We start from the raw sequence: 461,373 nt of genomic DNA on the forward strand, positions 1-461,373 counted from the left end.
TGCGGCAATTGAGCATTTTCAGGGCGTGATGCCTTAGCATCTTAGCGCCCTGCTATTATAGTTGAACAGAGGGAGCAAGCTGCCTGATGACTGCCGAAGACGCTATTTTTCTTGGCGCGAGCCGCAAGCCTGACGACTCCTACCAGCAGCCGGAATATCTAGCGCTGAAATACGGCAACCGGCACGGTCTCGTCACCGGCGCGACCGGCACGGGTAAAACGGTCACGCTGCAGGTTCTGGCCGAAAGCTTTTCGGCGGCTGGCGTTCCCGTTTTCTGCGCCGACATCAAGGGCGACCTTTCCGGCATTGGCGCCATCGGCGTTCAAAATGACGGCCTCATCAAGCGTGCGGCGGAAGTGAAGCTCGACCCGTACGAAATGCGCGCCGCGCCTGTGATCTTCTGGGATATTTTCGGGGAACAGGGCCATCCCGTCCGCGCTACCATTTCAGAGATGGGGCCGCTGCTCCTGTCGCGCCTGATGAGCCTGACCGATGCGCAGGAAGGCGTGCTGAACATTGCCTTCCGCCTGGCGGATGAAGAAGGCTTGCTGCTTCTGGACCTGAAGGATTTGCAGGCCATTCTCGCTGAAATGGCGGAGCGCTCGGCAGAGCTTTCCGGCAAGTACGGCAATGTGAACAAGGCTTCGGTGGGCGCGATCCAGCGTTCGCTTCTGGTCCTCGATCAGCAGGGCGGCTCGAAATTCTTCGGGGAACCGGCGCTCAAGATTTCGGACCTTATGCGCACCACGACCGACGGGCGTGGCGTGGTGAGCGTGCTCGCCGCCGACAAGCTGATGATGAGCCCGCGGCTCTATTCCACCTTCCTGCTCTGGCTGATGTCGGAACTGTTCGAGGAACTGCCGGAAGTCGGCGATCCCGACAAGCCGCGGCTCGTCTTCTTCTTCGACGAAGCCCACCTTCTCTTCGATGAAGCGCCGAAGGCACTTGTCGACCGTGTCGAACAGGTGGTGCGCCTGATCCGCTCCAAGGGCGTCGGCGTTTATTTCGTGACGCAGAACCCGCTCGACGTGCCGGAAACGGTTCTGGCACAGCTTGGTAATCGCGTGCAGCACGCGCTTCGAGCCTATACGCCGCGCGAAACCAATGCCGTGAAGACCGCAGCCGATACGTTCCGTCCGAACCCGGATTTCAACACGTTCCAGGCGATCACCAATCTCGCCACCGGTGAAGCGCTGGTTTCCACGCTTCAGGCAAAAGGCGTGCCTTCCATCGTGCAGCGCACGCTGATGCGTCCGCCTTCATCGCGCATCGGACCGCTGACACCGGAAGAACGCGCCAGGATCATCGCGGCAAGCCCGGTTGCCGGGCAATATGATCAGGTTGTAGACCGTGATTCCGCTTTTGAAATGCTGGCCCGCAAGGCGCAGAATGCAGCAGCAGCCCAGCAAAAGACCAAGGAAGAGGAAGAAGGCGGCGGCGGCATTCTTGGCGATCTCGTCGGCACCGCACTCGGCACTGGCCGTCGCGCCGGCCGCCAGACGGTTGCGGAAGCCGCGATGAAATCCGTCGTCCGCTCGGTCGGCAATTCGCTTGGCCGCGCACTGGTGCGCGGCATTCTCGGCGGCTTCAAACGATAGAAAGCGCTGGAGCATTTCCTGTTTTAGCTGAACCAGCGGAAATGCTCTAACCGTTTGTTTTCAAGCATGTCTCCCGAAATCGGCACCCGCGTTCGGGAGACATGCTTGAGAATCACGCCTTCGCCGGTTTGGCGAGAGCGTAGGCTACGAGGGCATTGGCGTGACCGTGTCCCATCTCGAATTCCGACTTCAGCCAGTTGACGATTTCCATATGTTTGTCGCCCTTTCGCTGCTCAATCAGCGAAAGCCAATGCTGGACAGGCTGTCCGTACTTTTTCTCGATGGACGGGAAATAGGACGCAGGCCCCTTCACGGCTTCCTTGGCAGTTTTTTCCTCGGACATGACTTCCCTCCCCTTGTTCCGACGATTTGTCCGCGCGGAAAGTGACTTATTTTCAAGGCGGCGGCAAGTTGGCGCGACACAATAGAAAAAGCCCCGGACAGTTGGCTGACCGGGGCTTTGCAATCTGCCGTTTCGGCACTCGCTATTACATCACCAGAATTGGTGACTTCGCCGGAACGCGATCATAGAGATCGATGATGTCCTGGTTCAGGAAGCGTACGCAGCCCGAAGAGACCGCCTTGCCGATGGACCACCATTCCGGATTACCGTGCAGGCGGTACAGCGTGTCTTTGCCGTCCTGGAAAATATAGAGTGCGCGGGCGCCGAGCGGGTTCTTGAGGCCCGGAGCCATGCCGCCGTTCTTGGCGCTGTACTGCACCAGTTCCGGCTGGCGGGCGACCATTTCATCCGGCGGGGTCCAGCGCGGCCACTGGCGCTTGTACTGGATCACAGCACGGCCAGACCATGCGAAGCCTTCGCGACCGATGCCGACGCCGTAGCGCATCGCCTGTCCATTTTCGAGGACGAGATAGCAGAAGCGGTTAGCCGTATCGATGACGATCGTACCGGGCAGTTCGCCGGTTGGATCCTGCACAACCTGACGCAGGAAGCGCTTGTCCATCTTCTGGATCGGAATTGCCGGAAGCTGGAAGCCGCCATCCTCGACGGCGGCGTACATCTGCGCCCATCCGCCATAGGAAGAGTCGACATTGGCCTGCGGGGTGCGGTTGATCGGGTTGCCCGACTGATCCACATCAATGATTGGAACATTCTGCCCCAACTGAGCGCAACCGGCCAGACCGGCGGCCGCTGTTGCTGTCATTGCCGTCAGAAAGGAACGGCGGGTAAGGGTCGTTTGCATATGAAAACCAGTTTGGTGACGGGAGGAGTTACAGATACACATTCAGGGTTAACGAATTGCGACCCGGCCAATTGTGGCAGATGCGCGGTGAGCTGTCGAAACGGCCTCAAACGGCTGTCTCCGGTGTTCGGTTGCACGGAAAACGCCCGAGAAATGTGGCGTACGCCCGTTCGTAATGCGGCCTAAACGTGGCGAAAGCCCACCAGCGCGGCTCGTGTTGCAGCCGCGACACAATTTTGGGTGCAGGAGCCTGCTTTCCATAAACCGGGAAAGTTCAAATTTTAGTGATTACTCAATCAAGCAATTGGAGACTTGGCAGAATCAATGCCGGAGCGAACTGCTTATATTCGTCGGGCTGGTTGCTCCGATTGATCCAGACCCCGCGCATACCGAACCGTACCGCACCTGCCACATCCCAGCGGTTCGAGGACTGGAACGAGATTGCGGAAGGATAAAGCCGCCACTGTAGGGTGACGAGTTCATAGACAGCGGGGGCGGTCTTGTACTTCCTGACTTCATCGACCGAAATCACATCATCGAGCAGGACGTCAAGCGCTGCCGAACGAACGGCGGATTCCAGCATCGCGGGTGAGCCGTTGGAAAGAATTGCAAGCCGTGCGCCCTTTTCCTTCAGGCTTTTGAGGGCCGCTGGCACTTCCGGATAGCAATCGAGCTTCCAATAGGCGTCGAGCAGGTCATTGCGCAGCGCCGGATCGACAGAAGGGTAGCGTGCGAATGCGAAATCGAGCGAATCCTCGGTCAGCTTCCAGAAATCGCTATAGGCGCCCATCAGGCTCAGCACCCAGGAATATTCGAGCTGCTTTGCGCGCCACAGTTCGGAAAATGCCCGTCCGTCCGGACCGGCTTTGTCTGCATGTCGCCGCACCGCCGAATGGACATCGAATAATGTGCCATAAGCGTCGAAGACATAAGAACTGTGGGACACCGTTTCCTCCTGTAAGGGTCCGCCACGCATCGCGAAGCATAAAATCTAGAATTGCGCCATCCTACTGTGATTTCAATAATAATTCATTGTCTTGAAGCTGAATTGCTCATTCGCGCCATTGCCGCCCGCACCGATGCGGCCTATGTAGATTCCGCACGCAAGTTTTGAGGCAGCATCTGCTCGGCCCGCCGTAAGCTGCCCACGTAAGTTGCCATGTAAGCAGAAAGAAAAGAGGAGAGTTTCCAATGGCTTTCGAACTGCCCGCCCTGCCGTATGACTATGATGCCCTTGCACCTTTCATGTCGCGCGAGACGCTTGAACTTCATCACGACAAGCACCATCAGGCCTATGTCACCAATGGCAACAAGCTGCTTGAAGGCTCCGGCCTCGAAGGCAAGAGCCTGGAAGAGATCGTCAAGGAAAGCTACGGCAAGAACCAAGGCCTCTTCAACAATGCCGGCCAGCACTACAACCACATCCTGTTCTGGAAGTGGATGAAGAAGAACGGCGGCGGCAAGAAGCTGCCGGGCAAGCTTGAAAAGGCAATCGAGTCCGATCTTGGCGGCTACGACAAGTTCCGTGCGGATTTCATCGCTGCCGGTGTCGGCCAGTTCGGTTCGGGCTGGGCCTGGCTGTCGGTCAAGGACGGCAAGCTTGAAATCTCCAAGACCCCGAACGGCGAAAACCCGCTGGTTCATGGCGCAACGCCGATCCTCGGCGTCGACGTGTGGGAACATTCCTACTATGTCGATTATCGCAATCTGCGTCCGAAGTACCTCGAAGCCTTTGTCGACAGCCTCATCAATTGGGAATTCGTCGAAGAGCTGTACGAAAAGGCCTGATGCCTTTCATGCAGGAATAAAGAAAAACCCCGGTTTTGCCGGGGTTTTTTTGTTGCTGCTATTCCTTGATTACCTGCACACCTACATGTTGCGCGCGCCCTGCTCCCCATCCGGCGATAGCAGCGCCCAACCCCAACACGGCGAAGAAGAGGCCACAGGCGGTAAAGCTGCCCGTCGCGCTGTGGATCAACCCCACGATCAGCGGGCCGATTGCGGCAAGCGTATAGCCCACGCACTGCGCCATGCCGGACAGATGCGCCGCCGTGTGCGAATCCGGCGCCCGCAGCACGATCACCATCATGGCGGCGGCGATGAGACCGCCCTGCCCGATGCCCTGAATGACCGCCAGTCCCCAATAGGTCCATAGCGGCAAATAGAGAAAGCCGATCAACGGCAAGGCTGCACAGGCGCAGAGAATGACATTGAGCAGGCTCTGGTTCTTCTGGCGCGTGGCAATGGAAGGCACTGCGAGACAGGTAATGACCTGCGCCAATATCGAAAAGGAAACCAGACCGCCTGCCGCTACCGGGCTGAGGCCCTGTTCGCGCAGGATAGGCGCCAGCCATCCGAAAACGATATAGGCAGTGGAGGATTGCAGCCCCATAAACAGGGTTACCTGCCAGGCCAGCTTGTCCTTCCACAAGCCGATCACCTTGAAACCCGAATGGGCGACATTGTGTTTCGCACGCATGGCCTGCGGCAGCCACAACAGTAGAACGACTGCCGCCGGAACAGCCCAGAATGCCAGAGCGAGGTTCCAGGAACCGCCGAGCATCCCCTTGATGGGAATGGTGAACCCGGCTGCGGAGGCAGCGCCGCCGCATAGCGCCATCGTATAAAGACCTGTCATGATGGCCGCAGTTTTTGGAAAGTCGCGCTTGACGACGCCCGGAAGCAGGACATTGCCTGTCGCAATGGCGGCACCGGCCAATGCTGCACCAATATAAAGCGAATAGAACGAACCGAAGCCGCGAATGGCGGTGCCGACAGTCAGCACGACCAGCACGAAAAGCAGGACACGTTCGGCGCCGAAACGCTGCGCCAGCCGTGGTGCAAACGGCGCAAAGACACCAAGGCAGACAACCGGCAAAGTGGTCAGAATACCGGCCGCAATGGACGACATGCCGGTGGCATCGATGATTTCCGGCAAAAGCACGGAAACGCTGGAAAATACCGGTCGCAGATTGGCGGCGATCAGCACGAGGCTCAGACCCAGCAAAATGCGCATCGCCTTGCTTGGCGGTTGCTGGACTGGCGGCGGCGGAACACTGTCTGCCTCGGCATCGACCAACGCCTCCGGCTGCAATAGCGCCTCGCTTTCTGCCACGTCCGGCAGGGCTGTGTTCATGTGGCTCATGATGCGAGCAACCTTTCAAGTTCTTCAATCAGGGGCGCCATGAAGCGGCGAACCGTTGCACCGGCCTTGTCAGGATCGCCCGAGGCGATGGCTTCGACGATCTGGCGGTGCGCTTCATGATCTGGCTCAGGCAGTTCGCCGTCGAGCGTGGCTTCTATGGATTCGCGGATGGAGGCGGAGAAAAAGGCATAAACCTCGATCAGTGCGCTGTTGCCCGAGGCCGCAACAATGGCCTCATGAAAGGCAAAGTCTCGGGCCACGAAAGTTGCCCGGTCGAGTTCATCGCGATTGCCGCGCTGTGCCAGCATTTTCTCCAGATGGACAATCCCCTTGGACGTGATGCGCAAGGCGGCGAGCCGTGCCGCCTCTGTTTCCAGAACTGCCCGGGTCTCGAAGCGGTCGCGCAGGCTGGTATGGCGGATGCGGTCGAGGCTGCGCGCCGTGTCGGCTGTGGAGCGGACATAGGTTCCCGAACCCTGCCGGGTTTCCAGCATTCCCTGTGCCACCAGCGCCCGCACAGCTTCCCGTACCGTGCCGCGACTGACATCAAGTGTTGCAGAAAGTGCTGCTTCATTTGGCAACTGGTCGCCTATCGTCCAGCGTCCAGACGTGATTTCTCCGCGCAATGCCTGCGTGGCCGAATCCGTCAATGTCTTGCGGGATATTGCCTTCATACCTTCACCAAAGTCATCTGATGACTTGATGAATTAGACCTGCGTAATGAAGCTGTCAACCGTCGTGAAGAAAGCTGATTGCGGGCTGATGCGGCGGATTTGATAATCCTGTTGTCACACTGGTATCCACTGCCGCATTCCGTTAACAATTTTCGCGCAAAGTGCCCCATAATCCAGCCGCTCGAGATTTCGGGCCAGACTTCAGGTGCCAGTATGATCACACTTTACAACCTTTCCGGAGACCACCTCGAACAAGTGGAAGTCGAGCCCGGTACTCCGTTGCCCGAGAATGTGATCTGGATCGATCTGTTTGCTCCCGGCGTCAACGAAGACAGTATTGTCGAGGCATGGATGGGCATTTCAATCCCGACCCGCGAAGACATGACGGAGATCGAGGAATCGAGCCGCTTCTATATGGAAACCGGCGCACAATATCTCACCGTGCCGATCCTGCACGCAGTCGATCTCGACCACCGCGAGCTTGCTCCGGTCACCTTCATTCTGCACGGCTCGCGGCTGATAACCGTGCGCTATGCCAATCCGAAATCGTTCAGCACCTATATCCTCCGTTCGACCAAGCCGGGCAACGGGCTGATATCAGCCAAGTGCTCGGGCCTGTCGATCATGCTTGGCATCACCGAAGCCACCACGAACCGGCTTGCCGATATTCTGGAAGGCGTGGCGGGCAAAATCGATGCGGCCTCGCACTCCATCTATCGCCGCCAGCCGAAAGCCCGCCCGATGACGACGGAGGATTTCCGGCACATATTGACCCAGATCGGTGGACAGGGAACCTTCCTCTCGCGAATGCGCGAAAGTCTGGCGGGTATCAGCCGCATGCTGGTCTATCTGTCGGCCATCAACAATCCGGCAGCCGGCAAGAAGGAAACGCGTAGCTGGATCAAGTCGCTGGAGCGCGACACGCAATCCCTGACCGCCTATGTGGATTTTCTGTCCAACAAGGTTACGTTTCTGCTCGATACGATCGTCGGGCTGATTTCGGTTGAACAGAACGCCATCATCAAGATTTTCTCTGTGGCGGCGGTTGGTTTCATGCCGCCCACGCTCGTGGCTTCCATCTATGGCATGAACTTCTCCTTCATGCCGGAATTGCAATCGCCATGGGGCTATCCGATGGCGCTTGGTTTGATGGTCGCTTCTGCCCTGCTGCCGCTCTATTACTTCCGCCGCAAGGGCTGGCTGTAGCTTGTGGTGACAACACAGGCTCACCATGTTATATCATGCGTTATAACATAGGAGAAAAGCCATGAACGTAACCCTGCGCAAAATCGGCAATTCCGACGGTGTGATCTTGCCCAAGGAAGTGCTCGAACGGCTTAACCTACAGACAGGAGACAAGCTCCAGATTATCGAAACGCAGAACGGCGTAACGCTGGAGCCCATAGACGATACTTTCGAGCAGCAGATGGAAGCAGCGCGGAAAGTGATGGACAAGTACAAGGTCGCCTTGCAGAAGCTCGCCGAATGAACTGGCGTTTTCTTTCGCGACGCGTCGTTGAGGCAATCCACGTCGAACAATTGCAGCGCCACGGCGGCGCTCAAGGGCTTCGTGATGAGAATGCTCTTGAGTCTGCCTTGGCTCGCGCGCAGAACAAACAGGTTTATGGCCAGCCGGATCATGCGGAAATCGCAGCAGCCTATGTTTTCGGAATAGGCCGCAACCATGCTTTTGTGGATGGAAACAAGCGCACCGCTATCGTTACTGCTGTTACGTTTCTGCTCGTCAACGGCTATGCACTGACCGCAGACGATGGATTGCTTTACAGTTTCACGATGGGCATTGCTTCTGGCGAAATCGATGAAACCGGCGCCGCAGCGTTTTTCCGTGACCACACGGTCGTGCTGGAAGAAGACTAGACAACCTTCAGCGATACGATTTCCCATTCGACATTATTGATTTTCACGACATCGCCGACCGGCTTGCCGAATAACAGAATAGCAACGGGCGCCACATGGGAAATCTTGCCGTTTGATGGGTCGGCCTCGTCCTCGCCCACGATGGTCCAGCGACGGACCTTGCCGTCGTCCAGATTTTCCAGTTCCACCGTCATGCCGAAACGCACGACATCACTGTCGGAAGCGGGAACCGAAAGCTCGGCATTTTCGCGCCGCGCCCTCCAGTAGCGCAGATCACGCGAGATACGCGCAATCGCCGAACGCTCGCCCGCGATATTAGCATCTGCCAGCTCGCGCTGCAGCCGGGCGATTTCGTCCTCGATCATCTTCAGGCCCGTCGGCGTGACGAGATTGCGATGCGGACTGACCGGGCGCTCGCCAAGATCGGTCGGCGCGTCATCCTGTTCCTTGGTGAATGCTCTGCTCATCAGTTGAATGTAGGCAGTTGGCACATCCCCGGCAAGCCTCCTTGCCAGATAAGCCACTCACTGTTGCGACGGTAAATGCATGATTTGCATATCTGGTTTTTATTGATTGATGAGTCAATCAACGTTAAACTGATAGACAATTAGCCTGAGAACGGACCACGATTATGCCCAAGATCGGGATGGAACCCTTGCGGCGGCGCGAGCTGATCGACGCCGCCATTCGTACAATCGGCCAGCGCGGTTCGCTGGATGTGACCGTCGCGCAGATCGCGCATGAGGCGGGCGTTTCGCCTGCGCTCGCGCATCATTATTTCGGCGGCAAGGACAAGCTCATCCTGGCCACGATGCGCCATCTGCTGCGCGAACTGGGACAGGATCTCAACGCCGCCATCGGGCAAGCGGAGACGCCGCAGGAACGTATCGCGGCCATCATAGCGGTCAATTTTTCCGCATCGCAGTTCACGCAGGAAACCATTGCCGCCTGGCTCACCTTCTATGTGCACGCGCAGCAGTCGGAGGATACGCGTCGGCTCCTGCGCATCTATGCGCGCCGCCTGCATTCGAACCTCGTTTTCGCGCTTGAACACCTGACCACGCGCGAACGGGCAAGCCGCATTGCCGAGGGCGCGGGTGCCATGATCGATGGCCTCTACATCCGTCATGCGCTCGGTGCGGATGCGCCCAATGCAGCCTCGGCGATTGCGCTGGTGGAGGATTACATCGCGGTTCAGCTTTTGGGCCAGTTTGCGGGGGAGAAATGAGTATGGAAGCGGATTTCGTCATCATCGGCTCTGGCTCCGCCGGATCGGCCATGGCGTATCGCCTGTCGGAAGACGGTCGCTATTCGGTGATCGTCATCGAATATGGCGTGCCTGATGTTGGCCCCCTGATCCAGATGCCGGCTGCCCTCTCCTTCCCCATGAATATGGAAACCTATGACTGGGGCTTTTCCACCGAACCGGAACCGCATATTGGCGGGCGCAGCCTTGTGACGCCGCGCGGCAAGGTGCTGGGCGGCTCATCTTCGATCAATGGCATGGTCTATGTGCGCGGCCATGCCCGCGACTACGACCACTGGTCGGAAAGCGGTGCGCGCGGCTGGGCCTATGCCGATGTGCTGCCCTATTTCAAGCGGATGGAAAATTCGAGCGGTGGTCAGGAAGGCTGGCGCGGCACCAGCGGCCCACTTTATATCCAGCGCGGCAAACGCGACAATCCGCTGTTCCATGCCTTTGTCGAGGCAGGCCATGAAGCGGGCTTTGAAGTCACCGAAGACTATAATGGCGAGAAACAGGAGGGCTTCGGCCCGATGGAGCAGACGATCCATAATGGTCGTCGCTGGTCTGCTGCCAATGCCTATCTGAAACCGGCCCTCAAGCGCCCGAATGTCAAGCTGGTCAAGGGTCTCGCGCGCAAGATCGTGCTTGAGGGCAAGCGCGCGGTTGGCGTTGAGATCGAGGCAGGCCGCAGCTTCTCGACCATCCGTGCGCGGCGTGAAGTCATCATTGCCGCCTCATCGATCAATTCGCCGAAGCTCCTGATGCTCTCGGGCATCGGCCCTGCCGCACAATTGAAAGAACACGGAATTGAAGTGGTCGCCGACCGTCCCGGCGTCGGGCAGAACCTGCAGGACCATCTGGAAGTCTATATCCAGCAGGAATGCACGCAGCCGATCACGCTCTACTCCAAACTGAACCTGTTTTCGAAAGCGAAGATCGGTGCGGAATGGCTGTTCTTCAAGACCGGCGACGGCGCAACCAACCATTTCGAATCTGCGGCTTTCGTGCGCTCGAAGGCTGGCGTGGAATATCCCGATATCCAGTATCACTTCCTGCCAGTCGCGATCCGCTATGACGGCAAGGCGGCAGCACAATCGCACGGTTTTCAGGCTCATGTCGGGCCGATGCGGTCAAAATCGCGTGGCAGCGTGACGCTTCGCTCGGCCAATCCGCGCGAAAAGCCTGTCATCAAGTTCAATTATATGTCGCATGAAGACGACTGGGCCGACTTCCGCCATTGCGTGCGACTGACCCGCGAAATCTTCGGACAGGCCGCGTTCAATCCTTATCGGGGAGCAGAAATCCAGCCGGGCGCACATGTTCAGAGCGACGATGAAATCGATAATTTCATCAAGGAACACGTCGAAAGCGCATTCCATCCATGCGGCACGTGCAAGATGGGTGCGGTTGACGATCCAACGGCAGTGGTCGATGCTGAATGCCGCGTGATCGGTGTCGAAGGCTTGCGCGTTGCGGATTCATCCATCTTCCCGCGCATCACCAACGGCAATCTCAACGGCCCGTCGATCATGGTCGGCGAAAAGGCCTCCGATCATATTCTTGGTCGTACGCCGCTCGCGCGCTCCAATCAGGAGCCGTGGATCAATCCGCGGTGGCAAGTATCTGATCGTTAGGGGAGTAAGGGAATAGGGGAATAAGGCAGTATGTCAGGTCGTGCTTTTTGCGCTCAAACATACTCCCTTGTTCCCTTACTCCCCTATTCCCTTCATTCCGAAGTAGGAACACACAATGAAAGCACAACCCAAAGCCTCACATTTCATCGGCGGCGCATTCGTTGAAGACAAGACAGGCAAGCCTTTGCCGGTCATCTATCCGGCAACCGGCGAGGAAATTGCCAAGCTCTATTCGGCGACACCCAATGTGATCGAGGCGGCTTATGCCGCAGCGCTGAAAGCGCAAGGTGAATGGGCAGCGCTGAAACCTGTCGAGCGCGGGCGCATCCTGCGCCGCACGGCAGAAATCCTGCGCGAGAAGAACAAGAAGCTGTCGAAGCTCGAAACGCTTGATACCGGCAAGGCGCTTCAGGAAACGCTGGTGGCGGATGCGGCTTCGGCCGCTGATGCACTGGAATTTTTCGGCGGCATCATTTCCGGCTTCAACGGTGAATTCGTGGAACTTGGCGGCTCGTTCGCCTATACGCGCCGCGAAGCACTCGGCATTTGCGTCGGTATCGGCGCATGGAACTATCCGATCCAGATTGCCGCGTGGAAATCCGCGCCTGCACTCGCGATGGGGAATGCCTTCATCTTCAAGCCGTCCGAAAACACGCCGCTTTCAGCGCTTGCATTGGCGGAAGCATACAAGGAAGCGGGGCTTCCCGATGGCTTGTTCAATGTCGTGCAGGGCTTCGGCGATGTCGGTGCCGCGCTCGTCAATCATCGCCTGACGGCCAAGGTCTCGCTGACGGGTTCCGTACCAACAGGCAAGCGCATCATGGCGCAGGCGGGTGAACACTTGAAGCACATCACCATGGAGCTTGGTGGCAAGTCGCCGATCATCGTGTTCGATGACGCTGACCTCGAAAGCGCTATCGGTGGCGCAATGCTCGGCAACTTCTATTCGACCGGGCAGGTTTGCTCGAACGGCACCCGCGTTTTCGTTCACAAGAAGATGCACGACCATTTTGTCGAACGGCTGGTCGAACGCACACGCAAGATTCGCATTGGCGATCCGCTGGATGAAGCAACTCAGATGGGGCCACTAGTAAACGGCGCACAGCGCGACAAGGTTCTGTCCTATATCGAAAAGGGCAAGGCAGAAGGGGCGAAGCTTGCTTGCGGTGGTGGTGTGCCGAAACTGCAGGGTTTCGACAAAGGCTTCTTCATCGAACCGACCGTCTTCACTGATGTGACCGACGAAATGACCATCGCTCGCGAAGAAATCTTCGGACCAGTGATGAGTGTTCTGGAGTTCTCCGACGAGGACGAAGTGATCACACGCGCCAACGATACCGAGTTCGGCCTCGCGGCGGGTGTGTTCACTGCCGATATCGCACGCGGCCATCGCGTAATCGGCCAGATCAAGGCCGGGACGTGCTGGATCAATGCTTATAACCTGACGCCAGTTGAAGTTCCCTTCGGTGGCTACAAACAATCTGGCATCGGGCGCGAAAACGGCATCGCCGCACTCGCTCATTACAGCCAGATCAAGACTGTCTACGTCGAGATGGGCAAGGTCGACAGCCCTTACTGACCACTGTAATCGGCCCGCGGAACTTCATTCGGTTCTGCGGCCGTCGGTGTGCAGTCATAGCGGTAAAGTTGGGGCGACGGCGTTGCCTGCGGATAGACGATGGCACGTTGCGACCGTTGGCTGGCTGGAACCGATGGTGAATTCCATAACGGCATAGCCCAGGACGGCCTTGTCAGCGTATCGGAAAAACCGGTCCCTTGAATAGGAATACGTCGACACTCGGTTCCGAGAGTACCGTTTAATCCGGCTGAGGTCGCAACACTGGTGCAGCTGATCAGGGCAAGCACCAAAGCGGTAAAAAACAGTCTCATATCGAAACACTTTCAAAACAACACTGCCAAATGCCCAAAGGTCGATCAGGCTCACGACTATAAAGCGCCTCCCCAACCCGGCTCCATTTGTACCGACAAGGCCATTCGGGACATCTTCAAACCTGAAACCAAAGATAGAAGATTTATCCAGGCGTTCAACAGCGCCCCCCTGTACGAGACGTTCAAACTTCTGCGAACAAGCAGAAGTTCTATTCTGGCATTCTATCGAGAATAGTTCCTGTTCGGCATCAGACAACATATGGTGATAGTTCCAACAGGGTTGAGTTTATCAGTCAAAATCGGGAGGTTTCAGCTATATTAGAGATTAATAATATATGCTTTGGGTGGCTAGCTAAAATCAAAGCCCCATGCAGAAGAATTTATTTGTTCAAGTACAAGAATGCATAAAATATGCACCTAAACAAAAAATATTGATAATAATACATGCTATCAATATTTCGCACATCGTGCGATTTCATATCAACAACCTGCCTTGGACTGAATGACTTGTGATGGCTAATGAGATTTCAATCTCGACCGACATGGTCGACGACAAGCTTCGCAATGATTTTTGGCGATCTGCAATCAAACCCATATATGAAATCGTGGCAGAGAACAGGAAGTACCAGTTTTCTGGAACAATTGCTGCTCGCGCACTCGGCACTTTCCATGTAGGAACGACTTCCTTCAACACCCAGAACTACTCACGCACACGCAAACTCATCGCACAGGGTGGGCTTGATCACTACGTTCTGCAACTTATTACGGCAGGCAGTTTACGCGGCGATTTCAACGGGGTCGATGTCGTGGCAAAGCCTGGAGATATTATTATCATCGATCTGACACAGACCGTAGAAAGCCAGGCATCCGCCGGCTCACGCATCACTGTGACAATCCCCCGCAATGAACTGGAGGGGATAGTAGGCTGGCGCAATTTACACGGCCTTGTCTTGTCAGTGAATGCTCCCCTGACGCGTCTGCTTTTTGAATATCTCCATAGTCTGCAATCATTGATTGGCAAACTGGACAAGGCCGAAGAAAAATCAGCGCAGGAAGCAATGCTGACACTGCTTGGCGCAGGCATCAAAGGCGTTGCCAGAGAAGAAATGCAGAGCCTTCCCGTCAATCTTCCCATGCGCAAGACTATCCTCGCCTATATCGACCATAACCTGTTCAATCCTCTGCTGGGGCCAAATCTTATCGTCCAGAATCTTCGCGTCTCCCGCTCACGTCTTTACCGGACATTTGATACAGAGGGTGGTGTTGCCACAATCATTCGTGAGAAGCGGCTCGATCATGCCTATCGCATTCTGGTCGGCGAGCGCGAGCGTAGCAGACACGTGACATTCAAGGAAATCGCTTATCGCTGCGGATTTCATGACGGCGCACAGTTTACCAGGGCATTCAAGATTCGTTTTGGCATTTCCCCAAAGGAAGCTCGTGAGACAAAAGCCCCGCTGCTATCGTCAGATATAGGCAACTTCGATTATACGATACACCTTGCCGAAGAAGCCGCCAAACTCGGCGTTGTCAAACCCTAGCCCGTCAACCGGAAGAAAGACGGTCCAGAAAGTCATCGCACCAGTGATTGACGTCGTGGGTGATCAGAAAAGCCATCATGCTTTCAAACCGCTCCTTACGTTCCTCAAGTGGCATAGCAAGTGCGCGCGCCATAGCATAAGCCATCGCCTCGGTATCATAGGGGTTGACCAGAAGCGCGCCGTCCAGTTCCTGCGCGGCACCGGCAAAGCGGGACAGGACTAGCACGCCCGGATTCTCGGGATCCTGTGTGGCGACATATTCCTTGGCGACAAGATTCATGCCATCGCGCAACGGTGTAACCAGTCCCACAGCGGCAAGCCGATATAACCCTGCCAGCACTTCCCGGTTCAAAGAGCGATTGATGTAACGTATTGGCGTCCAGTCGACGGTAGCGTTCGCACCATTCACTCGCCCGGCAAGTTCCGCCACCGCGCGTTGCATGTCCTTGTATTCTGGGACTTCCGAGCGGGATTTCGGCGTGACCTGCAGGAAAGTGACCTTGCCACGATTGCCGGGATCAACCTTCAAGAAATGCTCGAAAGCTTCCATTCGGTTGGTGATGCCCTTGGAATAGTCCAGCCGATCGACACCGATGATAAGATCGCGGTCCAGCATGCTGTCGCTCATGCGCTTTACCGTCGGGTGGCGTTGCGCCTTTTTGGCTATCTCGGCGAATGCGGCTGTCTCGATACCGATGCCGAAGCGCTCGGCACGGAACTGATGTCCGAAAGCCTCGAACAGACCGTCATCATCGAGACGCTTGCCGATTTTCTCCCGCCGCAGACAGCCGATGAAATTATCGACGTCGTTCTCGGTCTGGAAGCCCACCACATCATAGGAAGCAAGGCCACGCATGATCGTTTCATGCACGGGCAGCGTGAATAGAATATCAGCGGGAGGCCAGGGAATATGCAGGAAAAAGCCGATGCGATTGGTGACACCGAGATTGCGTAGTTCGGCGGCCAGTGGAATGAGATGGTAATCGTGAATCCATATCACATCCTCCGGCTCGATCATCGGTAGAAGATGCTTCGCAAACAAGCGATTGACCCGGAAATATCCCGCCATGTCCTTGCGCGTGTAATCGATCAAATCGAGACGATAATGACAGAGCGGCCAGAGCATGCGGTTGGCGAAGCCAGCATAATATTCATCGATATCCTTCTTGTGGAGATCGAGCAGCGCGTAGCGAATGGAGCCCACATCGCGGATCGCCAGTTCCTGTGTTTGGCGATTGGGAAGTGTCTTTCCGGACCAACCGAGCCAAATACCGCCGCGTTCGCTGAGCGCCGCCTGCAACGCAACTGCCAAGCCGCCCGCAGGCGCCTTGCCCTGCTCATCAGGCAACGGAACACGATTGGAGACCACGATCAGTCGGCCCATACGTCAAGTCCTTTCAGTATTATTCTCATTCACGATCCCAGAAAGCCAAAGCCACAGCTCACCCGGGCTTGCCAGTCTGGCTGCGCCCGGATGGTCGATCGCACGGCCGATCACGACGGCTGTACCGCCAAGTTTGCGCGCCGCGCCAAGCATCGGTAAATCTGTCAGGTCGTCGCCGAATGCGATCGGCACCCTCCCCGCAAATGGCTCTTCTTCCATGAAGCGGCGCAAGGCAGCACCCTTGTCGCTGATTGCCGGGCGCAGCTCGAAAACCATCTTGCCTGATTGCACGATCCAGTCCGGCCCGGCGAGCTTCAGTGCCTTCCCGACGAGATCATGTGCCAGATCGGCTTTTTCTGGCGCGGAGCGATAATGAAGGGCAACCGCACTACCCTTGTCTTCGGCGAGAAAGCCGCTGACGCGAAGTGCAGCCTGTCGTAGAAAATCCTTCGCAATCAAAAAATGTTCGCCGGGCTCGATCAGCTCAACCAACCCGGATGCGTGCCGGAATTCGGCACCATGCAATGCGGCTATGGGGCCGCGATAATCGGGAAAGCGTTCTTCGATGAACGCAATTGCCCGGCCCGTGACCAGCGCCATTGCACCGGACAGCCGGTCGGAAATGAGCGAAAGCGATTTTTGCAGGCCAACTGGAACGATAACGCCATCGGGATTGGCCGCGATATCGAGCAGTGTTCCGTCCACATCGAAAAAAAGGGCGTTTTTTTGAAAGTCAATGACCGGCATACCGATCTGATCGGTTGCCGGGTCCTGTTCCTTGCTGGGCATGTTAAGGCAAACATCCGCGACGGCGAATGGTTCCCGAATAAATTCTACCCGCTCCTATTCCCTACCGGTCAGGCGGCCCTACGTGCGCCCATAGACATCATCGAAACGCACAATGTCGTCTTCGCCCAGATATTCGCCGCTTTGCACCTCGATAAGCACAAGTGGCAGGATGCCCGGATTTTCCAGCCGGTGGCGGAAGCCGCAGGGGATATAGGTCGACTGGTTGGTCGTGAGCAGAATCTCGCGGTCGCCATTGGTGACCTTTGCGGTGCCGGAAACGACGATCCAGTGTTCGGAACGGTGGTGATGCGCCTGCAAGCTCAGGCGACGCCCCGGCTTCACTTCGATCCGCTTGATCTTGAATCCGTCGCCTTCCTCGAGAACCGTATAAGTGCCCCATGGACGATGCGCAGTGCGGTGAAGCTTGGCCGCTTCATGACCGCTTGCCCGCAGCTTGTTGAAGACCTTTCGCACTTCCTGCGCCTTGTCTCGATGCGCCACAAGCAAAGCATCCGGTGTGTCCACGACAAGCAGATCGTGAACGCCGACAAGGCTGACCAGCCGGGTTTCGGATAAAACAAAGCTGTCGGTCGTGTCTTCGATAACCGTCTCACCGCGCAGACGGTTGCCGTCGTCATCCGGCGCGATAAGATCGGCCATCGCCGCCCAGGACCCGATATCAGACCAGCCGCAAGACACCGGAATGCAGGCAATATTTTCGGCCTTTTCCATGATCGCGTAATCGATGGAAATCGCAGGGGCCGTCGCAAAATCATCCTTTGCGATTTCGATGGTCCTGGTCTCACCGTTGACGCCGCGTCGGGCATGTTCAAGCGAAGCCTGCACGGCATTGAAGATTTCCGGCGCAAAATGCTGCATTGCTGCAAGCATGGTTCCGGCCGTGAAACAGAACATGCCGGAGTTCCAGAAATATCGACCGCTCTCGACATAGGTCTGCGCGGTCTCGGCATCAGGCTTTTCAACAAAACGCAGCACATCCGTACCTTCGGCTTCGATATAGCCAAAGCCTGTTTCCGGATGATCGGGCACAATACCGAAAGTGACAATGCGCCCCGTTTCAGCAAGCTGGCGGGCCTTTGTCACAGCCTCGGCAAAAGCAGCCTCATCCTCGATCAGGTGGTCGGCGGGCATGACAAGCAATGTCGCGTCCGGGCCGTAAGTCGCCGCAGCATGCAGAGCCGCAACCGCCACAGCAGGTGCCGTATCGCGTCCGAGCGGCTCCAGCAGAAACGCATTATCGACCTTGGGCGCCTTGGCATCGGCATAGGCATCGAGCGTCAGAAACAGGAAATCGCGGTTGGTCACGGTGAGGATATGGTCCACACCGTCGAGCAGAGCCGCACGCTTGTAGGTCTTGCCGATCAAGATGCTGCCATCGGGCAGTTCGATGAAGGGCTTCGGATGCGCATCGCGCGAAAGCGGCCACAATCTGGAACCGGAACCGCCGCTGATAATGACAGGAATAAAGCTCATTGCTCAGTTGTCCTTCGTTGCGTTGCGGGCGATAGCAAGTCCCGTTTCCAGACGCGTCTCGGCTTGGCTCTCGTCTGAAGCTTCCACATAGCATCGCAGTTCCGGTGCATTGCCGGAAGCGCGATAATGAATTGCATTACCGGAACGGAAGAAGAGTTTCACGCCGTCTATCGTTTCGGAGCGGACAATCGGATCGTCCATCTGAAACAGTGCACTTCGCGTCGCCTCATTCTTCAACAAGGACAAAAACGCGAGGCTCTTTTCCTGCGGGACGTTCTGCAGCCTGTCGCTCAGCGCAATACGGAAATGGAAGCGGGCTGCGATTTCGGACAATGGCTTGCCAAGCTCCTTGACGGAACCAAGACTGCTGAGAATTGGCAGCAACGCATCGCGGGTCGAAAGCGCAGTCAATGTGCGATTGTCCCGGCTGATATCCGTACCCAGCAACACACCGCCATTGGCCTCAAAGCCGACCACCGCCGATATGCCCGAGGCGATGGCCTGCGCCATGCCTTCGATGACATAGGGCGACCCCACCCGTGTTCTGATGACGCGCTCGAAATTTTCTTCAAGAGCGGAGTTGGACGTCACCGGCGTCACAATCGTTTTGACGCCAAGCCAGTCGGCAGTGATCGCTCCCACCAGATCGCCCCGAACGAAACGGCCCTTATCATCCGCGATCAACGGGCGGTCGGCATCACCATCCGTGGAAACAATGGCGTCAAAGCAGCTTTCCTTCGCCCACTGGTCGAGAAGTTCGATATCCTCGGAGCGCAAAGCTTCCGTGTCGACAGGCACAAATACATCGGATCGACCGAGCGGTACGGCTTCTGCGCCAAGCTCGGTGAGGATACGGATAATGAGATCACGCGCCACAGACGAATGCTGATAGACCCCGACGCGCAAGCCGCGAAGGCTCTCAAGTCCGACAAAATCAACATAACGCTTCACATAGCGGTCGATTGCATCACTGCTAAGGGGCACATCATGCAGATGACGAAAGGCATGATTTTCTGGCAGAGCGGCATAGATCGCGCTGATGGCGCTCTCGTCATTCTTGTCGATTTCTCCGTCATTGCGATAGAACTTAAGCCCGTTGCGGTCGTCCGGAATATGGCTGCCCGTAACCATGATGCATGGCGCTTGCTGCGAAATCGCAAAGTGGCTCAAAGCCGGGGTTGGCAGAACACCGCAATCGACCGGCTGAAACCCCGCATCCTCGATTGCCGCCATGCAAAGTGCTGCAATAGCCGGACTGGATGGGCGAAGGTCTTGACCAACGAAAACCTTGTGGCCCTTCTGCAGCTTTCCAGCTTTCAACAGCATTTTAACGAAAGCAAGAGAATAGGCATAAGCGGGCAAACCATTCAGTTCGTCCGCCAGTCCCCTAAGACCGCTTGTGCCAAATTTAAGGGATGTGCCGCTCATGCTTTCCACTCATTCTTTTCGAACATCAAAAAAGCAACGCCCGCAAGCGCCCCCAGCTCAAAGGTTTTGTCATCTTATAACGTGAGCCTGAAAACTATCATCCCCACAATAGTGCAATCATATGCACCTTATTGCTGGTCATAATCCGTATATACAGGCAATTTCAAATCCTTAACGTCGTCTGCGTTAACAATTGCTGTTGAGCATGGCACGATGCTCTAATGGCAATGAAATTACAATGTTCTCAAATACTGAAACGGGCCGCGGAATTTTTGCCTGCCGGGACGGCTGGATTCCCAGCCACGTCAAATTCCTCAATGATTTCAATAAATCATTTTTCGCATTCGCCAAATGTGTCATAGGTTTGTGCTACAGTTGACGCACGGCGTCAAGAGACGGAAATTATTTGCGTCAGATACGAAAAAAGCGGCACCGCCCATTGAGCGATGCCGCATCAGAGATATTCGCACTTGAATGCTAAACCAGCCTGGCTACGACATCGCGTAATGACGATTGCCAATGCGGTGCCGACCAGTTGAACATCTTTTGGAATTTGGCAGTCGACAGGCGTGAGTTTGCAGGACGGACCGCTTTGGTTGGATAATCCGCTGTCGCAATATCCGTAACAGTCGCGGTCGATCCGCCAAGCTTGGCGCTTTCACTGAATATGGCGCGTGCAAAGCCGCTCCAGTTTGTATCGCCCGTACCAGCCAGATGGTAAACACCATAAGCGGAAAAGTCTGACATTGCGGCCAAATGATCCGCCACCTGGATAATCGCGTCAGCAATATCGAGTGCGCTGGTCGGATTGCCCCATTGATCAGAAACGACCGAGAGAGTGTCGCGCGTCTCCGCGAGCTTCAACATCGTCTTGACGAAATTTTTGCCAAAGGGGCTATAGACCCACGCCGTCCGCAAAATGATGTGGCGTGGATTGGCCTGCGCAACCAGACGCTCACCTTCAAGCTTGGAGCTTCCATAGACGCTGCGAGGCCCGGTGACGTCCGATTCAACATAGGGTTCGTCGGCGTTACCCGCAAAAACATAATCCGTCGACAGATGGATGGCAGGAACCTTGCAAGCCTTTGCTGCTTCGGCAACTGCTTGCGCACCTGTTGCATTCACTGAAAAGGCCAGTTCTCGCTCGTCCTCAGCCAGATCCACCGCCGTATAAGCGGCGGCGGAAATGACGAAGTCGGGCTTAATCGCCTCAATGGCATTGTGCACGGTTTCTGGCTTTGCCAGATCCAGTTCCGGGCGACCCAGTGCGATCACTTGCAGGTCAGGACGTTGAGAAGCTTTCTCGATAAGGCTCTGGACAACCTGCCCCTCCCGCCCGGTCACAAGAAGTTTCATGCTTTGGCCTCTTTTGCCACCGCACCGCCGAGTCGCTCGCCAGCATAGGTCCCGCTGCGGATCGGCTCCCACCACCAAGTATTGTCGAGATACCACTGAATGGTTTTTTCCAATCCGGTCTCGAAGGTTTCCTGTGGCTTCCAGCCCAATTCACGCTCGATCTTCGAAGCGTCAATCGCATAGCGACGATCATGTCCCGGTCGGTCCGTTACGAATGTGATCAGGTCGGCATAGCTCTTGCCATTTGCGCGGGGCCGTTTCCTATCGAGAATAGCGCAGATCGTTTCCACAACATTGAGATTGGTACGTTCTGCACGCCCACCTATATTGTAGCTTTCACCCAGCTTGCCCCTGGTCGCGACCAGTGCCAGAGCACGCGCATGGTCCTCGACATAAAGCCAGTCACGCACATTCGCCCCTGCCCCGTAAACCGGCAGCGGCTTTTCATCGAGCGCATTGAGAACAACAAGCGGGATCAGTTTTTCAGGGAAATGGAACGGCCCATAATTGTTCGAACAATTCGAAAGCACGACCGGCAGACCATATGTTTCATGCCACGCACGGACCAAATGGTCGGACGCTGCTTTCGAAGCCGAGTATGGAGAAGAAGGCTGATAAGGTGTTTCTTCCGTGAAAATACCGCTATCGAATGGCAAATCGCCAAATACTTCGTCGGTCGAAATATGATGGAACCGGAAAGTCGATTTGCGTGGTTCAGGCAATTCCCGCCAGTAAGCGAGTGCCGCGTTGAGCAAACGGAACGTTCCGACGATATTCGTTTCGATGAATGCACCCGGACCATCGATTGAACGGTCGACGTGGCTTTCCGCCGCCAGATGCATGATGACGTCGACTTCGTGGGCGCGCAAAGCCTCCAGAACGCTCATGTCGTCACAAATATCAGCCTGAAGAAAGCCGTAATTCGGATGGTTTTCAATCTGGCGGAGAGACGCCAGGTTGCCCGCATAGGTGAGTTTATCGAGATTGATGACATTGACCTTGGGATCAGCGGCCAGATGGCGACATACCGCCGAACCAATGAAGCCCGCTCCGCCCGTAACAAGAATATTCATTTCATTTCCTCAAGCAAAAACTTCTGCGTCAGCAAAAAGCGGAGCCTTCTGATCCTTATCGGAAAGCTGAACACCTGAAGACGGAAGCGGCCAATTGATACCAATTGCCGGATCATCAAATCGGATCGAGCGGTCGTGCTCAGGAGAATAATAATCCGTCACCTTGTAGATAACTTCGGTATTCTCCACGAGCGTCATGAAGCCATGCGCAAAACCTTTCGGCACCAGAATCTGATTCCATTTTTCAGCCGTGACTTCCAACGAAACCCACTTGCCAAAAGTTGGCGAGCTTTTGCGAATATCGACTGCTACGTCCAGAATCGCACCGCGAATGACACGAACCAGTTTGTCCTGCGCAAATGGCGGCAACTGGTAATGAAGCCCGCGCAAAACGCCCTTTGCTGCCGAATAGGAATGATTGTCCTGAACGAAATTGAGATCGATACCGGCTTCCGCAAATGATTTCGCATTATAGGTCTCGGAGAAGAAACCGCGATCATCACCGAATTTACTTGGGCTGATTTCAAAAACACCGTCTAAACCTAAGGAACGGACTTCCATCAATCTTTTCCTAATTCATCAACACGTCGACGCAGGTAAGCTGCATATTCAGTCTTGCCGAGTTTAGCTGCACGCTCCAATACGGCTTCACTGCTCAACCAACCTTTATCCAGTCCAATTTCCTCTGGGCAGGCGATCTTGATGCCCTGTCGCTTTTCAATTGTCCGAACAAATGACGACGCTTCGTGAAGGCTGTCGTGTGTACCGGTATCCAGCCAAGCATATCCGCGGCCGAAGCGCTGAACGTTTAACTCACCACGCTCGAGATAGACATTATTAACTGTGGTAATTTCAAGCTCACCACGGGCGGACGGCTCAATCGAACGTGCAATATCGACAACCTGGTTGTCGTAAAAATATAGGCCCGTGACAGCCCAATGCGACTTCGGCTTTTCCGGCTTCTCTTCAATCGAGATTGCCTGTCCCGTCTTGCTATCGAATTCCACGACGCCATAGCGTTGCGGATCATCCACACGATAAGCGAAAACAGTACCGCCTTCCATCGGCTGAGAAGAGAGTTGGGACAGCTTCGAAAGACCGTCGCCAAAATAAATGTTGTCGCCGAGAATCATGGCCACACTATCGTTGCCAATAAACTCTCTGCCGATGATGAAAGCTTCGGCCAAACCGTTGGGATGAGCTTGCTCAGCATAGGAGAAATTGACACCGAACTCGCGGCCATCACCGAGCAATTTTTGGAAAAGAGGTAAGTCATGTGGTGTGGAAATGATCAGGATATCCTGGATAGCCGCGAGCATGAGAACACTCAGCGGATAATAAATCATGGGCTTATCGTAAATGGGGAGAATTTGCTTGGAAACAGCCATGGTCAGAGGATAGAGTCTGGTGCCGCTACCACCTGCAAGTATGATGCCTTTCATATGATTTCGCTTCCCTGCATCTCACTTCTTTCACTCTTTCAGACGAATACCTCTGCATTAACATTATAGCTCCGATTTGGCGATAAGCGAAAACAATCAGATATTCACAAAGAAAAACGGCATATAAATTTCAACTTATGAAAACCTCTGTCCATCCAAGCGCCCAGATTGCACATCCGACAAGGCAAAAAATAAATGAATCATTCCGTCTCAATCCAGGATCGACCATTGTTGACAATTGCCATTGTGACGTTCCAACCCGATTTTGTTGAATTGAGCCAAACTCTCGACAGTCTTTCGATAGCACTTAAGCAGATTGAGCAAAGCAATTTTTTATTAACAATCGTTGATAATTCAGCTGATAATTCTGTTTCAACATTTCTGGAAAAAAATTATCAACATCTGCCTATTCGTTTGCTTCAGGGGCACGGAAATATTGGATTCGGCCGAGCGCACAATCTCGCATTAGACGAATTGGGAGAATTTCATCTTATCCTCAATCCGGACGTTCAATTACACTCTGAAGCGCTCATAAACGCCATCACGTTCATGAAAAGCAATCCGCAATGTGGATTAATTAGCCCTTATGCTGAATGGCCGAACGGGGAGCGGCAGTACCTTTGCAAAAGATATCCTGCAATATTGGACCTTTTCCTAAGAGGCTTCGCTCCCAAAACAATCCGCAAGTTATTTAAGAAGCGTTTGCACCGTTACGAAATGCGAGCAGAAACACAAAATCACGTTTATTGGAATCCGCCGATAGTTAGCGGCTGCCTAATGTTTTGTAGAAGCGAAGTTTTATTAAAAGTGAGAGGGTTCTCCGAAACATATTTTCTGTATTTTGAAGATTTTGATCTATCTTTAAGAATAGGCCTCTTCTCTAGTATTGCCTACGTGCCATCCGTTCGCTTAATTCATTCCGGTGGAAACACATCGAAAAAAGGGTTTTGGCATATACGAACTTTCATACAATCTGCTATAAGTTTCTACTTAAGCCATGGATTAAAGATAAAATAGAATTTTAAGCGTTACGTTTAGAACCGATAGCGCTTGCAGAAAATCAGTCTACTTAGATTAACTCAGTACCAATTAAACAGATGCATCTCGCCGGCCAAAGTAGAGGAAATTTGGTATTCTAGAGCATTCGCCGTAATCTTCTCACAACTCGACCACAAAAGCGAATAGGCTTTGTGAGGAACCAGCTTTTCGATTTATAGACCTCCATAAGCTTGTCCCGGTAAAAATTCTTTTCATTAATGAGTGATGGAGAATGTTGATCCGATGCTGAAAAAAGTGTAATCGACTTGAAACAAACTTAGCGAGACCGAGTTGGTCAACGAAGGAGGATACTGCAGCTTCAAGCGAAACCTTCTGTCGAAGTTGTTGCGCATTGCTCCTCATCTGCCCCATATCACTTTCCAATAAGCCTTGGTAGAAAGCGATACCTGGATAATCATTTGGCAAAACAATAATGTCCTGTCCATTTGTGACGATTCCTTCCAACCCTAGCTCTTGTGCTACAATTGGGATACATCCAGAGAAAGCCGCTTCCAAGGGTAAGAGGCCTAAGCCTTCCATATGACTACAATCCAGATAATAACTAACCTGACTGAAAAGCTTTGAAAGCTGAGCAGGTGTCAAATTGCCATGGGATTTTGCTTTTTTGCAAATATCCCATCCTTCAGTTTCGCCAAAAAGATGTATCTCAAAACCTGCCCTCTCGGCCATAGCGAGGTTCGCCATAAGTCTCCCGGTTCCTTTTAGATCATCTAATCGGACACATGCAGCAAGCGTTCTGGGATTGCGCTTTGCGCGGTTCGATCCATAAAAGGTTAACTTAGAGGGACCCAGAGGAATGTGTATCGACTTTGCTTCAAAACTAGCCAGGTACTCAACCAAATATCTGGACACAGCAACATTAATATCATAATTACGGTATCTCTGAGCCATAGTTAAAGCATGGCGGCCTTTGGCAAATGCAGCCTCTGGCCCTTGCACAAAACAGCAAAGCTTAGCTCCGTAATGAGCGGCGAATGCCTCGGCATAATCGTGGCTGACATGGCTAGTTACGAATACGTAACGAACCTTTGAAATTTGGTTCAATACATCTTGCTTATCTAGGAACGGTACGTTTTGAAGTTGACTATGCACATATGATATGTCGCAGCGACCATAAGTGTAGACTGATGTAGCTATGCCACGTTGATTTAATTCATCAACAAAATTCATAACAACCGAAATGCCGCCACTATTGGCATGAACAGCAGGAAGGACAAAGAGAACTTCAATATCTCGGGCGTATGTGTGACGATGTTGCACCGTCGAAGGAATAGCATGTCTGCTGGTCGCTTCAAGCTTTGCAATTGACTTTATCATGGTTTGGTATTGTTTCCGCCAGCGCCGATAGAAAATTTTTCTATTTGTATCGTTAATCGACTTCAAATCATTTTCGATACTGAAGCTTGGGCTATGATTACTGTGAAAAACAAATAGATTATCGATGATGACGTTCCGATAACCTTTATCCAAGCTTCTAAAATGTAGATCCGTATCTTCCCAATAGCCGCTTCCATAAGTCGGATCGAGCAAATTTTCCTCTTTGAACGAGTTTTTCCGTATGCATAAAAAAAACCCAACCACAGGCGCACATGGGGGATAAATCGGTGGGATCGTTGCAATGCAACGATCCACGTCTAACCAGTGTTGCCCCGGAGCAGGCTTAATAACTAGGTTGGTAGCATTAGTCGTATATGGGCATGCCAAAGCCACAGTTGGATCACTTCCAAATGCATCAACCACGCGCTCTGCCCAGAAAGGGGGGAGAATGGTATCTGAGTTCAAAAGAACCACTATGTCCCCTTTAGCTTTACGATAAAGATCATTCACATTGCCCAAAAAGCCAAAGTTTTTTTCACGTCGTATGTGGTTAAAAATAGGATCTTTAACAGCAAACGTAGTTATAATAGCTTTCGTCGTTTCATCTGAGCAGTCGTCTCCAATAATAATTTCATCTACAAGCGTACGATTTGTATTTTCATGTAGTGACTTTAATAGAAAATCGACGGCTTTTGGAGCATTGTAAACAGGTATCAAGACTGTGATCTTTACCATTTTCGAGCTTTCGGTCAGTAAAATTAGTTATGCATAATGGAGTTGCCCCTAACCTCGCGGTCCAAACTCGGGGGGCGAGGCGTCTCAAGAGCCGATAAACTCAACTCTCTCAAAATTTATTTCCTTACAGGCAGATGGATTTGCCAAATCAAACCTAACGCCGCGTAATCGAGACAAGCCCGAGAATACTAAGTGATTTTGAAGAGGTATCAAATTAATTCCTTCAACAAGCCCGTGGGTGATTTTTTGCTTCTCCACCGCCCCTATCTGGTCATCTCCCCACCAGAATAACTGCAATTCCGGCGCCGCTGTCAACCCTAAGCATGAGAATTCAAATTTCAGCCAATGCGCATCTCTATAATTTAAATTTAGAGATGCGACATCATATATGAAAAAAGGATCTATGCCATTGACTTCGTATGCAACTTCACCCTTTATTAGATCGTTTTTAGATAGAGGATCGCCAGCGCCGATTCTTTGTCCATCAAGCGAATTATATAAGGCATAGTCCACATTAATTTGCACGAGCTTGCCATAATTAAAGACTACTAGACAGCAGAGAAATGCAGCAACAGAAAGCCAGATAGCTCTACGCTTAGTAATTTCTGTATTAATTCCCGGATTATCCACAAAAAATATAAGGTATGACATAGTCGTCGCGATAACACTCCAGTATACATATCTAAAATCCGCCATTGGCGTTGTGGGTATATATCCAAACATATAGAATATTGAAGATAATAACAAAAACCGAACCATAATAATTGTTTTTGTTTTAACAAAAATGAATGATAAAATTATGAGGAGAAGAGAAGCTAGAAGCCACCAGTAAGGTTTGAAAAAGAATGGAGTTGCCTCCGCTGAGCTCTTTACGAATTGCTCCACAGCCAATGTAAGTCCATTCGGATCCTGCTTAATTCCATAGGAGTTCTCGTCTACTCCAGGATGCCAAATATAATATGGAGCATCTGAAGGTGTCCTGAGCAAATAAGAAAACGCTGCCATCCTAAATTGGAAATATCCCACTGGATTCTGAATAATACTTTCTAACCAAATACGCTTCAAATCAGCGTTTAAGAGATTAGATTGCTTGTAACTTGGTTGATTAGAAAGACAGAAAACTCTCCCTACCAATTTATTCTGCCCAATATCAGCACTAGAACACAATCTAATTTCTTCAATACTAATCCCTGGTAGGATGCTTTTATTATTCTTGATAGAAAGATAGGACAAATCATCCACCATTACATAGTTTGACGGCTTTGTTCTTTCCGCGTGAAGTATCTTATAATTAAATATTCCTCCCATAAATAAACACACAGAAATTGCAACACAAGAAATAAGCATTGCCTTTAGTGTAGAAGGTTTTTGTAGCCACCTGAAACTCAAGAAAAATAATATAGGGAGCACCGCAAAAATTGCGTTATAGCGAAGATTGATGGTATAAAAGATAAGAATAAAGGCGAAAAAAAGCTTCCCAAGAGTTGGTGAACGAAGAGCTAATCCCGACAAAGCAAGCAGCGAAAATGCTAATCCCACATCTTTCCAAAGAACCCCAGCGAAATTAAGTATCCAAGGAAAAAACGGAATTAGGAATACCAGCCATGAGAAGGATCGCTCCTTATAACTGATCCACCATATATAGACTGATATGCAAACCAAGATTATATGTAGAGCAAGCATCCCACTCGGCCCAGGAAAAACGCCCCCCGCTACAGACCAGACCCATGACATTATTGGGGGATGCCAGTCACTAAAAATCAGAGTTTTAGACATGCTAAACTGAGCAATAGAGTCATGGGACATAAATCCAGGGTAAAAAGTAAACCACAATACTATGCTAATAATAATTATTACTAAAATAGCTCGATATTTTTCTTTTTCGATCATCTGCATTACAATCAGCTTATTATTTTCTTGGATTAAAAAGTGATAAACAAGCCGCAAATAGTATAAATAACACTTCAATATTACCTTTTACACTTGTTATTTTTGTCGGAACTTCGCCGTAGGGATACTGGCGCGTTGTTGCTATCTCTTTACATACGTATCCGAGCTTGGGTGCTCGATATGATAAGTAGGCCAGAAGCTCATAAGTGGAAAAAATATCCCTAAATGGGGCAATCTTGGAATCCAGCAGCATTCGGCGACTGTAAGCTCTAAATCCTTGTGTGGTGTCTGTCCATTTAAACCCGGATGCCAGACTTAAGCACGGGGCATGGATATACCGGATCGCAAAGTCTCGTGACTTTGGCGTATTCACAGCTACACCGCCAGGTAGGAAACGCGATGCTTGAACAAAATCAATCCCGTCCTCTAGCGACTCAATAAATCGCGGTATCGCTACAGGGTCGTCCTTGTCATTCCCATCGATAGTGATGATGCCCTCGTATCCTTGATCGAGCGCAAAGGCATAAGCACATCTAAGTTGAGCGCTCAGTTTTCCCGGGCCTTTTTTAATCAGAAGCCCTCTGACGCCTACGTGCTTCAGCCCATCCGTCTCTAAGGAGCCATCTGTGCTGCCACCGTCGACAATGATGACATCTGCAATCGCAGAAATGCGGTTATTCTCCATCCGTTTGAGCAAGCTCTTTATACGCGCCCCTTCGTTAATCACGGGGATCACCACGCAATAAGGACGTTGCCTGCCCAACCAAAGTGCTATTCCCATAGCAGGTACTTGCCACTTTGCACGGTATTCTGAAGAAATATCGTTTGTCGCGTTCATTTGTTTATACAACCCGAGTTGTGATAAGCGCTACGCCCGCAATCACGAACAAGATGCCAGCACCTGTTGTCCAGTGAAATGGCTCACGGAATATCAATACAGAAGAAAGTGCGACTGTCGCTACCGCCCCGGATGTCAGTACCGGGTGGGCAACATTCAATGGCAACCTCGCCAGTGCAGCGGCGTACAGCAGAAATGCCCCTCCATATAAGCCTAAGCCTAGCCAGAAAGGCCAGTTACTCAGGGCTGCCAATGGATCCGTCAAAGATGGGAATTTTCTTGGGGGTATCATGGCCATTTTGACGAGTACGCTTGCAGAAGCGTTTGCGGCGATACCAAGCACCAAAATCCACCATTTCATCAAGCCACCCCTTGTGCGGTCCGATAGCATTGAATAGCGCAAATCAGAGCCCTTTCTATCGAGTGGAGGTGCGGCTCCTCTTTTGTGGCGATCATCTCTATCGTAACAATGTGGTCTGGAAGATGTTTCTGCAAACTCTTGTGTATCAACTGATGATCCGCTCCACCATCGCCTAAGGGTACCAAATCCGGCTCGCTCGCATGGACATGCCCAATTAAACTTGAACTACTCTCTAGAACAGCTTCAGAAGATTCCCCATTGATCTTTAAGGCTCCTGTGTCAAACTGCATCTGGATTGCACCGTGCCCGACAGCTGTGACGATATGGGCTGTCTCTTCACTAGTCATCATGAAGTTCGCTCCATATCGGGCTGGATTGGGCTCCAGACACACGACGACGCCATGTTCCTGAGCAGCATCGCCAAGACGTCGAAAAAAACTAACCGCCGACTCAAATGCCTGTGCGTCGCTCAAGCCAGTGCGGTCACGATTTTTGGGTGAGCCAAATACCAATCGGGTCGCACCAAGGCCCGCGCCAATGCGGCACATCGCACGCAAATGATCCAGCATCGCTTGCTGGCTATTGTCCTCACCAAATACATTCAAGCCTACCGTGCCAAACAGCAAGGCTTGCATGCCAGTGATCTCGATGCCGTGGTCCGCCCACCACCGCCTGACGTTTACGATGTCATCATCTTCAGCGTTGGCAGGGTGAGGAAAATACTTACCGGGCGCTATATCAATGGCATCTATACCGAATTTGTCTAATAGCTTTGCGACAGCAAGATCTTCTGAAATGTCCCAGGCAATGTTTGATATCGCTAGCCTCACGATACCACTCCACCTTCATTCCTAAGAGTAATTGGTTCGGACTGAGCGTAAGCTCGAATAGCCTGTATCGTTTCACGAGTACTGTACTGATGCCGACCAAGGGAACCGAATAATTGGGCATGCCGCGTTTGCATGTCGTAGTGAGCAGGCGTATTCGAAAGTGATTGTGTGAACAGCTTTCCAAAGCCCTGCAAAGAAACATCTGCAACGCTAATCGGTTCGGCCGTGAAGTGCACCAGTGATAGACCAACATCCAGCGCTTTTTGAAGATCGTACCAAAGATTGACCATCGGGTAAAACTGGAAAACGCCTCGGCTTTCAATTGCGTGAAGATTATTGTTGTTAAGAAAGTCAAAAATCACGTTCTTGCGTAATCCGGGGCCCACCAAGCCAGGCAAACGAACCACTAGGTGGTGTGGAAAAGTCTGCTCTACAAATTTCTCTAGCAGGCGACGATGGAGTCCGTAGGGATGCAAGCCTGCTTCTTCAACTGGCGTAAACTCATCAACGTCAATCGGCTCTTTAAATACATCGACAGTGCTGATCAATATGAATGATTTGCATTTGATGGTCCGAAGATGAGTGATTAGTGATTCAATTTTTTTTCGATCATCTACGGGCTCGCGATTAGCAATCCACTTCTGCGCGGGTGCACCCGCACAGACTACCACATCGAATTCGCGTTTCTCAATTTCGTGGATATTGGTCGAACGGTAAAGTGCCGAAAAATGTGCCTGCTTAAGAAGCGTGCTTCCGACAAAACCAGAAAACCCAATCAGCGCATTATCCATTATCACTCCAGCGAACTTTTGAACTCTTCAGTTTCGAGTTTTTCAAGGACATCGTAAATATTGTCTATCTTTCCACCCAGCACCGAATAGCAGCCAGGCAGCTCCGCATGTCTTTCGAAGAGTATCGGACGGCCGTCATCCCCTTCGTTCTTGACCAAAACGGTTTTAACCTCGAATAAAGATTCAACATATTTTGCATTCAGTACGGAAGGCAAGTACCTACCTACGTCCCGGACCATCCGGTCCACTCGCGTAGCCCGGTCGTATTCCTTGAGTTTCTTGTAGGGGTCAATCCCCTGTTCATCCTTCCAGCTAAAATGTGGTGTGTAACGAACGTGCGAAAGGGTGTGCAGACCACGAGCCGGAAACGGCATTATGGAGAAAAATGGTCCGTCCATAACCGTAACTCCAATTTCCCTGAACGCGTCCGGCGCTTGCATAAGAGCCATTTCAGTCACCTCTTGCTTGATATCCGTTTGGGTACCTGGGAAATCGCCCGAGAACTGATTCAGTCCGCTATAGGTGCAATTGAAGACGTATCGACTGGTTATGGACGATGTATCCCCTGACTTCAGTCGGATCGCAACGATCAAGTTTTTGTCGGCTGGCGGACGGGAAATCGCTAACGCACGGGTTGAATAATGGACCTTTACACCCGCATCCTTAAGCTCGCTAACTGCCCACTTGGCGAGCCGCGTGGAATCAAAGGCATATTCCTCAACGAGAAAAACCTCTTCAATTAATCGCGGTTCAAACAGCTGTTTTAAACCAGTTTCAGCGGGTTTGATCGTTGCACCGATTTCGTGGCAAAAGCGCTCAAATTGCTTTGCTGTTACTTTGGAATTGCGTCTTGCAATAGCATAGAGCTTTACGAAATCCTGTTTAACGGCTTGCGGCCAGTCGCGTATAAAACGAGGTAAATTCACCTGGCTCCGAAAAGCCGTCGTAAAGCTTCTCGGATAATGATATCCGTTATGTACACGTGCTTGGTTATTGTAAGAAGCACGGAGCAGAAGTTCCGGTTCTCGCTCTAGCAGAATTACATTGCGCAACCCACGGGACTTGGCAAGGTAAATCGCAATTGTAGCCCCATAAAAGCCACCGCCAATAATGACTGCATCTGCAGTGCAGCGTTGCGGAGTCATGCAACACCCTGACCCGAATTGCGGGAGAGTTTCGTTGCCGAAGATGAGACATCCTCAATATTCAGCTTCTCTCGTCGGGCCATGCGGACGCTCGTGAACTCTTGACCAACATGATATAGAGGCCCCTCATTACTTAGGCTAGTCATATGTAATATATATTCGCCAAGCACTAAAAGCACTAATGAGATCAAGAAAAACATGCCTGATTGCTGCAAGGACATACTCACCCAGCCGGGTGCAACATCAGCCTTAAAAAGACCAATTGCAACGACATAAGACGAATAAAGCAAGTTGGCGGCCGCCCCGAACAAGGACAGTGATGTTACAAGTCGCATTGGGGCCTGTGTCGTTGAGACAAGGAGCCGCATACCTCGATCAATGCTTTCCCCTAATTTTTTGGTGTTCGTAGCAAGTGGTTGAGCGCTATATTCCATGTTGATACGCACAAAACCACCCGTCGCAGGCAAGTGGCGGTAAGTCATGGCTGGCTGGGGGTGCTGAAGAATAAAGTTCACGACCCGCTTACTCAGCAGCCTGTATTGAGGTGCTTCTTTGGCTAAATGTATTCCGTTGAACGATTTGTAAAGGAAATTGAAGGCTGCATAGGCCGCGCGGTAAGCGAAACTTTGGCGTGGTTTATGTTGGTTATTGGCAAAAACAACGTCAGCCCCTGTAACTGCTTTATCAAGCATTTCGGGCAAAAATCCGATATCGTCGAGTAGAGGATCAACTACTGCGACGAAATCACCAAGCGCATTCTCCAGCCCCACCCACGAAGCTGTATCGCCGTCAACCTCCTTAATAAGAGCATAAACCTGCAAATTTGGATAACCCGATTGTCCTGTCAGCTTTTTCAGAGCATTTACACTATTATCATCGGATGCGTTATCCACAATGATCAACTCGTAGTCGGTGACGAGAGACGACAATTTTGCCGAGGCACCCTGTATAATGGTCTCTAGCTGCTGGCCTTGATTGCGCATGACATACACAACAGACAAAAATACCGGGAAAAATGCCATTCTTTTGGTCCCTATAACACGCATTATTGCGATGTGGTTGCATATCAACACAAAATATAATTATTTTAAATGATGTGGGGGCGTACTGGCCTGTCTCCATTTAGGAGATTAGACATGCATGGAGCGGTGGAACCGCTACCATTTCAATGTCCTTCTGCCGCTCATGAATCATATTCTATAAAGAATCAATTTTCAGGAGGGCGCCCTCGCAGAAACATACAGTTCAATACTAAATCTTCCACAGCATTTCAAAATAGAGTGTCTTTATAATTCATAATAATCATCCATCATTAACTGATATCTATGGGGAACATAATTAATGCGCGCATCCTTACATTCCGAAAGCATATCATAAAGCTTCTTGCAAAGCGCTTCTGGGTCAAGCATGAGCCGGATATCGATTGTACTTCCGAATGAATAATACCTTATTCGTTCAGCAACAGCCCCAAAATTAAACCCCACGGGATAAAGATTTCGATAGAGGGCTTCTGATAATGTATAGCTATGAGTTTCCGGACATACACTCGACATCCAAACGATATCCGGACTTTCGGCAGCGATTAAATTATCTAACTCTTCGTCTTTGTATGGGCCTGTAACTTTCACGTTCCCAACCGTCTCAAGTTCATGGTCTATGTCCGTGTAACCTATCACTACGAACTCCATATTGAGGCTTTCTCGGCGAGCGACTCGCGCAACGTCTAAAAGAAGCTTTGATCCTTTATGCGGCCCTATTGCCCCCAAAATCGCAATTTTATTTGTAGTCAAATTAGTATTTAATATCGATCTAGATTTGGAATTTCGCGTAGGCAGGTGGGGTTCAGGATGAGGCCTTACAATAAATGAAATGGCTCCAAAATATCTTTTCATACGATTTCCAACATCACTATTCGGAACCCAAACACGGCGCGCCGCCGATAGAAATCGTTCGTATCGATCCCGCCATGCCCACACAGTAGCGCTACCGAGGGAATTGAGATACCCACGACGACTGCAACACGATTCACAGGCCCCGATTGTTGGCTCACCGCAATATTGCCCGTGATCATCAATCAAATGGACACGGGGGCAAATCGTGAAATAATCATGCACCGTAAAATCATAACCGACACCAGATAGTTGACATGATTTAAGTAAATAGTCGGATAATTCCGGTATTGTATCAACCAAGCTATGAACATGCACCAAGTCGACTGACGCAGTTCGAAGAAAATTTGCAAATTCGCTCACGTCGCCGTCAATTTTAAATGGACCAATATTGGGAAATTCTAAATCATCGACGCTCAGAAAATTAGTTCCGTATGGACGAAGTATAATCACCGTGGATTCGCCTGCGTCCTCCAGATGTTTTTTTAAGTCTTGTATATGCCGTTCTATTCCTCCCCCTCTATTGTGACTAACGAACAATACCAGCTTACCGCGTCTATATTTTTTCAAACGCTCAAGATCAATATTTCTCCTAAACTGTTTCAATTTATCACTACCGATAAATTCTGAAACTTGCGAGTTGTACTCTGGATGCTTTAGCTCAATTGCCGCCGTAGCACTTTTTACCAATACTTCTTTATCCGCTCCGAAAGAAGTCGATCCATAATGACGGACATAGGTATCTGCTAATATTATGTTGCGGTATCCGTGAGCAATTGCTCTTTGAGAGAAGTCATTTTCTTCACCATATCCACGACCGAATGTTTCCTCGTCAAAATACCCAATCGCTGACAAACATTCTCGTTTAATAAACATACAGAATCCAACTGCGGTAGGAGCCTCAACTCCGCAACCAGAATTAAGTTTGCTTGCAATTTTGTCTATTGTTTTTCCGTCGACTTCGAGTTCGAAATCATTGTCTTTTACGAATCCGGGGTAGCTGCAAATTTCCGCATTATTTGATAACGGAGTAACTGTTCCAATAATGGAATCCGTATATGCAAAACTATAAATGCGATCAAGCCAGTTACCGTAAACTTCGGTGTCTGAATTCAGCAGCACTACGTCTCTGTCAATATGCAACCTCATGCCGCGATTAACAGTTCCAACAAAACCTAGATTTTTCTCATTTGTATACAGCTCTATCAGATCGAGCGCGGCGATCTTCTCCAATTGCTCAACCAATTCATTCTGCGGAGACTTATCGTTAATTACGATTATCCGGAAAGGAATATTCTGTTGATGTTCACATACGCTATAGATGCATCGCGTCGTCTCTTCCAATCCCTTATACACTGGAATTATCACGTCAATTTTTGGCTGCTGTCGGTCAATGACCTGAGTTCTCTTGACAAGATTCAACCAATCGTCGTCACTCGGTTGAATTGGCATAACTCGCTTTTTGTCACGCATAAAATCTGCCTATTTACGAGCTAGTGCTCTATTGAAAGTGCGCAAAGGGGCTGTCAGCTTCCAAGATTTTGATTGATAAACGCGGTTCAACTGCGCGATCACTTCGTTAACATCACGTCTTTGAGCTGCTTCCATATTTATATTTTCAGCTTCGAAAGCAGCGGCTCTTTGTTCGAGTAAAGCCATACGATAATGCAAACGTAGCGTTTCATCTTGCAACTTAGCCAGTTCAACATTGGCTTTATCTAATAAAGATCGTAGAATATTTATGTTGCGATCATATGGCGTATGATCACCATATCTCGGACATTGTAAGATTAGCTCAGCTAATTGATCGGCGGAATAAATCTTCGTTCCTAGTTTGTCGAGTTCCAGTTCACCAACTCGCGTCGAATGGACTGCGATGATGGCCATTTCGGCTGCGTGGCCGAAAGGATTATTCATATTTCTCATTAGATTATTAGGATTAAACGCAGACGAAACGATAAGCCATTGCTCATAATTCAAAGAAGAAAGCTTAGATGAAATTGCCAAGCCTTCCGATATATCATTTACTTCAAGAACTATGATAGGTCGAAAGTTCTCAATTATTTCAATAGCACCGTCCAAGACTTTGTCCGACATGCCTTCGACGTCAATCTTGATCAGGTCACAGCGGGTTACCTGCATATCATCAAGCCTAACACATGACACCTGCCGCATATTAGTAGCTTTGACAGAGGTCAGACTTACGGCTCCGGCATTGATGTGGGCATCATAATCGGGCTCTTTAAAATAAAGAACTTCTTCTTTATCAGAAACCGCCATTTCGACTAGTAAAACATTATTCACATCATTGTCTAATAAGGATTTCTCTAGAATCTTCGCAAGATAGTTCTGGGCTTCAAAAGCGATGACCTTGCCAGTCTCACCTACTTTTCTTGAGAACGCCAGCGTATAGCTGCCAACATTCGCGCCGACGTCGATGACGTGATCACCAAAACGCATCAGAGTTAGAATTTTATCCAGCTCTACCTGACCCCATTCCCCATAATTTTGAAGAGAATAACCGATAGGATCGTCATTAATGAGGAAGTTGATTTTGCCATATCTTCCTTGAACGGAAGTCAGAATATTTTTTTCATTATTGATATGGTGCGCCATATTATTTTCCCACTAAGTAGAACCTTATCGTAGTGTACTTAAAGCCTTCTATATATTATCGCAATCCATATCTTCCAACCAGTGCACCTGCGGTAATCCCCACCAATAAACGGCCTCTACAGTAAAATTTTCTCAGGCTTTATGATCGAGGATATTTTGACGAAACGCCACGAATAGACCCGATAACTCTCCTCGGCAATCCCCTTTTAATCGGGCTAATAATTTAATGTGTTAAGAATACTATACCTTAGGATACGCACGCTGCCATTCTCGAACCAAGGCTTCTATCTTCCGCTGCGCTTCCGCAATCATGGGGGTGTAACGTTCGTTTTCAAAGCCCCATAGCGTGGATGCAGCTTCCTCCTTATGACCAACTATAAATGGCACAGCCACAACAATCTGAAGTCCATCTTGGCACTCCAAATATCTGTCAATCGTGTTGGTAACAGCATTGGTGTTAAGAGGGTCCCATTGCGACAATAGTTTCAACGCGCTTTCATTATATATATTGAATACGGTGCTGGTCATCTTATTAATAGTAACGTAAGTGCGTCCACCAACGTGATCGACAGAAAGAACCTTCGCATCGGGATGAACATCAGCCATCAGACCTGAAAATATATCCCAATCTGATTTGCGCTCATCGAGATATGCATTAACTTCAGAAAGGAGGCCACTGAAATTCTCGGGCAACTCTACATCATCTTCAATGACAGTCAGCCGGGGTACCTCGTTCACGCGCGCATATCGAGATAATGCATTAAAACTGCCTCCACAGCCAATCCAACCTACATTGTGACGAATTCCGTCAAATAACTCACAACCATCCGGCAGCGTTTGAGCTATTATCCTGCGCCGTTCAATCGTTTCGGGCAGCGAAAGAGCGAAAAAATTACTCTTTCGAGCAATATAAATCGGACGGTCCAGAATAACATTAGCTGGAAGGACCCCAATTGCCGTCAGAAAGCGGTCCATCATGAAATTGAAACGTGCAGCACTGACAGAAGTGGCGGTTTCAATGGCTTTATTTGCCATTTCTAGATTTTGGAGCATCTCTGACGCACAGACCATCATATCATCGATAGACCCTTCACCGAAGAATTTCACAGCACCTTCTAGTTCAGGATACTCGTCCTGATCAGATGTCCCCTCGGAAAGAACCGGCACTCCCAAAGAGATACACTCGCATATACGAGGCATTTCTAATAAAGCACCCTCATAGTAATGAATATTGATAACAATTTTTGATTCTTTGATAACACCATAAAGCTCATCGCCGAATAGATCGTTACATATTCTAACGCTATATTTTTCCTGTAGTTTCTCAAGGAACCTTCGCCGTCTAGGGCTGCTTAAACTATCGCCATAAAACAAAAAGTCATATTTTTTGGGCCTTGGACTACCTACAACAGCCTCATTCAGCGAAGCACCAATAGGCACATAATGTACATTTGGATATTTCAGGCCGTTTTTTGCTAAGAAATCGATGTTCGCTAAAGAGTATTCGATTACTCCTAAAGAATCCTTCAGAACTTTCATATATTGTGGAGTAAACCATCTTGAACTCACCGACTGTTCAAGCTGAAATATCACACGTTTATTTGCTGACGGAAGGCGCTTGAACATCTGTGCACATAGGACTATATAAAAATCATGATCAAAACTCTTTAAAGAGCCCGTTATGATTTCGCTTTCGATTCCGTGGCTTGTTAGACGTTCAGATACTGCCCGAGCGATGAAAAGGGTATGAGGTGTGCAGAGAATCCCCCAAACAATACCGTTTCGGTTCGTGAGCCGTTTGCGCAATTTTACATAATGATGTTCACGTCCGTACCATTTCAGGCGTTTGAACAGCCCTGAAATATCCCCGCGAGCAAGATAGCGTAGCGCGTTAGTCAACTGCCTAAAGCGGCTGGGAAGTCTTGGCATAGCTGTTCAATACCTCACAACAGTAGCGAAAAATTCGCTCGCTGGAAAGAGTCCCAAAACCAACGGTTAGCCCCCCACACTATTCATTCCACTGACCTTCATGTTATACATGACAGGTTTATTCCATCATTCGCCAAAATAACTTGCCAACACCTCATCAGGAGATCCGTCCATTTTGACTTGCCCATGTTCGAGCCAGATTATCCTATTGCAGTTCTTTTTCATTAAATCTTTTGAATGGCTTGCGAGAACAAGTATTTTTGTTGAATCGACCAGATCGCGCATACGTGCGTTTGCACGTTCTTTGAAATCTTCATCCCCTGTCGAAAGCCATTCGTCCATGATCAGAATTTCGGGTCGAATCGCCGTTGAGGTCGCGAATGCCAACCTTAATTGCATACCAGATGAATAAGTGCGGAATGGGACATCCAAAAATTCACCTAGTCCGGAAAATTCTGCTATTTGGTCGAACTTTTCGGCAATTTCTTCGGGTGACATTCCCATCATCGCAGAGCGCAGACGAATATTCTCCCGGCCCGTAGCATCTGGATCTATTCCCAGATTGATATTGATCAAGGATACGCAATGGCCATTAATTACAGAACTTCCATTTGTTGGCGTATAAATACCCGATAAGACACGCAGTAGCGTGGTTTTTCCTGATCCGTTGTGACCAATCAGTCCGATTCGATCACCATCTCTAAACGTCATAGATACATCATCAAGGCCGCGTACAATCACTAGGCGATCACTTCGCCTCTCGATTTTTCCGCCTGTAGCGATACTAAGAACCCTGTTTTTTAATGAACGGCTGGTCGAATTATAGATAGGAAATTCGACACTCACATTCTGAAGCTGAATTAAACTCATTTTCTACAACCAATACGCTACGCGCCAGCGATATCGTCCAAAGAATAAGATGGCGACGACCCAACCAATTATCGCGCAAGCAAAACCGAAGGTCCAGTCAAGTAGGGACGGTGATGCGCCAAATAACGGAGCTCGTACAAGCTCGATGAAGTGATAAAATGGGTTCAACTCGATAAATGCCTTAGAAACGTGGTCAGGTAGTATCTTAACCATCCACATAATGGGAGTGGCGTAAAACAACACCTGCAAAATGTTCGTAACCACTTGCGTCATATCGCGGAATCTAGCGCAAAGAACCGCAAGAATGAGCATCATCCACGATAAATTGAGACATAGGAGGATAAAACCAGGAACCGCCCAAAGCGCATTCGGACTGACCATTCTACCTAAAATAATAAGAAGGATCGGAAAAATAACAATATTATGGGCGAATATTATTATATTTCTCCATAGAGCGCGCATGACATGCGTAAACAATGGCATTCGAACTTGCAAAATTATGCCGTCTGAAGATGTAAATGTTGTGCATCCCTCATTCAGACAAGTCGAGATAAAACCCCATGTAATAACGCCTGCACAAAGATACGGCAGGAACTCGCGCATTTCGCTTTGAAAAAGCGTCCCAAATATCAAACCCAGCGCGCCGATAAACACAGCCATATTCAAGGTCAACCAGAAGGCCCCGACTCTGGATCGTCTATAACGCTGTGCGACGTCTTGCCACCCGAAAATTAACGCCAAGCGATATTTCGATAGGGCCTCCGAAATGTCCCCTATGGCGACCTTAGCTCCTTTGGTTGGCTCTGCCGTTACAACCTCATGAGGCACTTCTGCTCTAGATATCTCGATACTCATGATTTTTTCCGGGCCAATCTGCTATTTGTCACGACAGCCATCTTCTCGAATAAATTTAGTCAATCCGCCGTAGCGTAATTGACGAAATGTAACTGTTAAGTCAACTCTGTCGTTGCTCGCGAATGCGGCACATTTAGGACCCATTCGATATCATCGAAGTCCGCAGCGGAGCCGAAACCAGGTAGAAACCTACTTCTCTAAACAGGTCAAATTTCCCGAACCCTCTTTCTCAAAGCATCTACGCTCGGCTACTGCATTGTACATCATGCATCATTTCCTATGGTGGGAGCGCATAAAGCAACGGATTATATCGCTTCCTCTCAGTTCAAAATTACTTTTTCTCTCGCAACCGGCAGGTGCACAGGTGTGATTGAAACAATTTGCAGCAGTTTGCAACATATCGAAACAATCATCCAGTGCGGAATTGTAGCCGATGAAAAACTGTGACGGCAAACCCGGGGCGGCTCAAAAGCATAAGTTTATTCAAATTTTCGGTGATATGAAAATAGGCGAAAATTATTGTTGAGCATATCATTCACGAACAATTTTCAATGTTCGATAACCAGTAGCAATGCCGGGCGACGCTTCGGCCTTGCTATGTCGCCCGCTTCCTTTTCGCGGCCCATACGCGTGATGGCTGAACACCGGCAATGGTTCTGTCACCTTGAGCTGTCATTTACTCTGTATCGATCACCCAGTCCCACCGAAAGCCGTTTCTGCCCTGCTCCCATTTGTAGCCGTAAGGATTGCAGACAATGCGGCTTTGACCGATCTGAACGTCAAAGGCATGATGCGTATGGCCACAGACCCACAAATCCGGAGCCTTTTCAGAATGAAGGATGTCATTGAAGGCCTCTGCGCCACAGGCGAACAGGTAATTTGCGTCTTGACCCGCATAGGCTGGCGGCGTGCAATCTGGATGCGGCATGTGATGGGTCAACACCACGGTGGGGCCGTCAAACGGTTCTGCCAGTTTCTGACGAATGTAGGCCGCATCTGCGCGATGCAGCTCCAGCATATCCTCCGGCGTGAACCGTTTGCCATCTTGCATGCAGATGGCATGGAAATCGTTGAGCATCTGACGCGCCATCCACATTCGCTGCGGCAAATCAGACTTCGCGGTGAGTTTCATCAGGAAATCGACCCACAGGCTTGCGCCAATGAAGCGCGTATTGCCGATAATCACCTCATCCGCATCAAGGCAATAAAACCGCTGCGGCCAATCCAATGAACGCGCCTCGATTGCCTTGATCGTCTGCCTGTCGCTCTCCAGCGAACGGTCCCGATCACCTATAAGCCACTTGTTCTGATAAAATTCGTGATTGCCAGGCACATACAGGATTGGCTTCTTGTAGCGCCTGATCAGGAATTCTAGCGTCAAATGGATATCTGGCGCCGCATTGAGATCGCCGGCAATCATGATCACATCACAGTCCGACGCTTCTTCCCGTGTTGGATAGGCAACATCCTGCAGTTCATTATGCACGTCAGACCAGATCCAGAGTTTCATGCCGTTCTCCCTCTATTCCCACCCGTATTTCCAGAGCCGTTTTCATGTCAGGTTTTCCATGGCAGGCAACCGCATCTCTGGCAGAGGTGCACAGACCTCCACACCGCCTGCCATGCCGATGGATGTGCGTAGCCTGATAAGTTTCATCCCTTCTCACTGGCCGATGTCTTTTTGGCCAAGGCGGTAAAAGCGGCTGAATGTGCGCGCATAATTTCGGTCAAGATCGAGAAGCCAGAGTTCTGACGTGATGCCGTTGGGCACGATGGGACCGAGCCGGGGATGCTCGAACAGCACGCCTTCCAGACACGCTACGCGCCGTGCGCTAAGTTTCCAGCTGGTGATCGCCGGTGAATTTGTCAGTATCCGCTCATTCGGATAATTACCCTCAAATATCCGCTCGAGATCGGTGACCAGAGATTTCAGCATCCTGATTTCGAGTTCGAGCTGTTCGCGATTGTATTTTCCGTTCTTGATTGTAACTGTCATGTCGTGTCCTGATGAATGAAGAGAATGAGGGGTCGTTCGGGCGCGCAACAACGCGCCCGGGAATAGGCGTTTCCTGAAGTTCAACGCCTCTGATCCTTTTAGAAAGAAAAAGTTGGACAGTTCAGCGGGAAGCAAATGCCAACTGACTATTCGCCGTGCAGTAGATCCTCTATTGTCGACACCCCGCTATTTTCACGATGACATCCGCTCTCACCGGTTGGCCGTTGGCCAATAATTGAAAAGGCTGATGTCCGTGTTCGAGGGTGCCGTAGCAATTGTCCTGTGCCACGGTAACGAATAACGGAGAAGTCCGTGATCGCTGGTTCCTTCAATTTTACGCGGATCCAGCGCCCGCATTGCCCCATCTGCTCAATGCGACGCATCACCTGGCGTCAGGATTTGAACTTGCGGTGCTGACCTGTAGTCGAGAGCCCTGAGGGCAATCTGCATGATTTCCTGCTCCATCAACCGCATCTGTTCACCTTGCGTATCTGCAAAAGTGTCACCAATCTGGATGAGAAGGTCTCCCCAGAGAGCCTCCTGCAACTCCACGACCTTGTCTGCAATCCCAGCTTTGCCGAGTAATTGATCAAGATCAAATATCGACCAGACCCCGGTTTCTTCATCACTGTCATCGAGCAGCGGATCAATCAGCGCGAATTCGCAATGCTCAATGTCGATGTCATAATAATATTGCTGTGCCAGACGGGCCCATGCCGACGGCAGGGTCGCGATTTCATTGCGCCATTGATTTAACGCGTCTTTATGCATACCGATGCCATAGACCATACTGATTAACCGCAACGCTTTCTTTTCAGCATCGTAATGCACCAGATCAAAAGCGTACGGAACGTTGTTGGGCAATGCCGAAATTGCCGTCGCAAGGATAGCTTCACTCGGTGCAGATTTCCGGTCAGCCGAACTGACGACGCGATTAAGAATATCGCGTGTTATCGGCATCACACGTGTCGGTGCTGTATCACCTGAAACCTTTACCCGTGCTGATGCTTCTTCAATGAGCGCGAAAAATTTCTCACCCTCATTCCAGATCGCCCATCGCAGCAATGCATCACGAACGGCACGTTTCTGGCTGGCCCGATCTTCAGCATGGACAATACTGTTAAACAGCCATGCCAGATTTTGCGACGCATGCAATTCTCGTCCGACATTGCGAACCGGTACTTTGTGTTCGATTAAATCGATGTAACCAACGACAGTTTCTGCAGACATGAGTCCTCCTTGTCCGAAGCGGTGTAATCGCCGGAGCCAAATGAGTATGAACGGTCGGTCGCGCCTTGCCCTTGCAAGCGGCACCAATTTTTCTGAAGACAGCAAAGACCGTGACGTTGCGCGCGAACGCACACGACCAGAGTGCCAAAGTGAGGAATTGGGAGTTCGGGCTTTTAAAAAGCGCCGAACGCATCAGAAGCGGAAATTATTTCCGCTGCGGAGCCGCAAGGCCGATAAGATTATCAGGCCACAGATCTTTTAATCCAGGATAAATGTCGATAATAACCAGCATAGCTTGGCTCCTGTGTTGGCAGGCTAAGTTAGTCTCCATTCTGGTGTTCCCGCACCGGGATGGAGGCGTCTGATCAATCAGACAATGAAACTATTGCAGGATCTCAAACGCGCTGCAAGGATCTGAAACGAAAAAATATCCCAATTGAGTATTTTTATCTAAGTCCCGGATATCACCGGCTTTTTTGGATTAACTCCAATCGCTTCAAACCCCAGTAGCCGTAAGGCTTCTGCTGTAATCGGCCACTGATCCGGGCGGTTGAAAGCAAGGCAAAAAGTTATCCACAGACGGGGCCCTCAGGCCCCATTTTAACAACAGGCCAGAGTGCTCATTCAGTGAAGCACCCTTGCCGGATGCCTCGCCAGGAACAAAGCATGGATTTGAAAAACTTCGATGCCTGACATGTTCCGGCCTTACTTCGAATGGCGTTTGCGGCCGAATCGGAAAAATCGGCTCGGGTAACGCTCTTCTCGAATTTTGAATCGGATTACTGCAAATTATTTCGATTTGAAACGCGTTGCCGACAAATCGAAATGACGTGCCTGCACATTGTGCGCGCCGACCGGCCTGCCATTTCAAACTCGAGATTGCCGATTCATCTGCAAACGGCGTTTCACGAAGTAATGGGGGGAGAACAGACAAAAAGAACAAACGCCGTTTATGAAACAAACCAGTTGAAATCAGGTAGCCACAGTTTTGGAAGCCATCTTCATTGTTCGGGGTCGTCGGCATCTCCATGAGGCATCAGATGCACTTTACGTCGGAAATCCCAGCCCCTTTTGGTGTATTTGTCAATCAGATCATCAATGACATCCAATGAAGCATCTTTATCGAAACCCTGATCTGACAGCCCATCAAGCAGCATATCAATCAGCTTCTCGATCCCGTCTTGGTTGCCAGACTTCATCGCTTTGGCAATCATGAAATGCAAGAACACCCGAGCAACGTCGTCGCGCGTCGGTTTACGCTCTGCTCTCAAACGATCCCGATATTCCTTTTGCCGCTCTCGCTGTTTGCGCAAGCGTTCAGCCTGCTGCTTGCTCGCTGCCATTTCACCCCCAGTTGCCCACTAACAATCAAATTATGAGCCCGAAATCTGTCGGCGCAAAGCGTTTTTCGTTCCCCCGCCCGCCCACAAACGGCGTTTGCGCGTGAATCAGAAATCTCGGGTTCAGCAACGATTGTCCGTAACTCTGTAACGCTCTTCCCAGGTTTTGAATCGGATTACTGCAAATTATTGCAATTTGAAATGCGTTGCTGGCAAATCGAAACGACTTGTCGACACATTGCGGCATCCGACCCGCAACTTCAAATGAAGTACCGGGAAATTCTTACAATCCATATCGCGTACTGGGCCCATAATGCAAACGTCGTTTGTATTATGGAATATACTTCCCAAACTTATGTCCGAAACACAGTAAGCGGCTAGGCTACCCCACGTATCATTAGTCGGTGTGATGGGCGATTTTCCGTATGAATCACACGGAGCGTCCTATGAATGACGATATGAATCACTCCCAGATATTTGAGATTTTGACAGCGGAACCCGTACGCCGTCGCCGCAAGCCGCGTGACTGGTCAGATGACGAGAAGGCACGGCTTGTGGCCGCGTCCTTGCAACCTGGAGCCAACGTTTCGGCGATTGCTCGGTCTGAAGGACTGGATCCCTCGCAGCTTTATGGCTGGCGTCGTAAAGCGCTTGCGTCTGGTGCTGTCTCGCCAGTAACGGCGGGAACGCAAAGCCCGGTCAGCTTTGCGCGTGTTGAAACAGCTGATCACGGTTCTGTCGATATTGTTGTTGCCGACATGGTGGTGCGCGTCGGTTCAGCCTTCGATCCGGATCATCTGATGAAAGTCCTAAGGGCGGTTCGCAAGGCATGATCTCCGGCGGCGTGGTGGTTTATGTGTCCTGTCAGCCCGTTGACTTCCGCAAGGGAGCCGCGTCCCTTATGGCAGTTGTCCGTGATGGCGGTCTCGACCCGTTCAATGGCGCACTTTACGTCTTCCGGTCAAAACGTGCCGACCGGGTCCGGATTGTGTGGTGGGATGGCAGTGGCGTTTGCCTTTATTCGAAAACGCTTGAGGACCGTGGCTTTTGCTGGCCGGGCCTGTCAGTTGCGAGGATACGTCTGGATCATTCCCAGCTCATGGCTTTGTTGGCTGGAAGGGACTGGAAAAAGATCCGCCCGAACAGGACAAGACGCCCTTTGCTGACAGGATGACAACGCCTGCGGCAAGATGATTCATGATGCTGTAATGGTTGGGAAAACGGCCGCTTTTATGCTCTACTCAGCCTCATGGATTTACCGCTTCACGATCTGCCGGACGATGTTGACGCACTGAAAGCCATGGTGCTCGCAATGGCTCGTGAGCAGGCTGCGAAAGAAGTCCGGTTGAAGGCTGCAGAGGCTAAGATCGCCCGGCTGGAAGCGGTAGAAAAGAGCGCCAACGAGCGGATTGCCAATCTGACATCCATCATGAAGGTTTTGCAGCGCACCCAGCATGGTCCCCGTTCCGAACGGTTGCGCCTTGATGTCAGCGATGAACAGGTATCGTTTGCTTTCGAGGAAGTGGAAACCGGTCTTGCGGCAATCCGTAGCGAGCTTGACGATGCGGCCAAGGGCAAGCCGAAACGGGCACCTCGTCCGCGCAAGGGCTTTGCCGCTCATCTCGAACGTATTGAGGAAGTCATCGAACCGGATATCCCGGCTGGTTGCGAGGGTCTGGAAAAGGTTCTGATTGGCGAGGATCGCTCGGAACGGCTGGATGTCGTGCCCCCGAAGTTCCGGGTTATCGTGATGCGTCGCCCCAAATACGCATTCCGGAACCATGATGGTGTGGTTCAGGCGCTTGCGCCTGCCCATATCATCGAGGGCGGTCTGCCGACAGAGCGCCTGCTCGCCTATATAGCCGTTTCCAAGTATGCCGATGGCCTTCCACTTTACCGTCAGGAGGCAATCTATTTGCGCGATGGCGTCGAGATCAGCCGCAGTGTCCGACATCAGCGCCTTTGAGACAAAACTGGTTTAATTAAGAAGAGAGGATTTTCGGCTCATCATAGCTTATTCGAAGGAAGCGAAGATGAGACAGAAAACGATGCCGCAGACATCTGCCGCGGAGAAGACGATCAAGGATATACGTCGCGCGACGCGTAAACATTATTCGGCAGAGGATAAAATCCGCATTATTCTGGAAGGCCTGCGTGGCGAAGACAGTATTGCTGCGATTTGCCGTCGTGAGGGGATCGCCGAGAGCCTGTATTATAGCTGGTCGAAGGAATTTCTCGAAGCTGGCAAAAAACGCCTTGCTGGTGATACGGCCCGTTCTGCTACCAGTGACGAAGTAAAAGCGCTGCGTCGTGAAAGCCGTGACCTTAAGGAAGCATTGGCCGACGTCACGCTGGAAAACCGCCTGCTTAAAAAAAGCATGATCGGGGATGGGGGCGACGACGAATGAGATATCCCGCCACCGAAAAGCTTGAGATCATCCGGCTTGTGGAGCGGTAATCCCCCCGTTTTTAACGGGGCTCGTCAGTAGAATTCACGCGGCCATTTTCAGTTTCTGTGCGGGCGTTACGCCGCCGATGCCCATATTGGGACGTTCGTTGTTGTAGGTCCATAGCCACTGCGTGGCAAATTCCTGCGCCTCCTCAATGCTTTCGATGATGTATTGGTCGAGCCACTCATTCCGAACGGTGCGATTGTAGCGCTCGACATACGCATTCTGTTGTGGCTTGCCGGGTTGGATATGGCTCAAGGCGATGCCTTGGTTGGCAGCCCACTCCATCAGTTTGCCACTGACGTATTCCGGCCCATTATCAACACGAATTGCGAATGGTTTGCCGCGCCATTCGATGATCTGGTTGAGGCTGCGGATGACGCGTTCAGCAGGCAGCGAGAAGTCTACTTCAATGCCCAAACCTTCGCGGTTGAAGTCGTCCAGGACGTTCAGCAGCCGGAATTGCCTTCCATCCTCCAGCCGGTCGGCCATGAAATCCATGGACCAGACCATATTCGGCGCATCTGGCACGGTCAGAGCATCGGGCTTGTCCCGCTTCAACCGCTTGCGCGGCTTGATCCTGAGGTTCAATTCAAGCTCACGATAGATGCGGTAAACGCGTTTATGGTTCCAGTGATGCCCCCGGACATTGCGCAGATAAAGGAAACACAGACCGAAGCCCCAGGTCTTCTTTGCCTGCGTCAGTCCGATCAGGAGATCGGCAATCTGCTCGTTCTCGTCGTTCAGCCTGGCGCTGTAACGATAACATGTCTCACTGACCTCGAAGGTGCGGCAGGCAAGCGCAACGCTCACCCCACGCAACGCCACTGCTTTCCCGGCCATCTCCCGGCGTTGAGATGGCCGCGTCACTTTTTTCCAAGAGCCTCTTTGAGCAGTTCCGCCTGCATGCTCATCTCCGCATACATCTTCTTCAGGCGACGGTTCTCGTCCTCCAGAGCCTTCATCTGGCTGATCATCGAGGCATCCATGCCACCGTATTTGGATCGCCATTTGTAGAATGACGCAGTGCTCATTCCATGTTCCCGGCATAACTCGGGTACAGGAACGCCGCCTTCCGCCTGGCGAAGGATGGCAAGGATTTGCGGTTCGCTGAATCTGCTCGTCTTCATCAAAATCTCCTCGATCATATAGCCCGAAGGTTATCGGCTGGGGCTGGTTCTATCTATCGACCATCCTAGACGATTATTCCCGTTGCCCAGACCTGGTTGGGCCGGGTGACCGCCAGCTTGCGCAGAAGGTAGGGATAGATTTTGTGACCTGGTGCAGGTTTCGAGGTATTCGGGCGACGATAGATCGCCTCAATACCCATCTTCTTCATCAGCGTTGCGATATGAAGTCGCCCGGTTTCCAGCCCTTCTCCTCTCAAAAGCCCTTGCAACATCCGACTTCCAGCAAAAGGGTAGTCGAGATGCAGTTCGTCGATCCGCCGCATCAAAGCCAGATCGCTGTCCGGCACTGATCGTGGAGAATAGTAGACGCTGCTACGGCTGAAGCCGAGAAGCCGGGCCTGCCTTGCAACCGACAGCTTGTGCGCGCGGTCAATCATTTTTTTCCGCTCAGCAATCCCGCCTTGCCGAGCGCACCGGACAAAAAATCGTTCTCCAGCGTCAGTTCGCCGATTTTGGCATGAAGCGTTTTGACATCAACGATTGGCCCTGCCGGTTCCGCCTTGTTCTCATCGCCGAAAACGCCGGTCGCGCCCTCAAGGAGCTGGTCTTTCCACTGCTTGATCTGGTTGGCATGCACGTCGAACTGCTGGGACAATTCCACCAGTGTCTGCTCGCCTCGAATGGCGGCAAGCGCCACCTTTGCCTTGAAAGCAGAGCTGTGGTTCCGGCGTGGTCGTCTCGTCATGGTATCTCCTGTTCCGGCATCTAAGCCGAAGTCAGGCAGAAATTCCACTTATCTCCGTTGTCCAGATTTCCCGAACCACCTCTCTACCGATGACCAGAAAATGGACATGCAAATTAATGCCCTGAGAAGAGCGGGATGCACGCATATATATACAGATCAGGGGATTTCCGGTGCTGTATCAGAAAGACCCGCCTTACAGCAGCCGCTAAAAAGTTTGACCGATGGTAACATGCTGATCGTGTGGAGACTTGATCGACTCGGGCGATCACTCATCCACCTCGTTGAACTTGTAAACTCTCTGGGAAGCCGCGGCGTTGAATTTCGCTCACTTACTGAAAGCATCGATACCAGCTCCTCGGGCGGGAGACTTGTGTTTCATATAATGGCAGCTCTCGCAGAGTTTGAACGCACATTAATAAGCGAGCGCACGCGCGCTGGTATGGAAGCAGCGAGACTTAAAGGAATACATGTCGGTCGCCCGCGCAAGATCAAAAAACAGACGAGAATATGATAATTGAACCTTGAAATGAGATTAGCTGATCATTGAACTGGAGCGGTATAGGCAACCTGGGACACAGAGTGGTGCGTCCCGTTCGGGTGTTTCGCTTTTGATCGGCAGCGCCGCGGTCCCGGGGAGCCATGCCAAGGCTCCCCTTCAGCAATACCTTTAAGATCGCACCCGTTTTCTCGGCTTTCTCGTTGTAAACCATGGCGCAGGCTCTTTCGCCTCAACATATGGCAGCAAACATAAGGGCTGTGGTTGCAGATGGCCCGTAATGGCCGGATAAACGTCAATCGCTTTTTTCATTACCGTCAAGCTGGCAATATCCGTATAACGTGTCTCTCCCTCCGTTCGGCCCAGATGCCCGGTAATGTCTTCCATGATCGACATTTCTATCCCCTTCTGTTTCAGCGTGTTGCTGAAACCATGGCGCAAGGCATGGATTGCGCGGCTCCAAAGCTGATCACCAAGCCCCGTTTCCGCTTTGAGCAAAGGAACAAAGCTCTTATAGAAACGATCACCGGTATCGTTTTTGCGTCTTGGAGCGACCAATTCTGGAAATAAACATCTGTGTCCGAGTTCCTTCAAACGCTTTGCGTAGTCAATAAAACCCAGTCGGATAAGCTCATCTGGCAAGGGGAGATCGCGGACTGACTGGAGGTTCTTCAATCCTCGGAGCTCATTTTTCCGAATTTTGATGGACCAGATACCTTCATCCCCTGCGTAAACCACATCATCAACCATGAGGCCCGTAAATTCGGCGCGCCTTGCGCCCAGATATGCAAAAAGCATTGGCACATAATAAAGGGACGAATGATATACGGTCTGCCCGAATTCCCGCATTTCCTGCGGCATCGGCCCGGCACAACCGGTGAATACCGGAAGCTGGAAGATCGGTTCAACCTGCTCAGGGCCGGGTTTAGCAGTCAACGCCCGAACGGATGCGAGGCTGCGTTTCTTCGGCTTGATCCCTTTGAACGTAAATGCCCGCAACATGAAACCTGACGCGACAAGATGGTTCAGGAACTGTTCGAGATTACCAAGGTGGCGCCTGATTGTTCCACTCGACAAGCCAACCTTGGGTGCCGGAAGATTGAGCTTTTCGGCGCGAATTATCGCCTGTTGGGTTGCCTCGCGCAATTGCACTGTTGTCATCGCCACGTAACGGGAACTGCTTCCCCATCTGACAAGTATGTTATTGAAATGCTGGCGCAATGCCGCCAAGTGGGTCTGGTTAATGCCGCTGCTCGTGAGAACATTGTGCTCGTCCAGAATACCGCAGAAAATGTGGACAACTGTCTTGACGTCCTTTGCCGTATCTTCGTTCCAGTTCTCACGGTTGTTGGCAATCAGAAGGTCGCACTGCTTCATGAATTGCTTCACTGGCAAGTCCTGCCCAGTAAGCCCCAGCATGTCAGCTGCCGATACAGGAACAGTATTTTCCACAACTGGCTGCGGCTGCGGCTGCGGCTGCGGCTGCGGCTGCGGCTGCGGAATGATATCCGGCGCACGCTCCACCTCTACAACCGAAACAATTGGCTCGGGGTGAACGAGTATCTGTTCAGTCTGTTTGTCAGGATAATCGATGAGATAGCGATCATCGGTATTGAGCAGAACGTCAGCACGCGCTTTGAAATACTCCGCCTTGGCCTTTTCGAGATTAAGAATTGAATAAGGCAGGCGGTGCTCTTGCATGAGAGCGCGCATTTCGTCGACGAAGCGCGAACTTTCTGCGTCTTCGCGTTCACCACGATAGGATGTCGCGATGCCTTGGTGGAGGCTCTCTGGCACCTTCGCCTGCTCAAGAAAGCGCCACCCCTGGCAACCTTCCTCTTCAAACAGGATCCGGCGGGTACCGAATTTTTCCAGAAGCCTATAAGCCCACCCGACTTCCAGATCGGCAGTCAGATTATCGATCTGATGGAACCCCGTCGGCGTACGCTGGCCTGCAAATTGCAGGTTCTCCATATGATCATTCATCCGCGCAATTTCGGATTGGAACAATCCTTCGAGAGCTTCTTTCGACATCAATACACTTCGCGGGTTTTCAGCAATTTCATAAAGCAGAAGATTGAGCTTGCGGGCCATGCGGCCTGCTTGCCGATGATCAGATTGTTTGAGACTGAAAGCAAGATGACGCGAGCCAATAGCGCGTCCCAAATGCATCGGAAGACGGGGACGCCAATAAAAAATATTTCCGCGCCGCTGAAGATTCTGAACCTGATGTCTGACTGCCATAATAAGCTCGCCGTTTGGAGCTGATGAGACAAACCGACCAAGGCGAATCGGCATGTGTCATAGCCCTGTGTCACAGTTTTGTGCACAGTCGGCAAAATGGAAAAAAGCGTGAGGATTCCCAGCTGGGAAACATTAAGTAAAATCAATAACTTATTGATTTTACGCATGATTCATGGCTGGGGCGCCTGGATTCGAACCAGGGAATGGCGGTACCAAAAACCGCTGCCTTACCGCTTGGCTACGCCCCAACAAATCTAACCGAAGCATTCGGTTGCGCGGCCTTATAGCCGCTTCGAAACCCGAGCGCAATCGCCTAATCGCGAAATCCCTTTCAGGATTACAGGCCCTGTGAACAACGTTTTCAACCACATATCATCGCTCCTCGTTCCCTAAAACAAAACCGCTGATTTGCGTCCGGCTTCAAAGCTGCTACATCCTACGGAAGAGTGCATTTTCGGTATTCACTATGCTGTTTTTGTTGATTTCGTTTCTCGTCAGCGCTGCATTGTGCGGCATCGGTCTCTATCTGTTAAACTGGCTCTTGCCCGAGCGCTTTCTCGCGGCTCGCATGAGTTCGCGTTCAAACCATACGACGGTAGCACGGCAGATCGGCGGATTGGCACTTATTCCCGCAATCATCGCAACGCTGTTGATCTTTGCGCCGGATATGGAAATCAACGCATTTCTGGCGCTTTGCCTTTCCGGGGCCTCGCTGTTGCTCTGGATCGTCGGCGGACTGGATGACCAATATGAGCTTTCAGAGATCATCAGACTGGGATCCCAGTTCATTGCCGCCGGACTGGTTGTCTACGGCCTGGGTCCGGATTTCCGGTTGCTGCCGGACCTCCTACCCTACTGGCTAGAGGCAATGCTCATTGTCTTTGCACTGATGGTCGCGATCAATGTTACCAATTTCATGGATGGTCTCGATCTCATGACCGCAGCTGGTATAGGGATTCCACTGGCTGGCGTCGGAATTCTGGCCGCTCTCGGACTGGCCGGACTGGAAAGTGGCGGCATCGGCATCATCACGGCGGGTGGGGTTCTGGGGTTCGCTCTGTTCAACCGTCCGCCTGCAACGATTTTTCTGGGCGACTCTGGAAGTCTGCCACTTGGCCTGATCACAGGAACAGCGCTAATCCTGCTCGCACGGGAAACGCATATCGCCGTCGCGCTGATCCTGCCGCTCTATTATATTCTCGACGCTGGCACGACCATCGTGATGCGGTTAAGCCAGGGCGAGAACATCCTGAAAGCGCATTCCAAACATGCCTATCAGACGGCGAAGCGCTCAGGCTGGAGCGTGCTCAAGGTCGTCGGCCACGTAGCGCTTCTGAACATGATCCTCATTGCCTGTGCCATAGCGTTGCTAGCTCTCGATCACACAATCACCCAGATCGCGTTCCTGCTTGTGGCCATTGTCGCGACACTGGTTCTGCTGCTGGATTTTCGCGGGCGCTTCAGGAAGCTATAACGTCGAACAGCACCTTGCGAACGGCATCGATATCGCCGCTTTCCATGGCAACACGCAGGGCCGTAAGACTTGCCGGAACATCCACCGCAGCCTTTTTGCCCTGCGGGGCGCGCATGATCTTGGGATGGCGGGTCGGCTTCGCCTGTGAAGGATCGTAGAAGAGCTCTTCATACATCTTCTCGCCTTCACGAATCCCTGTCGTCTCAATTGCAATATCGCCGTGCGGATTCTCGTTGTTTCGAACGGTCAGCCCTGCCAGCAGGATCATGTTCTCGGCCAGATCGCGGATCTTCACCGGTTCGCCCATTTCGAGCAGAACTGTATCGCCCGACGCGGCGATGCCACCAGATTGCACGATAAGCTCGGCAGCTTCCTTGATCGACATGAAGTAGCGGGTCATGTCCTCATGCGTCAGCGTAATCGGACCACCACCGGCAATCTGCTCACGGAAAAGCGGGACAACAGAACCGTTCGACCCCAGCACATTGCCAAAACGGACAGAATAGAACGCCTTCTTCTTTCCCGATTGCTCGGCCATCAAACCGCAATAATAGACAACCAGCTCAGCCCAGCGTTTGGTTGCGCCCATCACATTCGTCGGTCGCACTGCCTTGTCGGACGAGATGAGGACCATGCGCTCAACATCGGTATTGAGAGCCGCCTGCGCCACTTCCAGCGTGCCGAACACATTGTTGAATATACCGACCAGCGGGTTTTTCTCGACAAGCGGCACATGCTTGTATGCTGCACAATGATAGACCGTATCGACATTGTTGTCGCGAATGGCTTTCTCGACGCAGTCCCGGTTGCTGACCGTCCCAAGGATCGGCACAATCTCGCAACTGGCGATCTGCCTGAGCTGCCTCTCAATATTGTAAAGTGCGAATTCACTCGACTCGAACACAACGATGCAGGCCGGGTTCCATTGTGAAATGGTACGGCAAAGCTGGCTGCCAATCGAGCCTCCCGCTCCCGTCACCATAATGCGCCGGCCTTCGACCACTTCTCGCAACAAGGCCGCATCAGGCGGCACGGGCGAACGCCCGAGCAGATCATCGATCTCGACATTGCGTAGCGAGCTGACCAGATATTTCCCAGCCGTCAGATCGGCGATCGGCGGAAGAATACGCGTATTGACCGGAAGGCGCCCCAAAAGCCGCGCGAAATCCTGACGCTGTTTCTGTTCTAGCGACGGTTCAGATACCACGACCTGCTTGATACCGTAATTTTCGATCAAGGTGGAAATGTCTTCCACGCCATAGACCCGCAGCCCGATAATATCCATGCCATTAAGCTGGCCATCGGGATCGACGAAGCCGACGACCAGTGTATCGCTATGACTGCGGAGCGCCGTTGCCAGCTGGCGGGCAGGCTCGCCCACGCCGATAATCAGTGCTGAACTCGTATAGCGTTTGTCCGACTCGGAACTACGCAAAAGCCATTTTGCACCGAAACGGCTGGCCGCGATGAATACAGTGCTCAAAAGCCAGTAAAGCAGAGGAACAGAGCGTGGCAGACCGGCACTGCCGTAGAGCTCCATCAGGAACACCAGAGCAACCCAGAACAACGAGGCGATAGCAGTTGCCTGAAAGATCGGCCAGATCGCGCGTTCAGCCAGATAACGGATGATGGCGCGGTAGAGTCCGAAGCGAATGAAAACCGGAATTGCCAGAACGGGCGCGATGAAAATAAGAAACGTCTGCCCTTCGTTCGGCACGAAAACGAAGCCGAGACGGATGACAAAGGCCAGATAAGCACTCAACAACAGCAGGACACAGTCGCTCAGCATCAGAATGATCTGTTTGCTGGCGCGAGGCAAAAGCGCCAATCTCTGCCATGGATATTTCAAACTCATACGCGTGTTATCCCGCTCTCCGCCGGAGAGAAATACCGGAACGATTCCAGAGCCATAAGGCTATTTATACTACTAATGGGGATTAAAGCTTAGTCAATCCCTTCGCGGCGTGCTGCACGCCGTAGCTGCGAAGCATTCTAATTTCTCGCCACCGTTAACATGAGTCCTCCGACAGAACTATATCAATTGCTGCTTCGGGCGCTTAACAAACATCTTTTGGCGAAATTACGGCTCGTAGACTGTCCCCGGCAACTGTAAGCGGCCAATCCGCCGCATTTGTTGTCAGGCAATTATGGTGTTGGTACGGACGCCATGCCAGGTCTCGATCGTGTAGGAGGGCACTTTAGGCCCTCCCCCCACACCACCGTACGTACGGTTCCGTATACGGCGGTTCATGAAGCGTAGTGTAGGCGTCGATGTTCCTTCAGGAACGAGATCAGCCCGAGCTTGGTGAAGTAGGCATTGGGTAAGGCTTCGTGCATGTGCGGGGTTCTTGCATTCCACCATGGTCCCCGGCCATTGCTGGCACTTATCCATGCACGCTCCTTCTTGATGCCCCGTTGCATCAGGTTTCTTGCGCACGCGGCTGGTTTCGCCCATTGCCGCCACAGGGTCGCCCGCAGTTTGCGGTGAACCCATCCATCCAGTTCCTCAAACGTCCCCTTCACATCGGCCAGCTTGAAGTAGGCTGTCCAACCGCGCAGGATCGGCACAAGTTCCTTGATGATGACGTCAATGGCCCGGCCACGCCCAGCCCGGAACTGGGCTTTCAGTTTACCACGAAGACGTTTCACACTTTGTACCGCCACCTTAAGGCGGGGCATACGGTGAGCCGTCATTGAGTAGCCCAGAAAGACCCGGTTACATGGACGATCAACAGCGCTCTTGGTGGCGTTGACCTTCAGCTTCAGCCTCTTTTCAAGGAAGGTGGTGAGCGAAGCCATCACCCGTTGACCGGCACGCATTGACCGCACATAGATATTACAGTCGTCGGCGTAGCGGCAGAAGCGATGTCCGCGCTGTTCCAGTTCCTTGTCCAGATCGTCGAGCAAGACGTTTGATAATAGCGGAGACAGCGGACCGCCCTGCGGCGTTCCCTCGCTTCGCATTGTCGTCATCCCGCCCATCATCAACCCGGCTTGCAGATAGCGGCGGATCAACCGCAGCACCCGTTTGTCGTAAACCTTGCGCGCCACTCGTGCCATCAGCATATCGTGGTTTACCCGGTCGAAGAACTTCTCCAGGTCAAGATCGACCACAACGCGGTAACCGTCGGCCACATGGGACCGCGCGGCAAGGATCGCATCATGGGCACTCCGCTCCGGCCGAAAGCCGAAAGAGGAATTGGAGAAGTCTGGGTCGAAGATCGGCATCAGCACCTGATGTATCGCCTGCTGGATGAGCCGGTCGAGAACCGTGGGAATGCCAAGAAGGCGGTTCCCGCCACCGGGCTTGGGGATTTCAACCCCGCGCACCGGCGCTGGCTCATACCGCCCCGCCAAAAGGTCTTCCCTAATGCGCGGCCAATGCGATACCAGATGCTGCTTCAGGTCGCCAACGCTCATCTTGTCGATGCCCGCCGCTCCCTTGTTCGACACCACCCGGTGTAAGGCCGCCATCATGTTTTCGCGACTGATGATCATTTCCATCAGTTGCATCGCTGCCTTCGGTTGTGAGGTGGACGGTCCTGCCGTGACGTTTGATGCGCCCAAGGCATCCTCTCGCGGCTTCCGGCCACTACCTTCCGCATGGGCATGGGGAATTTCGGCCCCATTGTCTGCATCTGCTGTCGTCATCGAAAGACCGTTCTCCATCCGACACTTCATGTTCAACCCTTCACCAGATGGTCCCGGCTACTACGGCATCTGCTGACTTCTGCCGCCCTGTCCCGTCGCTTCTCAGCCGCGGTAGCACACCGTTGCCGGTGGCGAGGCAACAGACCTCCCGAGGTAAGACGCGTGACCTTCATGCCATATACCTGTCGCATCTACAGCCGCATCATCCAGGTGAATATCGGGCTTTGGGTAAATGGGCCCCCTTGCCCTGATGCGACTGCCTCTTATGCGCTTCCTGTTCGTCAGGCCGGCACTTTGCTTACAGCTTCCTTCAGACCCCGCCTCACGACGACGCCCTTGCTGTTCGGCTAACGGTTCCCATCACCAGGGCCCGTAGAGGACTTTCACCTCCAAGTCATCGACCGGATACCATCCCGGTCAAACGGTGATTGCGCACCACGCGCCATGCTCGGCGCACCCATCAGAATAGGCCATTTCGGGGCCTGATGGGGCATCGCTGACGAGGACCAGCGCGCCTGTGCCGTGAATTGCGGGAAAGGGCAGCATCGAGACGGTATAGGATGCGGCACGTATAGGACCATCAACAACAAGCCTCGTCTGCGTCCAGATCGAACCGACTGCAACATTGCCGGTGACGTGATCGATCCGGATTGCCTCTCGCCATTGTCCGGTATCGCTGCTTACCTTGACGCTGAAATCATTGCTGCCGTTCAGCCACATCTCGGCGAAGCCGGTCCAGTTGGTCTGATACAGAAGGCTTGCCGTATCGCTCGCCGCCTGCTCGTTCACCTTCACCTGATGCCCTGCACCGGCATGGTTGAACAGGCTCGCACCCGACGAATTAGCAAGCCGGTTAACCGCATCGGCAGTGGCAAGAACACCGAACATCGACAGGAACAAGTTTTCCCGAACCGACGAAACGCCCTTCCAGAGTATACCGTCGAAAACCAGCAACAAAGCTTCGTCTTCGACATAGGCCTGCCAGCCGATAGCAGGCGTCACGAAGAGCCACCCGCCATCAATGAAAGAGGCAATTGCGCCGCCTTTTCCTGCCCATGCCCTGGCAGCCGCCGAAGCCACGAGATAGCGATCTCCGCTGGCGGGTGTTTCGGGCGCTTCAGCTCGATTCCGTGAATTGACGCTCAGATGCACAACAGCATCGAACAACCGCAAGGCCTCATTGTGGGTGACATGTTTCTACGCCTGACTGGGCAGAATATAGGTCATTTTCAGATTTGGGGTTTGGTCCATGAACAGCTCCTCGCCGTGGATAATGCGAGGAGTCTAGTTCGTCTGCCCGAAAAGAGGATAAGTCCGGATCAGCTTCCGCGATAGGTGGAATAGGACCACGGGCTGACAAGCAGCGGCACATGATAGTTTCCATCAACATCGGCGATTGCGAAGCGGATCGGAATTAGGTCAAGAAACGGCGGATTGGCTTGGTCCGCACCGCGTCCCTCAAAATATTCGGCAACATGGAACTGCAACTCGTAAGTGCCGGTGCGCAATTCATCACCGGAAAGCAAAGGCGCGTCCGTGCGTCCTTCGAGATTGGTCACCGTCCGCTTGATGAGTTCGGAAACGCCGTTTGTGGCAATACGATAAAGCTCGATGCGCATCGCCGCCGCTGGACTGCCGTGGGCAGTGTCGAGAACATGTGTGGAAAGTTTACCCATAATATCCCTCGATAAAGCTCAGGCAGGTTGCGTCGTTTCAATGCGGTAGGCGGTATCGGAGAAGAAAAACTCTTCCAGATTGTCTTCCTTGCCCGCCCGGTCGACGATCAGAAAATCGGATTTCTGCTCAAGCGCCAGTAGCGGGTGGTGCCACACATTGCGCAGATAATTGACGCCCTGATCACCGCGCGCAAGGAAAACACGCGGACGTGCAGGCTTGCCTCCGTCATCCTCGGCGACGATCACAAGGAACGGCCTGCCGTTCAATGGTACAAATGCCTGCGAGCCGAAAGGATGACGTTCCATCATGACGATGTCGATTGGCGCTTCGAACGATTGCCCGCGGAAAATATTGACAAGAACCCTTGCTTCGGTACCAGCGGCTTCGACACGCGCGAGATCGTGGTATCGCTCGGTCGTTCCGTTATTGATCAGACGAAGCTCAGCTCCTTCTGTCTCGATAACATCACCAAATGGCGCAAAAGCGTCTTTTGTCAGCGGCTCGACCACCAAAGTTTCGACGTGCAAATCATCCTCCCCGTAAAAGCAGATTTCTTATAACGACAAAGCTTGTTGAAGAGGTCTCTGTCAATTGCGAAGCAGTTTCAACCGAAACAAGAAAAAGCCGGGCCAACGACCCGGCTTTCAACATGCAGAACCGATAAAAATTCAGCGCTTCAAAAGTGACATCACCGCAGGGACTCCGCATGCGGCAAGTGCGAGTTTCACGAGATCGCCGACGATAAAGGCACCGAACCCGAAGGCAATCGCCTTTTCCAGACCGAAAAGATAAGCCATCCAGCCAGCACCCATCAAAAGAATGACGGCTTCTGCGAGCAGCATTGCACCGCCGAGAGCGAGAGGGTTACGCGCCAGTCCCTTATCGGCAGCACGTCCGACGATCCAGGCAGCGGCAAGGTAGGAGAGCAGATAACCACCTGTCGGACCAACCATATAGGCAAGACCGATGCCCTTCTCCGGCGTTCCGGTGAAAACCGGCATGCCAAGCGCACCTTCGAGCAGATAAAGAGCGACAGTCGCCACGGCGAGCCGCGAACCGTAAAGCGCTGAAATTGCAAAGAGAGCGAAGGTCTGCATCGTCACATTGACGTAAACCAGATCGACTTTGATCTTGGCAGAAATGGTGAGAACAGCCGTTCCGATCACCGCAAGCCCGACAAACCAAAAAGCACGGGCCAGTTGTCTTGTCGGCAGATATTCTGCGGCGAGAGAGGCGGGGGCGACGCGAGACTTTGCTCTATGAGGCATATCCAACTCCACTTTTGACGCGGCGACAGACACCGGGATGCGAAATTCTCCGGAAACTGCCCGCTGACGCGATTGTCAGCCCGCGTGACTGTTCACGTTTGCAACCCGACTATATAAGGCCTATGCCGTTTCATCAATCAAACCAAAGAAGAATGGAAGCCGCTTCAATGGCGCTTGTTTTCGACAGCAGTTTCACGCCCCAATATGGGAAGCCGGTTGAACTGAGTAAAGGCATTTTGCGCCTCACCGTCAATAATCCGAGCGCTTTCACCTTTCACGGCACCAACAGCTATCTTATCGGCACGGATACGCTGGCGATCATCGATCCCGGCCCTGAAGATGAGGCGCATTACAACGCCTTGATCGCAGCCATTGCCGGTCGTCCGGTCAGCCATATCTTCGTCAGCCACACCCATCGCGATCATTCACCTTTGGCCCAGCGTCTGAAGGAAAGCCTTGGCGCTCGCACCGTTGCGGAGGGACCGCATCGCCCTGCCCGCCCCTATTATGGGGGCGAAACAAACATGCTTGAGGCAAGCGCCGATACGGAGTTCGTTCCGGATATTGCACTGACCGACGGAAGCATGATCGAAGGTGATGGCTGGGCTCTGGAAGGAATTCATACTCCCGGACATGCCGCCAATCACATGGCGTTCGGCCTGAAAGGAACCGGCATTCTTTTCCCCGCAGACCATGTCATGGCCTGGGCGACGTCCATCGTCGCACCGCCGGACGGCTCGATGAATGACTACATGGTCTCGCTCGAAAAACTGCTGGCACGCGACGACAAGGTCTATCTGCCGGGGCATGGCGGCGCCGTGACCAAGCCTGCCGCCTTCGTTCGTGGCCTGCGTGCCCATCGCAAGATGCGCGAACGTGCCATTTTAGAGCGTGTTCTACAGGGGGACCGGACAATCGGCGACATGGTGAAAGTGATTTATCGCGAGACTGATCCGCGATTGCACGGTGCGGCTGCACTGTCCGTGCTCGCACATCTGGAAGATCTGGTCGGGCGTGGAGAAGTCACGACAGATGGCCATCCGTCGATGGGCAGTATCTATCTTCCCGGCTGATTATTCCACGTCCGCTGGAGCCTTGTTAACCTCGCCTTCCAGCGCCTCCAGAAAATCAGTAATGAAACCGGCATTCTGCCCCATATCCCGCTTGCCATAGCGTGACAGCGAGCGCACATCAACATAGGTGGTTTCGCCTTCGTCGAGCAAGCGGATGACGATATCGCTTTTCAGACCCAGTATGAAACTATGCGCGGTCACGGCAAATCGCGTCGCGTTCTGTTCCGGCGAAGACGCATTGCGCGCGATCTCCTGCCACCCGAAAGTCCTCAGAACCGTCTCGACCCCCTGCGCAACGCGGTCCGGTGCGGCTTCATAGCGGCGTCCGACCACATCGGGATAGGCGGTCAACTGGGTCAGCGCATCGCCACTCACTGCCACTGTCAGCGGATTCATCCATTGCAGGCGTGGCGGCATATTGGACGGGAATTGCGGCGGCGTCTCGAAATCCGTGGAGATGTCGTAGAGGGGTGGAGAGAGATACCACAGTGCCGTGACCAGTCCGACTGGAAGCAGCACGGCAAAAGCGAATATGCCGCCCCAGAAGGAGCGTGCGCCGCCCTTGTCGCCATTGACCCAGAGATTGCGAAAACCTTTAGCCGAGCAAAGAAGGGCCAGAGCGGCAAGACCAGTGCTCAATCCGGCAAGCAGTACCAGATCCGGTGTCTCCAGTGTCCAGAAGCGATGCAGAAGAAACGCCATCGCAAGCAGCACGAGCGCAAAAACACCAAGCCGAAGCGCCCACACTGCAGAGCGCGACCGACGCCGCTGGTAGCGAAGTTTTCTCATGCAGTCTCCGAGAACATTTCCAGCTTATACTGAATCATTGGAGCCGCTCTGTCTCTCTGTTTTCACGCAGTATGAATAGCAGAGAGATTTTCGCTCGGCAAAACTTCGGCGTAGAAATTCAAATGCCCCACCTGGCTTGGACATGGCGGGGCACTTTTCTCGGCGATGTCATTTAAGGCCTGTGGGGATTCATCGTAAATTTATGACGGCCGCAGCGAGGTAGATGATAGCAGCGAAGCTACGGTCTGTTTTGCAGGCACGCATGGCGATGCGTTTGAATTCTTTGAGTTTGCAGAAGAAGTTTTCAATCAAGTGCCGCCATTTATACATTTCGGTGTCAAGCGGGATGGGGATGGCGCGGCGCGGGTGCTGGGAAATGACGATCCTGGCACCACGTTCATTAAGATCGGCGATGATGTCGTTGCTGTCGAAAGCTTTGTCTGCGAGCAACGCCCCAAATTCGACACCTTCGATCAACGGTGCAACACCGACGCTATCGAAACGATTGCCTGGCATCAGGCGGAAGCGCACAAGGTTGCCCAAGGCGTCGGTGAGTGCCAATATCTTGGTCGTCAAGCCGCCTTTGGAGCGGCCAATGGCCTGGCTCGAAGTCCCCCTTTTGCGCCCTGTCCATGACGATGAACCTTGACGATGGTGGCATCGATCATGGCGTACTCCATGTCAGGCTCCTGCGTCAAAGCATCGAAAATCCGCTTGAAAACATCCGCTTCGCGCCAATCACGAAATCGCCGGAACGCTGTGCTCCAGTTACCAAAATGGGATGGCAGGTCGCGCCATGGACTGCCTGTTCGGACAATCCACAGCACCGCCTCCATGAATAGTCGATTGTTCCTGCCGCTGCGTCCGGGATCCGTGATCTTGCCCAGGCAGTGCGGCTCCATCTTCGCCCATTGGGCGTCCGTCAGTACAAAGCGATCCATCCACAGTATGAGACCCCATGTCCCTGGTCTGCATAGTGGCTCGTCTCGCAATATGTTGGCAACGAGGGTTAGCTTTGCAGCCAGAGCCTCAAACATAGGAGACGAGCCGTGGTCGATGATACTGCACTTTACGTTGGTTTGGATGTGAGCAAGGAAAAAATTGCCGTTGGCCTTGCTGAAGCGGGCCGCAAGGGGGAGGTACGCTACTATGGCGAGATCGCCAACCGCGCTGATGCGGTGCGCAAATTTGTCGACAAGCTGGCTGGGCGTCACGGGCGCCTGTGCTTTTGCTACGAGGCCGGCCCGACGGGTTATGGATTGTATCGCCAGCTTTCAGGTCTCGGCCACGAATGCCTTGTCGTCGCACCGTCGCTCATTCCAACGCGTCCGGGGCTTCAGATCAAAACGGATCGCCGCGATGCGGTGGCGTTAGCTGCTTTGTTGCGCGCCGGTGAGCTGTCATCCATCTGGGTTCCCGACGAGACGCATGAGGCCATGCGCGATCTTTGCCGGGCGAGGGAAACGGCGGTCTCTGATTTGCGACGGGCACGCCAGCATCTCTTGTCATTTTTGCTCCGCCACGGCCGGGTCTTCGAGGGCCGGTCTCATTGGACAAAAGCACATCGAAACTGGCTGGCGACCCAGCGGTTCGATCACCGGGCGCAGCAAATCGCCATGGAAGAATATATTCGTGCCATCGAGCAAATCGAGGAACGGCGTGAACGGTTGACCCAACAGATGCTGGCGTTCTTGCCGGACTGGTCACTCAACCCGGTGGTGGAAGCGATCCAGGCCTTGCGCGGTGTCGCACAGATCTCAGCGCTGACCCTGGTCTCGGAGATCGGTGACTTTCGGCGCTTTAGCAACCCACGTCAGTTCATGGCCTGGCTGGGACTGGTTCCCAAGGAGCATTCCACAGGCGCAAGCGTGATGCGTGGGTCCATTACCAAGGCGGGTAACACCCGCGCACGACGGATGCTGGTCGAAGGCGCATGGACCTATAGATTACCCGCGCGTGTCGGCCTGGAAATTCTGAAGCGAAGCGAGGGGTTGCCTGAAAATATCAGGGCAATCGCCTGGAAGGCGCAAGTGCGACTATGCCAGCGATACCGGCGTATGCAAGCCAGTGGTCGCCCCACCAATATCGTCATCGTTGCCATCGCACGTGAGCTTGCTGCTTTCGTCTGGGCGATCGCAACGACCATTCCTATCACGTCAACAAAAGCCGCCTGACAAAGAACGGCTCAACACGAAGAAGGAGAAAAGTTTACTTCCATCACACTGCCTATTGTTGGGCGCGGCGGCCGGTCAGGGCAACCCTCGTTGTGATTCTGCGAGCCTGAAAAATGGCAACACGCGTTAACGTGAGACAGAGGAAGGCCCGAGACGAACCACGGTCCTGCGGTATCCAACCCGCGCATCAGAGTCTGATCAACCGTCGTCTCAATGCCGCCGCGTCCTGCAATAGGCAGCATATAATACTCTCTGCGCTGAAAAAGCGAAGCGAAAACCTATGCCGTAACCCTTGAAAACGGACATGAGAATCACATCTGCGGATAAATGGGAATCCTAAATCCCCACAGACCTTAGAGCGGCTCCGGTCAAAACTGAGTTGCCGGAACCGCTCTAACTATTTGTTTCGTCCCATTGTCCCACGCAAAACCGCTTCGCACTTTTGCTGGAAATGCTCTAGTAACGCGCATCTTTCGGCTTCTTCATATTGGGCCAGTCCTTCACCTTGCCTGCGAAGTCTGGACGCGGCATGTGGGTGAAATATTCCGACACATCAATGGCTTCCTGATCGGTCAGAACACCGCCCTGCCCGATGGGCAGATTGTAGTTCTGGGCTGGCGGCATCGCATATTTGACGAACTGCGCCGCCTTGTAAGTCCGGGCCAGTCCGGCCCCGATGTTGAAGCTTTCATCCCCCCAGAGCGGCGGGAAGATATAGTCACCGGCCTGGTCCTTCATGCCTTCGCCACCCGCACCATGACAGGTCGAGCATTGTGCGGCATAGATTCTGGCGCCGTTGACTGGATCGGGAACAAGGCTTTCATCGATGGGACCGGCATTGCGGATCGCCACTTTGGTGCCCTTTTTCACATCCTGCCGAAGCCAGTCCATATAGGCGACCATCGCCTTCATGTCGGCCCCGTCAGGCGGCAGCGGCTTGCCGTTCATCGAACGCTGGAAGCAGCCATTGATGCGCATCACCAGATCGACTTCCTTGCCAGCACGGGGCATGACGGCGGGATAGAAATTGCTGCTGTTGATATAGGAAGCAACATTATCCATCTTGCCCTGCCCCATGTGGCAGGAGTTGCAATTCAGGCCGTTGCCGACATTGTCGGGCAGAAGCCGCGCGGTTTCGTTGAGCAACCGCTTGCCGTGCATGATTTCAGGCGCGTTCGGCTGCTTGAGAATGTCACGGTCCGGCGGGATGACATAGGTTCCGACCTGATTTTTATCCTTGTCCAGAACCGCATAGGCTTTGGGAGCCGGGGCATCCAGCGAAGGCCGCAGGTGATTGAAGAGGAATGCGCCACCCGTTACTGCCACGGCAAAACTGGCACCAAGAACGACAATCGTACTGTTTTTCATTGCTTGTTCTCCGGAACGTAATGGACGGGCTTGTGAGCGATTTCACGCCGCATACGCGCGATATCCTGCTCCGTTATGGCAGCGCCGTGGTTGCCCCAGCCGTTGCGAATGAAGTTCAGGATTTCGGCGACCTGCCAGTTCGGAAGATTGGCAAAGCCCGGCATGGTGAAAGCCATCTTGTCCGCTGGCGTGTCAGGCGTCCTGCCCCCGGTCAGAGTGACCTGAATGAGCGAGCTTGGATCATCGGCAAAGACAATCGAATTGCCAGCAAGCGCCGGATAGATGCGCGGTGCGCCCTTACCGTCCATACGATGGCAGACCGAACATTGCTCGACATAGGACAAAGCGCCCGGTGCACTGAAATCTCCCGCCTTGAGGACCGCCGTCGTCACATCTTCCTTCGGTTGCCATTCACGTTCGCGTCCTTCGCTTGGTGGCAGCGACTTCAAATAACGGGCAATCGCACGCAAATCATCTTCTGCAAGGTATTGGGTCGAATGCTGCACGACATCGGCCATTGAGCCGAACGCCGCCGTGCGATCGGTGCGCCCGGTCTTGAGGAAGGTGACGATCTCGTCTTCGGCCCACGTCGAAAGGCCTGTATCCTGATCGCGCAGGTTTTTCGCATACCAGCCTTCCAGAACTGAGCCGGACAGGAACTTGCCCTTCGGATCGTTCTTCACCGCTTTTTCTTCATAGGCGAGACCACGTGGCGTATGGCACGCGCCGCAATGACCGAGCCCCTCGACCAGATAAGCACCGCGTGCGATCATCGGATCAGTGTCCGCTGCAATTTCGAACGGACGCGAATTTCCAAAGAAAAGCTGCCAGTAGGCGAGTGGCCAGCGCATATTGGTTGGCCACGGCAAGGTGCTGGGCTGGTTTTCCTGTTGTACCGGCTCCACCTTCGACATGAAGAACGCATAAAGCGCCTTCATGTCCTCGTCATTAACGACCGTATAGGAAACAAAGGGCATTGCCGGATAAAGATGGACATTATCCTGACGCACTCCCTGCCGTACGGCGCGCTCGAAGTCGGCATAGCTGTAGCCGCCGATACCGGTTTTACTGTCTGGCGTGATGTTTGTGGAATAAATCGTGCCAAGCGGCGTCTGCATGCCAAGCCCGCCCGCAAACGCCTTACCTCCCGGAGCCGTATGGCACGCAGCGCAGTCGCCCGCATGGGCGACATACTCGCCTTTTTCGATCAAAGCCTTGTCGGTGACATCGACGGCGGCTTCGTGTTTCGCCGTCAGCCAATGGGGTGTTGAAAGCGCAAAGAGCCAAGCTGCGGCTAGCGCACCCGCGCCGCCGACCGCCGCTTTCCAGATCAGTTTCATGTGCCCTCCGACACCAATTCACTTGTGATGAGGGGAACGTCGAAGATTCGGGATGAAAGAGCATTGACCGCGATCAAAACCTGTCGAGGGAATATTTAGCGATCTACAAAAGCAACAGCTAATGCACGTTTGGCGTGCTTGATAGATTAGGCAAATCGCATTAGGGGCAGCACCCTCCAGGGGCGCAATTCAATCTGATTACGGCAGATTGGCGCTCCAATTGTTTGTTCAGCACGCATCTGATCCGAAAACCGTTTTGCACTTTTCGGGATGCGTTCTTAGCCTGCAAAGATCACCAGCTTTAAGAATAAGTGAAAAAAAGCTAGGTAAATCAAATAAAAAGGCATTGCAGCAACCGCTAACAGAAGGCATGATTGCGTATGTGGGGGCTTATATTGCAATCGTCGGAGAGGACGGAATGGATCGCGCCCTTCAAAATGGCAACCAGGCATCGGACGGCACAACCGCAGATGATGCGATGACGCTTGAAGCCGTCGAACTGGAGTTTGCGCTTGGAGCCATCGACGTCCTTATCGAAGGTTTTGATTCCGCGCTCGCCAAGGCCGCAGAACGCGTTGGCGGCGAAGTTCTGTTCAATATGCCTGCTCTCGACACCAGCGAAGCACAACGCATCGGTGCAATTGCCATTGCCGGGCAACCGGAAGATCAGGTTATCTTCGTCACATTGCGCAACGACGGCACGACGTTGTCCGTTGAACCGCCAACCGGCGAAAATGCCGTTTTTGAAAGCCTTGGCCGCAACTACGCCGCCGTCATGAAAAGTCTTTCCCCGAAGGAAAAAGTCAACGGCGCCTGAATGGGATTATTTCGGCGCTACGGGCTTTGGAACGCCCGCATGAAGATTGTGCGGAGCAACTGGGTTGAGTGTCATAGTCGTCTCGACATCCTTGAGCCGCACGAATTTCATCCCCTTCGCTTTTAAGGCCAGGACGCCTTTGGCCACCCCTTCACCCGCCGACCGCGTTGGTTGGTTGATATGCGAGATGATGACGTCGCCGTCACGCGCAGCAGCGATGCGGCGCTCAACCGTCGGCGCCAGCAACGAAGCGCCCTGATCGCCATTCAGCGAATAGCCACCGATCTTGTAGCCCATGCTTGTTGCCAGTTTGATGGCATCGGTCGAATAACGGGCAGTCGCATCGCGATACCAGACGGGCTTCGACACTCCGGCATCAGTGATCGCCGTCGCGCCAGCATCGATTTCCAGATGAACCGCCTCAAGTGATCCTGCTGTCTTGATGCCATACATTTTCGGCTCGTTGGTAATGGCTGGAACATGCATTGCGCCATGGTTCTCGATATCGAACAGATCGACATTGGCCTTCAAAACAGCCATGGCGACCGGGTTCTGCTTTATCCATCGCCCCGTCACGAAGATCGTCGCTGGAATACGATTCTGCACCAGCATGTCCAGAATGCGATGGTCAGTCTTGCCCATGCAGGCATCAAGCGTCAGTGCCACCTGAGGCGATGCAGCACCACCCCGCGCGATATGCAGTTGCGGCTCAACGATCTTGATCGTGTCGTGCGCAGCCTTATTCTCCGCGCGCTCCTGCGGCGAGATATCGTATGCGCTGGCAATGCCAGTCGTGGCGAGAATGACGGCTCCTGCCGAAGCAATAAAACGAAGCATGACAATATCTTCTGAAAATGGCTTAACCACCGGAGATTATTCCGGCAGCTAAGCCAAATTGTGACGTGCTGTCAAACCTTGCGTATGGCCGACTGCGCAGCGGCAAGACGGGCAATCGGCACGCGGAACGGCGAACAGGAAACATAGTCGAGACCTGTCTTTTCGCAAAAGGTAATCGACGCCGGATCACCACCATGCTCGCCGCAGATGCCGAGCTTCAGTTTTTCGCGGGTCTTTCGTCCGCGTTCAGCGGCAATTTCCACCAGTTCACCAACGCCTTCGAGATCGAGCGACACGAACGGGTCCTGTTCGATCACACCACGCTTCTGATAGGAAGTCAGGAACGAGGACGCATCGTCGCGTGAAATGCCGAATGTCGTTTGCGTCAAATCGTTGGTGCCAAACGAGAAGAACTCAGCCGTTTCGGCGATTTCGGCAGCGCGCAAGGCTGCACGCGGCAGTTCGATCATCGTGCCGACCATATAGTCGATCTTGACGCCCGCCTCGGCCATGACTTCCTTGGCAACGGCGTCGATGCGCGCCTTGACGAAATCGAGTTCGGCTTTCAGACCAACCAGCGGCACCATTACTTCCGGCACCACGTGTTCGCCGGTTTTCTTGCCTGCTTCAACGGCAGCTTCAAAAATCGCCCGTGCCTGCATTTCCGCGATTTCCGGATAGGATACAGCCAGACGGCAGCCGCGATGGCCCAGCATCGGGTTGAATTCATGCAGGGCATCCGCGCGTTCGCGCAGCTTTGCCGCATCGACACCCATCGACCGGGCAACCTCTGCGACTTCCTCGTCCGTATGCGGCAGGAACTCGTGCAATGGCGGATCAAGCAGACGGATCGTAACCGGGAGCCCCTTCATGATCTCGAAAAGTTCGACGAAATCCGAACGTTGCATCGGCAAAAGCTTTGCGAGAGCGGTGCGGCGGCCTTCTTCATTGTCGGAAAGGATCATTTCGCGCATGGCGACAATGCGGCTTCCGTCGAAGAACATGTGTTCAGTACGGCAGAGCCCTATGCCTTCAGCACCAAACGAACGCGCCGTGCGGGCATCCGCCGGGGTTTCTGCATTGGCGCGAACCTTCATCCGACGGGTCCGGTCAGCCCATTCCATCAGCTTGCCGAAATCGCCGGAAAGCTCGGGCTGCAGCATGGCCACAGCGCCTTTCAGGACCTGCCCGGTGCCGCCATCGACGGTAACGACATCGCCCTTCTTGAAGGTCTGGCCTGCTGCCAGCATGACGCCATTGCGATAATCGACGCGAAGCGACCCCGCACCAGAAACGCATGGCTTGCCCATACCGCGTGCGACAACAGCTGCGTGACTGGTCATGCCGCCGCGTGTCGTCAGAATGCCTTCTGCCGCGTGCATGCCGTGAATATCTTCCGGGCTGGTCTCGATGCGAACGAGAATGACCTTACGGCCCTCCGACTTTGCCTGTTCGGCTTCTTCCGAAGAGAAGACGATTTCGCCAGTTGCAGCGCCCGGTGATGCCGGGAGGCCCTGACCAATGATCTGGCGCTCCGCACGCGGGTCAATGGTCGGGTGCAGAAGCTGGTCAAGCGCTGCCGGATCGACGCGCAGAACCGCTTCTTCCTCGGAAATGAGGCCTTCGCCTGCCATTTCTACGGCCATCTTCAATGCCGCCTTTGCGGTGCGCTTGCCTGAACGGGTCTGAAGCATCCACAATTTGCCGCGTTCAATGGTGAATTCGAGGTCCTGCATGTCGCGATAATGCTGTTCCAGCCGATCAGCGACCTTGAGGAATTCGGCGAAAGCTTCCGGCATTACCTTTTCAAGCGATGGCTTGTCGGAACCGGCCGCAATGCGCGCTTCTTCGGTGATGTTCTGCGGCGTGCGGATACCGGCAACGACATCTTCACCCTGCGCATTGACGAGAAACTCGCCGTAAAGCTTCTTCTCGCCTGTCGAAGGATTGCGTGTAAACGCAACGCCAGTCGCAGAGGTCTCACCCATATTGCCAAACACCATCGCCTGCACATTAACCGCCGTGCCCCAGGCCGCCGGGATATTATGCAGCCGCCGATAGGTGATGGCGCGCGCATTCATCCAGCTTGAGAAGACGGCGCCGATGGCGCCCCAGAGCTGTTCGCGCGGGTCCTGCGGGAAAGGCTGACCGAGTTCTTCCTCGACCTTTGCCTTGTAAGACCCGATGACATCCTTCCAGTCTTCCGCCGTCAGCGCCGTATCGACATCGACCCCGAGATCGGCCTTCTTGTCTTCAAGAATTTCTTCGAAGAAGCCATGATCGACGCCCAGAACGACATCCGAATACATCTGGATGAAGCGGCGATAGCTGTCATAGGCAAAGCGCTCCTCCCCAGCTTCACGACCAATGGCCTGTACAGTCTGGTCATTGAGACCAAGGTTCAGCACCGTATCCATCATGCCCGGCATGGACGCACGCGCCCCCGAACGCACGGACACCAGAAGCGGCTTTTCGGCATCGCCGAAATTGCGCCCCGTCACTTTCGCGATATGGTCCAGAGCCGCCCGAACCTGTTCGTTCAATTCGGATGGATAGGTGCGGTCATGATCGTAATAATAGGTGCAGACTTCGGTCGTGATGGTAAAGCCTGGAGGTACCGGAAGGCCAAGGCTGCTCATTTCAGCCAGGTTCGCTCCCTTGCCGCCGAGAAGATTGCGGTCACTCGCCGCGCCTTCTGCCTTGCCGTCGCCGAACGTGTACACCCACTTCGCCATCATGGCCTCCTTACTGCAGGATAGGTTCATGAAAGGCTTGCAACAATTACAAGCACTCCCGGAACCAGCTCCTCGTTGCTTATGCGATCGGAAAGGTTGCTGCCAACCAAAAAAACCCAACCGCGACAATAGAATCGATTAAACGCGATATCAGCACGGTAAAGGTTCAAATTGGGGCGACGAGAAAGCAGAATTAATCATTATTACGCCTCCAATTGTGCTCAATCGTTCGCACAGCCAGAGAAGTAAATTTCAGCAGCGCGGAACGTTCCATCGGTGCGTTTACATTGCACAACAACGTCAACCGAAATCTCCAGCATACGTCGGATGTCAGCGCGTTCGAGTGCACTTCCCCCTTCCGATTCCTTGACTAGTAAAGTCAGTTGCTCGAAAGCAAGTCTGGCAGAATCTGCATGAACTGTTGTGATGGATCCTGGATGGCCCGAGTTGATATTGCGAATATAATAAAACGCGCTTCCATCCCTGAGTTCCTGCAGCAATATACGATCGGGACGCATTCGCAGACACGATTCGAGTAATTCCTTCGGACCTGCATTCGATAACCCCTGCGAGCCCTTTGAATAAAACAGACGCACCTGATTTGGTTGGGAAATTACAAGTTCCGGGCTGTCTTCAATCGAAATAACACGCTCGTGTTGTGGAATATGCTTGATAAGAGCCTTTGAAAGAGTGGTTTTTGCGGACCCTGTCGCACCAGAAATAATGATATTTTTCCGCGCGATAACAGCTTGACGAAGAAACTCCTTGAATTGCCCTTTTTTGTAGAGTTCTTGTAAACGTTCTTGCTCTTTTGAAAGGGCACGAAAGCTTGTTTGCGGATGAGAGAAAAAGCCATTGGCGTCCAGATCATCAAGCGTAAAATCGAGCGATGATGGTTTGCGGATCGTGATGCTGACCGTTCCCTTCGTGGTGGCAGGTGGAATGACAATTTGAATTCGCTCGCCAGCTGGAAGAGTTGCCGAAAGTATCGGTCGCATTTCATTGATGGTTTGATGGGAAAAGCTCGCCACCGCCCGGGAAAGGCGCATGAGTTTTTCAAAGGATAGCCCAGGAAGATCGTGTATCTGCCAACCACCCGGCCCTTCCGTCAGCACCTGACCCGGATGATTGACAATGATCTCATATAACGAGCAATCATCCAGAAAGACCGCGAGAGGCTTTAGAAGTTCACGAACGACGGTACTGTCCTGGGCTTCAGCCATTTGTCCACCTATTTTGTCACAAGCGTCGATGGCGGGTGGAAATCACCCAAAGTTGCCCGATCGAGAATGCGATTTCTAGGTTCGGTTACACGAAGCTGGTAAACGCCTGCAAAATCGAGATCGCGAGCGACAAAGATGGAGACCAATTCCCCCTGATGCTTGTTGAGTGTCGGGGCAATATTAATTGATTGCTCCACTGCAATGGCAGCAGCCTGTTTGCCGGCATCTGCGGTATTCTGTGCATGAAAATTGCCGTCTTGCAGACGACTGCTCGCGTAACTTGTCGCATCGCCGACGACGGAAAGGAGAAGCGCACTGCCAAAGCGCTCCCACCAATGCGTATCGACCTGACCACCAACGCCAGCGCGGCCAAACGCATCGGTTGCTGGCGAGGCAAGCATGACGATCACACCTTGAGGCGTTTTCGCCCTGTTCCAAAGCACAAACAGTCGTTTTTGACCCCGTTGGAGACCGCCACGATATTCCCCGACAAGCTGGGTTCCCTTTTCCATCAGCACCACGCGGCCATTATCGGATAAAACATCGCGGTTGATCACGCAGCTTGCAAACCCCGGCTGATCAGAGGCAAGTGCAGTTTCGAGCACACAAGGGATCGAACTACCCATGGCGATGATGAAATCGCGATTTCCGAGCATACCGGCGCGCGATCCCTCAAGTCGGGTCGGTCGCAGCAGATTTTCGAACCGTTGTTCGTCAGCATTTTGCTGGTTCTGGCCAATAAAATTGCCATCGATTGGCACAAAATTCCCATCTGGTACCGCATTACTGCCGTTCCCGCCTTCGCCTCGTGAGGCCGAATTTTTCTGTCCCCCGCTATAAGCCATAACGGGCGCACGACGGGCGGCATCAAGCAATTCGTCCACTTGGGGCATGGGGTCTTCAAGGACCGGTGTTGGCAGTTTTACCACCGGCTTTTCTTCAACCGGCTCTGTCTTTTCTCTTGCCGCCTCAAAGGGTGTCGTTTGGCGGATCACGACGCGCTCGGTCTGGATATTGTTGTCCTTTGTTTTGTTTCCAGATGTCGACCACAGAGCAAAGCCAATAAACAACACAATGGCGAGTGCAACCGCACCGCGCTTGAGAACTGGATTATTGTCGATGCGTGTAGCTGTAGCCGTTTCGGCGCGTTCGCCTGGGATCTGATGTTCCTCAATCTCGGCCATCTTAATCACTTCTTCCTCTGCCCCACCAGATCCGGTCTCACGATGCGCTCAACTGAAGGAGACGTCGTGTTTGTGGCAGGGTTGATGCCAATCCGGTCATAGGCTTCGTTGAATACGCACAGCACATCTTTGCCTCGTCGCAGAATGAATTTACGGCTTAACGCATGGACCATGACCAGATTGCCATCGACAGTTTTGGGCACGAGGCTCTCCGACCCGTCGGAGTTTTCCATATAGATCGCAGGCATTTCCTGATTGCCCGCAAAGGAGAATGTTGTGATTTTACCGTTGTCGTAGACGCTTTGTGGCTCCAGTGCCTCTGCCCCTTGTGCAGAGTACCGCCAATTGCGCGGACCATATGCCTCGTGAAGCGACAGCACATCGTCAGCATCTTTGGCTTTGGCTTTGCGCGCCTGGGCCGCAGCTTGCTGGCGACGCTGTTCGGCTTCCTCCTGCGGATATCTGAATTTCACATAAAAGTAAGTATTCTCTCCGACTTCTACCGAACCCTCCCGCACCTTAAGTTCCATCTGGTAACTGCGCGTAGACCCGTCCCGACGTGTCGTTACAACAGAGATATTGGTAACCGGTTGGTTTTCTCGTGGTTTTAAAAACAAGATATTACCGGCTGGTGCGACTTCCCAGGCAACGCTGTTGCCAAGGGCCACATGTGCAATTTCCTCATCCCGAGCAAACTCGACTTGAACCGAGGAGCGCAAGGACCCGATGATCCTTGTGATATTGTAAGGCTGATAACTGACAAAACGGACCCGACTGTCCTGCGATGCTGTTGTCGGTATCTCCAGCGCGAGGACATTGGGCACAGATGATGCCAGAAAAAATGTGACAATGATTGGAAAACGCATCAATCGATTGCCTCCGGATCTGCCCGATATTCGCTAACAGCGAAACCAAGCGGGTTCACCAGTCGGTCTGTCGATGACATCGGAGCGTTGGCGTAGGAATAGGTGAGGGTCGCAACAAAATGTGTTGTCCGGACTTCTTCACCGCGGGTTACGCTACGCATGTAGCGTACCGATGCAACGTTCTGATTAATGAGCGCGATGGAGACGATGTTAATCCGCACCGTGCAGAACGGCCATAGACATTTTGTGGTGATTGCGGATTGCTGCCACGATAAGTAGCTGCGAACCGCGCCTGTTCGGCTTGCGTAGAGAGAAGCGCAATTGTTCGAAAATTCTCCTGGGCTTCGCTCCAGACATAGCCTTCGCGTCCACGAACATATTTTGCCGCAAAATATTTGGTCACGGCTTCGTCGTAAGTGCCAGCGGTCGCCGATAGCGCTGAAACGACATCAACGATCCCGGTAGAATTGTCGACACGAACCACGAAAGGTTCGACAGTTTTCAGCGGCGCAAGGCTCGCAACGGCGATGATTGATATGCCGGCAACAATAGCGGACGCAATTGCGATCGACCACGCCAAGCGATTTGATCGCTCGACCTGAATCATGCGGTCTTGATCAAAGCGACGCGCTTTCTCGAAATAGCTTTTGAGATTGTCTGTCGTAACCATCAATCCTCGCAATCGCCAAAAGAAGCTTCAATATCGAAATGATCAAAAGCCCTGGATGGTTTGCGTTCATCAACAAAGCGCGTGATGGATTCCGCTTTGGACTTCGGCAGTGCACTCGATTTTTCCCATTGCCACATTGCGCGATTCAGTGGTCTTCGCGCATTTCCATCACATTTTGGCAAGGAATTTGTCAGCGACGAACAACTGGCAAGTGCGACCGCGAACCCGAGAACCAAGGTCGGCTTGATCACTGATAAATACCTGTTTTTTATCGCCGCAGACGAGGTCATACGCAGATCTCCTTCGCTCAGAATGCTCTTCTCATCATGCGGGTGCCGCGAGCCATGAACCCCACGCTCCGCGATGTTGCCTTGGCAAGCAATCCTTCATGCGCATCGCGTGAAGCTGTATAGCCGTAAGCCAGAGACGCTCCGCCGGACGCTAGGGCCGAAGCGATGCCTGGAAGCTGATAAAAGACATAAAGAGCGGCAATGCCGACGGCACAAAGCGCGATGGGGCGCATCAAGACATCGGAATAGCCCTCGATTGCTGTAAAAGTTGTGTCGAGACATGCAATCAGCAGCGCTCCAACAGCGACGACAAGAACCTGAAGAATGACAAAATTTGCCACTTGTCCGATCCATGCCTCTGTGAAGCGTCGCGTCGACTGGAACATGGCAAATGCGATGAAGATTGGGCCGATCGCCAGCACGATGGCTAGTGCCAATCGCGCATAAAGTGAAACGACATAGCCTATTCCCGCGACAAGAAAGCTGACGCCAATCACCAATAATCCGCCAACACCAGTTACAATATCGATGGGCCAGGAGGATCGTGACCAGATGTCGGTTGCTGAGTTCTGTCCTTTATCCAGCAGACTATCGAAGGTCGATGCGCTCGGCGCGGCACCGGAATTAAGTGCTTGCGAAATCTCGCGCGGCAGCTGTTCGAAAAAAATATTGGTGACATAGGTCTGGTATTCGCTGGCGTTCTTGACCAGCGTCACGATGATCGCAAGCTTGATTGCGCGAAAAGCAAAATCCAGGATGGGTTCATGCACCGAACCGCGCAAGATAAGATAACCAAACAGGATAACGTAAAGGGTCACGGCAACGGTAAGCGGGCCTGAAAGCCATTCGGCAATATTCGACGTCCCATCGGATATGAACATCTCCAACGGCCGCTTGAATTGTCCATCAATAAACTCGAAAACGTGATACACGGTGCTAGCCTCCAAGCGCCTTGCGTATATTCTGGAAACGCAACTTGCTATTGGCCGCTTCGGCATTCATGCAATTGACCGTATTGCGCAACTTACCTGGATTGTTGCGACACTTGTCGAGAATGCGCGACAGCATTCTGTGATCGGCCAGCAAGTCTTCGACCGTGTAGGTCGCTTCTGCTTTCTCTGTGCATGCGGACAGGAGGACGAACGCTGTCAGGATCAGGAAATTTTTCATTTCAGCGCCCCCTTCATTGCATCCATGCGACGGCGCCAATCTTCTGCCTTGCGCTGATCATCAACCTGCGTTTGCGCCTGCTGAACCATGCGCAAGCCTTCCATACGCAGCACATCGGTTTGCACAAAGGCTTGCTCGGCTAGGAGCCTTGCTTGCAAATCGGCAATTTCCTTGGCTTCACTTGCCGTGGAAACTTTCTGACGGAGTTCATCAATTCCTTCGATGCGTTTTGTTGCGGCGTCGTAAATTTTCTGACCGATCCCCATCTGGCCGGCATTTTTGTTCTGCACACGGGACAGTTCATTTGCGTAAAAATCGTCAGCAGAGGTTTTGTAGGTCGTATTTTTGTCGAGGAATTTTGTTGCAGCATCGTTCAACGCTCCGCTGCCATTGCCTTCGAATAATCCTTCTACGGCAGCAAATTCCGGCGGAAGGGCTTTTCGGATCGCTGGATCATTGAGAACCTGTGCGACATCCGCCATGTCTGTCAGCTTGTTGAAAGAGGTATAAAGCTCTTCGGCCTTCTCAATTTGCTGATGAAGAACATCGAGCTGCGATTTCAACTGCGCGATGCTTTCCAGATGTTTGGCTATCGCTGTTTGATCAATGACAGGAATGCCCTGCCCCATCGCAGCTCCTGTCGACAAGGTCAGCACTGTAGCCATCATTGCGCAAAAGCGTCTGTAGGAAGCCATCAACTTGCACTCCTTCTTTTCTGAAAAACTGGAAGCCAGTCCGCAGGATCGTTTCCGATTTCAGCGCGGATCGTATCGACAAGCTCGACATTTCCGGTACGACCGGAAAGAACAGCCAGTTCATCATCAAGGCCGTTCAGGTCGAGCTCTGCAACGACGCTGTTGTGCCCCTGTTTCAACAAGAATTGCCGGCTTTCGACTGATAGTTCGCGCGCAATCAGTTCGTATTCACGTTCGGTAAGCTTGAACCCATCGACATAGTCAGCGTGATTACCGCGCGAATTCGGGAGGAAAATCTGCGTCGGACATTGCTCGATTATCGTATGTGCAATTGGAGAGATAATCGCATCGCGCGGGCTTTGTGTTGCAAACAGCATCAGACCATTTTGCTTGCGGATGGTTTTGAGCTTGTTTTGCGCCAGATCGCGAAAGCCATCGTCCTGCAGCGCTTTCCAGAACTCATCGATAACGATGAGTATGCGCCTTCCATCAATCAGCTGTTCGACACGATGAAACAGATAAGCCATAAGGGGCGTACGGATTTCTTCATGGTCGAGAAACTCCGTCATGTCGTAACCGACGAACTTCCCGCCCCTTCCTGCCCTCATCGGGGCAAATTCGTTGAGGCCAATATCGTCGTCGTCATTGTCGAAGACCCAGCCAAGCGGCCCTTCGCGTTCCCAACGGCAAAGCCTAGCAGCGATCCCTTCAGGATCGGTATTGTTCAAGAATGTGCGTAGTGCACCAATCGTTCGGCGCTCTCTAGGCAGATCTGATAGGCCATCGATCGCAACAGCGATGTCACGCAGTTCGGTTACGGTCAAATCTCGAACATTGGAGCGAACAAGTTTGCCAACCCACACAGCAAGGAACACTTTATTTTCAGGTGTGAGCTTGAGCGCCTTTAAAGGAGCACATCCGGTCGGACTACCATTTTTGAGCGGAAGATATGTTCCGCCGGCGGCCCGCACATAAAGGTCGGCTCCACGATCCTTGTCGAAGAACACAACATGAGGATCGTGTTTTTCGAGTTGAGAAAGCATGAAGTTGATGATGACCGTCTTACCGGTCCCCGATGGTCCGCACATGAAGGTGTTGCCGAGATCGCCGTAATGAAAATTGAAATAAAACGGCGACCCGGAAGCCGTCTTCAATAGCGCGACAGCTGGCCCCCATTCGTTATTGTCCTTCTGACCGGTCGGATACGAATGATAGGGTGAAAGCGCTGCAAAATTACGCGATGTAATCGCCCCGGACCGTGCACGGTAGCGGAAATTCCCAGGAAGCTGTGCCCACCAGGCGGCCTCTAATCCAAGATCTTCGCGTGCAACGACGGCCCCACCACTCGTAAGACTTGCCCGCGCCTTGGCGAGGTTGTCGGCGAGATCTTTGACGGAGGAAGCAAAGACGGCAAGCGAAAGATGATGCCCGCCCAGAACAAATCGGTTTGATTCAAGGTCGTCCATCGCTTGCTCGAGATCACCAATCTGGGATGCTGCTTTGTCACCACTGCTAAGCATCTGATTTTGCTTACGGCCCAGGATCGATCGAGCGTCTGATTTTGAGGTGAATGCAAAGGATTGCGTCAGGATAAATTCAAATGGACTCGAGAGCACCCCATCGAGCATGCCTGTTCTGGTGCGAGCTGGATATTCTTTGAAACTTAGTATACCGGCATAGCGGCTTTCAGCCTCGTGCCGGATCTCGACAGTTTCTCGCCCAATGATAACGCGGTCAGAGTAAATAGCGGAAGAAACTGGTCCTTCCGTCAACGGAACGGGCTCGCGCCTACCACCAACCAGTTGGTGCAAAACTTCGCTCAGTTGTGAATACACAAGCCCGCCTCGCTCATAAAGCGAAAGCACGCGCGGGTGAAACCGCTCCAGGCCTGCAGTTACATCGTGAGCGCGACGAACATCCCACCTTTTCTTTTGTGAATGATGCCGCGAGATAAGCTCCTTCATTGATAGGAGCGGACCGGGATGATTGGAGATCGCGCTGATGCCATGCTTGAAGACATGGATGAAGCCAGGCATGAGGGAAAGTATCGTCGGATCGAGGTGATTACCGGCCGGCGGCAGCGGCGGAATTGGACTGACGAGGAGAAGGCGCGGATCCTTGCGGAAAGCGCGGAACCTGATGTTAACATCTCGGCCGTTGCCCGGCGCTGGGGCGTCAATCGCGGCTTGCTGAACGTCTGGCGCCGGGACGCTGGGCTGACCTCTCAACGATCTGCGAGGTCCAGTGCGCAGCAGGCGATGTTCGTGCCGGTGACGGTAGTTGGCGATCGAACGCCGGCTCCAGGCTCGCCGTCAGATGTCGCCCACTTTGCCGCGGGTCGAATTGAGATCGAGATTGCTGGCGCGCGCATGACGGTTATCGGCCCGGTAGCACCTGAACTGGCGCAAGCGATGGTGGCGGCCTTGCGAGGTCGCCGGTGATCGGAGTTTCGCCGAGTGGCGTGAAGATCATGGTGGCTACGCAACCGGTCGACTTCCGGCGCGGCATGAATGGCCTTGTGGCTTTGGTGGCGTCAGCGCTCGCGGCCGATCCCTATTGTGGCGACGTGTTCGTTTTCCGCGCCAAGCGTCTGGATCGACTTCGCTGCATTTACTGGGATGGGTCAGGCATGATCCTGGCGACAAAGTGGTTGGAGAGCGGAAAGTTTGTTTGGCCCCCGATCCGCGATGGTGCGATGCAGATGAGTGCCCAGGAGTTCTCGCTTTTGCTAGCTGGCATTGACTGGACGCGGGTCAAGCGAAACGCGGTGAGACGACCCTCAAAAGTAGGCTGATCCTATTGGTTTTGCTTGAAGATTCAGGCTAATATGATAGGGTCGGTCATGCTGCTTCGACCCGATCCCTTGCCCCAGGATGCTGCGCAATTGACCCGGATCATTCTCTTACTCGACGAAGAGAATGCCGATCTCAAAGCGCGTATTGCCTTCCTTGAGCGCCAGCTCTTCGGGACGAAATCGGAGAAGATGACGATCATCGATCCAGCCCAGGCAACGCTCGACCTGGGCGATCTAAGCGATATTCCCGTTGCAGCCAATGACGATGCCGCACCGGCCGGTGAAGACAAAACACAGGCACGGCGATCGTCTGCCCGCAATATCGGCCGCTTGCCCAAGCATCTTCCGCGCTATGAAGAGATCATTGAGCCGGAGAGCAAGATTTGCCCCTGCTGTTCGTTCGAACTGCATTGCATCGGCACGGACGTCAGCGAGGCGCTCGACATCGTACCTGCTGTTGTCCGGGTCAAACGGACGATCCGGCCGCGCTATGCATGCCGGGCCTGTGAGAGTGCCATCGTGCAAGCACCTGCACCGGCGCGCGTGATGGACGGTGGCATGGTGACCACGGCGTTTGCCGCGCATGTCGCTGTTTCGAAGTTTGCCTGGCATCTCCCGCTCAATCGACAGGCGCAAATGCTGGCCTCCTGCGGTGTCATCATCGATCGCGGTACGCTTGGCGCCTGGGTGATGCGGGTCGCCTGGTGGCTGGAGCTTCTCTATGACGCGCTTACCGCCTTTATCCGCTCGCAGCCGAGAGTGTTCTGTGACGAGACGCCGTTGCCGCGGCTCGAGCCGGGGCGCAAACGAACCAAGGTCTGCCAGTTATGGGCGCAGGCGGTTGACGACCGTCCCTGGAATGGTCCGGCACCGCCGGCCGTGGCCTATATCTTTGCCGAAAGCCGCAGCGCCCGCGAGATCGAGGGGCAATTGTCGTCGTTTACCGGCGTGCTTCAAGTCGATGGATACCAAGCCTATAAAACCATGGTCAAACGTCGGGGCAAGAGCAATGTCGCACCCATGCGGCTGGCCTTCTGCCTTGCTCATGCGCGGCGCAAGTTCGTCGATGTCGTCAAGCTGACGGGTTCTTCGGAGGCTTTGTCGATCCTTGCCAGGATTGCGGAAGTCTATCGGATCGAAGCAAAACTGCGCGGCGAAAGCGCCGATACCCGGCTCGTCGTGAGACGTCGCGAGGCTGCTCCAGTCATGAGAGAGCTGAAAGTCCACCTCACCGAACTGCGCGACGAGGTGTCGGCGAAATCGGCGCTTGGCAAGGCCGTCAGCTACACGCTCAACCATTGGAGCGGGTTGACAGCCTGCCTTGATGATGGCCGGGTCGAGATCGATTCCAATGTGGTCGAGCGTTCAATGAAATCCGTGGCCCTGACGAGGAAGAATTCGCTGTTCGTGGGCAACGAGCGGGGTGGAAAGACTTTCGCTGTCCTCGCATCGCTCGTCAACACCTGTAAACTGAATGGTGTGGACCCCGAGGTCTGGCTTGCCGATGTGCTGGAGCGCATCATCTCCGGCAAAGTGAAAGCCAACGAAATGGAAAGTCTCCTGCCGTGGGCCTGGAAGGCTGAGCGTGAAGCGATGACGCAGCAGGAGCGACGGGCGGCATGATGCACAACAGCCAGGGGACGACGGATCGACCGAAGCTTGATGACGCGGCGTTCGAAGCCTTTATCAGGGGACGCCGTCCGGCATCGCCAATCTGGTCAATGAGCGGTCTCGATGGTTATCTTACGGCTCTGATCATTGGCCCAAAGTTCATCGACCCACGCAAATGGATCCCGGAACTGACTGGCCCGGACGCCCTGAACCTGCCGATGGAAACAACCGAACATCGGGCCGTGCAGACGATCGTTGCGGAATATAACCGTATCTCGGGGAGCCTCTCTGAAACCCCGAAAGACTACCGGCCCAGGTTCACCAGGATCGATGATCAAACCTTTGATCCGTTCGATTGGGACCTCTGCTTTTTGCTGGCAACAGGATACGCGCCGAGACTTTGGCAGCCGGTTCTTCGCGGTCATGCCGTCACCGGCGATATCATTGCGCCAATTCGCAAGCTCGGCGAGACAAAACGCAAAGCCACCCGCCAGGATGCCGCTGACGTCGCTGAAGCACTCGTCAATATCCGAACCTATTTTATGCCGAAGCGGGCAAAGCAAAAGTTTTGACTGCCAGCCGGAAACCCATTCCGTCAATCACGAAAGACGTGGGCTATTCGTTGCGCTCACGTTACATCAATTACCTTGTCCTGGAGATCTTTAAATGCCTCCTCATCAAGTTCGACATTTTGCGCTCGTCTTAGCTTTGAAAAAAATCGTGTCGTTTTATCTGCACCGTAACGGGCCGGAGACCAGAGCAGCGTGAGATAAAGGTCGTTACAAAAGAGGCTTTCGCCAGCCATCTTGAGGCGATATTTTTCGTTAAGGGCGTTCGAAAACGCTGCCGAAAATTCTCCGTCCGGATAACTGTCGTTCCGCCGCCTGATAACATGCGTCCATAAGGCAAGCCGCTCATCGGCGATGTTGCGATAAAGGGTGTTGAGGTCACGGTGTAATCCATTCAAATCGAGCACATCTGCCGTTTCGAATGACACTCCTTCCAGTGCGATCATCACCATCAGCGTTCCGGCGTTAAGAGCAATCGTCGTCTCATCGACATGACGGACGTAAGGAATGTTGTCCGACATCAGCGCCTTTGAGACAAAACTGGTTTAATTAAGAAGAGAGGATTTTTGGCTCATCATAGCTTTATCAAAGGACGCAAAGATGAGACAGAAACCCGTTCCCCAAACGTCTTCTGCGGAGAGGACGATCAAAGATATCCGTCGTGCCACGCGTAAACATTATTCGGCCGAGGATAAAATCCGTATTGTTCTGGAAGGTCTGCGCGGGGAAGACAGCATTGCTGCGATCTGCCGCCGTGAGGGGATCGCCGAGAGCCTTTATTATAGCTGGTCGAAAGAATTCCTCGAGGCAGGCAAGAAGCGTCTTGCAGGCGACACCGCCCGTTCTGCCACCAGCGACGAAGTAAAAGCGCTGCGTCGTGAAAGCCGTGACCTGAAGGAGGCGCTGGCCGACGTCACCCTGGAAAACCGCCTGCTCAAAAAAAGCATGATCGGGGATGGGGGCGACGACGAATGAGATATCCCGCCTCCGAAAAGCATGAGATCATCCGGCTTGTCGAGCAGTCGCATTTGTCAGCCAGGCAGACGCTGGAAAAGCTGGGCATTCCAAGGCCGACCTTCTATCGATGGTATGATCGCTTCCAGACCTACGGTGTCGAGGGGCTGGAAGACCGGACGTCCGCACCTTCGCGGGTGTGGAATCGTATCCCTGACGATATCCGGGATCGCATCATCGCACTGGCGCTCGATCATGCCGACCTGTCACCGCGTGAACTGGCGGTGAAGTTCACTGATACGGAAAGTTATTTTGTATCAGAGGCTTCGGTCTATCGCTTACTCAAGGCTCACGACCTGATCACGTCGCCAGCCTATATTGTCATCAAGGCCAATGACGAGTTCAAGGACAAGACCACGAGGCCGAACGAGATGTGGCAAACCGACTTCACCTACCTGAAGGTCATCGGCTGGGGATGGTTTTACCTATCGACCATCCTCGATGACTACTCCCGCTACATCATCGCCTGGAAGCTGTGCACCAGCATGAAGGTGGATGACGTCACCGATACACTCGATCTTGCATTGGCCGCCTCAGGCTGTGACAAGGTCAAGGTTGAGCACCGGCCGCGTCTGCTGTCGGACAACGTCCTAAGTGCGGAAGAAAATGGGCTTGGCAGACAAAGTTTCTCTGCTCGTCAGCATGCTCACGCTGCATGACGCTCGTCAAGTCACATCGTCGAACCAGGCGGCTTCCACTGGCATGGGAAAAGGTCTCGTCCATAGCAAACACAGGGTCCATCATTTTGGCCCTCACCGTCCTTAACACGAGCTTCTGATCCAGGTGGAAGACCCAAGCATTGTCTACAGGATCATCCGAAGGATGCCCTCACGGCTCTAACTGACAGAGGTTCTTCCACCTGGTACCCGCCCTTCAACGAAGGGCCGGTAGTCTGAACCGCTTTTGACGACGGCGTGTACGACACGCGCCATCTTGGCGGTAATAGCGGTCATTGCCTTGCGGCGCAGATCGGGATTGTCACGATCTCTCGCGATGTAACGTTCGAATTTATGTCGGAAGCCGTTCTCACGCTGGCGGATGGCAACTTGCCCAGCAATCCACAGGGTCCGCCGCAGCCGCGCGTTGCCGAATTTGGAAAGCCGGGTCTGGCCGCGATACTGGCCCGATTGCTGTGTCGACAGATCCAGCCCGCAGAATTTGAGAAACTGACGGTGATGATGAAAGCGGCGTAGGTCCCCAGCCTCCGCAATGATTGTTAGCGCGTTGATCGGACCGATCCCGGGAATCTGCCGCAGTATCTGATAATCACGGCTGTGTCGCAGCAGCTCATCGGCCTGTGCTTCGATCTCGTTGCGTTGGCGGATCAAGCTGCGAGCTTCGGCGACAACCATCCGAAACATGCGAATTGCAGGCGCATCCAGCGGCAATGGCAAGCCAATAGAGGTGCGGGCAGTCTCATAAATATCCATTAAAATCTGTGACTTGCTGACTTTCCTGCCGACAACATCCCATGCCGCTTCGACGAACTTCTCCTTCGTCAGTATCGTGATGCTCGATGGTGTGGGGAAGGCATCGAGGAACGCGAAGAACCAGTCGCTGCGACTGTTACCCCGGAAACGCTCGATCTCTGGAAAATACAGCGGCAGGTAATGCGTCAGGATGCGATGTTGTATCTCGGTCTTTGCGTTAGCAATGGCTTCGTGTGTCTTCGACAATTCCTGAACGTCGTTGATGCCAGCGCGCAAGGGATCGTGATAGACCTGCGTCGAATGAATCCTCAACATGTGCAGGATCACCTGCGCATCCTTAGGATCGTTTTTATCCCAACTGTTGTGCAAGGCTTCTCGCGTGCGGGCAAGCGCCAGCGACGACACCAACCGCGTTTCGAAGCCGGCTTCCACCAACCTCCAAGCGATCGGACGATGATAGTTACCCGTTGCCTCAAAGGCGCAGACCACCGGTCGGTCATATGATTGCAAAATCTCGATCAGATGGTCATGTTCTGCACGCGTATTGAGAACAGACAACCGACGGCGGCGTTTATGACCGGGTGCTTCGATCAACACTTCATTGCGAACCTTGGCGATGTCGATGGCTACCAACACGGCATCGGCAGGTATAGAATTCTGACTGGTCATGGTCGGTCTCTCCGGAATGAGTTGCGAACACTCACATTCTAGAGGTACTTCGACTGGCCATGGCCACCTCGGACGATGCGCGCTTGCAGCAAAAAAGCTGCGCGCATCGCTCCCTCGGTGGCTCCAATTCTTCCTTCCGTAGGTGCTACGGTTCGTGTTACGTCGCCTCCGATCTCGGCGAATGGCTGGAGAAATACAAGATCGACCAGGTTCACGGCGCTCCCGGCCACCCGCAGACGCAAGGGAAAATCGAACGCTGGCACCAGACGCTGAAGAACCGCATCCTGCTTGAAAACTACTTCTTCAAGGAGGACCTCGAAGCCCAGATTGCAGCCTTCGTTGAGCATTACAATCATCGCCGTTACCATGAGAGCCTCGACAATCTCACTCCCGCCGACGTCTACTTCGGACGCGGACAGACCATCCTGCTCGAACGCGAAAGGATCAAACGAGACACGATCAAAAAACGCCGCTTGAACCACCAAGCCAAAGCCGCTTAAATCAAACCCCAAACCGAGCCGGAAACTCCAATCTTCAAAAGCACAAATAGTCTCAAATCATTCGACGACGGACAGACCTGTATATCGCTCAGCATGCCGAGCACACGCATATTATCCCCACAGTAGCGACAGAGATCGGCAGGAGGATGGTTTCGGCAGGGCGAGCCGAGGAAGCTTTGAGAACCCTTGACAACGCACAAATCGGTGAGCGGTATCAAGTTCCCTACGATTGGCAGGCGACACGAGCCGACGCTCTTGAAATGCTCGGTCGTGGTGAAGAAGCACAACAGTTTCGCTGGCAGTGCTTTGAACAGTCTCTCAATGACGGCATGCTGAAGGAATTTGTGCGCCGATTACCGGATTTTGACGATGTGGAGGCTGAGGAAAAGGCATTTGCATACGCTCAGACCCATCCCGATGTCCAGCAGGCATTGATACTCTTTTTGAACTATCCTTCTCCTGCCGAAGCAGCCAAATTGGTAACGCACCGAGCCGCCGGACTAGATGGCGATCGTTACGAACTGCTTTCTCCTGCAGCAGAAGTGCTAAGCGCGAAATATCCACTGGCAGCGACCCTCCTTCTGCGTGCCATGATCGATTTTACGCTCAATTATGCTCGCTCCAGTCGTTACAAGCACGCCGCGCGACATCTCATGGAATGTGCGTCTCTGGCACATCAGATAGAAGAGTTTGCAGAGTTCAAAACGCATGATGACTACGTTGCGAATTTGAAAAAGGTGCATGGCCGAAAACATGGCTTTTGGAGCCTGATGCGATAGTTATTTTTCCCCTTGATGTCCAAAAATCGCTCGCATTTGGCAATTTCCAAGCTGGATTGAAAATTTCCGCTGATTGGAGAAAAGCGGCCAGCATTAAGGAGAGCTATTTATCGCTAAAGATGATAGCGTCCAACGGTGCAGTTTGGAACGTAGATGATCTGGCTACTCGCCTGAAACACCTAATGCATCAAGCGCAATCTGGCGAGCACGGCGCGCGGTTTCCTCGTCGCAAATGAGTACATTGCCGGTGCCGGAGAGCAGCGCGGCAGCAAGCGCTTCTGCCTTGTTAAGCCCGCCCGACGCGAACACCACAGTCGGCACGCTTTTTAGGGTCTCGAATGACGGCGCTATGGCGCGCCGGTTGATCGGATGGTCGATGGGCTTACCATTCCGGTCAATAAACTGCGCGACGATATCGCCGCAGGCACCAGCTGCAATCAGTTCATCCAACGAAACGTCACTCGGCAATCCGTAGCGGATTAGCAGCGAACGCATCGTCAAGTCGCCGATACTGACAAGGATGATGTCGTTCTTCCTGATCCGCTCAAAAGCGCTTTCGAACACGTCCTGACTGACGATGGCGTCGCGAGATTGGGGGCTGCCAGCGTAAATCGGCGCGGCGAGGTAAGCGCATTGCGCATTGAGCTGGCGCGCCAGATCACTCGCAATATCGAATGTATTGATCTCGATGCCATGCGTGAGACCGCCGAGGACGGAACTGACGGAAACATCGGGCCGTTTCAGCTTAGGCATGTGACGCACCATCTCACGCAATGTCGCGCCCCACCCCACACCGATCCCCGATATGTCGGTGGTGTTCAGCTGGTCTAAGAGATAATGGGCGGTCGCCTGTCCCACCAGCACAGGCACCAGCTCAGGATTGTCGGGCGTCGGCACGATACTGGCGTGCCGCAACGAAAAATCGGCGACGAGCTGTCGCTCCAATTCTACGCATGACACCAGTCGAGAGTTCAACGTGATCGTCACCAGCGCCGACCGGCGCGCCTCGGCGATAATCTTATTGATGCGCAGGCGATTGGTGGAGAAGGCCTGCGCGATTTCTCCTTGTGTCCGACCTTCCATGAAATATTGCCAGACGACGCGCATCTGCATCTGTTCTTCGGCGAGCGCAGCTGGACCGTTCAACAACGGTTTTCCGTTCATCATCAGAACCTCATTTGCCAACCGGGCCCGCCCGGCGGACCCTCTGCCTGTCTGCCTTGGTGTAGCAGCGCTTCTCCCGCACGGAAAGATACCGGCACTCCGAATTTACGGCACAAATCGCTGATTCTACTGTTTCAATATCTAATGTATTTACATCTGTAATTATCTATTGACAACTGTTTCGACCTACCTAGACTGAATGTCGTCAAAGTTGAAGCATTACCGGGAGGAAAGAGCGATGCCGCCGGAAATCAAAAGGGCAAAACGACACCGACCTATCCCGTACGATATGCGGGCTGGCTTTCCTGCCGTCCATCCAATGCCCTGCGTGCAGGGATGATTGCCATGACCGACATAACATCAGCAGGCTTGGATGCTCTTGAAAATATTGCTCTCATCATTTTTGACTGTGACGGGGTGCTGATTGACAGCGAGCCTATCGCCAGCCGGACACTTGCCGAAATGCTGCGCAATGCCGGCATGTCCATCACGGACGAGGAGGCGCATGTCAGGTTCACCGGCCATTCAGAACCGTCTATCCGCAGGATCTGTGCGGAAGAACTGGGCATGATCGACATCGATGCCCATTTCTCCGCCTGGCACACGCGTCTTTATGAGGAATTTGGGTGTTCGCTCACATCGATGCCGGGCATTGATGCGGTGGTCAAAAGCGTGAGGCGGCCCAAATGCGTTGCCTCAAACAGTTCCATCGAGCGCCTCAAAAGCAGTTTGGGCAAGCTTGATTTGTGGGAGCATTTCCATCCCGCAGTGTTCAGCGCCCAGATGGTGGCAAGACCCAAGCCTGCCCCAGACCTTCTTTTGCATTGCGCTGAACAATTCCACGTCAAGCCGGAGCATTGCGTGATGATCGACGACAGTTCGCACGGCGTCCTCGCCGCCAATGCAGCAGGCATGACTGCAATCGGATTTGTCGATCCAGCAGATCCGCGTCCCGACCGGGCTTCGCTTCTCAAGGCCAGCGGCGCTGCTTTCGTTGTCAACGGAGCAGCAGAATTACCGGCTGCGATAACCGCTGCCAATATCCTCATCGGTGAACATGACTGACCGACTGACCGGAACGTTACATTTGCAAGTCCACACCAACAGTTGTAAACCTTTTTCGATGCGGCGAATTGATCTGATCAGTTTGCAATCAGGGGAATGAAGGAATGGTCCGCGTCATACAGATTTCAGACACGCATCTTGGACGCCACAAGGCGCATTTCGTGGAAAATTGGCAGCCTTTGAAAAACTGGCTCGCCAGTGAAAATCCCAATCTCATCATTCATTCCGGCGATATCAGCGTGGACGGCGCGGATGTCGAGGACGATTTTACCTTCTGCCGCGAAGTGATGGTCGGCCTGCCCGCCCCGATGCTGGTTGTTCCTGGAAACCACGATGTCGGCGAACCGCAAAGCGCACATCAGCCGACCAATGAACATCGTTTGGAACGCTGGAACCGACAGTATGGCGCAGATTTCTGGGCAAAGGATGTGGGAAAGTGGCGCCTTCTCGGGTTCGATTCCATGATCCTGAGTTCCGGTCTTGCGGCGGAAGAAGCGCAGTTTCACTGGCTGGAACGACAAATGCAGAGCGCGGACGGCCGCCGCATCGCATGGTTTACCCACCAACCTCTGTTTATCAATGGCTGGGACGATATCGACAACGGTTATTGGTCAGTAAGGCCGGAACCACGCACCCGGCTGCAGCGCCTCACGCAGCGCTTCGGTGTCGATCTTATCGCCAGTGGTCATCTTCATCTGTCACACGATTTCGTTCTCGACGGCATCCAGTTCGTCTGGTGTCCGTCAGCCGCCTTCGCGGTTGGTCCAGACATGCAGCCGCCTTTGGGCGGCGAAAAGCAGCTTGGCGCCGTACGATACGATTTCTCGGATTCAGGTTTCAGCTTTAAGCGTGTACATCTGCCGGAACTGAAGATGATGTGGATCGATGACGTTGTGCATGAGGTTTACCCCCAGCGATAGTTGGAGCGGGCGACGAATGCTGGAGGAGAGTTTTTGTCCCAGGTCGATATCCAAAACATCAGTAAATCGTTCGGAAGCCTCAAGGTACTGGACGACATTAATATTTCGATCCGCGACGGGGAATTTCTTACCCTCGTTGGACCTTCGGGCTGCGGCAAGTCGACACTCGTGCGCATCATCGCCGGCCTGGAAAGCCAGTCGGCAGGTACGATCAGCGTGGACGGCGCATCGGTGAACCACCTGCGCCCGCATGAGCGCAAGCTGTCGATGGTGTTTCAAAGTTACGCGCTTTATCCGCATATGACGGCTTTCGACAACATCGCTGTTCCCCTCACAGTAGAAAAACTCAGCCTGTTGGAGCGCATCCCGCTGATCAAACATCTCTCGCCACGCCGCAAAAGGCTAACACAAGAGATTGCACAACAGGTCGAAGCCGTGGCCGGCCAATTGAAGATTGAGGCGCTGCTTGGCCGCAAACCTGCGCAGCTTTCTGGCGGGCAGCGCCAGCGCGTGGCGCTCGGCCGGGCGATGGTCCGCCAGCCGCGCGCCTTCTTGATGGACGAACCGCTATCCAATCTGGACGCGAAACTGCGCGTCCACATGCGCACAGAACTGACCGAACTGCACAAGCGCATGGGCGCGACCTTCATCTATGTCACGCACGACCAGATCGAAGCCATGACCATGTCGGACCGTGTCGCAATGATGGACGGCGGCAAGGTGCAGCAGCTCGGGACGCCGACGGAACTTTATGAGCATCCGACCAATCTGGAAGTGGCCCGCTTCATCGGTAGCCCAACAATCAATACTATGCCCGCATCGATTGGACCGGCCGGTCGGGTGGAAATACAAGGCAGGCCACTTGGCATCGCCGTCAACCTGCCGCAGGGCGAGAGTGTGACCATCGGCATCAGGCCGGAGGCGCTCGACCTTCTTTCGCTTAAGCAGACGGCCACAGGTCAACCAATCATCGACGCACGCCTGCGCCGCACGGAAAATCTCGGCGCCGAATTTCTCCATCACCTCGACCTGACCGGCACGGAAGCGACCAGTTTCATCATGCGCACGACTTCGCCGCATGAAGACATCCACGAAGGCGATGCTGTGCGACTGACCTTCGACCCCACGCTTTGCCATATTTTCGGCCCCGACGGACGGCGGGCGGAAAAAACGCATGTGCTCTTGTCAGGCGACGATTCCGGGAGGGCAAAACATGGCTCAACCCGTTGAACCGGCTCTTGGACAAAGGCTCGGGCGGCGAGAATTCGTTGAGAAGCTGACAGGGCTTGGCCTGGCGGCACCCGCATTCATACTGCTCCTGTTGCTCCATATCGTGCCGCTGATTGTCTTAGTGGTGCTCAGTCTCACCGATTATCAGCTTGGCGACCTGACGCTGTCATTTGCCGGCCTCAAGAATTTTTCCAATGCCTTGCACGACGAAACCTTCCGTCGATCGCTCTTCAACACGTTCATCTACGTGGCCTTCGTGGTTCCCGGATCAGTGGGGCTCGGCCTCCTGTTCGCCCTTCTCATCCATGGCCGAACGCGTAGCCGCGCAATCTATGAGGTCATCTTCTTCCTGCCGGTCACGGCAACGCTTATTGCCATGGCGTCGGTATGGAAATTCCTGCTTCATCCAAGCCTTGGACCAATCAACGCGATTATTGTTGCCCTGGGCTTCCAGCCGGTCAATTTCCTCAGCGACCCTGCCTATGCGCTGCCGACGTTGGCGGTCATTGGAATCTGGCAACTTGTCGGGTTCAACATGGTGCTGTTTTTGGCCGGTCTCTCGGCGATCCCCAAAGACCTCTATGAAGCCGCTGATATTGATGGTGCAGCTGGCGTGATCGACCGCTTCCTGACCGTGACCTGGCCGATGCTTGGGCCGACGACCATGTTCGTCCTCATCACTACATCCATCACCGCCTTCAAGGTCTTTGACACGGTAGTCGCGATCACGCGGGGCGGCCCACAAGATTCCACCAATGTGATTCTCTATGCGATCTATCTGGAAGGCTTCCAGTATTTTTCGACCGCCTATGCCGCAGCGCTGACGCTGGTGTTTTTGGCATTCATCCTGATCTTTTCGGGCATCCAGACCTTTTTCATCGACAGGAGGGTGCACTATTGACACCGCTATCGGACGAACAGCCACAAATCGCCAGCCCGCCTGCACGCAGCTTCTCGGAGCTGAAACGGGGACTTGGCTTCATCGCGGTCCACGCCATCTTGATCTTAGGTGCAATCTTCATCGTCATGCCCTTCGTCTGGATGCTCGTCACATCAATCAAACCGCCAAATGAGATATTCAGCGCTCAGCTGCGGCTATGGCCAACGCAGTTTTATGGCGTGGAAAATTACAGCTTCGCGCTTGAAAGCGCACCTTTGCTGCGCTTTGCGCTGAACGGCGTCATTGTGTGCAGCGGTATCCTTCTGGTCCAGTTGATCGTCGCGATCCCGTGTGCCTACGCACTGGCCAAGCTGAAATTTACCGGCCGCAACCTTTTCTTCGTTCTGATCCTGCTGGCACTGGCGATCCCCATCCAGGTGCCAGCGCTTCCCCTCTATATCGCTCTGGCCTGGGCTGGTCAGCTCAATAGCTATTTTTCGATGATGCTGCCGTTTTTCCTGTCAGCCTTCGCAATATTCCTGTTCCGGCAGTTTTTTAGGAGTTTCCCCGACGATATCATCAATGCCGCACGACTTGACGGCATGGGCGAGCTTGAAATCATCTGGCGCATCGTCACGCCGAGTGCCATGCCGGCAATCGCCGCTTTCGCGGTGTTCTCGATTGTCGCGCACTGGAACGACCTTTATTGGCCGCTCATCGTCATTTCCGACAACCAGCTCGCACCGCCGCCGCTTGGCATGCTGCTCTTCGCTGACGCGGAAACTGGCTCGAATTATGGAGCGCTGACGGCGGCCGCCACCATGCTCACCGCCCCGCTCGTGATCTGCTTCCTGATTGCGCGCAAGCGCTTCATTCAGGGCATCACCATGACCGGTGTCAAATAAGAAGCCTCAATATATAAACGTCTGAATCCAGGGAGGAACATATGAAACACATAGCAAAATTCATCGCAGCCGGAACCTTTACGCTTTGTATGGCGGGAACGGCACCCGCCGCCGAGGTGACACTGGACGTGCTCTACGCACAATCCGGCTTCGCGAAGTTCCATGACCCAATTTCGCAAGCCTTCATGAAGGAACACCCGGATATCACGATAAAATTCCGGGCTCCTGCCAAGGACTACGACGAAGGCCATCTCCTGATGCAGCGGCTGGCCGTGACCAATCAGTTGCCCGACATCTATTTCCCAGGCTACCATCTTATGCCCGAGCTTGCGCGCACTTTGTCCAAGCGCAACCAGATCGTAGACCTCAAGCCGTTTCTGGATGCCGAACCACAAAACTGGATAACGGAGAATTATTCACAGTCCATGCTCGATATTGGCGTTGTAGATGGCGTGAAATACGGTATGGCCTTCAACGCGTCGCTTCCAATTCTTTACATCAATGAAAGCGCCGTCGAGAAAGCAGGTTTGGACCCCAAGGAGGTACCTGCGACTTGGGACGATCTTCTGGCGCGCGCCAAGAAAATCCATGACGCAGACCCGAAGATGACGGGTATCGGTTATACAATCTACGATTGGCCCGACGATTGGCTCTGGCAGACCATTTTGCGGCAGGAAGGAACGCAGCTCGTCGAGCCTGAAACCGGAAAGGCCGGCTTCAACAATGAAAAGGGTCTGGCAGCTCTCAAAATTCTCCGTCGTATCGTGACTGAGGGCGGTGAGAATTTGCTGGAATTTGAACAGGCGCGCCAGCAATTCGCAGCCGGACAAACCGCCTATTTCATCGACACACCCGCCCGCCTTGCACAGATTATCGGCCTTGTAGGAGACCGCTTCAAACTGAACACGATAAGAGTACCGATTGACGATAAGGAGAATGGCGGCCTCCCAACGGGCGGCGCAGCAGGCATCATTCTTTCACAAGATAAGGCCGTGCAGAAAGCTGCATGGGAATATCTGAAATTCGCTACCGGCCCGAAAGGACAGAGTATCGTGGTAGAAACGACAGGGTATCTGCCGACGAACAAACTGGCTGACGGCGCTGATTATCTTGCGCCTTTTTACCAAAAGGAACCGCGCTTCAAAACAGTGGCATCCCAAATCGAGCTGGCGCGCCCGTGGGAGGGCTATCCGACCGGATCGTCGGTGCGCATCTGGCGTGCGGAACGCGACATCATTGCCAAGGTTATGCGGGGCGACCTTACCCCTGAAGATGCCCTTCCCATGCTCGTGAAGACGGTCGATGAAATGACTAAGTAAGTTCTCATCATTAACAGCTAACTTTGCCCTGTAGCCCTTAGCAGCGCATAGATTGTATCGCCAGCCTGTCATCGGTCTTCATATGACCGTTGGCAGGCAAATTCCAAAACGGCACAGCAACCCCCATAACAAACGACCGTTGGTCCTTGGTTGGCACGCTTTTGCGTTGAAATGCGGTGAATGATGCAATGAGCTCGCCGTATAGTGCCGGATGAGCTCATTGAGAGGCATTGATGTGGACGGCATATGCCCATGGCATCAGGGCGTCGATGTCTTTGGCCAGATGACCGTTGGCGAGGCTGATGAAGAGATCGCGCAGATAGGCGGGAGGATTGCAAGTCCTGCCATCAGCCGCGTCGGCAAGAGTGGTAGGCCACCGCCATCCTTGTAACCTTCCCCGAAGCGCTGTTCCAGAAACGCCAAGCAACGACGCTGTTCTGCGCCGCACCGACATCGCCCTCGCGCGCGCGCCATTTCCCAACATTCAGGCTCAGATTGCCGAGCTGATGATGCCTCCGGCCCGTGCCGTCGCGACGGATAAACGTTTTCGTCAGCAATGGCAGGCAGCCCGGTGGATATAAGTGGCGCTAGGACGTTACACGATCCAGTGATTTACGCGACCGAAATTGTCGCCCATACTGTTAGCTCTGAAGATTTATGATCGTCATCCCGCTTCGCGCAGCCGTTCAGCCGTCTGCAAGTCCACAGAAACGAGCTGACTCACGCCCTGTTCACCCATCGTCACGCCGAAGAGACGGTTCATGCGTGCCATAGTGATCGGATTATGCGTGATGACCACGAAGCGCGTTTCGGTCGAAGCCGCCATTTCATCCATCAGATTGCAGTAACGCTCCACATTGTGGTCATCCAGCGGTGCATCCACTTCATCGAGTACGCAGATCGGCGCCGGATTGGTGAGGAACACAGCAAAGATGAGCGCCATGGCTGTCAGCGCCTGCTCACCGCCGGAAAGGAGCGTCATGGTCTGCGGCTTCTTGCCGGGCGGACGGGCGAGGATTTCCAGACCGGCTTCCAGCGGATCGTCGCTTTCGATCAGTTGCAGTTCCGCCGTGCCGCCGCCAAACAGATGTGTGAACAGGCGCTGGAACTGTACATTCACCACGTCGAACGCAGCCAGTAGACGTTCGCGTCCCTCGCGATTGAGGCTCTGGATCGCCTGACGCAATTTCTTGATCGCCTCGATCACATCTTCACGCTCGGAGACGATGGTATCCAGGCGTCCGGACAGTTCTTCCTGTTCCTCATCGGCGCGCAGATTAACCGCCCCGAGCCGCTCCCGCTCAATCTTCAACCGCTCCAACTGGCGTTCCAATTGATCGGGATCGGGCAAAGCTTCATCCGGCCTTAAACCCGTCTGGCGAATAGCCTCGTGCGGTGGGCAGTTCAGCGCTTCGGCGATCCGGGCTTCGGCATCCTTGCGCCGCTCTTCCGCCGCCGCAAGACGTTCTTCGGCACGCGCACGCTGTTCACGACTTGCCGCGAGTTGCTGGATGGCAAGGGTCGCCGTCTTGTCGAGTTCCGCCTGCGCAGCCTCAGCCTCGGCCAGAATATCGCCAGCCTGTTTTCGAAGGGCATCAGCCTGCGAAAGCTCGTTCAAAAGCGCCCGGCGGCGGTTCTCGATTTCGTCAGGCGCTTCCGCAAGCGTCTCGGCCTCATCCGCCGTTTCCTCACGGCGATCATTCAAAGCAGCTATATGTCGGTCAGCATTTTCGGCCCGGGATTTCCAGTTGCGACGCTCCAGCGCAATCATTTCCAGCCGCCGTTTGCGAGCATCAGCCTCGCGCCGCAGCCCCTCATAGGCGGCGCGCGCTTCTGCCAAAGCCGTGCGGTCCGACATGACTTCGCTGCTCAATGCGGCAAGGCGTTCGCCAATCGCATCGATATCCGGCATTTCGCCAAGCCGCTCTTCGGCTTCCGTGACACGGATCTGCGCTTCTTCGAGATTTTCTTCCAGATGCGCCTTGCTGTCTTCCAGACCGGCACGGCGTGTTGCCAATTGGCCTGCTGCACGCTCCGCAGCCGCGAGAGCCTCACGCGCTTCATCAAGCTTGCGCTGGTTGGCACGCCATTGATCGCGCGCGACACGTTCCTGTTCGACGGCCTTGCGGACGCCTGCTTCGGTTCGCTGCACATCCTGCTCAGCCTGCTCGGCACGTTTGCGCGCGGCAATCGCTTCCTGTTCGAGTTCCACCAACCGGTTTTTTTGTGCCAGTCGCTGAGCTGTCGGGGTCGGCGCATCAGCGCTTGCCGTATAGCCATCCCAGCGCCAGAGCGCTCCGGTCTTGCTGACGAGCCGCTGGCCGGGCCGCAACATGGCCTGCAGGCGCTTGCCTTCACTTTCCGAGACAACGCCGACCTGTGCCAGCCTACGGCGTAATTGCTGCGGCCCTTCTACCAGCCGATCCAAGGGTGTCACGCCGTCGGGCAGAGCGGGATCGGCATTGGCTGCGGGATTGTAAGCCCAGTAGACCGGTGCATGTTCATCGCTTGCCGCATCAAGATCTTCGCCGAGTGCCGCACCAAGTGCTACTTCATAGCCTTTCTCAACACGCAGTTCTTCCACCACTGGCGGGAATTGCCCCGTTTCACCAGCATTCAGAATGCGGGCCAACGTCTGCGCTTCCGTTTCGATGCGATTCAGTTCGGTACGCGCCTCGCTCAAAGGTTGGCGGCTGGCGGCTTCCGCTTCGCGCGCGCTTGCAACGAGCTCTTCCGCGCTTGCGACCAGTTCCTCAGCGGATGCCAGTGCTTCCGCACAGCGATCGACTACGATGCGCTTTTCCGCCGGATCGAACAGGCCACCGATCTGTTCCGCGACAGCAGCGATGTCGCGCTCGATCGCTTCCATCTGGACAGAAAGACGGTCACGACGATCACGTGTTTCCTTCAATACACGTTCGATCTGCACACGCTCTGCGGCAGCTTCGGCACGTTCGGCCGTCACGCGGGACAAAGCGCTCTCGCTGTCCTGCAATTGAACTTCCGCTTCCTCAAACAGTGCATGCAGTTCCTGATCGCGCTCGCCGGATTCTTCAGCGGAAGCGATCAGTTCCTGTTCTTCGTCATCGAGACGCGCCAGAATGTCGGCGTTCTCACGCATCATTTCTTCTTCGCGCGCGATGTCGGCGGAAAGCTGCTCAAGACGCTTTATCAACTCTGCCCGACGGGCACGAAGACGTTCGCCTTCCTCATCAAGCTGCGTTCTGGCAATGGAAAGGCGCTGCAATGCAGCCGCGGCTTTCGCTTCAGCCTCACGCAGTTCGGGCAGTTTGTGTGCGCCGACCGCCTGTACTTTCGCCGCGTTCATCTGGGCTTGCGCCATGTCACCGACAGCCGAGGTTGCCTGCGCCAGGGCGCTTTGCGCCTCGCCTTCCTGCATCTTTGCCTGCGACCAGCGCAAATGCAGAAGTGCGGCTTCCGCCCGGCGAATATCTGCGGAAAGTGCCTTGAAGCGGTTTGCCTGACGCGCCTGACGTTTCAGACTTTCGATCTGGCTTCCAAGCTCGCCAACCACATCGTCCAAACGCTCGAGATTGGTTTCAGCAGCACGCAAGCGCAGCTCGGCCTCATGACGGCGCGTATGCAGGCCGGAGATGCCAGCCGCTTCTTCCAGAAGCGCACGACGGGCTTGCGGCTTTGCCTGAATAAGCTCGCCAATGCGCCCCTGCCCGACCATGGAGGGCGAACGTGCGCCGGTGGACTGGTCCGCAAAGAGAAGCTGCACATCCTTGGCACGCGCTTCCTTGCCATTGATGCGATAGACCGACCCGGATTCCCGTTCGATACGGCGAGAGACCTGCAATTCGTCCGCATCATTGTAAGCGGCAGGCGCAGTGCGGTCGGAATTGTCAAGAAAAAGCGTGACTTCCGCAGTATTGCGCGCGGGCCGCGTGGCCGAGCCGGAAAAGATCACATCGTCCATGCCGGAGGCGCGCATGTTCTTGTATGAGTTTTCACCCATCACCCAGCGCAACGCTTCGACCAGATTGGATTTGCCGCAGCCATTTGGGCCGACAACGCCGGTCAGCCCGCCTTCGATGACGAACTCCATGGGCTCGACGAAGGATTTGAAACCAACAAGGCGCAGCTTGGAGAAGCGCATCAGAATGCCCCTCCTGCAGCGAGAGCGGTGCCTGTTAAAACTGGGTACTGGAACCGCTCCAGCTCATTGTTTGTACGCATTATCCCACGCAAAACCGCTTCGCAATTTTGCTGGAAATGCCCTATCTCAAAAACGCAAAAAGCGGGCGCAGAGAAGCGCCCGCTTTTCGATCTGAAAAACGGATCAGAGAAGCTTGTCGATGATTGCCGACATTTCGTCAACCGAAAGCGCTCCAGCGTATTTTTGTCCGTTAATGAAGAAAGTCGGCGTTGCATTCACACCGAAATCCTTCGACCCACGCTCCATCGTTGCTCTCACATCATCGAGAACTTGCTGGTTCGTCAAGCAAGCCTTGAAGGACTCCTGTGTAAAACCGGCAAGTTTTGCAATTTGCAGGAGAGCTGCCTCACCGTCTTCGGCGGTTGCCCACTGCTGCTGCTGCTTGAAGAAAACGTCGACCATCGGGAAATAACGGTCTTCCGGTGCGCAGCGCGCCAGCATGAAAGCGGCAGTCGCGCGCGGATCGAACGGGAACTCACGGAAGATGAGCCGTGCTTTGCCCGTATCGATATATTTTTCCTTGATTTTCGGGAATGTGTTGATCGTAAAATCTGCGCAATGTGGGCAGGTCAGCGATGCATATTCAACGATGGTGACCGGCGCGTCAGCCTTGCCATAGACCATATCCTTGAGCTTGCCGGGTTCGGCAATCTTGGCCGCATCAACGGTGCCTTCAGGATCGCGCTGCTGCGCATTCGCGCCACCGGCAAACGCCAGCCCGGCAGCCGCTGCTCCGGCAAGAGAAATAACGTGTCTGCGATTAAACGCTGCAGGCATCCGAATCATCCAGTCCTGTTTCAATAGTTGACTTCGACATACAATCTAAAGCGGCAGATCGCACTTCGCTAGACCCGCAGCGTTCACATGAAAGTCAGCGCCTTGCGTTTTTTGTCTTCATATTTGCGACAATCAATTGGGGTGCCAAGTTCAAACTGCTGAAAGCTTGCATCAATTTTATGGCAGCAGGCCGAATTCAGCTGTCCTTACCGTCTTTTCGACCGATTGTCCGCTTCTCTGCGAGAATGTTCTTGCCAAGACGTGCCAGTGCTGCGCGAAGCGCGTCATCTTCGATACCGTCCGTGGCCTTGTCGATGCGGCGTTCTTCGGCAGGCCCAAGCGGCGCCAGCCTCTTTATCCGACGCTTGGCTGGAATGACTGGTGGCTTCTGTTCGATGCGAATGCGCCCGACTGCCGAGAAGCCGAGAAAGCCATTAATACGACTGATAATTTCCCCTGTTTCATGCTGGACTTGCAAGGCAGCGAAGCCTTCGCAGGCGATAATCAGCGTTGCTGGTGAAAACGGATCGTCCTCATGCAGACGGCGCGGCCAGATAATGCGCAGCGGACGTGACGTTGCACCGATGGCAGGCCCGACAATATCTTCCCACGACTGAAGCAAGGCGAGATTGATACCGGCACGCTTTTGCAGCATCGGGTCCACCAGACCCGAAGCCATGTCTGCCAGCGGCCTGAAGCCGCGTCTGGATGTTGGTTCGCTCATCGCGCTCCATTATAGCCGCGAAACCACTCGACAAACAAAGGAATCCCCTGATCGAGTGTCGTTTTCGGGCTAAAGCCAAGATCGCCAGCAGCAAGCGTGATGTCGGCATAGGTGCGCGGCACGTCGGCGGCTGGCATAGATTCCAGCTTACGGATTGCCTCCTTGCCCGTCGCTTTCTCGATTGCAGCAATGAAATCGTTCAGCATTACGGGCCGGTTGTTGCCAAGATTATAAACAGGTGCGGTATCTTCCGGCTTGTCGAGTATGCGCCGTACCGCACCGACTACACCGCTGACGATATCGTCCACGAAGGTGAAGTCCCGCTGCATCTCACCATTATTGAACACCCGGATCGGCTCACCCTTGAGGATCGCGGACGTGAACAGCCATGGCGCCATGTCAGGCCGCCCGTAAGGACCGTAGACGGTAAAGAAGCGCAAGCCCGCAGAGTGGAGCTTGTGCACGTGACGGTAGGAGTAGGCCAGTAGTTCGCCCGAACGCTTTGTCGCGGCATAGATCGAGACGGGATGATCGACAGGATCGCTTTCGGAGAAAGGCACCTTTTCATTCGCGCCATAGACCGACGATGAGCTGGCATAAACGACAGGCGGTCGCTTATCCAGTCTCAGCGCGGTTTCGAAGACCGTGACCTGTCCCTGCACATTAGCGGAGATATAGACGGTGGGGTTCTCAATGGAGTATCGCACACCCGCCTGTGCTGCCAGATGCACGATGATATCTGCATCCCGATCAGCGCCGATCGCCGCATTGAACGCTTCTGCATCGGAAATATCCGCCTTCGCAAACCTGAAACCATCCCTCATATGAAGTTTGGAGAGCCGGGTTTCTTTCAGGGCAACCGGATAATAGTCGTTCACATTGTCTATGCCAATGACCTGCCAGCCTTCATCCAGCAGTCGTTGCGCCGTGTGGAACCCGATAAACCCGGCTGCGCCCGTTACAATGGCTTTCATGCGGCTGATTTCTTTCCAAAAATATACGAGGTGAGACCTGCGCGGCGCGCGGCCATCATTCGCCGCGATGCAGCCGCATTAAGTGCTGCAAGGAAGAACATAGTCGAGGCGATGGTTACCTCGTGCAAAAGCGGATTGTGCAACATGCCGTAGCTGCCGCACACCACCGCGAAGTAAATCAATGCTCGTCGCATCGCCCAGCTATCGGCTGTACGCCACAGATAGACGAAGATCGAGATAAATGCACAAGCCATAAAGATGAGGCCGATAATCCCGTCGTTCAGTAACTCATCAAGAATCGTGTTATGGACATGACGGAAGCCTTCCAACATTGGAGCCTTGTCACCAGCCTCAGTCTTCACGAAATCCATCTTCGAATAGGAGCCTACTCCTGTGAAAGGGTGAGTTTTGATGACATGGGACGCGCTCGTCCACATGACCTCACGGATATCGGCAGACACTTTATCGTCCCAGTTGGAACTGTTGCCGCTGTCATAGTATTCCACCATACCCGCGAACCGTTTGGAGATAATATCGCCAACCGGTCCGACAACGACGAGAGCCGCTATTGCTGCGAACAGTATCGCATAAGCCGCTCCCTGTTGCCTGATGCTGAAACGCCTTAGGAAAATAAGAATTTCTATGGCCGCAAATATCGGCAAGACCACAATGACTGCTCGTGTTTCAGAAGTTAAAACCGCAGTGAACCCCAACACCAGCCAATGTGGGCCGTTCGGCAAATATCGGGAGGCGTTGCGCAGGGGGACTGCAGCCGAGATCGCCGCCACTGCTGCAACGAATGCAAAGACTGCCTGATTGCCGCCGACACCAATACGGCCGCCATTGGTCACAGCAAGATAAAGTGCGATGACCACGGCAAGCAACGTTCCAACCCGCGCGCCGAGAACATAAGCTCGCAACGGATCGCGAACGAGCACCATCCCCGAACCAGCAAAAGCGAAAATGGCAATTAGCAGAGTATAGCCGATCTGCCGGTTATCGTGGAAGGGCTCGCCTCGAAACAGGATCAAGCCCAGCGACCATACAGCATATAAGACTATGAAAAGATAGAACTTTTTGGCGAACATACGTGTCGTCGCGTGACGTCCGCAGGCAAGATAAATGCCGATGCATGAAAAGACGAAAAGTATCAGCGGTCCAAAACCGATGCGAATGGGCATCGCGGCCGACGCTATCCCGAGCACCCAGGAATCTATCCGGCGCCGCAGGAGAAAAGACTTTTTAAAATAACTCAATCTCTGCCCTCTCTTAAGCCCTTCTTATCAAGAGCGTAGGCGATTCGTCGGACATAATCAGTTACTCGAAACACAAGGGTAGTTATCCTTTTGTATACGGGTAAACGCTTCTTGGCGTAGGCAGAACGCCCCTGAGCGATCGTAGAGATCGCAATATCCGAAAATTCGACGACCGGCTTGTCGGTCGTAAAAACCTGATATGCACCAGCCCACCCACGTTCCAATGCAACATCATAAGGCAGTCGCATGGGCCGGAGCGCCTTCAGCATTTTCGACGCGCCTTCCCTGGTTACGACATATGCTGCTGAACTGCCCAGCGGGCCATGCAGACAGCGACCTATGGAAAACTGATCGTCGGCTTTTTGAAACGGGCGAAAGGCAGACGTCCTGTGATTCACGAGTTTAACCGCATCCCAACCCGTCACCTTTGTCAAATACGTCAGGAACGGTTGAAAAGCAGGAGTGAAAACTACGTCATCTTCCACAATGACCGCAAAAGATTCAGGTGCTGCGGCTATCATTTCCAGCACTTGGATATGGCTGAAATAACAACCGATTTCCGCGGGCAGTACAGTTTTACCGTGCCAACGGCGAAAGCCTGCATCATCGAAATCCGTCAGTTCTTCCGGAGACAGCAGTTTTCCCTCAACGGCTTCCACGCGCCTCAGATCGATCGAAAGCGCATCCGCATTGGACTTCAGCCTGTCCCAGCGATCCCGTGACCGCGCAAGATTGATGACATAGACAGGTATAGAATGGTCCACTTATTCTCTTTCCAACCTAGCACATCAGAAGGCCCACAATGAGACTTCTATGCGCTAGGATTTATTATGCACAGCGTTGTTTCTATCAATTGTAAAAATAAGGCATTAATCAGAATGCTGCCCAACTGTTAACCGATGTCCTTCTCATGCTGAATTCTACCAATTCCGATCAATCCACAAAGCTCTTGCGCTGGTATGACCGGCACCATCGCATTCTGCCGTGGCGCGTGAGCCCGTCCGAACAGACCTCCGGCGTCAAGCCCGATCCCTATCGCGTCTGGCTCTCCGAGATTATGCTTCAGCAGACGACGGTGGAAGCGGTCAAGTCCTACTTCATGAAATTCGTAAAACGCTGGCCCACCGTCCAGGCCATGGCAAAGGCGAGTGAAGACGATGTTCTGCGTGCATGGGCCGGGCTCGGTTATTATTCGCGTGCACGTAACTTGAAAAAATGTGCCGACGCCGTGGCCTTACGGCACAACGGCAAGTTTCCGGACAATGCCATTGCACTGAAGGAACTGCCGGGCATCGGCGATTACACTTCGGCGGCGATCGCCGCAATCGCGTTTGGCGAGGCGACTGCCGTGGTCGACGGCAATGTGGAGCGTGTAATTTCGCGGCTCTACACAATCGACACGCCCCTGCCCGCTGCAAAAGCTGAAATCCGCGCACTCATGGGTCAAATGACGCCCATCGACAGACCGGGAGACTTTGCTCAGGCCATGATGGATCTGGGCGCAACCATATGCACGCCACGACGGCCAGCCTGTGCGATCTGCCCGCTCAACGATGATTGCTTGGCTCTCAAATCACGCGATCCGGAGGAGTTTCCGGTAAAGGCCCCCAAAGCAGAAAAGCCAATTCGCACCGGGGCGGCATTCATCGCCATTGCGGAGGATGGTTCAATTCTCCTGCGCAAGCGGAAAGGTGAAGGCCTGCTTGCCGGAATGACCGAAGTTCCGGGCAGCCACTGGACGGCGCGTATCGACGGAGATGCAACAATCGCTGCAGCACCGTTCGCGGCACAATGGAACGCTTCCGGTTCAATCACGCATGTTTTTACACATTTCGAACTGAGATTGTCGGTCTATCGCTCCGAGAATGTCAGCAAGAGTGCGTCTACGGATGGATGGTGGTCACAGCCAGACGACCTTTCCGATGAGGCGCTGCCCACCGTCATGAAAAAGGCGATCATCGCCGCCATACCAGAAGCATTCAAACGAGGGAGGAGAAACCATTGAACAGTCCCGTCAAGCATGTCGTCTTCGATATTGGCCGAGTTCTGATCCACTATGATCCTGAACTTGCTTATCTCGATGTCATTCCCGATGCTTCGGAACGGCGGTGGTTTCTGGAAAACATCTGCACCAGCGCATGGAATATCGAACAGGATCGCGGCAGAAGCTGGCAGGAAGCAGAATCACTTCTGATCGATACATATCCCGAGAAACGCGATCATATTCGTGCGTTCCGGCAAAACTGGAACCGCATGGTTCCCCATGCGTACGAGGACAGCGTCGAAATTCTGCGCGGTCTGATCAGCCATGGCAATGACGTCACCATGCTGACGAATTTTGCTTTAGACACTTTCCGAGAAGCACAGATTCGCTTTCCCTTTCTGGCCGAAAGTCGGGGCGTCACCGTATCGGGCGACATTCATATGCTGAAACCCGACCGCGAAATCTACGATCATCACGTTGCATCGTTCGACCTTGATCCCGCGGCAACGCTTTTCATCGATGACACAATGCACAATGTGGATGGCGCCAGACAGGCTGGCTGGCAGGCTGTGCATTTTACGGATGCGGGCAAGTTGGGCGCTGATTTGAAAGCCCTGGGTCTCGCCTTCTAAAGCGTGTCGCATTTATTCAGCCTCATATCCTGATGCCTTGAAGAAGTTTAGGCATTCGGTGACGGAGAAGAGGCTGATGATGTCACCGAGAGCATAGGAGATGGCATCGAAGCTTCGTGCGGCTCGCTTTCGCAGGAGTGCCTTAAGTTTTGAGAAGGCCATTTCGATGGGATTCAGGTCTGGCGAATAGGACGGCAGGAATAGAAGCCATGCGCCTTCCGCCTTGACCAACGTCACGCCCTTTCGCTATGGCGGCGGTAGAGCGGATCACGGCCTTTTATGCCTAATCATAGACTGGCCTGTCGTCGTCTTTCGTTTCTCGCGAAATCTGTCGATCACCTTTTTAGTAAGCCTTCGACAAAATCGGACCCGAGTGCCTCTCTTAACGCTTCAACTCCGTTTTTGGGTAGTCTAGATAGGCCGCTGACAATACCCTCTTTCCATGCATCACCGCGCTCCCATGCTTCCTCCCAAGCATCGCTTAGTTCAATGCCGTGGCGCGTTTGCACGAGGGCTTCGAAGAGCAAAGCGGCTTGCGTTAGATCTTTGTCAGCTTTCAAACGCCCCAACGTGTCAGTGAGTCTTCGCGACGACACAATCAGCTTGTGTACGGCATACCTCTCGGGAGCAGGAACGAGAACGTTTATGCCTTCGCGGAAAAGTAGCACTGTGCGGATAGGCTCGTAGATCAGGTAATCAAGGAACCGCAGATTCTCCGCCGACGCGCCGCCGAGGGCGGGCATGGGCGACGGCTTGCCAGTGTATTCTTCTGATCCCCGATTTCCGGTCAAGAACTCCACCCGATAGCCCTTGGCGTTCACGAAGGCGACCACCTTAGCCTTATCGGCCTGGTGCGGAATCGCGCGGAATTCAGGGTCGACTGACTGGAGGATTTCGAGGATTGGCGGGAGACTATCTTGGACACCAGCCGATATTGCGAAGTCCTGAGCGAAGTCTGCGTCGCCTGTCTGCAGCGCGGCAGAGGGCAGCCGGACACCGAGCATTCCAGCATAGGTGCTGAATGCCACCGACCCAATCAAGATGGCGCGCAGCCGGAACAACCCAGCATCGGCCAAGGCTTTCGTGACGTCACCAGCGAAGGGATCAGGACCGGGAAGGCCGGCGCGTCGCAGCGTGCTAACCATGCGTCTACGCTCTCGGATGTTGTCCTTGATCTCTTTGTGGGCTCTTACCCGCTTAGCGATGGCTTCGTCGCTCGCGGGGCCGACGTAGCTTCGTTTGTCTTTGCCCTCGGGGGTGGGGAGATCGAAATACCAATAATCGCGATCTTTGACAGTTACGGTCACAAACCATCCTTCTAAAGGAAAGTCTGCTACGAATTGTGCATCCATTGTCCGCTGCGCCAACTCCGCGAACATCGTTCTATAGCTGATGTCGATCTCTTTCATCCTTGGCCTTTTCGAATGAGTTGGTCGTACCGGCGGCGAGTTGAACTATGTCGTTATAAGTTCCTGCCAAAAACCTTATAGCCAATCTTACCGTTAGCAGCGTTATAAGTTTCCGCCAAAACCTTATAACAAGTTGACCGCGAATAAAAGCACAGGAAACGGGCGCAAGATATGGTGCTTGCCTGTATCAGGGCTGTCACAGGCAAAACAGGCTAAAGCGTGTCGCATTTATTCAGCCTCATATCCTGCTGCCTTGAAGAAGTTTAGGCATTCGGTGACGGAGAAGAGGCTGATGATGCCACCGAGAGCATTGGAGATGGCATCGAAGCTTCGCGCGGCGCGCTTTGGCAGGAGTGCCTTGAGTTTTGAGAAGGCCATTTCGATGGGATTCAGGTCTGGCGAATAGGACGGCAGGAATAGAAGCCATGCGCCTTCCGCCTTGACCAACTGTTCCGCCCTTTCGCTTTTGTGGAAGCCGACATTATCGAGGATCACGACGTCACCGGGCGACAGTGTCGGCACAAGCGGTGTCTCACAATCCATTTTTCGAAGATGCGGCTGTTCATCGGAGCGTCGACGATCCATGGCGCGGTCAGGCCATGGCAGCACAGTCCGGCAATGAAGGTCTGCGTCTTCCAGTTCCCGAACGGAGCATAGTCGGCAAAGCGACTTCCTTTGGCCGACCATCCGGTGCGTTTTGTCAGGCGCGTATTCGTGGAGGTCTCGTCGATAAAGATGAGCCGCGCCAAGGCTTTGTTGAAGAACCGCTTTCGACGGTTGATCCGCAGGTCACGCGCCTTGGCGATCTCAAGCCTGCGCTGCTCGCTTGCCTTGGGGCATTTTTATTGCTCAGCCCGAGCCGGTGCAGAAATCGCCCTACCATGGCACGTTGGACTTCAATGCCGCGCTCCGCGAACGCAACCCACAGTTCGTCCAAAGTCGTTACTCTACGGACAGACATCCGCTCGCGGACCCAATCCCCATGAGCCAAGAGATTCGCACCACCAGGCGGGTGGTCCTGCTTGGCGGCGATCAGAGAACCGGATTACTGATGCAGGATCACCATGTTGTTGACGAACCGAGGCGAACCCCGGAAATGCCGAACGGCTTCACGGTTGCCATGCCCCTCATTCACAAGCGCAACAACACGCTCACGCAACTCTATCGGATGCGGCTAGCCCATGGTGCATCTCCTTCCATGGGCAAAGTGAAGCATACTTCAAGCCAAACTGGAATCATGAATCCGGTTAACGGCGACACGCTTTAGAGCATCCCTGAAATCGGGAACCGGCTTCGGGGTAAAGACATGCGTAAAAACAAACGAATAGAGCATCTCCTACGATTCAATCAAAACAGGAAATGCTCCGTGCCTAAAATAGCGAAGGCGCCCGAAGCCGATGCTTCGAGCGCCTCACTATCAGACTATGCTGGAGGCCGTCCGATATCTAATCGTTTGCGCATCTTATCCGAAAACCGCTTCGCACTTTTCGGGACGCGCTTTAAGCGCCTGCAACTGCCATCTGGTCGCGAATGACCTTACGCAAGGCGTCAATTGGCTTCAGCGCGCCGTTTTCCTCGTAGTGCCAGAAAGTCCATCCATTGCAGGCATCAAAGCCCTGAACCTTTGCACCGATACGATGGATCGAACCCGCTTCACCGTTGGCAGCCAGCGTACCATCCGCGCGAACAATGGCAGCAAAACGGCGACGTTCATCACAAAGCACCGTGCCGGGACGAAGAAGCCCCGCTTCGAGGACGCTAGTGAACGCGACACGCGGTTCGGCCCGTTTGCCCGTCATCACCGTCAGTTCGGCTTTGCCGAGCGGTTCAACAGCGTCAATACGGGCCATCGCTGCATCGATATAGCTCTGTTCGCGCTCGATACCGACGAAGTGGCGTCCGAGGCGCTTGGCAACCGCACCCGTCGTTCCAGAACCGAAGAACGGATCAAGAATGACGTCGCCAGGCTTGCTGGATGCCATCATGATGCGGGCAAGCAATGCTTCCGGCTTCTGGGTTGGATGAACCTTGTCGCCATTTTCGTCTTTCAGGCGTTCAGAACCGGTGCAGATCGGGAACAGCCAGTCCGAGCGCATCTGTACGTCGTCATTGGCGGCCTTCATCGCTTCATAATTGAAAGTGTAACCTTTGCCCTTCTGATCGCGCGAAGCCCAGATTAGCGTTTCATGAGCGTTCTGGAAACGACGGCCGCGGAAATTCGGCATCGGGTTCGTCTTGCGCCAGATGACATCGTTCAGGAGCCAGAAGCCGAGATCCTGCAACTGCGAGCCAACCCGGAAGATATTGTGGTAGGAGCCGATGACCCAGATGGTGCCATTCGGCTTCAGGACACGACGGCAGGCCATAAGCCATGCACGCGTGAAGGCATCATAGGCCTGAAAGCTCTCGAACTGATCCCAGTGATCGTCAACTGCGCTGACCATCGAATGGTCGGGGCGATGCAAATCGCCGCCAAGCTGGAGATTATAGGGAGGATCGGCAAAAATAACGTCCACGGAATGATCCGGCAGGCGTTCCAGAGCCGCGACGCAATCACCTTTGATGATGGAATCAAGCCAGGCGGTACGCGGAGCCTCAATGGGCAACTCATGTGCAAGACGTACAAGAGACATGGGATACTCGATTACCTGTGGACGCAAAAAACTTGTCCTTATGGTTACCGGGTAGGGTAAATATGCAGTTAACGCCAAGTGATTGAAATCGTAAATCTTTTCTTAAGCGAGGTGGAAAGTCCGCAGTTCCGGGCTTTTCATGGTCAATTGACCCTCGACATTTTGCCGCCTGTCATCTTAACGCCGCGATCGCTATGCAATTGTAACTTTAACTTCTTGCCCTTGATAAGGCTTGGTTATCCCTTTTTGCCTATAATCGGCAGTCAACTTCTGAATTTGCGTGGCGGGCATGCGCGCCGCCCCGCTTGTCCGGTGTATTTTATGATGAATATCGCTGAACTGCGGCATAACCGGTATTTGCGGGTTCTCTTTGTACCCTTTCGCATGCGTGCACTGGTTCGCGGCAGCGAAATAGGCCTCGTTATCGCCGGCACCGTCATCGGCATCATTTCAGGGCTGATGGTTGCCGCGATTGGCAGCATTTCCCAATGGATGCATCAGGCAATCTTCGCTCTTGAACCCGGTGAGAAACTGAGCTCGGCGGCATCATTGCAACCCAGCGCTTATATCGCGCCGCTCGCGGGCGGCATCTTGATGGGGATCGTGATCTGGGTTCTCGCGCGCTGGCGCAAGCGGCCCATCGTCGACCCTATCGAAGCAAATGCACTTCATGGTGGACGCCTATCGCTGACGGACAGTTTCATTCTCGTCGGACAGAACCTGATTTCGAACGGTTTCGGCGCATCGGTCGGGCTTGAAGCCGCTTATACGCAGCTTGCGAGCGGTTTCGCATCCCGTATCGGTCGGGCACTCAAGCTTCGTCGCGCCGATTTGCGAACGCTGGTCGGCTGCGGCGCTGCGGCAGCTATTGCCAGCGCCTTCAATGCGCCGCTGACTGGCGCATTCTATGCATTCGAACTCATCATCGGTGTCTATTCGATTGCCACGCTGGCGCCTGTCGTCGTGGCGGCGATCGTTGGCGCGCTGGTGACGCAGGCAATTGGCGGAGCGCCCTTTGTCATCGATATCGGTCAGATCAACGACATCACGCCGCGCGACTACGTGCCAGCGCTCGTTCTCGGCTTCTTTTCGGCAGGTATTGCCATCCTCATCATGCGTGGAGTCACTTTTGTTGAAACGACCGCCCGACGCAGCATAGTGCCCAATGTTTTGGCGCCAGCAATCGGTGGTGCCGTTGTCGGTATGATCGCGTTCTTTTCTCCGCAAGTTCTGGCATCGGGCCACGGAGCGTTACACCTCGATCTGAATGCAAACATTACAATACCGGCATTGTTGCTGCTGATCTTCACCAAGTCTCTCGCTTCCGCTGTCTCCATCGGTGCGGGCTTTCGTGGGGGCTTGTTCTTCGCATCGCTGTTTCTGGGTGCACTGACGGGCAAGCTGTTTGCAGCCGTGGCCGGAGCCGTTCTACCTGCCGGTCTGGCACTTGCACCTGAAGTATATGCAGTTATCGGCATGAGCTCACTTGCCGTCGCCGTCGTTGGCGGTCCGATGACCATGACCTTCCTTGCACTGGAACTTACCGGCGATTTTCCAATCGCAATGCTGGTCCTCGGCGCTGTCGTCTCGTCCTCGCTGATGGTGCGGAAGACCTTCGGTTACTCCTTCGCAACATGGCGCTTTCACCTGCGTGGCGAGGCCATCCGGTCCGCGCACGACATTGGCTGGATACGCAATCTGACCGTAAACCGGATGATGCGTCACGATGTGCGAACCGTGCTGATCGATACCGATATAGAAACCTTCCGGCACGATTTCCCTCTCGGCTCGACCCAGCGCGTCATCGCGGTCGATGCCGATGGACGCTATGTCGGCATGATCCCGGTTCCGGAGGTCTATGCCGACAGCTTCGACACATCCGACGGCGAACACAGCATCAGCGAGCTTCTCAAATATCAGGACGAGTTCCTGTTGCCCCAGATGAATGCCAAGGAAGCCGTCGCCCGTTTCGACCGGGCAGAAAGCGAAGCGCTGGCCGTGGTAAACAATGCGCAGGAGCGCAAGGTACTTGGCCTTCTCAGTGAAGCACACACGCTACGTCGCTACAGCGAAGAACTGGACCGGCGGCGGCGCGAAGTTTCCGGGGAGGTCTGAATTCGCACCAACCCCGATTTGACGGCTTCGCCATAAAGGTGTAGCTCAATCGCGGTGTTTCCGGCTGCTGCCGGTGCCCACTCCTCCCAATAAAAAGGCTATGATCATGGCGGCACCGTCCCTCATCATTTTCGATTGCGATGGCGTTTTGGTGGATTCCGAAATTATCGCGGCAGAAGTCGAATCCGCCCTCCTCACCGAAGCCGGTTATCAGATCGCGGCTGATGAAATGGCCGAGCGTTTTGCCGGTCTGACGTGGCAGGATATTCTTCTGACGGTAGAGCGCGAAGCCGGAATTCCGCTTTCAGCATCACTTCTCGACAAATCCGAAAAAATTCTGGACGAGAAGCTTGAGAACGAAGTTCAGGCGGTTGAGGATATCGTGGAAGTGGTCTCGGCACTTAAACTGCCGAAGTGCATCTGCTCCAATTCGACCAGCCATCGGTTGGAAAGCATGCTGAAACGTGTCGGCCTTTACGAACTGTTTGCGCCGAACATCTTTTCGGCCAAGGAAGTCGGCGCCAAAAAGACCAAGCCTGCGCCGGACGTGTTCCTTTATGCGGCCGAGCAATTCGGAGTCGATCCGAAAGATGTAATCGTGATTGAAGATTCCGCGCATGGCATTCAGGGCGCTCGCGCCGCTGGCATGCGTGTGATCGGCTTTACGGGCGGCGCTCACACCTATCCCGGCCATGCCGACAAGCTGACCGATGCCGGTGCGGAGACCGTTATCCATCGCCACAGGGATTTGCCGAGAGTTATCGAGGCCCTGTCCGTCTGGACCGACGCCTGAGTGAATTGATCCGACGCCTGGCTATTGTCAGGCGGCGGATTGCTTGTTGCGCCCCTTGGGCGGGGCATTGAGAATTGCCAGCAGCTCTTCGGCTTCACTCTCAGAGAGGCCGATCAACATACGGGTTCCCATGATGACGGGCTCGCCAGTGGACGTATCGAAGATCGCCCAGGTGTCCGTCGGTTCAAGAATGCGTTCATATTTCTGTTTCATGAGAACACACTAGCGTAAATCTGTTGCCATTCATTTCACGCAGGCAGTCGCATTTAATTCGAATTTTATCGATCTGCATTTATTCACAAGCATTGGCGCAATCAAACTTTTCAACGACGGCTTTGCTGCGCTTCTGCCTTGTTCTCCGCAAACGGATCGTTACCGGCGCCATACATCTTCGTGCGCGCGGCTGAACCACTCAGTTCATCTGACGGCATACAGTCGTTTAATCTAAAAAAGAACATTAATTTCAATATGATCAACACATAACAATATTATCAATCGAAACTGTTGCAACGTTGATTAAATTTGCATAATCTGCGCCTGCAACAGTTTGTTGTAAATTATGTCGGTTATGTTGATATGATTGATTTTATAGAACTAAATAATGATCAGAGGCGTGAAAAGGTTAATTCCGATCAACGCTATGAAGCCTTTCAGCAAGCATCTGCAACGGTCAAAAGCTTCCGTGGTTCATTAGTTTGGCATACTGTTGGCGGAACCGAGCATTTGATGCGCAGCTATTATAATTCTGCCGGAGTCAGACGCCAAAAGGTGGAAGGTCGCCGCTCACCAGAAACTGAGGCGATAAAAGTCAAATGGGATGCAGCTCGTCAAGCCGCTCAAGAGGTCTTGAGCGCGCGCAAATCCCAAATGGAACGCCAGACAGCTGTTAATCGCGCACTACGGCTTGGCCGCGTACCTCATCTTACGGCACGGATTATTCGAGCCGTCGACAATGCTGGCTTGCTTGGTGCCGGGATTCGGATCGTTGGTACTAACGCGATATTTGCTTACGAAGCAATCGCCGGTGTGTTTGTAGATCCAGGCATCACCGCCACTGAAGATATTGATCTGCTCATGGATGCGCGCCGTTCTCTCAAAATGGTCGTAGATGACGACATAAAGAATAACTCACTTCTCGGCCTTCTGAAGAAAGTCGATAAATCTTTTGAACGTACTCGTTCCAGCTATCGCGCCGCGAACCGAGAGGGATATTTGGTTGACTTAATCAAACCTCCGGCCAAACCCATTTGGAGGGAAAACCGTGAAAGCATTGGCAACGGTGAAGATGAACTTGTTGCCGCTGCGATCGAAGGGCTTGATTGGCTCGAAAATTCGCCACCCTTCGAGGCAATTGCGATTGATGAAAAGGGCGAGCCTTTGCGTATAGTCGCTCCGGACCCACGTATTTTTGCCGCTCATAAATTCTGGATCTCCCAAAGGGGAGATCGTGAACCAGTTAAGCGTCAACGTGATCGTGCGCAGGCAGAAACCGTCGCCCAATTGACGACCACGTACTTTAAACATCTTCCATATGAGGCGTCCGAGCTACGTGCGCTGCCACGAACCGTTTTCGAGAATGCAGCATCCTTGTTCATCGATGCATAACCGCAAATTTATTCGACAACCAGGATCAAGAAAATCATGTCTGTTATATTGATACCGTAAAAGGTTTCGTTTCCCACAGTCTCTAATGACCATGGCAGTCAACGTGCCAAGCATGCACTCCGTAAGTTTTTGTCGGGCCACTGAGCAAAACGTCAAGTCGACTGTTATTAAATGGGAAGGCCAAAATTAAATAATGCGCGGAAATATCTTTCCGCGCATTATAACTAAAAGAACGATTTCATGATCAAGCGCCTGACGGCAAATCATTATTTCGTGTCGTAAGGACCTTCGTCGAAGCCTACGAAAATCTGGATATTGTTCTTTTCCGTCATCGGCACGGTGATTGCCTTGTCATTGAAGACGAACTGTGTAGCGGTATCTCCATTGGCTATCGTAACCGCCTGCTTGTGCAGCTTGGAATAGATAACCTGATCGCCCTGGCGGACGGCAACGCGGATTGGCATGGTGATGGTGCCGCTCTTGTATTTTGGTCCGGGTACGACCTTGCCGGCAGCGGCAACGTCAATCGTCATAGTCCCGGCGCCATACTGGCAGGCACGGGTCGTATCGGTCAGAGCGGCCTGATAGATCACACGTGCGGGATCCTTATCACCACCTTTTTCATATGTACTGAAGAAGGCCGTACCGTCACGCAGCGAAACCGAGGGACAGAAAGCGCGCAACTCGGATTCCTTGATGCGCTGGTCGCTGGTAGAGGCGGGCGTGGTCAACGAAGAACCTGAGCCTCCGTCGGCGGCCTTATCAGTGCCACTGGTTGTGCAGCCTGCGAGGGCTGCGAGCAAAACCGTTGCAAAGACTGGAAACAACGATGAACGATTCTGTGGTGCTGTTTGCATAAACCGGGCTTCCCTGCACTGATCGACCTGTCTTCTACATCACGCATGTGTGTAGCGCGATGACGTTTTCCCGTTTTTTGCTCCGGAGAGCAACCCCATACACGTCAACATGCTTTAAAACCTTGCGGCTTTTTTAGGGAGGCTCTATTGCATTACCCGGCTCAAAACCGCGCCGATCTGAAATGAAGGCCCAAGAAATGAAATATGTAAGCACGCGTGGGGAAGCGCCGGTCCTGGGGTTCAGCGATGCATTGCTCGCCGGTCTCGCCCGGGATGGCGGTCTCTATCTGCCGCAGGATTATCCCCAATTTTCGCCAGAACAGATCCGCGCGTTACGCGGAAAATCCTATGTGGATATTGCGCTGGCCGTGCTCACACCATTTGTCGACGGGGAAATTCCGCATTCGGATTTCCGTCGCATGGTACATGAAGCCTACGGTACTTTCCGCCACGACGCGGTCTGTCCGCTGGTGCAGACTGGCGCAAATGAATTCGTGGTTGAACTCTTCCATGGTCCGACGCTCGCCTTCAAGGACGTCGCCATGCAGCTTCTCGCCCGCATGATGGATTATGTGCTGGCGCAGCGCGGCGAACGTGCAACTATCGTCGGCGCCACATCGGGCGATACGGGCGGCGCAGCGATTGAAGCCTTCGGCGGTCGCGACAATACCGATATCTTTATCCTGTTCCCGAACGGTCGCGTATCGCCGGTGCAGCAGCGCCAGATGACATCGTCCGGCTTCTCCAACGTTCATGCGCTTTCCATCGAAGGTAATTTCGACGATTGCCAGAATCTTGTGAAAGGCATGTTCAACGACCTTCAGTTCCGTGATGCGCTGTCGCTTTCGGGTGTAAACTCGATCAACTGGGCGCGCATCATGCCGCAGGTCGTCTATTACTTTACGGCGGCGCTGAGCCTTGGCGCGCCGGATCGCGCTGTATCTTTCACCGTACCAACGGGCAATTTCGGCGATATTTTCGCAGGCTACGTCGCCAAGCGCATGGGTCTCCCCATCGACCAGCTGATTATCGCCACCAATGATAACGACATTCTCTCACGCACGCTGGAAACCGGCGCGTATGAAATGCGCGGCGTTGCACAGACGACATCGCCTTCGATGGACATCCAGATTTCCTCGAACTTCGAGCGCCTCCTGTTCGAAGCACATGGACGCGATGCAGCAGCACTGCGCGGCCTGATGGACAGCCTGAAGCAGTCGGGAGGCTTTTCGATCTCCGAAAAGCCTCTTTCGGCGATCCGTAGCGAATTCTCGGCAAGCCGTTCGACGGTCGACGAGACCGCAGAGACGATCAAATCCGTGCTTGAGGCGGACGGCTATCTGCTTGATCCGCATTCGGCAATCGGCGTGAAGGTCGCTCGCGAAAATGTGTCCGATGCTGCACCGATGGTTGTTCTTGCAACCGCGCATCCGGCCAAATTCCCCGATGCCGTAAAGGCTGCCAGTGGTGTCGAGCCGCAGCTTCCAGCATGGCTTTCGGACTTGATGCAACGAAAAGAAAGCTTCACAGTTCTTCACAACGACCTGAAAATCGTGGAAGAATACGTTCGCCGCCATTCGAGAGCTTAAAAAGACCGGCTCCGAGACGAGAACCAGAGCGGGAATGCAGGGAGCAGTTTGCTTATGGGTGTTGAAGTAACGCGTCTTTCCAATGGATTGACGATAGCCACCGATACAATGTCCCACGTGGAAAGCGTGGCGCTTGGAATCTGGGTCAAGGCCGGTGCGCGAAACGAAGCTGCCGACAGGCATGGCATTGCTCATCTTCTCGAGCATATGGCATTCAAGGGAACCGAAAACCGCACTGCCTGGCAAATAGCATCAGATATTGAAAATGTCGGCGGCGAGATAAATGCTGCCACCAGCGTCGAGACCACATCCTATTATGCGCGTGTTCTGCGCAATGACGTGCCGCTGGCTATCGACATTCTCTCTGATATCCTGACCGCATCCAAATTCGATGAAGCTGAACTGGAACGCGAGAAACAGGTCATCATGCAGGAAATCGGCGCGGCGCACGACACGCCCGACGATATCGTTTTCGACCGTTTCACGGAAACAGCCTATCGCCACCAGCCGATCGGGCGCGCCATTCTCGGCGAACCTGAGACGGTGATGTCTTTCACCTCCGCCGATCTGCGCCAGTATATGGATGAACAATACAGCGCCGACCGCATGGTCGTGACGGCTGCGGGCGGTGTCGATCACGATGCGTTCGTGAAGGAAGTCGAAAAACGCCTCGGCGGTTTCCGCGCCCACAATACAGCGCCGACCCTTGATCTTGCTCACTATGTTGGCGGTGATTTCCGTGAAAATCGCGAACTCATGGATGCACAGGTTCTGATCGGCTTCGAAGGCCGTGCCTACCATGTCCGCGATTTCTATGCCTCGCAGCTCCTGTCGATGGTGCTCGGCGGCGGCATGTCTTCGCGTCTTTTCCAGGAGGTGCGCGAGAAGCGCGGTCTCTGCTATTCGGTTTATGCCTTCCATTGGGGCTTTTCAGATACTGGCTTGTTCGGCATTCATGCCGCAACGGGTCGCGATGAGCTGGTCGAACTGGTTCCCGTCCTGATCGATGAACTGCATAAGGCGGCCGACTCCATAAGCCTGGAAGAAGTGGACCGCGCACGCGCTCAGTATCGTGCAAGCCTTCTCATGTCACAGGAAAGCGCTGCAAGTCGCGCAGGACAGATGGCACGCCAGTTCCTTCTCTATGGTCGTCCTGTCGAGAACAGCGAGTTGATGGACCGCCTCTCTCTGATTACGCCTGAACGGCTGACCGATCTGGCCGGGCGCCTGTTCCTTGACAGCAAGCCCACTATCGCCGGTGTCGGCCCTATTGGACGCCTGATGAGCTTCGACGGGCTATCGGACGCCCTGTCGACCAGCGCACATGCGAGGAAAATCGCTGTATAATTAAGGCAATAGGGCATTAGGGGAGTAGGGCAGTATGTTTAGCTCGGCGAATACGTCCACCCTTCCCTACTGCCTTACTGACTTACTGCCATATTGCCTTATCCCGTCATGATCGGCCTGCCCTTCCGTAGAAGCAATCCGACCGTTCTGCGTGGGCAGCGCATTTATCTGCGCGAGCCGATGATGAGTGATTTTGCGAGTTGGGCCAGCCTGCGGGAACAAAGCCGTGCCTTTCTTGCGCCTTGGGAGCCGACCTGGCCCGACGACGACCTCACCAAGAGCGCCTTTCGTCATCGAATGCGACGTTTTCAGGATGAAATCTCCGCTGGGACTGGCTACCCGTTTTTCGTGTTCCGCAATAGCGACAACAAGCTCGTCGGCGGCATTACGCTCGGCAATATCCGGCGTGGCGTCGGCCAGAACGGCATGATCGGTTACTGGAGTGGTGCCCCATATGCCGGCAAAGGCTATATGACCGAAGCCCTATCGCTGGTTATCCCCTTCGCATTCGACCAACTCCGGTTGCACCGGATTGAAGCAGCCTGTATCCCTCATAACGAGCGTTCGATACGGCTTCTCGAAAAAGCCGGATTTGAGAGAGAAGGACTGCTGCGTTCCTATCTCAAGATAAACGGCTTCTGGCAGGATCACCTGCTTTTTGCCCTTATAGAAAGCGACAAACGTATGACGGATAGCCGCATGATCAATGGCAAGGTTGGACGCTCGTGACGGGTTTTGCGGATAAATGGTTTGTTGCTGGTGCGCAGTTTCTTGCGCTCATGATTTTTCTGACCGTTTCGGTCATTCAGGCATCGGCCATTGAACCGATCAAGATTTCCAAGGAAGATACTGCCCTCGACCTGTCTCGCGCAGTCGAACTTCTGCGCAACAAGGGCGAGAGCGTGCAGGTGTCGACCGCACCAGGGCCCGATGGCATTGTCCGCCGCATCGAAGTGCAGGCCGATCAGAACAGCAAGGCATCCGGCGACTGGGCCGCTTTCTCGATTGCAAATCCCACCGACGAGCAGATCGACCGTCTGATTGTCGCTCCACATTTCCGTCTTGTCGGCTCCGGCGTCATCTGGCCTGATCTTGGTTCGCCGCGCATTGCATCGATCACGCCGAGCGAGGGCTTCGCGCTCGACCGCCAGCCAAGTGCCGATGCAGACGTTTTCCGCATTACGCTCAACCCGGGCAGCGTTGTCACCTTCGTGGCCGAACTGTCTTCGCACAACCTGCCCCAGCTTTATCTGTGGGAGCCGGAAGCCTATAAGGATGCTGTTAATTCCTACACGCTCTATCGCGGCATTCTGCTGGGTATTTCCGGCCTGCTGGCGTTGTTTCTGACTATCCTTTTCGTCGTCAAGGGCACTTCGCTGTTTCCTGCTACTGCCGCACTTGCGTGGGCGGTTCTGGCCTATATCTGCGTCGATTTCGGCTTCTGGAACAAGCTGATGGAGATTACGCCGGGCAATGAGCAAATCTGGCGCGCGGGCACCGAAGTGGCACTTGCCGCCTCGCTTGTGATTTTCCTGTTCACCTATCTCAATCTCAACCGCTGGCACGATCATTTCAGCTATGGCGCGGTGACATGGGTGCTGGGTCTACTGGCACTTGCAGGGGTTGCCGTCTTCGATCCGCCCGTAGCTTCCGGTATTGCGCGTATTTCGCTGGCGCTTACCGTTGTGTCCGGTGTCGCCATTATCGGCTATCTGGCGGTCAAAGGGTATGATCGCGCCGTCATGCTGATACCAGCCTGGCTCCTTACCCTCATATGGTTGCTGGGTGCCTGGATGACGGTTTCAGGCAGGCTCGATAATGATATCGTGCAGCCTGCCCTTGGCGGCGGTCTTGTCCTGATCGTTCTTCTGATCGGCTTTACCGTCATGCAGCACGCCTTTGCTGGCGGAGCGCTGCAACAGGGCCTTCTGTCCGACATGGAGCGACAAGCTCTCGCCGTCATCGGTGCAGGGGACATTGTTTGGGATTGGGACGTACCGCGTGATCGTGTTGTGACCACACCGGACATCGCCAATTATCTTGGCAATACGGCCAACAGCCTGCAAGGCCCGGTGCGCAACTGGCTTCCCGCCATGCATGCCGATGACCGCGACCGCTTCCGCTCGACACTTGATGCCATTCTGGAAAACCGGCGCGGGCGCATCGGCCAGATTTTCCGGCTCCGTGCCAATGACGGCCACTATCACTGGTATGCGCTGCGGGCGCGCCCCGTCATCGGTTCGGATGGCGAAGTGGTGCGTTGCGTTGGTACGCTGGTCAATGTGACGGAACAGAAAAAGGCCGAAGAACGCTTGTTGCACGATGCAGTGCACGACAATCTGACCGGCCTTCCGAACCGTGAATTGTTCCTCGACCGTCTCAGCAATGTCATGAATATGGCCCGCGGGGAAAGCAACCTGCACCCGACGGTATTCATCATCGACATAGACCGCTTCAAACAGGTCAATGACAGCCTTGGCATGTCGGCAGGCGATACGATCCTCCTTACGATTTCACGCCGTCTGGCGCGCCTCATGAAGCCGCAGGATACACTCTCACGTCTGTCTTCCGACCAGTTCGGGCTGCTGCTCGCGTCTGAAAGCGATCCGGGACGCATCGCCTCATTCGCCGAAGCTCTGCGTCAGGCCGTGCGCGCACCGATTGCCTATGCAAAGCGCGAAATCGTTCTGACGTCATCCGTCGGCCTGATTACCTGGACGAAAACGGCGACAACCGCTGAAGATTTCGTGAAGGACGCCGAGCTTGCCATGTATCAGGCCAAGCGTTTTGGCGGCGATCGCATTGAACCATTCCGTCCGGCATTCAGAGCCATTGGTAGCGACAAGCTCCAGCTTGAGTCCGATCTGCGTCGTGCGCTTGAACGGGACGAAATCAGCCTCGTCTACCAACCCATCGTCAAGCTTGATGAAGGTACGATTGCCGGTTTCGAAGCGCTCATGCGCTGGGAACATCCGCGGCGCGGCGCAATTTCGCCTTCGGAGTTTATTCCAATTGCGGAAAATTCCGGTCTTATCATTCAACTTGGTCTGTTTGCGATGCAAAGGGCTGCGGAAGACCTGTTCGCGTGGCAGGAACTGTTCCCAAAACTTGAGCTTTTCGTTTCAGTCAATCTTTCATCCACGCAACTCATCCGTCAGGACCTCATCAATGATGTCCGTTCAGTGCTCTCCCGTATTCATCTCAATCCGGGCAGCCTCAAGCTTGAACTGACGGAATCCGTTCTCATGGAAAATCCGGAACAATCCACGCATGTCCTGGCCCGGCTTAAAGCGATGGGCATAGGCTTGTCGCTTGACGATTTCGGGACGGGCTATTCCTCACTGGCATATCTCACGCGCTTCCCGTTCGACATCATCAAGATCGACCGGTCGTTCGTGAAGGGCGACCAGCCGCAGAAAGCCACCTTGCTGCGCTCGATTGTGAGCATGGCGCATGATCTGGGCCTTGCTGTCGTGACCGAAGGTGTGGAGAGCGAAAGCGATGCGCTTCAGCTTCGCCAGATGGGTTGTGAATATGTGCAGAGCTTTATGTTCGGCCAGCCGACGAGCCGGGACGAAGCAACCCGCATGATCCGCGAACAATTGGATGCTGCGGCGGCTTGATTAGGGCAGTAGGGCAGTAGGGCAGTAGGGCAGTAGGGCAGTAGGGCAGTGAAGTATGTTCGGAGCGGACATTCGCAATCAAAACATATTCCCCTATTTCCCCTACATCAAGCATGCCCCGCATCAGAGACAAGCCTGGACATATCGATGCCCATATGGAGCATCAGGCGCGAATATTTGCCCTCGATATCGCTATCGAACAGCATATCGAGTGGTGCGTCGCAGGTCAGCCAGCCATTCTCTGCAAGTTCCGCTTCGATCTGGCCCGGCGCCCAACCGGAATAACCAAGGGCCATCAAGGCTCGTGACGGTCCCCTGCCCCCATAAATGGCACGCAGAATATCGACCGTTGCGGTGAGGCAGACATCCTCTGAAACCGGCATGGTGGAATCGACCATATAATCGTCGGTATGCAGCACAAACCCGCGGGTACGGTCGACGGGGCCGCCATTGCGCACCATCATATGTTGCGCACGGTCCGGCAGAATAATCAGTTCATCCTCATCAATAACCCCGATCTGACGCAGGAGGTCAGGAAATTCGACCGGCTGAAGCTGATTGATGATGAAACCCATCGCGCCTTCATCAGAGTGTGCGCAGATATAAACCACCGACCGGGCAAAACGCTCGTCGCTCATTCCGGGCATGGCAAGCAGGAATTGCCCGTTTAGAAACCCCTGCTCTTTATTCGGCGTCTTGAGAATGGTCATGAATATGAAGGTAGCAAGACTGCGTAAAATAACAATGGTCATTTATTTCGAGCCTCGCATTCGAAGCGAAACCCAGCTCGCACAACCGGACGGAACACCGCCATACAAGCAACGAGTTTGTGCCCAACGATCCCGATAATATTGGACTTGAAGCGACCATCTTTTCGTTCCATCTTTTGCCCATGGACATCCGAACTTTAGCCATCGCCCCGCTTTTGTTGGCCTCACTGGCACTACCAGCATTGGCCTCGACCTCCGAGTGGACCGAGACGCCCGGCGGGCGTGTGCGTGTCATTATTGAAGACAACGGCCCGAACGATGCGGCCAGTGGCGAACGGCGCGGTGCCTTGCAGATCGAGTTGCAGCCCGGCTGGAAAACCTATTGGCGTAATCCCGGCGATGCAGGCGTTCCACCGCAGATCAATATCGAGGGAAATGCAAAAGCACAGATCGATTTCCCGGCACCCGTCCGGTTTGGCGGCGATGATGAAGGCGGCATCGGATATAAACATCCCGTTTCGCTGCCAATCGTGTTTCACTTGGCGTCCGCCGACACACGGCTAAAGGGCCATGTTTTTCTCGGGGTCTGCGAGAAAATCTGCGTTCCGGTGCAGGCAAATTTTGACTTCCCCCTCAACGAAGACGGACAACAGGCTTCGCCACAAGCGATAGCTGCGCGAACGATCATTGAGACCGCTTTCGACCGGCTCCCGACACCGGCAACTTCGACATTCGGCATAAGCAATGTGAAACGGGAAGGAGACAAGGCCGTCTTCGACCTCACTGTTCCCGATTCTGTGACCCCTGCGGAACTGTTCGTTGCCAGCGACAAGATCAGGCTTTCCGACGTCGTTGCAGTTGAAAGCGGCCAGACCGGGCATCGTTTTTCCGTCCAGATGCATGGAAAGGCCGACAAACCGGTTATCGACTATACCATCGTGCAAAATGGAAAAGCCGTATCCGGTCAGGTGACCCTGGATTAGCCCCTTCCTGCTTTTATCCGTGTTTTGAAATTGTCCGACGACCTGTTATCGGTTTAACTGTGTCGCCCGTGCTTCGCGGTGCGATTAGCGTTTGACAATAGGCAGCGGAGCAGACGGCCCCCTGCCCCGAGGAGAAATTAGATGACGATCAAAGTTGGCGACAAGCTGCCTGCAGCGACTTTCAAGGTGAAGACCGCAGACGGCGTCAAGGAAATGACGACCGACGAAGTCTTCAAGGGCAAGAAGGTCGTTCTCTTTGCCGTTCCAGGCGCCTTTACGCCGACCTGCAGCCTCAATCACCTGCCGGGCTATCTCGATAATCGCGACGCGATCCTCGCCAAGGGTGTCGACCAGATTGCTGTGGTTGCGGTAAACGACGCCTTCGTCATGGGCGCATGGGCGCAGAGCACGGGCGGCGAAGGCAAGATCCTCTATCTGGCTGATGGTTCAGCAGCTTTCACCAAGGCTGCAGGCCTTGAGCTCGACGCCACTGCTGGCGGCCTCGGCATTCGTTCCAAGCGTTATTCGGCAATTGTGGACGACGGTGTCGTCAAGACTCTCAACATCGAAGAACAGGCCGGACAGGCGGTTACATCGGCTGCGTCGGGTATTCTCGAACAGCTTTGATCTAGAGCATTTCCAGCAAAAGTGCGAAGCGCCTTCGCGGGGAAACTAGCCCACTGGACTGATTTCTTACCCCGCTTCGATGCGTAGGATATGCGTAGAAACAAATGGTTAGAGCGTTTCCAACAATTTCATTGAAACGGGAAGCGCTCTAACAAAAAGGGCGGCAATGCCGCCCTTTTCCATGCGAGCTTATTGCACTTTCAATGATTTATGGCCGCCATATTTGAACGGTTCCATGCCCTCCCGGGCAAGTTCATCGGCGCGTTCATTTTCCGGGTGTCCGGCGTGGCCCTTGACCCAATGCCAGTTGACCTTGTGCGGTTTGCGCGCTTCATCGAGCGCCTGCCACAGTTCGGCATTCTTGACCGGCTTCTTGGCAGCGGTCTTCCAACCGTTGCGCTTCCAGCCATCGATCCAGCCGGAAATGCCATCACGCACATAGACTGAGTCCGTATAGAGATCGACTTCGCACGGTTCTTTGAGTGCCGAAAGCGCAGAGATAGCCGCCATCAACTCCATGCGGTTGTTGGTCGTGTCGGCTTCGCCGCCCTTCAGTTCCTTGACATTGCCGTTCCAGCGCAGAATTGCGCCCCAGCCACCGGGACCAGGATTGCCGGAGCAGGCACCATCCGTAAAAGCCTCAATCCGCTTCACGCAGCCGCTCCCTGCTGCTCCAGCCCATATTCGGCAGCAGTTTCAATCTGGCGATGGAAACGCATCTTGCGCACATATTCCATTGGGTCTTTCTTGACCACGAAACTGCCTTCCGGGACGTTGAGCCAGTCGTAAAGCCGGGTAAGCATGAAACGGATGGCAGCCCCACGCGCCAGAACCGGCAGCGCATCGGCCTCAGCCGCAGACAGCGGACGAACCGAGGTGTAGCCGCGCAGAAGCGCCGCTCCCTTGGTGCGATTGTAGGAGAAATCCTTCTCAAAGCACCATGCGTTCAGGCAGACGGCGACATCGTAGGCAAGAATGTCCGTGCAGGCGAAATAGAAATCGATAAAGCCCGAAAGCCTGTAGCCGAGGAAGAAGACATTATCCGGAAAGAGATCGGCATGGATCACGCCCTGCGGCAGATCGGCGGGCCAGTTCTTTTCAAGAAAGGCAAGGTCGGCTTCCGCCTCGCGGACGAGACCCGGCTCCACCGTATCCGCGCGTGCACGCGACAGGTTCCACAGCGGGCGCCAGTCAGAAAGCGTCAGGCCATTGCGGCGGCGCAGCGAAAAATCAGCGCCCGCCAGATGCATATGTGCCAGCCCCTCACCGACAGCTTCGCAATGCTCCGCCGTCGGGCGGCGCATCCACATGCCCTCAAGGAAAGTGACGATTGCGGCGGGCCGTCCGGCAAGTTCACCGATTGTCGTACCGTCGCGACGAACCACCGGCTGCGGGCATTCAAGGCCACGGCTGGCCAGATGCTGCATCAGGCCGAGAAAAAACGGCAGGTCTTCGCGATTGGTGCGCTTCTCATAAAGCGTCAGGATGAAGGAACCTGAAGAGGTGTGCAGAAGATAGTTGGAGTTCTCCACTCCTTCCGCGATGCCTTTGTAAGATGTCAGTGTGCCGATATCGTACTGCTGCAGGAAAACGCCAAGTTCGATTTCATTGATATCCGTATAGACGGCCATGCCGCTTATTTCCCTTGTATGATCTTGGGCATCAATTTCGGAATACCGACCACCCGGTGTTCCCCGTTGACGAATGCCATATCCTGCACCGTCAGTTCCACATCGCGAATCTCGCGATTCACAAGGAAGTTCTCGGTTTCGACCGTCGTTTCGGCCAGCTCGATCTTCACGTTGAAGCGTGCCTTGAAGGCATCGATGATTTCATCAACGATGATTTCAGGTGCCGACGCCCCAGCCGACAGGCCTACTACCGATATATCCTCTATGCGATCCCATTCGATATCAGCCGCGCGCTGAACCAGCATCGACATTCGCGCGCCAGCCTTCTCCGCCACTTCGACCAGACGCTTGGAATTGGAAGAATTCGGTGCACCGACGATCAGGAACAGATCACATCCTGGAGCGGCAGATCGCACCGCATCTTGCCGATTGGTCGTGGCATAGCAGATCGATTCCGCAGCCGGAGCCGAAAGGTTCGGAAAGCGCGCCTGCAATTCCTCAATGATACCGGCCGTGTCATCCACCGAAAGCGTCGTCTGCGTCACGAAGCCGAGGTTGTTCTCATCATCGAAATGGCAGTTACGCGCATCCTCAACGGTTTCGATCAGCGTCACCGCGCCATCCGGTAATTGCCCCATGGTGCCGATCACTTCAGGATGGCCGGAATGACCTATCAGAATAACATGGCGACCGAGGCGCTGATGACGCATGGCCTGCTTGTGCACCTTGGAAACAAGGGGGCAGGTTGCATCGAGATAAAACAGATTCTTGGCTTCCGCATCCGCAGGCACGGACTTCGGCACACCGTGCGCAGAAAACACGACTGGCTGATCGCGGTGCGCTGCGGGGATCTCGTCCAGTTCTTCGACAAAAATCGCGCCACGGGACTGCAAACCCTCGACCACATAGCGGTTGTGCACGATCTCATGGCGAACATAGACCGGCGCGCCGTATTTCTTCAGCGCCAGCACGACAATCTGGATCGCCCGGTCCACTCCGGCACAAAAGCCGCGCGGGCCGCAAAGGCGGATTTCCAGTGTTGGTCGCTGATCGGTCATGAAGCGTGCTCGCAAGGTTTGGCGTGGCTTTAAACTCAAGCGCTTTGCGCTTTCAGTTTTTGTTCTCACGCATGTCTTTTTTCCCAAAACCGAGGCCCAGTTTTGGAAGACATGCTTTAATCTCGGAGTTGGGCTGCAACGAGACCGTTGTCAAGCCCTCACCCCTTTCGATAGCGCCACAACCACGTCCCGACAACCCCTATCAGGGCCAGAGCGAGGCCATACCATGTCGCCGCGTATTGCAGATGGTTGTTGGGAAAATCGATAATCGTCACACCACCGATAGGTAAACCGCCCGGATTGGGCTTGTTGTCGGAATCAATGAAGAACGGCACGAGCTCATCCAGATTTGGCAGATCGGCGCTTTCCGCCATCGCCGTCCAGTCCTTCCAGTAGAAGATGTTCTTGGCAACATCATTCTCGGGAAGGAAGAAACCCGGCTTCGCCGACAAGGGATCGCGCGCCAGCCCAGTCACGCTCACCGGACCGTCTATCTGCCCTTCGGCGCGCGTTGACGGGTCCTTCTTCTCGTAAGGAACGAAGCCGCGATTAACCAGCACGAAACGCCCGTCCTCAAGCATCAATGGGGTATAGACATTATATCCGGCTGCTCCCTCATAGGTGGCCAGAAAATGCCGTTCGCCCTGATGCATAAAAGTGCCCGACACTGTCACCGGACGATATTCGACCGACCCCTCCTCCTTGTAGATTTTCTCCATTTCGGAAAGCGGCAGCGGCGGCTCGTGAATGCGCTGTTCGGTCGATGCGATCAGCGCTTCCTTCCATTGCAGGCGTTCCACCTGCCAGGTGCCGAGCGCCAGCAGAATGACGAGCGCTATGGCAGAAGCGATCAACACACCCCAGGGAAAACGACGCGACTGCTGTGCTGCCGTCATTGGCCGTCATCCTGTCGATTGTCCAGACGCCCCTGCGCGGCCTTATGACGATATTGCATGTTGATAAGGATACCCTTGGCCCATCGCATGGCCACAAGACTGAGAATGATCGCTAGCGGCACCCAAAGAATGAAATGCACCCAGAGCGGGGGCCCGAAATTCACTTCCATCCAGAGCGCAAGACCGACAACAATGAAACCGATAATCAAAATGACGAACGCCGCGGGACCATCGCCGGAATCGGCAAAAGAATAATCCAGTCCGCAGGCTTTGCAGCGCGGAGCGACTTTCAGGAAACCGTCGAACAGCTTACCCTCACCGCAACGCGGGCAATGTCCAGCAATACCGCTCTTTATTGGATCGACGGGAGGGTAAATATTATGATCCGGCATTGCACGTCCCTTTTCATCATCTCTTCACAAACAAAAGGCGGCCATGTTGCCAGGGCCGCCTCGAAACTTGTGACTGCTAGCTATCAGCCACCGTGCATCGGTGCGCCCCAACCACCCCATACATAGATGGCGAAGAAGAGGAACAGCCAAACCACGTCAACGAAGTGCCAATACCAGGCAGCGGCTTCGAAACCGAAATGCTGCTTTGGCGTGAAGTCACCGCCGATGGCGCGGATAAGGCAGACCAGCAGGAAGATCGTGCCGATGATGACGTGGAAACCGTGGAAACCAGTCGCCATGAAGAAGGTTGCGCCGTAGATCGAGTCCTTGAAGGCAAACGGTGCGTGAATGTACTCATAGGCCTGCACGAAGGAGAACAGGACGCCGAGAGCGACGGTGATCGCCAGACCGGTGATCATGCCCTTGCGATCATTGTGCAACAGCGCATGGTGCGCCCAGGTCAGCGTCGTGCCCGACAGAAGCAGGATCACGGTATTGTAGAGCGGCAGGTGCAGAGGATCGAGCACCTCAATGCCCTTTGGAGGCCAGACACCGCCCGTGAATGTGGCGCGCGCTACCTGATGCACTTCATTCGGGAAAAGGCTTGCGTCAAAAAACGCCCAGAACCAAGCCACGAAGAACATGACTTCCGAGGCGATGAACATGATCATGCCGTAGCGCAGATGCAGCGACACGACGCGGGTATGGTGACCCTCATGCCCTTCCTTGATCGTATCTGACCACCAGCCATACATGCAGTAGAGCACGATCGCGAGGCCGATGAAGAAAATCCAGGGCGTCACAACGTTGAGACCGAAGAACGGCAGCTCACCGGCATTGATGTAACGCATCCAGGCAATACCACCAACGGCAAGCACGAATGCACCCACCGAGCTCAGAAACGGCCAAGGACTGGGCGCGATGATATGATAGTCGTGATTTTTCTGATGAACGTCGGCCATGTCTCTCCCCGTAAATCCCCTTAGGGGCTCCTCTCTCGTACCTTCCTGCTTAAACCGCTAATACGGTTTCTAGCAAGTCTGTCTGTAACAAGCGGTATTTCTTATCAGAATAAAACCGCCTCATTGTTTTGTCTTTGCGGCATTATGCGCCGTTAGGCATCAGCTTCCGTTTGTCGATGTCTCCGCCTTGGCATTTGCAACAGGCTTCGGCTTCTCAATCGGAAAGAACGTGTAGGACAGCGTGATCGTCTTGACGTCCTTCAGATCTGGATCGTTGACGATCTCCGGATCGACAAAGAACACCACCGGCATTTCCATGTCCTCGCCTGGTTTCAAGGTCGTATCGGTGAAGCAGAAGCATTCAACCTTGTTAAAATAAGCCCCAGCCCGGCCCGGCGCGACGTTGAAGCTTGCGCGGCCATAGGTCGGCTGATCGAATAGGTTGCGTGCTTCATATTTAATCATCGTCGTTTCGCCGATACGAACCGTGACCTCACGCTGCACGGGCTTGAAATCCCATGGTAGCCCGTTGGCCGTATTCGCGTCGAAACGCACCTTGATCGTCTTGTCGAGAATCGTATCGGAATATTGTTCGACACGCTGTGTCGTGCCGCCATAGCCTGTTACCTGACAGAAAATACGGTATAGCGGCACAGAGGCATAGGCCGCACCGATCATGCAGACGAAGAAAGACAAGCAAGCGAAAGCAATCGTTGCGTTGGAACGTTGTTGCTTTTTCAGCTTTTGAGTCTTTTCCTGCTGATCCGCCATTCTTTCCTCCCAGATAAAATTTAGAGCGGCCGTACCAGAATGTTAGCGCCCAGCTTGGCAATCGTGCCGACGTAGACGAGCAGCACGAACAGAGCCAGCGCTATCGCCAGTCCCCAGGAACGATTGCGCTGCGCCCGCTTTTGCCGTTCCGTCGGAACGATCAGTTCCAGCTCGCTTTCCACTGGCTTCTGTACGGTTTTATCCATTAGAACACTCCAAAGGCGGCAAACGCCTTCATTACCAGTGCCTCGACAAGCAGTACTGCAAACAGACCCGACAGGTAGAGCAGCGAGAAGCGAAACAGCTTGCGGGCAGCAGCCAGCATTGCAGGCTGCGATCCGGCAGCCCACATTCGCCATGCGTAATAAACGAAAGTCAGTCCGAGCAGCGTCGAAACCGCGCCATAGACAGGGCCCGCGAAGCCGAGCACCCAAGGCAGAACACCGACCGGTGCCATGAGGATCGCATAGAACAACGCCTGACGCCGGGTCGAAAGTTCACCCTTGACGTTCGGCATCATCGGAATGCGCGCCGCTTCATAATCATTGGCTGAAAAGAGCGACAATGCCCAGAAATGCGGCGGCGTCCACAGGAAGATAATCATGAACAGGACGACGCTATCCCATGTGATTTCGCCGGTCGCTGCTGCCCAACCGATCATCGGAGGGAATGCACCAGCCGCGCCGCCGATAACGATATTCTGCGGCGTCGAACGCTTCAGCCACATCGTATAGACGACAGCGTAGAAGAAAATCGTAAAGGCAAGTAGCGCTGCCGCCAGCCAGTTAACCATCAGACCAAGTGTAACAACCGAGAAGGCCGACAGTGTCAAACCGAAAGCCAGAACCTGATTGGGTGCAATGACGCCAGCCGGGATAGGCCGGTTTCGCGTGCGCTTCATAACGGCATCAATATCGGCGTCGTACCACATGTTCAGCGCGCCGGACGCACCCGCACCTACCGCGATGCACAGGATGCTGATAGCAGCGAGTACAGGATTCATATGTCCCGGCGCGACCACGAGACCGACCAGCCCGGTGAAGACCACAAGGGACATCACGCGGGGTTTCAAAAGAACAAGGTAATCCCGCGCGGTCGCTTCAGAGAGAACGAGCGCATCATCGGTACCTGCGTTTTTTTCCACCAGAGACATTTTAACTTCAAAAACCTCAAGTTCATCGGTCCGAACACCACGCCCCTACAGCGCGGATCGGCACAATCACAACAACGTCCTCCCGGAAACCGTTCTGTTCCCGCCGGAAATGCCGCGCTTGATGGCCGACTTTTCGTCTACCGGCGACGGGCGGAACAGAATGCCGCCCGCCATAGCACATTTTGTAAAGAAGGGCGAAGTCTTTTCCGGACTCCGCCCATCGCACAATTACTTGATGCGTGGCAGCTGTTCCCACTGGTGGAACGGCGGCGGCGATGAGAGCTGCCATTCCAGCGTGGTTGCGCCTTCACCCCACGGGTTTGCACCGGCTTCACGCTTCTTCGCGAATGCCTCGAAGACATTGTAGAGGAAGATCAAGACAGCAAAGCCCGAAATGTAGGAGCCGTAGGACGACACCATGTTCCAGCCTGCATAGGCATCCGGATAGTCGATGTAACGGCGCGGCATGCCAGCAAGACCAAGGAAGTGCTGCGGGAAGAAAACCAGGTTCACGCCAACGAAGGTTACCCAGAAGTGCAGCTTCGCCGTGAACTCATTGTACATGTAGCCGCTCATCTTCGGGAACCAATAGTACCAGCCCGCGAAGATCGCAAACACCGCCCCCAGCGACAGAACGTAATGGAAGTGCGCCACAACGTAGTAGGTGTCGTGCAGTGCACGGTCGAGACCGGCATTGGCAAGCTGCACGCCCGTCACGCCACCAACCGTAAACAGGAAGATGAAGCCGATTGCCCACAACATCGGTGCGCGGAAGGTGATCGAACCACCCCACATCGTCGCGATCCACGAGAAGATCTTGATCCCTGTGGGAACCGCGATGACCATCGTCGCGAACACGAAGTAACGCTGCGTATCGAGCGACAGGCCGACCGTATACATGTGGTGAGCCCAGACGACGAAGCCGACGACACCAATCGCGACCATAGCGTAAGCCATGCCGAGGTAACCAAAGATCGGCTTGCGCGAGAAGGTCGATACGATGTGGCTGACAATGCCGAAGCCCGGCAGGATCAGAATGTACACTTCCGGGTGCCCGAAGAACCAGAAAAGATGCTGGTAAAGGATCGGATCACCACCGCCATCCGGGGTGAAGAAAGTCGTTCCGAAGTTACGATCGGTCAGCAGCATGGTGATGCCGCCTGCCAGAACCGGCAGCGAAAGCAGAAGCAAGAACGCTGTCACCAGCACAGCCCAGGCAAAGAGCGGCATCTTGTGCAGCGTCATGCCCGGCGCGCGCATGTTCAGGATCGTCGTAATGAAATTGATCGCGCCGAGGATCGACGACGCACCCGAAATGTGGATTGCCAGAATGGCAAAGTCCACAGCTGGTCCGGGCTGACCTGAGGTCGACAGAGGCGGATACAGCGTCCAACCGCCGCCAGGCCCCCAGCCACCGGGCGCCGAAGGCATGAACAGCGAGATCATCAGCAGCAACAGTGCAGGCGGCAGAAGCCAGAACGAAATATTGTTCATGCGCGGGAAAGCCATGTCCGGCGCGCCGATCATCAGCGGCACCATCCAGTTGGCAAAGCCACCGATCAGCGCCGGCATGACCATGAAAAAGATCATGACCAGAGCGTGCGCGGAGGTGAACACATTGAACATCTGCTTGCCGGCATCAAGCGCAGCATCGCCCTCAACACCGTAGACCATGGACGCCAGCCCATGGAAAATCTGAATGCCCGGCTCCTGGAGTTCGGCGCGCATCGCGATGGACAGTGCGCCGCCGATGATACCGGCGATGATTGCAAAAATCAGGTACAGGGTACCGATGTCTTTATGATTGGTCGAGTATACCCAACGAACCCAGCCGTGCGGCTTGTGGTCGTCGTGGGCACCATGCTCGTGAGCTGCTGTGCCAGCCATGGAATTCGCTCCCGTTTTTCAACAGTCTTGGCGTTTGGGATCAGAGACCCGCCGCAGCCACCTTATCGTTTGCGCCACTTTCAACAGCGGCCTGAAGTGCTTTGTTCGCGCCGTTCAGATCCGATCCCGCAGCGGCGATCCAGGTCTGATACTGCTCCTTCGAGACAACGCGCACGGCGATCGGCATGAAGCCATGATCCTTGCCGCAAAGCTCAGAGCACTGACCGTAATAAAGGCCTTCCTTGTCCGCCTTGAACCAGGCTTCGTTGATGCGACCCGGAACGGCATCCATCTTCACGCCGAAAGCCGGGATCGTCCACGAATGGATCACATCGGCAGCGGTGACGAGGAGGCGGACCGTTTCACCAACCGGAACCACGACTTCATTGTCGACGGCGAGAAGACGCGGATAACGCGCACGGTCCTCTTTTCCGGCAGCAGCGCGATCACTGTCCTTCAGCAGAAGGGCATCAAAGCTGACCGGATTATCGATCTGATATTCGTAACCCCAGTACCACTGGTAGCCCGTTGCCTTGACCGTCAGCGTCGGATCCTCAGGCGAATATTGCGCCGTCAGAAGCTGGAAAGACGGCACCGCCAGGAACAGAAGAATGATCACAGGCCCGATGGTCCAGATCACTTCAATAGCGGTATTATGGCTGGTTTTGGATGGTTCCGGGTTTGCACTCGCGCGAAAGCGAAACACGACCCAGAGCAACAAAAACAGAACCAGCAAGGTAATTGGAATGATGAACCAGAGCGTATAACGCTCAAACCAATGAATCTGCTCGGCAATTCCAGTCGCTGCGTCCTGAAATCTCCATTCCCAGGGACGGGGCTGATCCGCAAAAGCGGCACCAGTCGTCCACAGCACTGCAAGAGCACCGCCGAAGGCGCCCTTCGTTGTGGCAACAATCTTATCCACCAGAACTCTCTCCCTTTTCGCCCTTTCGAGCTGGACGCCGGACGCTAAAGACGGCCGCATCCCCCGTCGGCGTTCAAACCACACCTTAGCGCACACCGCAAGGAAGGCGAATATGTTCCTGTGCGGCATTTTTGCGCGCAGCCCGCATAGTGGAGGATAGACGTCTGCGTTGATTCAATGTGCGAGGGCCGCTGGTTCTCACCGTGAAAACTTGGGAAAACCGCACGAAACCCATAATGAAGCCATGATTTGACAAGACGTTTCTTTTAACGTGCCGCGTGACAATCGATGCAACAGACGGTATCACCGTTGCTATGATGGCCAAGACCGTTAAACGCCAATCACGGCGCTTTTCATGGCCAATGCAGCGCGTTAACGTCCCGGTGATTCGATCTGGAGATTTCATGACTTTTCGCATGCTTGCCCGCCGCACGATCAGCCAGCGCCTCGCAACTCTAGCAACAGGCGTCAGCTTGACGCTTGCCGTTGCAACGCTTCCTTCGGTTGCTCAGGACACACCGGCACAGTTACAAACCCCGCAAGAAGCTCCCGCGGCCCAGTCGCAGGCAGCTCCGCCCAGCCCTCAGCAGAGCGGCAAACTCAAGTCGCAGCACGGTGCGTGGTCAGTTCTCTGTGATACGCCCGCTGGCGCCAAAACGGAACAGTGTGCGCTGATCCAGAACGTGGTCGCAGCAAAGCGCCCTGAACTGGGCCTTTCAGTTGTCGTTCTCAAAACGGCAGACAACAAAGCCCGCATTCTCCGCGTGTTGGCCCCGCTCGGCGTTTTGCTGCCTAACGGACTTGGCCTCAATGTCGACGGCAAGGATATCGGTCGCGCCTATTTCGTCCGCTGCTTCGAAGACGGCTGCTACGCCGAGGTGATCCTTGAGGATGATCTCCTCAAGACATTGCGTTCCGGCAAGGCAGCTACCTTCATCGTCTTCCAGACACCGGAAGAAGGCGTAGGCATCCCGGTTGATCTGAAGGGGTTTGGTGAAGGCTTCGACGCCCTCCCCTAAGAACTATCGATATTCCGGCGCTGGCGGGCTGCAAACCGCATCCCGCTGCGCTTCCAGTGCTCATGTATCCTTAAAGTACACTCCGCTTCGATTCTCGCGGCCCACAGTTTTCGCCGTGCCATCACCAGAATCTCAACAGTTCTTCATCGCGTGGTTGTTCTTAACCGGTTTAAGGCTTACATCCTGCAGCAAACACATGCTGCAGGATGTATTTTTATGAAAAGCCTGATCGACAGTTTCGACGCTAGCCGCGACGATATCGAACGCCTTGTCGCCCAAAGCCTGAAAGGCAGCGACGATGGCGAGCTCTTCGTGGAATATCGCGAAGCGGAAGCGCTTGTTTTCGACAACGGCCGCCTCAAGACCGGCTCATTCAATCAGGACCAAGGCTTTGGCCTGCGCTCGGTCGCAGGCGAAGCCATCGGTTATGCTCATGCTGGCGATCTTTCGCTTGCTGCGTTGAAACGCGCATCTGACGCTGTTTCCGCAACCTTAAAGGGCTATGGTGGAAACTACGCGGCGGTGCCTGCCGGCACCAACCGACACCTTTACACGGATGAGAACCCCATCGGTTCACCGTCATTCGACGCGAAAGTGCAGCTTTTGCAGCAGGTTGATGCCTATCTGCGCGCCAAGAACCCGAAAGTACGTCAGGTTTCCGTTTCACTCGCAGGCTCGTGGCAGCAGGTCGAAATTCTGCGTGCCGACGGTAATTTCGTGCGCGATATACGGCCCATGGTACGCCTGAGCGTTTCTGTCGTGGCTGGCGATGGCGACCGCCAGGAATCGGGTTCGCATACTGTTGGCGGACGCAAGGGGTTCGGCGAATTCATCACCGCCGAAAGCTGGCAGCACGCAGCAGATGAGGCATTGCGTCAGGCGCTCGTCAATCTTGAAGCTATCCCTGCCCCGGCAGGTACATTCGATATCGTTCTCGCCAATGGCTGGCCGGGCGTCATGCTACATGAAGCTGTAGGGCACGGGCTGGAAGGCGACTTCAATCGCAAAAAAACATCGGCCTTTGCGGGTCTGCTTGGGCAGAAAGTTGCTTCCAAGGGTGTGACAGTCGTCGATGACGGCACTATCGCGGAGCGACGCGGTTCTCTCACAATTGACGATGAAGGCACGCCGACCAATCGCACCGTGCTGATCGAAGACGGCAAACTCGTCAATTATATGCAGGATCGCCAGAATGCGCGCCTGATGGGCATGGAAGCGACCGGCAATGGACGCCGAGAATCCTATGCTCACGCGCCCATGCCGCGCATGACGAACACCTACATGCTTTCCGGCGACAAGACGCCGGAGGAAATCATCGCCTCCATGAAGAAGGGTATCTATGCCGTTTCATTTGGCGGTGGTCAGGTGGATATCACATCCGGCAAGTTCGTGTTCGGCTGTACGGAAGCCTACATGATCGAGGACGGTAAGGTCGGCGCGCCCATTAAAGGCGCAATGCTGATCGGCAACGGTCCGGATGCCATGCAGCGGATTTCGATGATCGGCAACGACATGAAGCTTGATACCGGCAGCGGCAATTGCGGCAAGGGTGGCCAGTGGGTTCCCGTCGGCGTCGGCCAGCCACATCTGCGCATGGATCAGGTAACGGTAGGCGGCACGGCTGTATAAGAGCTATTCCGCTTATCAGCGTCATCTAACTTGCAGACACAGGGAGTAAAGTGCAGGTTACGGACTATGGCCTGCACAGCGATATTCGATGCCAGGCCGATCTGGAGAGAGGAATGCCTGAATCGCCTTACGACTGGACGGGCAAGCAAACGGAGAAGCGCGACCGGCAGAAGCGTATGCTGGTCGTGACAGCCATTACGATGGGCGCACTCATTCTTGTCCTCGGCATGGTGGACGGCCTGCTGATCCTGTTAGGCTGACATGCTGCCCACCTACGAAATCGACTGTGCTGGTGTTGAAAATCCCGATGAGCTCTGGCAGCGCTATCTTTCGGCCGTTCCCGCCCAAGACCCGGAGTCCTTCGGCTATACACTCGACTCATTCTGGGACGCTGTGCAATGGCAAGGTCCGGGCTGGCCTGGTGAATGCGAACTGGTGTTCAGGAATACCGAATCTCTAGGCAAGCTGACAACACGTGGCGGGAAGCCGTTTCTCGATGCCTTTCGGCAATTGGTTGCCGACACGGATCGTGTGGCAATCAAGCTGGAGTGAACGGATTTACTCTGCCGTTCCGGTGTTCTTATCGTAATCAGCGGAAGCTTTCACAAGCGCATCGATATCATCCGCGCAAAGATACGCTGTCATCGCATCAAATTTCTTGTCTTCCCACTTGTAAATTCCGAGCCTCAAAAGCGTATCGACCGTAGCTGCCGGAAAACGGGAGCGAATTGGGGCTGCAGGATTGCCAGCCACGATAGTGTAAGCTGCAACGTCTTTGGTGACGATGGCACCTGACGCAATAATTGCGCCTTCCCCAATAGTGACCCCGGGCATAATCATGGAGCGCATTCCAAGCCATGCCCCATCCCCGATAATGGTGTCACCCTTTCCCTTGTAGGCATCGAGAATGACATCTGGAAAAGGATAGAGGCTGAACCAGTCCGTGCGATGCGTGTGGTTCCCACCCATCAGAATGACCGCCTCTGCGCCTATACAAACGTAGTCGCCAATATAGAGCTGATCGACAGACCATTGGGATTCCCAGGCCTTCAGACTGTATTCGTCGCCATAAAGATAACGAACCACGCTCTCTTCAAACGAACCCGTCCAGGCATTGCTGTAATAGCTATGCTTGCCACGCACATGAATATTCGGGTTCTTTACCGTCTCGTGAAGCAGTTCCACGATCGACCAATGCTTGCTTTTTGCACTTGCAAACGACACGGTTAAGGCAACTTTCCAGAATTTATATTGCCGGATCTTCTTCCAGCAAACCTGTTACAAAATCGAACAGGCCCGGGCGACGATCACGGCGAAGACGTTCAGCCTCGATGATCGATTTGATCGCGGCAAAGGAGCGATCAAGATCTTCATTGATGACAATATAATCGTACTTCACCCATTTCTGGATTTCAAAGCGGGCATTCTGCAGGCGGGTCTCAATGACGTCTGCTGTATCTTCCGCACGACGGTTCAGGCGCAGTTGCAGTTCGCGCATCGTTGGTGGCAGGATAAAAATCGAAACCACATCAGCTGGCATCTTCGCTTGCAATTGGTCTGCGCCCTGCCAGTCTATGTCAAAGAGCATGTCCTGACCGTCAGCCAGCGCGATTTCAGCCGTTTCGCGCAGTGTGCCATAAAAATTGCCGTGGACCTCAGCCCATTCAATCAGCTCGTCATTGTCACGCAGGCGTTCAAATTCACGGATCGTCTTGAAATGATAATGGACGCCTTCGATCTCGCTCGGGCGGCGCTGACGCGTCGTCACACTGATCGACAGCGAGAGGTTCATCTTCTTGTCTTCCAGCAACAGCCGGGCAATAGTGGACTTACCGGCGCCGGATGGCGACGAGATCACTACCATTAAGCCTCTACGTGCGACGCCATTTTCAACCGAAGAGATGGCCATGATACCTGTTACTCCAGATTTTGTACTTGTTCGCGAAACTGATCCACGACTGCCTTCAGTTCCAAACCGATGGCTGTGATCGACGCTGCATTCGATTTAGAACACAGTGTATTAGCTTCACGATTAAATTCCTGTGAAAGAAAATCGAGCTTGCGCCCGACGGGACCACCGCCCTCCAGAAGCTTGCGGGCGGAAGTCACATGGGTCTCCAGCCGGTCAAGCTCTTCCTGAATGTCGGCCTTGGTCGCAAGAAACGCCGCCTCCTGATAGAGTCGCGCTTCATCAAGTTCGCGGGCGGCATCCATCAGCAGCGCCACCTGTCCGGCGAGGCGGGTTTTGATCGCGTCCGTGCCACGTGATGGGTCGCGACGTGCATTCGCGGTCAGGCACTCTATACTGTCAACATGAGCGGAAAGAATGGTGAAGAGAGCTTTTCCCTCCTGCATGCGCGCATCGGCAATTGCCTTGAGTGTCCCCTCAAAGCCGGAAACGATGGCAGCTTCCAGTTCACCGCGTTCGTCTTCGTCATCAGCCATCTGCGCCGGATCGATGATACCACGCAATGAAAGAATGCCGTCTACGCTGGCGGGGGCCAGTCCGTGCTTCGCCTGCAAATCCGCACCAAGCCTCAGAACCTCCGCGAGCATAGCCTGATTGATACTGAAACCGGCCTGCACCTCGCTCCGCTCGACGCTGAGGCTGGCTTGAAAATTACCGCGCGAGAAATGACGCGCCAGCATGGAGCGTACGGGATGTTCGGCAGCTTCCAGTCCTTGCGGCAGACGCAGCCGTAGGTCGAGCCCCTTGCCATTGACGGAACGCACTTCCCAGACGATGCGCGCTTCTCCGCCTTCCATGGCATGTTGCACGGCATGGCGTGCAAATCCGGTCATGCTTTGGAGTGCCATGCGTTCCGTCCCCTCAACTCACGCCCGCGACAGTGCGGACTTACTCTAAAAATCAAGCCGAAGCCGGTGGTAAACACCGGCTTCGGTTACACATCCTCACATTCACTCAAGGTCATAGCGAAGCGCTATTGGCCTGCACTCTGACCCGAACTCTGGTCTGTATTGCTGCCACTGTTGTTCTGCTGTTCGATATTCTTCTGCTGTTCCACAGAGCGCCACTTGCGGACATTGGCGTTGTGCTCCTGCAGCGTCTTCGAGAACACGTGACCGCCCGTGCCATCGGCTACGAAGTAAAGGTCTTCCGTATCCAGAGGATTAGCGACGGCTTCCAGCGCAGCCTTGCCCGGATTGGCAATCGGCGTCGGCGGAAGGCCATTGATCACATAGGTATTGTAAGGGGTCGGCTTTTCGATATCCGACTTGAAGATCGGTCGGTCAGAAGGTTTGCCAGCCCCGCCGAACAGGCCATAAATAATGGTCGGATCAGACTGGATGCGCATGCCCTTCTTCAAACGATTGACGAAGACCGAGGCAACATGAGGACGTTCCGATGCGATGCCGGTTTCCTTTTCCACGATCGAAGCCAGCGTCACGAATTCGTTCTTGTCCTTGACCGGCAGGTCGGAGTTACGCTTTGCCCAGGCCTCATCCACGAGCTTTTTCTGGGACGCAACCATACGATCGATGATTTCCGAACGGGTCGTGCCACGCGTGAAATTCAGCGTATCAGTGAAGAGCGAGCCTTCGGGCGGCATGTCCTTCGGCATGTCGCCAACCAGCGTCGGATCGGCCGAGATACGGTCGAAAATCTGCTTGACCGTCAGACCTTCCGGAATGGTCAGCGGATACATGATGGATTTGCCACTGATGAGGATATTCATCACATCACGCATCGAAGCGCCCGCCGGAATGGCGTATTCGCCAGCCTTCAGATCATTTTCATGACCGAGCGTCCGCATACCGTAGCGGAAAATACGCGCATCACTGACGATCTCACGGTTTTCCAGACTATTGGAAACTTCGGCAATACCAGCGCCGCGCTTGACGAGAAACGTTGTTTCAGCCGTGAGCGGACCTTGCCCGTCAAACTGCATCTTGCCGAAATAAAACAGGGCGGACGCGCCGAGCAGAACAAGCACGACCAGCGACAGCATGAAATTCATGAAGACGACAATCTGGCTGCGCGCATGGCGCGAACGTTTGCGCGGTGGCGGCGTTCCCGGCTCAGGACGCAAAGCTTCAGACGCGGATTTCGGCACGAACGGCTTCGACGTCGCGTTCGTTTCCTGCGTCGCGCCCTTGGGCTGCTCGTCTGCAGGGGATGTTCCGGATGGCGCCTCTGAATTCACTCAATCACCTCGGTCCAGAGTATTTCGCTGATTCAAACCAAACCACGAGAAAGGCTCTGTCTATCTATTTTGGCGAACCTCTCGACACATTGTGCCGAATGCCCGCCCAGAACGGCTTTTTGCACTTATTTTTCGTCAGAGTGGATGAAACTCTTCGGAGTCGTGACCACACTAACCGCAGTTCGCGATTTTAAACATCGCATGGGGTTATATTTTGGCAAAAACGCGGAGAAATCCCCGCGTTTTTTAATTCGATATTCTATTTTCAGCGACACCGATCAGGAGTATCGGCGCAGGACCAGCGAAGCGTTGGTTCCGCCAAATCCGAAGGAGTTCGACAGAGCCACATCGATCTTGCGTTCACGTGCCTTGTGCGGAACCAGATCAATCTTCGTCGAGACAGCCGGATTGTCAAGATTGAGCGTTGCCGGCGCTATATTGTCTCGGATGGCAAGCGTCGAGAAAATCGCCTCAGCTGCACCAGCCGCACCCAGCAGATGGCCGATAGCCGACTTGGTCGAGGACATCGAAATCTTCGACGCAGCATCGCCGACCACGCGCTCGACAGCGCCGAGTTCGATAGTGTCAGCCATGGTAGACGTGCCATGGGCGTTGATGTAGTCGATCTGGTCCGGCGTGATTTCAGCGCGCTTCAGGGCAGCGACCATACAACGCTCGGCGCCCTCGCCGCTCTCAGTCGGAGCAGTGATGTGATAGGCATCGCCCGATAGACCATAGCCGATGACTTCCGCATAGATTTTCGCGCCGCGCGCCAGTGCATGCTCCAGCTCTTCGAGAACCACAACGCCCGCACCTTCACCCATCACGAAGCCGTCACGGTCTTCGTCATAAGGACGGGAAGCTGCGGTCGGGTCGTCGTTACGCTTGGTGGACAATGCCTTGCAGGCCGCAAAGCCTGCAAGCGAAATGCGGCTGACCGGCGATTCCGTTCCACCGGCAACCATGACATCCGCATCGCCGAAAGCGATCAGACGGGCAGCGTCGCCGATAGCGTGCGTGCCGGTCGCGCAAGCGGTCACGACCGAATGGTTTGGACCGCGAAGCCCGTGCTTGATGGAAACGTGGCCGGAAGCCAGATTGATCAGGCGGCCAGGAATGAAGAACGGCGAGATACGGCGTGGGCCCTTGTCGCGCAACGTGTAGCCTGCCTCGACAATGCCTTCGATACCGCCAATGCCGGAACCGATGAGAACACCGGTACGGATCTGATCTTCGTCGCTTTCAGGATGCCAGTCGGCATCCTCCAGCGCTTGATCGGCAGCGCCGACAGCATAAACGATGAAGGGGTCAACCTTGCGTTGTTCCTTGGGCTCCATATGGAGGTCGGCGTTGAAGGTGCCATTGGTGCCGTCGCCAACCGGAATGCGGCAGGCAATCTGGCAGGCCAGATCATCAACTTCAAATTCCGTGATGCGGCGAGCACCGCTTTCACCGGCAATAAGACGCTTCCAGGTCTCTTCGACACCGCTGGCAAGCGGCGACACCAGACCAAGACCGGTGATGACGACACGCCTCATATCCACCCCTTAAAACTTTGTTATGTCACGAACACCGCCCCGCAGGCTTTAACCGGCAGAACATATGTCCGGGCCTGACTGAAAGGGATGGTGCTCCAATTGTTAAAACCGGAGCCTGCCACGTCAAACATGATCTCCGATCAGTGTTCTGGCAGATTCACAAACAGGCCGTTGAACGACCGTTGTACAAATTCGTCCCAATCGCGGATGCGAAAGAGACGATTAAAGACAAGCAGGGCCGGGATTCGCGAGAACCCCAGCCCAATGCCAAGTTCAGATTAGGCGGAAGCCTTGTCGATGAACTTCACAGCGTCGCCGACCGTAAGGATCGTTTCGGCAGCGTCGTCAGGAATTTCAACGCCGAATTCTTCTTCGAAAGCCATGACCAGCTCGACCGTGTCGAGGCTGTCTGCGCCGAGGTCATCGATGAAGCTTGCGCCTTCCGTGACCTTGTCGGCATCTACGCCCAGATGTTCAACAACGATTTTCTTGACGCGCTCTGCGGTATCGCTCATGTCGGAACCTCGACCTGTGTGTTTGTTGCTCTGCCTTGGTTAGCGGCATGCAGGATTGTAATCAAGTTATAAGATGTCTGCCAAGTTTCGAGCGAAGCCGCCCGGACAGTCATCCTGTGGATATTCCTTTCGGAACAGGATCGCGGCACTTCTACTCAGAATGCCGCAATTCTCGATGGGCGCATTACCATGCTTCTTGAGCAAGGCAAAGCGCCTTTTCCTTCTCCATCCCCCGTATTAAGGCATTTTATACCATAATAGAGGGAAGAAGGAGACTTAGATCATGGCCATGCCGCCATTGATGTGCAGGGTCTGACCCGTCACATAGGCTGCCTCGTCGCTTGCCAGATAGACAACTGCCGCAGCAATATCGCCACCAACGCCCATGCGCTTCATGGGGATATTGCTCATGATCGCTTCCTTCTGCTTTTCGTTCAGCTTGTCGGTCATGGCCGATTCGATGAAGCCCGGAGCGATGCAGTTAACCGTTACATTGCGGCTGGCGATTTCCTGCGCCAATGACTTGGAAAAGCCGATGAGGCCAGCTTTCGAAGCGCAATAGTTCGCCTGACCCGGATTGCCGGTCACGCCAACAATCGACGTAATATTGATGATACGGCCATTGCGGCGGCGCATCATCGGATGGGTCAACTCACGCGTCAGATTGAAAACGGACGTAAGATTAACATTGAGAACCGCATCCCAGTCTTCGTCGCTCATGCGCACAAACAGGCCATCGCGCGTGATGCCAGCATTGTTGACCAGAATGTCAACGCCGCCCATTTCCTCTTCCGCCTTCTGACCCAGGGCCTTGACGGCTTCGCGGTCAGAAAGATTGGCCGGAAAGATGAAGGTGCGGTCGCCAAGTTCAGCGGCAAGCTCTTTCAGCTTTTCTTCGCGTGTGCCGTGCAGGCCGACGATTGCACCCTGCGCATGAAGGGCGCGGGCAATCGCTTCGCCAAGACCGCCGGTTGCGCCGGTTACCAGAGCCTTGCGGCCAGTCAGATCAAACATGTCGGATCCTTTTAGCTTCTCGATTTCCATCGCATGATCTTATCCGAAAAGTCTGCAACTTTTCGGGATCAGGCGCTGAGAGCAGCAAGCGCTGCTTCAATTTCTTCGGCAGAACCAACCACAGCACCGGATACATCCTTCGAGATGCGGCGTGCCAGACCAGTCAGAACCTTGCCAGAACCTACTTCATAAAGCGTGGTGACGCCATTGGCTGCAAACCATTCGACCGTTTCACGCCAGCGCACCTGACCTGTAACCTGCTCGACGAGAAGATCAGCAATCTCGTTGGCATCGGTGACCGGCGCTGCGCGCACATTGGCGATAAGCGGCACGATCGGATTGTGCTTTTCAACCGACGCAAGCGCTTCGCGCATCGCGTCAGCGGCAGGGCCCATCAGAGTTGAATGGAAGGGAGCGGATACGGGCAGCATGATGGCACGCTTGGCGCCCTTTTCGGAAGCAAGCGAAGCTGCCAGTTCGACCGCAGCCTTGGAACCGGAAATGACGAGCTGTCCACCGCCATTGTCATTGGCGATCTGGACCGAACCGGATGCTTCGGCTTCAGCACAGACTGCTTCTACATCGCCATGCTGCAGGCCGATGATCGCTGCCATTGCTCCTTCACCGACAGGGACAGCCTTCTGCATCGCATTACCGCGAATGCGCAGGAGGCGCGCCGTATCGGCAAGCGAGAAAGTTCCGGCTGCGCAAAGCGCCGAATATTCACCAAGCGAATGCCCGGCAACATAAGAAACCTTGTCTTTCAGCGAAAAGCCGCGCGCTTCCATGACGCGCAGCACAGCCATCGAAACGGCCATCAGCGCAGGCTGGGCATTGGCGGTCAGCGTCAATACGTCTTCCGGTCCTTCAAACATGGTAGCGGAAAGCTTTTCGCCTAATGCCGCGTCCACTTCATCGAAAACGGCGCGCGCTTCAGCGAACTGCTCGGCCAGAGCCTTGCCCATGCCCACCGCCTGGCTGCCTTGTCCGGGGAAAGTAAATGCTACCGCCATTGATGCCTCATTCTGGTTTTAAGCATATGATAATGTCGAAACCGATGTCCGTTTTCGCCGACATGCCCGCAATTAAATGCACAATTTGGCGGGATGTGCCTCAGTGAGGGCAGCAAAGTCAAGTATTTCCCGGTTTTTGTGCGGTTTGCGCCTTGCAAAGCCGGGGAAAAACACGTAATAGCCGCCCGTTCATTGCTCGGCACCAGCTGGGGGCTGAACGGAGGGCCGGTTGTTTGTGCAGTTAAATTCACGAACATCCGTAGAAGTCATAAGCGCTTCTGCCTCCCGTGTCTCCGCTCTCGATCGTCTCAGTGAGCGTCCTTTCTTCACCGGTTTTCCGGCAAAAGAGAAGTCGCAGAGGCTTAGCCGTTGGTGTCGGCATGTTGTAACAGAAGAAAGGCAAAGCCAATGGCTCTTTATGAACATGTGCTTCTTGCCCGCCAGGACATTTCCCAGCAGCAGGTCGACGCTCTCGTCGAACAGTACAAGGGTGTCCTCGAAGCTAATGGCGGCAAGGTCGGTAAGGTCGAAAGCTGGGGTCTGCGTCCCCTCACCTACCGTATCAAGAAGAATCGCAAGGCGTATTACACGCTCGTAAACATTGACGCTCCGGCTGCAGCCGTTGCCGAAATGGAACGCCAGATGCGCATCAACGAAGACGTTCTTCGTTTCCTCACCGTTCGCGTTGAAGAACACGAAGAAGGCCAGTCGGCCATGCTCACCCGCCGTGACGACCGTCGCGAACGCGATGGTGATGATCGTCCGCGTCGTCGTGAAGGCGGTTTCGACCGTGGTGATCGCGGTGACCGTGGTGATCGCGGCCCACGTCGCCCGCGCGACAACGAAGCTGGTGAAGGAGCATAATCATGGTTGATATCAATCAGATCCCGACCCGTCGTCCTTTCCATCGCCGTCGCAAGACGTGCCCGTTCTCCGGCGCAAACGCACCGAAGATCGACTACAAGGACATCAAGCTTCTGCAGCGTTACATTTCCGAACGCGGCAAGATCGTTCCTTCCCGTATTACGGCTGTCAGCCAGAAGAAGCAGCGTGAACTCGCCAAGGCGATCAAGCGCGCTCGTTTCCTCGGCCTGCTGCCTTACGTTGTGAAGTAAGAACTAGATTCGGGAGGCGCGTTCTCAGAGATCGCCTCCCGCGTCCCTTTCCTCCATTGCGATGGGCGCAACGGAGCGTAATAAAAACCCAAGTTGGGGCAACTGCCTCTAACTGCACGAACCGGCAAGACCGGAGCAGGACAGCGAAACTGATGAAATTCAATGGAACCATTATCGGTATCGGCATATTGGCGGGGCTTGCCTCGGCCTTGATGTCGTCCGGCGTCATCGCCCAGGGCGGCGCGGTGGCGGCTATGGCCATGGTTCTCTACTTCCTGACACCACTGCCCATCTTCGTTGTTGCCCTTGGCTGGGGTTCGAGCGCCGGTATCGTTGCCGCCGCCACAGCCACGGTTGCCGTCGGCGTTGTCGCCGTCCCGCTTGCAGCACTCCTGATGGCATTGACGAGCTTCATTCCTGCAGCAACCGGCGCTTATCTGTCCGGCCTCGCGCGGCCGGCCGAGGAAGTGGGCGGACCGAAAGATATTCTCGTCTGGTATCCGCTGTCGGACATCGTGTTCCGGCTTGCCATGATGGTGGCGCTCAGCTTCATCGTCATCGGTGCGATTCTGGGCTTTGGCCCGGACATGGCGCGCGAACTTGCAAATACGCTTATCGACCGGGTTGCTGAAGCCGATCCGCAGTTCACCGCCAGCGACGACATTCGCAACAATGTAACGTCGCTGCTGATGGTCGTCCTGCCCGCGATCCAGCCAGCAACCTGCCTCGCAATTCTCGTCGGCAATCTTTATCTGGCACAGCGCCTGATCTCCATGTCTGGTCGTCTGCGCCGTCCGCGTGACGACTGGCCCGCAACGCTGCGCATGCCGCGCCCGGCCCTGCTCGTCTTCGCGGTCGCTCTTGCGGTTGCATTTCTTCCCGGCGGCGCCGGATTGATCGCAACCGTTGTTGCCGGTGCGCTCAGCGCTGGTTTCATGATGTCAGGTCTTGCCATCATGCATTTTCGCACACGTGGCAAAGTGTGGCGCCCGGTGGCGCTGTGGCTTGCCTACTTTGCGATCATACTCTTCGCATTCCTGCTTTTCATCTTCATGGTTCTCGGACTTTTCGACACTTCGCGCGGTGCGCCAGTCTCGAAAATGCCGGGCACTGACAGTCAGTAACCGAATCAGAAACTCGAAAGGAAACTCCAATGGACGTTATTCTTCTGGAACGTATCGGCCGCCTCGGCCAGATGGGCGAAACCGTCAAGGTCAAGGACGGCTATGCCCGTAACTTCCTACTCCCGCAGGGCAAGGCTCTTCGTGCCAACGAAGCCAACAAGAAGAAGTTCGAAGGCCAGCGCGCTCAGCTCGAAGCCCAGAACCTGGAACGCAAGAACGAAGCCGAAGCAGTTGCAACCAAGCTCAACGGCGAATCGTTCATCGTTGTGCGTTCGGCTGGTGAAACCGGCCAGCTCTACGGTTCCGTTTCGACCCGTGACATCGCCGACATCATCTCGGCTAACGGCTTCAGCCTGCACCGCAACCAGGTTGAACTGAACCATCCGATCAAGACAATCGGCCTGCACGAAGTTTCGATTTTGCTGCATCCGGAAGTTCAGGTTCAGGTTACGGTCAATATCGCACGTTCGACTGAAGAAGCCGAACGTCAGGCAAAGGGTGAAGACCTGACCTCGATCGAAGCTATTTACGGCATCGAAGAACAGCCTCTGTCGGAAGAAGTTTTCGACGAAGAAGACGAAGCTGAAGATCAGGCTTAATTTAGCCCCCTATTATCCATGGGAATGGCCAGTCAGATGGCATGCATTCCCATCGTGGTAAACTTTATATGATCGTGCCCGGCGGCCTTCGCCGGGCATTTTCTCTTTTCAGATCGGTAAAACTCCCTATTCTGCATATTAGTATTGGATTGGAGAGGGTGCTGACGGAAACGTCTGCGTTGCTTGGGCATTACTCCCGAGGCCGATTGACCGAGGGGATATTGCCTGAAAATCTGATGACAGTGCGGCTCTGATACTTATGCACCGCCGCCTGCCATGCAAACGCATGGACGTGCGCCTGCTTCGATCCCCAAGAGGAGATGGGGCCGATGTATGGAATGATGCGTACTGTTCTTTCGCATATGATTAAAACCGGTGACCTGACGGTTACCGATTCTAGTGGTGGGCGTTCGCAGTATGGCGACAAGACGGGCGTGCCGGTTCATATACATTTCAAGACAAAACATGCAGAGCGCGCCGTAGCACTCGACCCGGAACTGAAACTCGCAGAGTGCTTCATGGACGGCGAGATCGACTTTCTGGAAGGCGATATTTACGCGCTGCTGCGGATCGTGTTTGAAAATACCGGGCCGACAGCTGCCACAGAACCATGGATGAAGGCTCTGGCCAAACTGCGTATTCTGTTTCGCCGTTTCCAGCAGATGAACACGATTTCGCGTTCTTCCAACAACATCAAAAGTCACTATGATCTTTCGGGCGAGCTTTATGACCTGTTTCTCGATCCCGACAAGCAATATTCCTGTGCCTATTTCGATCCACCGAATGCCACGCTGGCCGAGGCACAGCTTGCCAAAAAACGCCATATCGCCGCGAAGATGCTGGTGAAGGAAGGCGACAAGGTGCTCGATATCGGCTGTGGCTGGGGCGGCATGGGGCTATATCTCGCCCGCCATCTCAAGGCCAATGTCACCGGCGTAACCTTGTCCGAAGAACAGCACGCCATTGCCAATCAGCGCGCTCAGGATGAAGGACTGGCCGACCGTGCGAAGTTCGAACTGACCGACTATCGCAACATCGACGACAAGTTTGACCGGCTGGTGTCGGTTGGCATGTTCGAACATGTTGGTGTTGGCCATTTCGCTGAATATTTCCAGCACGTCGCTCGCCTGATGAAGCCGGATGGCGTTTTCCTTCTACATGCCATCGGACGAGCAGATGGTCCGGGAGCGACCAATCCGTTCATTCGCAAATACATCTTCCCAGGTGGTTATATTCCCGCACTTTCAGAGGTTCTACCGCATATTGAAAAGGCCGGGCTCTATGTCACCGACGTAGAAATTCTCAGGCTGCACTATGCGGAAACGCTGAAGGCGTGGCGAGAGGCCTTCATGGCCAATCGCGACAAGGCCAAAGCGCTTTATGACGAGCGTTTCTGCCGCATGTGGGAGTTTTATCTGGCGGCATCGGAAAGCGCGTTCCGCTGGCAGAACATGATGGTGTTCCACATTCAGATCGCCCACAGGCAGGAATCCGTTCCGCTGACCCGCAACTATATCGAGGCTGAAGAAAAACGCCTCAAGCGCCTCGACAGCGCGCCGAAAGGTGCCAATAGCGAGGTTCGAGCCGTCAAGAAAAGCATGAACGCCTGACAGCAACCTTGTCGATTCGAGATGTCAGTCCGCGTCAACAGCGGACTGACAAAACCATGATCCGAACTGTGGATCAGTGTGAATCATGGTATAGCTTGTCTCTTCCAGCAGGAATCACTCGAAGTCGCGTTGCGTTTGGCATCGCTTGAGGGCTAGCTGGTTGCATCAGGGACAGGATTGAGAATCATGGCGGAAGCGGCGGTACGCAAACTCGACGATGTGCGGGACCAAAAAGACGCGCTTTATCGGGAAGCACCCCATAATATTGAAGCGGAACAGGCGCTGCTGGGCGCGATCCTGATCAACAACGATGCCTTTTACCGGGTATCGGACTTCCTCAAGGCAACCCATTTCTTCGAGCCTCTGCACCGTCGCATCTATGAGATCACGACCGATCTCATTCGCGTGGGCAAGATGGCAAATCCTGTGACGATGAAAACCTTCCTGCCGACCGAAGGCAAGGTGGGCGATCTCACGATCTTCCAGTATGTAACCCGTCTCGCAACCGAAGCCGTCACCATCATCAATGCCGAGGATTATGGCCGCGCGATTTACGATCTGGCGACACGCCGCGCGCTAATCGGCATCGGCGAAGACATGGTGAACGTCGCCTATGACGCGCCTGTCGACATGGCACCACAGGAACAGATCGAAGACGCTGAACGCCGCCTGTTCGAACTAGCGGAAACAGGTCGCTATGACGGCGGTTTCCTGCCCTTCAAGGACGCCGTCACCACGGCTGTGGACATGGCCAACGCCGCCTTTATGCGTGACGGCCACCTTTCCGGTGTCTCTACCGGCATCCATACGCTCGATGGCAAGATGGGTGGCTTGCAGCCTTCCGATTTGATTATCCTTGCGGGTCGTCCGGGTATGGGTAAGACCTCGCTTGCAACCAATATTGCGTTCAACATCGCCAATTCTTATGAAGGCGAACAACAGGCCGATGGCTCGATGAAGGCCGTCAATGGCGGCGTTGTCGGCTTCTTCTCGCTCGAAATGTCGGCGGAACAGCTCGCAACCCGTATCATTTCCGAGCAGACGGAAGTGTCGTCCTCGAAAATCCGCCGTGGTGATATCACCGAGACCGATTTCGAGAAGCTCGTCGCCTGCTCGCAGGTGATGCAGAAAATCCCGCTCTATATCGACCAGACCGGTGGCATCTCGATTGCGCAGCTCGCCGCCCGCGCTCGTCGCCTCAAGCGCCAGCGCGGCCTCGACGTTCTGGTGATCGACTACGTACAGCTGATGACCGGCTCGTCGAAGGCCTCGGCACAGAACCGCGTGCAGGAAATCACCGAGATCACCACCGGCCTCAAGGCCCTTGGCAAGGAACTGAATGTTCCAATCATTGCGCTTTCACAGCTCTCCCGTCAGGTGGAAAGCCGCGACGACAAGCGCCCACAGCTCTCCGACCTTCGTGAATCGGGCTCCATCGAGCAGGACGCCGACGTGGTGCTCTTCGTGTTCCGCGAGGAATATTACGTCAAGAACCTCGAACCGCGGGATGAATTCGACCCGAAATATGAAGAATGGAAGCAGCACTTTGAAAAAGTGCGCGGCACTGCTGACGTCATCATCGCCAAGCAGCGCCACGGGCCGACCGGAACGGTCAAGCTCGCCTTCCAGTCCGAATTCACGCGATTTGCAGATCTGGCCGAGGGTTCCTATCTTCCCGAACAGTATGAATAATATCTCTTCGAAAAGGGCGCGTCTCTGATGGCCAAGGCGCGCATTCAGTTCATCTGCCAGAATTGCGGCACAGTGCATACGCGCTGGGCGGGCAAGTGCGATTCCTGCGGCGAGTGGAACACGCTCGTCGAGGAAGGCACCAATAGCGGCATCGGCTCCGGCCCCGGCGCCATGTTGTCCAAGCGCAAAGGTCGCGCTGTAGCCCTCACCTCCCTGTCCGGCGACATTGAAGATGCGCCGCGGATCATTTCCGGTATCAGCGAACTTGATCGTGTGACCGGCGGCGGCTTTGTGCGCGGTTCAGCCCTTCTGATCGGCGGCGATCCCGGCATCGGAAAATCTACACTTTTGACACAGGCTGCAGCTGCCCTTTCCAATCGCGGCCATCGCATTGTTTATGTTTCGGGCGAAGAAGCGGTTGCCCAGATTCGCCTGCGCGCGCAGCGTCTGGGCGTGGCATCGTCGGCGGTGGAACTTGCCGCCGAAACCAACGTCGAAGACATCATCGCTACCATTTCCGATAACAAGCGACCCGACCTCGTCATCATCGATTCGATCCAGACGCTCTGGACCGATATGGCAGATTCTGCTCCTGGCACGGTCACGCAGGTGCGTTCGTCGGCGCAAGCCATGATCCGCTATGCCAAGCAGACTGGTTCCGCAGTCGTGCTGGTGGGACATGTCACCAAAGATGGCCAGATTGCCGGTCCGCGCGTGGTCGAACATATGGTCGATGGCGTTCTCTATTTCGAAGGCGAAGGCGGGCATCACTACCGCATCCTGCGCACGGTGAAGAACCGTTTCGGCCCCACCGACGAGATCGGTGTTTTCGAGATGTCCGATGGTGGCCTGCGCGAGGTTTCCAACCCGTCAGAGCTTTTCCTTGGTGAACGCAACGCCAAGGCTCCAGGTGCCGCTGTCTTTGCTGGCATGGAAGGCACACGTCCCGTGCTGGTGGAGATACAGGCGCTTGTCGCCCCCTCCTCGCTTGGCACCCCGCGTCGTGCGGTCGTCGGCTGGGACGGCGGACGACTTGCCATGATTCTCGCCGTTCTCGAATCACATTGCGGCGTTCGTTTCGGGCAGCACGACGTCTATCTGAATGTTGCGGGCGGTTATCGTATCAGCGAGCCTGCCGCCGATATAGCTGTGGCTGCTGCACTGGTTTCATCCATGGCCGGTATTGCCCTTCCGCCAGATTGTGTTTATTTCGGCGAAATCAGCCTTTCCGGTGCTGTTCGCGCGGTAACGCATGCAGTACAGAGGCTCAAGGAAGCCGAGAAGCTCGGTTTCCGGCAGGCAGAGGTGCCCGGCGGCAGCGGCGAACTTTGGAAAGATCGCAACTTCCCCCTCATGGAAACCTCGGCTCTGCCCGACCTTGTTGCCCGTATTGCGGCTTCAGGCTCCGGAAAGAAGCAATAAATCTGGAGTTTTATGACTGGAAGAATCTGTCAACCTTCCGGTGATAAGCTCCAGCATCTTTGACTGCCCTGCGTATTAAAGTGATTGCGCATAATAACTGAGGACAGGCAGAATGCCGATAACCATGCTTGATGGAATTCTACTCGGGATAACGCTGGTTTCAGCCGTTCTGGCGATGGTGCGCGGTTTTTCCCGCGAGGTGCTGTCGCTGGTATCTTGGGCGGCGGCAGCCGCTGCAGCCTATCTCTTCTACCAGCCGGTTCTGCCTTTTGTGCAGCCCTATATCAACAACGAAACCATCGCGAAGATTGCCGCCGCTGGCGCAGTTTTCCTCGTTGTGCTGATCGTCGTTTCTCTGATCACCATGAAGATCGCCGATTTCATCATCGATAGCCGTATCGGTGCGCTCGACCGCACGCTCGGCTTTCTGTTTGGCGGCGTGCGCGGCGTGCTTCTCGTTGTCGTTGCCATGCTGTTCTTCAACTGGCTCGTCCCGACAAACCAGCCAGCCTGGGTGACGAATGCGAAATCAAAGCCAATGCTCGATTCTTTCGGCCAGCAACTGATCGATCTTCTGCCGGCCAACCCCGACCAGATGATCGATAAGTTCAAGCCGCAGCAGAATGCTCCGGCTTCTGGTGAGCAGGAAGAAGCGCCGGTTCCGGACGATACGCCTGCACAGCAATAAGTTGCTCCGATATATCGAGAAGCCGTCAGCCCCGCTGGCGGCTTTTTCAATTCTGGAGGCAAAAGCCGACTGATATGAAATGGCCCAAATAACGCTCACACATTGTCATTTCGGTTCCGCGATCATATTTCAGGCGGGAATTTGCGAGATTATTCGCGGCCATCGTGCGATACTAATATTCATGAGACTATATCGACGCAGCGGTGAACTCTTCGCTTTTAACAAAAAGCCATCTTGTGATAGAGAGGCGCTTTAGTTGCCTCTGCAATCGAAAGGCCTTGCGGCAATGACCAGCCATTCTTCTGAAAATGCCTCCTTTATGCTGGATGAAGACACCCTGCATGAAGAATGCGGCGTATTTGGCATACTTGGCCACGAAGACGCAGCCGCGCTGACCGCATTGGGGCTGCATGCCCTCCAGCATCGCGGGCAGGAAGCCGCCGGTATCGTTTCCTATCACAATCGCCGCTTTCATTCCGAACGCCATATGGGTCTCGTCGGCGATCATTTCACCGATGCAGCGACGCTGAATCGTTTGCCCGGCGACCGTGCCATCGGCCATGTGCGCTACTCCACCACCGGCGAGACGATCCTGCGCAACGTGCAGCCACTGTTCGCGGAACTGGAAGTAGGCGGCATTGCCATTGCCCATAACGGCAACTTCACCAACGGCATTACGCTGCGCAAGCAGCTGATTGCTTCCGGCGCGATCTTTCAGGCGACCTCCGATACGGAAGTCGTGCTGCATATGATTGCCCGTTCGCGCCACTCATCTTCCTCAGACCGTTTCGTCGATGCCATCCGGCAGGTCGAGGGCGGCTACGCCATGCTGGCGCTGACCCGTACCAAGCTGATTGCCGCGCGTGATCCTATCGGCATCCGCCCGCTCGTCATGGGCGAGCTCGACGGCAAGCCTATCTTCTGCTCGGAGACCTGTGCCCTCGACATTATCGGCGCGAAATATGTTCGCGACGTCGAAAATGGCGAAGTGGTCATCTGCGAGATTCAGAAGGACGGCTCCATCACCATCGAATCCATCAAGGCTGAAAATCCGCAGCCGGAACGGCTCTGCTTGTTTGAGTATGTCTATTTTGCCCGTCCTGACTCCGTGGTCGGCGGTCGCAGCGTCTATGTCGCGCGCAAAAATATGGGCGTGGAGCTTGCCAAGGAAGCCGGTATTGAAGCCGATGTTGTCGTGCCGGTGCCAGATGGCGGCACGCCTGCTGCCCTCGGCTTCGCGCAGGCAAGCGGCATTCCATTTGAATACGGCATCATCCGCAATCACTATGTAGGCCGCACCTTCATCGAGCCGACGCAGCAAATTCGCGCGCTTGGCGTCAAGCTGAAACATTCGGCCAATCGCGCCATGATCGAAGGCAAGCGGGTCGTGCTGGTGGATGATTCCATTGTACGGGGCACCACATCCGTCAAGATCGTCCAGATGATCCGCGATGCGGGCGCAAAGGAAGTGCATATCCGCGTGGCAAGTCCAATGATCTACCACCCGGATTTCTACGGTATCGACACCCCCCATGCCGATAAGCTGCTGGCTAACCAGCACAAGGACCTGGAATCCATGTGCCGTTACATCGGCGCGGATTCCCTGGCATTTCTTTCCATCGACGGGCTCTACAAGGCTGTCGGCGGAAAGCCTCGTGATCCGAAGGCGCCAGCTTTCACCGATCACTACTTCACGGGCGAATATCCGACCCGCCTCCTCGATCAGGAAGGCGAGAGCAACGTGCATACGCTGTCGCTGCTCGCAAGCAACGGCTGATCGCCCAATTCTTCACGCAGGCGGCCCAAAAGGCCGCCTGTTTCATGTTCTTGCATCATATGGGGACTAGATGAGCATCGACCTTACGGGCCGCATCGCACTGGTAACAGGCGCATCGCGCGGTATTGGGTATTTTCTTTCGCTTGAACTGGCAAAACGCGGCGCGCATGTGATTGCGGTTGCCCGCACCGTCGGCGGGCTTGAAGAGCTGGACGACGACATCCGCAAATTGGGAGGTAGCGCAACGCTGGTGCCTCTCGATATTACCGACATGGAAGCGATTGATCGCCTTGGCGGCTCCATTCATGAGCGCTGGGGCAAGCTCGATATCATGGTTGCCAATGCGGGTGTCCTCGGCACGATCTCGCCGATCGGCCATGTCGAGGCCAAGACGTTCGAGAAGCTCATGAACGTCAATGTCACCAGCGTATGGCGTCTTATTCGGTCCACCGATCCGCTGCTACGGGCTTCCGACGCCGGACGTGCCATTCTGCTCTCTTCCGGTGTGGCACATACCTGCCGCGCCTTCTGGGGGCCGTATGCTGCCTCGAAAGCTGCTGTCGAAGTCATGGCGCGCAGCTGGGCCGAAGAAACGAAGCAGATGAAGCTCAAGATCAACTCCGTCAATCCGGGTGCCACCCGTACGGCAATGCGTGCGCAGGCGATGCCCGGTGAAGACCCTGAAACGCTGCCAACACCGCAGTCGGTCGCTGAAAAGATCGTCAAGCTCGCCGATCCGAATCTTGAAGTTAGCGGCAAGCTTTTCGACGTGCGACAGGATCGGTTCCTCGACTATCACCTGCCGAGCTGATTTCTTTCTTCCGGCCTTGCCTATATGCAAGGCCGGTTCTATTTGCTTGTTTATTGATGTTCCCGCCTAGCCGCCTGATGGCTCCTTTTTCAGCGGGTTCCCCCACTTTCAGATCCCTTCGTCGTGCACCGACCGTTTTGGCGCGCGTTCCCTTTGCTATTGGAGGACCTATGATCAAAGATCACCAGTGTTTCATCATCATCAGCGGCGGGCCTGGATCAGGCAAAAGCACACTGATTGATGCACTCGAAAGGCAGGGCTTTTCCCGCACTGTGGAAGCCGGACGCGCTATTATTCAGGACCAGGTCGCTATTGGCGGCAAGGCCCTGCCCTGGAGTGATCGCGCGCTTTTTGCAGAGTTAATGCTGTGCTGGGAAATGCGCTCGCATGCAATGGCGAAACAACAGAGCGGGACGGTCTTCTTCGACCGCGGCGTGCCCGACGTAATCGGCTATCTGATGCTGTGTAACCTGCCCATTCCAAAGCATATGGAAGAGGCCGCACGGCAGTTTCCGTACAACAGAACAGTTTTTCTGGCTCCGCCATGGGCAGAAATCTTCGGTCAGGATACTGAGCGGAAGCAGGATTTCGAAGAGGCCACACGTACTTTCCACGCGATGGATAAAACCTACAGACGGCTTGGATATGAAATCGCGCTCCTGCCGAAATCATCGGTCGAAGAGCGCGTCAGTTTCATCAAGCAGGCATTGCCATCAGTTTTCCTCTGACGGCCTATCCTCTTCGGTGGCGGCCTCTTCCTCGGCCTTTCGATCAGCAGCCTCGCGCTTGTTCCAGGCAGCCAGGCTGAACGGAAGGAATGCCAGATAAGCGAGCGCCGTGAGGCTCAGGGTCTGCCAGGTGAAGCTCATCAGGAAAGCGACGTAAACCACCACGAACAGGATGAGCGGCATGACGATATCGCGCCGGACAAGGCTTCCAGCGGATTTGCCATTATAGACTGGCAGACGGCTTACCAACAGGAACGCGATTGCCACGGTATAGACCGCCACGCCAAAAGCGAGCCCTCGTGTTGGCGTCAATCCGAGAAAACCAAGATAGACCGGCAACAGGACAAGCATGGCACCTGCCGGTGCCGGCACGCCGATGAAGTAGTTGCTTTGCCATGCCGGGCGGTTCGGATCTTCCAGCATGACATTGAAACGTGCAAGTCGCAGGCAGCAGGCAATGGCATAAAGGAGTGCGGCGATCCAGCCGAATGAGCGCGCCTGATCGAGCATGAAGGCATAAAGCACCAAGGCCGGCGCCACACCGAAATTGACGATATCGGCAAGCGAATCCATCTGGGCGCCGAATTTCGACGATCCCTTCATCATGCGGGCCACGCGCCCATCAATACCGTCCAGAAAGGCAGCCACGAGCACCATTACGACGGCAAGCTCGAAGCGGTTCTCGAAGGCAAGACGAATGCCGGTAAGACCGGCACAAATGGCAAGAACCGTTATGACGTTGGGAACGACAATACGCAGAGGTATCTGCGACAGCTTCGGGCCGCGCGATGAATCCACGCGGCCATTGGGCTCAAAAGGCGGAAAAGGTGTTTCCATCGGCTCAGCCGATCCGCACCACAGGCTCGCCGCGCACGCTGCCATAATCGGCCAGCACGGTTTCACCGGCGATTGCCGTCTGGCCAACAGCAACACGAACGGTCGCATCGGCCGGAAGATAGACATCGACGCGCGATCCGAAGCGAATCAGGCCAAACCGTTCGCCCACAGACAGATCATCATCCTCGTTTGACCAGCAGACGATACGACGGGCAACCAGACCAGCAATCTGAACAACGCCGATCTTGCCGTGCGGGCTTTCAATCAGGACGCTGTTGCGTTCGTTTTCCGTGCTGGCCTTGTCGAGTTCTGCATTAAGGAACTTCCCCGGACGATGCACGACCTTTTCGATCTTGCCACGCACCGGAGAGCGGTTGATGTGAACCGAGAACACATTCATGAAAACCGAAACGCGCATGAGCGGTTCGGCACCCAGGTCCAGTTCGGCCGGCGGCACAGCCGGGCCGACGAAGGAAACCTTGCCGTCAGCAGGGCTAATGACCAGATCGTCGTCCATCGGCGTCACACGCTCCGGATCGCGATAGAAATAGATGCACCAGACGGTCAGCACCATCCCGATCCAGAACAGCGGGTTCCACAGCCAGCCCAGAATGAGCGAAACCACGAAAAAGCCCGCGATAAACGGATAGCCTTCCCGATGGATCGGCACGAAAGTATTGCGGATGGTGTCAGTAAGGCTCATCGCTCTTCCTTTGAGTTTGGCCGTTATTTACCTCATCCTGTTCAGAATCGAAATCCATTTCGCAAATTATTCACGGCTGTTAGGGCACGTGATCGTGCCCTAATATAAGTAACTGCCGACAAACGAGCTATTCCGCCGCCGGAACGCCGCGTTTGACGACACCCAGCTCGTCGCTTTCCCGAACCTGGCGCAGACGCTCTTCTGCCTCGTCGGCCTCGCGCTGGCGAGCCCACATGGACGCATAAAGCCCCTTATGCTTGAGAAGCATGCGATGCGTGCCACGTTCGGCAATCAGGCCGTCTTTCAGAACGATGATCTCATCGGCACCGATCACGGTCGACAGACGGTGCGCGATGACGAGCGTGGTGCGGCCTCGGCTGACAATGTCGAGCGCAGACTGGATTTCCTGCTCCGTTGCCGTATCGAGCGCGGAAGTCGCTTCATCGAGTATCAGGATTGGGGGGGCCTTCAGGATCGTACGCGCAATGGCTACACGCTGCTTCTCACCGCCCGAAAGCTTGAGGCCGCGTTCGCCAACCATAGATTGATAGCCTTCCGGCAGGTGCTTGATGAAGCCGGAAATCTGCGCCAGTTCTGCCGCCTTTTCCACCTCTTCAGCCGTGGCATCAGGACGGCCATAGCGAATGTTGTAAGCAATCGTATCGTTGAACAGTACGGTGTCCTGCGGCACCATGCCGATGACCTTGCGCAGGCTTTCCTGCGTAACGTCGCGGACGTCCTGCCCGTCGACGGAAACCGATCCGGACTGCACATCATAGAAGCGAAACAGCAGTCGCGAGATCGTGGATTTACCCGCGCCCGAAGGTCCGACAATCGCTACTGTCTTTCCTGCCGGAACTTCAAAACTGATGCCCTTGAGGATCGGGCGGTTCGCATCATAAGCGAAATGCACATCATCAAAACGGATCGCACCGTGATCGATTTTCAATGCTGGTGCATTGGGCTTATCGACGACTTCCTGCTGCACATCGAGGAGATCGAACATCTGCTCGATATCGGTCAAACCCTGACGGATTTCGCGATAGATGAAACCGATGAAATTGAGCGGAATGGAAAGCTGCATCAGCATGGCATTGATGAAAACGAAATCGCCGATGGATTGCGTCCCGGCCCGAACTTCCAGCGCCGACATGACCATGACCACCGCCATGCCAACGCCAAAGATGACGGCCTGACCGAAGTTCAGCCAGCCGAGCGACGTCCAGGTCTGGGTTGCGGCCTTTTCATAGCGCGCCATCGAGGCGTCGAAGCGCTTTGCTTCCATGTTCTCGTTGCCGAAATACTTGACCGTTTCGAAGTTGAGCAGCGAGTCGATCGCCTTGGTGTTGGCATCCGTATCGGAGTCGTTCATTTCGCGGCGGATATTGATGCGCCAGTCGCTCGCCTTGATCGTAAACCAAGTGTAGAGCCAGACCGTCGCAGCGACCACGAGCAGATAGGAAATGCCGTAAGCGACGGCAAAAATCACCGCCGTCAGTGCAAATTCAAGAATGGTAGGCAGCGTATTGAGGATCGTGAAACGGACAATCGTTTCGATGCCCTTTGTGCCGCGCTCAATGACCCGCGAAAGCCCACCCGTACGCCGTTCAAGATGGAACCTGAGCGAAAGCTGGTGCATGTGCACGAAGGTTCTGTAGGCCAACTGACGCACCGCGTATTGGCCGACGCTCGCAAACAATGCATCGCGGAGCTGGTTGAGACCGGCCTGTACGATCTTGGCACCGTTATAAGCCAGCACCAGCATCACCGCGCCGACCAGAAACAACGGGATATAATCCGGCGGATTCAACTGACCGGTCAAAGCATTCGTCACCCATTTGAAGAAATAGGGTACGAGGATGAGTACGATCTTGGAAATCACCAGATAGAACGTGGCCCAGACGACACGCATGCGCAGATCGGGCCTGTCGGAAGGCCACATATAGGGCCAGAGATTTCGCAGTGTCTTGAACGTCTCGCCGGAGTCGGCGGAAACCGTTTTGGGGGAACTCATGGTGCGTTCTTTCAAGTCGGTGGGCTGAAGCGATTTCGTACGAGATGAAACTCCGTCATCGCTTTATCTGTTTGTATCGACGCATCACTTCGAAAAGCCACTTCGGGCTTTTCGGGATGCTCCATCTTTTGTTTTACGCGCATCTGGTTCCGAAAACCGGTTCTCACTTTTCGGGATGCGCTCTAGCCGCAGCATCTGCTCTTGAAGGAAGCAAAATGCGTGCGGACAGCGCTTAGTTGCTGCCAGTTGACGCTGTAACGCGAAGACTGACGCTCAGGCCGATAATCGATAAGACCGGCCTGTACGAGGACCTTGAGATGTTGGGAAACTGTCGATTGTGCAAGGTCGAGCTTGCCGACAATATCCTTACAGCAGCAGGCGTCCTCCATCATCAACTGGCGGATAATTCGAATGCGGACAGGATGGCCCAGCGCGGCGCAAATGCGCGCTGCCGCTTCATCGTCAATACCGAGCTGCGCCAGATCGGCGACGGCTTCGGTCGAGCTTTTGTCCAGAACTATCTTCATCGTATATCGACGATATACGATTATACTCTGAAGTTCAAGATTTGGAGACGTTCATTCCAGAAAAGACCGCCAAACGGAAACACACTGTCGTGACTGGCGCATATTACTGAAACGCGCCTCCCTATGTTGAGAGCCACGTTTCAGTGCCGGCAACTCCCCGTCAGTTAGCGCTATCTTCCAACTGGCGCTTGACCTCGCCCTCACCCAGAGGTTCCTTCGGCATGTTGAATACCTGACCTGGCCAGATGAGATCCGGATTGCGAATCTGATCACGATTGGCGAGATAGATCGTCGTATATCGTGTGCCCTTGCCATAGGCGCGCTTGGATATCGTCCAGAGATTATCTCCGCGACGAATGATGACCGAACCTTCGACTTTCTGCAGCGGTGCTGCCGACGAAGCGGCTTCACCGCCATTCGTGCCCGATGGAGCTGCCGTCTGACCGTCAGTATCCGAAGCAACAGCCGAGATATTCTCGCCCGCTTCGCGACGGAACGGGACGCGGGCTGTCGCCAGAACCTGATTGGCATTATCGAGCAGATCGGCGCGAATGATATAGTCTCCGACGCTGAGCGGCTGCTTGCTCTGCACGAGGAAACGGCCATCAGGTGAAATGAGGCTAGCACCAAGTAACGTATCATTGGCGTGGACGATCACACGATTGCCACCCTTGGCTTTACCCGCCACAAAAACCGACTGGCCCTCAATTTCCACCGCTTCGATTGCAATCGGCAAGTCCTGCGCAGGCTTGGCTTCCGGCTTGTCGGCCTTGGCTGCCGCTTCGGGGGCAGCGTCTGTATTCTCCTGTGGTGCAGGAGCTGTCTCCGGCTTGGTGATCAGGCGGCTCGCCTGCCCCGGCTCCTCAACCAGCGCCAGCACCTGCCCCGACTTGGTTTCAGGCACCGACACGATGGCCGTCTGCGCGGAGGTAGCTACATTGTTGTCCGCACCAGTAGCACGCAAGACGAGCTGATGATCACCCGCCTTTAAAGGCTCATCCAGAACAATGGCGAAATCGCCATTGGGTCCCGCCTTGGCCTTGCCCACAACGGTTGCGCCTGCAACAATCTCCACATCGGCATTGGGCAGCGCCTTGCCTGCGACCACGACCGAACCGTCAGGCTCGACGCGAAGAAGATCGAAAACCGGCGTCTTGCTGGCCTGCTCTGCGGGAGCGGCATCAGCCTGCTTGGTATGCTCTTCCGATTGCGCGCCTTGCGGCTTCGCATCGTTTGCTGAAACGTCACCTGCAGGTTTGGTAGTCTCGGATGGCGTTGTTTGTGGCTGCGCTGGCGCATTGCTCGACGCCGGGGTCGACGCTGGCGCAGTTGCATTGGGTTGCGGCGCCTCAACGCGGGATCGCGTCGCATTCCAATAAAGGCCGAGCCCGGCGACAATTGCGACGAGCCCGATACCGAGCAACCCTAAACTGTTTTTTTGCATTTCGCTTCGAAACCCACGCCAGAGACTTTAATGACGGGTTTATAGCTTTTGGCTTCCCCCCACAAGAAATCTGCACCGAAACAGCAAAAGGTACGAGGCTTTTTATTAGCTAGATTACTGTTCTACACAGTTTGTCGGCTTTGATTGGTCTGGATCGTCCATAAGGTTATAGAGATCGGCCGTTTCGCCCTTGGTCCACCAGATATAGACGCCACCGGCATATTTGGCTCCAGACCCTGAAATGACGTTGGAAGCGACGATAGTCTCGTCTTCGAGCTCCAGCTCAGCAAGTGAAATATCACCGGCATTGTAGTAGGTTACCGAGACATTCTTCTCGCCACATTTATACAGAACGGAGTTGGTCGTTACTTCGGTATCGTCCGGCAGTTTGATGTTGATCTCGCCAGCCGATGCGGATGATGCGGCAAAGGTGAGCCCGAGAAACACAACCCAGTTCTTCATATCCAATCCACTTCTCAATCTGGAGTACATACGGATTGAGATATAACAATCGCTGTGAATGTCCACCCGGAACCTGACGTAAACGTCTCACTGACGGCAATCTTCACTGCAAAATGAAATCGCAGACGCTTGACGCTGAAAGGTCAAAAGCGCACAAGAAAATCATGTCTGAGATTCGATCCATCTGTGTTTATTGCGGCTCGTCTACGGGCCTGAATCCCATCTATCGTGAAGCCGGCGTTACGCTTGGCCGGTCCATCGCCGAACACGGTTTGCGCCTCGTCTATGGCGGCGGCACGCGCGGCATCATGGGCGCCGTGGCACAGGGCGTGATGGAAGCTGGCGGCGAAGTCACCGGCATCATCCCGACCTTCCTGCTCGACAAGGAAGCAAGCCTTGAAAAAGCCGAACAGCTGACCGAGCTCATCGTCGTCGGCGACATGCACGAGCGAAAGCATCTCATGTTCCAGAAGTCGGATGCGTTCGTCACGCTCCCTGGCGGCATTGGCACGGTTGAGGAAATCGTGGAAATGATGACCTGGGCGCAGCTCGGCAAGCATCGCAAGCCGATGGTGTTCGCTAACATCAATAATTTCTGGCAGCCGATGCTCTCGCTTCTGGAGCACATGACGGCGGAAGGTTTCCTACACACCGCGCACCAAGTGAAGCCGCTCGTCATCGACAAGGCGGATGACATCGTCCCCGCCATCATCGCCGCCAACGGAAAGGCGCATGAAGGCGACCAGAAGATCATCGAAAAGATGTGAGTTTAGGGCAGTAGGGCAGTAGGGCAGTAGGGCAGTAGGGCAGTAGGGCAGTAGGAAGTTACAGCCGTCGCGGCCATCTACAACCCAAACATACTGCCTTATTCACTTACTGCCCTATTGCCTCACCTCTTCACCAGTGTCGCCACGGCCTCAACATGTGGCGACCAGAGGAACTGGTCAATCGGCGTGACACGTGTAACGCGATAGCCGCCCTTCACCAGAATGGCGAGGTCGCGGGCGAGCGTCACCGGATTGCACGAAACCGCGACAACCTTCTCCACCTTGGATTTTGCAAGTTCAAGCGCCTGTTCTTCCGCACCTGCACGCGGAGGATCGAAAACCACGGCGTTATACGGCAGCAATTCCTTCGGCATCAGCGGACGGCGGAAAAGGTCGCGACGTTCAACTGAAACAGGCTTCAATCCCTGAACATGGCGCACGCCACGGTCGAGAGCCGCAAGGGCCAGCGCGTCGTTTTCAACGGCATGAACCGCGCTCTTTTCTGCAATCCGCAGCGCGAATGTGCCGACACCGCAGAACAGGTCCGCGACACGCTTGGCTTTGCCCACATGGTCCAGCACGAGCTGCACCATTGCTTCCTCGGCATCCACCGTCGCCTGCAAGAAACAACCGGGCGGAACAGGAACCGGCACCTTGCCGAAATGAATGAGCGGCTTCTTCGGCTCGACAATGATCTCGCCTTCATGCGAAAGGCGCGCAAAGCCCTTCTTCATGACAAGCGCCGTCAGTGCGCGCCGTTGCTCGTCGCTCAGCTGGCCGCAACCGCTTGCAGCAAGATCGAGACCGGATTCCGTTTGTGTTGCTGCCAGCTTGAACGGCTTTGAGCCGGGCGCAATCAAGGCCCCGACTTCACGCAGATCATCAAGCCGCGCAATGATCTCCGGAACGGTTACCGCACATTCGACGATATCAATGATTTCATGGCTGAGGTGACGGTTGAAGCCGAGCAACACGCCCTTCTCCGTCTTGCGTGCCGCAAAAACAGCACGGCGGCGCGTGCGCGGCTGGCAAGCAACCAGAGGCGCAACCTCCGCCTCAATTCCCCTGCCCTTGAGCGCGGAGACGACCAGTTCGCGCTTCCACAGACGGTAGGGTTCATCCTGCCAATGCTGAAGCGCGCAGCCACCGCAATCCTCGAAATGCTGGCAGGCCGGGGCCTGACGCTCGGGCGATGTTTCGAGAAGCGCCATAACCGTCGCGCGGTTCCTGTCGCGCGCAACATTGACCACTTCGCCCGGCAGCGTGAAAGGCACATAAATCTGGCCATCAGGAAGGTTGGCGACGCCATCGCCGCCCGCACCGATCGAGCGGATTGTAATCTGGGTCGTCATCGATCTTTCTTTCCTGCCAGGAGATATTCACGATTACCATCGCCGCCTTCGATAGGCGACGGGCAAAGACCGAGCGCGCGCCAGCCAGCTTGCGTCTCCAGCCATGATTTCAGTTCTTCCGCAATGCGTTCGCCATCTCTCGGATCACGCAGAATGCCGCCCTTGCCAATGGCCTCGCGGCCCGCTTCAAATTGCGGTTTTACAAGAAGCGCGCAGATAGCACCTTTTTGCGCAAAGGCCAATGCCAGAGGCAATGCGAGTTTCAGCGAAATGAAACTCACATCCGAAACCACACAATCGACATTGCGTCCATCGAGATGGGAAAGCTCCAGAGCGCGGGCGTTGAGCCCTTCCTTGTTGGTGACGCGATGATCGGCGCGCAGGGTCTCATGCAGTTGGTCGTGGCCGACATCAATGGCAAGAACATGGTTCGCGCCGCGCTCCAGCAGAACTTGCGTAAAACCGCCAGTCGAAGCGCCGATGTCGAGCGCCGTACGCCCTTTCACATCAAGGTCGAAATGGTCGAGCGCCGCGATAAGCTTCAAGGCAGCGCGGGAAACATAGGCGCTTGCGGGATCATCCACGGCGATCTTTGCGGTGCGCAGAACCGTCTGGCCCGGCTTGGTGACAGGCTTGCCGTCAACCTTGACCGTGCCGCGCTGGATCGCATCGCGCGCCCGCGAACGCGTTGCAAACAACCCAAGCTCCACCATTAGCTGATCGAGCCGCAGGTTCTTGTCGCTCGTTTCCCCACCCATCGGTCAGGCGCTAAATGGCGCTGCAACAGCCTCGCGGCCAAGAGCGGCAAACACCGCATGCACGATGCCTGTCCGGTCAAGACCGGCCTCGGCATACATCGCATCCGGCTTGCCGTGGTCCTGATAGCTATCCGGCAATGTCAAAGCCCGCACCTTGAGGCCACGATCAAGAAGGCCGTCGGTGGCAAGGAATTGCAGCACATGGGAAGCGAAGCCGCCGACAGCGCCCTCTTCCACCATAACCAGCACTTCATGCTCACGCGCCAGGCGGCGGATCAGATCGTGATCGAGCGGCTTGGCGAAGCGTGCATCGGCAACCGTGGTCGAAAGACCGGCGGCCCCCAGCTCATCGGCTGCGGCAAGGCAATCCTGCAAACGCGTTCCGAAGGATAGGAGCGCAACCTTCGTACCTTCGCGCACGATGCGGCCCTTGCCAATTTCGAGCGCTTGACCACGCTCCGGCAGGTCAACACCCACACCGTCACCACGCGGATAGCGGAAAGAAATCGGGCCTTCGTCATATTCGGCAGCCGTGTGTACCATATGGCGCAGTTCGGCTTCATCCGACGCAGCCATCACCACAAAACCGGGAAGAGCTGCGAGAAAGCCTGTATCGAAGGAGCCTGCATGGGTCGGGCCATCGGCACCAACCAGACCGGCGCGATCAATGGGGAAGCGCACGGGCAGGTTCTGGATCGACACGTCATGCACAACCTGATCGTAACCACGCTGCAGGAAGGTGGAATAGATCGCGCAAAACGGCTTGAAACCTTCGCTGGCGAGGCCGGCGGCGAAGGTTACCGCATGTTGCTCGGCAATACCGACATCGAATGTGCGTTGCGGAAACACTTCGCCAAAAAGATCAAGCCCCGTTCCCGATGGCATGGCGGCGGTGATCGCCACGATCTTGTCGTCATGGCGTGCTTCCTCGATCAGGCTGGTGCCGAAAATCTTGGTGTAGCTCGGTGCGTTTGCAGGCGGCTTCGACTGCTTGCCCGTAATAACGTCGAATTTGTTGACGCCGTGATATTTATCGGCAGCAGCTTCGGCAGGCGCATAACCCTTGCCCTTCTGCGTCACCACATGAATGAGCACCGGGCCTTCCTGCGTATCACGTACGTTTTTCAGGATGGGCAGCAGATGATCCAGATTATGCCCGTCGATGGGACCGACATAATAGAAGCCCAGTTCCTCGAACAATGTGCCGCCCGTGAAGAAGGCACGCGCATATTCTTCCGATTTGCGGGCCTTGTCTTGCAGGAACTTCGGCAGTTTCTTGGCGACCTGCTTGGCGGCTTCGCGAACGCTGCGATAGGTCTTGCCGGAGACGAGACGCGCCAGATAGGCACTCATGGCACCGGTTGGCGGTGCAATCGACATGTCGTTATCGTTGAGGATAACGATCAGGCGCGCGTCGAGCGCCCCGGCATTGTTCATCGCCTCATAGGCCATGCCAGCAGACATCGAACCATCGCCGATGACTGCAATCACATTGCGCTTTTCGCCGGAAAGATCGGATGCGACCGCCATGCCGAGGCCGGCCGAAATCGATGTCGACGAATGCGCCGCTCCGAAAGGATCGTATTCGCTCTCTGTGCGCTTGGTGAAGCCCGAAAGACCGCCGGTCTGGCGCAATGTGCGGATACGGTCGCGGCGCCCCGTCAGAATCTTGTGCGGATAGGCCTGATGGCCGACGTCCCAGATGATACGGTCATGCGGCGTGTCGAAGACGTGGTGCAATGCTACTGTCAGCTCCACTACCCCCAGTCCCGCGCCCAGATGCCCGCCAGTGGTAGAAACCACATCAATCAACTCTGCGCGCAATTCCTGCGCGAGTTGTGGCAAGTCGGATTCCGGCAATGCACGCAGGGCTTCCGGGGTCGGCGCCTTGTCAAGCAATGGGGTCATAGGTCGGGACATTAAAACAACCTGTTTCTGGTTAGGCTTTGTTGTCGGTATAGCAGCAACGCGACGGGATCAAGCAGGGCGGGACATCGTGTCCTATAGCCGGGCTCAAATACCCTCATTCAGGCAAAGGTATGAAATCCTTCTCGTCACCGGGCACGATGTCAAAACGCCCACTGCGCCATTCTTCCTTGGCCTGCTCGATCCTCTCCCGTGAAGAGGATACGAAGTTCCACCATACATAGCGCTTCGAACCAAGAGTTGCACCGCCAAAAAGCATAATATGTGCGCCTTCCGGTCCGGCCTGCACGACAATGTCGTCGCCGGGGCGAAAAGCCAGCAAGCGATCCGGTGGAAACACTTCACCGCCAATGCCGACATTGCCCTGCAGCGTATAGATGGCGCGCTCTTCGGCCACAGGCGGGATTGGAAATTGCCCGTTCGGCTCTATTCGAATATCCGCATAAAGCGTATCGGCGTGCTGGATCACCGGAGACTTCAGTCCCAGCATGGAACCCATGATCAGCCGGCCGGAGAAACCACGATCCTCCATCACCGGCAGGTCGGGCGCATTGGTGTGAAAAAACTCAGGATTGATCTCTTCCAGCGCATCGGGCAGCGCCAGCCAGGTCTGGATACCGGAAATCGATAATGGTCCGTTACGCTCTTCTTCAGGAGATCGTTCGGAATGCACAATGCCGCGGCCCGCAGTCATCAGGTTCACGTCACCGGGACGGATAACCATTTCAGTGCCAAGGCTGTCTCTGTGACGAATATGCCCGTCAAACAGATAGGTCACCGTGGATAGGCCGATATGCGGATGCGGGCGCACATCCAGCGCATCGCCGTCCCGCAAAACAGCCGGTCCCATGCGATCGAAGAAAATGAACGGGCCCACCAGACGGCGACGTACCGTCGGCAAGGCTCGCCGCACTTCCAGCCCGCCAATGTCACTCGTGCGGGGAATGACCAGCGTTTCGATGCTGTCAACCGAGGTCTTGTCGCCAAGAACCGGATCAGGACACGGAAAGAAACTCATGAAACGCAACTCCAGCCGTTGATCTACGGTGCTTATATAAGCGGTGGTTTCACTTTATCGAAACTATCCCCAAAACAAAACCGCACCGACGAGCGGTGCGGTTCGATCATGATATAAATACAGTCAGCGTCTCTGCAGCAGCTTCGAAAGCGAGCTCGCGTCTGGCACCTGTCCGTTGGTCGTCAGCTTATCCACCAATCCTGGCAGCACCTGAGACAGCTGATCCAGAAGCTCCTGCTGGTCGATACCGGCATGCTGTGCGATTTCACTCAAGGTTTTCTGACCGATTGCGTCGCCAAGCTGGCCCGGCTCGATTGGGTGGTTGGAACCCTGGCCGACCCAGGAATCCACCTTTTCACCCAAACCAGCCTGTTTCAGCTGATCGAGGAGACCGCCAAGACCGCCACCGAGAGAACCCGGAGCCGAGGGAGCAGCAGAAGCATTACCTGCAGCCGCACCACCGAGCAGTCCGCCAAGACCGCCAAGGATGCCGCCAAGCAGTCCGCCGCCTGCCTGCGATTGATCCGGCACTGGCGCGGGCTGCGCCTGAGTGGTCTCCGCCTCGTCGCTATTCCCCTTCAGCATCTTGCCGATCAGCAGGGCGCCGAGCGCAATCAGAACCGGTTTCGCGAGGCTTCCGCCGGGAATGGGCGAATTGCCTGAGTTGTCGTCATAACTTCCCATCACACGATACTCCCTGTTATCCGATGCCAACTGTGCATTCGGTAAGTTAAAGTTAAATGGGTTTCCCAATTTGACAAGCATTATACCTTGCAAATTTTGTAGCAGTGTGAAAATTTCCTAAGTGCGTGATGCAAAAGTGTATTTACGCATCGGGAGATATTAGATGTCTGTTATAAGCTGGATAATACTAGGCTTGATTGCCGGCTTCATCGGCAGCAAGATTGTCAATAAAAGTGGCCAGGGCATGTTCCTGGATATTGCTCTCGGCATTGTCGGCGCCATCATCGGCGGCGTCATCTTCACCTTTTTCGGCGCACAGGGCGTCACCGGCCTCAACATTTACAGCCTGATCGTTTCCATCATCGGCGCGGTCGTAGTGCTATGGATCTACCATGCCATTTCGGGCAAACGTTCCATTGGCTGATGTGCTAGCATGAAATTCAGGCTCCGGCTCGTCCGGAGCCTTTTTAATTCCGCTTGCCGAAAGACCTGTCAATTAATGAGCTTTCTGGAACCCTATATCGCCGCTTATGGTGCGCTGGCGCTTTTCTTCGTCGTATATTTTGAATCTTTCGGCGCACCCTTGCCGGGCGAAAGCGCCCTCGTAGCAAGCTCGCTGCTTGCCCTTCATGGAGCGCTGAACATTGAGGCTGTGCTGCTCGCGGTCTTTGTTGGCGCGGTGCTAGGCGATTGTACGGGCTATCTGATCGGGCGGTTTGGTGGACGCCGACTGATCCTGCGATATGGACATCTCGTCAAGCTGACGCCGGAACGGCTGGAGCAGTTCGAGAAACTTTTCGATAGCAAGGGAATTTATGTGGTTGCAACGGCACGCTTCGTCGTGTTGCTGCGGCAGCTTAACGGTATCGTTGCAGGTTCAATGAAAATGAACCCGCTACACTTTCTGGCAGCCAACATTGTCGGCGCTGCAGGATGGACGCTTGCCTGGGGACTTGGCCCCTACATGCTGAGCGGCGTTCTGGCGCCTTACGTCGCCCAGCTCAAAACATTATTCTGACCGGATGTACCCGGTTGGTTTATTCGGGATCCAGCGGCTCGGTTCCGACCGGCTGACCGTCGCGGCCAATGCGAATCTTCTCCACCTTGTCCTCGGCAGACTTCAGAAGCGTATCGCAATGCTTCTTGAGGGCTTCGCCGCGCTCATAGATGCGAATGGATTCTTCCAGCGGCACATCGCCCCGCTCCAGATCGTCGACGATCTTCTCAAGCTGCTTCAACGCATCCTCGAAGCTCATTACCGCAATGTCGGCGTTGGACGGTTCGGTTACCATGATTCATCCTTTCAACAGCCGCGTAATATGCGTAGACGCGGACTGCGACAAGCCCTCTAGATCATATCCACCTTCAAGCACACTCACTAGCCGGTGATCGCAGAACCTTTCTGCCCGTTCCATGAGTTTGCCTGTCGCCCAGTCAAAATCCGCTTCGTCGAGATTGAGCTCGGCCAGCGGGTCACGAAAGTGAGCGTCGAAGCCCGCCGAAATAAGGATCAAATCTGGCCGGAAATTGTCCAAAGCGGGCAATACACGACTATTAAATGCCTCGCGGAACTCGCGACTTCCCGTATCAGGCGAAAGCGGCGCATTGAAAATGTTGCCGACGCCGGTTTCATCCTTCGCACCTGTGCCTGGATACAAGGGAAATTGATGCGTCGAACAGAACAGGACGCTTGGATCGTCCTTGAAAATATCCTGCGTCCCGTTGCCGTGATGGACATCCCAATCGACGATAGCGACACGCTCCGCGCCGTGACGCTGTTGCGCATGGCGGGCAGCAATTGCAATATTGTTGAAAAGGCAAAAGCCCATCGCGTTGGAACGCTCGGCATGATGTCCCGGCGGCCGGGCAGCAACGAACACATTGTTCGCAGCGCCGGAAAATACATCGTCAACCGCCGCCGTCGCAGCACCGATGGCCGTCAGTGCGGCATCCATGCTTTTCGGGCTGACATAGGTGTCGCCGTCGAGCTTCACGACAGGCGCTGGTACTTCCTCGTCCGAACCTGGCTCCGGTATGCCGGCACGTATGGCTTCCAGATGTTTTTCCGGATGCGCGAGCAACACTGATGCCTCATCGCCGCGCGGGGCCTCTACCCGGTCGAGCCTATAGAAATCCGGCCCCTCCAGTTCGCTCATCAACGCCCGGATGCGATCCGGCCGCTCGGGATGGCCGGGCGGAGTCAGGTGTTCAAGATAGATCGGATGCCAGTAAAGCCGTGTGGTCATAGATTCACTATAGCATCTCACCGGCACATGGCCATGACGACCATGCGCCAGCTCCGTCTGAATTGAGATTAGATGATTTCCGTTCGCGCGATGTGGATGCCGAAACCTTCAAGGCCGACATAGTGACGCTCACGCGATGCCAGAAGCACGATCGACGTGATGCCGAGATCCTTCAATATCTGCGCTCCGAGGCCGATCTGGCGCCATTCTTCCTCGCGGGCAACCGCTTCGGCATGGCTTTCATGGTCGCTCTGGATCACATCGCGCGCGCGTGTGTCGTGATGATCCGCGCGTACGCCGACAGAGCCTTCGCGCAGATAAACCAGCACGCCCCGACCTTCCTTGCCCATCTTTTCCATGATGGCATCAAGATTGCTGCCACCCTTACCAAAGACGTCGTTCAGCACATCTTCGCGATGCAGGCGGACCGGCACTTCCTCGCCGTCACGAATATCGCCGAATACGACAGCCACGTGCTGCATGGGCTCCCATGGCAGTTCGTAAGTATAGGCATGGGCCGCACCTGCACAGGTCTTGACCGGCGCGTCGCCAACGCGCTTGACCAAAGTTTCCTTGCGCTGGCGATAGGCTATGAGGTCAGCGACCGTGACCCGATGCAGCGTGTGCTTTTCGGCAAAGGCCTTCACGTCCGGGCCACGCATGACGGAACCGTCATCATTGACCAGCTCGCAGATAACGCCGATAGGCGGCAGGTTTGCGAGCTTGCAGAGATCGACAGCAGCTTCCGTATGGCCGGAACGCATCAAGACGCCGCCTTCGCGGGCAACCAGCGGGAAAATATGGCCGGGACGCACAAAGTCCGAAGCGCCAGCATTGGGGTTCGCCAGATTGCGCACGGTCAATGTGCGATCTTCCGCCGAAATGCCGGTCGTCGTGCCATGGCGATAATCAACCGTTACAGTGAATGCCGTCGTGTGAGCGGATTCGTTTTCGGCAACCATCGGTGCGAGGTTGAGGCGCTTGGCTTCGTCGCGGGTCATCGGGGTACAGACGATACCGGATGTGTGGCGTACGATGAAGGCCATCTTTTCCGGCGTGCAATGCACGGCGGCAACGATCAGGTCGCCTTCGTTCTCGCGTCCGTCATCATCCATGACCACGACAATCTCGCCGCGTTCGAAAGCGCGAAGCGCATCAACGACCTGTTTTTGATTATAGCTCATTTCGACCTCTATATGTCAGGCAACCAACGGCCCTATCGTCGGTCAGATATGGCCAATCCGGCCCAATTCAATCAAACGCGGCCAGTTTGGCCCCAAGTTAGTCAGACGCGACCGGTCTGGCCGCGGTGTCGCAGATAATGATCGGCAATCGCGCAAGCTACCATCGCCTCACCGATCGGAACGGCGCGAATACCCACACATGGATCGTGACGGCCCTTGGTCATCACATCCACTTCCTTGCCGTCCTTGTCGATGGAGCGACGCGGTGTCAGGATCGATGAGGTCGGCTTGACGGCAAAGCGCGCCACAACCGGCGCACCGGTTGCAATACCGCCCAGGATGCCGCCGGCATGATTGGACAGGAACAGGGGCTTGCCGTCATTGCCCATGCGCATTTCGTCCGCGTTCTCTTCGCCGGTGAGACGGGCAGCTTCGAAACCGTTGCCGATTTCCACGCCCTTTACAGCATTGATCGACATCAGCAGGCTTGCAATATCCTGATCGAGCTTGCCGTAGATCGGCGCTCCGATACCAGCAGGCACACCTTCAGCAACGATCTCGATGACCGCGCCAACCGACGACCCGCTCTTACGAATCCCATCAAGATAGTCTGCAAACAGCTCGACCGAACCCGCATCCGGCGAAAAGAACGGATTGTTGTCCACTTCCGACCAGTTCCAGCGGCGGCGGTCAATACCGTGCACGCCCATGGCGACCAGCGCGCCCTTGACCTCAAGCCCCGGCACGATCTTGCGTGCAATGGCACCGGCGGCAACACGGGCCGCTGTTTCGCGCGCCGACGAACGTCCGCCGCCGCGATAGTCACGAATCCCATATTTGACATCATAGGTATAATCGGCATGCCCCGGACGATATTGGCGGGCAATCTCGCCATAATCCTTCGAGCGCTGATCGGTGTTCTCGATCATCATCGAAATCGGCGTACCGGTCGTCGTCATGGTTACGCCGTCGTCGTCCAGAAGAAAACCGGAAAGCACACGCACCTGATCCGGCTCACGGCGCTGCGTCGTATATTTGGACTGGCCGGGTTTGCGCTTGTCGAGATAGGCCTGAATTTCGGCTTCAGTGAACGTGATGCCGGGCGGGCAGCCGTCAACAACGCAACCGAGCGCCAGACCGTGGCTTTCGCCCCAGGTGGTTACGCGGAACAGATGACCGAAACTATTGTGAGACATGCGCGACGCCTGAATAAATTGTCCTTGTCCGGAGCAGGTCAAGGAGAGAGCAGCTACTTTACGGCCCGGTTTTATTTAGCTTTTTGACGCTGGTCAAATCAAGCTCCCCCGTGACGTAAAATTTCCTTCTGAAGATCGATATCCGGCATTTTTTTTGACACATTCCGCACGCTAAACTGTGGGTATACGGCGCAAGGCGCTGATAATCGCAATCACGACAATCGTGTCGAATCGGTCAGGCGACAACCCAACCCGAGGCACAACCAAAGGAACGGAAAGTCATGCATTATCTGGTCGGATTAATTCTCATAGTGGCGTCGCTCTTCTCAACGGTAGCCATGGCAGACGATGCCGAAGGCAAGATCACCGGTATCAACAAGGATAGCGAAACCATAACGCTGGATGACGGCCAGACATACAAGCTGCCCGGCGAGTTCGATTACAGCGCGATCAACAAGGGCATGAAAGTCCTCATCATCTATGACATGGTCGACAGCACGCGCTTCATCACCGACATTCAGGAAGCGCCGTAAGCCCGGAACCGCCCCTACAGAAGAATGAGCGGCTCATAAGCCGCTCTTTTCATTTGGACTGGAACCAGCCGCTTCTGACAACACGCGCCCACTCGGCACGACCGTTGTTCTCTGCCATCTGGATCATCCGTGCAGTATCGTAGGGAACATTGCGCAGGGTTATCTGCCAGCCGGCCCCGGTCTGTTCGACGACAGCATAGGACGCATTGGGATTGCCGGTCTGGACAATATGCGGAACCGGGTGATCGTCGTCGTAACCGGGACAACCCACGCTTCCCGGATTGACCAGCACTCGCCCGTCCCCAAGACGAACGACCCGCGGCGTATGCGTATGGCCGCAAATGATAAGAGACGCCGCTATATCTTCGGCCTCCGCCTCGATCTCGACCCGAGACCGCAGAACAACATCACCATTCGCGATAACTTTCTCCATCCAGTAGGTGGTATCGCTCGATGGGGTTCCGTGGCAGATGAATATACGTCCATCGGCCAGAGAGCGCGATGCAGGCATTGCGCGCAGCCATTCGATGTGCCGGTCATCAAGCTGTTCGCGCGCGACCCGATCCGACGGTCCCATCTCCGCGAGCGACTTTTCCACAAGCCAGCGATCATGATTGCCGCGAATGCAGATCATTTCCCGCGCCATCAGCATATCTGCGGTCTCACGCGCGGCTAAGGGGCCACTCAGATGATCGCCGAGATTGATGATCGTCTCGATTTGCAATGCATCGATATCGGCCAGCACCGCAGCCAGCGCATCACTGTTACCGTGAATATCCGATATGACCGCGAAACGTTCGAAGGGCATGTAACGCCTCCATAGCTGGCAAAGTTCTGTTCGCAATCACTATAGACTGATTTGCAGGATCAAACCCACTCCAGCTTGCCGTTTGCGAACTTCAGGATCTTGTCCTGTGGGATGGAAAGATTGGCAGCGGCATGGCCGTCCATATCGCCATAAAGATAAAACAGCGTGCGGATGCAGCCGCCATGCGTCACGCAGACTGTCGGCCATTCCACGGCTTCTACCCAACGCCCGATACGGCGCGACAGGCCCATATAGCTTTCGGCAGTCGTGCCCGGCGGCACGAAATTCCACTTGTCGCGGGCGCGCGCTTCCAGAAGATCCTCGCGCTCTTTGGCGATGTCTTCCATCATGAAGCCCTGCCAGTCGCCGAAATTGACTTCCATCAGCTGCGGATCGGTGCGGTATTCGTACGGGTCGAGCCCCATGCGCAGGCGGATGCGCTCCATCGTTTCACGCGTGCGACGAAGCGGACTTGCCACGAAATCAAAGCCCGCGCCGTTGCCGATCAGCGATTTCAGCATGTCACCATTGCGGTCGGCCTGGCTGCGCCCATTATCGTTGATGTCGATATCAAGCTGCCCCTGAATACGCTGCGAGACATTCCAGTCCGTCTCGCCGTGACGCGAAAAGTAGATGATTTCCCGAGCCACAGCCCTACCTCTATCTGCCGTCAATGAATAATCTGGATAGCTTCCCCGCATCGGAAAAGACAAAGAAAAATCCCGAAAAGCCGGTCAACTTTTCGGGATTTTGTTTTCGATGCTTCAGTCTTTCACGACCGAAATGTCTGGAGCGTCAACCGCTTTCATGCCGATGACATGATAGCCGCTATCCGCGTGGTGGACTTCGCCGGTCACCGAACGGGACAAGTCGGAAAGGAAATAGAGGCCGACATCGCCCACTTCCTCGATGGTGACGGTACGACGCAGCGGCGCATTGTATTCGTTCCACTTGAGGATGTAGCGGAAGTCGCCAATGCCTGAAGCGGCAAGCGTCTTGATCGGGCCAGCCGAGATTGCGTTGACACGAATGTTCTGGGGCCCGAGATCGACAGCCAGATATTTCACGCTTGCTTCGAGAGCGGCCTTAGCCACGCCCATGACGTTATAATTCGGCATGACCTTTTCGGCGCCGTAATAGGTCAGCGTCAGGATCGATCCGCCATCCGCCATCAGCTTTTCCGCCCGGCGCGCAACCGCCGTCAGCGAATAGACTGAGATCAGCATCGTGTTGGTGAAATTGGCTTCCGACGTATCGAGATAGCGGCCCGTCAATTCGTCCTTGTCGGAAAAACCGATAGCATGCACTAGGAAGTCGAGCTTGCCCCACTTCTTTTCAAGCGTCTCGAAAACAGCATCGATACTGGCGGCGTCCGCTACATCGCAATGTCCGGCAACAAACGCGCCAAGCTCTTCTGCCAGCGGTTCGACACGCTTCTTCAATGCATCGCCCTGATAGGTAAATGCGAGCTCCGCGCCTGCATCGCGAGCGGCCTTTGCAATACCCCATGCGATGGAGCGGTTGTTGGCGACGCCCAGAATCAATCCACGCTTGCCCTGCAACAAACCTGACTGTGCGGTCATTAGGGGTCCTCATTGAAAACAATTAACTTGTTGCCCTATCGCACAGGCTCGGCTCTCCTTCAAGCAATTGCAGTGAAAAAGCCGGGCATTGTCACTTTACTGCCGCAGAGAGACAACACCCGGCTTCAAACGATTGAAGTGGAACTTAAGCGACTTTGCGCTTTTGCAGGAATTCTTCCAGTTCCTTGTCACCGCCTTCCGGCAGCATGATCCGCACATGCACGTAGAGATCGCCACGTCCGCCGGCTTTCAACGGAAGGCCTTTTTCTTTCAGGCGCAGCACGCGGTCGGAGCTTGACCAGGCCGGTATTTTAACCGCGATCCGTCCGTCGAGCGTTTCGACTTCCTGCTTGCCGCCAAGCACGGCGTCGGCAAGTTCGATCGGCAGGTCTACATGGACATCACGCCCTTCCAGACGAAATCGCGGATGTGCCTTGAAGTGGATCGTGACGAGAGCATCACCGGCGGTTCCACCCATCAACGGCTCGCCCTGCCCTTTCAGGCGAATGGTCTGCCCATCTTCCACGAATTTCGGCAATTTGATCTTCAGATGCTTGCCATTCGGAAAGATCGCCTCGACCTTCTCCGCACCGGCCGCTTGTTCCAGCGTGATATTAATGGACGCGGACAGGTCGGCTCCCTTCGCCGGGCCGCGCTGACGCGCGCCACCCGCACGCGCACCGCCGCCGAATGCACCTCCGAAAAGATCATTCAGAATGTCTTCCGCGCCGCCATAGCCGCCGCCTTGCTGAAAACCGCCTGGACCGGATCGAAACTCGAAATGACTGTTGCCGTCGCCGCCCTGCCGGAACCCGGCGAACGGGTCGCCATGAGCGCCGCCGAAGCCTTGTCCGCCGGTAAAACCTTGAAAGGTAGGCTTGCCTTCGGCATCGATCTCGCCGCGGTCGAATTGTCCGCGCTTGTCCTTGTCGCCCAGAACTTCATAGGCCTGGTTCAGTTCTGCAAAGTGCTCCTGCGCCTTCGGATCGTCCTTGTTCTGATCCGGATGGTGCTTTTTGGCCAGTTTGCGGAAAGCCGATTTTATTTCCTCGGGCTTCGCCGTTTTGGCGACGCCCAACACGCTATAGGGATCGCGCATATAGTTCCTCTTTCAGGAAAATGACTGTGAGATAAGTAAGACTCGTTGCCCATAATATGCGCATGTGACCGGAAAAGTTCCAGTCAAACCAGAGTTTTCTTTTCAGCGCATTTTGGATCAGGCACTCAGATTGGAGCGAAAGAAGTCACCGTCCATTGGCCGCCACGCTGCATGCAGGTTTCGCCGCGGTAGATGGAAACACCGTCAAAAGCTTCCCGCGAGGTTTCGAACTCGCGGCAAAGCTGATTGTTCTTGCTGTTCTCGGCAATCGTCGTGATCGTGCCCTGGCTGCCTGTCTCAGGGTTGGCCCATGGTACAGGCTTTTTGCCCCATTCCATGAAATTGAGAGCGGAAACAACGTTCTTTATAGCGGATTGATCGGAAAGCTTGCCGGTATCGGTTTCCACCGGCTGAGGCTGCATTACTGATCCGGTGATCGTGGAAGAATCGGGAGCAGCTTTTTCGATGCTCACACCACCCATGGCGCAACCGGCAAGCGAGAAGACGCAGATGCCAATCGCCACCTTGTGCAGCGCATTTGCGCCACAGCTCAGGCTCCAGAGATTGTCTTTATGGCGAAGCGTCTCGACAGCCAACGCTATTCCCTTATTTCTACACGCTAAAGATGCAGGGATTATGGGTGAACTTGAGTTAACAAGCGGTGTGCCGGAAAGGTAAACAAATCGGAATCAGAGCACAACGCCCAACTCCGTACTTTATTCAGCCGTCAAACGATGTTTCCGGTTTTCTGCATCCTGATCGACAGAGCCCACTCAATCGGTGACCAGCTGCCGTTCAAGGAGAGGTGAACGCGACGCATTCACCGTTTTGGTGCGGGTCGCATAGCCGTTCCGGCCTGCCTGTTTCACCTTGTAGAGCGCAAGATCGGCGCGGGCAAAAACGTCGAGGTCACTCGTTTCATTATCGCGCTCCTCGCTGGCGATACCTATGCTCACCGTTATGACGAGTTTCTGTCCATTGAACACAAGTGGCGCATCATTAATCGCCCTGACGACATCGCGAGCGATTTCCGTCGCTTCCTGCTCGTCCATCTTTGTCAGCAGAATGGAAAACTCATCCCCGCCAAGGCGCGCCAGCACACCGCGCCGGTTGAGGACATCGACCGCCACATCGGAAAAATGCACGAGCGCCTGATCGCCCAGCGCATGGCCATAGGTGTCGTTCCATTGCTTGAAATCGTCTATGTCGATCAGCATGACGCTATAGGCTGTACCGTCTTCGCTGAATGCAAGTTCCGCCCGCGTCAGCCTTTTCATGAAATGGCGACGGTTTGGAAGCCCGGTCAGTTCGTCGGTTTCCGCCACCTTGGCCATATCGCCATGCAGGCGGTTCATTGCCATGACAATGAAGCCGAAATTCCAGATCATGCCGCTATAGATCACACAGACCAGCGCATAACTTTCGATGGAAAAATAAAGCGACTGGTCGAATTCTCCCGCCCATGCGGCAATGTTCAGCGACGTCTCGATAGCATGTCCGACTATACCCAGCAGAAATGCCATGATGGCAATCTGGCCGCCAAGGCCGATATTCTTCTGCCGGGCCAGATAAACAACAGTCATGACCATAGGCACTGACTGCCCCACCGCATAGGCTATGTTGCGTCCCTGCCAACTCGAATGAAAAGCCGCCATGACGGCGAAGCTTGCAAGCGATATGCCCAAGGCCAGCCGCCAGCCGCCTTTCTGGCCATGGAAATAACGTGCACCGACATATGCCAGGCAGAATCCGTAAATGATGATGGTGTTGCCGGTGACCGCAGGCCAGAATGCGCCCTCATTACCTTGCAGCGAAAGAACGAAGCCTCCGACCAGCAGAAGCGTCGTCGAAAGAAGCCAGATTCTGGCGGGCCGGAACTTGCGATAGGAGAAGGCGATAGCGGTCCAGATGATGCAGACCGTCAGCGAATTTAAGAGAATCACAATATAAAGCGTCAGAAAATCGAGTTTTGGCATAGCCCCTACCTTGACCGGCGCCCTACAAGAAGTTGCCCGTCAAGTAAAGCTATGTCGAGCCCTGCGACGACACATCCCGGCAAGACCATGGACAAAATGCCGGTTATCGAAGAAGCTCCCTCCCGACCCGCCCCATTTGGGGTTTCTTTGGCGGGGACTCCCCTGCAGGACGATCCGCAAAATTGCGACAGGCTGTTGAATTATCCAAAATGACAAACGCAAGCGACGACTTCACCGAATCCTCCCAACCATTCAAACTCTTTGCCGATTGGCTGGTCGACGCCAAAGAAAGCGAACCGAACGATCCCAACGCGGTCGCACTGGCAACCGTCGATCCCGATGGCTTGCCCAATGTGCGCATGGTGCTGCTGAAGGATTTCGACGAACAGGGGTTCGTTTTCTACACCAATTATGAAAGCACCAAGGGCAAGGAAATCCTGTCAGCGGAAAAGGCCGCGATGTGCTTCCATTGGAAGACGCTGCGCCGTCAGGTGCGCGTGCGCGGCGTGGTGGAGAAAGTAAGCAATGCCGAGGCCGATGCCTATTACGCCTCGCGCCCGCGCGGCAGCCGCATCGGCGCATGGGCATCCAAGCAGTCACGTCCGCTGGAAAGCCGCTTCGCGCTGGAAAAGGCCGTTGCGGAATATACCGCAAAATATGCCATCGGCGACATTCCACGCCCGTCCTACTGGTCGGGTTTCCGTATTCGCCCAGTCTCGATCGAATTCTGGCATGACAGGGCCTTCCGCCTGCATGACCGCGTGCTGTTCACACGTCCCTCGCCGGAAGGCGACTGGAACAAGGAACGGCTCTATCCGTAATCCGATAAAAAGAAGGCCACCGTTTCTGGTGGCCTTCTTATTTATACCAGCGGCTTGACCGCTACCCACAGGCTCCCGACAACAAGCCCAAGGAAAATCAGCCAGCCTACGATATTGTTGGATTTGAACAGTTTCAGGCACTGGTCGGGATTGTCGATATCCAAGACGATGATCTGGCGGTAGAGGTGCACGCCCGCTGCGAGCAATCCGGCCAGTGCTGGCATTGGCACCTCAGCCACGGCGAAGGCCGCCGCAAAAAAGCCGATAGCGCCACCATAGAGGATCATCAACGCCGTCTTGGTATGCTTGCCGAACAGACGCGCCGTCGAGCGCACACCCACCAGCGCATCGTCTTCCTTGTCCTGATGCGCATAGATCGTGTCATAGCCGATCGTCCAGAGGATCGCACCGATATAGAGCAGTACCGGTGCAAGGCTGAGCGAGCCTTCCACCGCAGCCCAGCCCATGAGTGCGCCCCATGAGAAAGCAAGACCAAGCACGAATTGCGGCCAGTTGGTAATGCGCTTCATGAAAGGATAGGCAGCAACAATCAGAAGCGAGAAAATGCCCAGCCCGATGGAAAACCAGTTGAACTGCAGCACCACAACGAGACCGACCAGCGCCTGCAAAACCAGAAAAATCTTGGCTTGACCACGTGTCACCTGCCCCGACGGCAGTGGCCTTGAACGCGTGCGATCCACCTTGTCGTCAATATCCTGATCGACAAGATCGTTATAGGTGCAGCCGGAGCCACGCATGGCAATGGCGCCGACCAGAAACAGAACGAGATGCCAGATCGAAGGCATGACGGCCCAGGCGCCATCGCCCGGCTTGGCGCCCGCACCCGCCACCAGAGCTGCCGACCACCAGCACGGCCAGAGCAGAAGCTGCCAGCCAATCGGACGATCCCACCGGGCGAGCTGTGCATAGGGCCAGAGCCAATGCGGCAGCAGCTTATAGACCCAATGGCCCGATGGAGCATCCTTTACACGCCCTTGCGCATTGCGTGACTGAATCGATCCGTGTAGTTCGGGCTGTGACATGGCGAAATCCTTGATATATGCAGCCACCACTATAACCCCGACGAAGACGGAGCAAGCAATGAGAGTTCTTTTAATCGGTTCTGGCGGTCGTGAACATGCTCTGGCCTGGAAACTGTCCGCTTCTCCGTCACTGACAAAACTCTATTGCGCGCCTGGCAATCCGGGCATCGCGGAAGCCGCCGAGCTGGTCGATATCGATGTCAGCGACCACAAGGCCGTCATTGCCTTCGCCAAGGATAAGGCCATCGATCTGGTCATAGTCGGACCGGAAGCGCCGCTGGTTGCAGGACTTGCCGACGATCTGCGCGCCGAAAACATCCGCGTCTTTGGCCCCTCCAAGGCGGCAGCCCAGCTGGAAGGCTCCAAGGGTTTCACCAAGGATCTCTGCGCCCGCTTCGATATTCCGACCGGGGCCTATGGCCGTTTCAACAATGCGCCGAAAGCCAAGGCCTATATCCGCCAGCAGGGCGCGCCCATCGTGGTGAAGGCTGACGGTCTGGCCGCAGGCAAGGGCGTGGTTGTTGCGATGACGCTCGATGAAGCGCTCGACGCCGTAGACGCCTGTTTCGAGGGCGCTTTCGGTTCCGCGGGGGCCGAAGTGGTGGTCGAAGAATTTCTGGACGGCGAAGAAGCAAGCTTCTTCTGCATCTGCGATGGCAAGACCGCCTTGCCGCTCGGCTCGGCGCAGGACCACAAGCGCGTCGGCGACGGCGACACCGGCCCGAATACGGGCGGCATGGGCGCCTATGCCCCTGCTCCGGTCATGACGCCGGAAATTGTCGAACGAACGATGCGCGAAGTGATCGAACCGACCATGCGCGGCATGGCGGAAATCGGCGCACCATTTTCCGGCATTCTGTTTCTCGGCCTGATGATCGGCAAGGACGGCCCGAAGCTCATCGAATACAATACCCGTTTCGGTGATCCGGAATGCCAGGTGCTGATGATGCGCCTCAACAGCGACCTGCTCGCGCTCATCAATGCCGCCGTGGACGGCAAGCTCGATGAAGTCTCGCTCGATTGGAAAGACCAGCCCGCGCTGACGGTGGTGATGGCTGCGGAAGGCTATCCGTCCAATGTGAAGAAGGGCAGCGTCATCCGCGATCTCGACAAGCTCGAAGGCATCGATGGCGTCAAGCTCTTCCATGCGGGAACGGCGGAGAAGGACGGCAGCATCGTTGCCAGCGGAGGCCGCGTGCTCAACATCACCGCCATTGCCGATACGGTCGCCGAGGCACAGGCCCGCGCTTATGAAGCCGTGAAGCTCATCGACTGGCCGGAAGGTTTCTACCGCTCCGATATCGGTTGGCGTGCCGTGGAACGGGAAAACCAAGCCGACAAGAAATAGCCTCGACAGCAATCTGCCGCGGCCAAGTTTCGGTCCTTACAGGCGGATGATGCCTAATGGATTGAATTTGACGATTGATACCCGTTCGATATTAATCCCGTTTCAAACGTCAAATTCGAAAAATCCACTAGATTCATAAAGTTACTAGTAGTCTTTTTGCTTCCGACATTTGCTCAGCGCTCATATCCGAGGATGCAAATGTCGGAATCAGACCACTAGTTTGTTTACCTCCATACAAATGGCTGTGAAGCCGCTGCATAATATTGACGTTTACGTAATAAGCCGATAGCTCTTGTATTGAACAGCCAAAATGGCTCCTGCCGGATTGCATGAAGCACCGGCGCAGGGCGGGCTTCCGAGGAGAAGTCCGCGAAACATACTCGGAGGAAAGATGTATCGCGCGCCGGTTTCTGAAATTTCCCATACGCTGATGAAAGTTGCAGGGCTGGAGAAAGCCCTCGACGACAACCGTTTCCCTGAATTTTCCGCCGATCTTGCCGCCGCCATTCTGGAAGAAGCCGGCAAGTTTGCCTCCGAGCGCGTCGAACCTTTGCGCATCACCGGCGACAAGCACGGCGCGACCGTCAAGGACGGCGTCGTCACGACCGCGCCGGGTTGGAAAGAGCTATATCGCGACTGGATCGAAGGCGGCTGGAACTCGCTGACCGGTACGCCGGACTATGGCGGTCAGGGCCTGCCCACAATGATGTCGGTGGCAGTGAGCGAAATGTGGAACTCCGGCACGCTGGCTTTCGCCATCGCCCCGACGCTGACGATGGGTGCCGTCGAAGCGGTCGAAAAGCACGCCTCCAAGGAATTGAAGGACATCTATCTCGAAAAGCTCATCAGCGGCGAGTGGATGGGCACGATGAACCTGACTGAACCGCACGCCGGTTCCGATCTTGGTGTACTGCGTACCCGTGCGGAACGCGTCGGTGACGGCAGCTACCGCATCTTCGGCCAGAAGATTTTCATCACCTATGGCGAGCATGACCTGACCGACAATATCGTGCATCTGGTACTGGCCCGCCTGCCCGATGCCCCTGCCGGGACAAAGGGTATTTCGCTTTTCCTTGTACCGAAGTTCCTCGTGAACGATGACGGCTCGCTCGGTCGCAGGAACGATCTGTTCTGCTCGGGCCTTGAACACAAGATGGGCATCCACGCCTCGCCTACCTGCACCATGATCTATGGCGATGGTTTCGTGAAAGGTGAGGAACAGGGGGCAGTCGGCTACCTGATCGGCGAGGAAAATCGTGGGTTAGCCTGCATGTTCACCATGATGAACAACGCCCGCCTGCTCGTCGGCATTCAGGGCGTCGGCGTTGCCGAAGCCGCCTATCAGCAGGCTCTCGCCTATGCGAAGGAACGCAAGCAGGGCCGCGCCATCGGTGCTGCCCCGAAAGACGGCATGAGTCCGATCATCGAACACCCGGACGTGCAGCGCATGTTGCTGACGATGAAGGCGCTGACGCAGGTTGCCCGTTCGATCACCTATTCCTGCGCTCATGCCATCGACATGAGTCATGCGACGAACGGTGCGGACCAGCAGTTTTGGTCGGATCGTGCCGGTTTGCTGACACCGCTTGCCAAAAGCTTCGCGACCGATGCAGGTGTGGACGTCGCTTCGCTCGGCATCCAGATTCACGGCGGCATGGGCTTCATCGAAGAGACAGGTGCAGCGCAATTGCTGCGCGATGCCCGCATCACCCCGATCTACGAAGGCACCAACGGCATTCAGGCCATCGACCTTGTGGCGCGCAAGCTGCCCCTCGGGAACGGTGAACATATCAAGGGTTTCCTTGCAGAATTACAGGAAGACGCCGACAAGGCCACCGCATCCAATCGCCCGGAACTCGGCGAAACCGGCGCGCGCCTTTCCAAGGCTATTACGGAGGCTCGCGAAGCCACGGACTGGCTGCAAAAGGCGGTTACAGAAGGGCAGCTTGAAGCGGCACTTGCCGGAGCCACGCCTTATCAGCGGCTTTTGTCGCTGGTTTCCGGCGGCGCTTATCTCGCGCGCGCAGCGCTTGCCGACGACGATAGCGGACGCGCGGTGCTGAGCCGCTTCTTCGCGGAAAACATGCTCGCCGAAGTATCCTCTCTGAAGGACACCGTCATCACCGGCGCCGCCAGTCTTGCCGCCGCCAAATCTGCGCTGGAGGCGTGAGCATGAGCGAACATATCCTGATCGAACGCAAAGGCGCGATCCAGATCATCCGCTTCAACCGGGCCGACAAGAAGAACGCCATCACCCGCGCCATGTATTCCACCATGGCAAAGGCGCTCGCGGACGGCGATGCCGATGACGCGGTGCGTGTGCATGTGTTTCTTGGGAGTCCGGGTGCATTCTCATCCGGCAATGACATGCAGGATTTCATGGCTGCTGCGTCGGGTGGCGATCTCGGCAACGACATTCTGGATTTTCTTGAGGCTCTTTCCAGCGCAAAGAAGCCAATCGTTTCCGGCGTCGACGGCCTTGCCATCGGCATCGGCACGACCATCCACCTGCATTGCGATCTGACATTTGCAACCTCGCGCGCATTGTTCCGCACACCGTTCGTCGATCTCGGCCTTGTGCCGGAAGCAGCTTCCAGCCTGCTGGCCCCACCGTTGATGGGGCATCAGAAAGCATTTGCCCTACTGGCGCTCGGTCATGGATTTACCGCGGAAGCCGCGCAGGAAGCCGGTATCGTCTATCAGATCGTTGCCGAGGATGCGCTTGAGACAGAAGTGATGAAGGCAGCGGAGGAAATCGCTGCCAAGCCGCCGCAGGCCATGCAGATCGCTCGCGCCCTGATGCGCATGCCGGCTGAAAAAGTTTCCGAACGTATTGCACGTGAGGCCAGACATTTTGCTGAACGGCTTACCTCGGATGAAGCTCGCGAGGCCGTCATGGCATTTCTCAGCCGAAAAAAATAAACCCGAACGTCTTCCTTTCCGGGCGCATCTTTTCCGAAAACCGGTTTCCACTTTTCGGGATGCGCCCCAAGACGTTCGGGGCTTTTTGGAGGTCAGCCAAGTTTTTTTGAAGGGATCGCCTTTTATCGGGCGAGCCTTTCTGATTCAATTACGAGCAATAATTTCCTTGCCGGAGATCACCAGACGGACGCCAAGCGTACCTGTCTTGCGGCGAGCGAGAAAACGCGGACGACGACGACGCGGCTCTTGTCCCTGACGACGAGCCTGCGGCTGGCTGGTGCGGACCGCACCTGTACTTTCGTAAAGCGGGCGGGCGACACCGTCTTCCTCAACCAGCATCATCGGCAGGTTGAAGCTCGCGGCCCAGGCGCGCCAGTCGGCGGCAACATCGGTCAGATCATGTGCGACAAGCAGGGGAACGGAAAGCTGCGGATCTTCATGCATCAGCTCCAGCGTCACCGTTATTTCGCCGAACTCATCTTCCACCGCGCGGGCGGCAACGCCGACAAATGCGTTGGCCGGAAGCGCTATGGACATCGGCAGGCCGCTTGAAGGCAGAACCTGCCGGATCACCGCGCCGCGCTCGTTGATGGTGAAGGTGACGTCGCTGCTTCCGTCGTGGCTCGCATAGCTCACAACCTGCGGAAAATGAAACGGATCGAGCCGCAATTCCCGTCCTGCCCAATCGGGCTTCAGTCCCTTGCTCATCATTTTCGACGCCTCTGTCTCTCTGTCTTTTATTTTTAGGAGCCGGTTATTCCGACTTCCCTTTGTCGAGCTTTTTGCTCTTCGTTGAGATGGAGAATAGGCGCGGTTTATTACCGATGAGCTTAATGAGTTAAGTTAACTTTTTCCTGCCTTTTCCTTTGGTTAGCAGATTGCAACCAGGTGTAAGAATTCGGAAATTCTTCTGAAGAAGTGTTTACTAAAACAAACGGGCGGTTAATACCGCCCGCCTTACTCGATTAAATAGTGATACTTTATAGAACCTTGCCGGGGTTCATGATGCCTGCCGGATCGAAAGCTGACTTGATGCGGCGCATCAGGTCAAGCGCGACATCCTGCTTGAAGAAAGCCAGTTCTTCGCGCTTGAGCTGACCAATGCCGTGTTCTGCCGAAATCGAACCCGTATAGCTCGCGACGATCGTGTGGATACGGTGGTTCAGCTCGTGCCATCGCGCAAGAAAGGCTTCCTTGTCAGCGCCTACCGGCTGCGAAACGTTGTAATGCAGGTTGCCGTCCCCGATATGGCCGAAGCAGACGATGCGCGCACCGGGGATCATTTCCAGCGTCGCGGCATTTGCTTCGTGGATGAAAGCGGGGATGGAAGCAACCGGCACGGAAATATCGTGCTTGATCGAGCCGCCCTCCGGCTTCTGTGCCCAGGACATTTCCTCACGCATTTTCCAGAAGGACTGCGCCTGCGCAACGCTTTCGCCGATGGCCGCATCCTGAATAATATCGCTCTCGAAGGCTTCGGTCAGGATCGTTTCCAGCGTCGTGCGCGCATCTTCTTCTGAGCGGGTAGAAGAAATATCGATCAGCACGTACCAGTCATGCGGGCTTTCGAGCGGATCGCGCACGCCATCGACATGGCGCACCGTAAACTCCACGCCCACGCGCGGCATCAATTCGAAGCCGGTCAGCGACGGGCCTGCATGTTCCGTTGCAAGCTGGAACAGGCGCAGCACGTCGTCTGGATTGCGCAGACCTGCATAGGCTACACCCTTGCCCTTCGGCTGCGGGAAGATTTTCAATACTGCAGCCGTGATGACACCGAGCGTGCCTTCCGAACCGACGAAAAGGTCTTTCAGGTCGTAACCGGTATTGTCCTTCTTCACATAGCGTAGATCGTTGAGAATCTCGCCCGTTGGCAGCACGACTTCGAGGCCAAGGCAAAGCTCGCGCATATTGCCATAGGCAAGCACTGCCGTACCACCAGCGTTGGAACCGAGATTACCGCCGATCTGGCACGAGCCTTCTGCACCCAGTGACAGCGGAAAAAGGCGGCCGGCTTTTTCAGCAGCTTCCTGAAGGTTCTTCAGAATGACACCCGCTTCAAGCGTTACCAGATTACCGACCGTATCGAGATTACGGATGCGGTTCATGCGACCCAGCGACAAAATGATGGCCGCGCCGCTTTCGTCGGGCTGCTGCCCGCCGACGAGGCCCGTATTGCCACCCTGCGGCACCACCGGCGTTTTCGTCTCGCTGGCAAGTTTCATGATGGCCGCGACTTCTTCTGTCGAACCCGGACGAAGAACAAGCGGCGTGCGACCATGATAGAGATCGCGCTGCTCGATGAGATAAGCGGCGAGATCTTCCGGCGCGGTGAGCGCATTCTTTTCGCCCACGATGGCGGAGAAACGTTCGATCAGAGCGGTGTCCAGCATAGTCTGTCTCTTACATAGGAGGATGTTAGCGCGGGGCCGCCGCGCGTTTCAAACGGTCGTTGATGGCCTCGCCGAGGCCCTCGAAAGGAATAGGTTCGACAGCAATGGTAGCGGTGCCTGTTGCATCGAGCCTGCGCATGAAGTCGAACAGATTGGCCGCTGCTTCGCGCAAATTACCATCAGCGCTCAGGTTCATGATCACCTTTGCCGCATCCGAACCGGCCACGCGCTGTGGGCCAAAGGCAAGCAGGGCTTCGCCCGGCTGCACCGAGCCGACATCAAGCCGCATCGCAGCATCAGGCGCATAATGCGACGCCATCATGCCCGGCGCCTGAATTGCCGACGTGTGGTCGGCGCGCACGAGCTTCTCGCCGATGACGGCCTCGATTTCTTCCGCAGCCAGTCCGCCCGGACGGAGCAGATGCACTTTATCGCCGTCAACCTTGACGATGGTGGATTCAACTCCGACGCCGCAAGGTCCGGCATCGAGGATCAGATCAAGCTTGTCGCCAAGATCATCTGCAACGGCACGAGCGCTCGTTGGGCTGATGCGGCCTGACGTGTTGGCGCTTGGCGCTGCTACCGGACTATCAAGCTCCTCGATGATATCGCGCACACGGCCAAGCGGCATGCGGATGGCAAGGGTCGAAAGCCCAGCGGTTACAAGCGGATGGATGCGACGATCTGTATCCTGCTGCGCCTTGAGTGGCAGCACGATGGTCAGCGGGCCGGGCCAGAATATTTCCGCCAGCTTGCGCGACAAAGCATCGAAAGTGACATAGCGCTCCGCCATGGCGATGCCGCTCACATGCGCAATCAGTGGATTGAACTGAGGCCGCCCCTTGGCCGCGAAAATACCCGCCACGCCCTCGCCGTTGGAAGCGTCGGCAGCAAGCCCATAAACGGTTTCGGTCGGAATGGCGACAAGACCGCCGCGCCGCAGCACTTCCACTGCGCGCTGGACTGCCTCATCATCGAATTTGACACTATCGGACACTGGTTTTCCGCCTCTCGGGCGTCCCAAGTTAAGCCCGTTCTGCCTACACAAGCTCAAGCGCCTGTGCAAGCAAGCTTGGACCATATCCGGGCACAATCGCGGCAAGCCGATCATGATTGCGCATGAAAAATTGCGTTTTGTTAGGTTTTTCAGGGCATGATGATATTATTCATGCGTGAGGTGAATAATGTTATCGCGATTTATCGCTATTTCGCTGACGGCCATCGGACTGCCCGCAATTGCTTCCGCAAACGGGGGTGAGCGCGCGCCATCGACCTATCAGGTCGGTTCCATCGATTATATCGGCTATGACAAGATCGGCGCCAACGGCCTGCCGGTCTGCGGTCCCTGCGCGCAAAAGCAGGCAGCCGAACTAGACGTCCAGCAGGCAATTGAGGCCCGCCGCAAGCGCGCCCGTGCCTATATGGCGCGTATGCAGGGTCAGCCAGTCCCGGACGATCTGCTTGAGCCAGCCGCTGCGCCAGCAGAAGACTTTGACCCCACAAAGCCGGTGCGCGTCGTTGGCGATGCCTGGGCCGGAGCATCGGACGAAATCGACCTCAGTTCGCTCGAACTCAGACCCAGTTTGAAATAAACAAAAATGGCGCCAGCTCTTCGTCCCTCATCATGAGGAGGCCCGCAGGGCCGTCTCGAAGGATCGAGAAGCCAAAATTGAAAGGCGCGACAAGCGCTGTGCGTTTTCCCTCAGCCCTTCGAGACGCCTCCCCTCGACAAGCTCGGGGAGCCTCCTCAGGATGAGGGAAAAAGGAACCGCATGCGGCTGATTATCAGCCAGCGATCTTGGAGAAATCCGCCACCTTGCCAGTTGCCGCACGAATCTGGTCGAGCAATGCCAGACGATTGGCACGGACATTCTCGTCCTCGTCGTTCACCAGCACCTTTTCGAAGAACGTATCGACCGGACCGCGCAGCTTGGCGAGCGCCAGCATCGCACCGTTGAAATCTTCACGGGCAATTGCAGCCTCGGCATCTTGCGAAGCCAGAGTTACGGCTTCAAACAATGCCTTCTCTTCCGCTTCGCGGAGAAGAGACGCGCTCACGCTTTCCGCAACCTTCGTACCCTTCTTCTCTTCAGCAGCGAGAATATTGGCGGCACGCTTGGTGCCAGCCAGAAGGTTTTTGCCGTCTTCCTCATTGATGAAGACGATCAGCGCTTCCAGACGACGCGCGACCAAAACCAGATTGTCGGCTTCCGGTGAAAGCACGGCGTCGATAGCGTCGTAGCGTGCGCCTTCTTCCTTCAAATGCACCTTGAAACGGTCATGAAGGAAGGACAGGAGATCGGCCAATACTGGCTCGGACGATGCTTCCGCCTCAGCGCGAACCTGCTTTTCATAGCTGGCCAATGCATTGTCGACATCCTGCTCGCCGTCAACATCACCGGAGTTTTCCCCGGCAAGCTTGGCTTCAAACTCGCGCAGCTTGCGCTGGACCTGACCTTCTTTCAGCGCGGCAAAGGCCGAACGGAAGAGCGGAAGCAGCGGGAACTTCCATTCCTGCGACAGCAGGAGACGGATCACGCCCAACGCTGCACGGCGCAGCGCAAACGGGTCCTTCGAGCCGGTTGGCTTTTCGTCGATCGCCCAGAAGCCGACCAGCGTGTCGAGCTTGTCGGCAAGCGCAACGGCAACCGAAACGGGGTTCTTCGGCACCACATCGGACGGACCTTGCGGCTTGTAATGTTCTTCAATTGCAGCAGCGACGGCTTCGTCTTCTCCCTGAAGCAACGCATATTTGCGGCCCATCGCACCCTGAAGCTCGGGGAACTCGCCCACAACTTCCGTGGTGAGATCAGCCTTTGCCAGAACTGCCGCGCGCGCAGCAAGCTTCGGATCGGCACCCACCAGCGGCGCAATCTGCGCAGCCAGTTCGCGAATGCGCTCAACGCGCGCACCTTGCGTGCCAAGCTTCGCATGGAAGGTCACATTCAGTGCATCCAGACGCGCCATGCGCTGATCGAGCGGCTTCTTCAGATCAAGACCGAACTTTTCCGCCGAAGCGGCCAGCTTGTCGAGGTCGGGCAGATCGTGCTGGTCGGTGTGCCAGAAATAGAGCGCATCCGACAGGCGTGCGCGCACGACCTTGCCGTTGCCATAGGCGATTTCCGTGCCGCCATCGCGGGCCGCAATGTTCGACACCAGAATAAACTTGTTGGAAAGCGCTTGCGCTTCACCCTGCTTGCGGGTGACGAAGCACTTCTGGTTGGCGCGGATGGTGAGGCGGATGACTTCCGGCGGAATGGCCAGGAATTCTTCCTCGAACTCGCCCATCAGCACAACCGGCCATTCGACCAGACCGGACACCTCTTCCAGAAGCCCATCGTCTTCGACCAGCTCAAGGCCGGAAGCGAAGGCGAGATTGTGCGCGTCTTGCGAAATGATTTCCTTGCGGCGTTCGGCGTCGAGAACCACGAAAGCCTTTTCGAGCTTTTCGACATAATCCTCGAAGCGGCGTACCTTGATTGCCTGACCGTCGCTCAGGAAACGATGGCCATAGGTGAGATTGCCCGACTTGATGCCATCGACATCGAAATCGATAACCACGGTTTCCTCGGTTTCGGGACCGAAGGTGCAGAGGATCGACTGTAGCGGACGTACCCAACGAAGCGAACCCGGCTTGGCAGAAGCCGCACCCCAGCGCATGGATTTCGGCCATGGGAAATTGCGGATCGTCTGCGGCACCAGTTCGGCGACGATCTCTTCCGCTGCGCGGCCCGGCTTCGTCAGATGGGCGACGTAGAAATCGCCCTTCTTCGGATCGGAATGCACATGGGCTTGAGCAACATCCGTCAGACCGGCCTTGCGCAGAAAGCCATGAATGGCCTGTTCCGGTGCTGTAACCGACGGACCCTTAATGTCTTCGTGCACGTCCTTGGAACGCACGGTGAGGCCGCGAATATCGAGCGTCAGACGACGCGGCGTCCAGTAGGCGGTCGCAGCTTCATAAGTAAGGCCAGCTTCCACCAGACCATCGGTAATCATCTTCTTCAGATCACCGGCAGCCTTGCGCTGCATGCGAGCTGGAATTTCCTCGGAAAAGAGTTCGAGCAACAAATCAGGCATGTTCTTTACTCGCCCTCACGCTTGAAATTGAAACCACCGGCATCCGTCAAAAGGAATGCCTCGCCGCACTGACGCGCAAGATTGCGCACGCGCAGAATATAGCTCTGACGCTCGGTAACCGAGATCACGCCGCGCGCATCCATCAGATTGAACACGTGGGATGCCTTGATGCACTGGTCATAGGCCGGGAAAACGCTCTTATGCATTTGATGATTGGCGTCAGGAGCAGGCGCGCCAGCCTTCAGAATAGCCTCGCACTCGCGCTCGGCATCGATGAAATGCTGATGCAAAGCCTCGGTATTGGCCATTTCAAAGTTGTAGCGGGAATACTCCTGCTCAGCCTGCAGGAACACCTCGCCATAGGTGACCTTCTCGTCGCCTTCGAGGCCGTTGAAGTTAAGGTCGTAGACATTGTCCACACCCTGCACATACATGGCGAGGCGTTCGAGACCATAGGTCAGTTCGCCGGAAACCGGTGAGCATTCGATGCCGCAGACCTGCTGGAAATAGGTGAACTGCGACACTTCCATGCCGTCGCACCAGCATTCCCAGCCGAGGCCCCATGCGCCGAGCGTCGGGCTTTCCCAGTCATCTTCCACAAAGCGCACGTCATGCAGGGTCGGATCGAGACCGATGGCGCGCAGCGAACCAAGATAGAGATCCTGAAGGTTCGGCGGCGATGGCTTGATGATCACCTGATACTGGTAATAGTGCTGGAGACGGTTCGGGTTTTCACCGTAACGCCCATCCTTCGGACGGCGCGAAGGCTGCACGTAAGCCGCTTTCCACGGCTTCGGCCCCAGCGAGCGCAGCGTCGTTGCCGGGTGGAACGTACCGGCACCCACTTCCATGTCATAGGGCTGCAAAATGGCGCAACCGTGCTCCGCCCAATAGTTATGGAGCGTCAGGATCAGACCCTGAAAGGAACGGGTGGGATGCATATGTGCTGGCAACGTACTGGACACGGGGTCGGGCCTTGTAATTGAAATGATGGCCCGGTCTAATTTGTCCGTAACGCAGGGTCAAGCACGGGCTGCCAGTTTCGGTGTCACACCACCTTGAAACCCGCAGCCTGAAGCTCTTATACCAAGGCGCCAAGATGCTGACGCATCACGCCTTGAAAAGTTCAACCGCCACTCAGGCTCAATCAAAAACCCATGACTATACTCATGGGTTTTTGATATTAGTCAGTTGTCGGCTTTTCTGGGGTCTTGTCGGACGGTGCATCAGGCGCATTCGACGGCGCCGGAGCTTCCGGCTTTGCCTCAGCGGGCTTTTTCTCATCAGGCTTTGCTGCATCGGCAGAAGACTGGCCCGGAATATCCGGCAAGCCCTTCTTCAGCTTTTCCTCGATCTTGACCAGATCTTCCGGCTCAGGCTTGCCAGCGATGGCATGGTTCCACTGGAAGGTGGCTTCCAGAAGGCGCCCGACACGCCAATAGGCATCGCCCATATGGTCGTTGATGGTCGGGTCTTCCGGACGAAGCTTGACCGCCTTTTCCAGTTCAACCACCGCCTCGTCATACCGGCCCAGCATGTAATAGGCCCAGCCCAGCGAGTCGACGATATAGCCGTCCTGCGGACGCAACTCGACCGCCTTCTTGATCATGCCCAGTGCTTCATCGAGATTTTCACCCCGGTCAACCCAGGAATAGCCAAGATAGTTCAGCACCTGCGGCTGGTCGGGATAAAGCTCCAGCGCCTTGCGGAAATTGGGCTCGGCCTTGTCCCATTGCTTCAGGCGTTCGTAGGCAATGCCGCGCTGGTAGAAAACCGGCCAGTCCTTGCGTTCCGGCGTCTTGATCTGCTCCACCGCAGCATCATAAATCTTCGCCGCATCGGCGAAATTCTTGTCCTGCGCATAGACACCACCGAGCGCCAGATAAGTGCGCATGTCGGTCCTGTCACGATCGAGCAGAATTTTTAGCTGCTTGACGGCTTCGGCAGACTGGCTGTTTTCCGCCAGATTGAGCGCACGCTGCATTTCAGCATCGCGGCGGTAAGGCGATTTCTCCGGCACACGGCCATAATAGTCGATGGCCTTTTCCGGCTGGCGCAATTTGGCGGAAATATCGCCCAACTGATAAAGCGTTGCGTCATTGTCCGGACGCAGCGGCAGTGACATCTGCAGGTAAAGCTTGGCAAAGGCTTCTGCGCCGCTGCGATTGATCGCCGTGCCAAGCGTATAGAGCGCTTCGGCAGTGCCTTCCTGAGCGGTTTTGATGAGGCGGCCATATTTCTCGCCCGCCTCGATCTTTTCGCGCATTTCGGTGATCGTCATGCGACCGTTCAGAAGTTCGGCTGCATCGTTCAACGTCTTGATCGCACCTTCCTTGTCTCCCTGACGAAGCTTGAAGGAGGCGTAGGCCATCACGATGCGTTCATAGGTGTCGGGGGCAGCGCTTCCGCCCGGCCGGTCATCGATAGCCTGCTGGTAGAAATCACGCGCTTCCTGCTTCTGGCCGGCAAGATCGGCTATCAGTGCGGAATTATAGGTGCGGAACAGGCCGTACCATTCCGGTCCCTGCATTTTCTGGATGTCGGCAAGCGCCTGTTTGGGATTGCCCTGCCCGACCTTTACCCATGCGCTCATGAAGCCGGTCGCGAGGCGATCCATATCGGATTGCAGCGACAGCATCAGAAGCGGCCCGACCTTGCGATATTGCTTGCGGTCGATGGCGTCGATGGCCAACGCCACACGCGAAAAACGCTCGATATCAGGGACGTTCTTCAGTTCTTCCGCCAGAGGCAGCGCATCCTTGAAGCGGCCTTCCGTCAGCAGAACCAACAGCAGATCCTGCTTGATCTGCGCATTGCCCGGATCGAACGCCATGGCCTGACGATAGAAATCGACGGCGGTAGCGAGATTATTGTCGGATTCGGCAGTACGTCCGGCAAGATAGGCTCCGGCAAACGAACCGGCGCGGACAGGAGGCGGTGTGGGATCGGTTGTCGCCTTGGCCAAAGCACCACTTGTCGGGATCGCGATCCCCGCCAGAAGCGAGAGCAGCAAACCATAAAGCGGGCGGTATTTCGATCCTTGCCGCATAAAGCCCTATCCTCTTCTCAAATCCCTGTGACAGATACCGGCAAGCAAACCCCAACTGGCTCAAAAGCCGGGCACGCTGTCTCTTTGCCGGAAAAGGCACCCCAAGCATGGCCTTTTTGGGATGGCGGGGCAAGAAAAGCATCCGTGATGGGATGCTTTTCCCGTGTATCGCTGGCCCGCAAGAAATGCTGGCCGGAGTTTGCAACTGTTGCCGGTTAGTTCACGCGGCTGATGCAGAAATCGATGACTTCGATCAGCGCGTCCTTCTGAGGCGTTGCTTTCAAAGGTGCCAGAGCATCGCGGGCAATCTCGCCAAAATGCCGCGCGCGCTGCACCGTGTCGGCAATCGCGCCGTGCTTCGTCATCAGGCCGATGGCTTTTTGAAGTGAGGCGTCATCGCTCGCACCGTCCTCGATCGCGTGCTTCCAGAAAGCGCGTTCATCGTCAGTGCCGCGACGATAGCTCAGAATCACCGGAAGCGTAATCTTGCCTTCGCGGAAATCGTCACCGGTATTCTTGCCGAGATCTGCTGCCGAGCCGCCATAATCAAGTGCGTCATCGACAAGCTGGAAGGCAAGGCCGAGATTGAGGCCGTAATCGCGCAGCGCAGCGCGGTCCGAACGCTGTGCGCCGGCAATGATCGGGCCGACTTCGCCGGCAGCCGAGAACAGCGCCGCAGTCTTGGCCTTGATGACCGCCAGATATTCATCTTCGGTGGTTTCCATGTTCTTGGCAGCGGCAAGCTGCATCACTTCGCCTTCGGCGATCACCGACGCCGAGGTGGCGAGAACATCGAGCGCGTCGAGCGAACCGACATCCACCATCATCTTGAAGGCTTGCCCCAGAAGGAAGTCGCCGACGAGAACGCTGGCCTGATTGCCCCAGATCATGCGCGCCGTGCTTTTTCCACGACGCAGATCGCTTTCATCGACCACATCGTCATGCAGCAATGTGGCCGTATGCATGAATTCCACAGCGGTCGCGAGGCGCACATGGCCGTCGCCTTCGTAGCCGAACATGCGGGCTGCCGCGAGCGTCATCATGGGACGCAGGCGCTTGCCGCCGGACGAAATCAGATGATTGGCGACTTCCGGTATCATTTCCACATCGGACCCGGCCCGGGAAAGGATCATCTCGTTCACCCGCGCCATGTCGGCCTTTGTCAGATCGACAAGCGGTTGAACCGATCCTTCCTGTTTCTTTTTACCGTCCAGATTCAGAACCACACCCAATGCCATTTCTCCTAGCTGCCCGGCCACATTATTGAAACGGGCCGGATTGCTCAAGACGCAACTGCCCCCAAAGCGCCCTCAAAGCGTTACTATTCCAACGCCTGTTCACCATTGAAGGAAGCTGTTGTCAATGCGGTGCATTCGCTACAAACTGTTCAAATGATCGAACTTATCCGTACGAATGATTCCGTTCTGCTGTCCTTTGCCGAGGCCTTGATGAAAGAGGCCGGGATCGCTTATTTCATTGCCGACACGAATATGAGCATCATCGAAGGCTCTTTGGGCGTGTTGCCGCGCCGCCTTCTGGTCAGCGAAGAACAAGTCGAAGAAGCACGGCAGATTCTGATCGATGCCGAGATTGAACACGAACTGCGCGATCAATGAATTCGGAAACAAGTTCGGAAAGCGAAGATGAAGCCGGAGAAACACTCGATGTGTTTCATCGTGGGGCATTTCATCTCGTCCAGCCCGCATTGAAAGGCCATCGTTCCGGTGTGGATGCGATGATTCTGGCAAGTGCCGTTCCAAACGGCTTTGCCGGACGCGTTGTTGATCTTGGCAGCGGCGCAGGAGCTGCCGGACTTGCAGTCGCCTCCCGATGCCCGGACACCAATATCACCCTTGTCGAGCGTTCAGCCTTCATGGCTGGCTTTGCCCGTAAAAGCATTGCGCATCCGCTGAATGCCACTCTGGCAAGCCGTATCAGCGTGATCGAAGCCGACGTCGTCCTGAGAGGCAAGGCACGCCTCGCCGCTGGCCTTGTCGATAACAGTTTCGACTTCGCTATCATGAATCCCCCCTTCAACGAAGCGCGTGATCGCAGCACACCTGATCCGTTGAAGGCGGAAGCGCATGTCATGCCCGAAGGCATGTTCGAACAATGGGTGCGCACTGCGGCCGCCATTGTGAAGCCCGGCGGCGGCATTGCCATCATTGCCCGGCCCGGCTCCATTTCTCCCATCCTCGAGGCTCTGTCGGGGCGGTTTGGCGGCCTGAAGATCATACCTGTCCAGCCGCGCCCCGATGCGGCGGCGATCCGCATCGTCGTGACAGGCACACGCGCAAGCCGCGCCGGTCTTTCGCTCATGCCAGCGCTCGTTCTCCATGGCAGTGAGGGGCATGGTTTCACCCCGCGCGCCGACGGCATCAATAACGGGCTCGACGCCCTTATTTAATATTTAGGCTGTGTCAGCACGACCAGATTGCGGTCCGGATCGCGCAATCTCAGGATCGTCGTATAGTCGGCGTTCTCGACACTTCCGGGGCGAATCCCGTCGAAGGAAAGGCGCGCATGTTCGGCCCGCACGTTGCGGACGATGAGCGTCAGCGTGCCGTGCCCGGCTTCCGTCGGGTTCTGGTAGAGCTGGAACCCCGCACTCGAACCGTGATGCCATTCAGCCAGCCCTTGCATCGGTCGCGCATCGGGGCCGCGATCAAAGATTGTGGCGAACCATTCCGTGCTGCGTTCGAGGTCGGAACAATTGAGCTGGGCAAAAATAGCTGTGAGCACCATCGCGGGTCTCCTCCCGGATCGGATAACACGGCAGCATTTCAGAAGTTCCGATGGTCCAGACCTGCTGATTTCATCATCATGCCGATTTTCGGCTTCGCCAATGCCGGTGGAAACCAAGAGCGGCGCACTGGCTAGTTCGGGCCTGTCGGCCTTGCAGCTATATTTTGCTGCGGCTGGTCACAAAGCCGAAAAACGACTGACAGAACCGACACGCCACCCGGAGAACAAAATTTCCGGGTGGTTTTCTTTGTGTTTCCCATATTGCTTCCTACATTTGCTGAAATTATTTCAGTCAGCAGGAGTTCGCCTTGCCCGGTTTATTGACGCGCCTTGTTCCGCGCCGCTTCCGCCCGGTTTCCATCGAGATACCTGTCGTGCGACTGCATGGCGCCATCATGTCCGGCGGATCTGCATTCCGTCCGATGCTTTCACTGGCGTCGGCAGCAGCAGTGCTTGAAAAAGCGTTCACCGACAAGGAAGCGCCGGCCGTTGCCATTTCGCTCAATTCGCCCGGCGGTTCGCCGGTTCAGTCCCGTCTGATCTACCGGCGTATCCGCGATCTCGCCGCCGAACATCAGAAGAAGGTCTTCATCTTCGTCGAAGATGTCGCCGCCTCGGGCGGCTATATGATTGCGCTGGCCGGTGACGAAATCATCGCCGATCCGTCATCCATCGTGGGCTCTATCGGCGTTGTGTCGGCCTCGTTCGGCTTCCCCGAACTTCTGAAGAAGATCGGCGTGGAGCGCCGCGTCTATACGGCGGGTTCCAACAAGGTGACGCTTGACCCGTTCCAGCCGGAGAAGAAGGCCGACATCGAGCGGCTGAAATCTCTGCAGCTTGAAATCCACGAAACCTTCATCGACATGGTGAAGGAGCGACGCGGAACGAAGCTTGCAGAGGACAAGGACCTGTTTACGGGGCTGTTCTGGACCGGCATCAAGGGACAACAGCTTGGCCTGATCGACGGGCTTGGCGACATGCGCAGCTTCCTGCGCAAAACCTATGGCGACAAGGTCAAGCTCAAGCTCGTGGAACAAAAGCGCGGCCTTCTGGGACGCAAGATGCCCGGCGTCGATATGGCGTTCGGTAATCTTGAACCGGCTTCCATTGCCGCGCATCTCGGCGACGGCCTGCTTTCGGTAGCCGAAGAAAAGGCGCTTTGGGGCCGTTACGGTCTTTGAAAAGACAATGCCAGCGAAAATCGGCGTCGATTTTCGCACCAATGCTTTGAATTTCTTCGTTTCACCATGATATGGTGTCAGAAAGTGGGGCGGGCCGCTTCCCGCCCCTTCATGAACATCCGGCATTTCGGCCGTTGCGATCCGGCAATCCGAACTGCAACCCTTAAGGACTTGAGGCCATGCCCCAGCTCATTTTTCTGCTGCTGATCATCGCCGCCGCCTGGTACGGCTACCGCTCGTTCAAGCGTGAAGCCTCGCGCGTGTCCCAGCGTGTGCGTCAGGCAGAGAAGGAAGCGCAGAACCGGGCGCATGGCACGTTGGTGCAGGACCCCAAAACCGGCGAATATTACGTCAAGAAGGACTGACCTTTCCATCAGAAGCAGTTGCCGAAGAAGCGGCGCGGTGGCTTGCCGCAGCCGAACCGCCATGGTTTCTTTAGAGCGGTTCCTATTTTAACAGAATCGTCGGAACCGCTCTAACTATTTGTTTCATCGCATTTTCCTGTGCAAAACCGTTTCACACTTTTGCTGGAAATGCTCTATTCCCGGTCCATAACCAGAAATGACCATTTCCCCGAAAACCGAAAAAACCGCCAATGCCGGATTTCCCGGTGCCGTGACGCGACTGGCCCCGGCCAAGATCAATCTCGCGCTGCATGTGACGGGGCGTCGTGACGATGGCTACCATCTGCTCGATATGCTGGTCGTCTTTGCACGTTTTGGCGACATCGTTCGTGTTGAACTTGCTGAAAAGGACAGCTTTACCGTCAGCGGGCCTTTTGCAAAGGGCATACCGCTCGATGGCGGCAATCTGGTTCTCAAGGCTCGCGATACCTTGCGCGAGTATGCGCAAAGGGCAGTGCCGCCCGTCGCCATTCATCTGGAGAAGAACCTTCCGATTGCGTCGGGCATTGGCGGCGGATCGAGCGATGCCGCAGCAACGCTGCTCGCACTTGATGCGTTGTGGGGCCTTGATCTCGGTTCCGAACAGCTCGCCACGATGGGGCTTGCTCTTGGTGCCGACCTGCCCATGTGCCTGCATGGCGCATCAAAGGGTACACCATTGGCTGCACGCGGCATCGGTGAGGACTTGACTCCTATTGCCGGATTTCCGGCCTTGCCCATGCTGCTCGTCAATGACGGAACGGCCGTTGCAACGCCCGATGTTTTTCGCGCACTCGACAAACGCGATCATCCGGCGCTGAACCTTGCTTCCCATGCCGATATCGCACCCCTTTGCGCCTATCTGCAAACAACCCGCAACGATCTTCTCGCCCCGGCGTTGAAACTTGCCCCCCGGATCGCTGACAAGCTTGAGATGCTTCGCGCAAGCGGAGCGCTCTACGCACAGATGTCAGGTTCCGGTGCCACTTGCTATGCAGTCTTTGAAAACATGGCAGCCGCCGAACAGGCAGAGGCGCGTCTTTCAGCAGAAAGACCGGATTGGTTCGTAATCGCGACCCAAAGCGTCCCTTCTCGAAAATAGTTTCTGAACGGATACCCCTCCGAAAGCCCGCAAATCGCCCTATTGTTCACTCACATTGGACAATATATTGGGACAGACTGTTCGCGCTTTTTGAACAAAAGGCCTCATACAACAGTTTCGTGAAGACTGATATACAACACAACTTATTGATTATATTTATTTATTTCTGATAGATTATCTACATTCTAAAAAATTGGCTGCACGAATGTGTGATTAAGAAAACATTTTCGTGACTGGAACTTTTACCCACTGTCACCCATTTGAGGTGCATCGGAACGACGAACAAAACGCCGCTCCACTTTCCAAGGAGATAGGAAAATGAAAAAGATTGTTCTTGCTGCTGCCGCCCTCGCTCTTAGCGCCGGCGCTGCCTTTGCTGAAAACCCACGCGTTGGCGAACCTGCCGATCTTTATGCAAACGACCGCACCCCGGTTGCTTCCCAGAAGGTCGACTACACTGCTCCCGCTTCGATCAGCCAGTCCTCGTTCCAGGACGGTTCGGCTCATCGCTTCGGTGACGCATCGCCTTCGAGCTACCAGAACTAAGCTTTCTTTAAAGACTTAGAATACAGGGCGTCGTCAAAAGCCTCCCAGCCGATGACGCCCCGATGAATTTCCAAGCTGGATATTCCTCCCAATCATTCAGCTTCCCCCAGTTATCTCCCCGATGGATGGCATGGTGCCACCCGGGAGCCCCGGAAAGGCTTCTATGCCATCCGAAGGAGCGATCATAAGGATTAAAAAAATGAAGAAGTTTGCTCTTGCTGCCGTTGCCGTTGCTCTTAGCGCCGGTGCTGCTTTCGCCGAAAACCCACATGTCGGCGAACCTGCCGATCTTTATGCAAACGATCGTACGCCAGTTGCAACGCAGAGCCAGAAGCTTGATTATACTGCTCCTGCCTCGATCAAGGCTCCGGTCTATCAGGATGGTTCGGCTCACCGCTTCGGCGATGCTTCGCCTTCCTCTTATCAGAACTAATCCAGTCGGCATGTCTGACGAAAAAGGCGAAGCTTTCAGCTTCGCCTTTTTGTTTTGTTCAGTCGTCTTCGGGCGGCAAAATAAGATGCTTGAGACGAGTTGGTCGCAAGCGCTGTGGAAGCTGATCCAATGCCACGCCGTCGAGCAGCAGCGGCCTTAGAATGTCCAACCGAACCAGAAGCCCGGCATCCAGTGTCGCCTTGTGTCCGAAGATTTTACGCACGGCACCAAAGCCGCCGTCTTCCGGCAGTGAAAAGCGCGCGGCACTGCCATCATTCTCGATGTGGCGGCGGAGAATTTCCTCCCAGCCGTCCTGCGGTATAGCTCCAGGATTCAAAAGTAGGACCCACGGCGTGCGGATTTCATCCAGCGCTGTCTCAATATCCATTTCGGCGTAAAAGGAGCAGCCCGCGCCCAGCGCAACGAGAGCGGTTTCATCCGACGATCCTCTGTCGATAACCGTGACACGGCGCAGCAAACCCTCCACGACAGCCGGTACCAATGCCGAAAGCGTGTGGGCCAGCGCTCGTTCTGAATTCAGAGTTTCGATGACGACGGACAACATGCGCGCTTCATATATCAAGAACGCATGAACGGAAAGCTGTCACGCATATGTTCTTGATTTGTTCTTATTCTTGCGATAGGAATAGATTCATCAGAACAGAGTCGCATGGCAGCACGGCACACGCAACAGAACGGTTTTTAGAGCGCATCCCGAAAAGTGTGAAACGGTTTTCGGAAAAGATGCGCGTAAAAACAAATGATTAGAGCGCCGATCTGATTCAATCAGATCGAAACGCGCTCTAAGCTGTTCTCCGGTTTGTTTTCGTCGTGATTGCACAACGCCCGATGTTTCCATTCAGGGAGACGAAGATGGAAGTGATCCAGCAGGCAGATATCATCAAGCAGGCCGACAGGGCTGCCTTCGGTAGCGGACGCGCGGATCACGCCAATGCGATGATCGGCGAGGCTGGCCTGCGCATCGATCACGCTCGCAGGCGCGGGCGCGGCGCAGGCATCAATCCGACCGGACGCTTTGAGCCGACGACGCGGCATGATTTCGATGACGGCTGGACCACGCTTGAGGAACTGCCGCCGTTCAAGACAGACGTGCAGATCGAAAAGCCGCGCACGATCATCACACGCAATGATTCACCCGACATCAATTTCGATCGCTCGATCAATCCCTATCGCGGTTGCGAGCATGGCTGCATCTATTGCTTTGCCCGTCCGACCCATAGTTACATGGGACTTTCTGCCGGCCTCGATTTCGAATCCCGTCTGTTCGCGAAGCCGGATGCCGCGCGCCTTCTGGAGCGCGAACTGGCCAAGGCCAATTATCAGCCGAAAACCATCGCCATTGGCACCAACACTGATCCCTATCAGCCGGTCGAGAAGAAATGGCGCATCATGCGCGAAATTCTCGAAGTGCTGGAGGCCGCCAATCATCCGGTCGGCATCGTGACGAAGTCTGCCCTGGTCGTGCGCGACATTGATATTCTGAGCCGCATGGCCGAGAAAGGACTGGCCAAGGTTGCCTTGTCGGTCACGACGCTCGATGCTCACCTGTCCCGCACGATGGAACCGCGCGCTTCTACGCCGACACTGCGGCTTCAGGCCATCCGCAAGCTGGCCGATGCGGGCATCCCTGCTTCCGTCATGATGGGACCGGTCATTCCGGGGATCAACGATCACGAGATCGAGCGCATTCTGGATGCCGCCTATGCACAAGGCGCGCGCGAAGCGGGTTATGTTTTGCTGCGCCTGCCGCTCGAAGTAGCGCCTTTGTTCAAGGACTGGCTGCTGCGCAATTATCCGGATCGTTATCGTCATGTCATGTCGCTGGTGCGCTCCATGCGTGACGGCAAGGATTATGATGCTGAATGGGGCAAGCGCATGCGCGGCACAGGCCCCTATGCATGGCAGATCGGTCGCCGTTTCGAGATTACCGCACGCAAGCTCGGCTTCAATGCGCGACGGTTGCAGTTGCGCACCGACCTGTTCGAACCGGTCGAAAAGGGAGGCAAGCAGCTTTCGCTGTTTTAGGAAAGACGCGCAGCGAAAGGTAAGCCTAACCTTGGGCTGGGGCCGGTTTTCAAACTGCATACCCTATCAGTCGTCAATTCAATTTCCGTCTGACTTGTCCTTCAGACGGAGGGGCTGCCTGCTTTCACGCCACCGTCCTCGAGCAGGGCCCTTGCGGAGAATCGGAAGCAATGCGAGCATTGCCGCCAAATGAAACGCTCGGCTTCTGATTCTCCGCTCCTCTTTGATATCCCACTTGCGCCTGACTTTTCCGAAGAGAAAAGGCTGCTTTCGCGTGGACTGAAACACATCGTCGGCATCGATGAGGCCGGACGCGGACCTTTGGCCGGTCCGGTGGTTGCCGCTGCGGTTATTCTTGATATCGATGACCTTCCGGATGGTCTGGACGATTCCAAGCGTCTCACGGCTGCAAAGCGTGAAGCGCTTTACGAAACCATCCTGGCGAAGGCCGTCACCGTTTCGGTGGCAAGCCTCAGCGCGCGCAGTATCGATGCAAGCGATATCAGGAAGGCCGCGCTTGAAGCCATGCGTCGCGCTTCTGTTGGCCTGACCTTGCAGCCATGCCACGCGCTGATCGACGGACGTGATGTTCCGCCGAGGCTTCCCTGCCCAGGTTCGGCGCTGGTCAAGGGCGATCAGCGCTCCGTCTCCATCGCCGCCGCCTCCATCGTCGCCAAGGTAACACGCGACCGGATGATGATCCGTGCCGGTGCCGTTCATCCGCCCTACGGGTTGGAGATTCACGCAGGTTATGCAACCGTGAAGCATCGCACCGCCATCGAAACGGCTGGTCCCGTTCCCGGCATCCACCGCTACACTTTCGCGCCCATCAAAGGCCGCTATAGCGCTTAAACAGTGGCCAACTTGGCCGCGAAGCCGAAAAGCAGGGCTGCAAAACCCCAGCGCTGGACCGTTTGTATAGCAGGATAACGTTTGAACAGGTTGCCAAGCGACGAGCCTGTAAAGGCATAGATCGTGTCGAACGACAGCCCCACCATAGTCATGACAGCCCCCAGAAGTGCAAACTGGAGCGTAATACTGCCATTTTCAGGATGAACGAACTGCGGCAGCAGAACCGAACAGAAAAGCAGCGCTTTCGGGTTGAGCAAATTGGTGAGAAGACCTTTCCGGGCCGACGCCATATAGGATCGTCGCTCCCGCGCACCGCCGACCGTATCCACTGTCGGCAACGGATGGCGCAGGATGCCAATGGCAAGCCAGACCAGATAAAAGGCACTTATGATCCGAACGAACTGAAACGCGACTGGAAATGCATGTAAAAGCGCAGCGAGACCAAGTGCGGCAAGTGCCACATGGCAGGCACGCGCGATTGCAAGCCCTGCTGCCGCTGCAAGCGCATGTGTCCTGCCCTGTGCTGCACCTGTCTGGAGGAGCAGAAGCATATCCGGTCCCGGAATAAGAAATGCAGCAGCCAATGCGCCTGCATATAACCACATCTCGCCCATCGATATCGTCCACCAGAGCATTTCCAGCAAAAGTGCGCAGCAGTTTTGCGTAGGATAATGCGAACAAAGAAAGTAACAGCCTGTCCGTTATCCGAAGCAGCGGCGTGTCGAAACTATGCGGAGATCCATGCGCATGTCCTTGCGATTTGTGGCGCAATGTTTCTGGCTTGTGGTATATTCCACCAATATAGTAACTCTGATTGTCGGATCATGCCAAAATTGAAACTGGACGCTATCGACCGCAAGATACTGACCGCACTTCAGGAAGATGCGCGGCTCTCCAATGTACAACTGGCAGAGAAAGTCGGCCTGTCGCCCTCTCCATGCCTGCGGCGCGTCAAGATGCTCGAAAAGGCAGGCGCTATTCAAGGTTACCATGCAGCACTGGATCGCAATGAGGTCGGGCTTGGATTGACCGTTTTCGTCGGCATCCGGGTGGAGCGCCATCACGAAGAAACTGCGACTGCGTTTCGCACCTCCGTGCAGAATCTGCCGGAGGTCTTTTCATGCCATCTCGTGTCGGGAGAATCCGATTTTCTGTTGCAGGTGGTGGTCGCTGATCTCGCGGCCTATGAACGCTTTCTATCCGGCACGCTGTTGCGGCTTCCCGGCGTGATCGACATTCGGAGCAATTTCGCCATCCAGACGGTCAAATCGCAAGGAGAGCTGCCGCTTGCGCATCTGGCAGACCTCAAGGACTGACCTCACTTTGCACCGTCTGAGGGCCATCATGCCGGATATTGTCAATGCAGTTCTCATCGGCCCCAGGGGCATTCTTCTTGGGCGCCGCAGCCCGGATCGTCGCGCCTATCCAAACCGGTGGAGTTTTCCGGGTGGTCATGTTGAAGCGGGCGAGAGCTTTGAAAGCGCGCTCCAACGGGAAATCCACGAGGAGCTCGGATTAACGCTTCGCGCATTTTCGTTTCTCGCCACCATAAAAGCGGTAGATCCGGTCGCGTCATTCCACCTCTTTACCGTTAACGGCTGGGACGGCCATCCCACCATTCGCGACCGGGAGCACACGGAACTGCGATGGTTTACGCCAGCGGAAGCCTGTGCACTGGATGACCTTGCTTTGGAGGAATACCGACCATTGTTTGACAAACTGGATGGCATTGCAGCCATCCTCTGATCGGACTGTACTGAAATCGATTTCTCGATCCAAGCCAACAAAAAACGCCGCCCTTTTGAGGCGGCGTTTCTCTGAAACTATGTGAGGCGGGATTAGTTCAGGTTCGACTTGACCTGCGACAGAGCATCCTTGAACAGGTTGCCTGCGACCTTCGTGTCTACCTTGTCCGCAACGATCTTGCCGGCTGCGGCGACTGCGAGGTCAACTGCCGAAGCACGAACTGCGTTGATGGCATCGACTTCAGCCGTTGCGATCTTCTGTTCGGCCAGCTTGTTGCGGCGTGCAACATATTCTTCCGTCGCGCGCTTGGCATCTTCGAGAAGTGCCTTGGCTTCACGTTCGGCAGAAGCAACGATGTCGCTTGCTTCCTTTTCGGCTTCCTTGCGCTTGCGATGATACTCGGCCAGCAGTTGCTGGGCTTCTTCGCGAAGCGTGCGTGCTTCTTCCAGTTCGTTCTTGATACGATCAGCACGCTCGTCGAGCGAACGACCGACCATGCCCGGAACCTTCAGGTAAGCCAGGATTGCCAGGAAGATAATGAGGCCAATCAGTGCCCAGAATGTAGCGTCCATTGTCCTCTCCTCAGGCGTTCGAAGCCTTGACGGCTGCTGTTACCGAAGCTTTGTCGGCCTTGGTGCCCAGAAGCTGTTCGACGATCTCTGCCGTGGTTTCCTCGGCAATGTTGCCGACGTCGCTCATGGCCTTGGTCTTGATCGCGGCGATACGTTCTTCGGCTTCCTTGAGCTTGCCTTCAAGTGCTGCTTCAGCTGCAGCGCGTTCTGCGTCAGCTTCGCCCTTGCCCTTTTCACGAGCGGCTTCGGCGATCGAAGCAGCCTTGGTGCGGGCCTGGGTCAGTTCCTGCTCATAGGCAGCAATAGCGTTGTCGGCGTCCTGCTTGAGGCGGGCTGCCTGCTCGAGATCCTGAGCGATACGATCGCGACGGGTTTCGATCACGCCACCGATGCGCGGCAGAACCACGCGCGACATGAACAGATAGAAAAGCCCGAAGGTGATCGCGAGCCACAGGAGCTGCGAAGCATAATGGGTGGAATCAAACGGCGGGAATACGCCGCTGCCGTGTCCGGCATCGTTGGCGACCCCGGTCTCGGTGTGCACAGCATCGGCTGCGCCGTGCTCGCCAGCAGCAGGTGCCGGCTGCGATTCGGTGGCGGTTTGGGCAAACGCCGTGGACACGAACATCCAGATTTCCCCTTTAATCCAGCACGATCTGATCCAGATGGAGAAGGATCATGCCTTACTCAGACGTCATATGCAAAGGCCAGCCGCGCTGCATTTCAAGATACAGATCGCGGCAGGCCAGTTCCTTGCGACCGTTGATTAGACGGCGAAGAGGAGCAGAAGCGCGATGAGCAGCGAGAAGATGCCCAGAGCTTCCGTAACGGCGAAACCGAACACCAGACGGCCGAACTGGCTGTCAGCAGCGGACGGGTTGCGCAGAGCGCCGGAGAGGTATTGGCCAAAGATATTGCCGAGGCCGAGAGCCGTACCGGCCATACCGAAACAGGCGAGACCGGCGCCGATGTACTTTGCTGCTTCCGCTTCCATGTTAAGCTCCTTCTGGATTGAATATAAGCGCGGATTTCAGTTCTGGCGGTCGCCCGCCGGCTTGAACTCAGTGTCCCGGATGTACTGCGTCGTTGATGTACATGCAGGTGAGAACGGTAAACACGTAGGCCTGCAGGAAGGCTACGAGGAATTCGAGTGCGGTGATCGCAACCGTCATGATGAGCGGCAGAACCGCGCCGCCGATGCCGATGGGCCCAAGTGCGGCCAGCGAAACGACGAAGCCTGCGAAGACTTTCAGCGTGATGTGGCCAGCAAGCATGTTCGCAAAGAGACGAACCGAGAGGCTGATCGGACGCGACAGGAACGAGATGATTTCAATGGCGACAACCAGCGGCACGATAATGCCCGGAACGCCGCTCGGCACGAACAGCTTGAGGAAGCCGAAACCGTGCTTGAAGAAACCGTAGATAATGACCGTGGCGATAACCAGCACGGCGAGCGCGAAGGTTACGATGATCTGGCTGGTAACCGTATAGAAATACGGAAAAAGACCGAGGAAGTTGGCAACCAGCACGAACATGAACAGCGAGAAGACGAAGGGGAAGAACTTCATGCCCTTCGACCCTGCTGAATCTCTCAGACTGGTGGCCACGAACTCGTAAGCCATTTCCGAAACTGACTGCAGACGGGTCGGGATGAGACCACGGCCCGAAGAAGTCAGATAGAGGAAACCCGAAGCGAGCACGACGGTTGCGACCATGAAGGCCGAAACATTCGTGAACGAAAGGTCCACACCGCCTACGTCGATGGGAATCCACCGGGAAACCTGGAACTGATGGATCGGATCGTTCGCCACCTTAACCTCGTCTGTCTTCCCTGCCCGAAGGCAATTTGGCCTGCCCGAAGGCGATTTGGTCTGCCCGAAGGCGTTTCAGTCTCGGGCGCAAGGCCCGTTTGATCACTTACACTTGAACGAACTTTACCGTGAAGCCCTTCAAGTCCTATTTCTTGTCGCTCTTTTCCACGCTAGATTTAATGTTGCCCTGTTCGGCAACATATCCAGCGGAACGAAGCACGTTGAGGACGCCCGCACCGAAGCCCAGAAGGAGAAATACGATCAATCCCCAGGGCGACGTACCGGCGACACGATCAATGAACCAGCCAATCAGCGCTCCGACCACAACCCCTGCGATGAACTCGCTGGAAATCTTCATGGCCTGCGCGACCGAACTTGCAGTCGCCGATCGTTCCTCCTCGGAAGCCGGTTGCTTGAGTACACCCTTCTTGGCCAGTTCGGCCTCCAGGCGATTCAAACGCTGATCCAGCTCCCCGGAACCGGGTTCGTTCTTCGCATCCTTGATGGCACCGGATGGCTTTCCGGGTTCGGTCCCGCGCGCCATTGGCAGCTCCTTTTTTCAAGAAATACGAGGATTTCAATCCCATTTCCAAGTTGCGCGCAACATATTGACACGCCGTCCGCTAGTCAAGGCGGTGCAGGCATTGGTCCAGAAGGTTTTTTATCCAACAAACTCAAATAGTTAGATATTAGTGCGACTCATTTTCCGACCAAAGGATCAGATTGGTCACATTATTGGCTAAAAAAACGGAATCGATTTTGAACGGTCACACCCTGTTCGGGTGAGGATGAAAGCCGGCCTTATGCGCCTGCTTGGCCTTTTAGTCCGCTAACAAAAACGTGAGTTGAAACCGGTCGACCCTGCTATTGCGTGAGAACACAGCAATCAGCTCCACCCGCCGCCATAGGTGCGGTAGAAAACGTGGAGACCGATCTTCGTGACCTTCTTCATGGTCGGAGCCCAGAACGGGCGAACATAGGTCGCATGGTAATGCGTGGCGGAACCGACTTCCGGCAGCCAAATCTGACCAGCGGAAACCGTCTTCGCGACCTGCTGCGCCATGCGCCATTGCGGCATTTCGGTCACGCGGTGCTTCTGGCCATCGCAGGCAAAGGAAAACTGGCAGGCATTGAGCCAGTCACGATTCTGGTAGACCACGCCGCAGATCGAACCCGGATAGGCGGGGTTGCGCACGCGGTTGAGGACAACCTGAGCGACAGCAACCTGCCCCTTTACCGTTTCGCCGCGCGCTTCATAATAGACGGCCTCCGCAAGACACTTCTGCTCGCTCTGGCTGAAAGCGGAAGGCGGCAACGGTGTTGCTGCCCATTCATGGTCCTTCTCGCCGATCGGCGGCACGAAGCGGCCTTCGTCCGGCTGGGGCTTCAAAATGCTCTCGAAAGGCGATGTCTTGCCATAGTCCGGCGTCGCAGGCGCATAACCAAGGGCCAGCGCATCCGGCTGGTCATTGGTAATGAGCTTGGCAAGCTGGGTCGGCATTTCGGAGCGTGGCTTTGGCGGCTTGACCGCGTGGAATGCCATTGTGATGGCGACTTCCTTGCCTTCGAGCTTGCTGGAGAAGGCCATTTTCGCGTCCGTCTTTTCCGGCGGACGCGTGATCATGCTGATCTTCTCGAACATGCTGCCGGCAGTGAAGGCCTTGGCGGGTGCCTTGGGCTTGACTGAGACGAGACGGCCTGTCTTGTCGGCACGATTGATGCGGTTTTCATCCGGGTTCGGATCATCCGGACCGAGCTTGGCCGTCTTTTTGCCTCCGGACAGCGCGACACGACCGATGCCCGGCACTTCAATACCGTTTGTCGCTATGCTGCCCGTTACGGTCGTCGCATCCACGAACGGCATTTCAGCCTGATGCACAGAGCCGACCGGCGCCTTGGCAACGAAGGCGGTCCAGCGATGCGACCCCAGATCCGCCGACGGCACCAGGCTTGCCATATCCTGAAAGGCGATCGCATTGGAGTTGAAGAGATATGTCATGGCTGCCAGAACCAGCGGCACCAGGCGATGCGGCTTATGAACTGTCTGGCGTGGCTTTGCCCTTACCGCGTAATAGCGGCCCTCTTCCGGGCAATAGCCCGTGACAGGGTAATGCCACACCGGCTCGGCAACGGCCTTCCTTCGACCAAACAGCGCTCGTAAAGATACAAGACGCACCGCACACTCCACTCACACTGACTAAACTGATGCGGCGATAACGGAGTATTAACCTTGTCCATCGGGTGGAGGACGCGCTTGCAGCTCTGGCTAATACAGTCATTATCAGCAGCGCGTTAACCATGAACGAATATGGTTAATGCAGGGTTTAAGCTCATTCGGCTTCACGAATGCCGGATAGCTATGGAGAGGGAGTTGCGTCATGGATAAGGTCACAGGTGGATGCCTGTGCGGCAGTGTCCGCTTTGAAGCGTCGGGGCGGCCATATCGGGTCGGCATCTGCCATTGCCTCGATTGTCGCAAGCATCATGGAGCCCTGTTTCACGCTTCGGCGATATTCCCTGAAACTGCGGTTACGGTTGAGGGGGAAACCCGCGACTATGCGGGACGTCATTTTTGTCCTCGTTGTGGCTCTCCTGTTTTCGGACGCAGCGCGGATGAAATCGAGGTCAATCTCGGCTCGCTCGATACGCCGGATCAGTTCAAACCGACATATGAACTCTGGATGATCCGTCGCGAATCCTGGTTGCCGCCCTTCCCCGGCATGAAAGGCTACGGGCGTGACCGCGATGGGTCGAACCGTTTTGAGGATTAGAGCGCATCCCGAAAAGGGTGAAACGGTTTTCGGAAAAGATGCGCGGTTCAAAACAAAGGATTAGAGCGCCTTTTCTTTCGTGACAGCCGTTCTATTTGCGATAATGATATTGGTCTTCAAAGCTTCTGGGAGGGAACTTATGCGGGGATTGAAGCTCGGGATTATCGGAGTGGTTTTCAGTTCTTTTGCGGCTATTGCCACGGCGCAGGCCGATGACTGCCAGAACGCCAGTTCGCAGGCCGCACTCAATGAATGTTTTGGCAATGCCTACAAGAAATCTGATGCCGAGTTGAACAAGCTCTTCAAGACCTTGCAGCGCCGCGCCGACGATGCCGACCTGAAGAAAAAGCTGGTGCAGTCGCAACGGGCGTGGATCGCCTTCCGCGATGCCGAATGCGACATGCAGACTTTCGGCGGCGGCAGTATAGTGGGCACATCCTATCCTATCTGCCTGTCCGGCCTAACAACACAGCGCATCAATGATCTCAAGGGTTATCTCAAATGCGACGAAGGGGACAGCAACTGCCCCTTCCCTGCTGCGAGTAACTAGACCTGCTCTATAATTATCAGGCTCGGCTCTCATAGGCGGCATCGAAGAATGCCTTCTCCAGTTCGACCGCTCGCCGGAAGAACTGCTGGCATTGTTCCGTCGTTGCCGGGCCGACCCTGTCGAGTTCCGAGCGCAGGAAACCAACGAACTCCACAAAATATGGATTGTCGTGCAGCACGATCCATTCCGCGAAAATGAAATCGTCGGGCAGAGGCTTTGGCGCTTTTTCAGCCCAGTCAAGATAAAGCCATTCGGCAACCGTCAGCACCGACAGGCAGGCCGCATAGGAGCCGGATCGCGCAGCCTCCAACATCAGCTCCTTGAATGCGGCGGTTGGCGCTGCATCGGGCGTATCGAAACGCTCGGCGTCGGAAACTGCGAGTTTTGCAAAAGCCCGTTCGAAATAGGAATTCTCGTCGCTGCTGATCATGCCTATGAAACGGCCCAATGTCAGCTTGGCTTCCATCCGGTCGCAATTGACGAGCGTTCCGCCCAGCAGTGACAGAAAGCAGTCGATAAAGCGATGATCCTGCACCAGATAGCGCGTCATGACATCGGGCGCGACCGTACCCGCATGGATTTCACTGACAAGGCGATGGCCGACGGCTTGCGACCAGAATGGTTCGGCGCTCTGACGAAGATTATCAGTAAAACGTCCGGCTTTGGCATCACTTGGCATGGAAAGACCGACTCCTTGCTATTTTCACGGCCGGACCTTATCGGGGCTATCCAGCATCGGCAATGCGCATGTCAAAATCCCCTTATGCATCGGCGGCAGATTGGTTATGCTGCTGAAATGAGGTGACATTTTTCTGAGGGGAACGATGAACACACACTTTTCGCCAGCCCGCGCCGCTCTGCTGCTTTCTGTTGCGATGGCTCTTCCTGCAGGGAGCGCCTTTGCCAAACCTGCCTGTGACGGCGTGACGACGACACTGACCAAGCAACAGAAATCCGACTACAGGTCTCTCATCGCGCAAAGCCTCGGCAAGAAAGTCAAACCGGCTTCCGTCAACATTGAGAGCTTCATGCAATATGGCAACTGGTCCGTCGTCTATGCGGATGTCCCGGTGGCCGATCCCGGCTATTTCTTTTTCGACCTTTCCGGCAAATCACCCAAACTGAAGGACGTCTGGGGCGGGATGGCTGAAAGAAGCGAGATACCCGATCTGGTCAAATGGGCGGAAAAGCTCGGCGCCAACAAGCAAATTGCCGCCTGTTTTGCCGATACGGCAACCGCTTCTTAAGTTCGAGAAACCTACACTCGACTTTCACTGACTTAATTGACGCCAGTGTCCGTAAGATGATTGACGGAGCAACGCACATTTGCCACCGACTCATCACGCAATTTTTGAATCCAAGGTATAATTATAATGCAGTTTACCAAGGCATTTATAGTTGGCCTTGCAGGCGCCATCAGCGGCCTCCTTGCATGCAATACCGCCACAGCAGAACTCATGAACCTGCGCGTGAGTAGCACATCCATGATGCCCGTCTTTGGGCCAGGCGATGTCGTCGCGGCAACCAGCTATAGACCACAGGAAAAGATCGAGCGCGGCGATCTCGTCGTCTATACTGTTGACTACCTTTCGAAGGAATTGTTCGGCGATGTACCGGTCAAAGCTGAATTCCTCGGGCGAGTGATCGGACTGCCCGGTGAAACGGTCAAAATCGAGAACGGAATACCGCTCATCAACGGAAAAGCGCTCGAAACAACGGAGATCACATCAACAATTGATGATGGTTGCCCGGAAGAAACCGTGTCGAGTTCTTATTATAAGTGCCGTTTCGTGCGCGAGACGACACCGGAAGGCAAGAGCTATGTTCTTCTGGATACCGTCGATCATGGCGTTATTGACAACGTCGAGGAGAAGGCACTTGCTCGCGACCAATATTATATCATGGGAGACAATCGCGATAATGCGAACGATAGCCGAGGAAAGTATGTCGGCCTCGTATCGAAAGACCGGATCAAGGGCAAGATTCGTATGGTGTCTGCGTCAGTCCGCAAGCCGGACCGGCAGTGGCGATTGGAAGGTTTTCCAGGCTTGGAGTGAACCATTCTCCAACCACACTTAATCCTGCTTCACAGACCAGCGGTCGATATCAGCGCTCTGTCCGATCAATGCGAGACCGTTGGCGATGGAATCGAACTGGTTCGAGCTTGTTACGACGGCATCGGGGAAGCGGTTTTCAAACACGGTGCGGATAACCGGCACGAAAGATGTGCCGCCGGTGAGGAAAACACGGTCGATAGACGACGTTTCCAGCTCCGCTTTATCCACCGCCTGCTGCACCGACTGCTCGATCTGGTGCACATCGTCCGCGATCCAGTTTTCGAAATCATTGCGTGTGATGTCGGAACGGATTTCGAAGTCGTCGGCCTTGAAGTGCAGTTCCGACATGCGCTGTGAGGAGAGACGCACCTTGAGGTCCGAAACGGCGCGGTAGATTTCATAGCCGTAATCGTTCTCGATCAAGTTGATGAAATGTTCGAGCGGCTTCGGATCGACCGCTTGCCGGGCCAGTTCGTCCAGATCGCGAATGGTCGCCGGAGAGTTCATCAGGAACAGCGTGTTCCAGCGCGCAAAATTTGCATAATAATGGTTCGGTATGGTCAGCCTTTTGCCGAAAGACTGGTATTCGGTACCCTTTCCGAGAAGCGGCGAAACGGCATTGTCGATGATGCGATAGTCGAACGTATCGCCCGCAATGCCAAGACCCGTCTGGCTGAGCGGTGTGAAGCTGAGGCCATGCTTGCCCACTTCGAAGCGCACGATGGAAAAGTCGCTCGTACCGCCGCCGAAGTCGGCCACCAGAACGGTGGATGCAGCTTTCAGTTCCTGTGCATAGAAATAAGCGGCAGCAACCGGCTCATAGACGTAGTGAATATCGGTGAAGCCGAACGCCCGGAATGCCTTTTCATAGCGCTGCATGGCCAGTGCTTCATCCGGTGAAGCGCCTGCAAAGATCACCGGCCTGCCGATGACCACGCGATTGCCCTTTGGCGGCAGACGGTCGCCCAGCCGCGCGGCAACCGTTTCGAGGAAAGTCGTCAGAATATCCTCGAATTTGAACCGCTTGCCGAAAACCGGCGTATCGGTGAAGGATTTCGATGCCGCGAACGTCTTGAACGATTGCAACATGCGCGTGGAATGCGGCGCGTTGACGAATGCGTCCATCGCCCAAGGCCCGCTTTCAACGGTGCGCTCCCCGGTTTCGCGATCCTGCCAGAAGCAAAGGATCGAGCGATAACCGGTAATGTCGATCCCATCCTTCGGCACACTCAAAACCGCTGTCGTGCCGTCAGGCGCTGCAACAGAAATAACCGTATTGGTCGTGCCAAAATCGATGCCCAATGTCACGCCGTCAAAACGGCTCTGAACAGCCTTCGTCATCACTGCACCTTTTTGGAGAAAACCGGAGAGCGGGCGAATTAGCAGTCGCCGAAGGCAAGCTCAACCCGAAAGTACCAAATTAAGTGCTGGTTGTGATCACGATCGCGATCATCGGCGCCCAGATGAGAAAAATTTTGGGTCGCGCAAATGTTAATGAAGGTCTTTAAAGTTTACATGAATTTTGTTTTCGGCCTGTTAGGTTTCTGCGCCGCATCTGGAGTGGTTCGTCTTTCACTCACATCCCCTGAACTGCTCCGCTTATTTGTTTTCACCGTCTTCGCAATGCCGGATGTTTTGCATTCGGTTTCGCTATGTTCAAGTTCACCCAACAGATGAAAGCGATACTCATGGCGTTTCTCTCACGTACGGTTCTTGCCACGCTCCTCCTTTCGGCCGGTGCGCTTCCCCACGCTGCAAATGCTCAGGAGACGGCCAGCCAGCCGATAGCCAGCGGCTATCACAGCAGCGGCCAGGCCACCGCAGAAGTGAGCGGTGTCGTGGCCGACGGCGACAAGCTGACGGTCAAGGTTCGCTTCATCAACGCCAGGGAAGGCGGAAGTGTTTCCACGACGCTTTACACCGCGCTGTCGGACGAGGACTACGAGAATGACTACTATCTCCTCGCGGGCGACAAGAAATACCTTCTGCTGAAAGATTCCGAAGGCAAGCCGCTCGCTCCAGCGTCGGTTTCCCTGTTCGGTACGGGCCATGTCGTCGGTGTATGGCACGGCGTCTTCCCTGCTCCACCGAAGGGCCAGAAGGTGACGCTCTATATCAAGGGCGTCGAGCCGCTTGGACCGTTCGCCGTTCCCGCCGAATAGGGGCTGGCCATGACCAGTAAGATCATAGGCAGCATCGCTTTAGGGCTTGCCGTGCTCTGCCTGCCGTCCATTGCGGCAGCGCAGAATACAAGCACCGACAACAGCGCTTATATTCGCGACCTCGTGCCCGAAATCCGTGATCTGGTTTCGGCATCGGGCAGCACTGATGGCAAGGCGCGTGGCCTGTCCGGTGCGGCACAGGAGATTGTCGAGAAGAGTGGCAATATCACCATGCGCGAAACCGATGACAGCATCGTCCTTTCCGTGACGAGCGATATTCTGTTCGATTTCGACAGCGCCAAACTGACTGGCAAGGCCAAGGCAACGCTGACCGATATTGCCAGAATACTGGAAAGCATGCCGGATTCCGCCGTCCGCGTGGTGGGCCATACGGATTCCAAGGGGTCCGACAACTACAACGACAAACTGTCGAAAAACCGTGCCAATGCGGTCGCGAAGTTTCTCATGAACAATGGTGTTCAATCGGCACGGCTGAAACCGGAAGGGCACGGCGAAAGCGAACCTGTCGCGCCCAACGAAATCAAGGGCAAGGACAATCCCGACGGGCGGGCGCAGAACCGGCGTGTCGAATTTGTAATGCCGAAAGCCTAGGGGGCTGGCCCCATACCGAACGCAACTTCCGGCATCACGCCGGAAGTCTGCAATTTCTGCCCCAGATATATTAGTAATATCTTATTTTCATGAGGCGTTGACGCCCTAGTTCACGATTGCCGGCCCCGGCATCAACCACAATTAGGAAACCGTCTCATGAGCACAAAACCAACGATCGTCCTCGCGCATGGTTTTTGGGGAGGAGCTGCCCATTGGAGCAAGACCATCCTCGCACTTTCCCGAATGGGACATGACAAGATAAGAGCCGTGGAGATGCCCCTGACGTCGCTTGCCGACGATGCTGAACGTTTGCGCAAGATGACAGCACAACAGGACGGCCCTGTCATTCTGGTTGGCCATTCCTATGGCGGTGCGGTCATTACACAGGCAGGCGATCTGCCCAATGTGGTGGGTCTGGTTTACATCGCAGCCTTTGCACCTGATGCGGGCGAAAGCCCCGGCGGCATCAGCCAAGAACATCCGCCTGCGGCAATCGCCAACCTCGCGCCCGACAGCGACGGCTATCTCTGGATCAAATACGATAAGTTTCGCGAGAGTTTCTGCCAGGATCTGAGCGCCGACGAAGCTCTGGTCATGGCAACCACGCAGAAAGCTCCCATCGCCAATACATTCGGTGACGCGATCACAGCACCAGCCTGGAAGAAGAAGCCAACCTGGTATCAGATATCAACTCAGGACCATATGATCGCGCCGGAGAACCAGAAGCGGATGGCTGAGCGCATGAACCCGCGCAAGACCATCACACTGGATGCAAGTCATGCCTCGCTTGCATCAAGACCCGACGAGGTCGCGGGATTGATCGTCGAGGCCGCAAACAGCGTCTCGTGATCACCGAAAAGAGAAAGCCCGGAGCAATCCGGGCTTTCTCTGTGTCAGCTTATTTCTTTTTCTTCGCTCGGCCTGCGAACGGATTGTCCGAGGTGCGCAAAGAAAGCCTTATCGGCACGCCCGGCATGTCGAAGGTTTCACGCAGACCGTTGATGAGATAGCGCACATAGGATTGCGGCATCGCATCGGGGCGCGAGCAGGACACGACAAAGCCCGGCGGACGGGTCTTCACCTGCGTCATATACTTGACCTTGAGGCGGCGCCCAGAAACTGCCGGTGGCGGCTGGTGCGCGATGACGCCTGCCAGCCAGCGGTTGAGACGCCCGGTCGAAACGCGGCGGTTCCAGATTTCGTGGGTCTTGACGACATTCTCCATGAGCTTGTCGATACCCTGACCACGCTCACCGGAAATCGGCACGGCGCGAAGCCCGCGCACCTGTGGCAGCAGGCGGGCCGTCTTTTCGTAAAGATCGGCAAGAACCATCTGGCGGTCCTCGATCAGATCCCATTTGTTGAACGCGATGATCGGCGCACGGCCTTCACGGATGATGAGATCGGCAATCTGCAGATCCTGTTTTTCAAACGGGATCGTCGCATCGAGCACGATGATGACGACTTCCGCAAAACGGATCGCACGCAGGCCGTCAGCAACCGAGAGCTTTTCGAGCTTTTCCTGCACGCGCGACTTGCGGCGCAGACCAGCGGTATCGAACAGCTTGATCTTGCGGCCACGCCATTCCCAATCCACCGAGATCGAGTCACGGGTAATGCCTGCTTCCGGTCCCGTCAGCAGGCGGTCTTCACCGAGCATCGTATTGATGAGCGTCGACTTGCCAGCATTGGGTCGGCCAACAATGGCGATCCGTAGCGGCTTGGTCGCATCATAGGCCGGGATTTCTTCTTCGTCCGGGTCTTCGACGTCGTCGCCGATCAGTTCACCGACAGCCTTCGGCGTGAAAACCTCGTCTGCGGCTTCCTCTTCCTTCTCATCGGCAAAGACGCGCTCTTCGCCCAGGAGTTCGACAATGGCGTCGCGCAAATCGGGCATGCCCTGACCGTGTTCGGCAGAGATCGGGCACGGTTCGCCAAGGCCAAGCTGGAAAGCGTCATACATGCCGGACTGTGCGCCGCGCGCTTCCGCCTTGTTGGCGACCAGCACAACCGGCTTGCCGGAACGGCGCACCACTTCCGCAAAGGTGCTGTCAGTCGGCGTCAGGCCATTCTTGGCATCGACCACGAAAAGGATCACGTCGGCTTCCTGAATGGCAGCCTCGGTTTGCGCGCGCATGCGCGCTTCCAGGCTGTCATTGGCAGCTTCTTCAAGACCTGCCGTGTCGATGACCTGAAACTTCAAATCGTAGAGCTTGGCATCGTGGATGCGCCGGTCACGCGTGACGCCCGGCAGGTCATCGACCAGCGCCAGCTTGCGGCCGACAAGGCGATTGAACAGCGTGGACTTGCCGACATTGGGACGCCCGACGATGGCGACTGTGAAACCCATGGGAGAAGATAACTCCAGAAACCAGAGCGGTTCCGCTTTCAACCGAAACGTGGAACCGCTCTATTTATTTATCTTGACGCGCATCTTGCCCGAAAACCGCTTCGCACTTTTCGGGATGCGCTTTGATTTTCCCGCGCATCTTATCCGAAAACCGCTTCGCACTTTTCGGGATGCGCTTGTTTTATTATGTGCTTTGCGCGTCAGGCACCTTGACGCCTGCGCTGCGCATCAGATCGAGCATCGTATTGGAACGCTGGCGAATGTTGGCCGGAGCAAGATTGTCATTGGCGATCTGCTGGAACAGCTTGACCGCATCATCGAACCGCTCAGCCTTCCAAGCAGCAAGTCCCAACGCTTCACGCGCACTTGAACGCATCGGATTGCCGTCTGCGGAAAGCGTTTCGACGCGCTTGGCGACATCGTCATAGGAACCGCTGTCGACCAGCAGATAGCCGGCACGCAGGCGAGCCACGTCGCGAAGCGGTGCAGGCACGGCGTTGTCGGCGGCGACGTCATCGAAAGCCTTCACGGCACCGGCGGCATCGCCCTTGTCCGCGAGAACCGATGCGGCGCGAAGACGTGCCAGAACCGGATAGGAGCCGTAGCCGGTCTTCTCCAAATCGTCGAGCGCGGTCAGCGCTTCGTCGTTCTTGCCTTCCGAGGCGAGGTCCAGTGCGGCAAGGAACTTGTCACCGGAAGCGGAAGCCTTGCTGTCGACCCAGTGCTGATAGCCGACCCAGCCAGCCGTTCCCAGAACAACGGCCACAGCAGCGCCGATCAATGCCGGACCGAAATTCCGCCAGATCTGCTTTGCCCGTTCCGAACGGATTTCCTCGTTTACCTCGCGAATGAAACTGTCGTCTGCCATGGACCTGCCACTAAAGCCAAATTGATGTTCGTATTTGTTCGTTCTGGCGCTTTTAGTCGCATTTCGCGCCATATGTAAGACCCGTCTGCGAAATAAGCCGAAACACGTGTCACAAAGTGCATTTCGGTCCGACAATAGCCTTATTCAAGAACTAGTGGAACTGTTCCTCCCCCGCTTCGTTTCGTGATTCATGCGCTTTCTGTCCCCCCGCCCCCTTCTTCTCTCCGCCTTGGTTCTGGCCACCTGCACTGCACAGGCAGAACCAATGTCCGCAAAGCCGCAATATGTGCTGATTTCCTTCGATGGTGCACATGACAATGCGCTCTGGACCCGCTCGCGCGAGCTGGCGAAGAAGAACAACGCCCATTTCACCTATTTCCTCTCCTGCGTCTTCCTGATGACCAAGCAGGACCGGCGCGATTACAAGCCGCCTCACAAGCGGGCGGGTTCGTCCAATGTTGGCTTTGCGCTGAGCCGCAACGAAGTCGTCGCCCGCCTTGGCAATATCTGGCAGGCGCATCTGGAAGGAAACGAGATCGCAAGCCATGGCTGCGGCCATTTTGACGGCACCGACTGGTCTACCGCCGACTGGGATAAGGAAATCAAGGAGTTCCGCCGCATTACCGCAGACGCCTACAAGAATAACGGCATCGACGGTGAGCCTGAAGGCTGGCGCGATATGGCGCTGAAGGGCATCGACGGTTTCCGCGCGCCCTATCTTGCCGCATCGAAGCCGGTGCAGGATGCGCTCAAGGCAAACGGGTTCCGCTATCAGGCGTCCTCCATCACGCGCGGCCCCGAAGAGCCGACCCTTGCCGGTCAGTTTGCTTCTTTCGGATTGCCTCTTGTTCCGGAAGGCCCGTCACAGCGTCCTATCGTGGCGATGGACTATAATCTCTATGTCCGCCACTCGAAGGGCAAGGAAGCGCCACAGCAATCCGCCGCTTTCGAGGAACGGGCCTATAAGGCTTTCCGGACGGCATTCGACAAGCAATATGCGGGCGAACGTAACCCGCTTCAACTCGGCTTCCATTTCGTGCTGATGAATGACGGCGCCTATTGGCGCGCCATGGAACGGCTCGTAACGGAAGTTTGCACCAAGCCCGACGTCAAATGCACCACCTACAGCGATTATCTGGACAGTCTCGACAGGGACACTGTCCATAAGGACCAGAGCAGATCCTGACCTTATGTCGAAGGGGTTGATTCCAGATTTGCCTGATCGAGCGACGGCAGCGGCTCGTCGCGGATAACCGCCTCAAAGGCCCTCAGACGCTTGTAGATCGACAGCAACTCAATGATCGTGGTCCATGAATTGACGAGATACTGGAACGATCCCTGCACCTGCGAGAAGACATTGCTGATCTGGTTCATCAGACCGAGCGTCAGCTTGCCCGCCACGATCGACGGGACCAGGATCAGGGTCGGGAAAATATTGTCGGCCTGAATGTAGAAAATGCGGGCCACGTTGAAATAGACATAGTGGAAATAGAGCCGGAAATAATTGTGCCGGACATTGCGGAACAGTTCGCCGAGCGTGATCGGCTCCGCGCGATCCGCATGATCCTCACCATAGACCAGCTCCTTGCGGTAGGCCGCCTCGACACGCTGATTGTTGAATTCCAATCCCGGCAGTTTGATACCGACCAGCGCCAGAAATCCGGTGCCGAAAGCTGCCCAGAAAATCGCCGCCACGACCAGCGCGTGCGGCACCATGCCAACCACCGGCAGCTCGCTGACCTTCTCCGAGAAGCTGAACAGGACCGGCAGAAAGGCGATCAGCGTCATCACCGATTTGACGAGGCTGACACCAAGCTGTTCCAGCGTCGTGGAAAAGCGCATCGTGTCTTCCTGCACGCGCTGGGCTGCACCTTCGATGGAACGCAGTTTCGGCCAGTGGCTGACATAGTATTCGTTCATCGCCGAACGCCAGCGGAAGATATAGTGGCTGACGAAGAACAGGCTCAGAACGCCGACCGTCACGCCGATAAAGGCAATCTCGGCGAAGGTGACCATGCCCCAGTAGAAATCGGAGGCGCTGACGGCTCCGGGCGATGTCAGTGCCTTTTGGACCAGATCGTAGAACGGTCCGTACCAGGCGTTGACCGCCACGCTGACCTGCACGCCGAAATAGGTGGTGAACAGGATCAGGGCTGATCCAAGTATCGACCAGCGCTGCCATGGGTGCGATGAAAACCACGCCCAGAACAGGTAGAAGGCGAACGTCACCACCGCGAAATAGACATAGAACCAGAGAAACGGCGCCGACCAGAAAAGGCTCGCACCAATAATCGGCGCGGCATCATGTGCTAAAGGTGGCAGACCGAATATGGCGCCCAGCCCTTCGCCACCGTTATACCAGCCAGCGATTGCCAGCAGGCTCCAGATGAGTGCGGACCAGAAGAAGATTTTCGGGCGAGGGAAGAATGACACAAACACGGAATTTCAGTCCAACTTCGTGAGGATTTTCCTCATAAGAAGCCTGTCTTCGTGCCTTTACCAGTTAAATTCCTGTAAGGTTTCAACCTTGCGATCTTGTCGCACGCCCTGCCATGATGCCAAGCACTGCGACGACCACCAGCGAAAGCGCTGCGGCCAGACTTGCCGAAGTGAACGAACCGGAGCGCTGCGCCATGAAGCCCGCAACCAGCGGGCCGACAATCTGGCCGATGCTGAAACAGACCGTCATCCGCGCCAAAGCGCGTTTTGGCGAAGCCGGTGCAAGCGTGCGGGCGATCTGCAATCCGAACGCCGTCAACGCCATGAAAGTGATGCCCAGAAGCGCACCCCCCACCAAGGGCCCCAGCGGCGGCGCCAGAACCACGCTCGCGGCAACGCCGACGGCCTCCAGAATGGCCGTCAGGGCAAATGCGTTGAAGAGGCCGAACTTCTTCGCAGCCGGTGCCCACAGCCAGATCGAGGGCGCGGCCGTCAGGCCGGTCACCACCCACACGGCCGCTTCCATCAGTGGGCCGCCATCGGTTGCGCGCACGATTGCAATGAGGAAGGTGGCCGTGATCACATAGCCAAAGCCGAAAATTCCATAGGCCAGCGCCAGCGCGTTGAAGGCGAAGCTCTTGGGAAGCGGCGGTTCACGCGTGCCGCTGTTGCCACCGACCGGCCCTTCCCTGACGAAAGCCGCAACCAGAACAACCATGACGATGGTCAGAACTGCAGCACCGATCCAGTCGGCCCGCCAGTCAAGTCCGGCAAAACGGATCAGCGCCACCAGAACGGCAGAAAGTGCAATGCCGCTGCCGACGCCGCCGAAATGCAGGGCTCCAAGCCCGGCTCTTTCCGCCGCCGTGACATGGCTCAGCACGATTGCCGTGCAAAGGATCATCGTCACCGCACTGATGAAACCTGCAGCAAAACGGATGATGGAGAACAGCCAGACACCGTCAAAAAGCGCCATGGCAGCGCATAGCAATCCGCTGATGATCAGGCCTACAATGACGCTTGCCCGTTCGATGCCCGCAGACCATCCATAACCGGCAACAATCGCTCCCAGCAAGTAGCCGATATAGTTTGCCGATGCGATGAAACCTGCATCGGCGGCCGTGAAGCCGACATCAGCCATCATTCCCGGCAGGATCGGCGTGTAGATGAAACGCCCGATCCCCATGGCAGCAGCCATGGCCAGAAAACCGCCGAAAGCATAACGGACGGCAGTGCGGTGTTGTGAAGATACAGGCTTGGTCATTTCCAGGGAGGTCTCGGTCATTGGCGGGAAAATATACCTCAATCATCCGGGGACAATTGAATTTTTCTGATCGGACCGATCACACGGATTGAGGCTGAAACTGTCCCTCAGCACGTTAGAGCCGTCTCGATCTGATTGAATCAGATCGGCGCGTCTCAACTGTTTGTTTTAACGCGCATCTGATCCGAAAACCGTTTCACACTTTTCGGGATGCGCTCTAACACTAACCACAGAGTTGGGTTTGAACTCCGCCAAAGCAGACCTACAATAGATTTGCTACACTTTCTTGATGGAGGATCAGGATGAATAGAACAGGACTATCCGTTTGTCTGTTGACCGCCGTTACGATCACCGCCACAGGGGCAGTTCAGGCGCAGGAACTGAAGACGATGGACGATGTCGGCAGCGCGCTGAACGCCTGCTGGTCTCCGCCTTCAGGCAGTAAAAATTCCGCCGTTACTCTCAGTTTCAGCTTCAAGCGAGACGGAAGCCTGATAGGACCGCCGCGTGCCAGCGCGATCAACGTTCAGGGCGATGACAAGGCCAAAAAGGCATTCGTAAACGCTGCAATCGAAGCGGTCGAAAAATGCACGCCGCTGAACCTTGCGCCCTCACTCGCGCAGGGTATCGGCGGGAATGTCTTCACCATGCAGTTTCATTCATCTGATTAAACAAGACGTCGGCCTTCAAATAAGGTCTTGCGAATCACATAAGCGCGTGCTTATGTGATGACATGAATGAGAACGATATATTCAACGATGTATTCAGGGCACTTGCCGACCCGACCCGCCGGATGATTTTCGAGAAGCTGGCATCGGGCAGCATGAATGCCAGTGCGCTACGCGAAGGCATGGAGATCAGCCAGCCTGCCATGTCACAGCATCTGGCGGTGTTGCGCGGTGCAGGACTGGTGCGTGAGGAACGTGAGGGACGCTTCGTCAATTACGAGGTCGACCCGCACGGACTGACGCTCATCGCGAACTGGCTTGCGAAATATCGCGCCTACTGGCCGGAACGTATCGACGCTCTCAAAACCTTGCTGAAGGATATGGACCAATGACCGACCGGCAGGAAGAACCACGCGAAAATGGCATCAAGCTTGAATATGAGCTGGATGCCACGCCGCAGAAAGTTTGGCGCGCAATCAGCATTCCGGAGTTTCGCGAAAACTGGCTTCCATCCGAGGCTTTGGCCGATCCGGAGCCTGCATCCTGCAAGCCCGGTGAGGAAATAAGCTACCGGATGCGGGAAAGCGAACCGCCCTTTCTGGAAAGTATGGTCACGTTCCGCATTGTACCGGGCATTTCCGGCGGCACCTTTCTGCGCGTCATCCATGAGCTGAACGACACGCGTCTGAAGCGCACTACGGCAGTTGCCGCCAACAACAACCGGGCGCCGATGATGCGCGCAGCCTGACCGCCTAAAGCGTTTTCAGAAAACAGGGCCGCTGGAACCGCTCTATCTATTTGTTTTTACGCATGTCTTTATCCCGAAACCGGTTCCGACTTTCGGGAGACATGCTCTAACACACCAAATTTCTGGAAGAGAGGAGTTCGCCGATGCGCGAAACGATGCAACTCGTCCCTATGGTCGTGGAACAGTCGAGCCGTGGCGAAAGATCATTCGATATCTATTCACGCCTGCTGCGCGAACGGATCATCTTTCTCAATGGCGAAGTGAACGACACCGTGTCCGCACTTATCTGCGCGCAATTGCTGTTTCTGGAAGCGGAAAATTCCAAACAGCCGATCAATCTCTATATCAATTCGCCGGGCGGCGTTGTGACCAGCGGCCTCGCGATCTATGACACGATGCGCTATGTCCGTGCGCCCGTGCACACGCTTTGCATGGGGACGGCCCGCTCGATGGGCTCCTTCCTGCTGATGGCCGGTGAGCCCGGTCATCGCGCTGCCCTTCCCAACGCAAACCTGCTTGTTCACCAGCCTTCCGGCGGATTTCAGGGGCAGGCATCGGACATCTTCATCCATGCAGAGGAAGCGCAACGAACCAAGCGGCTGATGACGCGTCTTTATGCCGAACATTGCGGTCGCACCTATGAAGAGGTGGAACGCGCGCTCGACCGCGATAATTTCATGACTGCTGAAGCAGGCCTCGAATGGGGCTTGATCGACCGCATTCTGGAACGGCGGGAAGTCTCTCCGGCGTGATCTAAAACCGTTAAAGAGACTATCTAGTTCTTCGCAAAAGGTACCCTCGTGAAACCTCCGAGAATAGCTGGGATCACAGCCTCCCAAATGAATTGAAAACTAGCTAAGCAGCTGTTACTCCGTAGTTAGTTTTTTGGGGGGCTTAGTATGAAAAATTTGATTCTTTTAACCGCGTGTGCCGTAGCGCTTTCCGCATGTGCAACTACCAATGAAATGCCGCTCGCACCCAACGTGGTGCGCCTGGATACACAAGCATCTGGCGCACTATTTGCTGGCTCAGCGGGGCGCATTACAATGAAACGTGCAGCTCAAGCAACGCTGAATAGAGGTTACACTCATTTCCGCCTTGAGCAGGCCAGCACCTCGCAAGGCAGACAGTTAGTTGGCGTTAATAGCTGGAACAACGGTACGTTTTCCGCAAACACATATGGGAGTTCCACATATGGAAGCTATAATAGTTCAGGATCAGCAATGCCTGTATATGCCCCTACGGCAAATGTCGGTGTCACAGTAATCATGTTTCGAAAAGGCGATGCAGGTGCAAGAGGCGCCTGGGATGCGGCAGAAGTATTGAAAAAAGAGGGAAACGTCTAAAAGGAAAACACTCCCGATGGACGGCGTTGTTGATCACCAGCTGCGCACATCTGAAAGTTATATTATAAATCGATGGTGACGAGCGGCGATCTGTCAATACCTGACGAAGCGACAAAGGCTCTGACCGTTTTGCGGGAAAGTCTGGGGCAATCTTTGCAGGCCGTGTATCTGCACGGCTCTGCCGTAAATGGCGGACTTCGCCCCAATAGCGACGTCGATCTGCTGGTGGTCAGCAACCAGCCTCTCACATTGGAAACCGGCGCGCGTCTCGTCGGCAAGCTTATGCAGATATCAGGTCGGCATCCGGCCAAACCCGGCACGCCCAGATGTCTGGAAGTGATGATTTTTCTAGGACAGGATCTCACCGCACTCAGCTATCCCGCGCGCTGTGCATTCATCTATGGAGAATGGTTGCGCGACGAGTTCGAGGCCGGAACCGTGCCGCAACCGCACACTGATCCAGAATACACATTGGTGCTCGCGCAAGCCGGTCAGGAGGCCGTAAGCCTCGTGGGCCCGGCGCGGGAACACCTTCTGCCACCGGTGCCGCTTGACGATGTGCGACGGGCAATTGCTGACGCCTTGCCCGGCCTGCTTGGCAATCTTCAGGGTGACGAGCGCAATGTGCTGCTGACGCTTGCGCGCATGTGGTACACGCTCGAAACTGGAAATTTTACCCCGAAAGATGCAGCTGCCGCATGGGCCCTGTCGCTGGTTTCATCCGAAACCGCCTCTGCCCTTGCGCTTGGGCAGGCGGCCTATCGTGGTGCAGTTTTTGACGACTGGCAGAACCACCCCAAGCTTGCCCGACGAGCGGCGGATGAACTGGCGCATCACGTGCGGTCGCTTCTCTGAAAATCGTCAAGCTGCGGCTTCGTCCTGCTTTTGCTGCCGTTTGGGCACGGGAAGACTGTCCGGAATATCGGAATGCAGGAAATGCAAAAGCGTGTCCTGAACCGACGATAGCCGGTGCGCGCAATCACGCCAGCCGAAGGGAATATCCTTTGGCATGGGAGGAATCCGGCTTGGCTCCTGCCCTTCCTCAAGCTCGCAATTGGCAATGACCACCTGCAAGGCTTCCGTCAGCCAGAGCGGCGGCGGCGCCTCCTTCTTTCGCAGTGCATTGCCCAGCGCCTCCCCGAACAGCAGCGCCGATGCGTAAAGACGGATGCCGCGCCGGTCGTACCGGCCCGCCATTTCCGTAACCTCACGCGCCACCAGCCGCCCGCGCAGCGACCAGCGGGCATTGCTGCGCGCCAATGCGATACCGTCGCCAAGCGCGATCACCGCCCGGTGGGCGGATGTGAACTGATTGATCGCGCTTTGTGCCCGCACGGGATCCTGTTTTTCGAGTGCTACAGCCGATTGCTTGAGCCCGTTTGCGAGACGGTCGAGCAAGCCGCGAACAGCCCTGTCGATCAGAAGTACCGGGCTTGGCGTCATCAATATCTGGCTGAACAGCAAGCCCACACCGGCACCGACCAGAACGTCGATCAACCGCGTCACACCTGCAACCTGCGGCCCCATGGCGAGAACCAGAATCGCCGAAACGCCCGACTGGATAGCAATTGCCGGAGCCATGCCGAAAGAGGTCGCCAGAACCATGGCAACGAAGGTCACTATGCTTGTGTGGAAGACCGGGACGGTTTCCGGCAAGAGCAGAGAAAGCTCGCCGACCAGAACACCGGTCGTGACGCCGACCATCACCCCTATCGCCTGCTTGCCATGGTTGGGCAGGTTCGGTGCCAGGCAGATCACGGCCGTGACCATGGCAAAGACGGGTTTTGGCTGCCCCAGAGCCAGTTGGCAGATCAACCATGCGACACCGCCTGCGAAGGAAGCGATGAGGGAATCGCGCCAGCTCGCAGACCATTGCTGGACAACCTTATTTGCGCGCTGCCGCATCGATTTCTCCATCAGCTTATCGGCAGCTATCTATGGCAGCGTTTTCCCGCCTCAAGGCTTGAAGAAGTTTTCGTACTGGTCCGGCTTGAAACCGACCGTCAGTTTTCCATCCTTGTCGAGAACCGGACGCTTGACCATGGAAGGCTGTGCCAGCATCAGCGCCCGCGCCTTGGCGGCATCGACATTCTGGCGTTCTTCCTCGGGCAGTTTGCGAAACGTCGTTCCGGCCCGGTTGAGCAACTGTTCCCACGCAATATCTTTCAGGAAGCGGTCCAGCGTTTCGCCGTCGAGCCCTTCCTTCTTGTAATCGTGAAACGCATAGTCGATGCCATGGCCTTCAAGCCAGGTGCGCGCCTTCTTCATGGTGTCGCAGTTCTTGATACCGTAGATGGTCACGCTCATATCCGACTCCTTTGATCGATTAGAGCGTGATGTTTTCAAGTTGAACCATTATCCCGCTCTAAACTTTTGTTCGAGCATGATTTTATCCGAAAACCGGTTCCCACTTTTCGGAATCATGTTCTAGCCGCGATCAAAGGCTATCGAAACACCGGTTTCAACCTTTAAAACGTGTTGCATCTCACTATACTCAGGGAACACGCTTTAAGCTTTTGTTTTCACGCATGTCTTTATCCCATCGTAGCGGGATCAGAAATCAGTCCAGTGGACTGATTTCCCCGCGAAGGCGGTTCCCACTTTTGGGAGACATGCTTTATCTGGAATCGTGAAAGATTATGCCCAGCGTATGCCGCTGGCCGGAACGGATACGGCTGACACCATGCCGCATCTTGACGCGATAATCGCCGCGCGTGCCCTGCATTGGACGGTCATTGACCGCGAAAACCACGCCGTCGCCTTGCCGGAGCGGCACGACTTCCGCCCGGCTCTGCATCCGGGGACGTTGTTCGGTCAAAACGAATTCCCCGCCTGTAAAATCCTTCTCCGGCTCGGAAAGCAAAATCGCCACCTGCAAGGGAAATGCGATATCGCCGTAAATATCCTGATGCAGGCAATTATAGTCACCCTCGACATATTGCAGGATGAGCGGTGTCGGACGGGTCTGCCCTGCTGCGTGGCACCGGTCCAGAAATTCGTCATGGGTCGGGGGGAAGCGGACATCCGATCCCAGTCTCTCACTCCATCGATTGGCGATGGGCGCAAGCTGCGGATAGAGCTTCTGGCGCAGATTCCAAATTAAGGCAGGAATGGGATTTGCGTAATATTTGTATTCTCCGCGCCCAAAACCGTGTTTTCGCATCGAAATAACGGTTCGAAATGCGGCCAAATTGTAGTAACCGGCGGCTAATTCGTGGCACTCTTGTGGCGAAATGATGTTTTTGAGGATTGTGGCGCCGAACTCATCCAGTTCGGCGCCGATTTCTTGCCAGTCGTAGGCAGGGATATTTCCCGCCTGTAAGGGTTCATTTTTGTTCATGTCTGGCTCTCCCGCTTCAGGAGATCGCGTTTGCGCTCGACGCCCCAGCGATAGCCGGAGATGCCACCATCATTGCGCACGACCCGATGGCACGGAACCGCGACAGCGATCTTGTTGGCCGCACAGGCCTGTGCCACTGCACGCACCGATTTCGGCGCGCCGATACGTTCGGCAATTTCAGTGTAACTCACTGTTTTTCCTGCCGGAATTTCGCGCAAAGCCTGCCAGACGCGTTGCTGGAATGCGGTTCCTTGCAGATCGAGCGGCAGGTCGAGACCGATGCGCGGCGCTTCTACGAAACCGACAACTTCGGCCACCATGTCCTCGAACTCACGGTCTGCACCGATGAGATTGGCCTGCGGAAACCGCTTTTCCAGATCGCGGATCAGTTCTTCCGGGTCATCGCCCATCAGAATAGCGCAGACACCCTTGTCGCTTGCAGCCACCAGCACCGCCCCGAGCGTCGACTGGCCGATGGCGAAGCGAATCTCCGCATTCTTGCCGCCCTGCTTGTAAGCCTTTGGAGTCATTCCCAAAATCCTGTCCGAAGCCTCATAAAAGCGGCTGCTGGAATTGTAACCGGCATCATAGATGGCTTCGGTTACGCGGATTTCCGGTGCATCAAGCGCCTCCCGCATCTTCTTCGCACGATGCGCATCGGCATAGGCTTTCGGGGTCAGCCCTGTTAACTCCTTGAATACACGATGAAAATGGGCCGGGCTCGCCTTCACGAAAGCCGCTATTTCTTCAAGCGAAGGCACCTCTTCCGCCGTCTCTATAAAGCGGCAGGCGCTAGCGACCATATCGGCATAACGGGTGCTGTTCTGCGTCGCCAATGTCTCGGAGAGATGCGGCTTGCAGCGCATGCATGGCCGGAAACCGGCGCGTTCCGCATCCTCGCAACCCTCGAAGAATTGCACGTTTTCGCGCTTTCCACGCCGCGAGGGGCATGATGGACGACAATAGACGCCTGTCGTGCGCACCGCATAGACAAATGCACCGTCCGACGCCTTATCGCGGTCGAGTACCTTCTGCCAGCGATTTTCGTCAGGGTCGTGGGTCTTCATGGTCATAAGGTTCATGTCCGTATTCCTTCAATATGAGCATGAAGGAAGGCTAATGCCACCGCCTCGAAGCTACACTCCGCTGCTTGCTTTCAAATTCGAAACAGTGCCGTTGCACAGTCTGTTCACAAATAAGGATCATGCAAGCTTTCAGCTTTTATACCATGATATGAAAGGTAAACAGGGAGAAGACCATGACGACAATCGGCTTCATCATCGACGGTAAGGAAATTGCATCCGCATCGGGCAAGACCTTCGAGCGTAAGGACCCGGTCACCGGAAAAGTCGCCACCACCGCGCCAGCGGCCAACATCGCCGATGTCGATGCGGTTGCACTATCTGCCGCGAAAGCCTTTGAAAGCTGGTCTGAAACGGGACCGAACGAGCGTCGTTCTCTGCTGAACAAGGCGGCTGACCTGATGGAAAGCCGGGCCGATGAATTCACCCGTCTCATGCTCGAAGAGACCGGTGCAACGGCCCCATGGTCGGGCTTCAACGTCCACCTTGGCGCCGGAGTGCTGCGCGAAGCCGCAGCGCTCACCACGCAGATCACCGGCGAGATCATCCCTTCTGACAAACCCGGCATCGTTTCCATGGCCGTGCGCCAGCCGGTTGGCGTGGTGCTTGGCATGGCGCCATGGAATGCACCGATCATTCTCGGCGTGCGCGCTATTGCAGCAGCACTTGCTTGCGGCAACACGGTTATCCTGCGTTCGTCCGAATCCTGCCCCGGCGTTCATCACCTGATCGTCAGGACACTCAACGATGCAGGTTTTCCGGCGGGCGTGGTCAATGTCATCTCCAACGCGCCGGAGGACGCGCCGGAAATCGTCGCGGCCCTTGTTGCCCATCCGTCCATCCGCCGCATCAATTTCACCGGCTCCACCCATGTTGGCAAGATCATCGCCAAACAGGCCGCAGAACATCTGAAGCCTGTGCTGCTGGAACTGGGCGGCAAGGCGCCCTTCATCGTGCTGGAAGATGCCGATCTCGACCAGGCAGTCGATGCCGCGGCTTTTGGCGCTTTCATGAATCAGGGCCAGATCTGCATGTCTACGGAGCGCTTCATCGTGCATGAGAAGGTGGCTGATGCCTTTGCAGAAAAGCTTGCCGCCAAGGCAAAATCCCTGCCTGCCGGTGATCCGCGCGGCAATGTCGTTTTGGGTTCGCTGGTCGACCTCAAATCGGCTGAGCGTATGGACGCGCTCATCAAGGATGCGGTGGCGAAAGGTGGCAAGGTTCTGGCAGGTGGCAAGCGCGAAGGTTCAATCGTCGAGGCGACGATCATCGATCACGTGACGTCGGATATGGATATCTATAAGCAGGAATCCTTCGGGCCAGTAAAACCCGTCATCCGCGTCAAGGATGCCGACGAGGCAATCCGCGTGGCAAACGACACCGAATATGGCCTCTCGTTGGCGATCTTCAGTCAGGATGTGAAACGGGCGCTGGCGCTTTCGAAAAAGCTTGAAACCGGCATCTGTCATATCAACGGCCCGACGGTTGCTGACGAAGCGCAAATGCCTTTCGGCGGCGTGAAATCTTCCGGCTATGGCCGTTTCGGCGGAAAGGCCGTCATCAACGAATTTACCGATCTGCGCTGGATCACCATCGAAGGCCCGCAGCATTATCCGTTTTGAATCAGAAAGGGCGGAGTTTTACTCCGCCCTTTCATTACTGGTATCAGCTCAAGACTTTCGCGCTTCCTTGATCGCTTCGATCAGTTCCGGCTCCTTCATGACGCCGCCATAAAGCTTGGTACCGATGACGAAGGAGGGTGTGCCGCCGAAATTGAAGGCTTCACCCTGATCCATATTGCGTTCCAGAATGGCATTGATGCGCTTTGAATCGGCTTTATAGGCTGCATTGAGCTTTGCCGGATCGAGCCCGCCCTTCTTCAGTGCCGCATCCACCTGTTCCGGCGTGAGACGACCCGGCGTTGCCATCAACGCTTCCATGGCCTTCACATAATTGCCGGACTTTTCTGCAGCCAGGACGAGACGTGCGGCATAAGCCGACGTGTCGCCGAAGATGATCCAGTCCTTCATAACAAGGCGAACATTGCCGTCATTCTTGACCACGCGCATCAGCTCGCCATGCCCCTTCTTGCAGTAAGGGCATTGGTAATCGAAATACTCCACGATGGTCACATTGCCGTTCGGGTTGCCCAGAACCGGAATTTCCTTGTCGTAAAGCACTTCCGCAACCGTCGGCACGCGCTGCGCAAGGCTGTCGCCGCCTGAGATCGCAATCGTTGCGGCACCGGCTGCCGTTGCGGCCAGTATCTGACGACGGTTCATCATGAGCTTGCTCCTTTGCCCGACTGGGATTTATCCAACACGACGACACGCGCACCGGCGGTAGCGCGCTTGTAGAGATCGAGGATGTCCTGATTGTAGAGACGTATGCAGCCAGACGACGCAGCCTTGCCGACGGACCAGGGCTCGTTGGTGCCGTGAATGCGGTAAAGCGTATCCTTGCCATCGCGATAGAGATAGAGCGCGCGGGCACCGAGCGGATTACGGATGCCGCCCTCAAGGCCTTTCGCGTATTTTGCGTAATGGTCCGGATTGCGCTTGATCATGTTGGCGGTCGGCGTCCAGCGCGGCCACTGCGATTTGTAGGCAACCTTGGCATCCCCTGAGAAGGTCAGTCCGGCGCGACCGACCCCCACCGAATAGCGGATCGCCTTGCCGCCCGGCTGCACGAGGTAGAGATAGCGCGCATAGGGATCGACCACGATGGTCCCGACCGGTTCCGTCGTGACATAATCGACTTCCCGGCGCAGGTTACGATCCGCAATCTTGCTGACATCAAGTGCGGGAATGAGATTGCCGCGGTCGTTCACCGCGCCATACATGGTCTCATATTCACTCTTTACCGTCTGCACTTCTGGTGCCGGTTCGCCAACCTGTTCTCTGGCTGGTTCAACGGCAACAGGCTCTGGCGTGAAGGCAACAGCCTGCGGCATGGTGACGGCAATCGGCCGATCCGCGGATGCCGTCGTGCATGCTGCGGCAACAAAAGGCAGACAGGCCACAAGCGCGATCCGCATCAGGGATGCCCGCGCACCCCGCTTTTCATCAGATACAGTCAATTTCAAAGCCCCCGGCCGTTTCAATACATTGATCATTGTTTCCGGCCGTCGCTCACAAGGCCGACCGAACGTTCGATAGAGGCGGTTGTGACATCGCCCACCAGTCTTGTCCCCTCCGGTTCCTTGCTGATGCGATCAAAGAAGATCATCGTCGGTGGCCCCGCCACACCAAGCTTTGCCATAAGATCGGCATTGCCGCTGGTGAGCTGCGAAATATCCGCCTTGATGAGCTGATAGCCACCCAGCGCCTTCTTCACGCTTGCGTCGGGTAAAACCCGGCGCTCAACGGTGGAACAGCTTACGCACCAGTCCGCCGTGAAATAGATAAGCGTCGGCTTGTCGCCGCGCGCTTCAACAAGTTTCTCCTGAAGGGAAGAAACAGTCTCGACCGGCGCAAATTGCAGCGCGGCCAGATTCTGGTTGCCGCCACGGTTAGCGAATGCGGCCAGCGGTTGCAACGGGTCTTTTCCGCCCGAAGCCACGCCAAGCATCAAAATGACACCGTAAACGAAAGCTGCCGTGCCGATTGTTCGCGCGACAACGCTGCGCCCCGGAACCTTGAGAAACGCGAAACTTGCAGCCCCGAAAAGCAGGAGCGCCCATAGCACCATGTCCACGCCGGGCGGCAGAAGCGGAGCGGCCATGAAGATTGCGGTCGCCAGAAAACCGAAGCCGAAAATCTGCTTCACCGTTTCCATCCATGCGCCTGCACGCGGAAACGTACCCGCGCCAAGCGTGGCGAAAGCAATGAGCGGCAATCCCTTGCCGATGCCAAGCGCAAAGAGCGCGGAAGCGCCCAGCGCGACATTGGCCGTCTGCGCGATATAGAGCAGCGCGCCTGCGAGAGGTGCCGTCACGCAAGGGCCGACGATCAGCACGGACGAGAAGCCGAGAATGGCAGCTGATCGCTTGGAACCTGTCCGCTGCTGGCCATGGGGACCAGTCCGCGAGGAAACCGCGCTGACCCATGAATTTGGAAGCTGGATCTGGAACAGGCCGAACATGGAGAGCGCCAGAAGCGTGAATATTCCGGCCAGTACGAGCGCGGTCCATTTCGATTGCAGCACCATCTGCAGGTTCTGCCCCGACCAGCCTGCAATTGCGCCCACCACGGCAAAACCCAGTGCCAGACTGACAACATAGACGGCTGAAAGCACAAAGCCGCGCTTTGCCGTCAGTTTCTCACCTTCGCGTGCCAGTGTTCCGGCAAGGATGGGATAGATTGGAAAAACGCAAGGCGTGAAAGCAAGCAGAACGCCGAAAGCCAGAAATGCCGCGATGACCAGCCCGGTGCCGCCCTGATCGAGCAGTCCTTCGACCATGCCCTTTTCGGGTGCCAGAGCGAACGCCGTATTCTGCTCCACGGGTTGTACGTCAGCCGGTGCAAATACCGATGCCTGCGTCAGCGCCTTGGCCTTCTGCCCCATTTCGCTCGATATGGCGAGCGTGACCGGATCGACGGTTCTGGTTTCCGGACGGTAGCAGATGCCGTCCTCCTGACAGCCCTGATAGGTCAGCGCCAGCGGCTGCGCATCTGCTTTTACGCTTGCCGTGGCATGGGTATAATAGACTTCAAGCCGCCCGAAATTCGGATCGTCCTTGGGCATGCCGGGTTGCGTGTCGACAGCAAGCGCATTTCCCTGCCCGTCCTTCGCTTCTATGTGATCGCGATAAAGATAGTAACCATCCGCGATCTGCCAGTTGAGCACGAGACGGCCATCCGTATCCTTCAGCACACTCAGGCGGAAAGCCTGATCGACCGGCAGCGGGTTCGCTGCCAATGCCGGGCCGAGCGCAAGAAACAAACTGATGATTAAGCCGACAAGGCTCGCAAAGAAACGCATTACGATTTTCCGCATAAATTCGATTCGGGGCAAATTTATCATGTTGCAAGAAGCGAATGTCCCCGCCACCTTAAGGCAGCCTTAAGCTGGCGCGGTGAAAAGCCCGCGTGCTTCTAATTGTCAATAAAGGCGGAAACAGGAACTCATGCGCATACTCGTGGTAGAAGACGACACGATCCTCCTCGACGGACTAACCGTAGGGTTGGGGCTTGCCGGTTTCACTGTGGATGCCGTGTCCAATTGCGGTGATGCGGAAGCAGCCCTTGCCGCCCAGAATTACAACGCCGTGGTACTTGATCTCATGCTGCCCGATGGTTCGGGTCTCGACATCCTCAAGACGATGCGGCGCGGTCGCGACGAGACCCCTGTGCTGCTGCTGACTGCCCGTGATCAGGTGCCCGAGCGCATTGCCGGCCTTGATGCAGGTGCCGATGATTATGTCGGCAAGCCCTTCGATCTGCACGAGCTTGCAGCCCGCGTGCGTGCCGTCGCCCGACGCGGTGCCGGGCGTGCAAATGCCCTGCTTGAATGGCGTGGCGTCGAACTGGACCCGGCGGAAATGTCGGTGCGCTTCAATGGAGAACCCGTCAGGCTGACGCGACGCGAATTCTCGATCCTGCGCGCCTTGATGGAACGGCCGACCGCCACCTTCTCCAAATCCTCGCTGGAAGAAGCGCTTTATGGCTGGCAGGAGGAAGTGGAAAGCAACGCGGTGGAAGTGCATATCCACCACCTGCGCTCGAAACTCGGTTCCGATTATATCGAAACGGTGCGCGGTGTCGGCTACCGTCTGGCGGGGGCAAACGCATGAATTCCATTCGCAGCCGCCTCACCGGTATCCTCATCGGCGTTACCTGTATTGTCTGGCTTTTCGCAGTGGTGTGGATTCACATCAGCACCCAGTCACAGCTTGAAAAAGTGCTCGATGCGCGCCTGATGGAGGCCGCACGCATGGTCAATTCGCTTCTGACCGAGCATCGCGTTGAGGTGGGGCCGGAAGGAGATGGCGGGCAATTGTCGCTGAAGCCGATGCCGGATTTTCCGCTCTATGACCGGCAGTTGTTCTGCCAGATATGGGCGCTTGACGGCAGGCTGGTCGGACGCTCCGAAAGCGCGCCGGGCGTGCGGCTCACCAATGTCGCGAACGGGTTTTCCGATACGGAAGTCGCGGGCGACCGCTGGCGTGTGTTCGCGGTGGAGAATACCCAGCTCGGCCTGCGTGTCATGGTCGGCGACAGCCTGAGCGTTCGCGAAAGGCTGGTGCAGAATGTGGTGACGGGTCTTGTTCTGCCAGCCCTGCTGATGCTGCCTGTTCTGGCGCTCATGATCTGGCTGTGCGTGCGGCGCGGCCTCGATCCGCTGAGCCGTCTTGCCTCCGTGCTTTCCAAGCGGCAGGCGGAGGATTTGCGGCCACTGCCCGAACAGAACCTGCCCAAGGAGATCGCGCCTGCCGTCACCGCGCTGAACGGGCTTTTCCATCGTGTCGAGGAGGCGCGCGAACGCGAGCGCAACTTTGCGATCTTTGCCGCGCATGAACTGAAGACGCCGCTCGCCGGACTGAAGACGCAGGCGCAAATTGCCGAAGGCGCAAAGGACGAGAAAATGCGCGCCAATGCGGTGCGCCAGATCGCGGCGGGTGTTGACCGCACCAGCCGCCTCGTCAACCAGCTTCTCGATCTCGCCGCGCTCGAGACCGGCGACGAGCCTGAAACGCCGACTTTTGAACCGGCATGCCAGCTTCTGGTCGCGGTTTCCACCGATATGCGGATGCTTGCAGCCCAGCGCGGAGTTTCCATCGAACTGCCGGAAACCATGCCTATGGTGCAACTGCCCTTCCCGCATCTCTTCACGCTTGCGGCACGCAATCTGATCGAAAATGCCGTCAATCACTCGCCCAGGGATGGCACCGTACGCTGCCGGACAGAAGCCGAAGCGGGCAAGGTCAGGCTCATCGTCGAAGATGACGGCCCCGGCATTCCCGAAAGCGAAATGCCGCACGTGACCGAGCGTTTCTTTCGCGGCACACATCGCAACGAAACCGGCAGCGGCCTTGGCCTCGCAATCGTGAAAATGGCAGCTGAGCGGATGAGCGGCGAGCTGCATCTATCCAATCGTCCGCAAGGCGGACTAAGCGCCTCGATTGTCGTGCCGGGCATGATTATCGGATAACATAATACCGCGTCTCGCATTATCGCCGTTGACTTACGACCCTCTTGCTTTAATTTGCAACTGCAAATCATTTGCAATATAAAATGATAATGGCTTTTCTTTCGAGACGTAACTGGTTCGAGCCCTATGACCTTCGCCGTGACAGGCTTTTCATCCGTCTGAAACCGCGGCGGCTTCGACTGTCTATAGCAAAGCATGGTTTTGACGCGAGCTATCCCACCAGACAGGACCACTGAGGCCGAGCATGCTGTTCAAACCGGACCCTGCAGGACAAGGCAAAAGTTCCCGAGAGCAGCTTGTTCAAAAGGTCAGATCGATCCTCAAGCAAGCAGGCCTTCGCCCGACGCGCCAGCGCCTGGCATTGGGTCAATTGCTGTTTTGGGACGAACATAGGCATGTGACGCCGGACCTGCTTTATGAAGAGGCACGGCTGGCGGGAGAACTGCTCTCGGTGGCAACTGTCTACAATACGCTGAACCAGTTTGCCGAAGCGGGCCTGGTCCGCAAGATATCCCTTAATGGCGAACGGACCTATTTCGACACCGATACCGGCGATCACACGCATTTCTATATCGCTGCAGAAGACCGCGTCATCGATATTCCGTCTGAATCGATAAGCATCGGCCCACTTCCCGCACCGCCTGCTGGATACACGATCAGGAAGGTCGACATCATGATCCAGCTTGAGCGGGTTGACGACGAATCCTGAGCGCCGATCTCCCCTATTTTCGGGCCTTTTAGCAGCTGTCTTTGATTTAGATCAATGACACTTGCATCCAGAGCGCAGATAGGGAACCTATCGCTATTGCTGCCTCATCCGAGGTGGCTCTTGTCATGCGCTGCGAGGGGATTTCATGAACTACGCCGCTGGAACAGTCCTTTCCGGTCTGGGAGCACTTTTTGCCGTGCTTCTGGCCGGATTTTCCCATGATGAGCTGTTCAGAACCCATATGTGGATTCTGTTCGCTACACTGGCCATCTTCACCATTCTTCTGATGCGAAATGCCGATTACGGCCTGACGCCGAAAAAGGTCGATCAATCCACTTATATGGATGGTCCGATCCGCTACGGTGTCATCGCAACGGTTTTCTGGGGGGTGACCGGTTTTCTGGTCGGTGTGGTTATCGCCGCGCAGCTCGCCTTTCCCGATCTCAATCTGGAACCCTATCTGAATTTCGGCCGCCTGCGTCCGCTGCACACCTCTGCGGTGATCTTCGCATTCGGCGGCAATGCGCTTATTGCATCGTCATTCTATGTCGTGCAGCGCACCTGCCGCGCCCGTCTCATCGGCGGCGACCTCGCATGGTTCGTGTTCTGGGGCTATCAGCTCTTCATCGTCATGGCTGCAACCGGCTATCTGCTCGGCATCACCCAGAGCCGTGAATATGCCGAACCGGAATGGTATGTCGACATCTGGCTCACCATCGTCTGGGTCGCCTATCTGGTCGTCTTCCTCGGCACGATCCTGAAGCGCAAAGAGCCGCATATCTATGTGGCGAACTGGTTCTACCTGTCCTTCATCATCACCATCGCCATGTTGCACATCATCAACAATCTGGCGATCCCGGTCTCTTTCCTCGGCGTGAAGAGCTATTCGGCTTTCTCCGGCGTTCAGGATGCGGTGACGCAGTGGTGGTATGGCCATAACGCCGTTGCCTTCTTCCTGACGGTGCCGTTCCTGGCCATGATGTACTATTTCGTACCGAAGCAGGCAGAGCGTCCGATCTATTCCTACCGCCTGTCGATCGTGCACTTCTGGTCGATCATCTTCCTCTATATCTGGGCCGGTCCGCACCATCTGCATTACACCGCTGTTCCCGATTGGGCGCAGACGCTCGGCATGGTCTTCTCGATCATGCTCTGGATGCCATCCTGGGGTGGCATGATCAACGGTCTGATGACGCTTTCGGGCGCATGGGACAAGGTTCGCACCGATCCGATCATCCGACTGATGGTTGCAGCTATCGCCTTCTACGGCATGGCGACCTTCGAAGGCCCGATGCTTTCGATCAAGGCCGTCAACTCGCTGTCGCACTATACGGACTGGACCATCGGTCACGTTCATGCGGGCGCGCTTGGCTGGAACGGCATGATCTCGTTTGCCGCCGTCTATTACCTTGCACCGAAGCTGTGGAACCGCCAGCGGCTCTATTCGATCCGCATGGTCAACTGGCACTTCTGGCTGGCGACGCTCGGCATCGTTCTCTACGCGGCTGCCATGTGGGTTGCCGGTATCCAGCAGGGCCTGATGTGGCGCGAATACGACGATCAGGGCTTCCTCGTCTATTCCTTCGCGGAAACCGTGCTCGCCATGTTCCCATACTACGTCATCCGTACGCTTGGCGGCGTGCTCTACCTCGCCGGTGGCTTCGTGATGGCCTGGAACGTCTATCAGACCATTCGCGGCAATCTGCGCAACGAAGCCCCGATGGGCGGTGCGCAGCCTGCAACTGGCACCGCCATGCAGCCTGCCGAATAAGGAGCGTGTGATTTATGTCGATACTAAAGAACCACTCCAAGCTGGAGAAAAACGCAACGCTGCTGCTGATTGCATCGCTCGCCGTGGTCACGGTCGGCGGCATCGTTGAAATCGCACCGCTCTTCTATCTCGAGAACACCATCGAGAAAGTGGAGGGCATGCGCCCCTACTCGCCGCTGGAGCTTGCGGGCCGCGACGTCTATGTGCGTGAAGGCTGCTACCTTTGCCACAGCCAGATGATCCGCCCGTTCCGCGACGAGGTGGAACGCTACGGTCACTACAGCCTTGCCGCAGAATCCATGTACGATCATTCGTTCCAATGGGGTTCCAAGCGCACGGGGCCTGACCTTGCGCGCGTCGGTGGCCGTTATTCGAACGAATGGCACGTGCAGCACCTTGTCCGCCCGCGCGACGTGGTGCCGGAATCGGTCATGCCGAGCTATGCCTTCCTGAAGGACCGCCCGCTGGATGCCTCCAATATTGCTGGCAATCTGAAGGCCAATGTGGCGGTCGGCGTGCCCTACAGCCAGGAAATGATCGACAGTGCGCTGGACGATCTCAAGGCGCAGGCCACGCCCGATGCCGATACTTCCGGTGTTGAGGCCCGCTATCCCAAGGCCAAGATCGGTGATTTCGACGGCAACCCGCAGATGATCTCGGAGATGGACGCACTCATCGCCTATCTTCAGATGCTCGGCACGCTGGTCGACTTCTCGACCTACGACCAGTCCCCCAAAGCGAGATAAAGCGGAGATTTAGCGATGGATTACAATACCATGCGCACTTTCGCCGATAGCTGGGGTCTGCTCGGCATGGCGCTCTTTTTCCTCTTCGTCGTCTTCTACGCCTTCCGGCCAGGCAGCAAGCAGATAGCCGACCACGCGAAGGACATTCCTTTCAAGGATGACGCAAATGACTGACAAGCAAATCGACGATGTCACCGGTGTAGCGACGACCGGCCACGAATGGGACGGCATCAAGGAACTCGACAATCCGATGCCCCGCTGGTGGCTGTGGACATTCTACGCCACCATTTTCTGGGCGATTGCCTATGTCATCGCCTATCCGGCCTGGCCGCTGATTTCCAGCTCCACCGGCGGCATGCTCGGCTGGTCGAGCCGTGGCGCTTTCTGGGAAGAAACCGCGAGGATCGATAGTGAGCGCCAGGGCATTATCGACCAGATCAAGGCCAAGGACGTGCACGAGATTCTGGCGGATGAAAACCTGCGCCAATATGCGATTGCCGGTGGCGCTGCTGCCTTCCGCGTCAACTGCGTGCAGTGCCACGGTTCTGGCGCACAGGGCGCACCCGGCTATCCAAACCTCAACGATGACGACTGGTTGTGGGGCGGCTCCATCGACGACATCCTGACGACCATCCGTCATGGCGTGCGCTCGAAGGACGATGCCGACACCCGCGTTTCCGAAATGCCGGCTTTTGTCGACGTGCTGGAACCACAGCAGATCCGCGATGTCGCAGCCTATGTGGTGAGCCTCTCCGGCACGCCGCACAATCCGAAAATGGTGCCGGAAGGCAAGAAGGTGTTCGCCGAAAACTGTGCTGTCTGCCATGGCGCGGATGCCAAGGGCCTGCGTGAGTTCGGTGCGCCGAACCTGACAGACGCCATCTGGTTCTACGGTTCCGGCGAAGACGCCATCGTGCGTCAGGTGTCGCATCCCAAGCATGGCGTCATGCCCGCATGGGAAACACGCCTCGGCGATGCGACCGTCAAGCAGCTTGCCATCTTCGTCCATTCGCTGGGCGGAGGCGAGTAGCCAGGCCACAAGGCCTAGCTACAGGGCAGTAAGGCAATAGGGGAGTAAGGCAGTAGGGAAAATAAGGAATTAGGGACTGTATTGATCGCGGCCATCACATACTGCCCTATTGCCTTACTGCCCTACTGCCCTGCTCCAAAGGAGCGAAAAATGTCAGACGATGTCGAACGCATTGACGTTCAGGCAGTCAATTCCCCCAAGACCCGCCAATCGCTTTATGCGGCGCGGGTGAAGATTTTTCCGAAGCGCGTGCAGGGCGAGTTCCGGCGCTTCAAATGGATTGTCATGCTCATTACGCTGGGCATCTACTATCTGACGCCCTGGCTGCGCTGGAATCGCGGCCCCTATGCACCCGATCAGGCGGTGCTGATCGATCTTGCCAACCGCCGCTTCTATTTCTTCTTCGTCGAAATCTGGCCGCAGGAATTCTACTACGTCGCGGGCCTGCTCATCATGGCGGGCCTTGGTCTGTTTCTCGTCACCTCCGTCGCGGGCCGCGCCTGGTGCGGCTATACCTGCCCACAGACCGTCTGGGTCGATCTCTATCTGGTTGTCGAACGCGCTATAGAAGGCGATCGCAACGCGCGCATGAAGCTCGACAAGGGTCCATGGACCTTCGACAAGATCTGGAAGCGGGTTGCCAAACACTCGATCTGGATCGTCATCGGTGTCCTGACCGGAGGCGCATGGATTTTCTATTTCGCCGACGCGCCGAAGCTGCTCATGGATTTCGTGACCGGTCAGGCCGCACCCGTCGCCTATTTCACCGTCGCCATCCTTACCGCCACCACCTATATTTTCGGCGGACTGATGCGCGAGCAGGTCTGCACCTATATGTGCCCGTGGCCGCGTATTCAGGCCGCGATGCTGGACGAAAATTCGCTCACAGTCACCTATAATGACTGGCGCGGCGAGCCACGCTCACGCCATTCCAAGAAGGCGATTGCCGCAGGCGAAACCGTGGGCGATTGCGTGGATTGCAATGCCTGTGTCGCCGCGTGCCCGATGGGGATCGACATTCGCGACGGGCAGCAATTGGAATGCATCACCTGTGCGCTGTGCATAGACGCCTGCAATTCCGTGATGGACAAGATCGACAAGCCGCGCGGCCTCATCTCCTATGCGACACTGGCCGACTACGACTTCAACATGGCGCTTGCAACCAATAACGGTACCGCTCCCATCGACCCCGCACGCGTCTATAAGGCGCCGAACACTTTCTCCGACAAGGTGCAGAACCTGTCGTGGAAGAAGGTGTTGCGTCCGCGCAGCATGTTCTACTTCGCGGTCTGGGCGCTGATCGGCCTCACCCTCGTCATCTCGCTTTCAACCCGCCAGCGCATCGGCATCAACGTGCTGCACGATCGCACGCCGCAATATGTGCTTCTGTCGGACGGCTCGATCCGCAACGGTTATACGGTCAAGCTGCTCAACATGATCCCGACGCCGCGCACCTTCCGCCTTTCCATCGAAGGCCTGCCGGGCGCAACGCTGACCGTTCAGGATGAGACAGCGGATACAGACGGCAATTACGACGTGCCGGTGGAACCGGACCGTCTGAAGACGTTGCGCGTCTTCGTCACCATGCCGCATGATGCGATAACCGATCATCGCAAGGACTATGAAATCGAAGTGCGCGACGCAAACGGCGCGGAACACGCACGCTACAAGGCAACGTTCATGGCACCGGAGGGCAGATAATGTCGATCAAGTCGAAAACCTCAGGCACGTTTACCGGCTGGCATATGCTGGGCATCATGGTCGCTTTCTTCGGTGTCATTATCGCCGTCAATCTGACCATGGCTTACAATGCCATCCATAGCTGGAGCGGGCTGGTTGTGCAGAACACCTATGTCGCCAGCCAGGAGTTCAACGACAAAGCCCAGACCGGCAAGGAGCAGGCCGCCCTGCAATGGCAGTCAAAGCCTGCTTTTGAAAAAGGCATCTTCACCTGGCAACTGGCCGACCGTGACGGCAAGGCCGTCGCCATGACCGGCGGTACGGTGGAGTTCAAACGCCCGGTCGGCGATGAACACGACACCAAGGTCACACTGACGGTTCGTGAGCCTGGCATACTGACCGCCCCGCTGGAACTTGGCGAGGGTGCATGGATCATGGAAGTGAATGCCGATGCCGGCCTTGAAGACCCATACCGCCACATCATCCGTGTTCTGGTGAAGGACGGGAGGATATTATGAGCTGCTGCGTCGAGAATGCACAGATAGCGACCGTCGTTCAGGCCGTTTCGGCAGATGAAATGCAGGTCGCAAGCCGTGCGCTTGGAGACGGCTTTCGCCAGCTCGACCTGTCGGTTCCCGGCGTTCATTGTGGTCTGTGCATCAAGAATATCGAGGAGACGCTCGGCAAGATCACAGGTGTTGCCTATGTCCGCGTCAACCTGACAGCGCGCCGCGTGACTGTGCGCTGGAAAGATGGCGAGACGCCGCCCGATGTTGTCGATCCGCTGCGCAGGCTCGGTTATGAAGCACATATCTTCGACATGGCGCAGGATAAGGACCCGACCTTCACGCGGCTTCTGATCGCGCTTGGCGTCGCGGCCTTTGCTTCCAGCAATGTGATGCTTTTGTCCGTTGCCGTCTGGTCGGGTGCGGACGCTGCGACCCGCGACATGTTTCACTGGATTTCCGGCCTCATCGCCCTGCCGACGCTGATCTATTCCGGCCGGATTTTCTATGTTTCAGCCTGGAATGCGCTGCGCGCACGGCGCGTGAATATGGATGTGCCGATTGCACTCGCCATCACGCTTGCCTTCGGCATGAGCGTTTATGAAACCCTGCATCATGGCCAGCACGCCTATTTCGATGCATCGGTGACATTGCTGTTCTTCCTGCTGATCGGTCGCACGCTCGACTACATGATGCGCGCCCGTGCACGCTCGGCCGTGCGCGGACTGGCACAGCTCGGCAGCCGCGGCGCCGTGGTGATCGGCGAGAATGATGAACGCAATTACCTGCCGGTCAACGAAATCCGCCCCGGAATGCGCATCATTCTTGCGGCAGGTGAACGAGTACCTGTCGATGCGAAAGTAGAAGAAGGCCGTTCGGAACTTGATTGCGCCATTGCATCAGGTGAAAGCGATGCGGTTCCCGTCGGCCCCGGCTCGGATATTCGCGCGGGCACGCTCAATCTCTCCACTCCGCTTATCATCCGCGCGACGGCGGAAGCCAAGGATTCCTTCCTCGCTGAAATGGTGCGACTGATGGATGTCGCCGAAGGTGGACGCGCCTATTACCGTCGTCTTGCCGACCGCGCTTCCGAACTCTATGTGCCGATGGTCCACACCATCGCCTTTGCGGCCTTTGTCGGCTGGATGGTCTACACGGGCGGCGACTGGTATCGCTCGATCTATATCGCGATCTGCACCCTCATCATCACCTGCCCTTGCGCGCTTGCCCTTGCAGTGCCGATTGTGCAGGTGGTTGCGGCCAGACGCCTGTTTGAAAATGGCATCATGATCAAAGATGGCTCCGCCATGGAGCGTATGGCCGAGATCGACACCGCCATTTTCGACAAGACCGGCACTCTGACGCTCGGTCAGCCGAGACTGATCAATGCCGATGCGATTAATCCCCGCAATCTGGAGGTCGCAGCCGAGCTGTCGCTTTATTCGCGCCATCCGCTGTCGCGGGCGCTTGCGCTGTTCTCAGGTGCAAAACCGATGACGGCCTTTACCCATATCGCGGAAGTACCGGGCGCCGGCATCGAAGCAGAACTGAACGGTTCCATCTATCGGCTTGGCAAACGGGATTGGGCGGACAATAACGCTGCCATGCCTCATGCTGATGGCCCTGAAACCTGTCTTTCCATTGATGGCAAGCTGGTTGAAATCTTCCGCTTTGAGGACCAGCCACGCGAAGACGCTGCCGGAGCCATCGCCACACTGAAGCGCAACGGCCTGAAGCTTGGCATCATTTCCGGTGACAGGCTGCCCGCCGTGCAAAAGCTTGCGGGCTATCTCGGCGTCGATAATTTTAAAGCCGAAGTGCTGCCTGCCGACAAGTCGGAGCTGGTGCAGAAGCTGTCGAACGAAGGCAGCAAGGTTTTGATGGTCGGCGACGGATTGAACGATGCTCCGGCCCTTGTCGCCGCCCATGTTTCCATGGCCCCCGCGACGGCAGCCGATATTGGCCGCAATGCTGCGGATTTCGTCTTCCTGCGTGAAAGCCTGTCGGCAGTGCCGCTAGCCTTTGCCGTATCGAAGGAAGCGGGACACTTGATTAGCCAAAACTTTGCGCTTTCCATCGGCTATAATATCATAGCCGTCCCGATTGCGATTTTCGGCTATGTCACCCCGCTGGTGGCGGCACTTTCAATGTCACTGTCGTCCATCGTGGTGGTCAGCAATGCATTGCGGTTGCGGGCCGGAAAACAAAAGCAACAGACGCAAAAGACTATCGCGCCTGTTGCTATCATCAAGGAAGCGCATAAATGAGCGGACTTCTCTTTCTCATTCCCATCGCGCTGTTTCTAGGCTTGCTCGGCCTTGTCGCCTTTCTCTGGTCGTTGAAAAACGGCCAGTACGACGATCTGGACGGAGCGGCGAACCGCATTCTCCTTGATGACGAAACTAGCCCGTTATCAAAATCGCGCGTAGATCATTAACATTCGTGCCGGTAGGCCCCGGTATGAACAGATCACCAACGGCGTCGAATGCCGTCCAGGCATCATTGGCGTTGAGCCGCGCCGCGCCATCCTCGCCCGCTTTTTGCAGACGCGAAACAGTGGAACCATCGGCATAAGCGCCCGCATTGTCTTCCGAACCGTCGATGCCGTCCGTGTCGGCGGCCAGTGCATGAATATTGTCATAGCCATCAATATCAAGCGCGAAAGACAGCAGGAATTCGCTGTTGCGCCCGCCTTTACCGCCCTTGCCGCGAATGGTGACGGTCGTTTCACCGCCTGACAGAATGACGACCGGCTTCTTGAACGGGCGGTCACGGTCGGCCACTTCGCGGGCTATCGCCGCATGAACATGCGCCACTTCCCGCGCCTCACCTTCCATCGCATCGGACAGGATCACAGCTTCGACGCCGTGACGCGCAGCTTCCTTCACCGCCGCTTCCAGCGAAACGGCAGCCGACGCAATGACGCGCACTTCATTGCCTGCAAAAACCTTGTCATCCGGCTTCGGCGCATGAGCCTTCTCGCTCTTGATGTGGGCAAGCACCGCTTCTGGCAGATCGAGCCGATAGCGTTCGATGATCTTCAAAGCCTCATCGCGGTTTGTCTCGTCCGGCACAGTTGGGCCGGAAGCCACGAAGGCCGGATTGTCGCCCGGAATGTCCGAGACGACCAGCGAGAAAACCTTTGCCGGATGCGCCGCTGCTGCCAGTCTGCCGCCCTTGATCATCGACAGATGCTTGCGGACCGCATTCATGGCCGAAATCGGCGCGCCGGATGCGAGCAACACCTTGTTGACGGCGATTTCGTCCTCAAGCGTCAGCCCTTCCGGCGGCGACGGCAGCAAGGCAGACCCACCACCGGAAACAAGCGCCACCACGAGATCATCTTCCGTCAGGTTCGACACGGCATCGAACAGCCGCTTCGAGGCGGCGAGCCCCGCTTCATCGGGAACCGGATGTGCGGCCTCTATGATCTCGATACGCTCGCAGGGCGCGCCATAGCCGTAACGTGTGACCACGACCCCTTCCAGCGGAGCATCGTGTTTTTCGGCCCAGGCGCGCTCGAAAGCCGCCGCCATCTGCGCCGAACCCTTGCCCGCACCGATGACAATCGTGCGCCCCTTCGGCCTGGCCGGAAGATTGGCACGGATCACAAGTTCAGGATCGGCGGCCGCAACAGCGGCATCAAAAAGGCTGGTCAGAAATTTCTTCGGATCGGCGATGGCTGTCATGAGATTCCCGGCCTTGATTATCGTTTGACGGCACTATTTCGTGCCACGCATATAAAATCAATGGAGCCGGCCACTTCCTCCAAGCAGCCAGCTCCACCCTCTCCCTCCAGAGAAATCAAATCCCTGAGTTAGGCTACCTCGTGGTTTGCCATGCGTTCAAGTGCACGCACGAGACCGGAGTGGTCGAGACCATCGTCGCCATGCGCCGCGCAGGAGTTGAACAGTTCCTGTGCCATGGCCGTGTTCGGCAGCGAAATACCGAGCGCCTTTGCGCCTTGCAGTGCAAGGTTCAAATCCTTCTGGTGCAGCGAGATGCGGAAGCCCGGATCGAAGGTTCGCTTGATCATGCGTTCGCCATGCACTTCGAGAATGCGGGACGATGCAAAACCGCCCATCAGGGCTTCGCGCACCTTTGCCGGGTCCGCGCCCGCCTTGGAAGCGAAAACCAGCGCTTCGGCAACAGCCTCGATGTTGAGCGCGACGATGATCTGGTTTGCAACCTTGGTGGTCTGGCCATCGCCGCAATCACCGACGAGCGTGATGTTCTTGCCCATGAGCTTCAGGAGCGGCAGAGCGCGGTCGAACGATTCCTGCGAGCCGCCAGCCATAATGGAAAGGCTGGCATTCTTTGCACCGACTTCGCCGCCGGAAACCGGCGCATCAACATATTCACCGCCGGTTGCGCGGACCTTTTTCGCGAATTCCTTCGTCTCGATGGGGGAAATCGAGCTCATGTCGATGAGCAGCTTGCCTTTGCCAAGTCCACCGATCGCTCCACCCTCGCCGAAGATGACTTCGGCCACCTGCGGCGTGTCCGGAAGCATGAGGATGATGATGTCGCACTCTTCGGCAACAGCCTTCGGCGTTTCCAGAATTTGCAGACCGTTATCGATCAGCTCCTGACGCGGTGGAGGATTGAACCGGGAGGTGAAAAGCTGATGTCCCGCATCCTGCAAATGACGCGCCATCGGCGTGCCCATGATCCCCAGTCCGATGAAGCCTATCTTGGCCATGTCGTTTACTCCCTAATAGCGCTTTTCGATCTGACTTTATCAGATCGGCGCTCCAATCATTTGCTTGCGCGCATCTTGTCCGAAAACCGCTTCACACTTTTCGGGATGCGCTCCAATCTATGCAGTCAGCCGTTCGGCTTCGTAGTTTTTGAACCAGCCCAGACCTTCCTCCGTGGTGGTCTTCGGCTTGTATTCACAGCCGATCCAGCCCTTGTATCCGGCATTTTTCAGTGCTTCGAACACGTTCGGATAATTGATCTCACCAGTGCCCGGCTCATTGCGACCCGGATTGTCGGCAAGCTGAATATGGGCAATCAGCGGCTTGTAACGTTCATAAGTCGCAACCAGTTCGCCGCGTGTCCGCTGCTGATGGTAGAGGTCGTACTGGATGAACAGATTGTTGCTGCCCACTTCATCGATGATCGAAACCGCCTGCTCTACCGTGTTGAGGTAGAAGCCCGGAATGTCATAGTGGTTGATCGGCTCGATCAGCAGGCGAATGCCGTGCTTGCCCAGTTCCTTTGCGGCCAGACGCAGATTGCTGACGAAAGTGGCACGCAAGACGTCCGGATCGACACCCTGCGGGGCAATGCCGGAAAGGCAATTGACCTGCGAACAGTTGAGCGTCGTGGCATAGTTGATGGCATCAGCCACACCGCGCCGGAAATCATCGATGCGATCCGGCAGAACCGCAATACCGCGCTCGCCACCAGCCCAGTTGCCCGCAGGCAGATTGTGCAGGACCTGCGCGAGGTTATGCTTGGTCAGCGCCGCCTTCAGCTCATGCCGGTTGAACTCGTAAGGGAAGAGATACTCCACCCCGGTGAACCCGGCCTTCGCGGCCAGCGCAAAGCGATCCATGAAAGGCACTTCATTGAAGAGCATTGTGAGATTGGCTGCAAATCTAGGCATTTTCGCCTCCTTTAAATTTTAATCCAAAAAAGCTGCGATAGCGGTAGGCGCATCTTCGCCACGTTCGGCCAGTTCCTCGAATTCGACAACCTGATCGATGTCGACACCCATGGAGATATTGGTAACGCGTTCCAGGATGAATTCCAGAACCACCGGCACCTGATGTTCCGCCATCAGCGCTTTTGCCTGTTCAAAGCTTTCGGCAAACTGGTTGGGGCTGCGAACCCGGATCGCCTTGCAGCCGAGACCCTCTGCGACGGCGACGTGATCGACGCCGTAACCCTTTTCTGCATCGCCATCGGCATTGATGTTGTCGAAGGCGAGGCTCACCTCGAAATCCATGTTGAAGCCGCGCTGCGCCTGTCGGATGAGGCCGAGATAGGAATTGTTCACGACCACATGAATATAGGGCAGCTTGTGCTGTGCGCCGACCGCCAGTTCCTCGATCATGAACTGGAAATCATAGTCGCCGGAAAGCGCAACAATCGGACGATCAGGATCGGCAGCACGGACACCGAGCGCTGCTGGTAACGTCCAGCCGAGCGGACCAGCCTGACCGCAATTGATCCAGTTGCGCGGACGATAGACATGCAGGAATTGCGCGCCCGCAATCTGGCTGAGGCCGATGGTCGTGACATAGCAGGTATCGCGGCCGAACGCCTTGTTCATCTCCTCATAGACCCGCTGCGGCTTGAGCGGCGTCTGGTCGAAATGCGTCTTGCGCAGCATGGTGCGCTTGCGCTCGCCGCATTCCCTGGCCCAGTCGGACCAGTCGCGCAGCTTACCGGCAGACTTCCATTCGGTCGCAACGTCCAGCAGCAGCTTCAGCGCCTTGCCTGCGTCTGAGACGATACCGAAATCCGGTGCAAAGACACGACCGATCTGTGTTGGCTCAATGTCGATATGGATGAATTTGCGATCTTTCTTGTAGGTATCGACATTACCCGTATGACGGTTCGCCCAGCGGTTGCCGATACCGATAACGACATCGGAAGCCAGCAGATTGGCATTGCCATAGCGGTGCGAGGTCTGCAGACCGCACATGCCCGCCATCAGGCGATGGTCGTCAGGAATGACACCCCAGCCCATCAGGGTCGGGATGACCGGAATGCCAGTGATTTCGGCGAACTCGACCAGAAGATCGGAGGCATCGGCATTGATGATGCCGCCGCCTGCGACGATCAGCGGACGTTCCGCCTCGTTCAGCATGGCGAGCGCCTTTTCGGCCTGCACCCGCGTGGCCGCCGGCTTGTAGGCTTCCATGGGCTGATAGGTGTCGATGTCGAATTCGATTTCCGCAAGCTGGACATCGATTGGCAGGTCGATCAGAACCGGACCGGGACGGCCCGACTTCATGATATGGAACGCCTTCTGGAAGACATAAGGAACCAGTGCGGGTTCCATGACCGTGACCGCCCACTTGGTGACGGGCGCTGCGATCTTGGCGATATCGACCGCCTGAAAGTCTTCCTTGTCCAGACGTGCACGTGGCGCCTGGCCCGTGATGCAGAGGATCGGGATCGAGTCGGCAGAAGCCGAATAAAGGCCCGTAATCATATCCGTTCCAGCGGGGCCGGAGGTGCCGATGCACAGACCGATATTGCCATGCTTGGCGCGGGTATAGCCTTCGGCCATATGCGACGCACCCTCGACGTGACGCGCCAGTATGTGGCGGATCGAGCCGCGCGCTTTCATCGCCGAATAAAATGGATTGATCGCCGCGCCCGGTACACCGAAAGCACAATTGATCCCTTCTTTTTCCAGCACAAGCACGGCTGCATCGACTGCACGCATTCTGGCCATGACGGCTCCCTCCTCAAGCAGCGTCCGTTCCGCTGGAACGGCTATTGCCGCTTTGTTTCTTTTTCTCACGCATTTCCAGACGCAAAAGGCTTACGCACTTTTGCTGGAAATGATTTGTGGAATTCATCTCCATTTACAAATGCTAATATCAAAAAATGGAAATGCATACCATTATATGGAAATAAAGATTTTCAACGTAATGGAGATAATCCGCCGCTCCCTTTCCGAGTAGCAATCGATGCGATAGTGATAATTCCTGAGTTTAGACGGGATTCGGAGACGGTGATGGAACAGGCAAAGGTAAAGCGGGGCCGCAAGGCGGCGGAGAACGCCGCGCCCTCGTCTGTGCAGGTTCTGGACCGAAGCCTGAAGCTGCTGGCGCTGATTGCCGAGAATGACGGCTCGACACTGACCGACCTTGCCGATGAGAGCGGCATGGCGCCCTCAACCGTGCACCGCCTTCTGTCGTCGCTGGCCAATCATGGTATGGTTTCCCACGATCTGGAAAGCGGAGACTGGACCATCGGCGTCAAGGCTTTCGAAATCAGCAATGCCTTTCGCCGCTTCCGCAAGCTCGGCATTCTGGCGCGGCCCTATCTCAAGACATTGATGGAAACGAGCGGCGAGACCGCCAATATCGGCGTCGAGGATGGCGGCGATGTCGTGTTCATCTCGCAGATCGAAAGCCATGCGCCGATGCGAGCCTTTTTCCGGCCCGGACGGCGCGGGCCGATCCATGCATCCGGCATCGGCAAGGCCATATTGTCCACCTGGTCGGACAAGGAAATTGCGCACGTTCTTTCGGGTCGTACGCTTGAACATTTTACGCAGCGCACACTCGACAACCTGCCTGCGCTACTGAAAGATATTCAGGCGACCCGCACGCGCGGCTGGTCTGTCGACGATGAGGAGCATACGCTTGGCATGTGCTGCATTGCCGCTCCCATCTTCAATGAGTATGGCGAGGCGATTGCCGGTATTTCCGTTTCTGGCCCTGCCGTGCGTCTGCCGAAAAAGAAGCTCGAGGAATTCGGGCCGCTCATCCGCTCCACCGCTGATGAGCTGACCCGCGCCATGGGCGGCAAACGCCCGGAAGAGTTTTAACAAAAAGACCCGCAGCGGATCGCTCCGCCACGGGTCATCCTCCTCCAAGGATTGGGGTATCAGGCCAGTTCGGCCTTGAGCGGCTTGCCAGCCGCATAGGTTTCGACGATGGCGCGGTCATCGCCTAGCGTCTGCAACAGGAACAGTTCCTGCTCCAGCGTCGCGCCAGCCGCCATGCGAAGTCGCATTGGCGATGTTGCGGACGAATCCAGCACCACGATATCGGCTTCCGTGCCCTCATCGAGCGTACCGATCTTGTCTTCCATGGAGAGCGCGCGGGCATTGCCAAGCGTCATCATGTAAAATGACTGGAACGGGTTCAGACGCTGTTCACGCAGTTGCAGGACTTTGTAGCCCTCGTCCATGGTGCGCAGCATGGAGAAACTCGTGCCGCCGCCAACGTCGGTTGCCACCGCCATGCGCACGCCTGACGCTTTCAGTCGGTCGCGGTCGAAAAGCCCGGAACCAAGGAACAGGTTCGAGGTCGGGCAGAAAACGGCAATCGAACCCGTTTCCGCCATGACGCGCACTTCGCGCTCTTCCAGATGGATCGAGTGGCCGAGCAGGGTCTTGTCACCCAACAGGCCGTAATGCTCGTAAATGCCGAGATAATCAGGCGCATCGGGATAGAGCGACTTGGTGAAAGAGATTTCGTCGTGATTTTCGGAAAGATGCGTCTGGATGTAGCTGCCGGGATGCTCACGAACAAGCGCCTGGCTTGCTTCGAGCTGCTCCGGCGTCGACGTAATGGCAAAGCGTGGCGTGATTACATAATCGAGGCGGCCCTTGCCCTGCCAGCGCGCAATCAGTGCCTTCGTATCGTCATATCCGGACTGTGCCGTGTCGCAGAGTGCAGGCGGCGCATTGCGATCCATCATCACCTTGCCGCCAAGCATGCGCATGTTACGATGCTGTGAAGCACGGAAATAGGCATCGACGCTCTGCGGATGCACGGAGCAATAAGCAACCGCCGTGGTGGTGCCGTGGCGGATCAGCTCGTCAAGAAAGCGCTCCGCGATGAATTCGGCATGCTGCTCGTCGGCAAATTTCTGCTCCGCGACGAATGTATAGGTGTTGAGCCACTCCAGGAGATTGGCGGCATAGGAAGCAACCACCTGCGTCTGCGGATAATGGATATGCGTATCGATGAAACCGGGCAGGATCAGGTGCGGGCGATGGTCGACGACGTTGACGTCGCTGCCTACCTCGGCACTGACTTCGGCATAGTCTCCGAGACGCAATATGCGGCCATCTTCGACCAGCACGGCACCGTCTTCAATGTAGCGATAAGCGGCATTGTCATCGAGGCTCTGCGGTTCGTCACGAAAGGTCAGCACGCGGCCGCGGATCAGAAGCTTGGTCATCAAATTGGTCCTTATTTCGGGCCTTGCGTGGCAGACTGGTACCAGGAGGCAAGAAGCTGGCGCTCTTCCTCGCTCACGCCGGTGACATTGGCGGGCGGCATGGCATGCGAGCGGCCTGCCTGCAGATAGATTTCACGCGCATGGGCCGCGATATCGCGGTCGGTGTCCAGCACGACACCCTTGGGCGGTGCAATGATGCCTTCCCAGCCTGGCTCCTTGGCGTGACACATGGCGCAGCGCCCGAGAACGGTATCCCGCACTTTTTCAAAGTGCGGGTCCGAGATAAAAGATTGCTGCAATGCCGAGACCTTCTGTTCTTCCGGCTCACCGGTCAGAACTTTCGGCACTGTCGACAGCCAGATGATGATGATGAACAGGATCACCGTGACCAGCCAGGTCCAGGTCGGACTGCCCTTGCGGGCGTGCTGCGTGTTGAACCAGTGGCGGATCGTGACGCCCATCAGGAACACCAGCGAGGCGATGATCCAGTTGAATTGCGTCCCGAAAGCCAGCGGATAGTGGTTCGACAGCATCAGGAACAGAACAGGCAGCGTCAGATAGTTGTTATGCGTCGAGCGCTGCTTGGCGATCTTGCCGTACTTCGGGTCCGGCTTGCGGCCTGCGATCAGATCCGCCACCACGATCTTCTGGTTCGGAATGATGACCATGAACACATTGGCAGACATAACCGTCGCGGTGAAAGCGCCAAGATGCAGGAAGGCTGCGCGTCCGGTGAACAGATGCGTATAGCCCCAGGCAACAAACACAAGCACGACATAGAGCATCACCATCAGCAGCGTATCGCTTTTGCCGAGCATGAGCTTGCAGATCGTGTTGTAGGCAATCCAGCCAAAGGCCAGCGAAGCGATCGAAATGCCGATGGCGACGGGGCGCGAGACATCGAGAACATTCGGATCGATCAGGTAAAGATCAGCTCCGGCGTAATAAACGATGCAGAGCAGCGTGAAACCCGACAGCCAGGTGGCGTAGGATTCCCATTTGAACCAGGTCAGGTGTTCCGGCATTTCGGCAGGCGCAACCAGATATTTCTGGATGTGATAGAAGCCACCACCATGGACCTGCCATTCCTCACCATGCGCACCTTCCGGCAAGCCGGGACGCTGGCGCAAACCCAGATCAAGCGCAATGAAGTAAAAGGACGAGCCGATCCACGCAATCGCGGTAATCACATGCAGCCACCGCGCTGCGAAGCCCAGCCAGTCCCAGGCTACAGCGAAATCATACATCAGGTACTCCCATTTCTCGGCTCATTTCTTGACCCAATTTTGGGCCCCATTGTTCGTTGTTGCATTATGTGCCAAAGGAATCAGGTTCAGGGAACGTCACATCACGACCAGCACTTTCAAAAAAATCTAGACAATCGTGGAGGGGACGTATGTCATATCTTGATAATCTGCGCGTTTTTGTGCGCGTTGTCGAATTGGGAAATCTATCTGCGGCGGGTCGCGACCAGCGCGCATCGCCAGCGGTTGCAAGCAATCGAATCAAGGAGTTGGAGAAGCACCTGGGGGTCAGGCTCTTCAACCGGACGACGCGCAAGCTCACGCCGACAGAACACGGTCGCGTATTCTACGACGGAGCATTGAAAATCCTCGAAGCCGTGGATGAAGCGGAAGCGGCTGTGGCGGAATTGGCGAAGAATCCGAAGGGATCGATTCGCATCACAGCCCCACTTGGCTTCGGAAGACGGCTGATTGCATCAGGGATTCCGGAGTTTCACGACAAATATCCAGACATCGAAGTGCGGCTTCGCTTGTCCGATCATGAAGTCGACATCATGAGCGAAGGCGTCGACGTTGCTTTCAAGCTCGGTGTTCTGGAGAATTCGAACCTGCGCATGCGTGGCATCATGAATTGCGAGCGCGTGATCTGTGCTGCGCCTGAATATCTGGAAAAACATGGGGTTCCGCAGTCGCCGGACGAATTGCTTGGCGACAAGCATGATTGCCTTCTGCTGCGTTTTCCGGGCTCGAAGGAATATTACTGGTCGCTGCAGACGGCGGAAGGCTTGCGCAAGTTCGAAGTTACCGGGCCATATGACTCGGATGACGGCGACGTATTGACGCAATGGGCGCTCGGTGGACGCGGCATCATCAACAAGCCGCTGTTCGAAGTGAAGGAATATATCCGCGACGGACGGCTGGTCCCCATCCTCGAAAGCACGCCACCTGCGCCGATCCAGCTTGCTGCGATTTACCCGCACAAGCGCTTTCAGGATCCAAAGGTGCGTCTGATCATCGATTTCATGACGGAACGGTGCCAGCGATTGATCCGCGAGGCTTTGGTTTAGGGCGGCTAAAACCGCTCTAAACCTTTGTTTTCAATTATTGTATTGCGCGAAACGGTTTCGCGCCTTTGCTGAAAATACTCAAAGAAAAACCCGCCTGATCAGGCGGGTTGCGAGACACGTACGGAAGTCAGAACTGCCGTCAGAACTTCGGCTGCGGCCAATGCCGCAATGACTTCCGGTCTCTTGTCCTTCACAACTGCCCCACCAACGGGACAGATCAGATTTTTAAAAAGATTGTCGTTACCGACTTCCCGTTTCAACCAATTTTTGAAAGTCGCTTTTTTGGTCTTCGAGCCGATCATGCCGACATAGACGGCATCGCGCCGCTGCAAAGCCTCCGTGACGATGAGAAAATCCAGCGCATGGTCATGGGTGAGGACGATGAAAGCGCTGCCCGGCGGCGCGGAGCGCACCACCTGCTCGGGCATCGCCGAAAGACAGGTTTCTACACCCGGCACATCGCAGGCCATCAGCTCTGCTTCCCGCGTATCCACCAGAACAACCCGGACAGGCGTAAACGAAAGCGCATTCGCCAGCGCATCGCCAACATGGCCCGCGCCGAAGACATAGACGTGCGGGCGCGTGGCTATTTCCGCATCGACCTTGCTGACAAGCTCGTCGGTGAGCCCACGGCTGACACGCCTGAAGCTCAGGCCCACCCGTCCGCCGCAGCACTGGCCGATTTCAGGGCCGAGTGGCACATCCATCGGTGTGTCCCTGCCACCGAGCAGTATTTTCCGGGCATGGTCGATCGCCATATATTCGAGCTGACCGCCGCCGATGGTCCTGAAGATCATATCGCGGGCAACCAGCATCCATGCCCCGGCATCGCGGGGCGCAGAGCCTTTCACATCGGTGACTTCAACCAGCACACTGTCGGGACGCCGGTTGAGAAAAGCCCGGATATCGTCGCGTGCACCCGGCATCGTCCTAGCCCTTTTGCTTGCGGAGCCGTTCGATGGCCATCAGCACACGTTCCGGTGTTGCAGGCGCATCGAGACGCGGGCAGACCTTGTGATCGGCCACGCTGGCGACGGCATCGGCCAGGGCATGCAGCACCGACAGCCCAAGCGGCAGCGGCGGTTCGCCGACAGCCTTGGAACGATGGATCGTCGGCTCATAAGCCTCGGACCAGTCGGTCAGCGCGACATTGAAGATCTTGGGCCGGTCAGACGCCAACGGAATCTTGTAGGTGGAAGGCGCATGGGTGCGAAGCCGCCCCTTGTCGTCCCACACAAGCTCCTCGGTCGTCAGCCAGCCCATACCCTGCACGAAGCCGCCTTCAACCTGACCGATATCGATGGCGCGGTTCAGGGAACGCCCGGTATCATGCAGAATATCGGTGCGCTCCACCACATATTCGCCAGTCAGAGTATCGACGGAAACTTCGGAACAGGCTGCTCCGTAAGCATAGTAATAGAAGGCATGGCCCCGGCCCTTGGCACGGTCCCAGTGGATTTTCGGCGTCTTGTAGTGACCTGCCGCCGATAGCTGCACGCGGCCGATAAAGGCCTGCTTTACGAGATCGTTGAAGCTGATTTCCTGATTGCCGATGCGAACCCGGTTGGGAAGAAACACGACCTGATCTTCCGGCACCTGATATTGCTGTGCCGCAAAATGGATGAGACGCTTCTTGATCTGGCGAGCAGCATCCTGTGCAGCCATCCCGTTGAGATCGGCACCGGAAGAAGCTGCCGTCGGCGCCGTGTTCGGCACCTTGGCGGTCGTCGTCGCGGTGATCTTCACGCGGTCGATGTCGATCTGGAATTCCTCGGCCACGACCTGCGCCACTTTCATATGGAGCCCCTGCCCCATTTCCGTGCCGCCATGGTTCATATGCACCGAGCCGTCATTATAGACATGCACCAGAGCGCCAGCCTGGTTGGACTCCGTCTTGGTGAAGGAAATGCCGAATTTCACCGGCGTCAACGCCATGCCGCGTTTCACATAACGGCTTTTCGCGTTGAATTCGCGGATTGCTTCGCGGCGCTTTGCGTAATCGGAACTTTCCTCAAGTTCCGCAACGATGCGCTGAATAATGCAATCTTCGACCTTCTGATGATAGGGGGTGACGTTGCGCGTCCCATCCTTACCCATCTCGTCGTAGAAATTGCGCTTGCGGATTTCGAGCGGATCCTTGCCGACAGCGAAAGCCACTTCATCGATGACGCGTTCAGCACCAACCATGCCCTGCGGGCCGCCAAAACCGCGAAATGCCGTATTCGACACGGTGTTCGTGTAAAGCGGTGCCGACTGCGCATGAACTGCCGGGAAGAAATAGGCATTATCGCAGTGAAACAATGCGCGGTCGCCGACCGGCCCGGAAAGGTCTGCCGAGAAACCGGCATTGAGGGCAAACAGATAATCGATGCCCAGAATATTGCCGTCATCGTCGAAGCCGACTTCATAGTCGATGACAAAGCCGTGGCGCTTGCCGGTTGAGGTCATGTCCTCGTCGCGGTCGAGCCTGATCTTCATGGCGCGCTTGTGCTTTTTGGCCGCAATGGCTGCAATGGCCGCCCATTGGTTGGCCTGTGTTTCCTTGCCGCCGAAGCCACCACCCATCCGGCGCACTTCCACCGTCACGGAATGGCTCGGCACGCCCAGCGCATGGGCAACCAGATGCTGCGTTTCGCTCGGTCCTTGCGTGGAGCAATAGACGGTGACGTCTTCATCCTCGCCGGGAATAGCAAGCGAAACCTGGCCTTCCAGATAGAAATGATCCTGCCCGCCAAGATACATGCGGTTCTTGATACGGTGCGGCGCGGCGTCTATGGCCGCACGTGCATCGCCGCGCTTCAGCGTCAATGGCGTGGTGACAAGCCGGTCCTTCAGACCGTCCAGCGCATCGATGGAATAAATGCCCGCTGCTTCCTCATATTCGATCTTCGCCAGACGGGCAGCGCGGCGCGCCTGATCGCGGGTTTTCGCGATAACCGCAAAGATCGGCTGGCCATGGAACTCGACCTTGTCGACGGCAAAGATCGGGTCGTCATGCATGCCCGATGGCGAAACATCGTTTTCGCCAGGCACGTCCTTGTAGGTCAGCACGTCGACCACACCGGGAGCGGCGCGCACTGCCGACAAATCAATCGACTTGAATGATCCATGTGCGACGGAGGAATAGCCGACCCCGATATGCAACGTGCCTTCGGGCTCCGGTATATCGTCAATATAGACAGCCGTTCCCGTCACATGCTTGTGCGCGGAATCGTGCTTCTGGTCGGTCGCGACGCCGCCGACAATGCGGGCAGCTTTCAATGCGTTTGCAGGATGCTTGTTCATGATTGCCTCCTCACGCCGCCGCGATTTCAGCCGCACGCAGCGGCGTGTAACTGCCTTCCGTTTCGGCGAAGAAACGCCGCAACAGATTGCGCGCCGCGAGCAACCGGTAATCCGCTGTCGCGCGCATATCGCTCAAGGGCGTATAGTCCTGTGAATAGACTTCCAATGCCGCTTCAACCGTAGCCTCGGTCCAGGGCTTGGCCGTCAGTTCGGCTTCCACCGCGCTGGCGCGCTTCGGCGTTGCGGCCATGCCGCCATAGGCGATGCGAATTGTTTCCACATTGCCGGCTGCGTCGAGCGTCAGATAGAAGCTACCCAGCGTCGCCGTAATGTCTTCCTCGTAACGCTTCGACACTTTGTAAATGGCAAAATGGCTACCTTCGCGCGGCACCGGCACATGCACGGCCTCGACAAACTCGCCGGGCTGGCGATCCTGCTTGCCATAAGCGATAAAGAACTCTTCCAGAGGTATGGTGCGGCGCTCCGCCCCTTTGCGAAGCGTCAGCTTTGCATTGAGCGCGATCAGCGGCGGCGGCGTGTCGCCAATTGGCGAACCATTGGCGATATTGCCGCCGATGGTTCCCATATTACGCACCTGCTCGCCGCCGATACGGTTGATGAGGCTCCCGAGCTGCGGGATGCTTCTGGCGAGAAATCCGAACGCTTCTGTGTAGGTCACACCTGCGCCGATGGTAACGACACCGTTTTCCTCGCGGATGGAACGCAGCTCCTCCAGATGACCGATGAAGACGACCGGGGAAATATCGCGCATCATCTTGGTGACCCACAGGCCCACATCGGTGGAACCAGCAACGATGGTTGCCTTCGGCTCCGCCGCCAAAATGGTGGCGAAATCATCGATATCACCGGGCACAATCAGGCGATCCTTGCCTTCGCCCACTTCCACCCGCACGCCGTCATGCATGGCGGTCAGCTGTTCAAGAACATGGGCGCGCTCGGCTGCAAGCGGGTCTTCCATGACCGTACCATAGTCGGAAATGATGCGGGCGGCGCGCATGATCGCCTCATAGCCCGTGCAGCGGCAAAGATTGCCCTGCAAGGCTTTCTCAATCTGCGTATCGGCAGGCTTCGGTTCGCGCATCCACAAGGCGTAGAGCGACATGACAAAGCCCGGCGTGCAGAAGCCGCATTGCGAGCCATGGAACTCGATCATCGCCTTTTGCACCGGATGCAGATCGCCGTCGGCCCCGCGCAGATGCTCGATGGTCACCACATGGCAGCCATCCAGCGAACCCATGAAGCGGATGCAGGCATTGACGCTCTCGTAAACGAGCTTGCCGTTGGAAATCTTGCCGACCAGCACCGTGCATGCGCCGCAATCGCCTTCGCCGCAACCTTCCTTGGTGCCGCGCAGTTTGGCGGACAGCCGCAGATAGTCGAGCAGCGTTTCGGTCGGGGAAACACGGTCGAGTTCGATCTTTTCACCGTTCAGAAGAAAGCGGATCGTATGTCGCACGGACTGGTGCACTGACTGGTTCATGGCGCTTAGCTCCCGCGATAGGTGGAATAGGAAAACGGCGAAACGAGAAGCGGTACATGATAATGCGCTTTTTCATCGGAAATGCCAAAGCGCAGTGGGACAACATCGAGGAACGGAATGGCATCATCGGTCTTGCCGAAATACTCGCCGACGTGGAACAGAAGCTCGTAGGAGCCGGTCCGCAGATTCTCGCCCGACAGCAACGGCTCGCTGCAACGGCCATCGTCATTGGTGCGAATTTCCCGGATCGGTTCGGCCTGCTGATTCTCGACGCGACGCAATTCGATGCGCAGATTTGCAGCCGGTTTGCCGCTTACCGTGTCGAGGACATGCGTCGTCAACCGGCCATTACCGCTCTTTTCCTGACCCATTTGCACTCCTGCAGCTTGCTGATTCTCTAATCAAGTAGACTGGAAAATGTTACAAGCTTTTGATTTCCGGTGGTTTATTTCGGCCCAACGTCGCCATTGGCTGTGGGGGCCGCAAACCACACCATGTTCCCAGCATTCAGTATTTCGCGATCCTTCTCATTGTGAAAGATGGTTATCGTTGGATGTCTTTCAAATTTTTGAAGGGGAATAATAGCGATAAATCTTTATTATCATGGGTAAAACGAACGAAAACGAGGGAAGACCCGCAATGAAATATCCGCGCAATCTCGTCGGCTATGGACGCAACACGCCAGATCCGCGCTGGCCGGGCGGAGCCAATATCGCTGTTCAGTTCGTCGTGAACTACGAGGAAGGCGGCGAATGCTGCATTCTTGACGGTGATCCGTCCTCCGAATGTCTCCTTTCCGAGATTGTCGGCGCGCAGCCCTGGAAGGGCCAACGCAACCTCAATATGGAATCCATCTATGAATATGGCGCACGCTCCGGCTTCTGGCGCCTGTGGCGCGCCTTCACCCGCCGTAACATGCCCGTCACCGTCTATGGCGTAACGCTTGCCATGGCGCGCAACCCGGAAGCCGTTGCAGCGATGAAGGAAGCCGACTGGGAAATCGCCAGCCACGGATTGCGCTGGTGGGAATATAAGGACGTTCCCGAAGAGATCGAACGCGAGCACATCCGCGATGCGGTTCGCCTCCATACCGAACTTACCGGCTCGCGCCCGCTCGGCATCTATCAGGGCAAGCCTTCCGACAACACGCTGAAACTGGTGATGGAAGAAGGCGGCTTTCTCTATTCCGCCGACTCCTATGCCGATGAGCTGCCTTACTGGGTTGAAGGTCCGAAGGGACCGCACCTGATCGTACCCTATACGCTGGATGCAAACGACATGCGCTTTGCGACTCCGCAGGGCTTCAATTCCGGCGATCAGTTCTACACCTACCTGAAGGATACCTTCGACGTACTCTACCGCGAAGGCGCGGAAGGTTCGCCGAAGATGATGTCCATCGGCCTGCATTGCCGCCTTGTTGGTCGTCCGGGCCGTGTGGCCGCGCTTGAGCGGTTCCTCGACTATGTGCAAAGCCATGAAAGGGTCTGGGTCGCCAAACGTATCGACATTGCCCGCCACTGGCATGAAAACTATAAGCCGGTCGCTGCCGATGTCATGCCTTCGAAAGCAGGCAAGGATGAGTTCGTCGCGCGTTATGGCGGCATTTTCGAGCATTCGCCGTGGATCGCCGAGCGTGCATATGATGCCGGTTTCACCCCGGAAGAAGACACTGCATCCGGCCTAGCTTCCGCGATGACGAAGGCATTTCGCGCGGCCTCGGCGGATGAACGGCTTGCGGTCTTGAAGGCGCATCCGGATCTCGCCGGCAAGCTTGCGCAGGCCAAGCGGCTGACCGCGGAATCGACCGCCGAACAGGCCGGGGCCGGTCTCGATGCACTGACTGATGCGGAAAAGCAGGCTTTCACCGAACTGAACGACGCCTATACCGCGAAGTTCGGCTTTCCGTTCATCATTGCCGTGAAGGGTCGCAACAAGAAGGAAATCCTCGACGCTTTCCGGCGCCGGGTTTCCAACGACCGCGACACGGAATTTGAAACGGCCTGTGCTCAGGTGGAGCGCATCGCCCTCCTGCGCCTCAAGGATATTCTGCCGGAAGCGCTTTACTGATCCCCAGCGTCTGGAAGGTCGGCTTCCGGGCGCTCTCATTTGATGATTTCACGGTACCTGTTTCGCCGTGATTGCTCAGGTTCTCACATAAGGAATTCCCCATATGGGCAACGACAAGAACAATCGCACCTATTATGCACCGACTGGCGGACTGCCGCCGCAGACCCAACTCCTCACCGATCGTGCCATGTTCACCGAAGCCTATGCAGTGATCCCAAAGGGCACGTTCAGCGATATCGTAACGAGCTTCCTTCCCTTCTGGGACAAGACGCGGCTTTGGGTGATTGCGCGCCCCCTTTCTGGCTTTGCAGAGACCTTCTCGCAATACATCATGGAAGTGCAGCCAGGTGGCGGCAGCGACCGTGCCGAGCTGGATGAAAGCGCGCAAGGTGTGCTGTTCGTTGTTGAGGGTGAGATTGCCGTCACCGTGGCAGGCAAGACACACACGCTGACCGAAGGCGGCTATGCCTATCTGCCACCGAAGAGCGGCTGGACGCTCCGCAACAATGGCGCGGCAACAGCGCGGTTCCATTGGGTGCGCAAGGCATATGAATATGTCGACGGGCTTGATGTTCCCGACCCCCTATTCCTCAACGAAAAGGATATCGCGCCCAACCCGATGCCGGACACCAACGGCGCCTGGGCAACGACCCGCTTTGTCGATCCGAACGATCTGCGCCATGACATGCATGTCACCATCGTGACCCTGGAGCCGGGCGGCGTCATTCCATTTGCGGAAACCCACGTCATGGAACACGGGCTTTACGTGCTGGAAGGCAAGGCAGTTTATCGGCTCAATCAGGACTGGGTGGAAGTGGAAGCAGGCGATTTCATGTGGCTGCGCGCCTTCTGTCCGCAGGCCTGTTATGCTGGTGGTCCCGGCAAGTTCCGATACCTGCTCTACAAGGATGTCAACCGTCATATGAAGCTCTCCCGATAGGAGAGCAAACTGATCGAAGATCAGATCATATCGTCAAATGTACTCAGATAATGATAAAGGCCGGATCAATCCGGCCTTTATCATTTCTGGCCAGATGATCGGCCTAAGGCGCTCCGGTTAAAAACGGAACCGCTCTATCTCATTGCTTTTTTGCATGTCTTAATCCCAAAATCGTTTCAAACTTTTCGGGGCGTGCTCTAAAAACAAAAACGGCGAGCCGAAGCTCGCCGTACCATTCTTCCGACTGGAGATCAGATTTATAAACAACGCAGTCCTTCTACGCTATCGAATGGTTCTTTAAAAATAGTACAGATATAACGGAATGCAAATTACAATTTTGTTATATCAATAACAGATAAACTAAAATGCATTTTATTCTTTAATCATATTTCTTCGGTTCAATATCGCACACGAATAGTAAACCTTAAGCCTAACTATCAAGCAGTATATCGGGATGAACTGTTTGTTTTAATTTTCAGGCAAAACCGGGAGGCCGGAACCGGCCTCCCAGATCGGCATTAGTGCGGGTTCCAGATGCAATTAGAACGAGCGCTGGAAACGGATCATGCCCTGAACGGCATCCTTGCCGTTAAGATAGGACTTGCTGTCGCTCCACTTGGTATAGGAGACTTCCGGCGTAACCGTGAAACCCGGAACCATTTCGTAGGCCACGTTGGCAGTGGCTGCGAAAGTGCTGGTGCCATCATAGGCGACCTGCGCATTAATGACGGCCTTGTCGGTAGCCTTGAATGCCGCACCGCCCCAGACAGCCCAATCGCCACCCCAGGTGCCGTAGAAGCTGCTGATCGCGCGAACGGGACCAATCACGTCGCCATTGCCATTGGTCGCGTTGATGTACTGGTCCTTGTTGGACTTGTAACCGCCCATGGCCCAGACCGAGAAGCGGTCCGTAACGTTCACGTCGGCGCGAACCTTGCCGGCCCATTCTTCGTTGCGAGCGTCATATGCTGCAACACCTGCAATCTTGCCCCAGCCACCTTCATACTTCAGGCCACCGACAACATGCGGCGTGTAATCCTTGATGACGCCATCATAGCCGTACTTGCCGTCCGTATCGACATTGTTGCCCTGTTCGAGCGACAGAATGGCGGAGAAGCCATTGCCACCGGTAAAGGTATAGCTGATCAGGCCCGTGCGATAGCCGCCAGCGAGGATGACGTCATCGTTGATGACATCACCGAGGTAGCCCGGAAAGGTGACAAAGGCCGATTCATCAAGACCGACACGCAGGCCGCCAAGCTGGATATAGGCAAAGCGCAGCGAACCGGAGGAACCCTCAACACCATTGCCCCAATCGTAACGGGTTTCGGCAAAGGTCTTCAAAGTGCCAAGTTCGGTTTCCGAAGCAGTAGAGAGACGCAGCGTAAAACGAGCCTTGTTATCCCAAGAATTGCGGCGCGTATCAACGCTACCGTTGCGATCAACGAAGCCACGGCCGTAGACATTGTCGCCGCCCGTAGCGTCGTAACGAACATAGCCGGATACACGCAGGCAGGTTTCGGTGCCTGGAATATAGAAATATCCCGCACCATAGGCGTCGCAGACGCGAACATATTCAACAGATTCCGGTTCCGGCGTCACGACGGTGTCCGCAGCATATGCGCCCGTGGTTGCAACCAGTGCCGCAGCCGAACCGAACAACAAGCTCTTGATCTTCATTTCATTGCCTCCAGAAATTTTCAGACGAGGCCTCTTAGAATGGATCAACCAAATACATCAATTCCAATTTTAAGCATAAATCAGACACAGATTGGCCACTGTGCCAATTAAGACACTAATTATAAATTGCTTTACTTTATAGCTATTTATTTATTATTTAATATCACCAACAATAATTACCATATTACTTATCATTAGCAATTACATGATTGCTTCTGTGGCAACGCTAATACAATGAAACCAAAAGAAAACGGGGCTGAAACAGCCCCGCTCACTTCGTAACCTATTGTGATATCGGCGTTATTTTCCTGCGGCCTGTTGCGCATAGACATAGCTGTCATAGGTATACTCGGCGACCCGGAACCATTCGAAGCCCTCGTCGCGGAACTTTTTCCAGCTCGGATAGATTTTCGCCCAGGCCGGATTCTTCTCGTTGTATTCCGCATAGAGTTCGAATGCGACCTTGTAGGCGGCGTCCAGAACGTCTCGCGGCAAGGGCTGCAACTTGACCCCTTTCGACACGAGAGAACGAATCGCCGCGGTGTTCTTCACATCGTAAAGTGCGATCATGTTCTGAGTCGCGGCTTCAGCCGCTGTATTCAGCGCCACCTTGTAGGCTTCCGGCAGGCTTTCATATTGCTGCTTGTTGATGAAGAAGTGCACCGAGGCGCCACCTTCCCAGAAAGCCGGATAATAATAATAAGGCGCGATCTGGTAGAAGCCGAGCTTCTCGTCGTCATACGGACCGACCCATTCAGCCGCATCAATTGTGCCGCGCTCCAGCGACGGATAGATGTCACCGCCGGGAAGCTGCTGCGGGACGACTCCGAGACGCGACATGACTTCACCAGCCACGCCCGCAATGCGCATCTTCAGGCCCTTCAGATCCGCGAGACTCTTGATTTCCTTGCGATACCAGCCGCCCATCTGGGCTGCCGTGTTGCCGCCGACAATGCCGACAATGCCGTAATCGGCGAGGAACGCATTATAAAGCTCGTTGCCGCCGCCATGATAAAGCCAGGCGTTCTGCAGACGGGTGTTCATGCCGAAAGGAATTGCCGTGCCGATGGCGAAGGCTGGATTCTTGCCGGTGAAGTAATAGCCGCATGTATGCGCCATTTCGACCGTATTCGCCTGCACGGCATCGATCGCCTGTGGGCCGGGCACGATTTCACCGGCCTGGAATACCTGTATCTGGAACTTGCCCTCCGTCATCTTTGATACGGCGTCTGCCATGAAGACCGCGCCGCCATAGATGGTGTCCAGATTGTTCGGGAAGCCCGAGGTTAGACGCCAGCGGAGCGTCGGCAATTCCTGCGCGATTGCCGGAGTTGCAAGAGCAGCTCCGCTTGTCGCTGCGGCAGCGCCGATTGCAGCACCCTTCGTCAGAAATGTGCGACGGCTCAAATCCTGTTTCATGTGTCTCCTCCTAAGATGTTCTGGTTTTATCGAAACCTACGCAATGCTCGTTTTCCCCTCATTGCGCAGGCTTTTGCTGTTGATCCTTGTCCTGTCCGAAGCTCGGTTGCGGTGAGCCGAATGACGGCGCAGGCAGAGGCTCAGTAGACGGCGACGGCGCACCGAAAGGTGCTGGTGCCGCACCAAACGGATTTCCACCGCCCGCATCGGGCATCGGCACATTGATCTGGATCGATGCCGGGTCAGCCTGCGGATGGCCGCTCTTGTAGAGAGTGACGATTCCCGGAAAGCTGATAATGATACCGACCATGACAAGCTGGATTATCAGGAACGGGATCGAACCCATGTAGATCTGTCCGGACGTTACCGGCTGGATGGTCGCGCCAGTCACCTTGTCCTTGTAGGGTCGGGACGGAGCAACCGAACGCAGATAAAACAGCGAGAAGCCGAATGGCGGATGCATGAACGATGTCTGCATGTTGACTGCCAGCATGACGCCGAACCAGACCAGATCGATGCCCAGACTGTCGGCTACCGGCGCCAGAAGCGGGATGATGATGAAGGCAAGCTCGAAATAGTCGAGGAAGAAGGCCAGAAAGAACACCAGAATATTGGCGACGATCAGGAAGCCCACTTCACCGCCGGGAATCGACGTCATCAGGTGCTCGACCCAGACGTGACCGTTGACGCCATAGAACGTGAGTGAGAAAACGCGCGCGCCGAGCAGAATAAAGATAACAAAAGACGAGAGCTTTGCCGTGGCGTAGAGCGCCGAGGTCAGTATCGTCATGTTGAGACGGCGGTTGATGATGGCGAGAAGCAACGCACCGACCGCGCCCATGGCTCCACCTTCCGTGGGGGTCGCAACACCGATGAAGATCGTTCCCAAAACAAGGAAGATCAGTACGAGCGGCGGCACAAGCGAAATCACCACTTTCTGCGCCAGTTTCCAGCCCTTTAATGTACGAGCCTGAGGCGGTAGTGCCGGGACCGTATCAGGCCGGAAAATCGACATGCCAATGATGAAAGCGCAGTAGAAGCCGACAAGCAGCAGGCCGGGGACCAGCGCGCCCTTGTACATATCGCCAACCGAACGGCCGAGCTGGTCGGCTAGAACGATCAGAACAAGGCTCGGTGGAATGATTTGCGCCAGCGTGCCTGAGGCGGCAATCGTGCCGCTCGCCACTTTGCGATCATAGCCGTAGCGCAGCATGATCGGGAGCGAAATCAGCCCCATTGAAATCACCGAAGCGGCAACGACGCCGGTGGTTGCAGCCAGAAGTGCGCCGACGATAATCACCGCAAAAGCAAGCCCTCCACGCACCGGTCCGAAAAGCTGCCCGATCGTATCGAGCAGTTCTTCTGCCATGCCGCTTCGCTCCAGTATCAGCCCCATGAACGTAAAGAACGGAATGGCAAGCAATGTCTCGTTCGACATCTGCCCAAAGATGCGGTCCGGTATCGCTCCGAACAGATTGACCGGCAAAAGCCCCATTTCGATGCCGACGAAACCGAAGGCAAAACCGACAAAGGCCAGTGCGAAAGCCACAGGGTAGCCGAGCAACAACACGACCACCAGCGACAGAAACATCAACGGCGCGAGATTTTCCGCAATAAAAGCAATCATATCCATTCCCCTCAGAGCGCCTGGGCTTCTGCATCTTCAAGGGCGACCGTGTCCGGTATCCGCCCTTGAAGGATGGCGATGCGCTTGATGAGTTCGGAAATGCCCTGCAATGCGAGCAAGCCGAAGCCGATGGGGATCAGCATCCAGACCGGCCATAAAACCAGTCCGCCCGTATTGTTGGAGGTTTCACCGCTGGCAATCTTGGCTGCCACGATGGGCCAGGAGAGGTAAATCGTGATGAGGCAGAAAGGCAGGAGAAAAAAGATCGTGCCGAAAATCTCGACCAGAAGCTGGGTTCGCCGTGAATAGCGGCTGTAGAGCAGATCGACCTTCACATGCTCGCTATGCAGAAGCGTGTATCCGGCTGCGATCAGGAAGACCGCCGAGAACAGATACCACTGCGCTTCCAGCCATGCGTTCGAACTGAGATTGAACAGCTTGCGCGAGACTGCGTTGATCGCACTGATGAGCACCGCCACCAGGATCAGCCACGACACGGATTTTCCGATAAAATTATTGGCCGCGTCGATAGCACGCGACAACGCCAGCAAGACTGACATCGCTCCTCCCCTCCTTTTCCGCCTCCTCAAGCGGTTTTGGAGCGGATGATAGGACCGGCGATTCGACGTCGCAAGTTGACGAAAGTTCTAAGAAACAAAGCTCTACCCATTAGTGGGTAAGGCGCTATGCGGGGTTGGGAAGAATACAGGTTACTGCGAAGACAGGCGCAGCCGGTTCTCGATGGCATAGCGTGTAAGCCCAGCTGTGCTGCCAATTCCAAGCTTCTTCTTGATGTTCTTGCGGTGAGTTTCAACGGTCGCTTCCGAAATGCCGAGATTCATCGCAATCTCCCGATTGCTTCCGCCTTCAGCCACCAGCACGAGCACATCATTTTCACGCAAAGACAAGCCTTCCGACTTCCTGTCGCCGCTGTCGAGCAGTGCTTCCGAAACACCGGATGAGAAATATGTCCCCCCCGAAGCGACCGCATGAATGGCGGCGACGATTTCAGTCGTCGACACATCCTTCAGCACGTAGCCGGAAGCCCCGCGCATGATGGAGGTAGAGATATATTCGCGGCTATCATGCATGGACAGCATGAGGATGCGAATGCCAGGCAATTGCTTCTTGAACAGCTCGATAGCGTCGATACCATTGAGAAGCGGCATGTTGATATCCATCAAAACCACGTCGGGATTGACGGAAAGCGCCAGTTCCAGTGCAGCTCGCGCATTGGAAGCCGCTCCTGTAATATCGATATCGTCATAGGTTTCGAGCACAGCGCGCAGACCATCCAGCACCAGCGGATGATTATCCACGAGCAATACGCGAATCTTGCATTGGTTCGTCATGCGACTTCCGGTTCCCGCCTTCTTTCTGTTGCCGATTTCGGCAAACGCGCGGTGAGTTGCGTACCATCTGCGCTGGTTTCAACCAAGAGCACGCCGCCGAAATGTGCCATTCGCTCCTGCATATTGCGCAAGCCCAATCCCGACAACTGATCCTTCAGATCACGCGCGGTGAAACCATTGCCGTCGTCGGCAACGGTCATTGTAACCTTGCCATTTGAACCCCAAAGCCGGATTCCTACATGACTGGCGCCAGAATGGCGTTCGACATTGGTGAGTGCTTCCTGCACCACGCGATAAAGCGCCGTACTTGCTTCCGGCTTTAACGTCTCGTTCAGTCCGCTTGCTTCCAGCTGCGTTTCAATACCGGTTCGCTCCGAAAAATGCTCGCACAGGGCTTTGAGAGCTACCGTCAGCCCAAGATCGTCCAGAATGCGCGGGCGCAAATCATGTGAAAGCCGCCGAACCTCCTTGATCGCACCATTAAGCGCATCCGATGCTTTCTCGATAGCAAGCGGCGCACCTCCGCTGCCCATTCTCACCTGACGGCTTGCAAGATCGATGGCATAGCGAACACCGACGAGATTTTGGGAAATACCGTCGTGAAGCTCGCGCGCCAGACGCGCTCGTTCTTCTTCCTGCGTGTCGATGATGCGCTGCGCCAACTCCTTCAGCTTGTTGTCGGCCATGCGTCGCTCGCGCAGATTGAGCAGCATGCAGGTTGCGAAAACGAGCATCACGGCAGGCACGGCGATCAGACTGACAATGAGGAAGGTCGTGCGGATATTGGCGCGAAAATCCGCATTGGCGGCAGCCGTCTGCACATAGACATCATCGAGATAGACGCCCGTTCCGAGCATCCATTTCCATTTATCCAGACCAACGGCAAAAGAGAGCTTGTCGGCCATTTCGCCGCTGGATGGCTTTTCCCATTTATACTGGTGCAATCCTCCGCCTTCCTTCGCCTTGCCGATCAGGTTGGCAATAACGCGATCCCCATCGGGATCGACAAGGTTGAGCCAGTTATGGCCGGGCCGAAAGGTCTGGCGCGGATGGACGACATTGTTGCCATCGTAATCATAGACGAAGAAATAACCGTCACGACCGTAATCGAGCGAGGTCAGAATCTCCCGTACCTTTTCCATGGCAGCGGTATCGTCGGGACCAGCCTCATCGTAAATCTGCTGTATGGAGGAAAGCGCCAGATTGGTGAGATTGAGCAGCTCGGTTTCCTTGGCCTTGAGCATGTTCTTCTCGAAGGTCGCGATGCTGCTCTGCACGAGATTTGCAGATTGCCAGGTGATAAAGGCCGTGACCGTCAGAATAGCCACGATGAGCGGCACAATCGCCAGTGCAACGATCTGATAGCGCAGCGTCACGTTTTCTCCTCCCGGTCGGCAATCCGACTTGTCATCTAGGGTCAGGACTTACTAATTTGGTAACAATGGCATCTGAAATGACCAAATATACAAGGAGAGGCGCGAAGAACGGGGGAGCCCCCGGTCGAGCGGTTCGACGCGGCAGATCGCCAACATCCGCCTTGGCATTTCGGTGTCCGAAGGATGTGGTCCATCCGCTTGGCTACCGCGTCAAAAAGGCTTGAAAATGAACCACATTTCCTTCGCCTTTTCTCCTCGTATCCAAACGGATGGCCTCACACCATGTCACCAAATTTGTAAGTCCTGACCCTAGTGACTTTAAAGTTCCCGCATCCCAAGGAAAAGGGGACAATGAACAAAACCTTGCCCATAGAAAAAGAGGCCTGCACAACCAATAATATATTCATATCTATTTATATAACTAAAATATAAACAATAAATCCTAGTTGAAGACACGAATATTTTATGCTCCATAATGTTTTCTTGGACACCGCGTCCGAGTATACGGTTCTGGGACTCATTAATTTCAGAGAGAATCTATTTATGAAAAGCTATCGCGCAATCGGTCTTGCATTCACGTTCGCTGCCATTTCGGGCGCACCAGCGCTGGCCGCTCCCCTTCCCGGTGGAGCAAGCACCCTTCAGGAGACCTATCAGGACTGGACTGTTTCCTGTCAAAACCAGAAGGAAACAAGCATCTGTGTCATGCGTCAGGACCAGAGCAGCACGCAGACCGGCCAGCGCGTGCTCACTGCAGAATTGCATAACACTGCCGGTAAGGTCGAAGGCGTTCTGTTGATGCCATTCGGTCTCGACCTGGCAAAAGGCGCTTCACTCAAGATCGATGATGTTGCCGGACCTAATCTCGCTTTCTCGACCTGCCTACCACAGGGTTGCCTGGCGCCAGTAAGCTTTGAAGCAAAGCAGGTTGCAGCGCTCAAGGCTGGCACGAATATCAACGTCACCACGACGGCCTTGAGCCCAAGCCAACCTGTCGCCTTCAAGGTTTCGCTCAAAGGCTTCGGCGCAGCGCTTGATCGCATCACCGCTCTGACGAAGTGAATCTCGGCACTATGATCAAAAGCCATACGACGTGACGTCGTATGGCTTTTTTATCAGGCGGGATGCGCCGAGACATGGGCAAGATGCCTGCGCCACCGCAATGTCATCAACACCGCGACAATGCCGAGACCGGCAGCAAGGCCGAGCCAGATACCCACGCCGCCGAGCTCGAACTTGAATGCAAGCAAGGCACCCAGTGGCAGCCCCACCCCCCAATAGCCGAACAGCGCCAGAAACATCGGTACGCGCGTATCACGCAAACCGCGCAGCATGCCTGCGGCAACGGCTTGCGCGCCGTCAACGATCTGGAAGAGTGCTGCCAGCGCAAGGAAAGTCACGGCCAGTTCCATCACCGGCAGATTCTGCGGATCGTGCAGATCGAGGAAAACGCCGATGAACACGCGCGGAATGAGGATCATGAGCAGTCCCGTGACAGACATGAAACCAACGCCAAGGGCATAGGCGCTCCAGCCCGCATAGGCAATTGCCTTGGGATGGCCTGCACCATAGGCCCTGCCCACGCGCACCGTTGCAACCTGTCCGAAACCGAGTGGCACCATGAAGCTGAGCGATGCGATCTGGATCGCCACCGCGTGAGCCGCCATCGCCGTTGGTCCGATGCGGCCCATCATGACAACGGCAGCATAGAAGATGGAGGTTTCGAACACGAATGTCAGCGCCATCGGAATGCCGATGCGCCACAGTTCGAGCAGGCGAGCCCAGTCGGGACGCCAGAAGCGACCGAACAGGTGATAGCGGCGGAAACGGCGATGACGCAGTGTGATGAATGCAAGTCCAAGGAACATCATCGTGCTTGACGCTGTGGTGGCGATACCGGCGCCGTGCAGTTCCATGCGCGGAAAGCCGAAATGGCCGAAAATCAGCGTCCAACCGGCAAGCGCATTGAAGCCGATGGCAAGCGCTGCGATCAACAGCGTCCACATCGGCTTTTCCATGGCCGCAAAGAATGAGCGCAGAACGATATAACCGAGATAAGGCAGAAGCGCCCATTGCAGCGTGTGCATGAAATCGGTCGAACGGGCAGCAATGTCCGGACGCTGGCCGAGAAACAGGAAAATCTCCTCGCAATGCCATAGCACGATCCAGACCGGAATCGCGATCATGATTGCGGTCCAGAAACCCTGACGCACAGTACGGCGCACATCGCGCACCGAATGGCGGTTCTTGCCAAGCGCGATGGCGATCATCGGCATCACGGCCGAGACAAGCCCCATCGAGAAGATCATCAGCGTGTGATAGAAGCTCGTCGTCAGCAGGGCCGAGGCAAGCGTATCCGCGCCAAGACGGCCGATGAAGATAACGTCTGTCGCGGTCAATGCTGCCTGCGAAAGATTGGTGAAGATCAGCGGCCAGCCGAGCGTCAGCGCGGCGGCCATCTCCCTGCCCCAACGCTGCATGCCGGATTCATGGGGCTGCTGAAAACCCGCATTGATTGTCCTGTCCATAGTCCGCTCCCCGAAACATCCGGGGCCGTCAATCCGCCGGATGCTCCATTTTGATTGAGGCCACGCCCCGGAACATCAGAGACCATGTCAATCTGAGAAGAGGCGCAGAAATACGATCATCGACCGTCCCATGCAGGCTAAGGGTGTCATCGCTCATAGAGCGAACACACCCCATTTTTCGGGTTGCTCAATTTCTATTGGGAACGTTGTGTATGTTCCAGAAACTGATCCGGAGCCAAGCGGGCTGCGCATCGATTTGCACAAAATTAGAGCAACATGGATATCAGACTTGCTCAAAGAAGCAACACATCTCGAAATGGATTTTTCGCCTCCGGACACATAGAGGAATGAAATCCTCATTCTGACACGAAAGCGCAATTGCCCGTCCGATAAAGGATTGACGCTTGTGGCCTAACCGATAGGAATGATTGTATTAATTGCAGGAGGCGTCATGCGCAGTACCAAAGTCATCCATATAGTCGGCTGTCATGCGGAGGGCGAAGTCGGCGATGTCATCGTCGGTGGGGTGGCGCCGCCTCCCGGCAATACGGTGTGGGAGCAATCGCGCTTCATCGCCAATGACGAGACCTTACGCAATTTCGTCCTGAACGAGCCTCGCGGCGGCGTATTCCGCCACGTCAACCTGCTGGTGCCACCGAAAGACCCGCGCGCGCAGATGGGTTTCATCATCATGGAGCCCGCCGATACGCCGCCGATGTCGGGCTCCAACTCGATCTGCGTCTCCACGGTTCTACTAGATAGCGGCATCGTTCCCATGCAGGAGCCGGTGACGCGCATGGTGCTGGAAGCCCCCGGCGGTATCATCGAAGTGGAAGCGGAATGCCGCAACGGCAAGGCCGAGCGTATCAGTGTCCGCAACGTGCCGTCCTTTGCCGATCGTCTGGATGCATCATTGGAAGTTGAAGGACTTGGCACTGTTACCGTCGATACGGCCTATGGCGGCGACAGTTTCGTGATTGTCGATGCAGCTTCTATCGGAATGAAGATCGAGCCGGGCCAGGCGCGGGAACTCGCCGAGATCGGCGTGAAGATCACCAAAGCCGCCAATGAACAGCTTGGTTTCCGCCATCCTGAAAAAGACTGGAACCACATTTCCTTCTGTCAGATCACCGAGCCGGTGACGCGCGAGGGCGATGTGCTGACCGGCGTGAACACCGTTGCCATTCGCCCGGCCAAACTCGACCGGTCCCCGACCGGCACTGGCTGTTCGGCGCGCATGGCCGTGCTTCATGCAAAAGGCCAGATGAAGGTCGGAGAGAAATTCATCGGGAAGTCGGTACTAGGCACGGAGTTTCATTGTCGGTTGGACAAGGCGCTGGAACTCGGCGGCAAACCTGCCATCAGCCCGATCATTTCCGGTCGCGCATGGGTGACAGGGACTTCGCAGCTCATGCTTGATCCGAGCGATCCGTTTCCGGATGGGTATCGGCTTTCGGATACGTGGCCAAATATGCCTGAATAAGCCGAATCAGGGCGCAATAAAAAACCCCGCCAAAGCGGGGTTTTCCAATAGTATAAAGCGGTATCCTTACGCGAAATCCAATGCACGGTCGCCGTCTTCGTCCTTGATGCGCGATGGCAAGCCAATCTGATTCAGGATGTGAAGGAAAGGCTTTGGATTAAGCTCTTCCACATTGACCATCTTCTTCACATCCCATTCGCCCGAGGCAATCAGGATTGCGGCTGCAACCGGCGGAACGCCAGCGGTGTAGGAAATGCCCTGCGAACCCACTTCGTTATAGGCGTCCTTGTGGTCGGCAACATTATAGATGAAGACTTCCTTCTCCTTGCCGTCCTTGGTGCCCTTCACGAAATCGCCAATACAGGTCTTGCCGGTGTAATCCGGTGCCAGCGACGACGGATCAGGCAGAACAGCCTTGACCACCTTGAGCGGCACGACTTCCAGACCTTCAGCGGTCTTGACTGGCTGTTCCGACAGAAGGCCGAGATTGTTCAGCACCGTGAAGACATTGATGTAGTGATCGCCAAAGCCCATCCAGAAACGCACATCGGCATTAGGGTAATTCTTGGACAGCGAATGCACTTCGTCGTGGCCAGTCATATAGGCCTTGCTCGGGCCGACAACGGGCAGATCGAACGTCTGGCCGACTTCGAACATCTTGTTCGACTGCCATTCACCCTTCTGCCAGGAATAAACCGTGCCGGTGAATTCGCGGAAGTTGATTTCAGGGTCGAAGTTGGTCGAGAACCAGCGGCCATGCGAACCGGCGTTGATGTCAACGATGTCGATGGACTTCACTTCATCGAGATAGTCATCTGCCGCAAGGCGTGCATAGGCATTGACCACGCCCGGATCAAAGCCGATGCCGAGAATGGCGGTGATGCCCTTCTCCTCGCATTCCTGCAGGTGCTTCCATTCGTAGTTGCCATACCATGGTGGGGTTTCGCAAATCTTCTTCGGGTCTTCATGGATCGCGGTGTCCATGTAAGCCACGCCCGTATCGATACAGGCACGCAGAACCGACATATTGAGGAAGGCCGAGCCGACATTGATGACGATCTGAACGCCGGTCTTCTGGATCAGAGCCTTGGTAGCTTCAATATCCAGCGCGTCCAAAGCATGCGCTTCCAGTTTCACCTCGGTCTTGAGGCTCTTCTTTTCATGCACGCTATCGATAATCTTGCGGCATTTCTCAACCGTGCGGGACGCAATATGGATATCGCCCAATATGTCAGAGTTTTGCGCACATTTATGTGCAACAACCTGTGCCACGCCCCCGGCGCCGATAATGAGAACGTTCTTCTTCATTTTCTGTCGATGCTTCCTCTTCCAGCGGTTCCCCGCCATCTGTTAACTGTCCCGACTGCCTTCTCATTCGGAACATGTGGGTTCGTTGCGGTTTGAAATCGCAACAGGATCTTTACGAAAGCGACCCTTCAAAATCCGCGTAATCAAATTCGCGGACAAGTTTGACCGTGCCATCCAGTTCACGCACGGCAATGGCTGGCATTTTCACACCATTGAACCAGTTCTTCTTGACCATCGTATAACCGGCCGCATCTTCAAACGAGAGGCGGTCGCCGATGGAGAGCTCCTTGTCGAAAGTGAATTCGCCGAAAATATCACCGGCAAGGCAGGACTTGCCGCACACCATATAGCTATGCTCGCCGTTGTTCGGAGCCATCTTCGCCTTTTCACGATAGATGAGTAGATCGAGCATATGCGCTTCGATTGAGCTATCGACGATGGCAAGATTCTTGCCGTTGAACAGCGTGTCGAGAACCGTCACTTCCAACGTCGTGGTCTTGGTGATCGAGGCTTCGCCCGGCTCCAGATAGACCTGCACGCCGAATGTTTCCGAGAAGGACTTGAGGCGCGCGCAGAACGCATCGACCGGATAGTTGTCACCAGTGAAGTGGATACCGCCGCCAAGGCTGACCCATTCAACGCGGTGCAGAAGCGAGCCGAACTTTTCTTCGATATCGGTCAGCATCTTGTCGAAAAGACCGAAATCGGAATTTTCGCAATTGTTATGGATCATGAAGCCGGTCACGCGGTCCATGACCTTCTCGACCTTCGCCACATCCCATTCGCCAAGGCGGCTGAACGGACGCGCCGGATCGGCCAGATCGAAGCTCGAGGACGAGACACCCGGATTGAGGCGCAGGCCACGCTTGATATGTGCTGCCTTGTCGGCAAAGCGCTCAAGCTGACCGATCGAATTGAAGATGATCTTGTCGGCGTGGCTGATGACCTCGTCGATCTCGTTATCGGCATAGGCCACGCTATAGGCATGGGTTTCGCCGCCGAATCTTTCACGGCCGAGACGCACTTCGTTGAGCGAAGACGATGTCGTGCCATCCATATATTCGCTCATCAGATCAAATACCGACCAGGTGGCAAAGCATTTCAGCGCCAACAGCGCCTTGGCGCCGGATTTCTCGCGCACATAGGCAACCTTTTCCATGTTGCGCTTCAGCTTGGTCTTGTCGATCAGATAGTAAGGCGTCTGGATCATGAGCGTTCCGGGTCGTCCAAGGGGAAATCTGGCCTTGCCAGCAAGGCTGGTTTGCCAAGTTGAGGAAACACATAAGTAGTTTCCCAAATTATTCGAAGGCTTATAGGAAGCTTGTGACAGAAACACAAATCCGCCACAGCATTATCGGGAAAAAATTTCCCCACAAGCTATCGCGGATTACTTCTCCACTTCCTGCCCACCTTCAGCGGGTGAGCCTCATATAGGCCTTTTTGCGAGGATTTGAACCCCTTCCCCCTCGCTCCCGCTTGCACTGTCGTTTTCATTGAAAGTCTTTGCCCGGACAAATGGCTTCCACCCCACAAGACGGCTTGCTACAGATTCTCGAGTATCGTCAGTTTAATTAAACAAGCATTCACTTGACAAATTATGGGTGCGGGCGTAGCCATTATTTCATGTTCGGGGCGACCTTATTCAGAGCCTGAATCAAAAAGCGGCAAGCCGTGGCGAAAATGGTGATTTTTGGAACAGGCTCTCAGGCATTCGCCCGCACAAGGATAGTCAAAGGAAAATGAAATGCAGGATCACAAGCCGACCGCCGGTTGGGGAGATCTGTTCGCAGGTAGAAACGCTATCGTATCGCTGACGCTTGTTGGCGGCGTGGCGCTTCACGCTATCAACGTATTCATCGCTACAACCATTCTGCCCACGGTCGTCGCCGATATTGGCGGCATGGATTATTATGCCTGGAACACGGCGCTGTTCGTGACGGCATCCATTCTCGGCTCGGCGCTTGTGCCGCGTCTGCTTTCCCAGGCAGGCCCGCGCAGCGCCTATCTGATCGCTGCCGTCATCTTTGCTGCTGGAACCCTGACTTGCGGCCTCGCTCCATCCATGCCCGTCATGCTGGCGGGGCGCGCCATACAGGGTCTTGGAGGCGGCATGATGCTGGCGCTCTCCTATTCCATGATCCGCATCGTTTTCGACGAAGCGCTGTGGCCACGTGCCATCGGTCTCGTTTCCGGCATGTGGGGCGTGGCTACGCTTGTCGGTCCAGCCATCGGCGGCGTCTTTGCAGAGCTTGGCATCTGGCGCGCTGCCTTCTGGTCGCTTGCGCCGGTGATTGCCGTCTTCACCATCATGGCCATGACGGTGCTGCCGCGTGAATCCGGCTCCGCCGCCAGCAATGACCGGCTTGCTTGGCCGCAGCTCATCCTTTTGACCGCTGCAGTCCTTGCCGTTTCTGCCGGAAGCATTTCATCGGAGCTGGCGCTGAATACCGGCGGCGTTGTGCTCGCGATTGTCCTGCTGCTTCTCCTCGCTGCCGTGGAAAAGAAAGCCAGCCGTCGTATCCTCCCGAAAGGCTCGTTCAGCATTCGGAAACTCGGCGCACTCTATCTCACCCTTGCCTTCCTCAGCGCATCCGTCACCAGTTCCGAAGTCTTCGTGCCGCTGTTCTTTCAGGTGCTGCACAATCAATCGCCGCTTGTTGCAGGCTATCTGGCAGCGATTATGGGTGGCAGCTGGACACTTGGTTCCATCGGATCGTCAGGAATTGCCGCCGGGCGCACCGATCGTGTCATTCTGGCTGCCCCCGTCATGGGCGTGGCGGGCATGGTAACGCTGGCCGTCCTCATTCCGACTGGCAGCGATGGACATTGGTACGATCTGCTGCCGATCTGTATCGCACTGGCGGTCATCGGTTTCGGCGTCGGCCTGACATGGCCGCATCTGCTGACCCGCATTTTCAAACGTGCCGACGCAGAGGATCAGAACCTGGCATCCGCCTCAGTGACCATGGTGCAGCTTTTTACGACCGCCCTTGGTGCAGCACTTGCCGGAATGGTTGCCAATATGGCTGGCCTCACCAATCCCGGTGGCTTTACCGGCACCGCACATGCCGCACTTTGGCTCTTCTCCGGCTTTGCCATTCTGTCTGCACTGGCGTTCGTGTCAGCACTTGCTCTCGTCCGCAGCGCGAGGCAATCGCAACCGGCACAATGCTGAAAGAATGGTTAGGGCTGAAAGGATGGTTAGGCGGTTGGCGCAATAACGTAAGCACAGCGCCGTGCACCGGCCAGAATATGCTCGGTGCGGTTTACCGAAACATCAGGGCCAAGAACGGCCCTGAATACCTGAAGCTCCGACCTGCAAAAGCCCTGACAAGCATCGGCAGCGGCACAGATCGGACAATGGTTTTCTATGAGCAGCCAGGAACCGTCTTCCCGTTTTTCGGTATCAGCCATGTAGCCTTCGGCGGAACGGATGTCGGCAAGTTCCTTCACGCGCTGGTCGAGCGACAAATCCTTCAGGCGCGTCTGGTACTGACGGCGCGTCTCGGTCTCGCGATGGGCGATCAGCGTGTCCAGTGCATCGTCTCCAAGAATGGTACGCACCGAATGAAGAAGCTGAACAGTCAGATCAGCATGCGTATCGGGAAAACGTTTGTTACCGGCTTCGGTCAGATCCCAGAACAATGAAGGCCGGCCGACGCCTTGCGACACGGAATGCGAGGAAACAAGCCCCTCCTCCGCAAGACGCACGAGCTGCTGGCGAACGGCCTCGCCTGTGGTTCCCAAATGTTCCCCGATGGTCGCGGCGGTCTGCGCTCCCCGCATCTTGAGGGAGAGCATGACCCTCTTCGCAGGAGAACGTGCCCCCAATTCATCGGTATTTAGAAAGTCATTCCTTGACATATGTGCCGTTTTCTATTTAAAGAAGGATTATCTTGTTAAATAGGTGATTAGGCCTGTCGAAGCAAGATAATTCTGAATTTTCAGTATTCAAACCGGCTTTCGTCAAAGCCAGAGTCGACACCGGATTCGATCCTCAGGATGCCGAACGGTGATTATGCTCAAGCGATCAGGAGTTTTAAAATGAGCTTCACTTTGCCACCACTTCCCTTTGCAACCAACGCACTTGAAGGCGTCGGAATGGGCACGGAAACGCTTGAGCTGCATCACGGCAAGCACCATCAGGCCTATGTGACTGCGCTCAACGGTTTCGTTGAAAAGAATGACGCGCTTAAGGGCAAATCGCTCGAAGAAATCGTCCTCTTCGCCAAGGACAAGGCCGATCTCGCTCCGGTGTTCAACAATGCCGGCCAGCATTGGAACCACAATCTGTTCTGGCAGAACCTGTCGGCAACCGGTGGACGCCTGCCGGGCGCTCTGGAAAAGAAGATTGTCGAGGATTTCGGCAGCATCGACCAGTTCAAGGAAGCCTTCAAAACCGCAGCTGTCGGCCAGTTCGGCTCGGGCTGGGCATGGCTGGTTCTGGCCAATGACGGCAAGCTCAAGGTCACCAAGACGCCGAATGGCTCCAATCCGCTGGCAACCGGCGAAGGCAAGGCGCTATTAGGGCTTGATGTCTGGGAGCATAGCTATTATCTCGATTTCCGTAATCGTCGGCCTGACTATGTAACGAATTTCCTCGACAAGCTGGCCAATTACGAATTCGCGGAAGCCACCCTGAAGGCAGCATGACGCGCTTACATTGATTGTGATCAAGGCGTTTTGCCTGCAGCTGATGCAGTCTCCACGAAGCTGCAAGACTGCGGGCAAAATGCAGCAATGACCGATAAGACCGAACCGACCAATCCAAATCCCTGGACGCCGTCCTCCCAAGCGGTGCAGGAGCAAGACAGAGACAGTTCCGAAAATGAGCAGTAACTTCAATCAGGAAACCGTCACCGACATCCATCACTGGACCGACACGCTGTTTTCCTTCCGCACGACGCGCGACCCCGGTTTTCGCTTCCAGAGCGGCCAGTTCATCATGATGGGTATGGAAGTGAACGGCAAGCCGCTCACACGCGCCTATTCCATTGCCTCGAGCCTCTATGAAGACGGGCTGGAATTCTTCTCGATCAAAGTGCCGAACGGTCCGCTGACTTCAAAGCTTCAGCACCTGAAAGTTGGCGACCAGATCATCCTGTCCAAGAAGCCGGTCGGTACGCTGCTCTATGACAATCTGAAGCCGGGAAAAAATCTCTGGCTGCTCTCGACCGGCACCGGTCTCGCGCCATTTCTGTCGATCATCCGCGATCTGGAAGCCTATGAACGTTTTGAGAAGATCATTCTCGTTCATGGCGTGCGTCAGGTGGCAGAGCTTGCCTATACCGATTTCATCGCCAATGAATTGCCGCAGGACGAGTTCCTTGGTGAGATGGTCAAGAACCAACTCATCTACTATCCAACCGTTACGCGTGAGCCTTACAAAAATCGCGGTCGTCTGACCGACCTTATTCGTTCGGGGCAGCTCTTTACCGATGTCGGTCTGCCGGAGTTTAACCACGACGACGACCGCATGATGCTCTGCGGCAGCCCTGAAATGCTGGCCGAAACAAAGCAGATTCTGGAAGAGCGCGGCTTTAAGGAAGGCAGCCAGAGCGAAGCCGGACATTACGTTATCGAAAAGGCTTTCGTTGAAAAGTAGGCCCGACTAAAGAGGCTGGAAAACCAATAAAGGGAGGCATCCAGCCTCCCTTTTTCTTTGAGCGTGACTGCTAAGCGCTCACCGCCTGCAGGAAAAATGCTTTAACACCGGCAACCATCTCGGCTCGGTCCATCATATCCGGGTTGGAGATGGTCTCATCGACCGCACCGTGCAGCGCATTGAACAGAAGCACTGCAGTCAGACGCGTATCGGCGATTTTCCATGCGCCTGCAGCATTACCATCGGTCAACAACGCATCAAGCTGGACGACCGCCGGATTTTCCTGCTTCATGCGGCGCATGGGCGGATGAAAATCGTGAAACACCATGTCGTGCAGCTTGTAATTGTCAAGATAACCGGCAATTCCGGCTTCGGCCCAGACAGCCAGTTTTGTCTGCCAGTCGTCTGCTGGAAGTAGATCTAGCTGGCGCTCCAGCCCTTCACAGAATCCATTGATGAAGCGCTCCCGCAAGTTCAGCAGGATGTCGTCCTTGCTGCGAAAATGCAGATAGAATGTACCTTTGGCAACGTCCGCCAAGCGCACGATTTCATCCACGCTTGTCGCCGCGAAGCCCTTTTCGAGGAAGAGGGCTTCAGCTGCGGCCATCAGCTCGTCACGACGTATTTCCGCTGGTTTGGTACGAGGCCTGGGCTTGATGGCGGTGGACGGCAAATCGATCTCCGAAATTTCAGGATACTTCCAATCTATCCCGGATCGCTGCCCGGTCAAAATCAAGCTGATTTGGCCGAACGACACGGTCTTCGAGCCAATGCAGTGCCGCATCGACATTGGAAAATGTGCCCGCCGGAACGCGAAACAGCTTTTCGGCATCCATGCGGCTTGCCTGTTCATATACCGATTCCGGCACGATGTTCACCATGCCCATCACCTGTTCGCGAATGCGCTGCGCATTCTGCTGGAGCCATTGCTTGACTTCGCGCGCCGAACCTTCGGGATGTGCCAGAGCATCCTCATCTAGAAAACGGCGGATCGTGATAAAGGGCTTTCCCGCATCAAGCCACCGGTTCCAGACATCAAAGAATTCACGCGTTTCTTCCAAGGTCGATGCGCCCGTCGACAGGGTGACGACGTAAGGCCAGTTTTCCTTATGGTGAAGCATCACGCTTCCCTCCTGCTCGATATCTATCAAACTCGCTGCTGCGATGTTTTGAGCCGTGACGGCAATCCGGCAACCGGCACGCACACAAGCAAGCCGCTGAATCACCGCACGACTCATGACTGACTATCAGTCATTTGTGTTGTGACACGAAAATATGAATGAATCAATCATGTTTTTATGGAATACTTTGCGGCAGTTTGGAGGAAACCGTCACCTCAAATGCGCAAGACCCAACACCGTGAGTTGGGTTGGGCTTGATAGCAGAACGCATTTGGAATTTGGTGGCGCGGGAGAGACTACCTTCCACGCTACTCAAGGCATAAAGCCTCAGTTATTCAGTTCAAAATCGAGCCCGATATCGAGATTGGGGGCGCTGTGCGTGGTCCAGCCGACTGAAATCAGATCGACGCCACTAGCCGCAACGGCCGCCACCGTTTCAGGCGTAATACCGCCCGAGGCCTCTGAAATGGCGCGACCATCGATGATCGATACTGCCTCACTCAATTGCGCAGGCGACATGTTATCGAGCAATACGGCGTCCACGCCGATGGCCATCGCTTCCTCGAGTTGTTGCAGTGTATCGACTTCCACCTCGATCTTGACCATATGACCAGCCCCCGCCTTGGCGCGCTCGATGGCCTCGCGCACGCCGCCAGCGACCGCGATGTGATTGTCCTTGATCAGCACCGCATCATAAAGCGCGAAACGGTGGTTCATGCCGCCGCCTGCCCTCACTGCATATTTCTGCAAGGCGCGCAGCCCCGGTGTCGTCTTGCGCGTGCAGACGATGGAGGCCCCGGTGCCCGCAACCGCTTTCACCAGACCCGCCGTTGCCGTGGCAATGCCGGAAAGGTGGCCGAGGAAATTCAGCGCCGTCCGCTCCCCCGCCAGGATCGAGCGCGACGAGCCGGAAACGCGGGCAACATCCGCCCCTTTCTCAAGAGACTGACCGTCCCGCGCCAGACGTTCGAATGTGACGTCCGGATCGACCAGACGAAACGCCATTTCGGCCACATCCAGCCCGGCGATGACGCCCGGCTGGCGCAGGCTGAACAGCATGGCCGAGCGGTGATCCTCCGGCACCACCGCATTGCTAGTAATATCACCAGCAAGCCCCAGATCTTCCAGAAGTGCGGCGCGCACCAGCGGTTCGACGACAAGCGGAGACAAGCGCGGCAGGTTCATCATGCAGTCCTTGTAACAGGGTGAGGCGCGGCGATTTCGCGTGCCAGTGCGAAAGCTGCCGAAAAAGTGAAAAAGCTGCGGACTGGAGCCGCATCTTTGGCGGGATAGTCGGTGCGGGCATGGCTGCCGCGCGACTCGCACCGGTCAAATGCCGCAACCGCAGCAACCAACGCCACGGCTGCGGCATCGTCGGTCTCCGCGAGGGGGAGAAGGGTGGTGATTGCAGAACGCAAACCTTCTTCATCACGCAGCAGGCCAAGATGGCGGGAAACAATGTGCCGCACGGGTTCAGCGTCCGCGCTCTGCGGCAGGCTGACAGGCACGGGATGCCGCACGGCGACCGCCTCTGCACAGCCAATCGCGCGGGCGGCGCGCAGCCCCATGGCGGCGGCTTCAAGCAGTGAATTGCTGGCAAGCCGGTTGGCGCCATGCAGGCCGGTGCAGGCGGCCTCCCCCACCGCCCAGAGACCGGGCAAGCTGGTGCGACCGTCAGCGTCGGTCTTGACGCCGCCCATGTGATAATGCGTGGCGGGTCTGACCGGGATGGGGTCGCTGGACGGATCGATGCCATGTTGTTTGCAAAGCGCATCGATACCGGGAAACCGGGTTGCAAAACGCGCGCCCAGAGCTGTACGCGCATCGAGATAGACCTTGCGCCCTTGCGCGATCTCGCTGCCGATGGCGCGCGCCACTACATCGCGGGGCGCAAGCTCGCGGCCCGGAATATCCGCCATGAAGCGCTCGCCGCGATGATTGACGAGGATGGCGCCCTCCCCGCGCACCGCCTCGCTGATCAGCGGCAGACGCGGCGCAGAAACCGCAAGCGCGGTCGGGTGGAATTGCACGAATTCCATATCCGCAAGCACAGCGCCTGCGCGACCTGCCAATGCGGCCCCTTGGCCGAGATTGCCGAGCGGCGTGGTCGTTGCGTTATAAAGTCCACCGATCCCGCCCGTCGCCAGCACCACGGCGCGCGCTGCAACCGGACCGACATTTTCAAGACAAGCGCCGGCGACACGGCCATCCTGCCGGATGAGCCGCGAGGCGCGGGTATTTTCCATGACGTTGATCGAAGGCGTCGCCAGCACTTTCGCAATCAAGGCGCGCATGATGCCCGCGCCGGTCCCATCGCCATCCACATGCACAATGCGATAGCGACTATGGGCGGCTTCCAGCCCGAGCGAAAATGAACCGTCCGCCTTGCGGTCGAAACGCACGCCATGCGCCTCCAGCGCCGCAACGACGTCCGCGCCTGCCGCGATAATTTCTGACGCCACGCCTGCGTCACACAGGCCGTCGCCCGCCGCGATCGTATCGGCCAGATGCAGTGCCAAGCTGTCGTCAGTGCCAACGCTTGCGGCAATACCGCCTTGCGCCAAAGTGCTGGAACCAGACAGGCCGAGGCTTCCCGCTGTCACCAGCAGGACCGGCTGCGGCGACAGCGTCAGCGCCGTCATCAGACCGGCAAGGCCGCTGCCAATGACGAGGACCGGAGCCGCGCTCATACCGCTAGCATCCGCTCGACGGCGCGCCGGGCAGGCTCCATCAAGGCGGCATCGACGATCACTTCATGACGGTTGTTTTCCAGTGCATCGCGAATATTGGCGAGCGTGATCCGCTTCATATGCGGGCAGAGATTGCACGGGCGGATGAACTCGACATCCGGGTGATCGACGGCGACATTGTCGCTCATCGAGCATTCGGTCAAAAGCACGACACGCTGCGGCTTCTTCTCGCCGACATAGTCCGACATGACCGCTGTGGAACCGGCAAAATCGGCGACCGCCACCACTTCCGGCGGGCATTCGGGATGGGCCAGAACCACGACGCCGGGATGGCTTTCACGCAATTCACGGATATCGTCGGGCGTGAACCGCTCATGCACCTCGCAATGGCCATGCCAGGCGAGAATTTCGACATTGGTTTCGCGCGCCACATTCTGCGCCAAAAACTCGTCGGGGATCATCAGCACGCGTGGCACGCCAAGCGACTCCACCACTTTCTTGGCATTCCCGGATGTGCAGCAAATATCCGATGCGGCCTTCACGGCTGCCGAGGTGTTGACATAGGTGATGATCGGCACGCCCGGATGCGTCTGCCGTAACAGCGCTACATCTTCCGGCGTGATGCTGTCGGCAAGTGAACAGCCCGCGCCCATATCGGGGATCAGCACCGTCTTGCCGGGATTAAGCAGCTTGGCCGTTTCGGCCATGAAATGCACACCCGCCAGCACGATCACATCGGCCTCCACTTCCGCAGCCTTGCGCGCCAGCGCCAGACTGTCGCCGACAATATCGGCCACGCAATGGAAGATTTCGGGCGTCTGGTAATTATGCGCAAGGATCACCGTATTACGCTTTTTCTTCAATTCGAGAATGGCTGCGACATCGTCTTCGAAGCCCAGCCACTCCGCCTTCGGCAGCACCTTGGCCACGCGGTCATAAAGTTGCGAAACGGAAACATGATCGTTCATGGTTGGGCCTCCCGAGCCTACCCATTATACTCAATATGAGTATTTCATGTTTATGAACTTATACTCGATTCGAGTATATTGTCAATCTCGGGAGATTGGCAGCTTGGCTCCGGCCAGATGGCGCTCGGAAAGGGCGCGTTCCTCGACAATCGAGTAACGGAAACGGAACAGTTTTGCCGGGCGACCGCCGGTTTCGCTGTCGCTTTCGCCGGTTTCCTCGACCAGATCCTGCTGCTCGATCAGGCGGCGGAAATTCTGCTTGTGCAGGCGCAGGCCCGCCAGCGCTTCGACAGTCCGTTGGAGTTGCAGAAGCGTAAAACTGTCCGGCATCAATTCGAACACCACCGGGCGATATTTGATCTTGGCGCGCAGTCGCGCAATGGCGGTGGCAAGGATGCGGCGATGATCGGCAAACATGGAGCGACCGTTCTCGTCTTCCTTCATCCCAGCTTCCGCCACCAGACCGGCTTCGAACAGCAGTTCATAGCGTTGCAGCACGAGGTCTTCGTTCCAGCGCCCGCCCCACTCGCCATTTTCAAAGCCGAAGGTGAAGGCGATGCGCCGCATGCGCTGCGCGGTCAGTTCCGGCGTTTCGGCCCGATAGGCCCAGACAAGGAGTGCGTTGTTGAGATGCTCCATGATGGCCGGTTCGCCCTGACGGTGATCTTCCCATGGCAGATAATCATACCAGCCGCGCCAGCCCGCCTGCCCCGCCGCCGCATCGCTCTCACGCACAAGGCCGAGATAGCTGATCGAGATGATGCGTTCGCCCTGTGCGTGACGGTCACGGTCGGCAAAAGTGTAGAGCTGCTCCAGATAACCGACCGGATGTGCGGTTTCCGACTGCACCCACGCGCGCAGACCGGATTGCAACGAACGGTGTTCGCTTTCGAACGGACCCGACGGTAGCGCCTGCACTGATGTTTCCTTGGGCCGCACGGTCATGACGCGCGGCTGCTCGCCGGTTACGGCGGCCAGCACTGCAATCAGTTCGGTATGGGCAATATCGTTGGTCACGGCAACTCCGGAAAACACTTCCGACATTGAACGCGATTGACGAATAATTACAAGGCGCTACCGCCATACGGCACAAGTTTTGCAGTCTAAGCTTTCGGTTTGGCCCCGAAAACATGCTCCGGCCCCGGGAATGTGCGCGCACGCACCTCTTCGGCATAGGCTTTGGCCGCATCCGAAACCTGCGGCGCCAGTTGTGCAAAGCGCTTCACGAAGCGCGGCGTAAAGTCCTGAAACAGTCCCAGCATGTCGTCGGAAACCAGTATCTGTCCGTCACAGGCAGCCGACGCGCCGATGCCCACCGTCGGGACGGAGAGCGATGCGGTGATCTCGCGGGCCAGCGGCTCGACCGTGCCTTCGATAACTAGCGCAAAGGCACCGGCATCGGCTATGGCCCGCGCGTCACGACGAATGCGATCGGCTTCCTCGTCGCCGCGCCCGAGCGAGCGGAAACCGCCAACCGTATTGACCTGCTGCGGCATCAAACCGACGTGGCCAAACACCGGAATGCCACGCTTGACGAGGAATGCGACCGTTTCGGCCATTTCCTCGCCGCCTTCAAGCTTGACGCCGTCGCAGCCGGCTTCCTGCATCACGCGGGCGGCATTGCGGAACGCCTGTTCCTTAGATTCCTGATAGGAACCGAACGGCATATCGACGATGACACAAACCGTCTCGGCGCCGCGCATCACCGCCTGCCCATGGGCGATCATCATGTCGAGCGTTACGGCGAGCGTAGAATCCATGCCGTAGAGCACCATGCCGAGCGAGTCGCCCACCAGCAGCAGATCACAATGCGGATCGAGCAGACGCGCAATCGGTGTCGTATAAGCGGTGAGGCTGACAATCGGGCGCTCGCCCTTCAGGGCTGAAATGGCCTTGGGCGTCAGTCGCTTCTGTTTGACGGGTGCGCTCATGTCAGGCCGCCTGTTCCTGTGCGACATGCGCAATGACGCGATTGTCGAGAAGCCGCGTTGTGCCAAGCCGCACGAACAGCGCAATCAGCACGGGCCGCCCCTGCACCGCCGTCACGCGTTCCAGCGTTTCGGGGTCGCGCAGCGCCACAACTTCGGGCGTCGCCAGCGGTTCTGTGGCGATAAACGCGTGAATTGCCGCTTCCAGCGCATCGGGGTCGTCCACACCGGCCCGATAAAGCCGTTCGGCCTCATCAAGCGCTTTCGGCACGATGATGGCAGCAGCGCGCTGTTCCGGGGTCAGATAGACATTGCGTGACGAGCAGGCAAGACCGTCATCCTCCCGCACCGTCTCCACGCCGACGACCCGCACCGGAATGGCCATATCCTCCACCATGCGGCGGATGATGACGAGTTGCTGAAAATCCTTTTCGCCGAAATAGGCGGCATCGGGGCCGACGATATTGAAGAGCTTGCTGACCACCGTCGCGACCCCGGCGAAATGGCCCGGACGCGCCTCCCCTTCCATCTGATTGCCGAGCGTCGGCACATCCACCACCGTCTGCATCGGGCGCGGATACATGTCGCTGACGGCTGGTGCGAAAAGGTAATCGACCTCTGCCCCCCGCAACAGAGCCGCATCGCGCTCCAGATCGCGCGGATATTTGTCGAGATCTTCATTCGCGCCAAATTGCAGCGGATTGACGAAGATCGACACGATGGTCACGTCATTGTCGGCGCGGGAACGATGTACAAGTTCCAGATGGCCTTTGTGAAGATAGCCCATGGTCGGCACGAAGCCGATGCACTTGCCCGCACGACGCGCAGGCACCAGAACCTGCCGCAATTCCTCGATGGTGCGGATAATCTGCATACGCGTTCCTCCTCGCGGGCCGATCTTCTGATGGCCGCGAGTCCTACAGCGTCAGCTCAAATATGACAACTCCTAGCACTTACTGGGTCGGGATCGTCACCGCGCCAACGGTATTACCGACAGCGCGACCGAAACGATCGATTTGCTCATCATAGGTTTTGCGTGTGTTCGGGTCGAATACGGCAATCGGCGCTGTTACCACCAGCGAGGCGGCCGTACCGACACCCTGTGCCGTACCAATCGCTACCGCACCCAGACGATCTCCAAGACCGACCTGCGAATCCGTGATCGTCTGACCAGCAACGAGACGCTGACCGATAAGCTGCACGACCTCCGGACTGGAGGCGAATTTGCCATGGTTGAGCCTATCGCCCGACTTGAGCTTGGTGAGATCGATGACGGTAATGCCTGCTTTTTCAAGCTCGGAGCGATACGGCTCGATTGACGGATCGATCTGGCCGAGGCGGTCAATATTGCCGGAAATACGCCGTGACAACGCAAGCGCCTTGTCATCCCGCGACGTAAACAATGTGAAGCGCGGATGCGGCTTGCCCATCGCGAGAAACTGCTTCGAGAAAACATCGACGTCGAGATCGGGCGATGCCAGAATAACATCCGTAATCTTGGTATTCACGCGACCGTCGCGAATCGCCATCTGACGCAGAGCCTCGACCGTCAGCCAACTGCCCATCGAGTGGGCCATGACCGTGATGTCTTTAACCTCTGGCTCGCGTGCGATGGCGCGCAAGATCTGCTCCAGCGCATCGCGGGAATAGTTGGTGCTTTCCTTGTCGTAATTATAGTCGAACACGCTGGCACGCGATGGCCAGGTGAAGATCACCGGCGCAACATCGGCTCCGGAATCATGCACGATCTGGGCAAAGCGATAGACGGAATCCTCGAACGTATTGTTGAAGCCATGCACGAAAACCATCACGCGGCGGCTCTTGGTCAGATGCGGGCGAACCCAGCCTGCCATTTCCACATCGGTTTTGAGCGGCGTCACGCTGACGGTGGTGAAATCCTTCTGCGGATTAGGCGGCAGCTTCTTCGGCCACTGCACCTCACCCGCCTTGCGGTTTTTTTCCGGCGGAATGGATACAACAATCTCGTTGAGCGACACGAGCTTGTCGCGCTCGCCGGAGAAAAGAATGCCCGGTTTGTCGGATGGACGGCGCGTGGTTGCCACGACAAGGTCAACCTTGGTGGTACCGGGAGAAGCGGCATTGCCGACAGGCACAAGCACGCCTTCAGGCCGGCTGGCGCAACCGGCAAGCAGAGACAAAAGCACAAGCAATGCAGGGGCAGTCCGAGAAAAAACGCGCCGCAAAACCAAACTCCCCTCAAAGCTACGCCAACAGGTCTCTTACACCCGGATTTTGAGGGTTAATATATTCTTTACATGAAACGTTCTGCCAAGCCCCAATTATCCACCATTGTCGGAACGCAACGCGATTGCGGCTTATGGGTTACACACTGTTCAACAGGTGATACTTTCCTACCTATCAGCCCAGACCGATATATCCGCCAACAGCAACTCCGTTTCTGAAGGAGGCACATTATGGCTTTGGAACTGACAGGGCTGCACCATCTGACAGCCATCACCGCCGACGCGCCCGGCAACCGGCGCTTCTATACCGACACGCTCGGGCTTCGGCTCGTCAAGAAAACCGTCAATCAGGACGACACCAGCGCCTACCATCTGTTTTACGCAGACGGGCTGGCTTCGCCCGGCACGGACATCACCTTTTTCGATTGGCCGGTACAGCGCGAACAGCGCGGCACCAACAGCGTCGCCCGCACCGGCTTGCGTGTGAACGGTGTTGAAAGCCTGGAATGGTGGCGAAAGCACCTGAACGATAAAGGCGTCCAGACAGGCGATATTTTCGAAGTTGCCGGGCGGGCCGTTCTCGACTGCGAGGACCCCGAAGGGCAGCGCCTGCGCCTGACCGATGACGGCGGAGCGGGTGAAGCCCATAGCTGGGACCGGAGTCCTGTGCCTGCGGAAAAACAGATCAGGGGCCTCGGACCGATCACGCTCAGTGTTCCCGAACTGGCGCCCACCCAGATCATTCTGGAAAAGGTCATGAATATGCGCCAGACCGGCGATTACGTTTCGCCTGACGGTGAAGGTCACGTCCATGTCTTCTCCATGGGTCCGGGCGGTGCTGCAGCCGAACTGCATGTCGCAGTACAGCCTAACCTGCCCACTGCATGGCAGGGTGCGGGCGCTGTGCACCATGTGGCATTCCGCACGCCGGATCAGGAAAGCATGCAGGAATGGGTCGACCGCCTGCGGTCTGTGCGCATGCCGTCAAGCGGCGAAGTCGAACGCTACTATTTCCGCTCACTCTACTTCCGCGAGCCGAACGGCATCCTGTTCGAGATCGCGACCGATGGTCCCGGCTTTGCAGTCGACGAGCCACTTGAAAGCCTTGGCGAAAGCCTGTCGCTTCCGCCTTTCCTCGAAGGAAAGCGCGAAGCGATCGAGCGAAACCTGAAACCGCTTGATTAATTTAAAAAAGGGCTGCGGAATTCTCCGCAGCCCTTTTACTTATATCTTGTCACGAAGCCAGTCGCTTGCGATGCGGATATCTTCATCTATGAGAGCATGCCCGGCCTCGACCGTGCTGATCGTGAGAGCGGCCCCGTCTTCTCTCAGGACTTTTTCCAGCGTCCTGTTCCTATCGCCAAAAGGATCGGAAGCGCCGTTCATCAAAAGCACTGAAGCGTCCGACAAATCCGCGCCATCGGGCTGCTCCTCCAGAACCTCCTGACCGCGCAGAAGAACCGCCGTGCAAACCACATGCGGATGCAAACGCATGAAAGCGGCCAGCAGATTTGCGCCGTTGGAGTTCCCGATAAAGGCCGTCCGATTAAGATCGATACCATAAGCGGTGGCGGCACCTTCAACGAAAGCCTCGAATGCCTGCGCTTCAAACTGAATATCGGCCTGATCGAACTTTTTCAGGTCGAAGCGACGGAACCAGCGCTGGATACCTTCTTCCGTGCTGCGTCCACGCACGCCCAGAAGGGTTGCGCGTGGCGCGGCCTTGCGGGCGAAAGGCATCAGGTCGTTTTCATTCCCGCCGGTACCATGCAAAAGCACCAGCGTACTGCCATCCGGCTCTTCCGGCTGGTGTATCCGGTGAACGAAAGGCAGGTCGCGATAGATGATGCGCTCCTCGCCCGGCAGTGCGAATTGCGGCATCCGTGCCCGGATAGCATCCGCCTTTTCTTCATTGCCCGGCGGCACAAACAGGAACTGGCCCAGTTTTTCAACCGGCTCGTCTATTGTGAAGCCCGGTGCATCGGTTGCAAATTCGAACAGCGTTCCGCCCGGTTCACGGACGTAGAGCGACGTGAAATATTTGCGGTCGTGCACATTGACGGCACTCGAGTTGAGCTTCGAAAGCTCCTTCTCCGCCGTTTCCACTTCGCCGGTATCGGCAGCACGGAAAGCGACATGGTCGGCAATGCCGGTGCCGGGGATACCTGGCCAGAAGCCGCCCGCATCGCGCACGTCGATAGCATCGCCGGAATCTGACAGAAGACGATCTATCGTGCCTTCTTTCGCCGAGGGCTTGAAACCGAAATAGCGTCCGATGAAACCCGCAGTCTGTTCCGGCGCTTCGGACAGAATGGTCGCGGCACGCAAACGCCTAACGGCGAAAGCTGCCGGAATGCCCTCGCTTTCCCACGCATCATTGGCGGCAAGATCGCAACCGACCAACTTGACGATCACACCGTCGGGATCGCGCAGGCGCAGAACGGGCTCGCCGAACTCCTGAACCGGTCCCTCGGAAGGCACGTGATAACGCAAGGCGCGCTCGAGCCAGAAACCGATGGCAGTACGATCAATGGCAAGTGCGATTTCGCTAATCTGACCATGGCCGACACGGCCCTTGGAGCCATCCTCCCATACCAGAAATGTAATCAAGGAGCCGGGCGTGCCCGAGCGATCACCATAGAACAGATGCAACTGCTCGGCATCTTCAAACCCGCCTGTCTGCTTGACGATACGCAAGCCCAGAAAGCCGACGTAGAAATCGACATTCGCCTGCACTTTCCGGGTGATGAGGGTGATGTGGTGGATGCCGCTTGTCATGGACGCTGTCTCCCCGTTTCAGAACTTGCTTCAGAAATAGAGCAGATGACGGAGCTTGCCTATGGGACCGCGCGGTTACGCATTGTCAACGTATGGAGACGAAAGCGAAGCAGGATTGCAGGGAGCTGAAAAAAGAAAAAGGCCGCGCGGGAGGAGGATGCGCGGCCTGATCTTGAATACGGCTTGGGAGGAGGAGTGCCGTATTCCTTATCGAGTTCTGGGAGGAGGAGTGAACTCGATGAAGGGATATTTACCTGCTCCCCTTCCCTGCAGCAACGGCCATTAATGCATATCAGTTATGCAAAGACGTTGACGCTCGAGAAAAAGGCAGATTCGCTCATACAGAAAACGCCCGGAAACCGGGCGATTCTTAAAGAATCGTCTGTAAAATTAGGCTCTTACAAAAAGTGGGCAATCAAAGGGGCGGCAAGCACATTCACCAGACCGACAAGCACCATGACCAGTCCTGCAATGGAACCTTCCTCACTGCCGATCTGGTGAGCCTTGGCCACACCGGCTCCGTGTGCGCCCATGCCGAAAAGGGCTCCGCGTGCCAGTGCCGAACGGATCGGCAACCAGTTGAGCATGACCTCACCGAGAGCTGCACCGAATACACCAGTCAGCACCACGAAGATTGCAGTCAGGTCAGGCGTGCCGCCGATGTCGCCGGAAACAGTCATCGCAAATGGTGTGCTCATCGAACGTGGCATCAAGCTGAGGCTGATTGCTTCATTGAGACCCAGCAGATGCGCCAGACCCCATGCCGAAGCCATGGCAGACGAACTTCCGACGACCACACCCGCCAGCAACACCGGCCAGTAGCGGCGGATCGTTGCGCGCTGCTGATAAATCGGGATCGCAAAAGCAACCGTTGCAGGCCCAAGCAGCGCGACCAGCCAATGGGTGGCGCTGAAATAGCCGCGATAATTCTGATTGAGCCCAATGACCAGCGCCATCAGCAACAATGGCGTAACGGCGAGCGGCGTCAGCCACCACATGGGAAAGCGGCGGTAGACGCGCTTGGCGGCAAGATAAAGCAGGATCGTTGCGGCAGACCAGAAAAGTGTCGCTACAAGCGGGTTACTTAGCGACATAACGCAAACTCCAGCGGTAGCAAAGATCAACCGTCAATGCAGTGACACTCATGACCGTCAACGTACCCAGCAAAATCACAGCCATGATTTTCAGGCCTAGCAGACCGATCAGCTCCTGATGTTCGAGAACGGCAAGCACCGCGGGAACGAAGAAAAGTAGCATCTCTGCCAGAAACCATTCTGCGCCGCGTTTCATGCTGAACAGGCTGACACGACCGCTCAGAAGCAAGGCCAGCACCAGCCCCATGCCGACAATGCCGCCCGGAAGTGGCAAGCCGACCAGTCGGACGAAAAGCTCACCAGCCAGCCAGAAGCCAACCAGCGTCGCGATCTGCATCAGACGGCTGTGATGCAGTGCGTAACGAAACCGGATCAAAAGGCTGTGGGCGTTCATGTGCTTTTCCAATGGGGACTGATGCATTTTCATCGATGGATATAGGCCTTTGCGCCATATTCTAGAAATGAATTGATTTCATTGCAGCTATTCGATAATAGAATGGCTCATGAACTTGCGCAGCTTCCAGGCTTTTGTCGAAGTGGTGCGGCAGGGCGGTTTTTCCGCCGCCGCAAAAACCATCAACGCGACCCAGTCCACCGTCAGCAAGGCGGTCAGACAGCTTGAAGACGAATTGGGGTTGGTTCTGCTGGATCGTGAAATCTCGCCCTCTCGCCTCACGACAGCAGGCGAGATTGTCTTCCGTCGCGCGATTGCCATGCTGGCGGAAAAAGACGACATGCTGGCGGAGTTGGGCGAGTTGCGCGGCCTCAAGCGCGGCCTCCTGAAACTCGGCCTGCCACCCATTGGCTCCAGTGTGCTTTTCGCTCCCGTCTTTGCGGCCTATACGAAGCTCTATCCGGAAATCGACATTCAGCTGGTTGAGCATGGCAGCAGAAGGCTGGAAGAATTGCTGCTTGCCGGAGATGTAGAACTCGCGGCGTCGCTTCTGCCCGTCGAAGACAGCTTCGAATGGCAGGACGTGCGATGCGAACCGGTTGTGGCCCTGCTTCCGACAAACCACGCGCTTGCACATGGCGACGGCGTTTCGCTGCAGGATATTGCCAGCTTGCCGTTCATCCTTTTCGAGAGCGGCTTTGCCCTCAATCATATCATCCTTGATGCATGTCGTTCGCATGGATTCTCTCCAAACGTTGCGGTCCGCTCCAGTCAGATCGACTTCATCGTTGAACTTGTAGCGGCAGGCATGGGTATCGGCTTCCTGCCGAAAATGATCGCGGAACAGCGGTATCACCCGGGCGTGCGCATCCACGGGATCAAAGGTGCCAATGTGAACTGGCATTTGGCACTGATCTGGCGAAAAGGGGCATTCCTGTCTCACGCGGCTCGTGCATGGCTCGAGCTGAGCAAAGCCGGAACCGGCACCACTTCATCTTGAAACGCCCGCCATATCGCCTATTTCAAATAGATATACCGACTGGATAAGTGCCCTTGGCACCTCTTCAGCCATAGGCCCGTGTGTAGACGCTGCTCTACCCACCCGTTTCAAAGCGCGCGACGCCTGAAACCGCCGACGGATTTCTGCTCTGCGCGTTATCAGAAGGAGGCTATGATGGAAGGTCAGGTTATATTCTATAAGGACGACAGAATCCTCTACCGACACCATATCGACGTGCAGGAAGACGATTTTTCAAAGGGCGTCAACGATGCGCTCATTGCCTTTCAACGCAACTATGCAGGCTTCGATCTCGCAAGCGATAACATCCACATCCGCTTCAAGAAGCCGGGTGACGTGTGAGTTTTCGAAGAATTTGCAGATTGAAGCAGGGCCGATTGCCGAGATGGTAAACCGGCTCTGATTTGTTGCGTCAGGCAAAAGCGGCTTCGCGTGCGACGCGATGAATATCGGTGCGTGAAAGGCCTAGATCGGAAAGCTCGCGATCTGTGCAGCCGCTCAATTCGCGAATATTTTCGCGATACTGCATCCAGCGATGGAAATGGGTGCGAAGATTCATGGTGGTATCCCCTTTTTTATCTTCCTCCCAACAATGAGCTTCCGTCTTTCTCCACCTTTTGAGAAGTGCATATCCTGCATGGCTGCCGTGATTGCAGCGAAATCCTAGCGCTTTACCCGGATTTCCGATGTCGCCGAGAAAATAGTCTCCCAATATTGTAATCATTATGTAATTCTAATTTAGTTATATCTTCTATGTCGAAGCTGGCACCGATTCATTCAAGAGCGCATTTCGATCTGATTGAATCAGATCGGCGCTCTAATGGTTTGTTTTAACGCGCATCTTGTCCGAAACCGTTTCACACTTTTCGGGATGCGCTTTAATTAAAGTTGGAGTGCATGAAAAAGACATTGTTCATCGTCGGCAACGCGCCTTTACCGCGCGATCTTTCTGCCGAAGTAGATGCAGCGGATTTTGTCGTCCGTTTCAATGAGCCCAAACAATCTATCGGCATGAGCGGCACCCGGACGGACCTCCTGATGCTGGCGACGTCCAGCAAGCCCATGCAGCGACGGCTGCGCGATCCGGGCTTCGTACAAACACCGACGTTCAAGGCGGCCAAGGAAGTGATGCTTGCTTATCATCCAAGCATCATCCGCAAATATCACCCCGGTCCCAATTTCCTCTCTCGCCTCAAGGGAAGGCGCGGAGACTGGACCATGCAAACCATCGAAGTCGTTGGTTCCGCAGGCAAGGAAATCCGGATCATGCCACCCCAATTCTATCTGGCCGGGTGCAAAGAGCTGGGCGTAACCGACGAGAATATAAGCAAAGCCTTTCCAAGCACTGGCTTTTTTGGCATCTGGTACATGCTCGGAAAATGTCCGGAGGAAAGCTGGGACGTGAAAATCTGCGGCTTCACCTGGGAAGGCTGGAAACGCCACACCTGGGGAGATGAGCGCAGTTGGGTTGAGCAGAAGGTCAAATCCGGACGCATCAGCCTCATCCAGTAATCGCGCACATAATTATAATTTCCGGCAGAAAACGTGGGGACGATCACGACACAATCTCTTTGAAGGAGCATATGAATGAGTGAACCGTTACGCATTTTCATCGGGTGGGATTCTCGCGAACCCATCGCATATGAAGTCGCCAAGGCATCAGCACTGAAATATTCCTCTATCCCGCTGGAGATCGTACCGATCAAGTTGCAGGACCTTGTCGATGAAGGGGTCTACACACGGGACGTCGATCCGCTGGCATCGACAGAGTTTACCTATTCGCGTTTTTTCACGCCATGGCTTGCGGGCTATAAGGGATGGGCGCTTTTCTGCGATTGCGACTTCCTTTTCCTTGGCGATATTGCTGGTCTCCAATCTTACAATGATCCTTCGAAGGCCGTTTATTGCGTTCAGCACGATTATCAACCCAAAGACAGCGTGAAAATGGATGGCAAGGTACAGACCAGCTATCCGCGCAAGAACTGGTCCTCCTGCATGTTGTTCAACTGCGAACATCCCTCGACACGCCAGTTGACGCCGGAGTTGGTCAACAGCGAAACCGGCGCTTATCTGCACCGTATGCAATGGGCTGCCGATGATGAAATCGGCGCATTGCCAACGGACTACAACTGGCTGGAAGGCTGGAACGAGAAGCCGGAAACCGGGCTGCCGAAAGTCGTGCATTACACGCGCGGCGGCCCGTGGTTCAAGGATTGGCAGAACGTCGACTATGCCGATTTGTGGCGGGCAGAAGCCGATAGTGTCGAGCCGGGCTGGAAGCCGGTCTGATTTGCAAAATACCTTGAGCTTTTGGCGCGCTGCAAGGTAGATAGGGACCATGAACGAAACGCGTCCCGACATCACTCCGAATGACGGCCCACAGAGGGCCGTCAAGGCTTTCATCATCCATCTGGAGCGCGCCACCGACCGACAGCCGCAAGTCGAAGAACTTATTCGAAAGCTGCCGGTAAAGACGGATGTGGTGAACGCCGTTGACGGGCGCACGCTCGATGCGCAAACGATCAGCCGTGTCTATCGGCGATCTGCGCACAAGCCCCACTATCCATTCCAGCTCAGCACGAACGAAATCGCGTGTTTTCTTTCACATCGAAAGGCCTGGCAGGCGATCATTGATCAGGGACTGGATGCCGGTCTCGTCCTCGAAGACGACGTGGAACTGACGCCGGAATTTGCCGCAGCCTATTCCGCCGCATGTCAGGTTCTCAAGATCGATAGTTTCATCCGCTTTCCGTTTCGTGAGCGGGAAAGCGGGCGTGCAATACTGACAACGGAAACTTCGCGGATCATCGAGCCAGTGCCGGTGGGTCTTGGCATGGTTGCACAGCTTATCGGGCGTGAAGCCGCGCAGCGATTGCTATCGGCCACAGAAATTTTCGACCGCCCGGTCGATACCACAGCTCAGATGAACTGGGTCACCGGGCTAAAACCGCTGTCAGTCCTTCCGGGCGGAGTGAAGGAAATCTCGGTGCGCCTTGGCGGCAGCACCATCCAGAAATCGCGCTCCCTGCCGGACAAGCTGAAGCGTGAAATTCTGCGCCCGCTTTATCGCTGGAAGATAAAATCGCGCTCGCGCGCAGATCTCTGAGGTTTCCCGTGCCCGTTCCGATTCTGCTTTACCACCAGATTGACGTACCCCCCGCGCACCGCGCGCCCTATCGCAGCATGACCGTGCATCCAGATCGCTTTCGCCAGCAGATGTCCTGGCTGAAGCGGTTGGGTTATCGCGGCCTGTCGGTGCGTGATGCAATGCCGTACATCTACGGCGGGAAGCAGGGCAAAGTCGCCGTCATCACCTTTGACGACGGTTTTGAGAATGTTTTCCACAACGCCCTGCCCGTGCTGCAGGAATTCGGTTTCACGGCCACAAACTATTTCGTCGCCAACCAGATCGGCGGCTTCAATCTGTGGGATCAGAAGATCGGCGTTGCGCGCGCCAACTGCATGGGTGTTGCCGAATTGCGCGAATGGGCGGATCTTGGTCACGAGGTCGGCTCCCATACGCTCGACCACATCTTCCTGCCGGAAGCAAACGAGCAGGAAGCCATATCGCAAATACAGCAATCGCGCATAAAGATCGAAGACCTGCTCGGCAGTGAAGTCACATCTTTCGCCTATCCTTATGGCGGAGAAAATGCAGCAACACGCAAAATTGTCGAAGCGGCAGGATATACAAACGCGACAACGACCGAAAAGCGCCGCGCACGATCAACTGACGATCCGTTCGGCATCCCACGCCTCACAATCAGGCGCAATGACATATTGCTGCAGTTTCTGCGCAAGACATTTACGCGCTAACTCGGCACTTCGGCCTGCTTCCAAGCTTGATGTCGCCCAAATCGGCCATGAAGCCGCGCTGAACCAGACAATCGGCACCTGTGTATGGGACCGAGCCTTCATAGACGAGCGAGAGGTCATCCGTGAAACGCTCGCTTTCGATGATTGCTCTGTAATGTTCAGCACCGCCCGCATGGCTCTTTTCCGATGCAATACGCTTGAACTCGCTGAGAGAAAGCGACGAAAAGCGGTAATGAAGAAGAGCCCCCGTTGCCGGAAGGAAGTTCCGGAAACACGGCCCCGGCCCGTGAATGCTGCCCCGGCGGTAATCCGTTTTTTTGTCGACCCATATCAGCGGGAATTTTGAAAGCCGCATACTCCTTCCGAATAGGCGTAAACGCGGTCCACCACGCACAGCGACCCCAAATTTCTCTGGTGTCGCGGTATAGCCGTCACCGTCAAAATGTGAGGAAACTTCGAACGGATATTTGGTTCCGTCGTCGACGAAGATCCCGTCTCGCAACAAACCGCCGGGATACATGTCGATCATCGGGGCGAGACACCGACGGATTCCGTTTTGCTCCAGCTCGGTGATAAATGAACGGATATTCCGCTGCTCCATTCTGGGAAATACGAAGAACTCGTCCGCATCAACCGAAAGATACCAGCGTCCCCGCCCGTAGAGATTGAACAGAGCGTCGCGCCATGCACGCCCACGGTCGGCCTGTGCATATCGTACACTCGAAGAGAACAAATCAACGTCGCTCGAACTGGACAAGATTTCGGTCGTGCCATCGTCAGACCGGTCATCCAGCACGATGAAACGAGTAACCCCCATCTCGCGATAGTAACGCAGGAATGATTTCATGTAGGGTGCAGCATTACGAACCACGCAGACAAGCGGCAGGTCGTCTGGATGCAAAGCCTCGAAACTTCCAGACCTGGCAATCAAGTTTGCCTTGTTCTTGCGGTTCGGAACCGAAAGCTGCACATGCTGCCATCGCAACCGCAGATGCCGCATCGGTGAAGCACGCCAATATGCTGTCCAATCCCCTGTCGTCGAGGCAGGGTAGTTCATCATCGTGTGCGTTGGTTTCATAAAGGTGCCGGGCCTTCAAAGAATGTTAAAAACCCCGCCCGTAGTTCCTAGCGCCGCATTGGAGCAACTCTGTGTCAAAGCCGATCACTCTGCGCGATATTCCGTCATGGTTCGTGATGGAAAATTGGTCGCCACTATTTTGGGTGTCGAGCCTATTTGCTTGATTTCAATCAATGCTGCTTCACTCAAACGTGGCAAATTGCCCATCAATGCGCCATGGACGGCAAGTGCCAAAAGCGCTAGTTAGGGCACAGACTAAGGAGCGCATTATGGACTATCGCCGTTTTTTCGAAGAAGCGATCGACCAGTTGCACGCCGAGAAGCGTTACCGCGTTTTTGCAGATCTTGAACGCATTGTCGGACGTTTCCCCCGAGCTATCTGGCGCAACAATGGCACTGCCCGTGAAATCACCGTCTGGTGTTCCAACGACTATCTCGGCATGGGGCACCACGCCGATGTCATCAAGGCTATGTGCGATACGGCTGGCAATGCCGGCTCAGGTTCCGGCGGTACGCGCAATATCTCCGGCAATAACCATCCGCTCGTCGAACTGGAAAACGAACTCGCCGATTTGCACGGCAAGGAAGCCGGTCTCGTTTTCACATCGGGCTTCGTTTCCAACGAAGCTTCGATTTCCACGATTGCGCGGTTACTGCCAAACTGTCTTATCCTTTCCGACGAACTGAATCATGCTTCGATGATCGAAGGCGTGCGTCGTTCGGGTGCGGAGAAGAAGATTTTCCGTCACAATGACGTCGAACATCTGGAACAGCTTTTGAAGGCCGCCGATCCGGCGCGCGCAAAGCTGATCGTTTTCGAATCCGTCTATTCAATGGATGGTGATATCGCACCAATCGAGAAAATTGCCGACCTGGCCGACAAATATAATGCCATGACCTATATCGACGAAGTTCATGCTGTTGGCATGTATGGCGCGCGTGGCGGCGGCATTACCGAACGCGATGGCTTGGCGCATCGTATCGATATCATCGAAGGCACGCTGGCCAAGGCTTTTGGTGCTCTCGGCGGCTACATCACCGGTTCGCGCGCAATTGTCGATGCCGTACGGTCCTATGCACCGGGCTTCATCTTTACGACTTCCTTGCCACCGGCAGTGGCTGCATCCGCGACGGCAGCCATCCGGCACCTCAAGACTTCGCAGGTGGAACGCGACGGCCAGCAGCGTCAGGCCCAGCGCGCCAAGGATGTGCTTTCTGCAGCTGGTTTTCCTGTCATGCCGTCGGAAACGCATATTGTGCCTATTCTGGTCGGCGATCCAGAACTTTGCAAGAAAGCCAGTGACCGTTTGCTGGAAGTGCATGGCATCTATATCCAGCCGATCAATTACCCGACCGTACCGCGTGGCACGGAAAGGCTGCGCATCACACCATCGCCTCTGCATGACGACGCTTTGATTGACGGCCTCAAGGATGCCTTGCTGGAGGTTTGGAATACGCTGGGCATTCCTTACGCCGAACCGACGGTTTCGCAGCCAGCCAGCTCCGAGCGGATCATTCCGCTGATGGTCTCCAAAGCTGGCGGCTGACAATTTCTAGAATTTTCAAATAATAAGGCCGCTTGAAGCGGCCTTTTTTGTCAGAGCTTTTCAATCCAGCTCACGAGCCGCCTTGCGGCTTCGTCCACCTGCTCCGGATCGCGGCAGAAACAAAGGCGGAAGAAGCCTTCGCCCCCGAGGCCAAAAGCACTGCCAGGCGCCAGCCCTACATTCGCATTATCCACCATATCAATGGCTGCCTTGACAGAATCCCTGACACCATCCACGCCGAAGAAAAGATAAAACGCCCCTTGTGGAGGCGTCAGGCGAACTTTACCGGTCGATAACAGCGCCGCGCACAGGTTGTCGCGCGTAGAGCGTGCCCGTTCAACCTGCATCGAAATAAAGGTGTCGCCTTCATCGAGAGCCGTAACGGCACCACGCTGCATGAATTGTGCGACGCCGGAATTCGAATATTGGATCAGATTCTCGATGACCGGCCCCAGCGACGGGTGCACTGTCATCCAGCCGACGCGCCAGCCCGTCATCGCCCAGTTCTTGGAGAACGAGTTGACGAAGATGATGCGATCATCCCGCTCCATAATATCCATGAAGGACGGAGCGCGACCGCCACCATAATAGAAATGGGTATAAATCTCGTCGGCGATGATCCAGAGACCATGCTTGCGCGCAAGATCAAGGATGAATTGCAATGTCTCACGGTCCGCCGTCCAGCCAGTGGGATTGGACGGCGTATTGATGAAGAGCGCTTTTGTGCGCGGCGTGATGGCGGCTGCGATCTTCTCGGGATCAAGCATCCAGCCATTGGCACCGAATTCCAGCTCGACCGGAACCGGAACAGCGCCTGCCAGCCCCGCTGCGCCAACAAAATTGGGCCAGGCCGGGGAAAGATAAATCGCTTCTTCATCCGATCCAACGGTTGCGGTCAGCGCCATTTCGATGGCGTGCATACCGGAACCGGTGACATAGAAGTTCTCCGGTTTCAGGGGCAGCGGGAAATGACGTGCGTGATAGCGAGTCAGCGCCTCCCGCAGTTCCGGGATGCCAGCCTGCCAAGTATAGAAGGTCTCGCCGTCAGAAATACCTTTTTGAGCCGCAGCGCGGATGAAATCGGGCGTCGAAAGATCGCCCTCGCCGACCCAAAGCGGAATAAGCCCTTCGCGCGCGCGCCCGTGATTGGCAACCGCCACAATCCCGCTTTCCGGTGATTGAGCTGCTTCCCGACGAAGATTGGCTATGAGCGTCATGATTTCCCCGCGTTGAACTTCGATTTTGATTTCGTGCTTATCAAGGCCAGCCAGCGAAATCACGCGGCTTTTTGTGATGGTCCGATCAAGCGTACTTATGGATCAAAAGAAAACGGGGCCATAAGGCCCCGTTTTCACTTACCCGTTCTGAATCAATCAGGCTTTCTGCTTTGCCAGAAGATCGCGGATTTCGGTCAACAGGACCTCTTCGCGCGGTGCTTCAGGTTCTGGCTTTGCTTCTTCCTTCTTCTTCATGCGGTTCATCGCTTTCACCACAAGGAACAACACCCAGGCGATGATCAGGAAGTTGATGAGAAGCGTGATGAAGTTACCGTAAGCAATCGTCGCACCGGCGTCACGGGCAGCTGCCAGTGTGGTCTTGGGCTCACCTGCCAGCTGAATGAACATATTCGAAAAATCGATACCGCCAGTGATCAGGCCGATGATCGGCATGATGATGTCGTTGACGATGGAATTGACGAGGCCGCCGAACGCCCCGCCAATGATGACACCGATGGCCAGATCGACCATGTTGCCCTTCAGGGCGAATTCCTTGAATTCTTTTAGCATAAGCCTGTCTCCCTCACGAACGCGGACCGTTGGGGCCGTCCTGCTGCGGTGGCGTTCGCCAAATCAACCCGGGCACCAGATAAACTGGCAGTGGATGGCAAACCGACTTTCCGAATACGAAACTGAAAAACGTTTTGCCATTTCAAATGCTACCCTGAAAAGTGACGTGCACTTTTTCAGGATCACACTTCTAGTGTGTAGGCGAAAATTACCAAAGAAAAGATGAAGCAGCGAAAATGCACTGTTTTTCATCAACAGAGCGGCTCCAGTTCCACTGGAATCGCTGGAGATGCTCTATCAATTTATTCCCACACGCATCTTATCCAAAAACCACTTCGCACTTTTTGGGATGCGCTTTAATCTTGCACGAACCTGCCGAAAGTGCTTGCGTCAAATCATAATCGAGGAGTGAGGGAATAAGCCGCTTATGCAGGGCTGGGGTATCATTGGCGCCGCCTTTTTATATTTGCTGCTGCTCTTTGCGGTAGCCAGCATCGGCGACCGGCGCACCTCGCGCTGGAACAGTGCCCCACGCCCCTATATCTATGCGCTCAGCCTGGCTGTTTATTGCACGTCATGGACCTTCTTCGGCTCGGTCGGCCTGTCGGCTCAGCGCGGCCTCGAATTCCTCGGGATCTATATCGGCCCCATTCTCGTCTTTACGCTCGGCAACCGGTTGCTGCGGCATATCGTGCGGCTGGCGAAGTCCGAACATATCACCTCAATCGCCGATTTTCTCGCTGCCCGCTACGGCAAAAGCTTTGGTGTAGCATCTCTCGCGACCTGCATCGCAGCCGTCGGCTCAATCCCCTATATCGCTCTCCAGCTCAAGGCCGTTTCCGGAAGTGTCGGGCTGGTCATGGAGCATTATGGATCGGCAGTCGATCCGTCAGTGTTCATATTCGGCGATATTTCGCTGCCCGTTGCCGCTGTGCTCGCTGTCTTTGCAATCCTCTTCGGTACGCGCCATACCGACGCCACGGAGCACCAGAACGGCCTCATCCTGGCTGTGGCTCTGGAATCGGTCATCAAGCTTTGCGCCTTCCTGACCGTTGGTTTTGCCTGCACCTTCTTTCTGTTCGGCGCTCCATCGCAGCTCATCAATCAGATTTCCCAATCACCGGAAGCGCTGGAAGCGTTCCACTACCAGACATCCATCGGCACCTGGATCGTGCAAAGCGCACTGAGTGCCGCCGCCATCATCATGCTGCCGCGACAGTTCCATGTGACGGTGGTGGAAAGCCGGAGTGAAAAAGAACTGCGAACAGCCTCCTGGCTCTTCCCGCTTTATCTGGTCCTCATCAATATCTTCGTATTTCCCATCGCCCTGATTGGTGTGATGACGCTCGGAGCCAATGTCAGCGGAGATTTATACGTTCTGGCACTGCCGCTGGCAGCGGGTGCCCATTGGCTCGCACTGGTGGCGTTTCTCGGCGGATTGTCGGCAGCAACCGCGATGGTCATCGTCGCCTGTGTTGCGCTTTCGATCATGATTTCCAACCATCTCGTGCTGCCGCTTTTTATCCGACGACTGGCAAAGCAACAGGCTGCAGAACAACGCGACCTCACCAAGGTCATTCTAAACACGCGCCGCCTCACCATTATCGGCATTCTGGCGCTGGCATTCGCCTATTATCGCTTTACCTCCAACAACATCCATCTGGCTTCGATCGGCTTCGTGTCCTTTGCCGCAATTGCGCAATTCGTTCCCGCCTTCATCGGCGGTTTGTTCTGGCGCAATGCAAATGGACGCGGTGCAATGCTGGGGCTATCAGCCGGATTCCTTGTCTGGGCTTACACACTATTGCTGCCAACGATGGCGCCGGAAAATGCCGCCATCCTACGCGACGGTTTTCTTGGCTTTACGGCGCTGCGGCCAGAAGCGCTTTTCGGAACCAATGCGCTCCCGTTGACCAATGGGGTGCTGTGGAGCCTTGCGGCCAACACGCTGTTCTACATCCTCGGTTCCCTTTCACGCGCCTCGACACCGCTCGAACGCATTCAGGCCAGTATCTTCCTGCCGCGTTATTTCATCGGCACACCGACACTCAAGCGCTTCCGTACCACCGTCACGGTCGCGGAACTGAAAGCCACCATGGCGCGCTATCTCGGCGCTGAACGCGTCGAACGCGCCTTTCTTCGCTTTGAAGGCAGAGAACAGCGGCGTCTCGATCCAGGCATGACCGTCGACACGCCACTGATCCGCTATGCGGAGCAGCTTCTCGGCACGGCTGTCGGTTCTGCGTCGGCCCGCCTTGTCCTATCATTGTTGTTGCAGAAGAATGAGGCGTCCGGGCGCGATGCACGACAGCTGCTCGATGACGCTTCGACCGCCTTGCAGCAAAACCGCAATCTGCTGCAGACAGCCCTCGATCAGATGGAACAGGGTATTACCGTTTTCGACAAGGATCTGAGACTGACATTCTGGAACCGGCAGTTCCGCAAGCTTTTCGATCTTCCCGATGAAGTGATGCAGGTCGGGATACCCATTTCGGAAATCGTGGAACAACTGCACCGCCGCGGCGATATATCGTTCAACGCCCAGAACGGGGTTATCCGCTCGCTCGCTGCTGTGCGCCAGCCATGGCGCATCAACATGAAATCGACCGGCAAAGTACTGGAAATTCAATCCAATCCGATGCCGGACGGTGGCATTGTCGCGACATATACCGATATCACGGCGGCAGTCGAAGCCGATGTCACACGCCAGAAAGCAGCAGAAATGCTGGAGCAGCGGGTTGCGGATCGCACGGCAGAACTGACACGCGTCAACCAGCAGCTCGCCAAGGCGCAAGCCGCTGCGGAAGAAGCCAATCAGGGAAAGACGCGATTTCTGGCAGCTGCCGGTCACGACATTCTGCAACCGCTCAATGCGGCACGCTTGTACAGCACCGCGCTCGCTGAAAAACTCGGACGCTCGGAAACCAGCGAATTCGCGCGCAATATCGATTCCTCGCTGGAAGCCGTGGAAGCCATCCTGGGTATGGTGCTGGATATTTCCCGGCTGGACACCGGATCGCTCAAGCCCGACGTCTCAGTGTTCCGCCTCGACAAGCTGATGAGCCAGATTGCTACCGACTTTACGCCTCTTGCAGCCGCCAAAGGGCTAAAGTTACGCGTTGTGCCGTCAAGCATCGTCGTCAAAACGGACCGCAACATGCTGCGGCGCCTGATCCAGAATCTTGTTTCCAATTCGATCAAGTATAGCCGCAAGGGCGGTATTTTGCTCGGCGTCCGGCGTCGCGGCTCCTTTGTAGAGTTGCAGGTATTCGATACCGGCATAGGCATCCCTCCGCAAAAGCTGAAACTTGTCTTCCGGGAGTTCACACGACTGGATGAGGGGATGCGGGAAGCAGAAGGCCTTGGCCTTGGCCTTTCCATCGTCGACCGTATCGCAAGGCTGCTGTCGCTGCCGCTATCTCTGTCCTCTACGCCCGATAAGGGAACCATGTTCACCCTGCGCATTCCAATTTCGCAGGAAAAAGTGCCCGCCGATGAAGTGAAAAACCGTCGCGGCTTGCAACGGGCGCTGGAACTGACCGGGCTTGACGTCCTCTGCATCGACAATGATGCCAGCATTCTATCGGGTATGGAAACGCTGCTTCGTGGGTGGGGTTGCCGCGTCACGACGCTACGCAGCGGAACAGAATTGAAAAACTATTGTGCCGACCACGCCGCTCCCGACGTGATCGTCGCAGACTATCATCTGTTACATGAAAACGGGCTGGATATGATCGGCTTTGCGCGCGAAACCTTTCAGGTCGAGATACCCGCCATTCTCCTGACAGCCGATCGCTCAAAGGAAGTCCGTCAGCGCGCTGAGGACGAAAATGTCACGGTTTTACACAAGCCGCTTAGACCCGCTGCATTGCGTTCCCTATTATCGCATTTTCATCATGCCCGGCAAGACAACGCATCTGCACAGAATGCCGCTCAGTAACAGAGCAACCTTCAGTCCGTGCTCAGTGCATCATTGCCGATGCGTGACAGGAGAATGACTGCCTGCGTACGGCTGTCGACTCCGAGTTTCTGCAGCACTGCCGAAACATGCGCCTTGACGGTGGCTTCCGATACGCCAAGCTCATAAGCGATCTGCTTGTTCAACAGCCCCTCGGCAAGCATTGTCAGTACGCGTGTCTGCTGTGGCGTCAATGTACGCAGTCGCGCAATGAGAGCCTCAATTTCAGGGTCGTTCGGATGATCCAGCTCGATGTCCGCCGGCATCCAGATATCACCTGCCAAAACGGTCCGCACGGCCTCGCCAATGGTTTCCATGCTGGCGGATTTGGAGATAAAGCCGGAAGCGCCGAGTTCCACTGCATGGCGGATGGTTGCTGCATCGTCTGTCGCCGAGACGATGATAACGGGAAGTGCTGGCTGCAAGGCTTTCAACGTCACCAGACCGGAGAGCCCAGTTCCGCCCGGCATCGTTAAATCCAACAATAGAAGATCGATATCCTCTCGCTCCCCAACCAGTTTCTTGACGGCGTCAAAATCGCCGACTTCGATGATTTCCACACTCTGCGACTGTCCCGAAAGGACCTGCCTGAGTGCTCCCCGGAAAAGCGGGTGATCGTCAGCGATGATGAAGTGCATGAGCCTCGCGCGCCATTGTTTCAGGTCTCCTCCCCTCGCGGTGCGGACTATTCAGTCAACCACTCCGTTTTATGCCGTTTTTTGGCTCGGGCAACCAAAATTCACGTTGCTAACCTCTTTTCACGATACGCATTGCCGCCATCTGGCCGCATTGTATGTTAGGCTGGGCGTTGAAAATAACATAAGAGCGGCCCGACCATCCAAATGGAAGGGAACCAAAAAGGCATTTCATGACGCGCAATACGCTTTATCCAGAAATCCAACCGTTCAAGGAGGAGATGCTTCAGGTTTCTCCACTGCATCGAATCCATGTCGAGCAATGCGGTAATCCGGACGGCAAACCGGTCGTCATGATCCATGGCGGTCCGGGTGGAGGCATCACGCCCACCATGCGCCGCCTGCACGATCCCGAGCGATATCGCATCATCCTGTTCGACCAGCGTGGCTGCGGTCGTTCGACCCCACATGCAGAACTGCGTGAAAACACGACATGGGACCTTGTGGCGGATATGGAGCATATCCGCGCGCATCTTGGCATCGAGAAGTGGCAGGTCTTTGGTGGCTCCTGGGGATCAACCCTCGGCCTTGCCTATGCGCAATCCCATCCGGATCGCGTGGCTGAGCTTGTTCTGCGCGGCATCTTCATGATCCGTCGTTTTGAAGTCGACTGGATGTATTCCAACGGCGCAAGCATTCTCTTTCCGGACCATTTCGAGGACTATCAGGAACATATACCGGAAGCCGAGCGCAGCGACATGATCGCCGCCTATTACAAGCGCCTGACTGATCGCGACCCGCAGGTGCAGCTTGAAGCAGCGCGACGCTGGGCGCGTTGGGAAGGCTCGGTCATTTCACTTCTGCCCGACCCGGACCGCGTCGATGCCTTCGGTGAAGACCAGTACGCCATCGCCTTTGCGCGTATTGAATGCCATTATTTCCAGAACCGAGGTTTTCTCGATTCCGATGATCAGCTTCTGCGCAATGTGGATCGCATCCGGCATATTCCGGGCGTGATCGTGCATGGCCGCTATGATGTCTGCACGCCGTTTATCAATGCCTGGCAATTGAAGAAGATGTGGCCCGAAGCCGATCTCAAGATCGTGGAAGATGCCGGACACACTATTACGGAACCCGGCATCACCCATGAACTGATAGAGGCGACAAAGCGTTTCAGCCAATAATCAAAAGGCGCCTTATGGCGCCTTTTTCTTTATCCTCAGGTTCGACCGCCGGGCGTGGCGCGCCCACTCGGGCTTTCGGGCTCGCTGTCGAAGCTTTTCGCAATATCCATGAAGCGGCGCATGAAGCGCTCCATATAGCTCATGGACTGCTCGAATTCCTGCTCGGTCGGAAGGCCCGAAGCGGCACTTCCGCCTTTCCCCTCAAGAGCCGAAACCTTATCTTCAAGCTTTTCTACACGATCCTGCAGATCGGCAATGTCGTTCTCATAAGCCTCCCGATCCTCTGTCGCCATCTTGCAGACGAGCTGCCCCTGCTGCTCCGTACAGGTCGAGAGTGCCCCGGTTCGAGTGTCCAGACGGACATAGCCTGTTTCCGTGCCTTCGAGCCGATAACGCCCGTTTTCCTGCGCAAGCGCATTGGCCGGAGCGAGCGCTGAACCGAGAAGAGCAACAGCAGCCAGATTACGAACCATCAGTGTCTTTCTGTTCAACATAATGCAATTCCCTTCAGCTTCTCTTTCAGATGTCCCCATCATATGGGACGTTTACGACGAAAATCGAACATGCGGGACTTTGATTTCCGAAGAATTTCGGTCTAGAGAGCAGCCATGACCAATAAGATCATCTATAAGATCGCTCCGCGCGACCTTTGGGCACAAGCAGAACAGGCTGGTAGTTTTACCGGGGCTCCCGTTGATATTGCCGATGGCTATATCCATTTCTCTACTGCAACACAGGTGCGGGAAACGGCAGCCAAGCATTTTGCGGACCAGCAGGATTTGCTTCTGATCAGTGTGAATACTTCCGCGCTTGGCGCAACATTGAAGTTTGAAGTTTCCCGCGGCGGAGCCCTATTCCCTCATCTTTACGGCGAGCTGCCGCTTGCAGCGGTTTTAAAGGTTGACCCCTTGCCACTGGGTGATGACGGTCTTCACATTTTTCCGGAGCTGGAAGATTAATGAGCGGGCTTTTTGAAACTCTCGGGCGACGCGCCCTTTTTGCCTTCGATGCGGAACAGGCGCATGGCCTTTCCATCGCAGGCCTGAAGACAGGCCTTGTTACCTGCGGCGCGCCAAGCGATCTGGCTCTTTCCGTCAAAGTTGCGGGACTACAGTTTCCAAATCCGCTCGGCATGGCAGCGGGTTATGACAAGAATGCCGAAGTGCCCGATGCGCTGTTGAAATTGGGCTTCGGCTTCACCGAAATTGGCACCATCACGCCACGCCCGCAAAGCGGCAATCCGCGCCCACGCATTTTCCGCCTTGTGGAAGATAGAGCGGTTATCAATCGCCTCGGCTTCAACAATGAAGGCCATGATGCGGCGTTTAAACGCCTGTCGCAACGTGCAGGCAAGAGCGGGATCGTGGGTGTCAATATTGGCGCCAACAAGGACGCCGAAGACCGCATTGCTGATTATGTCGCCGGTATTCGCCGCTTCTATCAACTGGCGCGTTATTTCACGGTCAACATCTCTTCGCCCAACACGCCAGGTCTGCGCAATCTTCAGGCTCGCGACAGCTTGCGCGAATTGTTGAGCCGTGTATTGGAAGCCCGAAACGAAGAAGGCAAGATGTGCACGCTGAAGCGTCCTGTTTTCCTCAAGATCGCACCCGATCTGGCAGACGAAGAACTGGACGATATCGCGGCTGAGGCAACCGAACAGAAGCTCGACGGCATCATCGTTTCCAATACGACGCTTTCACGCGCCGGATTGAAAAGCGCAGAAAACCGCGATGAAACAGGTGGGCTTTCCGGCGCACCGCTTTTCGACCGCTCCACAATCGTCCTTGCCCGCATGCGCGAGCGCATCGGCCCTGACATGCCGCTGATCGGGGTTGGCGGCGTGGATAGCGCCGAGACGGCACTGACGAAGATCAAGGCGGGCGCCGATCTCGTCCAGCTTTATACGGGCTTGATCTATCGCGGGCCGAACCTGCCCGCCGAAATCGTGCGCGGCCTGTCTGCCGCCGTAAAACGCGAGGGCGTTACCAACATCGCGGCACTGCGCGACCGGGACACCAAGGACTGGGCCCGGCGCGAACTGACTGCATAAGGATCAATGCATGTCTTTATCCCAAACTGGTTTCCACCTTTGGGAAACATGCTTTGATCACGCGACGAATTCTGTACGATAGCGTCGTGGCAGGATCGCCAGAAGCGTAACGCCACGAATTGACAGAAACAGATTGAGAGCCAGCCAAAGCCCGTGATTACCCATCACGGGCTTTGCTGCATAAAGAACCACCAGAAAGAATGCGAGCGACAGGAACATCATGTTGCGCATGTCGCGCGACCACGTGGCGCCGATATAAACCCCGTCCATATGGAAGGCCAACAAGCCCGTAATGCCTGTCAGCGCTGCCCATGGCAAATATTTCAGGGCCTCGGCATGAACGTCTTCGGCCTTGGACAGAAGCCCGATGATCGCATCGCCGAACACCAGCAGGAAAAAGGCAATGATGCTCGCCATGACCAGCCCCCATACGAAAGTGAGCTTGGCGCCACGCACAAAGGCCGGGCTGTAACGCGCCCCGATCGACCGGCCGACAATCTGTTCGGCAGCCGCCGCCATGCCATCCAGAAAGAAACCGGCAACGAGGAAGAAGTTCAACAAGACCGCATTGGCTGCAAGCGTGACCGGGCCGAGGTCGGACCCGGCCCGCGTAAAGAACGCGAAGGCCGTGAGAAGCAGGAATGAACGGATCATGATGTCGCGATTGACCGCAAACATCCGCAAAATCCCCTCTTTCTGAAAGATACGCGCCCGGTTCGGACGTAGCGATGCATCCTTGCGGAAATGCCGCAGCACAATGAACATGCCGACAAGCGCAGCAACGGTTTCACCGGTTACCGTGGCCCATGCAACACCAGTCACACCCCAACCCAATTCCAGCCCAAGGATGATGCAGAGCACGATATTGATGCCATTGAGCAGCACCTGAAGAGCAAGGCCAACAATGCCCTGTCCGCGACCTAGAACGAGCCCAAGGATCGAATAATTGATCAGCGCAACCGGCGCCGACAACATGCGGATCGACACATAGGTCGCCATAGCTTCCTGCGTGGCAGAGGTTGGGTGCATGAAGGTGGATGAGACCGCAATGATGATCGGCAGACACAAGATCATCAGACTGCCGGCCACGACCGCAATGATGATTGCGCGCCAGAAGATGGCCTGTTCTTCTACCGCATCTTCCGCACCTACGGCCTGCGCGACAAGTCCAGTTGTGCCGGACCGCAAGAAATTGAACAGCGATAGCAGGAAGTCAAATACGAGTGCGCCAATCGCCAGACCGCCGATCAGCTCGGCTTGACCCATCTGGCCAACAACGCCCATGTCCACGAGCCCCAGAAGTGGGGTCGTGATCGCGGCAAGCGTCATTGGAATGGCGATCAGCATCACCATCCGGTGTGTTACGTCGAACGGCCTTGTTACGCCACCAACACGTTGTAGCGACTGATCCATTATGCTTGTCCCGAATGCATTCCCTCTGATCAAGATCATCTACTCTGGAATCAATTGGAACTACAGATAATTCGGCCACCGCATTGTCGCAGCTCCTGACAGCGAACCGTCAGGAGATATGAGACCGTTACAGTCCGAGCATCATGGCCCAGTATATATAAGTAGGCTTGTTTTCGGGCGTAGCCCAGGCAAGGCCATAATGCTCAAAAGTCGGATCAAGCATGTTCTTGCGATGGCCGGGAGATTTCATCCATGCATCGAAGACGGCTTGCGTATCGCGCTGTCCTGATGCCACGTTTTCGGCTGCCGGTCCGCGAATACCCGCCTGACGCAATCGCGCAACGAAACCATTCCCCCAACCAACACTGTGGCCGATCTTGGCATAACTCGCCATACGTCTGGCCTGATACAGCGCGGCCTGCTCAAGCTTGGAATCCGTCGCCATCAAAGGCAGACCGTTCGCCTTGCGAATAGCGTTGAAAATCGGGGTGGGATCATTGTCTCCGGCAGCCAGCGCCATGTTCAATGGCACTGCCGATACCGCCAGCGCTCCACCGGCCAGGACCAGAAAACCACGTCGGCTGAGTGTAAATCCTTGTTTTTGCTGCATTGCCTGTCTGAGCTATCCAATTACCGAATTGAGTTCATTTCCGGTAGCTGAGGATACGGAGCAAAATAAAGGCAGGAATAACGACTGCTGCACCGAGAATGAAATAATCGACAAAGCCAGCAATCGCCGAAAAGCCCATATTCCAAAGGCGCAGGAAGAAATCGCGAATGCCATAGAAAATATCATAGGGCGTCCAGTGAAACGCACTCATGACCACGCCGACGACCAGCGAGATTAGCACCAGCTTGATCAGGATACGGGCGGGCGTATCGCCAAGAAAACGGTTCACACCATCGGACATGCAAATCTCCTGAGTGGTTATTGGTCAAAGCGACAGATTCATCGCGCAAGAAATAGGCTGTCCGTGCAACCTTCGCAAGTTCCACACGTGTTTATCGCTGTTTGCGGTAATCGCGCGGCGCTTTCTGCTTTTGCCGTGAAAATGAGCGGTTCATGCTGCGCGTATCCGTGAAGCCGCTTGCAACAGCCACTTCCAGCAGTGACAGACCCGTTTCGGACAAAAGTTCCTTGGCCTTTTTCACCCGAAGCTCTTCGCGAACCTCGAACGCCGTTCGCTCAAGAGCGAGTTTGAAACCACGTTCCATCTGGCGGACGGAAATTCCCAGTCGCCGTGCGACGTCAATCATCGGCACCGGGTCTTCCAGCGTTTCCTCAAAAATACGGATCGCCTTGCGGATCATTGGCGAGCGCACACCGTTGAAGCTCAGAGCGGGCTGCTCTGAACGAACAAGCTCGTAAGGGATCATGAGGATGGATGCACTCTTGCGCGCCAGTTCCTCGGAAATTTCGTTCTGTATGATTGAAAGTGCCAGCGACGCCGTACCAAGCCCACCAGCACAGGTGAAATGTCTTCCGCTACGATGAAACAGGCTGGTCGTATCGGCGGAATAACCGTCGAAAAGCTCCAGAAAATCGTCGCGATGGAACCAGCTGACGCAGCAATTGCGATCCGGCAGCAGATCGGCCTCCGCCAGCAGAAAGGCGGCCGTACAAAGACCTACCACGGTCTTGCCGCGCCGGTCCGCACGCTTGATGAGATCGATCAGTGCCTGCTGCCTTGGCCGATACTGTGCAAGCAGCCCGCCGACAACCGCAACATAATCACAATCATCGAGCTCTCCCATGGGTGCAGTCGGCTCGATCACCATGCCGGAGCTGGAGGTTACGGGGTCTCCTGATAGCGTACAGATTTTCCATGCGCAGCGTATCTGGCGGCTCTTGTCGCGATCATCGGCAGCAAGGCGAAAAGGATCGAGGAAAAGGCTAAGCGCACTCAGCGTAAAACCCGGCAATGCAACAATGCCGACCGATAGCCTGCGCTGCGAAGCATCCGTTGCTGCCTGAAGCTTCCTGTCCTGATCCCGTTCGATTCCAGTCGTCACTTAGGTCGCTCTCCTCCACCCATAATTATATCTGCTTGGAGGAGGCTGATATAGTCAACGAAAATGCTTGGAAAGCTTCAACTGCTGCGCTTGATAGTTGGAGCCGAGGTCGACACCGTAAAGCGCAGATGGGCGGTGCAACATGTGTTCGTAAACCAGACGCCCGACGATCTGCCCGTGCTCCAGAATGAACGGAACTTCATGGCTGCGAACCTCCAGAACGGCGCGGCTGCCGGTTCCACCCGCAGCACTATGCCCGAAGCCCGGATCGAAGAAGCCTGCATAGTGAACTCGGAATTCGCCAACCAGCGGATCGAACGGCGTCATTTCCGCTGCATAGAGCGGTGGAACATGCACGGCCTCGCGCGAAACGAGGATATAGAATTCATCCGGATCAAGTACGAGTTCGCGCGCGCCGCGATCGTAGATCGGTTCCCAAAAATCGAGAGCGTCATGGGCTGCGCGCTTGTCCACATCGACAACAGCCGTATGGTGCTTGCCGCGATAGCCGATCAGCCGGTCAGGACCGCCGGAAAGATCAACCGACAGGGCAATGCCGCCGCCGGAGATATTTGGCATCTCAGCAGCAACCAGCGTTTCGGCATTATGCAGTGCGGCGAGTTCAGCTTCATCAAGCTGGGCACGCCCTTTACGGAAACGTATCTGCGACAGGCGCGATCCCGTGCGAACGACAATCGGAAATGTGCGCGGGCTGACTTCCAGATAAAGCGGACCACTATATCCGGCAGGCACCTTGTCAAATTCCTGCGCCCCGTCGGCAATAACACGGGTGAAGATATCCAGGCGACCCGTTGAACTTTTCGGATTTGCCGATGCCGAGAGGTCTTGTGACAGTGCCAAGCTTTCGAGGAGCGGAACAATATAGACGCAGCCAGTTTCAAGAACAGCACCAGCGGTCAAGTCGATCTCGTGCAGCTTCAGTCGTTCCAGCTTATCGATGACTGGTGTGCCGGGCCCCGGCATGAAGGAGGCGCGGACACGATAAGCTTTTGCACCAAGCCTCAGATCAAGGCTTGCAGGCTGTATCTGATCGGGATCGAGCGGGCGTGGCGACGCCAGCAAACCGCCTTCAAACAGTGCGGAAATATCCGCATCCGCCAGAATTCCAGCATCTTTCTGCATCATCAACCCCACACTCCGTAGCCTAAAGCATGTCGTGCTTTATCGTATTCAAGCGACACGCTTTAATCTCTTGTTTTCACGCATGTCTTTACCCCGAAACCGGTTCTCACTTTCGGGAGACATGCTCTAAGCATTGCTTGACAAAGACCATTGACCGCTCGCGGCGTCAATGCCAAGCCTCGGAACGGCTTGAAACCAGGTTTTCCGCAGGAATCCAAGCACGGATGCAGTGCGAGAGATGCGGTTTTCCTGAAATGGGGCTGTTTCGGCATTGACGGCTCTACACAACAGGCATAATGAAAAACTGTTCCGTGGTGATTTGGCCGGCCGGCTTGCAGCCACGTTAAAGAATTCGCTAAAAAAGGCCGCGGTTCGTTACCGGCCTTTTGCGTTTTCGCAAGGCCGGTTTTTTATTGGCCGCCGAGGCTCGACTACCCAGCCCCGGCCGACCAGCTTTCGACAGGTTGGAAAAATGACGACTGAGAATACCCGCAAGTTTCGCCCTGCAACCGAACTCGTGCACGCCGGATCGCTGCGTTCCGGATTTGCCGAAATGTCGGAAGCCATGTTTCTGACGCAGGGCTTTCTTTATCCCAATGCCGAAGCCGCCGAAGCGCGTTTCAAGGGTGAGGACCCGGGTTTCATCTATTCGCGTTATGCCAATCCGACCACCGACATGTTCGAAAAGCGCATGTGCGCGCTGGAAGGCGCTGAAGAAGCCCGTGCAACCGCATCCGGCATGGCGGCGGTCGCAGCCGCCATCTTGTGTCAGGTGCAGGCGGGCGATCACGTGATTTCTGCCCGCGCCGTCTTTGGCTCATGTCGCTACATCGTTGAGACGATCTTGCCTAAATATGGCGTCGAAATCTCGATCATCGACGGCTCCGATATTGAAAACTGGAAAGCAGCTGTTCGCCCGAACACCAAGGTCATGTTCCTTGAAAGCCCATCCAATCCGACGCTCGAAATCATCGACATTGCTGCCGTCGCGCAGGTCGCCAATGAAGCGGGCGCCAAGCTGATCGTTGACAATGTTTTCGCCACACCGCTTTTCCAGAAGCCACTGGAGCTCGGTGCGCATATCGTTGTTTATTCTGCAACAAAACACATTGACGGTCAGGGACGCTGCCTTGGCGGCATAGTTCTCTCCGACCGTGAATGGGTTGAAAACACCTTGCAGGATTATTTCCGTCACACAGGTCCGGGCCTTAGCCCATTCAATGCGTGGATCATGCTGAAGGGCCTCGAAACATTGGCGGTGCGTGTACGCCAGCAGACGCTATCGGCGACTGCGGTTGCCGACTTCCTCGCAGGCAAACCGGGCGTGAAGCGCGTGATCTATCCGGGACGGGCCGACCACCCGCAGGCCGATATCATCGCCAAACAGATGACAGGCGGTTCGACTCTCATTGCCCTGGAGCTGGAAGGTGGCAAGGAGGCAGCGTTCAAGTTCCAGAACGCATTGCAGGTCTTCAGCATCTCCAACAATCTGGGTGACGCAAAAAGCCTTATTACTCACCCGGCAACCACGACGCACAAGAACCTTAGCGACGAGGCGAAAGCTGAGCTCGGTATTTCGGACGGCCTCCTGCGAATCTCGCTAGGCCTTGAGGATACCGATGATCTCGTGGAAGACGTGGAAGCAGCCCTCAAGATCTCTCGCTAAGCTGCTATATCTCGATACTGTGGCTTTTAGGCTGCAAACAAAAGCACAAACAATGCAATTGCCGGAACATTTCGGCAATTGCCGCATATTTACCGCTCCGAATTGTTGACCTCTACCGCAACTTTAGCGATAGGTGGGCGAATAGCGGCGTCCTAGAACCGGCGAACCGTTGAGTAGATCAGCATTATTGCAATACGGCTTAGCCATATTGCAGGGTGCAAGGCCGATGCGAATGTAGGGCGGGTGCGCATGTATAGAGCGGTGACGCGGGGGATCGAAGTTTCTGTCGAGCCTTTCTATCTGGAAGACCAGTCCGAGCCCGACGAGAACCGTTATGTCTGGGGTTATCGCATCACGATTGCCAATAATTCCACGGAAACCGTGCAACTTCGCTCGCGTTATTGGCAGATTACCGATGCGAATGGGTATGTCGAGGAAGTGCGTGGGCCGGGCGTGGTCGGCGAGCAGCCAACTCTCGAACCAGGCGACTCTTTTCAATATTCATCGGGCTGCCCGTTGACCACCACTTCGGGGGTCATGGTAGGGCGCTATCAGATGCAGGGGAACGGCGGCAGCTTGTTCGAGGTTGATATTCCGGCCTTCTCGCTTGACATGCCGGACCTGCGACCTACACTGAATTGAGGAATTCCTCACCTTATTCCCCAACGGATTGCATATGAGCAGAACATACAGAAACATTCTGTTCATTGGCATTTTTTGTCTATACTGGATCACGCTCGATCCTTTCATTGATTTGCGCAATCCCGATGTTCTTCTCGCCCAGGAAGCGGGAAATGCGATGCAACAGCTACTTTCGCTGGTTGTCACCGCGCTTAGCTTCGCAGTTCTCTGGCAGAACCGCGATCTGGTCGGCAAAGTGCTGTTTCCCTACTTTGCCATACTGCTGGGATGGCAGTTCATAACGGTAATCCTTTCTACCCAACCTGATCTCTCGTTTCGTCGCTATGTTTTCAGTGTCACGGTCGTCATTACCGCTTTAGCCTGGCTCCTTCTGCCGGAGAACGAAAACCATTTCATCCGGCTCATCAAGCCGCTTTCACTGTTCGTGTTGGGACTGGCCTATTTCGGCGTTATCTTCTTGCCAGCCGTTTCCATTCACAATCTGGCGGAGGTGTTGGAGCTGACGAATGCTGGCTCTTGGCGCGGACATTTCGCACATAAGAACATCGCCGGACCAGCAATGGTGGTGCTGAGCTGCTACGGCATGTATCTTTGGCGGTCAAAAGCCCGGCTCAGCGGGACAATAATCACCATAGCCGCGCTTTTTTTTCTTTACAAAACCAATAACAAGACCTCTATCGGCCTGGTTGTGCTGGCCTTCACCCTCGCATATTGCCTGTTGCGAACGCGAAGCCTCGCCGTGAAAGCGCTGATGGTTTATGTCCCTCTTCTGATCATGGCTTATCTGACGTTGGGAACAGTCCTTTTTCCTTCAGCCAAAAGCCTCGTCGAAAGCTTTGCTTCCGATCCCACCTTCACCGGCCGTACCGAGATATGGAAATTCACCATCAGGCAACTTACGGACCACCCATTGGTAGGCTATGGCTATGATGCTTTCTGGGGCACCTCGCGGCTGGTGAATGGCGGATACGACGTTGAAACATGGGCGGCCCGCGCGGGCCACGCACACAATGCCTATCTCAACATAGCGATTACGACGGGTGTCATTGGCTTGGCTGCACTGATCTGGTGGATTGGAGTCCGTCCACTGCTCGACTTCCACCGCGCGCAACGATCAGGAAATTCCCTTAGCCTAGCGCTCATGTATCTTCAGATTTGGTTGTTCATAATGTTCTACGCCAATCTGGAGACCCCGTTCTTCGTCGCGCGTGGACCAGTCTGGTTCAGCGTGCTTACAGCGGTCATGGGTTTGCGGCTGCATGCCTGCACCGCGCAAAAGAAGCAGCAGTCCCAAATCCCTTCTAAAAGTGGCTTGCCCATCCGGGCCATAAGCTAAGTCGTCAGTACGGCGGACGCAACATCGATCAAATCTCCAAGCAAAGCCGGATCCAAGAGCGCCTCACCTTATTTTCAACCAGGCTGCATATCGACCTTTTTCCGCTGCGACCTCCTAGATCCCAGGCGTGTAAATGGTTTTTCAATCACGAGATAAGAGATCCTCGCCGCCACGAGGCTGCCAATGACAATCGCCGTGGCAGCCAATGGAAAGGCCTTCTCACTCAGACCGAGGCGATTGAAGACGGCCCAGCCTGCGCCAACGAGAAACATATGTGTCAAGTACAGCGAATAGGAGCTGTCACCAATCAGCAGCAGCAGATTTCGGGGTGAAAGATCGTGCAACCAGCGCTCAACGCAAAGCGCTGTTATCACCAACAGCACGGACGCGATCAGGTAAGCAAGGAATTCGATGAAAAGCGGCCCTTGCGTGAAATCGACAGTGAACAGCGTGGCGATTCCCAAAAGCATCGCGAACACCAGCACTGGCAAGCTATGGACGGAAAGGCGGGCCCAAACCCCTCTTCTTTGCAGTTCGGCGATCCACATTCCTGCTATGAACGGCATCAGGTTGAAATTTAAATAAAAAGCCGTAACGCTCCCGTGACGCGGGACGAAGAACGCGCCTAAAACGAGCCCGCCAAGTACACTGCTCATCAATATGGTGCGCTGCAATCCGTTGCGGCACCACCAGAACAGCGAGAAGAGAACATAGAAGAAGATTTCGTAATTGAGCGACCAACCCGGCTTGAGTAGAGGCCGCCAGTCATCGGGAATGCCGGGAACCGCCATAGGCAGGAAGGCCATCGACTTTAGCAGATATTCGGGCGTAAATACGGTTGTCTTGAAAAGGCTCGGCAGAACAATAGCGCAGACAGCTAGGAACAGTGTGCAGATCCAGTAAAGCGGCACCACCCGCATGATGCGCCGCCGCATGAAGTTTCCCGGCGTGAAACCGCCGGAATGAATATAGGCAATGATAAAGCCGCTGATGACGAAGAATATCGACACGCCAAACGCACCGAAAACGCCAAGAATACGCGGAGGATCGGTTAACGTATGCTGCAAGGTATGATCGATCACGACCAGGAGAGCTGCCAGGCCACGTAAAATCTGTATGGAGTTGAAGTTTTCATTCTGTGTGCCTAGCCCCGACAATCCACCACCCCATTGCCACAATCCCCAGGCAGCAGAGCTAGCATACTTCCAGGAAAAATACATGGCAATAATCCGCAGTGGGAATGTGACAATCCAGCAGCTTTGGGTCAAGAATATAGCGAATGTAGTTCGGTCACAGACTCACATGGATGACATCTCTATTGGCTGACGAGTATGACGTATAGAGAGCGAGCGCCAAAACCGGCGCTCGTTTTCAACATCTACAGACGTTCGAGCAGGAAATAGGTCGTTGGTCCAGGCGGCACGGGCAATGAGGAAACATTGCTCCAAAGCTCCACACCTATTGGAGAAGTACCATCTCCCGACACGACTTGCGGCTGTACGCCCCCGTCGAGATTGATAGGAGAAATTCTCCATGGGCGATCGGTTGACAATGAGAATTGCACCCATTCGACTTTGATCTCGACAGGCAACGCCCCATAATTAGAGACAATCTTCTGCTCCGTATCGGAAAAAGTCATACCGGTATTACGAGCATTCGTGGCCATGATAATTAAAAGCTTGCTGCTTTGCGCCACTGTTTGCCCATCAAGCGACGAGACCGCGAACAGGCTTGCACCGGAAGCATTCCAAACAGTCATCTGACCGAGTGAAATGGCCTGGGTAACCGATGCAAACGCTACGGCCTCCGTGTGCGGCGTAACAACCCTCATCTGTTTCGCCGCTATGTCGAGCATGATTTCTCCAGTATCACTGGCATAGATGCCCGACGCCGCGTCGCTAAGATTATCAACCGCCAGCACGCCACTGTTACGTAGGAACGTGATTGCCGCCGCTTGGGAGTTTATCTGACGGGGCGAGCCAACCAATACCGCTCCGGGTGCTTGTGCAGCATCTCCTTGTGCGAAACCTGTCATCAAAGACATGATGGTAACGGCGTCCGGTTCCTGTGTGTCCAACCCAACAAGATTGCTGACATCCTGTACTTGCGCTACGATCTGATGAGCGGCCTTTGCGACATCCCCGCGCCGGAACAGCAGTGCTGCCAAAGTTTCGCCAGCACGAGCAATGGGATCAAGTGCCGTTCTATAGGGGCGGATATACTGTTCGTTAAAATCGCTTCCACCATAGCCAAGAACCAGCGCTCCATTGCTATGGCGGCAAAGCACATCCCATCCTTGAAACGCGGCATAAGATGGCATCGCCAGACCGGCCTCATATCGAAACCGATTCCAGAACAAGTGGTCGTATTCTGTCATGACAAACGGCTTGCCGAAATGCCGCGCCGAGGCCGCAAGGCGGAAGTATTCCACCGCATTGGCGAGCGAGCTGTTCTGCTCGATCTGGCCACCCGGCGACATATCACCAATCCAGTCGTGATAGGTGTTCATCGCAACTCCTGCCTGATTGCTGCGCGTCAAAGCAGGTTGGATGCCCGTCCAATTGTTATACGGTGCCACTACGCCTTTGAAACCCATAGCCCGGATACAGTCGCTCATCCTCTCCATGGTTCGTGTTTCGATATCCACGAGAAAGCGGGCGAAATCTCGCAGCCGCGCCGTGCCGGCATAGCGATTTGCCGGCAAGATGACGGTGCTGTTCTCCAAATTCTCGTTCAATGCCAGTTCGCTCCCCCATGCATTAGCGAGAGCAGCTGTCGTACTGTAGCGTTCGCGAAGCCATTGGTTGAAAGGTACTCGCAGTTCGGTCAATCCCTGCAGGTCGCCGTTGGCGTAAATCCACGAGTTGAACGACAATCCATTTTCATTAAACGGCACGACAACCGCCATTGCCGGGTCTTCGAAAGGCACAAGCCCGGTGTAAGGATTGACTGTACCGAATATATCGACTTGAAAGCGCAGCCAGTGGCCGAAGGCCGCATTTTCAACATGCGTCTTCAACTTCAGCCTGCCTTCCGTTCCCCAGCGGTCCGTTACGCCGCCCAACGCACCGCCATTGGATGTAAGGCCATCTACGATCCAGTAGATGCCGTTCTGCTTCAAAGCGGCCATGTAGTAGCGGAATCGATCAAGAATATCCTGCCGGTATTCGAAATCTTGAAGCTGGCCCTCCATCAACGCAATGTCGAGGAAATGGAACCGAACACAGTTATATCCATGGCGGCGCAACTGAACGGCCATCTTATCCGCTGTCGCGTTGTCGGGAATATTGCCGATAGTGCCGCACAACAGCCGATAAGGAGCCGATGGGTTACCCTGCAACGCGATGTGACCATCTGGATTGAGGATGAGCCGTCGCTCCTCGGTGATCGCCGGATTCAATAGAAACGTTGAGAAATCGAGTGGGCTGCCCGCCTCGATCTCGAGATTCTGCTGGGTAACTGGTAACCAAATATCAGGCATATCATATCTCCACAATTAACCAGTGAAGATTAACAGCCCATCTCGCTATGGGGATAAATTCCTAATATAAAAAACTTACCCGTCCATTAGTTACCGAACTCCGCCGGATCAAACTCGTAGTGTTTCGAGCAGAATTCACAGGTCACGGAAATCTTGCCGTTATCCGCGCTTTCCGCAATTTCCTCGGCTGTGAAACCTGACAAAACACCAGAAATTTTTTCCCGCGAGCAGGAGCACTCGTCCAACACGGGCACTGAGTCAAACACACGCACGCCGCGTTCATGGAACAGACGGTAAAGCAATCGCTCTGAGCCGACTTGTGGGTCCGTCAGTTCCGAACTTTCGATTGTGCCGACCAGCGAGCGGGCTTCGTCCCACGCATCGTCTTCCGGATGAAAGACGGCTTCAGCTTCATCCTCCTCGCCTCCCGGCAGATCGGGAATGCGTGCGCGCAGTTCGGATTCCGGGAGAAACTGAATGATCAGTCCGCCAGCACGCCACTGTTCGACAGGCTTTCCGTCGGCGCCTCGCTCGACAAGTTTGGCGACACTCAGTTTCAGATCAGTCGGAATCTGTTCCGACTGACGGAAATAGGTGGTAGCAATTTCTTCCAGTGTCGAACCGTCCAGCGCAACGATGCCCTGATAGCGCTGGGTATAGGCCCCCTGATCAACCGTGAAGGCAAGCGTGCCTCGGCCGAGCAAATCTTCGGGATTCGTCTTGTGAGCGGCGATCGCCTCCTTCAACCGCTCCTCGTCGAAACGTGCGTAAGCGCGTACCGAATGCGGCGTGCGGAAATCGACCACCAGCATATCGACCGGACCATCGGACTGCGTCTGGAAGATAAACTTGCCTTCGAATTTGAGCGACGTGCCCAGCAATACGGTCAGAACCGTTGCTTCCGCCAGCAGGCGGGCCACTTCTTCCGGGTAGTTATGGCGTTTCAGGATACCGTCGATACTCGCGCCAAGCTGAACCGCACGACCACGCACGTCGAGACCCTCCACCTGAAAGGGCACAACAGCGTCATCGCCTGCGAAGTCGAAATCGCCCAGATTGACCTGAATGTTTTCGACGTCCATATGCTCATTGCTGGTCTTATCAGCCAAATTATGCTCCTTGCAGGCACCAGGCCAGAATGGCTTTCTGGGCATGGAGCCTGTTTTCCGCTTCATCGAATACGACCGATTGCGGTCCATCGATCACTTCATCCGTCACTTCCTCGCCGCGATGGGCAGGCAGGCAGTGCATGAAAAGCGCCTTCGGATCAGCCTTCGCCATCAGTCGCGCATTGACCTGATAGGGCATGAAAACGTTGTGGCCGCGAGCATGATCTTCCTGCCCCATCGAAACCCACGTATCGGTCACGATGCAATCCACACCGTCGGCCGCTCTTTCCGGATCGATGGTAGACATGATGCTCGCGCCGTTGGCTTTCGCCCAATCGACATATTGCGACTTGGGTTCGCTGCCTTCCGGCGTTGCGATATTGACGTTGAAATCAAAACGCGCCGCAGCTTCAACCAGCGAGTGGAGGACGTTGTTGCCGTCCCCCATCCAGGCAAAGGTCTTGCCTTTGATCGGGCCGCGATGTTCCTCATATGTAAGAACGTCAGCCATGATTTGACAAGGGTGCGTATCGTCCGTCAGCGCATTGATAACCGGAACGGTCGCATATTCGGCAAGTTCCAGCATGCGTTCATGCGAGGTAGTGCGGATCATGATCGCATCGACATAGCGCGACAGAACCTTTGCCGTGTCGGCGATGGTTTCGCTGCGTCCGAGCTGCATTTCCGAACCGGTCAGCATGATCGTCTCGCCGCCGAGCTGGCGCATGCCCACATCGAACGACACGCGTGTACGCGTGGACGGCTTTTCGAAGATCATCGCAAGCACCTTGCCTGCGAAAGGTCGTTCGATTTCTCCCGCCTTCAGGCGCGCCTTGCGCGCCTTGGCGTCTTCCATGATTGCGCGAAGCTCCGACGCAGGAACAGCGGAGAGGTCGATAAAGTGTTTGATCCCGTTATCGCTAGCCATGATATCACGCCGTCTTGCTGATCGGATTTGCAGTTGCGAGCCGTTCGACGGCCGCTTCGATGCGCTTCAGCGCTTCGCGTGCTTCCTCTTGCGTCGTCACCAGCGGCGGAAGCAGACGAACGACATTGTCGCCAGCGCCTACGCTCAGGAAATGCTCGTCGCGAAGAGCCTGAATGAGGCTGGCATTCGGCACCACGCATTTGATACCAATCAGAAGGCCGCGACCACGGATTTCAGAAACGATATTCGGGAAGCGATCAACGATGGAGGCCAGTCCCTGCTTCATGACAAGAGCGGTTGCTTGGACATTTTCGAGAAAGCCGTCAGCCAGAACAACATCAAGCACGGCATTGCCGACAGCCATGGCCAGCGGATTGCCGCCATAGGTCGTGCCGTGAACGCCTGCAGTCATGCCCTTGGCAGCTTCGGCGGTCGCAAGGCAGGCACCCATCGGGAAACCACCGCCAATGCCCTTGGCCACAGCCATGATGTCAGGCTTGATACCGGCCCATTCATGCGCAAAAAGCTTGCCCGTGCGGCCAACGCCGGTCTGCACTTCGTCCAGGATCAGCAAGAGGCCTTTTTCGTCGCAGACCTGGCGCAGCATGCGCATGAATTCTTCAGGGAAGCCGCGCAGACCGCCTTCGCCCTGCACCGGTTCGAGCAGGATTGCTGCCGTCTCGTCGGTAATGGCGGCACGCAATGCTGCTTCATCGCCGAACGGCACCTGATCAAAACCATCGACTTTCGGGCCAAAACCTTCGAGATACTTGGCCTGACCGCCGGCGGCAATTGTGGCCAATGTGCGACCATGGAAGGCGCCTTCAAAGGTCACAATGCGGAAACGTTCCGGATGACCGCTTACATATTGATAGCGCCGCGCGGTCTTGATCGCGCATTCAAGGGCCTCAGCACCGGAGTTTGTGAAGAAGACCTTGTCGGCGAAAGTGCTTTCGACAAGCCGCCGTCCGAGCTTCTCCTGCGCGGGAATTTCGTAGACATTTGACAGATGCCACAGCTTTTCAGCCTGGGACTTTAGCGCCTCCACCAAATGCGGATGCGAATGACCAAGCGAGTTCACTGCAATACCAGCTGCAAAATCGAGATAGCGGTCGCCGTCTTCGGTAATAAGCCAGATGCCCTCACCTCGCTCGAAGCGCAGAGCCGCACGATTATATGTGTCGTAAAGCGGTTGCACGGTCGTAGCGTCGGTCATAGCGTCAGGCCTCCAAAGCCCTTTTAGCAGCTTGCCCGGCAGCACCGGCAAAGCTGTGTTTCCCATAAACAGTCCTCAAGCGCCCGAAACGGTTCCCACCCTTCAAAAAGCGCCGATACTCCATCCCCAGCTGCCATAAAATATAATGAGACATGAGAGGAATGGCCCGAATAACTCATGCTTCTCGCCTGAGCATTCGGCAGAAATAAAAAACCGCCCCCAGGGCGGCATATTTATCTCGCGCGTATATTGGCGTTCATAGAAAAAATGTCAATCAAAGCAAACAAGGTTTGACGGCCATCTTTCAGCATGAGTTCATGCATTTTCGGCCTCTTCTAACATTCGCCTGTCGAAGGCGACTTTACGCGCGCATCCACACTCTATAAAGAATGGCCTCTCCTCGACTGAGGCTACCAGACGGCAGGTCCGCTCGAAAAGTTCGCAATGTTCCATCCTGAAACAATCCGGGTTTTCAGTTCAGAAGCAATTGCATGCAAAATATCGGCACCGATCAAAGAAAAACCGTCTTTAGCACCCAAGTTGGGGAAAACCATAAAAATGGAATCTGCCTGACAAGGCTATCCCTTGTCATGGAGTCGTTGAATATTGTAGTTTCTATTTAGAGATTAAAGCTACATTTCGTGCGGCGGACCTAGTCACCCGGATAGATATGGTGTTTGAGCTTGGAGAAATCCGAGAACACTGGCGGATTCCGGATAACGAAAATGATTGGAGCCCAGGGCGATGAACTGGACAGACGAACGCGTCGAACTACTGAAGAAACTGTGGAGCGAGGGCTTGAGCGCGAGCCAGATCGCAGCGCAGCTTGGCGGCGTGAGCCGTAATGCAGTGATCGGCAAAGTGCACCGTTTGAAGCTTTCTGGCCGTGGCAAGACCACGACCGCTGCTCCGCGCAGCAAGAAGGTCAATACGGTTGCGGCAGCGCCGCGTCCTGCAGCACAGCATTCAACCGGCGTGCATACGACGACGATGCGCACGGCGACAGTCACCAAGACGGTTGGCGCCACGGCCCTTCAGATGGACTACGCCGTAGACGTCGTCGCGGAAACCGTGGTGAAGCCCGCTTCTGATGTGGTGGTGCCGATTTCGCGTCGTCTTTCGCTGCTGCAACTGAGCGAGCGCACCTGCAAATGGCCGATCGGCGATCCGCTGAACGAAGATTTCCATTTCTGCGGACATGAATCGGGTGAATCCAGCCCATATTGCAAGTATCATTCGCGCATGGCCTTTCAGCCGACCGCGGAACGCCGCCGGGCTCGTTGATACACGCATAAGATTTGAGACAAATGGCTCCGGAGCGCAAAACTCCGGGGCCGTTTTTGTTAATAGACAGCAATCATTTCAAAATGGATGTGTAAGCGCCCAGCGTGCGGTCGGCGATCCCGCTCCAGCTATAATCCCGCGCAATCCAGTCAATCATTTCCTGCGACTGCTCGTTCGTCAGCGGCTGATCGATCTTCTGCCGCAGCGCATCCTTCAATGCATCGACATCGCCAAGCGGAAAATAACTCTCCTTCGCAAGCCCCACTTCAACATTGGCGGTGATATCGCTTGCGAGCACGTTCAAGCCATAACCCATCGCCTCCAGAAGCGCGATCGGCATGCCTTCATGGCTGGATGGCAGGACGAACAATGAGGCCTGACTGAACAAGGCTGACAGTTCCTCCCCCTGAAGCGCGCCGGTCAGAACGACACCCGGCACAGCTTCAGCTCTTGCGCGAACCATTTCGGCATATTCAGCCGTGTACTCCGCCGACCCGATAAGAGCCAGTTTCAAAGAAGAGTCGGACAGCTTCGCGAAAGCCTCGATGAGATCAAGCTGGCGTTTTTCCGGAACAATTCGCGCGACGAGAGCGATATACCGCTCCGGGGACAGGCCATGCTTCTCCAGCCACGCCTTGTCGCGGCAGGCAGGACGAAGCGTGACGCCATTCGGGATGAAAGTGATCGGCACATTGTAATGCTGTTGCATCGTTTGCGCGATGTCGTTGGACACTGCGATACGCGCATTTGCAAAGCGCATTCCGCACCATTCGCCAAGCTTCAGCATCGTACGCGCCAGACGCCCCCACTTCTGACGATTATAGTCAAAACCGTGATGGGTCACGACCGTACGCAACCCCAGCAGGCGCGCCAGCGGAACGGCGAGAGCCGGACCGATTGCATGAATATGCAGGACGTCCGGACGTTTGAAACCCGCCCGCAACACGCCCAATATCGTATGGACAATCGCCTCGAATTTCATGGAAGTCGGAGCCCAGATCGGTGTTACCCGCACCCCTTCCCAGACATAACGCTGTTTCTTTTCCAGATAGGGACGGCGCCCGATGACCTCGACGTCCCATCCCTTCAGCACGTAGAGCCGAGCGAGCTCCTCGACGTGTTTTTCCACCCCGCCCTGTACGTTTGGAACGCCACGCAAGCCGAGCATCATGACGCGAGGTCGTTTGTCGTTTCGGACCATCAAAGCGCCCCCAACTCGGCATAAAGTTCCAATGTCCGGTTCCTGTATGCCTGCGGTGAGAATTCGTTACCGGCCCAGACCCGCCCTACATTTCCCATCTTGCGCCGGGACTGCGGAGATAATCCCGCGAAATCGCCAAGAACGCGGGCGAGATCATCAATATCACCTGCACGCGAAACCATTCCGGTTTCGCCTTCGATAATCATTTCTGGAATTCCACCGATGTCCGCGCCAATCACCGGCACCCCAAGCGCATAGGCTTCCAGAATGCTGATCGGGGCATTTTCATACCATTCAGACGGCAAAACGAGGGCTTTTGCTTCGCCGATAAGGCGATGCAACCGCTCGCCCGAGACATAGCCTGCGAATGTAACGTCGCCCCCCGTCTCAATTGCGAGAGCCTTCAATGATTGCTCTTCAGGGCCGGTACCTGCAATGACGAGTTTTTGACCCGCAATGGCCGCTGCGCGAATGAGGGTACCGATCCCCTTTTCGGGTGCCAGTCTTCCGACATAGGCGAAATAATCGCCTTCGTCCGGATAGGGCTTCAGGTCGTCCGTATGGGCGAAATTGGGAATGTAGACCAGTTTCTCCTCCGGCCAGCCCCATTCAGCAAGTTTCGCAATATAAAAGCGGCTCGGCACGACAATACGGTCAAGCGTATTGCGGTAAAGGCCAAGCATGCGATGAATTGCCGTCTCGACGAAAACCAGCCCGCTCAGCGCCGTGGAATCCTTGATGCATTTGTGAAGTGCCACATTATAGATGCGCCCGCCCTTGCAGCGCTCGCAAATCTGGTTGTGTGACAACATCTTATAGGCCGGACAGGCCAGTTTCAGATCATGTGCCGTCATCACCGTCGGCACACCGGCTTGCTTCAGAACCGGGAAAATCGACGGCGATAAATGATGATAGATATTATGCGCATGTGCCACGTTCGGGCGAAAGCGTTCGATCAGTGCCTTGATGCGGTCACGCGCTTCCCATGAATAGATGATCTTGCCCGCCTGCACGACTTTAGTGAGCGGGCTGCTTTCCCGGCCATACTCAATTTCCGAAACGAAATAGGAAGACCAGTCGGATGCAAAATTATCTGGATGCTGCATTGCGAAAGGGGCTGTTTGCCAGCCGATCTCAGAAAACAGTTTTATATGGTCGAGAAAAACAGTTTCGGCGCCACCGCGCCGATAAAAGTAATTGTTGATCGCCAGCAAGCGATGTTCTTTATCATTTATATGCGTCAAGCAGCACCTCGTTGTGCGCCAAGGCGCACCAAGGCCTCGCGAACAGAAAGAACAGTCGCCCCGCTTTTCACCGCATGAGATACGAGGCGTTCAAATGTCTCAGGCTTACACCCGAATTCGGTCGGCGTATCGCTAACATCGTGGGTGTAGAAAACCAGCCAGCCGGGATTGGCATTCAGATCATCGATCCAGCGGGTCTGGCGTGCAGCATTGTCATCCGGCTGCCTGATTTCAACGGCCTGCAAAAAGGCAAGGTCGATCATGCCGCGATTGATGCGGTTGCCGCCCCCGCGACATGTTGCGAAACGATCAGCAAAAAGCCGACGCGACATCATGGAAGATGCGCAATATGGATAGGCAAAATTGCGCGGTCCGGCACGATCAGGCTCGAATGTATCGAGATAGGCAGTGTTGCGATCAAGGTCGGACACTATTTCCTGGGCACCGAAGTAAGGAACCTTGAGATGGTTATAAGTATGGCACCCCAATTCGTGCCCACGCTCGACCAGCTTCCTGCACCCTTCCTGCGTGATCAGGTTCCTTTTGGCTTCTTTCGTGCCAACCAGATTACCGGCAATATAAAAGGTGCCGTGGGCCCCGTACTTGTCGAGAATAGTAGCCCCGGCGCTTTCCGCCGTGTCAGGCACATCATCGAATGTGAAAGTGATGATCCGCTCGTTCATCGGCAAGCAGAACGGGCGCAACGGAAACCGACGACTGATACTATCGTTCAGTCGAATGGCATACCATTCCAGGCGACTGCGCGCCCTGTCGAGACTATCCATTTCCACCAATGCCCCAGCCCCCAAAAGCCGTTTCAGTCAAGCCTTGCCTTTGCCTGCAAACGCGATCCGAAGACAGCCATCTTTATACAGAACCACAATGCCCCACCATCCTGAAAGAACGTACTTTCCATACAAGACATATATAATCCGTAAAGCCAAAGGTGAATGTAAAGGAGCGTTAATATAGGGTCGTCATCTGTGCTTTCCGCTTCCTTAATATATCGATACGGAAAGGCCGTTACCCAGATAAGTGTCAGAATTAAACCGATAACACCAGCATTGATCATTATATCCCGAAAAGAACTATGCGCATTGAAGGCGGCAGCGTTCTTGTGTGCATATTGACATCAGCACCCTGATGAATCGCGTGTTATGGCATAAGGAGCCAGAACAAACCCATGCCGTTTAGAACGGCAGTTGCAAAAAGCCGCTCCGACCGCCGATGAGACCCGCGGCGGTATCACCTTACGGTAATGAACCGATAGTTCAGCTAAGTCAGGCTAGACCCTCACGGTTTCGGCGCCATGCGCCAAGATAACCCAAACCAAGTGCGAGAACTACACCAAGCCCCATCCCGGCAATACCGCCCGCAGCCCCCAACACCAGGGTCTTGGGTGGCCAGCTGCGACCAATCGGAGGAATGGCAGTCGAAATGATCCGAATGTTGGTGGCATCAAGCTGCTGGCGCTGACTGGTCTCCGAAGAGCGGGTCAGGAATGTGTTGTAGATCGCTACTTTCGCGGCCATGTCACGTTCAAGGTCCGAAAGCTGAACTTGTGCATCATTGTCGAGCGCGACAGCGGAACGGGCGGAAGCAGCCTGTGCATTGAGAGCCGCAACGACAGCATTTGCCTGATCGAGATCAACCTTGGCCGATTGCAGGATACGTGCCCGCTCCTGCGCCATCTGCTGTTCCAGACCGGCAAGCTGACGTTCCGTATTTATCAGTTCCGGATAACGCGGCCCATACGTCATGGCCAGAGCATCGTAGCGCTGCTTCAGTGATGCATATTGTCCGCGCAAATTCGTCATCGTGGACGACTGTAAAGTACTTGCCGGACTGACGGCACTGCCGGTGTCCCTCGTCAGTTCTTCATAACGCGTGCTTGCTTCGGCAAGCCGCGCCTTGGCATCGACCAGTTTGGAATTGATCTGCGTCATCGACTGGGTGCTGACGAGTTCACCACCAGCGGTCTGCAGACCATGTGCCCTACGGAACGCTGCAACCTTTTCTTCCGCTTCAGTTGCTGCCTTCTGCAGCGAGGCCAAACGTTCGGACAGAGCCGAAGCAGCGCGCCCTGCACCGTCGGCATCCGCCTGTGCAATTTCTTCCTGAAAGGCATTGGCCAGAGAATCCGCAACTTTTACCGATTTCTCAGGATTATCGGTCCAGACCGCAATCGTAACCAGATAGGATCGTTCAGGACGCGCAACCGTAATCCGCTGCGACAATGCGCGAACCGCAGTCAACGTATCGTCTTTCGGCCCCACCGGTTTGCTGAGCCCCAACATAGCCCGAAGATCAAAAGCCGGTGGCGGCGGAACAAACTCCTCATCCTCATTCAGCTTCAAATCAGTCACAACCCGCCGCAGGACGTTGCCGGAAGTCAGGATGCGCATCTTGCTTTCGATGTCGAGAATCTGGCTGTCGGCCTGGAGGCTCTGGGCATAGACATCGTTGGGCAGCAACTGAAGCCCGGATGGTGGAACCAGCAAATCGGTATAGGCTGTATAGCGCGGCTTTGCCGTCATGCCGTAAGCAAGCCCCGCCAAACCGCCAATTATCGCCAGCGCTGCGATCAAAATCCAACCTGTGCGCATCCAGGCAAACGCCTCGAACAGGTCAAGTTCGGGCAGCATCAGCCCCTTGTTTGCGGTGGCGCTTGTTTCAGTGATCTTTTCTTCGTGAACGATATGCGTTTCGCTGCGAACGGCACGCAGCCGGTCATCGACGGGAACCAGATTTTCACTGGCGGTCTCCGTTACCCGTGCTTTCGAAGCGAGGTCGCGTAAGGTGTACATTAGTCGCCCCTAAAGTTCACTCAATAGCGCAAACATGGCGCTACTGTTTTCCTTAGACTTAAAGATTAAAAAATTCGGTTAATGAAAGGCAATCATCTGCAATGAGTGTCACTAAAATGCAAATGATGGTCATTTACTCATGCAGTTTCTGATAAATTTCACTCGACATGCTTGGCACCTCATGTTCTTCGGGACTAAGAGAAAATGAAGCATGTGCCTCACCACTGGAAACTTTACGGAAAATAACCCGGTTCTCTGCCATAACCTACTCTTGAAATTCCAAGCGTCTTTCATCCTCCCAGAAGCACGCTGGTCCGAGCAGCCCGAAAATTCGGTATGAAAATTTGAAACGCCATTGGTCGACATTACTGTCCTACGCAGCTTCGAGCGGCAGTCTTTTTGCGGCAAACATCGCGCAACTTTTTACATTCGCTATTCTGGCGCGTTATCTAGGCTCTCATGAGTTCGGCTTGTTCGTGACAGTCATGGCGGTAACCAGCATTGCTACCTTCATCTGTGGCCTCGGGGGAGCGGAATGCCTCGTCCGTCGCGTGGCACAGGATCGGGCGATTTATCCGGCAATGCTCGGCCACAATCTCATTCTTATCGCAATAACCGGCGTCATCCTCGTCGCCGCCGGAATGGTAATATTACCGTTCTGGCTGAACAGTTCTCCTGAATTTGCCGACAATCTGGTTGGGCTATTCCTGCTGCTCGTCACGAATATTGTACTGGTGCGTCTCATCCTGCTGGTCGAGCAGATTTATATCGCACATACCGACTTCGTATCCGCCAATCTTTCCGTCGTCGGGTTTGCCATTGCGCGCACCATCGCCGCAGCAATCGCGTGCCTTGTATTCGGCGTCTCAACCGTTGTCGGATGGGCTTATTGGCAGTTTGGGGTCCATGTACTGGTCGCCGTGATTTACGCCTTGTTTCTACGCAGGCTTGGCCGACCGTACTATACCATTGTGCGCGACGAGCTGCGACTTGGCGTGATGTTCGCATCGCAGTTTATCTTCAAGGCAGTGCGCCAGAATGCCGACCTACTACTGCTCGGGACCTTGATGCCGCCAAGCGTCGTCGGCAGCTACGGTGTTACCCGCCGCATTATCGACAGCAGCACATTGACAGTCGAGGCGATGAACCGTCTCGTCTACCCGCATCTGGCTCGTGCCAGCGCAAACGGCATCCATCATGCGCTACCGATTACAATGCGTCTGCTCGGTGCTGCTTTCGCCATCGGCATATTCACTTCGCTCGCCGTCTTTATCATTGCGCCCTACCTGCCCTATCTGTTCGGCAGCGAATACGACACACTGGTTTCCTTCTGCCGCACGCTTTGCTGGATTACCGTGTTTGTTGCCCTGTGGTCGATAGCGGTCGATCTTCTGGGTGCGGCGAGTCAGCACAGTTATCGCACGGCAGTCCTGAACACCGGCAATATTCTCGGCGCACCGCTTCTGGCGCTGGCTACCTGGTACGCGCCGATTACAGGAACTTTCGCAGCCATTTACGTAATTGAAATCAGTATTGTGTTGGCATCATGGGGATGCGTTATCTACCTCGTTCGCCGGAGTCGTGACGCAGAAGAGAAAAAAGGCGGTTTCAAGCAAGCGGGGGCTTAGACGACGCATATCTCTACGCCAGCAAGTGACATCAAGTCGCGACGTGTTCGCGCGATGCATATTGATGATATTCCTGCGGTCCGCGCGCTGTTCCAGCGAGTTTTTCGTCCACACTCAAAGTCATGCGACAAGACTTTCGATCAGTATTTTCAGAAGTTCTTTTTTGAAAACCCCTATTACGACCTGCGATTGGCGGCGTGGTCCATGAGGACGAGCACGGTGAGATCGATAGCGCGATCTCGGTCCTGCCCATTCCGTATAGGGGCAATGGCCAATCGGTAATGGGGCGATTGCTTTGCGCTTTCATGATGAAGCCGGAAATGTCGCCGCGCGGTGCGGCCGAATTGACGCTCACTTTGCGTCCAAGTGAAAAGATACGCAACTTCACCGACAGTGTTGCTCCCGTAAGCCTGAACCATTCCGAAGCAATCGAGGGGATTACACTCGGCACACACGGGCTTGGATGGACACGCGTTTTCCGAGCTGCCAGCTATGTGGCGAGTTACATTGCCGAACGGCGTCCAATCCTCGGTGGATGGATAACCAATTCAGTGGGCGGGTTGCTCAACCCGCTTTTTCCGATTCCCGCGATCAAGAGAGCCACCAAGCCCCAGGCAAATGTGAAGGAAATTGCGCAAGACGAAGCCATATTTCTTGTTCCCGGTTACCTTCAAAGCTATTTGGCACATCCAGCCTGGACAGAAAGCGATATCAACTGGTTGTTCCTGATGGCGTCGGACAATCAGGCTGCGGGCACCTTGCGATTCTGTGCAATCGCTGGCGAAAGCTGGAGCAGACTGTCCACGGACTTCTATTGAGCTGCAATCTTCCGTTCAAGAAGGAAGAACGTCGTCGGCCCCGCTTTGCCAGCTCCATTATCCAGCCGGAAAGCAATGGGGCCAGACCCGGCAGCAATCTTTTCATGAATCTTTCCATCAAGACCGACAGGCGAAAGTGTCCATGAAACTGTGTCTTGTGCCAGATTCACGTCCACTCGATTGCGTAGCAAAGTGACCGGCAGCCGCCCCCAATCCTCTATGATTTTCTCTGCCTTGTCGCGGAAATGCATATCGCTATTGCGAGCGTCGCTCGCAAAAATTATCAGCAGCTTTTCGCTATCCTTCAGCGGTTTCTCGTCTATTGCCGAAACAGCGAACAGCCCCCGCTCCTCGGCATTTCCGAGGGACAGCTCACTCAAAGTCAGGTGATCTTTCAGTTCGGCAAAAGCAACGGCCTCGGTCTTCGGCGTAATGACCTGCATCCGCAGTTTGTTGCGGTCGAGCCGGATTTGACCCGTAGTACTTTCAAACAAGCCCTGCGAAGGGTTGGTTATGTTGTCATCTGCAAGAAGTCCTGCCGCTTTCAGACGTTGCAGCACGTTATCGAGTGATACATTTCGATAATCGACCGCAACTTTTTTTTGCAAGCCCTGCGGCCAAGCCAGTTCTTTCGTGGCAAGACCTACCCCGCCAACAAGTGCCAGCCGCATGAGCCGGGCCGGTTCTCGAAACTCAAGCGATTCACCAAGGCTTGCCTCGCCCTGCATCATGAACGGTAGATTGAAATCTGCAGTTTCCACGTCGCCCCGGCGAAAGAGAAATGACGCCAGCGTTTCGCCCGCCCGCGCGACAGGATCGACAGCAAAAGTGTAGGGAACGATACGCTGACGGAATGGCGCGGCCTCATCAAACGCAAGCGTTAACGGTCCCTGCCCATGACGGCAAATGCCGTCCCAGCCCTGCAATGCGGCATAGGCCGGAAACACCAGACCCGCCTCATATCGATAACGGTTCCAGAACAGATGCTCATATTCGGTCACAAGAAACGGTCGACCGAGCCAGCGCCCGGCAGCGATGTCACTGACATAGGAAGCAGCGTCGCCAATCGAACTCGTATGCCTGATTTCCGTTCCGGGGTTGAGAGTTCCGATCCAGTCCTGATAGGTGTTGGCGACCACAGCTTTCTGGTTTTGTCGTGAAAGAGCAGTTTGAACGGTGAACCAGTTGTTATAGGGGGCGACCAGACCGCGATAGCCAAGATCGCGTAGCGCCTGTTCCATCCGTTGCGCCAGCAAACGTTCGCTCTCTACGACGAAGGCCTGAAAATCTCTCAGCCGTCTCCCTCCACCACTACGGCTTACGGGCAGCTGGACGGTCTGTTGTTCCAGACTTTCGTCAGAAGCCAACCCGCCCCAGACTCGGGACAAGGTGGCACTATCCGCATAGCGCTTTTTCAGAAATGCATTGAACACGGGACGATAGCCCGGCCAAAATGTTGTACCATCGTCGTGCTCGTGCACAAAGCTTGTAAACTCGATGCCATTTTCGTTGAACGGAATGACCAGTGCGAGGGCGGGATCCTGTAAAGGTGCAAGGCCTGTATAGGGATTGACTGTGGCGTAGACCTCTTTCTGGAAGCGCAACCAGTGATCGAATGCTGCATCGTCTACATAGGTTCGGCGCTTCAGATTGCCTTCCGGACCCCAGCGGTCAATGTCCCTTCCGCCCAAAGCGCCACTTTCGGAGGTAAGTTCGTCAATGATCCAGTAAATGCCTTCGCGTTTGAGCGCCGCCATAAGGTAGCGCATCCGGTCGAGAGCTTCAGGTCGGAAATCAAAATCGCCTGCCTGCTCAAGCATCAGATCGGCATCGACGAAATGGAAACGAGCTATATTGTAGCCATGCAGACGAAGCTGTCGCACATATCGATCAATGAAGGCATGATCTACCACGCCGGATGATGGAGGCCCCCAGGCAATCGCCGCACATTGCAGTCGCATCGCCTGGTCAGGCGTGTCTGCCTGTGCGAAACGCCCGTCGGCATTTGCGATCAAACGATTTTTCTCTTCAATCGGGATGTTTGTCAGAAATCCCGAAAAATCGAGTGGGCTTCCCGAGGAAATTTCGAGGTTGTTTTCTTTGACCGGAAGCCATTCCTCGGCGACAGCACCGGACATTGCGAGGGCCAAAAGTGAAACGGATACGGCCAGTCGCAGTGTTCTCATCAAGGCTCTCTTATAACCTTGCTTTCAATCCAGTCTGTAGGCTTGCGCCGCGGCTGAAAAAAGCCGAGCGGTAGTGCTGCTGCGTGGAATATCCATGCCACCACCGCATAGACACCAAGCTCTATACTGCGCGACCGGACCGACATTGCCACAAATGGCACCACGGCAATTACCGCGGCTGTCAGGATTGCCAACGGCCATCCCGGCAGAAAAACAAGAGCTGCTATGATTGCCAGCCACCAAAGATAGACTGCACCCCAAAGCCGTAGTTCCGGCAGTTCACGGAACAGATTTTTCTGATGCGGCTGCCCCATTGCAGCGCGCAACACCTCACCGGTTCCACGCAAATATTTGCTTTTCCAGCGGCGAACCAGAAGCTTATAGGCGTTCATTGTATAGCCAAAATGCTGCACAAAAGGCCGATCCAGGCGATAGAGCTTCCAGCCATTGCTGCGCAGGCGGACACCCGCATCAAACTCTTCATGGCCATGAAGATTGCGGTCTGAAAAATATCCCGACTGCTCAATCGCGCTGCGCCTGTAAAGTCCGCCGCCATTCATGCGGTCGATATCACCTGTTCGCGCTTCCGGCGAATGCCGCTTTGCACGACGCTGGAACTCAAGGCTTTCCAGAATCTGGTCCACGACATGACCAGTCACGCCGCCGACATCCGGGTGCTTGTCGAGATAATCGAGCGCTGTCGGCAGGAAATCTGGCTCAAGTATCATGTCGCCATCGATCAGGCAGATATAGGGCTGTGTTGAATACTGAAAGCCCAGTTGCGGGCCGAGACCGCAACTGGCTTGCGCGGGAGGCTCGATCTGCACGACCTTGATCGGATAGGATCGCGCAATTTCAATCGTGCGATCTTTAGACCCGCTATCCGCTACGATAACTTCTACCTTTCCGCCAGGCAAAGCCCTCAAGGCGCTCTCCACAGCCTCGGCGATACGCTTATCCTCGTTTAAAGTCTTGATGATAATCGAAACAGACATCGTTGCCCTATTTGCGAGAAAGCACGTGCGAAGCAATCAACCGGCAGGAGCCGGTCAAGTCAGCATTTCATAGTTTTCTTAGGTTTCAAATCTACTAAACACTTCAACTATAAAATGAGATTCGGTGCACTTACATAATCGAAATTCCCCAAATTGGAGATTCTGAAAGACTTTTATGCTGACCAATGATTTTGACATTCAAGTTTTTAGCAGTACGGAACAGCTAGCCGCCGACTGGCCGGATGCCGATGACAGAACCAGCACCGCATTCTTTGTCTTTCAGTCCAAATCATTCCTAAAAGCTTGGGAAGCAACCTACGGACAGAAATCCGGCGTGCAGCTATGCCTGACCGAGGTTCGCCAGTCCGATGGCACTCCACTTCTCTTTCTGCCGCTCTCTATTACACGTATCTACGGTTCCAGGGTGCTTTCATTCATCGATGACGGCGTGAGTGATTATAACGCGCCCATCATATTTCCAGCAGCAGCAAAGCTTTCTCATGATGCCGCGATGCGCGTCCTCGAAGCTGTTATCGCAAAAGTTCCTTTTCATGATGTCATTACGCTCCGCAAGATGCCCGAACGCGTTGAAGGCTCGGTAAATCCGCTCTGGCTGTTAACAAATCTGTCTTCAGAAGCATCAACACATGCAGTTTCTCTGACACGTCCAATCGAGGAGATCGAACTGTCCATTAAGAGCATAAAGAACATCAAAAAGCGCGGACGGACTCTTCAACACCTGGACGGGTTTCGTTTTTATCTCGCTCAAACCGAAGCTGAACGGCAGTCTGTCCTCGAAACTATGTTACGCCAGAAGCAGCGCCGCTTCGAAGATACGGAGGTTCCCGGCTTCGATGCTCATCCGGAAAAGCGGCGCTTTTTTGAACAAGCGACTGAACAATTAGCTCGATGCAATGCTCTTCATTTTTCGGCAATTGCGGTAGGTGAGACGATACTGGCCACGATGTGGAGCATCGTCCGCAATGGCCATTATTGTGCAATGATTACAACGTTCGAAAACGGCGACTGGAGCAAGCTTTCACCAGGGAAAGTTCTGATGTTGCGCCTGTTATCCGAGCTGAAAGCGCAGGATTACACCTGCTTCGATCTTGGCTATGGCGACGAGCCTTGGAAAACCGAGCTCTGCGACCAGACAACGCTCCTGCGCGACTATATTCGCCCGGTCACACTCCGAGGACGCATATCTCTTATCCTCGCCCATGCGCTGGAAAGAATGCGTGCGACTCCGTTCTATAAAAAGCTGCGTCCATTGAAATGGCAACTGCTGCGCAAATTTCGATAAGGTTTACGCCACTCGCTTCGGCAGCCGCACTGTGAAGGTCGATCCTTCGCCCAATTGTGAGCGAACAACCAGCCGACCACGATGGCGCGCGAGAATATGTTTGACAATGGCAAGCCCGAGGCCCGTACCCTTTTGAGCCCGGCTCGTTTCCACGTCGATCCGGTAGAAACGTTCCGTCAGGCGTGGCAAATGTTCAGCGGCGATACCTGGACCAAAATCCTGAATTGACGCAACAACTTCCGGCGAACTGCCACTGTCGTCCTCATTGAGCTTGATGATGACCTGCTTGCCCGCCTGCCCGTATTTGCAAGCATTCTCAACGAGGTTCTGAAACACTTGAATGAGCTCATCACGCGCGCCCGTAACAGTCACGGGATGATCCGGCAATTGACGCACGATACTGATATCCAGAGCAGCTGCCAGCGGCGTCAGCGTATCGGCGACGTGGTTGAGAATGGAAGTCACGTCAATGCATTCATTGACTGTCAGATGCGCCCGCATTTCGAGACGCGACAGCGACAAAAGATCATCGATCAGGCGCGACATACGTTCGGCCTGCTTCTGCATAATATCCAGAAAGCGGTCGCGCGCAGCCGCGTCGTTTCGAGCTGGCCCTTGCAACGTCTCGATAAACCCGCGTAGCGAGGCCAGCGGCGTGCGCAATTCGTGGCTTGCATTTGCGATGAAGTCCGAACGCATGCGATCAATGCGACGCGTCTCGCTTTGGTCGCGAAACAGAAGAACAAAAAGCTCAGATGTCCCATCCTTGCCCGGCAAAGCCTTGACCATTGCCTTGAACCAGCGATCAATCGGGACGCGCTCAAAATATTCAATGCTTCGCGCTTCGCCGTCTGCAATCACTCCTTGGATGAGCGCGTGCATTTCCGGGGCGCGAAACCGCAGATAGAGCGCGGTGCCAGTTTCCAGTGACTGGAACGCTTCGAGAGCCGCGGAATTGGTGAATAATACGGTACCGCTATGATCGAAGACGACCATCGGGTCGGTTAAGAGATCAGCCAGACGTTCGCCGGAGACTCCCGCCATTTCGTTAGGTGTTATATTCTTTACCGGCAGCTCGTCCGGTTCTGTGCTTGCAACTTCGCTTGCGAGCCACACAGCACCGAGCACGACAACGGCCAACAGACCGGCGCGAAACCAGAATGGCAGATCAAGAGCCAGCACACAGACGGCAAGAACCATGCTGGCGATCAAAACGCCCTTGACCCGGAGAAGCGGTTCGAAAATCGACTTCTCGGCCGGTGGTTCTGGATCGATGTGGTTGCCTGCCTCGCTCATGCTGCTTCCTTCTGCCGTTGTGGCATCGACTTTAACCGGAAATGTTCGAACGTCCTTTACGCGGCTTCCAAACAGCCCATATCATGCTTTGATATAAACGAAAGGGGATTGCCGTGGGTGACAGTTCGAAGACAGCTAACAAAAAGAAAGACAAAAAAGACGAGACAAAATCTGGCGACAAGCCAATCAAGCTAAAAGTTGACGGGGTGGCGCGTTCGTTTGACATAAGCGATCCGAAACTACCAAAATGGATCGACGACAATGCACTCCAGTCGGGTGGATATCCGTATCCATCCAAGATGAAGTCGGAAGAATACGAAGAGACGTTGGAGCGGCTTCAGATCGAGCTGGTCAAACTGCAATATTGGCTTCAGGATACGGGGGGACGTGTTGTCAGCGTTTTCGAAGGTCGCGACGCTGCTGGTAAGGGTGGAACCATCTTTACAATCCGCGAATTCATGAACCCTAGAACAGCACGTAATGTTGCCCTGCCGAAGCCTACCGAAACGGAACAAGGACAATGGTATTTCCAGCGCTATGTTGCGCATTTCCCAACTGCAGGCGAATTCGTCACGTTTGATCGCTCATGGTACAATCGTGCGGGTGTTGAACGTGTGATGGGTTTCTGCACTCCAACGCAACTAGAGACGTTTCTGACGGAAACACCCGATTTCGAGCGCATGATCGTTACAGACGGCATTCATCTGTTCAAGTTCTGGCTGGATATCGGTCAGGAGATGCAGCTCAAGCGTTTTCACGAGCGTCGCCATAGTCCGCTCAAAAACTGGAAATTCTCCCCAATGGATGTAGCAGGTATTTCTCGCTGGAATGACTATTCTGAAGCCCTGCACACAATGCTTGAACGGACCGATACAGGTTACGCTCCTTGGACAATCATCCGATCGAATGACAAAAGACGCGCCAGACTTGCTGCAATCCGGCGCGTCCTGTTGACATTACCTTATGAGGGAAGAGATCTCGAGGCCATTGGAGCTGAGGATCAATCTATCATAGGGCGAGGCGCGACGCTCCTCACTGAATCGTCGGAAGTGACGTAGAACAAGCTTGGCTGGTGCGGTGTCTTTTCCCACAGATGAGGCACATGCACCAGTTGCCATAGCGCACGCCATGCGGAGATTGAAATCAACACCCAGTAAATTGGGATTGAGAATAGATAAGCATATCCTCCCAATTCTGTTGGCTCCATTGTTCTGGCGCCCAAAAGGTAAAAGCTCAGATAGGCGAACAGAATGTTCGTCACATCAATCCCCAACAGCCAGATGCCCTGCGTCGTCAAAGGCCCGAATAACATACTGAGAAGCAGAATTGCGAACATGGCCAGCATGAGGGGATGCAGAAGCGCCGAACTGATTATGCCTAAAGTATAAATCTGATTGACGGTAAATCTGAACCAGCCGAGCTCGCGCCATGTGCTATGCGGCTGACGTCCATGGACAAGCCATGTCTGCATCCAGCCTTTGAGCCAACGGGTTCGCTGTTTGCGCCAGACGTCGTAGTTCACCGGTGCGTCCTCAATTGTTCCACGCGTTATAACGCCAATGCGATAACCGAACCGAGCGAGCCTTACGCCCAGATCAGCGTCCTCAGTAACATTATAGGCATCCCAGCCACCGACATCCTCCAGACAAGATCGCCGAAAATGATTGGACGTACCGCCCAGCGGAATAACAAGTCCTCGAAAAGCGAGCCACGGCAAGAGCCCCCGGAAAAGCGCTGCATACTCAAAGGCAAACATTCGTGTCAGCAGATTGTGGCGGAAGTTACCGATAATGAGAGGCGCCTGTACACAGGCCAGCTTGTCGCCTTCTGCCTGAAAAGTCTGCCACGCCTCAAGCAACTGATCGGGATGTGGTCGATCCTCTGCATCGAAGACCGCGACAATCTCACCCCGCGCAAACTGCAATGCGTAATTGAGCGCTTTTGGCTTCGTCTTAGGGCCGCCGGACGGCACGAGGACCAATTCAAAGTTTAACGGAAGCTGCTCACGACGTATTGCCGATATTGTATCGAAGTCGTCCTTTTCGCAGACAAGCTTGATATCGAGTTTACTGGCTGGCCAGTTCAATCGCTTCAAGCTCGAAACAAGCTGACCAACCACATCCTGTTCGCGATAGAGCGGGACCAGGACAGAATAATTCGGTAAATCGCGTGGCCTGCATTTCTTGATTTCAATAAACTTCAATCGTTGTCCGGAGACGGCCGCGAACAATCGGATCATCACGCATCCAAAGAAGAATATCGACAGCGCTACATGGAGCACCAACAAAGTCGTCCCCGGCCAATTGAACAGGCAAGCGAAGAATACATAAATTGCCATCGCAATGATGAATGCCTGCGGCGTATCGAGAACGCGTGCAGCTGAAAGCGACTGCGGTGTCATTCCATGGGCCCGTGCGATCAGATCCTTCTGATGGCGTTGCCGCATGATTTGCTTCAAGAGGGTCGGCGTGCAGATACGTATTCTGCTCTTCAATGTCGGCGTCGCCAGAATATGATCTCGAAGAGTTCCAATGCGATTTTCTGACGGAGCGATGTAGAGATAACTCCCTCCGTCCGAACCGAGCAGCATGACTTGCCCCACATCAACGAAAGCCGATGGTTTCTCCTCGCCCGATACGAAGATGCGCGAGGGTAAAGCCTCGCTTGTGAACTCCACCCCTAAAAAGTCAGCAATAGCTGCATAAACGACTGTTTCCGAAACATCACCTCGCTGTACCAGTTCCACGCAAAACGATGTTCCATGGTGAATAGCCGCACTATAAGCCCCCAGCAACGCATCTCTGGGCACGCCACATTGTTCCAATCTGGCTGATATGGCGCTGCATACCTCCAGATCGAACGTACTCGATACACTACTCATAGCACCCCCGCACTATTGAATATTCATAATTTATGTTTTAGGAATTTACACATATTCTAATTTTACCAATCGTTTTATTAGATGTTTGCTTTGGTAAAACTTGCAATCTAAAGGTATTATACTGCGAAGGAATTGCAACCTTTATTTTCATAGCACCTTGGTTGAATATTGTTCATCGCTCGACTTTTCAGTTAACGCTAAATTATAGGGAAAAGGAGAAAAGCGGGGCATGAGACGCAACCTTTCCAGACTGTTGATCGTGCTGGCATTCACATGTGGCACTCATGGCGCCTGGGCTTCAGACGCACAGCCGGAGGCTCCTTCCTTCATCAATCAGAAGGAACGCCTGCCATTGCCGTCCTTGCAAGCGTTCAACCGGCTGAGGTTCATCACAACAGTCGATTTCCCACCTTTCAATATGCTGGGCGATCAGGGACATCTTGCGGGCTATAATGTCGACCTTGCTAAGGCACTTTGCCACCAGCTGGGCGTCGATGACATATGTCAGATCGAGGCTGTGCCATGGAACGAGCTTGAAGCGCGACTGCTTGGCGGACAAGCAGAAGCCATCATAGCAGGGTGGAAGCCGACCGAAGCAAACCGCGGGCAATTTGCCTTCTCACGGTCTTATATGCGACTGCCTGCGCGATTTGCGACCACCAATGCTAACGCATTTAACGACAACGCAGTTACAGCCACGAAGGGCAAGACCGTTGGCGTAGTTGCAGGCGCCGCGCATGAGCAGCTTCTGAAAAGCTATTTCCCTCACGCGATCGCCAAACCGTACCCTAATGATTCACTGATGCTCGCCGATCTCAAAAGTGGCAAGATAAGCGCTGTATTTCATGACGGCATGTCACTTTCCATGTGGTTGAACAGCCCAGAAGGTCATGGATGCTGCACATTTGCAGCCGGCCCCTATCTTGCACCGCAATATCTTGGCAGTGGCCTCAGCATCGCTGTAGCACAGCAGAACGCTCCTCTCGTCAATGCCTTCAACAATGCCCTTCAGGCCCTGCAGGAGAAAGGCACGTTAACAGAGCTCTATCTGCGCTATTTTCCGAACAGCTTTTACTGAGCCAAGCATCAGACGATTCCGGCTGACAAAATCGGGACAGCCGTTGCGTGCCATTTTGACGCAGAGAAGACCGCTTACCAAACGAATTTTCAGATATTTTTGAAATTTCCGACATATCGATACTTACAGTACAGAAGTAAAATTATTTCTTATCAAAGAAATAACTCAGCTATACGGAAAAAAATTAAAATATCATGCACTGATCAACATGAATTGCGCCGCTTCTAACATAAAATCATCAATAAATACATCCATTTATTTTGACTTGAACAAACCGTCCGCTCATCAATAATTAAATTCAGGGAGAAGGAGGATTTATACAATGTTTGATGGCGTACCCGCTCAATGGCACAAGGCTCCGGAGCAAACAAAGCGCTCGCCTAATGAAGCTGCCTACGTGTTTCTCGGCATCATGCTTGCGGCACTCAGTGTACCCGCAACTTTTCTAGGGTGGGCAATCGTTCAGAGTATCGCATCGCTGTTCTAGAGATTGTGAGGCTTCTTTCTCAAAAGCTTGTCGCGAAGAGTTCCAGCCTTTCCAAGGAATGCAAGTATAGGCCGATGCAAAAAGCCCCGCCTTTCGGCGGGGCTTTTGTTTGACATTCGAGACTGACTAGATCTGATTATCGATCTGCCCGTTCGGACCAGTCGTTTCGTTCACATCCTCATCCTCCGGCTTCTTCGGAGGCTTACGCGCTATCAGACTGTAGAACATCGGAATGAAGAAGGTTGCGATGAATGTTGCCGCCAACATGCCGCCGATGACGCCCGTACCGATCGAGTGACGACTTGCCGAACCGGCGCCGGTACTAACCGCCAGCGGCACGACGCCGAGAATGAAGGCCAGCGAAGTCATCACAATCGGACGGAAGCGCAGACGAGCTGCCGACGCTGCCGCCTCAATGGCGGACTTGCCCGTCTCTCGTTCAAGCACCGCGAATTCCACGATCAGAATCGCGTTCTTCGCCGCCAGACCTATGAGTGTCACCAGACCAATCTGGAAATACACGTCATTGGTCAACCCGCGCAGATCGGTCGCCAACAGCGCACCGAAGATAGCAAACGGCACTGCGGTGATGACGGCGAGCGGCAGGCTCCAGCGTTCATACTGTGCAGCAAGGATCAGGAACACCATGACGAGACCAAAGATCATGGCCTGTGTGCCTGTGCCGCTGGTGGTCACTTCCTGATAGGCCGAGCCGGTCCATGCAATCTGATAGCCTTGCGGAAGAACTTCCGCTGCCACTTCCTGCATTGCCTTGATCGCATCACCGGATGTGAAACCCGGTGCCGGATTACCGGTAATCTTCGCTGCATTGAAAGCATTGAAGCGTTCCAGCTGATCCGGACCGACGATGCGCTTGACTGTCACAAGAGCATCGAGGGGGATCATGCTGCCCGAATTGGCCCGCACGAAAACATGCTTGAGATCGCTTGGATCGCGACGGAACTCGGCTTCCGACTGCAGGTTGACCTGATAGTTGCGGCCAAACAGCGTAAAGTCGTTGACGTAGAGGCTGCCGAACGTCGCCTGCATTGCAGTGAATACAGAGTTGATCGGCACACCCATAGCCTTCGCCTTTTCGCGATCAAGCTGGATGTCATACTGCGGAACGTTCGGATCAAACGTCGTACGGACGCCCTGCAACTCCGGTCGCTTGGCCGCAGCTTCGGTAATGAGCTTGGTCGCACGCGTTAGCGATTCCACACCACCGCCTGTACGATCCTGAACATAGAGTTCAAAGCCGCCGGTCGTGCTGAGGCCCATGATCGGAGGTGGGTTGAACGCCAGAACAAGCCCGTCCTTGATACCCGAATTCATCGCCATAATCGCGCCGGGAAGATTGCGCGCGTCAGTCTCAGGTGTCGTACGCTCCTTCCAGTCCTTGAGCATGATGAACATCGTGCCCGCACTGGTTTTCAGACCACCCGACAGAAGGTCGAAACCGGACACCGCGAAGACGCTTTCCACAGCTGGACTCTTCCGGATATTCGCACTCGCCTGATCGAGAACTGCAGTTGTACGCTCCAAAGAGGCCGCAGGAGGAAGTACCGCAACGCTGAACAGGAAGCCTTGATCCTCATCCGGCAGCAGCGATCCCGGAACTCTTTCGAAAAGATAGTACGTCGCGCCGAGAAGACCTGCGAACAGGATGAGGCCGATTGCTGCACGCTTCAAAAAGAAGCGAACACCGCTGGAGTAACCATCTGTTACCCGCTCGAAGAAGCGGTTGAAAATACGGAACGGCAACATCGGCTCGTGATGACCCGGCTTGAGGATCAACGCACAGAGCGCCGGTGTCAGCGTCAGAGCCACAAGACCCGACAACGTCACCGAGATCGCGATGGTGACGGCGAACTGCTTGTACATTTCGCCGACAAGACCGCCCATGAAGGCGACCGGAATGAACACGGCGCAGAGCACGAGAACAATCGCGATAACCGGCCCCGTTACTTCGCCCATGGCCTTGATGGCGGCCTTGCGCGGCGAAAGTTTCTCGGTCGTCATGATACGTTCGACGTTCTCCAGAACCACGATGGCATCGTCGACCACGATGCCGATTGCCAGCACCAGACCGAATAGCGTCAGGAGGTTGATGGAGAAGCCGAGCACATACATGCCCGCGAATGTGCCAATGATCGAGATCGGCACTGCGATGATCGGAATGAGCGTCGCGCGCCAGTTCTGCAAGAAGATGAATACCACCAGCACGACGAGAATGATCGCCTCGATGAAGGTGTGAACCACTTCCTCAATGGAGACCTTGATGAACTTCGTCGTATCAAACGGGATCGAGTAATCGATGCCCGCCGGGAAGCTCGCCTTCAGCTCATTCATACGGTTCTGAATGAGTTCCATCGTATTGAGCGCGTTCGCACCCGGCTGCAGATATATTGCAATCGGGACAGCAGACGTGCCGTTAAGATTACTATCGACGAGATAGCTTTCTGTTCCCAGTTCGACGCGCGCAACGTCCTTCAGACGGAGAGTCGCAGCGTTGGGGCTTGAACGCAGGATAATGTTTTCAAATGCCGCAGCATCCGGCAGACGTCCCTGCGTGGTCGCCGTATAGGTGAACGGCCCGGCTTGCGGGTCTGGCTGATCGCCGAAGCGGCCCGCAGCAAACTGCGCATTCTGTTCCTGAATAGCCGTCGAGACATCGCTCGGGGTCAGATTATACTGCGCCAGCTTATCTGGACGCAACCAGATGCGCATCGAATAATCGATATTGCCAAGCAGCTGCACATCGCCGACGCCCTGCAAACGTTTGAGGTCATCGACCACGTTTAGAAGCGCGTAGTTACCGACATAGGTGCGGTCATAACGATCGCTGTCGGAAAACATGGCGACCATGCCCAGAATCGTGGTGGAACGTTTGTCCACCGTGACACCCAGACGCTGCACTTCCTGCGGAAGGGACGAGGTCGCACGCTGCACCCGGTTGTTGACATTGATGGTGGCCTGATCCGGGTCGGTGCCCAGAGCAAAGGTTACCGTCAACTGCATGGTGCCGCTACCAAGGCTCGAGGACTGCATATAAAGCATGTTCTCGACGCCGTTGATCTGCTGTTCCAACGGTGCAGCAACAGTTTGCGCCACCGTTTCGGCACTTGCGCCGGGATAGGTCGCACTGACGACGACTTGTGGCGGCGTCAGTTCAGGATACTGGGCAATAGGCAGGATCCGAATACAGATCAGGCCAGCCAGCACGAGCACAATGGAGATGACCGCCGCGAAAACGGGGCGGTCGACGAAGAATCTATTCATTGCTTGCCTGCCGCCTGTTCTTTGCCAGCATCAGCACCAGCCTTATCGGGCGACGTCTGATTGCTTGCTTCAGTAGCTGCGTCGACCGGATTCACGGGCTTACCCGGAGCTGCTTTGATAAGGCCCTCTGTGATGACCCGATCGCCTGCGTTGAGTCCTTCAGAAACCAGCCAAGCATCGCTCAGCTCACGCGCAACCGTGATAGGCCGCACCTCGACAACATTGTCCTTGTTGACCACGTAGACGAACTGCGTCTGCGGGCCCTGCAGCAACGCAGCCTTCGGAATCGTGATGCCGTTCTTGACCTGAATGCCGAGAATCACTGCTCGGACGAACTGGCCCGGGATCAAACGGCGATTAGGGTTCTCAACGACCGCACGGGCACCAAGCGTGCCCGTTTCCGTATCGAGCGACGACGAGGTGAAGTCGATCGTACCTTCATGGTCATAAGCCTGCCCGTCGCCGAACAGGACTTTAATCTTGAGCCGATCGGCATCTTCACCCGTGGCGCCGCGCTCAGCGCGCAAACGGTCAATTTCGGCTGCTTCCGTGTCCGTAAAGGAGAAATTCACATAGACCGGATCGAGCTGCGTGATCGAGGTCAGGAGGCTGGAAGATGCGTCTGTGCCGATAAGGCTACCCTCGTTCACTTGCTCAAGGCTCGTGATACCGCTGATGGGCGCGGTGACCTTGGTATAACTCAGGTTAAGCTCTGCTGTACGCAATTGCGCCTTGGCTGCTGCAACCGACGCCTTGTTCAGGTCGCGCGTCGCAAAAGCAGAGTCGCGCACGGCTGTACTCTGGACCTTCTGCTGGACCAATTGTTCGGCGCGTTCAGCATCGCGAATGGATTGCTGATACTGCGCTTCGGCCTGCGCTACCTGTGCCTGAGCCTTTTCAAGTTCCGCCTCGTAGGGTGCCGGGTCTATCTCGAACAACACGTCGCCAGCCTTAACTTCCGTGCCCTCGATGAAATTGCGGTGCAGCAGTATCCCGCCCACACGCGCACGCACCTGAACATCGCGATAGGCACTGATACGCGCCGCATATTCATAGGTAACTGGTACATCATGCGGCTCGACCACGGTAACGGTTACCTGTGGCGGTGGCGGCGTTGCACCCCCGGGTGCTTGCGCCAGAACGGGTTGCCCCGCAAAGACAAGAAATGCGGCCCCTGCCGCAAAAAGCCGAATGGAACGGTTAAGAGTCATGATGGGAGTGCCCTTGCTGTCGCGCGGTGCTGCCAATTTAACATACACGAGTGTTTGTAAACACGAACTACCGTGTTATAGTCAATCACCTAATATTACAGATCACGAATGAGTTATCCAGATTCAGTGGCAAATTAAGGCCCTTAGCCCGCATTCACCCGAGAGAAAATCATGCGAAGAACGAAAGCCGAGGCCGCGGAAACCCGGGAAGCCATTCTGGTGGCCGCCGAGCAGGTTTTCCTCGAGCGCGGTGTCAACCAATCTACACTGATGGAAATCGCCTGTCATGCTGGAGTGACGCGAGGCGCGATTTATTTCCACTTTCGCGACAAAGTTGAGATCCTTCGCACTATTATAGCCAGTGTCCGGTTTCCGCAGGAAGAAATCATGTTGCAGGCTGCCGTCGTCAATCATCCCAATCCAATGCATGTTCTGGAACAATCCATTATCCAGGCGCTGCAGCTTTTCTCGAACGACGAGCGCCAGCAGAATATTTTCATTATCATTAATCAGCGATGCGAGTTTGTCGGTGAGATGGCTCCGCTTGAGGACCGTCTCAGGGAAGCTCGCGCCAATGTTCTCTCATTGTTCGCAGGCTTGCTCGACGTGGCTGCCAGACGTGGGGAGCTTTCGAAGGATTGGACTGCAGACACTGCAGCCCCGATCCTACTTTCCATGTTGAGCGGACTTCTCAACGAGTGGTTGCGCGGCGACAGAAACTATGACCTCGTAACTTATGGCGGCAGAGCAATTTCGGTACTCGTCCGATCCCTGAAAAATCAGGTATCTGAAGCCCGTTAAATGCCTAGCAGTCACAATTGAGATATCGCCCCGGGGCGAACCTGCTATTTCCCCCAGTCGCAAGTTTCAACCTATTGTGATTGCCAAACTACAAAATTGGGAAAGACGCTCGACTCTTTTATAATTTACGCTTACGTCAATGTAACTCTTGCGAAGAGAATGAAACTCGACCACATTTAAAAATGAGGAGGCTGTCCGTGGGGCGGGCGGCTTGGGAGACGGCGGGCGCACAGGCTGCCCAAATTTGGACGGAGCAATCCGGGGAGAAGAAATGGCGAAAAAAACGACTGGGCAAAGCGCATCCGTAGTTGAAACCGTCGCGGCACAATCAGCGAGCAAGAGCGCGCCGACGCAAGAAAAAATCTGGTTCAAATCATATCCGGCGGGCGTTCCACACGAGATCGACCTGAGCAAAACCTCGTCCATTGGCGATATGATTCTGGCGTCCTGCCGACAGTTCCCCGATCATCCTGCCTTCACCTGCATGGGGAAGGACCTTTCTTTCAAGGAGCTGGATGAATATTCGCGCGCGCTTGCGGCATTTCTGCAATCGCGTGGCCTTGTTAAAGGCGACCGCGTTGCCGTGATGATGCCGAACATCCTGCATTATCCAATTGCATTTACCGCCGTTCTGCGTGCCGGTTTCGTGGTGGTGAACGTCAATCCGCTTTATACGCCGCGCGAACTGGAGCATCAGCTGAACGATTCCGGTGCGAAGGCATTGATTGTTCTGGAAAACTTCGCATCGACGGTGGAGAAGACCCTCGCTTCCGTCAATGTCCCCAACATCATCGTCGCTTCGATGGGCGACATGCATGGTTTCAAAGGCCATATTATCAATCTCGTAGTGCGCCGTGTGAAGAAAATGGTACCGGTGTGGAATATCCCGGGACATGTCCGTTTCAAGGACGCACTTTCGCAAGGTCGCGCCCAATCCTTCGACCCAATTCCGGTGCAGGGGTCTGATCTTGCCTTCCTGCAGTATACTGGCGGCACTACGGGTATCTCGAAGGGTGCCATGCTTACGCACAGCAACATTCTCGCCAATGTCGAACAGATGCACGTCTGGATGGAGGTTGCATTCCGAAACAAAGGCAAGCCGAAAGCGCTGAATTTCGTATGCGCCCTCCCGCTTTACCACATTTTCGCGCTCACCGTGAATGCCATGATTGGCATCAAGCTCGGCGCACGAAATATCCTTATCCCCAACCCTCGCGACATACCCGGCTTCGTGAAGGAGTTGAAGAAATACCCGTTCCACATTTTTCCAGGCCTCAACACCTTGTTCAATGGCCTCATGAACAATCCCGATTTTCAGACACTGGATTTTAAGCCCCTCATTCTGACGCTTGGTGGCGGCATGGCTGTTCAGCGTCCCGTTGCTGAGCGCTGGCAGAAAATGACCGGTTGCCACATCACAGAGGGCTATGGTCTTTCCGAAACGTCGCCTGTTGCCTGCGCCAACGCGCTTGATGCAACTGAATTCTCCGGAACGATCGGCCTACCAATGCCGTCGACCGATGTGGCGATCCGCGATGATGATGGGAATGACCTCGCGCTCGGTGAAGTCGGGGAAATCTGCGTGCGCGGACCGCAGGTTATGAAGGGATATTGGGAGCGTCCCGACGAAACCAACCGCGCGATCATGCCCGATGGTTTCTTCCGCACGGGCGACATGGGCTTCATGGACGAGCGCGGCTATACCAAGATCGTCGACCGCAAGAAGGACATGATCCTTGTTTCCGGCTTCAATGTCTATCCAAACGAAATCGAAGAAGTTGCCGCCGGTCATCCCGGCATCGTGGAATCGGCTGCCGTTGGTATACCGAACGAACATTCGGGCGAAGTCGTGAAGTTGTTCGTCGTACGCAGCGACCTCAACCTGACCGAAGACGAAGTCAAAGCCTATTGCGCCGAACGCCTCACGAACTACAAGCGTCCGCGCCAAGTCGAGTTCCGCGAAAGCCTGCCGAAAAGCAACGTCGGCAAGATTTTGCGCCGCGAACTTCGCGATTGAGAATCGTCGACATTCGGAAACAAAGGCGGCCGGACATTTTATCCGGCCGCAATCGTTTCAGGTTGAATCATGCAGAGGGCGGTGCCAAAGGCTGAACGATTTCCCGAAAAGGTGCCAGCGCTTCGCATCGAGCCGCCAGACCCGTCAATGCCTGATATTTCTGTTCATTAAAAAGATTGGGATGCGCCTCGCGCAGAAAGCGAAGCGCACAAGCCGCCGCGATATCGGCATGCCCAATATCGTCTCCAAACCAGTATGATGATTTCCGTTCCGCAAGATCACTTTCCAGAACACCCAGCACCCGCGCGATCTGCGTCTCACACCGCTCAACCCAGACGTTTGATCTTTCGCTTCGCAGCAAACCTTCATAGAGGAGGCTTACAGCCTTATCGGCAAGACCGGTCGAAAGCGCGCATATCTTCAATGTCTGACGGCGTTCGGCACCTTTGGGCGCGATCAACGGAGGTTTGCCAACTGCGATCTCATCGAGATAGTCGAGTATCGCCGCACTTTCGATCACGACGTCGCCATCATCCAGCACAAGCGTCGGCACGCGGCTCAGCGGATTGAACTCCGCAAGCCTGTCACGGTCACCAAACGTCGACCATGGTTTGTGTTCGAATGGCAGGCCGTAAAGCCGCATGGCGATGGCAACACGCCGCACAAAGGGGGAATCATACTGGCCGATCAGGATCATGGACGTAGCTCGGGAACGTTAAACGTACCGCCATGCTACTCCACGCCAATTTCACCGCAAGAGTTGTGAGAATGAATTGTCGTGATGTTTCCATTCAATTCGCTGCATGGAAGCCATGCACTCATCTCTTCAGCAGTTCAGGCAGTCCGGCCACACTGTCCAACACCACATCGGCATGGGGCTCCAGCGCCTCACGAGGAGAATTGCCAGATAGAACACCGACTGCAAGCCCTGCCCCGGCAGCATGGGCTGTTTCCAGATCATGCAGATTATCCCCGACCATGGCGATCTCGTTAGGCACCAATCCCAGCTTTTCTGCAAAATAGAGCAGCGGATCGGGATAGGGCTTTGGGCGCGCCGCCGTGTTATAACCGATTACGACGTCGAAGAGCCCATGGATACCCAGAGCTTTGGCGGTTGCATGCGCACCGGCTTCGGAATCATTGGTAGCAATGCCTAGACGGAAGCCCATTGTGCGAAGCACTTCCAACGTTTCGCGAACAGCTTCAATAGCAACGGCTGAACGCGCACCTTCGGTGACGCAATAAGCATCATATTCTTCGACCAATTTGCGCAACTGCTCGGACGCGACATCTGGATGCCAAAGCGAAACGATATCTTCGACTGTACCGGCGGCGATAACCGAATTGGCCCGGAAACGCTCGGTCAGCCAGTCGTAGCCTCCCGCGTCAAGCAATGCACGAGCCCTAATCTCGTCACCTTTTGCGGCGCGCTGCGCAAGCTGCCACGAGATTGAAAACCAGGTACGGTCGAAATCGATCAATGTGCCGTCCTTGTCGAACAGGACGGCACGTATCGACTTTATACGGTCGGCGGAAAGCTTGTCGCTCATGCTTCCAGCGCACCGGCACGTTTCTTGACAGCTGAAGGCTTCGCGCCAAGCAGTTTGAGAAGATCATCCCCACGACGAACATAACGCAGCGAGCGACGGGTCAGGATGCGCCCGTCCTGCGGGGCGGTCAGCGTGATGTCGCCTTCCGGTTCACCCGGCTTCGTAACCACTGTAACCAGCTTCGTGCCCGCCTTTACTTCATCGCCAGGCGCTACATGAAACAACACCATGCCGCCTTCCGGTGCGCGCAGCATCTCAACATGCGAAAGCGGTGTAACGAGACCCTTATATTCCGTCTCTAGCTTCACATTGTCGTCGCGGACAACACCCCGATGCACGAGAAATTTGTACAGACCTTCAGCGTCGCCTTTGCCCATATCGGCGTAAACATCACTCAAGCCGCGAAATTCAACAGTTGTAACCGCCCGGCGCTTCATGTTGCGCTTGTCCGCCGGCAATTGCAGGACAGGATGGGCGCAGGCTTCTTCAAAAGCTGCATCAGCGGTCGTGTCCCATGCGAGGATTGCTGTCGAGTTCAACGCGATAGCCAGATCCTTCATATCCTCGGCAAACTCTTCCGCGATATAAACGTAATTTTCGCTCTCGTCGTCGCAATGCAGGTCAAGCACGATGTCATTTGGCAGAGCCAGCTTCAAAAGCGTCGCCTTCAAGCGCTGTGCCAGTGAGATCGGCGCATCCGGCTCCGGCAGTTCAGACGTATCAAAATCCGGCAGTAGCGGGAAAGCGCGATTGAAATTGGTCAGCGAAAACGTCTCGAAACGACCGAGATGCTGATGTGCCTGCCACTGATTGGAACCGATTGGATTGGCTTGCGGAACAACGGTGATATTGCCAAGAACGCGCCCTTCATCGGCGGCCTTCTTCAACATCGGAACCAGGAAATGAAGAGCCGCCTGCCCCGGAAGTTCTGCACCGTGAAGCGAAGATTGCAAATAGGCGGACGGCGCATCGCTGTCCTTGCCTGCAAAGCGCAGTACGCGCAACTCGATGGCATTTCCCGGTACATCGCCGGCAAATTTTACGATCTCGGTTTTCATTTCATTTCCCATTTTATTTCTCATGAAGAGAGCCGGGTTACAAACCCGGCTCTCTTTTATTTCTAGCTGTGCGGAGAATGCCGTCAAGCTTTCCGTCGCGCATGCAGATGCGCGACAAGCCCTTGTGTGGATGCGTCGCGGCCGTCGCTGCTTTCCTCGCCCGAAACCACCGGCAGAAGTTCGGTGGCAAGTTCCTTGCCAAGCTCGACGCCCCATTGATCGAAAGCATTGATGCCGAAAATCTGTGCTTCGACGAACACGCGGTGCTCATACAGCGCTACCAGACGTCCGAGAGCGAACGGATCGAGCTTGTCATGAACCAGCGTCAACGAAGGACGGTTGCCCGAGAAAACACGATGCGGCGCAATGCGTTCGACTTCGCTTTCCGGAAGGTTCTTCGCTTTCAACTGCGCCCGCGCTTCATCAAGGGTACGCCCCTTCATCAAGGCCTCGGACTGTGCAAGGCAATTCGCCAGCAGCATTTCATGCTGATGGTCGAGGTGCTTTTCATGGCCCTTTGTCGCAACGATGAATTCGAGCGGAATGGTGTCAGTGCCCTGATGCAGAAGCTGGAAGAAAGCGTGCTGGCCGTTCGTACCAGGCTCACCCCACACAACCGGGCCGGTGGGACCGGAAACCGGCTTGCCATCGACCGTGACGCTCTTGCCATTCGATTCCATATCCAGCTGCTGCAGATAGGCCGGGAGACGGGCAAGACGCTGGTCGTAGGGAATGATCGCCCGGCTGCCATAACCACAGATCGCACGATGCCAGTACCCGATAAGGCCCAGCCAGACGGCTAAGTTCTTTTCCAGCGGCGCATCTCGGAAATGCACATCCATCGAATGCGCACCTGCCAGAAACTTGCGGAAATCATCCGGTCCAATCGCAATCATCACGGGCAGGCCGATAGCTGACCATACGGAATAACGTCCGCCGACCCAGTCCCAGAAACCGAAGACCCGGTCTTCAGCAATACCGAAGGCAGCGACCTTGTCCAGTGCGGTGGAGACAGCCGCGAAATGGGCGCCCACAGCCGCTTCTCCAAGCGCATCCGCCACCCATTTGCGCGCAGTCTGCGCGTTGGTCATTGTTTCGATGGTCGTGAATGTCTTGGAAGCAATGATGACAAGCGTCGTCGCCGGATCGAGGATGCCAAGCGTATCTGCAATGTGTGCGCCGTCGATATTGGAAACAAAATGCGCACGAGGGCCATCATGATATGGTGAAAGGGCCAGAGTTGCCATGACAGGTCCGAGGTCGGACCCGCCAATGCCAATATTGACGATATCGGTGATCTTCTTTCCGGTCGCTCCCTTGATGGCACCCGACCGAATACCATCCGCAAATGCCGCCATACGGTCGAGCACTTCCTTCACGTCCGGCAGAACATTGTGCCCGTCAACGAGCACTTCCTTCGAGGAAGTATCGCGCAGCGCGACATGGAGAACGGCACGGTCCTCCGTGTTGTTGATGTGCTCACCCGCAAACATCGCCGCACGACGGCCTTCAACATCGGCGGCAACGGCCAGTTCCTTGAGGAGACCGATCGTTTCGTCGTTGACCCGACATTTGGACCAGTCGAACAGAAGGTCATCCAGGGATAGCGAATACCGCTCGAACCGGCCCGGGTCTGATTTGAACGCCGCGCGCATATCGTGCGGAGCCGAATCTGCCCAGTGCTTTTTAAGCTTTGCGACCGTTGCTTCAAGCTTCGTCGCGTCTCTTGCCATGATGCTACTCCCGAATCAAATCGATTTAATTGCGGACATTAAGCGCTTTAGAGAAGATTTGCGGCAAATAAATTACCGAACTTCCAATTTGGACAGAGTGTCATATACACCATATTGATCAATTTAGGGTGATCCACCTCGGAGTGAAGCATGGACCTGACCGGAGAAGAGCGGATTGCAGCGCCACGGCAAGCAGTTTGGGATGCGTTAAACGACATCGAAACGCTGAAATCCTGCATTCCCGGTTGCGAAGATATCGAGCGTATTTCGGAAACAGAGATACGCGCCGCCCTCAAAGTGAGCTTCGGGATTCTGAAGGTTCGCTTTCACGGCATTCTGGAATTGTCGAATATGAAACCGCCGGTCTCCTATACGATCTCCGGCCATGGTGAAGGCTCGATAGCCGGCTTCGCGCATGGTGCGACGGATGTGCGCCTCGACGAAGATGGTGACGACACGATTTTATCCTACGCCATACGTGGCGATGCCGGTGGCAAGGTGGCACAGATCGGCACGAAATTGCTCGGTTCTGTCGCGCGAAAGATCGCGGACCGCTTCTTTGCCAATATCGCAGAAGCGGCATCGAACGCCGCCGTAAAAACGACCTGATCCGACTTCACTCTTATAAAGCTGCAACGGCGTTCCTTAACAATCCGGTATGCGATAATTCGCAATACTTCTTGAAAGCCTGCTGGCATGAAACCCAGAGATATCGCGACCTATATTTTTCTCGCCGTAGCATGGGGACTATCGTTCCTCGTAGTGCTGCGCGTGGTCGAAGCCTTCGGCTGGGTTGGCGCGGTCACTTTCCGCTCCTTCATTGCCGCCGGAACGCTTTTTGCAATCGCGAAACTTTCCAGACGCAGACTTGATTTTCATGCCGGGTGGAAACCTTTCGCAGTCGTCGGTGCAACCACGGTTGCGGGACAACTGATCGGCCTTTCCTATGGTACACCGCTGATCGGCACGGCAATGGCCGCGATCTGCGTTGCATCCATTCCGCTTTTCTCGATGGTCATCAGCCAGCTCTGGGGGCTTGAACGCATCACCTCGCGCGGCCTTATCGGCCTGCTGCTTGGCGTGACCGGCATCATGCTTCTGGTTGGCTTCCCGGCCGTTGCTGTCACGCCTGCCTTCATCATGGGCTGTGTTGCTGTGCTTTTCTCCTGTTTTTCAGCGGCTTTCGGCAGCAATTATGCCAGCCGCCGCCTGTCAGGCACCGGCTCATGGGAAACCACCATTGGCGCATTCGTCTTTGGCGGCATTCTGAGCTTGCCATTGATTGTTGCCGTCCCCGTGCCAGCCATGCCGGGGCCGGTTGACTTTGCATATCTGCTGATTTCGGCATGTGTGATGAGCGCGCTTACCTATGTGCTCTATTTCAAACTGGTTGGAAATGTCGGCCCGACCAAAGCCATCAGCGTTGAATTCGTCGTGACAGTCATCGCGGTTCTCGTCGGTGCGGTGTTCCTCAAAGAACAGCTTTCCTTGATCCAGTTTGTCGGCGCTGCTGTCATCATTACGGGCTGCGCTCTGGTGCTAAGCTCGCGCCCGACACTGCCTAAAGAAACTGAAACTTTCCTGGCCACCGAAGCGTCGCCGGACGGTCTCAAGTCCGATCCGCTTTGATTTCGCATTTTAGCTGAATGTTAAAGGCCCGCGCTCACACAGTCGGGCCTTTTCTGCATTTGTAGTGCGGAATCCTCATAAATTGACCAGATGATAAAAAATTTGACCTTCCGTGAAAATCTGTCATCCTATCATTAACGGGCATCATATGACGACAAAGATCGCAGCCCGGAATAGTTGAGGTGCGCAAAGGGAACCCGCGCCAAAACGCAAGCAAAAATGGGAGATGCGATCCATGCGATCAGCAGAGAATTCGCCTATTGATGCAGTCGATAATCCGGGACACACAAACGGGCCTGACATCCGTGGGGCGCGGCTTGAAAAGGCCGACTACGCGCATGTTTTCGACGATCTGCATCCGCCGCTTACCAAGCATGAAGCCATTGTGGAATCGGATCGCTGCTATTTCTGCTACGACGCTCCGTGCATGAATGCCTGCCCGACCAGCATCGACATTCCGTTGTTCATTCGGCAGATCAATGCTGGCAATCCGGTAGGCGCCGCAAAGACCATTCTTTCGGAAAACATTCTTGGCGGCATGTGCGCCCGTGTTTGCCCGACAGAAACGCTCTGCGAAGAAGTGTGCGTTCGCGAAACTTCGGAAGGCAAGCCGGTCAAAATTGGCGAATTGCAGCGCTATGCCACCGATGTTTTGATGGAAACCGGCAATCATCCATTCAAGCGCGCGCCTGAAACCGGCAAACACATCGCCGTTGTGGGTGCGGGTCCGGCGGGTATCTCGGCGGCCCATCGCCTTGCCATGCATGGCCATAAGGTGACTGTTTTCGAAGCCCGCGCCAAGGGTGGTGGCCTCAATGAGTATGGTATCGCTGCCTATAAGACGGTCGATAATTTCGCACAGCGCGAACTCGAATTCGTGCTCAAAATCGGCGCGATCAATATCGAATATAATCAGACCCTCGGTCAGGATATCACCATTGAAGCGCTGAAAGCTGGCTATGATGCGGTTTTCCTCGGCATGGGTACGCCGGGCGTGAATGATCTCGGACTTGTGGGCGAAGATGCGCCCAATATAATCGATGCTGTTGATTACATCGCCAATCTGCGACAGGCAAAAGACCTCTCGTCCCTGCCCGTTGGCCGCAATGTTGTGGTTATCGGTGGCGGCATGACCGCAGTGGACGTTGCCATCCAGACCAAGAAGCTCGGCGCTGAAAACGTGACAATCGTTTATCGTCGCGGCCAGGAAAACATGAATGCCAGCGCCTATGAGCAGGAACTGGCACAGATTCATGGTGTGGTGATCCGTCACTGGTTGCAGCCGCATGCACTTGAGCGGAGCGAAGACGGCACGGTCAATGCCATAGTCTTTGAATATACCAATGCCGATAGCGGCAAGCTTTCCGGTACCGGCGAATATCTCATTCTTGAAGCCGATCAGGTTTTCAAGGCAATTGGCCAGAAGTTCGAACCGGAGCCGCTAGCGGGTTCAGGCATCGGACTTTCGAAAGGACGCATCAGCGTCGATGAAGATCGTCGCACATCCGTTGAGGGCATATGGGCCGGGGGCGACTGTGTTGCAGGTGGTCAGGATCTGACCGTCGCATCAGTGGAAGACGGCAAGGTTGCCGCCGAATCCATCCATGCGACGCTGATAAAACGTCCCGAAGCGATTGAAGGCTTTGCCGATGCGGTGCTGTCGGGCGGCGCGCTTCATGCGCCTGCAACATCTGCTTCCCGTGACCGCAGTGTCCATTTGGGCCAAGAACAGGGCTGAGGAGAGTAAACATGGCTGATCTTTCAACGAACTTCCTCGGCATCAAGTCCCCAAACCCGTTCTGGCTGGCTTCAGCCCCGCCGACCGACAAAGCGTATAATGTCGAGCGCGCTTTCAAGGCTGGCTGGGGTGGCGTTGTCTGGAAAACACTGGGCTCCGAAGGCCCGCCGGTGGTCAATGTTAATGGTCCGCGCTATGGCGCTATCCATGGCGCTGACCGGCGATTGCTTGGTCTTAACAATATCGAGCTGATCACCGACCGGCCGCTTGAGGTGAACCTGCGCGAAATGAAAGAAGTGAAGATGCGTTGGCCTGACCGCGCACTGATCGCTTCGATCATGGTGCCATGCGAAGAAGAGGCGTGGAAAGCCATCCTGCCTCTGGTGGAAGAAACCGGCGCAGATGGCATCGAGCTGAACTTCGGCTGTCCGCACGGCATGAGCGAACGCGGCATGGGTGCGGCTGTTGGCCAGGTGCCTGAATATGTCGCCATGGTCGTCAAGTGGTGCAAGCAATATAGCCGGATGCCAGTGATCACCAAGCTGACGCCGAACATCACTGATATTCGCAAGCCCGCACGCGGTGCCCATGCTGCGGGGACCGATGCTGTTTCATTGATCAACACGATTAATTCTATCGTGTCGGTCGATCTCGACAGCATGTCGCCGGTCCCATCCATTGATGGTCGCGGGAGCCATGGCGGCTATTGCGGTCCAGCGGTGAAGCCGATTGCGCTCAACATGGTGGCCGAAATTGCGCGCGATCCTGAAACGCATGGTTTGCCGATTTCAGGCATTGGCGGCATTACCACATGGCGTGATGCAGCAGAGTTTATTGCGCTCGGCTGCGGCACGGTTCAGGTCTGTACGGCAGCAATGACCTATGGCTTCAAGGTCGTTCAGGAAATGATCGATGGTCTTTCAGACTGGATGGATAGCAAAGGCTATCAGACCCTCGATGATTTCCGTGGCATGGCTGTGGGGCATGTCAGCGACTGGCAGTATCTCAACCTCAATTATGTCACCAAGGCGCGGATCGATCAGGATCTCTGCATCAAGTGCGGTCGTTGCCATATTGCCTGTGAGGACACCTCGCATCAGGCAATCACCAATCTGGTGAATGGTGCGCGCCACTTTGAGGTCATCGATGAGGAATGCGTTGGCTGCAATCTTTGCGTCAATGTCTGCCCGGTCGAAGATTGCATCACCATGGAGCAGATCGGAGATTTCGATCCGCGCACCAAGGCACCGATCCCGGCGCAATATGCCAACTGGACGACCCATCCGAACAATCCGATGGCCGTCAAGGAAGCAGCGGAGTAAAACAAAAACGCCGGGCAAGAGTCCGGCGTTTTATTTTGTGCTGTTTGGTATTAGCGACTAACGCGCATGCCTTTTTCCGGCTCGAACACATGGCTCGTTGCTGGGTCAACCGCAATGGTCAGCACATCGCCGGGACGCACCGTCAGGCGCTCGCGGAACAGACAGGTAACCGGCTGATCGCCGAGCTTGCCCATGACCATGATTTCCGAACCGGTCGGCTCGACGATTTCGACTGTGACCGGCACGCCGTTGTCGGCAATCTTCATATGCTCAGGGCGCATACCATAAACGGCCTTGCCCGAAAGACTTGCATAATCGCCTTCAGGAAGCGGCATACGGAAGCCACCGTCTGCCACGAACGAGCCTTCCTCGATCTTGCCGTTGACGAAGTTCATCGATGGCGAACCGATGAAGCCCGCGACAAACATATTGGCCGGACGATCATAAAGATCGAGCGGCGCACCAATCTGCTCCACCAGACCATCGCGCATGACAACGATCTTGTCGGCCATGGTCATGGCTTCGATCTGGTCGTGGGTCACGTAAATCGTGGTGGTCTTCAGACGCTGATGCAGGCCCTTGATCTCGCCGCGCATCTGGACGCGCAGCTTGGCGTCGAGGTTGGACAGCGGTTCGTCAAACAGAAACACCTGTGGATCGCGAACAATCGCACGCCCCATAGCCACACGCTGACGCTGACCGCCGGAAAGCTGGCGCGGGAAGCGGTCGAGCAGCTTGTTGAGGCCGAGGATTTCGGCTGCACGATTAACGCGGCTGTCGCGCTCTTCCTTCGGTGCATTTTTCAGCATAAGCGCGAAGCCCATATTGTCGGCCACCGTCATATGCGGATAGAGCGCATAGTTTTGGAACACCATGGCGATATCGCGTTCCTTGGCGCGCAGGTCATTGACGACGCGCGGACCAATGGCGATTTCACCATCGCTGATTTCCTCAAGCCCTGCGATCATGCGCAGAAGCGTGGATTTTCCACAGCCCGACGGGCCGACCAGCACGACAAATTCGCCGTCTTCAATATTGACCGACACGCCATGCAGAACGCCGACATTGCCATATTTCTTGATTGCATTTCGGATGGATACAGATGCCATCTTGAACCTCAACTCTTATTTGACGGCGCCTGCGGTCAGACCTGCAACGATCTGGCGCTGTGCGAATACGGTTAGCAACAGGACCGGCAATGTAACCACAAGGGCTGCAGCTGCAAGCGGACCCCAGCTGACCTGTTCAAAGGACAGCATGTTGTAAACTGCGACCGGCAGGGTGCGTGTCTCGCGGCTTGCAAGCACGATGCCGAAAACGAAATTGTTCCACGAGAAGATCACCGCAAGGATGAGTGACACCACAACGCCGGGTTTGGCGATCGGGAGTGCCACCTTCATGAACACCTGCCACGAGGAAGCACCATCGATGATGGCTGCTTCCTCCAACTCCAACGGTGTCGTCTCGAAATAGCCGATCATGATCCAGATCACGATTGGAACGGTGACGACCAGATGGATGATGATCTGCGGCCAGAGTGTGCCGAGCAGACCCAGCGTCTGGAACAGCAGGAACAGCGGGATCAGGTAAGAAAGGCCTGGTGTCATACGTGCAATCATGATGACGATTGCCGATTTATGCGCCTTGAGCCGTGCGATGCCATAGCCTGCCGGAACACCAACCAGCAGCGCAAGCAATGTCGCCATACCGGTCACGAGAAGGCTGTTCCAAAAGTAGAGCAGGAAGTCGTTGGCCGCAAAGATATCAGTGTAGTTCGACCAGGCAAAGCGTTCCGGTATCAGGATCGGCGGGTAAGCACCGTTGTCGATTTCGTATTTCAGCGAAAGCGACAGCATCCAGACAAAGAAGAAGATTGCTGGCGACACGATGATGAACACAAGAAGTGCAGTGCCAAGCTTCGAAAGAATTGACTTGCGTGCCATGACCGGTCCTCAAGCGTTCCACTTGGTCCGCTGGCGCAGAGCCAGAAGAACCAATGACATGGCGATAATGACAATGAAGAACACCACGGCAATCGCCGATGCGTAGCCAATGTCGTAATAGGAAAACGCCACGTTATAGAGATAGATATTGATCGTTTCCGACGCTGTTCCGGGACCGCCCTGCGTCATCGCATAGATGATGTCGAAGCTTTTCAGCGCATCGATCGAACGAATGATGACGGCCACCATGATGAACGGCAGGATCATCGGCAACGTGATGTAGCGGAATTTCTGCCAGCCATTGGCACCGTCGATTTCCGCGCTTTCAAACGGATCGCGCGGCATGGAGGCAAGGCCACCTAGCACGATCAGCATGACGAGCGGCGTCCACTGCCAGGTTTCAACAGCCACCAGCGACGGGATAACCGTGTTCTGGTTGAATATCCATTCCTGCGGTGGAATGCCGATCAGCGACAGAAGATAGTTCAGAACGCCGAGCTGCGGGTGATACATCATCGTCCAGACAAGGGCGACGGCAACCGGCGTCGCCATCATCGGCATGACAAAGATGCCGCGCAAGAGCCCGCGCATTGGCAGCTTGCTGTCAAAGACCAGCGCTGCGATCGTGCCTAAAACCATCGGAGCCACGACCGACAGAACCGTATAGACAACCGTATGCCACATGGATTCCCAGAAGCGCATGTCGGCTGCAAGACGCAGATAATTGTCGAAGCCGACAAAACTCTGCTCTCCACCAAGCTGCCACTGGTTGGTACTCATCCAGAGTGTAAACACCCATGGGAAGACGATCACCGCCCCGACGGTGATCAAGGCTGGAAGAACAAACGGCCAGTAACTCGGCCGCAAGCGGCTCTTGCCAGTCTTGGTGGAGGAAGCTGCATTGGCAGCAGCTCCCGTTTTTGCTCCTGTCGGGGCGGCAGACGTCATTTTCCTTCGCTCCGTGCGAGGACCGGACGGAATTCCTCCGTCGCGCGTTTCATTTCAGCTTCTGCGTCCGCACCATTCAGAAGATTGGTAAGACCGACACCAATGATGTCGCGGAATTCCGTGACAGGCACAATGACCGGCAGGCAGAGCTGGCTGATCGGGGCAGACTTCGAGAGAGCTTCCACCCAGCCTTCCGGCATGGTGACGCCCTTGCGCACGGCCTCATCGTCGATGACCGACTTGCGGAACGGAACGCCCGATCCCGACTGCAACAGGCGAGCACCCATTTCCTTGGAAATGGCCCACTGGCAGTAAAGATATGCCGCTTCCTTGTTCTTGGAGGCTTCAGTCACGCCGATGCCATCACCTGTCGTCGGTGCCGCCTGTGCATTCGGGCCTGCTGGCATGACGCCATAGCCAACCTTGCCGACAACACGCGACTTGTTCGGATCTTCAAGCGGCGGCGCAAAACCGATACCGTCGAGCCACATACCAACGCGACCCTGCAGGAAGTTAGACTGGCATTCAGCCCAGTTGAAGCCTGCAACACCGGGAGGTGCCGATTTGGTCATCAGGCGCTGATAGAGCTTGGCGGCTTCAATGCCTTCAGCCGAGTCAGTCTGCAGATTGCCATCCGTATCAACTGACTGCTTGCCATAGCCGAGCAGAAGGCTGGTATAGACCGGCGCATTGGCATTCTTCATGCCGCGCGCGACGAAACCATAGGTGTTGGTCGATGGATCGGTGAGCGCTTCAGCGGCTGCGACCAGCTCTTCAAAGGTCTTCGGGAATTCGATGCCCTTTGCGGCAAAGAGCTCCTTGTTCCAGTAGATGATCCAGTAATCGACAGAGAATGGCAGCGCGCCGAACCGGCCATTGGCATCCTTGGCGAAGGTCAGACCAGCGCTTGCGAAATCGTCTTCTGTAAGCGACGCATCGGTCAGCGTCGGGTCTTTCAGGAATGGGTTCAGGTCGGCAAGCCACCCGCCCTTTTCAAACTGGCGCTTCTGAACGTGATAGCTGATATGGATGACGTCGAAACTCGGACGGCCCGAAGTCAGCTCGATCACCGCTTTCTGGCGCTGCTGCTGTTCCGGCATCTGTTCGGAATGCACCTTGATGCCAGTGAGCTCTTCAAATTCCTTCTGGTATTTCTGAAGAATTTCGCCACGTGGGCTCTTGATGAGGTTTACTTCAAGTGTGGTCCCGGCAAATTTCTTCCAGTCGACTTTCGACTGGGCGAAAGACGGGCTGATGCCCGTCATACCAGATGCAGCGATTGCCGCTGATCCCGCCAGAAACTGGCGACGTGTTGGACGTAATAAATTCATTACATGCTCCTCCCCTATCTTTCTTCCGGCCCGGCAACTCCTCTTGCCCGGCCCTGGTTGTTAAATCTGCAAAGCCAGCTTCCGCGCATTGTTGATGTGAACGGCGATGGCATCCATGGCTGTCTGCGGATCGCGTGTTTCAATAGCAGCAAGCACAGCTAAATGCTCCTGCATAACCGGGATAACACGTCCGGTGATGCGGAATCGCTCCTGATTGATCAGACGCATCTTGATGGTATTTGTCTGATAGGCACGCCAGATGATTTCATTGTCGAGCGAGCCGACAATCGTATCGTGCAGGCTCCAGTCGATATTCTGCGCCCGTTCTTCAAGCTCCGGCGTTTCGCCTTCTGCCTTTGCACGCTCCAGAGTTTCCTCATGTTCCGCACGCAATGAGCGCAGCAACTCGTCGGAAGCCGACTGACAAAAAATCGCAACCGCCTCTTTCTCGATGAAAAGGCGGAACTGAAACGCTTCACGAATCAGATTGAGGTCAATATGGGCGATCTGGAGTCCGCGCTGCGGCACGGTTTTGATAAGACCTTCCGCTTCAAGACGCGGGATCAGTTCACGGATAGCACCCAGCGGCAAACCCGTCATGGTGACGAGTTGGCGCTGTGAAACGAACTGGCCCGGATGGAAATCGCGCGCCAGCAAATGCTGGGTGAAGCTCTGATAAGCCTTGTCCCGCAGTTTTACCGGTTCGTTATGATCTTCCGCCAAAGCCGTTCCCCTCTATCCTCCGAGGCTTATGCCGCCCTCAAGCTGCTTTTGCCATATGCAAACGGTCGAATACACTGCCAATTGCATCGAATTCCGCATCATTCAGCGAAATCAGCGGTGCACGCACGCGACGCCACTCCTTGTCACCCGTATGACGCGCCACCATGGCCTTGACCGCAGGCGTTACGGGGTAGTTCAGCAATTGCTGCACGGCATCGACCAGTTCGGCGTCATCCTGACCATCATTGATCATGCGCAACAGGCGGTGCGGAAACAGATTTGCCATGCCGGAAATTGCACCTTGCCCACCAAGACGTACACCGGCGGCAAGATCGCGCTCATCGCCGATCAGGATCGCAATGTCCTTGTGGGCTGCAAGCAGCTTTTCCGTATAGGCCCAATTACCGGACGAATCCTTCACGCCCGTAATAATGTCACCGAAAGTCGCACGCAGACGACCGATGAGATCGACCGACAGTTCAACCGCAGTCACCGACGGAATATTGTAGAGAATGATACCGCGCGCATCGCTGCCGAGACCCTTGAACACGGCCGAGAACCAGTTGAACAGGCCGTCATCAGAGAGGTTCTTGAAATAGGAAGGCGGTGCCAGAAGAATGGCCTTACAGCCGCGACGCAGCGCATCACCTGCCTGAAGAACCGCATCGGCAACCGAGTTCTCCATAACGCCAACAACGATATTGGCGGCAGGAAAGCCCTGCGCGATAAAAGCATCAAGAAGTGCGGCGCGCTCGGCGTCGGCAATCGACGAACCTTCGCCGGTGGTGCCAAACAGGGTTACGCTTGAGCAGCCATTTTCAAGGCGTGCGCGCGCGTGCTTCAGCGCACGGCTGACATCGATTTTGCCATCTGCATCGAATGGCGTCGTGAGCGCTGCAGAGAGCCCGAAGCGCTCCTGCCCGGAATGATTATGTGCCAAAACTGGCTCCTCCCAAATTTGAACTTTAAGTTTGCACATACTAACATGTTAGTAAAGAGTCAATTCGAGTTCAGCGCGCAATCGCATCGCTTTGAGGGGAAGATTTTAGAGATTATCGGACGGGAACAACGCCGGTTTCGATGAAGGAAACAACTTCGGCTTGGCTTGGTGAACCAGCGCGTCCGCCGAAGCGTGCGCATTTGATGGCGGCAGCGGCATTGGCAAAGCGGATGATGTCGGCAATCTCCTTGCCTTCAACCAGACCATGCGCGAAAGCGCCATGGAAGACATCGCCCGCAGCGAGCGTATCCAAAGCATCGACCTTGAAGCCCGCTACATGGGAAACAGGTTTGCCAGCACCTTCCGCCCAATAGCAGCCATCTGCGCCAGCCGTAACAGATGTGAAAACATCATAGCGATTGCTGAGAATACGGACACATTCACGCAAATCCGCCGTACCCGTGACGCTGATTGCGGCAGGCTCCGATGCAACAATATGAGTTGCAAGCGGCAGCAGCGTTTCCAGCAGTTCGACGGGTGCCGTATCGGCATCAAGTATCGCCGGAATACCTGCATCACGTGCAGCACGCAGCGCAGTTTCAGCAGCCCATGGCCAGCGCACATCGGTCATGACGGCAGCATAGGCTCCTGCCGTAATCGGTGGCACTGGATCAGATGGACTTGCAAGCCTGCGATCATAAAAAGGCACAATGATGCGTTCACCATTCGCATCGACAAGGATCGAAGAAAATGCCGTGCGCGCGCCTTCCAGCCGCCGAATATAGGTGCAATCGATACCTTCAGCCTCTAGTTCTGCGACGGCACGATCGCCCACCGGATCAATTCCCGCAGAAGCCCAGAGCGCCACATCGCCGCCAAGCCGCGCGATGGCAGCGGCTGCACTTGAGGCCATGCCAGCAGCAATCTCAACCGCCTCGCGCGGCAGATATTTACCCGCCACGTGTGGGAGTTCATCAAGACGGAGAATGGTGTCCATGGTGAGGGCACCGACGCAGAGAATTTTGGACGTCATGATTACGAGGTGAGACCTTCCGAGCGAAGCGTGGTCCAGAAGTCATCCGGGATCATCTGCTCGAACCAGACGACATTCTGTTTGATCTGTTCTGGCGAACGGACACCGATCAGAATGGAGCTGACGGCCTCGTGCCTCAACGGGAACTGCATGGCAGCAGCGGCGAGCGGCACATGATACTCATCGCAAATATCATGTAGGCGATTGGTGCGCGCAATGATTTCAGCAGGCGCGTCAGCATAATCGAACTTCTGTTCGCCGCCGCGCGGTGCAGCCAGAATACCGGAGTTGAACACACCGGCAATCACCAGTGCCATGCCACGCTTTTGTGCCAGTGGCAGAAATTCCTTTTCCGACACCTGATCGAGTAGCGAATAACGGCCAGCCAAAAGCGAACAATCAAGGTCAGCCTCTTCTAGCGCATCGCGAATGACCTGCCATTCGTTCACACCAAGACCAAAACCTCTGATATTGCCTGCCTCGCGTAATTCGGTCAGCGCACGGAAGCCGCCACCCTTGGTCAGCGCATTCCAGTGAAGCTCGTGCCTGTCGCCATGAGTCACACGGCCAATGTCATGGACATAAAGCAGATCGATTTCAGGAAAGCCGAGACGCTGCTGGCTGTCATCGAAGCTACGCATGATACCGTCATAGTTGTAATCAAAAACCTCACGAAAATTGAGGCCATTGTGCCAGCCTGAATCGAACGGATTTTTTGGCAGCGGCGGAGGCAAAGTGCGGCCAGCGCGCTCATTGGCCATCAGACGCCCGACCTTAGTTGAGACAACGGCGCGCTCGCTTTTTTCACGCAGCATATCGCCAAGCAGATGTTCACAGCGGCCATAGCCATACATCGGCGCACTGTCGAAATAACGGATACCGCTATCCCAGGCAGCTTCCAGCAAAGCATCCGCATCAGCACGGGAAACAGGCGCATAAAGCCCACCCAAAGGCGCCGTTCCCAGACCAAGCGCCGTTACTGTCAGACCGGTACGGCCAAGTGTCCGCTCATCTGATGCTCTGAATTGCATGTAATTTCACTCCCTCTGCAACGCAAAACAATACGTTGCCTCCTCACCGGATTGATAGGAGCAACCTCTTCTGTCTGCAATAAGAAAAACGGCGCAGACGAATGGTCCATTCACATGCAAATGAAATTGCCAGTCTCGCGGCTTGACAGGGCAAGTTTTTCCGCCATAGTACTATGATGTCAGACCAATTTGATAATAACGGGAACAGGTCTGATCCAGCTGTCGTCACTAAAGCAGACAACAGGACAGGATTTTGCAATGGGAGATGGGAAGCTTTCCATAGCACCTCTGCCGCCCATGGACCGGGCGCGGCAGGTCACGGAGGCACTTGCCACCTATATCCAGACTGCGCAGCTTCAAGCAGGCGATCGCCTGCCGGCTGAACGGGAACTCATGACCGCACTTGCCGTCGGGCGCTCCACAATTCGGGAGGCCATCCGACATTTCCAGGCCCTTGGCGTCATTGAGACCCGCAAAGGCAGTGGCACTTATCTTCTCAAGCCAATCACAGCGGCCACGATTCATCTGCCGCTTTCCTTCAACCCCACGCAATTGCGCGATGCGTTGCTGCAAACGCTGGAGATACGGCGCGGCATAGAAGCCGAAGCCAGCATGGTTGCCGCCCGCAAACGAACTGTCGAAGACCTCGTGATAATCGAGGAAAAACTCAATGAGATGGAGCGGGTGCACATTGCAAAGGGCACATCTGGCCCGGAAGACCTCGCATTTCATCTCGCCATCTATGACGCCACTCACAACCCGCTATTTCGGCAATTGCTGGAACAGATGCGCGATGCCTTTGTCAGCTTCTGGTCGGAGCCATTTGACCGGCCTGATTTTGCACGACGGACCTTTCCATTCCACCGCACACTCTTCAACGCCATCGTGGCTCAGGATCCTGAGACTGCAAGGCATGAAACTCTGAAAATCCTCGACATTGTCGAGGAAGACATCAAGGAAATGTCCAAATGACTGACGGGATAGCCCCGCTCGATTTCGCTGCACTGACAGTTGCACATGATGAGGGAAATGCCTTCGACGCGGTCGTACCGCCGATCGTGCAGACATCGCTTTTTACCTTCCCTAGCTATGACGACATGGTCGCTTCCTATCGCGGCGAAAAGGTGAGGCCCATTTATACGCGTGGCCTCAATCCCACCGTGCGGGCATTTGAAGAAATGCTGGCTAAGCTGGAAGGCGGAGAAGACGCGCTGGGCTTTGCGAGCGGCATGGCGGCAATCTCAGCAAGCGTTCTGGCTTTCGTTCAGCCCGGAGATCGCATTGTCGCCGTGCGCCACGTCTATCCAGATGCCTTTCGCCTGTTCGGCACGATCCTGAAGCGGATGCGTGTCGAAGTCGAGTATGTCGATGGCCGAGACGAAGAAGCTGTCGCAAAAGCCCTGCCCGGCGCCAAGCTCTTTTATATGGAAAGCCCGACGAGCTGGGTTATGGAAACCCACGACGTTGGAGCGCTGGCCGCAATCGCCAAGCGCAATGGCGTCCTCACCATTATTGACAACAGCTGGGCGAGCCCGATCTTTCAACGTCCGTTGACGCTCGGCGTTGATCTCGTCGTGCATTCGGCATCCAAATATCTTGGTGGACACAGCGATGTCGTCGCCGGGGTTGTCACCGGATCGAAAGTCCTCGTCGACATGATCCGCGCTGAAACCTATCCTTATCTTGGCGGCAAACTTTCGCCTTTTGATGCCTGGCTGCTTGTCCGCGGCATGCGCACATTGCCGACGCGCATGAAAGCACATGAGGCGTCCGCGCTGGAAATCGCCAAACGCTTGCAAGCTCTCGATATTGTCGAAACCGTCTGTCACCCAGCGCTGGCCAACCGCCTGCCTGCCGGATTATCGGGCACATCGGGGCTTTTCTCTGTCATCTTCAGCGACAGTGTTAACGTCCGAACACTCTGCAATCATTTGAAGCTGTTCAAACTCGGCGTGAGCTGGGGCGGGCATGAAAGCCTGATCGTCCCTGGCGAGGTCGTATTGCAGCAGCGTGCACAGCCCAATTCCGCGCATACGTTTGGTATCGATCCGCGCTCCGTCCGCCTGCACGTCGGCCTGGAAGGTACAGAGGCCTTGTGGCGGGATATCGAGGAGGCAATCGCCGCATCCACTGCATAAAAATAGTCGTGAGGAAAAATAAGGGGAACGACACATGAAAAAACTGATCGCAACTGCATTTGCCGCCATGTTGATGAGCGGCACAGCCATGGCCGATACGACCTTGAAGCTGGTGGAGGTCATCACCAGCCCTGAACGCACCGAAACGCTGAAGTCTATCGTTGCTAAATTCGAAGCAGCAAACCCCGGCACGAAAGTGGAAATCATCTCCCTGCCATGGGGTGAGTCTTTCCAGAAATTTGCGACCATGGTGTCGTCCGGCGAAATTCCCGATGTCATGGAAATGACTGATACCTGGGTCTCGCTCTATGCCAATAACGGAATGCTGGAGAGCCTTGAACCTTATCTGAAGGAATGGCAGACGACTTCTGACCTTACTGACCGTGCGCTGGAACTTGGCCGCAGCGTCAAGGATACGGCCTACATGCTGCCTTATGGCTTCTACCTGAACGCCATGTTCTACAACAAGAAACTGCTTGCGGAAGCCGGTGTTTCCGAACCGCCGAAGACCATGGACGAATTCCTTGAAGCCTCGAAGAAGATATCAGCGCTTCCGGGCAAAGCGGGCTATTGTCTGCGTGGCGGCCCCGGCGGCCTGAACAGCTGGGTTATCTTTGGCGCTTCCATGGCAGGCAACAATACGTTCTTCAACGAAGACGGCACCTCGACCATGAACAGCGACGGCTGGAAGAAGGGCATTGCCTGGGTCGTCGATCTTTACAAGAACGGCCTCGCGCCAAAGGACAGCGTCAACTGGGGCTTCAACGAAACCGTGGCCGGTTTCTATAGCGGCACCTGTGCCTTCCTCAATCAGGACCCGGACGCGCTGATAGCCATCGCCGAGCGTATGAAGCCGGAGGATTTCGGCGTGACCGTCATGCCGAAGGGGCCTGATGGCAAGACCTTCCCGACCATAGGCTTTGCCGGATGGTCGATCATGAGCGCCAGCCAGAACAAGGATCTGGCCTGGAAGCTGATCGCGACGCTGGAAGGTCCGGAAGGCAATGTCACGTGGAACAAGCGAACCGGAGCATTGCCGGTTCTGAAATCCGCACAGGATGATCCGTTCTACAAGACGCCGCAGTTCAAGGGCTGGTTCGACGAGCTTTCCGACAAGGACGTGACGCCGACCGTCATGCCGACCTACCTCGAAGAATTCGCCTTCTTCAAGGATTCGCTCGTCATCAAGACATCGCAGCAGGCGTTGCTCGGCGAAATTACCCCTGACGAACTGGCTGACCAGTGGGCGGAATATCTGACCAAGGCACAGCAGAAATTCCTGTCCGGTAAAAAGTAAGCGGAAAAGACAGGCGCAGACAATCTGCGCCTGTCCCAAACACGCCCCATTTATGCTCAAACGGGAAAGCGAGTGATGGCCACCACGATCCCTCAACAAGACAGACGCAGTTTCCTGCAGCGGTTTGCCCATGCATCGGAACCCTATTTTTATAGCGCTCCAGCATTGATCCTGATCGGTGCGATCATGCTTGTGCCGCTGGTTCTCGGTATTTCCTATGCGTTTCGTGACATTCAGCTTCTTAACCCGTTTTCTGGCGGCTTTGTCGGCCTCGAACATTTTCGGACACTCGCCGGTGACCGTGCTTTCTATGGTGCGCTAAAAAACACCTTGTGGTGGACCGGCGGCTCCGTATTGCTGCAATTCATCTTCGGATTGATTTTGGCGCTCCTGCTGGACAAGCCCTTTGCCGGGCGTGGTATTGCTCAAGCGCTGGTTTTCCTGCCGTGGGCCGTACCCACATTTCTCTCCGGTTTGAATTGGGCCTGGCTCTTCAATCCCGTCATCGGTCCCCTGCCGCACTGGTTCTATGCGCTCGGTCTGATGAGCGAGCCGAACAACATTCTCTCCGATCCCAATCTTGCCATGTGGGGTATCATCACCGCAGGTGTCTGGTGGGGTATTCCGTTTTTCGCGATCACCATGCTGGCCGCGCTTCAAGCCATCCCGCGTGACCTCTACGAGGCTGCAGCTATCGACGGTGCCGGGCCGGTACAGCGTTTTCTCTCGATCACACTCCCCTATCTCGCTCCGACCATGGCCATCACCATTTTGTTGCGCACGGTTTGGATTGCAAACAGCGCGGACCTGATCGTTGTGATGACCGGGGGCGGGCCGGCCGACCGGACGCAGATCGTAGCAAGCTATATTTTCACACAGGCTTTCAAGCGGCTGGATTTCGGTTATGCCTCGGCAATTGCGCTCGTGCTGCTTTTGCTTCTCCTCGTCTACTCCATGCTGATCGTGCTCCTGCGTCAGTCATTGCTGAACAAGGATTGAGGTCATGGCCGCTCGTAAACTTCTCCTGACCGGAGCCCACCGCGGTGCAATTCTGCTCTACGTGCTGTTTGCCCTGTTTCCGCTCTTCTGGGTTCTGAAAGTATCGGTCACACCCAACGACCTCCTCTACAGCGAGGGCGTGAAACTCTGGCCATCGCGCACCACGTTCGAGCATTTCGGTCACGTCTTGAACCACAGTTCGTTTCCGCTTTTCTTCCGCAACAGCCTGATTGTTTCCGGCGCGACGGCAATTGTCGTGACACTCTTCGCATCGCTATCGGGCTACGCTCTGTCACGGTTCAATTTTCGCGGCAAATACTGGATTGTCGCGCTAATGCTTTTGACCCAGATGTTCCCGCTGGTGATGCTGATCGCGCCGATCTACAAGATCATGGCACCGCTCGGCCTGACAAATAGCCTACTCGGCCTGGTCGTCGTCTATTCGGCATTCAACGTGCCCTTTGCCACGTTTTTGATGCAGTCATTCTTCGACGGTATTCCAAAGGATCTGGAGGAAGCTGCCAAGATCGACGGCGCGACACAGTTCATGGCTTTCCGGCAGATCATTTTGCCACTGACCCTGCCCGGCATCGCGGCCACGCTCGGTTTCGTTTTCACGGCTGCATGGAGTGAACTGCTCTTCGCACTGATGCTGATATCGGGCAATGACGCAGCAACCTTCCCGGTCGGCCTTCTGACTTTCGTGTCCAAATTCTCCGTCGACTTCGGGCAGATGATGGCTGCCGGTGTTCTGGCTCTCATCCCGGCCTGCGCCTTCTTCTTCCTCATTCAACGCTATCTCGTGCAAGGCCTGACAGCCGGTGCAGTCAAAGGCTGAAAGGGTTTTCAATGGCTTCCATCAACATTCAGTCTGTACGCAAAAGCTATGGCGAACTGGCCGTGCTCCACGGGGTCGACCTTGAAATCAAAGACGGTGAATTTATCGTCCTGGTCGGCCCTTCGGGCTGCGGAAAATCCACACTCCTGCGCATGATTGCGGGGCTCGAAGAGATAACCGCAGGTCAGGTGCAGATCAGCGGCAAACGCATCAACGAGCTAGCACCCAAGGACCGCGACATAGCTATGGTGTTTCAGTCCTACGCGCTCTACCCGCATATGAGTGTCGCCGACAATATGAGCTACAGTATGCGGCTGCGTAAAACGCCGAAAGAGAAGATCGCAAGCGCCATCAAATCCACGGCCACCAAGCTCGGCCTTGAACCCTTTTTGGAGCGACGCCCCAAGGCATTGTCAGGAGGGCAGCGCCAGCGTGTTGCAATGGGCCGCGCCATCGTGCGCCAGCCAAAGGCCTTTCTGTTCGATGAACCGCTCTCCAATCTCGATGCCCGCCTGCGTGAGCAGATGCGTGCTGAAATCAAGAAACTGCATGGCGAGCTGAAAGCGACCTCAATCTATGTCACCCACGACCAGATCGAAGCCATGACCCTTGCCGATCGCATCGTGGCCATGCATGGCGGCGTGGTGCAGCAGGTCGGCCCTCCGCTTGAACTCTATGACCGTCCGGCAAACCTTTTTGTGGCGGGTTTCATCGGCTCACCAGCGATGAATTTTCTGGATGTTACCTACCAGGAACAAGACAGCAAAGCGCATCTGAGCCTCACGGACGGAACGCAGATCGCACTGGCATCGCCCATGTCCCTTGACGACGGAGACAGGGCGACACTCGGCATCCGACCAGAGCACGTGACTTTGGAGCAATCAGGTAATCTTCCGACGCATGTGGACCTCGTCGAGCCGACCGGCTTTGGTATTATCCTGCACCTCAGCCTGCATGGATTGCCGTTCAAGGTTTTCACGCTCGATCGCGATGCACTGCTCGCTGAAGGTACAGTTCACGTGAGTTTTCCAACTCAACACCTGCATCTGTTCGACAAGGACGGAAACCGTGTCGAGGCGCGAAGGACTTAGTAATCCTTCGCGAAACGCGCTTGAATGCTCTGTGACAGAAGCGCGACCGGACGCGTTGTGTCACCCGGCGGATTCCATAGAAGCTCTTCGATCTCGCTGGAAGCAACAGGCATCTGACCGTCTTTCAACCGGAGATGAAATAACTCCGCCTCGACCGTTGCATCGTCTTCGTTGGCGGCGGGTGCAGACATCTTTGCTGCGTAGCGCAACTGGCTCTCATCGATGCGAATACCAAGCTCTTCCTCAATCTCGCGGATGAGCGCAATTTCAGGCTGCTCGCCTGCATCGATCTTGCCGCCCGGCTGGAAGAATATATCGCTGCCGCGCTTGCGCACGAGAAGGAAACGGCCCGCCTCGTCGCGGACAATGGCTGCAGAAATTCGAATCGTTTTCATGATGACGAATTCTCGTTGCGTGGGCGAATGCCGTCAAGAATGATGGCGCTTACCGCTCTGGCCGTTTCATCATAAAACCCGGCCTCCTCCGAACGCGAACCCAGAACGGCACCGACCTGTACAGAGAAATCCGAGTAATGCTGTGTTACCGCCCAAATGGTGAAGATCAGATGATAGGGATCGACCGGAGCCAAGCGTTTTTCAGCAATCCATCGATGAATGACAGCCGCTTTTTCGTCGACCAACTGCTTCAGGTGCCCTTTGAGAAAGTCAGAAATCGCCGGAGCGCCATGCAGAATTTCATTGGCGAAAAGGCGCGAAGCTTCAGGCTTTCTCGCCGACATTTCCAGCTTCACGGCGATATAGCGGCGCAACTCTTCCAGCGGATCACCATCCGGATTAATGTGTTCGAAAGGCTCCAGCCAGGTAGCAAGCGTATCTTCCAGCACGGTGACGTAGATGTTCTGCTTGCGTGGGAAATAATAGAGCAGGTTCGGCTTGGACATGCCCGCCTTCTCGGCGATCTGATCGACCGTCGAACCGCGAAAGCCGTATGCGGAAAAAACCTCCAGAGCAGCATCGAGGATCAGCCTGCGATTTATACCCTGAATACGTGTCGCACCTTCCGATTTCTCGTTCGACATCTTCTCGGTTCCGACTGTGTCAGTCCGTGAGTCTGAAGGAGCTGTGGCCATTTGACACCTTTCAGCAGTGTAGAATTTTTCAAAAGCGCTTGACCATATTCAAACGCTCTTCTAGCCTGCAATTTGACCAACTAGTCAAGTTTTTGCCCGCAAGGCAAGAATATTGTGGCCAAAGAGCCGGGTCGTGGGAACATATATTGGCGGGTGGATGCGGGCTAGCAGTATAATGGCTCGAATTTGAACGCACATACATAATGCGGAGGCAGAGCGCATGGTGCTCACCAGCAATCTTAGAGTCAACGGCGATCGTCTTTGGGACAGTCTGATGGACATGGCCCAGATAGGGCCTGGTGTGCGTGGTGGTAACAACCGCCAAACCTTGACCGATGAAGACGGCGAAGGCCGCAAACTGTTTCAGAGCTGGTGCGAAAAATCCGGGCTTACCATGGGCGTGGACACGATGGGGAACATGTTCTTCACGCGCCCCGGCGAAGATGCCGACGCTGATCCGGTCTATATGGGCAGCCATCTCGACACGCAGCCGACGGGCGGTAAATTCGATGGCGTGCTGGGCGTTCTCGGCGGCCTCGAAGTCATGCGCACGCTCAACGACATGAATATCAAGACAAAGCGACCTATCGTCGTCGTCAACTGGACGAATGAGGAAGGCACGCGTTTTGCCCCGGCCATGCTCTCATCCGGTGTTTTTGCCGGTGTCCACGAGCAGGACTGGGCTTATCAGCGCACCGACGCCAAAGGCAAGAAATTCGGAGACGAACTGGAGCGCATTGGCTGGAAAGGCGATGAACCGGTTGGGCAGCGCAAAATCCATGCGATGTTCGAGCTTCATATTGAACAGGGGCCAATCCTTGAGGTCGAGCACAAGGACATCGGCGTCGTCACACACGGCCAGGGCCTGTGGTGGCTGCAGGTAACCTTGACCGGCAAGGAAGCGCATACCGGCTCTACGCCTATGAAGATGCGCAAGAATGCAAGCCTTGGCCTTGGCAAGATGCTGCAGCTCGTCAACGAAATCGCCATGTCTCACCAGCCGGATGCGGTGGGCGGCGTCGGCCATATCGACGTTTCACCCAATTCACGCAACGTGCTGCCAGGCCAGATCGTTTTCACGGTCGATTTCCGCTCGCCCAACCAAGATGTGCTGGACGACATGAAAACGCGGTTTGAAAAGGAAGCGCCGAAGATCGCCGAAGAACTGGGCATCGGCATCGAGATTGAAGTGGCCGGACATTTCGACCCGGTAACCTTTAATGATGGCTGCGTGGTGGCGATCCGCAACGCGGCGGAACGGCTCGGCTATAGCCACCGTAACATCGTTTCTGGCGCGGGCCACGATGCCTGCTGGGTCAACCGCGTAGCCCCGACTGCCATGGTCATGTGTCCATGCGTGGATGGGCTCAGCCATAATGAAGACGAGGATATTTCGAAGGAATGGGCGTCGGCGGGAACCGACGTGCTTCTGCATGCGGTATTGGAGACTGCTGAAATTGTAAGCTGATTTCACAACCATCCACTACTGCTACTGTTCGCAACAAAACCAAAAAGGGGAACGACGAACAATGGCAAAGGTCATCAAAGGCGGAACCGTCATCACGGCTGACCGCACCTTTAAAGCCGATGTTCTCATCGAAGGCGAAAAGATTGTTGCTGTCGGCGACAATCTCTCCGGCGATGAAGTCATAGATGCATCCGGCTGCTATATCATGCCGGGCGGTATCGACCCGCACACTCATCTGCAAATGCCCTTCATGGGCACCTATTCATCCGACGATTTCGACACCGGCACTGCGGCAGCCCTTGCCGGTGGCACGACGATGGTTGTGGATTTCGTTCTACCTGGACCGGAAGGCAATCTGCTCGACGCATTGCAGGAATGGTTCCAGAAGGCAGGCAAGGCCCGCACCGATTATTCTTTCCATATGGCGATCACCGGCTGGAGCGAACGCGCTTTCAATGAAATGCCGGAAGTGGTGAAACGCGGCATCAATACCTTCAAGCACTTCATGGCCTATAAGGGTGCGTTGATGGTGAATGATGACGAGATGTTCGCCTCGTTCCAGCGCTGTGCGGAGCTGGGCGCCATGCCGCTCGTTCATGCCGAAAATGGCGATGTCGTCGCGCAGTTGCAGGCCAAGCTCATGGCAGAAGGTAATGACGGGCCGGAAGCCCATGCCTATTCGCGCCCGCCGGAAGTGGAAGGCGAAGCGACCAATCGCGCGATCATGATTGCCGATCAGGCAGGTGTTCCGCTTTATGTCGTGCATGTTTCCTGCGAGCAGAGCCATGAAGCGATCCGCCGTGCCCGGCAAAAGGGTATGCGCGTGTTCGGCGAGCCTTTGATCCAGCATCTGACGCTTGACGAGAGCGAATATCATAACAAGGACTGGGATTATGCGGCACGCCGCGTGATGTCTCCGCCATTCCGTGACAAGCTCAATCAGGATAGTCTGTGGGCCGGTCTTGCGGCCGGAAGCCTGCAATGCGTTGCAACCGACCATTGCGCATTCACCACCGAGCAGAAGCGTTACGGCATCGGCAATTTCACCAAGATTCCGAATGGAACGGGCGGTCTCGAAGAACGCATGCCAGTGTTGTGGTCGCGCGGCGTGCGCACAGGACGCCTGACGCCAAACGAGTTCGTGGCTGTCACCTCGACCAACATTGCCAAGATCTTGAACATCTATCCGCAGAAAGGCGCAGTGCTGCCGGGAGCGGATGCCGATCTTGTCATATGGGACCCGGAGGCCACCAAGAAGGTTTCTGCAAAAACACAGCATTCCTCCATTGATTACAACGTGTTCGAAGGCTTTGAACTCAAGGGCCTGCCGAAGATGACGCTTTCACGTGGGCGTATCGCATTCGACAAGGGGCACGTCACGGCAGAGCCGGGCGACGGACGCTTCATTGAGCGCGAGCCGAATGGCCCGGTCAATCGTGCGCTGTCGCAATGGAAAGAAATCGTTGCGCCGCGCAAAGTGGAGCGCAGCGCCGAACATATGCCGATAGGGGTCTGAGACATGGCCATCGTCCAGCTTCGGGAACCGCGCATGAGTTTGAATGACAGCATGGCCCCGGAGAGGGGCGAGGCAAATGCGCAGGCAGTGATCGACATCAAAGACTTGTCGCTCGTCTTCGAGACGAATGATGGGCCGGTCCATGCGCTGTCCAACATTGATCTTGCCGTCAAGCGCGGCGAGTTCGTTTCCTTCATCGGACCTTCGGGATGCGGCAAGACCACGCTGATGCGCGTCGTGGCCGATCTGGAACAGCCCACATCAGGCTCCGTAACGGTGAACGGAAAGACGCCAGAACAAGCCCGCCTCGACCGATCCTACGGTTATGTATTTCAGGCGGCCGCTCTGTTTCCCTGGCGCACCATCGAAGACAATATCAGCCTGCCGCTGGAGATTATGGGGTTTTCCAAGGCCGAAAGGCGCGAGCGGATCGAAAAAAACCTCGCGCTCGTCAACCTGACGGGCTTCGGCAAAAAATATCCCTGGCAACTTTCCGGCGGCATGCAACAGCGCGCATCGATCGCGCGCGCCTTATCATTCGATCCGGACATGCTGTTGATGGACGAGCCTTTCGGCGCTCTGGATGAAATCGTGCGTGACCATCTCAATGAACAGCTTCTCAAGCTTTGGGCCGCTACCCGCAAAACTGTGATTTTCGTCACACACTCGATCCCGGAAGCGGTGTTTCTCTCGACCAAGATCGTTGTCATGAGCCCGCGACCGGGCCGCATTCATGAAATCATCGATTGCGATCTTGGCCCGGACAGGCCGCTTGAGATTCGCGAATCTGAAGCATTCCTGAAAATTGCCCATCGGGTTCGTGAGGGATTACGTCTGGGGCATATCCATGATTGAGGATACTCAGCAACCGCATCGTGCTGGAGATCGCCCATGAAAGGCTTTCTGCACGATAGATTCATTCCGGTGGCAACCATACTCGCCGTCATTATTGCGCTTTGGTACGGCCTGGCGGTGGTGCTCAACGTGCCGTTCGAGCGGGATCAGGCGACACGCGCAGGGACGGAAATCCCCTACTCGACGCTTGTTGCCAATACGATGCATCAGGACCGTCCGGTCCTGCCCGCACCGCATCAGGTAGCTGAAGAAATCTGGAAAACCGTCTTTGGAGTCAAGCCCAGTTCCAAACGCAGCCTGATCTATCACGGATGGGTCACCTTATCGTCCACCCTGCTCGGTTTTGTGCTGGGATCGGCACTGGGCGTTCTTCTCGCCGTGGGGATCGTTCATTCCCGCACACTCGACAAGAGCCTGATGCCATGGATCATCACCTCACAGACGATCCCGATCCTTGCCATCGCTCCGATGATTATCGTGGTGCTGAATGCCATTGGCATATCGGGCTTGCTGCCCAAAGCCATCATCTCGACCTATCTGTCTTTCTTCCCGGTCGCTGTCGGCATGGTGAAGGGGCTGAGGTCGCCTGATGTGATGCATCTCGACCTCATGCGCACCTACAATGCATCGAGATCGCAGGTGTTCTGGAAACTGCGCTGGCCTGCGGCCATGCCGTTCCTCTTTACATCGATGCAGATTGCCGTCGCGATCAGCCTCGTTGGCGCGATTGTCGGTGAATTGCCAACCGGCGCAGTCGCCGGCCTTGGTGCGCGGTTGCTCGCAGGTTCGTATTACGGCCAGACCGTGCAGATATGGGCAGCACTTGTTGCGGCAGCTCTGATGGCTGCGGTGCTGGTGGCGCTAATCGGTATCGCAGCACAGCTTGTGAACAGACGTATGGGCGTAAAACCGGAAAGGGCAGCCACATGATGACAGGCATCCTATCCGTCGCAGCGCTGATAGCAGTTTCATGGCTGCTTGTGGGCTGGGTCGCCAGTCTGAAGACCCGCAATCCTTTGGGCCAAAAGCTTTTGGATATCGCAGTGCCGGCGCTATTCGGCATCGCAATGCTGATGCTCTGGGAGGTAACCGTCCGGCTTTTCGCTATCCCTCAGGTTCTTCTGCCAGCACCATCGGCAATCTGGGCACGCATAGCGGCGTCCGTACCAATTCTCTGGGCGGATTTCAGGCAGACCTTTCTGAAGGCCGTCATTATCGGCTATGTCGCCGGATGCGGTCTCGGCTTTATAACCGCCATCGTCGCAGACCGGATTCCATTTCTGCGCAAGGGGTTGTTGCCGCTGGGTAATCTGGCCGCCGCACTTCCCATCGTGGGCGTCGCACCGATCATGGTGATGTGGTTTGGCTTCGACTGGCAATCGAAAGCTGCTGTGGTCATCATCATGACCTTCTTTCCTATGCTGGTGAACACGGTTGCGGGCCTTGCCAGTACCGGATCGATGGAACGGGACATGATGGAGACCTATGGCTCAAGCTACTGGCAGACATTGTTCAAGCTGCGTCTTCCAGCGGCCATGCCATTCATCTTCAACGCGCTCAAGATCAATTCCACCCTCGCGCTTATCGGAGCGATCGTGGCGGAGTTTTTCGGCACGCCGATTGTCGGCATGGGCTTCCGCATCTCTGCGGAAATCGGACGCATGAATGTGGATATGGTCTGGGCTGAAATCTTCGTAGCTGCTCTTGCGGGGTCGCTCTCATACGGGCTGATCGCGCTGATCGAGCGCAAAATGACATTCTGGCACCCTTCATACAGGAGGGCATAAGCCTGAATATTTGGCATCTGCAAAAATAAGGTGGACCAAAGTGCATTCCGAAAAGTGGGAACCGGTTTTAGGGCCAAATGCACACAATAAAAAAAGAACCAGAGGAGAACTGAAATGAAAAAGGCAATTTCTTTATGCCTTGGAACAGCCGGACTAGCGCTCGCGCTCATGAGCAGTTCGGCAATGGCAGCCGACAAGCTGACCTTGCAGCTCAAATGGGTGACGCAGGGGCAGTTTGCCGGTTACTATGTAGCCAAGGACAAGGGCTTCTATGAGGAAGAAAATCTCGATGTCGATATCAAGCCGGGCGGACCGGACGTCGCTCCACCGCAGGTAATTGCCGGTGGCGGCGCAGATGTTGTGGTTGACTGGATGCCGTCGGCACTCGCGACCCGCGAAAAAGGCGTCCCGCTCGTCAACATCGCTCAGCCCTTCAAGAAATCCGGCATGATGCTGACATGCCGCAAGGACACCAACATCACCAAGCCGGAAGACTTCAAGGGTCGCACGCTTGGTGTCTGGTTCGGTGGCAACGAATATCCGTTTCTTTCATGGATGAGCCATCTGAAAATTCCGACCGAAGGCGGCAAGGATGGCGTGACAGTTCTGAAACAAGGCTTCAACGTCGATCCGCTGATCCAGAAGCAGGCCGACTGCATTTCCACCATGACCTATAATGAATATTGGCAGGTGATCGATGCAGGCATTCCGGCTGATCAGCTCGTTGTCTTCCCATATGAAGAGCAAGGCGTCGCCACGCTGGAAGACGGGCTCTATGTGCTGGAAAAGAGCCTCGACGATCCGGCGATGGTCGACAAGCTGGCCCGCTTTGTCCGCGCATCGATGAAGGGCTGGAAATATGCCTCCGAAAATCCGGGGGAAGCCGCCGATATCATACTCGACAATGATGCTTCCGGCGCACAGACCAAGGAAGTTCAGGAGCGTATGGTCAAGGAAATCGGCAAGCTGGTTGACGGCTCCGATGGCACCCTTGATGTAGCGGCGGCTGACCGCACGGTGGAAACACTGCTTGGCGGCGGCTCCGATCCGGTCATCACCAAGAAACCGGAAGGTGCGTGGACCGCGAAGATAACAGACGCCATGAAGAAGTAAGCAGTTTAAAAATTGCGAAAAAGAAACCGGCCCAAAAGGCCGGTTTTTTTGTTCTGAGTTTACTCCGCCGGTTCAGCCGTGCCGCCTCTTGGCGGCGTCCCTTTGAGGGCATGGTTGAGTTCTCGCTCAAGCCGGGCTTCCTCCTCGGCTTTTGGCTGCGTAAAGCGGCCCAGCAGCAGATAGGCGACAGGTGTTACATAAAGTGTGGCAATCGTCGCAAGGCCGAGGCCACCGACAATGACCCAGCCCAGAGCCACACGGGCTTCTGCGCCAGCTCCACTTGCCAGAATCAGCGGCACACCGCCAAGCACGGCGCAGATCATCGTCATGCAGACAGGGCGAAGACGAATGTTGGATGCTTCCTCGATTGCTTCACGAACGCTCAAGCCCTTATCGCGCAATTGATCGGCGAATTCGACAATCAGGATACCGTTCTTCGCCATGATGCCGACCAGAAGCACAAGGCCAATCTGGCTGTAGACATTCAGGCTCGTGCCCGTGAGCAGCATGGCGAAAACGGCACAACCAAGCCCAAGAGGAACAGTCGCCATCACGATCAGCGCACTGACGAAGCTTTCAAACTGCGCTGCCAGCACCAGAAGAATGATGATGATGGCAAAACCGAACACCATTGCCAGACCGCTTGAAGTTTCGCTGAGCGTCGAAGCTTCCGCCAACGGAATGATATGGCTTCCCGGCGGCAACAAAGGTGCTGCGATTTCCTGTGCGGCCTTATAGGCATCACCCAAAGCAAAATCATCGCGAAGATTTGTCGTTATCGAGACTGAACGCTGGCGCGTCTCGCGATTGAGCTGTGGCGGCACAGCTTTCTCAACAACCGTCGCGATCGACGACATGGGTACGTAGCGACCGTCTGTCGTCTTCATGAATACATTCTCAAGATCGGTCGGATCGTTGATCGGGTTTGTGGTGGCAACGAGCTTCACATCGAAACTGCGATCCCCAACATAAACCGACCCGATCTTGCGACCATCGAGTACCGACTGCACGGCATTCGCAAGTCCGGTGATGTCGATACCGAGATCGGAGGCTCGTTCGCGATTAATCTCGACGGAAAGCTGCGGCTGGGTCGGCTCCACAGAAAGTCGCGGCTGGACAAAGCGAGGATCCTTTTCCAGCGCGGCAACGACCGCCTGGGCCGCAGGCTGTAGCTTGGCATAGTCACTGCCGACTATGGCAAACTGCAAACCATTACCCGCGCCGCGAATACCAAGGCTGTTCGGCTGGGTGGTAAAGATACGCACCGCCGTTATGCCTTTGACGCGCTCGGTAATGTCAGCCATGATTTCCTGCTGGCTGCGTGCGCGCTCCTTCCATGGTGCCAATGTCAGGACGACAAAACCGTTATTTGACGATCCGCCGGAGCCTGCGATGGCATAGGTAGTGGTGATTTCACCGCTATCGCGCAGAGGCTGGACTGCCTCTTCAATCTTGTCGAGCTGTGACTGGAGAAACTCCACACTGATACCCTGCGGCCCATTGATACGCAGCAGTGCAACGGCGCGATCTTCCGAGGGCGTCAGTTCCTGGCGGATCAGGCCGTAGCCGACAAAGGATGCGCCTGCGAAAAGCATTGCCACGAGGACAACAACGAATGGTGCCGACAGACAGATGTGCAGCGTCTTTTTATAAAAGCTTGCGAGCCCGCCCCCGATACGACGCAGGAAAAGCGGACCGTGGCCGCCATCTTCCCCACTTCCTTCCTTGAGGAAACGAGAGGCAAGCATCGGACAAAGCGTCAGCGCTACAACTGATGACAGAAGAACTGCAATCGCCAGAACGAAACCGAATTCACGGAACAGGCCACCCGCCTGCCCCGGCAAAAACGAAATGGGAACAAAGACTGCCGCCAAAGTCAGCGTGGTAGCGATAACGGCAAAGAAGACTTCCTGTGTGCCAAGCACTGCCGCGGCGCGCGGCCCCATACCCTGATTGCGTCGCCGGACAACGTTTTCCAGCACCACGATGGCATCATCCACCACGAGACCTGTGGCGAGCACCAAAGCCAGAAGGGTGAGAATATTGACCGAGAAGCCCGCCAGATAGATGGCTGCGATTGTACCAATGAGCGCGACGGGCATCGACAAGGCCGGGATAAGCGTGGCGCGTATATCCCACAGGAACATGAAGATGATCGCAACGACGATAATCACCGACGCAATCAATGCAATTTCCACCTCGTGGATTGCACCATTGATGAAGTTCGCGTCGTCACTGGTAACGGCAATATTGACGCCCTCGGGCAAAGTCTTCTGCAGATTGGCAACCGCTGCGCGAATACCCTCCGAGATGTCGAGCGTATTCGACTGTGCCTGACGCACGATGCCGAGACCGATTGCCGTCTTGCCATTGGAACGAACTGCCGAGCTCTCGACATCCGGTCCAAGCGTAACGGTTGCGACATCGCGGATTTGCGTGCGTCCGTTGATGTAGACGTTTTCGAAATCCTCAGGCTTTTCCAGATTGGCCGTAGCACGAACCACGATAGACTGATCGGCACTGCGCAAGGAGCCAGCCGGAGCGTCCAGCCCCATGGAGGACAGCGCCTTGGTTATATCGGCGATGGTCAGACCATAGCTCGCAAGGCGCGCCTGATTGATATCGATACGGAAAATCTTGTCGCGGTCGCCGTTGATCTGGACGTCAGCAACACCCGGCACTGCTGACAGGATATCCTGGATCTGATCCTCGACCAGCACCGTCATATCGTCGACGGACATAGTGTCGGACGTAACTGCCAGACGCATCACCGGATCGGCATTGGAGTCCGCCTTGATGATGCGTGATGGGTCCGCCTCTTCCGGCACGTCATTGGCGACACGGGAAATCGCATCGCGCATATCGGCGGCTGCAACGTTCAGGTCTACGCCGTCGTTAAACTCCACCGTGACACGGCTGCGTTCGAATGACGACGTCGAGGAAATAGACTTCACGCCCGAGACCCGCGCGACAGCGTTCTCGAGAACCTGCGTCAACTGACGGTCAATGGTTTCAGCGGATGCACCACTGAAATCTGTGCTGATTGTTACGACAGGCCGGTCAACGTCCGGCAGTTCGCGAATATCGACGCCCGTGAATGCAGCAAGACCCGCGACGACAATCAGGACGTTGATAACGAAAGCAAAAACTGGACGACGGATGAATAATGCCGTCGATCCGCCGTTGCCGGATGGGGAATTGTGACTGGTCACGCTTTCATCCTCAGCCTGCAACACGCTTTATCGAGGCAGGGTCGGCGAGTGCTGTGCCCTGCTCGTCCTTTACGCGCACAGGCGCGTCATCCCGTACGGTTTGAACACCCTGGGTAACGATCATGTCGCCCTGCTTGACCGGGCCGTCGATCAGAATGTTGGTTGAATTGCGCTGTACGATACGAGCGTCAATTTTCTTGGCGACACCGTTTTCAACGCGCCAGACATAGGAGCCGTCCGCACCCCACTGAATGGCAAGCGGATCGACCGAAGGATAGCGATCCCCCGGAAACAGAACCGTAACGGAGAATGACATGCCCGCGCGCAGACGATCCTGCGTATTCGGAACTTCTGCACGAACATGCAGCGTCCGGCTGGCCTCATCCAGCATGTTGTCAACGGCGTTGATCTCGCCGCTGTAGGTCTCACCCGGGAACGCCGTCGATTCCGCAGTCAACGGCTGGCCAACCTTGATTTGCGGTGCAAAGCGCTCCGGCACCCAAATATCGATCAGTACTTTCGACCGGTCGTCGATACGTCCGATGGACGTCTGTGCGGTAATGTAGTTACCCGCATTGACGGGAAGGATGCCGACGATACCGGTGATTGGCGCGCGAACCGTGCGGCGGCTTAATGCAAGCTGCGCGTCCTGCAAAGCGAGTTGTGCATTCGCAACCGCCAGTTCAGTTTCGACCACCTGGACTTCTGTTGCAGTGTTCGTCGCCCGCAATTTAGCGATGCGCTGGCGGGTCGTCTGCGCATCCTTCAGCGCCGTCTCGGCTTTGGCTACAGCAATCTTCTCCGTCTCGGCGTCGAGTTCGGCGATCGGATCGCCTTCCTTCACACTATCGCCGGCCTTGACGTAGAGCTTCGTCATGTAACCACTGGAGTATGGGGTTATCGACACGGTGCTGAGAGCCCGTGCCGAACCGATGGCCGTCAAACGGTTATTGATGGTTTCTTCGCCAGCGGCCTCGACAACAACGAGCGGCGCAGACCGTCCGCCGCCACTTTTGGGCGTTTCTTCGCCTGTTGCCGCAGCTTTCACCACGTCGTTTTTGTTCTTATATGCATACCAGCCACCAATGGCGACCGCAGCTATGAGCAGGCACAAGGCAATCTGCTTCCAGGACTTCATTCAGCTCTCCGGCAAGGTTTACCGTCATCCTGACGGACCTCGTATTCAAAACCATTATGTCGGACGCGGAAAATGCCAGCAAATAGTATCAGAATGATGATTGCCTTCACATTGCGCAAATCACGCATCCTATAAGGATGCATGGATTTTTCCGTCCAAGACTTTGCACGCACGATCTTAAGGCGTCGAGTTAAATTTCGGTAATGCTGCGCTGCCGGATCGCATAAACGAATGTGTTCTTAACCGATTGAACAAAGGCTGTTGGATTTATCGGTCGGCTCCATATATAGGAGGCTACCTTTATGAATTGCGTTTCGACGGCACACCGGTTGAGGCACCGCGGCAATTGGGCCGGTTCGCCTCGAATTGGAAGCAGGCTATGGCGGTTGTTGAAAAGACCACAGATACGGGCGCCCCTTCCCCTGAAGCGGCCTCTCAGACTGCGACCGTCGAACGGCTCTCTCCAACGCAATTTACACGGCTGCCCTGGCGTAGCCGGCTTTCAAGCAAGCTGCTGCTTTTGACCGCTCTTGCGGTGCTGATTACCGAAGTTCTGATCTTTGTACCGTCCGTAGCCAATATGCGCGTGCGCTGGATGAGCTCGCGCCTCGATACGGTGGGCGCTGTCAGCGAGGTTCTTGCCGCTGGCGGCAACATGGACGTGCCGCGCGACATTCAGGACAAGGTACTTCTGGCAACCGGCACCAAGGCTATCGCGATGCGTGAAGCCGGTGCATCGCGTCTGCTTGCCATGTCGGAAGTGCCCGGCAAGATCGACCAGGTTATCGATCTTAACAATATCAGCGAAGCCGCTGCCATATGGGACGCATTCGGAACACTGTTCAACGGTGGAGACAGAACGCTACGAATCTACGGCTCCGTTTCACCGAACGGCTCTCCGGATCGTATCATCGAAATCGTGACTTCAGACACGCCGCTTCGCCACGCCATGCTCGTCTATGCGCGCAACGTGACTTTTATCTCGCTCATTATTTCCGTGATCGCGGCAAGCCTGATCTATCTGATCATTCACGAAATGCTTCTGCGGCCAGTGCGTATCATGCATCGCAACATGATCGATTTCGCCTCATCCCCGGACAATCCCGCACTCATCCTCGTGCCAGAAAATCGCAAGGATGAATTCGGCGTTGCCCAGCGCCAGATATCCCATATTCAAAGCGACCTTCAACGAACGCTCAAGGAACAGAAACATCTGGCCGATCTCGGTCTAGCCGTCTCCAAGATCAACCATGACATGCGCAATATTCTGGCTTCCGCACAATTGATGTCGGACCGGCTTGCCGATACCGAAGATCCTATGGTGCAGCGGTTTGCGCCCAAGCTCATTCGTACTCTCAGCCGCGCGATCAGCTATTCCGAAAGCGTCATGGCCTATGGCCGCTCGCAGGAAGCACCACCGCGCCCGCGCCGGGTCCTCCTGCACACGATTATCTCGGACGTAAGGGAAACCTTGAGCCCCAATTCAGAGAACAGCATCGAGTTCGAGAATCTCGTTCCGGAGGATTTCGAGCTGAATGTCGATTCCGAGCAGCTATTCCGCGTCCTGAGCAATCTGTGCCGCAATTCTGTTCAGGCGATGGAGCGTGACCAGACCAATGATGACGCGACAGTGAAGCGGCTCACGATTTCTGCGGGGAGAATTGGAACAACTGCGATCATCGGCGTCGAGGATACGGGTCCCGGTCTTCCGCAAAAGGCCCGCGACAATCTTTTCACGGCTTTCAAGGGATCGACACGCAGCGACGGTACCGGACTCGGGCTTGCCATCGCGCAAGAACTGATCCGCGCGCATGGTGGAACAATTGAGCTTCGTGAAGACCGTCCCGTTGGCGTGCATTTCGAGATTCGCATCCCTGATTTGCCGATGCAGCGCGAGGACCGCAACAACCAGCGCACCGAAGAAAACGCCTAGGCAATCTGCCGGTGCACCAGCTTGCGACCGAAAAGCCCGGAAATGCGGGGCCTGACAAGAAATCTTCACAGAACCACATTTTTTTCTAAGAAGACGCTTGCATTTAGCGATCTGTCCGATTATCAACCGCCCATCGCCGCAGCGAGCGGCACACAAGGCAAGCACCCGTAGCTCAGCTGGATAGAGCACCAGACTACGAATCTGGGGGTCAGAGGTTCGAATCCTTTCGGGTGCGCCATTTTTCTCAAGACAATTCAGTGATTTGCTTCGGCGCAAGCCGAACATGCTTACACATTGCTTTGCATATTTTCCGAATTGACTGATTGCGACTTCGTGACGTTTTTGTTCTCTCCGCTATATGTGGCTCGACCTATCGGCATCACATTTCTGCAGTGGAATTTTTCTCATGAAGCATCACGCGCTCGTCTGGCTGCGTAACGATCTTCGAATCAACGACAATCCCGCACTGGATGCAGCCGCCGAAACAGGCGGGCATATCACAGCGGTTTATGTTCATGAGACCCTTGCCGAGATTCGCGCGCCTGGCGGTGCAGCGCGGTGGTGGCTCGATCAGAGCCTGAAAGCGATAGGAAAGCAGCTCGCTGATCGTGGTATCGAACTTCTCATCGAGACTGGTGATGTGAGGAATATCCTTCCTCACCTGATTGCAAAATTGGCCATAACCGAGCTGTTCTGGAATCGTCGCTACGCACCGGCGGAGCGTGAACTCGATGCAAAACTGAAGGCACAACTCAAGGAGAGCGGAACCGGTGTAAGCTCATTTCCTGGCAACCTTCTTCTTGAGCCCTGGGAACTCAGGACGGCCAGCGATACGCCCTATCAGGTCTTCACCCCTTTCGCCAAAGCGTTGCGCCACCACCATGTTCCCCGCCCGCTTTCTCGAAGGCAATGGGATATCAAACCAACACAGGAAACCTGCTATTCGCCCAACGTTCCTTCCTGGGCGAAAAAGTTCGATGGGCTTTGGAATATTGGAGAAGACGCGGCGCGCGACTGCCTGACATGTTTTCTGGCGAACATGCTGTCGGCCTATACCGAGGATCGCGACGTTCCCGGCATCGACGGAACTTCAAGACTTTCACCTCATTTGCGGCTTGGTGAAATCAGCGCGCGTCAGGCGTGGTATGCCACGCTGGCGTTTATGGACGAGCATCATTCGGCACGCGCTGGCGGCGACAAGTTTTTGTCAGAGCTGATCTGGCGCGATTTTAATTATCACCAGCTCTATCACCGCCAAGATATCAGCCAGTACGATATGCGTAACGCCCTCTCCGGCATCGCATGGCGCGATGATCCAGCTGCATTCGAAGCGTGGCGAGGCGGACAGACGGGCTTCCCCATCATCGATGCCGGTATGCGTCAGCTTTGGGCCACCGGATGGATGCACAATCGCGTGCGAATGCTCGTGGCATCTTTTCTCACCAAGAATCTGCTCATCGACTGGCGGAAAGGCGAAGAGTGGTTCTGGGATACGCTCGTGGATGGTGATGTCGCCAGCAATCCGGGTAGCTGGCAATGGGTGGCAGGCTGCGGCATGGACGCTGCGCCCTATTTCCGGGTCTTCAACCCAATTCTGCAGGGTGAAAAATTCGATGCCGAGGGGCGATATGTCCGGCATTGGGTGCCAGAGCTATCCGGCCTGTCGAACAAATGGCTGCACAAGCCATTTGAGGCGCCGACTGATGTGCTGGCCAGTGCTGGAATTGCGTTGGGCAGTACCTATCCCAAACCAATCATTGATTTGCGGGCCTCACAACGCGAGGCCCGCAAACGGCTCAATAGCCAGCCATAGTCAACGCGGTTCCAGTCCACCATTCTCAACGATAAAGTCGATGATTTCGGGGACGCCCTTGCCGCGATGGAGGTCGGTGAAACCGAAAGGACGCCTGCCGCGCATGCGTGCCGCATCGCCTTGCATAATATCGAGATCGACATGAACGTGAGGGGCAAGATCACTCTTGTTGATCACAAGAAAATCTGACCGTGTGATACCCGGACCGCCTTTGCGCGGAATTTCCTCGCCCTGACAAACAGAGATGACATAAAGCGTCAGGTCCGCCAGATCAGGTGAGAATGTGGCTGCGAGATTGTCACCCCCGGATTCGATGAAGACGATCTCCAGATCGGGAAACCGCCGGTTCATTTCGGCAATTGCCTGCAGATTGATCGAAGCATCCTCGCGGATTGCGGTATGCGGGCATCCACCTGTTTCGACGCCCATGATCCGATCTTCGGACAAAGCCTGAGAACGCGCCAGAATGAGAGCGTCTTCCTGCGTGTAGATATCATTGGTAATCACGGCGACCGAGTATTTATCACGCAGCGCTTTGCAAAGCTTTTCGGTCAGCGTCGTCTTTCCCGATCCCACCGGTCCACCGATGCCTATACGCAAGGGTCCGTTTTTCTGTGTCATGTGCGAAAAAGCCTCGAATGTTGGGTTTCGTGTTTCATGGCCATGATGTCGCTAATGTAAGTCGCGGAACCAAGGTCACTCAATGAAGTTTTTTCTATTCGCGCCGCTGTTTCGGCGAGAACCGGTTCCAAGTCTGACATTGTCGCAGTCACGCCGCTTTGCCCCATGACCGAAAGACGGATCGATGCCTGCAAAAGATTGATACAGAAGGCTTGCAGAAAGGCGGCGAGTGTCAATCCAAGCGATACTCCGTTGCCGCCCGCTACGGCACCGACTGCCACCGGATAGGGACAATCGGCTGGCAGGCGGTCGAATGCGGAGCTGGGCCAGCTTCGGGCTGCAGCCAGAAACGCCTCGCCCTGCAGCATCGTTTCCATATGACGTTCGCGCGAACCGGCCAGTGCTTCGGCCAGTTCTGCAACTTCGACAAGATTGCCTTCGGTAACCGCACGCCGCCAGCTTTCCGCGCAAAGCACGGCGTCGTTCCAGCCGGAGCCACGTGTTACAAGCCAGCGCAGCCAATCGCCCGTCGTGGCCGTGTCTGCGATATAGCCGTCATGGACTGCGCGCTCCAGCCCATGACTATAGCTGAACGATCCCACCGGAAAGACGGGCGACAGCCAGGCCATCAGCCGCAGCAAAGCGGTGGTGGTATCAGTCGTGGTGGTGGTGATGATGTTCATGATCGTGTTCGTGATGACCATAATGATGATCGTGGTCATGCCCATGGTCATGATGCGAATGGCCGCCGGAATAAGCGCCGCGTAGCGGACTGAAAATAGCCGTTACATCCGTAACCGTTGCACCAAGCCCCTCAAGCATCGCCTTTATGACATGGTCGCGAAGAATGAAGATGCGATCACTCTCGATCTGGGCCGCGAGGTGGCGGTTGCCGATATGCCAGGCGAGTTCGGCAATATGCAGCGGATCACGCCCGCAGATTTCGTAAAGTTCCTCGCTTGCAGCGCGGATTTCGATCTCGCGTCCGTCATCGAGGACGAGCCGGTCGCCGTGCTCGAGCACGATTGGCTCTGCAAAATCGACGAGCACCTTCTCGCCGCCTTCCAGAACGATGGCCTTGCGCCGCAAATGACGTTCATCGCGTTCGAGAACGGCGTGGCCCGCAGGCACAGCATCGATCACCTTATCTGCACGAATAATGGCAGTGGCACGAAACATTTGTTTGCCTTTCAAGATCAAAACATGAAGTAGCGTTGCGCCATTGGCACGACGTCGACGGGCTCGCAGGTCAGAAGTTCGCCATCCGCGCGCACCTCATAGGTTTCCGGATCAACTTCCATTTGCGGCATCGCATTGTTGAGGATCATGGAATGTTTGCCGATGCCACCTCTGGTATTGGCCACGGCAATCATCTGCTTGTCCACCCCAATCTTCTCTCGAAGCCCTTCATCCATTGCGGCCTGCGAAACGAAGGTAATGGACGTATTGGTGCGGGCTTTCCCGAATGAGCCAAACATCGGGCGATAATGCATTGGCTGCGGCGTTGGAATCGAGCCATTCGGATCACCCATTGGCGCGGTTGCAATCCAGCCACCAAGCAGCACCATTTCCGGCTTCATTCCGAAGAATGCAGGGTTCCACAAAACGAGATCAGCGCGCTTGCCGACTTCCACCGAACCGATTTCATGCGCCATGCCATGAGCGATAGCGGGGTTGATGGTGTATTTCGCAATGTAGCGGCGCGCCCGGTAATTGTCATTGCCCGGCTTGTCGTCGGGAAGACTGCCGCGCTGCTTCTTCATCTTGTCCGCAGTTTGCCAGCAGCGAATAATCATTTCGCCGACACGGCCCATAGCCTGGCTGTCGGAGGAAATGATGGAGAACGCTCCCATATCGTGCAGGATGTCTTCTGCCGCGATGGTTTCCTTGCGGATACGGCTTTCCGCAAAGGCAATATCTTCAGGAATTGCCGGGGACAGATGATGGCACACCATCAGCATGTCGAGGTGCTCTGCAATCGTATTGACCGTGTAAGGCCGGGTCGGATTTGTGGAAGCCGGCAACACGTTCGGATACTGACACACGCGAATAATATCCGGCGCGTGTCCGCCACCAGCGCCCTCCGTATGGAAGGAATGGATCGTGCGCCCCTTGAAGGCGTTGAGCGTATCTTCAACGAAGCCGCCTTCGTTCAGCGTATCGGTATGGATCGCAACCTGAATATCGAACCGGTCTGCGACCGAAAGGCAATTGTCGATTGCGGCCGGTGTCGAACCCCAGTCTTCATGCAGCTTCAAACCGCAGGCACCGGCGCGGATCATTTCTTCCAATGCACCGGGCAGCGAAGCGTTTCCCTTGCCGAACACACCGATATTCATCGGCAGGCCGTCGAACGACTGGATCAGCCGCGCAATATGCCAGGGGCCCGGCGTGCATGTGGTGGCAAGCGTGCCGTGGGCCGGTCCGGTGCCTCCACCCACCATGCAGGTGATACCCGCATTGAGTGCTTCATCCACCTGTTGCGGTGAGATGAAATGGATATGCGTGTCGATACCGCCCGCAGTGAGTATTTTACCCTCGCCTGCAATGATTTCGGTGCCGGGTCCGATGATAATCGAAACACCTGGCTGCGTATCCGGGTTCCCGGCTTTGCCGATCACCGCGATACGCCCGTCTCGAAGTCCCACATCGGCCTTGTAGATACCGGTATGATCGAGGATCAGGGCATTGGTAATAACCGTATCCATTGCGCCATCAGCGCGGGACAACTGGCTTTGCCCCATACCGTCGCGGATAACCTTGCCTCCGCCGAATTTTACCTCTTCGCCATAGGTGGTGAGGTCTCGTTCTACTTCAATAAAAAGTTCCGTATCGGCGAGGCACACCTTATCGCCGACAGTAGGGCCGAACATCTGCGCATAGGTGGCGCGACTAATTCTGGCTGGCATGAAATGTCTCCGTCACCTGTTCTAAAGCTTTCCCATGACCATCTGGCGAAATCCGTAAATCTCGCGCTTGCCGCTCACGGGAACCAATGTCACGTCGCGCTCCTGGCCGGGCTCGAAGCGCACGGCAGTTCCTGCCGCTATATCCAGCCGTTGTCCGAGCGCCTTGTCGCGTTCAAAAGAAAGGGCCGCATTCACTTCGTAAAAATGAAAATGGCTGCCGACCTGGATGGGGCGGTCGCCAGTATTGGCGACCTTGATCGTGATGGTCGGCTGACCCTGATTGAGTTCTATATCGCCGTCCTGCGTAATAATTTCGCCGGGGATCATCTCGCACCTCACCCGGCCATCAGCATCAGGCCGCCAAGTGCGGTAGCGCCACCCGCCAGACGCAAAGCAATTCTGCCATTCTTACCCGCCATGAGGCGTCCTGCGGCAAGTCCGATACCCATGCCAGCGGCGTGTAGCAGGGCCGTGGCGAAAGCAAATCCAGCCGCATAGGACAGGAAGGCTGCGCCTCCGATTTCCCCGCCATGCGCATGGCCATGGAAGAAGGCAAAGAAGCCCGCGATGATGGCGCCCACGACCGGGGAAACGGGCAGAGCAAGCGCCACCAGCAGGCCCAGCACGACGACCGAAGCCAGAATGACCGGCTCAACAAAGGGCAGAGGCATGCCCAGAAGCGCCGCCACAAAGCCAAGCAGCATCACGCCGACAAATGCTGCTGGCACAACGAAGAGTGCTCGTCCACCGAGCATGGCGGCCCAAAGCCCTACCGCAACCATCGCCAGAATATGGTCCGTACCGGAGAGCGGATGCGTGAAGCCCGCCGCAAACGAGCCATGTTCGGCCGGATTAAGATGGGCAAAGGCGGGGCTTGCGGTGAGCGCCATCGCTACCGCGGCGAGAACCGTAGTCTTCTTCATTATCGTACCTTTCAAAAAACAGGTTCGCTTTGGCGAAACCTGAAAATCAGCGGATCGGCTCGTGAACTGTGACGAGCTTCGTGCCATCGGGAAATGTGGCTTCGACCTGAATGTCGTGGATCATTTCGGGCACACCATCCATCACCTGTTCACGGGTGATGACGTGCGCGCCTGCTTCCATCAGATCGGCGACCGTGCGCCCATCGCGGGCACCTTCAACGACAAAATCGCTGATCAGCGCGATCGTTTCCGGATGATTGAGTTTTACCCCGCGCTCCAGACGGCGGCGGGCAACCATGGCGGCCATGGCGATCAAAAGCTTGTCTTTTTCCCTGGGCGTCAAATTCATGACTTCATTCCAACTTCATACTTTCAAAGCGGTACGCATTCCGCTGGCGTTAAAAGCGGCGGGATTGCCGCGAACTCAAAATGTCCAAACTTTGGGCAGTCCTGCCTTGCCGTTAAGCAGGGCAAGCAATGGCCCCAGACGTTTGCGCAAGGCATAACTATCCGGCGCGTAAAGCCGCGCCATCAGCTTGGTTGCCGCGCCCACCTGCCAGAGGCTGGCACCGCCCTCCCCTCCAATGATCTGCCGGGCGGCTTCCAGATGTCTCCCGGCCTCCCCAGAAATCAAAAGCACGGTGGCGACGGCAAACGCCCCATCGGCCACTGGACGCGCTTGCAATTCGGCTCCAACATCTGGTCCCAGCCGAAACTCTTCGGCATGCACAAGCTGTCCACCCAACCGCACACGCCAACGATCACTGAACATCGCTTCATCAACCCGCTCACCCATGGCAAGGCGCCCGAATATAGTCGTCTCCACCACTAGGATTTCCGCCCCCTCCTCCAGCTCGACATCCAGCGTTCGTGACAACACGGATTGATTGAACAGAATGGTTTCCTGCGGAAGCCAAGCAAGACGCGTGCCTTTTGCAGCCTTCAAGCGCGTGGCAATGCGTGCCTCGCCGCCGCCTGAGCGATAGATGCGCTCACAGGCCTGCGTGGTAATGACAGCCGAAGCGTTTTCGCCAAGCTCCACATCCCATCGCAGTCGGTCACCGCCCGTCAGCCCTCCTGATGTGTTGATCAGGATTGCTTCCAGCGGATCGCCTCCGACCTGCGGCATGCGGATCTTGGCTGCGCCTTCCTGGTAAAGCCTGGAAATGCGCGAACGCCCGTCCTTGAAATGTATCGAAAGCCCGCCCAGCCCGTTGACGCGCTGCGAGGAGAGCTCCGCTAACTTATTGTTATTTATTATCATCTGCGCGAATCTCGTATTGCTCTTCTAAAGCAGAAACGGGCCCAGAATAAAGGGGGGTGGGGGTGCGGCAGGACGCCGCCACACCTCAGAAAGTTTGAAAATGTTTCATCAAAAGCCATGGCAATCCCACCCGAAGCAATGTTTCGGATGGGATTGATCGATCAGTTTTTCCGGTCAAACATGCATTGCCGCCGGGTGCGTGACCGTCTTTCGATAGAGATGCCAGGTCGCATGCCCAAGGATAGGTATCACTACCGCCAACCCGGCAAACATCGTGGCAAAACCGACGATCAGCATCGCGGTTACGATTGCCGCCCATAGCAGCGATTCCATGGGGTTGCGCATGACGACACGCAACGACGTCGCAATCGCCGCTGCCGCACCGCAATCCTGATCGAGCAGCATCGGGAAAGTCACAATCGTCGAGCACAGGACAACGATTGCAAAAAGCAAACCAATACCACAACCGGCGAAAATCAGACTACGTCCCTCTTCCGTCGATGACACCTGATGCATCAACATTGAGAAGCTCTCGGGCGGCATCGGCCCGAAATAATGAACGTAGAGATTTTGAGCCATCAACAGCCATGCAATAAAGATTGCGAACAGAAATGCACCGACGGCCAGGATCGATGGCAATGCCGGAGAATGACTCACATCCAGCGCGCGTTTCCAGGACGTATCGAGCCTCTCTTCACGGCGCCGGCTCATTTCATAAAGAGGCAATGCCGCAATTGGCCCGATCAGGGCAAAGCCGGACATCAAGGGAAACAAGAGCGGTAACGCGTTTGCGTTCGTGCTCCAATAAGTGATGAGCAGCCCCGCCAGCGGATATATGAGACAAAGGAAAACGTAATGCGATGGCTTCGCCCAGAAGTCGTCAAATCCAAGACGCAAGGCATCAAATACATCTGCCATGCGGATGCGCTTAACTTCAGGATAAAAGGCTGATTGGTCTCGACCTGCAACAACATGAAACTGTGCCATGACGCTCCTCCTGCTGGTTAGGCAGTCCTGACGGCAAGGGCGGCGGTCAGGACATGGCCTGCACGCAATTTCTGGCTTTCGCACGGTCACCGGACAAGTCCGGTTTCGTGACGCCAATTCGTCAGGCTAAAGCCTGACAGTCTGGCAAATAGTATACATCGAAAAGACTGGCGACGAAAGAAAGCGGCTCAATGAGATTGAACCCCGCGTGAACTGATCTCAAATCAGCAACCACACGCACTTTCCATTAGAGCGCTTCCCGAAAAGTGTGAAACGGTTTTCGGAAAAGATGCGCGTCACAACAAATGATTGGATCGCCGATCTGATTCAATCAGAACGAAACGCTCTCACGAAAGCACGGCAAAACCAGTGTCTGGATTTATGGGGGAATAATGGTGCTGCGAGAGAGGATTGAACTCTCGACCTCTCCCTTACCAAGGGAGTGCTCTACCACTGAGCTACCGCAGCAATCTCTTGAGTGCGGCGGACTTCTGCCACATCATTACGCAAATCGCAAGCAAGCAATTGCATTTCTTTTCACATAATGTGGAAATCTGCCGGACACGCATTTGAAAGCCACTTTTCCGGCCCTTTTTCCCGTAGTAGAAGACCGCCATGAGCGAAAATACGACCAACAAAGAGAAACAAACTCAATCGGACCAGCGCAAAAAGCGCCGTGCCGAGGAATTACGCGCGAATCTGATGCGCCGCAAAGCCCAATCCAGATCGCGTCGCGCGGGCGAAGCGGATGAACGAAACGACGGCATCACCGCTGCCGGCGACGACGCCGACTGAGAATCGCACCAATAAAGCCTTCCTTGAAGATAGGGGGGCTCTGCGGTAAAAGCTCATTTCTGTTCTTCGCAGCGATGTCGTCCTATTGTGATTCGTATTTGACGTAATTTGGCCGCAAGACTGGTAATTTCATGACGCAACGCCACCGCGCCGTAAAGGCTGCCGGATTTGGTGAAATTTATCGGGCAAGGTATCGGCCCAGAAGGTGACACAGCATGGATCGCATCAAAATCGTTGGCGGCAACAAGCTCAACGGCATCATCCCAATCTCCGGCGCAAAAAACGCTGCTCTGCCGTTGATGATCGCCTCGCTTCTGACCGACGATACGCTGACGCTCGAAAATGTGCCGCATCTGGCTGACGTCGAACAGTTGATCCGCATCCTCAGCAATCATGGCGTCGATTATTCGGTCAATGGCCGTCGCGAGCATCAGGATGGAGCCTATTCGCGCACGATCCATTTCACTGCCCGCAACATCGTCACCACGACAGCACCTTATGAACTCGTATCCAAGATGCGTGCGAGCTTCTGGGTGATCGCTCCTCTTCTGGCCCGCATGGGTGAAGCAAATGTTTCCCTGCCAGGCGGCTGCGCTATCGGCACGCGTCCGGTCGATCTCCTGCTCGAAGCTTTATTAGCCCTTGGGGCCGACATCGAAATCGAAAACGGCTATGCCAAGGCAAAGGCCAAAAACGGCCTCGTCGGCGCACGCTACAAGTTCCCGAAGGTCTCCGTCGGCGCCACCCATGTCATGCTGATGGCAGCAGCCCTCGCCAAGGGCGAAACCGTCATCGAGAATGCTGCCCGCGAACCGGAAGTCGTCAATCTTGCCGACTGCCTCAATGCAATGGGCGCCAAGATCACAGGTGCTGGAACCAGCACCATCCATATCGATGGTGTCACCAGCCTTTCCGGCGCGCGCGTCCGCGTTATTCCTGACCGTATCGAAGCTGGAACCTATGCCATGGCCGTCGCCATGACCGGTGGCGATGTGCTTCTGGAAGGCGCACAGGAAAGCCAGCTTTCTGCCGCTCTTGAAACGCTGCGGCAGGCCGGAGCTGAAATCACCGAGACCAATAGCGGTCTGCGCGTTGTCCGTAACGGCCACGGTATTCACCCTGTTGACGTTACTACTGACCCCTTCCCTGGTTTCCCGACCGACTTGCAGGCGCAGTTCATGGGCCTGATGACCAAGGCAAAGGGAACGTCGCGCATCACTGAAACCATTTTTGAAAATCGCTTCATGCATGTGCAGGAACTGGCACGTCTTGGCGCCAAAATCTCCCTGTCCGGCCAGACTGCGACCGTCGAAGGCGTGGAACGCCTGAAAGGCGCGCAGGTTATGGCAACGGATCTTCGGGCCTCGGTTTCGCTTGTGATCGCTGGCCTTGCCGCCGAGGGCGAAACTCTGGTCAACCGCGTGTATCATCTGGATCGCGGCTTTGAGCGTCTGGAAGAAAAGCTGTCACGCTGCGGCGCGACGGTGGAACGTATCAGTGGTTGATAGGACCGGGCCGGAGTAACATTCAGTGCTCCGGCTTTTTCTTGCGTAACGTTTGAGATTCAAGTTGAAGAGCGACAGGCTTGAAAAGCCTGTCGATTTTTTTGTTTTGACATGCCAAGTTGATAATTGGCCAAGCGGACGATTGATTTTTCATCCGTTGGAAACAGTTATAAAGCAATAACAGGGAAGTGGTGCTGGAGTATGGATATGTTGAAGCTTGTGGCGCTGGATGAGGAGGATTTACAGGTCCTGTCCGCCCATCTTCAGGACGCAGTTTTGAAAGTATCCGATCTTCAGTATCTCGGCAGTGAAAAGCGCTTCGTTCTGACGGCGAACCGTTTTGTCTGGGAAGAAAGCAAACCAAAGTTCCTGCGCAAGCCGCAGTATCAGCGCAGGCGCACTGCCCTGCACTTCAATCGCGTGATTACAGCCAAGGCAACCGGGATTGATCGCCAGAAACCAGATGAAGTGCTTTCCCTGATGGCTATTCAGTTCACCGCTGGTGACACACCCGCCGGAACAATAGAACTGACTTTTTCGGCAAATGCGGCTATCCGTCTTGAAGTGGAATGTATTGAGGCGCAAATGACGGACCTTGGCGCGGCGTGGGAAACGGAATCGCTTCCCCGCCATAACGTCTGAGAGCAGGTTCTGCACAACCGTCATTCGTCAGCCGGACACGAGGTTCGGCAAGCATATTTGAAGGAACAGAAGCGTGGTCAAGACGCTCAGACAAACCGATCCCGATTTCGAGAATAATTTCGCGACATTTCTGGCCAGTAAACGCGAGGCGTCCGAAGATGTCGACCGCGCGGCCCGTGAAATCGTTGAACGGGTACGTCATGAAGGCGATAGCGCGCTCATCGACTACTCCCGTCGCTTTGACCGGATCGATCTCGATAAAACCGGAATCGCGGTCACTGAAGCTGAAATCGATGCCGCATTCGACATAGCCCCGGCGTCGACGATCGAAGCGCTGAAGCTTGCTCACGAGCGCATCGAGAAGCACCATGCGCGGCAGTTGCCGAAAGACGATCGTTATACGGATGCTTTGGGCGTTGAACTCGGCTCGCGCTGGACTGCCATCGAAGCTGTGGGGCTCTATGTTCCGGGCGGCACGGCAAGCTATCCAAGTTCCGTATTGATGAACGCTGTTCCCGCCAAGGTGGCAGGCGTAGAGCGTATCGTCATGGTGGTCCCGGCGCCTGACGGCATCCTCAATCCATTGGTTCTGGTGGCAGCGCGTCTTGCGGGTGTTTCCGAAATCTACCGTGTCGGCGGCGCGCAGGCTGTCGCGGCGCTCGCCTATGGCACCGAAACCATTCGCCCCGTTGCCAAGATTGTCGGCCCTGGTAACGCCTATGTGGCTGCCGCCAAGCGTATTGTCTTCGGCACCGTCGGCATCGACATGATCGCAGGCCCGTCGGAAGTGCTGGTCATTGCCGACAAGGATAACAATCCAGACTGGATCGCCGCCGATCTGCTTGCGCAGGCCGAGCATGATGCTGCTGCGCAATCGATCCTGATGACCAATGACGAAGCTTTGGCGACAGCTGTGGAAGAGGCCGTCGAAAGGCAACTCCGCAACCTGCCACGCGCGCAAACCGCAGCCGCGAGCTGGCGTGATTTCGGCGCAATCATTCTGATCGATGATTTCGAAGCCGCTGTTCCTCTTGCCAATCGCATTGCAGCCGAGCATCTGGAAATCGCCACCGCCGATCCGGAAGCCTTGCTGCCAAAAATCCGCAACGCAGGGTCGATCTTTATCGGCGGCTATACGCCGGAAGTGATCGGGGATTATGTGGGCGGCTGTAACCACGTTCTGCCGACGGCACGCTCGGCGCGTTTTTCATCCGGCCTGTCGGTTCTCGATTATATGAAGCGCACATCGCTGCTCAAACTCGGCCCCGACCAACTGCGTGTTCTCGGACCCGCTGCAATCGAGATTGCCCGCGCCGAAGGCCTTGATGCTCACGCGCAGTCTGTCGCCATCCGGTTGAATCTATGAGGTGACATGACTGCCGGTGTTCCAAATGCGCGCCTTGTTGACGTCGAGCTCGATGAATCCATCGGGCGTTCGACGCCTGATGTCGAGCATGAACGCGCGGTGGCCATTTTTGACCTCATCGAAGAAAACTCGTTCCATCCCATCGGAGACGATACGGGTGGACCATACAGGCTGAAGCTTTCACTGATGGAATCGCGGCTGATCTTTGCCATCACCCGGGAAGCCGGTGAAGACGTCGCGACCCATATTCTCTCGCTCACGCCCTTGCGGCGTGTCGTGCGGGATTATTTCATGATTTGCGAAAGCTATTATCAGGCTATCCGGTCGGCCACCCCAAGCAAGATCGAAGCAATCGACATGGGACGGCGCGGCCTGCACAATGAAGGATCGCAAACGCTGCAGGCCCGGCTAAAAGGTAAGATCGAGGTTGATTTCAACACGGCACGGCGGCTTTTCACACTTGTCTGCGTTTTGCACTGGAGGGGCTGATCATTGATGGTCATCACCGATGCCCCCTCGACAAGTGTGAGTACCGATGACAAGGAAGATCATAAACAGCGCTTGCCAAAATCGCTGCTTTTCGTCTGCGGCAAGAATGCAATTCGTTCGCCCATGGCGGAATTACTTGCAAGAAAAGCCTTGCCACCCAATATTTATGTAGCCTCTGCAGGCGTGATGCGAGGTGAACGCGATCCGTTTGTCGATGCAGTCCTTCAGGAAGAAGGTCTGTCACTCGATAACCGGCAGCCGCGCGGCCTCGAAGAACTGGCGGACGGTTATTTTGACCTGATCGTAACACTGACACCGCTTGCCCATCATACTGTGCTGGAGCGAATGCGCGGGTTCTCAGTCGATGTCGAATATTGGCCGACGCCGGACCCGACTCTTGTAACGGGCAGCAGAGACCAGCTGATGGCCGCATATCGCGATGTGCGTGACCGTTTGAAGCGGCAAATCACGCAGCGTTTCAATGAGCGTTAAGTTCACGGAATTCCGTTGTTCACAAATGCCGCCTAATCATATAGGTTCCGCGCAAATTCCGACCTAAAGACCGCTCGAGAGCGGCATTTTACCGAAGAAAGAAACAGGTATCGCATGGCGAAAGAAGAAGTCCTAGAATTTCCGGGTGTTGTTACGGAACTGCTGCCGAATGCTATGTTCCGCGTGAAGCTCGAAAATGAACATGAAATCATCGCCCATACGGCTGGCCGTATGCGCAAGAATCGCATCCGCGTTCTGGCCGGTGACAAGGTGCTGGTTGAAATGACCCCTTACGATCTGACCAAGGGCCGCATCACCTACCGCTTCAAGTAAGCAATCCGTTCCCGTTCCAGGAAATGTCTATTCGATGAGCGCGCAACACAAGCTGGTTCTTGCCTCCGGTTCTCCACGCAGGATCGAGCTTCTGGGGCAGGCAGGCATCGAACCGGACCACATTCATCCGGCCGATATAGATGAAACGCCGCAGCGTGGCGAGCATCCGCGCTCGCTGGCGCGACGTCTGTCGCGGGAGAAGGCGCGCAAGGCACAGGAACAGTTGAAGGATGATGCGAATTTCGCCAATTCCTTCCTTCTTGCAGCCGACACTGTCGTGGCCGTCGGTCGGCGCATTCTCCCAAAAACGGAGATTGCCGACGAGGCAAGAGAATGTCTAAGGCTGCTTTCGGGGCGCACGCACAAGGTCTTCACGGGTGTGAGCCTTGTCTTGCCGAACGGGAACTTGCGCCAGACACTGGTTGAAACACGCCTGCGTTTCGAACGGTTGTCCCGACAGCAGATGGATGCTTATCTTTCGTCCGGTGAATGGCGGGGCAAGGCGGGCGGCTATGCTATCCAGGGACTGGCGGGCAGTTTCGTCGTGAAGCTGGTCGGTTCCTATACCAATGTGGTGGGCCTGCCGCTTCAGGAGACGATAAGCCTGCTGAGCGATGTCGACTACCCGGTTTACGCGAACTGGAATAGTGGGAAAGTCTGAGAACAGGTATGAGCGATAAGAAGGATATATCGGCAGCCGCAGGTGCACGCGTAACGCCATTGCGTCCGACGCGCCCCTGCCCGGAATGCGGAAAGCCTTCATCACGCGAATCCTACCCGTTCTGCTCGCCACGCTGTAAAAGCATTGATCTCAATCGCTGGCTGTCAGGCAGCTACGTCCTTCCGGGAAAGCCGATCGACGAAGAGGAAGAAGAAGGAAACTAGGTCTCCCTCAAAGCGGCTTCCTGCAACAAAATCAGTTATTTATCAAAGATGTGAGAAAAGCTGATAAAAATTGCGATACGGTGCTGGACAGCGCGAAATTTAATGCTATAACCCACCCACTTCCGGCGGGAACCAACACCGCCTCGAACAAGCAAACGCTTGTTACGGATGCCCGGATAGCTCAGTTGGTAGAGCAGCGGATTGAAAATCCGCGTGTCGGTGGTTCGAATCCGCCTCCGGGCACCATTCAGTTTTCTACAGCCTCCAATGATGATGTTTGTTTATCAGACTTGTGCGCTCGTTATTCTGGAGATTCTCCAGTGAAAGCGAAGCCACTGAACAGCTCTGCTGCGTTTTGTTAGGTCTTATCTATGCAAAACTGTTTCCAATATGCGCTGACAACATGAACGTGCTCGAATATTGACCTGACGCTTTTCCTCTGCAAGGACTGGTCATTCGACAAATTCTTATTCAAGCACTTCACCCCGCGAGGAAATCTCCATGCTCTGGACGTTGTTCGGCATCCTTTCCGGTGCCTGTATTGCTATTCAGGCTCCCATCAATGCGGCATTGGCTCGCGGATTGGGATCGCCGGTAACGGCGGCTGCGATTTCATTTCTTTCCGGTGCCGTTATCCTTGCCATTATCGCGGGAATTACTGCGCGTGCGACAGGCACCCTGCCCGCGTTCAATGTTCCTCCAGCATGGCTCTTTGTCGTGGGCGGCGCGCTTGGCTGTATCTATGTGACTGCATCGGTGTTGCTGACGCCGCGCATCGGGGCTGCTGCCGTGATGGGGCTTGCTGTTGCTGGACAATTGATGGCCGGGCTGGCTGCTGACCGCATCGGCTTCATGGGCGTTGCGGTGCGTGAAATCACTGCGGGACGCGTTGCCGGTGCAATTCTGTTGCTTTCCGGCGCGCTTATGATCCGCTTTCTTTAGAACGCGTTTTGATCTGATTGAATCAGATCGGCGCGTCTCAACTGTTTGTTTTAACGCGCATCATATCCGAAAACCGTTTCACACTTTTCGGGATGCGCTCTAAACGCAAAAAGGCCGCGCTTTTTGAGCGCGGCCTTTGGTGACATCCGGAAACAGGCTCTCAGCCCTTGAACGTAAAGTCCGCAATCGACTGCGGCTTCATTTCAATCGAGAAGCCCGGCAGCGATGGCGGCATATAGGCCGCATCCTTGATCACGCATGGATCGATGAAGTGTTCATGCAGATGATCGACATATTCGATCACGCGGCCTTCCTTGGTGCCGGAGACGGCCACATAGTCGATCATCGACAAATGCTGCACATATTCGCACAGACCAACGCCGCCCGCATGCGGCCAGACCGGCTTGCCAAACTTGGCGGCAATCAGCAGCACGGCCAAAACTTCATTCAGGCCACCCATGCGGCAGGAATCGATCTGAACGATGTCGATAGCGCCTTCCGCGATGAACTGCTTGAACATGATGCGGTTCTGGCACATTTCGCCAGTCGCGACCTTTACGTCGCCAATGGCTTCGCGAATCTTGCGGTGGCCTGCAACATCGTCCGGGCTGGTTGGTTCTTCGATGAAGAACGGCTTGGAGAAGGCAAGTTTGTTGACCCACTCGATTGCCTGATCGACTTCCCAGACCTGATTGGCATCGATCATCAGGTAGCGATCAGGGCCGATCACTTCGCGCGCGATGGTCAGACGGCGAATATCGTCTTCGAGATCGCGGCCGACCTTCATCTTGACGTGGTCGAAACCTTCATCGATGGCTTCCTGGCAAAGACGGCGCAGCTTGTCGTCATCATAGCCAAGCCAGCCAGCCGAAGTCGTGTAGCAGGCATAGCCTTCACTTTCGAGCTTGGCGATCCGCTCGGCCTTGCCGGCTTCTGCCTTGCGCAGGATCGCGAGGGCTTCGTCACGCGTCAACGCATCGGTGAGATAGCGATAATCGACGATATCCGCGATTTCTTCCGGCGACATATCGGCCACGAGCCGCCATACCGGCTTGCCAGCCTGCTTTGCAGCCAGGTCCCAGAAGGCGTTGACGACAGCGCCGGTAGCAAGATGCATCGCGCCCTTGTCCGGGCCGATCCAGCGCAGCTGGCTGTCGCCGGTCAGGTAGCGCCAGAACTTTCCGGGGGCCGCGAGGAAATCATCCATCGAGGAACCCACGACCAGATGACGCATGGCGAGAATCGCCTGACAGCAAATGTCGTTGCCGCGTCCGATGGTAAAGGTGAGACCGTGTCCCTTCAGCGCCTCGTCATCCGTATCAAGGATGACGTAAGCCGCCGAATAATCCGGGTCCGGGTTCATAGCATCCGAGCCGTCCAGACTTTGCGAAGTCGGGAAGCGCAGATCGAAGACACGCAGGTCGGTGATTTTCGTCATGATTTATCCGTGATCAGGGCATGATCCCAAAAAGCGGAAAGCGCTTCGGGACCATGCTTAAAAAGCCTAGATGTCAGCGCGTACGTTCTGCTTCTGCGAACCAAGGCCCTCAATGCCCAGTTCGACAACGTCGCCAGCCTTGAGGTAGCGAGGCGGCTTCATGCCCATGCCGACGCCGGGAGGCGTGCCGGTGGAGATGATATCGCCCGGCTGAAGCGACATGAACTGCGAGAGATAGGAAACGAGGTGGCGAATGCCGTAGATCATCGTCTTCGACGAGCCATTCTGCATGGTTTCGCCATTGACCTTCAGCCACATGCCGAGATTTTCCGGGTCTGCAATTTCGTCCTTGGTGACGAGCCATGGTCCGGTCGGGCCGAATGTGTCGCAGGACTTGCCCTTGGTCCACTGGCCCTGACGCTCGATCTGGAAGGCGCGTTCGGACACATCGTGGATGGTGCAATAGCCAGCCACGTAGTCGAGTGCATCTTCTTCCGAGACATATTTCGCGGTCTTGCCGATGACGATGCCGAGTTCGACTTCCCAGTCGGTCTTTTCGGAGCCGCGCGGAATGACCAGATCGTCATTCGGGCCGACGATGGCCGAGGTGGCTTTCATGAAAATGATCGGCTCCGGTGGCACCGCAGCGCCGGTTTCGGCGGCATGGTCGGAATAGTTGAGGCCGATGCAGATGAACTTGCCGGTGCCTGCCACACAAGGGCCAAGGCGCGGATTGCCTTCAACCTTTGGCAGAGAATTCACATCGAGCGAACCGAGCTTGGCAAGCGCTTCAGGGCTCAAAGCGGCACCCGAAAGATCGCCTACATGGGCGGACAGATCGCGGATCGAACCATCGGCATCGAGAAGGCCCGGCTTTTCCTGACCGGCTTCACCGTAACGAAGAAATTTCATGAGTTTACTCCTTTAAGGGGATGAAAAGATGGGGCTGAGGGTGGTTGAGATTCTGGCTATGACGTGCCGAAAATGGTGTTTTTCGAGAACCGGAGCGGAGTGTACTTAAAGGTACATGAGCCTAGGCAAGTGAAGAAAAATGCCATTTGCAGGCCGCCAGAGCCTGAATATCGACTGCCCTAAATCGTCCAGCCTCCATCAATGTTGTAAGCTTGTCCGGTCGTGTAGGTTGCACCCGCGAGATAGACCGCGAGATCGGCGATCTCTTCCGGCTGGCCGATACGGCCAATTGGCTGACGGGCGATGAAGGCTGCGCGCTGCTCTTCATAATCGCCCTGCGCACGCAGGCGGTCCTGCAGCGATGGGCTTTCAACCGTACCGGGGCAAATGGCGTTGCAGCGGATGCCCTTAGCAACATAGTCGGCAGCAACAGCCTTGGTCAGACCAATGACAGCGGCCTTGGTGACACCATAGGCAAAGCGGTTCGGCACGCCCTTCACGCTCGAAGCAACCGACGCCATGTTGACGATGGCGCCGTCCTTGCGCTCCAGCATGCCCGGCAGCACGGCGCGAATGGTGCGGATCATCGAGCGGATATTGAGATTGACGGCGAAGTCGAGGTCTTCGTCCTTCATTTCCAAAATTGAGCCGCCATGGACGACGCCTGCGCAATTGAACAGGATGTCCACCTGACCAATTTCGGCGACCAGCGCCTTCACTTCTGCTTCGTCAAGCACATTGAGCTTGCGAGTGACGATACCGTTGACACCTTCGATTTCCTTGAGAGCTGCCTCGTTGATGTCGGTCGCATAGACCTTGGCACCCGCTTCCGCGAAAGCCAGTGCGCTGGCGCGGCCAATCCCTTGAGCTGCTGCCGTCACCAGTGCGGTTTTTCCATCAAATCGTATCGTCATTTTCAAGCCTTCCGTTCGACAAGCAGGATGTGGTCGCAAGCCAGCACCACTTCATCCCGCTGATTAAGCACTTCGCACCGCTCGGTAACGCGGCCCATATTTGCCCGTTTCGGGTCGTCTTCCTTAGCGCTGATCGTCACGCGCGTGCGGATCGTATCGCCGATATGAACCGGACGAATAAAGCGCAGACGATCATAACCGTAGGAAAATGCAACCGGATTGATCAGCGTTGCGGTCAATCCGACACCGATTGCAAAGATCATCGTGCCATGGGCAATGCGCTGACCGCCCGGCAAGGTCTTGGCGAATTCCGCATCCATATGATGCGGGAAGAAATCGCCCGTATGTCCGGCATGGACCACGAAATCCGTTTCGGTGATCGTGCGGCCCGTGGTGAAGCGCACATGGTTCTTTTCATAATCTTCGTAGTAGATTTTCTGTTCGGCCATGATCAGACCTCCGGTTTTGCGGCAAGCGGCGTAGCAGGCGCGGCGCTCGACTGATAGGCCGCTTCGACCAGCGCCATAGTGTGCCATGCATCTTCGACCGAGCCGATCAGTTCTGCATCTTCGCCCGTTGCGAAACGCTGCAACTGCGCCATGCGGTTTAAGAAAGCATCCGGGAACCAAGCGCCTTCAAGCGCGACCTGCACCCAATCGTCCCCGCCTTTTGGCTTGATCCAGAGCTCGTCCGGCTCGCCGCGCGGATAATCGAGATTGACGCCCAGTTTCACATAGGCAGCGCCCTCGGTCCCGCAGATGCGAAACTCGCAAGCCTGAAACTTGCGGCCGAAATCATGATCGTGATTGATCGACAGCGCACAACGCACACGGTTGCCATAATCGAGAATCGCTGCGGTGCGGGTCTGAGCGACTTCGTGGTTTGGATGGCCGATGGTCTTGGCATGAACGCCTTGCGGATTGCCGAGCAGGCCGCGCACAAAATCCAGATAATGGATCGAGTGCATGGCGATCTCGATACGCGGCAGACCTTTGAGGAACGGCCACAGACCCCATGGGGTCGCAAGCGCCAGCCAGGCGTCAAAATCCACTACCTCGCCAAGCAGGCCCTTATCGACGGCGTCGTAAAGCGCGAGCATCATCGGCGCAAAACGCAACTGGAAATTCACCGCAGCTTTGAGATTACGCGCCCGGCAGACTTTCAGGATTTCCGTTGCCGCGGCTAGATCGCTGCCCATCGGCTTCTGGATCAGGACGGCTGAGCCTTCCGGCAATTGCGACAGGATCGCTGCATGGGCCGACGGTGGCGTTGCCAGATCGAAGATCGCACCTTCGAGAGCAAGAGCTTCCTCAGCGCTGGCAAAAGCCTTGATGCCCCACTGGTCGGCTAGCTCTTTAGCCTTGTCCAGATTGGGATCGAAAATACCTGCAACCGGAAAACCGCCCTTCTTATAGGCGGGCAGATGCGCGTCGCCGACAATGCTGCCCGCGCCGAAGATCACAATGGGTTTTGGCTCGGACGGCTTGGCCCACCACTGGCGCAGGGTTTTCGGATCAAAAGCTTCAGTCATGATGGAAAACCTCCTCCATCATTGCCCACCACTCACCCTGTTTACGGGTTTCAAGCGGCTTCTGACATGGCATGCAGACGGACCACCATTCCTGATTTTTCGGGTTATCGGCCATCTTCTTCATATCGGCTTCAAAGTCGGTGCCGATATATTCCCATGTGCCGAACAGCAGGTTTTCAGGCTCTTTGAGAAAGATCGTGTAATTGGTGATGTTGCACTCGGAAATGAGTGCCAGAATTTCCGGCCACACGCTCGCGTGCAGCTTCTTATATTCTGCGATTTTCTCAGGCTGAAGCCCGATCACCATGCCCATTCTTTGCGCCATTATGACCTCACGATCTCGCGGGTGAATTCGGAAACCGAACGCGCGTGCACGGCATCCCAATCCCACGAAATACCAATGCCCGGTTCGGATGGTGCAATGGCGTGGCCATCGCGAATTTCCATGCCCTTGGTGGTCAGATCATCGAGCTGCGGAATATATTCGACATAGCGCCCGTTCTGGACGGCACAGGTGAGACTGACATGCAGTTCCATCAGGAAGTGCGGGCAGACCGGAATATCAAAAGCTTCTGCGGCGTGCGCCACTTTCAGCCATGGGGTGATGCCGCCGATACGCGCCACATCCACCTGCACGATGGAGCAAGCCCCCTTCTGCATATATTCGCGGAAATGGCGGATCGAATAGATCGATTCACCCACTGCAATTGGTGTCGCGGTCGAACGGGTCAGGCGGATATGACCGTCAAGATCGTCTGCCGGAAGCGGCTCTTCGATCCACGCCAGATCAAGCTCTTTCAGGCGCTCGGCACGGCGGATTGCTTCATCCACCGTAAAGCCCTGATTGCAGTCGGTCATGATCTCAAAGCCGTCACCAACGGCTGCGCGGACTGCTGCCAGACGCGCATAGTCTTCCGAACCATGTGGCTTACCGATCTTCACCTTGGAGCCAGAGAAGCCCTTGGCTTTGGCGGCAAGCGCATCCTCGACCAGCGCTTCTTTCTCGATATGCAGCCAGCCGCCTTCGGTCGTGTAAAGCGGACAACGATCCTTGGCACCACCTGCAAGTTTCCACAGCGGCAGGTTCTGCTTCTTCGCACGCAAATCCCACAATGCCGTGTCGATGGCCGCAAGCGCCAGAGCCGTAATCGCGCCGATAGTTGTGGCATGGGTCGCAAATTCGAGCTTACGCCAGATCGCTTCGATGCAATCTGCATCCTCATTGATAATCAGCGGCACCAGATGATCGTTCAACAGCCGCATGACGGACGAGCCGCCCGTGCCGATAGTGTAGCTGTAGCCTGTACCCACCGCACCATCGCTGTCAGTGATGGTGACGATTGGCGTTTCCTGGCTCACAAAGCTCTGGATCGCATCCGTGCGCTTGACCTTCGGCGGAAGGTCGACCATGCGCAGTTCGACTTTTTCAATGCGTGCCATGATTATACCGCCAAACTCTTGCCGCTCGCCGCATCAAACAGATGCGCCTGCGACAGATCAAAATGCATGGAGATTGCTTCACCGGAATTGAGAGGGCGCGGGTTGAGCATACGCGCCACCCATTCCTTGCCGGCGAACTCGGCGAAGACCAGTGTTTCATTGCCGAGCGGCTCGGTGATCGAGACGCGCATGTCTTTTTCGTGCACGGCGTCGCCGGTGGAAATGCCGTGACCTTTCGGGAAGATATCGTCCGGACGCAGGCCGAATGTGACCTTGGCGCCATCTGTGACCCTGGCCTTGAATTGTGCTGGCACTGGCAGACGGTCACCATTGGCAAAGACCAGTTCGGACGCTCGCACCGTTGCTTCAGCCATATTCATCGGCGGCGAGCCGATAAAGCCCGCAACAAACTGCGTTGCCGGACGCTTGAACACTTCATCCGGGGTTCCGACCTGTTCGATATGACCGTCGCGCATGATGACGATGCGGTCTGCCAGTGTCATGGCCTCAACCTGATCGTGCGTCACGTAAACGACGGTGGACTGCACCTTGGAATGAAGCTTCTTGATCTCGGTGCGCATCTGCGTGCGCAGCTTCGCATCGAGGTTCGACAGCGGCTCGTCGAACAAAAACACTTCCGGGTTGCGCACGATGGCGCGCCCCATGGCAACGCGCTGGCGCTGGCCGCCCGAAAGCTGCGCCGGACGACGTTCCATCAAAGCTTCAAGGCCGAGAATGGCGGAGGCTTCATTAACACGGCGGTCGATTTCCGCCTGTGGCTGCTTGGCGATCTTGAGCGAGAAGCCCATGTTCTCGCGCACAGACATATGCGGATAGAGCGCATAGGACTGGAACACCATGGAAATGTTGCGATCACGCGGCGGCAGATCGTTGACTTGCCTGCCGCCGATTTCGAGCGCGCCGTCGGAAATGCTTTCAAGACCTGCGATCATGCGCAGCGTCGTGGACTTGCCACAGCCTGACGGACCGACCAGCGCTACAAATTCCTTGTCGGCGATTTCGAGATTGATGCCGTGCACCACTTCGACATTGCCGTAGCGCTTGACGAGATTTTTAATGGAAAGCTGAGCCATTGTAATATCAACCTTTAACCGCGCCGAACGTCAGACCAGCAACAAGATGCTTCTGGACGATGAATGTGAGGGTCAGCGCCGGAATAATCATCACGACCGCTAGCGCACACATGCCGCGCCAGTCGATGGTGAATTCAGCGGTGTAATCGAGAAGACCGACAGGAAGGGTCTTGGAATTGACGGAACGGGTGAGCTGGGAAGCCAGCGCGTATTCGTTCCACGAGGCGAGAAAGGCGAAGATGCCTGCGGTCGCAATGCCGGGGCCGGCCAGCGGAAATTCCACCTGCCAGAAGGCCTGCCAGCGCGTGCAACCGTCAATCTGGGCTGCTTCCGCCAGATCCTTTGGCACCTGACGGAAGAAGCCGTCGATCAGCCAGATCGTGAATGGCACATTGAGCGCCACATAGGTCAGGATGAGGCCGAAATGCGTGTCGATGATACCGATACGGGAAAAGACCATGAAGAGCGGCAGCGAAAGCGCAATACCCGGCACCGAACGCGTCAGCATGAGGCCGAGAAATGTCGTCGATTTGCCCCAGAAGCGGAAGCGCGCAAAGGCATAGCCGCCCGAAACGCCAACAATCAGCGCGATGATCGTGGATGTGACCGAGATAATCAGCGAGTTGCGGAAATAATCCCAGACCGGAATACCGCCGCCGCCTGCGCCCGAGAACATGGCGCGATAAGCCTCGAAGGTGATTTCCTGCGGAATCCAGACCGGCGGCTTTGCCATGATTTCCACCGGCGGACGTAGCGAGGACAGCACGATCCACAGGCCGGGCAGGCAAATGATCGCCATCGCCAGAAACAGGCCGATCAGGTAAGCGACTTTCTTGACGCGACGCAGCAGGCGATGCTGATCATTAGAGAGTGTTGTTGATGCCATGATTACCACTCCGCTCCAATTTGCGCGCGTGCGGCTGCAAGCTTGCGGAAGAACATTACGGTGAAGAGGATCGAGAGCAGGATCGCGACATAGGCCATGGCATTGGCCAGCCCCATCTGCGCATCCGAATAGGCGGTGCGCCCAACCAGCGTCCAGATCAGCTCGGTTCGCCGTGCCGGGCCACCATCGGTCATGATCTTCACGATGTCATAAGCGCGCGCCACATCGAGCGAACGAATGGTCATTGCAATGAAGGCAAATGGCATCAGGTAAGGCCAGATGACATAGCGGAACGTCTGCCATGGCGTGCAGCCATCAACGCGCGCCGCTTCCACCGGGTCCTGCGGCATGGACAGAAGACCGCCCAGAATGAGGATTGCGAATACCGAGGTCGACATCCATACTTCTGCGAGCAAAATCGCAAACAGCGCCAGATTGCCGTCGATCAGCCACGGAATAGCGGTGTCGGTGATACCAAGCGATTGCAGCGCATTGTTCACAAGACCGATATTATCGTTGAACATGAACTTGAACTGGAAGCCGACCAGAACCGGCGAAAACATCATCGGGAACATCATCAGCGTGCGCAAAACACGCTGGCCATGGGTCGCCTTGTTGATGAGCAGCGCCAGTCCAAGGCCGAGCAGCATTTCCAGATTGAGCGCGATGGTGAGGAAGATCACCGTGCGGATGAATGCAGCCCAGAACACCCAATCGCTCATGATGCGCTGATAATTGCGCAGGCCGATGAAGTTGAACAGGCTGTCGGGGCGCGTCAGCCGGAATGGCGTGAAGCTTGAATAAAGCGAAAGCGCGAGGGGAAACAGAACCACCGCTGCAAGGATGATAATGGCCGGAAGCAAAAGCAGAACCGGCGGGGAAATTCGTTTAAACATTGTTCTTCCGAAGCGGTGCGTTGATAAGCGCAAAATGGCCCGCCCCGTTCAGAGCGGGCCATGAAGTCATAGTTTAAATCAAACGGCGTGCTTAGAGTTCGCCAGCATCCTCAAGGATCTGCGTTGCCTTCTTGGCTGCATCATCAAGCGCCTGCTGTGAGGTCTTGTCGCCAAGAATCGCTGCCTGAAGTTCAGGATAGACAGCGTTGGAAATTTCGATCCATGACGGGGTCTGCGGAACCGGGAAAGCGGTCTTTGCCGTTTCCTGGAACACCGAGAGCACTTCCTTCTTGTATGGATCGGAAGCAGCCTGTTCGATGACGTAATCCCAGACAGCGGTGCGGGTTGGCAGCGTGCCGGCGGCCGATTCCTGCTTCTGCGAATCCTCGTTGGTCAGGAACCAGACGAGCGAAGCAGCAGCTTCCTTGGTGGCGCAGGATTCGGTGACCGAGAAGCCGTGATGGCCCGACCAGCCGGTGCGCTTGCCGGAAGAACCTGTCGGAGGCGGAACGATACCGACATTGCCTGCGACCTTCGACGACTTTGGATCGTTGAAATAGGTTGCCCAGCCCGGCCAATCCAGGTTGATTGCGATGGTGCCGGATGCAAAGCCAGCGCCGAGTTCGTCCCACAGATAGTTGGTGGTGCCTGCAGGAACGGCCTTCGCCTTGTAGAGATTGACGAACCAGTCGAGCGCACGGACACCGGCTTCAGAATTGAAAGCAGGCTTGCCGTCCTTGAGATATTCGCCGCCTTCAGCGACCAGCATTTCATAGAAGCGGCCATTGATGGCTTCTTCCTTGCCGGCAAACTGCGTACCGTAGAAATTCGGCGGATCGGCAAAGAACACAGCCTGATCGGAAACTTCTTTCCAGGTCTTTGGCGGTGCCAGATCGTAGCCGTATTTTTCCTTGAACGCAGTCTTCTTGGCATCGTCTTCATAAAGGCTCTTCTGGTAGTAGAGCGCCGAGACGTCGAACTGCGCGCGCGGCAGCATGACCAGCTTGTCGTTGAGCGTCGAAGCCTTGATCACCGATGGCACGAAGCCTTCGATTTCTTCTTTTGGAAGCAAACCGTTCAGGTCGGCATAGAGATCAGGATATTGCGGTGCAAAAGACGAATGGTTGGAGCCAACACACCAGTTGATCGAGCCCGACGCGATGTCCGACTTGATTTCCTTGTCCAGTTCGAAATGGTTCTTCTTGGACAGGATGTTGACCTTGGCACCGGTCGCCTTTTCCCATTCAGCAATGCGCGAATAAAGCGCTTCATATTGCTGACCGCCGATCAGCTTGGCGTTTACGGTTACGCCTTCGAATTTACCCGGCAAATCGGCCGCGCCAGCGGACCCCGTTGCCAAAGCCAATAGAGCCGTTCCTGCCAGGCAGGACGCTTTGAAACTCATCATGCTTCTCCTCCTCACGGCGGACTTTTCCCCGGTCCGCCCCCAATTGTGAATTTGGTATTTATATGCAAACATATTATTCAAAACCGGTCAAGGCGAGTTTCCGCACATTTGCGACTTTCGCATTCAGGGTTGTTCGTATATGAAGAATGATATTCATGAGGGGAGCCAACTTGGAAACAGACGATCGCTATCGCGCGCCTGCGCTGGACAAGGGACTGGATATTTTGGAACTGCTTGCGAGCGTGGATGGTGGGCTGACACAGGCAGAAATTGCCAAGCACCTCGACCGCAGCCCCAACGAGTTTTACCGGATGCTCGACCGTCTGGTGAAGCGCGGTTACGTGACCAAGCTTGAGGGCGACCGCTATTCACTGACGCTCAAGCTGTTCGGTCTTGCACACCTTCATGCACCGGTGCGCAGACTTGCTTCCTTTGCCACGCCTTTCATGCGTGAACTTGCCGACCGCTCAAAGCAGGCCAACCAGCTTGCCGTGTTTGATCGTGGTTCCGTCGTTGTCATTGCCCAGCAGGAAGCTCCGGATTACTGGGGCATTTCAATCCGCGTCGGTTCGCATATCAGCCTGTTCGACACCGGTTCCGGCCATGTGCTTCTCGCCTTCCGATCCCCGGAAGAACGCAAGATGATGATTGCCGAATATGCGAAAGACGGCGAAAGCGTGAAGCTCGATGAGAGTTTCTACGAGCGCCTCGACCAGATTCGCGAACGTGGCTATGAAATGATGCCCAGCGCTCAGGTGGCAGGCGTCTACAATCTCTCGGCCCCGATTCTCGGCCCGGATGGTACTTGCATTGCCTCACTGACCTGTCCCTATGTGACACTCGTCAATTCGGCTTCAGCACCCGACATTACGCAGACCATCAGCCTGCTTCAAAAGACCGTCAAAGACCTGTCGAAGCTGGTCGGCTCCGACATCGGGGCAGCCGACTAAGCGATGCCGATAATTCTTATTTGAAAACTCTCTTCTTTTTTGAAAGTATGTCATCGGAGGAGAGTTTCCATGATTATCGATACCCATCTGCATCTGATAGACAAAAGCGCGCTTAATTATCCGTGGCTGGGCGGTGTTCCGGCGCTTGACCGCGACTTTCTGTTCGAGACCTATCAGAAGCAGGCCGAACGTTGCGGCATCAGCGCAGCGTTGCATATGGAAGTGGATGTGGCAGCCGATGCCATTCAGGCTGAAACGGACCACATTCAGGAGATTTCAACCGCGAATGGTGGTTTCATAAGAGGTGCAATCGCCTCCTGCCGCCCGGAAGAGCCGGGATTCGCGGAATATCTGGAGCGACAGCGCAGCAATCCTTTCGTCAAAGGGTTTCGCCGCGTGCTGCATGTCGTGCCTGATGACGTTTCTGAGGGTGCTCTTTTCCGCGAGAATATCAAGCGGCTGGAAGGCACCGGACTGACCTTCGATCTCTGTACACTGCCGCACCAGATCGACAAGGTGACGGCACTGGCCGATCTAGCGCCAGACGTGCAATTCGTGCTCGATCACTGCGGCGTGCCGGACATCAAGTCAGGTGCGCTGGAAGTCTGGCAGAAGGGCATTACCGAGATTGCGCAGCGCGACAATGTGACGGCAAAGATTTCCGGTGTAGTTGCCTATGCCGATGCGGAAAGCTGGACCGTCGACACCGTGCGCCCCTATGTCGAGCATGTGATTCAGGCCTTCGGCTGGGAGCGGATCGTGTGGGGAAGCGACTGGCCCGTCTGTACACTTGCAAGCAATGTCGATGCAGGTCTTTCAACTTGGGTAGCAACAACCCATGCGCTTCTTGAAGGATGCAGCGAAGACGAAAAAGCGCTGCTTCTCTCCGAGAATGCAACGCGTCTCTGGAAGCTTTAAAACTGATCAGGCTGGCGGCAAGCCGCCAGCCTTTCCGTATAAATCAAACGCTTTCGCGGAAAAGCCGGTTGAGATCGGCGATAACATCTTCCGCCTTCTCATCGTCGAGCAAGCCCTTGTTGATGCGCTCCGATGCCGCTTCCTGAAACGGCATATAGCCATCGTGACGCGGACGCACCCATGCGCCTTCCAGCGTCGCGCGCGTGTCGCGATAGAAGTCGGACGTCGCCGCATTCACAGTGTCATCTTCCCAGGCTGTCGCATGTCCCGGCTGACCGTTGGAAGCCGCATAAAGTCCCTTCTGCACGTCACCGCTCGCCACCCAATAGGCAAAATCGATAGCTGCTTGCGGATGCTTGCTGAAGGCTGAAACCGCAATGCCCGTGCCGCCCAGCGCTGACCCAGCAACCCCCGCCGCGCCCGCTGGAATATCGGCAAAGCGGATCAGCCGATCACGGAAGCCCGGCATGGCATAATTCACATAGCCGTAGATCAGCGGCGAGCACGCGATTTCGGATTCTGGCTCTGCCATTTCCTCAAACACCGCAATCGGATCCATGCCGAAACATTCCGGCTTTACGAGCGAAGCAATCTCACGCAACTGCTCGAAAGCTTGTGAGCCGTCCTCAACAGAGATCAGCTCGCCTTCGAGCGCGCAAGGCGTTCCGGCATTGGCAACGAGTGTATAAAAGCACATCAGCGAATGCGGCGAGCGCAGTGGCAGCAGAACTTTCCCGGCGCGGGCAAGACGCAGCACCTCGCCCCATGAGGTGGCTGGCTTGTCCATCAGGTCAGGACGCCATGCCTGAACCTGTGTTGCCGCATCCAGCGGAAACGCCCATTGCCGCCCCTGCCAGTTATAGCTCGGGAAAGATCGGCCTACAGAACCATCGGCAAGCGCCTTCAACTCGGTTTCTCGACCCGGCACGTCAAGCGGCAGCAGACAGCCTTCCTTGGTGATCTGGCCCACATGCGGATGGTCGATCACGATCAGATCGAAATTGCGCGCCAGTTCCTCGACCGGAAAGGTTTCGAAATCCTGCAGCGACCGCTTTTCCCACTCGATTTCAACGCCCTTGTCCGCGAGCCATTGTTCGGCCCCTGCAACCATCGGATCGTAGCCGCGCGGGTGGCTCCAGGTCATGCCTTTAAGCTTGATCGTGCTCATAGCCCGAACTCCTCGCGAATCTGCTGGCTATTCTCGCCAATGCGCGGTGCGGCGCGCGCAACCTTCGGGCGCTGTCCGTTGATGCGCAGCGGCGAACGTGTCGTGGTGATCGAAACATCATCTTCACGCGTCACCGTCTGGAGTATGTCGAGGACCGAAAAGCCTTCACTTGATAGCAGTTCTTCCCAGTTGAGAACGCGGGCGCACCAAATATCAGCCGGTTCCAGAATGGCGAGCCATTCATCGACGGTTTTCTCGGCAATGCGATCAGCGATCAGGCGCTTGATGTCATCACGTTTGGCAAAAGCGCTTTTGGGATCATCGGCAAACGGGATGAGCGTATCCGCTTCCAACAGTGGCGCCAGTTTCGCAATCGGCATCATGGCAATGGCAAGATAGCCGTCCGCAGCCGGATAGACGCCATAGGGCGCTGCGAGATAGGCATGGGCACTGCGGAAATCAGACCGTTTCGGCAGACGACGACCATCGTTCAGGTGGGTGGTCAGCACTTCAAACTGGAAATCAACCAGCGCTTCGAGAAGGCTGGTTTCGACATGAGAGCCTTTGTTGGTGATGCCGCGGCGAACCAGCGCTGCGAGAATTCCCTGTGCGGCCGCAGCCCCTGCCAGCATATCGGCAACCGCCAGACCGAAGGGCACTGGTCCCTGCCCTTCATCACCATTGAGCCACATGAGGCCCGAGCGCGCCTGCGCCAGCAGATCCTGTCCGGGACGCCCGACCCATGGACCTTCTTCACCATAGCCGCTGATCGATGCATAAACGAGACGCGGATTGATTTCTTTGGCTGCCTCATAATCAAGACCAAGACGCTTGATAACACCGGGACGGAAATTCTGGATCAGCACATCGGCCTGCGTGAGAAGCTTTTTCAAAGCTGCCAGATCGTCAGGATTTTTGAGGTCAATCGCAAGGCTGTCCTTGCCGCGATTGATGGCATGAAAAATCGTGGAATCGCCCCCGATTTCCGTGTCGCTCAGATAAAGCCTGCGCGAGAGATCGCCGCCATCGGGCCGTTCAATCTTTATCACGCGTGCGCCCAGATCCATCAGACGCAACGAGCAATAAGGCCCCGACAGAAACTGGCTCATATCGACAACAACAAGCCCGCTCAGCGGCAGTTCGCTTTCCGACATCGGGAAATTCCCTCCTCATGAATTTCTTATGTGAATATAGTCTTCACATATGGATTTATGGAAGGCAAGACTGAAATTCGGCTTAGAATGCAAAAACGCCGCCCGGTTGGGCGGCATTTTCAGTCCCGATTTGATGAATTCGATTGCGTGTTAGACCTCGTTGCTGGCCAGTTCCAGCAAGGTCCAGACGTGATCAGCGAATGAGTTCCACACTTCGATCCGGTAGTGATCGGCATCCCACTTCAACAGAATGATCTGGGCATGATCGAAGATCGTGCGGGCAGCACCCGGAGCCTGCATTTCAGCCAGATTGAGCGGCGATGCGGCATTGAGCAGCCATTCAGCCTTGGGGCCTGCAATGTCGATGCCCGTCTCGCGATGGCTCACTTCCGTCAGGCTGTGCGGCTCGGTTTCGTAAAGCTTGGCAAAGGCCTGCACGATAGCTGCGCCCTTGCTTTCATCGGCCCAAATATACCATTCATCGGGTCCGATGCAGGCAACCGCAATATCGCCACTGCGCGTAAGACCGCCGATCCTGGCCGGGATTTTTGCACCCAGCGCCTTTTCAGCCAGGGGCAGTTTTGCCGGAGCAATGCGCAGGATGAAGCGGGCGGCGTCATCGGCTGCGTGGATTTCCAGACGGCCGGGAATGACGACCTTGCGGTTCGAATAAGGTTTTGTCTCAACAAGCATGGTTCAATCCTTATCCGTTCAACTTCTTGCCTTCGGGATCATAGAAGACCATGCCCGAAACAACCGCTTCATGTACTGTACCATCCGGCATCGGCATATAAAGCGTTTCGCCCATACGATCCTTGCCGCCTGATACCACGGCCATGGCGATAGACCGGCCAAGCGCCTCGCTCCAATAGGACGAAGTGACATGACCAAGCATGGTCATCGGCAGCGCCTGTTTTGGATCGGCGACAATCTGCGCACCTTCTTCCAGCACCAGCTTTGGATCGTTGGTCAACAGACCAACAAGATGCTTGCGATCTGATTTCAGCATATCCGGGCGCGCCAGCGAACGCTTGCCGACGAAATCCGGCTTCTGCTTGCCAACGGCCCAGCCAAGGCTTGCATCATCCGGCGTAATTGTGCCGTCCGTATCCTGACCGACAATGATATAGCCCTTTTCAGCGCGCAGAACGTGCATGGTTTCGGTGCCGTAAGGCGTGATGTCATATTGCTGGCCGGCCTCATAGAGCGCTTTCCAGAGCGACAGGCCATAACGGGCGGGCACGTTGATTTCATAGCCCAGCTCGCCGGTGAAGCTCATGCGGAACAGACGCGCTGGCACGCCAAGGAATGTGCATTCCGCCACCGACATATGCGGGAAGGCTTCGTCCGAAATATCCAGACCTTCAACCATTGGCTCGATGAGCTTGCGCGCATTCGGGCCATTGATTGCGACCACAGCCCATTGTTCGGTGGTCGAGGTCAACGAGACTTTCAGCTCCGGCCATTCGGTCTGGAGATAGTCCTCCATCATGTTGAGAACACGCGCGGCACCGCCGGTCGTGGTCGTCACATGGAAGCGATCCTGCGTCAGACGGCCGACAACACCGTCATCGCGGATGAAGCCATCTTCGCCAAGCAACAGGCCATAGCGGCAGCGCCCAACACCAAGCTTCGTCCATGGGTTGGTGTACATGCGATTCATGAATTCCGCTGCATCCGGGCCGACCACTTCGATCTTACCAAGGGTGGAAGCATCAAACATGCCGAGCGACTGGCGGGTCGCCTTGCATTCACGCGCCACGGCCTGATGCATGTCTTCGCCCGCTTTCGGGAAGTACCATGCGCGACGCCAAAGCGAGACCGGCTCGAAAGCAGCACCATGCTGTTCGGCCCAGCTATCAATTGGCGTCTTGCGCGTCACGTCGAACAGCTTGCCGCGATTGTAACCGCAGAAAGCACCAAAGGTTGTCGGCGTATAAGGCGGGCGGAAAGTGGTGAGACCCACCTGCGGCGTCGGGCGCTTGAGCGCGTCGGCTGCAACAGCCAGACCGTTGATGTTCGAGGTCTTGCCCTGATCGGTCGCCATGCCATTGGTGGTATAGCGCTTGACGTGCTCGATGGAATGGAAACCCTCGCGCACGGCCAGACGAATATCCTTGGCGGTCACATCGTTCTGGAAATCGATGAAAGCCTTGGCCTTGCCCGGATCGCGATCGGTTGGCAGTTCGCGACAGCTTACGCCGTCGCAGACAAAATCACCGGCGACAGCATATTCAGACGTCTTGACCTTATGCCCGGCATCCTTGGCGGCAGCAGTACCCGCTTCTGCACCTTCACGAAGAGCAGCCTGCAGATCGAAATTGCCATTGCCTGCACCGGCACAGCGGCTTTCCTCGGTGCGTTCGCCCGGCAGATAGATTTGGCGCGACTCATCCCAGACGAGCGAGCCCTTTGTGTGCGAGAACAGGTGCACGCTCGGATTCCAGCCGCCAGACATCAGCAGTACATCGCAGGCAATCGTGCGCGCAGCACCGACAGAGCCATTGGAAACCGGATTAGCCCGCACGGACGACACGCGATGGCGTCCGCCTGTGTCCGTCACAGTCCAGCCGGTCAGCGTTTCAATGCCAAGCATTTTTGCGCGATTGACGAGGCTGTCGGCAACGCTTGAACGCACATCGATGATGGCCGGGACCTTGACGCCTGCAACAGCGAGATCAAAAGCCGCAAGCCATGCGCTGTCATGCGAGGTGACGACGACAGCCTGATTGCCGACCTTGACGCCATAGCGATTGAGATAGGTACGTGCGCTCGATGCCAGCATCACGCCGGGACGGTCATTGCCAGCAAAGACCAGCGGCTTTTCAATCGCTCCCTGAGCCAGCACAACCTGCTTTGCGCGCACGCGCCACATGCGTTCACGCGGCGCATTGGAGGCAGGCTTTGCCTGATGATCGGTCAGGCGTTCGCAAAGGCCAACCATGTTTTGATGGTAATAGCCAATGGCCGTCGTGCGCGGCAAAAGCGTGACATTCGGATTGGCCTTGAGCGCTTCTATGGTTTCATTGAGCCAGTCCCAGCTTGCGCGGCCATTGATGACCGGCTCCGGTTCCGACAGAAGCGAGCCGCCAAATTCGGCCTGCTCGTCAACGAGGATGACCTTCGCACCGCTTTTTGCGGCCTCTAAAGCAGCCGCCAGACCGGCAGGTCCACCACCCGCGATCAGCACATCGCAGAATGCATAGCGGCTGGCATAGGTGTCCGGGTCCGGTTCGGAAGGCGATTTGCCAAGACCGGCAGCGCCGCGGATGAAAGGCTCATAGACCTTGTTCCAGAAGCTTTTCGGCCACATGAAGGTCTTGTAGTAAAAGCCTGCCGAGAAGAACATGTAGAACGCATCATTGATCGCGCCGACATCGTGCTTCAGCGACGGCCAGTGGTTCTGGGTTTCGGCCTTCAGTCCGTCATAGAGTTCCAGCACCGTGGCGCGGGTATTCGGCTCAAACCGGCCCGGTCCACGCGAGACACCCATCAGCGCATTCGGCTCCTCGGAACCGGCAGAAAGAATGCCGCGTGGGCGGTGATATTTGAATGAACGACCGGCCAGATGTTCGCCATTGGCAAGCATGGCGGATGCCAGCGTGTCGCCTTCAAAGCCGGAATAGGTCTTGCCGTTGAGGGTGAACCGCACGGACTTGGCCTTGTTGACACGGCCTTTGTTATGAATGCGCATATCGGTCATTATTTCGTCTCCGCAGCCGGAGTTTCTGCCAAAGCGGGACGCGGTTCGCCTGCCTTGTAGGTCACTGCAAACTTGTCGCTCACCGTATCGCGCACCGCATTGAAGAAGCGTCCGCAGCCATTGATATGCCGCCAGCGCTCATAATGGGTGCCGCGCGGATTGGAGCGCGTGAACAGGAAATCGCGCCATTCATCGTCGGAAAGCGTCGATGGGTCGGCTGGACGCGCGATATGCGCTTCGCCCGCATAGGCGAATTCCAGTTCTGGGCGTTCCATCTCGCAATAAGGGCAACGGATAAGAAGCATTTGTGTTTCTCTTATTTTTTCAACGCATTTCCGAACGGAAAACCGGTTTCCACTTTTCCTGGAAATGCTTTTAGTGCGCGACAGCGGCGGCGGCCGCTTCGTCGATCAGACGACCGGTGGTGAAGCGTTCCAGCGTGAATGGTGCGTTGATCCAGTGTGGCTCGTCGCGCGCGATGGTGTGAGCGAAGACATGCGCCGATCCCGGCGTCGCCTTGAAGCCGCCCGTACCCCAGCCGCAATTCACGAAGAGGCCCGGCACCGGCGTCTTGCCGATGATCGGCGAACGATCCGGCGTGACATCAACGATACCGCCCCATTTGCGCAGCATCCGCATACGGGTGAAGATCGGGAAGACCTCGCAGATCGCCGCAAGCGTATGCTCGATCAGCGGCAGACCACCGCGCTGGCTGTAAGACACATACTGATCAGTGCCGGAACCGATCACCAGTTCGCCCTTGTCGGACTGGCTGATATAGGCATGAACCGTGTTGGACATGACCACGCAAGGGAAGATCGGCTTGACCGGCTCGGACACCAGTGCCTGTAGCGGGAAGCTTTCAAGCGGCATGCGAACGCCTGCCGTGTCCATGACAATAGATGTGCTGCCAGCAGCCGAAACCGCCACCTTCTTCGCCTTGATGAAGCCGCGCGGCGTATCAACGCCGGTCACGCGACCCGAAGCATCGCGACGAATGGCCGTAACCGGGCAATTCTGGATAATATCGACGCCGCGCTCAGTCGCGCCACGCGCATAGCCCCAGGCGACCGCATCGTGACGGGCCACGCCGCCGCGCCGCTGCAAGGTGGCACCCACCACCGGATAACGGGCATTGGCTGAAATATCGAGCGGCGGGCAATATTCCTTCGCCTGCTCCCTGGTCAGCCATTCATTGTCGATGCCATTGAGACGGTTGGCATGGATGTGACGCTTGAAGCTCTGCACATCATGCACCGTATGCGCCAGCATCATCACGCCGCGCTGCGAGAACATGACATTGTAGTTGAGGTCCTGGCTGAGACCTTCCCACAGCTTCATCGCATGTTCGTAAAGATGCGCGCTCTCATCATAGAGGTAGTTGGAGCGGATGATCGTGGTGTTACGCCCCGTATTGCCGCCGCCAAGCCAGCCTTTTTCGATAACCGCGACATTGGTGATGCCATGTTCCTTCGCCAGATAATAGGCGGCACCCAGACCATGCCCGCCGGCGCCGACGATGATTACGTCATATTCGGCCTTGGGTTCGGCATTCGGCCATTGCGGCTTCCAGTTCTTGTTGCCGGAAAGCGCATTTTTAATAATAGAAGCTGCAGAAAAACGGGACATGGACAACCACCAGTTTCGCGACTGCAAGCGCCATGTCGGCGCAAGCGAAGCCTTTGACGATATTTCTATTGTTTCCGTTTCAAACCCGACAGCAGGCTTGCGTCAAAAGACGCCACAAATACGACATGCTCACCATTTCGCGACATCTCGTCCGCCCATGCAATTGTGCGCGCGTCTGCAACCTGACGGCAAAGCAGTTTCAAAAATCGCCCCTGTAAAATAGGACAACATTATTGTCCTTTTCTCTTTTCTTTTATTGCGCAAAGGTCTAGGCATTCTTTCGTAAAATCGCGCCCAAAATAAAAGAAACGCAAGAAAGGTGATTCCGTGACTAAGGAGAATCTACTCGAAAGCGCACTCGTTCGTCTGGACGAAGCGGCAAGCCACATCAACATCGATGCGGATGTCATCGAGAAGCTGAAATATGCGCGTGAGACCATGAAAGTGCGTCTGATGATTCGTATGGATGACGGCTCGCGCAAATCCTTTCTTGCATGGCGCTGCCGTTATGACGATACGCGCGGCCCGACGAAGGGCGGCATTCGCTATCACCCGGAATCGACTGCGGAAGAAGTCGAGACGCTGGCCTTCTGGATGACTTTCAAATGCGCAGTCATGAACCTGCCTTATGGCGGCGGCAAGGGTGCTATCCAGGTCGATCCACGCCAACTTTCAAAGGCTGAACTGGAACGTCTTTCGCGCGCCTACATCCAGGCTTTCTCCGGCATTATCGGGCCGGATCGCGACATTCCGGCACCGGATGTCTACACCAATTCCATGATCATGGGCTGGATGGCAGACGAATATTCCCAGATCGTCGGACAGTCCTCACCCGCAGTCATCACCGGCAAGCCGCTGGCGCTTGGCGGTTCGCTCGGACGCAATGATGCGACAGCGCGCGGCGGCTTTTATCTGGTGCGTCATTTGTCGCACGATCTGGGTCTTGCTTCGCAGCTTCGCGTCACGGTTCAGGGTTTCGGCAATGCCGGTCAGTTCATCGCCAAGCTGATGGCAAGCGACGGCCACAAGATCGTTGCCGTATCGGATTCAGCCGGTGCTGTTTATTGCGCCAACGGCCTTGATCTCGATGCGCTTGTGGAAGCAAAGGCACAGAACAAGTCCGTCGTTTCGACCGCTGGCCAGAACGGCCATGAAGCCATCACGCCGGATGAGCTGGTTGCAGCCGAATGCGATGTTCTCGTGCCAAGTGCCATGGAAAACATGATCCACGCAGACAATGCGGCATCCATCAAGGCCAAGCTGATCGTCGAACTTGCGAATGGTCCTGTCACACCGGAAGCCGACAAGATCCTGGAGGAAAATGGTGTCGTCGTTTTGCCGGACATTCTGGCCAATGCCGGTGGCGTGACGGTTTCCTATTTCGAGTGGGTGCAGAACCGTCAGGGCTATTACTGGACGCTGGAAGAAATTCATGAGCGCCTGAAGACCATCATGGAACGTGAAGGCCGCGCCATCTGGAACCATGCCAAGCAGCACAAAGTAACAGTTCGCTCGGCAGCTTATGTTCATGCGCTGCAGCGTCTTGCACAGGCCATCGAGGCACACGGCACGCAAAACGATTTTGCTGCCTGATCCAGCCTTTTGAGATCACCCCTCCTGCCAGCCTGCTGTCAGGAGGGGTGTCGAACGACGGTTTCCTTTTCCCGCCTGCGCTATAGTTTACCTTCACAAGGGAAAACCAGCGCGATGGGATGAAGAGCATGTCGTACGGAAAACTATTCAAGGGAAGTGCTGTCGCACTTGCCCTCTTTGCAGGCGCAATTCAATTTTCCAGCCTCGCGCAGGCACAGGTCGTCGTGTCTTCCAAGATCGACACTGAGGGCGGCGTCCTCGGCAACATCATTCTGGCCATTCTCAATGCGAATGGCATCCAGACCACGGATCGCATCCAGCTCGGCGCTACGCCGGTCGTTCGCAAGGCGATCACCGCTGGCGAAATCGATATTTATCCTGAATATACCGGCAATGCCGCCTTCTTCTTCAACAAGGCGGACGATCCGCTCTGGAAAGACCCAGCCAAGGCATTTGAGACGGCAAAGCAGCTCGATTACGATGCCAACAAGATCGTCTGGCTGGCGCCATCACCGGCTAACAACACCTGGGGCATTGCGGTGCGCAAGGACGTGGCGGACGAAAACAAGCTCACGAACCTGAGCGAGTTCGGAAAGTACATTTCAGGCGGCGGGAAGGTCATTCTGGCGGCATCGTCGGAATTCGTGAACTCGGCAGCAGCCCTGCCAGCGTTCCAGACTGCCTATGGCTTCACCCTGAAACCCGACCAGCTCATCACGCTTTCAGGTGGCGACACGGCCGCTACCATCGCTGCCGCTGCCAACCAGACCAACGGCGCCAATGCGGCCATGGTCTACGGCACCGATGGCGGCATCGCGCCTTCCGGGCTCACTGTGCTGGAAGACGACAAGCATGTGCAGCCGGTTTATCAGCCCGCCCCGATCATCCGCGAAGAGGTTCTGAAGAAGAACCCGAAGATCGAAGAACTTCTGAAACCCGTCTTCGAGAAACTCGACCTGACAACCCTTCAGGAACTCAACGGTCGCGTGCAGCTTGGCGGCGAACCGGCAAAGGCGGTCGCCGAAGATTTTCTTAAAACCAACGGTTTTCTCAAGTAGAGAGCGCGATAACGGATAATTGCCGGGCATGAGTGCAACAAACCAGACGATCCAGGCAAATGGCACGAAGGGCCTGTTTGCATATATCGACAAGCTCGGACTGGTCATTGCAGCAATCGGCTTATCGGGATTGCTTCTGCCATTCGCAAACTTTCGGGCAAACCGCATCGTTCAAGGCGATCCGCGTTATCTTTTGGATGCCCTGCCAACCTCATTGGCGCCGCTGTTCGCCGCTGTCGTAGCGGCAGGACTGCTGATCGGCATTATCCATAGTCGCAGCTTGTTGCGGCTATTCGCGGCGCTGTTCTGCCTCGCATCCGTCATGGTGGCAATCGGCCTGGCCGCGTCATATCTGTCGCCCGAAGGAAACAGATATGCGCGCGTTTCTCCAGCTTCCGGTTTCTGGCTGTTGTTTTTTGCGAGCGCACTTTATGTCGCGGATGGGCTGGTCCGGTTGCGTGCCGGCCCGTTTTTACGGGTCGGACTGCTGGTCATTGCGGGATCGCTTCTGGCTGCGCTGCTTTCCTCGGGACTCTGGGACAGCATCTCATTCATGAAGGAATATCAAAGCCGCGCAGACAGCTTCTGGAACGAAGCCGAACGGCATATAGCCCTGGCTTTGGGATCGCTTGCAGCGGCGACCGCAGTGGGCATTCCGCTGGGGCTTGTCTGCCATCGGATGCCGAAACTGCGCGCTTTCGTTCTGAACAGCCTCAATATCGTGCAGACCATTCCGTCAATGGCCCTGTTCGGCATTTTGATTGCGCCACTCAGTTGGGTCGCCACGCAGTTTCCATGGGCGGGCGCTATCGGTATCCGTGGAATCGGCGCTGCACCGGCATTCGTCGCACTTTTCCTCTATTCGCTGCTGCCTATCGTGGCGAATACCGTCGCAGGACTGGCACAGGTGCCGGAACCGGTAACGGACGCAGCCCGCGGCATGGGCATGACGCGCCTGCAACGCCTCTTCAAGACCGAGTTTCCGCTCGCTTTTCCCGTTATTCTCACCGGCATACGCATTGTCATGGTGCAGAATATTGGCCTCACGACCATCGCGGCATTGATTGGCGGCGGCGGCTTCGGGACATTCGTCTTTCAGGGTATCGGGCAAACGGCGATGGATCTTGTTCTGCTGGGCGCCTTGCCTACCGTTCTCCTCGCCTTTGCAGCCGCCGTCATTCTCGATGCCGCGATAGAAATCACCGAAAAAGGCAGCTCTCAATGATCGAGTTCGACCATATCACGAAGCGCTATAACGGACGCGCAGCGGTGGACGCGGTGAGCTTCACCATCGAACCTCACAGTATTGCTGCGATTGTCGGGACGTCCGGTTCCGGCAAGACGACCCTCCTGCGGATGGTCAATCGTCTGGTCGAGCCAACCGACGGGGAAATCCGCATCGATAGCCGCAGTATCATGGACGAACCCGGTCATGTTCTGCGCCGGCAGATCGGCTACGTCATCCAGCAGAACGGACTTTTTCCGCATCGCACTGTCGCGGAGAACATTGCGACGGTTCCCCTTCTGCTTGGATGGCAGAAACAGCGCATCGATGCTCGCGTTGATGAACTGCTTGACCTTTTCCAGCTTGAACCGGCAGACTATCGCGACCGCTACCCGCATGAACTTTCCGGAGGGCAACAGCAACGCGTCGGTGTGGCGCGTGCGCTCGCTGCCGGGCCGAACATCCTTCTCATGGACGAGCCGTTCGGGGCACTCGATCCGGTAATCCGAGCCAAGGCGCAGGAAGATCTGAAGGCGATCCAGAAGCGGCTCGGCACGACCATAATCCTTGTCACGCACGACATGGAGGAAGCCATATCGCTGGGTGATCGTATCGCCGTCATGGATGACGGAAAATTGCTGCAATATGGTCCACCGGCAGAAATTCTTGCCCGCCCGGCAACCGATTTTGTCGAGCGCCTTGTCGGTACGGGCGAACGCCCCTTCCGTCTCCTCTCTCTGATGGACCTGAAAACCGTGCTCCAGCCCGGTGATGCGGGCGGTGCAACAATGCCGGTAACGGCGTCGCAACGTGATGCCCTTGCCGAGCTTCTGTGGTCAGGGCGAAAGGCCCTTCCCGTTCTTGACCATGATGGAAGGCCACTGGGACAAGTCACGCTCGACAGGCTTCTGCATCAGGCAGAGCGTCCAGCAGAGCATCAGGCATGAAATTGTTCCTGTCCCTTGTTCCGCGTGCGCTGCTTCTGGGCGTTCTGCTGCTGTTTTTGTGGCAGCCCCATCTTTTCGAGCCATTGTTTCGACCGCTCGTCGACGAGGGTGTTCCGGTCATTTATGATCGTGCAAATTTCGTAACGCTGACTTTGCAGCATCTCGGTCTGGTCGCTCTGGCCGCACTGGCATCCACGATTGTGGCTGTATCGATGGCAATCTTTGTTACCAGAAAGCAGGGCGCAGAGTTTCTGCCACTCTCACGCAGCCTTGTGAATATCGGCCAGACCTTTCCTCCCGTTGCAGTGCTGGCACTTGCAGTGCCCGTCTTCGGTTTTGGAGACAAACCGACCCTGATTGCACTCTTTCTCTACGGTCTGCTTCCGATTTTTGAAAATACGTTGACAGGACTAACGACTTTGCCGCCTCCGGTTGTCGAAGCTGCGCGCGGCATGGGGATGACCAGCGCACAGCGGCTTGTGAAAGTCGAGGTCCCACTTGCCATGCCGGTTATTCTGGCGGGTATCAGACTTTCCGTTGTGATCGGCCTTGCAACGGCTACCATTGGCTCGACTGTCGCTGCCAGAACGCTTGGAGAAGTCATCATCGCCGGGCTCATTTCCAACAATCTTGCCTTCGTTTTGCAGGGAGGGCTCGTCGTGGCCGCACTTGCCATACTCATCTTCGATGGGTTTCAGGCAATTGAGCGTTATCTCCTGAAACGTTCCGGGCGAGGCCTTTGAAAGACGCCACGGCATTCCTATATCCTTGCAAACAGCTAGAGCGCTTCCCGTTAAAACGGAGTCGCTGGAACCGCTCTATCCATTTTTTACGCATGTCTTTATCTCGAAACCGGTTCCCACTTTCGAGAGACATGCTCTAGCCAGCGAGGAACGGGATGAATATCGGGCAGGCAGCTGCAGCATCTGGCATATCGGCGAAGATGATCCGCCATTATGAAACAATCGGGCTGATTGAAGCTGCCGAGAGAACCGGTTCGGGCTATCGTGTCTATACGCAGAAAGATGTCGAAACCCTGCGCTTCATCCGCCGCAGCCGCGATCTCGGTTTTCAGGTTGAACAGATCAAGGAACTCCTGACGCTCTGGCGCGACCGCAACCGCGCATCGGCTGATGTCAAGAAGGTGGCGCTTGGGCATGTCGAGGAGTTGGAAGCCAAGATGCGCCAGCTTCAGGAAATGGCTGATACGCTGCGCTACCTCGCGAAAAACTGTCACGGCGACAACCGTCCCGATTGCCCGATCATTCACCAGCTTGCAGAAAACAGCGTGGAGAACCGCAAACGTCCGGCTCCGCGAAAAGGTGAATTGCTGCACGGCAAAATCTGAGAGCCTGAATCAAAAAGCGATATGTGTGTGCGAAAATGGTGATTTTCGAGTACCGGAGCGCAGTGTACTTTTGGGTACATGAGCACCGGAACGCAGACAAATTGCCGTTTGCAGCCACACATAGCGACTTTTGGAACAGGCTCTGAGCTCGACTTTGTACAAAATTGGCAGAGATTTGATGTGTTACAATGAGCATTTTTGGTGAATCAATTCGTCGCAGTTTTTGACCTTGTGTCATTCGTCTGATCGGATTCGAACTGATGTATGACCAAAGCAGATGAATGCAGTAATGAAGCCGTGGACGTAGTTCCTCATCGTCTTCACCAATGGCTTGAACCTTTTCGTTTCGGCTTCACAGCACCCACATGGAGCCACTTGCTCGTCCTTGTTATGGGAGCGCTTCTCGCGCCAGGGAAACGAACGGTAACGTCATGCCTGCGGATCACTGGTCGCGCCGATGTGACCAACTTTGCCACTTATCACCAGTTTCTCAATCGGGCGCGATGGAGCCCACGCTTGTTGGCAAGGCATCTACTATCCATTGTTGTGACACGGCTTGTGCCCGAAGGCCCCGTTGTCATTGGAATGGACGATACAATAGAACGGCGTTGGGGTCAGCGTATTGCTGCACGAGGTATATACCGAGACCCGATACGCTCCAGCCATGGTCATTTCGTCAAGGCCAGTGGATTGCGGTGGCTAAGTTTTATGGTCCTTTCACCGGTCCCCTGGGCCAAATACATCAAAGCAATGCCTGTGCTGACAATCCTGTGCCCTTCAGAACGATATAGCCAGAAGATGGGCCGAAGACACAAGATGCTGACCGATTGGGCAAGGCAAGGCCTGCTGCAGATATGTCGTTGGCTGCCTGGTCGCCAGATTATTTTTGTCGGTGATAGCAGCTTTGCGGTTCATACCCTGGCCGCAGCACTCCCAGACAAGGCTACGCTCATCACTCGATTGCGCCTCGATGCTAATCTTTTTGCAGCACCGTCTCAGAGGCATGAACACACGCTCGGACGACCCGCGCAAAAGGGGCAACCCTTGCCGAAACTAAAAACCGTGCTCAGGGACTCAAATACCTCGTGGCAACAGATTGTAGTATCGTCGTGGTATGCCAGACAGACCAACAAAGTTCTCGACATCACGTCGGGAACAGCTCTTTGGTATCGACGTGGAACACCACCCAAACACATTCGCTGGGTCATCGTTCGCGACCCAACCAATCGCCGCGAACCGCAGGCCTTCATGAGTACGAATACGGATCTCGATCCTGTGGAAATCATCTCCTGCTACGTTCGGCGCTGGCAGATTGAAGTCACATTTGCCGAGACCCGGGCGCATCTTGGTGTGGAAACGCAAAGACAGTGGAACGACGAGGCCATTCAGCGCACAACACCGTCTTTGATGGCACTCTACAGCCTCGTAACTCTATGGGCATGTGATCTACTCGGTCCGAACAGTCTTCCATACGCCGCGTCGTGGTACAAAAAGACCAACTGCACATTCTCTGATGCGATCGGGGCAGTTCGTATGGTTTTATGGCAGCAGGATATTTATCGACAGTCCCCGTCGGACCGGGACATACCTAAAATACCACCAGGCCGCATCAAACGTATGGCGGAGGCGCTTTGCTTCGCTGCTTAATGTGCAAAGTCGAGCTGAGATTTTCAAATAAAAACGCCGGGATCACTCCCGGCGTTTTTCTTTCATATCACCGGCTCAGCCTTTCGGCAGAGTATAGGCGATCACGTAATCGCCGGGCTTGGTGCCGACAGAGCCATGCCCACCGGCAACCATCAAAACGAACTGCTGATCGCCGACCGTATAGCTCATTGGCGTCGACTGACCGCCAGCAGGAAGCCGTGCTTCCCAGAGCTGCTTGCCCGAAGTCAGGTCATAGGCGCGCAGATAGTCATCCACGGCTGCACCAAGGAAGGCAACGCCGCCTGCAGTAATCATCGGTCCGCCAATGCCCGGAACGCCGACCTTCAGCGGAAGTGGAACCGGTGACATATCGCGGATCGTTCCATTCCGGTGCTTGTAGGCAATCTTGCCGGTCCGCAGGTCAACACCAGCGACATAACCCCATGGCGGCGTCTGGCAGGGAATACCGAGCGGGCCCAGGAACGGCCCCATGAAAACGCCATAAGGGGCGCCATCGTTGCGGTTCAGGCCCTGCTCGCTTCCCTTTTCATCCTGTCCTTTCGGCGGAATGTCCGCGCGTGGAACCAGGCGTGATGTGAAGGCAAGATAGGTCGGCATACCGAACATGACTTGCCGCACAGGATCAACGGCCACGCTGCCCCAGTTGAACACACCGAAATTGCCCGGATAAACAATCGTTCCGCGCAGCGAAGGCGGCGTGTAGCGCCCCTCATAGAACAGCTCGTGGAACTTGATACGACAAGCCAGCTGATCGAACATCGTTACGCCCCACATGTCGCTTTCGCGCAAGGGCGGCGGACTGAAAGTAAGGTCGGAGATCGGCTGTGTCGGCGCAGTATGGTCCTCGGGTATCGCGCCCGTTGGAGCCGGAATTTCCTTGACCGGAATGATCGGCTCGCCGGTACGTCGATCCAGAACATAGAGGTCGCCCTGTTTGGTCGGACCGACCAGCGCGGGAACCCCGTTGATTTCCAGCAGGACCGGCTGGGCTGGAACGTCCATATCCCATAGATCATGGTGAACTGTCTGGCGCACCCAGCGTAGCTGTCCGGTGTTCACATCGAGAGCGACGATGGACGAGGAAAACTTCTCCACATTCTCGCTGCGGTCCATACCAAGCTGGTCCGGCACCTTGTTGCCGAGCGGAACAAAGATCAGCCCAAGCTTCTCATCGACGCTGGAAACGGACCAGCTATTGGGTGAGTTGGTTGTGTAGTGCTCACCTTCCGGCAGCGGCGTGGTTACATCCGGGTTGCCCGAATCCCAGTTCCACAGCAGTTGGCCGGTGCGGATATCGAATGCGCGGATGACGCCCGACTGTTCTTCCGTCGAGTAATTATCATTGACGGCGCCCCCAACGATGATCTTGTCGCCGACGACGACAGGCGGTGACGTGGAGTAGTAATACCCTGCCGGATTGTATTTCATGCCATGGCTGAGATCGAGCGTTCCGCCATTGGCGAAATCCGTGCAGATTTCTCCGGTGGCCGTATCCAGTGCGATCAAGCGTGCGTCAGATGTCGGCAGGTAGACACGCTCGGCGCATTTGGCTCCAGCCGTTGCGGTCGTGTCCTTCCAGTAGCTCACACCACGGCAGGTCTGGTGCTGGCGATCCGTATTGAAGCCGACCTTGGGATCGAATTTCCACTTTTCTTTGCCGGTTGCCGCATCCAGCGCAATGGCCCAGTTATGCGGCGTGCAGAGATAAAGGGAATCACCAATCTTGAGCGGCGTAACCTGATAGGTCGTTTCGCCCACATCCTGCGGCTGCTTCACATCGCCGGTCTGATACTGCCAGGCAACCTGAAGCTTGGAAACATTTTCCGGCGTTATCTGCGCCAGCGGCGAGTAGCGCTGGCCATAGGGCGTGCGCCCATATTGATGCCACTCGCCGTCGGGGACGTTGTCGCCCATATCCGGCGTTGCGGCCACCTTCTCAGTCGGCAGGTCTCCGGCAGTATCGTAGGAATCCTGCGTTATCGCATAGCCTGCAACCACAACCGCGATCACCGAGGCTGCTGCCAGTGGCAGACCGCTATCGCCTGCCCCGTTGTTCAGCGGTTTCCTGATCCAGGGCGTCAGCATCCAGAAGCCGAGCAGAACGATGACGCCGCCGCGTGCGCCAAGCTGCCACCAATCGAAGCCGACTTCATAAACGGCCCAGCCGAGTGATCCGAGGATAACAAGCGCATAGACCCATAATGCCGAGGCGCTGCGCCGGGAAAGCAAAACGGCGGTCAGCAGAAAGCCGATCGCCGCCAGAATATAGTACCAGCTGCCGCCCAGTGCGGCGAGCCAGATGCCTCCTGCACCAAGTGCAAGTCCGATGAGAAGCAGAACGATGGATGTCAACCAGATAAGCACGACAGTCTCCCCTCTCAGGTCGTGTCACCATTCTTTCGGACATGTCCGTCAGAACCGATCATATGCTGCCTAATGGTTGACATAGGCGGTCACGGAAAAAATCTAGACGGCAGCAGAATGTTTCATTCGCCGGACAGAGCGAAAGGGCATGGTCTCCGTTGAGGCCACCCTTAATCAAGGCAGAACGAAGGCAAGGCGGTTTTTGCGCTTAAAAGACTTAAAACGATACGTGAACAGGCCGATTTTCGCCCGTCAATTACGGCGAACATGTGTTGAAATCATGTATATTGTGGCTATTCGGCGGCATCATGCCGAACTTCGCATGAAAAGCTGGCTACCCAGATGGCGAATTTCCGACGGCCCGGACAGGGTGCTTTCCCGGCCGTTGATGCGGGAAAAAAGCATGTCGAGACCGAGCTGCGCAATCTGCCGGTAATCCTGCGCAACGGTGGTCAGTGCAGGACAGGTGAAGCGGCTGAGCGGATGGTCGTCATGACCGGCAACACGCAAATCGCACCCTTCCTCACGGCCGACCCGCAGCTTGCGTTCGAAAGCGGCCGAGATCACGCCAAAGGCCAGACGATCATTGGCACACAGAACCGTGCGCGTCGGAAAACCGCCGCGATCAAAAATCCGGCCGGCTTCCTGATAGCCCAGTTCCTCGAAATTCCAGTTCTTGGCGGCTATGGGAAGGACTATCGGTTCAACGCCAAGCCTTTCCATGGTTTCGATATAGGCTGAGCGCCGTTCCACTGCATTCTGGTTTACAACAGGCATTTCCAGAAAGCAGGGATGTTCCCCCGTTCGATAAAGATATTCAGTGATGTTGCCGATACTCTGGCGATTATCGGTGCCGACGAACGGCTGGTCATCGCTGATGCGGCTATCCAGGAAGACCGCAGGTGTCGAGTTCGACAGACTGGAAAGAAGCTTCTCATCGGTATCGAAACCGAGCGGAGCCATCAGAACACCCGCAATCTTGAGAGACATCAACGTGCGCATCGCCCGCGCTTCGAGTTTTCTGTCACCATGAGATGACAGCACGATGGTCCAGTAGCCCTCCGCCAGACAACGCATTTCGATCTGGCGAATGATCTCCGCGTAGAATGGATCGGATATATGCGGAACGATAACGCCGATATTCTTCGGCTTCTTGCGATTGAGGCTGACTGCAAAAATGTTGGGCTGATAATTATAGTCTTTCAGCGCCTTTTCGATACGTGCCCGCGTGGAAGGCTTTACGCTTTCAGGATTGTCGAAATATTTCGAGACCGTAGGACGAGACAATCCGCTTGCCGCCGCGAACTCTTCCATCGTCCTGATCTTCTGTTCGGTCATGCCCTGCTTTTCCCATTGGGTATCGAAACGATTTTTCGGCGCCACCCATTTTTCTTTTCATGCGTAAATTTATTTCCGCTCAGAAGCAACAAATTTCAGCATATCAGTGATCGGTAGCCCACGCCTTCACTTCCTTTCTGCAGCTTACGCCCGTGTGGCGCGCTCAAATTCAATCGTTATAATTTTTACACGTGAAAAATTTTATATTGACACACTGAACAAGCTCTAGCATGTCTAGGGGAGCTCAATCATGGGCTGAAGGCCCTGCCCTTCGGGAGGTTTGCAGTTGGCGACAACTGACGAGCCAGCAGGAAAACCATTGTTCATGTCCCATAGAAGGACGTCCCGGCGAGCGCCGGTCATTCGGAGGAAATCATGTTTCGCAAATCGCTCAGCCGTATTCTCTTTTCCGGCGTAGCTCTGGCCATGATGGCAGGTGCTGCATCTGCCGAAGGCATCGGCGCATCGCTTCTCACCCAGCAGCATCCTTTCTACATCTCGCTCGCAGACGCGATGAAGAAGGAAGCGCAGGCAGAAAATGTACCGCTGGAAGTCTCCATCGCCAATCAGGACCTGAGCAAGCAGCTCGCCGATGTGGAAGATTTCATCACCAAGGGCGTCGACGTCATCATCATCTCGCCGGTTGACAGCAAGGGCGTTCGCTCGGCCATCAACAAGGCTGAAAAGGCTGGCATCAAGGTCATTACCGTCGATGTACCGGCCAACAATGTCGATGTGACCTCCTTCGTCGGCACGGACAACTTCGCGGGCGGCGAAAAGGCCGCCGAACTGATGGCGAAGTCCATCGGTGAAAAGGGCAATGTCGCGATTATCGACTACCCGACCGTTCAGTCGGTCGTTGACCGCATTGAAGGCTTCAAGAAGGGCATCGCCAAGTACCCGGACATCAAGATCGTGGCGATCCAGCCCGGCATCACCCGTCCGGAAGCTCTTTCGGCTGCACAGAACATCCTTCAGGCCAACCCGGATATCGTCGGCATCTTCGGTTTCGGTGACGATGCCGCATTGGCCGCTGCCTCGGCAGTAAAGTCGGCCAAGCTCGAAAATCAGGTCAAGGTGATCGGCTTCGACGGTATGGAAGAAGCCCGTAACGCCGTGAAGAACGACCCGATCATGGTCGGCGTTATTGCGCAGTACCCGGACCAGATGGGCAAGGTCGCGGTTGAAACCGCTGCCAAGGTTATCAAGGGCGAGGAAGTGCCTGCCAAGCAGCCGATCGTTCCGGGCGTCGTCACCAAGGACGGTGAAACCAAGTAACACCGCGTGAAACAGCGACGCTCCTCCCAGTCGCTGTTTCCATTCTGCGTGCGGCGGCCCGGCGAACACCACGCGCCTTGCCGCCGCCGCAACCCTTTTGAATTGCAGACTTTGCTCGGAATCAATCTTAAAATCCGTCTGCGGAACTGAATAACGGAGAGTGGAGGCCCCCAAAGTGACAGACACCGAGACAGCCACCAAATCCGAACGAAACGCCATGCCGGATACGGTTCTTGAAATTCGCGATGTAGCGAAATCCTTCGGCCCGGTTATCGCGCTGAAGCGCATGAACCTGACCGTGCGTCGCGGCCGCGTGCATACGCTTCTTGGCGAAAACGGCGCCGGCAAATCCACGCTGATGAAGATTCTGGCTGGCGTTTTCAAGCCAACATCCGGCACCATTTTGCTGAAGGGCGAGGCCTATGCGCCGAAAGACCCGCGCGATGCCCGCGCAAACGGCATCGCCATTGTCTTTCAGGAACTGAGCCTGTCGCGCAATCTCAGCGTGGCTGAAAATATCTTCGCCAATCATGAGCCAAGCCGCTTCGGTTTTGTGCGGGAGCGCGAACTGAACGCCGCTGCCGACAAGCTCATCGATGAGCTTGGTCTGCCCGTCGATGCGCGTGCAAAGGTTGGCGACCTTTCGATTGCACAGCGCCAGCTCGTCGAAATTGCCAAGGGATTGAGCCAGCCTGCTGACGTCGTCATTCTGGATGAGCCGACCTCATCGCTTTCCGACAGCGAAGCGGAAATCCTGTTTTCGATCATCGAGCGCCTGAAAGCGAAGGGCACTGCTGTCATCTATATTTCGCATCGCATGGAAGAAATCATGCGGCTTTCCGACGACATTACGGTCGTTCGCGATGGCGAATATGTCACGACCGCCGAAAAGAGCGAGACCAGCATCGACCGCCTGATCGCGCTAATGGTCGGTCGCGAGATGAACGACATTTATCCGCCGCGTGAAGCGCCGCGTCCTTCGGATGCTGTTCCGCCGATTCTCGCGACAAAGAACCTCTCGGTTGCGGGCAAATTTAGCGATGTTTCCATCGATGTGAAGCCGGGCGAAGTTCTGGGTCTTTTCGGACTGGTCGGGTCTGGCCGTTCGGATGTGATGAAGGCTTTGTTCGGTATGCTGCGGCCTACGGGCGAAATCAGGCTCGACGGAGAGGTCATTACCCTCTCCTCACCAACCGACGCCATCCGCAACGGCATTGCTTTCGTGACCGAGAATCGCAAGGAAGAAGGTCTCGTTCTTCCGCATAGCGTTGAGCGCAATATCAACATGGTGGCGCTTGGCCAGCTTGCAGGGCCTTTCGGCCTCATGCGCTCTCGGGCTGAGCGCTCCGCTGCCAAAGCGGAAGTGCTGCGTCTTGCCATCAAGACAGCATCCATCGACACGGTTGCCGGATCGCTGAGCGGCGGCAACCAGCAGAAGATCGTGCTGGCAAAGTGGCTGCAGACAAAGCCGCGCATCCTCATTCTCGATGAGCCGACACGCGGTGTCGATGTCGGCGCGAAATTCGAGATTTACCGCATCATCCGTGAACTTGCCGCCAATGGCGCGGCGATCCTGATGGTTTCCTCCGAACTGCCGGAAGTGCTGGGTCTCAGCGACCGCGTGGCGATCATGCATAACAAGCATGTCGCCGCCATTGTCGATGCCGATGGCCTCACGCCCGAAACCGTCATGAGCTACGCAGCAGGAATGCATCAATGAGCAATGCAGATATTCAGAAGAAAGCCGTGGACGCAGAAGTCCGCCGTTCGCTTTTCAGCTCCCCGCTGGTTCGCCAATATGGCGGCATAATCATCTCTCTGGCCGTGCTCTGCGTGGTCTTTGCGGTTCTGAACCCGCGCTTTCTCGCTTTCAACAACTTCATGAACATCATGCAGCAGGTGGCGGTGATTGCCGTTGCTGCCTATGGCATGACCTATGTGATCCTGCTCGGTGAAATCGATCTTTCGATTGGCTCCATCATCGCGGTTTCCGGCATGGTGGCGGCGCAGGCTTTCGCCATGGGTTTCGGCTTCGTGCCGACCGTCGTGTTCACACTTGCCGCAGGCGCCATCATGGGCGGGCTGAACGGTGTGCTTTCGGCAAAGCTGATGCTGCCCTCCTTCATCGTGACGGTTGCGACGATGGGCATCTATCGCGGCATGGTCAGCCTTCCGACCAATGGCGCGCCTGAAATCATCGAAAACGACACCTGGCTCGCCATCGGTTCGGAAAACTGGCTCGGCCTGCCGATCATCATCTGGATCGTCGGTATCCTGTTCATCTTCAATTATATCCTGCTGTCAAAGACTGTTTTCGGTCGCCGCATCTATCTGTCGGGCGGCAACAAGGAAGCGGCGATCTATTCGGGCATCCGCGTCGACCGCATCAAGATCATCGTCTTCATGCTTTCTGGTGTCATGGCGGCGATCAGCGGCATTCTGCTTTCATCGCGCCTGTCCTCGGCGCAGACCAATGCAGGCATGGGCTATGAACTCGACGCCATTGCGGCGGTCGTGCTTGGCGGCACCTCGCTTGCCGGCGGCGTCGGCACCATGGTTGGCACCATTCTCGGCGCGCTTATCATCGGTGTCATCAACAACGGCATGAACATGCTGTCGGTGCCCTATTTCTATCAGCTCATCGTCAAGGGCGTGGTCATTCTGGTCGCCGTCTGGCTGGACGTGCGCTCGAAATCCATGCGTACGTAATCGCGGTGCACCTTATGAAAAAGATCATCACCATCGGCGAGATCGTCGTCGAAATCATGGCTGTGGAACCCGGCAACGGTTTCAAGACCGCCATTCCATTGATCGGTCCGTTCGCCTCCGGCGCGCCTGCAATCTTCATCGATCAGGCCGCAAAAATGGGCCAGCCTTGCGGCATGGTCAGCGCAGTCGGCAATGACGATTTTGGTGCCCTCAATGTCGAGCGCCTGCAAAAGGACGGCGTGGATGTATCGGCCATCGGCGTGCATCCGACAGCCGCCACCGGCAGCGCCTTCGTGCGTTATCGCCCGGATGGCAATCGCGATTTCATCTTCAACATCAAGCACAGCGCATGCAGCGCCATCGGCCTGACGCCGGAAGCCGAAACGCTGATCGAGACCGCCGATCACCTGCATATCATGGGCTCCGCCCTGTTCTCAGAAGGCATTGTTTCGGCGATCCACGAAGCGACAATCCGCATCAAGGCGAAGGGCGGCACCGTGTCCTTCGACCCGAATATCCGCAAGGAAATGCTGGAATTGCCGGGCATGCGCCAGGCGCTGGCCCATGCTCTGGAAAACACCGACCTTTTCATGCCAAGCGGCCCGGAAATCTTCCTCTTCACCAAGGCGACTGAAGAAAAGGCCGCCGTAGAAGAACTTCTGGCGCGTGGCATCAAGGCTGTTGTGGTCAAGCGCGGCGCGGATGGCGCCAGCTATTTCGACCAGTCCGGTGAAGTTTTCGCGCCCGCTTTCAAAGTCAATGAAATCGACCCGACCGGAGCAGGCGACAGTTTCGGCGCGGCATTCGTCACCTGCTGGCTGCGCGACATGGCACCGAAAGAAGCCCTCGTCATCGCCAATGCCACCGGCGCACGCGCTGTCGGGGTCAAAGGGCCGATGGAAGGCACCTCGACCATGGCCGAAATCGAAGTCTTCCTTCAGAAAAACGGAGTTCCAGCATGAGCAGCACGAAAGTTCTGAGCGCACTTCCCGCACGTTACGCCAGCGGAGTTCGCGGCGGCATCACGTCGATCTGCTCCGCGCATCCTCTGGTGATCGAAGCCGCCCTCCTCGAAGGAGTTGCGACCAATACGGACGTTCTGATCGAGGCCACCTGCAATCAGGTCAATCAGGATGGCGGCTATACCGGCATGACGCCTGCCGACTTCCGCCGCTTTGTGGAAGACATCGCGGCTCGCGTCGGCTTCGACACCAAGCGACTCATTCTGGGTGGCGACCATCTCGGCCCGAACCCGTGGAAGCATCTGCCTGCCGAAGAAGCCCTGCTGAAATCGGATGTCATGATCGATGCATTCGTGCGTGCGGGCTTCACCAAGATCCATCTCGACACATCGATGGGCTGCGCTGGCGAGCCGGTTGCGCTGCCCGATGCTGTCACCGCCGAGCGTGCCGCACGTCTGGCCAAGGTTTCCGAAACGGCGGCCCGCGAAGCCGGATACGACCTGCCGGTCTATATTATCGGCACCGAAGTACCTATCCCCGGCGGCGCGATGGAAGAAATCGAAGAGCTGGAACTGACCAGGCCGGGCGCGGCAGTTGAAACCATCGCCATTCACCGCAAGGCTTTCGCGGCACTGGGGCTGGAAGACGCCTTTGCCCGCGCCATCGGCGTGGTGGTGCAGCCGGGCGTCGAATTCGGCAACGAGAATGTCGTGTTCTACAACAGCGAGAAGGCGACGGCCCTCAGCGGCGTTCTCGGCGAAATGCCGCAATTCGTCTTTGAAGCGCATTCGACCGATTATCAGCCAGTGGAAGCGCTTTCCGATCTGGTGCACGATGGTTTCGCCATTTTGAAAGTCGGTCCCGGCCTGACTTTCGCACTGCGCGAGGCGCTCTATGGCCTCGACCAGATTGCGGCTTTCCTCGACAAGCTGCCGGAAGAAGAAACCCTGCGCGGCAAGATGGAAGCGCTGCTTCTGGCCGAGCCGAAGAACTGGGAAAAATACTACCACGGCGATGGCGAGGAACTGCGTCTGCAACGCCATTTCTCCTATAGCGACCGCATTCGCTATTACTGGCCGCATCCGGTCGCAACCGCTGCCGTGGACGCGCTTTTGAAGCGTCTGGAAGGTCGCAAGATACCCGAAACGCTGATCAGCCAGTATCTCGGCACGCTTTATCCGGCAGTCGCATCGGGTGGGATTGAACCGACGCCGCATGCTTTGATGGTGGAAGCCGTCCGCAATGTCGTGCGGATTTACGGCAAGGCCGTCGGAACTCATTAGAGCGGTTCCGGTTGAAACGGAACCGCTCTATGTCTTTGTTTGTACGCATTATCCTACGCAAAACCGCTTCGCACTTTTGCTGGAAATGCTCTGAAACAAAAAGGCGCGGTCAATACCGCGCCTTTCTTTTGCTCAGACCTCTATCGGGCTCTTAAAAGCCTTGAGCCGCAAGGCATTGCTCAGCACAAAAATGCTGGAGAAAGCCATGGCGCCTGCCGCCAGAACCGGCGACAACAGCGTTCCGGTGACAGGGTAAAGAACACCCGCCGCCACAGGGATCAGCGCGACGTTGTAGGCAAAGGCCCAGAACAGGTTCTCGCCGATGTTGCGGATCGTCGCCTTCGATATCGCGATGGCATTGACCACACCGCGCAGATCACCCGACATCAGCACCACATCCGCGCTTTCAATCGCAATATCCGTGCCGGTGCCAATCGCAATACCAACATCGGCAGCAGCCAGTGCAGGCGCATCGTTGATACCATCACCGACAAAGGCAATCCGCTTCCCGCCTGCCGAAAGCCGCTTCAGTGCCTCGACCTTGCCGTCCGGCAGCACTTCCGCAACCACTTCATCGATACCCAGACGCCTTGCGATGGCCTCGGCAGTGCGGCGGTTATCGCCCGTGATCATGGCGACCTTCAGCCCCTGTTCGTGCAGGGCAGCAATGGCCGCTGGCGTGGTTTCCTTCATCGGGTCGGCAACGGTCAGGATTGCCGCGAGCTTGCCGTCGATGGCGGCGTAGAGCGGGGACTGTCCTTCATCGCCGAGACGCTTCGCATCATTGGCGAAGATAGCAACGTCATGACCAAGCTTTGCCATGTAACGATCAGCGCCGATGGCAACCTCATGACCGGACACGTGAGCCTTCAAGCCAAAACCGGGCACAGCTTCGAAAGCCGACACATCCGCGAGCTTCAATCCCTTCGCCTTCGCTGCTTCCACAATCGCATCGGCAATAGGATGTTCGGAGCGTGCTTCAACGGCTGCCACAAGCGCCAGAAGTTCGTCCTTATCAAAACCTTCGACGGTCGCAAAATGCGCGAGTGCGGGCTTTCCCTGTGTCAGCGTACCGGTCTTGTCGACGGCAATAACGGAAGCATCGCGCAGGGTCTGCAAGGCATCACCACGACGAAACAGGACGCCGAACTCGGCTGCGCGGCCAGTGCCAACCATAATGGAGGTCGGCGTGGCCAAACCCATGGCACACGGGCAGGCAATGATGAGAACCGCAATGGCGTTCACCAGCGCATAACCCAGCATGCCCGTGCCGCCGATCGCCAGCCACAATGCAAAGGTCAAAGCGGCAGCCGCCATCACGGCGGGGACGAACCAGCCGGTCACCTTGTCGACCATGGCCTGAATAGGCAGTTTGTCGGCTTGCGCATCCTCGACCATGCGGATGATCTGCGAAATCACCATGTCGCGGCCAACCTTGGTCGCACGGAAGGTGAAAGCACCGGTCTTGTTGATCGTGCCGCCAACCACTTCCGCGCCCTTTTCCTTGGCAACAGGCACAGGCTCGCCGGTAATCATCGATTCATCGACATAAGACGAACCGTCGATCACTTCGCCATCGACCGGGACTTTCTCGCCGGGACGAACTTGAACGATGTCGCCAGCGCGAACATCTTCCAGCGGTACGTCAATCGCTTCGCCATCACGCAGAACCCGTGCCGACTTGGCCTGCAAGCCGACCAATCGGCTGATAGCCGCACTGGTGCGCCCCTTGGCGCGCGCTTCCAGATAACGCCCGATCAGGATCAGCGTGACGATGACGGCGGCGGCTTCAAAATAGACATTCACCGTACCCTCGGGCAGCACTCCCGGAAGAAAAGTTGCAACGACGGAGAAGCCCCAGGCCGCGAGCGTACCGACCACGACGAGCGAATTCATGTCGGGCGTGCCGCGCAGGAGTGTCGGTATGCCTTTCTTGAAAAAGCGCAGGCCCGGCCCGAACAGAACCAGCGTTGTGAGCACGAGCTGCAGATACCAGCTGTTCTGCATGCCAATGCGGTCCATGACGAACATATGGACCGCCGGGATGAGATGCGACCCCATCTCCAGCACGAACACAGGCAATGTCAGAAGGGCGGCGAGGATGACGCTTTTCTTCAGTTCTGCCGCTTCCGCATCCCGCTTTTCGGACTGGGTCTCCTGTTTTTCGCTGCCCTGCTTTTCATCAAGTGACCGCGCCTCATAGCCAGCACTTTCAACTGCCTTGATAAGCTCGTTGACCGATACCTGCCCTGCCAGATCGACATGCGCCCGCTCCGTTGCGAGGTTGACGCTGGCGCGGGTCACACCTGGCACGCCGTTCAATGCCTTTTCGACCTTGCTGACACAGGAAGCGCAACTCATGCCCTCAATCGCCAGATCTATGCTGGCAGCCGGGACTTCATAACCCGCCTTGCGAATGGCATCGATCACCGAAGGCAGATCTGGCGCGCCTTTGAAAGTCACATCGGCGCGTTCCGTTGCGAGATTGACGGAAACCTTGTCGACGCCCGGAACTTTGGACACGGCTTTTTCAACGGATGACACGCAAGACGCGCAACTCATCCCTTCGACGGGCACTGGAAAACTGATGGTTTCGTGATTAACAGGCTTGTTCATGGCAATCCCTTTCATCGCCCGGAAAGGGCATAATTCGAGAGTTGCTCTCTAGATAGTCCTTCCCACCGTTGGAAGGTCAAGCCCTTTTTGAAACAAGGTTCGATCAGGATATTTCGCGACTTCGGGAGACGTGCTCTAACACTACAGTTGCAAATTCGTCAGGCCGTGGCGAAAGAGTGATTTTCGAAAACCGGAGTGGAGCGTACCTCCAGGTATAGTCCCAAAAATTTGCAGACTTTTCGGATAAGGCTATGCGCCAGAGAAAGCTACGTGGGCACCGGAACGCAGACAAATTGCTCTTTGCAGCCCGGCATCACGAAGAATGCAACTGTAGTGCTAAATCGGCAATCTGTTATGTGCCGCAGGCATTTCCAGACCGACATTGCTGCGATTTTGAATGAACGAATGCACGTCGCCAGCAGGCATTGGCCGCCCGGTCAGGAAACCCTGCACCTCACCAAAACGCTCGGTCTTCAGACGCTCCAGCTGTTGGGCGGTTTCCACGCCCTCAGCCGTCGTGACAATGTTGAAGCCCGCGCCAAGCGTCGCGACGGCCTGAATGATGGCCAGATCGCGCGTATCGACTTCGATGCCCGAAACGAAACTGCGATCAATCTTGATTTTATCGAAAGGAAATGATCGCAGATAACTGAGCGAAGAATAGCCGGTCCCGAAATCGTCCATAGCAATACGAACACCCAGTCGGCGCAGTTCGAACAGCAGCTCGATATTGTTCTTGCTGTTCGACAGGAAGACCGACTCCGTGATTTCAAGCTCAAGTCTGTCCGGTGAAAGACGCGCCGCTTCAAGCGCGTCCGTAACCGAGTGCAAAAGCGTTGTCTGGCTGAACTGGACCGGCGAGAGATTAACGGAAACCTTGATGTCCTCCGGCCAGAGAACAGCCTCCCGACATGCCGCCCTTAGAACCCACTCGCCAATCGGTCCGATCAAACCTGTTTCTTCTGCCAATGGAATGAACTCTGCAGGAGAAACCATGCCCCGCTCTGGATGACGCCAGCGGATTAGCGCTTCAAAACCGGAAATCTTGCCGCTCTCAAGATTGAATATCGGCTGATAGTGAAGCTCGAATTGTTCATCCAATAGAGCCTGGCGAAGTTCACCGGTCATGACATAGCGCTTCTCAGCCGCCAGGCGCAGGGAATGCTGATAGAAACGGAATGTGCGACGTCCACCAGATTTCGAGGCGTAAAGCGCTAGATCGGCATTGCGCATCAGCACATCTGGGTTGTCGCCATGCAATGGCGCCTGGGCAATCCCCATGCTGCAGGTGACGAATTCCGAATTGCCCACCAGCTTGAACGCATCCTGAAAAGCCGAAAGAATGCGGTCGGCAAACATCGCGATCTGCCCCAGTGTGCCGCTGCGATAAACGATAGCGAATTCGTCACCGCCCAGCCGGGCAATGAATTCATCCGGGGTCGTGATTTGCTTCAAACGATGCGCCACTTCCTGCAAAAGCTGGTCACCCGCCTGATGGCCGATACTATCGTTGATGTTCTTGAAATGGTCGATGTCGAGATAGAACAAGGCGAAAGGCTGGGAATCTCCGCCCTTTTTCAATAGTCCCTCAACATGGTGGGAGAAATAGGCGCGGTTCGGCAGACCGGTCAGACTGTCATGCATGGCAATATGCGCCATGCGTTCTTCGATCTCACGCCGTTCGGTTATATCCTCAAGGAGACCAATCAAATAACGAGGTTCATTCCCTTCGACGGGCGGAATCGAGCATTTTATGATCCGCACCGTGCGCGACGTTCCATCCTTGCGCTCGATCTTGCGTTCAACACTCAACACTTCCCGACGCTGCATTGCCATTCGGTCCTGCTGGCTGATGACAGCTGCTTCGCGCTTGGGGAAAAGATCCAGGTCTGTTGACCCGATAGCCTCGTCTATCGGCTGTCCGCTCGCCGCGGATGCTGCCTGATTGTAGAGCACATAACGACCCTCATCGTGCATATCCTTGACGAAGACGCCTAGCGGCAGATTGTTGACGAGACTGTCCAGTAAGGTTTGGGCGTGAGTTGCCTGACGATTGGCCGCCGCCAATTCTGTCCTATCCTGAACAATAGCCAGAATTGCTTCCTTGCCATCGAATATTACCTGGCGTCCATAGGTCAGAACGTCGATGGTTTCACCATTGGCGCGCAGATGCTGCCAGCGCTCCGGTCGCTCAAGATCGCTTCGGTCCCGTATAGCGGCAAGCATCCGATCCCGTTCGGTCTGTGGGCGAATATCGAGCACTGTCATGCCCGGAATCTCGTCAGCAGTATAGCCGTAGAGCCGGTAGGCTGCGTCATTCATCACGATGAAACGCAGTGTTTCCGGGTCATAAACCCACATAGGTGTCGGATGGGTTGTAAAAAGGATGCGGAAGTCCGGTTCGGACGCGCGCGCCATCGTGTCTTCAGCTGAAGCCGAAGCGCCCTTCCGCTTCCTCATCGCAAACCCCTCATCCGACTGATCCTACAGGATAATTCCGACCCATCTCACAAGCAGGCCGTCTTGTTTCATAGCACTATGAGCAACACGCGGAAGATGCACCCCGAACATAGATTAAAGCCGAGAATTTTAATAAACCATATACAAATCGAGGGTCGATTTAAGGAATTTCTTCTAAGCCACACTTTTTCCATCGCTTGACCAGCTTCAACTTCCGGCCTATGCCTACAGATGCAAAATTCGTTGGGGTGTCTCGAAAGAGGCTGAGAGACGCATTCTCGCGTTAACCCATTGAACCTGATCCGGGTAATACCTGCGTAGGGAACGGAGTTTGGCGCGTCGCGGACCGGGAATATTCCCCAATGGAGCTCAGGCTCCGCTCATGTTCATGGCGTCTCATCTTCCGTTCGGAATGAGAGACGACATATGGACCAAAAACACAGTTTCTCCCGAACAACATCGACAAGCGACCGGGCGTCGCCGATACCGATATGCGTGACCATCGCCGGTTCCGACAGCGGCGGCGGTGCTGGCATTCAGGCCGATCTCAAGACATTCTCCGCGCTCGGCGTCTATGGCGCCAGCGTCATTGCCGCCGTCACTGTGCAGAACACGCGCACCGTCAGCGCCGTACACGATGTCCCGGCAGACATCGTCGCCGGGCAGATCGACGCCGTATTCAGCGATCTCAATGTCGCGGCGGTGAAGATCGGCATGGTTTCGGTGCCGGAAACCATCGAGGCCATCGCGCGCGGCCTTGCGCATTTTTCCGGGCCCATCGTGCTCGACCCCGTCATGGTGGCAAAATCCGGCGACCGGCTTTTGAGCGAAAACGCCATTGCGCTGTTGCGCCGGAAACTGTTGCCGCAGGCCACGCTTCTCACCCCGAACCGGCCCGAAGCTGCCTGTCTGCTCGATTGCGATACGGCACGCAACGACGGCCAAGCCGAGGAACAGGGCCGCGCTCTGCTCGAAATGGGCGCGAAAGCCGTATTGATGAAGGGCGGTCATGCGGAAGGCAAAATCTGCGTCGATCTGCTGATCCGCCGTGACCAGCCCACCCTGCGCCTCGAAGCGCCGCGCATCCTGACTGCCAACACGCATGGCACAGGCTGTACGCTCTCTTCGGCCATCGCGGCGCAACTGGCAAAAAACCTGCCGCTCGAACAGGCACTGCAAACGGCACATACCTATCTGCAAGGCGCAATCCGTGCCGCCGATACATTGAAAGTCGGTCACGGCCATGGGCCGGTGCATCATTTCCACAACCTCTGGAACACAACTACAGGGGAGACCGTCTGATGCGCGTTACCATTATCGGCGCGGGCGTTGCCGGATTGGCCACCGCCGCCGAATTCACCGATCAGGGCCACGCCGTCACCGTGATTGCCAAGAGCGTGGAAATCGGGTCCGACAGTTGCTCGTGGTTTGCGGGTGGAATGCTTGCCCCATGGTGCGAGGGCGAGAGCGCGGAAGAACCGGTCGTTCGCCTGGGGCAGGAAGCGATTGGCTGGTGGGAACGGCACGTTTCGACAGTCCATCGCAAGGGTACGCTTGTGCTCTCGCACACACGCGATGCGACCGAACTTCGTCGCTTTGCCCGCAGGACGGAGGCATTCGACACCATTGATCAAGTGCAGATCGATGCGCTGGAACCAGACCTTGCAGGCCGTTTTCGGCAAGGACTTTTCTTTGCAGGCGAAGGCCATCTCAACCCGCGCAAAACGCTGATTGAGCTCGCCGAAAACCTGCAGAAGAAAGGCGTGGTCTTTCATCTGGGGCAGGATGCGAAAGACGTAAAAATCGAGGCCGACATGACCGTCGATGCGCGCGGTCTTGCAGCGCGTGATCAGTTGCAGGACCTGCGCGGCGTCAAGGGTGAGATGCTGGTTGTCCGCTCACGCGACATCAATCTCAAGCGGCCCGTGCGCCTCCTGCATCCGCGTATTCCGCTCTACATCGTGCCGCGCGGCGACGGCGTGCACATGATCGGCGCGACGATGATCGAAAGCGGCGAGCGATCCGGCATCAGCGTGCGCTCGACGCTGGAACTTTTAAGCGCCGCCTATGCGCTGCATCCAGCCTTCGGCGAGGCGGAAATTCTCGAAACGGGCGTCGATGCGCGCCCCGCATTTCCCGACAATCTGCCCCGCGTGAGACGGCGTGGCAAAACCATCTATGTCAACGGGCTTTACCGCCACGGCTTCCTGCTTTCGCCGGCGATAGCGCGCATGGCGGTTGCGAGCGCGACCATGCCGGAAGATGCGCCGGAACCTATGCCAGAATTTGTGGAGGACTACGCATGACAATCGTGCTGAACGGTGAGGTCATCACCACGGCAGCCGCCAATCTGGCGGCGCTGCTCACCGAGATCGAGCTGGATGAAGCGGTTGTTGCAACCGCGCTGAACGGCGAATTCGTGGCCAGCGACGAACGCGCAGCCACGCTCCTGTCGCCTGGCGACCGCATCGAAGTTCTGGCCCCGATGCAGGGAGGCTGAGATGCTCGAATTCTACGGAAAAACGTTTGAAAGCCGCCTGCTGCTCGGCACGGCGCAATATCCATCGCCCGCTATTCTTGCCGATGCGGTGCGCGCCTCGCAGGCCGGAATCGTTACCGTGTCGCTGCGTCGCGAAAGCGGCGAGGCCCGCGCCGGACAGGACTTCTGGGCGCTGATCCGGGAGCTGGGCGTGGCCGTTCTGCCCAACACGGCAGGCTGCCACACGTCGCGCGAAGCAGTGACCACCGCCCGGATGGCACGCGAAATCTTCGGCACCAACTGGATCAAGCTGGAGGTGATCGGCGATCACGACACGTTGCAGCCTGACCCGTTCGGTCTGGTCGAAGCAGCACGCACGCTCTGCGACGATGGCTTTGAGGTCTTTCCCTATATGAATGACGATCTTGTCGTCGCGGAAAAGCTGATCGAGGCCGGTTGCAAGGTGCTGATGCCCTGGGGTGCGCCCATCGGCTCGGGCCGTGGCCTCAACAATCCTTATGCGCTGAAAACCATGCGGGCGCATTTCCCCGATATTCCGCTTGTTGTCGATGCCGGCATCGGCGTGCCGTCCCACGCGGCGGCGGCGATGGAACTGGGCTATGACGCCGTGCTCATCAACACCGCCGTTGCCAAGGCTGGCGATCCGGTGGCCATGGCGCGCGGTTTCGCGCTCGCCATCGAAGCCGGGCGGCTCGCTTTCGAAGCGGACGCCATCGAAGCGCGCGACATGGCCGCCCCCTCTACTCCCCTTCTCGGAAAGGCATTTTTGTGATGGCCCTCGATCCGTTTTACCCGATTTTCGACAGCGCCAAATGGCTTGAACGCATGGTGCCTCTCGGCGTCAAGCTGGTGCAATTACGCGTCAAGGATAAGAGCGAGCCCGAACTGCGCAGTGAAATCCGCGCCGCACGGGAAATCTGCCTTGCACATGACTGCCAGCTCATCGTCAACGACTACTGGAAGCTGGCGCTGGAGGAAGGCTGCGACTTCATCCATCTCGGACAGGAAGATCTCGACGATGCCGATCTCGACGCCATTCGCGCGGGCGGCCTGAAGCTCGGCGTTTCCAGCCATGACGAAGCCGAACTCGACCGCGCTTTGTCGGTCAAGCCCGACTATATTGCGCTCGGCCCCATCTATCCGACCATTTTAAAAAAGATGAAATGGCACGAGCAGGGCCTGCCCCGTCTTGGACAATGGAAAGCACGGATCGGCGATATTCCGCTGGTTGGGATCGGCGGCATGAGCGTCGAGCGCGCACCGGGCGTTTTCGAAGCGGGTGCCGATATCGTTTCCGTCGTCACCGACATCACCCTCAATGCCGACCCCGAAAGCCGCTTGCGCCAATGGATTGAAACCACGCGCGCGTTCGCCGGAAAAGCTCTGGAGCAGACCCCATGAAAAAGATTGCCTTCGCCGCCCTGTTCGGCCTCGCTTTCACCACTGCCACTTCGGCTCACGCCGACGACAAGCTCAAGCTCATTCTCGACTGGTATGTGAACCCCGATCACGGTCCCATCATCGTCGCCGACAAGCTCGGCTATTTCAAGGATGCCGGGCTGGAGGTGGATATCGTCGCGCCCGCCGATGCATCAACGCCCACCAAGATGGTGGCGGCAGGACAGGCCGACCTCGCCATTTCCTATCAGCAGCAGGTGCATCTTCAGGTGCATGAAGGCCTGCCGCTTATCCGCGTCGGCACGCTGATCGACTCGCCGCTCAACTGCCTGATGACCCGCGACGATGGATCGGTGAATTCCATCGCCGATCTCAAGGGCAAGAAGATCGGCTATTCGGTCGCCGGAACCGAGGAAACATTGCTCGGCACCATTCTCGGCCAGCACGGCGTCAAACTCTCGGATGTCGAGCTCATCAACGTCAATTTCTCGCTGGCGCCATCGCTGATGTCGAAACAGGTCGATGCCGTGATGGGCGCTTATCGCAATGTCGAATTGAACCAGATGGCCGTCGAAGGCGTGCCCGGCAAATGCTTCTTCGTCGAGGAAGAAGGCGTGCCGGTCTATGACGAGCTGGTCTATGTCGCAGCTTCCGACAAACTGGACGCGGCGGAAAAGGACAAGATTTCGCGCTTCCTGTCGGCCACAGAGAAGGCTGCGCAATATATCGTCAATCACCCGGACAAGGGCTACGAGCTGTTTTCATCCTACAGCACGGAACTGAAGGACGAGCTGAACCAGCGCGCCTGGAAGGACACGGTTGCCCGCTTCTCGCGCGCACCTGCGAGCCTCGATTATGGCCGCTGGCGGCGTTACGAAGCCTATCTCAAGGAGCACAATCTGGTGCCCTCCATCCTGCCTGTCGAGAAATTCGCCATCGACGTCAACGCGGAAGGGAGCAAGTCATGAGCCAGCCACAGCCGCATTATTCATCCGAACTGTTCACGCGCCTGCGCGCCGCGACCCTTGATGACTGGAAGCCCTATATCGATCATGCATTCGTGCGCGGATTGGGTGACGGCACGTTACCCAAGGCGGCCTTCCTGCATTATCTCCGTCAGGATTATGTCTATCTGCACCACTATGCCCGCGCCTTTGCGCTTGGCGTCGTCAAGGCCAATACATTACAGGAAACTAGGCTTTGCGCCCAGATCATGCATGGTCTGGCTGTGACGGAACTGCCACTTCATGTCGGCATCTGCGCCCGTGAAGGGATCAGCGAAGACGAGCTTTATGCAACGAAGGAAGAGCCGGAAAACCTCGCTTATACGCGCTATGTGCTCGATTGCGGACAGGCGGGCGACTTTCTCGACCTGCTGACAGCGCTCGTGCCCTGCGCGCATGGTTATGGCGAAATCGGCCTGAACCTTGCCGTGACCGCCCTGCCCGGTACGCCTTATCAGGAGTGGATCGACACCTATGCGGGGCCTGAATATCAGGACATGTGCCACACGGTCGGCAAACTGTTCGATCAGGCCGCAAAGGACCGTATCGGCGACAACTTCGAGAAAAGCCCGCGCTGGCCAAAGCTCTGCCAGATTTTTGCCACCGCAAGCAGGCTCGAAGCCAATTTCTGGTCTATGGGTTTGAAGGCCGGATAGTGAACGAAGCACTCCCGAACCGAAGCCGGAAAAAGCGCGCTGCCGACGGCTTGCTGTCGGCTGCCATAGCGCTTGCCATCTGGCAGGCGGTGGTGAGCATCGGCCAGATGCCGCGCTTCATCCTGCCCGGCCCGCTGGATGTGGTGCAGTCACTGATCGGCAACGCCGGGCTGATTGCCGAGAACGCCGCCGCCACTATCGGTGAGGTGTTGGGCGGCCTCCTCCTTGGCAGCTCGGTCGGCATCGCCACAGCCATCGGACTGATGATGTCGCCGCTGGCGCAGCGGCTTGTCATGCCCGCCATGGTTTTCAGTCAGGCGATCCCCATCTTCGCGCTCGCCCCCATTTTGACTTTGTGGCTTGGCTATGGACCGGCGTCGAAGATCGCGGTCACAGTGCTGATGATCTTCTTTCCCGTCGTTTCGACCTTCTTCGACGGTATGCGTCGCACCGAAACGAGCCTGATCGACGCGGCGGAAATTCTGGGGGCCGGACGCATGGCGATCCTCTTTCGCATCCGCATCCCATCCGCCTTTCCTTCGCTGGCGTCGGGCTTGAGCCTCGCCGCCGTCTATGCGCCCATCGGCGCGGTGGTAGGCGAATGGGTCGGTGCATCGAAGGGCCTCGGCTATCTGATGCTGCTCGCCAATGGACGCGCCAAAGTGGATCTGATGTTCGCCTGCCTGTTCGTGCTGGCGGCCTTCACCATGCTGCTGCATGGCACGGTGTCGCATTTCGCCCGCAAGCTTGCCGCCTGGCCGCGAAAAGCCGCATAAAAAAACCGGCGGGGAAACCGCCGGTTTTTTTGCATTCACTCACACAACAATCAGGCCAGCGTATAGGCTGTCTTGACGGTGGTGTAGAACTCGGCGGCATAGCGGCCCTGCTCGCGCGGACCGTAGCTCGAACCCTTGCGCCCGCCGAACGGTACATGGAAATCGACACCCGCGGTCGGCAGATTGACCATCACCATGCCCGCTTCCGAATTGCGCTTGAAATGCGTGGCATATTTCAGGCTCGTCGTGCAGATGCCCGACGACAGGCCGAAGCTCGTATCGTTGGCGGTAGCAAGCGCTTCTTCATAATTCTTGACGCGGATGACCGAAGCGACCGGGCCAAAGATTTCCTCGCGGCTGATGCGCATCTGGTTGGTGGCTTCGGTAAAGAGTGCTGGCTGGAGATAGAAGCCCGGTGTTTCGCGGTTCAAACGTTCGCCGCCAAAAGCAAGCTTTGCGCCTTCCTTGCGGCCGATCTCGATATAATCCATGTCCTGCTGAAGCTGGCTTTCATCCACGACCGGACCGATATGCGTGCCCTGCTTCAGGGCATTGTCAACCACGACGCTTTTCAGCTTTTCAATCGCAGCAGCGACAAACTTGTCGTGAATGCCTTCGGTCACGATGATACGTGAAGACGCAGTGCAACGCTGGCCAGTCGAGAAGAAGGACGAATTGACGACGGACTCGACCGCGACATCGAGATCGGCGTCATCAAGGACGACGACCGGGTTCTTGCCGCCCATTTCGAGCTGGAAGCGGCGGTTGTGCTCGATGGATGCCGCCGCAACGCGCTTGCCCGTACCGGTCGAGCCGGTGAAGGTGACGGCCTGAACGTCCGCACTGTCCAGAATGGTCTGGCCGACGACCGAGCCCTTGCCCATGACGAGGTTGAGAACGCCCTTGGGCAATCCCGCACGATGTAGGATATCGACAATCGCCCAGGAGCAGCCCGGCACGAGGTCGGCCGGTTTGAACACGATCGTGTTGCCGTAGCAAAGTGCCGGAGCGATCTTCCAGGCCGGGATGGCAATCGGGAAATTCCATGGCGTGATGATGCCGACGACGCCAACCGGCTCACGGGTGATTTCCACACCGATACCCGGACGGGCAGAAGGCAGAACCTCGCCCGCCAGACGCAGGGCTTCGCCTGCGAAGAAATCGAAAATCTGGCTGGCGCGGATGGTTTCGCCGATGCCTTCGGCCAGCGTCTTGCCTTCCTCGCGAGACAGGAGACGGCCAAGCTCGTCCTTGCGTGCCAGGATTTCATCGGCAGTTTTGCGCAGGATGGCATGGCGCTCCAGAATGCCGGAACGCGACCAGGCCGGGAAAGCGGCCTTTGCAGCGGCAATGGCTGCCTTGGTGTCTTCGGCAGTTGCCCGCGCATAGGTTCCAACGACATCATTGGTGTCCGAAGGATTGATGTTGGCGATCCCGTCGCCGCCGACCCATTCGCCCGCAATCAGATTTTGATGAACTGTCATGAACTCTCCCTGTGCGCCGCACGGCTCTGATATATCTCAGGACGACCCTTCACCCATGAGCGGCAGAATTGCAAGGCCGGAGCTGTCCTGTAACGGAAAAAGTGAAAATATCCGTTCGGCAAAGGGCTGAAAGCTGGATCAGCGCCCCTTAAAACAAGGCTTGCAAATTTGTCACAGTCAAATGGCTGGATAGAAAATTCGTCATTTTGCGCCTTGGCAAAAATTTTTGCTCATTTATTGTGCAACCATCTGCAACACTGGCAAGAGGTATGAGATGCGTGTCTATTACCCATTCCCCATGGTGCCCAGTGTTAATGCGGGCGCGTCCAAGCTTTAAGTCTTTGGCCCGCATTGCAGGCTGAGGCCTGAACGCCCTCCCTAAAAGGGCATATTCCTAACAACTTCCAAATTTGCCGCAGCCGTCACCGGCTGTTTGTTTTGTCTTTGTTTTCACGCATTGTCCGACGCAAAAACGCTTCGCACTTTTGCTGGAAATATTTTTACAGGAACCAGAGTCCGTTTAAACCCGGCCTGGTATTATAGATATGACTCGGTTTCGCATCGATTTCCGGGGACCTGCCTTCCGCAATGTCCTCGGCTACACTTTCGGCCATTGGCGAAGTCAGCCCTTGCGACTGACGCTGATGATAATCGGTATGCTGCTTGCAACAGCCGCAGATGTTCTGACGCCGCTCTATTCCGGTCGGCTGGTGGACGCATTGTCGCTTGGCGGCGACAGTGGGTGGGATGCCGCCATTCATGCCCTGATCGTCCTGCTTGCGCTGGGTGCGCTGGCGCTGATCACGCGTCAGTTGACCTTCTATGTCATCACGGACTTCACCTTGAAGATCATGAGCGACATGGCAGCAAGCTCGTTCCGCAAGCTGCAGCGCTTTTCGACCGACTGGCATGCCAATGCCTTTGCCGGATCGACGGTGCGCAAGGTCTCGCGCGCCATGTGGGCCCTCGACCTGCTCAACGATACGCTGATCGTGGCGCTGTTGCCGTCAATCCTGATGCTGGTTGGCTCCGTGGTGCTTCTATCGTGGTACTGGCCGCTGATGGGGCTGCTGGTTGCAATCGGGTCGGTGCTTTTCATCGTCTGCACGATCGTGATCTCGCTTGGCTTTGTTGCGCCTGCGGCAACGCTTGCCAATAGCTGGGACACGCGTATGGGTGGCGCTTTGGCCGATGCCATTTCGTGCAATGCGGTTGTCAAGGCATTTGGCGCGGAAAGCCGTGAAGATGTGCGTCTTGCAAAGGTCGTTTCCAAGTGGCGCGGTCGCACACGCCGCACATGGCTGATCGGTACGCTGAATGGCTTCATTCAGGGTGCGAACCTGCTGGTGATGCGTGGCGTGGTTATCGCCTTTGCGCTCTATCTTTGGAGCCAGGGCAAGGCCACGGCGGGTGATATCACCTTCGTCCTGACAGCTTTCTTCATGCTGCAAGGCTATTTGCGCGACGTGGGTATGCATATCCGCAACCTGCAGCGTTCGGTCAACGACATGGAAGAGTTGGTCGACATCGAGGCACAGCCTTACGGCATTGCCGACAAGCCAGGCGCACCGGCGATCAAGATCGGAAACGGCGAGATCACGTTCGATCACGTCACTTTCCACTATGGCAACCACGAAGCCGCTCTCTATCGCGACTTTTCGGTCAAGATCGAAGCTGGCGAACGGGTTGGTCTGGTTGGCCATTCTGGCTCGGGCAAGACGACATTCGTCAAGCTGATCCAGCGGCTTTACGACGTCAGCGGCGGCGCGATCCGTATTGACGGACAGAACATCGCCGAAGTCACACAGGCATCGCTCAGATCGCAGATTGCCATCGTGCAGCAGGAGCCAATCCTGTTTCACCGGACGCTGGCCGAGAACATCGCCTATGCCCGCCCCGGCGCGACACAGGCGGAGATCGAGGAAGCTGCACGCCTTGCAAGCGCGCATGACTTCATCAGCCGCCTGCCGAAAGGCTATGCAACGCTTGTCGGTGAACGTGGCGTGAAGCTTTCGGGCGGCGAGCGTCAGCGTGTCGCTATTGCCCGTGCATTTCTGGCAGATGCACCGATCCTTATTCTGGATGAAGCCACATCGAGCCTCGATTCAGAATCGGAAGTGCTGATCCAGCAGGCAATGGAACGGCTGATGGTGGGTCGTACAACGCTTGTCATTGCGCACCGACTTTCGACGGTCCGTGCACTTGACCGGCTGCTGGTCTTCGACAAGGGCAAGATCCTTGAAGAAGGCGACCACGACGCGCTGATCCGCAAGCCGGGCGGCATCTACCGCCGTCTGTTCGAACGGCAGGCGCTGGAACTGACCAAGGGACTGGAAGACGTCTTTTCGTAATCCAATCTCCTATATAGCCATGAACAGGGCTGGATCAATTCCGGCCCTGTTCTCATTTTAAATGCTCCATTCATCATCCATTCAGATCACGGTGCGTATCACTCGCGGCCCAAGCGTGCCTTGACATTTCCATGACAGAAATGTGACAGGCTTTTTGTGGAAGTTCGGGAGTTGGTGAGTAAAACATGCCGGGTGTGATGGAAAATACCGCAGCGCGTCGCTGGAGCGATGCCGCGATTTTCGGGCCTGCCCGTATTGCCTGGCCGCTGCGCCTCGCAGCAATTACGCTTGCTTCCATCGTGCTTTCGACGCTGCTGGTTTTCGCTGTCGAATGGATCGTGCGCGGCTCATTCACCGACACGATGCAGTTCTTCCGCACGCCGCATAAGCCTGCATGGACGACGGTTGCGCTCTTTGTCGTCGTGCTGACGGCGAGCGACGCCATTTTCGGACGGATTCACTATGGCTTCTTCGTGATTGGCCCGCTGGCGCTGATTGCGGCCACAACCGCACGCGAAAAGAGCCTTTATCTCGGCGACCCGCTTTATCCGAGCGACTTTCTCTACGCCCGTCAGATCGTCGATCTCCTGCCGCTTCTGGTGCGTGACCGCCCGTGGAGCGCGGTCGGCATAGCCCTGCTTCTCATTGCTTCGGCAGCAGTGATGATAACCGTGACATTGTTCTGGTGGCGGCGCTTCGATCCAATCCCGTGGAAGGGGCGGATGCTGCGTCTTGCCTTTGCGCTACCATTACTCGCCTGGTTCGCGGTGATTTCTGACTATGCCAGTTTTTCGCTCGCGCGCGACCGTCTGCGTATTCTGCCGATCATGTGGGATCAGAAGGAAAACTACGCCCATAACGGCTTTACCATGGCCTTCATCCTGAATGTGCCGATGGCTACCGTCTTCGCTCCGGAAGGCTATTCTTCGGAAGCAATTGCCGCCATCGAACCGCCAGCACAGTTGATCCCTGCTGCCTTCGATACCAGCAAGCCTGACGTCATTATGGTGATGAGCGAATCCTTTTGGGATCCGACGCGCCTTCCGGGCGTGGCTTTCAGCGCCGATCCGATCCCGACAGTTCGTGCCGAACAATCCGGTCATGTCTTCTCGCCGGAATTCGGTGGCATGACTGCCAATGTCGAGTTCGAGGCTCTGACCGGGTTTTCCAAAGCCTTCCTGCCCTCTG

General features: G+C 55.6%; 425 protein-coding genes, 4 tRNA genes, 15 pseudogenes and 2 riboswitches (1 of these 446 cut by a window edge). Of the genes and pseudogenes, 192 read left to right on the top strand and 252 right to left on the bottom strand.

Translation table 11 applies throughout. The features are described from left to right. Positions 1-86: 86 nt before the first annotated feature. Positions 87-1,598 (top strand): helicase HerA-like C-terminal domain-containing protein, encoded by a 1,512-nt coding sequence (locus tag MKS82_RS06460; protein WP_240578525.1) that lies wholly within the window; start codon positions 87-89, stop codon positions 1,596-1,598. Positions 1,599-1,710: 112 nt separating this feature from the next. Here MKS82_RS06460 and MKS82_RS06465 read toward each other — a convergent pair whose 3' ends face one another. The 3 genes from MKS82_RS06465 to MKS82_RS06475 all read right to left on the bottom strand — a co-directional run bounded on the left by MKS82_RS06465 (position 1,711) and on the right by MKS82_RS06475 (position 3,749). After that, a complete protein-coding gene (locus MKS82_RS06465) occupies positions 1,711-1,941 on the bottom strand; it encodes a DUF4287 domain-containing protein (protein ID WP_151678639.1) in 231 nt (76 codons plus the stop codon). Between the two features lie 145 nt (positions 1,942-2,086). Beyond that, complete coding sequence (locus MKS82_RS06470) at positions 2,087-2,803, bottom strand: L,D-transpeptidase (RefSeq protein WP_061347206.1); 717 nt, start codon at positions 2,801-2,803, stop codon at positions 2,087-2,089. Between the two features lie 292 nt (positions 2,804-3,095). Continuing rightward, positions 3,096-3,749 (bottom strand): haloacid dehalogenase type II, encoded by a 654-nt coding sequence (locus MKS82_RS06475; RefSeq protein ID WP_112590704.1) that lies wholly within the window; start codon positions 3,747-3,749, stop codon positions 3,096-3,098. A gap of 245 nt (positions 3,750-3,994) precedes the next feature. Between MKS82_RS06475 and MKS82_RS06480 the strand changes: the two genes are divergently transcribed. Next, entirely contained in the window at positions 3,995-4,591 is a 597-nt protein-coding gene (locus MKS82_RS06480; protein ID WP_012092469.1) for a superoxide dismutase, read from the top strand. A 58-nt stretch (positions 4,592-4,649) separates the two neighbouring features. On the opposite strand, the gene MKS82_RS06485 is transcribed toward MKS82_RS06480, so the two are convergent. Continuing rightward, entirely contained in the window at positions 4,650-5,939 is a 1,290-nt protein-coding gene (locus MKS82_RS06485) for a CynX/NimT family MFS transporter (RefSeq protein ID WP_445558071.1), read from the bottom strand. 5 nt (positions 5,940-5,944) lie between these two features. Continuing rightward, on the bottom strand, positions 5,945-6,622 hold the full coding sequence (locus MKS82_RS06490; protein WP_240578527.1) for a FadR/GntR family transcriptional regulator: 678 nt from the start codon (positions 6,620-6,622) through the stop codon (positions 5,945-5,947). A 213-nt stretch (positions 6,623-6,835) separates the two neighbouring features. On the opposite strand from MKS82_RS06490, the gene MKS82_RS06495 reads away from it, so the two are divergent. From MKS82_RS06495 to MKS82_RS06505, 3 genes are all read left to right on the top strand, one after another. Next, complete coding sequence (locus MKS82_RS06495; protein WP_109987898.1) at positions 6,836-7,828, top strand: magnesium transporter CorA family protein; 993 nt, start codon at positions 6,836-6,838, stop codon at positions 7,826-7,828. Positions 7,829-7,889: 61 nt separating this feature from the next. Continuing rightward, positions 7,890-8,111, top strand: a complete 222-nt coding sequence (locus MKS82_RS06500; protein WP_109987897.1) for an AbrB/MazE/SpoVT family DNA-binding domain-containing protein — start codon at positions 7,890-7,892, stop codon at positions 8,109-8,111. Continuing rightward, positions 8,108-8,500: a type II toxin-antitoxin system death-on-curing family toxin gene (locus MKS82_RS06505; protein ID WP_109987896.1), complete on the top strand. Its 393-nt coding sequence runs from the start codon at positions 8,108-8,110 to the stop codon at positions 8,498-8,500. The genes MKS82_RS06500 and MKS82_RS06505 overlap by 4 nt, the downstream gene beginning before the upstream one ends. Here MKS82_RS06505 and MKS82_RS06510 read toward each other — a convergent pair. Further along, positions 8,497-8,967: a GreA/GreB family elongation factor gene (locus MKS82_RS06510; protein WP_109987895.1), complete on the bottom strand. Its 471-nt coding sequence runs from the start codon at positions 8,965-8,967 to the stop codon at positions 8,497-8,499. The two genes, MKS82_RS06505 and MKS82_RS06510, sit on opposite strands and share 4 nt — an antisense overlap. Positions 8,968-9,131: 164 nt before the next feature. On the opposite strand from MKS82_RS06510, the gene betI reads away from it, so the two are divergent. The 4 genes from betI to MKS82_RS06530 all read left to right on the top strand — a co-directional run bounded on the left by betI (position 9,132) and on the right by MKS82_RS06530 (position 14,811). Continuing rightward, a complete protein-coding gene (betI, locus tag MKS82_RS06515; RefSeq protein WP_061347199.1) occupies positions 9,132-9,728 on the top strand; it encodes a transcriptional regulator BetI in 597 nt (198 codons plus the stop codon). Between the two features lie 2 nt (positions 9,729-9,730). Further along, positions 9,731-11,380, top strand: a complete 1,650-nt coding sequence (betA, locus tag MKS82_RS06520; protein ID WP_240578662.1) for a choline dehydrogenase — start codon at positions 9,731-9,733, stop codon at positions 11,378-11,380. Between the two features lie 115 nt (positions 11,381-11,495). Next, positions 11,496-12,959, top strand: coding sequence for a betaine-aldehyde dehydrogenase (gene betB, locus MKS82_RS06525; RefSeq protein ID WP_240578528.1), 1,464 nt, complete (start codon positions 11,496-11,498; stop codon positions 12,957-12,959). 823 nt (positions 12,960-13,782) lie between these two features. Further along, the gene (locus tag MKS82_RS06530; RefSeq protein ID WP_235969107.1) at positions 13,783-14,811 is read left to right on the top strand and encodes an AraC-like ligand-binding domain-containing protein; all 1,029 of its coding nucleotides are present in this window, start codon (positions 13,783-13,785) and stop codon (positions 14,809-14,811) included. Between the two features lie 4 nt (positions 14,812-14,815). On the opposite strand, the gene otsA is transcribed toward MKS82_RS06530, so the two are convergent. The 8 genes from otsA to rfbA form a co-directional block, all read right to left on the bottom strand. Continuing rightward, the gene (gene otsA, locus MKS82_RS06535) at positions 14,816-16,195 is read right to left on the bottom strand and encodes an alpha,alpha-trehalose-phosphate synthase (UDP-forming) (protein WP_240578529.1); all 1,380 of its coding nucleotides are present in this window, start codon (positions 16,193-16,195) and stop codon (positions 14,816-14,818) included. Between the two features lie 3 nt (positions 16,196-16,198). After that, on the bottom strand, positions 16,199-16,984 hold the full coding sequence (gene otsB, locus MKS82_RS06540; RefSeq protein ID WP_176037548.1) for a trehalose-phosphatase: 786 nt from the start codon (positions 16,982-16,984) through the stop codon (positions 16,199-16,201). 78 nt (positions 16,985-17,062) lie between these two features. Beyond that, positions 17,063-18,478 (bottom strand): mannose-1-phosphate guanylyltransferase/mannose-6-phosphate isomerase, encoded by a 1,416-nt coding sequence (locus MKS82_RS06545; RefSeq protein WP_240578530.1) that lies wholly within the window; start codon positions 18,476-18,478, stop codon positions 17,063-17,065. 3 nt (positions 18,479-18,481) lie between these two features. Next, positions 18,482-19,906: a phosphomannomutase gene (locus MKS82_RS06550; protein WP_240578531.1), complete on the bottom strand. Its 1,425-nt coding sequence runs from the start codon at positions 19,904-19,906 to the stop codon at positions 18,482-18,484. Positions 19,907-20,383: 477 nt separating this feature from the next. Further along, entirely contained in the window at positions 20,384-21,262 is an 879-nt protein-coding gene (rfbD, locus tag MKS82_RS06555; RefSeq protein WP_240578532.1) for a dTDP-4-dehydrorhamnose reductase, read from the bottom strand. Beyond that, complete coding sequence (gene rfbB / locus MKS82_RS06560) at positions 21,259-22,335, bottom strand: dTDP-glucose 4,6-dehydratase (protein ID WP_240578533.1); 1,077 nt, start codon at positions 22,333-22,335, stop codon at positions 21,259-21,261. Before rfbB ends, rfbD begins: the two co-directional genes overlap by 4 nt. A gap of 9 nt (positions 22,336-22,344) precedes the next feature. After that, on the bottom strand, positions 22,345-22,896 hold the full coding sequence (gene rfbC, locus MKS82_RS06565; RefSeq protein WP_240578534.1) for a dTDP-4-dehydrorhamnose 3,5-epimerase: 552 nt from the start codon (positions 22,894-22,896) through the stop codon (positions 22,345-22,347). Next, positions 22,896-23,777, bottom strand: a complete 882-nt coding sequence (gene rfbA / locus MKS82_RS06570; protein ID WP_240578535.1) for a glucose-1-phosphate thymidylyltransferase RfbA — start codon at positions 23,775-23,777, stop codon at positions 22,896-22,898. The genes rfbC and rfbA overlap by 1 nt, the downstream gene beginning before the upstream one ends. A gap of 231 nt (positions 23,778-24,008) precedes the next feature. Here rfbA and MKS82_RS06575 point away from each other — a divergent pair, with 231 nt between their 5' ends. Beyond that, positions 24,009-24,794, top strand: a complete 786-nt coding sequence (locus MKS82_RS06575) for a glycosyltransferase family 2 protein (RefSeq protein ID WP_445558059.1) — start codon at positions 24,009-24,011, stop codon at positions 24,792-24,794. Positions 24,795-24,935: 141 nt separating this feature from the next. Here the strand turns inward: MKS82_RS06575 and MKS82_RS06580 are convergent, their stop codons facing one another. The 17 genes from MKS82_RS06580 to MKS82_RS06660 form a co-directional block, all read right to left on the bottom strand. Continuing rightward, on the bottom strand, positions 24,936-26,888 hold the full coding sequence (locus tag MKS82_RS06580) for a glycosyltransferase (RefSeq protein WP_240578537.1): 1,953 nt from the start codon (positions 26,886-26,888) through the stop codon (positions 24,936-24,938). An 84-nt stretch (positions 26,889-26,972) separates the two neighbouring features. Further along, positions 26,973-28,784 carry a hypothetical protein gene (locus tag MKS82_RS06585; RefSeq protein ID WP_240578538.1) on the bottom strand — a complete coding sequence of 604 codons (1,812 nt, stop codon included), beginning with the start codon at positions 28,782-28,784 and terminating at the stop codon, positions 26,973-26,975. Between the two features lie 13 nt (positions 28,785-28,797). Then, entirely contained in the window at positions 28,798-29,616 is an 819-nt protein-coding gene (locus MKS82_RS06590) for a glycosyltransferase family 2 protein (protein WP_240578539.1), read from the bottom strand. Between the two features lie 4 nt (positions 29,617-29,620). After that, positions 29,621-29,977, bottom strand: a complete 357-nt coding sequence (locus tag MKS82_RS06595; protein WP_240578540.1) for an EamA family transporter — start codon at positions 29,975-29,977, stop codon at positions 29,621-29,623. After that, positions 29,977-30,807 carry a sugar phosphate isomerase/epimerase family protein gene (locus MKS82_RS06600; protein WP_240578541.1) on the bottom strand — a complete coding sequence of 277 codons (831 nt, stop codon included), beginning with the start codon at positions 30,805-30,807 and terminating at the stop codon, positions 29,977-29,979. The genes MKS82_RS06595 and MKS82_RS06600 overlap by 1 nt, the downstream gene beginning before the upstream one ends. Continuing rightward, on the bottom strand, positions 30,804-31,598 hold the full coding sequence (locus MKS82_RS06605) for an NAD(P)-dependent oxidoreductase (protein WP_240578542.1): 795 nt from the start codon (positions 31,596-31,598) through the stop codon (positions 30,804-30,806). The genes MKS82_RS06600 and MKS82_RS06605 overlap by 4 nt, the downstream gene beginning before the upstream one ends. A 2-nt stretch (positions 31,599-31,600) precedes the next feature. After that, positions 31,601-32,743 (bottom strand): FAD-dependent oxidoreductase, encoded by a 1,143-nt coding sequence (locus MKS82_RS06610; RefSeq protein ID WP_240578543.1) that lies wholly within the window; start codon positions 32,741-32,743, stop codon positions 31,601-31,603. Further along, on the bottom strand, positions 32,740-33,765 hold the full coding sequence (locus MKS82_RS06615; RefSeq protein ID WP_240578544.1) for a glycosyltransferase: 1,026 nt from the start codon (positions 33,763-33,765) through the stop codon (positions 32,740-32,742). Before MKS82_RS06615 ends, MKS82_RS06610 begins: the two co-directional genes overlap by 4 nt. Before the next feature lie 264 nt (positions 33,766-34,029). Continuing rightward, positions 34,030-36,105 (bottom strand): glycosyltransferase, encoded by a 2,076-nt coding sequence (locus MKS82_RS06620; RefSeq protein ID WP_240578545.1) that lies wholly within the window; start codon positions 36,103-36,105, stop codon positions 34,030-34,032. 9 nt (positions 36,106-36,114) lie between these two features. Beyond that, positions 36,115-37,248: an FkbM family methyltransferase gene (locus MKS82_RS06625; protein ID WP_240578546.1), complete on the bottom strand. Its 1,134-nt coding sequence runs from the start codon at positions 37,246-37,248 to the stop codon at positions 36,115-36,117. A 240-nt stretch (positions 37,249-37,488) separates the two neighbouring features. Beyond that, a complete protein-coding gene (locus MKS82_RS06630; protein ID WP_240578547.1) occupies positions 37,489-39,177 on the bottom strand; it encodes a methyltransferase type 11 in 1,689 nt (562 codons plus the stop codon). A 126-nt stretch (positions 39,178-39,303) separates the two neighbouring features. Next, positions 39,304-40,047 carry an ABC transporter ATP-binding protein gene (locus tag MKS82_RS06635; RefSeq protein WP_240578548.1) on the bottom strand — a complete coding sequence of 248 codons (744 nt, stop codon included), beginning with the start codon at positions 40,045-40,047 and terminating at the stop codon, positions 39,304-39,306. A 3-nt stretch (positions 40,048-40,050) separates the two neighbouring features. Then, the gene (locus tag MKS82_RS06640) at positions 40,051-40,902 is read right to left on the bottom strand and encodes an ABC transporter permease (RefSeq protein WP_240578549.1); all 852 of its coding nucleotides are present in this window, start codon (positions 40,900-40,902) and stop codon (positions 40,051-40,053) included. 676 nt (positions 40,903-41,578) lie between these two features. After that, the gene (locus MKS82_RS06645; RefSeq protein WP_240578550.1) at positions 41,579-42,412 is read right to left on the bottom strand and encodes a metallophosphoesterase; all 834 of its coding nucleotides are present in this window, start codon (positions 42,410-42,412) and stop codon (positions 41,579-41,581) included. 153 nt (positions 42,413-42,565) lie between these two features. Then, positions 42,566-42,898, bottom strand: a complete 333-nt coding sequence (locus MKS82_RS06650) for a hypothetical protein (protein WP_240578551.1) — start codon at positions 42,896-42,898, stop codon at positions 42,566-42,568. Between the two features lie 369 nt (positions 42,899-43,267). Then, positions 43,268-44,212 (bottom strand): hypothetical protein, encoded by a 945-nt coding sequence (locus tag MKS82_RS06655; protein WP_240578552.1) that lies wholly within the window; start codon positions 44,210-44,212, stop codon positions 43,268-43,270. A gap of 917 nt (positions 44,213-45,129) precedes the next feature. Beyond that, positions 45,130-45,471: a hypothetical protein gene (locus tag MKS82_RS06660; RefSeq protein WP_240578553.1), complete on the bottom strand. Its 342-nt coding sequence runs from the start codon at positions 45,469-45,471 to the stop codon at positions 45,130-45,132. A gap of 443 nt (positions 45,472-45,914) precedes the next feature. Between MKS82_RS06660 and MKS82_RS06665 the strand changes: the two genes are divergently transcribed. From MKS82_RS06665 to MKS82_RS06680, 4 genes and pseudogenes are all read left to right on the top strand, one after another. After that, on the top strand, positions 45,915-46,301 hold the full coding sequence (locus MKS82_RS06665) for a transposase (RefSeq protein WP_240578554.1): 387 nt from the start codon (positions 45,915-45,917) through the stop codon (positions 46,299-46,301). Then, positions 46,298-46,642 carry an IS66 family insertion sequence element accessory protein TnpB gene (gene tnpB / locus MKS82_RS06670; RefSeq protein ID WP_445558060.1) on the top strand — a complete coding sequence of 115 codons (345 nt, stop codon included), beginning with the start codon at positions 46,298-46,300 and terminating at the stop codon, positions 46,640-46,642. The genes MKS82_RS06665 and tnpB (MKS82_RS06670) overlap by 4 nt, the downstream gene beginning before the upstream one ends. 75 nt (positions 46,643-46,717) lie before the next feature. Next, a pseudogene (locus MKS82_RS06675) lies at positions 46,718-47,425 on the top strand (IS66 family transposase); the annotation flags it as partial. Positions 47,426-47,501: 76 nt separating this feature from the next. Continuing rightward, positions 47,502-47,923: pseudogene (locus tag MKS82_RS06680) on the top strand (transposase); the annotation flags it as partial. Between the two features lie 37 nt (positions 47,924-47,960). Here MKS82_RS06680 and MKS82_RS06685 read toward each other — a convergent pair. Both MKS82_RS06685 and MKS82_RS06690 read right to left on the bottom strand, forming a co-directional pair. Then, positions 47,961-49,048, bottom strand: a protein-coding gene (locus MKS82_RS06685; RefSeq protein WP_240578556.1) for an IS3 family transposase whose coding sequence is annotated in 2 segments (ribosomal slippage) — positions 47,961-48,787 and positions 48,787-49,048 — 1,089 coding nt in all. Because the reading frame shifts where the segments join, the coding sequence is not laid out codon by codon here. Positions 49,049-49,122: 74 nt separating this feature from the next. After that, positions 49,123-49,793 (bottom strand): annotated as a pseudogene (locus tag MKS82_RS06690) (IS3 family transposase); the annotation flags it as partial. Between MKS82_RS06690 and MKS82_RS06695 the strand changes: the two are divergent. After that, positions 49,792-50,304: a recombinase family protein gene (locus MKS82_RS06695; protein WP_445558061.1), complete on the top strand. Its 513-nt coding sequence runs from the start codon at positions 49,792-49,794 to the stop codon at positions 50,302-50,304. The pseudogene MKS82_RS06690 and the gene MKS82_RS06695 overlap by 2 nt on opposite strands. Before the next feature lie 156 nt (positions 50,305-50,460). On the opposite strand, the gene MKS82_RS06700 is transcribed toward MKS82_RS06695, so the two are convergent. From MKS82_RS06700 to MKS82_RS06710, 3 genes and pseudogenes are all read right to left on the bottom strand, one after another. Beyond that, entirely contained in the window at positions 50,461-51,813 is a 1,353-nt protein-coding gene (locus tag MKS82_RS06700) for a hypothetical protein (protein ID WP_240578557.1), read from the bottom strand. Between the two features lie 609 nt (positions 51,814-52,422). After that, positions 52,423-52,587: pseudogene (locus MKS82_RS29645) on the bottom strand (hypothetical protein); the annotation flags it as partial. Positions 52,588-52,706: 119 nt separating this feature from the next. Then, positions 52,707-52,781: transfer RNA gene (locus MKS82_RS06710), tRNA-Gln, on the bottom strand. Between the two features lie 218 nt (positions 52,782-52,999). Between MKS82_RS06710 and MKS82_RS06715 the strand changes: the two genes are divergently transcribed. Further along, positions 53,000-54,007 carry an MraY family glycosyltransferase gene (locus MKS82_RS06715; protein WP_240578559.1) on the top strand — a complete coding sequence of 336 codons (1,008 nt, stop codon included), beginning with the start codon at positions 53,000-53,002 and terminating at the stop codon, positions 54,005-54,007. Here the strand turns inward: MKS82_RS06715 and MKS82_RS06720 are convergent. From MKS82_RS06720 to MKS82_RS06745, 6 genes and pseudogenes are all read right to left on the bottom strand, one after another. Beyond that, positions 53,994-55,862: a polysaccharide biosynthesis protein gene (locus tag MKS82_RS06720; protein ID WP_240578560.1), complete on the bottom strand. Its 1,869-nt coding sequence runs from the start codon at positions 55,860-55,862 to the stop codon at positions 53,994-53,996. The two genes, MKS82_RS06715 and MKS82_RS06720, sit on opposite strands and share 14 nt — an antisense overlap. Before the next feature lie 392 nt (positions 55,863-56,254). Next, positions 56,255-57,658, bottom strand: coding sequence for a group II intron reverse transcriptase/maturase (gene ltrA, locus MKS82_RS06725; protein ID WP_139975403.1), 1,404 nt, complete (start codon positions 57,656-57,658; stop codon positions 56,255-56,257). Between the two features lie 417 nt (positions 57,659-58,075). Beyond that, positions 58,076-58,909 (bottom strand): annotated as a pseudogene (locus tag MKS82_RS06730) (DUF2793 domain-containing protein). Positions 58,910-58,977: 68 nt separating this feature from the next. Then, on the bottom strand, positions 58,978-59,334 hold the full coding sequence (uraH, locus tag MKS82_RS06735) for a hydroxyisourate hydrolase (RefSeq protein WP_240578561.1): 357 nt from the start codon (positions 59,332-59,334) through the stop codon (positions 58,978-58,980). An 18-nt stretch (positions 59,335-59,352) separates the two neighbouring features. After that, on the bottom strand, positions 59,353-59,862 hold the full coding sequence (locus tag MKS82_RS06740) for an ureidoglycolate lyase (protein ID WP_105528903.1): 510 nt from the start codon (positions 59,860-59,862) through the stop codon (positions 59,353-59,355). Between the two features lie 141 nt (positions 59,863-60,003). After that, positions 60,004-60,603 (bottom strand): biotin transporter BioY, encoded by a 600-nt coding sequence (locus MKS82_RS06745; protein WP_240578562.1) that lies wholly within the window; start codon positions 60,601-60,603, stop codon positions 60,004-60,006. 167 nt (positions 60,604-60,770) lie between these two features. Between MKS82_RS06745 and MKS82_RS06750 the strand changes: the two genes are divergently transcribed. Next, on the top strand, positions 60,771-61,676 hold the full coding sequence (locus MKS82_RS06750; RefSeq protein ID WP_240578563.1) for an MBL fold metallo-hydrolase: 906 nt from the start codon (positions 60,771-60,773) through the stop codon (positions 61,674-61,676). On the opposite strand, the gene MKS82_RS06755 is transcribed toward MKS82_RS06750, so the two are convergent. Then, positions 61,677-62,465, bottom strand: a complete 789-nt coding sequence (locus MKS82_RS06755) for a DUF1499 domain-containing protein (RefSeq protein WP_240578564.1) — start codon at positions 62,463-62,465, stop codon at positions 61,677-61,679. Between the two features lie 189 nt (positions 62,466-62,654). Further along, positions 62,655-63,406, bottom strand: a protein-coding gene (locus MKS82_RS06760) for an IS5 family transposase (RefSeq protein WP_240578565.1) whose coding sequence is annotated in 2 segments (ribosomal slippage) — positions 62,655-63,076 and positions 63,076-63,406 — 753 coding nt in all. Because the reading frame shifts where the segments join, the coding sequence is not laid out codon by codon here. 108 nt (positions 63,407-63,514) lie between these two features. Here MKS82_RS06760 and MKS82_RS06765 point away from each other — a divergent pair. Then, positions 63,515-64,639 (top strand): IS110 family transposase, encoded by a 1,125-nt coding sequence (locus tag MKS82_RS06765; RefSeq protein ID WP_240578566.1) that lies wholly within the window; start codon positions 63,515-63,517, stop codon positions 64,637-64,639. A gap of 456 nt (positions 64,640-65,095) precedes the next feature. Here the strand turns inward: MKS82_RS06765 and MKS82_RS06770 are convergent, their stop codons facing one another. Together MKS82_RS06770 and MKS82_RS06775 are read right to left on the bottom strand one after the other, a co-directional pair. Next, on the bottom strand, positions 65,096-66,007 hold the full coding sequence (locus MKS82_RS06770) for a c-type cytochrome (protein WP_240578567.1): 912 nt from the start codon (positions 66,005-66,007) through the stop codon (positions 65,096-65,098). Continuing rightward, positions 66,004-67,347, bottom strand: coding sequence for a c-type cytochrome (locus MKS82_RS06775; protein WP_240578568.1), 1,344 nt, complete (start codon positions 67,345-67,347; stop codon positions 66,004-66,006). Before MKS82_RS06775 ends, MKS82_RS06770 begins: the two co-directional genes overlap by 4 nt. 418 nt (positions 67,348-67,765) lie before the next feature. On the opposite strand from MKS82_RS06775, the gene MKS82_RS06780 reads away from it, so the two are divergent. Continuing rightward, complete coding sequence (locus MKS82_RS06780; RefSeq protein WP_240578569.1) at positions 67,766-68,164, top strand: hypothetical protein; 399 nt, start codon at positions 67,766-67,768, stop codon at positions 68,162-68,164. A 6-nt stretch (positions 68,165-68,170) separates the two neighbouring features. Here the strand turns inward: MKS82_RS06780 and MKS82_RS06785 are convergent, their stop codons facing one another. The 11 genes and pseudogenes from MKS82_RS06785 to MKS82_RS06835 all read right to left on the bottom strand — a co-directional run. Continuing rightward, positions 68,171-69,001, bottom strand: coding sequence for a polysaccharide deacetylase family protein (locus MKS82_RS06785; protein WP_240578570.1), 831 nt, complete (start codon positions 68,999-69,001; stop codon positions 68,171-68,173). 71 nt (positions 69,002-69,072) lie between these two features. Beyond that, the gene (ppdK, locus tag MKS82_RS06790) at positions 69,073-71,736 is read right to left on the bottom strand and encodes a pyruvate, phosphate dikinase (RefSeq protein ID WP_240578571.1); all 2,664 of its coding nucleotides are present in this window, start codon (positions 71,734-71,736) and stop codon (positions 69,073-69,075) included. A gap of 221 nt (positions 71,737-71,957) precedes the next feature. Next, positions 71,958-72,959: a P-type DNA transfer ATPase VirB11 gene (virB11, locus tag MKS82_RS06795; protein ID WP_176037264.1), complete on the bottom strand. Its 1,002-nt coding sequence runs from the start codon at positions 72,957-72,959 to the stop codon at positions 71,958-71,960. Between the two features lie 8 nt (positions 72,960-72,967). Beyond that, entirely contained in the window at positions 72,968-74,143 is a 1,176-nt protein-coding gene (gene virB10 / locus MKS82_RS06800) for a type IV secretion system protein VirB10 (RefSeq protein ID WP_176037263.1), read from the bottom strand. A gap of 5 nt (positions 74,144-74,148) precedes the next feature. Continuing rightward, positions 74,149-75,009, bottom strand: a complete 861-nt coding sequence (gene virB9, locus MKS82_RS06805) for a P-type conjugative transfer protein VirB9 (protein WP_176037262.1) — start codon at positions 75,007-75,009, stop codon at positions 74,149-74,151. Further along, positions 75,009-75,679: pseudogene (locus tag MKS82_RS06810) on the bottom strand (virB8 family protein). The gene virB9 and the pseudogene MKS82_RS06810 overlap by 1 nt, the downstream one beginning before the upstream one ends. Then, positions 75,679-75,969: a hypothetical protein gene (locus MKS82_RS06815; RefSeq protein ID WP_235969095.1), complete on the bottom strand. Its 291-nt coding sequence runs from the start codon at positions 75,967-75,969 to the stop codon at positions 75,679-75,681. The pseudogene MKS82_RS06810 and the gene MKS82_RS06815 overlap by 1 nt, the downstream one beginning before the upstream one ends. Positions 75,970-75,986: 17 nt before the next feature. After that, on the bottom strand, positions 75,987-76,901 hold the full coding sequence (locus tag MKS82_RS06820; protein WP_176037260.1) for a type IV secretion system protein: 915 nt from the start codon (positions 76,899-76,901) through the stop codon (positions 75,987-75,989). A gap of 4 nt (positions 76,902-76,905) precedes the next feature. After that, complete coding sequence (locus MKS82_RS06825) at positions 76,906-77,139, bottom strand: EexN family lipoprotein (RefSeq protein ID WP_176037259.1); 234 nt, start codon at positions 77,137-77,139, stop codon at positions 76,906-76,908. Continuing rightward, the gene (gene virB5, locus MKS82_RS06830) at positions 77,136-77,834 is read right to left on the bottom strand and encodes a P-type DNA transfer protein VirB5 (RefSeq protein WP_176037294.1); all 699 of its coding nucleotides are present in this window, start codon (positions 77,832-77,834) and stop codon (positions 77,136-77,138) included. The genes MKS82_RS06825 and virB5 overlap by 4 nt, the downstream gene beginning before the upstream one ends. Then, positions 77,834-79,750, bottom strand: a pseudogene (locus MKS82_RS06835) (VirB4 family type IV secretion/conjugal transfer ATPase); the annotation flags it as partial. The gene virB5 and the pseudogene MKS82_RS06835, both read right to left, overlap by 1 nt. A 66-nt stretch (positions 79,751-79,816) precedes the next feature. On the opposite strand from MKS82_RS06835, the gene tnpA reads away from it, so the two are divergent. From tnpA to MKS82_RS06855, 4 genes are read left to right on the top strand one after another with little or no spacing between them, the layout of a single operon-like run. Then, on the top strand, positions 79,817-80,275 hold the full coding sequence (gene tnpA, locus MKS82_RS06840) for an IS66-like element accessory protein TnpA (RefSeq protein WP_168436537.1): 459 nt from the start codon (positions 79,817-79,819) through the stop codon (positions 80,273-80,275). Next, on the top strand, positions 80,272-80,628 hold the full coding sequence (gene tnpB, locus MKS82_RS06845) for an IS66 family insertion sequence element accessory protein TnpB (protein WP_105528926.1): 357 nt from the start codon (positions 80,272-80,274) through the stop codon (positions 80,626-80,628). Before tnpA ends, tnpB (MKS82_RS06845) begins: the two co-directional genes overlap by 4 nt. Positions 80,629-80,676: 48 nt before the next feature. Beyond that, positions 80,677-82,251, top strand: coding sequence for an IS66 family transposase (tnpC, locus tag MKS82_RS06850; protein WP_151607717.1), 1,575 nt, complete (start codon positions 80,677-80,679; stop codon positions 82,249-82,251). Then, on the top strand, positions 82,248-82,811 hold the full coding sequence (locus MKS82_RS06855; RefSeq protein ID WP_105528924.1) for a UPF0149 family protein: 564 nt from the start codon (positions 82,248-82,250) through the stop codon (positions 82,809-82,811). The genes tnpC and MKS82_RS06855 overlap by 4 nt, the downstream gene beginning before the upstream one ends. Positions 82,812-82,870: 59 nt before the next feature. On the opposite strand, the pseudogene MKS82_RS06860 reads toward MKS82_RS06855, so the two are convergent. Continuing rightward, positions 82,871-83,329, bottom strand: a pseudogene (locus MKS82_RS06860) (transporter); the annotation flags it as partial. A 79-nt stretch (positions 83,330-83,408) separates the two neighbouring features. On the opposite strand from MKS82_RS06860, the pseudogene MKS82_RS06865 reads away from it, so the two are divergent. Beyond that, positions 83,409-84,409 (top strand): annotated as a pseudogene (locus MKS82_RS06865) (helix-turn-helix domain-containing protein); the annotation flags it as partial. A 224-nt stretch (positions 84,410-84,633) separates the two neighbouring features. Here MKS82_RS06865 and MKS82_RS06870 read toward each other — a convergent pair. Next, positions 84,634-85,921 (bottom strand): annotated as a pseudogene (locus MKS82_RS06870) (IS110 family transposase). Positions 85,922-86,070: 149 nt separating this feature from the next. Between MKS82_RS06870 and MKS82_RS06875 the strand changes: the two are divergent. Further along, positions 86,071-86,421: pseudogene (locus tag MKS82_RS06875) on the top strand (integrase core domain-containing protein); the annotation flags it as partial. 74 nt (positions 86,422-86,495) lie between these two features. Continuing rightward, positions 86,496-87,200 (top strand): annotated as a pseudogene (locus tag MKS82_RS06880) (DUF6880 family protein); the annotation flags it as partial. Between the two features lie 162 nt (positions 87,201-87,362). On the opposite strand, the gene MKS82_RS06885 reads toward MKS82_RS06880, so the two are convergent. Continuing rightward, the gene (locus MKS82_RS06885) at positions 87,363-88,364 is read right to left on the bottom strand and encodes a sugar-binding transcriptional regulator (RefSeq protein WP_109986282.1); all 1,002 of its coding nucleotides are present in this window, start codon (positions 88,362-88,364) and stop codon (positions 87,363-87,365) included. 345 nt (positions 88,365-88,709) lie between these two features. Here MKS82_RS06885 and MKS82_RS06890 point away from each other — a divergent pair, with 345 nt between their 5' ends. The 6 genes from MKS82_RS06890 to MKS82_RS06915 all read left to right on the top strand — a co-directional run bounded on the left by MKS82_RS06890 (position 88,710) and on the right by MKS82_RS06915 (position 94,683). Then, positions 88,710-89,429, top strand: coding sequence for an HAD family hydrolase (locus MKS82_RS06890; RefSeq protein ID WP_109986281.1), 720 nt, complete (start codon positions 88,710-88,712; stop codon positions 89,427-89,429). 104 nt (positions 89,430-89,533) lie between these two features. Beyond that, positions 89,534-90,349 carry a metallophosphoesterase family protein gene (locus MKS82_RS06895; RefSeq protein ID WP_240578573.1) on the top strand — a complete coding sequence of 272 codons (816 nt, stop codon included), beginning with the start codon at positions 89,534-89,536 and terminating at the stop codon, positions 90,347-90,349. A gap of 33 nt (positions 90,350-90,382) precedes the next feature. Then, entirely contained in the window at positions 90,383-91,579 is a 1,197-nt protein-coding gene (locus tag MKS82_RS06900; protein WP_109986208.1) for an ABC transporter ATP-binding protein, read from the top strand. After that, on the top strand, positions 91,563-92,480 hold the full coding sequence (locus tag MKS82_RS06905) for a carbohydrate ABC transporter permease (RefSeq protein WP_109986207.1): 918 nt from the start codon (positions 91,563-91,565) through the stop codon (positions 92,478-92,480). Before MKS82_RS06900 ends, MKS82_RS06905 begins: the two co-directional genes overlap by 17 nt. Positions 92,481-92,539: 59 nt before the next feature. Then, complete coding sequence (locus MKS82_RS06910; RefSeq protein ID WP_176037291.1) at positions 92,540-93,364, top strand: carbohydrate ABC transporter permease; 825 nt, start codon at positions 92,540-92,542, stop codon at positions 93,362-93,364. Between the two features lie 41 nt (positions 93,365-93,405). Beyond that, the gene (locus MKS82_RS06915) at positions 93,406-94,683 is read left to right on the top strand and encodes an ABC transporter substrate-binding protein (protein WP_240578574.1); all 1,278 of its coding nucleotides are present in this window, start codon (positions 93,406-93,408) and stop codon (positions 94,681-94,683) included. 217 nt (positions 94,684-94,900) lie between these two features. Here MKS82_RS06915 and MKS82_RS06920 read toward each other — a convergent pair. The 7 genes and pseudogenes from MKS82_RS06920 to MKS82_RS06950 form a co-directional block, all read right to left on the bottom strand. Further along, a pseudogene (locus tag MKS82_RS06920) lies at positions 94,901-95,014 on the bottom strand (transposase domain-containing protein); the annotation flags it as partial. Between the two features lie 333 nt (positions 95,015-95,347). Then, positions 95,348-98,806, bottom strand: a complete 3,459-nt coding sequence (gene smc / locus MKS82_RS06925) for a chromosome segregation protein SMC (protein ID WP_109986204.1) — start codon at positions 98,804-98,806, stop codon at positions 95,348-95,350. A gap of 183 nt (positions 98,807-98,989) precedes the next feature. After that, positions 98,990-99,643, bottom strand: coding sequence for a DsbA family protein (locus tag MKS82_RS06930; protein WP_040130231.1), 654 nt, complete (start codon positions 99,641-99,643; stop codon positions 98,990-98,992). Between the two features lie 196 nt (positions 99,644-99,839). Then, positions 99,840-100,367, bottom strand: a complete 528-nt coding sequence (locus MKS82_RS06935; protein ID WP_140019992.1) for a DUF721 domain-containing protein — start codon at positions 100,365-100,367, stop codon at positions 99,840-99,842. Continuing rightward, positions 100,364-101,341, bottom strand: coding sequence for an SDR family NAD(P)-dependent oxidoreductase (locus MKS82_RS06940; protein ID WP_240578575.1), 978 nt, complete (start codon positions 101,339-101,341; stop codon positions 100,364-100,366). Before MKS82_RS06940 ends, MKS82_RS06935 begins: the two co-directional genes overlap by 4 nt. Beyond that, the gene (locus tag MKS82_RS06945; RefSeq protein WP_240578576.1) at positions 101,338-102,522 is read right to left on the bottom strand and encodes an O-antigen ligase family protein; all 1,185 of its coding nucleotides are present in this window, start codon (positions 102,520-102,522) and stop codon (positions 101,338-101,340) included. Before MKS82_RS06945 ends, MKS82_RS06940 begins: the two co-directional genes overlap by 4 nt. 71 nt (positions 102,523-102,593) lie before the next feature. Further along, a complete protein-coding gene (locus MKS82_RS06950) occupies positions 102,594-103,361 on the bottom strand; it encodes a glycosyltransferase family 25 protein (RefSeq protein WP_109986200.1) in 768 nt (255 codons plus the stop codon). A gap of 146 nt (positions 103,362-103,507) precedes the next feature. On the opposite strand from MKS82_RS06950, the gene mutY reads away from it, so the two are divergent. Together mutY and MKS82_RS06960 are read left to right on the top strand one after the other, a co-directional pair. Further along, complete coding sequence (mutY, locus tag MKS82_RS06955) at positions 103,508-104,602, top strand: A/G-specific adenine glycosylase (protein WP_109986199.1); 1,095 nt, start codon at positions 103,508-103,510, stop codon at positions 104,600-104,602. Then, a complete protein-coding gene (locus tag MKS82_RS06960) occupies positions 104,599-105,213 on the top strand; it encodes an HAD-IA family hydrolase (RefSeq protein WP_109986198.1) in 615 nt (204 codons plus the stop codon). Before mutY ends, MKS82_RS06960 begins: the two co-directional genes overlap by 4 nt. Before the next feature lie 12 nt (positions 105,214-105,225). Here the strand turns inward: MKS82_RS06960 and MKS82_RS06965 are convergent. The 4 genes and pseudogenes from MKS82_RS06965 to MKS82_RS29510 form a co-directional block, all read right to left on the bottom strand. Then, positions 105,226-105,438 (bottom strand): annotated as a pseudogene (locus tag MKS82_RS06965) (transposase); the annotation flags it as partial. A gap of 110 nt (positions 105,439-105,548) precedes the next feature. After that, positions 105,549-106,622: a nucleotidyltransferase family protein gene (locus tag MKS82_RS06970; RefSeq protein ID WP_140019997.1), complete on the bottom strand. Its 1,074-nt coding sequence runs from the start codon at positions 106,620-106,622 to the stop codon at positions 105,549-105,551. A gap of 228 nt (positions 106,623-106,850) precedes the next feature. Continuing rightward, the gene (locus tag MKS82_RS06975; RefSeq protein WP_240578577.1) at positions 106,851-107,207 is read right to left on the bottom strand and encodes a transposase; all 357 of its coding nucleotides are present in this window, start codon (positions 107,205-107,207) and stop codon (positions 106,851-106,853) included. Next, positions 107,114-107,371: a transposase gene (locus MKS82_RS29510; RefSeq protein ID WP_268878391.1), complete on the bottom strand. Its 258-nt coding sequence runs from the start codon at positions 107,369-107,371 to the stop codon at positions 107,114-107,116. Before MKS82_RS29510 ends, MKS82_RS06975 begins: the two co-directional genes overlap by 94 nt. 233 nt (positions 107,372-107,604) lie before the next feature. Here MKS82_RS29510 and MKS82_RS06980 point away from each other — a divergent pair, with 233 nt between their 5' ends. Continuing rightward, positions 107,605-107,889, top strand: a complete 285-nt coding sequence (locus MKS82_RS06980; protein ID WP_235923387.1) for a hypothetical protein — start codon at positions 107,605-107,607, stop codon at positions 107,887-107,889. A gap of 232 nt (positions 107,890-108,121) precedes the next feature. On the opposite strand, the gene MKS82_RS06985 is transcribed toward MKS82_RS06980, so the two are convergent. Continuing rightward, a complete protein-coding gene (locus tag MKS82_RS06985; RefSeq protein ID WP_109986196.1) occupies positions 108,122-109,255 on the bottom strand; it encodes a site-specific DNA-methyltransferase in 1,134 nt (377 codons plus the stop codon). Positions 109,256-109,579: 324 nt separating this feature from the next. Between MKS82_RS06985 and MKS82_RS06990 the strand changes: the two genes are divergently transcribed. Together MKS82_RS06990 and MKS82_RS06995 are read left to right on the top strand one after the other, a co-directional pair. Continuing rightward, positions 109,580-111,370 (top strand): chloride channel protein, encoded by a 1,791-nt coding sequence (locus tag MKS82_RS06990; protein WP_151663211.1) that lies wholly within the window; start codon positions 109,580-109,582, stop codon positions 111,368-111,370. Between the two features lie 106 nt (positions 111,371-111,476). Continuing rightward, positions 111,477-112,163, top strand: coding sequence for an HAD family hydrolase (locus MKS82_RS06995; protein ID WP_240578578.1), 687 nt, complete (start codon positions 111,477-111,479; stop codon positions 112,161-112,163). Between the two features lie 27 nt (positions 112,164-112,190). Here MKS82_RS06995 and MKS82_RS07000 read toward each other — a convergent pair whose 3' ends face one another. After that, entirely contained in the window at positions 112,191-112,376 is a 186-nt protein-coding gene (locus tag MKS82_RS07000; RefSeq protein WP_012090863.1) for a hypothetical protein, read from the bottom strand. Between the two features lie 309 nt (positions 112,377-112,685). Here MKS82_RS07000 and MKS82_RS07005 point away from each other — a divergent pair, with 309 nt between their 5' ends. After that, a complete protein-coding gene (locus tag MKS82_RS07005; protein ID WP_235914681.1) occupies positions 112,686-113,768 on the top strand; it encodes a nucleotidyltransferase family protein in 1,083 nt (360 codons plus the stop codon). 266 nt (positions 113,769-114,034) lie between these two features. Here MKS82_RS07005 and MKS82_RS07010 read toward each other — a convergent pair whose 3' ends face one another. After that, on the bottom strand, positions 114,035-114,625 hold the full coding sequence (locus tag MKS82_RS07010) for a hypothetical protein (protein ID WP_151554214.1): 591 nt from the start codon (positions 114,623-114,625) through the stop codon (positions 114,035-114,037). Between the two features lie 197 nt (positions 114,626-114,822). Here MKS82_RS07010 and thrC point away from each other — a divergent pair, with 197 nt between their 5' ends. The 4 genes from thrC (at position 114,823) to pdeA (ending at position 121,184) form a co-directional block, all read left to right on the top strand. After that, positions 114,823-116,214: a threonine synthase gene (gene thrC / locus MKS82_RS07015; protein ID WP_240578579.1), complete on the top strand. Its 1,392-nt coding sequence runs from the start codon at positions 114,823-114,825 to the stop codon at positions 116,212-116,214. Positions 116,215-116,268: 54 nt separating this feature from the next. Further along, positions 116,269-117,561, top strand: coding sequence for a M16 family metallopeptidase (locus MKS82_RS07020; protein WP_176037224.1), 1,293 nt, complete (start codon positions 116,269-116,271; stop codon positions 117,559-117,561). A gap of 108 nt (positions 117,562-117,669) precedes the next feature. Next, positions 117,670-118,290: a GNAT family N-acetyltransferase gene (locus MKS82_RS07025; RefSeq protein ID WP_109986189.1), complete on the top strand. Its 621-nt coding sequence runs from the start codon at positions 117,670-117,672 to the stop codon at positions 118,288-118,290. A gap of 50 nt (positions 118,291-118,340) precedes the next feature. Beyond that, the gene (gene pdeA, locus MKS82_RS07030; RefSeq protein ID WP_276313292.1) at positions 118,341-121,184 is read left to right on the top strand and encodes a phosphodiesterase PdeA; all 2,844 of its coding nucleotides are present in this window, start codon (positions 118,341-118,343) and stop codon (positions 121,182-121,184) included. Between the two features lie 107 nt (positions 121,185-121,291). Here the strand turns inward: pdeA and MKS82_RS07035 are convergent, their stop codons facing one another. Then, on the bottom strand, positions 121,292-121,894 hold the full coding sequence (locus tag MKS82_RS07035) for a YqgE/AlgH family protein (RefSeq protein ID WP_109986279.1): 603 nt from the start codon (positions 121,892-121,894) through the stop codon (positions 121,292-121,294). Between the two features lie 182 nt (positions 121,895-122,076). Here MKS82_RS07035 and MKS82_RS07040 point away from each other — a divergent pair, with 182 nt between their 5' ends. Together MKS82_RS07040 and MKS82_RS07045 are read left to right on the top strand one after the other, a co-directional pair. After that, positions 122,077-122,877 carry a protein-disulfide reductase DsbD domain-containing protein gene (locus MKS82_RS07040; protein ID WP_176037290.1) on the top strand — a complete coding sequence of 267 codons (801 nt, stop codon included), beginning with the start codon at positions 122,077-122,079 and terminating at the stop codon, positions 122,875-122,877. A gap of 141 nt (positions 122,878-123,018) precedes the next feature. Further along, positions 123,019-123,504 (top strand): peroxiredoxin, encoded by a 486-nt coding sequence (locus MKS82_RS07045; protein WP_176037222.1) that lies wholly within the window; start codon positions 123,019-123,021, stop codon positions 123,502-123,504. A 189-nt stretch (positions 123,505-123,693) separates the two neighbouring features. Here the strand turns inward: MKS82_RS07045 and rnhA are convergent, their stop codons facing one another. The 11 genes from rnhA to coxB all read right to left on the bottom strand — a co-directional run bounded on the left by rnhA (position 123,694) and on the right by coxB (position 133,179). Then, a complete protein-coding gene (gene rnhA / locus MKS82_RS07050) occupies positions 123,694-124,158 on the bottom strand; it encodes a ribonuclease HI (RefSeq protein ID WP_176037221.1) in 465 nt (154 codons plus the stop codon). Further along, positions 124,155-125,135: a homoserine kinase gene (locus MKS82_RS07055; RefSeq protein ID WP_176037220.1), complete on the bottom strand. Its 981-nt coding sequence runs from the start codon at positions 125,133-125,135 to the stop codon at positions 124,155-124,157. Before MKS82_RS07055 ends, rnhA begins: the two co-directional genes overlap by 4 nt. A gap of 5 nt (positions 125,136-125,140) precedes the next feature. Next, positions 125,141-126,193, bottom strand: a complete 1,053-nt coding sequence (gene ispH, locus MKS82_RS07060; protein WP_176037219.1) for a 4-hydroxy-3-methylbut-2-enyl diphosphate reductase — start codon at positions 126,191-126,193, stop codon at positions 125,141-125,143. A 158-nt stretch (positions 126,194-126,351) separates the two neighbouring features. Next, entirely contained in the window at positions 126,352-127,089 is a 738-nt protein-coding gene (locus MKS82_RS07065; protein WP_176037218.1) for an SURF1 family protein, read from the bottom strand. Then, on the bottom strand, positions 127,086-127,481 hold the full coding sequence (locus MKS82_RS07070) for a DUF983 domain-containing protein (RefSeq protein ID WP_061345156.1): 396 nt from the start codon (positions 127,479-127,481) through the stop codon (positions 127,086-127,088). The genes MKS82_RS07065 and MKS82_RS07070 overlap by 4 nt, the downstream gene beginning before the upstream one ends. Positions 127,482-127,564: 83 nt before the next feature. Further along, the gene (locus MKS82_RS07075; RefSeq protein WP_109986180.1) at positions 127,565-128,443 is read right to left on the bottom strand and encodes a cytochrome c oxidase subunit 3; all 879 of its coding nucleotides are present in this window, start codon (positions 128,441-128,443) and stop codon (positions 127,565-127,567) included. 159 nt (positions 128,444-128,602) lie between these two features. Further along, positions 128,603-129,214 (bottom strand): cytochrome c oxidase assembly protein, encoded by a 612-nt coding sequence (locus MKS82_RS07080; protein ID WP_109986179.1) that lies wholly within the window; start codon positions 129,212-129,214, stop codon positions 128,603-128,605. 20 nt (positions 129,215-129,234) lie between these two features. Next, a complete protein-coding gene (locus MKS82_RS07085) occupies positions 129,235-129,420 on the bottom strand; it encodes a hypothetical protein (RefSeq protein ID WP_109986178.1) in 186 nt (61 codons plus the stop codon). Next, the gene (locus MKS82_RS07090; protein ID WP_109986177.1) at positions 129,420-130,367 is read right to left on the bottom strand and encodes a heme o synthase; all 948 of its coding nucleotides are present in this window, start codon (positions 130,365-130,367) and stop codon (positions 129,420-129,422) included. The genes MKS82_RS07085 and MKS82_RS07090 overlap by 1 nt, the downstream gene beginning before the upstream one ends. A gap of 228 nt (positions 130,368-130,595) precedes the next feature. After that, a complete protein-coding gene (gene ctaD / locus MKS82_RS07095; protein ID WP_061345151.1) occupies positions 130,596-132,254 on the bottom strand; it encodes a cytochrome c oxidase subunit I in 1,659 nt (552 codons plus the stop codon). 40 nt (positions 132,255-132,294) lie between these two features. Further along, a complete protein-coding gene (gene coxB / locus MKS82_RS07100) occupies positions 132,295-133,179 on the bottom strand; it encodes a cytochrome c oxidase subunit II (protein WP_151677182.1) in 885 nt (294 codons plus the stop codon). Between the two features lie 404 nt (positions 133,180-133,583). Between coxB and MKS82_RS07105 the strand changes: the two genes are divergently transcribed. The 4 genes from MKS82_RS07105 to MKS82_RS07120 all read left to right on the top strand — a co-directional run bounded on the left by MKS82_RS07105 (position 133,584) and on the right by MKS82_RS07120 (position 136,379). Beyond that, complete coding sequence (locus MKS82_RS07105) at positions 133,584-134,198, top strand: invasion associated locus B family protein (RefSeq protein ID WP_109986174.1); 615 nt, start codon at positions 133,584-133,586, stop codon at positions 134,196-134,198. Between the two features lie 216 nt (positions 134,199-134,414). Then, positions 134,415-135,827, top strand: coding sequence for a metalloprotease TldD (gene tldD, locus MKS82_RS07110; RefSeq protein WP_176037217.1), 1,413 nt, complete (start codon positions 134,415-134,417; stop codon positions 135,825-135,827). A gap of 113 nt (positions 135,828-135,940) precedes the next feature. Then, a complete protein-coding gene (locus tag MKS82_RS07115; RefSeq protein ID WP_167522167.1) occupies positions 135,941-136,087 on the top strand; it encodes a hypothetical protein in 147 nt (48 codons plus the stop codon). A 1-nt stretch (position 136,088) separates the two neighbouring features. Further along, positions 136,089-136,379: a hypothetical protein gene (locus MKS82_RS07120; protein WP_151677180.1), complete on the top strand. Its 291-nt coding sequence runs from the start codon at positions 136,089-136,091 to the stop codon at positions 136,377-136,379. 6 nt (positions 136,380-136,385) lie between these two features. Here MKS82_RS07120 and MKS82_RS07125 read toward each other — a convergent pair whose 3' ends face one another. From MKS82_RS07125 to fabD, 8 genes are all read right to left on the bottom strand, one after another. Next, on the bottom strand, positions 136,386-137,051 hold the full coding sequence (locus MKS82_RS07125) for a CatB-related O-acetyltransferase (RefSeq protein WP_176037216.1): 666 nt from the start codon (positions 137,049-137,051) through the stop codon (positions 136,386-136,388). A 22-nt stretch (positions 137,052-137,073) separates the two neighbouring features. Beyond that, a complete protein-coding gene (gene gmk / locus MKS82_RS07130; RefSeq protein WP_109986170.1) occupies positions 137,074-137,736 on the bottom strand; it encodes a guanylate kinase in 663 nt (220 codons plus the stop codon). 8 nt (positions 137,737-137,744) lie between these two features. Continuing rightward, positions 137,745-138,644, bottom strand: a complete 900-nt coding sequence (locus MKS82_RS07135) for a YicC/YloC family endoribonuclease (protein ID WP_240578580.1) — start codon at positions 138,642-138,644, stop codon at positions 137,745-137,747. Between the two features lie 125 nt (positions 138,645-138,769). Beyond that, positions 138,770-139,993 (bottom strand): endolytic transglycosylase MltG, encoded by a 1,224-nt coding sequence (gene mltG, locus MKS82_RS07140; RefSeq protein WP_176037214.1) that lies wholly within the window; start codon positions 139,991-139,993, stop codon positions 138,770-138,772. 278 nt (positions 139,994-140,271) lie between these two features. Further along, the gene (gene fabF / locus MKS82_RS07145) at positions 140,272-141,531 is read right to left on the bottom strand and encodes a beta-ketoacyl-ACP synthase II (protein ID WP_176037213.1); all 1,260 of its coding nucleotides are present in this window, start codon (positions 141,529-141,531) and stop codon (positions 140,272-140,274) included. Positions 141,532-141,809: 278 nt separating this feature from the next. Next, complete coding sequence (locus MKS82_RS07150) at positions 141,810-142,046, bottom strand: acyl carrier protein (RefSeq protein WP_002963616.1); 237 nt, start codon at positions 142,044-142,046, stop codon at positions 141,810-141,812. 276 nt (positions 142,047-142,322) lie between these two features. Continuing rightward, complete coding sequence (gene fabG, locus MKS82_RS07155; protein ID WP_176037212.1) at positions 142,323-143,060, bottom strand: 3-oxoacyl-[acyl-carrier-protein] reductase; 738 nt, start codon at positions 143,058-143,060, stop codon at positions 142,323-142,325. Positions 143,061-143,128: 68 nt separating this feature from the next. Continuing rightward, positions 143,129-144,073 carry an ACP S-malonyltransferase gene (fabD, locus tag MKS82_RS07160; RefSeq protein ID WP_176037211.1) on the bottom strand — a complete coding sequence of 315 codons (945 nt, stop codon included), beginning with the start codon at positions 144,071-144,073 and terminating at the stop codon, positions 143,129-143,131. Positions 144,074-144,481: 408 nt separating this feature from the next. On the opposite strand from fabD, the gene rpsF reads away from it, so the two are divergent. From rpsF to MKS82_RS07215, 11 genes are all read left to right on the top strand, one after another. Next, the gene (gene rpsF, locus MKS82_RS07165) at positions 144,482-144,937 is read left to right on the top strand and encodes a 30S ribosomal protein S6 (protein ID WP_010658387.1); all 456 of its coding nucleotides are present in this window, start codon (positions 144,482-144,484) and stop codon (positions 144,935-144,937) included. A 2-nt stretch (positions 144,938-144,939) separates the two neighbouring features. After that, entirely contained in the window at positions 144,940-145,188 is a 249-nt protein-coding gene (gene rpsR, locus MKS82_RS07170; RefSeq protein ID WP_006466219.1) for a 30S ribosomal protein S18, read from the top strand. A 152-nt stretch (positions 145,189-145,340) separates the two neighbouring features. Continuing rightward, a complete protein-coding gene (locus tag MKS82_RS07175) occupies positions 145,341-146,312 on the top strand; it encodes a DUF2232 domain-containing protein (protein ID WP_176037210.1) in 972 nt (323 codons plus the stop codon). A 29-nt stretch (positions 146,313-146,341) separates the two neighbouring features. Then, positions 146,342-146,911 carry a 50S ribosomal protein L9 gene (gene rplI, locus MKS82_RS07180; protein WP_176037209.1) on the top strand — a complete coding sequence of 190 codons (570 nt, stop codon included), beginning with the start codon at positions 146,342-146,344 and terminating at the stop codon, positions 146,909-146,911. Between the two features lie 329 nt (positions 146,912-147,240). Beyond that, a complete protein-coding gene (locus MKS82_RS07185; protein ID WP_176037208.1) occupies positions 147,241-148,521 on the top strand; it encodes an SAM-dependent methyltransferase in 1,281 nt (426 codons plus the stop codon). Between the two features lie 186 nt (positions 148,522-148,707). After that, on the top strand, positions 148,708-150,213 hold the full coding sequence (locus MKS82_RS07190) for a replicative DNA helicase (RefSeq protein ID WP_176037207.1): 1,506 nt from the start codon (positions 148,708-148,710) through the stop codon (positions 150,211-150,213). A 27-nt stretch (positions 150,214-150,240) separates the two neighbouring features. Further along, positions 150,241-151,635, top strand: coding sequence for a DNA repair protein RadA (gene radA / locus MKS82_RS07195; protein WP_176037206.1), 1,395 nt, complete (start codon positions 150,241-150,243; stop codon positions 151,633-151,635). Positions 151,636-151,747: 112 nt separating this feature from the next. Beyond that, a complete protein-coding gene (locus tag MKS82_RS07200) occupies positions 151,748-152,323 on the top strand; it encodes a CvpA family protein (protein ID WP_043062671.1) in 576 nt (191 codons plus the stop codon). Between the two features lie 286 nt (positions 152,324-152,609). After that, the gene (gene purF / locus MKS82_RS07205) at positions 152,610-154,100 is read left to right on the top strand and encodes an amidophosphoribosyltransferase (RefSeq protein ID WP_109986161.1); all 1,491 of its coding nucleotides are present in this window, start codon (positions 152,610-152,612) and stop codon (positions 154,098-154,100) included. A gap of 70 nt (positions 154,101-154,170) precedes the next feature. After that, positions 154,171-154,911 (top strand): SDR family NAD(P)-dependent oxidoreductase, encoded by a 741-nt coding sequence (locus MKS82_RS07210; RefSeq protein WP_176037205.1) that lies wholly within the window; start codon positions 154,171-154,173, stop codon positions 154,909-154,911. 170 nt (positions 154,912-155,081) lie between these two features. Further along, positions 155,082-155,639 (top strand): AAA family ATPase, encoded by a 558-nt coding sequence (locus MKS82_RS07215; protein WP_176037204.1) that lies wholly within the window; start codon positions 155,082-155,084, stop codon positions 155,637-155,639. Here the strand turns inward: MKS82_RS07215 and pssA are convergent. The 6 genes from pssA to MKS82_RS07245 form a co-directional block, all read right to left on the bottom strand. Beyond that, positions 155,625-156,476: a CDP-diacylglycerol--serine O-phosphatidyltransferase gene (gene pssA, locus MKS82_RS07220; RefSeq protein ID WP_109986158.1), complete on the bottom strand. Its 852-nt coding sequence runs from the start codon at positions 156,474-156,476 to the stop codon at positions 155,625-155,627. The genes MKS82_RS07215 and pssA overlap by 15 nt on opposite strands. A gap of 4 nt (positions 156,477-156,480) precedes the next feature. Further along, complete coding sequence (locus tag MKS82_RS07225) at positions 156,481-157,179, bottom strand: phosphatidylserine decarboxylase (protein WP_109986157.1); 699 nt, start codon at positions 157,177-157,179, stop codon at positions 156,481-156,483. Between the two features lie 127 nt (positions 157,180-157,306). Beyond that, the gene (locus MKS82_RS07230; RefSeq protein WP_176037203.1) at positions 157,307-159,193 is read right to left on the bottom strand and encodes an ABCB family ABC transporter ATP-binding protein/permease; all 1,887 of its coding nucleotides are present in this window, start codon (positions 159,191-159,193) and stop codon (positions 157,307-157,309) included. A 182-nt stretch (positions 159,194-159,375) separates the two neighbouring features. Then, positions 159,376-159,720 carry an ArsR/SmtB family transcription factor gene (locus MKS82_RS07235; protein ID WP_176037202.1) on the bottom strand — a complete coding sequence of 115 codons (345 nt, stop codon included), beginning with the start codon at positions 159,718-159,720 and terminating at the stop codon, positions 159,376-159,378. A gap of 160 nt (positions 159,721-159,880) precedes the next feature. Then, a complete protein-coding gene (locus MKS82_RS07240) occupies positions 159,881-161,164 on the bottom strand; it encodes an Ig-like domain-containing protein (RefSeq protein ID WP_176037201.1) in 1,284 nt (427 codons plus the stop codon). Positions 161,165-161,278: 114 nt separating this feature from the next. Continuing rightward, positions 161,279-161,626, bottom strand: coding sequence for an MliC family protein (locus MKS82_RS07245; RefSeq protein WP_029925558.1), 348 nt, complete (start codon positions 161,624-161,626; stop codon positions 161,279-161,281). A gap of 164 nt (positions 161,627-161,790) precedes the next feature. Here MKS82_RS07245 and MKS82_RS07250 point away from each other — a divergent pair, with 164 nt between their 5' ends. Further along, entirely contained in the window at positions 161,791-162,393 is a 603-nt protein-coding gene (locus MKS82_RS07250; protein ID WP_109986277.1) for an LOG family protein, read from the top strand. 122 nt (positions 162,394-162,515) lie between these two features. On the opposite strand, the gene MKS82_RS07255 is transcribed toward MKS82_RS07250, so the two are convergent. The 5 genes from MKS82_RS07255 to MKS82_RS07275 all read right to left on the bottom strand — a co-directional run bounded on the left by MKS82_RS07255 (position 162,516) and on the right by MKS82_RS07275 (position 168,131). Continuing rightward, on the bottom strand, positions 162,516-163,745 hold the full coding sequence (locus tag MKS82_RS07255; RefSeq protein ID WP_176037200.1) for a class I SAM-dependent RNA methyltransferase: 1,230 nt from the start codon (positions 163,743-163,745) through the stop codon (positions 162,516-162,518). After that, positions 163,742-164,503, bottom strand: coding sequence for a TlyA family RNA methyltransferase (locus tag MKS82_RS07260; protein WP_176037199.1), 762 nt, complete (start codon positions 164,501-164,503; stop codon positions 163,742-163,744). The genes MKS82_RS07255 and MKS82_RS07260 overlap by 4 nt, the downstream gene beginning before the upstream one ends. Before the next feature lie 3 nt (positions 164,504-164,506). After that, a complete protein-coding gene (gene dxs, locus MKS82_RS07265; protein WP_176037198.1) occupies positions 164,507-166,423 on the bottom strand; it encodes a 1-deoxy-D-xylulose-5-phosphate synthase in 1,917 nt (638 codons plus the stop codon). A 103-nt stretch (positions 166,424-166,526) separates the two neighbouring features. Then, positions 166,527-167,447: a pirin family protein gene (locus MKS82_RS07270; protein WP_176037197.1), complete on the bottom strand. Its 921-nt coding sequence runs from the start codon at positions 167,445-167,447 to the stop codon at positions 166,527-166,529. A 123-nt stretch (positions 167,448-167,570) separates the two neighbouring features. Further along, positions 167,571-168,131 carry a YidB family protein gene (locus tag MKS82_RS07275; protein WP_109986148.1) on the bottom strand — a complete coding sequence of 187 codons (561 nt, stop codon included), beginning with the start codon at positions 168,129-168,131 and terminating at the stop codon, positions 167,571-167,573. A 163-nt stretch (positions 168,132-168,294) separates the two neighbouring features. On the opposite strand from MKS82_RS07275, the gene MKS82_RS07280 reads away from it, so the two are divergent. After that, positions 168,295-168,555 carry a GlsB/YeaQ/YmgE family stress response membrane protein gene (locus MKS82_RS07280; protein ID WP_109986147.1) on the top strand — a complete coding sequence of 87 codons (261 nt, stop codon included), beginning with the start codon at positions 168,295-168,297 and terminating at the stop codon, positions 168,553-168,555. Between the two features lie 75 nt (positions 168,556-168,630). After that, positions 168,631-169,149, top strand: coding sequence for a DedA family protein (locus tag MKS82_RS07285; RefSeq protein WP_176037196.1), 519 nt, complete (start codon positions 168,631-168,633; stop codon positions 169,147-169,149). A 19-nt stretch (positions 169,150-169,168) separates the two neighbouring features. Here MKS82_RS07285 and MKS82_RS07290 read toward each other — a convergent pair whose 3' ends face one another. The 4 genes from MKS82_RS07290 to aroC all read right to left on the bottom strand — a co-directional run bounded on the left by MKS82_RS07290 (position 169,169) and on the right by aroC (position 172,757). Then, complete coding sequence (locus tag MKS82_RS07290; RefSeq protein ID WP_002963588.1) at positions 169,169-169,423, bottom strand: exodeoxyribonuclease VII small subunit; 255 nt, start codon at positions 169,421-169,423, stop codon at positions 169,169-169,171. Between the two features lie 3 nt (positions 169,424-169,426). Further along, positions 169,427-170,377 carry a histone deacetylase family protein gene (locus tag MKS82_RS07295; protein ID WP_176037195.1) on the bottom strand — a complete coding sequence of 317 codons (951 nt, stop codon included), beginning with the start codon at positions 170,375-170,377 and terminating at the stop codon, positions 169,427-169,429. Between the two features lie 68 nt (positions 170,378-170,445). Further along, the gene (gene ribB, locus MKS82_RS07300; RefSeq protein ID WP_109986144.1) at positions 170,446-171,561 is read right to left on the bottom strand and encodes a 3,4-dihydroxy-2-butanone-4-phosphate synthase; all 1,116 of its coding nucleotides are present in this window, start codon (positions 171,559-171,561) and stop codon (positions 170,446-170,448) included. Between the two features lie 101 nt (positions 171,562-171,662). Further along, a complete protein-coding gene (gene aroC, locus MKS82_RS07305; protein ID WP_176037194.1) occupies positions 171,663-172,757 on the bottom strand; it encodes a chorismate synthase in 1,095 nt (364 codons plus the stop codon). Positions 172,758-173,038: 281 nt separating this feature from the next. Between aroC and MKS82_RS07310 the strand changes: the two genes are divergently transcribed. Then, positions 173,039-173,290 carry a DUF1344 domain-containing protein gene (locus MKS82_RS07310; protein ID WP_010658359.1) on the top strand — a complete coding sequence of 84 codons (252 nt, stop codon included), beginning with the start codon at positions 173,039-173,041 and terminating at the stop codon, positions 173,288-173,290. A gap of 49 nt (positions 173,291-173,339) precedes the next feature. Here MKS82_RS07310 and MKS82_RS07315 read toward each other — a convergent pair whose 3' ends face one another. The 6 genes from MKS82_RS07315 to MKS82_RS07340 form a co-directional block, all read right to left on the bottom strand. Further along, positions 173,340-174,098 (bottom strand): metallophosphoesterase family protein, encoded by a 759-nt coding sequence (locus MKS82_RS07315; protein ID WP_176037193.1) that lies wholly within the window; start codon positions 174,096-174,098, stop codon positions 173,340-173,342. A gap of 59 nt (positions 174,099-174,157) precedes the next feature. Next, positions 174,158-174,748 carry a histidine phosphatase family protein gene (locus MKS82_RS07320; protein ID WP_176037192.1) on the bottom strand — a complete coding sequence of 197 codons (591 nt, stop codon included), beginning with the start codon at positions 174,746-174,748 and terminating at the stop codon, positions 174,158-174,160. Positions 174,749-174,862: 114 nt separating this feature from the next. Then, positions 174,863-175,681: an enoyl-ACP reductase FabI gene (fabI, locus tag MKS82_RS07325; RefSeq protein ID WP_176037191.1), complete on the bottom strand. Its 819-nt coding sequence runs from the start codon at positions 175,679-175,681 to the stop codon at positions 174,863-174,865. Between the two features lie 145 nt (positions 175,682-175,826). After that, the gene (locus MKS82_RS07330) at positions 175,827-176,780 is read right to left on the bottom strand and encodes a DnaJ C-terminal domain-containing protein (protein ID WP_176037190.1); all 954 of its coding nucleotides are present in this window, start codon (positions 176,778-176,780) and stop codon (positions 175,827-175,829) included. 125 nt (positions 176,781-176,905) lie between these two features. Beyond that, the gene (locus MKS82_RS07335) at positions 176,906-177,334 is read right to left on the bottom strand and encodes an RT0821/Lpp0805 family surface protein (protein WP_235969096.1); all 429 of its coding nucleotides are present in this window, start codon (positions 177,332-177,334) and stop codon (positions 176,906-176,908) included. Between the two features lie 219 nt (positions 177,335-177,553). Then, entirely contained in the window at positions 177,554-178,756 is a 1,203-nt protein-coding gene (locus MKS82_RS07340; protein ID WP_240578581.1) for a GGDEF domain-containing protein, read from the bottom strand. A gap of 209 nt (positions 178,757-178,965) precedes the next feature. On the opposite strand from MKS82_RS07340, the gene pdxH reads away from it, so the two are divergent. Further along, entirely contained in the window at positions 178,966-179,577 is a 612-nt protein-coding gene (gene pdxH / locus MKS82_RS07345) for a pyridoxamine 5'-phosphate oxidase (protein ID WP_109986138.1), read from the top strand. A gap of 41 nt (positions 179,578-179,618) precedes the next feature. Here pdxH and ubiA read toward each other — a convergent pair whose 3' ends face one another. After that, on the bottom strand, positions 179,619-180,620 hold the full coding sequence (ubiA, locus tag MKS82_RS07350) for a 4-hydroxybenzoate octaprenyltransferase (protein WP_176037188.1): 1,002 nt from the start codon (positions 180,618-180,620) through the stop codon (positions 179,619-179,621). A 58-nt stretch (positions 180,621-180,678) separates the two neighbouring features. On the opposite strand from ubiA, the gene purD reads away from it, so the two are divergent. From purD to MKS82_RS07365, 3 genes are all read left to right on the top strand, one after another. Then, positions 180,679-181,968, top strand: coding sequence for a phosphoribosylamine--glycine ligase (purD, locus tag MKS82_RS07355; protein ID WP_176037187.1), 1,290 nt, complete (start codon positions 180,679-180,681; stop codon positions 181,966-181,968). 391 nt (positions 181,969-182,359) lie between these two features. Continuing rightward, complete coding sequence (locus MKS82_RS07360) at positions 182,360-184,138, top strand: acyl-CoA dehydrogenase (RefSeq protein WP_240578582.1); 1,779 nt, start codon at positions 182,360-182,362, stop codon at positions 184,136-184,138. 2 nt (positions 184,139-184,140) lie between these two features. Next, complete coding sequence (locus tag MKS82_RS07365) at positions 184,141-184,890, top strand: crotonase/enoyl-CoA hydratase family protein (RefSeq protein WP_176037185.1); 750 nt, start codon at positions 184,141-184,143, stop codon at positions 184,888-184,890. Positions 184,891-185,034: 144 nt separating this feature from the next. On the opposite strand, the gene MKS82_RS07370 is transcribed toward MKS82_RS07365, so the two are convergent. From MKS82_RS07370 to MKS82_RS07380, 3 genes are all read right to left on the bottom strand, one after another. Beyond that, a complete protein-coding gene (locus MKS82_RS07370; protein ID WP_176037184.1) occupies positions 185,035-185,601 on the bottom strand; it encodes a DUF6101 family protein in 567 nt (188 codons plus the stop codon). A gap of 269 nt (positions 185,602-185,870) precedes the next feature. Beyond that, positions 185,871-187,283, bottom strand: coding sequence for an FAD-binding oxidoreductase (locus MKS82_RS07375; protein ID WP_176037183.1), 1,413 nt, complete (start codon positions 187,281-187,283; stop codon positions 185,871-185,873). A 25-nt stretch (positions 187,284-187,308) separates the two neighbouring features. Further along, positions 187,309-188,280, bottom strand: coding sequence for an L-threonylcarbamoyladenylate synthase (locus MKS82_RS07380; protein WP_176037182.1), 972 nt, complete (start codon positions 188,278-188,280; stop codon positions 187,309-187,311). 187 nt (positions 188,281-188,467) lie between these two features. On the opposite strand from MKS82_RS07380, the gene MKS82_RS07385 reads away from it, so the two are divergent. Beyond that, the gene (locus MKS82_RS07385) at positions 188,468-188,875 is read left to right on the top strand and encodes a hypothetical protein (protein WP_109986132.1); all 408 of its coding nucleotides are present in this window, start codon (positions 188,468-188,470) and stop codon (positions 188,873-188,875) included. A 193-nt stretch (positions 188,876-189,068) separates the two neighbouring features. Here MKS82_RS07385 and glyS read toward each other — a convergent pair whose 3' ends face one another. From glyS to MKS82_RS07405, 4 genes are all read right to left on the bottom strand, one after another. Further along, complete coding sequence (glyS, locus tag MKS82_RS07390; protein ID WP_176037181.1) at positions 189,069-191,363, bottom strand: glycine--tRNA ligase subunit beta; 2,295 nt, start codon at positions 191,361-191,363, stop codon at positions 189,069-189,071. A 5-nt stretch (positions 191,364-191,368) separates the two neighbouring features. After that, positions 191,369-192,304, bottom strand: a complete 936-nt coding sequence (locus MKS82_RS07395) for a glycine--tRNA ligase subunit alpha (protein WP_176037289.1) — start codon at positions 192,302-192,304, stop codon at positions 191,369-191,371. A gap of 242 nt (positions 192,305-192,546) precedes the next feature. Next, a complete protein-coding gene (locus MKS82_RS07400) occupies positions 192,547-194,412 on the bottom strand; it encodes a tetratricopeptide repeat protein (RefSeq protein ID WP_176037180.1) in 1,866 nt (621 codons plus the stop codon). Between the two features lie 215 nt (positions 194,413-194,627). After that, on the bottom strand, positions 194,628-195,644 hold the full coding sequence (locus MKS82_RS07405) for a polyprenyl synthetase family protein (RefSeq protein ID WP_109986273.1): 1,017 nt from the start codon (positions 195,642-195,644) through the stop codon (positions 194,628-194,630). Positions 195,645-195,803: 159 nt separating this feature from the next. Here MKS82_RS07405 and MKS82_RS07410 point away from each other — a divergent pair, with 159 nt between their 5' ends. Together MKS82_RS07410 and MKS82_RS07415 are read left to right on the top strand one after the other, a co-directional pair. Then, the gene (locus tag MKS82_RS07410) at positions 195,804-196,028 is read left to right on the top strand and encodes a putative signal transducing protein (RefSeq protein ID WP_109986274.1); all 225 of its coding nucleotides are present in this window, start codon (positions 195,804-195,806) and stop codon (positions 196,026-196,028) included. Then, entirely contained in the window at positions 196,025-196,819 is a 795-nt protein-coding gene (locus MKS82_RS07415; RefSeq protein ID WP_176037179.1) for a tRNA1(Val) (adenine(37)-N6)-methyltransferase, read from the top strand. The genes MKS82_RS07410 and MKS82_RS07415 overlap by 4 nt, the downstream gene beginning before the upstream one ends. Here MKS82_RS07415 and MKS82_RS07420 read toward each other — a convergent pair. Next, entirely contained in the window at positions 196,816-197,157 is a 342-nt protein-coding gene (locus MKS82_RS07420) for a VOC family protein (protein WP_176037178.1), read from the bottom strand. The genes MKS82_RS07415 and MKS82_RS07420 overlap by 4 nt on opposite strands. Before the next feature lie 308 nt (positions 197,158-197,465). On the opposite strand from MKS82_RS07420, the gene MKS82_RS07425 reads away from it, so the two are divergent. From MKS82_RS07425 to MKS82_RS07445, 5 genes are all read left to right on the top strand, one after another. Beyond that, on the top strand, positions 197,466-198,338 hold the full coding sequence (locus MKS82_RS07425; protein WP_176037177.1) for a S49 family peptidase: 873 nt from the start codon (positions 197,466-197,468) through the stop codon (positions 198,336-198,338). Between the two features lie 179 nt (positions 198,339-198,517). After that, positions 198,518-198,703 (top strand): membrane protein, encoded by a 186-nt coding sequence (locus MKS82_RS07430; RefSeq protein WP_006466164.1) that lies wholly within the window; start codon positions 198,518-198,520, stop codon positions 198,701-198,703. A 196-nt stretch (positions 198,704-198,899) separates the two neighbouring features. Further along, a complete protein-coding gene (locus MKS82_RS07435) occupies positions 198,900-199,823 on the top strand; it encodes a 4-(cytidine 5'-diphospho)-2-C-methyl-D-erythritol kinase (protein WP_176037176.1) in 924 nt (307 codons plus the stop codon). Positions 199,824-200,141: 318 nt separating this feature from the next. Further along, positions 200,142-200,369 carry a hypothetical protein gene (locus tag MKS82_RS07440; protein ID WP_012090790.1) on the top strand — a complete coding sequence of 76 codons (228 nt, stop codon included), beginning with the start codon at positions 200,142-200,144 and terminating at the stop codon, positions 200,367-200,369. A gap of 199 nt (positions 200,370-200,568) precedes the next feature. After that, positions 200,569-200,802, top strand: coding sequence for a hypothetical protein (locus MKS82_RS07445; RefSeq protein WP_010658330.1), 234 nt, complete (start codon positions 200,569-200,571; stop codon positions 200,800-200,802). A 58-nt stretch (positions 200,803-200,860) separates the two neighbouring features. Here the strand turns inward: MKS82_RS07445 and MKS82_RS07450 are convergent, their stop codons facing one another. Further along, the gene (locus tag MKS82_RS07450) at positions 200,861-201,367 is read right to left on the bottom strand and encodes a glycosyl transferase (protein ID WP_109986125.1); all 507 of its coding nucleotides are present in this window, start codon (positions 201,365-201,367) and stop codon (positions 200,861-200,863) included. Between the two features lie 308 nt (positions 201,368-201,675). On the opposite strand from MKS82_RS07450, the gene MKS82_RS07455 reads away from it, so the two are divergent. Beyond that, entirely contained in the window at positions 201,676-202,848 is a 1,173-nt protein-coding gene (locus MKS82_RS07455; RefSeq protein ID WP_176037175.1) for a PA0069 family radical SAM protein, read from the top strand. Between the two features lie 189 nt (positions 202,849-203,037). Next, positions 203,038-203,700 carry a ribonuclease HII gene (locus MKS82_RS07460; RefSeq protein WP_176037174.1) on the top strand — a complete coding sequence of 221 codons (663 nt, stop codon included), beginning with the start codon at positions 203,038-203,040 and terminating at the stop codon, positions 203,698-203,700. Here the strand turns inward: MKS82_RS07460 and MKS82_RS07465 are convergent. Continuing rightward, positions 203,697-204,314 (bottom strand): LysE family translocator, encoded by a 618-nt coding sequence (locus MKS82_RS07465; protein WP_176037173.1) that lies wholly within the window; start codon positions 204,312-204,314, stop codon positions 203,697-203,699. The genes MKS82_RS07460 and MKS82_RS07465 overlap by 4 nt on opposite strands. Before the next feature lie 210 nt (positions 204,315-204,524). On the opposite strand from MKS82_RS07465, the gene MKS82_RS07470 reads away from it, so the two are divergent. Together MKS82_RS07470 and MKS82_RS07475 are read left to right on the top strand one after the other, a co-directional pair. Further along, positions 204,525-205,016: an Lrp/AsnC family transcriptional regulator gene (locus MKS82_RS07470; protein WP_176037172.1), complete on the top strand. Its 492-nt coding sequence runs from the start codon at positions 204,525-204,527 to the stop codon at positions 205,014-205,016. A gap of 28 nt (positions 205,017-205,044) precedes the next feature. Further along, complete coding sequence (locus MKS82_RS07475) at positions 205,045-205,446, top strand: NUDIX domain-containing protein (RefSeq protein WP_176037171.1); 402 nt, start codon at positions 205,045-205,047, stop codon at positions 205,444-205,446. A gap of 92 nt (positions 205,447-205,538) precedes the next feature. Here the strand turns inward: MKS82_RS07475 and MKS82_RS07480 are convergent, their stop codons facing one another. The 6 genes from MKS82_RS07480 to MKS82_RS07505 all read right to left on the bottom strand — a co-directional run bounded on the left by MKS82_RS07480 (position 205,539) and on the right by MKS82_RS07505 (position 210,005). After that, on the bottom strand, positions 205,539-206,018 hold the full coding sequence (locus MKS82_RS07480; RefSeq protein WP_176037170.1) for a F0F1 ATP synthase subunit B: 480 nt from the start codon (positions 206,016-206,018) through the stop codon (positions 205,539-205,541). Positions 206,019-206,028: 10 nt separating this feature from the next. Next, on the bottom strand, positions 206,029-206,646 hold the full coding sequence (locus MKS82_RS07485) for a F0F1 ATP synthase subunit B (RefSeq protein WP_109986118.1): 618 nt from the start codon (positions 206,644-206,646) through the stop codon (positions 206,029-206,031). Positions 206,647-206,784: 138 nt separating this feature from the next. Beyond that, on the bottom strand, positions 206,785-207,012 hold the full coding sequence (locus tag MKS82_RS07490) for a F0F1 ATP synthase subunit C (RefSeq protein ID WP_002963544.1): 228 nt from the start codon (positions 207,010-207,012) through the stop codon (positions 206,785-206,787). Positions 207,013-207,079: 67 nt separating this feature from the next. After that, positions 207,080-207,829: a F0F1 ATP synthase subunit A gene (locus tag MKS82_RS07495; RefSeq protein ID WP_104756471.1), complete on the bottom strand. Its 750-nt coding sequence runs from the start codon at positions 207,827-207,829 to the stop codon at positions 207,080-207,082. Between the two features lie 145 nt (positions 207,830-207,974). After that, positions 207,975-208,373 (bottom strand): AtpZ/AtpI family protein, encoded by a 399-nt coding sequence (locus MKS82_RS07500; RefSeq protein ID WP_109986117.1) that lies wholly within the window; start codon positions 208,371-208,373, stop codon positions 207,975-207,977. Between the two features lie 342 nt (positions 208,374-208,715). Continuing rightward, on the bottom strand, positions 208,716-210,005 hold the full coding sequence (locus tag MKS82_RS07505; RefSeq protein WP_176037168.1) for a cell wall hydrolase: 1,290 nt from the start codon (positions 210,003-210,005) through the stop codon (positions 208,716-208,718). A gap of 202 nt (positions 210,006-210,207) precedes the next feature. Here MKS82_RS07505 and MKS82_RS07510 point away from each other — a divergent pair, with 202 nt between their 5' ends. Further along, positions 210,208-210,600, top strand: coding sequence for a GFA family protein (locus MKS82_RS07510; RefSeq protein WP_176037167.1), 393 nt, complete (start codon positions 210,208-210,210; stop codon positions 210,598-210,600). A gap of 139 nt (positions 210,601-210,739) precedes the next feature. After that, complete coding sequence (locus tag MKS82_RS07515; protein WP_176037166.1) at positions 210,740-211,150, top strand: lysozyme inhibitor LprI family protein; 411 nt, start codon at positions 210,740-210,742, stop codon at positions 211,148-211,150. Between the two features lie 16 nt (positions 211,151-211,166). Here MKS82_RS07515 and MKS82_RS07520 read toward each other — a convergent pair whose 3' ends face one another. Beyond that, positions 211,167-211,829 (bottom strand): TenA family protein, encoded by a 663-nt coding sequence (locus tag MKS82_RS07520; protein ID WP_176037165.1) that lies wholly within the window; start codon positions 211,827-211,829, stop codon positions 211,167-211,169. Positions 211,830-211,974: 145 nt separating this feature from the next. Between MKS82_RS07520 and MKS82_RS07525 the strand changes: the two genes are divergently transcribed. Beyond that, positions 211,975-212,397, top strand: coding sequence for a hypothetical protein (locus MKS82_RS07525; RefSeq protein ID WP_176037164.1), 423 nt, complete (start codon positions 211,975-211,977; stop codon positions 212,395-212,397). A gap of 126 nt (positions 212,398-212,523) precedes the next feature. After that, a complete protein-coding gene (gene lepB / locus MKS82_RS07530) occupies positions 212,524-213,207 on the top strand; it encodes a signal peptidase I (protein WP_176037163.1) in 684 nt (227 codons plus the stop codon). 18 nt (positions 213,208-213,225) lie between these two features. On the opposite strand, the gene MKS82_RS07535 is transcribed toward lepB, so the two are convergent. Continuing rightward, positions 213,226-214,548, bottom strand: a complete 1,323-nt coding sequence (locus MKS82_RS07535) for an Hsp70 family protein (protein WP_176037162.1) — start codon at positions 214,546-214,548, stop codon at positions 213,226-213,228. 347 nt (positions 214,549-214,895) lie between these two features. On the opposite strand from MKS82_RS07535, the gene MKS82_RS07540 reads away from it, so the two are divergent. The 3 genes from MKS82_RS07540 (at position 214,896) to MKS82_RS07550 (ending at position 216,830) form a co-directional block, all read left to right on the top strand. Then, positions 214,896-215,369: a hypothetical protein gene (locus MKS82_RS07540; protein WP_235969088.1), complete on the top strand. Its 474-nt coding sequence runs from the start codon at positions 214,896-214,898 to the stop codon at positions 215,367-215,369. Between the two features lie 9 nt (positions 215,370-215,378). Then, positions 215,379-215,981: an OmpA family protein gene (locus MKS82_RS07545; protein ID WP_176037161.1), complete on the top strand. Its 603-nt coding sequence runs from the start codon at positions 215,379-215,381 to the stop codon at positions 215,979-215,981. Positions 215,982-216,137: 156 nt separating this feature from the next. Then, positions 216,138-216,830 carry an alpha/beta hydrolase gene (locus MKS82_RS07550; protein ID WP_176037160.1) on the top strand — a complete coding sequence of 231 codons (693 nt, stop codon included), beginning with the start codon at positions 216,138-216,140 and terminating at the stop codon, positions 216,828-216,830. Positions 216,831-216,879: 49 nt separating this feature from the next. On the opposite strand, the gene der is transcribed toward MKS82_RS07550, so the two are convergent. After that, complete coding sequence (gene der, locus MKS82_RS07555) at positions 216,880-218,331, bottom strand: ribosome biogenesis GTPase Der (RefSeq protein WP_109986108.1); 1,452 nt, start codon at positions 218,329-218,331, stop codon at positions 216,880-216,882. Positions 218,332-218,515: 184 nt separating this feature from the next. Beyond that, a complete protein-coding gene (locus tag MKS82_RS07560; protein WP_109986107.1) occupies positions 218,516-219,199 on the bottom strand; it encodes a tetratricopeptide repeat protein in 684 nt (227 codons plus the stop codon). A gap of 190 nt (positions 219,200-219,389) precedes the next feature. Between MKS82_RS07560 and MKS82_RS07565 the strand changes: the two genes are divergently transcribed. After that, positions 219,390-220,385 (top strand): polysaccharide deacetylase family protein, encoded by a 996-nt coding sequence (locus tag MKS82_RS07565; RefSeq protein ID WP_176037159.1) that lies wholly within the window; start codon positions 219,390-219,392, stop codon positions 220,383-220,385. 2 nt (positions 220,386-220,387) lie between these two features. Here the strand turns inward: MKS82_RS07565 and sbmA are convergent, their stop codons facing one another. Beyond that, on the bottom strand, positions 220,388-221,638 hold the full coding sequence (gene sbmA / locus MKS82_RS07570) for a peptide antibiotic transporter SbmA (RefSeq protein ID WP_176037158.1): 1,251 nt from the start codon (positions 221,636-221,638) through the stop codon (positions 220,388-220,390). Between the two features lie 82 nt (positions 221,639-221,720). Further along, positions 221,721-222,902 carry a YbfB/YjiJ family MFS transporter gene (locus tag MKS82_RS07575; protein WP_109986270.1) on the bottom strand — a complete coding sequence of 394 codons (1,182 nt, stop codon included), beginning with the start codon at positions 222,900-222,902 and terminating at the stop codon, positions 221,721-221,723. Positions 222,903-223,204: 302 nt separating this feature from the next. Here MKS82_RS07575 and MKS82_RS07580 point away from each other — a divergent pair, with 302 nt between their 5' ends. The 6 genes from MKS82_RS07580 to ant(9)-Ic all read left to right on the top strand — a co-directional run bounded on the left by MKS82_RS07580 (position 223,205) and on the right by ant(9)-Ic (position 226,519). Then, positions 223,205-223,573 carry a hypothetical protein gene (locus MKS82_RS07580; protein ID WP_109986104.1) on the top strand — a complete coding sequence of 123 codons (369 nt, stop codon included), beginning with the start codon at positions 223,205-223,207 and terminating at the stop codon, positions 223,571-223,573. Between the two features lie 62 nt (positions 223,574-223,635). Further along, the gene (locus MKS82_RS07585) at positions 223,636-223,962 is read left to right on the top strand and encodes an ArsR/SmtB family transcription factor (protein ID WP_176037157.1); all 327 of its coding nucleotides are present in this window, start codon (positions 223,636-223,638) and stop codon (positions 223,960-223,962) included. Next, positions 223,959-224,318: an SRPBCC family protein gene (locus MKS82_RS07590; protein WP_109986102.1), complete on the top strand. Its 360-nt coding sequence runs from the start codon at positions 223,959-223,961 to the stop codon at positions 224,316-224,318. The genes MKS82_RS07585 and MKS82_RS07590 overlap by 4 nt, the downstream gene beginning before the upstream one ends. Before the next feature lie 143 nt (positions 224,319-224,461). Further along, positions 224,462-225,070 (top strand): ATP-dependent Clp protease proteolytic subunit, encoded by a 609-nt coding sequence (locus MKS82_RS07595; RefSeq protein WP_109986101.1) that lies wholly within the window; start codon positions 224,462-224,464, stop codon positions 225,068-225,070. A gap of 147 nt (positions 225,071-225,217) precedes the next feature. Next, complete coding sequence (locus MKS82_RS07600) at positions 225,218-225,664, top strand: hypothetical protein (RefSeq protein WP_109986100.1); 447 nt, start codon at positions 225,218-225,220, stop codon at positions 225,662-225,664. Between the two features lie 72 nt (positions 225,665-225,736). After that, positions 225,737-226,519 (top strand): aminoglycoside nucleotidyltransferase ANT(9)-Ic, encoded by a 783-nt coding sequence (gene ant(9)-Ic, locus MKS82_RS07605; RefSeq protein WP_176037156.1) that lies wholly within the window; start codon positions 225,737-225,739, stop codon positions 226,517-226,519. A gap of 6 nt (positions 226,520-226,525) precedes the next feature. On the opposite strand, the gene MKS82_RS07610 is transcribed toward ant(9)-Ic, so the two are convergent. From MKS82_RS07610 to ada, 4 genes are all read right to left on the bottom strand, one after another. Beyond that, complete coding sequence (locus tag MKS82_RS07610; RefSeq protein WP_176037155.1) at positions 226,526-227,569, bottom strand: FUSC family protein; 1,044 nt, start codon at positions 227,567-227,569, stop codon at positions 226,526-226,528. A gap of 51 nt (positions 227,570-227,620) precedes the next feature. Then, positions 227,621-227,971, bottom strand: coding sequence for an ArsC family reductase (locus MKS82_RS07615; RefSeq protein ID WP_109986098.1), 351 nt, complete (start codon positions 227,969-227,971; stop codon positions 227,621-227,623). Between the two features lie 310 nt (positions 227,972-228,281). Further along, the gene (locus tag MKS82_RS07620) at positions 228,282-229,004 is read right to left on the bottom strand and encodes a 2OG-Fe(II) oxygenase (RefSeq protein ID WP_176037154.1); all 723 of its coding nucleotides are present in this window, start codon (positions 229,002-229,004) and stop codon (positions 228,282-228,284) included. Then, a complete protein-coding gene (gene ada, locus MKS82_RS07625) occupies positions 229,001-230,086 on the bottom strand; it encodes a bifunctional DNA-binding transcriptional regulator/O6-methylguanine-DNA methyltransferase Ada (RefSeq protein WP_176037153.1) in 1,086 nt (361 codons plus the stop codon). Before ada ends, MKS82_RS07620 begins: the two co-directional genes overlap by 4 nt. Before the next feature lie 176 nt (positions 230,087-230,262). Between ada and MKS82_RS07630 the strand changes: the two genes are divergently transcribed. Next, complete coding sequence (locus tag MKS82_RS07630; protein ID WP_176037152.1) at positions 230,263-231,708, top strand: aldehyde dehydrogenase; 1,446 nt, start codon at positions 230,263-230,265, stop codon at positions 231,706-231,708. Positions 231,709-231,756: 48 nt separating this feature from the next. Here MKS82_RS07630 and MKS82_RS07635 read toward each other — a convergent pair whose 3' ends face one another. The 3 genes from MKS82_RS07635 to dsbD all read right to left on the bottom strand — a co-directional run bounded on the left by MKS82_RS07635 (position 231,757) and on the right by dsbD (position 235,009). Beyond that, positions 231,757-232,371, bottom strand: coding sequence for a DsbA family protein (locus MKS82_RS07635; protein WP_176037151.1), 615 nt, complete (start codon positions 232,369-232,371; stop codon positions 231,757-231,759). Next, positions 232,368-233,123, bottom strand: coding sequence for a L,D-transpeptidase family protein (locus tag MKS82_RS07640; RefSeq protein ID WP_176037288.1), 756 nt, complete (start codon positions 233,121-233,123; stop codon positions 232,368-232,370). The genes MKS82_RS07635 and MKS82_RS07640 overlap by 4 nt, the downstream gene beginning before the upstream one ends. Positions 233,124-233,197: 74 nt before the next feature. After that, positions 233,198-235,009 carry a protein-disulfide reductase DsbD gene (gene dsbD, locus MKS82_RS07645; RefSeq protein ID WP_176037150.1) on the bottom strand — a complete coding sequence of 604 codons (1,812 nt, stop codon included), beginning with the start codon at positions 235,007-235,009 and terminating at the stop codon, positions 233,198-233,200. 145 nt (positions 235,010-235,154) lie between these two features. On the opposite strand from dsbD, the gene MKS82_RS07650 reads away from it, so the two are divergent. From MKS82_RS07650 to ccoS, 11 genes are all read left to right on the top strand, one after another. Further along, positions 235,155-235,820 carry a response regulator gene (locus tag MKS82_RS07650; protein ID WP_109986091.1) on the top strand — a complete coding sequence of 222 codons (666 nt, stop codon included), beginning with the start codon at positions 235,155-235,157 and terminating at the stop codon, positions 235,818-235,820. Continuing rightward, entirely contained in the window at positions 235,817-237,178 is a 1,362-nt protein-coding gene (locus tag MKS82_RS07655) for an ATP-binding protein (RefSeq protein WP_109986090.1), read from the top strand. Before MKS82_RS07650 ends, MKS82_RS07655 begins: the two co-directional genes overlap by 4 nt. Positions 237,179-237,422: 244 nt before the next feature. After that, a complete protein-coding gene (irrA, locus tag MKS82_RS07660; RefSeq protein WP_109986089.1) occupies positions 237,423-237,887 on the top strand; it encodes an iron response transcriptional regulator IrrA in 465 nt (154 codons plus the stop codon). A 145-nt stretch (positions 237,888-238,032) separates the two neighbouring features. Further along, entirely contained in the window at positions 238,033-239,658 is a 1,626-nt protein-coding gene (gene ccoN / locus MKS82_RS07665; RefSeq protein WP_109986088.1) for a cytochrome-c oxidase, cbb3-type subunit I, read from the top strand. Positions 239,659-239,672: 14 nt separating this feature from the next. After that, entirely contained in the window at positions 239,673-240,404 is a 732-nt protein-coding gene (ccoO, locus tag MKS82_RS07670) for a cytochrome-c oxidase, cbb3-type subunit II (protein WP_109986087.1), read from the top strand. A 15-nt stretch (positions 240,405-240,419) separates the two neighbouring features. Continuing rightward, on the top strand, positions 240,420-240,578 hold the full coding sequence (locus tag MKS82_RS07675; RefSeq protein ID WP_010658290.1) for a CcoQ/FixQ family Cbb3-type cytochrome c oxidase assembly chaperone: 159 nt from the start codon (positions 240,420-240,422) through the stop codon (positions 240,576-240,578). Beyond that, positions 240,571-241,434 (top strand): cytochrome-c oxidase, cbb3-type subunit III, encoded by an 864-nt coding sequence (gene ccoP, locus MKS82_RS07680; protein ID WP_109986086.1) that lies wholly within the window; start codon positions 240,571-240,573, stop codon positions 241,432-241,434. Before MKS82_RS07675 ends, ccoP begins: the two co-directional genes overlap by 8 nt. A gap of 150 nt (positions 241,435-241,584) precedes the next feature. Then, positions 241,585-243,135 (top strand): cytochrome c oxidase accessory protein CcoG, encoded by a 1,551-nt coding sequence (ccoG, locus tag MKS82_RS07685; protein WP_109986085.1) that lies wholly within the window; start codon positions 241,585-241,587, stop codon positions 243,133-243,135. Continuing rightward, a complete protein-coding gene (locus MKS82_RS07690; protein WP_109986084.1) occupies positions 243,135-243,632 on the top strand; it encodes a FixH family protein in 498 nt (165 codons plus the stop codon). The genes ccoG and MKS82_RS07690 overlap by 1 nt, the downstream gene beginning before the upstream one ends. Further along, positions 243,629-245,887 (top strand): cation-translocating P-type ATPase, encoded by a 2,259-nt coding sequence (locus MKS82_RS07695; RefSeq protein ID WP_109986083.1) that lies wholly within the window; start codon positions 243,629-243,631, stop codon positions 245,885-245,887. The genes MKS82_RS07690 and MKS82_RS07695 overlap by 4 nt, the downstream gene beginning before the upstream one ends. Then, on the top strand, positions 245,884-246,057 hold the full coding sequence (ccoS, locus tag MKS82_RS07700; RefSeq protein WP_061345049.1) for a cbb3-type cytochrome oxidase assembly protein CcoS: 174 nt from the start codon (positions 245,884-245,886) through the stop codon (positions 246,055-246,057). Before MKS82_RS07695 ends, ccoS begins: the two co-directional genes overlap by 4 nt. Here the strand turns inward: ccoS and MKS82_RS07705 are convergent. From MKS82_RS07705 to gcl, 4 genes are all read right to left on the bottom strand, one after another. Further along, positions 246,023-247,309 carry a glycerate kinase type-2 family protein gene (locus tag MKS82_RS07705; RefSeq protein WP_109986082.1) on the bottom strand — a complete coding sequence of 429 codons (1,287 nt, stop codon included), beginning with the start codon at positions 247,307-247,309 and terminating at the stop codon, positions 246,023-246,025. The genes ccoS and MKS82_RS07705 overlap by 35 nt on opposite strands. Before the next feature lie 128 nt (positions 247,310-247,437). After that, positions 247,438-248,322, bottom strand: a complete 885-nt coding sequence (glxR, locus tag MKS82_RS07710; RefSeq protein WP_109986081.1) for a 2-hydroxy-3-oxopropionate reductase — start codon at positions 248,320-248,322, stop codon at positions 247,438-247,440. A gap of 117 nt (positions 248,323-248,439) precedes the next feature. Next, on the bottom strand, positions 248,440-249,234 hold the full coding sequence (gene hyi, locus MKS82_RS07715; RefSeq protein WP_176037149.1) for a hydroxypyruvate isomerase: 795 nt from the start codon (positions 249,232-249,234) through the stop codon (positions 248,440-248,442). 18 nt (positions 249,235-249,252) lie between these two features. Beyond that, positions 249,253-251,037: a glyoxylate carboligase gene (gcl, locus tag MKS82_RS07720; RefSeq protein ID WP_109986079.1), complete on the bottom strand. Its 1,785-nt coding sequence runs from the start codon at positions 251,035-251,037 to the stop codon at positions 249,253-249,255. Positions 251,038-251,322: 285 nt separating this feature from the next. On the opposite strand from gcl, the gene MKS82_RS07725 reads away from it, so the two are divergent. Beyond that, positions 251,323-252,141 (top strand): IclR family transcriptional regulator, encoded by an 819-nt coding sequence (locus MKS82_RS07725; protein ID WP_240578583.1) that lies wholly within the window; start codon positions 251,323-251,325, stop codon positions 252,139-252,141. A 59-nt stretch (positions 252,142-252,200) separates the two neighbouring features. Here the strand turns inward: MKS82_RS07725 and guaD are convergent, their stop codons facing one another. Both guaD and MKS82_RS07735 read right to left on the bottom strand, forming a co-directional pair. After that, on the bottom strand, positions 252,201-253,505 hold the full coding sequence (guaD, locus tag MKS82_RS07730) for a guanine deaminase (RefSeq protein ID WP_109986076.1): 1,305 nt from the start codon (positions 253,503-253,505) through the stop codon (positions 252,201-252,203). Positions 253,506-253,516: 11 nt separating this feature from the next. Continuing rightward, positions 253,517-254,752, bottom strand: a complete 1,236-nt coding sequence (locus tag MKS82_RS07735) for a urate hydroxylase PuuD (RefSeq protein ID WP_109986075.1) — start codon at positions 254,750-254,752, stop codon at positions 253,517-253,519. Positions 254,753-254,901: 149 nt separating this feature from the next. Here MKS82_RS07735 and MKS82_RS07740 point away from each other — a divergent pair, with 149 nt between their 5' ends. Then, positions 254,902-255,816: a LysR family transcriptional regulator gene (locus tag MKS82_RS07740; RefSeq protein ID WP_109986074.1), complete on the top strand. Its 915-nt coding sequence runs from the start codon at positions 254,902-254,904 to the stop codon at positions 255,814-255,816. Between the two features lie 98 nt (positions 255,817-255,914). Here the strand turns inward: MKS82_RS07740 and xdhC are convergent, their stop codons facing one another. Genes xdhC through uraH (MKS82_RS07760) form a run of 4 tightly spaced genes read right to left on the bottom strand, consistent with a single transcriptional unit; the run spans position 255,915 to position 260,973 of the window. Further along, on the bottom strand, positions 255,915-256,742 hold the full coding sequence (xdhC, locus tag MKS82_RS07745; protein WP_109986073.1) for a xanthine dehydrogenase accessory protein XdhC: 828 nt from the start codon (positions 256,740-256,742) through the stop codon (positions 255,915-255,917). 4 nt (positions 256,743-256,746) lie between these two features. Next, on the bottom strand, positions 256,747-259,101 hold the full coding sequence (gene xdhB / locus MKS82_RS07750; protein ID WP_109986072.1) for a xanthine dehydrogenase molybdopterin binding subunit: 2,355 nt from the start codon (positions 259,099-259,101) through the stop codon (positions 256,747-256,749). Positions 259,102-259,111: 10 nt separating this feature from the next. Then, positions 259,112-260,590 (bottom strand): xanthine dehydrogenase small subunit, encoded by a 1,479-nt coding sequence (xdhA, locus tag MKS82_RS07755; protein WP_176037287.1) that lies wholly within the window; start codon positions 260,588-260,590, stop codon positions 259,112-259,114. Between the two features lie 17 nt (positions 260,591-260,607). Further along, positions 260,608-260,973 (bottom strand): hydroxyisourate hydrolase, encoded by a 366-nt coding sequence (uraH, locus tag MKS82_RS07760; RefSeq protein WP_109986070.1) that lies wholly within the window; start codon positions 260,971-260,973, stop codon positions 260,608-260,610. Positions 260,974-261,241: 268 nt separating this feature from the next. On the opposite strand from uraH (MKS82_RS07760), the gene puuE reads away from it, so the two are divergent. Together puuE and MKS82_RS07770 are read left to right on the top strand one after the other, a co-directional pair. After that, complete coding sequence (puuE, locus tag MKS82_RS07765; protein WP_109986069.1) at positions 261,242-262,669, top strand: allantoinase PuuE; 1,428 nt, start codon at positions 261,242-261,244, stop codon at positions 262,667-262,669. A 103-nt stretch (positions 262,670-262,772) separates the two neighbouring features. Then, positions 262,773-263,609, top strand: coding sequence for a bifunctional allantoicase/(S)-ureidoglycine aminohydrolase (locus MKS82_RS07770; protein ID WP_109986068.1), 837 nt, complete (start codon positions 262,773-262,775; stop codon positions 263,607-263,609). Between the two features lie 540 nt (positions 263,610-264,149). Here MKS82_RS07770 and MKS82_RS07775 read toward each other — a convergent pair. The 6 genes from MKS82_RS07775 to MKS82_RS07800 all read right to left on the bottom strand — a co-directional run bounded on the left by MKS82_RS07775 (position 264,150) and on the right by MKS82_RS07800 (position 271,063). Then, positions 264,150-265,289 carry a porin gene (locus MKS82_RS07775; RefSeq protein ID WP_109986067.1) on the bottom strand — a complete coding sequence of 380 codons (1,140 nt, stop codon included), beginning with the start codon at positions 265,287-265,289 and terminating at the stop codon, positions 264,150-264,152. A 300-nt stretch (positions 265,290-265,589) separates the two neighbouring features. Next, a complete protein-coding gene (locus tag MKS82_RS07780; protein WP_109986066.1) occupies positions 265,590-266,708 on the bottom strand; it encodes a TRAP transporter substrate-binding protein in 1,119 nt (372 codons plus the stop codon). 58 nt (positions 266,709-266,766) lie between these two features. After that, positions 266,767-268,335 (bottom strand): TRAP transporter large permease, encoded by a 1,569-nt coding sequence (locus MKS82_RS07785; RefSeq protein WP_240578584.1) that lies wholly within the window; start codon positions 268,333-268,335, stop codon positions 266,767-266,769. Between the two features lie 11 nt (positions 268,336-268,346). Continuing rightward, positions 268,347-268,895 carry a TRAP transporter small permease subunit gene (locus MKS82_RS07790; protein WP_109986065.1) on the bottom strand — a complete coding sequence of 183 codons (549 nt, stop codon included), beginning with the start codon at positions 268,893-268,895 and terminating at the stop codon, positions 268,347-268,349. A 150-nt stretch (positions 268,896-269,045) separates the two neighbouring features. Further along, positions 269,046-269,687 carry a response regulator transcription factor gene (locus MKS82_RS07795; RefSeq protein ID WP_109986064.1) on the bottom strand — a complete coding sequence of 214 codons (642 nt, stop codon included), beginning with the start codon at positions 269,685-269,687 and terminating at the stop codon, positions 269,046-269,048. Next, positions 269,684-271,063, bottom strand: a complete 1,380-nt coding sequence (locus tag MKS82_RS07800) for a cache domain-containing protein (protein ID WP_109986063.1) — start codon at positions 271,061-271,063, stop codon at positions 269,684-269,686. Before MKS82_RS07800 ends, MKS82_RS07795 begins: the two co-directional genes overlap by 4 nt. A 543-nt stretch (positions 271,064-271,606) precedes the next feature. On the opposite strand from MKS82_RS07800, the gene MKS82_RS07805 reads away from it, so the two are divergent. Then, positions 271,607-272,125, top strand: a complete 519-nt coding sequence (locus MKS82_RS07805; RefSeq protein WP_109986062.1) for an invasion associated locus B family protein — start codon at positions 271,607-271,609, stop codon at positions 272,123-272,125. A 53-nt stretch (positions 272,126-272,178) separates the two neighbouring features. Here MKS82_RS07805 and MKS82_RS07810 read toward each other — a convergent pair whose 3' ends face one another. Beyond that, positions 272,179-273,591, bottom strand: coding sequence for an MATE family efflux transporter (locus MKS82_RS07810; RefSeq protein WP_109986061.1), 1,413 nt, complete (start codon positions 273,589-273,591; stop codon positions 272,179-272,181). Positions 273,592-274,042: 451 nt separating this feature from the next. On the opposite strand from MKS82_RS07810, the gene MKS82_RS07815 reads away from it, so the two are divergent. After that, positions 274,043-275,074, top strand: coding sequence for a trans-3-hydroxy-L-proline dehydratase (locus tag MKS82_RS07815; RefSeq protein ID WP_109986060.1), 1,032 nt, complete (start codon positions 274,043-274,045; stop codon positions 275,072-275,074). 66 nt (positions 275,075-275,140) lie between these two features. On the opposite strand, the gene MKS82_RS07820 is transcribed toward MKS82_RS07815, so the two are convergent. Next, a complete protein-coding gene (locus MKS82_RS07820) occupies positions 275,141-276,382 on the bottom strand; it encodes a saccharopine dehydrogenase family protein (RefSeq protein WP_109986059.1) in 1,242 nt (413 codons plus the stop codon). Between the two features lie 112 nt (positions 276,383-276,494). Next, entirely contained in the window at positions 276,495-277,592 is a 1,098-nt protein-coding gene (gene nspC, locus MKS82_RS07825; RefSeq protein WP_109986058.1) for a carboxynorspermidine decarboxylase, read from the bottom strand. 534 nt (positions 277,593-278,126) lie between these two features. Here nspC and MKS82_RS07830 point away from each other — a divergent pair. Next, positions 278,127-279,557, top strand: a complete 1,431-nt coding sequence (locus tag MKS82_RS07830; protein ID WP_109986057.1) for an MFS transporter — start codon at positions 278,127-278,129, stop codon at positions 279,555-279,557. A gap of 26 nt (positions 279,558-279,583) precedes the next feature. Here the strand turns inward: MKS82_RS07830 and MKS82_RS07835 are convergent, their stop codons facing one another. Beyond that, entirely contained in the window at positions 279,584-280,183 is a 600-nt protein-coding gene (locus MKS82_RS07835) for a helix-turn-helix transcriptional regulator (RefSeq protein WP_109986056.1), read from the bottom strand. Between the two features lie 243 nt (positions 280,184-280,426). Between MKS82_RS07835 and MKS82_RS07840 the strand changes: the two genes are divergently transcribed. Both MKS82_RS07840 and MKS82_RS07845 read left to right on the top strand, forming a co-directional pair. Beyond that, entirely contained in the window at positions 280,427-281,035 is a 609-nt protein-coding gene (locus MKS82_RS07840; RefSeq protein ID WP_109986055.1) for a superoxide dismutase, read from the top strand. Between the two features lie 175 nt (positions 281,036-281,210). Further along, complete coding sequence (locus tag MKS82_RS07845; protein WP_109986054.1) at positions 281,211-281,987, top strand: ferredoxin--NADP reductase; 777 nt, start codon at positions 281,211-281,213, stop codon at positions 281,985-281,987. A 70-nt stretch (positions 281,988-282,057) separates the two neighbouring features. Here MKS82_RS07845 and MKS82_RS07850 read toward each other — a convergent pair whose 3' ends face one another. The 9 genes from MKS82_RS07850 to MKS82_RS07890 all read right to left on the bottom strand — a co-directional run bounded on the left by MKS82_RS07850 (position 282,058) and on the right by MKS82_RS07890 (position 290,904). Then, positions 282,058-282,660: a TetR/AcrR family transcriptional regulator gene (locus MKS82_RS07850; protein WP_109986053.1), complete on the bottom strand. Its 603-nt coding sequence runs from the start codon at positions 282,658-282,660 to the stop codon at positions 282,058-282,060. Between the two features lie 16 nt (positions 282,661-282,676). After that, positions 282,677-283,108 (bottom strand): hypothetical protein, encoded by a 432-nt coding sequence (locus MKS82_RS07855; RefSeq protein ID WP_176037286.1) that lies wholly within the window; start codon positions 283,106-283,108, stop codon positions 282,677-282,679. A 327-nt stretch (positions 283,109-283,435) separates the two neighbouring features. Then, positions 283,436-284,293, bottom strand: a complete 858-nt coding sequence (nadC, locus tag MKS82_RS07860; protein ID WP_109986265.1) for a carboxylating nicotinate-nucleotide diphosphorylase — start codon at positions 284,291-284,293, stop codon at positions 283,436-283,438. Then, complete coding sequence (locus MKS82_RS07865) at positions 284,293-285,798, bottom strand: L-aspartate oxidase (RefSeq protein WP_176037148.1); 1,506 nt, start codon at positions 285,796-285,798, stop codon at positions 284,293-284,295. Before MKS82_RS07865 ends, nadC begins: the two co-directional genes overlap by 1 nt. Then, the gene (gene nadA / locus MKS82_RS07870) at positions 285,795-286,766 is read right to left on the bottom strand and encodes a quinolinate synthase NadA (RefSeq protein WP_109986051.1); all 972 of its coding nucleotides are present in this window, start codon (positions 286,764-286,766) and stop codon (positions 285,795-285,797) included. Before nadA ends, MKS82_RS07865 begins: the two co-directional genes overlap by 4 nt. 81 nt (positions 286,767-286,847) lie before the next feature. Further along, the gene (locus tag MKS82_RS07875; protein WP_109986050.1) at positions 286,848-287,810 is read right to left on the bottom strand and encodes an NUDIX hydrolase; all 963 of its coding nucleotides are present in this window, start codon (positions 287,808-287,810) and stop codon (positions 286,848-286,850) included. A gap of 59 nt (positions 287,811-287,869) precedes the next feature. Beyond that, positions 287,870-288,697 (bottom strand): 3-methyl-2-oxobutanoate hydroxymethyltransferase, encoded by an 828-nt coding sequence (gene panB, locus MKS82_RS07880; RefSeq protein WP_109986049.1) that lies wholly within the window; start codon positions 288,695-288,697, stop codon positions 287,870-287,872. A gap of 1 nt (position 288,698) precedes the next feature. Then, positions 288,699-289,568 (bottom strand): pantoate--beta-alanine ligase, encoded by an 870-nt coding sequence (gene panC, locus MKS82_RS07885; protein WP_109986048.1) that lies wholly within the window; start codon positions 289,566-289,568, stop codon positions 288,699-288,701. Between the two features lie 79 nt (positions 289,569-289,647). Continuing rightward, on the bottom strand, positions 289,648-290,904 hold the full coding sequence (locus MKS82_RS07890) for an alpha/beta hydrolase (RefSeq protein ID WP_176037147.1): 1,257 nt from the start codon (positions 290,902-290,904) through the stop codon (positions 289,648-289,650). 225 nt (positions 290,905-291,129) lie between these two features. Between MKS82_RS07890 and MKS82_RS07895 the strand changes: the two genes are divergently transcribed. Continuing rightward, positions 291,130-292,083: a ring-cleaving dioxygenase gene (locus MKS82_RS07895; RefSeq protein WP_109986047.1), complete on the top strand. Its 954-nt coding sequence runs from the start codon at positions 291,130-291,132 to the stop codon at positions 292,081-292,083. A gap of 39 nt (positions 292,084-292,122) precedes the next feature. On the opposite strand, the gene MKS82_RS07900 is transcribed toward MKS82_RS07895, so the two are convergent. The 3 genes from MKS82_RS07900 to MKS82_RS07910 form a co-directional block, all read right to left on the bottom strand. Then, on the bottom strand, positions 292,123-293,676 hold the full coding sequence (locus MKS82_RS07900; RefSeq protein ID WP_176037145.1) for a VOC family protein: 1,554 nt from the start codon (positions 293,674-293,676) through the stop codon (positions 292,123-292,125). Positions 293,677-294,074: 398 nt separating this feature from the next. Continuing rightward, positions 294,075-294,770, bottom strand: a complete 696-nt coding sequence (locus MKS82_RS07905) for an LrgB family protein (RefSeq protein WP_109986045.1) — start codon at positions 294,768-294,770, stop codon at positions 294,075-294,077. After that, complete coding sequence (locus tag MKS82_RS07910; protein ID WP_109986044.1) at positions 294,757-295,164, bottom strand: CidA/LrgA family protein; 408 nt, start codon at positions 295,162-295,164, stop codon at positions 294,757-294,759. Before MKS82_RS07910 ends, MKS82_RS07905 begins: the two co-directional genes overlap by 14 nt. 109 nt (positions 295,165-295,273) lie before the next feature. Between MKS82_RS07910 and MKS82_RS07915 the strand changes: the two genes are divergently transcribed. Both MKS82_RS07915 and MKS82_RS07920 read left to right on the top strand, forming a co-directional pair. Further along, the gene (locus MKS82_RS07915) at positions 295,274-296,164 is read left to right on the top strand and encodes a LysR family transcriptional regulator (RefSeq protein WP_109986043.1); all 891 of its coding nucleotides are present in this window, start codon (positions 295,274-295,276) and stop codon (positions 296,162-296,164) included. Between the two features lie 174 nt (positions 296,165-296,338). Further along, the gene (locus MKS82_RS07920) at positions 296,339-296,524 is read left to right on the top strand and encodes a hypothetical protein (protein WP_104756125.1); all 186 of its coding nucleotides are present in this window, start codon (positions 296,339-296,341) and stop codon (positions 296,522-296,524) included. A 70-nt stretch (positions 296,525-296,594) separates the two neighbouring features. Here MKS82_RS07920 and MKS82_RS07925 read toward each other — a convergent pair whose 3' ends face one another. After that, complete coding sequence (locus MKS82_RS07925) at positions 296,595-296,741, bottom strand: DUF1127 domain-containing protein (protein ID WP_010658239.1); 147 nt, start codon at positions 296,739-296,741, stop codon at positions 296,595-296,597. Positions 296,742-297,079: 338 nt separating this feature from the next. Between MKS82_RS07925 and MKS82_RS07930 the strand changes: the two genes are divergently transcribed. From MKS82_RS07930 to MKS82_RS07945, 4 genes are all read left to right on the top strand, one after another. Then, entirely contained in the window at positions 297,080-297,694 is a 615-nt protein-coding gene (locus MKS82_RS07930) for a glycosyltransferase family 29 protein (protein ID WP_109986042.1), read from the top strand. Positions 297,695-297,769: 75 nt separating this feature from the next. Continuing rightward, positions 297,770-298,471, top strand: coding sequence for a glycosyltransferase (locus tag MKS82_RS07935; RefSeq protein WP_109986041.1), 702 nt, complete (start codon positions 297,770-297,772; stop codon positions 298,469-298,471). Positions 298,472-298,520: 49 nt separating this feature from the next. Beyond that, complete coding sequence (locus MKS82_RS07940) at positions 298,521-299,288, top strand: glycosyltransferase family 25 protein (protein WP_109986040.1); 768 nt, start codon at positions 298,521-298,523, stop codon at positions 299,286-299,288. An 8-nt stretch (positions 299,289-299,296) separates the two neighbouring features. Further along, positions 299,297-299,998 (top strand): polysaccharide deacetylase family protein, encoded by a 702-nt coding sequence (locus MKS82_RS07945; protein WP_109986039.1) that lies wholly within the window; start codon positions 299,297-299,299, stop codon positions 299,996-299,998. On the opposite strand, the gene MKS82_RS07950 is transcribed toward MKS82_RS07945, so the two are convergent. Beyond that, the gene (locus MKS82_RS07950; protein ID WP_109986038.1) at positions 299,988-301,076 is read right to left on the bottom strand and encodes a glycosyltransferase family 2 protein; all 1,089 of its coding nucleotides are present in this window, start codon (positions 301,074-301,076) and stop codon (positions 299,988-299,990) included. The two genes, MKS82_RS07945 and MKS82_RS07950, sit on opposite strands and share 11 nt — an antisense overlap. Positions 301,077-301,345: 269 nt before the next feature. Between MKS82_RS07950 and hemA the strand changes: the two genes are divergently transcribed. After that, the gene (gene hemA / locus MKS82_RS07955) at positions 301,346-302,623 is read left to right on the top strand and encodes a 5-aminolevulinate synthase (RefSeq protein WP_109986037.1); all 1,278 of its coding nucleotides are present in this window, start codon (positions 301,346-301,348) and stop codon (positions 302,621-302,623) included. A gap of 50 nt (positions 302,624-302,673) precedes the next feature. Here the strand turns inward: hemA and MKS82_RS07960 are convergent, their stop codons facing one another. Together MKS82_RS07960 and mscL are read right to left on the bottom strand one after the other, a co-directional pair. Next, the gene (locus tag MKS82_RS07960) at positions 302,674-303,840 is read right to left on the bottom strand and encodes a pyridoxal phosphate-dependent aminotransferase (RefSeq protein ID WP_109986263.1); all 1,167 of its coding nucleotides are present in this window, start codon (positions 303,838-303,840) and stop codon (positions 302,674-302,676) included. A 156-nt stretch (positions 303,841-303,996) separates the two neighbouring features. Further along, positions 303,997-304,410 carry a large conductance mechanosensitive channel protein MscL gene (gene mscL, locus MKS82_RS07965; RefSeq protein WP_006471056.1) on the bottom strand — a complete coding sequence of 138 codons (414 nt, stop codon included), beginning with the start codon at positions 304,408-304,410 and terminating at the stop codon, positions 303,997-303,999. Between the two features lie 427 nt (positions 304,411-304,837). Between mscL and MKS82_RS07970 the strand changes: the two genes are divergently transcribed. Next, complete coding sequence (locus MKS82_RS07970) at positions 304,838-308,350, top strand: PAS domain-containing hybrid sensor histidine kinase/response regulator (protein ID WP_109986036.1); 3,513 nt, start codon at positions 304,838-304,840, stop codon at positions 308,348-308,350. Between the two features lie 11 nt (positions 308,351-308,361). Here MKS82_RS07970 and MKS82_RS07975 read toward each other — a convergent pair whose 3' ends face one another. After that, a complete protein-coding gene (locus MKS82_RS07975; protein WP_109986035.1) occupies positions 308,362-309,006 on the bottom strand; it encodes a response regulator transcription factor in 645 nt (214 codons plus the stop codon). A gap of 230 nt (positions 309,007-309,236) precedes the next feature. Between MKS82_RS07975 and pip the strand changes: the two genes are divergently transcribed. Then, positions 309,237-310,187 (top strand): prolyl aminopeptidase, encoded by a 951-nt coding sequence (gene pip / locus MKS82_RS07980; protein ID WP_109986034.1) that lies wholly within the window; start codon positions 309,237-309,239, stop codon positions 310,185-310,187. 35 nt (positions 310,188-310,222) lie between these two features. On the opposite strand, the gene MKS82_RS07985 is transcribed toward pip, so the two are convergent. After that, positions 310,223-310,681: a hypothetical protein gene (locus MKS82_RS07985; RefSeq protein WP_240578585.1), complete on the bottom strand. Its 459-nt coding sequence runs from the start codon at positions 310,679-310,681 to the stop codon at positions 310,223-310,225. Positions 310,682-310,795: 114 nt separating this feature from the next. On the opposite strand from MKS82_RS07985, the gene MKS82_RS07990 reads away from it, so the two are divergent. After that, positions 310,796-311,146, top strand: a complete 351-nt coding sequence (locus MKS82_RS07990) for a DUF952 domain-containing protein (RefSeq protein ID WP_109986033.1) — start codon at positions 310,796-310,798, stop codon at positions 311,144-311,146. Continuing rightward, the gene (locus MKS82_RS07995; protein ID WP_109986032.1) at positions 311,146-312,240 is read left to right on the top strand and encodes a quinone-dependent dihydroorotate dehydrogenase; all 1,095 of its coding nucleotides are present in this window, start codon (positions 311,146-311,148) and stop codon (positions 312,238-312,240) included. Before MKS82_RS07990 ends, MKS82_RS07995 begins: the two co-directional genes overlap by 1 nt. Before the next feature lie 57 nt (positions 312,241-312,297). Here MKS82_RS07995 and MKS82_RS08000 read toward each other — a convergent pair whose 3' ends face one another. From MKS82_RS08000 to MKS82_RS08020, 5 genes are all read right to left on the bottom strand, one after another. Next, entirely contained in the window at positions 312,298-313,653 is a 1,356-nt protein-coding gene (locus MKS82_RS08000; protein ID WP_109986031.1) for an MATE family efflux transporter, read from the bottom strand. Between the two features lie 127 nt (positions 313,654-313,780). Beyond that, a complete protein-coding gene (locus MKS82_RS08005; RefSeq protein ID WP_109986030.1) occupies positions 313,781-314,263 on the bottom strand; it encodes a CAP domain-containing protein in 483 nt (160 codons plus the stop codon). A gap of 34 nt (positions 314,264-314,297) precedes the next feature. Then, positions 314,298-314,564: a DUF6460 domain-containing protein gene (locus MKS82_RS08010; RefSeq protein ID WP_105543134.1), complete on the bottom strand. Its 267-nt coding sequence runs from the start codon at positions 314,562-314,564 to the stop codon at positions 314,298-314,300. A gap of 91 nt (positions 314,565-314,655) precedes the next feature. Further along, positions 314,656-315,666, bottom strand: coding sequence for a GlxA family transcriptional regulator (locus MKS82_RS08015; protein WP_109986029.1), 1,011 nt, complete (start codon positions 315,664-315,666; stop codon positions 314,656-314,658). Positions 315,667-315,720: 54 nt separating this feature from the next. Continuing rightward, complete coding sequence (locus MKS82_RS08020) at positions 315,721-316,812, bottom strand: 2'-deoxycytidine 5'-triphosphate deaminase (protein WP_240578586.1); 1,092 nt, start codon at positions 316,810-316,812, stop codon at positions 315,721-315,723. Positions 316,813-317,110: 298 nt separating this feature from the next. Beyond that, a riboswitch (SAM riboswitch) is annotated at positions 317,111-317,190 on the top strand. Between the two features lie 91 nt (positions 317,191-317,281). Between MKS82_RS08020 and MKS82_RS08025 the strand changes: the two genes are divergently transcribed. From MKS82_RS08025 to MKS82_RS08035, 3 genes are all read left to right on the top strand, one after another. Beyond that, on the top strand, positions 317,282-318,475 hold the full coding sequence (locus tag MKS82_RS08025; protein ID WP_109986027.1) for an O-succinylhomoserine sulfhydrylase: 1,194 nt from the start codon (positions 317,282-317,284) through the stop codon (positions 318,473-318,475). A gap of 249 nt (positions 318,476-318,724) precedes the next feature. Beyond that, on the top strand, positions 318,725-319,117 hold the full coding sequence (gene apaG / locus MKS82_RS08030; protein WP_061344992.1) for a Co2+/Mg2+ efflux protein ApaG: 393 nt from the start codon (positions 318,725-318,727) through the stop codon (positions 319,115-319,117). 34 nt (positions 319,118-319,151) lie between these two features. Beyond that, positions 319,152-320,453, top strand: coding sequence for an O-antigen ligase family protein (locus tag MKS82_RS08035; protein ID WP_109986026.1), 1,302 nt, complete (start codon positions 319,152-319,154; stop codon positions 320,451-320,453). Between the two features lie 74 nt (positions 320,454-320,527). Here MKS82_RS08035 and MKS82_RS08040 read toward each other — a convergent pair whose 3' ends face one another. From MKS82_RS08040 to MKS82_RS08060, 5 genes are all read right to left on the bottom strand, one after another. Continuing rightward, positions 320,528-321,673 carry an acyltransferase family protein gene (locus MKS82_RS08040; protein ID WP_109986025.1) on the bottom strand — a complete coding sequence of 382 codons (1,146 nt, stop codon included), beginning with the start codon at positions 321,671-321,673 and terminating at the stop codon, positions 320,528-320,530. A gap of 158 nt (positions 321,674-321,831) precedes the next feature. After that, positions 321,832-323,934, bottom strand: coding sequence for a glycoside hydrolase (locus MKS82_RS08045; protein ID WP_109986024.1), 2,103 nt, complete (start codon positions 323,932-323,934; stop codon positions 321,832-321,834). Positions 323,935-324,020: 86 nt separating this feature from the next. Continuing rightward, positions 324,021-325,043: an Hsp33 family molecular chaperone gene (locus tag MKS82_RS08050; protein ID WP_109986023.1), complete on the bottom strand. Its 1,023-nt coding sequence runs from the start codon at positions 325,041-325,043 to the stop codon at positions 324,021-324,023. A 1-nt stretch (position 325,044) separates the two neighbouring features. Beyond that, a complete protein-coding gene (argF, locus tag MKS82_RS08055; RefSeq protein ID WP_109986022.1) occupies positions 325,045-325,971 on the bottom strand; it encodes an ornithine carbamoyltransferase in 927 nt (308 codons plus the stop codon). A gap of 4 nt (positions 325,972-325,975) precedes the next feature. Beyond that, entirely contained in the window at positions 325,976-327,187 is a 1,212-nt protein-coding gene (locus MKS82_RS08060; protein WP_109986261.1) for an aspartate aminotransferase family protein, read from the bottom strand. Positions 327,188-327,931: 744 nt separating this feature from the next. Here MKS82_RS08060 and MKS82_RS08065 point away from each other — a divergent pair. Continuing rightward, a complete protein-coding gene (locus MKS82_RS08065; RefSeq protein WP_061344986.1) occupies positions 327,932-328,471 on the top strand; it encodes a GcrA family cell cycle regulator in 540 nt (179 codons plus the stop codon). 73 nt (positions 328,472-328,544) lie between these two features. Here MKS82_RS08065 and MKS82_RS08070 read toward each other — a convergent pair whose 3' ends face one another. The 4 genes from MKS82_RS08070 to MKS82_RS08085 form a co-directional block, all read right to left on the bottom strand. Then, positions 328,545-329,672 (bottom strand): glycosyltransferase family 4 protein, encoded by a 1,128-nt coding sequence (locus tag MKS82_RS08070; protein WP_109986021.1) that lies wholly within the window; start codon positions 329,670-329,672, stop codon positions 328,545-328,547. Next, the gene (locus tag MKS82_RS08075) at positions 329,672-330,916 is read right to left on the bottom strand and encodes a glycosyltransferase family 4 protein (RefSeq protein WP_109986020.1); all 1,245 of its coding nucleotides are present in this window, start codon (positions 330,914-330,916) and stop codon (positions 329,672-329,674) included. Before MKS82_RS08075 ends, MKS82_RS08070 begins: the two co-directional genes overlap by 1 nt. Continuing rightward, complete coding sequence (locus tag MKS82_RS08080) at positions 330,913-331,701, bottom strand: polysaccharide deacetylase family protein (RefSeq protein ID WP_240578587.1); 789 nt, start codon at positions 331,699-331,701, stop codon at positions 330,913-330,915. The genes MKS82_RS08075 and MKS82_RS08080 overlap by 4 nt, the downstream gene beginning before the upstream one ends. Positions 331,702-332,196: 495 nt before the next feature. Further along, positions 332,197-333,723, bottom strand: coding sequence for a GumC family protein (locus tag MKS82_RS08085; protein ID WP_109986018.1), 1,527 nt, complete (start codon positions 333,721-333,723; stop codon positions 332,197-332,199). Between the two features lie 344 nt (positions 333,724-334,067). Between MKS82_RS08085 and MKS82_RS08090 the strand changes: the two genes are divergently transcribed. Next, positions 334,068-335,351, top strand: coding sequence for a lipopolysaccharide biosynthesis protein (locus MKS82_RS08090; RefSeq protein WP_109986017.1), 1,284 nt, complete (start codon positions 334,068-334,070; stop codon positions 335,349-335,351). Between the two features lie 197 nt (positions 335,352-335,548). Further along, complete coding sequence (locus MKS82_RS08095) at positions 335,549-336,169, top strand: hypothetical protein (RefSeq protein ID WP_240578588.1); 621 nt, start codon at positions 335,549-335,551, stop codon at positions 336,167-336,169. Here MKS82_RS08095 and MKS82_RS08100 read toward each other — a convergent pair. Both MKS82_RS08100 and MKS82_RS08105 read right to left on the bottom strand, forming a co-directional pair. After that, complete coding sequence (locus tag MKS82_RS08100; RefSeq protein ID WP_109986016.1) at positions 336,163-338,355, bottom strand: glycoside hydrolase; 2,193 nt, start codon at positions 338,353-338,355, stop codon at positions 336,163-336,165. The two genes, MKS82_RS08095 and MKS82_RS08100, sit on opposite strands and share 7 nt — an antisense overlap. Continuing rightward, the gene (locus tag MKS82_RS08105) at positions 338,355-339,350 is read right to left on the bottom strand and encodes a glycosyltransferase (protein WP_109986015.1); all 996 of its coding nucleotides are present in this window, start codon (positions 339,348-339,350) and stop codon (positions 338,355-338,357) included. The genes MKS82_RS08100 and MKS82_RS08105 overlap by 1 nt, the downstream gene beginning before the upstream one ends. Before the next feature lie 175 nt (positions 339,351-339,525). Between MKS82_RS08105 and MKS82_RS08110 the strand changes: the two genes are divergently transcribed. Continuing rightward, on the top strand, positions 339,526-340,653 hold the full coding sequence (locus MKS82_RS08110) for a GNAT family N-acetyltransferase (protein WP_109986014.1): 1,128 nt from the start codon (positions 339,526-339,528) through the stop codon (positions 340,651-340,653). Between the two features lie 3 nt (positions 340,654-340,656). Here the strand turns inward: MKS82_RS08110 and MKS82_RS08115 are convergent, their stop codons facing one another. Beyond that, entirely contained in the window at positions 340,657-341,949 is a 1,293-nt protein-coding gene (locus tag MKS82_RS08115; RefSeq protein ID WP_109986013.1) for an ATP-binding protein, read from the bottom strand. Between the two features lie 113 nt (positions 341,950-342,062). Between MKS82_RS08115 and ppk2 the strand changes: the two genes are divergently transcribed. Continuing rightward, positions 342,063-343,007: a polyphosphate kinase 2 gene (ppk2, locus tag MKS82_RS08120; RefSeq protein ID WP_109986012.1), complete on the top strand. Its 945-nt coding sequence runs from the start codon at positions 342,063-342,065 to the stop codon at positions 343,005-343,007. Here the strand turns inward: ppk2 and MKS82_RS08125 are convergent. After that, the gene (locus MKS82_RS08125; RefSeq protein WP_181394219.1) at positions 342,950-344,830 is read right to left on the bottom strand and encodes a glycosyltransferase; all 1,881 of its coding nucleotides are present in this window, start codon (positions 344,828-344,830) and stop codon (positions 342,950-342,952) included. The two genes, ppk2 and MKS82_RS08125, sit on opposite strands and share 58 nt — an antisense overlap. Positions 344,831-345,059: 229 nt before the next feature. Here MKS82_RS08125 and MKS82_RS08130 point away from each other — a divergent pair, with 229 nt between their 5' ends. After that, positions 345,060-345,908 carry a transporter substrate-binding domain-containing protein gene (locus tag MKS82_RS08130; RefSeq protein ID WP_109986010.1) on the top strand — a complete coding sequence of 283 codons (849 nt, stop codon included), beginning with the start codon at positions 345,060-345,062 and terminating at the stop codon, positions 345,906-345,908. Between the two features lie 613 nt (positions 345,909-346,521). Here the strand turns inward: MKS82_RS08130 and bepE are convergent. Next, positions 346,522-349,677, bottom strand: coding sequence for a multidrug efflux RND transporter permease subunit BepE (gene bepE / locus MKS82_RS08135; protein ID WP_109986009.1), 3,156 nt, complete (start codon positions 349,675-349,677; stop codon positions 346,522-346,524). Beyond that, positions 349,674-350,888 carry an efflux RND transporter periplasmic adaptor subunit gene (locus MKS82_RS08140; RefSeq protein ID WP_109986008.1) on the bottom strand — a complete coding sequence of 405 codons (1,215 nt, stop codon included), beginning with the start codon at positions 350,886-350,888 and terminating at the stop codon, positions 349,674-349,676. The genes bepE and MKS82_RS08140 overlap by 4 nt, the downstream gene beginning before the upstream one ends. 171 nt (positions 350,889-351,059) lie before the next feature. On the opposite strand from MKS82_RS08140, the gene MKS82_RS08145 reads away from it, so the two are divergent. After that, entirely contained in the window at positions 351,060-351,689 is a 630-nt protein-coding gene (locus tag MKS82_RS08145) for a TetR family transcriptional regulator (RefSeq protein ID WP_109986007.1), read from the top strand. Positions 351,690-351,960: 271 nt separating this feature from the next. Further along, positions 351,961-353,706 carry a long-chain fatty acid--CoA ligase gene (locus MKS82_RS08150; protein WP_109986006.1) on the top strand — a complete coding sequence of 582 codons (1,746 nt, stop codon included), beginning with the start codon at positions 351,961-351,963 and terminating at the stop codon, positions 353,704-353,706. 67 nt (positions 353,707-353,773) lie between these two features. Here MKS82_RS08150 and MKS82_RS08155 read toward each other — a convergent pair whose 3' ends face one another. The 4 genes from MKS82_RS08155 to pgi form a co-directional block, all read right to left on the bottom strand. Next, the gene (locus MKS82_RS08155; protein WP_109986005.1) at positions 353,774-354,403 is read right to left on the bottom strand and encodes a glutathione S-transferase family protein; all 630 of its coding nucleotides are present in this window, start codon (positions 354,401-354,403) and stop codon (positions 353,774-353,776) included. 121 nt (positions 354,404-354,524) lie between these two features. After that, on the bottom strand, positions 354,525-355,256 hold the full coding sequence (locus MKS82_RS08160) for an HAD family hydrolase (protein ID WP_109986004.1): 732 nt from the start codon (positions 355,254-355,256) through the stop codon (positions 354,525-354,527). Continuing rightward, a complete protein-coding gene (locus MKS82_RS08165; RefSeq protein ID WP_109986260.1) occupies positions 355,253-356,314 on the bottom strand; it encodes a succinylglutamate desuccinylase/aspartoacylase family protein in 1,062 nt (353 codons plus the stop codon). Before MKS82_RS08165 ends, MKS82_RS08160 begins: the two co-directional genes overlap by 4 nt. Positions 356,315-356,397: 83 nt before the next feature. Further along, complete coding sequence (pgi, locus tag MKS82_RS08170) at positions 356,398-358,047, bottom strand: glucose-6-phosphate isomerase (protein WP_109986003.1); 1,650 nt, start codon at positions 358,045-358,047, stop codon at positions 356,398-356,400. Positions 358,048-358,197: 150 nt separating this feature from the next. Between pgi and MKS82_RS08175 the strand changes: the two genes are divergently transcribed. The 4 genes from MKS82_RS08175 (at position 358,198) to preA (ending at position 362,736) form a co-directional block, all read left to right on the top strand. Beyond that, positions 358,198-358,656 (top strand): SRPBCC family protein, encoded by a 459-nt coding sequence (locus MKS82_RS08175; RefSeq protein WP_109986002.1) that lies wholly within the window; start codon positions 358,198-358,200, stop codon positions 358,654-358,656. Positions 358,657-358,743: 87 nt separating this feature from the next. Beyond that, the gene (locus tag MKS82_RS08180; RefSeq protein ID WP_109986001.1) at positions 358,744-359,676 is read left to right on the top strand and encodes a DMT family transporter; all 933 of its coding nucleotides are present in this window, start codon (positions 358,744-358,746) and stop codon (positions 359,674-359,676) included. A 226-nt stretch (positions 359,677-359,902) separates the two neighbouring features. Continuing rightward, positions 359,903-361,414 carry an NAD(P)-dependent oxidoreductase gene (locus MKS82_RS08185; RefSeq protein WP_181394218.1) on the top strand — a complete coding sequence of 504 codons (1,512 nt, stop codon included), beginning with the start codon at positions 359,903-359,905 and terminating at the stop codon, positions 361,412-361,414. Positions 361,415-361,425: 11 nt separating this feature from the next. After that, positions 361,426-362,736, top strand: a complete 1,311-nt coding sequence (gene preA, locus MKS82_RS08190; protein ID WP_061344963.1) for an NAD-dependent dihydropyrimidine dehydrogenase subunit PreA — start codon at positions 361,426-361,428, stop codon at positions 362,734-362,736. 50 nt (positions 362,737-362,786) lie between these two features. On the opposite strand, the gene MKS82_RS08195 is transcribed toward preA, so the two are convergent. The 8 genes from MKS82_RS08195 to MKS82_RS08230 form a co-directional block, all read right to left on the bottom strand. Further along, complete coding sequence (locus tag MKS82_RS08195; RefSeq protein ID WP_007873473.1) at positions 362,787-363,845, bottom strand: ABC transporter ATP-binding protein; 1,059 nt, start codon at positions 363,843-363,845, stop codon at positions 362,787-362,789. Between the two features lie 15 nt (positions 363,846-363,860). After that, entirely contained in the window at positions 363,861-364,679 is an 819-nt protein-coding gene (locus MKS82_RS08200; RefSeq protein WP_109985998.1) for a carbohydrate ABC transporter permease, read from the bottom strand. 9 nt (positions 364,680-364,688) lie between these two features. Then, a complete protein-coding gene (locus tag MKS82_RS08205) occupies positions 364,689-365,627 on the bottom strand; it encodes a carbohydrate ABC transporter permease (protein ID WP_061344960.1) in 939 nt (312 codons plus the stop codon). After that, entirely contained in the window at positions 365,624-366,958 is a 1,335-nt protein-coding gene (locus MKS82_RS08210; RefSeq protein ID WP_109985997.1) for an ABC transporter substrate-binding protein, read from the bottom strand. Before MKS82_RS08210 ends, MKS82_RS08205 begins: the two co-directional genes overlap by 4 nt. A gap of 60 nt (positions 366,959-367,018) precedes the next feature. Further along, positions 367,019-367,681, bottom strand: coding sequence for a GntR family transcriptional regulator (locus tag MKS82_RS08215; RefSeq protein ID WP_109985996.1), 663 nt, complete (start codon positions 367,679-367,681; stop codon positions 367,019-367,021). A 37-nt stretch (positions 367,682-367,718) separates the two neighbouring features. Then, positions 367,719-368,621: a dihydrodipicolinate synthase family protein gene (locus tag MKS82_RS08220; RefSeq protein WP_109985995.1), complete on the bottom strand. Its 903-nt coding sequence runs from the start codon at positions 368,619-368,621 to the stop codon at positions 367,719-367,721. A gap of 112 nt (positions 368,622-368,733) precedes the next feature. Beyond that, positions 368,734-369,654 carry a PfkB family carbohydrate kinase gene (locus MKS82_RS08225; protein WP_109985994.1) on the bottom strand — a complete coding sequence of 307 codons (921 nt, stop codon included), beginning with the start codon at positions 369,652-369,654 and terminating at the stop codon, positions 368,734-368,736. A gap of 2 nt (positions 369,655-369,656) precedes the next feature. Further along, the gene (locus MKS82_RS08230) at positions 369,657-370,685 is read right to left on the bottom strand and encodes an aldo/keto reductase (RefSeq protein ID WP_109985993.1); all 1,029 of its coding nucleotides are present in this window, start codon (positions 370,683-370,685) and stop codon (positions 369,657-369,659) included. Between the two features lie 258 nt (positions 370,686-370,943). On the opposite strand from MKS82_RS08230, the gene MKS82_RS08235 reads away from it, so the two are divergent. From MKS82_RS08235 to MKS82_RS08260, 6 genes are all read left to right on the top strand, one after another. Further along, positions 370,944-371,657: a FadR/GntR family transcriptional regulator gene (locus tag MKS82_RS08235; RefSeq protein WP_109985992.1), complete on the top strand. Its 714-nt coding sequence runs from the start codon at positions 370,944-370,946 to the stop codon at positions 371,655-371,657. Then, on the top strand, positions 371,654-372,823 hold the full coding sequence (locus MKS82_RS08240) for a PLP-dependent transferase (protein WP_109985991.1): 1,170 nt from the start codon (positions 371,654-371,656) through the stop codon (positions 372,821-372,823). The genes MKS82_RS08235 and MKS82_RS08240 overlap by 4 nt, the downstream gene beginning before the upstream one ends. A 34-nt stretch (positions 372,824-372,857) precedes the next feature. Continuing rightward, entirely contained in the window at positions 372,858-374,120 is a 1,263-nt protein-coding gene (locus tag MKS82_RS08245; protein WP_240578589.1) for an ABC transporter substrate-binding protein, read from the top strand. Positions 374,121-374,195: 75 nt separating this feature from the next. Further along, positions 374,196-375,119 carry a carbohydrate ABC transporter permease gene (locus MKS82_RS08250; protein WP_240578590.1) on the top strand — a complete coding sequence of 308 codons (924 nt, stop codon included), beginning with the start codon at positions 374,196-374,198 and terminating at the stop codon, positions 375,117-375,119. A 4-nt stretch (positions 375,120-375,123) separates the two neighbouring features. After that, a complete protein-coding gene (locus MKS82_RS08255; protein ID WP_109985988.1) occupies positions 375,124-375,957 on the top strand; it encodes a carbohydrate ABC transporter permease in 834 nt (277 codons plus the stop codon). Positions 375,958-375,968: 11 nt separating this feature from the next. Next, entirely contained in the window at positions 375,969-377,048 is a 1,080-nt protein-coding gene (locus MKS82_RS08260; protein ID WP_109985987.1) for an ABC transporter ATP-binding protein, read from the top strand. On the opposite strand, the gene MKS82_RS08265 is transcribed toward MKS82_RS08260, so the two are convergent. Together MKS82_RS08265 and rutR are read right to left on the bottom strand one after the other, a co-directional pair. After that, entirely contained in the window at positions 377,045-377,443 is a 399-nt protein-coding gene (locus tag MKS82_RS08265) for an NUDIX hydrolase (protein WP_109985986.1), read from the bottom strand. The genes MKS82_RS08260 and MKS82_RS08265 overlap by 4 nt on opposite strands. After that, a complete protein-coding gene (rutR, locus tag MKS82_RS08270; RefSeq protein ID WP_109985985.1) occupies positions 377,440-378,138 on the bottom strand; it encodes an HTH-type transcriptional regulator RutR in 699 nt (232 codons plus the stop codon). The genes MKS82_RS08265 and rutR overlap by 4 nt, the downstream gene beginning before the upstream one ends. A gap of 220 nt (positions 378,139-378,358) precedes the next feature. Here rutR and MKS82_RS08275 point away from each other — a divergent pair, with 220 nt between their 5' ends. From MKS82_RS08275 to MKS82_RS08300, 6 genes are all read left to right on the top strand, one after another. Beyond that, positions 378,359-379,606, top strand: a complete 1,248-nt coding sequence (locus MKS82_RS08275; RefSeq protein ID WP_109985984.1) for a Zn-dependent hydrolase — start codon at positions 378,359-378,361, stop codon at positions 379,604-379,606. 61 nt (positions 379,607-379,667) lie between these two features. Next, a complete protein-coding gene (gene hydA / locus MKS82_RS08280; protein WP_109985983.1) occupies positions 379,668-381,122 on the top strand; it encodes a dihydropyrimidinase in 1,455 nt (484 codons plus the stop codon). Positions 381,123-381,155: 33 nt separating this feature from the next. Beyond that, positions 381,156-381,977, top strand: a complete 822-nt coding sequence (locus MKS82_RS08285) for an ABC transporter ATP-binding protein (RefSeq protein ID WP_109986259.1) — start codon at positions 381,156-381,158, stop codon at positions 381,975-381,977. A gap of 36 nt (positions 381,978-382,013) precedes the next feature. Beyond that, positions 382,014-382,907 (top strand): ABC transporter permease, encoded by an 894-nt coding sequence (locus tag MKS82_RS08290; RefSeq protein ID WP_109985982.1) that lies wholly within the window; start codon positions 382,014-382,016, stop codon positions 382,905-382,907. Then, complete coding sequence (locus MKS82_RS08295; RefSeq protein ID WP_109985981.1) at positions 382,904-383,764, top strand: ABC transporter permease; 861 nt, start codon at positions 382,904-382,906, stop codon at positions 383,762-383,764. The genes MKS82_RS08290 and MKS82_RS08295 overlap by 4 nt, the downstream gene beginning before the upstream one ends. Before the next feature lie 114 nt (positions 383,765-383,878). After that, complete coding sequence (locus tag MKS82_RS08300; RefSeq protein WP_010658166.1) at positions 383,879-384,877, top strand: ABC transporter substrate-binding protein; 999 nt, start codon at positions 383,879-383,881, stop codon at positions 384,875-384,877. Positions 384,878-384,936: 59 nt separating this feature from the next. Here MKS82_RS08300 and MKS82_RS08305 read toward each other — a convergent pair whose 3' ends face one another. Together MKS82_RS08305 and MKS82_RS08310 are read right to left on the bottom strand one after the other, a co-directional pair. Continuing rightward, positions 384,937-388,089, bottom strand: coding sequence for an efflux RND transporter permease subunit (locus MKS82_RS08305; protein ID WP_109986258.1), 3,153 nt, complete (start codon positions 388,087-388,089; stop codon positions 384,937-384,939). A 10-nt stretch (positions 388,090-388,099) separates the two neighbouring features. Continuing rightward, positions 388,100-389,227 (bottom strand): efflux RND transporter periplasmic adaptor subunit, encoded by a 1,128-nt coding sequence (locus MKS82_RS08310; protein WP_109985980.1) that lies wholly within the window; start codon positions 389,225-389,227, stop codon positions 388,100-388,102. Between the two features lie 379 nt (positions 389,228-389,606). Between MKS82_RS08310 and MKS82_RS08315 the strand changes: the two genes are divergently transcribed. From MKS82_RS08315 to MKS82_RS08325, 3 genes are all read left to right on the top strand, one after another. After that, positions 389,607-391,160 (top strand): sensor histidine kinase, encoded by a 1,554-nt coding sequence (locus tag MKS82_RS08315; protein WP_109985979.1) that lies wholly within the window; start codon positions 389,607-389,609, stop codon positions 391,158-391,160. 161 nt (positions 391,161-391,321) lie between these two features. After that, positions 391,322-391,398, top strand: a tRNA-Arg gene (locus MKS82_RS08320). 168 nt (positions 391,399-391,566) lie between these two features. Next, positions 391,567-392,973 carry a cryptochrome/photolyase family protein gene (locus MKS82_RS08325; protein ID WP_109985978.1) on the top strand — a complete coding sequence of 469 codons (1,407 nt, stop codon included), beginning with the start codon at positions 391,567-391,569 and terminating at the stop codon, positions 392,971-392,973. Here the strand turns inward: MKS82_RS08325 and ureG are convergent, their stop codons facing one another. The 10 genes from ureG to MKS82_RS08375 form a co-directional block, all read right to left on the bottom strand. Then, on the bottom strand, positions 392,974-393,594 hold the full coding sequence (gene ureG, locus MKS82_RS08330; RefSeq protein WP_109985977.1) for an urease accessory protein UreG: 621 nt from the start codon (positions 393,592-393,594) through the stop codon (positions 392,974-392,976). It lies immediately after the preceding gene. Beyond that, positions 393,591-394,277 (bottom strand): urease accessory protein UreF, encoded by a 687-nt coding sequence (locus tag MKS82_RS08335; protein ID WP_109985976.1) that lies wholly within the window; start codon positions 394,275-394,277, stop codon positions 393,591-393,593. Before MKS82_RS08335 ends, ureG begins: the two co-directional genes overlap by 4 nt. Continuing rightward, the gene (gene ureE / locus MKS82_RS08340) at positions 394,249-394,773 is read right to left on the bottom strand and encodes an urease accessory protein UreE (RefSeq protein WP_109985975.1); all 525 of its coding nucleotides are present in this window, start codon (positions 394,771-394,773) and stop codon (positions 394,249-394,251) included. Before ureE ends, MKS82_RS08335 begins: the two co-directional genes overlap by 29 nt. A 17-nt stretch (positions 394,774-394,790) precedes the next feature. Then, positions 394,791-396,503 (bottom strand): urease subunit alpha, encoded by a 1,713-nt coding sequence (gene ureC, locus MKS82_RS08345; RefSeq protein ID WP_109985974.1) that lies wholly within the window; start codon positions 396,501-396,503, stop codon positions 394,791-394,793. 21 nt (positions 396,504-396,524) lie between these two features. Next, positions 396,525-396,830, bottom strand: a complete 306-nt coding sequence (locus MKS82_RS08350) for an urease subunit beta (RefSeq protein WP_010658104.1) — start codon at positions 396,828-396,830, stop codon at positions 396,525-396,527. An 8-nt stretch (positions 396,831-396,838) separates the two neighbouring features. Beyond that, positions 396,839-397,426, bottom strand: coding sequence for a HupE/UreJ family protein (locus MKS82_RS08355; protein ID WP_109985973.1), 588 nt, complete (start codon positions 397,424-397,426; stop codon positions 396,839-396,841). Between the two features lie 46 nt (positions 397,427-397,472). Next, positions 397,473-397,775, bottom strand: a complete 303-nt coding sequence (locus tag MKS82_RS08360) for an urease subunit gamma (RefSeq protein WP_010658102.1) — start codon at positions 397,773-397,775, stop codon at positions 397,473-397,475. A 75-nt stretch (positions 397,776-397,850) separates the two neighbouring features. After that, positions 397,851-398,690: an urease accessory protein UreD gene (locus MKS82_RS08365; protein ID WP_109985972.1), complete on the bottom strand. Its 840-nt coding sequence runs from the start codon at positions 398,688-398,690 to the stop codon at positions 397,851-397,853. A gap of 174 nt (positions 398,691-398,864) precedes the next feature. Then, complete coding sequence (locus tag MKS82_RS08370; protein ID WP_109985971.1) at positions 398,865-399,677, bottom strand: DUF2189 domain-containing protein; 813 nt, start codon at positions 399,675-399,677, stop codon at positions 398,865-398,867. A 393-nt stretch (positions 399,678-400,070) separates the two neighbouring features. Continuing rightward, a tRNA-Thr gene (locus MKS82_RS08375) sits at positions 400,071-400,145 on the bottom strand. 147 nt (positions 400,146-400,292) lie between these two features. Between MKS82_RS08375 and MKS82_RS08380 the strand changes: the two genes are divergently transcribed. From MKS82_RS08380 to MKS82_RS08430, 11 genes are all read left to right on the top strand, one after another. Next, positions 400,293-400,472: a hypothetical protein gene (locus MKS82_RS08380; protein WP_109985970.1), complete on the top strand. Its 180-nt coding sequence runs from the start codon at positions 400,293-400,295 to the stop codon at positions 400,470-400,472. Between the two features lie 215 nt (positions 400,473-400,687). After that, the gene (murA, locus tag MKS82_RS08385; RefSeq protein ID WP_109985969.1) at positions 400,688-401,977 is read left to right on the top strand and encodes a UDP-N-acetylglucosamine 1-carboxyvinyltransferase; all 1,290 of its coding nucleotides are present in this window, start codon (positions 400,688-400,690) and stop codon (positions 401,975-401,977) included. A 201-nt stretch (positions 401,978-402,178) separates the two neighbouring features. After that, positions 402,179-402,619, top strand: coding sequence for a DUF2948 family protein (locus MKS82_RS08390; RefSeq protein ID WP_109985968.1), 441 nt, complete (start codon positions 402,179-402,181; stop codon positions 402,617-402,619). Between the two features lie 73 nt (positions 402,620-402,692). Next, the gene (gene hisD, locus MKS82_RS08395) at positions 402,693-403,985 is read left to right on the top strand and encodes a histidinol dehydrogenase (protein WP_109985967.1); all 1,293 of its coding nucleotides are present in this window, start codon (positions 402,693-402,695) and stop codon (positions 403,983-403,985) included. Positions 403,986-403,991: 6 nt separating this feature from the next. Beyond that, positions 403,992-404,474 carry a UPF0262 family protein gene (locus MKS82_RS08400; RefSeq protein ID WP_109985966.1) on the top strand — a complete coding sequence of 161 codons (483 nt, stop codon included), beginning with the start codon at positions 403,992-403,994 and terminating at the stop codon, positions 404,472-404,474. Between the two features lie 6 nt (positions 404,475-404,480). Next, entirely contained in the window at positions 404,481-404,966 is a 486-nt protein-coding gene (locus tag MKS82_RS08405; protein WP_109985965.1) for an arsenate-mycothiol transferase ArsC, read from the top strand. A gap of 114 nt (positions 404,967-405,080) precedes the next feature. Further along, on the top strand, positions 405,081-405,299 hold the full coding sequence (gene infA, locus MKS82_RS08410; RefSeq protein WP_002965531.1) for a translation initiation factor IF-1: 219 nt from the start codon (positions 405,081-405,083) through the stop codon (positions 405,297-405,299). A gap of 34 nt (positions 405,300-405,333) precedes the next feature. Next, positions 405,334-405,960, top strand: coding sequence for a Maf-like protein (locus MKS82_RS08415; protein WP_109985964.1), 627 nt, complete (start codon positions 405,334-405,336; stop codon positions 405,958-405,960). Between the two features lie 8 nt (positions 405,961-405,968). Further along, complete coding sequence (gene yacG / locus MKS82_RS08420) at positions 405,969-406,184, top strand: DNA gyrase inhibitor YacG (RefSeq protein WP_061344923.1); 216 nt, start codon at positions 405,969-405,971, stop codon at positions 406,182-406,184. Positions 406,185-406,354: 170 nt separating this feature from the next. Further along, positions 406,355-406,430, top strand: a tRNA-Phe gene (locus MKS82_RS08425). Between the two features lie 255 nt (positions 406,431-406,685). Then, positions 406,686-407,126, top strand: coding sequence for a DMT family transporter (locus MKS82_RS08430; RefSeq protein WP_109985963.1), 441 nt, complete (start codon positions 406,686-406,688; stop codon positions 407,124-407,126). A 160-nt stretch (positions 407,127-407,286) separates the two neighbouring features. Here MKS82_RS08430 and MKS82_RS08435 read toward each other — a convergent pair whose 3' ends face one another. From MKS82_RS08435 to MKS82_RS08485, 11 genes are all read right to left on the bottom strand, one after another. Continuing rightward, entirely contained in the window at positions 407,287-408,564 is a 1,278-nt protein-coding gene (locus tag MKS82_RS08435) for an L-fuconate dehydratase (RefSeq protein WP_109985962.1), read from the bottom strand. A gap of 66 nt (positions 408,565-408,630) precedes the next feature. Continuing rightward, the gene (locus MKS82_RS08440; RefSeq protein ID WP_109985961.1) at positions 408,631-409,476 is read right to left on the bottom strand and encodes a fumarylacetoacetate hydrolase family protein; all 846 of its coding nucleotides are present in this window, start codon (positions 409,474-409,476) and stop codon (positions 408,631-408,633) included. Positions 409,477-409,655: 179 nt separating this feature from the next. Then, positions 409,656-410,390 carry an SDR family oxidoreductase gene (locus MKS82_RS08445; protein ID WP_109985960.1) on the bottom strand — a complete coding sequence of 245 codons (735 nt, stop codon included), beginning with the start codon at positions 410,388-410,390 and terminating at the stop codon, positions 409,656-409,658. A gap of 2 nt (positions 410,391-410,392) precedes the next feature. Next, positions 410,393-410,839 carry a MaoC/PaaZ C-terminal domain-containing protein gene (locus MKS82_RS08450; RefSeq protein ID WP_109985959.1) on the bottom strand — a complete coding sequence of 149 codons (447 nt, stop codon included), beginning with the start codon at positions 410,837-410,839 and terminating at the stop codon, positions 410,393-410,395. A 2-nt stretch (positions 410,840-410,841) separates the two neighbouring features. Beyond that, positions 410,842-411,921: a Gfo/Idh/MocA family protein gene (locus MKS82_RS08455; protein ID WP_109985958.1), complete on the bottom strand. Its 1,080-nt coding sequence runs from the start codon at positions 411,919-411,921 to the stop codon at positions 410,842-410,844. Then, on the bottom strand, positions 411,914-412,246 hold the full coding sequence (locus MKS82_RS08460) for an L-rhamnose mutarotase (RefSeq protein WP_109985957.1): 333 nt from the start codon (positions 412,244-412,246) through the stop codon (positions 411,914-411,916). Before MKS82_RS08460 ends, MKS82_RS08455 begins: the two co-directional genes overlap by 8 nt. After that, positions 412,246-413,361 carry a mandelate racemase/muconate lactonizing enzyme family protein gene (locus MKS82_RS08465; protein ID WP_109985956.1) on the bottom strand — a complete coding sequence of 372 codons (1,116 nt, stop codon included), beginning with the start codon at positions 413,359-413,361 and terminating at the stop codon, positions 412,246-412,248. The genes MKS82_RS08460 and MKS82_RS08465 overlap by 1 nt, the downstream gene beginning before the upstream one ends. A 2-nt stretch (positions 413,362-413,363) precedes the next feature. Beyond that, the gene (locus MKS82_RS08470; RefSeq protein WP_109985955.1) at positions 413,364-414,455 is read right to left on the bottom strand and encodes an ABC transporter ATP-binding protein; all 1,092 of its coding nucleotides are present in this window, start codon (positions 414,453-414,455) and stop codon (positions 413,364-413,366) included. Between the two features lie 7 nt (positions 414,456-414,462). Beyond that, positions 414,463-415,341 (bottom strand): carbohydrate ABC transporter permease, encoded by an 879-nt coding sequence (locus MKS82_RS08475; RefSeq protein ID WP_109985954.1) that lies wholly within the window; start codon positions 415,339-415,341, stop codon positions 414,463-414,465. Positions 415,342-415,343: 2 nt separating this feature from the next. Beyond that, entirely contained in the window at positions 415,344-416,237 is an 894-nt protein-coding gene (locus MKS82_RS08480) for a carbohydrate ABC transporter permease (protein ID WP_061344912.1), read from the bottom strand. Positions 416,238-416,328: 91 nt separating this feature from the next. Further along, positions 416,329-417,642 carry an ABC transporter substrate-binding protein gene (locus tag MKS82_RS08485; RefSeq protein WP_445558072.1) on the bottom strand — a complete coding sequence of 438 codons (1,314 nt, stop codon included), beginning with the start codon at positions 417,640-417,642 and terminating at the stop codon, positions 416,329-416,331. 158 nt (positions 417,643-417,800) lie between these two features. On the opposite strand from MKS82_RS08485, the gene MKS82_RS08490 reads away from it, so the two are divergent. Together MKS82_RS08490 and MKS82_RS08495 are read left to right on the top strand one after the other, a co-directional pair. Next, positions 417,801-418,595, top strand: coding sequence for an IclR family transcriptional regulator (locus tag MKS82_RS08490; RefSeq protein WP_109985952.1), 795 nt, complete (start codon positions 417,801-417,803; stop codon positions 418,593-418,595). A 69-nt stretch (positions 418,596-418,664) separates the two neighbouring features. Beyond that, positions 418,665-419,513 (top strand): amidohydrolase family protein, encoded by an 849-nt coding sequence (locus MKS82_RS08495; protein WP_109985951.1) that lies wholly within the window; start codon positions 418,665-418,667, stop codon positions 419,511-419,513. A gap of 43 nt (positions 419,514-419,556) precedes the next feature. Here the strand turns inward: MKS82_RS08495 and MKS82_RS08500 are convergent, their stop codons facing one another. The 6 genes from MKS82_RS08500 to MKS82_RS08525 all read right to left on the bottom strand — a co-directional run bounded on the left by MKS82_RS08500 (position 419,557) and on the right by MKS82_RS08525 (position 427,167). Continuing rightward, positions 419,557-420,681, bottom strand: coding sequence for an extracellular solute-binding protein (locus MKS82_RS08500; protein WP_109985950.1), 1,125 nt, complete (start codon positions 420,679-420,681; stop codon positions 419,557-419,559). Next, complete coding sequence (locus MKS82_RS08505) at positions 420,678-421,835, bottom strand: CaiB/BaiF CoA transferase family protein (RefSeq protein ID WP_109985949.1); 1,158 nt, start codon at positions 421,833-421,835, stop codon at positions 420,678-420,680. Before MKS82_RS08505 ends, MKS82_RS08500 begins: the two co-directional genes overlap by 4 nt. Positions 421,836-421,985: 150 nt before the next feature. Continuing rightward, positions 421,986-422,528, bottom strand: coding sequence for a sarcosine oxidase subunit gamma (locus MKS82_RS08510; RefSeq protein WP_109985948.1), 543 nt, complete (start codon positions 422,526-422,528; stop codon positions 421,986-421,988). 10 nt (positions 422,529-422,538) lie between these two features. Next, positions 422,539-425,538, bottom strand: coding sequence for a sarcosine oxidase subunit alpha (locus tag MKS82_RS08515; protein WP_240578591.1), 3,000 nt, complete (start codon positions 425,536-425,538; stop codon positions 422,539-422,541). After that, positions 425,538-425,843 (bottom strand): sarcosine oxidase subunit delta, encoded by a 306-nt coding sequence (locus tag MKS82_RS08520; protein WP_109985946.1) that lies wholly within the window; start codon positions 425,841-425,843, stop codon positions 425,538-425,540. The genes MKS82_RS08515 and MKS82_RS08520 overlap by 1 nt, the downstream gene beginning before the upstream one ends. Before the next feature lie 70 nt (positions 425,844-425,913). Then, positions 425,914-427,167 (bottom strand): sarcosine oxidase subunit beta family protein, encoded by a 1,254-nt coding sequence (locus tag MKS82_RS08525; protein WP_061344902.1) that lies wholly within the window; start codon positions 427,165-427,167, stop codon positions 425,914-425,916. On the opposite strand from MKS82_RS08525, the gene MKS82_RS08530 reads away from it, so the two are divergent. From MKS82_RS08530 to cueR, 7 genes are all read left to right on the top strand, one after another. Continuing rightward, positions 427,166-427,390, top strand: a complete 225-nt coding sequence (locus tag MKS82_RS08530; protein WP_181394217.1) for a hypothetical protein — start codon at positions 427,166-427,168, stop codon at positions 427,388-427,390. The two genes, MKS82_RS08525 and MKS82_RS08530, sit on opposite strands and share 2 nt — an antisense overlap. Before the next feature lie 104 nt (positions 427,391-427,494). Then, the gene (locus MKS82_RS08535) at positions 427,495-428,760 is read left to right on the top strand and encodes a Glu/Leu/Phe/Val family dehydrogenase (RefSeq protein WP_109985945.1); all 1,266 of its coding nucleotides are present in this window, start codon (positions 427,495-427,497) and stop codon (positions 428,758-428,760) included. Positions 428,761-428,888: 128 nt separating this feature from the next. Next, on the top strand, positions 428,889-429,818 hold the full coding sequence (gene osmF, locus MKS82_RS08540; protein WP_109986257.1) for a glycine betaine ABC transporter substrate-binding protein OsmF: 930 nt from the start codon (positions 428,889-428,891) through the stop codon (positions 429,816-429,818). 19 nt (positions 429,819-429,837) lie between these two features. Further along, on the top strand, positions 429,838-431,043 hold the full coding sequence (locus MKS82_RS08545) for an ABC transporter permease (RefSeq protein ID WP_445558062.1): 1,206 nt from the start codon (positions 429,838-429,840) through the stop codon (positions 431,041-431,043). Continuing rightward, on the top strand, positions 431,040-431,990 hold the full coding sequence (locus tag MKS82_RS08550) for an ABC transporter ATP-binding protein (protein WP_109985943.1): 951 nt from the start codon (positions 431,040-431,042) through the stop codon (positions 431,988-431,990). The genes MKS82_RS08545 and MKS82_RS08550 overlap by 4 nt, the downstream gene beginning before the upstream one ends. Further along, positions 431,987-432,733, top strand: coding sequence for an ABC transporter permease (locus MKS82_RS08555; RefSeq protein ID WP_109985942.1), 747 nt, complete (start codon positions 431,987-431,989; stop codon positions 432,731-432,733). Before MKS82_RS08550 ends, MKS82_RS08555 begins: the two co-directional genes overlap by 4 nt. A gap of 155 nt (positions 432,734-432,888) precedes the next feature. Continuing rightward, positions 432,889-433,338 (top strand): Cu(I)-responsive transcriptional regulator, encoded by a 450-nt coding sequence (cueR, locus tag MKS82_RS08560; RefSeq protein ID WP_109985941.1) that lies wholly within the window; start codon positions 432,889-432,891, stop codon positions 433,336-433,338. Here cueR and MKS82_RS29650 read toward each other — a convergent pair. Further along, positions 433,334-433,440: pseudogene (locus MKS82_RS29650) on the bottom strand (flagellar basal body P-ring protein FlgI); the annotation flags it as partial. The gene cueR and the pseudogene MKS82_RS29650 overlap by 5 nt on opposite strands. A 162-nt stretch (positions 433,441-433,602) precedes the next feature. On the opposite strand from MKS82_RS29650, the gene MKS82_RS08565 reads away from it, so the two are divergent. Continuing rightward, on the top strand, positions 433,603-434,985 hold the full coding sequence (locus tag MKS82_RS08565; RefSeq protein WP_240578592.1) for an IS701 family transposase: 1,383 nt from the start codon (positions 433,603-433,605) through the stop codon (positions 434,983-434,985). Positions 434,986-435,060: 75 nt separating this feature from the next. On the opposite strand, the gene MKS82_RS08570 is transcribed toward MKS82_RS08565, so the two are convergent. Continuing rightward, a complete protein-coding gene (locus MKS82_RS08570; protein WP_240578593.1) occupies positions 435,061-437,370 on the bottom strand; it encodes a glucose/quinate/shikimate family membrane-bound PQQ-dependent dehydrogenase in 2,310 nt (769 codons plus the stop codon). A gap of 306 nt (positions 437,371-437,676) precedes the next feature. Then, complete coding sequence (locus MKS82_RS08575) at positions 437,677-438,708, bottom strand: LacI family DNA-binding transcriptional regulator (protein ID WP_109986256.1); 1,032 nt, start codon at positions 438,706-438,708, stop codon at positions 437,677-437,679. Positions 438,709-439,083: 375 nt separating this feature from the next. On the opposite strand from MKS82_RS08575, the gene MKS82_RS08580 reads away from it, so the two are divergent. From MKS82_RS08580 to MKS82_RS08600, 5 genes are all read left to right on the top strand, one after another. Then, positions 439,084-439,986: a substrate-binding domain-containing protein gene (locus MKS82_RS08580; RefSeq protein ID WP_109985939.1), complete on the top strand. Its 903-nt coding sequence runs from the start codon at positions 439,084-439,086 to the stop codon at positions 439,984-439,986. 217 nt (positions 439,987-440,203) lie between these two features. Then, positions 440,204-441,706 (top strand): sugar ABC transporter ATP-binding protein, encoded by a 1,503-nt coding sequence (locus tag MKS82_RS08585; protein WP_181394222.1) that lies wholly within the window; start codon positions 440,204-440,206, stop codon positions 441,704-441,706. Next, a complete protein-coding gene (locus MKS82_RS08590; protein WP_240578594.1) occupies positions 441,703-442,695 on the top strand; it encodes an ABC transporter permease in 993 nt (330 codons plus the stop codon). The genes MKS82_RS08585 and MKS82_RS08590 overlap by 4 nt, the downstream gene beginning before the upstream one ends. Positions 442,696-442,709: 14 nt before the next feature. After that, the gene (locus MKS82_RS08595; protein WP_109985937.1) at positions 442,710-443,657 is read left to right on the top strand and encodes a tagatose kinase; all 948 of its coding nucleotides are present in this window, start codon (positions 442,710-442,712) and stop codon (positions 443,655-443,657) included. Further along, positions 443,654-444,940: a D-tagatose-bisphosphate aldolase, class II, non-catalytic subunit gene (locus MKS82_RS08600; RefSeq protein WP_109985936.1), complete on the top strand. Its 1,287-nt coding sequence runs from the start codon at positions 443,654-443,656 to the stop codon at positions 444,938-444,940. The genes MKS82_RS08595 and MKS82_RS08600 overlap by 4 nt, the downstream gene beginning before the upstream one ends. Before the next feature lie 132 nt (positions 444,941-445,072). On the opposite strand, the gene MKS82_RS08605 is transcribed toward MKS82_RS08600, so the two are convergent. Next, positions 445,073-447,556 (bottom strand): heavy metal translocating P-type ATPase, encoded by a 2,484-nt coding sequence (locus MKS82_RS08605; protein ID WP_109985935.1) that lies wholly within the window; start codon positions 447,554-447,556, stop codon positions 445,073-445,075. 336 nt (positions 447,557-447,892) lie between these two features. Next, positions 447,893-450,016: a putative bifunctional diguanylate cyclase/phosphodiesterase gene (locus MKS82_RS08610; RefSeq protein ID WP_109985934.1), complete on the bottom strand. Its 2,124-nt coding sequence runs from the start codon at positions 450,014-450,016 to the stop codon at positions 447,893-447,895. A 234-nt stretch (positions 450,017-450,250) separates the two neighbouring features. After that, a riboswitch (TPP riboswitch) is annotated at positions 450,251-450,357 on the top strand. 85 nt (positions 450,358-450,442) lie between these two features. Here MKS82_RS08610 and thiD point away from each other — a divergent pair. From thiD to MKS82_RS08650, 8 genes are read left to right on the top strand one after another with little or no spacing between them, the layout of a single operon-like run. Further along, the gene (gene thiD, locus MKS82_RS08615) at positions 450,443-451,318 is read left to right on the top strand and encodes a bifunctional hydroxymethylpyrimidine kinase/phosphomethylpyrimidine kinase (protein ID WP_109985933.1); all 876 of its coding nucleotides are present in this window, start codon (positions 450,443-450,445) and stop codon (positions 451,316-451,318) included. Continuing rightward, a complete protein-coding gene (thiO, locus tag MKS82_RS08620) occupies positions 451,318-452,322 on the top strand; it encodes a glycine oxidase ThiO (protein ID WP_109985932.1) in 1,005 nt (334 codons plus the stop codon). Before thiD ends, thiO begins: the two co-directional genes overlap by 1 nt. Then, positions 452,319-452,516 (top strand): sulfur carrier protein ThiS, encoded by a 198-nt coding sequence (thiS, locus tag MKS82_RS08625; RefSeq protein ID WP_109985931.1) that lies wholly within the window; start codon positions 452,319-452,321, stop codon positions 452,514-452,516. The genes thiO and thiS overlap by 4 nt, the downstream gene beginning before the upstream one ends. Position 452,517: 1 nt before the next feature. Next, positions 452,518-453,288, top strand: a complete 771-nt coding sequence (locus MKS82_RS08630) for a thiazole synthase (RefSeq protein ID WP_109985930.1) — start codon at positions 452,518-452,520, stop codon at positions 453,286-453,288. Continuing rightward, positions 453,285-453,917 carry a thiamine phosphate synthase gene (locus tag MKS82_RS08635; protein ID WP_176037611.1) on the top strand — a complete coding sequence of 211 codons (633 nt, stop codon included), beginning with the start codon at positions 453,285-453,287 and terminating at the stop codon, positions 453,915-453,917. The genes MKS82_RS08630 and MKS82_RS08635 overlap by 4 nt, the downstream gene beginning before the upstream one ends. After that, complete coding sequence (locus MKS82_RS08640) at positions 453,914-454,882, top strand: ABC transporter substrate-binding protein (protein ID WP_109985928.1); 969 nt, start codon at positions 453,914-453,916, stop codon at positions 454,880-454,882. Before MKS82_RS08635 ends, MKS82_RS08640 begins: the two co-directional genes overlap by 4 nt. Further along, on the top strand, positions 454,879-455,574 hold the full coding sequence (tenA, locus tag MKS82_RS08645) for a thiaminase II (RefSeq protein WP_109985927.1): 696 nt from the start codon (positions 454,879-454,881) through the stop codon (positions 455,572-455,574). Before MKS82_RS08640 ends, tenA begins: the two co-directional genes overlap by 4 nt. Continuing rightward, complete coding sequence (locus MKS82_RS08650) at positions 455,574-456,350, top strand: ABC transporter permease (RefSeq protein ID WP_109985926.1); 777 nt, start codon at positions 455,574-455,576, stop codon at positions 456,348-456,350. Before tenA ends, MKS82_RS08650 begins: the two co-directional genes overlap by 1 nt. Before the next feature lie 50 nt (positions 456,351-456,400). Here MKS82_RS08650 and MKS82_RS08655 read toward each other — a convergent pair whose 3' ends face one another. Next, positions 456,401-457,834 carry an aldehyde dehydrogenase family protein gene (locus MKS82_RS08655; RefSeq protein ID WP_061344881.1) on the bottom strand — a complete coding sequence of 478 codons (1,434 nt, stop codon included), beginning with the start codon at positions 457,832-457,834 and terminating at the stop codon, positions 456,401-456,403. A 545-nt stretch (positions 457,835-458,379) separates the two neighbouring features. Here MKS82_RS08655 and MKS82_RS08660 point away from each other — a divergent pair. After that, positions 458,380-460,185 carry an ABC transporter ATP-binding protein gene (locus MKS82_RS08660; RefSeq protein ID WP_109985925.1) on the top strand — a complete coding sequence of 602 codons (1,806 nt, stop codon included), beginning with the start codon at positions 458,380-458,382 and terminating at the stop codon, positions 460,183-460,185. Between the two features lie 185 nt (positions 460,186-460,370). Next, positions 460,371-461,373, top strand: the 5' portion of a protein-coding gene (locus MKS82_RS08665; RefSeq protein WP_109985924.1) for an LTA synthase family protein. It continues 908 nt past the right edge of the window; only the first 1,003 of its 1,911 coding nucleotides appear in the window; its start codon is at positions 460,371-460,373; the stop codon falls past the right edge of the window.

The organism is Ochrobactrum sp. A-1 (genome assembly GCF_022488005.1).
Taxonomy (GTDB): Bacteria; Pseudomonadota; Alphaproteobacteria; order Rhizobiales; family Rhizobiaceae; genus Brucella.

Coding starts and splice junctions, on each gene's coding strand:
- MKS82_RS06530 (WP_235969107.1), top strand. CDS start 13,783: ATGGCTAATGAGATTTCAATCTCGACCGACATGGTCGACGACAAGCTT.
- ctaD (WP_061345151.1), bottom strand. CDS start 132,254: ATGGCTGGCACAGCAGCTCACGAGCATGGTGCCCACGACGACCACAAG.
- MKS82_RS07595 (WP_109986101.1), top strand. CDS start 224,462: ATGCGCGAAACGATGCAACTCGTCCCTATGGTCGTGGAACAGTCGAGC.
- thiO (WP_109985932.1), top strand. CDS start 451,318: ATGCGCGTTACCATTATCGGCGCGGGCGTTGCCGGATTGGCCACCGCC.
- MKS82_RS07780 (WP_109986066.1), bottom strand. CDS start 266,708: ATGAAACAGGATTTGAGCCGTCGCACATTTCTGACGAAGGGTGCTGCA.
- rfbC (WP_240578534.1), bottom strand. CDS start 22,896: ATGGAAGTCCGTTCCTTAGGTTTAGACGGTGTTTTTGAAATCAGCCCA.
- MKS82_RS07260 (WP_176037199.1), bottom strand. CDS start 164,503: ATGGGTGGGGAAACGAGCGACAAGAACCTGCGGCTCGATCAGCTAATG.
- MKS82_RS07330 (WP_176037190.1), bottom strand. CDS start 176,780: ATGCGCGATCCCTATAGCGTGTTGGGCGTCGCCAAAACGGCGAAGCCC.
- MKS82_RS08245 (WP_240578589.1), top strand. CDS start 372,858: ATGAAAAAACTGATCGCAACTGCATTTGCCGCCATGTTGATGAGCGGC.
- rplI (WP_176037209.1), top strand. CDS start 146,342: ATGGACGTTATTCTTCTGGAACGTATCGGCCGCCTCGGCCAGATGGGC.
- MKS82_RS07895 (WP_109986047.1), top strand. CDS start 291,130: ATGGCTTTGGAACTGACAGGGCTGCACCATCTGACAGCCATCACCGCC.
- mscL (WP_006471056.1), bottom strand. CDS start 304,410: ATGCTAAAAGAATTCAAGGAATTCGCCCTGAAGGGCAACATGGTCGAT.
- MKS82_RS07770 (WP_109986068.1), top strand. CDS start 262,773: ATGGGCAACGACAAGAACAATCGCACCTATTATGCACCGACTGGCGGA.
- MKS82_RS07315 (WP_176037193.1), bottom strand. CDS start 174,098: ATGCCCTTCGAACGTTTCGCGGTCATATCGGATATTCACGGTAACAGT.
- MKS82_RS08025 (WP_109986027.1), top strand. CDS start 317,282: ATGACGACTGAGAATACCCGCAAGTTTCGCCCTGCAACCGAACTCGTG.
- pgi (WP_109986003.1), bottom strand. CDS start 358,047: ATGGCAAGAGACGCGACGAAGCTTGAAGCAACGGTCGCAAAGCTTAAA.
- MKS82_RS07275 (WP_109986148.1), bottom strand. CDS start 168,131: ATGGGAAGTTATGACGACAACTCAGGCAATTCGCCCATTCCCGGCGGA.
- hydA (WP_109985983.1), top strand. CDS start 379,668: ATGGCAAAGGTCATCAAAGGCGGAACCGTCATCACGGCTGACCGCACC.
- MKS82_RS08590 (WP_240578594.1), top strand. CDS start 441,703: ATGAGCAATGCAGATATTCAGAAGAAAGCCGTGGACGCAGAAGTCCGC.
- MKS82_RS06510 (WP_109987895.1), bottom strand. CDS start 8,967: ATGAGCAGAGCATTCACCAAGGAACAGGATGACGCGCCGACCGATCTT.
- MKS82_RS07735 (WP_109986075.1), bottom strand. CDS start 254,752: ATGTATGATTTCGCTGTAGCCTGGGACTGGCTGGGCTTCGCAGCGCGG.
- MKS82_RS07810 (WP_109986061.1), bottom strand. CDS start 273,591: ATGGACAGGACAATCAATGCGGGTTTTCAGCAGCCCCATGAATCCGGC.
- MKS82_RS07430 (WP_006466164.1), top strand. CDS start 198,518: ATGCCCCAGCTCATTTTTCTGCTGCTGATCATCGCCGCCGCCTGGTAC.
- MKS82_RS06985 (WP_109986196.1), bottom strand. CDS start 109,255: ATGTCTCTTGTACGTCTTGCACATGAGTTGCCCATTGAGGCTCCGCGT.
- MKS82_RS06930 (WP_040130231.1), bottom strand. CDS start 99,643: ATGCCTGCAGCGTTTAATCGCAGACACGTTATTTCTCTTGCCGGAGCA.
- MKS82_RS08445 (WP_109985960.1), bottom strand. CDS start 410,390: ATGACGATACGATTTGATGGAAAAACCGCACTGGTGACGGCAGCAGCT.
- MKS82_RS06630 (WP_240578547.1), bottom strand. CDS start 39,177: ATGCCAAGACTTCCCAGCCGCTTTAGGCAGTTGACTAACGCGCTACGC.
- MKS82_RS08130 (WP_109986010.1), top strand. CDS start 345,060: ATGAGACGCAACCTTTCCAGACTGTTGATCGTGCTGGCATTCACATGT.
- MKS82_RS06715 (WP_240578559.1), top strand. CDS start 53,000: ATGCTGTTTTTGTTGATTTCGTTTCTCGTCAGCGCTGCATTGTGCGGC.
- MKS82_RS07010 (WP_151554214.1), bottom strand. CDS start 114,625: ATGCAAACAGCACCACAGAATCGTTCATCGTTGTTTCCAGTCTTTGCA.
- ccoG (WP_109986085.1), top strand. CDS start 241,585: ATGTCAGACGATGTCGAACGCATTGACGTTCAGGCAGTCAATTCCCCC.
- MKS82_RS06750 (WP_240578563.1), top strand. CDS start 60,771: ATGGCGCTTGTTTTCGACAGCAGTTTCACGCCCCAATATGGGAAGCCG.
- MKS82_RS07440 (WP_012090790.1), top strand. CDS start 200,142: ATGAAAAAGATTGTTCTTGCTGCTGCCGCCCTCGCTCTTAGCGCCGGC.
- MKS82_RS08040 (WP_109986025.1), bottom strand. CDS start 321,673: ATGTATTTTTCCTGGAAGTATGCTAGCTCTGCTGCCTGGGGATTGTGG.
- MKS82_RS07085 (WP_109986178.1), bottom strand. CDS start 129,420: ATGGATAAAACCGTACAGAAGCCAGTGGAAAGCGAGCTGGAACTGATC.
- MKS82_RS08240 (WP_109985991.1), top strand. CDS start 371,654: ATGACTGACGGGATAGCCCCGCTCGATTTCGCTGCACTGACAGTTGCA.
- MKS82_RS08265 (WP_109985986.1), bottom strand. CDS start 377,443: ATGAAAACGATTCGAATTTCTGCAGCCATTGTCCGCGACGAGGCGGGC.
- irrA (WP_109986089.1), top strand. CDS start 237,423: ATGCTGTTCAAACCGGACCCTGCAGGACAAGGCAAAAGTTCCCGAGAG.
- pssA (WP_109986158.1), bottom strand. CDS start 156,476: ATGGAAACACCTTTTCCGCCTTTTGAGCCCAATGGCCGCGTGGATTCA.
- MKS82_RS08355 (WP_109985973.1), bottom strand. CDS start 397,426: ATGAAGAAGACTACGGTTCTCGCCGCGGTAGCGATGGCGCTCACCGCA.
- MKS82_RS08475 (WP_109985954.1), bottom strand. CDS start 415,341: ATGGCATCAACAACACTCTCTAATGATCAGCATCGCCTGCTGCGTCGC.
- MKS82_RS07395 (WP_176037289.1), bottom strand. CDS start 192,304: ATGCATCCCACCCGTTCCTTTCAGGGTCTGATCCTGACGCTCCATAAC.
- MKS82_RS08515 (WP_240578591.1), bottom strand. CDS start 425,538: ATGACCGATATGCGCATTCATAACAAAGGCCGTGTCAACAAGGCCAAG.
- MKS82_RS07035 (WP_109986279.1), bottom strand. CDS start 121,894: ATGACCATTCTCAAGACGCCGAATAAAGAGCAGGGGTTTCTAAACGGG.
- tldD (WP_176037217.1), top strand. CDS start 134,415: ATGAAAAGCCTGATCGACAGTTTCGACGCTAGCCGCGACGATATCGAA.
- rutR (WP_109985985.1), bottom strand. CDS start 378,138: ATGGCCACAGCTCCTTCAGACTCACGGACTGACACAGTCGGAACCGAG.
- MKS82_RS06620 (WP_240578545.1), bottom strand. CDS start 36,105: ATGCGTGACAAAAAGCGAGTTATGCCAATTCAACCGAGTGACGACGAT.
- yacG (WP_061344923.1), top strand. CDS start 405,969: ATGAGCGATAAGAAGGATATATCGGCAGCCGCAGGTGCACGCGTAACG.
- MKS82_RS08160 (WP_109986004.1), bottom strand. CDS start 355,256: ATGAGCGACAAGCTTTCCGCCGACCGTATAAAGTCGATACGTGCCGTC.
- ccoO (WP_109986087.1), top strand. CDS start 239,673: ATGTCGATACTAAAGAACCACTCCAAGCTGGAGAAAAACGCAACGCTG.
- MKS82_RS07225 (WP_109986157.1), bottom strand. CDS start 157,179: ATGAGCCTTACTGACACCATCCGCAATACTTTCGTGCCGATCCATCGG.
- MKS82_RS07565 (WP_176037159.1), top strand. CDS start 219,390: ATGCGCTTTCTGTCCCCCCGCCCCCTTCTTCTCTCCGCCTTGGTTCTG.
- MKS82_RS07055 (WP_176037220.1), bottom strand. CDS start 125,135: ATGGCCGTCTATACGGATATCAATGAAATCGAACTTGGCGTTTTCCTG.
- MKS82_RS07940 (WP_109986040.1), top strand. CDS start 298,521: ATGAACGAAACGCGTCCCGACATCACTCCGAATGACGGCCCACAGAGG.
- MKS82_RS06890 (WP_109986281.1), top strand. CDS start 88,710: ATGACCGACATAACATCAGCAGGCTTGGATGCTCTTGAAAATATTGCT.
- MKS82_RS07975 (WP_109986035.1), bottom strand. CDS start 309,006: ATGCACTTCATCATCGCTGACGATCACCCGCTTTTCCGGGGAGCACTC.
- MKS82_RS06480 (WP_012092469.1), top strand. CDS start 3,995: ATGGCTTTCGAACTGCCCGCCCTGCCGTATGACTATGATGCCCTTGCA.
- MKS82_RS07580 (WP_109986104.1), top strand. CDS start 223,205: ATGAATAGAACAGGACTATCCGTTTGTCTGTTGACCGCCGTTACGATC.
- MKS82_RS08400 (WP_109985966.1), top strand. CDS start 403,992: ATGACTGCCGGTGTTCCAAATGCGCGCCTTGTTGACGTCGAGCTCGAT.
- MKS82_RS06595 (WP_240578540.1), bottom strand. CDS start 29,977: ATGAAATGGTGGATTTTGGTGCTTGGTATCGCCGCAAACGCTTCTGCA.
- virB9 (WP_176037262.1), bottom strand. CDS start 75,009: ATGCGTTTTCCAATCATTGTCACATTTTTTCTGGCATCATCTGTGCCC.
- MKS82_RS08550 (WP_109985943.1), top strand. CDS start 431,040: ATGATCGAGTTCGACCATATCACGAAGCGCTATAACGGACGCGCAGCG.
- MKS82_RS07690 (WP_109986084.1), top strand. CDS start 243,135: ATGTCGATCAAGTCGAAAACCTCAGGCACGTTTACCGGCTGGCATATG.
- MKS82_RS07560 (WP_109986107.1), bottom strand. CDS start 219,199: ATGGCAGACGACAGTTTCATTCGCGAGGTAAACGAGGAAATCCGTTCG.
- MKS82_RS07650 (WP_109986091.1), top strand. CDS start 235,155: ATGCGCATACTCGTGGTAGAAGACGACACGATCCTCCTCGACGGACTA.
- MKS82_RS07855 (WP_176037286.1), bottom strand. CDS start 283,108: ATGCTTCACCATAAGGAAAACTGGCCTTACGTCGTCACCCTGTCGACG.
- betA (WP_240578662.1), top strand. CDS start 9,731: ATGGAAGCGGATTTCGTCATCATCGGCTCTGGCTCCGCCGGATCGGCC.
- MKS82_RS08155 (WP_109986005.1), bottom strand. CDS start 354,403: ATGATCCTGATCGGCCAGTATGATTCCCCCTTTGTGCGGCGTGTTGCC.
- MKS82_RS07990 (WP_109986033.1), top strand. CDS start 310,796: ATGACCAATAAGATCATCTATAAGATCGCTCCGCGCGACCTTTGGGCA.
- MKS82_RS07485 (WP_109986118.1), bottom strand. CDS start 206,646: ATGTTCGTGTCCACGGCGTTTGCCCAAACCGCCACCGAATCGCAGCCG.
- smc (WP_109986204.1), bottom strand. CDS start 98,806: ATGCGCTTCTCCAAGCTGCGCCTTGTTGGTTTCAAATCCTTCGTCGAG.
- glyS (WP_176037181.1), bottom strand. CDS start 191,363: ATGCCTGATTTGTTGCTCGAACTCTTTTCCGAGGAAATTCCAGCTCGC.
- gmk (WP_109986170.1), bottom strand. CDS start 137,736: ATGGCCATCTCTTCGGTTGAAAATGGCGTCGCACGTAGAGGCTTAATG.
- MKS82_RS07575 (WP_109986270.1), bottom strand. CDS start 222,902: ATGACCAAGCCTGTATCTTCACAACACCGCACTGCCGTCCGTTATGCT.
- MKS82_RS08310 (WP_109985980.1), bottom strand. CDS start 389,227: ATGAAGTCCTGGAAGCAGATTGCCTTGTGCCTGCTCATAGCTGCGGTC.
- ubiA (WP_176037188.1), bottom strand. CDS start 180,620: ATGTCACAGCCCGAACTACACGGATCGATTCAGTCACGCAATGCGCAA.
- bepE (WP_109986009.1), bottom strand. CDS start 349,677: ATGAATAGATTCTTCGTCGACCGCCCCGTTTTCGCGGCGGTCATCTCC.
- nspC (WP_109986058.1), bottom strand. CDS start 277,592: ATGATCCAGACGCCTTACTATCTGATCGACAAGACCAAGCTGAAGCGC.
- MKS82_RS08605 (WP_109985935.1), bottom strand. CDS start 447,556: ATGAACAAGCCTGTTAATCACGAAACCATCAGTTTTCCAGTGCCCGTC.
- MKS82_RS08255 (WP_109985988.1), top strand. CDS start 375,124: ATGGCCGCTCGTAAACTTCTCCTGACCGGAGCCCACCGCGGTGCAATT.
- MKS82_RS08580 (WP_109985939.1), top strand. CDS start 439,084: ATGTTTCGCAAATCGCTCAGCCGTATTCTCTTTTCCGGCGTAGCTCTG.
- MKS82_RS07295 (WP_176037195.1), bottom strand. CDS start 170,377: ATGACCACACGGCTTTACTGGCATCCGATCTATCTTGAACACCTGACT.
- MKS82_RS07845 (WP_109986054.1), top strand. CDS start 281,211: ATGAGCAGTAACTTCAATCAGGAAACCGTCACCGACATCCATCACTGG.
- MKS82_RS08275 (WP_109985984.1), top strand. CDS start 378,359: ATGGTGCTCACCAGCAATCTTAGAGTCAACGGCGATCGTCTTTGGGAC.
- dsbD (WP_176037150.1), bottom strand. CDS start 235,009: ATGCGTTTCTTTGCGAGCCTTGTCGGCTTAATCATCAGTTTGTTTCTT.
- MKS82_RS07815 (WP_109986060.1), top strand. CDS start 274,043: ATGCGCAGTACCAAAGTCATCCATATAGTCGGCTGTCATGCGGAGGGC.
- MKS82_RS07985 (WP_240578585.1), bottom strand. CDS start 310,681: ATGTTGAACAGAAAGACACTGATGGTTCGTAATCTGGCTGCTGTTGCT.
- tnpC (WP_151607717.1), top strand. CDS start 80,677: ATGCTGCTTCGACCCGATCCCTTGCCCCAGGATGCTGCGCAATTGACC.
- MKS82_RS06605 (WP_240578542.1), bottom strand. CDS start 31,598: ATGGATAATGCGCTGATTGGGTTTTCTGGTTTTGTCGGAAGCACGCTT.
- murA (WP_109985969.1), top strand. CDS start 400,688: ATGGATCGCATCAAAATCGTTGGCGGCAACAAGCTCAACGGCATCATC.
- MKS82_RS08100 (WP_109986016.1), bottom strand. CDS start 338,355: ATGAGAACACTGCGACTGGCCGTATCCGTTTCACTTTTGGCCCTCGCA.
- MKS82_RS07620 (WP_176037154.1), bottom strand. CDS start 229,004: ATGAACAAAAATGAACCCTTACAGGCGGGAAATATCCCTGCCTACGAC.
- tenA (WP_109985927.1), top strand. CDS start 454,879: ATGAGCCAGCCACAGCCGCATTATTCATCCGAACTGTTCACGCGCCTG.
- radA (WP_176037206.1), top strand. CDS start 150,241: ATGGCCAAGGCGCGCATTCAGTTCATCTGCCAGAATTGCGGCACAGTG.
- der (WP_109986108.1), bottom strand. CDS start 218,331: ATGGGTTTCACAGTCGCCATCGTCGGGCGTCCCAATGTCGGCAAGTCC.
- MKS82_RS08530 (WP_181394217.1), top strand. CDS start 427,166: ATGGACAACCACCAGTTTCGCGACTGCAAGCGCCATGTCGGCGCAAGC.
- dxs (WP_176037198.1), bottom strand. CDS start 166,423: ATGTCCCGACCTATGACCCCATTGCTTGACAAGGCGCCGACCCCGGAA.
- MKS82_RS08115 (WP_109986013.1), bottom strand. CDS start 341,949: ATGAGCGAGGCAGGCAACCACATCGATCCAGAACCACCGGCCGAGAAG.
- MKS82_RS08285 (WP_109986259.1), top strand. CDS start 381,156: ATGAGTTTGAATGACAGCATGGCCCCGGAGAGGGGCGAGGCAAATGCG.
- MKS82_RS07600 (WP_109986100.1), top strand. CDS start 225,218: ATGAAAAATTTGATTCTTTTAACCGCGTGTGCCGTAGCGCTTTCCGCA.
- osmF (WP_109986257.1), top strand. CDS start 428,889: ATGTCGTACGGAAAACTATTCAAGGGAAGTGCTGTCGCACTTGCCCTC.
- MKS82_RS08150 (WP_109986006.1), top strand. CDS start 351,961: ATGGCGAAAAAAACGACTGGGCAAAGCGCATCCGTAGTTGAAACCGTC.
- MKS82_RS07135 (WP_240578580.1), bottom strand. CDS start 138,644: ATGGCACTCCAAAGCATGACCGGATTTGCACGCCATGCCGTGCAACAT.
- MKS82_RS06885 (WP_109986282.1), bottom strand. CDS start 88,364: ATGAACGGAAAACCGTTGTTGAACGGTCCAGCTGCGCTCGCCGAAGAA.
- MKS82_RS07065 (WP_176037218.1), bottom strand. CDS start 127,089: ATGACGGCAGCACAGCAGTCGCGTCGTTTTCCCTGGGGTGTGTTGATC.
- MKS82_RS07025 (WP_109986189.1), top strand. CDS start 117,670: ATGATCGGCCTGCCCTTCCGTAGAAGCAATCCGACCGTTCTGCGTGGG.
- MKS82_RS07475 (WP_176037171.1), top strand. CDS start 205,045: ATGCCGGATATTGTCAATGCAGTTCTCATCGGCCCCAGGGGCATTCTT.
- MKS82_RS07970 (WP_109986036.1), top strand. CDS start 304,838: ATGCAGGGCTGGGGTATCATTGGCGCCGCCTTTTTATATTTGCTGCTG.
- MKS82_RS07830 (WP_109986057.1), top strand. CDS start 278,127: ATGCAGGATCACAAGCCGACCGCCGGTTGGGGAGATCTGTTCGCAGGT.
- MKS82_RS07210 (WP_176037205.1), top strand. CDS start 154,171: ATGAGCATCGACCTTACGGGCCGCATCGCACTGGTAACAGGCGCATCG.
- MKS82_RS06990 (WP_151663211.1), top strand. CDS start 109,580: ATGAATATCGCTGAACTGCGGCATAACCGGTATTTGCGGGTTCTCTTT.
- MKS82_RS07820 (WP_109986059.1), bottom strand. CDS start 276,382: ATGAAGAAGAACGTTCTCATTATCGGCGCCGGGGGCGTGGCACAGGTT.
- MKS82_RS07150 (WP_002963616.1), bottom strand. CDS start 142,046: ATGAGCGATACCGCAGAGCGCGTCAAGAAAATCGTTGTTGAACATCTG.
- MKS82_RS07250 (WP_109986277.1), top strand. CDS start 161,791: ATGTCTGAGATTCGATCCATCTGTGTTTATTGCGGCTCGTCTACGGGC.
- MKS82_RS06615 (WP_240578544.1), bottom strand. CDS start 33,765: ATGGCATTTTTCCCGGTATTTTTGTCTGTTGTGTATGTCATGCGCAAT.
- MKS82_RS07070 (WP_061345156.1), bottom strand. CDS start 127,481: ATGCCGGATCATAATATTTACCCTCCCGTCGATCCAATAAAGAGCGGT.
- MKS82_RS06905 (WP_109986207.1), top strand. CDS start 91,563: ATGGCTCAACCCGTTGAACCGGCTCTTGGACAAAGGCTCGGGCGGCGA.
- MKS82_RS08565 (WP_240578592.1), top strand. CDS start 433,603: ATGACCAAAGCAGATGAATGCAGTAATGAAGCCGTGGACGTAGTTCCT.
- panC (WP_109986048.1), bottom strand. CDS start 289,568: ATGCAGATTATCCGCACCATCGAGGAATTGCGGCAGGTTCTGGTGCCT.
- MKS82_RS06650 (WP_240578551.1), bottom strand. CDS start 42,898: ATGACAGTTACAATCAAGAACGGAAAATACAATCGCGAACAGCTCGAA.
- preA (WP_061344963.1), top strand. CDS start 361,426: ATGGCTGATCTTTCAACGAACTTCCTCGGCATCAAGTCCCCAAACCCG.
- MKS82_RS08195 (WP_007873473.1), bottom strand. CDS start 363,845: ATGGCATCTGTATCCATCCGAAATGCAATCAAGAAATATGGCAATGTC.
- MKS82_RS08495 (WP_109985951.1), top strand. CDS start 418,665: ATGATTATCGATACCCATCTGCATCTGATAGACAAAAGCGCGCTTAAT.
- MKS82_RS08140 (WP_109986008.1), bottom strand. CDS start 350,888: ATGACTCTTAACCGTTCCATTCGGCTTTTTGCGGCAGGGGCCGCATTT.
- MKS82_RS07090 (WP_109986177.1), bottom strand. CDS start 130,367: ATGTCTCTGGTGGAAAAAAACGCAGGTACCGATGATGCGCTCGTTCTC.
- MKS82_RS06815 (WP_235969095.1), bottom strand. CDS start 75,969: ATGACCTCGTCTGCGGCGATAAAAAACAGGTATTTATCAGTGATCAAG.
- MKS82_RS07590 (WP_109986102.1), top strand. CDS start 223,959: ATGACCGACCGGCAGGAAGAACCACGCGAAAATGGCATCAAGCTTGAA.
- virB11 (WP_176037264.1), bottom strand. CDS start 72,959: ATGGCTGAAGCCCAGGACAGTACCGTCGTTCGTGAACTTCTAAAGCCT.
- MKS82_RS06550 (WP_240578531.1), bottom strand. CDS start 19,906: ATGAGCGGCACATCCCTTAAATTTGGCACAAGCGGTCTTAGGGGACTG.
- MKS82_RS07240 (WP_176037201.1), bottom strand. CDS start 161,164: ATGCAAAAAAACAGTTTAGGGTTGCTCGGTATCGGGCTCGTCGCAATT.
- xdhC (WP_109986073.1), bottom strand. CDS start 256,742: ATGCCGGGTGCACGCGACGATATCCGGGCTTTTCTCAACCGGCGTCCC.
- MKS82_RS07950 (WP_109986038.1), bottom strand. CDS start 301,076: ATGAAACCAACGCACACGATGATGAACTACCCTGCCTCGACGACAGGG.
- MKS82_RS06780 (WP_240578569.1), top strand. CDS start 67,766: ATGGATCGCGCCCTTCAAAATGGCAACCAGGCATCGGACGGCACAACC.
- MKS82_RS08520 (WP_109985946.1), bottom strand. CDS start 425,843: ATGCTTCTTATCCGTTGCCCTTATTGCGAGATGGAACGCCCAGAACTG.
- MKS82_RS07435 (WP_176037176.1), top strand. CDS start 198,900: ATGACCATTTCCCCGAAAACCGAAAAAACCGCCAATGCCGGATTTCCC.
- MKS82_RS06500 (WP_109987897.1), top strand. CDS start 7,890: ATGAACGTAACCCTGCGCAAAATCGGCAATTCCGACGGTGTGATCTTG.
- fabD (WP_176037211.1), bottom strand. CDS start 144,073: ATGGCGGTAGCATTTACTTTCCCCGGACAAGGCAGCCAGGCGGTGGGC.
- MKS82_RS07450 (WP_109986125.1), bottom strand. CDS start 201,367: ATGTTGTCCGTCGTCATCGAAACTCTGAATTCAGAACGAGCGCTGGCC.
- MKS82_RS07365 (WP_176037185.1), top strand. CDS start 184,141: ATGAGCGAACATATCCTGATCGAACGCAAAGGCGCGATCCAGATCATC.
- MKS82_RS07340 (WP_240578581.1), bottom strand. CDS start 178,756: ATGCCAAAACTCGATTTTCTGACGCTTTATATTGTGATTCTCTTAAAT.
- MKS82_RS08415 (WP_109985964.1), top strand. CDS start 405,334: ATGAGCGCGCAACACAAGCTGGTTCTTGCCTCCGGTTCTCCACGCAGG.
- betB (WP_240578528.1), top strand. CDS start 11,496: ATGAAAGCACAACCCAAAGCCTCACATTTCATCGGCGGCGCATTCGTT.
- MKS82_RS07310 (WP_010658359.1), top strand. CDS start 173,039: ATGCATTATCTGGTCGGATTAATTCTCATAGTGGCGTCGCTCTTCTCA.
- MKS82_RS08165 (WP_109986260.1), bottom strand. CDS start 356,314: ATGAAAACCGAGATCGTAAAATTTGCCGGCGATGTACCGGGAAATGCC.
- MKS82_RS06460 (WP_240578525.1), top strand. CDS start 87: ATGACTGCCGAAGACGCTATTTTTCTTGGCGCGAGCCGCAAGCCTGAC.
- tnpB (WP_445558060.1), top strand. CDS start 46,298: ATGATCTCCGGCGGCGTGGTGGTTTATGTGTCCTGTCAGCCCGTTGAC.
- MKS82_RS08185 (WP_181394218.1), top strand. CDS start 359,903: ATGCGATCCATGCGATCAGCAGAGAATTCGCCTATTGATGCAGTCGAT.
- MKS82_RS07280 (WP_109986147.1), top strand. CDS start 168,295: ATGTCTGTTATAAGCTGGATAATACTAGGCTTGATTGCCGGCTTCATC.
- MKS82_RS06770 (WP_240578567.1), bottom strand. CDS start 66,007: ATGAAAAACAGTACGATTGTCGTTCTTGGTGCCAGTTTTGCCGTGGCA.
- MKS82_RS08225 (WP_109985994.1), bottom strand. CDS start 369,654: ATGACGTCCAAAATTCTCTGCGTCGGTGCCCTCACCATGGACACCATT.
- MKS82_RS07230 (WP_176037203.1), bottom strand. CDS start 159,193: ATGAGTTCCCCCAAAACGGTTTCCGCCGACTCCGGCGAGACGTTCAAG.
- MKS82_RS07175 (WP_176037210.1), top strand. CDS start 145,341: ATGAAATTCAATGGAACCATTATCGGTATCGGCATATTGGCGGGGCTT.
- MKS82_RS08490 (WP_109985952.1), top strand. CDS start 417,801: ATGAGGGGAGCCAACTTGGAAACAGACGATCGCTATCGCGCGCCTGCG.
- tnpA (WP_168436537.1), top strand. CDS start 79,817: ATGATTGGAGATCGCGCTGATGCCATGCTTGAAGACATGGATGAAGCC.
- MKS82_RS06465 (WP_151678639.1), bottom strand. CDS start 1,941: ATGTCCGAGGAAAAAACTGCCAAGGAAGCCGTGAAGGGGCCTGCGTCC.
- MKS82_RS07960 (WP_109986263.1), bottom strand. CDS start 303,840: ATGACGCTCATAGCCAATCTTCGTCGGGAAGCAGCTCAATCACCGGAA.
- MKS82_RS07915 (WP_109986043.1), top strand. CDS start 295,274: ATGAACTTGCGCAGCTTCCAGGCTTTTGTCGAAGTGGTGCGGCAGGGC.
- MKS82_RS07385 (WP_109986132.1), top strand. CDS start 188,468: ATGTTATCGCGATTTATCGCTATTTCGCTGACGGCCATCGGACTGCCC.
- MKS82_RS07630 (WP_176037152.1), top strand. CDS start 230,263: ATGACGACAATCGGCTTCATCATCGACGGTAAGGAAATTGCATCCGCA.
- MKS82_RS07705 (WP_109986082.1), bottom strand. CDS start 247,309: ATGACAGCCATCGCCGATCCGAAGAAATTTCTGACCAGCCTTTTTGAT.
- MKS82_RS08640 (WP_109985928.1), top strand. CDS start 453,914: ATGAAAAAGATTGCCTTCGCCGCCCTGTTCGGCCTCGCTTTCACCACT.
- MKS82_RS06665 (WP_240578554.1), top strand. CDS start 45,915: ATGAATGACGATATGAATCACTCCCAGATATTTGAGATTTTGACAGCG.
- MKS82_RS08235 (WP_109985992.1), top strand. CDS start 370,944: ATGGGAGATGGGAAGCTTTCCATAGCACCTCTGCCGCCCATGGACCGG.
- glxR (WP_109986081.1), bottom strand. CDS start 248,322: ATGGCCAAGATAGGCTTCATCGGACTGGGGATCATGGGCACGCCGATG.
- ureC (WP_109985974.1), bottom strand. CDS start 396,503: ATGCCAGCCAGAATTAGTCGCGCCACCTATGCGCAGATGTTCGGCCCT.
- pdeA (WP_276313292.1), top strand. CDS start 118,341: ATGATTTTTCTGACCGTTTCGGTCATTCAGGCATCGGCCATTGAACCG.
- MKS82_RS08010 (WP_105543134.1), bottom strand. CDS start 314,564: ATGTCCGATGGTGTGAACCGTTTTCTTGGCGATACGCCCGCCCGTATC.
- MKS82_RS07370 (WP_176037184.1), bottom strand. CDS start 185,601: ATGATGAGCAAGGGACTGAAGCCCGATTGGGCAGGACGGGAATTGCGG.
- ltrA (WP_139975403.1), bottom strand. CDS start 57,658: ATGACGACAGCAGATGCAGACAATGGGGCCGAAATTCCCCATGCCCAT.
- ureG (WP_109985977.1), bottom strand. CDS start 393,594: ATGACACAGAAAAACGGACCCTTGCGTATAGGCATCGGTGGACCGGTG.
- MKS82_RS06495 (WP_109987898.1), top strand. CDS start 6,836: ATGATCACACTTTACAACCTTTCCGGAGACCACCTCGAACAAGTGGAA.
- MKS82_RS06980 (WP_235923387.1), top strand. CDS start 107,605: ATGAGCCAAGAGATTCGCACCACCAGGCGGGTGGTCCTGCTTGGCGGC.
- MKS82_RS07540 (WP_235969088.1), top strand. CDS start 214,896: ATGGCGTTTCTCTCACGTACGGTTCTTGCCACGCTCCTCCTTTCGGCC.
- MKS82_RS06775 (WP_240578568.1), bottom strand. CDS start 67,347: ATGAAACTGATCTGGAAAGCGGCGGTCGGCGGCGCGGGTGCGCTAGCC.
- rpsR (WP_006466219.1), top strand. CDS start 144,940: ATGGTTGATATCAATCAGATCCCGACCCGTCGTCCTTTCCATCGCCGT.
- MKS82_RS07120 (WP_151677180.1), top strand. CDS start 136,089: ATGCTGCCCACCTACGAAATCGACTGTGCTGGTGTTGAAAATCCCGAT.
- virB10 (WP_176037263.1), bottom strand. CDS start 74,143: ATGGCCGAGATTGAGGAACATCAGATCCCAGGCGAACGCGCCGAAACG.
- MKS82_RS07695 (WP_109986083.1), top strand. CDS start 243,629: ATGAGCTGCTGCGTCGAGAATGCACAGATAGCGACCGTCGTTCAGGCC.
- MKS82_RS08325 (WP_109985978.1), top strand. CDS start 391,567: ATGAAGCATCACGCGCTCGTCTGGCTGCGTAACGATCTTCGAATCAAC.
- MKS82_RS08555 (WP_109985942.1), top strand. CDS start 431,987: ATGAAATTGTTCCTGTCCCTTGTTCCGCGTGCGCTGCTTCTGGGCGTT.
- MKS82_RS06825 (WP_176037259.1), bottom strand. CDS start 77,139: ATGAAAAATTTCCTGATCCTGACAGCGTTCGTCCTCCTGTCCGCATGC.
- MKS82_RS08260 (WP_109985987.1), top strand. CDS start 375,969: ATGGCTTCCATCAACATTCAGTCTGTACGCAAAAGCTATGGCGAACTG.
- thiD (WP_109985933.1), top strand. CDS start 450,443: ATGGACCAAAAACACAGTTTCTCCCGAACAACATCGACAAGCGACCGG.
- fabG (WP_176037212.1), bottom strand. CDS start 143,060: ATGTTTGATCTGACTGGCCGCAAGGCTCTGGTAACCGGCGCAACCGGC.
- MKS82_RS07400 (WP_176037180.1), bottom strand. CDS start 194,412: ATGCGGCAAGGATCGAAATACCGCCCGCTTTATGGTTTGCTGCTCTCG.
- MKS82_RS07790 (WP_109986065.1), bottom strand. CDS start 268,895: ATGTCAGTCTTGCTGGCGTTGTCGCGTGCTATCGACGCGGCCAATAAT.
- MKS82_RS07525 (WP_176037164.1), top strand. CDS start 211,975: ATGAACACACACTTTTCGCCAGCCCGCGCCGCTCTGCTGCTTTCTGTT.
- MKS82_RS08600 (WP_109985936.1), top strand. CDS start 443,654: ATGAGCAGCACGAAAGTTCTGAGCGCACTTCCCGCACGTTACGCCAGC.
- MKS82_RS07255 (WP_176037200.1), bottom strand. CDS start 163,745: ATGACGACCCAGATTACAATCCGCTCGATCGGTGCGGGCGGCGATGGC.
- MKS82_RS08335 (WP_109985976.1), bottom strand. CDS start 394,277: ATGAACATCATCACCACCACCACGACTGATACCACCACCGCTTTGCTG.
- MKS82_RS07415 (WP_176037179.1), top strand. CDS start 196,025: ATGAATTCGGAAACAAGTTCGGAAAGCGAAGATGAAGCCGGAGAAACA.
- MKS82_RS06470 (WP_061347206.1), bottom strand. CDS start 2,803: ATGCAAACGACCCTTACCCGCCGTTCCTTTCTGACGGCAATGACAGCA.
- MKS82_RS07805 (WP_109986062.1), top strand. CDS start 271,607: ATGAAAAGCTATCGCGCAATCGGTCTTGCATTCACGTTCGCTGCCATT.
- guaD (WP_109986076.1), bottom strand. CDS start 253,505: ATGACCAAGCTTCTGATCCGCGGCCGCGTGCTGACCTTTCGTGACGAA.
- MKS82_RS08450 (WP_109985959.1), bottom strand. CDS start 410,839: ATGGCCGAACAGAAAATCTACTACGAAGATTATGAAAAGAACCATGTG.
- MKS82_RS07535 (WP_176037162.1), bottom strand. CDS start 214,548: ATGACGAAGGCTGTTCAGAGCCGTTTTGACGGCGTGACATTGGGCATC.
- MKS82_RS07105 (WP_109986174.1), top strand. CDS start 133,584: ATGACTTTTCGCATGCTTGCCCGCCGCACGATCAGCCAGCGCCTCGCA.
- otsB (WP_176037548.1), bottom strand. CDS start 16,984: ATGCCCAGCAAGGAACAGGACCCGGCAACCGATCAGATCGGTATGCCG.
- virB5 (WP_176037294.1), bottom strand. CDS start 77,834: ATGGCTTCCTACAGACGCTTTTGCGCAATGATGGCTACAGTGCTGACC.
- MKS82_RS07215 (WP_176037204.1), top strand. CDS start 155,082: ATGATCAAAGATCACCAGTGTTTCATCATCATCAGCGGCGGGCCTGGA.
- MKS82_RS07675 (WP_010658290.1), top strand. CDS start 240,420: ATGGATTACAATACCATGCGCACTTTCGCCGATAGCTGGGGTCTGCTC.
- MKS82_RS07725 (WP_240578583.1), top strand. CDS start 251,323: ATGGAACAGGCAAAGGTAAAGCGGGGCCGCAAGGCGGCGGAGAACGCC.
- MKS82_RS08250 (WP_240578590.1), top strand. CDS start 374,196: ATGGCCACCACGATCCCTCAACAAGACAGACGCAGTTTCCTGCAGCGG.
- MKS82_RS06855 (WP_105528924.1), top strand. CDS start 82,248: ATGATGCACAACAGCCAGGGGACGACGGATCGACCGAAGCTTGATGAC.
- fabF (WP_176037213.1), bottom strand. CDS start 141,531: ATGAGGCGTGTCGTCATCACCGGTCTTGGTCTGGTGTCGCCGCTTGCC.
- MKS82_RS07185 (WP_176037208.1), top strand. CDS start 147,241: ATGTATGGAATGATGCGTACTGTTCTTTCGCATATGATTAAAACCGGT.
- MKS82_RS06895 (WP_240578573.1), top strand. CDS start 89,534: ATGGTCCGCGTCATACAGATTTCAGACACGCATCTTGGACGCCACAAG.
- hyi (WP_176037149.1), bottom strand. CDS start 249,234: ATGCCTAGATTTGCAGCCAATCTCACAATGCTCTTCAATGAAGTGCCT.
- MKS82_RS07045 (WP_176037222.1), top strand. CDS start 123,019: ATGACGATCAAAGTTGGCGACAAGCTGCCTGCAGCGACTTTCAAGGTG.
- MKS82_RS08315 (WP_109985979.1), top strand. CDS start 389,607: ATGGCGGTTGTTGAAAAGACCACAGATACGGGCGCCCCTTCCCCTGAA.
- rpsF (WP_010658387.1), top strand. CDS start 144,482: ATGGCTCTTTATGAACATGTGCTTCTTGCCCGCCAGGACATTTCCCAG.
- MKS82_RS07445 (WP_010658330.1), top strand. CDS start 200,569: ATGAAGAAGTTTGCTCTTGCTGCCGTTGCCGTTGCTCTTAGCGCCGGT.
- MKS82_RS06545 (WP_240578530.1), bottom strand. CDS start 18,478: ATGAGCTTTATTCCTGTCATTATCAGCGGCGGTTCCGGTTCCAGATTG.
- MKS82_RS08230 (WP_109985993.1), bottom strand. CDS start 370,685: ATGCAATTCAGAGCATCAGATGAGCGGACACTTGGCCGTACCGGTCTG.
- MKS82_RS08205 (WP_061344960.1), bottom strand. CDS start 365,627: ATGACGTCTGCCGCCCCGACAGGAGCAAAAACGGGAGCTGCTGCCAAT.
- MKS82_RS07375 (WP_176037183.1), bottom strand. CDS start 187,283: ATGCTGGACACCGCTCTGATCGAACGTTTCTCCGCCATCGTGGGCGAA.
- hemA (WP_109986037.1), top strand. CDS start 301,346: ATGGACTATCGCCGTTTTTTCGAAGAAGCGATCGACCAGTTGCACGCC.
- MKS82_RS07785 (WP_240578584.1), bottom strand. CDS start 268,335: ATGATTGCTTTTATTGCGGAAAATCTCGCGCCGTTGATGTTTCTGTCG.
- MKS82_RS07510 (WP_176037167.1), top strand. CDS start 210,208: ATGGATAAGGTCACAGGTGGATGCCTGTGCGGCAGTGTCCGCTTTGAA.
- MKS82_RS06640 (WP_240578549.1), bottom strand. CDS start 40,902: ATGAGTATCGAGATATCTAGAGCAGAAGTGCCTCATGAGGTTGTAACG.
- MKS82_RS07585 (WP_176037157.1), top strand. CDS start 223,636: ATGAATGAGAACGATATATTCAACGATGTATTCAGGGCACTTGCCGAC.
- MKS82_RS06945 (WP_240578576.1), bottom strand. CDS start 102,522: ATGCCCATTCGCATCGGTTTTGGACCGCTGATACTTTTCGTCTTTTCA.
- gcl (WP_109986079.1), bottom strand. CDS start 251,037: ATGGCCAGAATGCGTGCAGTCGATGCAGCCGTGCTTGTGCTGGAAAAA.
- argF (WP_109986022.1), bottom strand. CDS start 325,971: ATGGCTAGCGATAACGGGATCAAACACTTTATCGACCTCTCCGCTGTT.
- MKS82_RS07480 (WP_176037170.1), bottom strand. CDS start 206,018: ATGGACGCTACATTCTGGGCACTGATTGGCCTCATTATCTTCCTGGCA.
- MKS82_RS08180 (WP_109986001.1), top strand. CDS start 358,744: ATGAAACCCAGAGATATCGCGACCTATATTTTTCTCGCCGTAGCATGG.
- MKS82_RS07460 (WP_176037174.1), top strand. CDS start 203,038: ATGAAACGCTCGGCTTCTGATTCTCCGCTCCTCTTTGATATCCCACTT.
- otsA (WP_240578529.1), bottom strand. CDS start 16,195: ATGGGCCGACTGATCGTGGTCTCCAATCGTGTTCCGTTGCCTGATGAG.
- MKS82_RS07865 (WP_176037148.1), bottom strand. CDS start 285,798: ATGAGCGCGGCTCCGGTCCTCGTCATTGGCAGCGGCCTTGCCGGTCTG.
- MKS82_RS06915 (WP_240578574.1), top strand. CDS start 93,406: ATGAAACACATAGCAAAATTCATCGCAGCCGGAACCTTTACGCTTTGT.
- MKS82_RS08485 (WP_445558072.1), bottom strand. CDS start 417,642: ATGAGTTTCAAAGCGTCCTGCCTGGCAGGAACGGCTCTATTGGCTTTG.
- uraH (WP_109986070.1), bottom strand. CDS start 260,973: ATGGGTCAGGAAAAGAGCGGTAATGGCCGGTTGACGACGCATGTCCTC.
- ribB (WP_109986144.1), bottom strand. CDS start 171,561: ATGAGCTATAATCAAAAACAGGTCGTTGATGCGCTTCGCGCTTTCGAA.
- MKS82_RS08510 (WP_109985948.1), bottom strand. CDS start 422,528: ATGCTTGTTGAGACAAAACCTTATTCGAACCGCAAGGTCGTCATTCCC.
- MKS82_RS08110 (WP_109986014.1), top strand. CDS start 339,526: ATGCTGACCAATGATTTTGACATTCAAGTTTTTAGCAGTACGGAACAG.
- MKS82_RS08405 (WP_109985965.1), top strand. CDS start 404,481: ATGGTCATCACCGATGCCCCCTCGACAAGTGTGAGTACCGATGACAAG.
- MKS82_RS08500 (WP_109985950.1), bottom strand. CDS start 420,681: ATGAGCACGATCAAGCTTAAAGGCATGACCTGGAGCCACCCGCGCGGC.
- MKS82_RS08145 (WP_109986007.1), top strand. CDS start 351,060: ATGCGAAGAACGAAAGCCGAGGCCGCGGAAACCCGGGAAGCCATTCTG.
- ccoN (WP_109986088.1), top strand. CDS start 238,033: ATGAACTACGCCGCTGGAACAGTCCTTTCCGGTCTGGGAGCACTTTTT.
- MKS82_RS06590 (WP_240578539.1), bottom strand. CDS start 29,616: ATGAACGCGACAAACGATATTTCTTCAGAATACCGTGCAAAGTGGCAA.
- MKS82_RS08080 (WP_240578587.1), bottom strand. CDS start 331,701: ATGGATAGTCTCGACAGGGCGCGCAGTCGCCTGGAATGGTATGCCATT.
- cueR (WP_109985941.1), top strand. CDS start 432,889: ATGAATATCGGGCAGGCAGCTGCAGCATCTGGCATATCGGCGAAGATG.
- MKS82_RS08585 (WP_181394222.1), top strand. CDS start 440,204: ATGCCGGATACGGTTCTTGAAATTCGCGATGTAGCGAAATCCTTCGGC.
- MKS82_RS06505 (WP_109987896.1), top strand. CDS start 8,108: ATGAACTGGCGTTTTCTTTCGCGACGCGTCGTTGAGGCAATCCACGTC.
- MKS82_RS06625 (WP_240578546.1), bottom strand. CDS start 37,248: ATGGCGCACCATATCAATAATGAAAAAAATATTCTGACTTCCGTTCAA.
- nadC (WP_109986265.1), bottom strand. CDS start 284,293: ATGAACCTGCCGCGCTTGTCTCCGCTTGTCGTCGAACCGCTGGTGCGC.
- MKS82_RS07740 (WP_109986074.1), top strand. CDS start 254,902: ATGTCATATCTTGATAATCTGCGCGTTTTTGTGCGCGTTGTCGAATTG.
- rfbA (WP_240578535.1), bottom strand. CDS start 23,777: ATGAAAGGCATCATACTTGCAGGTGGTAGCGGCACCAGACTCTATCCT.
- MKS82_RS07910 (WP_109986044.1), bottom strand. CDS start 295,164: ATGAACGCCCACAGCCTTTTGATCCGGTTTCGTTACGCACTGCATCAC.
- MKS82_RS08020 (WP_240578586.1), bottom strand. CDS start 316,812: ATGATGCAGAAAGATGCTGGAATTCTGGCGGATGCGGATATTTCCGCA.
- MKS82_RS08440 (WP_109985961.1), bottom strand. CDS start 409,476: ATGAAATTTCTTCGTTACGGTGAAGCCGGTCAGGAAAAGCCGGGCCTT.
- MKS82_RS06485 (WP_445558071.1), bottom strand. CDS start 5,939: ATGAACACAGCCCTGCCGGACGTGGCAGAAAGCGAGGCGCTATTGCAG.
- MKS82_RS07075 (WP_109986180.1), bottom strand. CDS start 128,443: ATGGCCGACGTTCATCAGAAAAATCACGACTATCATATCATCGCGCCC.
- MKS82_RS08290 (WP_109985982.1), top strand. CDS start 382,014: ATGAAAGGCTTTCTGCACGATAGATTCATTCCGGTGGCAACCATACTC.
- MKS82_RS08105 (WP_109986015.1), bottom strand. CDS start 339,350: ATGTCTGTTTCGATTATCATCAAGACTTTAAACGAGGATAAGCGTATC.
- MKS82_RS07420 (WP_176037178.1), bottom strand. CDS start 197,157: ATGGTGCTCACAGCTATTTTTGCCCAGCTCAATTGTTCCGACCTCGAA.
- MKS82_RS06645 (WP_240578550.1), bottom strand. CDS start 42,412: ATGAAACTCTGGATCTGGTCTGACGTGCATAATGAACTGCAGGATGTT.
- MKS82_RS08505 (WP_109985949.1), bottom strand. CDS start 421,835: ATGTCGGAAAGCGAACTGCCGCTGAGCGGGCTTGTTGTTGTCGATATG.
- MKS82_RS07245 (WP_029925558.1), bottom strand. CDS start 161,626: ATGAAGAACTGGGTTGTGTTTCTCGGGCTCACCTTTGCCGCATCATCC.
- infA (WP_002965531.1), top strand. CDS start 405,081: ATGGCGAAAGAAGAAGTCCTAGAATTTCCGGGTGTTGTTACGGAACTG.
- MKS82_RS07455 (WP_176037175.1), top strand. CDS start 201,676: ATGGAAGTGATCCAGCAGGCAGATATCATCAAGCAGGCCGACAGGGCT.
- MKS82_RS08200 (WP_109985998.1), bottom strand. CDS start 364,679: ATGGCACGCAAGTCAATTCTTTCGAAGCTTGGCACTGCACTTCTTGTG.
- MKS82_RS08295 (WP_109985981.1), top strand. CDS start 382,904: ATGATGACAGGCATCCTATCCGTCGCAGCGCTGATAGCAGTTTCATGG.
- MKS82_RS07290 (WP_002963588.1), bottom strand. CDS start 169,423: ATGGTAACCGAACCGTCCAACGCCGACATTGCGGTAATGAGCTTCGAG.
- MKS82_RS06995 (WP_240578578.1), top strand. CDS start 111,477: ATGGCGGCACCGTCCCTCATCATTTTCGATTGCGATGGCGTTTTGGTG.
- MKS82_RS07795 (WP_109986064.1), bottom strand. CDS start 269,687: ATGACGAACCAATGCAAGATTCGCGTATTGCTCGTGGATAATCATCCG.
- MKS82_RS08035 (WP_109986026.1), top strand. CDS start 319,152: ATGAGCAGAACATACAGAAACATTCTGTTCATTGGCATTTTTTGTCTA.
- MKS82_RS08065 (WP_061344986.1), top strand. CDS start 327,932: ATGAACTGGACAGACGAACGCGTCGAACTACTGAAGAAACTGTGGAGC.
- MKS82_RS07905 (WP_109986045.1), bottom strand. CDS start 294,770: ATGTCGCTAAGTAACCCGCTTGTAGCGACACTTTTCTGGTCTGCCGCA.
- MKS82_RS07115 (WP_167522167.1), top strand. CDS start 135,941: ATGCCTGAATCGCCTTACGACTGGACGGGCAAGCAAACGGAGAAGCGC.
- MKS82_RS08350 (WP_010658104.1), bottom strand. CDS start 396,830: ATGATCCCCGGCGAAATTATTACGCAGGACGGCGATATAGAACTCAAT.
- MKS82_RS08175 (WP_109986002.1), top strand. CDS start 358,198: ATGGACCTGACCGGAGAAGAGCGGATTGCAGCGCCACGGCAAGCAGTT.
- MKS82_RS06585 (WP_240578538.1), bottom strand. CDS start 28,784: ATGCAGATGATCGAAAAAGAAAAATATCGAGCTATTTTAGTAATAATT.
- MKS82_RS08060 (WP_109986261.1), bottom strand. CDS start 327,187: ATGACCGACGCTACGACCGTGCAACCGCTTTACGACACATATAATCGT.
- MKS82_RS08660 (WP_109985925.1), top strand. CDS start 458,380: ATGACTCGGTTTCGCATCGATTTCCGGGGACCTGCCTTCCGCAATGTC.
- MKS82_RS06940 (WP_240578575.1), bottom strand. CDS start 101,341: ATGAAAGCCATTGTAACGGGCGCAGCCGGGTTTATCGGGTTCCACACG.
- ada (WP_176037153.1), bottom strand. CDS start 230,086: ATGAACCTTATGACCATGAAGACCCACGACCCTGACGAAAATCGCTGG.
- MKS82_RS07920 (WP_104756125.1), top strand. CDS start 296,339: ATGGAAGGTCAGGTTATATTCTATAAGGACGACAGAATCCTCTACCGA.
- MKS82_RS06660 (WP_240578553.1), bottom strand. CDS start 45,471: ATGGCAGCGAGCAAGCAGCAGGCTGAACGCTTGCGCAAACAGCGAGAG.
- nadA (WP_109986051.1), bottom strand. CDS start 286,766: ATGAACGATCATGTTTCCGTTTCGCAACTTTATGACCGCGTGGCCAAG.
- MKS82_RS08430 (WP_109985963.1), top strand. CDS start 406,686: ATGCTCTGGACGTTGTTCGGCATCCTTTCCGGTGCCTGTATTGCTATT.
- MKS82_RS07925 (WP_010658239.1), bottom strand. CDS start 296,741: ATGAATCTTCGCACCCATTTCCATCGCTGGATGCAGTATCGCGAAAAT.
- thrC (WP_240578579.1), top strand. CDS start 114,823: ATGAAATATGTAAGCACGCGTGGGGAAGCGCCGGTCCTGGGGTTCAGC.
- betI (WP_061347199.1), top strand. CDS start 9,132: ATGCCCAAGATCGGGATGGAACCCTTGCGGCGGCGCGAGCTGATCGAC.
- MKS82_RS07270 (WP_176037197.1), bottom strand. CDS start 167,447: ATGAGTTTCTTTCCGTGTCCTGATCCGGTTCTTGGCGACAAGACCTCG.
- MKS82_RS08435 (WP_109985962.1), bottom strand. CDS start 408,564: ATGACGAAAATCACCGACCTGCGTGTCTTCGATCTGCGCTTCCCGACT.
- MKS82_RS06975 (WP_240578577.1), bottom strand. CDS start 107,207: ATGGATCGTCGACGCTCCGATGAACAGCCGCATCTTCGAAAAATGGAT.
- purF (WP_109986161.1), top strand. CDS start 152,610: ATGACCAGCCATTCTTCTGAAAATGCCTCCTTTATGCTGGATGAAGAC.
- MKS82_RS08630 (WP_109985930.1), top strand. CDS start 452,518: ATGCTCGAATTCTACGGAAAAACGTTTGAAAGCCGCCTGCTGCTCGGC.
- MKS82_RS06755 (WP_240578564.1), bottom strand. CDS start 62,465: ATGAGAAAACTTCGCTACCAGCGGCGTCGGTCGCGCTCTGCAGTGTGG.
- MKS82_RS07190 (WP_176037207.1), top strand. CDS start 148,708: ATGGCGGAAGCGGCGGTACGCAAACTCGACGATGTGCGGGACCAAAAA.
- apaG (WP_061344992.1), top strand. CDS start 318,725: ATGTATAGAGCGGTGACGCGGGGGATCGAAGTTTCTGTCGAGCCTTTC.
- xdhB (WP_109986072.1), bottom strand. CDS start 259,101: ATGAACAAGCATCCTGCAAACGCATTGAAAGCTGCCCGCATTGTCGGC.
- MKS82_RS07635 (WP_176037151.1), bottom strand. CDS start 232,371: ATGATGAACCGTCGTCAGATACTGGCCGCAACGGCAGCCGGTGCCGCA.
- MKS82_RS08370 (WP_109985971.1), bottom strand. CDS start 399,677: ATGGCACAGTTTCATGTTGTTGCAGGTCGAGACCAATCAGCCTTTTAT.
- MKS82_RS08045 (WP_109986024.1), bottom strand. CDS start 323,934: ATGCCTGATATTTGGTTACCAGTTACCCAGCAGAATCTCGAGATCGAG.
- MKS82_RS07200 (WP_043062671.1), top strand. CDS start 151,748: ATGCCGATAACCATGCTTGATGGAATTCTACTCGGGATAACGCTGGTT.
- MKS82_RS07080 (WP_109986179.1), bottom strand. CDS start 129,214: ATGGCGGATCAGCAGGAAAAGACTCAAAAGCTGAAAAAGCAACAACGT.
- MKS82_RS08655 (WP_061344881.1), bottom strand. CDS start 457,834: ATGACAGTTCATCAAAATCTGATTGCGGGCGAATGGGTCGGCGGCGAC.
- MKS82_RS07995 (WP_109986032.1), top strand. CDS start 311,146: ATGAGCGGGCTTTTTGAAACTCTCGGGCGACGCGCCCTTTTTGCCTTC.
- MKS82_RS08005 (WP_109986030.1), bottom strand. CDS start 314,263: ATGCAGCAAAAACAAGGATTTACACTCAGCCGACGTGGTTTTCTGGTC.
- MKS82_RS07875 (WP_109986050.1), bottom strand. CDS start 287,810: ATGTCGGAAGTGTTTTCCGGAGTTGCCGTGACCAACGATATTGCCCAT.
- MKS82_RS07000 (WP_012090863.1), bottom strand. CDS start 112,376: ATGAAACAGAAATATGAACGCATTCTTGAACCGACGGACACCTGGGCG.
- MKS82_RS06935 (WP_140019992.1), bottom strand. CDS start 100,367: ATGAGCGAACCAACATCCAGACGCGGCTTCAGGCCGCTGGCAGACATG.
- MKS82_RS07640 (WP_176037288.1), bottom strand. CDS start 233,123: ATGCGGATCGCGCTTGTGGCCTGTCTGCCTTTTGTTGCCGCAGCATGC.
- lepB (WP_176037163.1), top strand. CDS start 212,524: ATGCAGTTTACCAAGGCATTTATAGTTGGCCTTGCAGGCGCCATCAGC.
- pdxH (WP_109986138.1), top strand. CDS start 178,966: ATGACAAACGCAAGCGACGACTTCACCGAATCCTCCCAACCATTCAAA.
- MKS82_RS07935 (WP_109986041.1), top strand. CDS start 297,770: ATGAGTGAACCGTTACGCATTTTCATCGGGTGGGATTCTCGCGAACCC.
- MKS82_RS07360 (WP_240578582.1), top strand. CDS start 182,360: ATGTATCGCGCGCCGGTTTCTGAAATTTCCCATACGCTGATGAAAGTT.
- MKS82_RS07610 (WP_176037155.1), bottom strand. CDS start 227,569: ATGCGGCAGCGCGCAAATAAGGTTGTCCAGCAATGGTCTGCGAGCTGG.
- MKS82_RS07470 (WP_176037172.1), top strand. CDS start 204,525: ATGCCAAAATTGAAACTGGACGCTATCGACCGCAAGATACTGACCGCA.
- MKS82_RS08380 (WP_109985970.1), top strand. CDS start 400,293: ATGAGCGAAAATACGACCAACAAAGAGAAACAAACTCAATCGGACCAG.
- MKS82_RS08360 (WP_010658102.1), bottom strand. CDS start 397,775: ATGAATTTGACGCCCAGGGAAAAAGACAAGCTTTTGATCGCCATGGCC.
- MKS82_RS06970 (WP_140019997.1), bottom strand. CDS start 106,622: ATGAAAGAGATCGACATCAGCTATAGAACGATGTTCGCGGAGTTGGCG.
- MKS82_RS08000 (WP_109986031.1), bottom strand. CDS start 313,653: ATGGATCAGTCGCTACAACGTGTTGGTGGCGTAACAAGGCCGTTCGAC.
- MKS82_RS07615 (WP_109986098.1), bottom strand. CDS start 227,971: ATGAGCGTGACCATCTACGGTATCAAGAACTGCGACACCATGAAGAAG.
- MKS82_RS07775 (WP_109986067.1), bottom strand. CDS start 265,289: ATGAAGATCAAGAGCTTGTTGTTCGGTTCGGCTGCGGCACTGGTTGCA.
- mutY (WP_109986199.1), top strand. CDS start 103,508: ATGCTGAATTCTACCAATTCCGATCAATCCACAAAGCTCTTGCGCTGG.
- MKS82_RS08125 (WP_181394219.1), bottom strand. CDS start 344,830: ATGAGTAGTGTATCGAGTACGTTCGATCTGGAGGTATGCAGCGCCATA.
- ppdK (WP_240578571.1), bottom strand. CDS start 71,736: ATGGCGAAGTGGGTGTACACGTTCGGCGACGGCAAGGCAGAAGGCGCG.
- MKS82_RS07545 (WP_176037161.1), top strand. CDS start 215,379: ATGACCAGTAAGATCATAGGCAGCATCGCTTTAGGGCTTGCCGTGCTC.
- MKS82_RS07500 (WP_109986117.1), bottom strand. CDS start 208,373: ATGGCGCGCGGGACCGAACCCGGAAAGCCATCCGGTGCCATCAAGGAT.
- MKS82_RS06695 (WP_445558061.1), top strand. CDS start 49,792: ATGGTATCTCCTGTTCCGGCATCTAAGCCGAAGTCAGGCAGAAATTCC.
- MKS82_RS06635 (WP_240578548.1), bottom strand. CDS start 40,047: ATGAGTTTAATTCAGCTTCAGAATGTGAGTGTCGAATTTCCTATCTAT.
- MKS82_RS07040 (WP_176037290.1), top strand. CDS start 122,077: ATGGACATCCGAACTTTAGCCATCGCCCCGCTTTTGTTGGCCTCACTG.
- thiS (WP_109985931.1), top strand. CDS start 452,319: ATGACAATCGTGCTGAACGGTGAGGTCATCACCACGGCAGCCGCCAAT.
- MKS82_RS07490 (WP_002963544.1), bottom strand. CDS start 207,012: ATGGAAGCGGAAGCAGCAAAGTACATCGGCGCCGGTCTCGCCTGTTTC.
- MKS82_RS08390 (WP_109985968.1), top strand. CDS start 402,179: ATGGATATGTTGAAGCTTGTGGCGCTGGATGAGGAGGATTTACAGGTC.
- MKS82_RS08070 (WP_109986021.1), bottom strand. CDS start 329,672: ATGGTCCGAAACGACAAACGACCTCGCGTCATGATGCTCGGCTTGCGT.
- ureE (WP_109985975.1), bottom strand. CDS start 394,773: ATGTTTCGTGCCACTGCCATTATTCGTGCAGATAAGGTGATCGATGCT.
- rfbD (WP_240578532.1), bottom strand. CDS start 21,262: ATGAAACTTCTTGTGACCGGGCGGGAGGGGCAGGTTGTCCAGAGCCTT.
- MKS82_RS08610 (WP_109985934.1), bottom strand. CDS start 450,016: ATGAGGAAGCGGAAGGGCGCTTCGGCTTCAGCTGAAGACACGATGGCG.
- MKS82_RS07835 (WP_109986056.1), bottom strand. CDS start 280,183: ATGCTCTCCCTCAAGATGCGGGGAGCGCAGACCGCCGCGACCATCGGG.
- MKS82_RS07410 (WP_109986274.1), top strand. CDS start 195,804: ATGATCGAACTTATCCGTACGAATGATTCCGTTCTGCTGTCCTTTGCC.
- MKS82_RS07515 (WP_176037166.1), top strand. CDS start 210,740: ATGCGGGGATTGAAGCTCGGGATTATCGGAGTGGTTTTCAGTTCTTTT.
- MKS82_RS06785 (WP_240578570.1), bottom strand. CDS start 69,001: ATGCTTCGTTTTATTGCTTCGGCAGGAGCCGTCATTCTCGCCACGACT.
- MKS82_RS07285 (WP_176037196.1), top strand. CDS start 168,631: ATGAGCTTTCTGGAACCCTATATCGCCGCTTATGGTGCGCTGGCGCTT.
- purD (WP_176037187.1), top strand. CDS start 180,679: ATGAGAGTTCTTTTAATCGGTTCTGGCGGTCGTGAACATGCTCTGGCC.
- aroC (WP_176037194.1), bottom strand. CDS start 172,757: ATGTCTCACAATAGTTTCGGTCATCTGTTCCGCGTAACCACCTGGGGC.
- MKS82_RS07235 (WP_176037202.1), bottom strand. CDS start 159,720: ATGAAGATAGTTCTGGACAAAAGCTCGACCGAAGCCGTCGCCGATCTG.
- MKS82_RS08525 (WP_061344902.1), bottom strand. CDS start 427,167: ATGTCCCGTTTTTCTGCAGCTTCTATTATTAAAAATGCGCTTTCCGGC.
- MKS82_RS06745 (WP_240578562.1), bottom strand. CDS start 60,603: ATGCCTCATAGAGCAAAGTCTCGCGTCGCCCCCGCCTCTCTCGCCGCA.
- MKS82_RS07520 (WP_176037165.1), bottom strand. CDS start 211,829: ATGCCAAGTGATGCCAAAGCCGGACGTTTTACTGATAATCTTCGTCAG.
- MKS82_RS07020 (WP_176037224.1), top strand. CDS start 116,269: ATGGGTGTTGAAGTAACGCGTCTTTCCAATGGATTGACGATAGCCACC.
- MKS82_RS06580 (WP_240578537.1), bottom strand. CDS start 26,888: ATGGTAAAGATCACAGTCTTGATACCTGTTTACAATGCTCCAAAAGCC.
- rfbB (WP_240578533.1), bottom strand. CDS start 22,335: ATGAATATTCTTGTTACGGGCGGAGCGGGCTTCATTGGTTCGGCGGTA.
- panB (WP_109986049.1), bottom strand. CDS start 288,697: ATGAGCGCACCCGTCAAACAGAAGCGACTGACGCCCAAGGCCATTTCA.
- MKS82_RS08210 (WP_109985997.1), bottom strand. CDS start 366,958: ATGAATTTATTACGTCCAACACGTCGCCAGTTTCTGGCGGGATCAGCG.
- MKS82_RS06490 (WP_240578527.1), bottom strand. CDS start 6,622: ATGAAGGCAATATCCCGCAAGACATTGACGGATTCGGCCACGCAGGCA.
- MKS82_RS07550 (WP_176037160.1), top strand. CDS start 216,138: ATGAGCACAAAACCAACGATCGTCCTCGCGCATGGTTTTTGGGGAGGA.
- pip (WP_109986034.1), top strand. CDS start 309,237: ATGACGCGCAATACGCTTTATCCAGAAATCCAACCGTTCAAGGAGGAG.
- MKS82_RS08465 (WP_109985956.1), bottom strand. CDS start 413,361: ATGGCACGCATTGAAAAAGTCGAACTGCGCATGGTCGACCTTCCGCCG.
- MKS82_RS07930 (WP_109986042.1), top strand. CDS start 297,080: ATGAAAAAGACATTGTTCATCGTCGGCAACGCGCCTTTACCGCGCGAT.
- MKS82_RS08575 (WP_109986256.1), bottom strand. CDS start 438,708: ATGACCGAACAGAAGATCAGGACGATGGAAGAGTTCGCGGCGGCAAGC.
- MKS82_RS08085 (WP_109986018.1), bottom strand. CDS start 333,723: ATGTACACCTTACGCGACCTCGCTTCGAAAGCACGGGTAACGGAGACC.
- MKS82_RS07465 (WP_176037173.1), bottom strand. CDS start 204,314: ATGGGCGAGATGTGGTTATATGCAGGCGCATTGGCTGCTGCATTTCTT.
- MKS82_RS08300 (WP_010658166.1), top strand. CDS start 383,879: ATGAAAAAGGCAATTTCTTTATGCCTTGGAACAGCCGGACTAGCGCTC.
- MKS82_RS08365 (WP_109985972.1), bottom strand. CDS start 398,690: ATGATAATAAATAACAATAAGTTAGCGGAGCTCTCCTCGCAGCGCGTC.
- ccoP (WP_109986086.1), top strand. CDS start 240,571: ATGACTGACAAGCAAATCGACGATGTCACCGGTGTAGCGACGACCGGC.
- MKS82_RS07655 (WP_109986090.1), top strand. CDS start 235,817: ATGAATTCCATTCGCAGCCGCCTCACCGGTATCCTCATCGGCGTTACC.
- MKS82_RS07840 (WP_109986055.1), top strand. CDS start 280,427: ATGAGCTTCACTTTGCCACCACTTCCCTTTGCAACCAACGCACTTGAA.
- MKS82_RS08455 (WP_109985958.1), bottom strand. CDS start 411,921: ATGACTGAAGCTTTTGATCCGAAAACCCTGCGCCAGTGGTGGGCCAAG.
- uraH (WP_240578561.1), bottom strand. CDS start 59,334: ATGGGTAAACTTTCCACACATGTTCTCGACACTGCCCACGGCAGTCCA.
- puuE (WP_109986069.1), top strand. CDS start 261,242: ATGAAATATCCGCGCAATCTCGTCGGCTATGGACGCAACACGCCAGAT.
- MKS82_RS08470 (WP_109985955.1), bottom strand. CDS start 414,455: ATGGCTCAGCTTTCCATTAAAAATCTCGTCAAGCGCTACGGCAATGTC.
- MKS82_RS06720 (WP_240578560.1), bottom strand. CDS start 55,862: ATGAGTTTGAAATATCCATGGCAGAGATTGGCGCTTTTGCCTCGCGCC.
- MKS82_RS07900 (WP_176037145.1), bottom strand. CDS start 293,676: ATGACAAGCGGCATCCACCACATCACCCTCATCACCCGGAAAGTGCAG.
- MKS82_RS08480 (WP_061344912.1), bottom strand. CDS start 416,237: ATGTTTAAACGAATTTCCCCGCCGGTTCTGCTTTTGCTTCCGGCCATT.
- ispH (WP_176037219.1), bottom strand. CDS start 126,193: ATGACCGATCAGCGACCAACACTGGAAATCCGCCTTTGCGGCCCGCGC.
- MKS82_RS06610 (WP_240578543.1), bottom strand. CDS start 32,743: ATGACTCCGCAACGCTGCACTGCAGATGCAGTCATTATTGGCGGTGGC.
- fabI (WP_176037191.1), bottom strand. CDS start 175,681: ATGACCGCACAGTCAGGTTTGTTGCAGGGCAAGCGTGGATTGATTCTG.
- ccoS (WP_061345049.1), top strand. CDS start 245,884: ATGAGCGGACTTCTCTTTCTCATTCCCATCGCGCTGTTTCTAGGCTTG.
- MKS82_RS08460 (WP_109985957.1), bottom strand. CDS start 412,246: ATGGCGCAAAGAATGGGCATGGTGATCGGGCTTCAGCCTGAGAAAATC.
- MKS82_RS08595 (WP_109985937.1), top strand. CDS start 442,710: ATGAAAAAGATCATCACCATCGGCGAGATCGTCGTCGAAATCATGGCT.